Here is a 441,904-nt window from a genome sequence, read left to right on the forward strand (position 1 = left end):
CCGATCGTCTCGGCCCTGTTCCCGATCCCCAAGATCGCGCTCCTGCCGCTCCTCATCCTCTGGTTCGGCATCGGCGAACCGTCGAAGGTGGCGACCATCGCCCTCGGCGTCTTCTTCCCGACCGTGATCGCCGCCTACAGCGCCTGCGATTCGGTGCCGCGCAACCTCATCCGGATGGGCCAGAGCTTCGGCCTGCCGGCCCACGACATCGTCGCCAAGATCATCCTGCCCGGCGCCATGCCCGGCATCCTGGCGGGCTTCCGCATCTCGGCCTCGGTGGCCCTCCTCCTGGTCGTGGCCGCCGAGATGATCGGCGCCCAGCACGGGATCGGCGCCTTCGTCCTGGCCGCCGGCAACCTGATGCAGACCGACCAGCTCCTCGCCGGGGTGGTCATGCTGTCGATCCTCGGACTTTTGATCTCCTGGGCCCTTGGCAGGGTCGAGCGTTCCGTGCTGCGCTGGCGCTGACAAAAAGAGCATCAGGAGAGGAAATGTCCATCAAGCGTCGGATCGCCCTTGCGGCGATCGCTGTCTGCCTGTCCGTGCCGGCCTTCGGGCAGGCCTATCCGGCCAAGCCCATCACCATGATCGTGCCGTTCGCCGCGGGCGGCCCGACCGATGCGCTGGCGCGCATCCTCGGCGAGAGGATGGCCAAGGAGCTCGGCCAGCAGATCATCATCGAGAACGTGACCGGCGCGGCCGGAACCATCGCCATGGCCAAGCTCGCCCGCGCCGCGCCGGACGGCTACACGATCGGCATCGGCCATCTCGGCACCAACGTCGCCAACGCCGTGATCTACACCAAGCTCGGCTTCGACCTTCTGGGCGACCTCGAGCCGATCACCCGCCTGCCGGCCAACCCGATGCTCGTCGTGTCGTCGACCGCCGTGCCCGCCAAGACGCTGAAGGAACTGGTCGACTACCTGAAGGCCAATCCCGACAAGGTGTCGGGCGGCACCGCGGGGATGGGCTCGGGCTCCCATCTCGGCGCGCTCGAGTTCAACAAGGCCACCGCGGCCAAGTACCAGCTCGTGCCCTATCGCGGCACCGGCCCGGCCATGCAGGACCTGATCGCCAACCAGATCCAGGTCATGGTCGACCAGTCGTCCAACGCGCTGCCGCAGGCCCAGGCCGGCAAGATCCGCGCCTACGCCGTCACCTCGGCCCGGCGCTCACCGGCCATGCCGGACATCCCGACCGCCGCCGAGGCGGGCTTCCCGATGGAGATCGCCATCTGGAACGGGCTGTGGGCGCCCAAGGGAACGCCGGCGGCCATCGTCGACAAGCTCGCCGCCGCGGCGACCGCCGCCCTGGCGGAACCGGCAGTGCGCAAGCGCATGCAGGAGCTCGGCATGGACCTGCCGACGGCGAACGAGATGAAGCCGGCCGCGTTCGCCGCCTTCCAGAAGGCCGAGTTCGCCAAGTGGAAGCCGATCCTCGAGGCCGCTGGAGTCAAGGTCGAGTGAGGGTCAGGCGGCGCCGGGCGGCACCGGGCACGGCGGCAGGAGCCGCTCGAGCGCCCGGGCGACGCCCAGCAGCCGCGCATCGCCCCAGCGCCGGCCGGTGAGCTGCAGGCCGATCGGCAGCCCCTCGCGGGAGAAGCCGCAGGGCAGGACGACCGACGGCTGGCCGGTGAGATTGGCGAGGAAGTTGTAGGACGTTCCGGCGAAGAAATACGGATGCTCGACGCCGTCGATCGTCCAGGGCCGGCTCTGCGCCTGCCGGACGAAGGCGGCATCGGGCATGACCGGCATCAGCCAGGCATCGTGCTCGCCGAGGAAATCCTCGCAGCGGCGCATGACCTCGTCGCGCCGCTCGAGCACCGCGAAGAACGCGGCGAGGTCCAGCGACGCCGTGCGCACCGCCGAGCGGCGCGACGGGTCGGCCGAATCGGCCGGCCGGCCGATGTGGCGCTGCCGCACCGACAAAGGCTCCAGGGCGCGCACCTGGTACTGGAAGAGATCCGACCAGTCGTCCCACGCCTGCTGCCAGTCGAGCCCGGCGGGCTCGGCCCGCTTCACCCGGGCGCCCGCCCGGGCCAGCAGCCGTGCCGTCGCCTCGACCACCTTGGCCGTGTCGGCCGAGATACGGACCAGCGGATTGCTCTCGAGCACGGCGATGCGCAGCCCGGCGGCCGCGAGCGACGGCGTTGTTCCGAGCGGGACGGGCGGTGCTTCCGCCGTACGGCCGTCCGGTCCGGCCACGACCCGCAAGGCGAGGTCGAGGTCGGCGACCGATCGCGCGAGAGGGCCGTACACGCCCATGTAGCGGATGGTGCGCGTCCGGCCCGGCAGGTCCGGGACATGGCCATGCCCCGGCACCCGCCATTCGGTGGGCTTCAGCGAAAAGATGCCGTTGAAGTGCGCCGGATTGCGCACCGACCCGCCGATGTCGCTGCCGAGTTCGAGCGGCGACAGCCGCGCCGCCACCGCCACGGCCCCGCCACCCGTGGACCCGCCGGCGGTACGCCGAGGGTCCCAGGCGTTCTTCGTGGTCCCGAACAGCGGGCTGTCGGTCTGGAAGTCGGCGCACAGTTCCGGGACGTTGGTCTTGCCCAGGATGACCGCGCCGGCGGCGCGCAGCCGGGCAACGACGCTGGCGTCCCCGTGCGCGACATTGTCCTGGAGCGGCGGATGGCTCGACGTCGTGCCGAGCCCTGCCACGTCGAAGGCCTCCTTGATGGTGATCGGCACGCCGTGCAGCGGGCCCGGGGACCTGTCCTTGCGGGCGAGCGCGCGGTCGGCGGCGCGCGCGGCCCGGAGCGCGCCCTCGCGATCGACGACCACCAGCGCGTTCAGCCCCTCGTTGAGATGCGCGATGCGATCGAGATGCGCCCGCGTCGCCTCGACGGCGCTCAGCCGCCCGTTTCGGATGGCGCGGGCAAGCCGGCCGGCGGTTTCGAAGCACGGATCCATGCATGTCTCCCCTGCGCGTGCGGGAGACTAGCCGCCTCCCCCATGCCCGGCTATAGAGCCCGAAGCATACTCGGGGGCGCCATGAGCCTGGCTAGCAAGACCCTGTTCGTGACCGGCGCCAGCCGGGGCATCGGACTGGCCATCGCGCTCCGCGCCGCGCGCGATGGCGCCAACATCGCAATCGCCGCCAAGACGGTGAGGCCGGATCCGCGCCTGCCGGGCACCATCTTCACGGCAGCGGAAGACATCGAGAAGGCAGGCGGCAAGGCGCTGCCGCTGGCGTGCGACATCCGCGACGAGCAGAGCGTGGAGAAGGCCGTCGCCGAAACCGTCGCGAAGTTCGGCGGCATCGACATCCTGGTGAACAATGCCAGCGCCATCAGCCTGGCCGGCACGCTGGCGACGCCGATGAAGCGCTACGACCTCATGCACCAGATCAACGCGCGCGGCACGTTCATGGTCTCGCAGAAGTGCATCCCGCACCTCGAGAGGGCCGCGAACCCGCACGTGCTGAACCTGTCGCCGCCGCTCGACTTCGACGTCAAGTGGTTCGCCAACCACGCCGCCTACACGCTCGCCAAGTACGGCATGTCGGTCTTCGCCTGGGCGATGGCCGAGGAATTCAAGGGCAGGATCGCCTTCAACTGCCTGTGGCCGCGCACCGGCATCGCAACCGCCGCGATCCAGAACGTGCTGGGCGGCGAGGAGGGCATGAAGCGCTGCCGCAAGCCCGAGATCATGGCCGACGCCGCCCACGCGATCCTCTGCCGGCCGGCCGCGACCTGCACCGGCAACTTCTTCATCGACGACGAGGTGCTGGCGGCGGAGGGAATCACCGACCTCGACCGCTATGCCGTCTCTCCCGGGACGCCGCTTATGCCCGACTTCTTCGTGCCGGCCGACGGGGCCCGCACCGTCGTCGGGCGGACCTAGGCGTGGCGACGTTCGTCCTCGTCCATGGCGCCTGCACCGGCGGCTGGTGCTGGGAGAAGGTCGTGCCGCTGCTGCAGGCGAACGGCCACAAGGTCTGCGCGCCGGACATGCCGGGCCTCGGCGACGATTCGACACCGCCGGCCAACGTCACCCTGGCGGACAATGTCGAGAAGGTCGCGCGCCTGCTCGACAAGATGGAGGAGCAGGTCGTCCTGGTCGGCCACTCGCTGGGCGGCATCACCATCAGCGCCGTCGCCGAGGCGCGCCGGCGCAAGCTCAAGGCCCTCGTCTATGTCTGCGCCGTGCTGCCGACCAACGGCAAGGCCGGCCGCGACATGACCTCGCTCGAGCCCGACACGATGTTCCGGCTGGCGCGGCAGGTCAGTCCCGACGGCGCGACCTACACCTTCGCGCGCGACAAGATCCCGGCCCTCTTCTACGCCGACGTCTCGCCCGAGGACCGCTATCGCGGCCTGCAGCGGCTGCGGCCGCAGCCGGTGGTGATCTCGACCACGCCGGTGACGCTCACCGAGGAACGGTTCGGCTCCGTGCCGCGCTGGTACATCGAGTGCACGCACGACTATGCCCTGCGCATCAACCTGCAGCGGCTCATGGTCAAGAAGACCCCGTGCAAGGTCATCTCGATGGAATGCGGCCACTCGCCCTTCTACAGCAATCCCGAGGAACTGGCCGACCATCTCGAGACGATCGCGAGGTCGTAGAGCGTCTCCGATCGAGGCCGAACCGGGCAGGCTCCCGTCAATCGAAGAACGCGAAGGTCCGGGTCTCGATGCTCTCGCGCGGCCGCGGGTTCGGCGGCGAGGTCGGATCGTCGAAGGCGGAGTGCAGCGAGAAGCGGGCCCGGCCGTCCTTCATCGAGTCGTAGCACTTGATCAACACGGCCTCCTCGCGGGTCAGGCGCGGGAAGTAGTACCAGCGGTGGTCGGCATTGTAGACGCCGATGTAGATCTCGCCCGTACGGTCGGCGTAGACCAGGTCGCAGACGGCGAGGTCGCGCGGCGCGATGCTCTCGGCATCGACGAAACCCAGCGGCGACATCTCGACCGGATGATGGCCGATATTCCGCCAGACGTTGATCTCGACGAAGCGCTTGGCGAGCCGCGCCGCCGCCTCGTCGGGCGGCAGCAGGTCGCGCACGCGCTGCGGCCCGGACCTCTCGGTATAGTCGTTGTGGACGCTGCGCACCGGCGCGCGGTGCCCGCGTTCGACGCCGCGGTCGGCGGTGCGGATCGTATGGTCGAACACCACGACCTTGGATGCACCGGTCTCGCGCCTGATCATCGCCTCGACCTCGGGCTCCCAGGTCCGGCGGATCTCCTCCTTGTCGTAGAAGTCGCGGACCGCCGTCTGCTGGCCGACCAGCGAGAAGGCCTGGCGGTCGAGCGACAGGTCGGCCGCGATCGGGCGCGCGTCGTGGATGCGCACCTTGAAGTCGCGGTAGTTGCCGTCGCGCCGCGGCACGCCGGCGCCGATCGGCGGATTGTAGGTCACCGGCTTGATGCTGAGATCGGCCAGGTAGGGTACCGCCGCCTCGACGAAGGTGACGGCTTTCGCCTGAGCGTCTGGCGGCCGGACGTTGGTTGGGCGCGCGGTCGGCTGGGCAAGCTGGACGGAGGTCATGGTTCAGCCCCTTTTTATGGCGTTTCGTCCCCTCGACATTGGTCGCGCTGTACCGCGTTGCAGCCCCTGCGGCGCGCGAGAAGAATTCATGGGGTCATGCCGCTCCCGCCTGCCAGGCCTACGCCGCCAGTTCGAGAATCTCCATGACCTGGTCGGGCCCCTGGATCGGCCGAGGGTTGTTGAGCACGGCGCGGTCGTGCATCGACTTCTCGGCGACTTCGCGGAAACGGTCCCTGCCCACGCCGACCTCGGAAAGGGACTGCGGCAGGCCGAGCGTGCGGACCAGCCCGGCCACCAGGTCGGCCGCCGGCACCTCGGGCTTTCCGAACGCCTCGCTGACCCGCTTCTGCCGCTCGGCATTGGCCGGCAGGTTCCAGCGCAGCACCGACGGCAGCATCACGCAGGACGTATGGCCGTGCGGTACGTGGCAGGCGGCGCCCAGCACGTGACCGATGCCGTGGCTGGCGCCGACGCCCACGCCGGATGTGCCGGCGCCGATCGACAGCCACATGCCAAACTGAAGGTCGAGGCGGGTCGCCCTGTCCTCCGGATCCTGCTTGTGGGCCGGCAGGGCGCGGGCGAGCAGGCGCAGCGCCTCGGTCGCCGTGCCGAGCACGAACGGATGGGCCTGCTGCGAGCACAGGCGCTCCACGGCGTGGTCGACGGCCTTGAGCCCGGTCGACAGCATGAGGTCCATGGGCGTGGCGAGCGTCGCCGCCGGGTCGAGCACGATGACCTGCGGCACGATCAGGCGATGGCCGAAGCTCTCCTTGATGCCATGGCGCTGATCGGTGATGCCGGCATAGGCGTTGAACTCGGCAGCCGAGAGCGTCGTCGGCACGGCGAGCATGCGCACGGCGCCGGCGGGCGGGCGGATCGCCTCCGCGGGCGGGGCCGCGCCTTCCTTGGGTCGGCCGGCACGATAGGCGTCGAGCGCCTCGATCGTCCGGGCATCCTGCCACAGCGCGATCAGCATGACCTTGGTCGCATCGATCACCGAGCCGCCGCCCACAGCGACGATCAGGTCGGCGTCCGCCTCGCGCGCCCGCGCCGCGCCCTCGATCACGCAACTCCGCGGCGAATGTGCCGTGACGCCGGCATAGACGCCGGCGTAGCGGTCGCCCAGATCGCGCACGATATCGGCCAGCAGCGCGCTCTGCGCCACCGACTTCGACGTCGTCACGAACACCCGCCGGGCGCCCAGCCGCTCGGCCTCGGCGCGCAATGCGGGGCCGGCCGGCTTGCCGTAGACGACGCGTTCGATGTCCTGATGGCCGTGAATTCCGCTCAGCATGGTCTCTCCTTTTGGCGGACGGTACCGGCCCCATCCTCCATGGTCTATAACGCCGGCACTCACGCCAATCCGAGGAGTGGAACGACATGCCGGGGGCACTGGAAGGCCTGAAAGTGATCGACCTGTCGCGCGTGCTGGGCGGCCCCTACTGCGCCCAGATGCTGGCCGACCACGGCGCCGAGGTCATCAAGGTGGAACCGCCGCAGGGCGACGAGACCCGCCTGTGGGGCCCGCCGTTCGACGCCGAAGGCATCTCCGCCTACTTCGCCGGCATCAACCGCAACAAGCGCAAGATCGCCCTCGACCTCGCCAAGCCGGAAGGCCGCGCGGTGCTGCTGAAGCTGCTCGAGACCGCCGACGTGCTGATCGAGAACTTCAAGACCGGCACGATGGAGAAGTGGGGCATCGGCTACGACGCGCTGTCGGCGAAGTATCCCCGCCTCGTTCATGCCCGCGTCTCGGGCTTCGGCGCCGACGGGCCGCTCGGCGGCTTCCCCGGCTACGATGCCATGGTGCAGGCCTCGGCCGGCCTCGTTTCGGTCAACGGTGCGCCGGAGGCCGGCCCTGTCCGCATCGGCGTTCCGGTGGTCGACCTCTCGACCGGCATGAATGCCTGCATGGGCATCCTGATGGCGCTCTACGAGCGCAACCGCTCCGGCAAGGGCCAGTTCATCGACGCCACGCTGTACGACAGCGCCGTCGCGCTGCACCAGCCGCACGCCCCGAACTACTTCATGGCCGGGCTCAAGCCCAAGCTCTACGGCAACAGCCACGGCAACCTCGCGCCCTACGCCAACTTCCCCACCAAGGGCCGCAACATCGTGGTCGGCGCCGGCAACGACGTGCAGTTCCGCAAGCTCGTGCAGACGCTGGGCAAGCCGGAGCTGGCCGACGATCCGCGCTTCCGCACCAACAAGGACCGCGTCGCCCACAAGTCCGAGCTGGAGGCCGAACTGCGGGCACTGACCAAGGACCGGGACGGCGAGGCCTTCGCCAACGAGCTGATGAAGAACGGCGTGCCGTCGGGCGCGGTGATGGAGGTGCCCGACGTTATGGAGCATCCCCACACGAAGCACCGCAACATGGTCTGGGAGAAGGACGGCTACCGCAATGTCGGCAACCCGGTGAAGCTCTCGCGCACGCCGCCGACGCCGCGCAGCAAGCCGAGGACCTTCGGCGCCGACACCAAGGCGGTGCTGGCCGAGCACGGCTATTCGCCGGCCGAAATCGACAAGCTGGTCGCCTCAGGCATCGCACTGACGACGATCCGGAAGTAGGCCGATGTTCCAATCCGACCTGCTGAAGGGCAAGCGCATCCTGGTGACGGGCGGCGGCACCGGGCTCGGCCGCTCGATGGCGCAGCGCTACCTCGAGCTCGGCGCCAACGTGGTGATCTGCGGCCGCCGCGAGGAGGTGCTGAAGCAGACCGCCCAGGAGCTGACCGCGGAAAGCGGCGGCGCGATCGAGACAGTGGGCTGCGACGTGCGCATTCCCGATGCCGTCGAGGCCATGATGGACACGGTATGGGCCGGCGGGCCGCTCGACATCCTGGTCAACAACGCCGCCGGCCAGATCCTGGCGCAGACGCACCGGCTCTCGACGCGGGCGATCGACTCGGTGCTGGGGATCGTGCTCCACGGCTCGGCCTACTGCACCGTCGCGGCCGGCCGGCGCTGGATCGAGCAGGGCCTGCGCGATCGCGTCGTGCTGTCGATCCTGACCGTGTCGTCGCTGACCGGCGCCCCCTTCACCGTGCCCTCGGCCATGGCCAAGGCGGGCGTGCTGGCCATGACCAGGAGCCTGGCGGTCGAATGGGGACCGAAGGGCATCCGAACCTGCGCCATCGTGCCCGGTCCCTTCCCCACCGAGGGTGCCTGGAGCCGCCTGATGCCCAAGGAGCGCGGCGGAAACGAGGCGCTGGTCAGGACCATCCCGCTGCGCCGCGTCGGCGAGCACGACGAGCTCGCCAACCTCGCCGCCTACCTGGTGAGCGACGGCGCGGGGTTCGTCAACGGCGAGGCCGTCGTGATCGACGGCGGCAAGATGCTTCAGTCGGGCGGCGGCGGCGCCAGCACCCAGTCGATGATCGACTGGACCGACGAGCAATGGGACGCGATCAGGCCGAAGCGGAAGTAGACTCCGGGGCCGCCGGCGCGACGGGAACGGTCTCGTCGAGGGCCGGGTGCGCCCCCAGCGCGATCCAGGTCTTCAGCAGGTCGTAGAACACTGCCAGCACCACGGGGCCGGCGAACAGGCCGATCAGCCCGCCGGCCAGCGTGCCACAGATCACGCCGGCCAGGATGATCGCCATCGGCGTCTGCAGGCCACGCGCCATCAGGATGGGCCGCAGCACGTTGTCGAGCAGCAGCAGCGGCGCCGTATAGACGGTGAACAGCGCGGCATGGAGCGCGGGCATCGTCACCCACATCCAGATGATGACCGGGATCATGATGATGTTGGGACCGACCTGCACGATCGCCAGCACGAGGCAGGCGAAGGTGATGGCGCCGGCGAAGGGGACATGGGCGACCAGCATGCCCAGCCCCAGCAGCGCCGACTGCAGCAGCGCCACGCCGATCACGCCCTGGGAGACGTTGCGGATCGTGGCCCCGGCGATCTCGACGAAATGGCGGCCGCGGGCATCGGCCACCCGCCCCGCGAGCTCGCCCAGCGTGAGGCCGAGCCGATCCGAGTAGACCAGCAGGACTCCCGCGACGACGATCGCCGCCGCGAACTGCACGACCTCGAAGGCCACGCCGGCGGCGAGCCGCCCGACCCATCGTCCCAGGGACGCGATCTGGCCGACATGGGTCGTCAGGAAGGCGCTCGAATCGTCCGAGGCGCCCCGCCAGAAGTCGTAGACCCGCTGACCGACCAGCGGCCAGTCCTTCACCGATTCCGGCGGCGGCGGCAGGACATGTCCCCCCTGGGCCAGGAAGCCGGCGTAGCTGTTCAGGGTCTCGATTGCCGACGTCGCAAGCAAGACGACGGGCGTCAGGAGCAGCACCAGCAGCAGCAGCGACAGGACCGTCGCCGCCAGGCCGGCCCGCAGGTGGGCACGACGCCGCAGCACGGCGTAGAAGGGATAGACCGCGACGGCCAGGATCACCGACCAGAGCAGCAGCGGCGCCACCGGTCGCAGCAGCAGAAGGCTCACATAGACGACGCCGGCGATCAGCGACAGGCGCACCGCCATGTCGATGGTGAATCGAGAGAGCGCGAGCCTGCCCTTCTCCGTATCGATCATCAAAGTCTCCCCGCCGGTACCCGCCTACCTTAGCCAATCCACGGCGCGGCGCTGCGGGGGATATGTCCCGACCGGCCCGCTCAGGGAGCGGCGGCGACGATCCGGGCCTGCTGGCCGGCGGCGATCTCGAAGGACGTCTCCTTCTTCGCTCCGTTCCGCTCGGCCACCGCCCGGTAGCGGCCGGCCGGCAGCGCCATCGATCCGAAGGGCGGATAGAGGGTCGCGACGTCCTTGCCGTCCTCCGCAAAGACGACCAGCGCGTCCGCGCCCGGTGCCTCGAAGCTGGCGATGCCGGCATCGAGGGCGAAGGAAGCCGTCGTCGTCCGGCCGGGCGCGACGTCGAAGCGAAAGGTCCGGCTGACGGCGTCGGTGCTCACCTTGGCGCGGTAGGTGCCCTCGCCGAGGTCGAAGGAGACGGCGCTGCCGTATCCGTTGGCGACCGACGCCTCCCCGGGAACCGGATCGGCGCCGGCGAAGACCTCCACGAACGGCTCGCGGGCCGGCAGGCCCAAGGCGAGGACGATCGAGGCCTCCACCCGGCCGACGCCGGCGACGATAGACACCGCGGTCGTGTCGCCGGCCGCCACCGCGACGTCGCGCGTCACCTTGGCGGCCCGAGGCTCAGCGTCACCGAATAGGCACCGGCCGGCACGATGGTGGCGGTTTCCGGCGCGAAGGACGTGAAGATCTCCGAGCCGTCGGCCTTGGCGAAGACCTGCCAGAACACGCTGCCGGACTGGTTCTCCTCGGCCGTCCGCATCGCCCGCAGGCCGAGCCGCCCGGCGTTCAGCACGACGTCGAGCCGGTTCATCCTGCCGGCCTCGATCGTCACGTCGGCATCCATCCTGACCGAGCCGGCCAGCACCCGGACGCGGTAGGTGCCGGGCTCCAGCGTCGCCTCGATCGTGTCCTTGTAGGAGGTGTCGACATAGGCCGGCTCGGTCCCGGGCGCGCCGGGCTTGCGGAAGTCCCAGGTGACGGCATCCTTGCCGGACAGCGGATCGTCGCCCGCGACGAGGCGCGCCGACCCTTCGAGATTCCACGAAGGCCTGGGTTCCGCCGGCGGTGGCGGCGGCGCGGCGGCGGGTGGCGGCGACGGCGGCTGCCGCGCGGCCTCGACCGCCCGGCCGATCGCCTCGTGCAGGCTGCCCGCGTCGTTTGCCGACAGAGCGAGCCCACCGGTCGCCGAGGCCAGGCATTCGAGCTGACGCTTTGCCTTGCGGTCCTGGATGTCGAAGCCGACCGTGTGGACGATCAGCCGCGTGTCGGCCTGCTTCAGCGCCGCGGCGACGGCGCAGGGATCGGCACGGCAGGTCTCGATCCCGTCCGAAACCAGGATGACGGTCGACGCTCCCTCGACGCCCTTGAGGCGCTCGGCGGCCAGCCGGACCGCCGCCGACAATGGTGTCATCCCCCTGGGCGCGATGGCGCCCACCTGGGCGTTGAGCCGGGTGGCGTCGACGGCCTCCACCGGCCGCATCACCTCGATGTCGGAGCAGTCGTTCTTGCGCCGGTGGCCGTAGACGATCAGGCCGAGCCGGTCCTCGGGCCGCCAGTCCCTGAGGATCTCGCGCACCGTGTCCCGCGCGACCTGCATCTTGGTCTGGTCGCCGACGCGGCCCCACATCGAGCCCGACGCATCGAGGACCAGGAAGACGCGGGCACCATCGGCCGTCTGCGCCCCGGCGGCGCCGCCGAGAGCCGCAACGAGGAGCGAAGCGATCAGGAACCGAACAACCAGCCGCATGAAGCCTCCGAGGATTGCACCCAATACCCTTGTCCGGGCGGACCGTCGCGCCGATAGTCGCCGCAAGGAGAGGATCATGGCGGAATACGACTATATTGTAGTGGGGGCCGGTTCGGCCGGCGGCGCGCTCGCGGCGCGGTTGAGCGAGAACCCGGCCAACAAGGTGCTGCTGCTGGAGGCCGGCGCCCGCAGCCATCCCTATTCGCGCATGCCCCTATCGTTCGGCCTGCTGATCGAGCATCCGACGGCCAACTGGTGCTACCTGTCGGATCCCGAGCCGGGCACCGCCAACCGCCAGATCCCGGTGCCGCGCGGCAAGCTGCTGGGCGGCTCGAGCTCGATCAACGGGCTGGTGTGGGTGCGCGGCCAGCCGCTCGACTTCGACACCTGGGCGCAGATGGGATGCCGTGGCTGGAGCTGGCGCGACGTGGCGCCGCTCTTCACCCGCATCGAGACCTTCGTCGACGGCGACGGCAGCAACGGCCGCGGCACGTCGGGGCCGCTCAAGGTCTCGACCGTGCCCGACGAGAACCCGCTCTACGACGCGCTGTTCGCCGCCGCCAAGGCCGCCGGCTTCAAGCACAATCCCGACTACAACAGCGAGGACCAGGAAGGCGTCGTCAAGACGCAGACCTCGATCTACAAGGGCCGGCGCATGAGCGTCGCCCACTGCTACATCGAGCCGGCGATGAAGCGCTCGTCCAACCTGCAGGTCGAGACCGACGCCTTCACGCTGCGCCTGCTGCTCGACGGCAAGCGCTGCGTCGGCGTCGAGTACGAGAAGGATGGCAAGATCGTCCAGGCGCGCGGCCGCGAGACCATCCTGTCGGCCGGCGGCGTGGCCAGCCCGCAGATCCTGGAACTGTCCGGCATCGGCCAGCCCGAGCTGCTGCGCAAGCACGGCATCGAGGTCAAGCACGAGCTGCCCGCGGTCGGCGAGAACTTCCGCGACCATATCAACGCCCGCATCATCTGGAAGGTGAAGGATCCGCGCGTCTCCTACAACCACATGGCGCGCGGCGTGGGCGCCATGACCCAGATGCTGAAGTACCTGGCGACCGGCGGCGGCTTCATGAGCCTGCCCTCGGCGCCGCTGCTCGCCTTCCTGAAGACGCGGCCCGAGCTCGAGACGCCGGACGTGCAGATGCACCTCGTGCCGTACGCCATCAAGGATCCCAAGACGCGCAAGCTGCAGGACTTCCCGTCGATGACGATCGCCTGCTACCAGCTGCGGCCCGAGAGCCTGGGAACCATCCACATCCGCTCGCCCGATCCCAAGGCCCAGCCGGCGATCCGCTTCAACTTCCTGGCCGATCCGATCGACCAGGCGGCGATGGTCGGTGGATTCCGCATGATGCGCCAGATCGTCGACGCGGCGCCGATGGATGCGTACCGCGGCGAGGAGTTCTCGCCCGGCGCCTCGGTCCAGAGCGACGACGAGATCCTGACCTGGATCCGCAACAACTCGCAGACCGCCTATCACCCGATCGGCACCTGCCGCATGGGACCGGCCGGACCGAAGACCGTGGTCGACGACAAGCTCAAGGTGCACGGGCTCGAGGGGCTGCGGGTCGCCGACGCCTCGATCTTCCCGACCATGCCGTCGGGCAACACCAACGCGCCGTCGATCATGGTCGGCGAGAAGATGGCGGATATTCTGAAGGCGGCGGCGTAGCCCGGCACGGTGCGCGGTCACTCGCCGAGCTTCTTCCTCACCTCTTCCGGAATCGGCACCGCCTTCAGCGAGCGCGCGTCGCCTTCCTTGCGGGCCCAGATGCGGGTCTCGCTGCCTTCGGCGGCGATCTCGCCGGTGGCGTCGCGGAAGACGTGGCTGATAGTGAGGGAGCTGCGGCCGAAGCGCGACACGTGGCTCTCGACGACCAGCTTCTCGCCGGGCTGGGAGGGACGGCGGAACGAGCATTCGGCGGCGACCAGCGGCGTGCCCTCCTTCCACGGACCGCCCTTCATCTCGTCGCGCTCGACGCCCGCCGCGTGGAACAGGCGATGGCTGGCCTGGTCGCTCCACCTGAAATAGGCCGGGTAGTAGACGATGCCGGCGGGGTCGCAGTCGCCCCATTCGACGGTGACTTCGTGCCTGGAGACGAACGGCATGGATCAGACCTCGACGGGCTTGCCGGACAGGAAGGTCGTGCCGGTCATGGCGGCGATCAGGCGGCCGTCGCCGCGCACGATGTCGATGCGATAGCTCGCGAGCCGGCTGGTGCGGGAGATCTCGACCGCCGTCGCCGTCAGCACGTCGTCCGCCCGCGCCGGCAGGCTGTAGAGGATGTGGGCGTCGATGCTCGCGGTCACGATGCCGCGCGAGTTGCTGGCATAGCCCAGCGCGGCATCGGCCAGGGTGAAGGTGAGTCCGCCATGGGCGACGCCGTTGAAGTTGAGATGCCGTTCCCCGAGCCGCACCCGGCAGACGGCGCGCCCCAGCGACGCCTCGACCAGCTCGATGCCGCTCGCCCGCGCGAAGGCGTCGCGTTCCGCCAGGGAAGCGACATCGATCGCTGCCGGAGAGTCCGCCTCGCCGTTCATCCGCCGGCGCTACTCCGCCGCCTGCCGGACCGGCCGCGCCGCGGCCTCGATCGCCGCCAGCGCGCGCGACAGGCTTTCGCCTTCCGGATCGGCCAGCGCCGCCACCCGGGCGCTCGCGACCGCGTCAGCCGCAACGCGAGGCGCCAGCCGGCCCTCGAGCGCGGGAGCGATCACCTGCTCCGTGATGTGCCGGTAGTTCTCCGATCCCCGCTTGTGCGTGTCGCCGTAGCCCTTGATGAGCCGGGCGCATTCGGCGATCTCGCGCGCGAGGCCGATGTCGATCGCCGCCGCGGCCCGGATCTGCGCCAGCCAGCGCTCGATCTCGGCCTGCTCCTCGGCGTAGCGATGGGTGCGCGGCCGCCAGCCGCGCAGCGCCGCCACCAGCCGCAGCCGCGCGAAGCCCAGCACGGTGGTCGTGCGCACGTGCATCGAGAAATAGGTGCGGCCGAGCCGGCCGGTCCGCTCGCCCCAGGCCAGCAGCCGCCGCGCCCAGCCGGGCGGCAGCACGGCCGCGATCTCCTCGATGCCGGGCTTGAAATGCTCGGTGATCTCGACCGGCTCGCCGTCCTTGGCCCGCACCTCGCCGCGCACCCGCGCCAGGCGCTCGACCGAGGTCTTGGCCTGGGCGACGCGGATCACGTCCTCGAACGACATGCGCACCGCGAGGTGCCGCGCCGTGTCGCGCAGCAGCTCGGGCGAGCCCGCCGCCTGCAGCGCGTCGAGACGGTCGAGATAGAGCGCGGCGTAGCGCCTGTCCTGGTAGGCTGCGAGCCGGCGGATGCCCTCCTCGATCACGTCGAGGGATGCCGACGGGAAGGACTGCCGCGCCCGCGCCATCAGGTCCTCGATGCCGCGTGCCGCGGCCTGGCGCTTGCGATGCTCGCGCACGGTCTGGGCGAGCTCGCCGCGGGCATGGCCACGGCCGAAGGCGAAGGCCGCGAGGTTGGTGTCGACCGCCTTGCCGCCGTGGCGGATCGCCGCCTCGAAGGCCTCGTCCGGGATCGGCAGGCGCCCGGACCCGGCCAGCGCACCCAGCAGCACGGCATTGATCACGCCGCCGGCCTCCTCGGCCGCCTGGTCCATGTCGAACAGGATCTGCTCGCGGCTGCGCTCCTTGACGGCGCGCAGCAAGCGGCCGACGTCGAAGCTGCCGTCGCCCATCGCCATGCGCTCGCCGATCGCCAGCACGCGATGGGTCGAGGCGATCAGCGTCGTGCGGTCGGGCGTGACGAAGCCGTTGAAGATCATGCGCCCGGCCTCGAGGAGCTCGGTGGCCAGCGCCACGTCGACCTCGCCGATCGCCGGGTTGAGCGCCAGCACGGGCGCCCGCGCGCCGGGCGCGGGCATGACCTCGAGATAGTAGGTCGTGGCGCCGGTACGCTGGGCGACGCCGGGGATCTGCGTCGCCTGCACGTCGAGGCCGCGGCTCTGCGCCGCCACGACGATCCAGTCGCACAGCACGCCGCCGCCATCGCCGCCGAGCGCGCCGACCAGGAGGGTGATGGGTTTCATGGGCTGGGGGCGCGCCACTCCCGTGGCGCGTCTTTGGAGCGCGGACCTCCAGGTCCGCTCGGAATCATGAAGCGGACCTGGAGGTCCGCGCTCCCCATGAGCATGACGCGCCACGGGAGTGGCGCGCCCACAGCGATGACATCCGCCCTCACGCCAGCGCTCCGATCACGGCCGAGCGGAAGCGCCATTTCAGGCGGTCCCACCAGGTCGGATTCTGAACGATGTCGGCCTTGTAGAAGGACGGGCAGAGCACGGCGGCGTCGGCCACCTCGCCGCACAGGCCGCAGCCGACGCACCCGTTATTGACGTGGGCGACGGGATCGCTGCGCAGCGGGTCGGGGCTGGGCTTCACCACCAGCGACGGGCAGCCCGACAGGCGGATGCAGGAATGGTCGCCGGTGCAGACCTCGTCGTCGACGCCGAAGCGGGTGCGCACGACCCGTTCGCCGCGCTTCAGGCTGGCGGCGATCTGCGGCCGGATGCGCCGCTGCCGCGCGAGCTGGCACTCGCCGTCCGCCACGATCACCTTTAGCCCGGGATCGTCGGTGCTCATGGCCTCGCGCAGGGTCTTGAGCATCGTGCCGACATTGTAGGTCCGGATCGTGCGCAGCCACCGAACGCCCATGGCGCGCAGGGTCGCGGCGATGTCCGACGTCGTCTCGCCGTCGCGGCGATTGCCCGACGTGTTGGGAATGAACTGCGCCCCGGTGGCCGAGGTGTAGCCGTTCTGCATGATCACCAGCACGCGGTCGCCGCGGTTGAACATCGCCGAGGCGACGCCGCTCAGCAGGCCGTTGTGCCAGAAGCCGCCGTCGCCCATCACCGAGATGGTGCGTTTCTGCATGACCGGCGCCACCGCGCCGGCGGCGGCCAGCGACATGCCGAACCCCAGGATCGAGTTGCCGAGGTTGAACGGCGCCAGGGTGGCGAAGGAGTGGCAGCCGATATCGCTCGAGATGTGGACCTTCCCGACCTCGCGCTCGAGCAGCTTGATGGCCGAGAAGACCGGCCGCTCGGGGCAGCCGACGCAGAAGCCCGGCGGCCGGAGCGGCAGGGATCCGCCGAGCAGGCGCTGCGCCTCGGCGCGGCCGGCGCGCGCCGCCTCGAAGCGCTCGCGCGGCCGGGAAAGGTCTATGTCGTTGGCCGACTGCGAGAGGAACTTCAGCAGGCCCTCGGTCACGACCTCGGCGGTGTACTCGCCCGCCATCGGCAGCACGTCCTTGCCGAACACGCGCGTGCCGACGTCGCGCTTGCGCAGCATCGCGTGGATCGCCTGCTCGATGAAGTCGGGAGACCCCTCCTCGACCACCAGGACGGCGCGCTTGCCGCGGCAGAAATCGACGATCTGGTCCGGCACGAGGGGATGCGTGACGTTCAGCACCAGGGTCGGCACCTTGCCCTCGACCTCCAGCCGGTCGAGGCCGCGCAGCAGGACGTTGGTGATGCCGCCCTGCACGATGATGCCGAGGTCCGAACGCTCGCCGGGCACGAACTCGTTCAGCCCGTGCTCGACGATGAACCGCTCGGCCGCCGGCTGACGCACCTCGACCTTCAGCTTCTCGTGGACGTAGGTCGAAGGAGGATGCGAGATGCGGTCGTAGTTGTGCGCCGCCGGCGCGGCCAGCCGGTTGTTGCGCGATACCGGCGGCGGTCGGTTGTCCTTCGCTGGAAATTCCCCGGTGACGTGACAGGCGCGGATGCGCAGCTCCATCATCACCGGCGTATTGGTCGCCTCCGACAGCTCGAAGGCCTTCTCGGTGCACTGCACGATCGACGGCAGGTTGGGCCGCGGATCCATCAGCCAGACCGAGGATTTCAGCGCGTAGGCGTGCGCGCGCTCCTGGATGATCGAGGCGCCCTCGCCGTAATCCTCGCCGACGACGATCAGCGCGCCGCCGATCACGCCCGGCGAAGCGAGGTTCGACAGCGCATCGGCAGCGACATTGGTGCCGACGATCGACTTCCAGGTGACGCATCCGCGCAGGGGATAGTTGATCGAGGCGCCGAGCAGCGCCGCGGCCGACGATTCGTTGGTGCAGGTCTCGAGATGGACGCCGAGTTCGTCGAGCAAATCCTGCGATTCGACGAGTACGTCTACCAAATGGGAGACGGGTGCGCCTTGATAGCCGCCGACATAGGCCACACCCGATTGCAGGATCGCCTTGGTGACCGCGAGGATGCCTTCGCCGCGGAAGGTATCTCCTGCGCCCAGGCGCAACGCCCGGACTTCCTCGGTAAAGGACCGCTCGGGATTCGTGCGCTGAACGACGGGAACCTGAGCAGATGGCTGGTCGAGCATGACGACAGTATATTGCCTATCGGCGGGAGCGACGATCCCGTTTCGAATCGCGGATTCCGGCCGCCCGGGCGCGCCGGATCAGCTCGCGGAAAGGCGCCAGGATGCGGTCGCGCACCGTGGGATCGTGCTCCAACGTCGCCAGGGCCAGCGCCACCGCTTCGAGCGTCGACAGCGCCTCCGGTCTCGCTTCGCGGCGCAGACTTCCGTAGAGCGAGGGCGCGTCGGGCACGACGACGACGCGCTGCAGGCGGGTCAACCACGGATTGCGCCACCACAGCGCCTTGGCCTGCGCCCAGTTTCCGTCGAGCGCCACCAGGCCTTTGATGCCGGCGAGCGCGGCGGCCTGGTCGGCCAGCGGCGCCCCGACCCGGTCGAGCGCCACGAGCGATCCGCGCTCCGGACGGCGTCCGCCGGCATCGAGGTGCGTCGCCCCCAGGTAGAGCACGGCCCATTGACGGGCATCGGGCGCCCGTTGTTGAGTGCCGAGACGAAGGGCATGGCCGAGGTTGCGCCACGACAGACCGACGGTTACGCGTGCATCCGCGAGAACGCGGGACAGCAACCCGGCCGTGCCCAGCACTCGGTCCTGCTCCTGAGGGTGTTGCAGGACGAGTACCGTCACCTCGTTGTCGACGACGGGAGCCGGCGGACAAACGCAGAGTGCGGGTGGTCGCCCGCAGGGGCACGGGTCCGAAGGAGTGCCTTCGAGCATGTGCCAGCATATAAACCGATTGTCCGAAGGCTGTCGTCATGAGTGTCTCCGTCATCGCCGTCCCGAGCGTCACCAAGCTCCCGGGTAACGCCAACGGCGCCGTCGTCGTGGGCGGCTCGCACGGCGCGGTCTATGCCGCCTATCTCTCGGCCAAGGCCGGCGCGCGGGCTGCGATCCACAACGACGCCTGCATCGGACGCGACGATGCCGGCATCAGCGGCCTGCCCTGGGCGGACCGGCACGGGATGGCCATGGCGACAGTCTCGGGCGCCAGCGCCCGCATCGGCGACGGCGCCGACATGCTGCGCCGCGGCTTCATCAGCCGGGCCAACGCTCTGGCCGCCGCCTGCGGAGTCGAGCCCGGCCAGCCCGCCTCGGAAGCGGCGGAGCGCCTGAAGGCCGCTCCCTGGCCGCATACGATGCCCGAACCGATGAGCGAAGGACGGACCCTGGCGGGGCGCGTCATATGCATCGATTCGATCTCGCTGGGGGGCCCGCGCGACCGCGGCCGCGTCATCGCCAGCGGCAGTCACGGCGGCGTTCCCGCTGGAGAGACGGCGGCGGCCTTCCTGCCCGCGCTGGCGCTGTTCAATGACGCGGGCTTCGGCATGGAGCAGGCCGGCGTGACCGGTCTCGCCGTGCTGGACCGGGTCGGGGTCGCCGGCGGCACGGTGGCGGCCCTGTCCGCCCGCATCGGCGACGGCCGCTCGACGCTGCTCGACGGCATCCTGTCGGAAGTGAACCAGGCCGCCTATCGGCTCGGTGCCCGGATCGGCGGCTCCGCCCTTGCCTTCGCCCTCGCCCTGGCCGAGAAAGCCTCGGACAACAGACTCTGAAGCGAGGGGAGAATGGCCGTCGTCAACGTGAAGTCGGAAATCGCCGGAAACGTCTGGAAGATCCAGGCCAAGCCCGGCGATCGCGTCGAGGCCGACGGCGAGATCATGATCCTCGAATCGATGAAGATGGAGATCCCGGTCCTGTCGCCGCGCGCCGGCACGATCAAGGAGATCAGGGTGAGCGAAGGCGAGGCGATCGGCGAAGGCCAGCTCGTCGCCATCCTCGACGCCTGAGGCGCGTTCGGTCTCTCCCGGCTCGCGCCTTTCTTCTTCCGGACCGGCCTAGGCCCGGGCCGTGGGCCGCGTCGAGACGGATGCCCACCAGCGCGCGAGGTTGGGCTGGTCCTCACCGATGGAGAGCTTGAGCGCGCCGCGCGCCGTCAACAGGGCCACCTGGGCGGTGATGTCGGCGATGCTGTAGCGGTCGACGGCGATGAACGGCCGTCCCTCGAGCTCGCGGTCGAGCCATCGCAGGCGCTCGGCGACCTGCTCGCGCCGCGCCGCGCCCCATTCGCCGATCTGGCGCCGCTTGCCCACCCAGAACGGATGGGTGTGCACGAAGACGTCGATCACCGGCAGGAGCAGCTCGAGCTCCATCCGCCGGTTCCACATCTCGACCTGCGCCCGCTCCAGCGCCGAGCGGCCGAACAGCGGCGGTTCGGGGATCATCTCCTCGACATAGCGGCAGATCGCCACCGATTCGGCGATCACGGTACCGTCGTCGAGCTCGAGCACCGGAAGGGTACCGAGCGGATTGCGCGCGAGGAACGCCGGCGCCTTGTGGCCGGCGGTCTCCATGTCGAATTCCTCGATCGGGATCGACAGGCGCTTCTCCGCCAGGAAGATGCGGACGCGGCGCGGATTGACGCCGTTCTTCAGGCTGTAGAGCTTCATGGTGGTCCGATCAGGTCCCCGGCCGGGTGCCGGTCGCCCGCACCACCTCGGCCCAGGTGTCCATTTCCTTCTTGATGAACTCGGCGAACTCGATCGGCGACCCGGGTGCCGGCAGGCCGGCGCGCTGCTCGATCTGGCGAACGACCGCGCTCTCGTGCAGGACCGCCTGCACGTCCCTGTTGATCCTGACCACGATCTCGAGCGGCGTGCCCGCCGGCGCCGCGAGGCCCGACCAGCCCGCGACGTCGAAGCCGGGGAGCGTCTCGGCGATCGTCGGGATGTCGTCGAGCGGCGGCGCGGCGCGGCGCGCCGTGGTCACGGCGAGCGGCTTGACGCGCTTGTCCACGATCGGCCCCAGCGCCGAGGCCGTGCTGTCCATCATCAGCTTGACGTGCCCGCCCAGGAGATCCGCCATGGCCGGACCGCTGCCCTTGTAGGGAACGTGGACGATGTCGAGCTTGGCGCGCAGCTTGAAGAGCTCCATCGCCAGATGCTGCGCGGTGCCCGGGCCGGCCGAGGCATAGGAAAGCTTGCCCGGCTCCTTGCGCGCCAGCTCGATGAGCTCGGCCAGCGTGCTCGCCGGGAAGCCCGGATGCGCCACGATCACCAGCGGCACGAGGAAGATGTTGGAGATCGGCAGGAAGTCGACCAGAGGCCGGTACGGGAGATCGGGATAGAGGCTGGGGTTGATGCCGAACGTCCCGCTGGTGACGACCATCAGCGTGTAGCCGTCCGGTGCCGCGGCCTTGCCGTACTCCGTGGCCGGTATGCCGCCACCGCCGGCCTTGTTCTCGACGATGACCTGCTGCTTCCACAGCTCGCCGAGCTTCTCGGCCATCAGGCGCGCGAAGATGTCGGCAGCCTGGCCCGGCGGGAACGGCACGATGAAGCGAACGGGTCGGCGGGGCCACGCCGACTGGCCCGGTGCGGCGCCGGCGACGCTGGCACCGCCGGCCATGGCGCCGGTCAGGGCCATCACGCGCCGACGCGTCGGTCGTCTCGGCATTCGCTCCTCCGATCGTTGGCTGGCAGGCTAAAGCGGTTTCCCCCCGGAGGGAACCGCCGGCGGCCCCATTCCGCCCGGAAAGGCCGGTTCGACAGGCGCCTCCGGGAGCATTATGCGTCCGGCGGGTTACAGTCGAACGGACAATGCCCTGCCACGGTCGCCGGAGAACGATGCTCGATGTCCGATAGTCCCCGCCTGATCATCGGCCCTCCCGAGACGGAGGCGGATCTCGACGCCATCCGCTCCCTGTTCGCGGAGTATGCCGCCAGCCTCGGCTTCTCCCTCGGCTACCAGGGTTTCGACGCCGAGCTGGCCGGCCTGCCCGGCAAGTATGCGCCGCCGGAGGGCGCGCTCCTCCTGGCGCGGGCCGACGGCCGCGCGGCGGGCGCGGTGGCCCTGCGGCCGCTCGAGCCGGGCATCTGCGAGATGAAGCGCCTCTACGTGCGCCCCGACTTCCGCGGCCTGCGCGGCCCGGACGGCCTGTCGCTCGGGCGCACGCTCACCCATCGCATCGTCGAGGAGGCACGCTCGCGCGGCTACCGGTCTCTGCGGCTCGACACGATCGCCGGCAAGATGGACGCGGCCATCAGGGTCTACCGCTCGATGGGCTTCGTCGACATCCCGCCCTACTACCCGAGCCCGGTTCCCGGCACGACCTACCTGGAGCTCGCCCTGTGAGCGACCGCCTGTTCGAGGACTTCCGGGTGGGCGATCGCTTCGTCAGCGCCGGCATGACCGTCACCGAAGCGGCCATCATCGACTTCGCCCGGCAATGGGATCCGCAGCCTTTCCACATGGACGCCGAGTTCGCGCGCGGCTGGACGTTCGGCGGGCTGATCGCGTCGGGCCTGCACACCATGTCGCTGACGCTGCGGCTGTGGCTGGACCAGGGCGTGTTCCGCGCCTGCAGCCTGGGATCGCCCGGCCTCGGCGCGGTGACCTTTCCACGGCCGGTGCGGCCGGGCGACACGCTGCATGTCGTCACCGACGTCGTGGAGCTGCGGGCCTCGGAATCGAAGCCGGACCGCGGCATCGCACGCATCCGCCAGGTCACGCTGAACCAGCGCGACGAGCCGGTGCTGGAGCAGGAAACGGTGGTGTTCCTGAAGCGCCGGGATGCCGCCACCCGGATCGTCTGATCAGCGCCAGGCGAAGACCGGCTGCTCGAAGTGGTCGACGCGCGTGTCGCGCCCGGCCAGCGCGACCTCGCGGAACTGATAGAGCACGGCGGCGGTCGGGGCGTTGACGGTGGCCACCGGCAGCGGCAGCCGGATGATCGGCCGGTCGGATTCCGCAATGGCGACGATCTCGGGCGAGCCGTCGCGGAACAGCTCGCGGCAGCCGATCCGGTAGGCCGCCGACACCTCCTCGGGGCTCAGGACGAGCGTCGCCTGGGTCGACCAGACCACGACCGGCGCGATGAGATAGCCCGAGCGGGTCGGATAGTCGTCGAGCGTGCCCAGTATGTCGTCCGGCGTCGCCTGGACGCCGAGCTCCTCGTGCAGCTCGCGCAGCGCCGTCTGCTCGATCGTCTCGTCCGGGTCGACGCGCCCGCCCGGCAGGGCCCACTGGCCGCCATGCGAGCGCAGCCGCGGCGTGCGGCGGGTCAGCAGGAAGGCCGCCTCGCCCGGCGCCTCGTCCTCGACCACGACCACGGCGACCGCGGCGCGCTTCAGCCCGCCGGCATCGGCGCGGCGACGGTGTTCGAAGCGGGAGAGCCGGCCCGCAATGGCCGAGCGCAGCCCGTCGTCGAAGCTGAACCCCGTCACGCCGCCTTCCTCCGGAACGTCCACACCACGGCTGGCGGCACGTTGCGCCAGATGCGCCGGCTGCGCACGCCGTCGAGCCCCAGCCGCTGGCGCAGCGCGCGCGGCACGGGCGGCTTGGGCCCGTAGGTGAACTGCACCAGCGCGCCACCTTCGGGCAGCACGTCGAACGCGCCGGTGACGATGCCGGACACCACCTCTGCCGGCAGCGACAGCAGGGGCAGGCTCGACACGATGGCGGCGACGGAAGTGACGCCCTGCGCCGGCAGGATCTGCGGCAGACGGGCGGCGTCGCCCTCGACGATGCGCAGCCCCCTGAAATGGCGACGCAGGAACACCGCGAACTCGGGATCGCGCTCGACCAGGACCAGGCGCTCGGCGGGAATGCCGGCCGCCAGCAGCGCCTTGGTGACGCCGCCGGTGCCGGCGCCCAGCTCGACGATGTCACCGGCGCCGGCCGCGGCGCGGGTGGCCTGCGCCATGGCCTCGGCGAGGAGGCGCCCGCTCGGCACGAGCGCGCCCGTCGCGAAGGGACGCCGCAGCCAGCGCTTCAGGAAAAGGGCCGTGCCGGCCGGTTCTACCGAGGGCATCGGGCGACGCTAGAGCCTATTGCGAGCCGGGGGAACCGTGCGGTTCCACGGCATCGCGATCCGCCGGGAGGCGGCGGCGGGGCGTGTCCAGACACCTATTGCGCCGGCTGCATCGCCGGCCCGCTCGAGACGCGGGTCGGCGGTGTCGCTTCGAAGACCGCCCGGGCATGGCGCATCTGCTCGAGGGCGTTCACCATCGAGACGTAGACGGCCGCGGCGTAGGGCAGCGACTGCACGACCATGAACACCGACCACAGGCGGGCCTCGGGATTGATCGCGCCGGGGTCGAGCCACAGCACGATGGCGCCCAGCCACAGCAGGACGGTGAGCACCGCCTCCCCGCGCGCCATGCCCAGCGCCATGCCGAGCGTCGCCCGCTCGTCCATCTTGGGCGTGCGCATGAAGGGCAGCCGGCTGGTCATCAGCCCGTAGATGACGGCGCGGCCGACCGTGTAGGTCAGCGCCAGGCCGGCCAGCGAGGCGCCGAGGCTCTGGCGGAAGGTGCAGCGGACGCGGTCGAAGTAGAGGCCGAAGGCGTAGAGCAGCTTGAACACGAAGATGCCGATCGTCGGCAGGATGAACTCGGCCGGCGGCAGGCCGACCGGCTTCAGCCCGAACAGCGGCGGCACGACCACCGCCACCAGCCAGGCGAGGCCCGCCCAGGTGAAGACGAGGTTGAGCGCGTCGGCGAACCACGGCACCCAGCCGGCCACGAAATGGTACTTCTGCCAGAAGGTGAGCCGCGTCGTGTTCGACAGCATCTTGCCGGCATGCGCCTTCATGATCTGCATGGCGCCGTAGGCCCAGCGGAAGCGCTGCTTCTTGTAGCCGGCGAAATGGTCGGGCGTGAGCCCGTGGCCGAAGCGCTCGCGGCTGTACATGGCGCCGTAGCCCTTTTCCATCAGGCGCAGGCCGAGCTCGGTGTCCTCGGTGATGCACCAGGTCGCCCAGCCGCCCATCTCCTCCATGCGGTCGCGGCGGACGAGCGTCATCGTGCCGTGCTGGATGATGGCGTCGTACTCGTTGCGCAGGCACATGCCGATGTCGAAGAAGCCGGCATATTCCCAGTTCAGCATCTCCTTGAACCGGTCGCCCTTCCAGTCGCGATGGTCCTGCGGCGCCTGGACATAGGCGATCTTCTCGTCGTCGAAATGCGGCACCAGCGCCTTCAGCCAGTCCGACCGCACGACATAGTCGCTGTCGATGACGCCGATCATCCTTGCGTCGGGCGCCGTCTGGCTCAGCACATAGTTCAGCGCGCCGGCCTTGAAGCCCTTCATCTCGTCGAAGTGGAAGAAGCGGAAGCGCTCGCCGAGCTGGGCGCAATAGTCCTGGACCGGCCGCCACACCGCCGGATCCTTGGTGTTGTTGTCGATGACGATGACTTCATAGTCGGGGTAGTCGAGCGCGGCCAGCGAATCGAGGGTCTCGATGACCATGGCCGGCGGCTCGTTGCAGATGGCGAGATGCAGCGAAACCTTGGGCCAGACCCGGTCGGCCGGCTGGCGGGCGATCATCTCGGCCGCCGGCGTCGCCTCTCGCGTCCAGCGCCGGCGCCAGATCGTCTCGGCCATCTCCAGCGCCTGGGCCAGCGCCATGGCGAGGCTCATGGCGAGGAAAAAGGCGAGGACCGCCCAGCCGATCATCTCCGACACGACCATGTAGGTCCCCGCCGCGACCAGGCCGCCGTAGACCAGGGCGCTGGTCGACAGGGCCAGCAGGGCGCAGAAGCCGAGCTGGCCGGGCCGGCGCAGGTCGGGCCAGCGCCACAGGAAGACCATCATGAGCGGCAGCGCCAGGGCGAGCGACCAGGCGGCGCCCACCCACCATTGCGGGAAGCCATGGATCGGACCGGTCCAGTCGAACTTGGCCCGCCGGTCGGCATCCCAGAGACCCCAGTAGCCGCCCGCCTTGCCTTCCAGGTCGTAGGACTTCCACGGCTGGTCGACGGCCTCGACGACGAAGTAGTCGACGTTCTGCGCCTTCAGCCAGGCGACCATGTCGCGGATGTTCTTCGCCTGCTCGGCCGGGCTGGCGATCTTGACCACGCCGCTGCCCGGGCTGCGGCGCGGCGCGCCGTTCGAGGGCCAGCCGACCTCGGTCACGATGATGTTCTTGTTCGGATAGGCCTGCTTCAGCTGCCCGATCCGGCTCTTGAGATACTCGAGCGGCGTCTCGTCGGACTTCTCGTCCCAGTAGGGCAGGACATGGACGGCGAGATAGTCGACCTCGCGCGCCAGTTCCGGATAATGGAGCCAGACATGCCAGGGCTCGGCCGTGCTGACCGGGACCTTGACGTTGCGCTTGACGTTGCGGATCTCGCGGATGAGCTGGGCCGGGCTGACGGCGTTGGGCTCGCGCAGGTCCTTCTGTCCGTCCCAGCGCAGGATGTTCTCGTTGCCGACCAGCACGCGCTCGATGTTCGGGTTCTGGTTGGCCATGCGGATCAGCGCCCGCGTCTCCTCGGCATTGACCTCGCCCGCCTCGCGGCCGAACTGCTGCTTGGCTTCGCTGGCGCTGTAGATCCAGGCGCCGGGCACCAGCTTCAGCCCGTGGCGGGCGGCGATCTCGGGCATCACCTCCCCGCCGTCCGACGTGCGGTAGGTTCGCACATAGTCGGTCTTGCCGGCGAAGAGCGAGAAATCGTGCTCGATCTGCTCCTTGCGCGGCTTGACGGTGTCCGGCGGGGCATCGGTGAAGGCGGTGCGCAGGAAGCTGAACACGCCGCTCTCCTTGGCGGCGATCGGATCCTGGTCCTTGCCCCAGGGCGCATAGGTCACGCCGTGCAGCGGTCCCCTGACGTCAGCCGCCTCGATCCGGCTGTCCAGCGCCCGCCATCCCAGGACGGTCGCGGCGGCGGCAATGAGGAGAACCCATCCGTTTCGGATCATGAAGAAGCGACAGCTCCGGCACGCCGCCAATGGCACATGCTCTCGGGGGGATCGCGGTCACATGTCTCCTGCGGACGATGGCTATCGACGCAAGGACCGTGCCGGATCGACTCAACCAAAGAGCCGATAACCACGCAATGCGGCTGACCTCTTGGAGGTTTCCTTGCGCCCGATTTCCTCGCCTGCGACCCGACGCAGACGATGCGGCGACCGCGCGATTTATAGGCGGACCGCCTGACAGCGTAAAGACGGTGTCGGCGATGATGGCCAAAATGCCCAATTCTCCGCTGGCGCCGTCGACGGCGCTTCGCCACAAAGCCGCTGGGCATGAACGACGACGACCCCGAAGCCAGGCCAGCCTCGATCCCGCCGGAGCTGGCCGCAACCTATCGCGAAGGCGACCGTTACGGTTTTCTTGAAGCCGCCGGCGGCCGCCTGCGCTTCGCCTGCTGGAACGCCCCCGGGCGACCGGCCGGTTCCGTGGTCCTGCAGTCGGGACGCGCCGAGTTCATCGAAAAGTATGCGACCGAGATCGTCGGCGAGCTGCTCGGCCGTGGCTATTCTGTGTTCGCGATGGACTGGCGCGGCCAGGGCCTGTCGGACCGGCCGCTGCCCGACCGCGGCAAGGGCCATATCGACAGCTTCGCGACCTACATCGCGGACTTCCAGCTCTTCCTCGAGCAGGTCGTCCTGCCCGCCGCTCCGCCGCCGGTCCTGGCGCTCTGCCATTCCATGGGCGCCCACATCGTCCTGCGATGGCTGTCCGAGAACGGGTCGGGACCGTTCGCCGCGGGGGTGCTGACGGCACCGATGACCGGCCTGCGGCGCGAGGCGATGCTGCGCTCGGTGCTGATGGTCATGCCGGAGATGGCCGCCGTCGAGGAGCGCTACCTGTTCGGCACCGGCCCCTTCATCGCCCTGGCCCGCGAGTTCGACGCCAACTTCGTCACCCACGACGAGCGCCGCTACCGCTTCACGGAAGACTGGTTCGCGGCCGACCCGCGGCTCATGCTGGGCGGGCCGACGCTGGGCTGGGCGCGGCAGGCCGCACGGTCGATGACGGCGGCGCTCGCCCCCGGCTACCTGGAACGCATCGAGCTGCCGCTGATGCTGATCAGCGCCGGCGAGGACCCGCTGGTCGCCTCGCGCACCCACGGCCCGGTCGCCGCCCGGCTGCCGCATGGCGAGCACGTCACCATCGCCGGCGCCAAGCACGAGGTGATGATGGAGACCGACGACCTGCGGGCCAGGTTCTGGGAAGCGTTCGACCGGATGGCCATCCGCGTGACGGGGCGCGTGACGGGCGGCGCTTCCGGCCGGTGACCCTGCTCGAGATCCTCGCCGTCGCGACCGCCTTCGTCGTCGCCGGCGTCGCCAAGGGCGGGGTCGGGATGGGCCTGCCGCCGATCGCCCTGTCGCTGATGACCTTCGTCCTGCCGCTCGAGGACGCGCTGGCGATAATGGTCGTGCCCACGCTGGCGACCAACATCTGGCAGGCCATCTGGGGACAGGGCTTCGGCCGGCTGCTGCGGCGCTTCGCCACCATGGCCGCGGCCGCCATGGCGGCCCTGATCGTCGTCGCCGCGGTTTTCGGCCATCTCGGCTCGCCGAGCGCGACCGGATGGGTCGGCGTCGTGCTGGCGATCTATGCCGGCCTGGCGCTGACCGCCTGGCGGCCGGCCGTGTCGCGCGCGGCCGAGCGCTGGGCCAATCCGCTGGTCGGGCTGGCCAGCGGCACGGTGGCCGGCCTGACCGGCGTCGCCGCCGTTCCCTTCCTGCCCTACATGCAGTCGCTGGACATCGACCGCCACGATCTCGTGCAGGCGCTCGGCATCATGTTCCTGTTCATCATCGGGGCGCTGACCCTGGCGCTCGCGGTGCAGGGCTCCTTCACCCTCGGCAACGTGGCCGGCGGCATCGCCGCCATCGTCCCGACCTTCATCGGCGTCTGGATCGGCCAGCGCGCCCGCCGCGCCGTCTCGCCGGAGACGTTCCGCCGCGCCTTCCTGTTCGGCATGCTGGCCGTCGGGCTGCAAATGGCGTCGCGCTTGCTGTAGGATTCACGTCATGCCCCTGCCCTCCCACAAGGTCACGATCTGCGGCATCCCCGAACTGTCGCAGCACTGCACCGTCGGCGTCAGCCACGTCCTGTCGATCATCGACACGCACGAGCCGCGGCCGCCGGCGCTGGACGACTATCTCGAGATCGACCACCTGCTGATCCGGTTCGACGACGTGGTGGCCGAGTATCCCGGTTTCGAGGCCTGCACCCCCGCCCATATCGAGAAGGTCCTGGACTTCGGCGAGCGGCTGCACGCGCTGCCCGGCAGCCACGTGCTGGTCCATTGCCATGCCGGCATCTCGCGCTCGACCGCCGCCGCCGCCATCCTGATGTGCCAGCACGCGCCCGGCCACGAGGAGGAGGCGTTCCTGAAGCTGCTCGGGCTGCGCAAGCACGGCTGGCCCAACACCCGCATGGTCGAGTTCGCCGACACGCTGCTCGGCCGCGAGGGCGCATTGCTGCGGGGCCTGATCGCCTACCGCCGTGCGCTCCTCCAGGAGAAGCCGCATCTCAGCGAGGTGATCCGCAACATCGGCCGCGGCCACGAACTGCCGGCCTGAGGGCTGCGAGGACAGGAGCCATGGAGACCATTCCCGCCCGCCGCGGCAAGGCCACCTACCTGAAGCGCGGCCAGTCGATCCGCATCGTCAACACGCACGGCGCGCAGGTCGTCGACACCTGGGCCTTCACCGCCGGCATGTTGACCGAGTTCATGTCGATGGAGCACACGCGCGCCACGCTGACCAGGCTGGTGCCGCGGGTCGGCGACGGGCTCTACACCAACCGCCGGCGCAAGATCCTCACCCGGACCGAGGACACGAGCCGCGGCGACCACGACACGCTGATGGCCGCCTGCGACAGCGAACGCTACATCCTGCTGGGCGTCACCGAATACCACGACAACTGCACCGACAACCTGTTCGCCGCCCTGCAGGCGCTCGGCCTCACGCCGCCGGAGTGTCCGAGCCCGTTCAACCTCTTCATGAACATCCCGTGGACGCCGACCGGCGCGCTGTCGTTCGATCCGCCAACGACGAAGCCCGGCGACCGCGTCACCCTGCGGGCCGAGCTCGACTGCATCGTCGCCATGTCGGCCTGCCCGCAGGACATCCTGCCGATCAACGGCCAGACCGGCACCACGACCGAGGCGCACTTCGAGATCATCGACTGACGCGGCTCCGCCCGCGGGGCGCGGCGCCGGCCGCGGCTCAGCGCGGCTTCAGCGGCAGGCCGCCGAGATGCTGGCCGGCGTCGACGATCAGGAACTCGCCGGTGATGTTGCTGGCGCTGGTCAGGAAGAACAGCGCCGCCTCGGCCATCTGCTCGGGCGTCCCGGCCTGGCGCAGCGGCGTGGTCTGCTCCTGGTTCTGCTTCAGCTTGTTGTAGTTCTCCTCGCCGAGGCCGCCCAGCAGCCAGCGCGTCTGGATGAAGCCCGGGCAGACGGTGTTGACGCGCGCCGCCGGCGACAGCCAGCGCGCCAGGGTGAGCGTCAGCGTGTTCAGCGCGCCCTTCGAGCAGGCATAGGGGATCGAGCTGCCGACGCCCATGACGCCGGCGATCGACGAGATGTTGACGATCGAGCCGCGCTCCTGGGCGCCCTCCCACTGCTTCTTCATGGTCGGGAAGACCGCCCGGCTCATCATGTAGGGACCGGTGACGTTGACCCGCAGGATGCGGTCGAAGTCCTCGGGCGTCACGCCCTCGAGGTCGCCCTGGTTCTGGAACTTGGTGGTGCCGGCATTGTTGATCAGACCGTCGATCCGGCCCCACTTCTTCACCGTCTCGGCGGCGAGCTTCTTGCAGTCGGCGTCCTGCCCCATGTCGGCCTGCACCAGGATCGCCTCGACACCCTTGCCCGTGACGGCGGCGTAGGTCTCCTCCGCCTCCTTCTTGCTCTTGGTGTAGTTGATGGCGACGTTCCAGCCGCGCGCCGCGAGGTCGATGGCGCACGAGGCGCCGAGCCCCGTCGCCGAACCCGTCACGATCGCCACCTTGCCCGATTTCGCCATGTGTGCCTCCCCGATATCTCGTGGCGCCTTTCATAGGATAGGATCGGGTCCGAAGGCAAAACGGGGAAACGAGGGCGGGCGCATGGCCGATCTGTTCGCGATGAAGAACCGCGTGGTGCTGCTGACCGGCGCCTCGCGCGGGCTGGGCCGCGACATGGCGTTGACCCTGGCGGGCGCCGGCGCCCGCGTGCTGTGCGCCGGCCGCACGGTCAAGGAACTCGAGGCTACGGCGCGGGCGATCGCGCGCAAGGGCGGCAAGGCGGAGGTCGTGCCGCTCGACATCACCGACGAGGCGGCGGTGCGCGAGCAGGTCGACGCGATCGTCCGCCGGCACCGCCGCATCGACGTGCTGGTGAACAATGCCGGCATCATCTACCGCGAGAAGATCGTCGACACCTCGACCGCGACCTTCCGCGCCGCGGTCGAGACCGACCTCGTGGCCCAGTTCGTGGTCGCGCGCGAGGTCGGCCGGCACATGCTGGCGCGGCGCTACGGCCGCATCGTCAACATCTCCTCGGTCATGGCGATCCTCGGCCGGGCAACCGTGGCGGGCTACGTCGCCGCCAAGCACGGGCTGGTCGGGCTCACCAAGAACCTCGCCGTCGAGTTCGGCCCGCACGTCACGGCCAACGCCATTGCGCCGGGCTACATCCGCACCGAGCTCAACGTGGCGCTGCAGCGCGACAAGGGCTTTAACGCCATGCTCGACCAGCGCACCGCCGCCCATCGCTGGGGCAAGCCCGAGGACCTGCGCGGCCCCCTGCTGCTGCTCGCCTCCGACGCCGGCGCCTACATGACCGGCCACACGCTGGTGGTCGACGGCGGCCTCACCACCATCCTGGCCTGACGATGCCGTCCTTCCCGCGCTGGCTGATCCTGCCGCTGGCGGCGGCCGTCGTCCTGCTGGGCGTCGCCGCCCAGATGGGCTGGCTGCGCGACCCGACGCTGGCCAAGGCCGACTATGCCGGGAACATCGACGTGTCGGCCGAGGAGGCCCGTTCCTACCGCGACGTGCCCTTCGAGTGGCGCGTGAACGGCCCGGCGGGATCCTTCACGGGTCGCGACATCGCCCGTCTCCGCATCGACCCGTCGGGCGAGCGCACCGTGATCTGCGGCTGGCTGCGGCTGGACAAGGGCGGCCAGTCGACCCGCGCGTCGCGCTGGCTGAGCGAGGCCCACCTGATCGCCGGCACCCTCAAGCTGACGGCCCAGTTCATCGCCCCGGCCGACAAGGCGCCGGGCGACGGGCTGACCGCGGGTTGCCTGCGCATCGACGAGCCCGGCCATCTGGCGTCCGATGCGCCGCTTCGGCTCGAAGGCGCGCCGGTGCGCGAGTAAGAAGACGGAAATCCCGGAGGAACGACCATGCCGACCTTTCGCGAAGCCCGCGACTTCCTGCTGACCCACCGGACCGACTACGACAAGGCGGTGGCCGGCTTCCGCTGGCCCGAGCCGGTCCCCTACAACTGGGCGATCGAATGGTTCGACGCCGAGCTCGCCACCGCCAGCCGGGACCAGTGCGCGCTCTGGATCGTCGACGTGGCCAGCGGCCGCGAGACCAGGCTCACCTTCGGCGAGCTGTCGCGCCGCTCCAACCAGGTCGCCAACTGGCTGCGCGGCCGCGGGCTCGGACGCGGCGACCATCTCCTGCTGGTGCTGAACAACGTGGCGCCGCTGTGGGAGATCATGCTGGCCGCCATGAAGCTCGGCGTCATCGTGATCCCCGCGACGACGCTCCTCACCACCGAGGAGCTGGCCGATCGCGTCGAGCGCGGCCGCGCCCGCATGATCATCACCGACCAGGACCAGGTCGCGAAGTGCGCGGAGCTGCCGCGCGACGGCGTCACCTTCGTCACGATCAGCGACCCGGCGCCGGCCGGCTGGCTATCGCTGACGGAGGCCTACCAGGGCCCGGCGGACTTCAAGCCGGACCGACAAACCCGCGCCGACGACCCGCTGCTGCTCTATTTCACCTCCGGCACGACGGCGAAGCCCAAGCTGGTGCGCCACAGCCATCGCAGCTACCCGGTGGGCTCGCTGTCGACCATGTACTGGCTCGGGCTGCAGCCCGGCGACGTGCATCTCAATATCTCCTCGCCGGGCTGGGCCAAGCACGCCTGGAGCACCTTCTTCGCGCCGTGGAACGCCGGCGCCACGGTGCTGATCGTCAACCAGGCGCCCTTCAACGCCAAGGCGCTGCTGGGCGTGCTGGAACGCTGCAAGGTCACGACCTTCTGCGCCCCGCCCACCGTGTGGCGCCTGCTGATCCAGGAAGATCTGGCGGCGACCAGGGTGGCGCTGCGCGAGGTCTGCGGCGCCGGCGAGCCGTTGAACCCCGAGGTCATCAACAAGGTCCAGGAGGCCTGGGGCCTCACCATCCGCGACGGCTATGGCCAGACCGAGACGACGGCGCAGATCGCCAACTCGCCCGGCCAGCCGGTCAAGCCCGGCGCCATGGGAAGGCCCATGCCGGGCTATCGCATCCGCGTGCTCGATCCCGACGGCATGCCGACCGACGAGGGGGAGATCTGCATCGATCTCAACGAGGAGAAGCCGGCCGGCCTGATGCAGGGCTATGCCGACGATTCGGGCAAGCTGTCGGGCGTCAACGACGCGGTCTACCGCACCGGCGACGTCGCGAGCCTCGACGCCGACGGCTACCTGACCTTCGTCGGCCGCGCCGACGACGTCTTCAAGTCCTCGGACTATCGCATCAGCCCCTTCGAGCTCGAGAGCGTGCTGATCGAGCACGAGGCAGTGGCGGAGGCCGCGATCGTGCCGACGCCGGACGACATCCGGCTCAGCATTCCCAAGGCCTACGTCCTGCTGACGGCCGGCACGCCCCCCAGCAAGGAGACGGCGCGGGCGATCCTCGAATACACCCATCAGCGCCTCGCGCCCTTCAAGCGAATCCGGCGGCTGGAGTTCGTCACCGAGCTGCCCAAGACGATCTCCGGCAAGATCCGGCGCAACCAGCTGCGCCGGGTCGAGTACCAGGGCAGCTCGGCGGACGTCGTGCGCGGCGTGGAATTCAACGAGAAGGACGTGTTGGGCTGATCATGGATCCGAAACCTGGCGTTACCGAGAGCCTCGCAACGTTCGTCGCCGACACGCGATGGGACGACCTGCCCGAACAAGCACGCCACGCGGGCAAGCGGGCGCTGCTCAACTTCTTCGCCGTGGCGCTGGCCGGCTGCCGCACCGAGCCGGTCGAGCTCGCGCTCGCGACGCTCGCCGCCTTCTCCGGCGGCCGTCCGGCAACCGTGGTCGGGCGCGCCGAGCGCATCGACGCGCTGAGCGCCGCTTTCCTGAATGCGGCGGGCGCCAACGTCTTCGACTATTGCGACACGCACTTGCCCACCGTCGTGCATCCGACCGCGCCGCTCGCTCCGGCGCTGCTGGCGCTGGCCGAGTTGCGCCCGGTCAGCGGCCGCGAGCTGCTGCTGGCCTTCGCCCTGGGCTTCGAGATCGAATGCCGCATCGGTCTCGCGGTCTCGCCCGGCCACTATCCCAAGGGCTGGCACATCACCTCGACCTGCGGCGTCTTTGGCGCGGCGGCGGGCGCCGGCAAGCTGCTCGGGCTCGACGCACGGCGCCACGTCTGGGCGCTGGGCAGCGCCGCCACCCAGTCGGCCGGCCTCTGCGAATGCCTCGGCTGGCCCGCCAAGAGCGTCAGCGTCGGCAATGCGGCGCGCAACGGGCTCCTGTCGGCGCTGCTGGCCGAGAAAGGCTTCTCCGGTCCGGCCGAGCCGATCGCCGGCGCCCAGGGCTGGCTGGCGGCGATGGGCGAGCCGCCGAACTGGGAAGGCCTCTGCGACGGGCTCGGCAGCAGCTGGGCGGTCGCGGACAATTCGATCAAGCCCTACCCGGCGGGCTTCGTGATCCATCCCCTGCTCGACTGCGCGCTGGACTGGCGCCGCGCCCATCCCGACGCGGTGGTCGAACGCGTCGCCGCGCGCGGCAATCCACTGCTGCTGCAACGCACCGACCGGCCGGTGGTCGCGACCGGCCGCGAGGCCCAGGTCAGCCTGCAGCACGCCGTCGCCGCCGCACTGGTGCTCGGCAAGGCGGGGCTCGGGGAGTTCACCGACGCCTGCGTCGCCGACCCTGCGGTTCAGGCGATGCGCGGCCGCATCGAGGTGGCGAGCAAGCCCGAGCTTTCGACCATCGCGGTCGAGATGAACATCTGGACCGCCGACGGCCGCAAGCACGCCCTGTCGACGGCGGCGGCGCGCGGCAGCGCCGCCAATCCCCTCAAGGACACGGAGATCGAGCAGAAGCTGGTCGACGAGGCGAGGAGCTGGCGCTCGGACCACGATATCCGGCCACTGATCGACGCGGTCTGGGCGCTCGACCGCAGCGACGATGCCTCGACGCTGCTGAAGCTGGCCATCCCGGCCTGACCTTCAGGCGAGCAGGCGCCGGAAGTGCGCGAGCGTGCGCTCGCGCGCCAGCGCCGCCGCTTCCTCCTGGAAGGGCGGATAGCCCTTGCGGTTGAAGCCGTGCTCGGTGCCTGGGTAGTCGTGGATCGTGACGTTGGTCCAGGCACCCATGCGGGCCTTGATCGCCGCGACGGTGGGCGGCGGCACGTGCGGGTCGTGCTCGGCGAAATGCATCAGCAGCGGACAGCGCAGCCGGTCGGCTTCGTCGAGATAGTTGTCGATCTCGACGCCGTAGTAGCTCACCGCCGCATCGACCGGCAGGCGGGTCGCCGCCAGGTAGGCGAACTTGCCGCCGAGGCAGAAGCCCATGATGCCGACCTTTTCGGTCGTGTCGGCGCGGCCGCGCAGCGCGTCTACGACGTCGCCGAGGTCGCGCGCGAACTGGTCGGTGTCGAGCCGGGCGCGCAGCGCCGCGACCTTGGCCCGTCCCTCGTCGGTGTAGGGCGCATAGCAGGCCGGCTCCTGGCGCCAGAAGACGTCGGGCGCCAGGACGACGTAGCCGGCGGCGGCATAGCCGTCGGCCACCGAGCGGATATGCGGGTTGGTGTTGAACACCTCGGGCAGGAGCACCAGGCCCGGCGCCGGCGTGCGGGCCGGCAGCGCGAGATAGGCCGCGAACTGCCCGCCGTCGGCCGCCGTCAGGCGGATCTCCTCTCCCATCAGGCCGCCTTGATGTTCGAGCGCTTGATGCGGTCGAGGTTGGCGCCCTCGATGCGGACGAGGCGCGTGAGCCCGTCGCGCTTGGGCGAGTGCACCACGCCGACGTCGTAGAAATGCGCATCGCCCGGCTTCATGACGTAGCGCTTCTCGGGCTCGACCAGCGACGGCGCGCCGCCCTCGCCCTTCTTCACGATGCGCCAGTCGGTCATCTCCGTGTCGCCCTCGGCCAGGCCGTAGATCGCCCAACTCGAGCCGTGGTCGTGCGGCTCGCCGTGCGCCGGCTTCTCGTAGACATGGCCGCAGATGCAGAAGCCGAGTTCCGGATCCTCGTAGAGGACCTTGCGCGGCTTGCACTGGTCGGAGGTCAGGTGCTTGGCGACGAAGTCCTTGTCGAGCAGCACCTTGGTGACGATGCCGCAGACCGCATCCTTGCCGCCGGTGCCGGAATCGGCCTTGAGCGCGGCGCGAATCTCGGCCCCCAGACTTTCGAGCGTGTAACCCATCCCTTCCTCCACCGTCGCTGTGCACCCGGACCTGCCGGTGCGCCCCCGACACTACTCGACGAAGGCCGTCACATCGAGGGTCCAGTGCCAGTGCCGGCGCGGCACCTTGCAATCGGCCTGGACGACATCCTCGCAAGTTCCGAGGGGCGGTCGCTGTGCGAGGCTGTAGATCACCGTGACATTGTCCCGCACGAAGGCCTTGGTAGTGCTGTCGGGACCGTCGGCGTCCAGGGCAGGCACCGGACGCCATCTGCCCATGGCGCGGTCGAGCCGGGCCTGGACGGTTGCGTGTGACACTGTCAGCCCGATTGCGGTGCCGGTCATCAGGCACGCCTCGCCGGAGAGCCCCGCCGGATAGTCCGCAACGCCCGTATGCAGGGAGAGCGGAATGCCGGCCGCGCTGCCCAGTGTCTGCGCGAGCGCCACGCACTGGTCGTCCGGAAGCGGCCGGATGGACCGATCCTTGGCGCCGGCGACTGAGGACAGGGCCGCGACGAGCACGACTACCCAGAGGACGCTACGCATCGGCTTTCCGCAAGCAAGGCTCGTTATGCGACTGGCCATACCACGCGGCGCCGGGCCGGTCAGCCCGGCACACGGCCGACGACGCAGTGCATGGGATGGGCCATGAACAGAAGATCGGCCGCCGCCGCCCGCTGCCGCGCACCGTGCCATTGCACGGCTTCCTCGGCCGAAAGCTGCGCCACGACATGGTCCTCGCGATACCGCCAGATCGGGCCTTCCGGCCGGTCGAGCGTGACGAGGAAGGGAAAGCACACGAGGTCGCGCAGACCGGCCGCCTGCGCCCGCCGGTAAAGACTGGCGTCGGCGACGCCGCGCGCACCGACCGACTGCGGCGGCGTCGTGATCCTTTGCCGCAGGCTTTCGGGCACGTCGAGGCTCCACCATTGCGGCAGGTCGAGCGAGCGCACCGCGACGCCGACCCGGCCGCCCGGCCGCGCGACGCGCACCATCTCGGCCAGGGCACGATCGGCGTCGCATTCCTCGAGGACGGTGACCGAGAAGACGACGTCGAACGAGCCGCCGTCGAACGGCAGCGCCTCGGCATTGCCCGGCTCGAAGCGGATGCGGTCGGCCACGCCGTCCGAGCGGGCGAGATGCGACGCTTCGTCGAGCAGGAAAGGGTTGTTGTCGATCGCGGTGATGACGTTGTCCGGGCCCAGCCGCCGGGCGAGAAAGCGGTCGAGCGAGCCCGCGCCGCAGCCGACATCGAGGATGCTCTCGCCGGGCGCGGGCGCGAGCAGGTCCACCAGGCTGCGGAAGAGCGCCCGGTAGGTGGGCGCCTTCGCACGATCCTCAAGCATGGCGACGCCGCCGAGATGCGGCCCGCCCAGGGTGACCACCGTGAACCATTCGGCGAGGCGCCCAACGGCCGGCGCCCATTGCGAGGGCGCCAGGAAGAACGGCAGCAGGAGAAGCGCCGGCCCGCTTCCCTCGAGGTGCCAGCGAATGCCCTCGCAATCGCCTTCGCGGTTTGCCGCCCGGGGCACGTCCGCCGGCCGATCGGCGAGCAGGCGCATCATCTCGTTCACGACCTCGTCGGTCCGGTCGGCCACGACGTCGGCCCAGCCGGGCGCGTCGTATCCGTCGAGGACATGACGCCGTGCGCCGGCAAGACGCGCCAGGCCGCGCTTCGTGACGTCGGCGCTGAGGTCGCCGTCGCCGCTGATCATCGCCAGCCGGTCCGCAACGGCGGCAAACGGTCCGGGGTCGAGCCTCGTGGGCACGCAGAGCACGACGCCGCCCAGCCTCTCGGCATGCCCCTCCGCGAGACCCGCGATATCGCCGGGCATCTGGGTGGCGACATGCGCCACGCCGAGGCCGAGATGGTCCATCAGCGCCAGCAGGCGGCGCGTGGGCGACGGGTCGCTCATGCGGTCACAGGAACGACAGGCCGCCGCTCAGCGCCACGGTCTGGCCGGTCATGTAGGCGTTGCCGACGAGCATCATGACGACCTGGGCGCATTCCTCGGGCGTGCCGAAGCGGCCGAGCGGGATGCGGGCAGCCGACGAGGCGACGGCTCCCACCATGTCGGTCTCGATCAACGACGGCGCCACGGCATTCACCGTGATCCCGTCCTTCACCAGCCTCGCGGCATAGCCGCGGGTCATACCCTCCAGCCCCGCCTTGGAGGCGTTGTAGTGCGGCCCCACGCCGCCCGCGCCGCGCGCCGCGCCCGACGAGATGTTGACGATGCGGCCCCACTGCCGCGTCTGCATGCCCGGCACGACGGCCTGCGTGCACAGGAACACCGACTTCAGGTTCACCGCGATGGTGCGATCGAAATCCTCCTCGGTGAGCTCGTCCACCGTGCGCACCAGCCCGATGCCGGCGTTGTTGACCAGCACGTCGACAGGCCCCAACGCCCGCTGCACCGCGGCCAGCATCTCGTGGACCTGGACGGATTGCGAGACGTCGGCGCAGACCGGCATGGCCCGCCCGCCCGTGGCGTGGATCGCTTCCACGACGTGGCGCGCGTCGTGCTCGCGCGAGCGGTAGTTGACGGCGACGGCGGCTCCGGCTTCGGCTAGCGAAATCGCGATCGCGCGTCCAATGCCGCGCGACCCGCCGGTCACCAGTGCAACCCTGCCCTTCAGATCCGTCATTTTGCCCTCCGCATATCGACCCGGCCTCCCCGCCATGTTACCCGTTTCGCAAAGAACAGGAGCATCGACATGGCTCGACTCGGCTTCGGCGCGTTCCTCGCGCCCCATCACCCGATCGGCGAAAATCCGACCCTGCAGTTCCGCCGCGACCTGAAATTCGTCGAGCATCTCGACGAGCTCGGCTACGACGAGTTCTGGTGCGGGGAGCACCATTCGTCGGGCTGGGAGATGATCGCCTCGCCCGAGATGTTCCTGGCTGCCGCCGGCGAGCGCACCAAGCGCATCAAGCTCGGCACCGGCGTGATCTCGCTGCCCTACCACCATCCCTACAACGTCGCGCAGCGCATGGTGCAGCTCGACCACATGACCGGCGGCCGGGCGATCTTCGGCTCGGGCCCGGGCGCCCTGCCCTCCGACGCCCATACGCTCGGCATCGATCCGATGGTGCAGCGCGACCGCCAGGACGAGGCGATCGGCATCATCCGCCGCCTGTTCCGGGGCGAGCGCGTCACCCACAAGACCGACTGGTACACGCTGCAGGATGCGGCGCTGCAGCTCCTGCCGCTGCAGGAGGACATGGAGTTCGTCGTCGCCTCGCAGATCAGCCCGTCGGGCATGACCTTGGCCGGCAAGTACGGCATCGGCATCATCTCGCTGGGCTCGATGTCGGAGCAGGGCCTGATGTCGCTGCCGACGCAGTGGGGCTTCGCCGAGGAAGCGGCGAAGAAGCACGGCACGACCGTCGACCGCAAGCAGTGGCGGGTGCTGCTCAACTGGCACATCGCGGAGACCCGCGAGAAGGCCCGCGAGGAGGCCAAGCACGGGCTGATGCGCTGGCACAACGAGTACATCACCGGCACGCTGCAGCGGCCGGGCTCGGTGCCGTTCACCTCGCCCGACGAGGCGGTCGACAAGACCGCCTTCGTGCCCGGTGCCGCCGCCGTGGTCGGCACGCCCGACGATCTCGTGAAGATGATCAAGTCGGTCTACGACAAGAGCGGCGGCTTCGGCACCGTCGTCGGCTTCGTGCACGACTGGGCCAACCCCGAGAACACGTTCCGCAGCTGGGACATGGTCGCCCGCTACGTGATCCCCGAGATCAACGGCTACGTCGCCAAGCTGCGCGAGTCCCAGACGTTCCTGATCGAGAACCGTGCGGTGTTCGACCGGGCGGGCCAGGCGATCATGGCCAAGATCATGGAGAACAAGTCGGCCGCCGAGGCGCTCAAGGTGACCGATTCGCCGCGCTTCGCCGCGGCCGGCGCCCAGGTGCCGAAGGAGCTCGGCAAGGGCAAGCAGGCGGCCGAATAGCCGTCAGCACTTGACGATCAGCTCGACGCGGCAGCCGTCGGGATCGTCGACGAACAGGGACGTGCCGTCGCTGCGCGTCACGGGTCCCTGGGCGATCGCAACACCGGCGGTGCCCAGGTCGGCGATGACCGCGTCGACCGACGCGGCCTCGATCTCGAGGCAGAAGTGATCGAGGCCGGCGGGGTCGTCATCGCGCGGCGATACTGAGAAATCGGCGCGGCTGAAGACGTTGAGCTCCTGGCTGCCGACCCGCAGGACGGCGGACGTGACCCCGCCGCCGCGGTCGCGGCGGCGCAGCAGCTCCAGACCGAGTGCCTCGCAATAGAAGCGCAGGCTGCGGTCCATGTCCCTGACCTTCAGCCCGACATGATCGAGTGCCCTGGGACGCAGCATGTCCGCCCTCCTCGTCCTTCTCGGAATCCGCTCTCAGGCAGAACTCATCCAGACGGCCGTGTCGTGGAAGGCGACGCCGCCGTTGGGCGGCACCGGATCGGCGCCGATCAGGACGTTGATCCCGACACCGTCGAGATAGGCCCCGCTCGGCCAGTTGCCCTCGACGATGACCACGCCGGGCCGGGCGGTCCGCGACGGCCGGGCCTTCACCCGCACGCGGCCGCGGCCATTGCCCAGCACCACCACCGAGCCATCGGAGAGGCCGAGCCGGGCGGCATCGTCCTCGTGGATCAGCGCCCGCGGCTCGCCCTCGCGGCCGGCGGATCCCGGCGTCTCGGTGAAGGTCGTGTTGAGGAACGCGCGGGCCGGCGGCACGACCAGGCGGAACGGCAGGTCCGCCGTCGCGCGCTCGTAGTTCTCGACATGCTCGGGCAGCGACGGCAGGCCGGCATGGTAGGGGCCGACCGCCGACCAGTCCGGCCGGAAGTGGAAGCGGCCGTCGCTCGACGGGAAGCCGTCGCGGAAATGCGCCGCTTCCTCGCCCATCGCGCAGTCGATCCAGCCGCGCGCCGCCGCCTCCGCCCAGCTGCCCCGTCCCGACGCGCGCAGGGTCGCGTCGAGCAGCTCGACCGCGCTCATGCGAAAGCTCTGCTGCGGCGCGCCCAGCCGTTCGGCCAGCCCGCAGATCAGCTCGTGGTTGGTGCGGCAGTCCTCGTGGCGGTCGAGCACGGCCGGCCCGACCGTGAGATGCGTGTGGCCGAGCCCGTAGTAGATGTCGTCGTATTCGAGGAACATCGCGGCCGGCAGCAGGATGTCGGCGTACTTCGCGGTCGCCGTCATGAACTGCTCGTGCACGCAGGTGAAGAGGTCCTCGCGCCCCAGCCCGCGCGCGACCGCCGCGCTGTCGGGCGCGACGTTGGCCGAGTTGGCGTTCTGCATCAGCATCGCCATCACGGGTGGCCCGCCGGCCAGCGCATCGGCCTCGCCGCACAGGACCGGGCCGATGCGCGACTGGTCGAGCACGCGCGTCGCCGGATCGATCATGTCGAGCCCGTGCGCGAGCGTCGTGTCGAGCTTCCAGTTGTCCCAGCTCAGGAAGAAGGCGCCGCCGCCGGGATGCCGCCAGGCGCCGGTGAGCGCCGGCAGGCAGGTCACGGCGTGCATCGCCGCCGCGCCGTTGCGCGAGCGGGTGAAGCCGAAGCCCAGCCGCAGGAAGGTCCGCTGCGTGCCGCCGTAGAGGCGGGCGAAGGACACGATGTCCTCGACCGGCAGGCCGGTGATGGCCGAGGCCCATTCCGGCGTCCGCCCGGCGAGATGCGCCTCGACGTCCGGCCCGAAGTCGCTGTAGCGCGCGAGGTAGGCTCGGTCGGCCATCCCCTCCTTCAGGATCACATGCATCATGGCGAGCGCCAGCGCACCGTCGGTGCCCGGCCGCAGCACAAGCCCGATGTCGGCCGCCTCGATCGTCGGGGTCCGGTAGACGTCGACCACGACGAGCTTGGCGCCGCGCTGCTTGCGGGCCTTGGCGATGTGGGTCATCGCGTTGACCTGGGTCGAAACCGGGTTGCCGCCCCACACCACGATCAGGTCGGACTGGGCCATCTCGCGCGGATCGGGCCCCAGCAGCCTGCCGACGCCGGCCCGCCAGCCCGATTCCGCCGGGGTCATGCAGATCGTGGTCTTCTGGCGGGAATAGCCGAAGGCATGACGCAGCCGGTCGATGCCCCAGCGCTGCACCACGCCCATCGTGCCGCCGGAATGGTAGGGCCAGACGGCCTCGGGCCCGTGCCGGCCCGTGGCACGCCGGAAGGCCTCGGCAACCTCGTCCAGCGCGTCGTCCCAGGAGATCGGCCGGAAGGTCCCCTGCCCCTTCTCGCCGATGCGCTGCAGCGGCTGCGTCAGGCGCCCGGGGTGATGCACCCGCTCGGCATAGCGGGCGACCTTGGCGCAGACGACGCCGTCGGTATAGGTGTTGGCCGCCGCGCCGCGGATGCGGCCGATGCGCGTCGAGGACAACCGCTCGACCTCCAGCGAACAGGCGCTGGGGCAATCGTGCGGGCAGGCCGACTTCCAGAATTCCCTACCCACCGGTCCTCCTCGCTGCCAGCCGGCCGATCATGACGGTTCCCCGCGGGACTGGCGAGCGCCCGGGCGCATCAGCGGGCGAAATCGACGACGGAGAGGTCGATCGGCAGCATCCCCTGGCGGCGCTGCGGCGGCGACACGGGCGCGAGCGTCAGCGGCGAGCCCGTCGCCTCCGCCTTGTCGAAATCGGCCGTACCGATCCTGTTCAGGGCGGTGACGGTGAAGGAGTCGAAGACATAGGGAACGCCGTTGGACAGGAGCGGCGAGGGTCCGTCCATGACGTGCAGGTGCAGGTGCGGCGCCTGGGTGTTGCCGCTGTTGCCCACCTTGCCCAGCGAGTCGCCGCGCTTCACCGTCATGCCGGCGGTCACGCGGACGCTGCCCGGCTGCATGTGGGCGTAGAGGACGAAGTTGCCGCCGCCAACGTCCTGCACCACGAAGTTGCCGTCGGCCTGGTCGATCGTCATCGCCTTCGGCAGGGCGCCGGGCACCTGTTCCGGCAGGTCGTTTCGCGCGGCCACCACCGTGCCGTCGGCGACAGCCAGCACCTCGCGGCCGTAGATCACGTAGCTGGTGAGCGCCTTGAGGTCGCCGCTGACCAGCCGATTCGTGTCGTCGATCTGCTCCCAGTCGATGGCATAGCGCTGGGCCAGCGCGAAGCGGCCGTTGAGCGGCAACAGGGCGCGGACGTGACGGATGGAATCGCAGCATCCGTCGGCGGCGACGTATCCCTTGCCGACGAACGGCGGCCCGAGCACCGGCGCCGGCGAATCGACCACCTCGGTGCGGGCGATGGTGGTCGTCAGATCGACCCCGGGCTGGACGAGGCGCATCGACACGCGCAGCGCGAGCGACCGCGGCACTGCGTCGGCCTCGGCAAGAGACACATGGAGGAAGAGCACGCCGAACTGGCCGGCGGCGAGGTCCGCCGTCTCGGCGCCCCGGCGGCCGCCCAGCGAGAGCCGTTGGGCCAGCGCGCCGCGATCGAGGCTCAGCAGCACCTTGCCCGCGCCGTCGACGACATCGGCCTTCTGCAGCTCGACGGCGCTGGGCGTCGCATTGGCGAGCTGCACCTCGTAGACGAGATGGCGCCGGTTGTCGGCGATGAGGACCGGACGCGGCACCGCCAGCACCTCGGCCACCAGCGGCGTCAGCGCGATGTCGGCGGCGCCGGCCGGCCGAACGGGGCCGGCCAGCCACAAGGCCAGTCCGGCCAGCAGCGCGGCCGCGCCACGCCGCGCGATCGCGTGACCCTCACACCGCATCGTCGACCCCGAACGCCTGGCGCATGGCCTGAACGCCCTCCTGGTGCGGCGTCCACATGCGGCCGCCGACCATGCCGCCGTCGACGACGAGGTCGTGGCCGTTGATGAAGCTCGACTCGTCGGACGCCAGGAACACCGCGGCATGGGCGATGTCGTCGACACTGCCGGCACGCGGGATTGGCTGGGCCTTGGCCATGCCGGCCTTCATGGCCTCGGCGAACGTGTCGGCCTTGTCGGGCGCCAGCCCCAGCGCCTTGGCGAAGATTCCCGTGGCGATGCCGCCGGGCGAGATCGAGTTGCAGCGCACGTTCTTCTCGCCGAGCTGCATGGCGGCGCAGACCGTGAGGTGGTTCACCGCCGCCTTGGCGGCTCCGTAGATCATCGAGGTCGAATAGCCCGCCCGCCGGCCGGCGACGCTGCCGTTGTTGATGATGCTGCCCGAGCCCTGTTTCATCATGACCGGCGCGGCGTGCTTCATGCCCAGCATCACCGAGCGCACCAGGGTCGCCATCGCCGCGTCGAAGCCCTCGACGGGGACGGTCTCGATGCCGCCCACCGGCGCCGGACCGCCGGCATTGTTGAACAGGCAGTCGAGCCGGCCCCACTTCGACAGGCAGACGTCGATCATCGCCTTGACGTCGTCCTCCCGGGTCGCGTCCGCGGTGACGAACAGGCACTTGTCCTTGCCGACCGACGCTTCCAGCGAGCGGCCGAGCTCCTCGCGGCGGCCGGTCGCGACCACCCTGGCGCCTTCGCGGGCGAAGATCTCGACGGTGCGCCGGCCGATGCCGCTGGTGGCGCCGGTGACGATGGTGACCTTGCCGTCGAGCTTGCCCATGATTTCGTACCTCGCATTGTGCGGCCGGGATGATACACCAAGGCCAGCAAGGAGAGGCACATGACGGTGTTGGGCATCCTGGGGGGCAGCGGGCTCTACGAGATCGCGGGACTGAAAGGCGCGACGTGGCGATGCGTCGAATCGCCGTTCGGAGAGACGTCCGACGAGTTCCTCTTCGGCGAGCTCGACGGGCTGCAGCTCGTCTTCGTGCCGCGGCACGGCCGAGGCCACCGCCATTCGCCCACCTCGATCAACTACCGCGCCAACATCGACGCACTGAAGCGGGTCGGCGTCACCGACATCCTGTCGCTGTCGGCCTGCGGCTCGCTGCGCGAGGACCTGCCGCCCGGCCATTTCGTCGTCGTCGACCAGTTCATCGACCGCACCTTCGCGCGCGAGAAGAGCTTCTTCGGCGAGGGCCTGGTGGCGCACGTCTCGATGGCCCATCCGACCTGCAACCGCCTGGCCGAGATCGTGCACGACTGCGCCAGGGACGCCGGGTTTCCGATCCGCTTCGGCGGCACTTATCTGGCGATGGAAGGTCCGCAGTTCTCCAGCCTTGCCGAATCGCGCCTCTACCGGAGCTGGGGCTGCGACGTGATCGGCATGACCAACATGCCGGAGGCCAAGCTCGCCCGCGAGGCGGAGATCTGTTACGTGACCGTCGCCATGGTCACCGACTTCGACTGCTGGCATCCCGACCACGACCATGTGCAGGTCGCCGACATCGTCCGCGTGCTGCTCGACAATGCCGAGCGCGCCAAGTCGCTGGTCACCATGGTCGCGCCGCGCCTCGCGAAGGCGCGGCCCGCGCCCTGCCCCGCCGGCTGCGACCATGCGCTGGAGCATGCCCTGATCACCGCGCCGGCCGCCCGCTCGCCCGAGATGGCGAAGAAGCTCGATGCCGTCGCGGGCCGGGTGCTGAAGGGCTGATCGCGACGGTCCGGTGTCATCCCGAGCGCAGCGAGGGACCTCGAGGCAACGGGAAAGGTCCCTCGCCACGCTCGGGATGACAGTCTTGCCCGCCGCCCCGAGCGTCAGATCACCGGCGCCAGCCGGTGCGCGACCTGCGAGGCGGAGCGGGCGGCGACCGGGAGGAAGGCGCGGAAGTCTACATGGCTGTCGCTGCCGGCGAGGTCGCTCAGGCAGCGGACGTTGACGAAGGCGATGTCGTCGCCCCAGCGCCGCGCCACCTGGGCCACCGCGCCGCCTTCCATTTCGACCGCCTGGGCCCCGAAGGTGCGATGCAGGCGCTCGCGCAGCGCGTCGGCGTTCACGAAGGCGTCGCCGGTGAGGATGGCGCCGAAATGCACCGCCGGCACGCGCCGGCCGACGCCGACGGACTCCGGCAGGGCCTCGAGCGCCATGCCCGCAGCCGCCGCACGCAGGCGTGCGACCAGAGGATCGGCCAGCGGGTAGCCTGGCGCCCATTCCTGGCCCAGCGAGGGCCGGCTGCCCGGCTGGATGGTGTGGAAGCCGCCGTCACGGTGGATGCCGAAATCGTGCTGCGTGTTGCTCGTGCCGATCACCACGTCGCCGACGCCCAGCGCCGGGTCGAGGCCGCCCGCGACGCCGCACAGCAGCAGCGCCCGGCAGTCGAAGCGGTCGAGCAGCAGCGACGTCGCCACGCCGGCATTGACCTTGCCGGCGCCCGATTCGACGAACACCGCCTCGCGGCCGGCGATCTCGCCCCGCCAGAACGCCAGGCCGCCGATCTCCCGGATGTCGCCGGAGCGGTCGGACAGGTGGGCGAGTTCCTCGGGCAGGGCCGATATGACGCCCAGAAGCCTGTTTGCCATGGTCGAATGGGTTATAAGGTCGCCGCCACCAACGCAACGGATCCCGTGCCCGCTCCGCTTCCCGACCGCAAGACCCTGCTCCGCTCCTGCACCGAGTTCGCCGATCAGGCGGCGCGCGAGATCATGCGCATCTATGCCGGCGACCTCGGCGTGCGCGACAAGGCCGACAAGAGCCCGGTGACCGATGCCGATCATGCCGCCGAGGCGGTGATCGTCGCCGGCCTGCGCGCGCTCACGCCCAGCACGCCGGTGGTGGCCGAGGAGGAGATGGCGGCGGGCCGCATTCCCGTCCTCGACGACGGCCCGTTCTGGCTGGTCGATCCACTCGACGGCACCAAGGAGTTCATCAAGAGGAATGGGGAGTTCACCGTCAACATCGCCCTGGTCGAGGACGGAACCCCGACGCTCGGCGTCGTGCTGGCACCGGCCAGCGACACGCTGTGGCGCGGCGACGTCGAGAGCGGCGCCGACAAGCGCGAGAACGGCGGCGGCTTCGTCTCCATCGCCACCCGGCCGGCCCCGCCGCACGGCTTCACCGCCTGCGCCAGCCGCAGCCACGCGATCTACAGCGACCTCGACATCTGGTTCCGCAACAACAACCTCACGGTCGCCGATCGCATCCAGGCCGGCTCGTCGCTGAAGTTCTGCCTGATCGCCGAGGGCAAGGCCGACATCTATCCGCGCTTCGGGCCGACCAGCGAATGGGATACCGCGGCCGGGCACGCCGTGCTGGCGGCGGCCGGCGGCGAGGTCGTGACGACCGACGGCGCGCCGCTCACCTACGGCAAGGAAGCCTTCCGCAACCCGCATTTCATCGCCCGCAGCAAGGCGTGCCGTTGATCGTCGGTCCGACGCACGTCGAGGAGGCGGCGCGGCTGATCCGCGACGGCGGGCTGGTCGCCTTCCCGACCGAGACGGTCTACGGGCTCGGCGCCGACGCCACCAACGAGCGCGCGGTCGCGCGGATCTTCGAGGCCAAGGGGCGGCCGCACTTCAACCCGCTGATCGCGCATGTCGCCGACGCCGCCGCGGCCCGAGAGTTCGTGCGCTGGACCGCGCTCGCCGACCGGCTGGCGGCGGCCTTCTGGCCGGGACCGCTCACCCTGGTGCTGCCGCGGACGGAGGGCTCGCCGATCGCGTTGCTGGCGACCGCGGGCCTCGACACGGTGGCCATCCGCGCCCCGGCCCACCCCGTGGCGCAGGCCCTGATCCGCGCCGCCGGCCGGCCGATCGCCGGACCGTCGGCCAATCGCAGCGGCACCGTCAGCCCGACCCGTGCCGAGCACGTGGCCGACTCGCTGGGCGCACGGGTCGACCTGATCCTCGACGGCGGGCCCTGCGCCGTCGGGCTGGAATCGACGGTGCTCGACCTCACCACGCCGAGGCCGACCCTGCTGCGACCGGGCGGCGCGACGCGCGAGGCCATCGAGGCGGTGATCGGGCCGGTGGCGCTGAGCGGGGCCGTGCCCGGCGGCGACGCCCCGCGCTCCTCGCCCGGACAGCTCGAGAGCCATTACGCGCCTTCACGGCCGGTGCGCCTGCAGGCCATCGACGTAGCGGCCGACGAAGGCCTGCTGGCGTTCGGTCCGGCTCCACCGGCCGGCGGGCGGCACACGCTCAACCTCAGCCCGGCCGGCGACCTCGGCGAGGCCGCCGCCAACCTCTTCGCCATGCTGCGCGCCCTCGACCGGCCGGACGTCAGCCGCATCGCAGTCATGCCCATTCCCGAAACGGGGCTCGGCCTCGCGATCAACGACCGACTGCGCCGGGCCGCCGCGGATGACGACAAGGACCGCCGGCAGTAGGCTGCGACAAAAGCGAGGAAGCGATGCCCGATACCCTGACGCCGCCCAACATCCCGACCGCGCCGGTGACGCCCGCGATCCTCGACGGGCTGCGCGCCGTCGTCGGCGACAAGGGCCTGATCCTGGACGAGCCGGGCAAGGAGCCGTTCGTGCGCGACTGGCGCGGGACGCTGGTCGGCAGCGCCGCGGTCGTGGTGCGGCCGGCGACGACCGAGGAAGTCTCCGGCGTGGTGAAGCTCTGCCACGAGCACGGCATCGCCATCGTGCCCCAGGGCGGCAACACCGGCCTGATGGGCGGCGCCACGCCGTGGCCGACGCACAGCGGCATCGTCCTGTCGCTCGGCCGCATGAACAAGGTGATCGAGGTCGACCCGGTCGGCTACGCGATGACGGTGGAGGCGGGCTGCATCCTGCAGACGCTGCAGGAGACGGCGGCGGCCCACGACCGCTTCTTCCCGCTCAGCCTCGGCGCCCAGGGCTCCTGCCTGATCGGCGGCAACCTCTCGACCAATGCCGGCGGCGTCCAGGTGCTGCGCTACGGCAACGCGCGCAACCTCGTGCTCGGCCTCGAGGTCGTGCTGCCCAACGGCGACATCTGGAACGGCCTGCGCTCGCTCAAGAAGGACAATACCGGCTACGACCTCAAGCACCTCTTCATGGGCGCCGAGGGCACGCTGGGCATCATCACCAAGGCGGTGCTGAAGCTGTGGCCGGCGCCCAAGGACGTGGCGACGGCCTGGCTCGCGGTGCGCGATCCGCAGGCCGCCATCGAGATCCTGTCGGAGGCCCATTCGGCGTCGGAGGACAATGTCGGTTCCTGCGAGCTGATGAGCCGCGCCGGCGTCGACATGGTGATGCGTCATATTCCCGGCGTGCAGGATCCGCTCAAGGCCGACACGCCGTGGTTCCTGCTGCTCGAATGGTCGTCGTCGCGGCCGAGGACCGACGGCGCCGAGGGCATGGCCGAGAAGATGGAGCAGTTCCTCGCCGAGCAGTTCGAGAACGGCCGGGTGCTCGACGCCGTGATCGCCCAGAACGAGGCGCAGGCGCGCAACATGTGGGTGATCCGCGAATCGGTCGCCCCGGCCTCGCGCGCCGAGGGGCCCGGCCTCAGCTACGACGTTTCGGTCTCGACGTCGCGGGTGCCGGCCTTCATCGAGCAGGGGCTGAAGGCGGTGACCGACATCCTGCCCAGCATCCGGCCCTACCCGCTCGGCCATATCGGCGACGGCAACATCCACTTCTCGTTCATGGGCCCCAAGGGCATGGACCGCGAGACGCTGCGCCAGTATTCGCCGGCCATCACGCGCGCGGTGAACGACCTGGTGCGCGACATGACCGGCTCGATCTCGGCCGAGCACGGGATCGGCATCGAGAAGATCGACGAGCTGGCGCACTACCGCTCGAAGATCGAGCTCGACACGATGCGCTCGATCAAGCGGGCCCTCGATCCGAAGAACATCATGAACCCCGGCAAGATCCTCCGCCTGTGACAACAGACTTCATCGACAGACTGCGCGGCATCGTCGGCGACCGCGGCCTGGTGACCGACGAGGCGGCCAAGCACCCCTACCTCACCGACTGGCGCGAGAACTATCTCGGCGCGGCGCTGGCCGTCGTGCGGCCCGCCTCCACCGAGGAGGTCGCCGCCGTCGTGAAGCTGTGCGCCGCCGAGGGCGTCGCGGTGGTGCCCCAGGGCGGCAACACCGGCATGGTGGGCGGCGGCACGCCGGACCGGGACGGCCGCGAGATCGTGCTGTCGCTCAACCGAATGAACCGCATCCTCGAGGTCGACCCGATCGGCTACACGATGACGGTCGAGGCGGGCGTCGTGCTGAAGACGATCCAGGACACGGCCGCCGAGCACGACCGGCTGTTCCCGCTCAGCCTGGCGGCCGAGGGGAGCTGCACGATCGGCGGCAACCTCGCGACCAATGCCGGCGGCGTCCAGGTGCTGCACTACGGCAACGCCCGCCAGCTCGTCCTGGGCCTCGAGGTCGTGACGCCCCAGGGCGAGATCTGGGACGGGCTGCGGGCGCTCAAGAAGGACAATACCGGCTACGACCTGCGCGACCTCTATCTCGGCGCCGAGGGCACGCTCGGCATCATCACCCGGGCCGTGCTCAAGATCTGGCCAAAGCCCAAGGACGTCGCGACGGCCTGGATCGCCGTGCCCTCGCCCGAGGCCGCGGTGGCGCTGCTGAGCGGCGCCCACGCCGCCAGCGAGGACAACGTCACCTCCTGCGAGCTGATGGCCCGCCAGGGCATCGACCTGGTGCTGAAGCACGTTCCCGGCGCCGCCGACCCGCTGGCGGAACGGCACGACTGGTACGTGCTGCTGGAATGGTCCTCGACGCGGCCCCGCCGGCCCGGCGCCAACCAGACGGGGCTGGCGGAGAAGATGGAAGCCTATCTCGGCGAGGCGCTGGAGAAGGGCCTCGTCCTCGACGCCGCGCTGGCGCAGAACGAGGCGCAGGCGCGGGCCTTCTGGGCGCTGCGCGAGAACCATTCGGAATCCCAGAAGCGCGAAGGCCCGTCGATCAAGCACGACATCTCGGTGTCGGTGAGTCGCATCCCGACCTTCATGGAAGAAGGCCTCGCGGCCATGAAGAAGGCCCTGCCCGAGTGCCGCCCGGTGCCGTTCGGCCATGTCGGCGACGGCAACCTGCACTTCAACTGCCAGGCGCCCGAAGGCTGGGACAAGCCGCGCTTCATGGCCCATGCCGAGGCGATCTCGGGTGCGGTCTACGACCTCGTGGTGGCCTATGGCGGCTCGATCTCGGCCGAGCACGGGATCGGCCAGATGAAGGTCGAGGAACTGGCGCACTACCGCTCGCGGATCGAGCTCGACACGATGCGCGCCATCAAGCGGGCGCTCGATCCGGACAACCTGATGAATCCCGGCAAGATCCTCGACCCGTCGGCCTGAGTCCCGCCAGGCTGCGGGCCTCCGGGCCCGCTCAAATTCTGTCGTCCTGAGCGTAGCGAAGGACCTCATCGCCGACTGCAGGCGGCATGAGATCCTTCGCTGCGCTCAGGATGACAAGAGGCGCGCCTGGAGGCCGGCAGCCCAAGACTAGCGCGGCACGTCGTCCTTGCGGCGGTCGACGATCTCGTACTGGACGTCGATCACCTTGCGGTCCGGCCGGCCCGGCGGCTCCCGCACCGGCCGACCGGTGAACAGGCCGGCCAGCCACTGCCGGGCCTTGAAGGCCAGGATGACCACCAGAACGACCGCCGCCACGCCGGCAATCAGGGCGAAGCCCAGCGTCGCCAGGACGACGAAGCCGATCAGGCCAAGGATCGCCTGCAGCCAGACCCGCGCGGGCAGGCGGGCCAGCATCTCGAGGAACTGCTTTGCGTTCATGAAACCCAGCGCTTCTCGAAGTCCCACACCTCGGGAAATCCCATGAGCTCATGCATGCCGCGATATTGTGGCACTTCGATGCCCTTGCTCGTGCCCTTGTCCTTGAGATAGGCCCAGGCCTCCCGCATGGCCTCTGCGGCAACGCTGAAGCCGAGTCCGGGATAGATGGCGAGGTCGAAGCCCCATTTCTTCAGCCGGTCGACCTCGACGCGCGGCGTCTTGCCGAACTCCACCATGTTGGCGAGCAGCGGCTTGCTCACCTCGCGCCCGATCCGCTCCAGTTCCTCCTCGGTCTCGGGCGATTCGACGAAGATGATGTCGGCGCCGGCCTCCTCGTAGAGGCGGGCGCGGCGCAGTGCCTCCTCCAGCCCGTGCGCGGTCCGGGCATCGGTGCGGGCGACGATCAGCGTCTCCTCGTGGCGCCGTGCATCGACGGCGACCCTGAGCTTCGTCGCCATCTCCTCGGCCGGCACGACGCGGCGGCCGGGCGTGTGGCCGCACTTCTTGGGCATCTCCTGGTCCTCGATCTGGATCGCCGCGACCCCGGCCGCCTCGTAGCCGCGCACGGTGCGCTGGACGTTGAGCAGCCCGCCGTAGCCGGTATCGGCATCGGCGATCAGCGGCGTCTTTACCACCGAGCAGATCATCTCGGCGCGGCCGACCATGTCGGAGTAGGTCGCGAGGCCGGCATCGGGCAGGCCGAGCATCGACGCCGTGGCGCCATAGCCCGTCATGTAGAGGGCGGGGAAGCCCATGCCGTCGGCGACGCGCGCCGAGATGCCGTCGTAGATGCCCGGCGCCAGGATGAAATCACCCTTCGCCAGGAGCGCGCGCAGTTCTGCCGCCTTCGGATTGCCCGCCATGGATGTCCCCTCTCCTGCACTGTCGGTCGGGCGCCATTGCGCCCGACCCGGGCCGATATCGCAAGAGCGGCGCTCCGCCGGCGGCGGATCGGCGGCCCGCGCGGCCGCCGGGAGCCGGCCTAGACCGAGACCGGCTTCAGCTCATTGGAGCCCGAGGCTCTGCAGAACGTCGTCGTCTCGGTCGTCGTCTGGCCGTTCTTGGTCGCGGTCAGCTCGATCGGGCGGCAGGTGCTGCCGTCGGCCCGCGTCGAGGGCGCCGCGACCGGCTTGGCCGCGACCACGGTCGGCGGCGGCGCCGTTCCGCTCGTCGGCTGGGTCGGCGCGACCGTGTACGTGGTGGGCACGTTGGTCTCGGCCACGAAGGCGTTCTGCGTCGCCTGGGCGAGCCGCGTCCGCTCCTGCTGGTCGAGCGCGCGGCCCACGAGGTTGCCGGCCAGCGCGCCGACGAGGGCGCCGCCCACGATGCCGCCGGCCGAGCCGAAGGCGAGCCCGCCGACCGTCCCGCCGACCGCGGCGCCCAGGATCGTGCCCATCGTCTGGTTGGAGGGACCGCCGCTGTCGCTGGTGGTGCAGGCGCTGGCCAGGCCGAGGGCCGCCACGATGCCGACCAGCCGCATGGCGATCCTGCGACCAGCCGTGCGCCACGGCATCGGGGCAATCAACGCAGTCATTTGGTGCATCTCCGTTTGTACTCGAGAACGTTCACTCTACCCCAAAGCGCCTGTTTTCGACCACGGGCATCGTCCTCGGCGTCGGCATAGGAGCGTGGCGCGTCGCAGGACGCCAGGAGCAGCCCGTTCTTGACCAGCGCCAGGGCGAGGTCGACACGGTCCGAATCGGGGACGTCGGCCAGGGGCGGCTTGGCGTCCAGGGGGGTGATGAGGCAGCGATAGAGGGGCGTGCCGTCGGTCAGCCGGTCGGTCTGCCGGCAGCGGATGTCGCGCGGCTGCTTGGCCAAGGCGTCGACGCCGACCTTCAGGAGCGCCGGGTCGTTCACGATGTCGACGCCCTGCAGCCGGACGTCATCGGCATGGTCCTTGAGCCCGATCATCATCAGCGACTTGCCGAAATGCGCGAAGGCGCCGGAGACGAACTCGACCTTCTTGCGCGCTTCCTCGACCGCCTTGCGCCGCGCCTCGGCCTCCTCCTCGGCCTTGCGCCGCGCGTCATCCTCGGCCTGCTTCTGGGCCGCGATCTCCTTCTCGATCTTGCGCCGCGTGTCTTCCTCGAACTGCTTGCGGGCGGCCGCGTCGGCCTCTTCCTTCTGGCGGCGGGCGGTGGCCTCGGCCTCCTCCTTCTGGCGCTGGGCGGCGGCATCGGCCTCAGCCTTCTGGCGGCGGGCCGCGGCCTCGGCTTCCTCCTGCTGCTTGCGCGCCGCGGCTTCCTGCTCCGCTTTCTGGCGCTGCTCGTTCTCGGCGCGCAGGCGGGCGGCCTCCTCCTCGGCCTGCCGCCGCTTGGCCTCCGCCGCCTCGGCGGCGGCACGCGCCTTGACCATCTCCGGATCGGGCCCGCGCGTGGCCATCGCGTAGTACCCGCCGCCCCCGGCCAGGGCCAGCAATGCCACGGCCACGGCGATCCACGTGCCCGTTCGCCGGGCCGGCGGCGCCGATACAGGGGGCGCGGCAGGCGGTGGCGGCGCCACCGGTGGGGCCGGGCGCGTCTCGGCTGGCGGCGGCGCCCCGGCGCCCAGCACCATCGTGGCGTCGGCGGCCGGCGCCTCCGCGAGGCCCAGGATCGGGCGCCAGCCGGCGATGCTCTGCGGACGGTCGCGGGCGGCCACCGCGAGCCCGGAGTCGACGCCCGCCAGCACGCCCGGCGGGAAGCCCGACGGCTTCAGCCTGGCCAGCGGCTCGTAGGTGTCGTCGAGCATGCGGTCGAAGGCGCTCGGCGGCACCTTGCCGGCGATGGCGTGATAGAGCGTGGCCGACAGGCCGTAGATGTCCGTCCACGGCCCCTGCTTGGCCGAGGTCATCTGCTCGGCGGCGGCATAGCCGGGCGTGAAGATCGCCGTGAGCGCGGCGCTGCGGCCGGCCATGGCCGCGCGCGAGGCGCCGAAGTCGATGAGGGTCGGGTTGCCGGTGGCGTCGAGCAGGATGTTGGCCGGCTTGATGTCGCGATGCAGGAAGCCGGCATCGTGGACCTGCTCCAGCCCGTTCAGCAGCGGCCAGAGGATGCGGTCGACCTCGTCGGCGGTCAGCTTGCCGTTGCGTGCGATACGGTCCTCGAGCGTCTCGCCGGCCAGCAGCTCCATGACGATGTAGGCGGTGCCGTTGGCCTCGAGATAGTCGAACACCTGCACGATCGCCGGCACGCGGTGCAGGCTGGCGAGCGTCCGGCCCTCGGTGACGAAACGGTCGCGGCCCCAGCCGAAATCGTCGGCCATCTTGGTGGTCCGCGGCAGCACCGTGGCCCCGTCCTGGCGGAAGGCCAGCGCCGAGGGCAGGTACTCCTTGATCGCCACCTCGCGGCCGAGCTGGATGTCGCGCGCCCGGTAGGTGATACCGAAGCCGCCCTGGCCCAGTACCGCCACGATCTCGTAGCGGCCGATCGTCTGGCCGGGCTGCAGGGCGACGTAGTCGACGTCGGGAACCGCGCCCGGCGCCGCGCCGGAGAACTGGGTGGGATCGGACACCGGACGCTTCCTAGAGCTGGCGCACGAGGAGTTCGACGTCGCCCAGCCGCAGCTTGCTGCCGGCATGCAGCGCCAGCGGTTCGCCCGCCTTCAGCGACTGCTCGCCGAGGCGCGTACCGTTGGTCGAGCCGAGATCCTCCACCTGCAGGGCCTCGCCGGCGATCCGGAGCCGGGCGTGCCGGCGCGACACGGTGGGATGGGCGACGATGAAATCGCACTGGTCGGCGGCGCGGCCGATGACCATGCCGTCGGGACGGCCCATCAGCTTGTCGAGCGCCACCTCGAACGTGTGCTTGTTCTTGGTCGAATCCGTGCCCTCGAAGCGCAGCGTCACCTGCGGCACCATGCGCGTCGTCGTCCCGACGGGCAGCGCCGCCGCCCGCGACTGCCGGACGTGGAAGATCTGCACGGCGCGGCTCACGTTCTTCAGCTGGTGCTCGCCGCCGTCGACGAAGATGTACTCGACGCGCAGCTCGACCAGGTCGCGCACCGCGCGCGACACCGCGATGCCGCCCGGCTCGGCCATGGCCTGGATGCGGGCGGCGAGATTGACGCCGTCGCCGAAGATGTTCTGGTCCTCGTCGTCGACGATGACCTCGCCGAGATGGACGCCGATGCGGAACAGCATGCGCTGCTCGGTGTCGAGCGCCTCGTTGAAGCGCGCCATGCGTTCCTGGATGTCGAGTGCGGCGCCGACGGCGGTCACGGCCGAGCCGAACTCGGCCAGCATGGCATCGCCGGCGGTGCCGACCAGCCGTCCGCTCGACGCCTCGATGGCCGGCCGCCAGACGTCGATCTGCGCCGACTTCAGGTGCCGGAAGGTGCGGGTCTCGGCGCCCTCCATCATGCGCGTGAAGCCGGCGAGGTCGGCGTGCACGATGGCGGCCAGTCGGCGCTGCATCATCGCCGGGGCCTAGCGCCCCTTGAAGGAAGGTTGGCGCCGCTCGCGCAGCGCGGCAAGGCCCTCGCGCAGATCGTCCGACGACGCGCATTCGCGCATCGATTGCCGGATGGAGGCCACGTCGGGCTCCGCCTGTGCATACTGCTCGATGGCACGCTTCATGTTCGCCATCGAAAGCGGCGCCAACGTGGCAAGGCGGGCGGCGACCTCGTCGACCTTGGCGGCGAAGGCTTCCCGCTCGACCAGCCAGTCGAGATAGCCGACGGCCAGCAGGTCGGTGTCGGAGAAGTCCTCCGAAAGCAGGAAGGCCCGCTTGGCGAAGCTCGGGCTGACCTTCTGGGTGTAGCGGCGCAGACCGCCGGGATAGTAGTGCAGCCCGAACCGCGCCGCCGGCATGAAGAAGCGCATTCCCTTCACGCCGAGGCGGAAGTCGCAGGCCAGCGCCAGGTCGGTCGCGCCGCCATAGACGCCGCCGTTGAGCGCGCAGAGGGTCGGCATGCGCATCGCCTCGATGCGGTCCATCACCGTCTCGAAGCCGCTGTCGCGCTGGCCGTTCGACGGCTTGTCGCCCGCCGGGATGGAGCCGAGATCGTAGCCCGAGCAGAAGGTCTTCTCCCCGGCGCCGGTGATGACGGTGGCCCGGACGGCCGGGTCGGCGTCGGCGGCCTCGACCGCCTCCCTGAGCAGCGCCAGGCCCGCCGGGTCGAGGCGGTTGTGCTTCGCCGGGTCGTTGAGGGTGATCGTGGCGCGCGGCCCGTCGATAGACAGCAGTACGGTATCGGTCATGGGAGGCGAAAATAGCCGAGCCGGTCGCCAAAATCGACCTACAGCACGTTCCGTTCGGCTGGCATATTGCGGCCCGGAGGAGAGCCTATGACCTATACCGCCCCGCTGGCCGACATCCGTTTCGCGCTGCGCGAAGTGGCCGGCCTGCACGGCGTGGCCGCCCTGCCCGGCTACGAGCATGCCACCGAGGACACGGTCGACGCCGTGCTGGAGGAGGCCGCCAAGCTGGCCGGCAACGGCCTGGCGCCGCTCAACCGCGAGGGCGACAAGGTCGGCGCCCGGCTGGAGAACGGGGTCGTCCGCACCGCCCCGGGCTTCGCCGGCATCTACAAGGAGTTCGTCGACGGGGGCTGGAACTCGCTGCCCTTCGACCCAGCCTTCGGCGGCCAGGGCATGCCCTGGCTGCTGGCGGTGACCGTCCAGGAGATGTGGCAGGCGGCCAACATGGGCTTCGGCCTGGTCCTGCTGCTGAACCAGGGGGCGATCGACGCCATCCATCATCACGGTTCGGAGCCGCAGAAGGCGACCTTCCTGCCCAAGATGATCTCGGGCGAATGGACCGGGACGATGAACCTGACCGAGCCCCAGGCGGGCTCGGACCTCGGCCAGCTCAAGACCCGAGCGGTGCGCGACGGCGACCATTACCTGGTCACCGGCCAGAAGATCTTCATCACCTACGGCGAGCACGACATGGCCGAGAACATCGTGCACCTCGTCCTGGCGCGCACGCCCGACGCGCCGGCCGGGGTGCGCGGCATCTCGCTGTTCATCGTCCCGAAGTTCCTGGTCGGCGAGGACGGCAAGCCGGGCAAGCGCAACGACCTGCGCTGCGTGTCGCTCGAGCACAAGCTCGGCATCCATGCCAGCCCGACCTGCGTGATGTCGTTCGGCGACGATGGCGGCGCCGTCGGCTACCTGGTCGGCGAGGAAGGCCGCGGCCTGTCCTACATGTTCACCATGATGAACAATGCCCGCCTGTCGGTCGGTATCCAGGGCCTGGCGATCGCCGAGCGCGCCTACCAGCAGGCTGCCGCCTTCGCCAAGCAGCGCGTCCAGTCCAAGGACGACGGCAGCCCCCAGCCGCAGCCGGTGTCGATCATCCACCACGCCGACGTGCGGCGGATGCTGATGACCATGCGCGCCCAGATCGAGGCGATGCGGGCGCTGGGCTACTACACCGCAGCCGGCATAGACGGCGCATTGAAGCATCCCGACCGCACGGCCGCCCGCAAGACGCAGGACCGCGTCGACCTGCTGATCCCGATCGTCAAAGCGTGGTTCACCGACCTCGGCAACGAGATCGCCTCGCTGGGCGTGCAGGTCCATGGCGGCATGGGCTTCGTCGAGGAGACCGGCGCCGCCCAGCACCTGCGCGACGCGCGCATCCTGCCGATCTACGAGGGCACCAACGGCATCCAGGCGCGCGACCTGGTCGGCCGCAAGGTCGCCAAGGACGGCGGCGAGACGATGCTGGCGCTGGTCGCCGAGATGAGGGCCACGGCCAAGGATATGGAAGCAGCGCCGGGCGACGATCTGGCGGCCATCCGGACCGGCCTGTCGGCCGCCGCCGATGCCCTGGAGGACGCGACGCGCTGGGTCGCCCAGTCGGTCAAGGGCGAGCTGGTGGCGGCGCTCGCGGGCTCGGTGCCCTTCCTGCGGCTGGCCGGCACCGCGCTGGGCGGCTGGCTGCTGGCCCGGGGCGCCCTGGTCGCCCAGGGCAAGCTCGCCGGGCGCGACGGCGACCCGGCCTTCCTCGAGGCCAAGGTCGTGACCGCGCGCTTCTACGCCGAGGTGATCCTGCCGCCGGCCCTGGCCCAGCTCGGCCCGCTCAAGGCCGCCGGCCGCACCGTCTTCGCCTTGCCGGAGACGCAGCTCTGACGGCGGGCCTGGTCGAGCTGCCGGCGGACGAGGCCGAGGCCTTCGCCCGCCGCTTCGACCTCGCCCGGCTCGAGCCGGCCTTCCTCGCCGATCCCTTCCCCTACTATCACGCGCTGCGCCGCTTCGCGCCGCTGAAGCGCCTGCCCGACGGCAGCGTGTTCCTGTCACGCTACGCCGACATCGCGGCCTGCTACCGCGACCCGCGCATGAGCTCGGACAAGAAGGCGGAGTTCGGCCCGAAGTTCGGCGAGGGCTCGCCGCTCTACCGCCATCACACGACCAGCCTGGTGTTCAACGATCCGCCCCTGCACACGCGGGTGCGCAGGCTCCTGGCGGCGGCCTTCACGCCGCGCTCCCTCGCCGCGCTGCAGCCGCGCATCGAGGCGGTGGTCGACGGGCTGCTCGACGCCCATGCCGGGGCCGGCCGCATGGACCTGGTCGAGGACTTCGCCTTCCGCCTGCCCGTCGAAGTGATCTGCGACATGCTGGGCGTGCCGGCCAGCGACCGCGCGCCGTTCCGGCGCTATTCGCTGGCGATCCTGGGCGCGCTGGAGCCGGTCGCGGGACCGGAGCGGCAGCGTGCCGGCAACGAGGCGGTGTCCGAGTTCTCGGACTACCTGACCGGACTCGTGGCCGAGCGGCGGCGACGGCCGGCCGACGACCGCGACGTGCTGGGCGCGCTGATCCACGGCGAGGTCGACGGCGCGCGCCTGTCGCCCGACGAGCTGGTCCAGAACTGCATCTTCCTGCTCAACGCCGGCCACGAGACGACGACCAACCTGATCGGCAACACGGTCGACGCGCTGCTGCGCTTTCCCCGCGAGCTGGCCCGCCTGCGGGCCGATCCCGGGCTGCTCCGGACCTGCGTCGAGGAGGGGCTGCGCTTCGAAAGCTCCAACCAGCTCGGCAACCGCCGGCTGACCGTCGACCTGGAGCTGGGCGGCGAGCGGCTCGCGGCCGGCACCTACATCCATATCGGCATCGGCGCGGCCAACCGCGATCCGGCGCAGTTCCCCGCCCCCGACCGCTTCGATGCCGGCCGCGACCCGAACCGCCACGTCGCCTTCGGCGCCGGCGTCCATATGTGCCTGGGCGCGGTGCTGGCGCGGCTCGAGGGCACGATCGCCATCGGCCGCCTGGTGTCGCGCTTCGACGGGCTGGCGCGCGACGGTGCCCCCGAACGCGGCGGCCGCGCCCGCTTCCGCGGCTTCAACAAGTATCCGATCGCCTGGGACGCGTGATGCTCGTTCTCCCGAATGCGCCGGCATGACTTGAGGTCGATCAAGGCACCTGCCGATGCAGGGCATCCAAAGACACACCAGCGCCGGCGCCAGGTCCGGAAAGGCGCTGCCGACCGTTCTCCTCCGCGTCCTCGTCAGGCCAGCGGGCGACCGAGCGCGGCCGTCCGCGGCACGGACGCCGCTTCGCTCCACGGCGAGAACACGAACAGGCCGACCGGCGCCACGGCCTCCAGCTCGGCGGCCTGCAGGTCGCGGGCGATGATCACCAGGAAGGCCTGCGTCTCCGCCCGAGAGGGGCCGAACGGCCGAGGCGGCGAGAAAACCGAGCCGACGCTCTGCACCAGCACGGGACGGTCGATCCCGGCGACCTGCACCAGGCCCTTCAGCCGAAGCAGACGCTCGCCCAGCGCACCGGCGAGATTGTCGAGCCAGGCCGCCAAGGCGTCATAGGCGAGCACGCCGGTCGGGCGCGCCAGACGCACGCCGACCCGGGGATGCTCCGCCTGGACCGCGACGGGCAGCGGCACGGGAATCGGCGCGGCATTGCCGAGCGGCGCGAAGGCAGCCGACACCGCGCAGGCACGATCGGCGGTCGCCACGATCTCCGCCATCGGATTGACGCCGGCGATCTCCGTCGCGGCGCGCGCCAGGCCCTCCGGCGATACGGAATCGACCTTGGTGACGACGATGCGGTGGGCCGCCGCCCATTGCGCCGCCGCCTCCTCGAATCCGGCCACGGACAGGCCGCGTGTGGCGTCGTAGGTCGCGAGCACCGAGACGCGCAGGCGATGAGCCGCCAGGCTCGCCAGCTGGCGCAGCACCGGGCTCGGCATCGACAGGCCGCTGGTCTCCAGCACGATCCGGCACAACGGACCCGTGGCATCCGGCCGTTCCGCCGTCAGCAGCCGGTCGATCGTGAAAGCGAGGTCGCTGCCCGCCTGGCAGCAGATGCAGCCGTTGGACAGCATGGCGATCGGTGTGTCGTCCCCTTCCTGCCGCAGGATCAGGCCGTCGAGACCGATCTCGCCCGCCTCGTTCACGATGATGGCGGTGTCGTGAGCCTCGGGGCCTTCCAGGAAGTCGCGCAGCAGGGTCGTCTTGCCCGAGCCCAGAAAGCCGGTGAGGACGACGAATTCCGGTCCCGGCGCGACGGTCACTCGGCCGCCTTGCTCTGCTGCGCCGAAAAGCGGGCCGGCACATCCTCCTCCCAGCTCGCCTTCACCAGCTCGCGGACGTCGGCCAGCAGCTCGGCGGTGTCGTAGATCACTCCGTCCTTGATCGTGTACTTCAAGCCTCGATGCCATTCGACGGAATTGGTCGCGTCGACGAAGCGCATCGCGCCCGTGCCGTAGAGCAGCTTGAAGTCGGTGAGCGGATTGTGGTCGTGGATCAGCACGTCTGCCAGCTTGCCGACCTCGAGCGTGCCGATCTCGTCCGAAAGGCCACACAGGGCGGCGCCCTGCGACGTCGCGGAGCGGACGACCTCGAGCGGGTGAAAGCCCGCCTCCTGCAGCAGCTCGAGCTCGCGCACGTAGCCGAAGCCGAAGATCGAGTAGATGAAGCCGGAATCGCTGCCTGTGCAGACGCGGCCGCCGCGGTTCTTGTAGTCGTTGATGAACGCCATCCAGAGCCGGTAATTCTCCTTCCACTCGACCTCGTTGGTGGTCGACCAGCGGTACCAGTAGGAACCATGCCCGCCGCGCTGGGGCGTGAAATAGTTCCACATCGACTTCCAGGTGTAGTCCTTGTGCCAGTCGGCCTGGCGCGCGCGCATCAGGTCCCGGTTGGCGTCGTAGATGGTGAAGGTCGGCACGAAGGTGAAGCCGATCTCGAGGAATCGTTCCAGCACCTCGTTCCACCTGGCCGAACCCGGCTCGGCGCCCTGTCGAAACATCTGGCCGGACACGGAGAAGCGGAAATATTCGTCGTTGTAATCGTAGTCGAGCGGGAAGTGCTGGACGATCCGATCCTCGAACAGCGCCTCGGGCAGGCCGTAATAGTGCTCGGCGCTGGTGAGGCCCCACTTTGCGGTCGTCAGCGCATTCATGCGCGTCACCGCCATCTGCGCGTGGTGGCACCCGGAGCGGAGGCCGAGCTTGCCGCATTCGTCGAGCGCCGCCTCCATGATGGCCGGCGGCGCACCGAAGAACTTCACGCCATCGGCGCCGCGCTCCTTGAGGCTGCGCAGCCAGACACGGCCCTGGTCCGGCGTGTGGATCGTCTTCAGCATGTCGTTGACTGCCGGGAAGTAGGCGTAGGCCAGAAGTCGCGGCGCCGCGATCGTGTTCTCGGCCGAACGCCGCTTCTGGTCGAGCATCCATCCCAGGCCGTTCATCGAGCCCATCTCGCGAACGGTGGTCACGCCGTGCGCCAGCCAGAGCTTGTAGACATAGTCGACCGGAGGCACCCAGCCGTTCGCTGCATGGTAGGCGACGCCGGCATGGGCGTGGCAGTCGACGAAGCCGGGCGTCACCCACTTGCCGCGGCAATCGATCTCGTGATCGCCGGGCGGAACCCTGTTGGCGGCCGTCGAGAGATTGCCCGTCACCTTCTTCATCAGGGTGATCCGGTTGCTCTCGATCACGATGTCGGTCGGCCCGATCGGCGGGGCGCCGGTGCCGTCGATCACCGTGGCGCCGCGCAGCACCAGGCGCTTGAAGGGGCCGACGCCGCGGTCACGGGTGGTCGCCGCCGTGACGGCCGGCTGGCCTGCCTTGGCCCGGTAAGCCGCCAGCTCGTCGCCGGCGAGCGGCGTGGAGGGGATCCGGGAATCGGTCATGGTCTGGCACCTCAGGGTTGGCGTGCCGGTCGGCCGCCGATGCGTGGCGGGCCGCAGGATGACGACTTTGACGACAGCCGCAAGAGCGGCAGCGGTGCGCCCGCTAGTCGAGCGGCTTGACCATGAAGACGCGGGGATGGGCGTCCAGGCCGTGCGAAGGCAGGCCGCGGCGCACGATCTCGAACCCGTGGCGGCGATAGAGGCGGATGTTGCCTTCGGCCATCTCGGCCGTCTCGAGAGACATCTCTGCGAGGTCGGCGGCACGCGCGATCTCTTCCAGGTGCTCGAGGAGAAAGCTGCCGACCCCGGTTCCCTGACGCGTGGGCGCGGTGCCGAGACGATCGATGTAGAGGCCCGTCTCGCGCCGTGCCGTGGCGGCGACGCCCGCGATCTCCTCGCCGTCGATTGCCAGCCAGACGTCGCCGCGCGCGATGGCGTCGGCAAGGAAATCGTAGTGGTTCGGCATGATCTCGCGGCCGAGATTGCGGATGTAGGGCGTGAAGGCCGATCGCAGGATGTGCTCGACCGCGTCCCGCTCCGCCGGAAGTGCCGTCCTGACGATCAGCCCCATCGCCCGTTCCTCCTCCCCCAAAAGGAAAACGCCCGGTCGATGACCGGGCGTTCTCGAATTCCTGCCGAAAGAGGCCTACGCCGCTTCCTGCTGCTCGACCGGCTCCGCCGACGGGCCCGAATCCTGGCCCTTGGCGGCGGTGTCGCGCTCGACGAACTCGATGACAGCCATCGGCGCGGCGTCGCCGAAGCGGAAGCCCGCCTTCAGGACGCGCAGGTAGCCGCCCGGCCGCTTGGAGTAGCGCGGCCCCAGCGTCGTGAACAGCTTGTCGGCGATGTAGGGATCGCGCAGGTAGCCGATCGCCTGGCGGCGCGCATGCAGGCCGCCCTTCTTGCCGAGCGTGACCAGCTTCTCGACGATCGGACGCAGGTCCTTCGCCTTGTGCAGCGTGGTCGTGATCTGCTCGTGCTTGATGAGGGCACCGGCGAGGTTGGAGAACATCGCCTTGCGATGCTCCGCCGTGCGGTGGAACTTCCGACCGCGATTTCCGTGACGCATGACCTAATCCCTTCCCACCGGCCTAGTACGGCTCTTCCAGCCGCTTGGCCATCTCTTCGATGTTGTCCGGCGGCCAACCCGGGATCTCCATCCCGAGGTGCAGGCCCATGCCGGCCAGGACTTCCTTGATCTCGTTCAGCGACTTGCGGCCGAAGTTCGGCGTGCGCAGCATCTCCGCCTCGGTCTTCTGCACCAGATCGCCGATGTAGATGATGTTGTCGTTCTTCAGGCAGTTGGCCGAACGCACCGACAGTTCGAGCTCGTCGACCTTGCGCAGCAGGTTGCGGTTGAACGGGAACGTGTCCTCCGCCTCCTCCTTGCGGACCTCGCGCGGCTCCTCGAAGTTGATGAACATCTGGAGCTGGTCCTGCAGGATGCGGGCGGCCAGCGCCACCGCATCGTCGGGACGGGTCGTGCCGTTGGTCTCGACCGTCATCGACAGCTTGTCGTAGTCGGTGACCTGGCCGACGCGGCTGTTCTCGATCTTGTAGGAGACGCGCTTGACCGGGCTGAACACCGAGTCGATCGGGATCAGGCCGATCGGCGCGTCTTCCGGACGGTTGGCCGAGGCCGGGATGTAGCCCTTGCCCGTGGCGACCATGAGCTCCATCGAGATCGAGGCGCCGTCGTCGAGCGTGCAGATCAGGTGCTTGGGATCCATGATCTGGACGTCGCCGGGCAGCTCGATCATGCCGGCCGTGACCTCGCCGGGGCCGACGGCGCGCAGGTACAGGCGCTGCGGGCGGTCGCCCTGCATCTTCACGGCCATGGCCTTGATGTTCAGCACGATGTCCACCACGTCCTCACGGACGCCGGGAATCGACGAGAATTCGTGCAGGACGTTGTCGATCTTGATCGACGTGACGGCGGCACCCTGCAGCGAGGAGAGCAGCACGCGGCGCAGCGCGTTGCCGAGCGTGAGACCGAAGCCGCGCTCCAGCGGCTCGGCGACGATGGTCGCGGTGCGACCCGGATCGACGCCGGCTTCGGTGACAAGCTTCTCCGGCTTGATCAGGTCCTGCCAGTTCTTCTGAAGCACGTGGGCTACCTCTCTAGACCGGTTGGTTCAGGCGAGCCGGCGGCAGCTCGCCACAACATTCCCCATGGGCGGCGGCGCGGAAGACCGCGCCGGCCGTGCCCGATATCAGACTCGACGACGCTTGGGCGGGCGGCAGCCGTTGTGCGGGATCGGCGTCACGTCGCGGATGGTGGTGACCGCGAGGCCCACCGCCTGCAGCGCGCGCAGCGCGGATTCGCGGCCGGAGCCCGGGCCGCGCACCTCGATCTCCAGCGTGCGCATGCCGTGCTCCATCGCCTTGCGGCCGGCATTCTCGGCAGCCATCTGGGCGGCGAAGGGCGTCGACTTGCGCGAGCCCTTGAAGCCCTGCTGGCCCGAGGACGACCAGGCGATGGTGTTGCCCTGCGCGTCGGTGATCGTGACGATCGTGTTGTTGAACGAGGCGTTCACGTGCGCGACGCCGGCGATGATGTTCTTGCGTTCCTTGCGACGCGGACGCGCGCCGGAGGCGGCGCCCGCGGCAGTTGCAGCCTTTGCCATGGTCGGGTTCCCCTCGGCTTACTTCGTGACTTTCTTCTTGCCGGCGATCGGCTTCGCCGGACCCTTGCGGGTGCGGGCGTTGGTATGGGTGCGCTGTCCGTGGACCGGCAGCCCGCGGCGGTGACGCAGGCCGCGGTAGCAGGCGAGGTCCATCAATCGCTTGATGTTCATCGCCACCTCGCGGCGCAGATCGCCCTCGACCGTGTAGTCGCGGTCGATGGTCTCGCGGATGCGGATGACCTCGTCGTCGGTCAGCGTGTTCACGCGTCGCGACTCATCGATCCCCACTTTCCCCAGGATCTCGAGGGCCTTGGCATGGCCGATCCCGTGGATGTATTGCAGCCCCACGACCACACGCTTGGCGGTGGGAATGTTCACGCCGGCTATACGAGCCAAAGTTCCAACTCCTTCAAAGACTTATGGCGCGCTGACGCGCGCCCGTAGAACGATCCGCTGGCCCCGGAAAAGCGCGCGATTATAGGGATGCGCGCGCCCGAGTCAACGGAACTCCAACTTGTCAAGTCCCCTCCAAAACCCCGGAGATTTGACGGTAAACCTCGTCCATCGCCGCCATGCCGTCGACCTTCCTCAGCACGCCCCGTGCGCCGTAGTAGGGCAGCAGCGGCTCGGTCTGGGCCCGGTAGGCGGCCATGCGGGTCTTCATCGTCTCGGCATTGTCGTCCTTGCGGCGGGTGAACTCCCGCGAGCCGCAGACGTCGCAGACCCCCTCGACCTTGGGGCGCTTGAACTTCTCGTGGTAGCCGGTGCCGCACTTGGCGCAGGTGAATCGGCCGACGACGCGTTCGGTCAGGGCCTTCTCGTCGACCTCCATCTCGATGACCCGGTCGAGCTTCTTGCCGGTCCGGGTCAGCATCTGGTCGAGCGCCTGGGCCTGGGCCTCGGTGCGCGGGAAACCGTCCAGGATGAAGCCCTTGGCGGCATCCGGCTGGGCGATCCGGTCCTGGATCAGGCCGACCATCAGGGCGTCGGGGACCAGTTCGCCCCGCTCCATGATGCCCTTGGCCGTCTGGCCGAGCTCGCTGCCCGAGGCCACGGCGGCACGCAGCATGTCGCCGGTCGACAGCTGGACCATGCCGCGGTCGGCCTGCAGGCGCTGCGCCTGGGTGCCCTTGCCCGCCCCCGGCGGTCCCAGAAGAATGATGTTCATCGCCCGTCTACCGGCCCCTGCCCCTCAGCCGGGCCTTTCGGATGAGGCCCTCGTATTGATGCGCCAGCAGGTGCGCCTGCACCTGGGTCACCGTGTCGAGCGTCACCGAGACCACGATCAGCAGGCTGGTGCCGCCGAAGTAGAACGGCACGCCGCCACGGGCGATCAGCAGCTCCGGCAGGATGCAGACCGCCGACAGGTACAGCGCGCCGATCACGGTCAGGCGGTTCAGGATGTATTCGAGGTACTCGGCGGTGTTCTTGCCCGGGCGGATGCCGGGCACGAAGCCGCCGTTCTTCTTCAGGTTGTCGGCCGTCTCCGTCGGGTTGAAGACGATCGTCGTGTAGAAGAAGCAGAAGAAGACGATCAGGGCGATGTAGGCCAGCAGGTAGAGGGGCTGGCCGTGGCCCAGGTAGGTGGCCATCCACTGCATCCAGCCGGGCTCGCCGGCCGCGCCCTGGAACGAGGCGATGGTGGCGGGGAACAGCAGCAGCGAGGAGGCGAAGATCGGCGGGATGACGCCGGCGGTGTTGATCTTGAGCGGGAGGTGCGAGGCCTCGCCGCCGTACATGCGGTTGCCGACCTGGCGTTTGGGGTACTGGACCACGATGCGCCGCTGGGCGGTCTCCATGAACACGACCACCGCGACCACCGCGATCACGCCGATCGCCATCGCGATGATGAACAGGGCCGACAGGGCGCCGGTCCGGCCGAGCTCGAGGGTCTGGATCAGGGCGCTGGGCAGCGCCGCCACGATGCCGGCGAAGATGATGAGGGAGACGCCGTTGCCCACGCCGCGCGCGGTGATCTGCTCGCCGAGCCACATCAGGAACAGCGTGCCGCCGACCAGGGTGACCACGGTCACGAAGCGGAAGAACAGGCCGGGGTCGATCACCACCGGCCCCGCCGAGGCGGTCTGCCCCTCGAGACCGACGGCGATGCCGTAGGCCTGGAAGGCCGCCAGGATCACCGTGCCGTAGCGCGTGTACTGGTTGATCTTCTTGCGGCCGGCCTCGCCCTCCTTCTTCAGCGCCTCGAGCGACGGCACGACCGTCGTCAGGATCTGCATGATGATGGAGGCCGAGATGTACGGCATGATGCTGAGCGCCAGCACCGACATGCGGCCGATCGAGCCGCCCGAAAACACGTCCAGGAGACCGGCGATCCCGCCGGCGTTCTGCGCGAAGATCTCGGCCAGGGCATGGGGATCGACGCCAGGCACCGGGATGTAGGCTCCGATGCGGAAGACCACCAGCGCGCCCACGGTGAACCACAGGCGCTTCTTCAGCTCGGTAGCCTTACCGATCGCGCCCCAGTTCAGGTTGGATGCAAGTTGCTCGGCGGCGGATGCCATGGATCCTCACGCGTGAACGACAACGACACAAAGGGGGCGGGCCGCCCCCCACGACGCCGTCGGGCTCAGGCCGCCTCGGCCACGGGCTTGGGCGGCAGCTCGACCTTGCCGCCGGCCTTCTCGACCGCGGCGATCGCCGACGCCGAGGCGCCCGCGACCTTCACTTCGATCTTGGTCTTGATCTCGCCCTTGCCGAGCAGGCGGACGCCGTCGAGGGTCTGCTTGAACAGACCCGCCGCCTGCATCGCGGCGGCGTCGATCGGCTTGCCGGCATCGAGGCGGTTGTCGTCGATCGCCTTCTGCAGGGCGCCGAGGTTCACCACCTGCCACGACTTCTGGTGCGGCGGCCGGAAGCCGCGCTTGGGCATGCGGCGGTAGAGCGGCATCTGGCCGCCCTCGAAGCCCTTGATGGCGACGCCGGTGCGGGACTTCTGGCCCTTGACGCCGCGTCCCGAGGTCTTGCCCTTGCCGGAGCCGATACCGCGACCGACGCGCATGCGCGCCTTGCGGGCTCCCGGATTGTCGGCGATCTCGTTGAGTTTCATCGTCGCTTCCTCAGGCCGCCTGGTCGTCCTCGATACGCACCAGGTGGCGTACCTTGTTGATCATGCCGCGCACCTCGGGCGTGTCCACGAGCTCGCGGGTGCGGTGGCGCTTGTTCAGGCCGAGACCGATCAGGGTCGCGCGCTGGTCCTGCGTGCGGCCGATCGGGCTGCCGGTCTGGGTGATCCTGATCTTCTTGCCTTCGGCCATGGCCCTGCTCCCTAGGCCGCCGCTTCCGCGGCGGCGGTCTCGTCGCGGCGGCCGAGCAGCTCGCCGACCTTCTTGCCGCGGCGGGTCGCCACCATGCGCGGCGAGTTCAGCAGCTGAAGGGCAGCGAAGGTCGCCTTGATCATGTTGTGCGGGTTGGACGTGCCGACCGACTTGGCGACGATGTCCTTGATGCCGAGCGTCTCGAACACGGCGCGCATCGGACCGCCGGCGATGATGCCGGTACCGGCCGGGGCGGCGCGCAGCGTCACCTTGCCGGCGCCGAAGCGGCCGCGCACGTCGTGATGCAGCGTGCGGCCGTCGCGCAGCGGCACCCGGATCAGGCCGCGCTTGGCCGCTTCCGTCGCCTTGCGGATCGCCTCGGGCACCTCGCGGGCCTTGCCCGCGCCGTGACCGACACGGCCGCGCTGGTCGCCGACCACCACGATCGCCGCGAAGGCGAAGCGCCGGCCGCCCTTCACCACCTTGGCCACGCGGTTGATGGTGACCAGCTTGTCGGTCAGTTCGTTTTCCTCGTCGCGGTCGCGGTCGCGTCCACGATCGCGCGGGCCGCGGCCGGATCCACCGGGTGAACGAGCCATGGTCTAACTCCTCAGAACGACAGGCCGCCCTCGCGGGCGGCATTGGCCAGCGCCTCGACGCGGCCGTGGAAGATGTAGCCGCCGCGGTCGAACACGACCTCCTTGACGCCGGCCGCAAGCGCGCGCTCGGCGATCAGCTTGCCGACCTCGGCAGCCGCCGACTTGTCGGCACCCGTCTTGAGCTTGCCCTTGAGATCCTTCTCGATCGACGAGGCGGAGGCCAGGGTGGCGCCCTTCCGGTCGTCGATGACCTGGGCATAGATGTGCTTGCCCGAGCGGAAGACGCTGAGCCGGGGGCGGCCGCCACCGGCCTTGCGCAACGCGTAGCGCGTGCGCCGCTGGCGGCGATCGAAAAGGGCGTTTGTCTTGGACATGGTCGGCCTCTACTTCTTCTTGCCTTCCTTGCGCCGGATCGTCTCGGTCGAGTACTTGATGCCCTTGCCCTTGTAGGGTTCGGGCGGACGCAGGCTGCGGATCTCGGCCGCAAGCTGGCCGACCCGCTGGCGGTCGGAGCCGGTGATCTCGATCTCGGTCGGCTTGACCGCCTTGATCTGGATGCCGGCCGGGATCGGCATCTCGACGTCGTGGCTGAAGCCGAGCTGCAGCTTCAGGTTCTTGGCATCGGCCTGCGCGCGATAGCCGACGCCGTTGATCTCGAGGGTGATGGTGAAGCCGTCCGACACGCCCTTGACCAGGTTGCTGGCCAGGTTGCGCGCCGTGCCCCACTGCATGCGGGCACGCCGGCTCTCGGTGCGCGGCTTGAAGCTCAGCGCATCGCCTTCGCGCGTCACCTCGACATCGTCGTGGACGGTGAACTCCAGCTCGCCCCGCTTGCCCTTGGCCTTCAGGTGCTGGCCCTTGAGATCGACGGTCACCCCCGAGGGGATGATCACCGGATGCTTGCCGACTCGCGACATGTCAGAACACCTTGCAGATGACTTCGCCGCCGACGTTGGCGGCGCGCGCCTCGGCGTCGGACATGACGCCGCGCGGCGTGGACAGGATCGAGATGCCCAGCCCGTTGAAGTGGCGCGGCAGCTCGCGGATCTTGGAATAGACGCGGCGGCCGGGGGTCGAGACGCGCTTGATCTCGCGGATGACCGGACGGCCGTTGTCGTACTTCAGCTCGACGCGGAGTTCCTTGACGCCGGGGCGCAGTTCTTCCTCGAACCAGCCGCGGATGTAGCCTTCGCGCTGGAGCACGTCGAGCACGTTGGACCGCAGTCGCGAGGCCGGCACGGTCACGCTGTCGAGGCGTGCGGCCTGGCCGTTGCGGATGCGGGTCAGCAAATCACCGACAGGATCTGTCATCGCCATGGTCTACGGTCCCCCGTTACCAGCTCGACTTCACGACGCCGGGCAGGGCACCCAGCGACGCCAGCTGACGCAGCGCCAGGCGCGACAGCTTGAACTTGCGATAGACGGCACGCGGGCGGCCCGTGAGCTCGCACCGGTTCCGGATGCGCGTCGCCGAGGAGTTGCGCGGCAGCTTGGCGAGCTTGAGGCGCGCCGAGAAGCGCTCCTCAGGCGTCAGCTTGTCGTCCACCGCGTCCGACTTGAGCTTCGCGCGCTTGGCGGCGTACTGCTTCACCATCTTGGTGCGCCGCTTGTTCTTCTCGACAGAACTCGTCTTGGCCATATGCCTCTCCGGCCTCAGTTCACGAACGGGAAGTCGAAACCGCGGAGGAGCGCCTTGGCTTCCGCGTCAGACTTCGCCGTCGTGCAGATGATGATGTCCATGCCGCGCACCTGGTCGACCTTGTCGTAGTCGATCTCCGGGAACACGATCTGCTCCTTGAGCCCCATGGCGTAGTTGCCGTTGCCGTCGAACGACTTGCCGTTGAGCCCGCGGAAGTCGCGGACGCGCGGCAGGGCGATGTTCACCAGGCGATCGACGAACTCGTACATGCGGTCGCGCCGCAGCGTGACCTTGGCACCGATCGCCATGCCCTCGCGCAGCTTGAAGCTGGCGATCGACTTGCGCGACTTGGTGATCACCGGCTTCTGGCCGGTGATGGCCGCGAGCTCGGCCGCGGCGCCCTCGACGGCCTTGCGGTCGTTGACCGCCTCGCCGACGCCCATGTTGATGACGATCTTGTCGAGGCGCGGCACCTCGAAGGCGTTCTGGTAGGAGAACTCCTTGGTGAGCGCTTCGCGCACGGTCTTGGCGTAGTGTTCTTGCAGTCGCGCGGGCATGGCCCGTTCTCCTAGCGGTCGATTGTTTCGCCGGAAGCGCGCGCGAAGCGCACCTTGCGGCCGTCTTCCAGGAACTTGAACCCGATCTTGGTCGGCTTGTCCGACTTGGGATCGAGCAGGGCCACGTTCGACACGTGGATCGCGGCCTCCCGTTCGATGATGCCGCCGGAATCGGTCCGGCTGGGCTTGGTGTGGCGCTTGATGACGTTCACGCCCGACACCACGACGCGCTGCTCGGTCGGCATGACACGCAACACGTCGCCCACCTTGCCCTTGCTGCGGCCGGAAATGACCTTCACCCGGTCGCCCTTCCTGATCTTGAGCTTGTTGGTCATGGCGGCTCCTTAGAGGACCTCCGGGGCGAGCGAGATGATCTTCATGAACTTCTTGGCGCGCAGTTCGCGCGTCACCGGTCCGAAGATGCGCGTGCCGATCGGCTCGTCCTGCTTGCTGAGCAGCACGGCGGCGTTGCGGTCGAAGCGGATGGCGCTGCCGTCCGGGCGGCGCACGGCGAACGAGGTGCGCACGACGACGGCGCGGTGCACCTCGCCCTTCTTCACGCGACCGCGCGGGATGGCGTCCTTGACCGACACCACGATGACGTCACCGACGCTGGCGTACTTGCGCCGCGAACCGCCCAGCACCTTGATGCACTGGACGCGGCGCGCGCCGGAATTGTCGGCGACCTCGAGATTGGTCCGCATCTGGATCATTGTCGGGGCTCCGTCCTAGGCCTTGGCGCCTTCGACCAGAACTTCCCAGCTCTTGGTCTTGGACAAGGGGCGACACTCGCGAATGCGCACGTTCTCGCCGATCTTGCCCTTGTAGGCATTGGTCTCGTCGTGGGCGTGGTACTTCTTGGAGCGGCGGATGAACTTCTTGTAGATCGGGTGCTGGACACGACGCTCGACCTTCACCACCACGGTCTTGTCCATCTTGTCGCTGACCACGACGCCCTCGAGAATTCGCTTCGGCATCGATGACTCCTTAACCAGCGGCCTTTTCGCCCAGCACCGTCTTGATGCGGGCGATATCGCGGCGCACCTGGCGCACGCGGGCGGTCTTGCCGAGCTGTCCGCCGGCCTTCTGAAAACGCAGGTTGAACGCTTCCTTGCGCAGGTTGCCGAGCTCTTCCTTGAGCTGGTCCTGGGTCTTGGGGCGCAGATCGGTGGCCTTCATGGCTCTCTCCTTCAGCCTCAGGCGCCGACGCGGGCGACGAAGCGGGTCTTGATCGGCAGTTTGGCGGCGGCAAGCGCCAACGCCTCGCGCGCGATGTTCGCCGGCACGCCGTCGAGCTCGAACAGGACGCGGCCGGGCTTGACCCGGGCGGCCCAGAATTCCGGGGCGCCCTTGCCCGAGCCCATGCGGACCTCGAGGGGCTTCTTCGACACCGGCACGTCCGGGAACACGCGGATCCAGACGCGGCCGGCACGCTTCATGTGACGCGTGATGGCGCGGCGGGCCGCCTCGATCTGGCGCGCGGTCAGCCGGTCGGGCTCCATCGCCTTCAGGCCATAGGCGCCGAAGTCGAGGTTGAAACCGCCCTTGGCCACGCCGTGGATACGGCCCTTGAAGGCCTTGCGGTACTTGGTGCGCTTGGGTTGCAGCATGGTGTCCTACGCGTCCCTCTGCTCCGTGCGCTCGACCCGGGCGGGCGTGCGCTGCGGAGCGGCTTCCTCGGCGCGCTTGTCGTGCGCCATCGGGTCGTGGCCCAGGATCTCGCCCTTGAACACCCAGACCTTGACGCCGCAGGTGCCGAAGGTGGTGAAGGCGGTCGCCGTGCCATAGTCGATGTCGGCGCGCAGCGTGTGCAGCGGCACGCGGCCTTCGCGGTACCACTCCATGCGCGCGATCTCGGCGCCGCCCAGGCGGCCCGAGCAGTTGATGCGGATGCCCTGGGCGCCCAGGCGCATCGCCGACTGCACGGCGCGCTTCATGGCGCGGCGGAAGGCGACGCGGCGCTCGAGCTGCTGCGCGATGTTCTCGGCGATCAGCGTGGCGTCGATCTCGGGCTTGCGGATCTCGACGATGTTCAGCGCAACCTCGCCCTTGGTCATCTTGGCGAGGTCGCCGCGCAGCTTCTCGATGTCGGCGCCCTTCTTGCCGATCACCACGCCTGGGCGGGCGGTGTGGATGGTGACGCGGGCGCGCTTGGCCGGGCGCTCGATCACGATCTTGGCCACGCCCGCCTGGGCCAGCCGGTCGCGCAGCACCTTGCGGATGTGGATGTCCTCGTGGAGCATCTTCGAGTATTCGCCGCCCTCGGCGTACCACCGGGAATCCCAGGTGCGGTTGATGCCGAGCCTGAGGCCGATCGGGTTGACCTTCTGACCCATTACTTGTCCTCCGCCTCGGCGCGCTCGCGCACCACGATCGTGAGATGGCTGAACGGCTTGCGGATGCCGGCGGCACGGCCGCGGCCGCGCGTCTGGAAGCGCTTCATCACCAGGCCCTTGCCGACCGACGCCTCGGCGACGATCAGGCGATCGACGTCGAGGTTATGGTTGTTCTCGGCGTTGGCGATGGCCGAGTTCAGCACCTTCTTGACGTCCTGCGCGATGCGCTTCTTCGAGAAGGTGAGCTCGTTGACGGCGTAGGCCGCCTTCTTGCCGCGGATGGTGGCGGCCACGAGGTCGAGCTTGCGCGGGCTGACGCGGATGGTGCGCAGCACGGCCTTGGCCTCGTTGTCCGCCTCGCGGCGGGGAGCGGATGGCTTGCTCATTGGGTGCTAATCCTTCGAGACCTTCTTGTCGCCCGCGTGACCGTGGAAGGTCCGCGTCGGCGAGAACTCGCCGAGCTTGTGACCGACCATCTCCTCGGTGACGTTCACCGGGATGAACTTCTTGCCGTTGTAGACGCCGAACGTCAGGCCGACGAACTGCGGCAGGATCGTCGACCGGCGCGACCAGGTCTTGATGACCTCGTTGCGCACGCTCTGACGCGCCTTCTCGGCCTTCTTGATCAGGCTGCCCTCGACGAAGGGACCCTTCCAGACGGAACGTGCCACTGCCTATCTCCTCGTCAGCGCGTCGCGTGCCGGCGGCGGATGATGAACTTGTCCGTCGCCTTGTTGGTGCGCGTCTTCTTGCCCTTGGTCGGCTTGCCCCACGGGGTGACCGGGTGACGGCCGCCCGAGGTGCGGCCCTCGCCGCCGCCGTGCGGGTGGTCGACCGGGTTCATGGCCACGCCGCGCACGACCGGGCGACGGCCCAGCCAGCGGCTGCGTCCGGCCTTGCCGACGACGGTGTTCTGGTTGTCCGGGTTGGACACCGCGCCGACCGTCGCCAGGCACTCGCCCGGCACGAGGCGCAGCTCGCCCGAGCTCAGCTTGATCTGGGCGTAGCCGGCGTCCTTGCCGACCAGCTGGACGTAGGTGCCGGCCGACCGCGCGAGCTGGCCGCCCTTGCCCTTCTTCAGCTCGACATTGTGGACGATGGTGCCGACCGGCATGTTGCCGAGCGGCATCGCGTTGCCGGGCTTGATGTCGACGCGCTCGCCCGACACGACCTCGTCGCCGACCTTCAGGCGCTGCGGCGCCAGGATGTACGACAGCTCGCCGTCGGCGTACTTGATCAGCGCGATGAAGGCCGACCGGTTGGGGTCGTACTCCAGGCGCTCGACCGTCGCCGAGACGTCGAACTTGCGCCGGCGGAAGTCGATCGTGCGCAGGCGCCGCTTGTGGCCGCCGCCGCGATGGTCGCTGGTGATGCGGCCGTGGTTGTTGCGCCCGCCCGAATTCGACTTGCCGCTCGTCAGCGACTTCACCGGCTTGCCCTTCCAGAGGCCGGTGCGGTCGACGATCACGAGCTGCCGCATCGACGGCGTGATCGGCTTGTAACTCTTCAGAGCCATGATCCTATCCCCCGCCTCAGAGGCCCGTGGTCACGTCGATCTTGTGACCTTCGACCAGCGAGACGATCGCCTTCTTCCAGTCGCTCCGCACGCCGGGACGGCCGCGGAAGATCTTCTTCTTGCCCTTCACCGTGACGGTGTTCACCGCCTTGACCTTGACCTTGAACAGACCCTCGATGGCCTGCTTGATCTCGGGCTTGGTGGCGTCGAGCGACACGCGAAAGGTCACCTGGCTGTGCTCGGAGCCGTTGGTGGTCTTCTCGGTGATCAGCGGCGAGCGGATCACCTCGTACATGCGCGCGCGCGAGACGGTGGCTCCGACCGCGGCCCTGTTCGCCTTGACGCTCATTGCAGGCGCTCCTCGAGATGCTTCACGGCATCCTTGGTCAGCACCAGCGTGTCGCGGCGCAGGATGTCGTAGACGTTGGCGCCCTGCTGCGGCAGCACATCGACATGCGCCAGGTTGGCCGCGGCCCGCGCAAAGTTGGCGTCGAGCTCGGCGCCGCCGATGACCAGCACGCTGGAGATGCCGAGCTCGCCGAAATGGGCCTTGAGCTTGGTCGTCTTGGGCTCCGGCAGGGCCGCCGCCTCGACCACGATCAGCTTGCCCTCGGCCGCCTTGGCCGACAGCGCGGTACGCAGCGCGAGCTTGCGGACCTTCTTCGGCAGGTCGATGGCGTGGCTGCGCACGACCGGCCCGAAGGCCTTGCCGCCGCCGCGGAACTGCGGCGCCGCCTCGTTGCCGTGGCGGGCCCGGCCGGTGCCCTTCTGGGCGTACATCTTCTTGGCCGTCGCCGTGATCTCGGAGCGCCCCTTGGTCTTGTGGGTGCCCTGCTGGCGACGCGCCAGCTGCCACACCACGCAGCGCTGCAGGATGTCCTTGCGGACGGGAACGGCGAACACCGCATCGGCGAGATCGATCTCGCCGGCGCTGCCGCCCTCGATGGTCTTGACCGCGATCTTCATTGTTCAGTCCTCAGGCCGACGGCCCTTCGGCCGCAGGAGCGTCCGCCGCCGGCGCTTCCGCCACGGGGGCAGCCGCCTCGGCGGCCTTGCGCAGGCCGGCCGGATAGGGCGCGTCCTTGGGGCGGGCGCGCTTGGAAGCGTCCTTGACGATGATGTAGCCACCGCGCGGGCCGGGCACGGCGCCGGAGACCAGCAGCAGGCCCTTCTCGTCGTCGGCGGCGACGATCTTCAGGTTCTGCGTGGTCACGCGCTCGTGGCCGTAGTGGCCCGCCATCTTCTTGCCGGGGAAGGTGCGGCCGGGATCCTGGCGGTTGCCGGTCGAGCCGTGGCTGCGGTGCGAGACCGACACGCCGTGGCTGGCCTCGAGGCCGCCGAAGTTCCACCGCACCATCGAGCCGGTGAAGCCGCGGCCGATCGTGGTGCCGACGACGTCGACGAACTGGCCGGGCACGAAGTGGCTGGGCACCAGCTCGGCGCCGACCTCGAGCACCGCGTCCTTGGCGACCCGGAACTCGATCAGCTTCTTCTTGGGCTCGACCTTGGCCTTGGCGAAGTGGCCGCGCATCGGCTGGCTCACGTTCTTCACCTTGGCCTTGCCGTAGCCCAGCTGGACGGCCGTGTACTTGTCCTTCTCGTCCGAGCGGACGGCGACAACCTGGAGCTGATCCACCTTCAGAACGGTCACGGGCACATGCTCGCCGTCGTCATTGAAGACGCGGGTCATGCCGACCTTCTGGGTGAGGAGACCGCAACGCATGGTCCTGTTCCTTCTTCCCGCTTCCCTTAGGCGCCGAGCTTGATCTCGACGTCCACGCCCGAGGCGAGGTCGAGCTTCATCAGCGCGTCGACCGTCTGCGGGGTGGGGTCGACGATGTCGAGCACGCGCTTGTGGGTGCGGATCTCGAACTGCTCGCGCGACTTCTTGTCGATGTGCGGCGAACGGTTGACCGTGAACTTCTCGATGCCGGTCGGCAGCGGGATCGGGCCGCGCACCTGCGCGCCCGTCCGCTTGGCCGTGCTCACGATCTCGCTCGTCGACGTGTCGAGCACGCGATGATCGAAGGCCTTGAGCCGGATTCGGATGTTGGTGCTGTCCATGGTCTGGGCTCGCTGTCGGCTGGCGACGGTTACTTGACGATCTTGGTGACGACGCCGGCGCCGACGGTGCGGCCGCCCTCGCGGATGGCGAAGCGCAGGCCCTCGTCCATGGCGATCGGCTGGATCAGCTCCACCGTCATCCGGGCGTTGTCCCCCGGCATCACCATCTCCGTGCCCTCCGGCAGCGACACCACGCCCGTCACGTCCGTCGTCCGGAAGTAGAACTGCGGACGGTAGTTCGTGAAGAACGGCGTGTGACGGCCGCCCTCCTCCTTCGTCAGGATGTACGCCTCGGCCTCGAAGTTCGTGTGCGGCGTGATCGTGCCCGGCTTCGCCAGCACCTGGCCCCGCTCCACGTCCTCGCGGCCCACGCCGCGCAGCAGCGCGCCGATATTGTCGCCCGCCTCGCCCTGGTCCAGCAGCTTGCGGAACATCTCGACGCCCGTGACCACCGTCTTCGTCGTCGCCTTCAGACCGACGATCTCGATCTCCTCGCCGACCTTCACAACGCCACGCTCGACGCGGCCCGTCACCACCGTGCCGCGGCCCGAGATCGAGAACACGTCCTCGATCGGCATCAGGAACGGCTTGTCCTTGTCGCGCGTCGGCTGCGGGATGTACTTGTCGACCTCCGCCATCAGGCTCAGCACCGCCTGCTCGCCCAGCTCCGGGTTCTTGTCCTCCAGCGCCATCAGCGCCGAGCCCCGGATCACAGGGATGTCGTCGCCCGGGAACTGGTAGCTCTTCAGCAGCTCGCGAACCTCGAGCTCCACCAGGTCCAGAAGCTCCGGATCGTCCACCATGTCGCACTTGTTCATGAACACGACCAGCGCCGGAACGCCAACCTGACGCGCCAGAAGGATGTGCTCGCGCGTCTGCGGCATCGGGCCGTCCGCCGCCGACACGACCAGGATCGCACCGTCCATCTGCGCCGCGCCCGTGATCATGTTCTTCACGTAGTCCGCGTGGCCCGGGCAGTCGACGTGCGCGTAGTGGCGGTTGTCCGTCTCGTACTCCACGTGCGCCGTCGAGATCGTGATCCCGCGCTCCCGCTCCTCCGGCGCCTTGTCGATCTGGTCGTACGCCGTGAACGTCGCGCCACCCGACTTCGCCAGCACCTTCGTGATCGCAGCCGTCAGAGACGTCTTGCCATGGTCCACGTGACCGATCGTCCCGATGTTGCAGTGCGGCTTGTTCCGCTCGAATTTCGCCTTCGTCATTGTCCTGATCCTTGGTTCATTCGTATCGTTCGATCGGCGGCGTCAGCCCGCCAGCTTGGAAACGACCTTCTCCGCCTCGGCCTGCGGCACCGCCGCATAGTGGTCGAAGGTCATCGTGTAGGCGGCGCGCCCCTGGGTCATCGAGCGCAGCGTGTTCACGTAGCCGAACATGTTGGCCAGCGGCACCATGGCGTTGATGACCTGCGCGTTGCCGCGGGCCTCCATGCCCTGGATCTGGCCGCGGCGGCTGTTCAGGTCGCCGATGCAGTCGCCCATGTAGTCCTCGGGCGTCACCACCTCGACCTTCATGATCGGCTCGAGCAGCTTGCACTGCGCCTTCTGCAGGCCTTCCTTGAAGGCCGCGCGGGCGGCGATCTCGAAGGCCAGCACGCTCGAGTCGACGTCGTGGTAGGCGCCGTCGATCAGCGTCACCTTGAAGTCGATCACCGGGAAGCCGGCCAGCACGCCGGTCTCGCGCGAGGCCTCGAGGCCCTTCTCGACGCCCGGGATGTATTCCTTGGGAACCGAGCCGCCGACGATCTTGCTCTCGAAGCTGTAGCCCGAACCCGGCTCGCCCGGCTCGAACACCAGCTTGATGCGGGCGAACTGGCCCGAGCCGCCGCTCTGCTTCTTGTGGGTGTAGTCGATCTCGGACTTGCGGCCGAGCGTCTCGCGATAGGCGACCTGCGGAGCGCCGACATTGGCGTCGACCTTGTAGGTGCGGCGCAGGATGTCGACCTTGATCTCGAGATGGAGCTCGCCCATGCCCTTGATGACGGTCTGGCCCGTCTCCTGGTCGGTCGAGACGCGGAAGGTCGGGTCTTCCTGCACCAGACGGCCCAGCGCCTGGCCCATCTTCTCCTGGTCGGCCTTCGACTTCGGCTCGATCGCGAGCTCGATGACCGGATCGGGGAAGTCCATGCGCTCGAGCACGACCGGGTACTCCGAGGTGCACAGCGTGTCACCGGTGGTCACGGCCTTGAGGCCGGCCAGGGCGACGATGTCGCCGGCGCGCGCTTCCTTGATGTCCTCGCGGTTGTTGGCGTGCATCAGCAGCATGCGGCCGATGCGCTCCTTGCGGTCCTTGGTGCTGTTCAGCACGCCGGTGCCCGACTCCATCACGCCCGAGTAGATTCGCGCGAAGGTCAGCGAGCCGACGAACGGGTCGGTCATGATCTTGAACGCGAGCGCGCTCAGCGGCGCATCGTCGCTCGACGGCAGGGTGATGGCCTCGTCGCTGCCCATCTTGACGCCCTTGACGTCCGGCACGTCGGTCGGGCCCGGCAGGTAGTTCACGACGGCGTCCAGCATGGGCTGCACGCCCTTGTTCTTGAACGCCGAGCCGCACAGGATCGGCACGAAGGCGTACGAGATCGTGCCCTTGCGGATGCACTTGATCAGCGTGTCGTAGTCGGGCAGCTCGCCGCCGAGATACTTCTCGAGCGCGACGTCGTCCTGCTCGACGGCCATCTCGATCATCTTGGTCCGCCACTCGGCGGCCTGCTCCTTGAGGTCGTCCGGGATGTCCTTGACCTCGAACTTGGCGCCCAGCGTCTCCTCGAGCCAGATGATGGCCTTGTTGGAGACCAGGTCGACCAGGCCCTTGAAGTCGGACTCGGCGCCGATCGGGATCTGGGTGACGAGCGGCTTGCTGCCCAGCCGGTCGACGATCATGTCGACGGTGCGCCAGTAGTTGGCGCCGGTGCGGTCCATCTTGTTGACGAAGCAGATGCGCGGCACGCCGTACTTGTCGGCCTGGCGCCACACCGTCTCGGACTGCGGCTCGACGCCGGCAACCGAGTCGAACACGCAGACCGCGCCGTCGAGGACGCGCAGGCTGCGCTCGACCTCGATGGTGAAGTCGACGTGGCCGGGCGTGTCGATGATGTTGATGCGGAAGCTCGGGCCGGCGAACGGACCGGTCTCGTTCTTCCAGAACGCGGTCGTGGCGGCCGAGGTGATGGTGATGCCGCGCTCCTGCTCCTGCTCCATCCAGTCCATGGTCGCGGCACCGTCATGGACCTCGCCGATCTTATGCGACTTCCCCGTGTAGTAGAGGATGCGCTCGGTCGTCGTGGTCTTGCCGGCGTCGATATGCGCCATGATACCGATGTTTCGGTAGTGCTCGATCGGGGTGGTGCGGGCCATGGGAGGGGGCTCTCTCGAAAGGGCTTGCGGACCGCTTTACCAGCGGTAATGCGCGAACGCCTTGTTGGCGTCGGCCATCTTGTGCGTGTCCTCGCGCTTCTTGACCGCGTTGCCGCGACGATTGAAGGCGTCCAGCAGCTCGGCCGACAGCTTCTCGGTCATGCTGTGGCCCGACCGGTCGCGCGCGGCCTGGATGATCCAGCGGATCGCCAGCGCCTGCCGGCGCTCCGGACGAACCTCGACCGGCACCTGGTAGGTGGCGCCGCCGACGCGGCGCGAGCGGACCTCGACGGCCGGCTTCACGTTCTCCAGCGCCTCGTGGAAGGCGGGGACCGGATCCTGCTTGAGCTTCGACTCGATCTCGTCGAGGGCGCCGTAGACGACGCGCTCGGCGACCGACTTCTTGCCACGCTGCATCAGCGTGTTCATGAACTTCGACAGGACCAGATCGCCGAACTTGGCATCCGGCAGGACTTCACGCTTTTCGGCGGCGCGACGACGGGACATGGCTTCCTCCGCGCCTTACTTCGGACGCTTGGCGCCGTACTTCGAACGGCGCTGCTTGCGGTCCTTGACGCCCTGGGTATCCAGGGTGCCGCGGATGATGTGGTAGCGGACGCCCGGCAGATCCTTGACACGACCGCCGCGGATCATGACCACCGAATGCTCCTGCAGATTGTGGCCCTCGCCCGGGATGTAGCTCACGACCTCGTAGGCGTTGGTGAGGCGCACCTTGGCGACTTTGCGAAGCGCCGAGTTCGGCTTCTTCGGCGTGGTCGTATAGACACGCGTGCAGACGCCGCGCTTCTGCGGGCAGGCCTGAAGGGCGGGCACCTTGTTGCGCGCCGAGAGCGGGCGGCGGCCCTTGCTGATCAGTTGGTTGATAGTCGGCATCGACTTCCCGGTTTCCTTGAACGCCGTCTCGGTTCCGCCCGAGCCGGGCTTCGGCGCAAAGCGATATGCGCGGGCAAAGCGGCAAGAGCGCAGCCCGCGCAATAAGAACTCTGCGGCCTCATGGCCTGACTTGTAGCGGTCCTCGACGTCAGGCTGCGTTTAGGCTTTCGCCTACCACCAGCCCCCCGGCGAGGTGGCGCGCTTATATGGCCGCGACGGCACCGCCGTCAAGCGTTGCCGGGACGCTTTTCGCTTTGATATCAATGGCTATTCCCAATGCCATCCGAATGACTCGTTCCTGACCATGCTTGCGACGCGCGCGCAAGAATCTTGCACCTAGATATGGTAGGTGATGGTCCGGAAACTACCAGCTCGGTGGCATCACGTTCGCGGTGGCAATACGCGCGAAGACAGCCTCATTTGACGACGACCGAACTGCCCCTGTATCGGCATACCATGGTCATGCACGGACCCGGTACCCCGTCGACTGCCCGGCCGCCTTCCGGGGCGGGAGCCGTCGCGCGCGCGATCACCTGATCCGAGCTCAACGCACCCAAGCCCCGTCGTCCGGACACGGGGCTCCCTGACAGGTCCCGTACCGGCGGCTTCCCCCGAAGACCTCCCGGACCTGCCATGCCACCCCTCGACCAGCCCCTGCCCCCGACTCCGATCCTCGAGACGCCCCGCCTGATCCTGCGGCCGCTGGCGCCGCCCGACATCCCGGCGCTGCAGCGGCGTTTCCCGCGCTGGGAGATCGTCCGCCATCTCGGCCCCCAGGTGCCCTGGCCCTACCCGGCGGACGGGGCGGCCACCTATGTCGGCATCTGCCAGGGCGAGATGGAACGGGGCGAGAAGCACCACTGGTCGATCCGCCTGCGGGACGGGCCGGACGAGCTGGTCGGCTGCATCGACCTCTGGCCCGACGACGGCCGCAGCCGCGACATGCGGGGCTTCTGGCTCGATCCCGACTTCCAGGGCCGCGGCCTGATGACCGAGGCGGCCGACCGGGTCACCGACTACGCCTTCCGGACCCTGGGCTGGCCCTACCTCTGGGTCAGCAATGCCGAGGGGAACCGCGCCTCCGCCCGGGTCAAGGAGCGGCAGGGTGCCGTCCTGGTCGACACCGAACCGTTCCGCTTCGTCGAGGGCGAGGGCCGACGCATGGTCTGGCGGCTCGACCGCGCGGCCTGGCTGGGCCGGGCTGCCGCGAGCCGCGACGGGCCCGTCAGCCCGCCGCCGGGACCGGCGGCCGCCAGGCGATGACGCCCTCGGTGCGGGCTCGTACCGCGGGTGCCGCGAGGCAGGAGGCCAGCGCCTCATGGCCCGGCGCGCCCGGCCAGGGCGACACCTCGATCGGCGGGCTGTGGTTGGCCGGGCAGTAGACGATCGCTTCGTTCGGCCCCACCGAATCGAGGTCCAGGATCGCGGTCGAGCGCGTCAGGAGAAAGAGCGGCCGGGCCGTCGTCGCCTGTCGCCGCAGGCGGGCGATCACCGCTTCCTGGGTGGCCTCGTCCAGACCCTGCTCGATCATGTCGACCACCAGGACGGCGGGCGTCGTCGCCTCGAGAACCGTGAGCAGGCCGAGCAGGCCCGGCCCTGCGGTCGCGCCATCCTCCGCGAGCTCGGCGAGCGCCGCGTCGACCCGCGCCGAGAGCGCGGGATCGCCGGCCAGCCGGGTGCGCACCGCCTCGCCGTCCGCCCGCCCCTCCAGGCCGATGAAGGCCGCATCCGGCAGGGCTGCCGCGAGCGCCTGCGCGAGACGGGTCTTGCCGCTGCCCAGCGGCCCGGTGATGTAGGTCAGGTGACGGATGCCGTTCAGCTCGAAGCGTTCGCCGCCCCACGGCCAGGGCAGGTCGATGGCGAGGCGCGGACCGCTGCCGGGATCCAGAAGCCGGGCGATGCCTGCCACCGCCGGCACGTCGCCCCGGGCCAGTCCGTCCCTCAGCCCGCGCACCGTCTCCAGCGTGCCGGCCAGCAAGCGCAGCCGGCTCTCCAGCGCCGCCTGGTGCGCCGACAGCGCGCGGGCCAGGGCCGGCGGATCGGCCTTCAGCATGCGGCCGATCTCGGCCAGGCCGAAGCCCAGCCGGCGCAGGGCGGCGATCTCCGCCGCCCGCTCCATCTCCGCGCGGCCGTAGGCGCGCCATCCGGCGGCGGTGCGCAGCGGCGCCAGCAGGCCGCGCTGCTCGTAGACGCGCAGGGCCTTGCCGGAGACGCCGAGCCGCCGCGCGGCTTCGGAAAGGGTCAGGAACGGACCGGTGGAGGACAAGGGTCACCTCGTGCTGTTGCTGCCCTCGACCCTATGCAGGCAGTCCCAGGGGACGGGTCAACCGCCGGATCTGTGCAAAAGAGCCGGGTCGCCGCCTGCTGCCCCTTGCGCGGCACGATGGTGAACAGCTCGCCCGACTTCCCGACATGCGGGACGTGGAAGGCCGACACCAGCGAGAGGTCGGCGTCGTAAGTCGAGGCATAGGCGACGGCCCGTTGGCGCCAGTCCGCCCGATCGGTGCTCTCGACGAAGAGCCGGGCGAAATCGATCACGCCGACGGCGAAACGCGAGAGAGCGGCCTCGAAGGCCCGATACCTGGCTTCAGGGGCGGTGAACGCACAGCCGAGGCAGACGATGGCGTCCCGCTCCACGCTCTCGTCGGGGCCGAGCACCTCGGGGAACGAGCCTTCCACCACGGAGATCCTGTCCCTCGCCGGCCGGTCGATGCCCGCCAGGACCTCGAGGGTCGCGGCGAGAGCGGCCGCCCGGCGAGCGTCGTGCTCGACGGCCACCACCTGGTGGCCGTCCAGTGCGAGCATGATCGAGAGTTGGCCGACGCCCGGACCGATTTCCCAGAGCCGGCCGAACTGGCCCCGCCGCGCGCGCAGGATCCCGAGCGCCTGGAGGTCGGACTGCGAGAGCAGCGCGTCGTGCGCGAGCTTGCGGACATAGAAGTTGAACAGGCCCGATTCGTACGGGCCGAGCGACGCGAGCCGGCCTTCCAGGACCGCCTTCAGCGCCACCAGGCAGCGCTCCTGCGGCGCGGTCAGCGCGATGTCGAGCGTGTCCCCCATCGAGGTCACCGGGAGCGGGTCAGGCGATCGAGGCCAACGAAAAAGGGCCGCCATCTTGCGATGGCGGCCCCTTGCGGATGCCTAGTCGTCGGCGGCGTGTTCCTGCTCCAGCGTCGGCACCGGCTCGTCCTCGCCGTCGCTGCCGGCCGCGAGGATGGCGCGGTCGCGCTGGGCGGCGATCGCCTTCAGCCGGTTCACGACTCCGCCGGTACCCGCCGGGATCAGGCGGCCGACGATGACGTTCTCCTTGAGCCCCTGCAGCGTGTCGACGCGGCCCGAGACGGCGGCCTCGGTGAGGACGCGCGTGGTCTCCTGGAAGGAGGCCGCCGAGATGAACGACTTGGTCTGCAGCGACGCCTTGGTGATGCCGAGCAGGACCGGATCGGCCTTGGCGCTCTTCAGCTTCTCGCCCGCGAGCTTGGCGTTCTCGTGGTCGAACTCCTGCTTGTCGACCTGCTCGCCGATCAGGAAGGTCGAATCGCCCGGATCGGTGATCTCGACCTTCTGCAGCATCTGGCGCGCGATCGTCTCGATGTGCTTGTCGTTGATCTTCACGCCCTGCAGGCGATAGACCTCCTGGATCTCGTTGACGAGATACTCGGCCAGCTTCTCGATGCCGAGCACGCGCAGGATGTCGTGCGGCACCGGGTTGCCGTCGATAAGCAGGTCGCCGCGCTCGACATAGTCGCCTTCCTGCACGGCGATGCGCTTGCCCTTCGGGATCAGGTACTCGACCGGCTCCGCACCCTCGCCTTCCGGCACGATCAGGATGCGGCGCTTGCTCTTGTAGTCCTTGCCGAACTCGATGCGGCCCGCGATGTCGCAGATGATCGCGAAGTCCTTGGGCTTGCGCGCCTCGAACAGCTCGGCCACGCGCGGCAGACCGCCCGTGATGTCGCGGTTCTTGCCGCCCTCGCGCGGGATGCGCGCGAGGATGTCGCCGGCATGAACCTCCTGGCCGTTCTCGACCGAGAGGATCGAGTCGACGGACAGCAGGGCGCGGGCCTCCTGGCCGTTGGCCAGCATGATCGGGTTGCCCGCGGCGTCCTGGATGGCGATGCGCGGACGCAGGTCGCCGCCGCGCGGCTGGCCCTTCCAGTCGACGACGACGCGGCTCGAGATGCCGGTCGAATCGTCGATCACCTCGCGCATCGACACGCCGTCGACGAGGTCGACATAGACCGCCCTGCCCGCCTTCTCGGTGATGATCGGCAGGGTGTAGGGGTCCCACTCGGCGAGCTTCTGGCCCTTGGCGACCGGCGCGTCGTTGTCGACCAGCAGGCGCGCGCCGTAGGGCACGCGGTGCTTGGCGCGCTCGCGCTCGGCGCCGTCGATCAGCACGAGCTCGGTGTTGCGGCCCATGACGACCGGCACGCCCTGGCTGTTGATGACGACGTTGCGGTTGCGCACCTGGATGCGGCCGTCGTGGCTGGCCTCGATGCTCGACTGCTCGGCGCCGCGCTGCGCGGCGCCGCCGATGTGGAAGGTGCGCATGGTGAGCTGCGTGCCCGGCTCGCCGATCGACTGGGCGGCGATGACGCCGACCGCCTCGCCGATGTTGACCGGCGTGCCGCGAGCGAGGTCGCGGCCGTAGCACTTGCCGCACACGCCCGTCTTGGTGTCGCAGGTCAGCACCGAGCGGATGCGAAGCTCCTCGATGCCGGCCTTGTCGATCTGCTCGACCTTGACCTCGTCGATCAGCTCGCCGGCCTTGCAGATCAGCGTGCCGGCCACCGGGTCGACGATGTCGTCGAGCGCGGTGCGCCCGAGCACCCGCTCGCTGAGCGGCTCGATCACGTCGCCGCCGTCGACGACGGCGCGCATCGTGAGGCCGCGCTCGGTCCCGCAATCCTCCTCGAAGATGATGCAGTCCTGGGCGACGTCGACAAGGCGACGCGTCAGGTAGCCCGAGTTGGCGGTCTTGAGCGCGGTGTCAGCCAGTCCCTTGCGGGCGCCGTGGGTGGAGTTGAAGTACTCCAGCACCGACAGGCCTTCCTTGAAGTTCGAGATGATCGGCGTCTCGATGATCTCGCCCGACGGCTTGGTCATCAGGCCGCGCATGCCGGCGAGCTGCTTCATCTGGGTCGCAGAGCCGCGCGCGCCGGAGTGGGCCATCATCCACACCGCGTTGACCGGGCTGCCCGGCTTCGAGGTGGAGATGCCCTTCATCATCTCCTCGGCGACGCGGTCGGAGCAGCGCGACCAGGCGTCGACGACCTTGTTGTACTTCTCGCCCGAGGTGATCAGGCCGTCCTGGTACTGCTGCTCGTACTCCTTGACCTCCTTCTGGGTCTGGCCGACCAGCTTCTCCTTGGCCGACGGGATGACGAGGTCGTCCTTGCCGAACGAGATGCCGGCGCGGCAGGCGTGATAGAAGCCCAGCCCCATCAGGCGATCGGCGAAGATCACCGTCTCCTTCTGGCCGCAGTGGCGGTAGACCGCGTCGATGACGTTCTGCAGGTCCTTCTTGGTCAGCAGCCGGTTGATCAGCGAGAAGGGCAGGTTGGGATGCTTGGGCAGGATCTGCGCCAGCAGGATGCGGCCCGGCGTGGTCTCGACCACTCGGGTCGCCAGCTCGCCCTTGTCGTCATAGGCCTCGAGGCGTCCCTTGATCTTGGCGTGCATGCTGAGCGAGCCGTGATGCAGGGCATGCTCGAGCTCGCCGATGTCGGAGAACAGCGAGCCCTCGCCCGCCTCGCCCTCGCGCTCCAGCGTGATGTAGTAGATGCCGAGCACGATGTCCTGGCTGGGCACGATGATCGGCTTGCCCGACGCGGGACTCAGGATGTTGTTGGTCGACATCATGAGCACGCGGGCCTCGAGCTGGGCCTCGAGCGACAGCGGCACGTGCACCGCCATCTGGTCGCCGTCGAAGTCGGCGTTGAAGGCGGTGCAGACCAGCGGATGGAGCTGGATCGCCTTGCCCTCGATCAGCACCGGCTCGAAGGCCTGGATGCCGAGCCGGTGCAGGGTCGGCGCGCGGTTCAGCAGCACGGGATGCTCGCGGATGACCTCCTCGAGGATGTCCCACACTTCCGGCCGCTCCTTCTCGACCATCCGCTTGGCGGCCTTGATCGTGTTGGCCATGCCGTAGGCCTGGAGCCGCGAGTAGATGAACGGCTTGAACAGCTCGAGCGCCATCTTCTTCGGCAGGCCGCACTGGTGCAGCTTGAGCTCCGGGCCGACCACGATGACCGAGCGGCCCGAGTAGTCGACGCGCTTGCCGAGCAGGTTCTGCCGGAAGCGGCCCTGCTTGCCCTTCAGCATGTCGCTGAGCGACTTCAGCGGCCGCTTGTTGGCGCCGGTGATGACGCGGCCGCGGCGGCCGTTGTCGAACAGGGCGTCGACCGACTCCTGCAGCATGCGCTTCTCGTTGCGCACGATGATGTCGGGCGCGCGCAGCTCGATCAGTCGCTTCAGGCGGTTGTTGCGGTTGATGACGCGACGATAGAGGTCGTTCAGGTCCGACGTCGCGAAGCGGCCGCCGTCGAGCGGCACCAGCGGGCGCAGCTCGGGCGGGATCACCGGCACCAGCTCGAGGATCATCCACTCCGGACGGGCGCCGGACTCGATGAAGTTCTCGACCAGCTTCAGCCGCTTGACCAGCTTCTTGCGCTTGGCCTCGGAGGTCGTCTCACGCAGCTCCTCGCGCAGCCGCGGCCGCTCCTCGTTGAGGTCGATGGCCGACAGCATGGCGCGAATCGCCTCGGCGCCGATGTCGGCGCGGAAGGCGTCGTCGCCGTACTCGTCGAGCGCGTTGAGGTACTGCTCCTCGTTCAGGAGCTCGCGGTACTTGAGCGGCGTCAGGCCGGGCTCGGTCACCACGTAGTTCTCGAAGTAGAGGATGCGCTCGAGGTCGCGCAGCGTCATGTCGAGCAGCAGGCCGATGCGGCTCGGCAGCGACTTCAGGAACCAGATGTGCGCGACCGGCGAGGCCAGCTCGATATGGCCCATGCGCTCGCGGCGCACCTTGGTCAGCGTCACCTCGACGCCGCACTTCTCGCAGGTGATGCCGCGGAACTTCATGCGCTTGTACTTGCCGCACAGGCACTCGTAGTCCTTGATCGGGCCGAAGATGCGGGCGCAGAACAGCCCGTCCCGCTCCGGCTTGAAGGTGCGGTAGTTGATCGTCTCGGGCTTCTTGATCTCGCCGTGGCTCCAGGCCCGGATGCGGTCCGGGCTGGCGATCGAGATGCGGATCTCGTCGAAGGTCGGCGTGCCCTGGGGCTGGCCCAGTACGTTGATGAGGTCGGTCATCTTTGTGTCCTACGGTTCGTTGGACGAATTCGCGAAGAAGAGGCGGCAGGCCAACGTCAGTTGGCCTGCTGGTTGAGCTCGACGTTCAGGCCGAGGGAGCGCAGCTCCTTGACCAGGACGTTGAAGGATTCCGGGATGCCCGCCTCGAACGTGTCGTCGCCGCGCACGATGGCCTCGTAGACCTTGGTGCGGCCGGCCACGTCGTCCGACTTGACGGTGAGGATCTCCTGCAGCGTGTAGGCCGCGCCGTAGGCCTCGAGCGCCCACACCTCCATCTCGCCGAAGCGCTGGCCGCCGAACTGGGCCTTGCCGCCCAGCGGCTGCTGGGTGACCAGGCTGTACGGGCCGATCGACCGCGCGTGGATCTTGTCGTCCACCAGGTGATGCAGCTTCAGCATGTAGATGTAGCCGACGGTCACCTTGCGGTCGAACGGCTCGCCGGTGCGGCCGTCGACCAGGGTGACTTGGCCCGACTTGTCGAGGCCCGCCATCTCGAGCATGCCGACGATGTCGGCCTCGTGCGCGCCGTCGAACACCGGCGAGGCGAAGGGAACGCCCCGGCTGAGGTTCCTGGCGAGCTCGATGGTCCGCTCGTCGTCGAGATCGGCGATCTCGGCCTTGAAGGCCTTCTCGCCGTAGACGTCGCGCAGCTGCTTCTTGACCTGGGCGATCGACGCGTCGCGCGCGCCGTTCACCATGTCGCCGATCTTCTTGCCGAGACCGGCGGCGGCCCATCCGAGATGGGTCTCCAGGATCTGGCCGACGTTCATGCGGCTCGGCACGCCGAGCGGGTTCAGCACGATGTCGACCGGCTGGCCCTCCTCGAGGTACGGCATGTCCTCGAGCGGCATGATGCGCGAGATGACGCCCTTGTTGCCGTGGCGGCCGGCCATCTTGTCGCCCGGCTGCAGCTTGCGCTTGGTGGCGACGAAGACCTTGACCATCTTCATCACGCCCGGCGGCAGCTCGTCGCCGCGCTGCAGCTTGTCGACCTTGCTGTCGAACCGGTCCTGCAGGCGCTTCATCGATTCGTCGAACTGCTTGTTCAGCGCCTCGATCTCGCTCTGCTTCTTGTCGACCTTGACCGCGATCTGCCGCCACTGGCCGGGCGTGAACTCGCCCAGCACCTTGTCGGTGATGCGGGTGCCCGGCTTCAGGCCCTTGAGCCCGCCGGCCACGGTCTGGTTCATCAGCATTTCCTGGATCTGGCTGTAGAAGCTGCGTTCCAGGATGGCCTTCTCGTCGTCGCGGTCCTTGGCCAGCCGCTCGATCTCGTCGCGCTCGATGGCGAGCGCGCGCTCGTCCTTGTCGACGCCGCGGCGGTTGAACACGCGGACCTCGACGACCGTGCCCTCGACGCCCGGCGGAACCTTGAGCGAGGTGTCGCGCACGTCGGCCGCCTTCTCGCCGAAGATGGCGCGCAGCAGCTTCTCTTCCGGGGTCATCGGGCTCTCGCCCTTCGGCGTCACCTTGCCGACCAGGATGTCGCCCGCCTTCACCTCGGCGCCGATGTAGACGATGCCCGCCTCGTCGAGGTTCTTGAGCGCCTCCTCGCCGACGTTCGGGATGTCGCGGCTGATCTCCTCCTGGCCGAGCTTGGTGTCGCGGGCCATGACCTCGAACTCCTCGATGTGGATCGAGGTGAAGACGTCGTCGCGCACGATGCGCTCGGAGAGTAGGATAGAGTCCTCGAAGTTGTAGCCGTTCCACGGCATGAAGGCGACGAGGACGTTACGGCCGAGCGCCAGCTCGCCGTCACGGGTCGACGGACCGTCGGCCACGATGTCGCCCTTCGTCACCTGGTCGCCGACCTTCACGAGCGGCTTCTGGGTGATGCAGGTCGACTGGTTGGAGCGCTGGAACTTCAGCAGGTTGTAGATGTCGACCGCCGGCCGGTTGGGGCCGACGTCGTCGGTGGCGCGCACCACGATGCGCATGGCGTCGACCTGGTCGACGATGCCGGTGCGGCGGGCGGCGATCGCCACGCCGGAATCGCGGGCGACCACCTCTTCCATGCCGGTGCCGACCAGCGGCGACTCGGCCTGGATCAGCGGCACCGCCTGGCGCTGCATGTTCGAGCCCATCAGCGCGCGGTTGGCGTCGTCGTTCTCGAGGAACGGGATCAGCGCCGCAGCGACCGACACGATCTGCTTGGGCGAGACGTCGACGAAGTCGATCGTCTCGGGCCGGCCGAGGATGTACTCGCCGCCCTTGCGGCACTGCACCAGCTCGGAGACGAACTTGCCCTTGGCGTCGATCTCGGCGTTGGCCTGGGCCACCGTGTAGCGGCCTTCCTCCATCGCCGACAGGTAGACGACCTCGTCGGTGACGCGGGCGCCCACGACCTTGCGGTACGGGCTCTCGATGAAGCCGTACTGGTTGACCCGCGCATAGGTCGCCAGCGAGTTGATCAGGCCGATGTTCGGGCCTTCCGGCGTCTCGATCGGGCAGATGCGGCCGTAATGGGTCGGGTGCACGTCGCGCACCTCGAAGCCGGCGCGCTCGCGCGTCAGGCCGCCCGGTCCCAGGGCCGAGAGGCGACGCTTGTGGGTCACCTCCGACAGCGGGTTGGTCTGGTCCATGAACTGGCTGAGCTGGCTCGAGCCGAAGAACTCGCGCACCGCCGCCGCCGCCGGCTTGGCGTTGATCAGGTCGTGCGGCATCACCGTGTCGATGTCGATCGAGCTCATGCGCTCGCGGATCGCCCGCTCCATGCGCAGCAGGCCGACGCGGTACTGGTTCTCCATCAGCTCGCCGACCGAGCGGACGCGGCGGTTGCCGAGATGGTCGATGTCGTCGATCTCGCCGCGGCCGTCCTTGAGGTCGTGCAGCACCTTGACGACGGCGAGGATATCCTCGCGGCGCAGCGTGCGCTGCGTGTCGGGAACGCCCTCGAAGCCCAGGCGCATGTTCATCTTCACGCGGCCGACCGGCGACAGGTCGTAGCGCTCGATGTCGAACAGCAGGCCCTGGAACAGCGTCTCGGCCTGCTCCAGCGTCGGCGGCTCGCCCGGCCGCATGACGCGGTAGATGTCGAGCAGTGCTTCTTCACGGTTCGAGTTCTTGTCGGCCGCCAGCGTGTTGCGGATGTAGGGCCCGACATTGACGTGGTCGATGGCGAGCGTCGGCAGGTCGTCGACGCCGTTCTCCTCGAACAGGTCGAGCACCGCCTGGGTGATCTCCTGGCCGGCCTCGACGTAGATCTCGCCCGTCTTCTCGTTGATGATGTCGACGGCGGCGTAGCGGCCGATCAGCTCCTCGGCCGAGACGCGGATCTCCTTGAGGCCCTGCTCCTTCAGGCGGTTGAGCAGGCGCGGCGTCAGCTTGGTGCCGGCATCGGCCACCGCCTTGCCGGTCTTGCCGTTGACGAGGTCGTGGGTGAGCTTCACGCCGCGCATCGAATCGGCGTCGAACTGTGTGTTCCAGCCGTCCTTCTCGCGCGTGTAGACGACCTGGCCGTAGAAGGCGGCCAGGATCTCCTCGGGCGACAGGCCCTGGGCCTCGGCCGGATCGAGCTGCTGGCCCTTGGCGATCGCCGAGCCGCGCTTCTTCCAGGTCGTGTCGTTGTCGAGCGCCAGCAGCAGCGTCGTCACCGGGATCTTGCGGCGGCGGTCGATGCGGACGTGGATCAGGTCCTTGGCGTCGAACTCGAAGTCCAGCCACGAGCCGCGATAGGGGATGATGCGGGCGGCGAACAGGTACTTGCCCGAGCTGTGGGTCTTGCCCTTGTCGTGATCGAAGAAGACGCCCGGCGACCGGTGCATCTGGCTGACGATCACGCGCTCGGTGCCGTTCACGATGAAGGTGCCGTTGTCGGTCATGAGCGGCATGTCGCCCATGTAGACGTCCTGCTCCTTGATATCGCGGATCGAGCGCGAGCCGGCCTCCTCGTCGATGTCCCAGACGACGAGCTGCAGCGTGACCTTGAGCGGCGCGGCGAAGGTGATGCCGCGCTGCTGGCACTCCTCGACGTCGTACTTGGGCTCCTCGAACTCGTACTTCACGAACTCGAGGCTGGCCCGCTCGGCGAAGTCCTTGATCGGGAAGACCGAGCGGAAGACCTCCTGCAGGCCGGTCTGCGTCCGCTTGGCCGGCGCGACGTTGCGCTGCAGGAAGCTCTCGTACGAGCTCTTCTGCACCTCGATGAGGTTGGGCATCGGCGCAACCGACTCGATGTGGCCGAAGAAGCGACGAATCCGTTTGCGCGTATTGAAGGCCGTGGCCATCCTGCGTCCTCGAAGGTTCAAGGGCGGAGAGAACACCCGCTGCTTTCTCGGAACGCGCGACCCGCCAGCCGTTCGTCCCATCCGTCGCAGAGGGCCACTTGTCGGAGCGGACCCGTATTTTCGGGGGTCCGCTCAGATAAGGAGCCTTCGCCGATTATCAACCCCCTTCTTCCTCCTCTCCCCCTTGGGGGAGAGGCTGGGTGAGGGGGTTCTGCACCCCGTCTCACCCCCTCACCTGGCCTCTCCCCCGAGGGGGAGAGGAACATGAGGTGGAAGAAGAACAGGTCTTACTTCAGCTCGACCTTCGCGCCCTCGGCCTCGAGCTTGGCCTTGAGCTTCTCGGCGTCGGCCTTCGGCACCGACTCCTTGACCGGCTTCGGCGCGCCCTCGACCAGGTCCTTGGCCTCCTTGAGGCCGAGGCCGGTGATCTCGCGCACCGCCTTGATGACGTTGATCTTCTTGTCGCCGGCGGCGGCGAGGACGACGGTGAACTCGTCCTTGGCCTCGGCGGCCGGCGCACCGCCGGCAGCGGCGCCCGGCGCGGCCGCGACGGCGACCGGCGCGGCGGCGCTCACGCCCCACTTCTCCTCGAGCAGCTTGCTGAGCTCAGCGGCCTCGAGGACCGTGAGGGCCGAGAGCTCCTCGACCAGCTTTTCCAGATTAGCCATTGTCTTTCTCCTGAATTCCCGAACTTCGATGATCGTGACGTCGATAGCGACTTACGCCGCCTTCGCGCCGTCTTCCTTGGCTCCGTACGCCCCGAACACACGAGCGAGCTGGCCCGCCGGCGCCTGGAGAACGCCAGCGACCTTGGTCGCCGGAGCCTGCAGGAGGCCGATGAGCTTGGCCCGGAGAGCGTCGAGCGAGGGCAGCGAGGCGAGAGCCTGGACGCCTGCGACGTCCAGCGTGTTCTCACCCAGCGCACCGCCGACGATCGTCAGCTTCTCGTTGTCCTTGGCGAAGGCCGAGATGACCTTCGCCGCGGCGACCGGATCCTTGGAGTAGGCGATGGCGGTCGGGCCCGTGAACATGGGACCGAGCGCCTTGAAGGCCGTGCCCTCGAGGGCACGCAGCGTGAGCCGGTTCTTGGCGACCTTGTAGCTTGCACCGGCTGCCCTGACCTTGCGGCGCAGGTCCGTCACTTCCTGGACCGTGAGGCCGGACTGGCGGGTGACCACCATCAGGCTCGCGTCCTTGAAGATCTGGTTCAGCTCGGCGATCGCTTCGGCCTTTTCCGAACGATTCACGGCTTTCTCCAATTGAGGCCCGACCCGGAGGATCCGGAGCGGACCGGCTGCGTTACAGGCTGCGCAGCCTCCGTTGGCGGGTTGGCGCAAACGGAGACCTCGCGGCCCGGTTCGCCTGCCCCGGAAGTTCGGGCGCGTGCGCGCACCCCGAAGGGTGCAGCGTCGATTCCCTTGCCCCCGTCTGCGCTGGCGGGTTTCCCCTTTAGGCCGGCTCCCGGAAGAGCGCGGCACCGGCGGTCTCGGACAGGTGGAGCGCGCGGACCTTGCGGTCCCCTTGCCCCTTCGCCGCGGCCTTCGGACCGTGGCGAAACTCGAAAACTCTGCTCGCGTCCTCAGACCGTGAGGGCGGAAGCCGGGTCGAGCTTGACGCCCGGACCCATGGTCGAACTCAGCGACACCTTCTTGATGAAGGTGCCCTTGGCGCCGCTCGGCTTGGCGCGATTGATCGCGTTCACCAGCGCCCGCACGTTGGCGGCCAGCGCATCCTCGCTGAACGAGGCCTTGCCGACGCCTGCATGAACGATGCCAGCCTTCTCGGCGCGGAACTCGATCGAGCCGGCCTTGGCCGCCTTGACCGCCGCGGTGACGTCCTGCGTCACCGTGCCGAGCTTCGGGTTCGGCATCAGGCCGCGCGGGCCCAGCACCTTACCGAGACGGCCGACCACGCCCATCATGTCGGGGGTGGCGATGCAGCGCTCGAAGTTCATCTCGCCGGCATTGATCTTCTCGGCGAGGTCCTCGGCGCCCACCAGGTCGGCGCCGGCGGCCTTGGCCTCGTCGGCCTTGGGGCCGCGGGCGAACACCGCCACGCGCACCGACTTGCCGGTGCCGTTGGGCAGCTCGATCATCCCGCGCACCGCCTGGTCGGCGTGGCGCGGGTCGATGCCGAGGTTCATCGCGACCTCGATCGTCTCGTCGAACTTCGCCTTGGCGTTGGCCTTGACGATCTTCACCGCCTCTTCCAGCGAATAGGTCTTGTCGCGGTCGACGGTGGCGGAAATGGCCTTGTAGCGCTTGCCCATGCTCATGGCCTTACTCCACCACCTGGAGGCCCATCGAGCGGGCCGAGCCCACCACCTGGGCCATCGCCGATTCCACCGAATCGCAGTTGAGATCGGGCATCTTCTGCTTGGCGATCTCCTCGACCTGGGCCTTCGTCACCTTGCCGACGATCTGGGTGCCGACGGTCTTGGCGCCCGCTTCGATGCCGGCCGCCTTCTTGAGGAAGTAGCTCACCGGCGGCGTCTTGGTCACGAAGATGAAGCTGCGGTCCTGGAACACGGTGATGACCACAGGGATCGGCATCCCCTGCTCCATCTTCTGGGTCCGTGCATTGAACTGCTTGCAGAATTCCATGATGTTCACGCCCTGCTGACCGAGCGCGGGCCCGATCGGCGGCGACGGGTTGGCCTTGCCAGCCGGCACCTGCAGCTTGACGTAGGCCTGGATCTTCTTGGCCATGCTTGCCCCTCCATTGGGCGGCGCGGTACGGCCATGGCCGGCCTCCCGCACCTATATTTGGAGCCAAGTCCTTGATCCGGAAGGATTTTCGGTCTCGGCTGCCGCATGAGAAAAGGCCAGCCTGACGGCCAGCCCCTTAAGGGCGCGCGATCTAACAGATTAGGACGCGCGCCACAACCCCCTGTTCGGTCCCCGATATGGGGACAGATCAGATCTTTTCGACCTGGGCGTAGTCGAGCTCGACCGGGGTCGAGCGGCCGAAGATCGACACCGCGACCTTGAGGCGGGCCCGCTCCTCGTCGACATCCTCGACCGTGCCGTTGAACGAGGCGAAGGGCCCGTCTGCCACCTTGACCTGCTCGCCGATCTCGAAGCTGACGGCGGGCTTGGGCCGCTCCACGCCTTCCTGGACCTGGCGCAGGATGCGGCCGGCCTCGGCGTCGGAGATCGGCACCGGCTTGCCGCGGCCGCCGCCGCCCAGGAAGCCCGTGACCTTGGCGGTGTTCTTGATCAGGTGCCAGGTGTCGTCGGTCAGCTCCATCTTCACCAGGACATAGCCCGGGAAGAACTTGCGCTCGGTCTGGACCTTGGAGCCGCGGCGGACCTCCACGACCTCCTCGGTCGGGACCATGACCTGCGAGATGTCCTCGGCCAGGCCCTTCTTCTCGGCCTGCTCGCGCACCGACTGGGCGACCTTGTTCTCGAAGCCGGAATAGGCGTGAACGACGTACCAACGATGAGCCATGTCAGGAAATCCCGAGCAGCAGCTTGACGACGAAGCCGATGATCTTGTCTGCCACCAGGAAGAAAAGCGCCGCGATCACCACGAAGATGAAGACCATGCTGGTGGTGATCATGGTCTCGCGACGGGTCGGCCAGGTGACCTTGGCCACCTCGGAACGGACCTCGCGGACGAACTCTATGGGATTCTTCGTCATTCTCGCTGTTCTTCAGGAAATGGCAGGAGTGGAGGGACTCGAACCCCCGGCCCTCGGTTTTGGAGACCGATGCTCTACCAACTGAGCTACACTCCTAGGAGCCGCCGGACGGTCTAGACCGCCGGCGGCCTTCTTTCCATAGCTATTACTTGACGATCTTGGTGACGACGCCGGCGCCGACGGTGCGGCCGCCCTCGCGGATGGCGAAGCGCAGGCCCTCGTCCATGGCGATCGGCTGGATCAGCTCCACCGTCATCCGGGCGTTGTCCCCCGGCATCACCATCTCCGTGCCCTCCGGCAGCGACACCACGCCCGTCACGTCCGTCGTCCGGAAGTAGAACTGCGGACGGTAGTTCGTGAAGAACGGCGTGTGACGGCCGCCCTCCTCCTTCGTCAGGATGTACGCCTCGGCCTCGAAGTTCGTGTGCGGCGTGATCGTGCCCGGCTTCGCCAGCACCTGGCCCCGCTCCACGTCCTCGCGGCCCACGCCGCGCAGCAGCGCGCCGATATTGTCGCCCGCCTCGCCCTGGTCCAGCAGCTTGCGGAACATCTCGACGCCCGTGACCACCGTCTTCGTCGTCGCCTTCAGACCGACGATCTCGATCTCCTCGCCGACCTTCACAACGCCACGCTCGACGCGGCCCGTCACCACCGTGCCGCGGCCCGAGATCGAGAACACGTCCTCGATCGGCATCAGGAACGGCTTGTCCTTGTCGCGCGTCGGCTGCGGGATGTACTTGTCGACCTCCGCCATCAGGCTCAGCACCGCCTGCTCGCCCAGCTCCGGGTTCTTGTCCTCCAGCGCCATCAGCGCCGAGCCCCGGATCACAGGGATGTCGTCGCCCGGGAACTGGTAGCTCTTCAGCAGCTCGCGAACCTCGAGCTCCACCAGGTCCAGAAGCTCCGGATCGTCCACCATGTCGCACTTGTTCATGAACACGACCAGCGCCGGAACGCCAACCTGACGCGCCAGAAGGATGTGCTCGCGCGTCTGCGGCATCGGGCCGTCCGCCGCCGACACGACCAGGATCGCACCGTCCATCTGCGCCGCGCCCGTGATCATGTTCTTCACGTAGTCCGCGTGGCCCGGGCAGTCGACGTGCGCGTAGTGGCGGTTGTCCGTCTCGTACTCCACGTGCGCCGTCGAGATCGTGATCCCGCGCTCCCGCTCCTCCGGCGCCTTGTCGATCTGGTCGTACGCCGTGAACGTCGCGCCACCCGACTTCGCCAGCACCTTCGTGATCGCAGCCGTCAGAGACGTCTTGCCATGGTCCACGTGACCGATCGTCCCGATGTTGCAGTGCGGCTTGTTCCGCTCGAATTTCGCCTTCGTCATGGTGTCGCGACCCTCGTGATGCTGTCAGCCTTCGACAGTACGGCCTTCAAACTGGAGCGGGTGAAGGGAATCGAACCCTCGTCATAAGCTTGGAAGGCTTCTGCTCTACCATTGAGCTACACCCGCAATCTCTGAACAGGCATCCCGCGCGCGGCCGTTGGTGGAGGGGGAAGGATTCGAACCTTCGTAGACGCGAAGTCGGCAGATTTACAGTCTGCTGCCATTGACCGCTCGGCCACCCCTCCGAACCTGCGGCAAACGCGGCGCGAGATAAGCCTGTTCAGCCCGGGAAACGGGCGCGCGTTGCTCGCAAATCCAATGAGTTACGTCAAGGGCAAATCCCCTTATAGAGGACGGCATGCGCAACCGACCGTCCCGACCGAGCCGTCCCCAGCGGGGCGGCCACCAGTCCGTGTGGCTCTACGGCCGCCACGCCGTGCTGGCGGCGCTGGCCAATCCGGAGCGGCAGGTCCAGCGCGTGCTGGCGACCCGCGAGACGGCGGAGCGCCATGCCGCCGAGCTCGGCCCGAAGGTCGAGGTCTGCAGCCGCGACGAACTCGGCCAGCGCCTGCCGGGCGGCGCCGTGCACCAGGGCATCGCCGCCCTGGTCGCGCCGCTGGAGGAGCCGCAGCTCGAGGAGCTGCTGGCCCGCTGCGGCGAGACCGCCCTCGTCCTCGCCCTCGACCAGGTCACCGATCCCCACAATGTCGGCGCCATCCTGCGCTCGGCCGCGGCCTTCGGCGTCGCCGGCCTGATCGTGACCGAGCGCCATGCCCCGGCCGACACCGGCGTGCTGGCCAAGAGCGCGTCGGGCGCGCTCGAGCTCGTCCCGCTGGTGCGGGCGGTCAACCTGGTCCGTGCCCTCGACCTCCTGAAGGAAGCGGGATTCTGGCTCTACGGTCTCGACGAGCGCGGCGACACCGCGATCGCCGATCTCGACCTCGGCGGCCGCAGCGGCATCGTGCTGGGCGCCGAGGGCGAGGGCCTGCGCCGCCTGACGGCCGAGAAGTGCGACCGCCTCGTCACCATCCCGACCGCCGCCCGGCTGGCCGCCCTCAACGTCTCCAATGCCGCCGCCGTCGCGGCCTACGAGTGGGCGCGCCGACGGCCCCGTCCTTGAAGCGCGCCACCTGAGGCAGCGCGCCGCGCTCGTCCCGACGCAACGTCGCAGGCCCTCCGCTCCTTGACTGGCGACAGGAAAGGAGCGCCGCCATGTCCATTCTCTCCACGTCGGCCCGCCGTCCCGCCGGCCGCCGTTCCTTCGACGGCAAGGTGGTCGTGGTGACCGGGGCCTCGGCCGGCGTCGGGCGCGCCACCGCCCGCCAGTTCGCCCGCACAGGCGCGGCCGTGGCCCTGATCGCCCGCGACGTCGGGGCGCTCGAGGACGCCGCCGCCGAGGTCGAGGCCGCCGGCGGCCAGGCGCTGGCCGTTTCCTGCGACGTGGCCGACGCCGAGGCGCTCGACGCCGCCGCGGACCGCATCGAGCAGGAGCTCGGGCCGATCGACGTGTGGGTCAACTGCGCGATGCTGACCGTCTTCTCTCCGCTCTGGGAGATGACGCCGCAGGAGTTCCGCCGCGTCACCGAGGTCACCTATCTCGGCTTCGTCTACGGCACGATGGCGGCGCTGGCGCGCATGAAGCCGCGCGACCGCGGCGTCGTCATCCAGGTCGGCTCCTCGCTCGCCTATCGCGGCATCCCGCTGCAGTCTGCCTATTGCGGTGCCAAGCACGCCATCCGCGGCTTCACCGATTCGCTGCGCTCGGAGCTGATCCACGACGGCAGCGCCGTGCGGCTGGTCATGGTCCAGCTGCCGGCGATGAACACGCCGCAGTTCGACTGGGCGCGGACCCACATGCCGCGCGAGCCGCGGCCCGTCGCGCCGGTGATCCAGCCCGAGGTCGCCGCGCGCGCCATCGTGCGCGCCGCCCGCGGTCCCCATCGCGAGCTGTGGCTGGGCCTGAGCACGGTCAAGGTGATCCTGGGCAGCATGATCGCCCCCGCCTTCCTCGACCGCTACCTGGCGCGCCGCGCCTTCGACGGCCAGGAACGCCGCACCGGGGTCGGTCCGCAGCGCAAGGACAACCTGATGGCGCCCGTCTCCAGCCTGCACGCCGTGCACGGCGCCTTCGGCGCCGAGGCGCGGCGCTCGGCGTTGCTGGTTTCCGGCGGCGGGGCGCGTGTCGCCGCGGCGGCAGGCCTCGCCGTGGCGGCAGTCGCGGCCGGCATGGCCGTTCGCCTGATCCAGGACGGCCGCGCCACAGGTTCCCGCCGCGCCCTCGCCCGCCGCCGGTAGGTCGGCCGACGGCCGTTTCGACCCCGGGCGGCCTGTGCTATGGGCTCGGCCGTCCATGCTGCGTGGTCCGGCCGTCGCCCGGCGACTCAGCGCCACGACCAACAGCGGGGGAAGCCGGGTTAGCACAGCGGTAGTGCAGCGGTTTTGTAAACCGAAGGTCGGGGGTTCAAATCCCTCACCCGGCACCAGTTTCCAGAGAACGAATGAACCGAACGATCCTGGTCGCAGGCGGCGCCGGCTATATCGGCAGCCAGGTCTGCAAGGCCCTGGCCGCGGGTGGCGACCGGCCGGTCTGCTACGACACGATGGAAAAGGGCCACGCCTGGGCGGTGCGCTGGGGGCCGCTCGAGCAGGGTGACATCGGCGATGCCGCGCGGCTCGACGACGTGTTCGCCCGGCATCGGCCGGCCGCGGTGCTGCATCTCGCGGGCTATATCGAGGTCGGCGAATCGGTGCGCGCGCCGGAGCGCTACCTGCACAACAACGCCGCCAAGAGCGACGTGCTGATCGCGGCGGCGCTGCGCCACGGCGTCGAGGCCTTCGTCTTCTCGAGCTCCTGCGCGGTCTACGGCCTGCCCCGGGCGGAGCTCCTGGCGGAGGACCATCCGATCGCGCCGCTCAGCCCCTATGCCGAATCCAAGGCCCGCACGGAGCGGTCGCTGGCCGCCGCCGCCGCAAGCGGCCTGCGCTCGGCGGCGCTGCGCTACTTCAATGCCGCCGGCGCCGATCCCGGCGGCGAGATCGGCGAGGCGCACGAGCCGGAAACGCATCTGCTGCCGCTGGCCGCCGATGCCGCGCTCGGGCTTGGACCGCCGGTGACGGTCCTGGGCGACGACTATCCGACGCCGGACGGATCGTGCATCCGCGACTTCGTGCATGTCGCGGATCTCGCCGAGGCGCATCTGCGGGCCCTCGACTGGCTCGGCGCCGCCGCACCGGGCGGCCGGCACGAGGCCTTCAACCTCGGAAGCGGCCGCGGCTACAGCGTGCGCGAGGCGATGGCCGAGACGGCGCGGCTGGCCGGACGGCCGGTGCCGCACGCGGTCGGTCCGCGCCGGCCGGGCGATTCGCCCCGGCTGGTCGGCGACATCGCCAAGGCGCGGCGGATGCTCGGCTGGCAGCCGACCCGCGACCTCGCCGTCCAGATCGAGGACACGCTGCGCTGGCGGCGGCGCGTGCCGCGCGCCTGATCGCCGGCGGCGCGATCAGCGCCGGATGCCCGTCAGCGCCGGATGATCGTGTCGCCCAGCACCAGCACATCCATCTTGGTGCGCAGGAAGCAGTCGATCGCCTCTTCCGGACGGCACACCACGGGCTCGTTCTCGTTGAAGCTGGTGTTCAGCACCATCGGCACGCCGGTGATGTCGCGGAAGGACTGGATCAGCCGCGCATAGCGCGGGTTGCCGGACCAGGTCACGGTCTGCAGCCGGCCGGTCCCGTCGACATGGGTCACCGCCGGGATCTCGCGCCGCTTTTCCTCGCGGATGCGGAAGACCTGCATCATGAAGGGCACGTCGCCATCGGTCTCGAACCATTCCGGCACGGCGTCGCGCAGGATCGAGGGCGCGAACGGCCGGAAGGATTCGCGGCGCTTGATCTTGAGGTTGAGGATGTCCTTCATGTCGGCGCGCCGCGGGTCGCCCAGGATCGAGCGGTTGCCGAGCGCGCGCGGCCCCCATTCCAGCCGTCCCTGGAACCAGCCGATCACCTTGCCGAGCGAGATCGCCTCGGCGGTCTGCCGGCACAGCGTCGCCTCGTCGGCGATGCGCTCGATGGTGCAGCCTTCGGAGTCGAAGTCGGCGCGGCGCGCGGCGATCGCCGCGGCGATCTGCTCGGGCGTGGCCGACGGCCCCCAGTAGGCATGGTCCATGACGAAGTGCCGGCGCACCGACGGACCGCCCAGCCGGTGCCAAGTGGCGAAGGCCGCGCCGATCGCGCCGCCGGCATCGCCGCCGGCCGACTGCACGTAGAGGTTCTTGAACGGCGAGCGCTCGAGCACCTTGCCGTTGGCCACCGAGTTGTAGGCGCAGCCGCCGGCCAGCACGAGCGCGTCGCTGCCGTAGCGCCGGTGGACGGCGCCCAGCAGGTTGAAGAAGGCGTTCTCGTAGGTCGCCTGCGCCGAGCGCGCGATGTCGCGATGGCGGTCCTCGAGCGGCTCGGCCGGGTCGCGCGCCGGCCCCAGCAGGCCGGTGAGGGCGTCGCTCCACAGCCGTCCGCCCGACGGGATGCCGTCCTTCACCTGGTAGTTCGCGCCCTCGCCCGAGGCATGGCGGAAGAAGCGCAGGCCCAGCGCGAACGAGCCGTCGTCGCGGGTCTGCACGATCTCCTTCATGAGATCGGTGAAGCGCGGCTCGCCATAGGGGGCGAGGCCCATCACCTTGTATTCGTCGCCATAGTGCGGGAAGCCGATGAACTGCGTCATCGCCTCGTAGAAGACGCCCAGCGAATGCGGGAAGTAGACCCGGCCGTCGACCGCGACGGTGCCGCCCTGGCCGAGCCCCCAGGCGGCCGAGGAGAAGTCGCCGAACCCGTCGACCGAGACGGCGACGGCCTTGTCGTAGGGCGACACCAGGAATGCGGAGGCGAGATGGCAGACATGGTGCTCGACGGCGTGGACGGCGCCGTTGAACGACTGGTCGGGCAGGTGTTCGCGCAGGTTGCCCGCGATGTCGGCGCGCTCGCCGCGCTGGCGCAGGCGGGCGAGCACGTAGGCCGGGCTGACGCCGGAAGTGAGGACGTAACCCAGCTTGCGCCAGCGGTTGGCGCGGTTGTCGCTGTTGACGGCGACGTGGTCGACGTCGGCCAGCCCGATCCCCGCCTCGTCGAGACAGTAGCGGATCGCCTCGCTCGGGAAGCCGCCCCAGTGCTTGATGCGCCGGAAGCGCTCCTCCTCGACGGCAGCGATCAGCGTGCCGTCCTTCACCAAGCAGGCCGCGGCATCGGCATGATAAGCGTTCAGTCCGAGGATATAGGTCATCGGTCGAGGTCGCGGCGCAACAGGTGCATGGAGAGGATGATATCGGCAGTCACGCGCTGCGCTGTATAGAGAAGACCGGCCGAGCCGTCGAACAGGAGCCCCTTCACGAGGAGGCAGTGAACCGCCACCGCCGGGGGCCCCAGGAAGCGCGTGCGGCGCAGGCGGTCGGGCCAGCTCAGCTCGGACCAGGGTCTCGCCGTGAGCTTCTCGGCTTCCTGCACCTGGTAGCGCGACTGCGACTGCAGCCAGCGTTCGAGGCTCTTGCGGTCGTCGTGCAGCAGCCGGTTGGCGAGCTTCACGACCGGACCGTCGATCCGCAGCTTCTCGGTATGGCCGTCCTGCTCGAAGCGGCCGCGGCCGCGCCGGAACAGGACCGGCAGGGCGGGATAGAGGGAGGCGCGCAGCGGCCGGCCCTCGATGCAATAAGTGAAGGAAATCTCGTAGGCCGCCGTCCCGGGGTCGGGACGGAGCCCGCCGATCTCCTCGCGCAGCGCCGGCTCGACCATGTAGTCGGCGTCGAGCCGCAGCACCCAGTCGCTGGCGATGCCCGTCTCCTCGACGGCGAACCGCCACTGCCGGGCATGGGTGTCGAACGGCCGCACGACCAGCCTTGCATTGGGAAAGCGCGCCACGATCGCCGCCGTCTCGTCGGTCGAGCCGCTGTCGACGATCACGATTTCGCGCGCCCAGGTCAGCCGCTCGAGCGAGCGCCCGATGTTGGCGGCTTCGTTGAAGGTCAGGATGACAGGGGTGATATCGGCCAGCACGATGCCAAAAGGGCCAAGGGAGGCCTGTTGGGTTGGTATATGAAAGTTTCCGCGACCCTACTACCGATTTTCCCCAACCCGACGCCAACGGAAACGCCGTCCGCCCTATAATCGCCGCGTCACTGGGCGACTTGACGGAACGGCGCGAGGCGAGCAAACGAGCAGAATCGGGCGCTCGACCGTGCCGCAGGGTGCGGCGGCCTGCCTCGCAAGTCTTTGAAAAATAGGATAAAAGCCCTCTCTCGGGTGAAAGGCTCGTCAATGTCCAAGAATGATCTCGTGGTCGTCACCGGCGCCGGCGGCTTCATCGGCGGCCATCTCGTCCGCGTCCTGCAGCAGCGCGGCCACACAAGGATCCGGGCGGTCGACGTGAAGCCGCTCGACGAGTGGTACCAGAAGACTCCCGGCGTCGAGAACCAGGTCGGCGACCTCGCCCGCCTCGAGCCCTGCCAGGCGGCCGCGAAGGACGCGCACACGATCTACAATCTCGCCGCCGACATGGGCGGCATGGGCTTCATCGAGACCCACAAGGCCGAGTGCATGCTGTCGGTGCTGGTGAGCACCCACATGCTGGTCGCCGCCAAGGAAGCCGGCACCCAGCGCTTCTTCTATTCGTCGTCGGCCTGCGTCTACAACGGCGACAAGCAGACCCGCGCCGACGTGACCGCGCTCAAGGAAGAGGATGCCTACCCGGCGATGCCGGAGGACGGCTACGGCTGGGAGAAGCTGTTCAGCGAGCGCATGGCGCGCCACTACCGCGAGGATTACGGCCTTGCCACCCGCGTCGCCCGCTACCACAACGTCTACGGCCCCGAGGGCACCTATGACGGCGGCCGCGAGAAGGCGCCGGCCGCGATCTGCCGCAAGGTCATCGCCGCCAAGCTCTCGGGCAAGCACGAGATCGAGATCTGGGGCGACGGCGAGCAGACCCGCTCCTTCATGTACATCGACGACTGCACCGACGGCACGATCAAGCTGCTGGAGAGCGACATCGTCGAGCCGCTGAACATCGGCAGCGACGAGCTGGTCAGCATCAACCGCCTGGTCGACATCGTCGAGAAGATCGCCGGCGTGAAGCTGAAGCGCTCCTACAAGCTCGACGCGCCCAAGGGCGTGCGCGGCCGCAACAGCGACAACGACCTGATCAAGAAGCTGCTCCACTGGGCCCCCTCCATCCGTCTCGAGGACGGCATGGAGAAGACCTACAAGTGGATCCACGACGAGATGACCTCGGGCCGCCGCTCCGTCGTCAACGCCCTGCCCCGCGCGGTGGCCGCGCAGTAGTCGCGATAAGTCTTTCCTGCGCTCAGGCTCCTCTCCCCCAGAGGGGGAGAGGAATCCGAGAACTCAGGCCTCTACCGCCCCACCCGGCTGACCTGCTGGTTGCTGCGCAGCAGCTCGTCGAAATAGGCGATCGTCTTGCCGAGCCCCTGCTCCAGCGCCACCTTGGGCTCCCAGCCGAGTTTCTCGCGCGCCAGCGAGATGTCGGGGCAGCGCTGCAGCGGATCGTCGACCGGCAGCGGCCGCGCCTGCACCAGCTTCGACTTGCCGCCGACCAGCCGGATCACCGTCTCCGCGAGATGTCGGATCGGCATCTCGACGGGGTTGCCGAGATTGACCGGGCCGGTGAAGTCGTCGGGCGTGTGCTCCATCAGCCGCAGCCAGCCGTCGATCAGGTCGTCGACGTAGCAGAAGGCGCGGGTCTGCAGCCCGTCTCCGTAGATCGTGATGTCCTCGCCCTTGAGCGCCTGGACGATGAAGTTCGACACCACGCGGCCGTCGTTGGGATGCATGCGCGGGCCGTAGGTGTTGAAGATGCGCGCCACCTTGATGCGCAGCTTGTGCTGGCGCCAGTAGTCGAAGAACAGCGTCTCGGCGCAGCGCTTGCCCTCGTCGTAGCAGGCGCGCGGCCCCAGCGGATTGACGTTGCCGCGATAGCTCTCGACCTGCGGATGGACCGTCGGGTCGCCATACACTTCACTGGTCGAGGCCTGGAAGATCTTCGCGCGCGTGCGCTTGGCCAGGCCCAGCATGTTGATGGCGCCGTGCACGCTGGTCTTGGTCGTCTGCACGGGATCGTGCTGGTAGTGGATGGGCGAGGCCGGGCAGGCGAGGTTGTAGATCTCGTCGACCTCGACATAGAGCGGGAAGGTCACGTCGTGGCGCATCAGCTCGAACCGCGGATTGTCGAGGCAGGCCATGACGTTGCGCTTCGAGCCGGTGAAGTAGTTGTCGACGCAAAGCACGTCGTTGCCGGCCGCCAGCAGCCGTTCGCACAGGTGCGAACCCAGGAAGCCCGCCCCGCCCGTGACCAGTATCCGCTTGTTCATCGCCTGCCGCCGTCCCCACGCCTGTCCCGTCGCCACACTAGGCGATCAACCCCTTGAAATCACTGCCAAAGCGAAAAACACTGCCGCGCCCGGGCGTCATCGCCGGGCCAACGAGCAGGTGAGGAAGCGTACCATGGACAGCAGGATTGCCGGGCTGGCGGACATCGTGCGGCGACATGCGGCGGAGCGGCCGGAGGCGACCGCCCTCGTCCACGCCGGACGGACGACGAGCTACGCCGCCCTCGACCGGGCGGCCAGCCGGGTCGCCAACGGCCTGATCGCGGAGGGTGTGAAGGAGCAGGGCCGGATCGCCCATCTCGACAAGAGCAGCGACCTCTTTTTCGAGCTGCTGTTCGGCGGCGCCAAGGCCAATGCCGTGATGGTCTCGGTCAACTGGCGGCTCGCGCCGCCCGAGGTGCTGCACATCCTGAACGACGCCGAGGCCGAGATCCTGTTCGTCGGCGAGGAGTTCTTCCCCGTCGTCGACAGGATCCGCGACGAGCTCAAGACGGTGCGCAAGATCGTCGCCTTCGGCGCGCGCCATCCCGCCTGGGACTCGTTCGAGGACTGGCGCGACCGCCAGCCCGCCGACGACCCGCGGCGACCCGCCCGCCCCGGCGACACCGCCGTGCAGTTCTACACCAGCGGCACGACCGGCCTGCCCAAGGGCGCCGAGCTGACCAACGCCAACTTCGCCTGGATGCTGCCGCTGTGGACCCGCAGCTGGCTGCTCGGGCCGGCCGTTCCCAACCTGGTCTGCCTGCCCATGTTCCATATCGGCGGCGCGGGATGGGGAATCGCCGGCCTCTTCTCCGGGGCGACCAACCATGTCGTGCGCGAGTTCGTGCCGGCCGAGATCCTGGCGCTGATCGAGCGCGAGCGGATCCAGGTGATGCTGCTGGTGCCGGCGATGATCCTGTTCCTGGTGCAGGCGCCGCAGATCCGCGAGACCGACCTCGCCAGCCTGCGCCTGATCGTCTACGGCGCGGCGCCCATTCCGGCCGACCTCCTGAAGCAGGCGCTGGCGGTCTTCCCCTGCGGCTTCCAGCAGGTCTACGGCCTGACCGAGACGACCGGCGCCATCACCCTGCTGCCGCCGGCCGACCACGATCCCGACGACGTGAAGAAGCTCCTGTCCTGCGGGTTCGCCCAGGAGGGCGTCGAGCTGCGCATCGTCGGCGACGACGGCAAGGACCTGCCGGCCGGCCAGGTCGGCGAGATCGCCGTGCGCTCGCCGCAGGTCATGGGCGGCTACTGGCGCCTGCCCGACGCGACCCGCCGCGCCGTGCAGGGCGACTGGTTCTTCACCGGCGACGCCGGCTACCTCGACGACCGCGGCTACCTCTACATCTACGACCGCGTGAAGGACATGATCGTGTCGGGCGGCGAGAACATCTATCCCGCCGAGGTCGAGAGCGCGCTGTTCGGCCATCCGGCGGTCGCCGACGTCGCCGTGATCGGCGTGCCCGACGAGCGCTGGGGCGAAGCGGTCAAGGCCGTGGTCGTCCGCAAGCCGGGCGCCGAGCTCGGCCCCGGCGAGCTGATCGCCTGGGCACGCGAGCGCGTCGCCGGCTACAAGCTGCCGAAGTCGGTCGACTTCCTCGACGCCCTGCCGCGCAATCCGACCGGCAAGATCCTGAAGCGCGAGCTGCGCAAGCCCTACTGGGGCGAGAGGCAGCGCCAGGTGAACTGACGTCGAAGAGACCGCCCCGGCGCAAGCGGCGCCGGGGAGGCCCGTCCGGATCAGCGGCTGCGGCTGCGGCCGCCCCACGAGCCGGAGGCGCGGGTGAACGACCCGCCCTGCCGCGATGTCGGCGCCGTCGCCTGCTGCGTGCGGGTGTTGGTGCGCGCATCGTGGATGCGCTGGCTCTGCGTGTTCTGCATCGTCCGGACCTGCTGCCGCTCGCGCGGAGTCACCATGCCGTCGGCCCGGGCGCGGGCCTGCTGGCGGTCGACACGCTGCTGGCCGTGCTGCAGGCGCGCCGCCTCGCCGTGGGTCAGGGAGCCATCGCGCCTGCCGTTGTGGATGCGCCGCTCCTGGTTGGCCTCGCGGCGGTCGAAGCCGTTGAAGCGGCCGGTGTTGGTGCCGTGGTTCCAGCCCCGGTTCCAGTCGTTGCGCTGCCAGTCGGCTTGGCGCCCGCCGTCACGACCGCCCCAGCCGTGGTGATTGCCGCCGCCCCAGCCGTTGCTGTTGCCCCAGCCGTTATGGTTGCCGCCGCCATTGTGGCCGTTCCAGCTCCAGTTGCCGCCCTGGCTCTGCTGGCGATCGTTCGACTGGCGATAGACGTTACGGCCCTGCTGGTCGAGCATGCGATCGAGGGTCGCCCGCTCGCGGCCCGAGACGCGGCCGTCGCGCTCGGCATAGTTCTCGTAGCGCTCGATCCTCTGCATGCCGTTGCCGAGCGAGCGGTACTCCTGCCGCGTCAGCGAGCCGTCGGCGCGGCCCTCCTGCATGCGGGCGCGGAGGCCGGCCTCGCGCGCGTCGTACCAGGTTTGCGCGGATGCCGAGCCGGCGAACAGGAGGATGGAGGCAACGAGAGCAGACGGGACAAAGATTGTTTTCGACATTGTTCCCTCTCCGGGTTTGACTGACGGCGATGATCGCCATCGGAATCGCTACGCCCGCGCTTTTTCATTCATCCCTCGTCACAGGCCCCTCGCGGGGCTAGAACCGTCGACTGCCACAACTATGTCACCACACGATGTCCGAGCTGCCTGACAACCTCACTCCCGTCCGCTCCGCCCACCAGTTCGACGAGTCGCGACTCGCCGCCTTCATGGAGGAGCAGGTCGACTCCTTCCGCGGCCCGATCCGCGTGCTGCAGTTCGAGGGCGGCCAGAGCAATCCCACGTTCCACGTGACGGACGGCGGCGGCCGGATGTACGTCCTGCGCAAGAAGCCGCCGGGCAAGCTCCTGCCGTCGGCGCATCAGGTCGACCGCGAGTTCCGCGTCATCAAGGCGCTGTCGGAGCACAGCGACGTGCCGGTGCCCAGGGCCCATGCGCTCTGCCAGGACGACACGGTGATCGGCACCGCCTTCTACATCATGGAGTTCCTGCCCGGCCGCATCCTGGCCGACCCGCAGATGCCGGGGATCTCGCCGGCCGACCGCCGCAAGATCTTCGATTCGATGAACGACGTGCTGGCGCGCATCCACAATGTCGACTACCGCGCGGTCGGGCTCGGCGACTTCGGGCGCGAGGGCCAGTACATCCAGCGCCAGATCGCGCGCTGGTCGAGCCAGTACGACCTCGCCCGCACCGAGCACATCGAGGCGATGGAGACGCTGAAGCAGTGGCTGCCGGCCAACATTCCGCCGGGCGACGAGACGCGCATCAACCACGGCGACTACCGTCTGGGGAACACGATCGTGCATCCGACCGAGCCGCGCATCGTGGCGGTGCTCGACTGGGAGCTCAGCACGCTCGGCCATCCGCTCGCCGACCTGGCCTACAACTGCATGATGTACCATTTCGGCGAGGGCTTCGGCGCCTCGCAGGGCTATGCCGGCACCGACCTCGCGGCCTTCGGCATCCCGACCGAGGACGAATACGTCGCCGCCTACGCCCGGCGCACCGGCCGCGAGGACGTGCCGTTCTTCGACTTCTATCTCGCCTTCTCGCTGTTCCGCCTCGCCGCCATCGTGCAGGGCGTCTACAAGCGCGGCCTCGACGGCAACGCCTCGTCGGAGACGGCGACCAGGTACGGCAACCGCGCACGCGCGATGGCCGACCTCGCCTGGTCGCTGGTCGAGAAGCGGGCGTAGCGCCTCAGGAGCGCTTTCCCGCCGGCGTCATTCGTCGGTGTAGGGAACCCGCGACGCGTCGTTGCCGACCGGGCAGTTCGCGGTGTCGATCACCGCGTTCTCCGGGTTGCGGTAGCGCTCGATCTGGTAGAGCCCCATGTCCTCCACCGGCTTGGCCGGCGGGGTGCGCAGGGTCCAGGCGACCAGCCGCTTGATGACGCTGCCCAGCGCCTGGTCGAAGGCCTCGACGACCTTCGGCACGCTGTCGGCGCGGGCGCGCACGCAGCGCTCGAACGAGGCGACGCCGATGATCTGCCGGTCGGGCATGCGCACCAGCTTGGCGATGATGCGGACTCGCACGATCGGCGGCTGTCCGTAGTAGTAGAGCGCCTCGAAGTTGCGCAGGTCGGGCTGCAGCAGGTAGTTGGCCCTGAGCCCGATCGATTCGCGCGCGACGGCGACGATCTTGCGGGTGTTCTCGAAGGAATCGACGATCCGCGTCTGCACCATCAGCGGCGCCCGGTCGGTCCACGCCGCCTTGGCGTAGTAGTCCGACGAGGTCGGGGTCATGGCGAGCGCGATGCGGCCGGTGTTGAGGTTGGCCGAGGCGACGGGCGCCTCGACCGCGAGCTGCCAGTAGACCGACGGAAGGCCCGGATCGAAGGTGCTCTTGGGGGTGACCATGTACAGGTCCTGCTGCTCGGGAGCCTCGAGCAGCGCGCAGCCGGCGAGCGCGAAGGCGGCCGCCGCGAGGGCGGCCAGGCGACGGATCATTTGGGCGTGTACCCCTGCTTGCCGCTGAAGACGAAGCCGGACGGATCGCGCTCGAGCCGCGTGGCGATGATGTTCAGGTTGGCGGTGAGCTGGCGCAGTTCGCGGATCGTCATCGCCAGCTCGGGGAGCCCGGTTTCGGTGAAGTTCTTGACCGGGCCCTTGCTGTCGCCCACCAGCTTGCCGAGCTGCGTGGCGGCGCTGTCGATATTCTTCAGGGCCGTGCGCGTTTCCTGCAGCGTCTTGCGCAGCTCGCCGGGATCCTTGCCGGCCAGCGCCTTCCGGGTCTCGGCATCCTGCGGCCCGAGTTCCATGGCGATCAGGCTGAGCGATTCGGACAGGCCGTTCACCTTGTCGAAGGTCTTGCGGAACTCGGCGACCGCGATCGGCAGCTCCTCCAGCGTCTTCTGGATGGCGCCGTCCTGCTTGGCGATCGCCGTGGTCGTGGCCGACAGGTTGCGCAGCGTGTCGCTCACCGCGCCGAGATTGTCCGGGCTCAGGAGCTCGTTCACGCGGTCGACCGTGACGCTGGCCTTGGTCAGCAGCTCCTGCGCCGAGGTCGAGGTCGCCTGCAGGAACGAGGCGCCCTCGCGGATCTCCGGATAGGGCTTGTCGCCCTCGCGCTTCTTGGGCTTGATCTTGTCGACGTCGAGGCGGCCGACGATCTGGATGTACGGGGCGCCGGCGATGAACGGCTTCTCGAACACCGCGTAGGAGCGATCGCGGATGTCGATGTTCCAGTCGACAGCGACCGTGACCTCGATCTTCTCGCTCAGCCGCTCGCGGCCGGTCGAGCGCTGGACGTCGACCCGGGAGGTGAGCTGGATGTTGGCGACGCGGCCCACGCGCAGGCCGCGATAGAAGACCGGCGAATCCGGGGTCAGGCCCTGGACGTCGCCGGAGAAGAGGATGACGTAGTAGGCGTAGGCGGTGCGGTCGCCGGCGCGCAGCTTCCAGATCACGAAGCCCGCGATGGCCACGCAGAACAGGATCATCGCCGCGCCGATCAGCACATAGGGCGATTTTCTTTCCATGGGAGGCCGTCTACTCCTGCCGGGCGGCGGCCCGCCCGCGCGGCCCGTGGAAATACTCCCGGACCCAGGGATGATCGTACGTCAACAGTTCCTCTATGGTACCTACCACGACCCGCTTGTCGAGCAACACGGCAATACGATCGCAGATCGCGTACAGACTATCGAGGTCGTGGGTCACCATCAGGATGGTGAGGCCGAGGCTGCGGCTGAGCCCCTTGACCAGCTCGTCGTAGTGGGCGGCGCCGATCGGGTCGAGGCCCGCCGTCGGCTCGTCGAGGAACAGCAGCTCGGGGTCGAGCGCCAGGGCGCGGGCGAGGCTCGCGCGCTTGCGCATGCCGCCGGAAAGCTCCGACGGCTTCTTGTCGCCGGTGTCGGCGGGCAACCCGACCATGGCGACCTTGAGGGCCGCGATGTCGCGCATGGTCTGCTCGTCGAGGCCGATATGCTCGCGGATCGGCACGATGATGTTCTCGGTGACGCTGAGCGACGAGAACAGGGCGCCGTCCTGGAACTGCACGCCGGTACGCCCCTGCATCCGGCGCAGCGCCTGGCCGTGCAGCGTGGCGGTATCGACGCCCAGCATCTCGATGCTGCCCTGCGTATGGTCGTTGAGGCCGATGATCGTCCGAAGAAGCACCGACTTGCCGGTTCCCGAGCCGCCCACCAGCCCGACGATTTCGCCTCGGAATACGTCGAAATCAAGGTGGTTGTGGATGACCTTGTCGCCGAACTGGGTGCGCACGTCGCGCAGGCGCAGCACCACGTCCCGCCCGTCGCGATGGTCGGTCAGCTGGCCACCCTCCGCCAGCGGCGGAGGAGCAGGCTTCTTGTCCTTCTCGAGGACCTGCTGGTCGGCCATCAGACGTTCGCCAGCAGGAAGATGATGGAGAAGACCGCGTCGAGCACGATCACGCAGAAGATCGATTCCACCACCGACTTGGTCGTGAGCTGGCCGACGCTCTCGGCGCTGCCCCGGACCTGCAGCCCCTCGAAGCAGCCGATGACCGCGATCACCATGCCGAAGACCGGCGCCTTGATCATGCCGATGTAGAAGTGCCACGGGCCGACCGTGTCGCGCAGCCGGTCGAAGAACTGCACGAAAGTGAAGTCGAGATAGACCGTGCAGGCCACGGCGCCGCCCAACAGGCCGGTCATGTCGCCCCAGAAGGCCAGCAGCGGCATCGACAGCACCAGCGCCGAGATGCGCGGCAGGACCAGCCACTCGACCGGGTTGAGGCCGATCGTCCGCATGGCGTCGACCTCCTGGTTGACCTGCATGGTGCCGATCTGGGCGGTGAAGGCGCTGCCCGAGCGGCCGGCCACGATGATGGCCGTCAGCAGGACGCCGAGCTCGCGGAACATGCCGATCGCCACCGCCTCGACGGTGAAGGTCTCGGCGCCGAACTGCTTGAGCTGCTGCACGCCCTGGTAGGCGATGACCACGCCGATCAGGAAGCACAGCACGCCGACGATGACCAGGGCGCGGACCCAGACCTCGTACATCTGGCGCACCACGGCGTTGATGCGGAAGCGCTTGGGGCTGATGCAGGCCTCGGCGAAGGTCACCAGGATCTCGCCGAAAAACGCGCTGAGGGCGACGCCCTGCTCGTACATGTGGATCGCGTTGCGGCCGATCTCCTCCAGCCACTGCAGGAACCAGCTCTCGTGCCGTTCGCGCGGCGCCTCGCACATGTTCTTCTGCACGACCTCGAACAGGTCGGCATGGGCCTTCTTGGCCGTCTCGATCTCGGATTCCGGCCCGCCGGCGAGCTGCAGGATCTCCATCGCGCCCGCCGTGTCGAGACGCTCGACGCCCTTGGCATCGACGACATGGCCGGCCTTGGCGGTCCCCGCCGCCGCCAGCGCCTTCTCGGCCTTCGCCCGCAGCCCGCGCAGGCTGAACACGGTCCAGGTGCCGCCGACCTCGATCACGGGCTTTCCCGCGCGCGTCGTGAATCGGATTGTGGGTTCGGCGGCGGTCATCGCCGAGATTAGTCGTCGCGGGACTTGTCGCTGTCAATCTCCGCCATTTGCCTGCCACCCACCCGGCTGTCACGATCGTTGCCGGAGGAAACGATGGGCAAGTGGCCGATGCTGGACAAGATCGAGATGATCGACGGTCCGATCGACGAGAAAACCTACGAGGACGAGCTCGACAGGCTGCAGCACAGGCTCCTCGACCTGCAGACCTACCACGTCCGCAACGGCGGCCGGGTCATCATCTGCATCGACGGCTGGGACGCGGCCGGCAAGGGCGGGCTGATCGAGCGCCTCGTCGCCGGGCTCGAGCCCAAGTCGACCCATGTCTGGCGCATCGGCGCCCCGACCGAGGAGGAGAAGGGCCGCCACCACCTCTGGCGCTTCTGGACCCGCCTGCCCGCGCCCGGCAACTGGGCCATCTTCGACCGGACCTGGTACGGCCGCGTGCTGGTCGAGCGCATCGAGGGTTTCTGCAGCGAGGAGGCGTGGCGGCGCGCCTATCGCGAGATCAACGAGTTCGAGCGCCAGCTGACCGACGACGGCGTCCGCCTGGTCAAGCTGCTGGTCCATGTCAGCGCCGCGGAGCAGAAGAAGCGCATGATCGAGCGGCTGAACTCGCCCCACAAGCACTACAAGATCGGCCTCGAGGACTTCCGCAACATCGCCAGGCGCAAGCAGTATCTCGAGGCCTACGACGACATGCTGGAGCGCACCGACACCGACAACGCGCCCTGGCACGTCATCGCCACCGACGAGAAGATGCACGCCCGGCTGAAGGGGCTGAAGATCGTCGCCGAGACCGTCGGCGAAGGCATCGACGTCGCCCGCCAGACGCTCGATCCTGCCATCGTCAAGGCCGCCTACGATCTCTGGGGCTGGACGCCGGACGACGCCCGGAACGGCAAGAAGCACCGCGACAAGTGACCCGCCGGGCCGTGTTCGCCGGCTGGTGGGTCGTCGCCGGCGCCTTCCTGTGCATGCTCACCGGCTATGCGGTGGCCTATTCCTTCGCCGCCTTCTTCGGCGCGCTGGAGAGCGAGTTCGGCGCGCGGCGGGGCGAGATCTCGCTGGTCTTCTCGATCTCGGCCTTCCTCTACTTCCTGCTGGGCTTCCCGGCCGGCCTGATCGCCGACCGCACCGGGCCTCGGCCGGTCGTGGTCGGCGGCCTTCTCCTCATCGCATTGGGCCTCGTCGCCGCCGCCCAGGCCGACACGCTGTGGCAGGTCTATGCCGGCTACGGGCTGGGGGTCGGGCTGGGAATCGGCTTCTCCTACGTCCCCAGCGTCGCCGCCGTGCAGCGCTGGTTCGTGCGGCGGCGCGGCACCGCGAGCGGCATTGCCGTGGCGGGCATCGGCGTCGGGACGCTGGTGGGCGCCCCGGTCGCCCACTGGCTGATCGCCGCCATCGGCTGGCGCCACACCTACCTCGTGCTGGCCGCCGTCGCGGTGGCCGGCGCCCTCCTCTCCGGCTGGCTGGTCCGGCCCGGCCCCGAGCGCTACGGCCTCACGCCGGACGGCGACCCGCCCCTGCCGTCCGGCGCCAGCACGATGCCGGCCGGCCTCGGCCTGGGCGAGGCGGTCCGGTCCGGCCCCTTCTGGTCGATCTATGCCGGCGCCCTGCTGATGTCCTTCGGCCTCTTCGTGCCCTTCGTTCACCTCGCGCCCTACGCAAGCGACGTCGGCCTGGGCGAGGGTTTCGGCGTGCTGCTGATCGTGCTGCTGGGGGTCGGCAGCACCGTCGGCCGCTTCCTGTTCGCCAGCGTCACCGGCTGGATCGGCCGGCGCCTGTCCTTCGCCCTGATGTATGTCGGGGCGGCCGCCATGCTGGTCCTGTGGTCGCAGTCGACGAGCGCGCCCGCCCTGGTCGCCTTCGCGCTGCTGTTCGGCGCCTTCTACGGCGGCTTCGTCGCCATCGCCCCGTCGCTCGCCGCCGACTATTTCGGCGGCCGCGCGCTCGGCTCGGTGATCGGCGCGCTGTACAGCGGCGTCGCCTTCGGCGCCCTGCTGGGATCGCCCGTCGCCGGCTATGCCTACGACTTCTTCCAGTCCTACACCGGCGCCATCCTGGCCGGGGCCGCGCTCTGCCTGGTGTCGTTCGCGATCACGCTCGCGATGCCGGAGCCGGCGCGCTGGCTGGCGGCGCGGCGACCCGGGCCGTGACGCCGGGACCGAGACGTGCGGCAATCCACGGCAGGGCCTCGCGCATCGCCTCCTCGAACCGCCACGGCGGATTGACGACGGCGAGGCCGCAGCCCGCCAGCCGGCCCGGCGCGATGTCCGCCAGGTGCAGCTCGAGGACCAGCGGCGCCCAGGGAGCCAAGTCTTCAGCGAAGCCCGCCGCCTCGTCCTTGATCGGATACCAGATCGCGTAGCAGCCTGTCGCGAAGCGGCGGATGCCCTGCCGCAGGGCGCGCAGCACGCGCTCGCGCTCGTCGGTGGCCTCGAACGGCGGATCGACCAGGACCAGGCCGCGCCGCTCGGGCGGCGGCAGCAGCGCCTTCAGCGCCTGGTAGCCGTCGGCCTGGCGGACCTCGACGGCGCGGTCGCCGGCGAACTCGCGCTTCAGCGCCATGGCCTCCTCGGGGTGGAGCTCGCAGGCGACGAACCGGTCGCCCGGCCGCAGCGCCGCGCGCACCAGCCGCGGCGAGCCGGGATAGCGGCGCGGGACCGCGCCCGGCGGGCCGAACTTGCGGTCGTAGGCAGCGACGGCCGCCAGGTAGCGGGCGACCGGCCCCGGCATGCCGGCACGCGGCGCGGCGGCCAGCCGGGCGACACCGGCCTCGGCCTCGCCGGTACGCCGCGCCGCGTCGGCCTGCAGGTCGTAGCCCCCCGCACCGGCATGGGTGTCGAGCACGAACAGCTTCTTGTCCTTGGCCGTCAGCAGCCGCAGCAGCTCGCACAGCCCCGTGTGCTTCAGGACGTCGGTGAATCCTCCGGCGTGGTAGCCGTGGCGGTAGTTCATCGCTGGCCTATAGCAGAGGGGCATGGTCTGTGCTTCAACCGTGGTCGAGAGGGGAGACCATGGCCACGCACGAACTCAATTCCTCGCCCGAGACCTGCCACTGGGGCTATTTCGACAGCCAGCTCAAGCCGGCGCTGCGCATCAAGTCGGGCGACATCGCCACGATCCATTGCGTCTCGGGCTCGGCCGAGATCCTGCCCGGCGAGCCGTTCAACGTGCTGCCCGAGCATCGCGAGATCCTGGGAGCCCTGAAGCCCCATCTCGGCCGCCATATCCTGACCGGCCCGGTCCATGTCGAAGGCGCCGAGCGCGGCGACGCGCTGGCCGTCGAGGTGCTCGACATCAAGTTCCGCACCAACTGGGGCTGGAACGCCCAGCGGCCGCTCGCCGGCACCCTGCCCGAGGACTTCCCCTTCTACCGGCTGACCCACATCCCGATCGATTCCAACCGCGGCGTCTGCACCATGCCGTGGGGGCTCGAGATCGAGCTGCGGCCCTTCTTCGGCATCATGGGCGTGGCGCCGCCGCCGGAATGGGGCCAGTGCAGCTCGATCGAGCCGCGCGCCTTCGGCGGCAACATCGACAACAAGCACTTCCAGGTCGGCTCGACCGTCTACCTGCCGGTGTTCGCCGACGGCGGCCTGTTCTCGACCGGCGACGGCCACGGCGTGCAGGGTGACGGCGAGGTCAACCTGACGGCGCTCGAGACCTCGCTGTCGGGCACCTTCCGCTTCACCGTCCGCAAGGACATGAAGCTCAACAACCCGCGCTGCGAGACCCCGACGCACTGGATCACCCACGGCTTCGACCAGGACCTCGACGACGCCGCCAAGGAGGCGCTGCGCGACATGATCCGGCTGATCGGCACAAAGACCGGGCTTAGCGCCGCCGACGCCTACATGCTGTGCAGCCTCCAGGCCGACCTGCACGTCACCCAGACGGTCGACGGCAACAAGGGCATCCACTGCATGATCGCCAAGAAGGTGATCGGCGGCTGATCATGGCACGCGACCTGGCGGGCGCCTGGGGCCTCGAAAGCTGGTCGCTTGAATACGAGGACGGCCGGCCGAGCGAATTCCCGCTGGGGCTCGCGGTGCGCGGCCTGCTGCTCTACACGCCGGACGGCCCGACGACCGGCTGGGTCAGCGCGACCCTGATGGGAACGGGCCAGCCGGCCGCGAGCTTCGCCTATGCCGGTCGCTACGAGGTGCGCGGCGACACGGTGTATCACGCCATCGAGATCGCGACCGATCCGACCCTGGTCGGCGTCACGACGACCCGCCTCATCGCACGGGAGGGCAACATGCTGACCTTGTCGGGCCCGGATTTCCGCGCCGGCAGCGGCCGCCGCCAGAAGATCGTCTGGCAACGCCGGCCATGACCGGTTCCGGGCTTCTCGGCGAGGCGGCGGCGCACAACGACGACGGCGCCTGGGCGCGGAAGGCGATCGAGCGCATCCAGAACGACCAGCGGCGCTCGGCCGATACCCATCTGCTGCGGCTCGACCTGCCGGCGCTCGCCGGGATCGACGTCTACCTCAAGGACGAGTCCACGCATCCGACCGGCAGCCTCAAGCATCGCCTGGCGCGGTCGCTGTTCCTCTACGGCATCTGCAACGGCCGCATCCGCCACGACACGCCGATCGTCGAGGCCTCGTCCGGCTCGACGGCGATCTCGGAGGCCTACTTCGCGCGCATGCTCGGCCTGCCCTTCCATGCGGTGATGTCGGCCGCCACCTCGCCGGAGAAGATCCGCGAGATCGAGCGCCAGCACGGACGCTGCCACCTGGTCGCCGACGGCAAGGGCATCTACGCCGCCGCCGAGGCCCTGGCGACGGAGCTGGGCGGCGTCTACCTCGACCAGTTCACCCACGCCGAGCGGGCGACCGACTGGCGCGGCAACAACAACATCGCCGAATCGATCTTCGAGCAGATGAGCCGCGAGGAGCACCCGGTCCCGGCCTGGATCGTGATGAGCGCCGGCACCGGCGGCACGACGGCAACGATCGGCCGCTATATCCGCTACAAGCGGCTGGCGACCAGGCTCTGCGTCGCCGACGCCGAGTTCTCCGCCTTCTTCGAGGCCTATGCCGCGGGCAACAGGACGGCGACCTGCGACCGCGCCTCGCGCATCGAGGGGATCGGCCGGCCGCGCGTCGAGCCGTCGTTCCTGCCCCAGGTGATCGACCGGATGATGCGCGTGCCCGACGAGGCGGCGCTGGCCGCCATGCGCGTGCTGTCGCGTCGCCTCGGCCGCCGCGTCGGCGGCTCGACCGGCACCAACTTCTTCGCCCTCTGCGTGATCGCCGCGCGGATGCAGGCGGCGGGCGAGCGCGGCTCGCTGGTCACCCTGATCTGCGACTCGGGCGAGCGCTACGGCCATACCTACTACAGCGACGACTGGATCGCCGGCCAGGGCTTCGACCTGCCGCGCCAAGAGGACCGCCTCGACGCCTTCCTCGACGGCCGGGGACCGCTCGAGGCGTAGATCCATAGACGCCGAGGTTGCTTCAATCTCGTCGTCCCGACCAAGGCCCGAAGGGCCGCGTGGAAGGACCTTGTCTCCGCGACAAGCCGCTAATCGTTGACCGAAGGTCCCTCCGCTTCGCGCTTCGCGCTCCGGTCGGGACGACGACTCTAGTGCGCACTAGGGCGCCGGCTCGACCCGGAGTTCGGTGCCGCTCACCGCGGCGACGCGCACGCGTGTGCCGGCCGCCATGTCCGGTCCCGTCACCGTCCAGCTCCCGTCGCCCAGCTTCACGCGCGCCTGGCCGCCCAGGATCGGCGCATCCAGGACGATGATCTTTCCGATCAGGCTGTCACCGCGGGCGTTGAGCGTGGCATCGGCCGGCCGGCCACGCTGCAGGCGCTTGAGCGTGGGCCGCAGCACGACCGCCGAGGCGACCGAGATCACGGCGAAGACGAAGAGCTGAAGCTCGAGCGACAGGCCGGGCGCCACCAGCAGGAAGGCGCCCGAGGCCGCTGCGCCGATCGCCAGGAACAGGAAGACGACGCCCGGCAGCGCCATCTCGAGGACGAGCAGCACGGCCGCGAGTGCCCACCAGTACCAGAACAGGATGGTGAACCCCATGGCTCAGCCCGACGTCGGCACCGAGCCGCGGGACCGCGCAGCGGCCTCGGCCCCTCGGGCCTGCGCCTCCTTGGCCAGTTCGCCGATTCCGGCGATCGAGGCCATGATCCCGGACGCCTCGACCGGCAGGAAGAACACCTTGGAATTGTTGGCCGAGCCCATCTTGCTCAGCGCCTCGACATACTTGGTGCCGAGGAAGTAGTTGGTGGCCTGCACGCCGTTGCCCGCGATCGCTTCGGCGACGACCGCGGTTGCCTTGGCTTCGGCCTCGGCCAGCCGCTCGCGCGCCTCGGCGTCGCGGAAGGCGGCCTCGCGACGGCCCTCGGCGGTCAGGATTGCCGACTGCTTCTCGCCCTGGGCCCGCTGGATGCTCGATTCGCGTACGCCCTCGGCCTCGAGGATTGTGGCGCGCTTCTCGCGCTCGGCCTTCATCTGCCGCCCCATCGCCACCACGATGTCGTCGGGCGGGGCGATGTCCTTGACCTCGAGGCGCAGGACCTTGACGCCCCATGGGCCGGTCGCCTGGTCGATCACGGCCAGCAGGATGTTGTTGATCTCGTTGCGCTTGGACAGGGCTTCGTCCAGCGCCATGTTGCCCATCACGCTGCGGATGTTGGTCAGCGCGAGGTTGGTCATGGCGAGGTGGAGGTTCTGCACCTCGTAGGCGGCTCGGGCGGCGTCGATCACCTGGTAGAAGGCGACGGCATCGACCTGCACCGTCGCATTGTCCTTGGTGATGACCTTCTGCGACGGGATGTCGAGGACGTTCTCCTGCATGTTCATCTTGCGGCCGATCGTGTCGATGAACGGGATGATGAGGTGCAGGCCGGGCGTCAGTGAGCGCGTGTACCGGCCGAAGCGCTCGATGGTCCAGTTGCTGCCCTGCGGCACCGTCTTGACGCCGGCAAAGACCAGCACGAGCGCCACGACCACGAAGGCCAGGACGAAGATCAGAGCACCGGATATCATCACGCCTCCCCAGACTGGGGAGCGACCCTAGCGCAAGCCGGGGCGGGGGGCCATGAGGCGCCTAGTGGGGGCGGGTGTCGGTCGCCAGCCAGCGGTCGAGGAAGCCGTCGATCCAGCGGTCGAGCGGCGGATCGTACAGCGCGTGCATCGACAGATGGACCCCGCGCTGCTGGGCGCCGGGAAGCTTCAGCCGCTCGGCCGCCTTCAGCGTCCAGAGCTGCTTCATCTCCAGCGTGACCTCGGGATGGAACTGGAAGCCGAAGGCATTGGCGCCGCAGCGGAAGCCCTGGACCGGATAGGTGTCGTTCGTCGCGAGGAGCTGGCAGCAGTCCGGGATCTGCATGCCCTCGCGATGCCACTGGTAGACCTTCATCGGCGCCCGGAACCATTCGCGGCCGGCGGCGGTCGGCTCGATCTCGACATAGCCGATCTCGACCTGGCCGTCGGGATGGCCGCCCACCCTGCCGCCGGCGGCGCGGGTCAGGAGCTGGGCGCCGAGGCAAAGGCCGAGGAAGGGCACGCCGGCCTCGACCACCCGCGGAATCCAGTCGAGCTCGGACTTGATGCCCGCCAGCGTCCCGCAGTCGTTGGCCGACATCGGGCCGCCGAAGATCACGACGCCGGCATACTCCGACATGTCCTCGGGCAGGCGGCAGCCGAGATTGGGGCAGAGGCGATGGAGCGCGTAGCCGCGGCGTTCGAGGAGGGCGCCGACCCGACCGGGCCGCGACTGCTCCTGGTGCACGATGATCGCGATCTTGTTGCGATCACTCTTTTTGGGCTTTTCAGCCGCTACATTCATGGAATTGAAGCATATTGGCGGGTTGTGGCAACGACAAGGCCAACCCGCCGCGGAGGGACGAAATGGCGCGCCGAATCGACTTCTATTTCGATTGTTCCAGCCCCTGGACCTACCTCGCCTTCCACGCCGTGCAGCCGCTGGCTGCCGAGCTCGGCGCGGAGATCGCCTGGAAGCCGATCCTGGTGGGCGGCGTGTTCAACGCCGTCAACCAGACGGTCTACGACAGCCGCGCCAGGCCCAACCCGCGCAAGCAGGCCTACATGCTGAAGGACCTCGCCGACTGGGCCGCGCTCTACGGCCTGCGCATCGTCTTCCCGCCCAGGGTCTTCCCGGTGAACAGCGTGAAATGCATGCGCGGCGCCTTCGCCGCCCTCGACCAGGACCGGCTGGTCCCCTATGCGACCGCCGCCTTCGAGGCCTACTGGGGCGACGACCTCGACATCTCCCGCGACGAGGTGCTGGCGGAGGTCGCGGCCCGCGCCGGGCTCGACCGGCAACGCTTCTTCGCCGAGATCGAGACGCCCGGCTGCAAGGCGCGGCTGCGCGAGAGCACCGACGAGCTGATCGCCCGCGGCGGTTTCGGCAGTCCCAGCCTGTTCGTCGGCGACCGGATGTTTTTCGGCAACGACCGCCTGCCCCTGGTCCGGGCGGCGCTGGAGGCCGCATGACCGGCAACGGCGCGACACCATGACTCGCCACGTCATCTGGGGAACACACGGTATTTGGATTTGAAACGAGCCCCCAAGTGTTGTACCCGCTGGCGGTTTCCGGCCAACGCGTTGGGAGTGTGCGGATGATCAATAAAATCGTGCAGGCAGCCGTCCTGGTCGCAGGCGGACTGATGCTGGGAGGGTGCCCCTTCAACCAGGCCCAGACGTCTGCGCCCGTCAACAAGCCGCCGGCAGCCGACTACCAGATGCCCGTGGGCGCCTCGCCGGCCGCCGGATCCATCCGGGGCATCTGCTACAATCAGACCGACATCACGACCTTCCGGGCTCGCATGGTGCAGCAGGAGTTCACTGTCGGCACGCTGCAGTGCCAGATGGCGGGCGGCCGCCGGGCGTACGAATCGCAGTACGCGCAGTTCCTGAGCAAGTTCCAGTCCGATCTCGCCTCGAATGCACGCAGCCTGCAGCAGCTCGCCCGTGCCAAGCGCCTGAATGTCGACGTGCTGGTGACCGAGTTCGCCAACCGCACGGCCCAGCGGGCGCCGACCGACAAGGAGTTCTGCACCCGCTTCAAGCGGGCGTTCGACTGGGCGCTGTCCCCGCAGGTGACGTCGCTGGCCCAGATCCCGCCGCCCTACGATCTCGGCCCGGACATGAACGTCTACCCCTGCCCGGCCCCCTGAGGGACTGGAACGTTAGAAACGGGGCGGCCGGCGACGGCCGCCCCTTCTTCGTGCGGCGCGCAAGGCATGGCGCCGGACGACATGTGGCGGAGCGCGGACCTCCAGGTCCGCATCATGATCTTGAGCGGACCTGGAGGTCCGCGCTCCGTACTAGCCGTTGCCGTGGCGCAGCAGGCGGCCGGAATGGATGTTGGTCGGGCGGTCGTCGCGGATCGTGACCTCGCCGTTCACCAGCACGTACCTGTACCCCTGCGCGCGCTGGACGCGCCGCCACTCGCCGCCCGGCAGGTCGTGCGCGATCTCGTCGGGCAGCACCCGCAGCCCGTCGAAGTCGTAGACCACGATGTCGGCCGGCGCGCCCTTCCTGAGCACGCCGCGGCCGCGGAAGCCCGCGACCTCGGCCGGCAGGGCCGAGAGCCGCCAGTGCACCTCCTCGAGGCTCAGCATCCGGTGCTCGCGCACGACCTTGCACAGCGTCTCGGTCGGATAGCGGCCGGCGGTGAGGAACTTGGTGTGGGCGCCGCCGTCGCTGACGCCGAACAGCACGTACGGGTCGTCGACCAGCTCCTTCAGGTGCTCGATCTTGCCGTTGGGCGGCGCCGCGAAGAACTCGGTCTTGAGATCCTCCTCCACCGCCATGTCCAGCATGACGTCGACCGGATGCTTGCCCATCCTCTCGCCGGCATGGGCCAGCGTGTAGTCGAGCCACTTCCCGTTCTTCTCGAGCTTCGGCCCGACGATGGCGATCTGCGGCAGCGGGCCGGTCGCGGTGATGGGAAGGTTCTCGCGCAGCGCGGCACGCCGGGCCGGATCGGCGAGCTTGGCCAGCCGCTCCTCGCGCGTGCCGGTCGTCGCGTCGCACCAGGGCTGCGAATCGTCGAACAGGTTCCAGTCTTCGAAGGTGAAGGTGAACCCCGCATCGGTCGTCAGCCCCTGCCCGACGACGCGGATGCCGCGCTCGCGGCAGCTCCTCAGCCAGTCGAGCACGCGGCGGTGGATGTGCGGCCTGTGGTCGAAGGCCTGCACCACGTTCATGATCACCGGCCGGCCGCTCAAGGTGGCGACCTCCTCGTAGAAGGCCTGGTCGCGGGCATTGTCGCCCGACACCAGCAGCATCTGCATGAAGCCGTCGTTGCGCTCGGCGAGCACGCGGGCGAGCTCGCGGCAGGTCTCGTCGTGCATGACGTCGGTCGGCATCGCCGACCCGTCATGGTCGCGCTGCACGGCCGCCGGCCCCGTCGGCAGCATGCGCTGGGCCGACCAGCCGCAGGCGCCGGCGTCCATCGCCTCGTGCAGGAGCCGCCTGATCTCGGCGTGCTGCTCGGGCGTCGGCAGCTTGCCGGCCTTGGCCGCCTCGAAGCCCATGACCCAGATCAGCAGCGGCGACACCGGCATGTAGGGCAGGATGTTGACCGCCTTCGGCGCGGCCTCGACGGCGTCGAGGAACTCGGGGAAGGTCACCCAGCTCCACGGCATGCCCGCCTGCATCGACGCCATGGGGATGGCTTCGACGCGGGTCATGGTCAGCATCGCCCGCTCGCGTTCGGCCGGCCGCACCGGCGCGAAGCCGAAGCCGCAGTTGCCGATCACCACCGAGGTGATGCCGTGCCAGCTCGACAGCGTGCAGTATGGATCCCAGAAGAGCTGCGCATCGTAGTGCGTGTGCAGGTCGACGAAGCCCGGCGCCACGATCAGCCCGCCGGCGTCGATCGTCTCGTCGGCCTCGCCGGCGCCGATCTGGCCGATCTCGGCGATGCGCCCGTCCTTGATGCCGATGTCGCCACGAAAGCGCGGCAGGCGGCTGCCGTCGACGATCATGCCGCCGCGAATGACGCGATCGAACCGGGCCATGCTTTTCCTCCGCTTTTTCGCGAAGCGTGGGCGCGGGTCCCGGACCTGTCAACGCGGCCGATACCGCGCCGCAGAACGGCGCGCCAGCCTCAGGGCCGGCGCGTCACCTGGATGAAGGCGTTGTTCGTGTTGGGCCGGTAGCTGACGTCGTAGTGGCCGCCCTTGCCGACGGCCTGGCAGCTCGCGCCCGCCGTCTGCACGCGCGTGATCGCGTAGGTCGTCCAGGCGCTGCCCTTCGACATGTCGACGTCGAGCTGGAACAGGAGGTTGGGCGAACTCTTCTGCCCGCTCGCGTACTTCCAGCAGATCCAGTTCTGGTAGTTCGGCTGGAGCTTGACGGTGTGCCACTCGCCCTCGCCCCACTTGTAGCGGTAGCTGATCGGCACGCCCGTCTTGTTGTGCAGGCAGGCACAGCCGTGAGTCGTTTGCTGCGCCGCCGCCGGAACTGCGCTGCCCACGGCCAACGCAATCGCGGCGGCCGCCATCATCCTCGTCATCATCGATATCGTCTCCCCGTCCGCGAGAAATCTAGAGTGCTTGCGTAACTACTGCAACAAATCGACAGGGCTGTGCCGTCTCCCTATGCTGCCGCCATGCCGATCAAGACCGTGCGCACCGACGTCCTGGAGATCGCCTACGAGGAGCAGGGCAGCGGCGAGCCGGTGATCCTGCTGCACGGCTTTCCCTACGACGTGCGCGCCTACGACGAGGTGGCGCCGCCGCTCGCCCGCGACGGCTGCCGCGTGCTGGTCCCCTACCTGCGCGGCTACGGGCCGACCCGCTTCCTGTCGCCCGCGACGCCACGATCCGGCGAGCAGGCGGCGCTCGGCCACGATCTGCTGCAGTTCATGGACGCGCTCGGCCTCGGGCGCGCCACGCTGGCCGGCTACGACTGGGGCGGGCGCGCGGCCTGCATCGTCGCGGCGCTCCATCCCGGCCGCGTGCGCGGGCTGGTGAGCGCCACCGGCTACAACATCCAGAACATCGCGGCCTCGGGCGATCCCGCGCCGGCCGCCCAGGAGCATCGGTTCTGGTACCAGTACTACTTCCACACGGAGCGCGGCCGCGCCGGCCTCACCCGCAACCGCCGCGACATATGCCGCCTGCTGTGGCAGCTCTGGTCGCCGGAGTGGCGCTTCGACAGCACGACCTTCGAGCGCAGCGCGCCCTCGTTCGACAATCCCGACTTCGTCGAGGTCGTGATCCAGTCCTATCGCCACCGCTACGGCTATGCGCCCGGGGATCCGGCGCTGCTCGACATCGAGGCCGCGCTCGCGGGGCAGCCGACGATCGGCGTGCCGACCATCAACCTGCACGGCGGCCATGACGGCGTCGGCCCGGCGCCGGCGAGCGACACCCAGGCGAAGCACTTCACCGGCTCCTACGAGCGCCGCCTGCTCCCCGGCATCGGCCACAACGTGCCCCAGGAGGCGCCGGCCGAGACGGTCCAGGCGATCCGCGATCTCCTGAAGGCGACCGTCGCCTGACCCTGCGCGCCGCCGCGAGGCCGCGAACCGGCGTTTGACGCGCCGCGTCCGCTGCGGCTCAGTCTCCGCCCGCACACGCACCAGGAACCCGCCATGCCCTCTCCCGCCCTCGTCCGCGCCGAGGCCTTCTGCGCCGCCCACGGCCTGCGGGTGCCGATCCTGCTGGCGCCGATGGCCGGCGCCTGCCCGCCGTCGCTGTCGATCGCCGTCGCCAATGCCGGCGGCATGGGCGCCTGCGGCGCCCTCCTGATGCAGCCCGCCGCCATCAAGGCGTGGGCGACCGAGATGCGGGCCGGCAGCAACGGCGGCTTCAGCCTCAACCTCTGGATTCCCGATCCGGCGCCATCGCGCGACGCCGCCGCCGAGGAGGCGGTCCGCGCCTTCCTCGCCCGCTTCGGGCCCGAAGTCGCGCCCGAGGCCGGCGACGTGACGCCGCCCGACTTCGCCGCCCAGTGCGAGGCGATGATCGAGGCGGGGCCGGCGGTCATCTCGTCGATCATGGGACTCTATCCGCCGGACCTCGTGGCGCGCTTCAAGGCGCGCGGCATCAAGTGGTTCGCCACGGCGACGACGGTGGCCGAAGCGCGGGCCGCCGAGGCCGCCGGTGCCGACGTCATCGTTGCCCAGGGGATGGAAGCCGGCGGCCATCGCGGCGCCTTCGAGCCTGCCAGGGCCCAGGACGAACTGGTCGGGCTGTTCGCGCTGGTGCCGGCGGTGGTCGATGCCGTCGGCGTGCCCGTGGTCGCGACCGGCGGCATCGCCGATGCGCGCGGCGTCGCCGCCGCCCTGCTGCTGGGCGCCTCGGCGGTGCAGGTCGGCACCGGCTTCCTGCGCAGTCCCGAGGCGAAGATCTCGCCCGCCTGGGCCGAGGCGCTCGGCCGAGTCCAGCCGGAGGAGACGATGGTGACCCGCGCCTTCTCCGGCCGTCCGGGGCGCGGCGTGGCGACCGCCTATGTCCGCGCCGCGGCGGCGCCCGACGCCCCCGAGCCGGCGCCCTACCCCGTCCAGCGCGGCCTGACGCAGGCCATGCGCGAGGCGGCCGCCCGCGGCGACGACATCGAGCGCCTGCAGGCCTGGGCCGGCCAGGCGGCGCGACTCGCGCCGGCCAAGCCGGCCGCGGAGATTGTGCGGACGCTGTGGGAAGGCGCGCTGGCGCTGCTGCGCTGAGCGCCCGGCGCGGCGGACGCTACTCGAGCGTCTCCAGCAGCCGCGCGCAGAGATAGGTGCGCGGCATCAGCGACGAATAGTAGATCTGCTCGTAGGCGGCATGGGCGCCCTTGCCGTCGGCTCCCAGCCCGTCGAGCGTCGGGATGCCGAGCGCGGCGGTGAAGTTGCCGTCGCTGCCGCCGCCGGTCAGCGGGACGTCGTTCAGCTCCTTGCCGATCTCGCGGTAGATCGCCTGCGCCTTCTCGAACAATGCCGCGATGCCGGCATCCTTCTGGTAGGGCGGGCGGTTCATCTCGCCCTCGACCGTCAGGGTGACGTCCTTGCCGATCGGCTCCAGGTTCAGGAACCAGTGGGTCAGCTCCTCGGCGAGCTGCGGCGTCGGCACGCGCAGGTCGACCTCGATCCGGCACTCGGCCGGAACGACGTTGACGCCGCTGCCGCCCTTGATCAGGCCGACATTGCAGGTGACGCCGCGCGCATAGTCGGTCTTGGCCTCGATGCGCATGATCTGCTTGGCCATCTCGTGGATGGCGCTGCGGCCGTCCTCGTGGCGCACGCCGGCATGGCTCGCCGAGCCCTTCACCGTCAGGGTGAAGCGGCCGACGCCCTTGCGCGAGGTGACGACGCGGTCGCCGTCGCGGCCGGGTTCCATCACCAGCGCGTACTTGTGGCCGCGGGCGGCCTCCTCGATGCGCGCCCGCGAGGTCGGGCTGCCGACCTCCTCCTCGGGGATGAACAGGAAGGTCACCGGCAGCTTCGTCTTCTTGCCCTGCCGGATCAGGTGGCGCAGCGCGTAGTAGGCGATGTAACCGCCGGCCTTCATGTCGTAGATGCCCGGGCCGAAGACGCTGTCGCCTTCCTGGCGGACCTTGAGGTCCTTCTCGATCATGCCGATCGGATGCACCGTATCGAGATGGGCGAGCACCAGGATGCCCTTGCCCTCGCCCAGGCTCATCTCCGGCGCCGTCCTGCATTCCAGGATGTCGCCGAACCCGTCGCGGCCGGGAATGCGCTCCAGCTTCAGGCCGAGGTCGCGGAACTGGCCCTCGACCTTGTCGACCATGACGTTGACGGCCTTGGCGTCATGGCTGGGGCTTTCGATGTTGATCCACTCGACGATGCCTTCGAGGACCTCCTTGGGATCGATCTTCGGTTCGTTCTTCAGGGGCTCGGCCATCGTCTCGGGTTCTCCGGCTGTTCGTCACGGCAATAGCAACAACGGTACCAACCCCGCGCCCGGACGGACGCGGGGCTGCCCGGCCGATCAGATCGGATCCCAGGTGAAGTACTCGGGCGAGCGCTTGAGGTCGGTGAAGAAGGGCTTCATCGACGGCACCGCATGCTCGGCGATGTCCTCCAGCGTCCAGCCCTCGGAATTGTGCACCGAGCGCACCGGCCGGTTGGCGTTGAACAGCATGATCTCGTTCATGCGCACGCCGAAGATCTGCGAGGAGATGCCGTCGGCGGCATCGGAGAGCAGGAACACCGCCATCGGCGCGATCTTGGCCGGCGTCATCTTCTTGGAGCGCTCCAGGCGCGCCTTCTGCGCCTCGGTGTCGGCGGGGATGGTGCCGATCATGCGGGTCCAGGCGAACGGCGAGATGCAGTTCGAGCGCACGTTGAAGGCCGCCATGTCGAGCGCGATCGAGCGCGACAGGCCGATGATGCCCATCTTGGCCGCCGAGTAGTTGGCCTGGCCGAAATTGCCGACGAGTCCGGAGGTCGAGGTGAAGTGCACGAAGGCGCCCGACTTCTGCTCCTTGAAGTAGTTGGCGGCGGCGCGGCTGACGTTGAACGCGCCGTTCAGGTGCACGTCGATCACCATCTTCCAGTCCATGTGGCTCATGCGATGGAAGATGCGGTCGCGCAGGATGCCGGCATTGTTGATGACACCGTCGATCTTGCCGAAATTCTCGACCGCGGCCTTGATCATGCGCTCGGCGCCGGCCGGGTCGGCCACGCTGTCGCCGTTGGGCACCGCCTTGCCGCCGGCCGCCACGATCTCGTCGCAGACCTTCTGCGCCGGCGTCGTGCTGCCGCCGCCCTCGCCGTCGACCGCGCCGCCGAGGTCGTTGACCACGACATGGGCGCCTTCCCGCGCCGCCAGCAGCGCCATCTCGCGACCGATGCCGCCGCCGGCGCCCGTCACCAGCACGACCTTGTCCTTCAGCATGTTCGCCATCGCGCGCTCCCTCATGAGTTCCGTGGGAGGCTTTACCCCAGGTCGGTCGGCGGCGGGAAGCCTCGAAGCCGCCGCGCCCGCCGGGCACGGCGTGCTAGACTTTGCCGGGCGAAACAGGAGCGACCGATGGGCCTCGACCAGACGATTGCCACGCACTACGGCCACGGAGCGCTCGAGACCGCGATCCTCGACGCCCTCGCGGCGGCAGGAAAGCCGGCCGGAAGCCTGACGGCAGCCGATCTCGCCCCGGTCGACGAGTTCCACATCGGCGGCCGCCGGGCGACCATGGATCTGTCGGCCCAGATCGACCTGCCGCGCGGCGCCCGCGTGCTCGACGTCGGCAGCGGGCTGGGCGGCGCGTCGCGCTTTTTCGCCCAGGAGCGGGGCTGGCAGGTCGAGGGCATCGACCTCACGCCGGAATATGTCGAGGTGGCGGCATCCCTGTCGCGCCGCGTCGGCCTCGCCGGATCGGTGTCCTACCGACAGGCGAGCGCCGCGTCCCTGCCCTTCGCCGAGGCCTCGTTCGACGGCGCCTACATGCTGCATGTCGGCATGAACATCGCCGACAAGCCGGCCGTCTTCGCCGAGGTGCGCCGCGTCCTGAAGCCCGGTGCCGTCTTCGCGATCTACGACGTGATGCGCGAGGCCGACGGCGACTTCCGCTACCCGGTGCCGTGGGCGTCGGGACCGGATGCCAACTTCATCGACACGGCGGACGCCTATCGGCGCGCGCTGGCGGCCGCCGGCTTCACCGTCGGCGCCGTGCGCAGCCGGCGCGACTTCGCGCTCGAGTTCTTCCGCCAGATGCGCGAGCGCCTGGCCCAGGGCGGCACCCCGGCGCCCGGGCTGCAGATCGTCATGGGCGCGACCGCGCCTCAGAAGGCCGCCAACATGATGACGATGATCGAGCAGGGCCTGTTCGCCCCGACCGAGATGATCAGCCGGGCGGGTTGACCTTCGCGTGCGGCCGCGGCCGCAGCAGGCGGGCGCTCAGCACCGTGGCCAGCGCGAAGGGCATCAGGCCGACCACCAGCGGCATGGCGACATGGCTGTCGCCGAGCCCGGTCAGCGCGGCCACGGCGACGGTGCCCATCGCGCCCATGCCCATCTGGGCCAGCCCGGCCAGCGAGGAGGCGGTGCCGGCGAGGCGGGGATAGAGCCCGACGGCGCCGGCATTGGCGTTGGCCACGATCATCCCGGTGCCGAAGCTCAGCACCATGTGCGGCCCGACGATCGACCACCAGGTGAGGATGCCGGCCAGCGACAGCACGGCCATCGCCGCGAGCGCCGCGACATGGAACCAGCCCGAGGCCAGCATGATGGTGATCGGTGCGACCCGGCCGACCAGGCGGTTGTTGACCAGCGTGCCGGCGGTGAAGCCGCCGACCGACAGGAGCACGATGAGGCCGAACTCCTGCGGCGAGAAGCCGAGCTTCTCCTGCAGGATGAAGGGAACGCCGGCCAGCATGCCGAAGTTGATGGCGAAGGCGAAGCCCAGCGTCAGCACGTTGCCGAGAAAGAGATGGTTGCGCAGCATCTCGCCCGAGCCGCGTATCAGGCTCACGAGGTCGATGCGGTCGCTGCGATGGCGGTTGGTCTCCTCCAGCCCGAGCGAGGTCACGACGAGCAGGATCGTGCCGAAGGCGCCCACGAACCAGAAGGTGGCGCGCCAGCTCACCCACTCCGCGAGGAAGCCGCCCAGCGTCGGCGCCAGCGACGGCGCGATGTTCTGGCCGAGCGAGATCCAGCTCATGACCAGCGGCATCTCCTGGAACGTATAGGCGTCGCGCGTCAGCGCCCGCCCCAGGACCGAGCCCGAGGCGGCGCCCAGCCCCTGCACGATGCGCAGCCCGATCAGTCCGCCGATCGACGGCGCGAAGGAGCAGGCGAAGGTCGCCGCGGTGAAGAAGGCCAGGCCGGCCAGCAGCACCGGCCGCCGGCCGTAGCGGTCGCTGAGCGGGCCGTAGAAGAGCTGGCCGACGGCGAAGCCCAGCATGTAGGTGGTGAGGGTCAGCTTGACGCTTTCGGCCCCGGCCCCCAGCGAGGCACCGACCGACGGCATGACCGGCGTGTAGATGCTCATGGTCAGCGGGCCGAAGCTGCCCAGCGCCACCAGGAGGGCGACGTAGCCGGTCGAACGGGGAACGAGCCTCACGAGCGGGATGCTTCTTCGGCGCCCTCCGCGCCGAAGTCGCCGCCGAGCGGCATCTCCTCCTGGGCGCGAGTCATGCGGGGGTAGTAGTGACGGAAGGCGGCACGGATCTCGTCGAACGGGATGTCGGCGAAGACCCCGCGATAGGCCAGGTACTCCATGTGCCGCCGGCCGGAGAGGTCGAACGGGTGGTAGATCGAATCGCTCTCGCCGTCCCAGTCCAGCGGCTTCAGCCCGAACCGGTCGGTCAGCTCCTTGTTGAACGCGGGCGTCGCCTTGACCCAGTGCCCGTCGAGGCGGACCTCGGTGTAACCGTGATAGTAGAAGACGTCGCAGCCCATGAGGTCGGACAGCCGCTTGGTGGTCATGTGGTTGCGCACGTCGGCATAGCCGACGCGGGCCGGAAGGCCGACGGCGCGGCACACCGCCGCCATCAGCCCCGCCTTGTTCACGCAATATCCATGCCCCGCCCCCAGCGTCGTGCTGGCGCGATAGGCCTCGCGCTTCATCGGCGTGTTGTACGGATCGTAGCGCAGCCCGTCGCGCACGGCGTAGTAGAGGCGCAGCGCCTTCTCCCGGTCGGTGCCCGTCCCGGCGACCTGCCGGGCATAGGCCACGATCCGGGGATGGTCGGAATCGATCAGCGCCGCGGGCTGCAGATAGGCCGTGGCATCGGCGCCGTCGCGCACCACATCGTCCCTGTCGGTCCTGAGGGAATCATAGTCCATGCCCGAGCCTGTCTACTTCAACCCGCGGGAATGTCCATGAGCCACGACGCGCATTTCACGCATGCACATATGGTGCGCTTCGACCGGCCGCTGCCCGCCGTGCCCGAGGCGGTGTGGGCCGTCCTGACCGACGTCGCGCGCCTGCCCGGCTGGTACGGCAAGGGGTCGCTGGAGAGCCGGGTCGGCGGCACCGTCCGCCTGATGGGAGACCATATCCGCGGCACGGTCACCCAATGGCAGCCGCCGCGCCGGCTCGCCTACAGCTGGAACGTGTTCGGCGCCAGCGACGAGGCCTCGCCCTATCCCGAATCGTATCTCACCCTCGAGCTCGCGCCCCAGGATCGCGGCACCCTGCTCTCGCTGACCCACCTGCCCGTGCTGGAGCCGTTCGTGAAGGTGAACGCCATGGGCTGGCACACCTACCTCGACATGGTGGACGCCGCGGTGCGCGGGCTGCCCGTCGAGCCGCGCGAGGCCTACATGAAGCGCAACGCCGAGCGCTACGGCGTCGACCTGCGCAACCTGCCGCGCTGACGGGCCCACACCGAGAGCATGATGACATCTGTCGACTCATTGCTGGGGGCGCGCCATTCCATGGCGCTCTCGTCTTCCTCCCTGCGCACCGGCGCGGGGAGGTGGCCCGAAGGGCCGGAGGGGTCATGGGGCTCCAGCCGCGACGCTCGTGACCCCTCCGTCCGCTGCGCGGACCAGGCGTTTTGGCCGCTTCGCGGCCAAAAGCGCCATGCCCCAAGCTCTGCTTGGGGAGGAAAAATGGAGCGAAGCGCAACGGCGCGCCCCCGCAAGATCGATCTCAGATCATCACGCGCCACGTGAAGCGCCAAGGTCCCCACTTCATGCTTCGATCGGGACTGAAATCATACCGCTCCAGCGGCACGCGCCTCAGAGCGAGGGCGGCGCGTCGTCGGTCGACTTGACCAGGAAATGGGCGTTGGCGGTGGCGACCGGCTTGGACCGGTCCTCCTGCCAGGCCTCGGCGAAGACGTTGACCATGCGCCTTCCCTGCTTGGTCACCTTGGCCGAGGCGATCACGTCGAGCGGCCGCGCCGAGCGCAGGTAGTCGACCGTGATGTTGACGATCTTGGGCACGGTCTCGCTCTCCGTCTCCCACAGGAGATGGAAGATCGCCGCCATCTCAAGCATGGCGCCCAGCGTGCCGCCGTGGATCGCCGGCAGGAAGGTGTTGCCGATCAGCGTGTCGTGGTAGCGCATGCGCGTCAGCAGCTCGCCGGTGCCGTTCTCCGGCGCGATCTGCATCCAGCGCGCGTAGGGGATGGCGTCGGCCAGCCGGGCCACGTCGCCCGCGCGGCGGGCCTCGGCCAGCCGCTCCAGAAGCGGGCTCATGCGCCCCCCGTGCCCGGCTCGAGGGTGCCCGGCTCGAGGGTGCCCGGCTCGAGGGTGCCGGGCTCGAGGGTGCGCGGACGCACCGGGCGGCCCTTGGTCCCCAGCATGAAGGTGCCGGCGGCGGCGGCGATCGGATCCTTGGCATCGCCGTGATGGGCGAAGGCGCGGGTGAAAGCGACCGAATGGGTGACGCGATAGCACTCGGCCTCGGCGATCACCGGCTGGCCGGGCGTCGCCGGTTTCACGTAGTCGATGCGCAGGTCGAGGGTGGCGAAGGGCTCGGGATTCTTCAGCATGGTGGCGACCGCCATGCCGCAGCAGCCGTCGAGCATGGCGGTCAGCGGCCCGCCCGCCAGCACGCCGGTCTCGGGATTGCCGACCAGCTCCTCGCGCCAGTCGAGCTGCATCGAGGCGAAGCCGCGCCTCGCGTCGAGAACCTTCAGGCCCAGCGCCTTGTTGTGCGGGATGGTGTCGGAGAACCATTTCTGGAAGATCGCCAGGCGCTCGGCATGGTCGGTGAGGGGTTGCTTGCTCATGGCCCTTCCTACAGGCCCATCTGGCGGGCGGCGAGGTCCTTCATGATCTCGACCGAGCCGCCGCCGATCGCCAACACCTTGGTCTCGCGGTAGATGCGCTCGACCTTGGCGCCGCGCAGGTAGCCCGCGCCGCCGAACACCTGCATCGCCTCGTTGGCGCAGTATTCGAGCGTCGAGGTCGCGAGGTTCTTCAGCATGCAGATTTCCGCCACCGGCCTGTCTCCCTGCCCGACCCGCCACGCCAGCAGCTCGAGCGTCGATTTCACCGCGTTGATCCTCATCGCCATGTCGACCAGGCGATGGCGCACCACCTGGTTGGCGACCAGCGGCTTGCCAAAAGTGTGCCGTTCGCGGGCATAGGCGACCGCCTCGTCGAGGCAGACGCGGGCGTAGCCGCAGGCGCCGGCGGCCAGGCCGAGCCGCTCCTGGTTGAAGTTCAGCATGATGCCGATGAAGCCGCGATTCTCCTCGCCGATGAGGTTGTCGACCGGCACGCGCACATTGTCGAAGAAGAGCTGGGCGGTGTCGGACGCCCACCAGCCCATCTTCTTCAGCTTCGTGCGGGCGAAGCCCTCGCGCTCGCGCTCGATCAGCAGCAGCGAGACGCCGCCGGCGCCGGCGCCACCGGTGCGCACCGCGACCGTGTAGTAGTCGGCGCGCATGCCGGAGGTGATGAACATCTTCGAGCCGTTGACCACGTAGTGATCGCCCTCGCGGCGCGCCGTGGTCCTGAGGTTCGCCACGTCCGATCCGCCGGACGGCTCGGTGATGGCGAGCGCGCTGATCTTCTCGCCGGCCAGGACCTCGGGCAGCACCTTGCGCTTCATCCATTCGGGGCCGAGGGCGGCGATCGGCGGCGCGCCGATCGTGTGGCTGTTCAGGCTGGCGTTGACGCCGCCGGCGCCGTGGCGCGTCATCTCCTCGGCCTTGATGATGGAGAAGAAGGGATCGACGGGCACGCCGCCATACTCTTCCGGAAAACCGAGCTGCAGCAGGCCGGCCGCCGAGGCCTTGCGGTAGAGCTCGCGCGGGAACTCCTCCGCCTCGTCCCACTGGTCGACATGAGGCATGATCTCGCGCTCGACGAAGCGGCGGACCGTCCGGCGGAACGCCTCGTGCTCCGCCGTGTAGAACGGCGACGGCGGTCCGCCCGTGTCGACGGTCTCGGTGGCGAGCGACATGGGATTCTCCCCATCTGAAGACGACATTCCACAGTAGCGCTACGGGAACGAAAATCCATTGACCCCCGGTTGGGGGCCATGTCTTATGGCGCGCGCGTCAACTTCGACCAACAACGACAAAACGCGTGCAGGCCGCTCAAGACGGCTGGCGTACAGGGTAAGGGAATGCTCGACTTCATCCAGCAGCTGGTGAGCGGGATCGCGCTCGGCTGCGTCTATGGGCTGATCGCCCTGGGCTTCGTGCTCATCTACAAGGCGACCGAAGTCGTCAACTTCGCCCAAGGCGACCTGATGATGCTGGGCGGGTTCTTCGTCTTCACCTTCATCGGCCTGCTGGGCCTCGACTACTGGCTGGGATTCCTGTTCGCCGTCTGCGGCATGGCCGTGTTCGGCATGGCCACCGAGCGGATCCTGATCCGGCCCATCCTGGGCTATCCCCAGTTCTCCATCGTCATGGCGACGATCGGGCTGGGCTACTTCCTGCGCTCGATCGCCGGCATGATCTGGGGCACCGACGACCTCAAGATCGAGACGCCCTTCTCGACCGGCGTGGTGAAGCTCGGCGACCTGGTCCTGGCCTACGACAAGCTGTCGGTGATCGTCGCGACCGTCATCCTGTGCGTCGTGCTGTTCGCCTTCTTCAACTACACGCGGCTCGGCACCGCGATGCGCGCCACGTCGGAGAACATGCTGGCCGCCTACTACATGGGCATCCCGGTCAAGCGCGTCGTCTCCCTGATCTGGGCGATCAGCGCGGCGGTCGCGGCCTGCGCCGGCGTGCTGCTGGCGCCCATCACCTTCATCCATTCCAACGTCGGGCTGGCGCTCGGCCTCAAGGCCTTCCCGGCCGCGGTCCTGGGCGGCTTCGGCTCGATCCCCGGCGCGCTGGTCGGCGGCCTGATCATCGGCGTCATCGAGACCCTGGCCGGGTTCTACCTGCCGCAGGGCTGGAAGGACGTCACGCCCTACATCGTCCTGCTGGTCGTGCTGCTGGTCCGGCCGCAGGGCCTGTTCGGCCTCAGCATGCGCAAGAAGGTCTGAGCCATGCGTTTCATCTTCAAGACCGACTACGACCAGGACATCCGCATCCTGAAGCATGGCGGTTACTGGTGGTCGTACGGCGTGCTGCTGGCCCTGCTGATCGCGGCCCCTTTCCTGGTGGGCAGCTACCTGCAGAGCCAGATGGTCTTCGTCTTCATCTACGCCACGGTGGGCGTGGCGCTGATGATCCTCACGGGCTTCACCGGCCAGGCCTCGCTCGGCCACGCGGCGTTCCTGGCGATCGGCGCCTACACCGCAGGCTACATGCAGTCGGTGGGCGTGCCCTTCGTCGTCTATTTCCCGCTGGCCGCGATCCTGACGGCGGTGATCGGCGCCCTGGTCGGATTCCCGGCGCTCAGGCTGCACGGCATCTACCTCGTGATCGCCACCATCGCCTTCGCCTTCATCGTCGAGGAGATTCTGGCGCGCTGGGAATCGGTGACCAACGGCAACGAAGGCATGCGGGTGCGCACGCTCGACCTGCTCGGCCTGTCGATGCCGCGCGGCGACGAGTCCTTCTATTACCTCTGCCTGCTGGTCCTGGTCGGCTCGATCCTGCTCGCTCTGAACCTGCTGCGCTCGCCGACCGGCCGGGCCTTCGTCGCGATCCGGGACAGCGAGACGGCGGCCAAGAGCATGGGCATCGACCTCGCGGCCTACAAGGTGAAGTCCTTCGCCATCAGCGCCGGCATCACCGGCCTGGCGGGTGTCCTGTTCGCCCACATGATGACCTTCATCAGCCCGGAGATGTTCACCCTCCTGCTGTCGATCGAGTTCATCATGGTGATCATCATCGGCGGCGCCTTCGGCGTCCACGGCGCCGTGTTCGGCGCGATCTTCATCGTCATGGTCGATCCGTTCCTGACCGCGCTGAAGGACGACGTCCCCGTCCTGGCCGCCAACCTCGCGGCCTCGGCCGGCGCGGCGCGCGACACGGCGGACGCGCTGCGCGAATGGCTGCACGGCGTCGGCTCGGCCGCCGGCCTGAAGGGTGCCATCTACGGCCTGATCATCATGATGTTCATCCTGTTCGAGCCCTACGGGCTCTACGGGCGCTGGCTCAAGATCAAGCTCTTCTTCCAGCTCTTCCCGCTCTACAAGCGCGCCACCTTCAAGCGGCAGAAGACCTACGTGAAGTCGGAGCGCAACCGATGAGCTTCTTCACGGTCGACCAGATCTCGCTGCAGTTCGGCGGCCTGAAGGCCGTCGACAGCGTGAGCTTCAGCGTCGCCAAGGGCGAGATCTTCACCATCATCGGCCCCAACGGCGCCGGCAAGACCTCGATCTTCAACCTGATCTCGCGGCTCTACAATCCGACGTCCGGCAAGCTCTTCTTCGAGGGCCGCGACATCACCGACCTGCCGCCGCACCAGATCGCCCGGCTCGGCATCGCCCGCACCTTCCAGAACATCGAGCTGTTCGAGAACGCCAGCATGCTGGCCAACCTGCTGGTCGGCCGCCACTGCCACACAACGACGGCCCTGTGGCAGGAGATCCTGTTCCTGCCGTCGGTGCGCCGGGCCGAGAAGGAGCACCGCTTCAAGGTCGAGGAGGTGATCGAGTTCCTCGACCTGCAGGCCTATCGCGACAAGCTGATCGCCGGCCTGCCCTACGGCGTGCGCAAGGTCATCGAGGTGGCGCGCGCGCTGTGCTCGGAGCCCAAGCTGATCCTGCTCGACGAGCCCTCGTCCGGCCTCAACGTCGAGGAGACGGACGACATGTCGTTCTGGATCCGCGACATCCGGAGCGAGCTCGGGGTCACCGTGCTCATGGTCGAGCACGACATGTCGCTGGTGAACCGCGTGTCGGACCGCGTGCTGGCGCTGAACTACGGGCGGGTGCTGGCGACCGGGACGCCGGCCGAGGTGCAGGCCCATCCCGACGTCGTCGCCGCCTATCTCGGCGGCTGAGCGGAGCAAGCATGAGCGACGATCCGATCCTCAAGGTCTCCAACATCGAGAGCTTCTACGGCCCGATCATGGCGATCCGCGGCGTCAGCCTCGCCGTGCCGCGCGGCAAGATCATCACGGTGCTGGGCGCCAACGGCGCCGGCAAGACGACCATCCTCAAGACCATCTCCGGGGTGCTCGACCCGCAGAAGGGCACGATCGACTTCGAGGGACGGCCGATCCAGCGCATGGATGCCGACAAGATCGTACGGCTCGGCCTCAGCCACGTGCCGGAGGGCCGCGAGGTCTTCCCGTTCCTGAGCGTGCGCGAGAACCTGGCGATGGGCGCCTTCCTGCGCCGCGACCGCGACGGCGTGGCCGAGGATCTCGAGCGCGTGTTCGGCTACTTCCCGCGCCTGCGCGAACGCATCGAGCAGCCGGCCGGCTCGCTGTCGGGCGGCGAGCAGCAGATGCTCGCGATCAGCCGCGCGCTGATGAACCGGCCCAAGCTGCTGCTGCTCGACGAGCCGTCGCTCGGCCTGTCGCCGCTGCTGGTCAAGGAGATCTTCGGCATCATCAAGCGAGTCAATGCCGAGCAGGGCGTGTCGATCCTGCTGGTCGAGCAGAACGCCAAGATGGCGCTCGAGACCGCCCATTACGGCTACGTGCTCGAGGTCGGGCGCGTGGTGATGGACGACACCTGCGAGCGGCTGATGGCGAGCAAGGACATCCAGGAATTCTATCTCGGCGCCAAGGAAGAAAGCGCCCGCGGCGAACGCCGCTGGAAGCGCAAGAAGACCTGGCGATGAGGCGCTGAGCGGGAGGCGAGCGGCATGGCAACAAGAGCGACGCTGACGGTGGCCGAGACCCTGCCCGGGAGCTTCGTGCTGTCCTGCCGGACGCGCGGCGACAAGCCGGCGATGCGCGAGAAGCTCCACGGCATCTGGAACGCCATCTCGTGGAGCCAGTGGCTGGAGCGCTCGCGTGCCATCGCCTACGCGCTGCACGAGATGGGCTTCCGCCCGGGCGACGTCGGCTCGGTCCTGGCCAACACCGTGCCGGAATGGAACTACGCCGACTTCGGCATCCTGTGCGCCGGCGGCGTGTCGTCGGGCATCTATCCCACCGATTCGGCCAAGCAGGTCGAGTACCTGCTGAACGATTCGCGCACCGTCGTTCTGTTCGTCGAGGACGACGAGCAGCTCGACAAGGCGCTCGAGGTGCGCGAGCGCTGCCCGACGCTGCGCAAGATCGTGATCTTCGACATGGAAGGCCTGACCAACTTCAGCGATCCGATGGTCGTGTCGCTCGACGAGTTCATGGCCAACGGCCGCAACCACGCCCAGGGCCGCGAGGCGCTGTTCGACGAGATGGTCGCCGCCCGCGGACCCGACGATCTCGCCATCCTGGTCTACACGTCGGGAACGACGGGACCGCCCAAGGGCGCCATGCACAGCCACCGCAACGTGGTCGCCCAGATGCGGAACTGCATGCATCCCGGCCTGTCTCTGTCGTGGGAGGAGGGCGACGAACGGCTGGCCTTCCTGCCCCTCTGCCACGTCGCCGAGCGCGTCGCCGGCAGCTACTACTCGGTGGCCACCGGCGTCTGCAGCAACTTCGCCGAGAGCCCGGAGACCGTCCCCGACAATATCCGCGAGGTCCAGCCGACGCTGTTCGGCGCGGTGCCGCGCGTCTGGGAGAAATTCTACTCGGGCATCACCATCGCGCTGAAGGACGCCACGCCGCTGCAGCAATGGGCCTACCGCAAGGCCATCGCGGCGGGCTACGCGATCGCCGACGCGCGGCTGGAGCGGCGGCCGCCGACGGCGCTGCAGAGGCTCTGGTTCCAGCTCGCCTACTGGCTGGTGCTGAAGAACGTGCGCAAGATGATCGGCCTCGACCGCTGCCGCTGGCTGTTCACCGGCGCCGCGCCGATCGCCCCCGAGCTGATCCGCTGGTACCTCGCGCTCGGCCTCGACATGTTCGAGGTCTACGGCCAGACCGAGAATTGCGGCCTGGCGACCGCCATGCCGGGCGACGCCATCAAGCTCGGCACGGTCGGCAAGGCCGTGCCCTACGGCGAGGTGATGATCTCGCCGCTGGGCGAGATCCTGATCAGGGGCGAGTTCGTGTTCATGGGCTACCTGAACCAGCCGGAGAAGTCGGCCGAGACGGTCGACCGCGAGGGCTGGCTGCACACCGGCGACGTCGGCGCGATCGACAACGAGGGCTATGTCCGCATCACCGACCGGATGAAGGACATCATCATCACGGCAGGCGGCAAGAACATCACGCCCTCGGAGATCGAGAACCAGCTCAAGTTCTCGCCCTATATCAGCGATGCCGTGGTGATCGGCGATCGCCGCCCCTACCTCACCTGCCTGGTCATGATCGAGCGGGAGACGGTCGAGAAGTATGCGCAGGACCACGACGTGCCGTTCACCAACTACGTCAGCCTGTGCCGTGCCAAGGAGGTGCAGGACCTGATCTGGGCGGAGATCGAGCGCGTCAACACGAACTTCGCCCGGGTCGAGACCATCAAGCGCTTCTACCTGATCGAGCAGCAGCTCACGCCCGAGGACGAGGAGCTGACGCCGACCATGAAGCTGAAGCGCAGCTTCGTGAACAGGAAATACAAGGACGAGATCGACGCCATGTACCGCGCGCAGGCGGCCTAGGTTCCCCTCCGCCGCGACGGTCGCGGCGGAGCGAGGCGAAGAAGAGTGGTGCGTAGTGGAGGAAAGGTAGAGTGATGAAGTGGTTCAGTTTGGGCGCCGCCCTGTCGGCCGGCGCCTTTGCCCTCGCCGGCGCGCCGGCCTGGGCGCAGCAGGTCAAGGTCACCAACCAGGGCATCAGTGACGGAGAGATCGTCCTGGGGACCCACCAGGACCTCAGCGGTCCCATCAAGTCGTGGGGCGTGCCGGTGACCAACGGCATGAAGCTGGCCGTCGAGGAGATCAACGCCCAAGGCGGCATCAACGGACGCAAGCTCAAGCTGATCGTCGAGGATTCGGGCTACGATCCCAAGCGCGCGGTGCTGGCGACCCAGAAGCTGGTGGAGAAGGACAAGATCTTCGCCATGCTGGCGCCGATGGGCTCGCCGACCGTTCTGGCGGCGCAGGACATCCTGCTCGAGGCGGGCATCCCGCAGCTCTTCCCGGTGACGTCGGCCGAGTTCACCTACAAGATGGATCCGGGCAAGCCGCAGGAGCGGCTGAAGTTCAACAACGTCCCGCCCTACACCGACAGCGTGCGCGCCGGTGCCCGCCACCTGATGCAGGAGAAGGGCATCAAGAAGCCCTGCGCCATGTACCAGGACGACGAGTTCGGCAAGAACGTGCTCGACGGCTTCACCCAGGCCGTGGCCGACGTGAAGCTGAAGCCGGCCGTCGTCACGAGCTACAAGCGCGGCGCCTCCGACTTCAGCTCGCAGGTCGCCAAGATGAAGTCGGAAGGCTGCGACTTCGTCGTGCTGGGCACCATCGTCCGCGAGACGGTCGGCGCCATGAGCGACGCCCGCAAGATCGGCTTCTCGCCGCTGTGGTTCGGCAGCACAGCGGCCAATGTCGTGGAAGTGCCGGCGCTCGGAAAGGACGCGGTCGAGGGCTTCTTCGCCGTAGGCGGCATGGAAATCCCCTACCGCGACACCGCCAAGGGCAAGGCCAAGGAATGGGCCGAGCTCTATCACAAGACCTACGGCATGGAGCCCAACACCCAGGCGGCGCTCGGCTACAACGAGGTCATGACCTTCGCCCACTATGTCCGGCTGGCGGGCAAGGATCTCACGGGCCAGAAATTCCTCGCCGCCATGGAATCCGGTGACGTGTTCCAGGACATCTTCAACTCGCCGCCGGTGAAGTTCTCTCCGACCAACCACCTCTCGGCCACCGTCTTCCTTCTCCAGCAGGTCAAGGACGGGCGCTGGGTGGTCCTGAAGCGCGACCTCACGAACTGACGCCGGAACGGCGGCGCGACCTCGGGGCCCGGGCGGGCGACTGCCCGGGCCTTTTTGCTGGCCGAAACGGGCAGTTTCGCGGTGTACATCAAGCGCGGACCTGCTTTAATTCGCGCCAAGTCGCTCAAGCGACCGCCGACGGGGAAGCGCCACCCGTCCGTACAAGAATGGCGCTGCAGTGGAGGAAAGTTCATGACGAAGAAGTTGTTCGTCGCGACGGCTGTCGCGGCGGTGACGGGCTTGGCTGTCGTGCCCGCCATGGCGCAGACCAAGGTCACCAATCAGGGAATCACCGACAAGGAAATCGTCATCGGCACCCATCAGGACCTGTCGGGTCCGATCAAGACATGGGGCGTTCCGGTGCTCAACGGCATGAAGCTCGCCGTCGAGGAGATCAACAAGGCGGGTGGCATCAACGGCCGCAAGCTGCGCCTCGTCGCCGAGGACAGCGGCTACGATCCCAAGAAGGCCGTGCTGGCCAGCCAGAAGCTGGTCGAGAGGGACAAGATCTTCGCGATGGTCGGCCCGATGGGTTCGCCCACCGTGATCGCCTCGCAGGACATCCTGTTCGACGCCGGCGTGCTGCAGCTCTTCCCGCTCACCGCGGCGGAGTTCACCTACAAGTTCGACCCGGCCAAGCCGCAGCAGCGGCTGAAGTTCAGCAACCTGCTGCCCTATGTCGAGAGCACCCGCGCGGCGCTCAAGTACATGATCGCGCTGAAGCACCCGCAGAAGCCCTGCCTGATGTACCAGGACGACGAGTACGGCAAGAACGTGCTGGACGGTTTCACCCAGCAGCTCGAGGCCGAGAAGATCAAGCCGGCGGCAATCACGACCTACAAGCGCGGCGCGTCCGACTTCAGCGCCCAGATCGCCAAGATGAAGGCCGACGGCTGCGATCTCGTCGTGCTCGGCACCATCCTGCGAGAGACGATCGGCGCCATGAGCGAGGCCAAGAAGCTCGGCTGGAACGTGACGTTCCTCGGCGCCACCCCGACGAACATCCCCGACACGATCTCGCTGGGCAAGGACGTGGTCGAGGGCCTCTATGCCGCCGGCGCCTTCGAGACTCCCTACGCCGACACCGCCAAGGGTCGGGTCAAGGAATGGGTCGAGGCCTACAAGAAGGAGTTCGGCACCGACGCCAACACCCAGTCGGTCATCGGCTACAACGCCGTCATGACCTTCGCCTACTTCGCCAAGCTGGCCGGCAAGGACCTGACCGGCCAGAAGATGCTGGACGCGCTGGAATCGGGCAAGGAGTACCTCGACATCTTCAGCTCGCCGCCCAGCAAGTTCTCCAAGACCAACCACCTGGCCAACACCATCACCCAGGTCCAGCAGGTCAAGAACGGCCGCTGGGTCGTGATCAAGGAAGGCCTGTCCTTCTGACCGCGCCGCGGTAACGTCCTTCGCGACCCGGGTGGGCGACCACCCGGGTCTTTTTCTTTTCGCAGGACGTCAGGCCGTCGGGGGCGGCGGCACCGTGACCCGCTCGTCGCGCAGCTTCTTCTCGAGCACCGGGATGCCGGCGGCATAGTTGCCGTCCTGGCAGTTGGCGATCGCGACGCGGGCGTCGAGGTCGGCCGCCGCGCCGCCGCGAAAGTCGCCGCCCAGAGATCCGCCGACCGAGCCGACATACTCGGCATAGGTCTGGCCGAGCTTGGTGCAGTACGCGCCCGCCTGCGCGGCCGTCATGCCGGCGGGGACGACCGGCGCCTGCGAGCCCGTGCCGGCCATGCCGCCGCCCTGCCCCGTCGTCGTCTGGCAGGCGCCGAGCGCTCCCGCGATCAGCGCCGTCACGACCCACGCCCCAAGCTTCGCCATGCGATCCTCCATCACCCCGAGGCTACTGCACCCGCGCGCCAACGGCTATGGTCGGCGCCATGAGCGGGGAACTTTCCGGGCGGGTGGCCATCGTCACCGGCGGCGCATCGGGCATCGGCGCGGCGTCGGCGGCCCTGCTGTCCGGCGCCGGCGCAATCGTGATCGTGGCGGATCTCGAGGAGCCGACCGACGGCGCCTGGCGCTTCGTGCAGCACGACGTCACGTCGGAGGAATCGTGGAAGGCGCTGCTTTCGGACGTCCTGGCCCGCGAGGGCCGGCTCGACGTCCTGGTGAACAATGCCGGCATCTCGGGCGGTCCCGGCAGCATCGAAAGCACCGACACCGAGCTCTGGCAGAAGGTCCAGGCCGTCAATTCCGAGGGAGTGTTCCTGGGCTGCCGGACCGCGATCCAGGGCATGAAGCAGGCCGGCCCGGCCAAGCCGCAGCCCGGCGGATCGATCGTCAACATCTCCTCGGTCGCGGGCCTGCAGGCCGGCGCCGGCGGCCTGGCCTACACGGCCTCCAAAGGCGCGGTGCGGCTGCTGACCAAGAGCGTGGCCCTGTACTGCGCCGAGAAGAAATACGGCATCCGCTGCAACTCCGTGCATCCCGGCGGCGTCGACACGCCGATCTTCGACGGGCTCTATCAGCTCGTCGGCCGGGAGTCAGGGAAGGCCCTCCTCGACGCCCGCCATCCGATCGGCCGCATGGCCGAGCCGTCCGAACTGGCCGAGGTCGTGCTCTGGCTCGCCTCCGACCGCTCGAGTTTCGTCACCGGCGCGGAGATCACGGCCGACGGCGGCCTGACCACCGGCCTGATGCGGAGGCAGCCCTTTGTCGCGTCTTGACGGAAAGGTCGTGCTGCTGAGCGGCGGCGCCTCGGGGATCGGGGCGGAGACGGCACGGCTCGTCGTCCGCGAGGGCGGCCGGGCCGTGATCGCCGACCGCGACGAGGAACGCGGCCGCGCCCTCGCCGGCGAGCTGGGCGGATCGGGCCATTTCGAGACACTCGACGTCACGAACGAGGCGGCGTGGCAGCGGGCCGTCGCCGGCGCGGTCGACCGGTTCGGCCGCCTCGACGGGCTGGTCAATGCCGCCGGCGTCGGCGTGCGCAACTCGATCGAGGACTGCTCGCTGGCCGACTATCGCCGCGTCAACGACGTCAACGCGCTCGGCACCTTCCTCGGCTGCAAGGCGGCGGTCGCGGCGATGAAGGGCTCGGGCGGCGGCTCGATCGTCAACATCTCCTCGGTGCTCGGCCTGCGCGGCGCCTCCTATGCGATGGCCTACTGCGCCAGCAAGGGCGCGGTGCGGCTGCTCACCAAGAGCGTGGCGCTGCACTGCGCCCAGATGCGCTACGGGATCCGCTGCAACTCCGTCCATCCGGGCTACATCGACACGCCGATGATCGCGCCGGCGCTCGCGGCCAGCATGGGCAACATGGACGGCCGCCAGTGGCTCGAGGAGCTGCATCCGCTCGGCCGGCTGGGCCGGCCCGAGGAAGTGGCGGCGATGATCCTCTTCCTCCTGTCCGACGAATCGACCTTCTCGACCGGGTCGGAGTTCGTCTGCGACGGCGGCCTGACGGCCTGAGAGCCCCAGGGACTTCATGGACGATCGTTGGCCTTCCTATCCCGCCCTCGCGACCGAGAACATCCGCGGCGCGCAGCTCTACGCCAACCGCGGCGAGCAGATTGCCGGCCTCGGCCTCGCGCCCGGCGGCAAGGTGGCCGAGATCGGCGTCTGGCGGGGCGACTTCTCCAAGACGCTTCTCGAGACGCTCCAGCCGAGCCGCTTCTTCGCCTTCGACATCTTCACGGGCCATCTCGAGACCGACTGGAACGGCATGACCGGCGCGGAGCTGTTCGACGGCCTGACCCACCGCCAGTTCTACGAGCGCGAGATCGCGCCCTGGCGCGACCGCACGACGGTGGTCGAAGGGTCGAGCCTGGACACGCTGAAGGCCCATGGCGACCACTCGTTCGACCTGGTCTACATCGACGGCAATCATCACTACGATTTCGTCAAGGCCGATGCGGAGCTGGCCACGAAGATGGTGAAGGCCGACGGCGTCCTCGTCTTCAACGACTACATGCTGATCGACCACAACCATGCCAACTACGGCATCGTGCCCGTCGTGAACGACATGGCGGTCAATCAGGGATGGCACGTCGTGGGATTCGCCCTCCACCACGGGCTCTATTGCGACATCGCCCTCCAGCGGCGCGAGGTCGCGACGCGGCCGCGTTCCCTGCTTCGGAAGCTGCGCGCGGCCTTCAGCTGATCCAGGGACGGAAGGAACTCGGACCCCCGTGCGGTCGTTCCCTCCCGGTCACTGACAGGAGGGGGATGCCGTGCTCAAGGACACCGTCGACACCCGCAAGCTCTGGGAGCTGATCAAGGACATCCGGTTCGCCATGGTCACGTGCCAGGGTGCCGAGGGCCAATTGCGGTCCCAGCCGATGACGACCCTGAACGGCCACCGCGACCGCGGCGGCGTCCTGTGGTTCTTCATGTCGCGCGACAGTCATCCCGTGGCCGCCATCGAGGAGCATCCCGAGGTCGCGGTGACCTATGCCGACCCGGGCAGCGATTCCTATGTCTCGATCTCCGGCGCGGCCCGCGTCGTCGAGGATATCGAGCGCAAGCGCGCGATGTGGACGGCCTCCGCGGAGGCCTGGTTCCCGGGCGGGCCGGCCGATCCGGAACTCGCGCTCGTCGCCGTGCTGATCGCCGAGGCGGAGTACTGGGATGTCCAGTCCAACCGGGTCGTGAAGCTGTTCGAGATCGCCCGGGCCGCGGTCGCCGGCACATCGCCCCGGCAGGCGGGCGAGCAGCGGCGGGTCCGCATGTAGGTCCTCTAGTAGCGGCGCGGCGTCGTCGCGGCGCCCAGCCCGGCGCCGACGGCGCCGCCGACCAGCGCACCCGGCAGGAGGCCGATCGGAGTGAGCGCACCAATGAGCGCGCCCGAGCCCGCACCGATGCCTCCGCCCGTGACGGCACGCTCGCCCCAGGTTTCGCCGCAGGCGGTGCAGCCGAGCAGGAGGGCGGTCAGGACAAGGTACTTCGACATCTTAGGAAACCCCGTTTAGGTCTTGGCACAGAAGCATTACGTATCGACGGGGCCGTCGGCGTGTGGCCAAACTGTGTTCCATGAATACCGATGTCGAAATCTGGCTGTTGTTCGCCCCGTTCTGGATCCTCGGGACCGCCGCGCTGATCGGCGGCGTCTGGCACATGTTCCACGCCTGGCACGTGACTCGAACCGCCCAGGCTGCGGGCCATGTCCGCAAGACGGCGGCCGGCGATCGCCTCGCCTGGCACGAGCTTCCCGACCGGGGGCGGCATCACCTGCGCCGCGGCCTGATCGCCATGGCGGCGTTCCTCGTGCTGGCGCTGATCGGCATGGGGGTGGGTATCGCCATCGGCGTGCTCGCGAGCCACGGCTAGCGGAAGGGCTCGGATGGACGCCTCGAGTCCGACGGCCGGCCGGGCAGGCCCGCCGGGGCTCAGTTGGCGACGAGCGCCGTCACCTCGTAGCCGGAGGCGTCGGGCTGGGCGACCAGCAGCTCGGACGCGCAGCCGCCCAGCGTGACGGTGACCAGCCCGATCATGATCAAGACGATGCGCGACATGCGAACTCTCCTGGCCTGCTCGGCGGACCAACGCCGGAAGCGGCCTCCCGGTTGCCGTTCGTCAGATCGTGGCCACCCGCTGCCGGACCCTCTCCAGGAACCGTTCGCGGGAACGGGGCGTCGACGAATCCATGCTGTAGTGGGCAAGCCAGAAGCTCCTGACGTCCCGGGCGAGGAGCGGCTTGACGCCGCGTCTCACCATCTTGCGGCCGGGGTCGCCGGCGAAGACCCGCACGATCCACCACGGGGACCCAAAGCTGGTCACCACGCCCAGCAGCTTGATGTTCTGCAGGTTGGGCTGGAGTTTCCCCTTGTCGTCGTAGACGAAAGCCGTGCCCGGCCCCCAGACGCGGTCCAGCCAGCCTTTCAGCATCGCCGGCATGGAAAACCACCAGTGGGGGTAGCAGAGGATCAGCCCGTCGACGCTCTTCAGCGTCGCGACGTAGGACGCGACGGCGCTGTCGTCGTAGTCGTTGGTCATGTAGGTCGCCCGCTCGCGCTCGGTCATCGCCGGCTGGAAGCCTTCGCGGTAGAGGTCGGTCGCCGCCACGCGATGGCCGTTCTGCTCGAGAGTCGAGACCACGGTCCGGAACAGGGCGTGGTCGAAACTGTCGGTCAGGGGATGGCAGCAGACGACCTGGACGTGCATCGGTCGGACAACGCCCGGCGGTGCGGCCTGTTCCGCCCTCGCGGGTCACAGGGCGAGGCGGCATGCCGCTGACCTCCCGGCCGTTGCTGCGCCGCATCGCCTTCCTGCGGCGCAACCGCTGCAGCGCGCTGCTGGCCGCGCTCTGCGTGTTCATCCTGTTCAATCCGTTCGTCGCGGAATCGACGGTCGGCGCTCTGGTCCTGGCGCTGGGAACGATCGGGATCCTCCTGCTGGCGCTGTGGGCTCTGCGGGCGCCGCGCCGGACCCTCGTGGCCTTGGGGCTGCTGGCGCTGGCCACGCTCTACGGCATCGCCGCCGACCGGTTCGGAGAGCACTGGCTGCGACCGGCGACGCTGTTCGCCACCGCTGTCTTCATGGGCGCCGTCACCGGCTCGCTGCTGCTCTACGTCCTGGACTGGCATCCCATCACCACGGACAAGGTGTTCGGCGCCGTCGCCGCCTATGTGCTGATCGCCTTCACCTTCGCCTGCCTGTTCGGCCTCTTGCAGCAGCTCCAGCCCCATTCCTTCCATGCCGCGCCGATCCACGCCCCCGAGAACAACTTCGACTGGGCGACGATGATGTACTTCTCCTTCACCGTGCTCACCTCGACCGGCTTCGGCGAGATCACGCCGGTCAGCCGCATGGCGCGCAGCCTGATCGTCATCGAGCAGGTGCTGGGCGTGATGTACGTGGCCTTCCTGGTCGCCCGGCTGGCCAATCTCTACGGACGGCGGAGCATCAGCGACCAGGACCGCTGAGCTTAAGGCTCGGTCGCGCGGAAGGGCTCGCGCTCGAGCAGGCTGCGGCAATGGGCATGCAGCCGCGGCATCTCCGCTTCCGTGTCGACCTTGAGGCCGCGCGCCAGGCGCTCCGCCACGAAGGCGGCGACATCGGCATGGGTGAGACGCCCGGCCGACAGGTAGGGCCGCCCGTCGGCGAGCACCGCCTCCGCCGCGGCGAGCGCGGTCCGCATCGACAGCAGGCAGTCGTCGATCCAGGGCTGGTGCACCTTCTCGGGAGGATGGTGATTGCGCTCGTAGGCCGCCTGCAGGCCCTTGTCGCAGGCGCCCATCATCAGGGCGGCGAGCCGCAGCACCGCCCGCCGCTCGGCCCCGGCCGGCGGCACCAGGGCGCGGTCGCGACCATACGCCTCGTCGAGATGGTCGATGATGGCGCCGCTGTCGACCAGCGTCTCGCCGTCGTCCAGCACCAGCGCCGGGATGCGGCCGAGCGGATTGGCGGCGCGGACCTCCGCGCGATTGCCGAAGCCCGACAGATCCCGCTGCTCGAAGGGCATCCCGTAGAGGCCGAGCGTGACGGCGACGCGCCGCGTGTAGGGAGACCGGTTCACGCCGATCAGGATCATTGGTTCCTCCGGGAGTCCGCCGAACCCTTATAGCGCCGGCGCATCGTTCCCATAGGGACACGATATTTCAGGCACCGGCGCCGCCGGAGCATGGTGCGGCCACCCGCAAGGGACCCACCCATCCGAGGAGTTCGCCATCATGAAGACCACGCTCACCATCGCCGCCGCGCTCAGCACCGCCCTGCTGATGGGCGCCGCCACCCAGGCTCAGGCCCAGGGCAGCATCGAGAAGTGCTACGGCGTCGCCAAGGCCGGCAAGAACGACTGCCAGACCGCCCGCTCGTCCTGCGCCGGCACCTCGAAGAAGGACGGCGAGGCCAGCGCCTGGCTCGGCGTGCCCAAGGGCACGTGCGAGAAGATCGTCGGCGGCAAGCTCAACGGCTAGAGCCATCGGACGCCGCCTCCCGGCGCCAGCCGGCGCTTCCCCCGCCCCAACCCAATGCCGGCCGCGCCGGGGGCGGCGTCCGAACCATCCCGGAGATCCTCCCATGAGCACAGCGTCCCTTCCCTCCGACGACGGCCAGGCCGGTCTCGCCGGACGCCTCGACGCCTGGCGCGCCACCGCCCGGCGCTTCCCGATGTCGCTGATCGAGCTCGGCATGCGCCTCGCGGTCGGCGCCACCTTCTTCAAGTCGGGCCTCAACAAGGTCCAGAGCTTCGACACGGCGATCCTGCTGTTCCGCGAGGAATACCGCCTGCCGCTGCTGCCGCCCGAGGTCGCCGCCACACTCGGCACGGCGGTCGAGCTCGGCGCCCCCGTGCTGCTGGTGCTCGGCCTGTTCGCCCGCCTGGGCGCGGCGGCGCTGCTCGCCATGACCCTGGTGATCCAGTTCCTGGTCTATCCCGCCAACTGGCCGGAGCATTTGATGTGGGCCTCGATCCTGGCGTATGTGCTGACCCGCGGCCCGGGCGCGCTGTCGATCGACCGCGTCATCGCCTTCAACCTGTTCGGCCGCGCCTGAGAAAGGAGCCGACATGCCACGCCCGCGCATCGTCATCGTCGGCGCGGGCTTCGGCGGCCTGAGCGCCGCCCACGGCCTCGCCGGCGCGGACGCCGACGTCACCGTCATCGACCGCCGCAACTACCACCTGTTCCAGCCGCTGCTCTACCAGGTCGCGACGGCCGGCCTGTCACCGGCACAGATCGCCTCGCCGATCCGCGGCATCCTGCGCCACGCCACCAACGTGCACGTGATCATGGGCAAGGTGACGGGCGTCGATCCGGTCGCCCGCTGCGTGCAGCTCGAGGACCGCTCCGTCCCCTACGACACGCTGGTGCTCGCGACCGGCGCGCGGCACGCCTATTTCGGCCACGACGACTGGGAGGAGGTCGCCCCCGGCCTGAAGAAGATCGACGACGCCACCGCCATCCGCCGCCGCATCCTGCTCGCCTTCGAGATGGCCGAGCAGAGCGACGATCCCGAGGAGCGGCGCCGGCTGATGACCTTCGTCGTGATCGGCGGCGGCCCGACCGGGGTCGAGATGGCCGGAGCCATCGCCGAGCTCGCCCATGTCGCGCTGCGCCGCGACTTCCGCGTCATCAACCCGCGCGAGGCGCGCATCGTCCTGGTCGAGGCCGGGCCGCGCGTGCTGGCCGCGTTCCCGCCGACGCTGAGCGCGGCGGCGCTGCGGTCGCTGGAGCGTCTGCATGTCGAGGTGCGGCTGGGCCGGCCGGTGTCGCATTGCGACGCGGCCGGCGTGACGATCGGCGAGGAGCATCTGCCGGCCGGCACGATCGTCTGGGCGGCGGGCGTCGCCTCCTCGCCGGCCGCGCAATGGCTCGGCGTCGACAGGGACCGGGTCGGCCGCGTCATGGTGGGCCCCGACCTCGCCGTCCCCGGCCATCCCGAGATCTTCGCGATCGGCGACACCGCCCATGCCGCCGGAAAGGACGGGCAACCGCTGCCGGGCCTCGCGCCGGTCGCCAAGCAGCAGGGCGCCCATGTCGCGCGCGTGCTGCGCGCCCGTCTCGCCGGCCGGCCACCGCCGCCGCCGTTCCGCTATCGCGACTACGGAACGATGGCCACGATCGGACGGCGGTCCGCCGTCGCCGACTTCGGTTGGCTGAAGCTCGACGGCACGCTGGCCTGGCTGATGTGGGGCCTCATCCACGTCTCGTTCCTGATCGGCTTCAGGAACCGCCTGATCGTGATGCTCGACTGGATCTGGTCGTACGTCACCTTCCAGTCCGGGGCGCGGCTGATCACCGGCCCCGGCCAGCACTAGCCGGATCAGCGCATGCCGGTGATCGAGGCGGTCATGGCGCGCGGGTCGCGCCTGGGCCAGCGGCCGGCTTCGACCTGGACGATGAAGTCGCCGACGATCCGGTTGAACAGGTCCGGGTCCTCGAGGTTGATCGTGTGGCCGCAGTTCGGCATCACCGCCAGCGCCGCCGAGGGGATCTCGCGCTTCATCAGCAGCGACGGCGACAGGCAGGGCCAGTCCTCGTCGCCGGTCAGCACCAGGGTCGGGATGGTGAGCGCCCGCATCTGGTCGATCAGGTCGTAGAGCGAGGGACGCTGGCCCTGGACGCCGAGCTGGGTATTGGCCGAGCCCAGCGCCGAATGCTCGCCGAGCTCCTTCTTGAACTGGGCGAAGCCGCGCGGGTCCTTGTTCTCGAACTGCACGCGCGTCGGCCCATAGGCATACTTGCCGGCGAACGCCTCCATGCCCTCTTCCCGCAGCGACTTCGCCACGGCCTCGACCTCGCCGCGGAACTTCGCCTGCTGGTCGCGCTCGGCGCCATAGCCGACGCCGGCCACGACCAGCGACAGCGCCCGCGTCGGATGGCGGAAGCCGAAATGCAGGGTGGCGAAGCCGCCCATCGACAGGCCGACGACATGGGCCTTGTCGATCCCGAGGTGATTCATCACGGCTGCGATGTCGTCGGTGGCGCGGTCCTGGGAGTAGCGCTCCGGCTTCTCCGGCACCTCCGAGGGCGGGTAGCCGCGGGCGCCGTAGGTGATGCAGCGGTAGCGCTGGCCGAAATGGCGCATCTGCAGCTCCCAGGAGCGGTGGTCGGCCGCGAACTCGTGCACGAACACGATCGGCTGGCCGCTGCCGGCCTCCTCGTACCAGAGCTTCACATGGTCGTCGGTGGTCGCGAATGGCATCGTTTTCTCCGGGGCGGCTCTGACATTAGCTCATATGGCGGATTGATGACGCGGTGCTAGGTTCGTGCCATGAGCGAGATCGGGACCGGCCTCCAGAACGCGGCGGGCATCCGCGCCGCGGTCGCCCGCGCGGGCTACGCCTTCGTGGAAGCCTCGGACATGCGCAATGCGCTCGCCCGCTTCGGCAGCCTGGTCGACTGGGCGGCCTTCGCCGAGAGCTGGAACACGCTCGAGGTCGATACCTACATGGCCGATGGCGGCCGCTACCGGCGGCGGCGCTTCGGCGTCTGGACGGCCGGGCGGCAGGGACCGATCGAGCGCGGCCCGCACCAGGCGCACTACCAGACCCTCCACTACAACCACCTGAACGGCGGCATCGAGCGCTGGTTCAAGCCGATCGCCGAGGGGATCGGCGACGGGCCGACCATGCGCACCGTGCTGGAATACTGCCGCGCCCTGTTCGGCCGCCTGGCGCCCGACACCCAGCGCTGGCACGTCGAGGCCCACCAGTTCCGCATCGAGGCGCGATCGGGCGAGGACGGCAAGCCGACGCCCGAGGGCATGCACCGCGACGGCGTCGACTACGTGCTCGTGCTGCTGGTCAACCGGCGCAACATCCGCAGCGGCACGACCAGCGTCCACGACCTCGACAAGCGCATGCTGGGCAGCTTCACGCTGACCGACCCGCTCGACGCGGCGCTGGTCGACGACGCCCGCTGCTATCACGGCGTCACGCCGGTCGAGCCCGAGAACCCGGCCCAGCCGGCCTATCGCGACGTGCTGGTGGTGACGTTCCGGAAGGATCCGCGCTGATCCTCCTCCCCTTGGCGGCTTCGCCAAGGGGAGGTGGCGCGTAGCGCCGGAGGGGTCATGGGTCGCTGGGTCGGCGCGAGTCATGACCCCTCCGGCCGCTTCGCGGCCACCTCCCCGATTTCATCGGGGAGGAGCATCTCTCAGCCGCCGATCGTCACGCCGGCGTCGGCGATGATCGTCTGGCCGGTGATGAAGGCGCCGGCCTTGCCGGCCAGCATGACGGCGATGCCGCCGATGTCGTCGGGCTCGCCGATGCGGCGCAGCGGCGCCGACTCGAGGCGCTTCTCCAGGTACTTCGGATCCTCCCACAGGGCGCGAGCGAAGTCGGTGCGCACCAGGCCCGGCGCGATCGTGTTGACGCGGATATTGTCGGGGCCGAGCTCGGCGGCGAGGTTGCGGGCGAGCTGCATGTCGGCCGCCTTTGAGATGCAGTAGGCGCCGATCACGGTGCTGGCGCGGACGCCGCCGATCGACGACACGATGATCACCGAACCGTCCTTCTTCGCCCGCATGTCGGGGACGCACCGGTTGATCAGCCAGATGTTGCTGAGGATGTTGTTCTGCATGATCTTGGTGAAGGCCTCGTCGGGCATCTTCTCGGTCGACCCGTAGTACGGGTTCGAGGCGGCGTTCAGCACCAGCACGTCGACCGGCCCGAGCTGCTTCTTCGTCTCGGCGATCAGGTTCTCGCACTGCGCCTTGTCGGAGATGTTGCAGGGGATCACGATCGCCTCGCCGCCGGCCTTGCGGATCTCCTCCGCCGCCTCCTCGCAGGCCGGCTTCTTGCGCGACGACACGACCACCCGGGCGCCCTGCAGCGCGAGGTGCATGGCGATCGACTTGCCGATCCCCTTGCTCGAGCCGGTGACGACGGCGACCTTGCCGGTAAGATCGAAGAGCGGCGATGCCATGAAGCGTCCTCCTGATTGGGCGGGCCCTGTGTCGCACGAACCCGCCGGAGGGAAAACCCGGAACGCGTTCGCCTCGCCTGACGATATCGCCGCCTTAGCCCTTGATCCGGCTTGCCGAAGTCGCTGCGGGGAGGCCCGGTGCCTGTCGCCTGAATCGCGACATCGCGACAGTCATGCCTGCTCCTCCTGTGCGCGGGCCCACTCCAGCCTGGCAAGCTGGCGGGCGCGCTCGCTCGAGGCCTCGAGCAGCGCGATGTCGTCGATGGCCTCAGGCCCCGCGGCGGCCGACAGGGCCTGCCGTTCGCGCAGCCGGTCGAAGCGCGCCAGCAGCCGCATCAGCATCGCATCGTTGTGCCGCTCGACCGAGGCGACCAGCTTGCCGCGGTGGAACACCGGCCGGCGGTCGGCGCCGAGCGCCCGACGCATGGCGAGGTCTTCCAGGATCTCGAGCCGTCCGGCCAGCGCCTCGTCGTAGCGGCGTGCGAACAGGGGATTGGTGGCCCGCCACCGCTGGACGGTCCGCGGCGCGATGCCGACCTGCGCGGCGGCCTCGGCGACCGAGCCCGACTGGAGCAGCCGCCGCAGGAAGCGGGTCTGCAGGCGGGCGCGGGTCGGTCGGTGCAGGGGTGCGGGCTCGCCGGCCCTGTCGGGCGGCGGCGCGGTCTGGATCACGGGAAGGGCGTCGCGACGGGCGGCGCGCGCGGCCGGCTTGCGGGAGGCGGTCATGGGGGTCTCACGGGTGTTAAAGCACTATGGTTATTTTATAATAACAATGGTAATTTGTACAGGAGCACGCGATGAAGGCCCCCGCCCTCACCGCTCCGGCCGCGGCTCGCGCCGGTGGCGGCCCGACAGGCGATGGGGCGGGGCCTGCACGCCCGACAGTCGGGCCTCGGCGGCGGGATGGCGGACCGGCGCGGCGCAGGGGTCCAGCCGGTAGTCGGCCATGCCGGCCTCCCGGGACGGCTCGACCAGGCAGAGCGCGCCGGCGGTGCCGCAGCGCACGCAGCTGAACGTCCGGCTGCGATAGTCGACGTCGCGCAGCCCGGCGAGGGGCAGCGGCGCGTAGCGCCGGCAGACGTCGCAGCGCAGCCACATCGGCCCGAACGTCCGCTGCAGGGCATGAAACGTGTAGGCGCGATGGGGCCACGGTCCGACCATGCGCGCGACCCTACGGCAGCGCCGCGGCGCGAGCCCGGCGGCGATGGCGCGCAGGCGCCGTCAACGACGGCAGCAGGGCGACGGCATCCTGCCATTGCGGGCAGCGGCGGCGCCGGCTCAGGCCAGGAGCGCCGCCATCCGTGTCAGGCCGGACGCGACCGACAGGAGATCGGAGCCGGAGGAAAGGCGCGCGGCCGGCGCGGCCCGTGCGACCGCCGCGCGGACGGCCGGCACGCGGCTGGAGCCGCCGGTGAGGAAGATCGTGTCGATCGCCGAGGCGTCGACGCCGGCCGCCTCGATGCAGCCGCGCGCCGTCTCGAACAGGCGGTCCATCCGGTCGCGAACCGCCTGCTCGAACGCGGACCGTCTCGCGGTGATGGCAAGGCCCGGCTCGACGAAATCGAGGGCGAGACCGGTGGCATCGGCCGCGCTCAGCGCGATCTTGGCATCCTCGACGGCCAGCGCCACGCGATGGCCGAGGCGGCGGCGGACGATCTCGAGCAGGCGCCGGACCTTGTCCGGTTCACGGGCCTCCGCCACCAGCTCGGCGATCGCCCGCTCGTTGCGATGCGTGTAGGCGAAGTTGATCGTGGCCCAGGTCGCAAGCTCGTGGAACGGCGCCTTCGGCACCGGCAGGTCCTTGTCGACCAGCCGCGTGCCGAGCCCCATGAGCGGCATCACGGCGGCGAGGTTGAGCGCCGTGTCGAAGTCGGTGCCGCCCAGCCGCGTGCCCGCCGTCGCCAGGATGTCGCCCGACCGGTCGGCCCGGCCGCGCCGCTGCGGCCCGATCCGGATCACCGAGAAGTCGCTGGTGCCACCGCCGATGTCGGCGATCAGCACCAGCTCCTCGGCCTGCACCGTCTGCTCGTAGTCGTGCGCCGCCGCGATCGGCTCGTAGGCGAAGACGATCTCGCGGAAGCCGACACGACGGGCGATGCCTTCGAGGACGGCCTGCGCCCGGGCGTCGCCGTCCTCGTCGTCGTCGACGAAGCGCACGGGGCGGCCGTGGACGACGGCGTCGATCTCCCGCCCCGCCTCGGCTTCGGCCTTGTGCTTGAGATGGCGCACGAAGATCTCGACGACCTCGGCCAGCGGCACCTGACGGCCGCCGAGGCTCGTCGTCTCGTCGATCAGGGGCGAGGCCAGGATCGTCTTCAGGGCCCGCATCAGCCGGCCCTCGGTCTGCTCGACATAGGCCGCGATCGCCTCGCTGCCGAACGCCACGCGGCCGCGGGTCTCCTCGTCGAAGAACACGGCGCTCGGCATCAGCGTCCGCTCGCCCTCCAGCGGCGCCAGCGCGACCGATCCGTCGCGGGCGATGCCGATGGCCGAGTTCGACGTCCCGAAGTCCAGTCCGCAGGCGATCATGTCCGTCCCCTTCATCCGCAAAGGGGATCTCATCTATTGCGACGGCCGATGCATTGCCAGTCTGTTTCTTTTTGCCTAGACTGGCGCCGGATCGTGGGATGTCCGCAGCGCGGCATCCCTTTTTCTTTGGCCATCGATCAACCGGGCGGCTGCTCGAACGTGCCAATGAAGGGCTTTCCGCCCAGCATGCCCCGCAGCGTGCCGGGCGCCGATCGGGTGGAAAGCTCGGCGGTGCCGGATCGGCCGTCCTCGCAGGTCAGGAAAGTCGCGCCGGCTCCGTCGTCGTCGAGTTGCCATCGACCGGCGCAGACCGCGCCCCTGTCGCTGCGCAGCTCGAACGGGCCGCCCCCGCGGCCGTCGCCGGGATAGCCGAAGGTACCGGCAAACCGCTCACCGTCCGGCGTCTCGCCCGTCACCGGGACCGTCCCGCAGGCCGCCAGCGACAGAACGGCCACCATCAGGGCCACACTGGCTCTCATGCGGGCGCCTCAGAACTTCGCCTGGCCCGACTTCCCGGCCACACTCTTCAGAACCAGCGAGACATTGGCGCCCGCCGGCACCGCGTTCTTCGCCTCGCCCTTCAGGGAACTGACGCCGGAAACCGCGAGCGGCACCGTCTCGCGGCTTCCGCCCGACACGACCAGCAACGTGCCGCTGAAGCCTTTGGCCGAGACCGGCTTGTTGTCCTCGTCCAGCAGGTTGATCGTGAGGACCTTGCCCGAGACCAGCAGCTCGGCATGCACGCCGGCGACATCCTGCATGGGGCCACCGTTGGGGCCCTTCATGCTGCCGTGGCTGTGCTGCGCGACGGCATGGCCTGCAAACGCCACGACGGCGACGAGGAATGTGACGAACTTCATGACGTCTCTCCTTTGTGAATCGATCGGTCGCGATGAAAGATCGCGTAGAGCGCCGGAAGGACCACCAGCGTCAGGATGGTCGACGAGATGATGCCGCCGATGACCACTGTGGCCAGAGGACGCTGCACTTCCGCGCCGGCCCCCGTGGCGATCGCCATGGGCACGAAGCCAAGCGAAGCGACCAGGGCGGTCATCAGTACCGGCCGCAGACGTTTCATGGCGCCCTCGCGCACGGCGTCCCGCACCGTGTGCCCGCGGGTCCGCAGGCCCTGAATGAAGGTGATGATGACCAGCCCGTTGAGCACGGCCACGCCGGACAATGCGATGAAGCCGATGCCGGCGCTGATTGACAGCGGAATATCCCGGAGCGCGAGGGCCGCGATGCCGCCCGTCAGAGCCAGCGGCACGCCGCTGAACACCAGCAGCGCGTCCCCGACCGAACCGAGGCTCATGCACAGCAGCACGAAGATCAGCAGGAGCGCCACCGGCACGACGATGGCCAGCCGCTGCGACGCGGCGACGAGCTGCTCGAACTGGCCGCCCCAGCCGATCCAGTAGCCGGCCGGGAGCTTGACCTGCCCGGATACCCGGCGCTGCACCTCCGACACGAAGGAGCCGAGGTCGCGGTCACGCACGTTGGCCGAGACGACGACGCGCCGCTTGCCGTTCTCGCGGCTGATCTGGTTGGGGCCGGGCGCCGTCTCGATCGTGGCGACGGCGGACAGCGGCACGTAGGGCGCCGCCGCGCCGAGGCCGGTCTGCACGATCGCACCATGGCCCTTCTGCTTCCCTCCGAGTGGCGGCACCGGCACGGGGATGGGCAGATCGGACAGCGCGTCGACGTCCACCCGCAGGTGCTCGGGCAGGCGGATCACGATGTGGAAGCGCCGGTCGCCCTCGAAGACGAGCCCGGCCTCCCGGCCGCCGACGGCGATCTCGACGACCTCCTGCAGCTCGGACAGGGTGATGCCGTAGCGGGCGAGCGCCGCGCGGTCGGGCTTGACGGTGAGCACAGGCAGGCCGCTCACCTGCTCGGTCTTGACGTCGGCCGCGCCGGGCACGCCCTGGACGACCGACTGCACCTTGCCGGCGATCGACAGCAGCGTGTCGAGATCGTCGCCGAAGATCTTGATGCCGAGGTCGCTTCGGACGCCCGAAATGAGCTCGTTGAAGCGCATCTGGATGGGCTGCGTGAACTCGTAGTTGTTGCCGGGGATCTGCTCCACCCGCTTCTCGATGGCATCGACCAGATCCGCCTTCGAGCGCTCGGGATCGGGCCAATCCGAGCGCGGCTTCAGCAGGATGAAGTTGTCGGCGACGTTGGGCGGCATCGGGTCGGTCGCGACCTCGGCCGTGCCGATCTTGGCCGCGATCTCCTTGACCTCGGGGAACTCGAGAATCGCCTTTTCCAGTGCCTCCTGCATCTGGACCGACTGGGTGAGGCTGGTCCCCGGGATCCGCATCGCATGCATGGCGATGTCGCCCTCGTCGAGCGACGGAATGAATTCCCCACCCATGCGCGAGGCCGCGACGCCGGCGACCGCGACCAGCAGGAAGGCCATGGCCACCACGACGTAGCGAAGGCGGATCGCGCCATCGAGCACAGGCCCGTACAGGCCGAGCGCGCCGCGCATGAAGAAGTTCTCCTTCTCGGAGACCTTGCCCGTCACCAGGAGGGCCACGGCCGCCGGCACCAGCGTCATCGACAGGACCGCGGCCGCGCCCAGAGCCATCAGTACCGTGAGGGCCATCGGCGTGAACATCTTGCCTTCGACCCCGGTCAGGGTGAGCACGGGCAGGTAGACGACGCCGATGATCAGCGTGCCGAACAGGCTGGGCCTGATGACCTCCTGCGCGCCCGCCAGGATCGTGGCGAAACGTTCGTTGCGCGTCAGGAGGCGGCCGCGCCGGTGCTGCTCCTCCGCCAGCAGGCGCAGGCAGTTCTCGACCACGATCACGGCGCCGTCGACGATGATGCCGAAGTCGATGGCGCCGAGGCTCATCAGGTTGGCACTGATGTGGTTCTCGACCATGCCGGTGATGGTGAACAGCATGGAAAGCGGGATCACGCAGGCCGTCACGAAGGCGGCCCGGAAGTTGCCTAGGATCAGGAACAGCACGACGACGACCAGAAGGGCGCCTTCCAGCAGGTTCTTCTCGACGGTCCAGACGGTCGCCTCGACCAGCCTCGTGCGATCGTAGATCGCGCGCGCCTCGACGCCGTCGGGCAGGGAGCGCCCGATCTCGTCCAGCCTGGCGCCGACGCGCTGCGCCGCCGTCCGGCTGTTCTCGCCGATCAGCAGCATGGCCGTGCCGATGACCGTCTCCTTGCCGTCGAGAGTCGCCGCGCCGGTGCGCAGGTCGGTTCCCTCCTTCACTTCGGCGACGTCGCCGATCACGATCGGCACGCCGCCCCTGGCGCCGAGGACGATGTCGCGGATCTCGCCGATCGTGTTCACCTGGCCAGGCGTGCGGACCAGATATTGCTCGCCGTTGCGCTCGATGTAGCCTGCGCCGACATTGGCGTTGTGCGTGGCCAGCGCCGACAGCACGTCGCGGAAGGTCAGGCGGTAGGCCATCAGCCTGGCCGGATCGGGCAGGACGTGGAACTGCTTCTCGTAGCCGCCGATCGTGTTGACCTCGACGATGCCCGGCACGGTCCTCAACTGAGGCTTGATGATCCAGTCCTGGATGGTCCGGAGGTCGGTCGCCGAATAGGGCGTGCCGTCCGGCTTCTGCGCGTCGGGCTTCGCCTCGACCGCGTACATGTAGATCTCGCCGAGACCGGTCGACACCGGCCCCATCGACGTCTCCGTGCCCGGCGGGAGCTGATCCCTGGCCTGCTGGATGCGCTCGTTGACCAGCTGGCGGGCGAAGTAGATGTCCGTGCCGTCCTTGAAGACGACCGTCACCTGGCTCAGCCCGTAGCGAGACAGCGAGCGCGTGTACTCGAGCCTGGGAAGGCCTCCCATCGCGGTCTCGAGCGGGAAGGTGATGCGCTGCTCGACCTCGAGCGGCGAGTAGCCCGGCGCCACGGTATTGACCTGCACCTGGACATTGGTGATGTCCGGCACGGCGTCGATCGGCAGGCGCGTGAAGTTCCACGCGCCCAGCGCTCCTATGGCGATGGCCGCGAGGATGACCAGCCAGCGGTTCTGGATGGAGAACGCAATGATGCGATCGACCATGCTTCCTGCCTCAGTGCTCGTGGGCCGCGGAGGCCTTGCCGATCTCAGCCTTGATCACGAAGCTGTTCTTCGCGGCATAGGTGTCGCCGGGAAGGACCCCGAACATGACCTCGACCCAGTCGGCGTCCCGGCCCCCGAGTTCGACGTCGCGTGCGGCGAAGGTGTCGCCCTCGCGCACGAAGACGACGGTCCGGCCCTCCAGCGTCTGCAGGGCGTTCGACCGCACGGCGACCTCGACGGGTCTGGCCGACAGGACGACGCGACCGTCGACAAAGAGGCCCGGCCGCAGGCGCCCGTCATTGGCCACCACCGCGCGCACGATGGCCGATTGCGTGTCGGCCGCGCCGATCGGCGACACGTAGTCGATCCAGGCCTCGATCGCCGGACCGCCATCCCCGACGTCGATCGTGACGGGGTCGCCGATCCGGACCTTGCCGAAGTCTCGGCGGTAGACGGCGAAGTCGATCCACATGGTCGACAGGTCGGCGATGGTGAAAAGCGGCCGCGCCTCCGACGCAAATTCGCCCAGCGTCCCGTCGCGGTCGATCACGGTACCGTCGATCGGCGCCTTGAGATCGTAGGTCGTGAGACTCTGGTTGCTCTCGACCGTCGCAAGGACCTCGTCCTTTCTCACCCTGTCGCCCAGGCGCTTGCGCATGCTCCGGATGACGCCCGGGAAGCGTGGTGTCACCTTCACCAGGGTCTCCTGGTTGGGCTGGATGATGCCGTTCAGGCGCAACACGTCGCGCAGTTCGCGCGGCCCCGCCTGAAGGAGCTCGATGCCGGCCGCCGTGATCTGGGCGTCGGTGAGCGTCACCCCTTCGTCGTGATGGTCGCCCTCGGCCCCGCCATGGCCGTGCGCTGCCTTGCCGGAAGCGGCCTTCGGTGCAATCGCGGACCCGGGGTCCCAGACATAGAAGGCGGAGGCAGCGAGCGCCGCCACGCACACGGTCCCCAGCGCCAGGTATCCGGCAATACGCAAGACGATCTTCGTCATCGGGTCCTCGCGAGATGAAGGGGGCTGCCCGTCAGGCCTTCGATCGTGGCGACCGCGGTGTGGAAGCTCGCCAGCGTCTCGTGTTCCAGAAGCTCCGCATCGAACACGGTGCGATAGGCATCGAGGATCTCGAGGAGCGTGAACCGGCCCTGCCCATAGCCCTCCTCGACCTTCTGCAGGGCCGACCGTGCCGCAGGCAATATCAGCCTCCGAAGCAGGTCGACCTGCGCAAGTGCGGCGGTCGCCGCGTCATGCGCCTTGGCCACAGTCGCGACCAGGGTCAGCCGGTTCATCGCGCGCTCGGCCTCGGTCCGGCGCGCCAGTTCCTGGGCCTCGCGGATCGCGCCGGTGTTGCGGTCGAGCACATTGATCGGAATGGACACGCCCAGCCGCACGGCGTTCTCGTTCGTCTCGGCGTAGTGGCGCAGGGCCAGGCCGGCCGTGATGTCCGGCAGCGGCTTCAGGCGGGCCGACAGCAGGCTGGCATCGCGTTGCGCCCTTACGGCGGTCCACCGCATGAGCTGCGGGTTGTCGTCGATCGCCCTGATGGCGCTCTCAAGAGGCGCCGGTCGTGCGATGAGCCCGAAGTTCCCGACGACACTACCGAAGTTCGGCGCATCGCTGCCCATGAGCGTTGCCAGCTCGCGGCGCGCGACGGCCAGCGCCAGGCGGGCACGTTCGCGATCGAGACGCGCCATGCCGACGGCGGCCTGCATGCGTGAGACTTCTGCCGGCGACGATGCCCCCGCCTCGACACGCCGCTGCATCAGGGGGACCAGCTTCTCCAGCGCCCCCACCTGGCGGTCGAGGATCTGTATACGACGCTGGCTGGACATCGCCTCGACGAAGGCGATGGCGGTCTCGGACAGGAGTTCGAGCTTGGTTGCCTCGCGCTCCCACCGCGCAGCGTCATAGTCGCCCAGCGCCGCCTGGACGCGCGCGTCGCGCTTTCCGCCCAGCTCGAAGAGCTGGCTGACCTGCAGGGTGAACTCCGCGCCGCCCACCACGCCGTTCTGGCCGGAACCAAAATTGTCGACCTCCACGCCGAGCGTCGGATTGGGCAGTGCACCGGCCTGAACGCGCCGGCCGTCGGCCATGGCGATGGCCCGCTCCGCCGAGGTCAGGCGAGGATTGGAGGCCACCGCGCTCTGAAGCGCGTGCAGCAGCGTAAGCCCGGCTCCACTGCGCGCCGCCGACGGCTGAGCGGCCGCCGGAGGCGCGTGGACGGCCAGAAGCGCCGCGCAGAGCGCGCCAACGACACGGAGAATCATGATCCACCCCGAAAAACCGACCCTTGGGCTGTCGCGCCGACCGGGATCGGGCGGCGCGGAACGTCAGGAGGTCAGGCTCTCGGCGGCGGAGACGTTGTGCCGGGTGGCAGGGAGAGGAGAGCGGAGGCGCGCCACGCGGGAACCGGAGCGCGCAGCGGTTCACCGTCCTGGACGGCGACCACGACGGGCAGCGAGGACGCGCCACACAGCGAACAGACGTCGGCGACGCTGTCGACGGCACCGGCTCCGTCCATGTCCGTCGGCTGCTCGACGGCCAGGGCCGTCACCCCCGTCGGGGCTTGCGCCGGGGTGCCCGACAACCGGTAGCCGCAGGCGTGGAACGCGAGGACGAAGCTCACGACGATCGCGCACAGCAGGGCTGCAGCGCGGCGTGGCTCCAGACTTCCGGTACGCGACCCAACGTTCGACATCGGCTGCATTCAGGACTGCAGCGGTTCCATCGTCAACGCCGACCTTACGCGGCGTTGTCGCATGTTACCTTGTACGGCTTTCAGTCCCTCGGGCCGTTCGCGGCCCGGCTGTTCCGGGCGCCACGGCCCAGCTGACCGCGCATCGCCTGCGGGCGGTCGTCCCTCCTGGCGGGAAGCCTCGGCCAAATCGCATCGTGGGCATGCGGCTTTGACACGCGAACCGTGGCCGTGGCTCGCTTATTGCTGTTTCGTACGCGTTACCGAGTAAAGGAGCGACCCCCGCGATGCAGCCGCAGACGATTGCCGTATCCCCCGTCGCCCCGCCCGTCATGGTCGGCGGAGAGATCCCGCTGATCGACGTCACGGACTTCCTCGCCGGCCGTCCGGGCGCGGCCGAGGTCGCCGCCGCGCAGCTGCGCTTCGCCTTCGAGAATGTCGGCTTCTACTATCTCGCCGGCCACGGCATCCCGCAGTCCCTGATCGACACCGCCTATGCCGAGGCCGCGCGCTTCCACGCCCTGCCGGTCGAGACGAAGCTCGCCGTCAAGGTCGACGAGCACACGATCGGCTACATGCCGATCCCCGCCAAGGCGCCGCCCAACGCCGCCGCGCAGGGCAAGAAGCCCAGCCAGAACGAGGCCTATTTCCTGCGCCGCGAAAAGGCGCCGGATCACCCCGACGTCGTGAGCAACCGCCGCTTCCACGTCATGAACAAGTGGCCCGACGAGGCGGCCATCCCGGGCTTCCGGGCCAACGTGCTCGGCTACATGGGCGCGATGGAGGCGCTCTGCCGCAAGCTGGTGCGGCTCTACGCGCTGGCCCTCGACCTGCCGGCGAACCATTTCGACGAGAGCTTCGCCGAGCCGCACATGATCCTGCGCATGTCGCGCTATCCCGCCATCGACGCCGCGGACGAGGCCGTGAACAGCCTCGTGCCGCACACCGATTCGGGCTTCATGACGCTCTTGCCGCCGAACAAGGTGCAGGGGCTGGAAATCCAGCTTCCCGACGGCCGCTGGCTGGCCGCGCCCGGAGTAGAGGGCGCCTTCGTGGTGAACGGCGGCGACATCCTGCACCGCTGGACCAACGAGCACTTCCTGTCGACGCCGCATCGCGTCCGGAACCTGTCGGGCGGGCTGCGCTACGCCGTGCCCTTCTTCTGCGATCCCAATCACGACACGGTCATCGACTGCCTGCCGACCTGCCGCTCCGAGGCGGAGCCGGCCAAGTATCCGCCGATCAAGATGGGCGACTATGCGCTGTGGTTCGCCGCCCAGCGCTACGAGCACATGGCCAAGGTGAAGACGCCGACCGAGGCCGAAGTCGCCCCCGGCGCCCGCGCCACCTCGCGCTGGCAAAGCTGACCGCCGAGAGGCGTCGCCCGTCGGCCTCTCGCACGCTCTTCTCATGCTCCTCTCCCCCTTGGGGGAGAGGCTGGGTGAGGGGGCGAGTTCAGGAACATTTTCCGTTTCCCCCTCACCTAACCTCTCCCCCGAAGGGGGAGAGGAATAAGAGGAGTCTTCAGTCGTGAAGCGTTTGCTGTTGTCGGCGGCCCTTGCCGCCCTTTCTCTCGCCCTGCCCGCGGCCGCCCAGGAACCCAGGACCGTCCGCGCGGTCATGCATTCCGACCTCAAGGTGCTGGATCCGATCTGGACCACCGCCAATATCGTGCGCAACCACGGCTACATGGTGTGGGACACGCTGTTCGCCATGGACGCGAACATGCAGGCCCAGCCGCAGATGGTGGACCGGTGGACGCTGAGCGACGACCGGCTCACCTATACCCTCACCCTGCGCGACGGGCTCAAGTTCCACGACGGCCAGCCCGTCACCAGCGCCGACTGCATCGCCTCGCTCAAGCGCTGGGGCGCCCGCGATTCGACGGGGCTGAAGCTCATGAGCTTCGTGGCCGCCATGGAGCCGGTCGACGACAAGACCTTCAAGATCGTTCTCAAGGAGCCCTATGGCCTGGTGATCGATTCGCTGGCCAAGCCCGGCGGCTCGACGCCGCTCATGATGCCCAGGCGCATCGCCGAGACCGATCCCAGCAAGCAGATCTCCGAGTTCGTCGGCTCCGGACCCTTCATCTTCAAGAAGGACGAGTGGAAGCCCGGCGAGCGCACCGTCTACGTGCGCAATCCCGACTACAAGCCGCGGGCCGAGCCCGCCTCCGGGCTGGCCGGCGGCAAGGTGGTCAAGGTCGATCGCGTCGAATGGCTGGCGATCCCCGACCACCAGACCGCGGTCAACGCGCTGCTGGCCGGCGAGATCGACTATATCGAGGCGCCGCCGCACGACCTCAAGAGCCTGCTCGAGGCCGACAAGAACATCCGCCTCGAGGTCTACAACAAGATCGGCGCGCAGTACGTGTTCCGCTGGAACACCGTGGTGCCGCCGTTCAACGACGAGCGCGTGCGGCACGCCGCCATGTACGCGCTGAACCAGAAGGCCTTCCTCGAAGGCGTGATCGGCGACGACCGCTACTACCGGACCTGCGACGCCATGTTCGTCTGCGGCACGCCGCTCGAGAACGGCGCCGGCATGGACGGGCTGGTCCAGTCCAACTTCGCCAGGTCGAAGGAGCTGCTCAAGGAGGCGGGCTACGACGGCACGCCGCTCGTCCTGCTGCACACGACCGACATCGCGGTGCTGACCAACGCCGGGCCGATCGCCAAGACGCTGCTCGAGCAGGGCGGCTTCAAGGTCCAGATGGTGCCGCTCGACTTCCAGGCCATCGTGGCGCGACGCCTGCGCAAGACGCCGGCCCAGGACGGCGGCTGGAACGGCTTCATGACGGCCTGGCTGTCGGTCGACATGATGAACCCGCTGACCAACAGCATGGTCAACGCCTCGTGCGAGAAGGCGAACTTCGGCTGGCCGTGCGACGCCGAGGTCGAGCGCCTGCGCGACGCCTATGCCCGCGCGCCCGACCTGCCGGCGCGGCAGAAGATCGCCGCCGAGCTGCAGGCCCGCGCGCTGCAGTACGGCACCCACATCCATCTCGGCCAGTACACGCTGCCCACCGCGACCCGCGCCGACCGGCTCGCGGGCGTGGTCACCAGCCCCATCCCGGTGTTCTGGAACATCGAGAAGAAGTAGCCGTCCTCCGGGCGCCCGGAATACCGCCCCCCAAGTCCCTCACCTCCCCTTTGCGGAAACCGCAAAGGGGAGGATTATCCGGGCAATGCAACAGGACAGCAGGGTCCGGCTGATCGCCGCCGGCACGATCGGCAACGTGCTGGAATGGTACGACTTCGCCGTCTACGGCTTCTTCGCCATTCCCATCGGCCAGACGTTCTTCTCCAGGAGCGATCCGGTGGCCCAGGTGCTGGCGGCCTTCGCCGTGTTCGCCGTCGGCTATGTCATGCGGCCCCTGGGCGGCATGCTGACCGGCGTGATCGCCGACCGCTACGGCCGCCGGGTCGCGCTCAGCTTCTCGATCACCGCCATGGCGGTGCCGACCTTCCTGGTCGGGCTGCTGCCGGGCTACGCCACGCTGGGCATCGCCGCCGCCGGACTGCTGGTCCTGCTGCGCATGATCCAGGGGCTCTCGGTCGGCGGCGAGTACACGACGTCCTTCACCTTCCTGATCGAGAGCGCCCTGCCCCATCGGCGCGGACTGACCAGCGCCATCGCCTGCTGCAGCGCCGTCGCCGGCATGCTGCTGGGATCCGGCGTCGGCACCCTCATGGCGAGCCTGCTCACGCCGGAGGCGCTGGCCGACTGGGGCTGGCGGGTGCCGTTCCTGCTCGGCCTGCTGGTCGGCGTCGTGGGCTACCTGCTGCGGCGCCACGTCCAGGACGCCCGGCCGCCGGAGCCGGCGCGCTCGCCGCTCGCCGACACGTTCCGCCATCACAAGACCCTGCTGGTGCGCCTTGCCTTTCTCGCCGCCTTCCCCGCCGTCAGCTTCTACCTGATGTTCCTCTACGTCGTGAGCTGGCTGCAGCTGGTCGACGGCATCGCGCCGGCGCGCGCGCTGGGCATCAACACGCTCGCCATGGCGGCGCTCATTCCCGTGATGCTGGCCGCGGGCTGGCTGAGCGACCGGGTCGGGCGCACGCCGCCGCTGATGGCGGCCACGATCGTGGGCATCGCGGGCGCCGTGCCGTTCCTGTGGCTGATGCATCACGACAATGACGGGCTCATCCTGCTCGGCCAGTTCGGCTACGTCCTGGTCGCCGGCGTCGCGATCGCCATCGCGCCGTCGCTGATGGTGGAGGCGACCCCGGCGGCCGTCCGCTGCACGGCGATCGCCATCGGCTACAACCTGGCCTACGGGGTGATGGGCGGCCTGGCGCCGGTCGCGGCGGCCTGGCTCGTCAGCCGCACCGGCCAGGACCTGACCCCCGCCTACATGGTGGTCGCCGTCGCCGCCCTCTCCCTGGCCGCGGTCATGACCTTCCGCGGGATCCCGGCATACCGCGGCGAGCTCGCGTGATGCGCCGCCGCACCTTCGCCGCCGGCGCACTGGCGCTGGCCACGACCGGTGCGGGAGCCGGCGCCGCCGAGCCGCCGTGGATCGACGCCCATGCCGAGGTCTTCGTGCGCGGTCTCGCGAGCGGCGCCTTCGCCCGCCATGCGCCGTCCTACGACGCCTCGTGGGAGACGCTGCTGGGGCTCGCGGCCGACAACGGCGTCGGCCGGGCGGTGATCCACCAGCCCTGGTTCCTGGGCTACGACAACGACTACCTGTTCAAGGCGCTGCGCGCCGAGCCCGGCCGGCTGCGCGGCGTGCCCTGGATCTCGCCCTCGCTGCCGGTGACGGACGACGACTGGGAGACGTTGCAGGCGATCGGCGTGCGCGGCCTGCGCTTCCCCATCTGGCGCCTGCCGACGCCCGACTGGCCGTACTACGAGGCGATGCTGGCGGAAGCGCAGAAGCGCGACTGGCCGATCCATCTCTATGTCGAGTCCGGCCGCCTGCCGTCGATCCTGCCGCGGCTGCTCGACCAGGGACACAGGGTCGTCCTCCCGCACTTCGGCATGCTCGACCGCAAGCTCGGCCCGTTGCGCGATCCCGGCTTCGAGCTCCTGCTGGAGAAGGCGGCCACCCGCCGCGTCTGGGTGGTGCTGAGCGGCGCCTATCGCGTCGGCACCGAGCGCGCCCAGCCGGCCGCGCCGCTGCTGCTGTCCGCCTTCGGCGCCGACCGCCTGATGTGGGGCAGCGACTGGCCGCACGCCGACAACAATCTCGACCGGGTGAAGACCTACCGCGAGACCCTGCGCTGGCTGGAGCAGTGGGTGCCCGACGAGGCGACGCGCCGCACGATCCTGATCGACACGCCCGCGAAGCTCTACGGATTCTGAAGCAAGCAGGATCGTCGCAATCAACTTGCCGTTGAGCGACGGGACGTTACGCTACCGTCTCGACAATCGAGGCGGGGCAGATGGCACGAGCTCAGACCGGTGCGGCATGGAAATGGCTGCTTGCCGCGGCCGCGGTGATCTATGTCCTTCTCATCGCCGTGCCGGTCGCGATCTATCTGAGCCTCGACGCCCTCCAGGTCATGGACGCGAATGGCAAGGGATCGGTGACGATCCGCCAGCGAGACTTCTGGGAGATCGTCTACTTCGTCACGAACGCCTTCCTGGTCATCGTCGCCACGGTCGCCCTGATCTTTGCCTTTCGGCAATCGATCGCGGCGCATCGCCAGAGCGACGCAGCCAACCGGCAGAACGAAGCAGCCAACCAGCAGAACGAGATCGTGGCCCGCAACGCGCAGGCGCAGGTCTACCTGGACATGGAGGCGAAGTTCGCTTCCGCCGACATGCTGACGTCTCGCAAGAAATTCTATCTGCTCCGTCGGGAACTGGTCCCGACCGACGAAAAGCCCCTCGGCGTCCTGGCCCACGCAAGGCTTCAGCAGCTGCTCGACGACGGGGCCACGTGTCCAAGCAAGCTGCAGGAGTACACGGACTTTCTGAGGCTCCTGACCTTCACCGAGAGCCTGGGCCTGATGGCCCGGCGCAACTATGTCCTGCTGGACGACATCTACTATCTTCTCGAAGGCGTGCTGCAGGACTTCGGCAAGTTCTTCCTGGTCCATATCCGTGAGCGGCAGCGCAGCGAAGGAGCCAAGGGCCATCCATCGCCCGAGCGCTTCTTCGAGCACACGATCTGGCTCATTCACCGGATGGAGGGATACGAACCCGCCGAAAAGTTGCCGAAATGACCTCCCTGCGAGAGGTCTCATCTTCCTAGATGATCGGCCAGCCCTGGTAAGACATTGAATTGCCTACGGTAAATCGCGGTAAGTGCCCAGGAATATAGGCATTCGGGCCACTCGCCGCAACCGCTCCCGGGATCGATGCGGCAGCGGGACCAGGGTCCACCCGATCAGGCCGCGCCGCCCTCGACGCCGCGGCCCTCGGCGCGCCAGCGCAGCATGCCGCCGGGCAGGTTGGCGACGTCGGCGAAGCCCGCCTTCTGCAGGATCGCGGTGGCATGGGCCGAGCGGCTGCCCGCCCGGCAGACCGCGACGATCGGCCTGTCGGCCGGCAGCTCCTTGGCCCGCGCCGCAAGCTCGCCCAGCGGCAGCAGGGTAGCGCCGCGGATATGGCCGAGGGGTCCGGCGAACTCGCCCGGTTCGCGCACGTCGAGGACCCGCACCTTGCCGAGATTCTCCTCCAGCCAGTGCGGCTCGACCTCCCACACGCCGCCGAAGGTGAAGCGCAATGGCGCCCAGGACGGGTCGGGTGGTGCCGCGGTCTCGTGGCCCGCCTGCTCGTTCCCCGGCTGGCCGCAGCGCAGGTTGGCCGGCACCGCCTCGTCGATCTTCTTCGGATGCGGCAGGTCGAGGTTCTTCATGTAGCCGACATAGTCGCTCTCGCCGATCTCGCCGCCCAGCCGCGGGTTGAAGCGCTTCTCCTCGGCCACGCTGGTCGCGGTCAGGCCGCGATAGTCGTGCGCCGGGTAGAGCAGGCAGGTCTCGGGCAGCGAGAAGATGCGCGAGCGCACCGACCGGTACAGCGAGCGCGGATCGCCCTGCTGGAAGTCGGTGCGGCCCGATCCGCGGATCATCAGGCAATCGCCGGTGAAGGCCATGCTCTCGTCGTCGAGCACGTAAGTGAGGCAGCCGTCGGTGTGGCCCGGCGTCGCGCGCACCTCGAGCGACCGCCGTCCGAAATCGACGCGATCGCCGTCGGCCAGCAGGCGGTCCGCGCCGGCGGCACCCGACGCGGCCGACAGCGCGATGCGGCTGCCGAGCTTCTGCTTGAGCAGCCAGGCGCCGGTCACGTGGTCGGCATGGACGTGGGTGTCGAGGGTCCAGAGCAGCCTGAGGCCGAGTTCGCCGATCAGGGCGGCGTCGCGGCGCACCTGCTCGAACACGGGATCGATCAGCACCGCTTCGCCCGACACCGAGCACCCCAGGAGATAGGTGTAGGTCGAGGAGGTCGGGTCGAAGAGCTGGCGGAAGACGAGCATCATGGAACTATACCACGAAGCAAGCCTTCACTCGCCTTGCAGAAACCCTCGTCCCGGGGGCATTGTCGGTCCGTCGTTTGACGAGGAACCCGATGTCCAGCCCCCATCGTCTCGCGTCCCTGACGCTGCCGTTCGCCCTGCTCGCCGCCCTGCCGGCTTTCGCCCAGACGCCGGCCGATCCGGGCGGGGCCGGCACCTCCTCGGTCCTGGCCAAGCGCCTCGAGCATGCGCGCCAGCATTTCGAGGAGATCGTGCAGGCGATCCCGGGCCTCCCCGGCGACTTCGGCAAGGTCGGCCACTCCCTCGGCGAGGCTGCCGGCAGCGACGGGATCCTGCGCATCCTGCTGGGGGCCGTGCTGTGCCTGGCCGTCGGCTTCGCCGTGGAATGGGGCTTCCGCCGCGCGACCCAGGGGCCGCGCACGCGGCGCAGCGCCATCCCGATCCGCCAGCTCTCCGACCGCCTGACGCGCGTCGGCATGGACGCCCTGCTCGACATCGGGGCCATCCTGGCCTTCGCCGTCGGCGCCCTGGTGACCCTCGCCGCCCTGAGCTGGTCGCCGCCGATCCACGAGGCCGGACTGGCCCTGCTGACCGCGCTGGTCGGCACGCGGCTGGCGGACGTCGTGCTGTGCATCCTGCTGCGCCCGCGTCCCGGCCTCGACCGCGAGCTGGCGGCCTTCGACCTCGATGTCGGACGCGCCCGTTTCTGGAGGAGCCGCCTGCTGGCCTTCGTCGCCTGGTTCGCGTTCGGCTGGGCCGTCATCGCGGCGACCCGGGTGCTCGGCATGCCGCGCGGCGGCCTGCTGATCTTCGCCTATCTCCTGGGCACCGGGCTGGTCGCCATCGCCATCGCCATGATCTGGTCTCCCAAGGCCCCGACTCCGGCGGACGATGCGCGTCCCGACGCCGTCAAGGCCGGCAATGCCGGCCGCTGGCTGGCGACCCTGGGCGCCGTCGTGTTCTGGCTCGTGTGGGCCGCCGGCGCCATGCACGTCTTCTGGTTCCTGACGGTGGCGGTCGGCCTGCCGCTGGCCATCGCCGCGGCCCGGCGCGCCTCGCGCCACCTGCTCCGGCCGGTCAGCGGACCCGACGGAACGATGGGGCCGCAGTCGGTGCTGGCCGTGTTCGTCGAGCAGGGCCTGCGCGCCGCGCTGATCGTCGGCGCCATCGGCATCCTGCTGTGGGGCTGGGGCCTCGACGTGACGTCGCTGGCGGAGAAGGAGAACACCTTCACGAAGCTGCTGCGCGGCTCGCTGCACGCGCTGATCATCGTCCTGGTGGCCGATCTCGCCTGGAGCCTCCTGAAGGCGCTGGCCGACAATGCGCTGGTCAATGCCCAGCCGGCCGACGGGCTGGCCGCCGAGGAGGCGCGCCGGCGGGCGCGCGTCCGCACGCTGCTGCCGATCGGGCGCAACATCGCCCTGATCGTCCTGGTCGTGATGGCCGCGCTGATGGCGCTCGCCGCGCTGGGCGTCGAGATCGGACCGCTGATCGCCAGCGCGGGCGTGGTCGGCGTCGCGGTCGGCTTCGGCGCCCAGACCGTCGTGCGCGACATGATCAGCGGCATGTTCTACATGCTCGACGACGCCTTCCGGGTCGGCGAGTACATCCAGAGCGGCAGCTACAAAGGCGTCGTCGAGTCCTTCAGCCTGCGCTCGGTCAAGCTGCGCCACCAGCGCGGGCCGTTGTTCACCATCCCCTTCGGCGTGCTGGGCGCGGTGCAGAACATGAGCCGCGACTGGGTCATGGTGAAGGACCAGATCGGCATCACCTACGATTCCGACGTCGACAAGGCCAAGAAGCTCATCAAGCAGATCGGGCTGGAACTGGCCAAGGACCCCGATCTCGGGCCGAACATCCTGCAGCCGCTCAAGATGCAGGGCATCGAGCAGTTCGGCGAATACTCGATCAATATCCGCATGAAGATGATGACCAAGCCCGGCGAGCAGTTCGTCATCCGCCGCAAGGCCAACGCCATGATCAAGAAGGCGTTCGACGAGAACGGCATCCACTTCGCGTTCCCGACCGTGCAGCTCGCGGGCGGCGGCGGGGGCGACCACGAAGCGGCGGTCGCCGTGGCCGCCCGGAAGGTGCTCAAGGCGGAAGCCGCGCCGCCGGCGTAAAGAGGAAAGACCCTCCTCCCCAGCAGCGCTGGGGAGGTGTCCGCGCAGCGGACGGAGGGGTCATGCGCGACGCGACGAAACGCCTCCGACCCTTCCGTCGGCGTATGACGCCGCCACCTCCCCACGCTCACGCGTGGGGAAGAGAACAGTCGGGGGTCAGGCCGGGGCGCTCGCCTTGTCGATGGCGGCGACCGAGTCGGCATCGAGCTTGATCGCCGGTGCGGCGATCAGGTCCTTGAGCTGCTCGAGGCTGGTGGCGCTCACGATCGGCGCGGTGATCGCCTTGCGCTGCAGCAGCCAGGCCAGCGCCACCTGCGTGTCGTTGGCATTGTACTTCTTCGCCGCCGCGTCGAGCGCGTTCAGGACCGCGAAGCCCTTGTCGTTCAGGTACTTCTTCACGCCGGCGCCGCGCGCCGCGCTGCCGACATCGGATTCCGCCCGGTACTTGCCGCTCAGGAACCCGCTGGCCAGCGAATAATAGGGGATGACGCCGATGCCTTCCTTGAGGCACTCGTCCTCGAGCGCGCCCTCGAACAGGCCGCGCTCCATCAGATTGTAGTGCGGCTGGAGGCTCTCGAAGCGCGGCAGCCCCTTCTCCCTGGCGATCTTCGCGGCCTCGGCGAGACGCGGCGCCTCGTAGTTGGAGGCGCCGACGTAGCGAACCTTGCCGGCCTTCACGAGCCTGTCGTAGGTCGTGAGCGTCTCCTCCAGCGGCGTCTCCTTGTCGTCGCGATGCGCCTGGTAGAGGTCGATGCGGTCGGTCTGCAGCCGCTTCAGCGACTCGTCGATCGAGCGCTCGATATGGGCGCGCGACAGGCCCTGGCCGACATTGGGCATGTCCATGCCGCACTTGGTGGCGATCTGCACCTTGTCGCGCTTGGCCGGGTTCTTCTTCAGCCAGGACCCGATCACGGTCTCGGATTCGCCGCCCTTGTTGCCCGGCTTCCAGCGGGAATAGACGTCGGCCGTGTCGATGAACGAGTAGCCGGCATCGACGAAGGCATCGAGCAGCTTGTGCGAGGTGGCCTCGTCGGCCGTCCAGCCGAACACGTTGCCGCCAAAGGCGATCGGGGCGAATTCGAGGTCGGACTTGCCGAGCTTGCGCTTTTCCATGCTGTTCTCCTGTTGGGTCAATCGGCTGCCTTCACCGCCGTCGCGGCGGCCGGCGTGGAATCGTTGGTCGGGGTCGGTGCCGCCCGCGGCGGGACGGTCGGCGGCAGCGCGGCGGCCGGCTGCTGCGGGGCAGCCCCGGCCATCGCCATCGGGAACATCGGCACGGCGAAGCGGATGCCGAGCGCCGGGAAGGTATCGTACATGCGCCGGATCGCCAGGCGCTGGATCTGGCTCGGATTCTTGGGCCGCGCCATCACCTTGAAGCGCACGATGAGCTGGCTGTCCTTGATGTCGACCACGCCCTGCATCTTGAGCGGCTGGATGATGATGGGCTTCAGCGTCGGCTCCTCCATCAGGTCGAGGCCGATCTTCTTCGCCGTCTTGCGCAGCAGCTCGACGTCGGTGCCGGGGGCGAAGGCGAGGTTGAACTTCAGCACCGTCCAGTCGCGGCTGAAGTTGGTGATATGGCCGACCTGGCCGAACGGCACGATGTGGAGCTGGCCGTTCTGGTGGCGCAGCTTCAGCGAGCGCACGCTGAACCCCTCGACCGTGCCCTTGACCTTGCTGCAGTCGACATACTCGCCGATGCGGAAGGAATCCTCGGCCAGGAAGAACACGCCCGAGACGATGTCGCGCACCAGCGACTGGCTGCCGAACGAGACGGCGAGGCCGAACACCGAGGCGCCGGCGATCAGCGGCGTGATGTTGACGCCGAGCTGCGACAGCACCATCAGGCCGCCGATCACGAAGATCGTGATGCCGGCGACCGCCCGCAGCAGCGGCATCAGGGTGCGCAGGCGGGAGGCCGCGACCCGCACCTCGTCCTCGGGCTCGGCCGCGGCGGCGGCCGAGGGCAGCGGATTGGCGGCGATGTAGGAATCCATGCGGAAGCGCAGGAAGCGCCAGAAGGCGTAGATCGCCACCAGCGAGATCGCCGCGACCTTGGCGTCGCGATCATGGACCTGCCATTCCGCGGCGGTCATCGCGCCCAGCACGCGCACCATCAGCGCATCGGCGATGACGATCAGCACGTAGAGGCGCGCGATCAGGCGAAGGCAGTCGGCGACCACGTCGCCGGCCATCGGCAGCTCGGAGACGATGTGCCGGGTGAGCCGGTGCATCAGGGTCTCGAACAGCAGGAGCGCGATCAGCGCGCCCTCGATGGTGGTCATGCCGCGCGCCGCGGTGTGGCGTTCGGCGACGGCGGCATAGACCGCGATGCAGCCCATCGCCGCGTAGAAGGCGAGGCCCGCCATCCACCAGCGGCGGGCGGCATCGAGCTTGAGCTGGCGGCCGATCCTGTGTTCCGGGACCATGGCGGCCAGCCAGGCCGCCATCTCGTCCCGCCAGCGCCAGACGACCCAGATCAGGCCGAGCGCGATCAGCGGCGCATAGAAGATCACGGCGGCGCCGACAGCCTCGTCGCCGAGCCCGGTCCGGGCCAGCGCCGGGGCGATGTTGGCGCCGAGCAGCGGCAGGACGATCACCAGGTTGAGCGCGATCAGCAGGCCGCGGGCCGCCGCATCGTCGACCGGCGCGATCCGGCCCTCCGGATTGGCCGGCCGCAGGAAGGCCCGGAACACCAGGTTGAAGCCGCGCCAGTAGAGCAGCGCCAGGAAGATCTGGTGGCCGAGCTGGCCGGCCATGCCCTGCGGATCGCCGAGCCGACCTACCACCGCCCGCGCGGCGACCGCCAGCGCCACCACCGCCAGCGCGTCGAGCACCAGGGCGAGCGCGAAGGCGCGGAGCGGCGAGTGGCCGACCAGACGGTCGATGACCCGCCGCCGGACATGGCCCAGCAGCAGGCGCGCGACATACTCGGCGAGCAGGCCTGCGACCACGATGCCGGCCAGCAGGAGCGCGGTGCGGCCGCCCACGATCTGCGGCAGCGAAGCCAGATGGGCGCCGAGCTCGGGCAGCTGCTTCAGCGTGAACTCGAAGCGCTCGGCGAACAGGGCGAGCAGCGTCGGGTCGCCCCCCGATGCGGCATAGGGAGTGTCGGCGCCGGCAGCGGCGCCGGCCCAGCCTGCGGCGAAACCGCCGAAGGCCAGGGCGCCGCCAAACCTTGACCGCATCATCGAACTTCCCTCAAAGAACTCCGGGCGAACCTAGGGCAAATGCCTTCGTACCGCCAGACGAGCGACCCGCCAGACGATCAGGGAGACGTCGAAATGTTCGGCCTCATGCAGGACCGCCCGCTGCTGATCCAGCATCTCATCGAGCATGCCGCGCTGAACCACGGCGACACCGAGATCGTGTCGCGGCGGATCGAGGGCGACCTCCACCGCTATACCTATCGGGACGCCCGGCTGCGCGCCAAGAAGGTGGCGGAGGCGCTGCTGGCGCTGGGCATCAAGCCCGGCGACCGCATCGGCACGCTGGCCTGGAACGGCTACCGCCATTTCGAGCTCTACTACGGCATCTCCGGCATGGGGGCGGTGTGCCACACCATCAACCCGCGCCTGTTCCCCGAGCAGATCGCCTACATCGTGAATCACGCCGAGGACCAGATCCTGTTCGTCGACGCGAACCTCCTGCCCGCGGTCGAGAAGCTGCTGCCGCAGTTCCGCACCGTGCGCCATGTCGTCGCCATGACCGATCGCGACCATCTTCCCAAGGACTGCCGGATCCCCAACCTGCTGGTCTACGAGGAGCTGATCGCGGACAGGCCGGGCACCTACGAGTGGCCGGAGTTCGACGAGCGCACCGCCTCGTCGCTCTGCTACACGTCGGGCACGACGGGCAACCCCAAGGGCGTGCTCTACCACCACCGCTCGACCATCCTGCACGCCTACGCCGCCGCCCTGCCCGACACGCTCGGCCTGTCGGCGCGCTCGGTGGTGCTGCCGGTCGTGCCGATGTTCCACGTCAACGCCTGGGGCCTTCCCTACAGCGCCGCCCTGGTCGGCGCCAAGATGGTCTTCCCCGGCGTCGCCCTCGACGGCGCGAGCCTCTACGAGTTGTTCGAGACCGAAGGCGTCACCTTCACCGCCGGCGTGCCGACCGTGTGGCTGGCGCTGCTGCAGCACCTCCAGGCCAACAAGCTCAAGCTCTCGACCCTGAAGTACGCGGTGATCGGCGGCTCGGCCGCCCCGCCGGCGATGATCGAGGCCTTCGACCGCGAGTTCGGCGTCGAGGTCCTGCATGCCTGGGGCATGAGCGAGATGAGCCCGCTGGGCTCGGTCAACCATCCCAAGGGCAAGCACGCCGGCATGCCCAGGGACGAGCTGCTCGCCGTGCGGCTGAAGCAGGGCCGGCCGCCGTTCGGGGTCGAGATGAAGATCGTCGACGACGCCGGCAAGGAGCTGCCGCGCGACGGCAAGGCCTTCGGCGACCTGCTGGTGCGCGGACCGTGGGTGACTTCCGGCTACTTCAAGGGCGAGGGCGGCGAGGTGCTGCGGCCCGACGAGCATGGCGGCAGCGGGTGGTTCCCGACCGGCGACGTCGCGACGCTCGATCCCGACGGCTTCATGCAGATCACCGACCGGTCCAAGGACGTGATCAAGTCGGGCGGCGAATGGATCAGCTCGATCGACCTCGAGAACGCCGCCATGGCCCATCCCGGCGTCGCCGAGGCGGCGGTGATCGGCGTCGCCCATCCCAAGTGGGACGAGCGCCCCCTGCTCATCATCCATCGCAAGCCGGGCGCCGAGGTCGACAAGAAGGAGCTGATCGAGTTCCTCGGCGGCCGGGTCGCCAAGTGGTGGCTGCCCGACGACGTGCAGTTCGTCGACGCCATTCCCCACACCGCGACGGGCAAGATCCTGAAGACCCGCCTGCGCGAGGACTTCCGGGACTACAAGCTGCCGACGGCGTAGGGCATGATGGCGACCCCGCGCGTCGAGGACACCGTGACCCGGCCAGCCGACCAGCCTTCCGCCCCGGACCGCAAGCCCGAACCCGCCCGGCCGGCGGCCGCCGCGAAGCCGCGGCGCGACAAGGGCAGGAAGCCGCTCGGCCGCGAGCTCACCGACGAGGAGCTCGACACGATCGTCGGCGGCCGGTGAGGCCCCGCCTGCGGTCCGGTCAGAGCAGCTGGCGGCGGGCCAGCCGGAAGAAGACGCCCTCGCGCGCGATCAGCTCGTCGTAGGTCCCGGCTTCCACGATCCGGCCGCGGTCGAGCACGAGGATGCGGTCGGCGCCGCGTATCGTGCTCAGGCGATGGGCGATGACGATGCGCGTGGCGTTGGTCGCCGCCAGGCTGGCCCCGACGATCGCCTGGGTGCGGTTGTCGAGCGCGCTGGTCGCCTCGTCGAAGAAGATCAGCCGCGGCTTGTGCACCAGCGCCCGGGCGATCATCACGCGCTGGCGCTGGCCGCCCGAGAGCTGGCCCGACCCCTCGGCGACGAAGGTCTCCAGCCCCATCGGCATGGTGGCCAGGTCGGCCTCGAACCCGGCGAGCCGGATCGCCTCCAGGACCTGCTCGCGCGACAGCTGGGCGCTGCCGGCGATGTTCTCGTAGATGCTGCCGGGCACCAGCTTGGACGTCTCCAGCACCGTGCCGACCTGGCGGCGGATGCGGCGCACGTCGAGCTTCTCGAGGTCGTGGTCGTCGTAGAAGACGCCGCCCCGCGTCGGGATCTCGAAGCCGATCAGCAGCCGCATGATCGTCGACTTGCCCGAGCCCGAGGCGCCGACGATCGCCAGCGATTCGCCCGGGCGCACCTCGAAGTCGATGTCCTGCAGGATCCACGGACCGTCCTCGGCGTAGCGGAAGGACAGGTTGCGGACCGCGACGTGGCCGCCCAGCCGCCCGGGGTCGCTGCGCGTGGAATCGACCTCCAGCGGCGCGTCGAACACCGGCCGGATGCGGGCATAGAGCGGAACCACCTCGATGCCGGAGTTGATCGCCGCCGCCACCGCGAGCAGGGCGGCGGTGAACTGGCCGAAGGCAGCGTTGAAGGCGGCGAAGGAGCCGACGTCGATCGGATGGCTGCCGCCCGCGGCGATCGCGAAGATCCCCACCGCGCCCAGCATGGGAAGGCTGGTCGCCAGCACGATCTGCAGGCCGCCCAACCGGCCCGACCGCGCCGCGTTGACGCGCTGGCCGGCGAAGGCCTCGGCCCAGCGCGAGAAGGCGCGCAGCTCGGCCGCCGCGATGCGCAGCTTGGCGATGCCGCGCAGCATCTCGAGCAGCAGGCTCGAGACGGCGCCCTTGCGCTGCATGATGATCCGGTCGAGCCGCATCTGCTGGCGACCGATGAGGAAGATCAGGCCGGCGGCGACGACGGCATAGGCCGCGGCGAAGGCCGCCAGCGAGGCGTCGTAGACCAGCATGATGCCGAGGCTCGCCAGCGAGAACACGCCGCTGATGGCGCCGCTCACCGCCGCGCCCGAGAGGATGCGGCGCATGGCGTCGATGCCCATGATGCGCAGCGCGAGGTCGCCCACCGAGTATTCGCGGAAGAACGAGGCGCGCAGCCGGACCGCGCGGTCCCACGTGGCTGGGTGCACGCGCAGGTCGATGATGGTGCCCAGCCGGATCAGCGCGATGGCCCGCGCGACCTGGAAGGCCGCGCTGCCCACCGTCGTGGTCACGAGCAGCAGCAGCATGTCGCCCAGCAGCACGAAGCGCCCGTGCGGGATGGCGGTGCCCAGGATCGCCCCCGTCGCGACGGGGAGCAGCAGGCTGGCCAGCGTCGCCGCCGTGGCGGCCACGACCAGGCGCACGACGTCGCCGCGGACGCCGCGGACCGCGAAGTGCAGCAGCTCGCGGGTTCCCAGCCGCTCGGGGAGCGCCGGGTAGATCATGTAGCCGCGGCCGGTCAGGGAATCGGCCAGCGCCTTGTCGACGACGGCCTCGCCCGGCTTTCCGGGATCCGTGGCGCGCCAGCGGCCGCGCCGCCAGACGAGCGCGACCGGCCGCGCCGTCTTGCGGTCGACGGCGAGGAAGGCCGGCCCCTCCTCGGCCCACCAGTCCCCGGCGAGCGCGATCTCGCGGAACTGGAAGGGGGTCGCGGTGGCGAACCGGCGCAGCCGCTGGACCAGCGGCGATTCCGGATCGTCGTCCGGCGGCGTCCGGAGCTCGTAGCCCTGGGCATCGGCGATGACGGAGAGGGCAGCGGCCAGCAGGTCGGTGCCGGGCAGCGGCGGCGGCAAGACCGTCGTGAAGCGCACGGCGGCGATGTCGCGCAGCCGCTGCATCGCCGTCGAGGCCCGCACCTCGTCGAGATCGCGCGCGCTTCGCCGCCGCTCGTGCTCGCCCGCCTCGCCCGCGACCAGCGCCGCGCCCAGCCGGGCGGCGAGGTCGAGCGACCAGCGGCCGAGCGCTTCCGGCGGCGTGTCCGCCAGCAGGGTGGCGGTGGTGACCGCCTCGATCTCGGCGTCCTCCGCGATCTCGGCCACGACCTGCTCGGCGACGACCAGCCGCGACTGGGGCGGACCGTCGGCCTCGCCGTCCCCGGGATAGCGCAGGACGGGCCTCGCCGCCTGCAGCCACAGGACGCCGCGCGCCGTCAGCCGCGCGCCGGCCGCCAGCTTCCGGCTCTCGCCCGCCTCGAGGAGCACCGTCTCGCCGGTGCCGCGCGACAGGCCGCAGGCGGCAAGCAGCGCGGCATACCAGGCATCGATGGCGGCGGCATCGAGCCCCTCGCGGGTGAAGGAAGGCGGCTCCGCCGGTCGGGCGGGGTCGACCAGCAGGAAGGCCGCTCCCGGTGCGCCCATCGGGAACACCGCGGCGCCGGCCGGTAGGTCCATCACGAACCGCCGGGCGCCGGCCACTCCGTCATCGTCGAGGACGACCGCGAACAGCCGGGCCGGCGTCGCCAGCCGCGCGGCCGCCGCCAGCCCGGCGAGGTCGATCGCGGCGGCGCGTCCGGACGCGGACTCGACCGCCGTCATTTCGCCTCTTCGATGCTGATCAGGCGGGAATAGGGCCCGCCGGCGGCCACCAGCTCGGCGTGCCGGCCGCGCTCGACCACCTTGCCGTGCTCCATCACGATGATCTCGTCGCAGTCGCGGATCGTGCTCAGCCGATGGGCGACCAGGATGCAGGTCATGCCGCGGCGGCGGACGGCCTGGAGGATCGCGTTCTCGCTGATCGTGTCGAGCGCGCTGGTCGCCTCGTCGAGCACCAGCACGGCCGGCTCCTGCACCAGGGCGCGGGCGATCTCGACCCTCTGGCGCTGCCCGCCGTTCAGGTTGCGCCCGTCCTCCTCGATCGCCGCGTCTACATTGCCCGGCAGGCTCTGCACGGTGCCCGTCAGGCCGACATCGTCGATAGCGGCGAGCACCCGCGCCTGCGGGATCGTGGCGTCCCACATCGTGATGTTCTCGCGCAGCGTCCCCTGGAAGAGATGGATGTCCTGGTCGACCGAGGCGACCAGGCGTGAGAGGTTGTCCCGCCCCCAGTCGGCGAGCGTGTGGCCGTCGATGCGGACCTCGCCGGACCGCGGCTCGCGCAGGCCGGTGACGAGCTGGCCCAGCGTGGACTTGCCGCTGCCCGAATCGCCGACCAGCGCCACCCATTGGCCGGGCTCGACGGTGAGCGCGAAGTTCTCGATCAGCGGCGGCTGCAGGGGCGTGTAGCCGAAGCTGACCTTCTCCATGGTCAGCCGGCCGGCGGCGCGGGCGGCGAGCGGCGGGCGCGGCGTTTCGGGAAACCGCCAGTCGCGCCGGTAGCGCAGCACGTCGTCGAGCCGCGCCAGGTCGGCCGCCGCCTGCTGGATCTTGCCGGCGACCGCGACCATCTGCTGGACCGGCAGCGAGAAGCTGATCAGCAGCCCCTGGAAGGCGACCAGCGTGCCCACGCTCATCGCGCCGTCGATTACCAGGAGCGCGCCGACGCCCAGGATCGCCGCGGCGGTCAGGCTGGCGACGATCGACGGCACGAGGTTGGTCGCCTGCTGGTAGGCCGTGAGCCTCTGCTCGGCGTTGACGATGCGCGCATGGTGGCCCGCCCACTTGCCGAAGAAGTCGCCCTCGCCGCCGGTCGCCTTCAGCGTCTCGATCGACTGCAGGCCGATGATCGATTCGGAGTAGATCTTGCCGACCTCGGTCTGCAGGCGCAGCGCCACGTCGCGCAGCGGCCGGCTGACGAGGCGCAACGCCACGACGTTGATGACGGCGCCGGCGATGGCGATCGCGGCCAGCGTGACGTCGTAGAACATCATCGCGATGCCGAGCATCGTCGCCGTCAGGCAGTTGGCCGCCGCCGTGCCGATGTCGCCGGCCAGCAGCGTCGCCACGCGGTCGTTGGACTCGACCCGGCTCACGAGATCGCCGGAGAAGCGCTGGCCGAAGAACTCGACGGGCAGCCGCAGCAGGTGCCAGACGAAGAGCGCGGACTGCTCGAGCGCCAGCCGGAGCTCGATGCGCAGCAGCGCCAGCTGCTGCAGCGAGGTCAGCAGGACGTTGAGCGCGAAGGTGACGGCGAGCCCGATCAGCAGCGGCCCCAGCCAGTCGTCGAAATGCCGGACCAGGATGTCGTCGACCAGGATCTGGGTCATGCCGGGCAGGACCAGGCCCGGGATCGCCAGCATCAGGCCCATCCAGGCCACGAAGGCGACCGCCGGCTCGAAGCCGCGCAGCCGCCCGGCCAGCCGCCCGAGCAGGCCGTCCTTCGTGCCGCCCGGCTTGAAGTCCGGACCGGGGCGAAAGTCGAGGACGACGCCGGTGAAGCTCTCGTCGAACTCCTTGAGCGAGACGGTGCGCGGGCCGAGCGCGGGGTCGTTGAGATAGACCTTGTTGCGCGCGACGCCCTCTACCACGACGAAGTGCTTGAAGTTCCAGAAGACGATGACCGGGAACGGGCCGGCCAGGACCTCGTCGAGCTCGCGCCGGTAGCCCCTCGCCTCGAGCCCGTAGGAGCGCGCGGCGCGCACGACGCTGCCCGCCCGGCTGCCGTCGCGCGACACGCCGCAGACGACCCGCAGCTCCTCGAGCGGGACGCGCCGGCCGAAATGGGCCAGCACGATGCCGAGCGCAGCGGCGCCGCATTCCAGCCGCTCCATCTGCAGGATGGTCGGCGTGCGAACGCGACGTCCCCGGCCGAGCGACCGGGCGGTCATCCTTCGACGCCGAGCATCCGGCGCACGGCCGGCACCACCAGCGCGATGGGCGGCCGCCGGGAGACGATGACCTCGACGTCGATCAGCGTGCCGCGGGTGATCCTGTAGGGCGGGCCCTTGCCGATCCACCACGCGAAGCCGCTCGGCGTCTCCTTGCTCTCGACCAGCGTGATGCGGGCGAGGACCGGCGCGCCGTTTCCCATCAGGTTCCGGGTCAGGGTGGAATTGCGCAGGATGGCATTGACCTCGTGCTCGGACACGCTGCGCTCCGTGATCTCCTCGACCCGGCCCACCATCGTACCGTGCTCCGCCCGGCGGACCGTCACGGGATGGACGTGCACGTCCATGCCGGACTTCACCCGCTGGGCCATGTCGTCCTCGAACAGGGCGATCACCTGGAACTGCGGCGTCGCCGACACTTCGCCGATCGTGGCGATCACCGTGCCGGGGGAGACGACGTCGCCCACGCCGACGCGGATCTCGTCGATCATGCCCGCGACGGGCGCCGCAACGCTGGAACCGACGGCGAGATCGGTCTGCAGGCGTTCGACCTCGGCCTTCACGATGTCGACGCCGACCTGGGCCTGGCGCTGCCGTTCCGCCAGCGCCTCGCGCTTCTGCTCGAGCGCCGCCTCGACCTCGATCTTCTGGGCATTGGCGTGGGCGATCGCGAGGACGGTCCTGTCGTACTCCTGCTGGACGTTCACCAGGTTGGACGCGGTCAAGAGGCCCTTCTTGTTCAGGTCCTCGAAGCCGGAGAGCAGGCTGGACAGGCGCTCGACCCGCGCCTTGGCGGCGGCGATCTCCTGGTCGATCGCCGCCGCCTGGCGACGGGCGATGTCCTCGCTCTTGGCGATGATCGTGGCATTGGCGGCCTCGAGACGGGTCAGGTTGTCCTCGACCGCCGCGAGGCGGGTCTGGGCGCCCTTGAGCTGGGTGCTGAGCGCCGCCTGCCGGATGCGCGCGATGACGGTGCCCGCCTCGACGCGGTCGCCGTGCTTGACCAGCAGCTCGGTGACCGGCCCCGAGGTCACCGGCTCGACCGCGAACGAGCCCTTGCCGTCGGACAGCAGCACGCCGCGGCCGCTGGCGCGGGTCGGGATGGAGCCGAACACGGCCCACACCAGGGCAGCGCCGATGATCAGGGCGGCGCCGATCGCCAGCAGCCGCATGGCGGGCGGGATCAGCCGGATGCGCTGGTCGAGCTGCTCCGGCGAATTCAGCCGCTCGAGCGCCGCCTCCCGAAAGAGCGAACTCTTCTTCCCCGACGGGGCGCTGCCCGGTTCGGCCATGACCGCTTGCTCTGCCCCCAAGGTGCGCGAACGTGCCGCGAAGTTAAGCACCATTGGATGCGGGGGAAAACCCGGCACGCACCGAAACGGGCCTGCCGGAGGGCTTCCGGCGCCGGGCGGGGGTCATCCTAGCGAATTGCATGCCTCTTCGGGCCGCCAGCCATGCGAGGCGGCAAGCCCGCCATCGAGAATAGGGCGGCTGCGGCCCTTCTCCTCGGCGTCCCACCTGACTATCGTTGTTCGAGTAAGGAGTACGCCATGGCCACCGAAACGATCCCCGTCATCGATCTCGGCCCGTACCTGGCCGGCGAGCCCGGAGCGCTCGACCGCACGGCGCGCGAGCTGCGCTTCGCGCTCACCGAGATCGGCTTCTACTTCATCGTCAATCACGGCGTGCCGCGCGAGAAGATCGCCGCCACCTTCGAGCAGGTGAAGCGCTTCCACGCCCTGCCGGTCGAGCAGAAGCTGGCGCTGAAGCTCGACCCGCACAATACCGGCTACCTGCCGATCCGCGGCAACACGCTGCGCACCTCGACGGTCCAGACGGGCACCAAGCCCAACCTGAACGAGGCGTTCTTCGTCAAGCGCGAGATGGCGGCCGACCATCCCGACGTGATCGCCAACCGGCGCTACCGGGCGCCCAACCGCTGGCCCGAGGGCCTGCCGGGCTTCCGCGAGACCGTCGTCGACTATTGCGACACGATGGAGCGGCTGGTCCTGAAGATGGTGCAGATCTACGCCCGCGCGCTCGACCTGCCGGCGACCTACTTCGACGCGCCCTTCGTGGACTGCCAGTACAGCCTGCGCATGACGCACTACCCGCACCAGGACGGGCCGGTGGAGGACGAGTTCGGCCTGGCGCCGCACACCGACACCAGCTTCCTCACGCTGCTCGCCCCCAACGACGTGCCGGGCCTGTCGATCCGCACCCAGAGCGGCCAGTGGATCGACGCGCCGGCCATCCCCGACGCCTATGTCGTGAACGGCGGCCAGATGCTGCAGCGCTGGACCAACGACGTCTTCCTCGCCACCCCGCACCGGGCCGTGAACCGGAGCGGCGGCGAGCGCTACGCCATCCCGTTCTTCTGCGACAGCAACATCGACTGGCCGGTGGCCGCGGTCCCGACCACGGTCGGGCCCGACAAGCCGCCCAAGTATCCGACGACCTACTATTCCGACTACATGGCCTGGTACCAGAAGCGGAACTACGACGTGCTGAACGACGCCGACCGCCAGGCGGCGGACTGAGTCGGAGGGACAGCGACATGGCCACCGACACCATCCCCGTCATCGACCTCGGCCCGTTCCTCGCCGACGAGCCGGGGGCGCTGGACCGCACCGCGAAGGAATTGCGCTTCGCGCTCACCGAGATCGGCTTCTACTTCATCCAGAACCACGGCGTGCCGCAGGCGCTGATCGACGAGACCTACCGCCAGGTCGCCCGCTTCCATGCCCAGCCGCTCGAACGGAAGATGGACGTGCGCATCGACCGCCACAATGTCGGCTACCTGCCGATGCGCGGCGACACGCTGCGCACCTCGACCGTCCACGCCGTCACCAAGGCCAACTACAACGAGGCCTTCTTCGTCGCCCGCGACCTGCCCGACGACCATCCCGACGTCGTGGCCGACCGCCGCTTCCGCAGCGCCAACCGCTGGCCGGCCGACCTTCCGGGCTTCCGCGAAGGCATCGTCCGGTACTGCGACACGCTGGAGCGGCTGGTCCAGCGCATGGTGCGCCTCTACGCCGTCGCCCTCGACCTGCCGGCCGCCTATTTCGACGCGCCGTTCCACGACATGCAGTACAAGCTGCGCGCCACCCACTATCCGCATCAGGACGGCCCGTCGGACGACGAATTCGGCATCGCGCCGCACACCGACACGAGCTTCCTGACCCTGGTCGCCCCCAACCCGGTCTCGGGCCTCTCGGTCCGCACCCGCGACGGACGCTGGATCGACGCTCCGGCCCTGCCCGGCGCCTATGTCGTGAACGGCGGCCAGATGCTGCAGCGCTGGACCAACGACGTCTTCCTGGCGACGCCGCACCGCGCCATCAACAGGAGCGGCGGCGAGCGCTATGCGCTCGCCTTCTTCTGCGACAGCAACATCGACTGGCCGGTCGCTTCGGTGCCGACCACGGTCGGCCCCGACAAGCCGCCCAAGTTCCCGACCACCTGGTACACGGACTACATGATCCACTACCAGAAGCGGACCTACGACGTGCTGGCCGACCAGCAGGCCGCCGACTAGGGCGGCAAGGCACGAGGCCGGCGGAACCTCACCATTCGAAGCGCCAGGAGAGCGCGGCGCCGACCACGAACTGGTTCGGCGAACCGGCCGGCCCGGTCACGAGCGGCGAGGCGGCGGCGACGTCGGTGAGCCGGTTCCAGGCACCGAAGGCCACGCCGGTCAGCTTGTCGCTGATGCGCCACACCGCGCTGGTGCCGAGGCCGACGCTGCGCAAGCCGGCGCCGGGGTAGTACTGGGCGTAGCCGGAATTGAACGATTGCGCAGCGTCGATGCCGAAATAGGCCTGGTTGTAGGTGCCGTCGGTGACCGACAGCCGCGGCCCGCCCGACAGGAAGAAGTCGTCGGCGAGCCGGACCTTGCCGTCGAGCAGGGCGTCGAACACCAGCCCGTTGCTGCCGCCCAGGCCGCGGCGCAGCTCGACCTTCGCAGCGAGGAACGGCAGGTCGTAGCGCAGGAAACCGCCACCCTCGACCGTGAACGGCACCGTACCCGTGCCGTAGAGCCCCGGCCCATCCCATTCGTTGCGCGGGAAGCGATAGCGCAGGATCGGCCCGGCCTTGAAGCCCCCGACGTCGAGCAAGGTCGCGCCGACGCCGTCGCGCGCCGAGACGAAGATCTTGTCGCGTTGATAGCGCAAACTGAGGTTGGGGATCGGGAGGACCCGATAGTAGGCGCTGCCCTCGAACCATGGCGCCATGACGACACCGGGCCCGATGTCGAAGGTCCAGTCGTTCGGCGGCGGTCCCGCCGCCTCGCTGCCGATGCTCGACGGCTGCGCGCGGGCGGCGCCGGCACCGAGGACCAGCAGCGCGACGAAAGACGCGAGGAAAGGACGCAGACGCAATTCGGGCTCCCTGGATTGTCGGCTGGGTACGACGGCCCGCACCGGGCGGATCATCGGTCCTGTCGCATTCGCCAGACGCTCCAGATCACCCCGCCCGAGAGCAGGCCCAGAGTGATGCCGAGCGACAGGCTGGCCGGGAACTTCTCCCAGCCGGCGAGATCGGCGACGAAGATCTTGGCGCCGATGAACACCAGCACGAGGGCCAGCGCGGGCTTGAGATAGCGGAACCGCCCGACGGCAGCCGCCAGCGCGAAGTAGAGCGCGCGCAGGCCCAGGATGGCGAAGATGTTGGAGGTGTAGACGATGAAGGGATCGTCGGTGATGGCGAAGATCGCGGGCACGCTGTCGACGGCGAACACGAGATCGACGATCTCGATCAGCAGCAGGGCCACGAACAGCGGCGTCACCCACAGGACGCGGCGGCCGCTCTCGGGATGCGGCAGCCGCACGAAGAAGCGGCTGCCATGCGGCTGCGGCGTGATGCGCAGCACGCGGCGCAGGGCACGCAGAACCGGATTGGCGCCGATGTCGGGTGCCGCGTCGCCCATCAGCAGCATCTTGATGCCGGTCGCCACCAGGAAGAGCGCGAACAGGTAGAGCGTCCAGGAGAAGGCGGACACCAGCGCCGCCCCCAGCCCGATCATGGCGGCGCGCAGCACGATCACGCCGAGGATGCCCCAGAACAGAACGCGGTGCTGGTGGATGGGCGGCACGGCGAAATAGGCGAAGATCAGCGAGATGACGAAGATGTTGTCGAGGGCCAGGGTTTTCTCGACCAGGAAGCCGGTGAGGTACTCCTCACCCGCCTCGGCGCCGAGCTCGATCCACACCCAGGCGCCGAACAGCAGCGCGACCGAGATGTAGAAGGCGCTCATCCAGAGACTCTCGCGCACGGCGATCGCCCGCGGACGGCGGTGCAGCACGCCGAGATCGAGTACCAGAAGCGCGACCACCGCCGCCATGAACGCCAGCCACATCCAGGCTGGCTTGCCGAGAAACGGTTCCTGAAGGCCGGACAGCAGGACGTCCGGCAGGAGACTCGCGGGGATCATGGCACCTCCTTCGTCGTGGAGGCATGCCCGGTCGCTCGATCGATGGCCGTCGAACCTCTGCACCGGGCACGCCCGATGCGGTCCGACATCGCGATGCCTTGCATCGCCAGAGGGGCCCGTCCCGCAGTCGCGACGAGATGGTGGCGCAAACCGTGGCCGTCAAGGGTCCGCGGCAGCGATCCGTCCGGCGGCACGTTGCGTAAAGGCCGACGGACTGGAGGTCGAGATGGTCGAGCGGGTCGTGGGAAGGCCGGACCTTTGGGCGCTTGCCGCTTTTGTGGCGCTCATGCTGGGGGGCGGGACCGCGATCGGCCTCCTGACGGGACCCGATGCCTGGTATGCCGGCCTTTCCAAGGCGTCATTCAACCCGCCCAACTGGGTCTTCGGGCCAGTCTGGTCGACGCTGTACGTCCTGATCGCCGTCGCCGGCTGGCTGGTATGGTCGCGCCAGCGGACCGGGACCGCCATGACCCTGTGGTGGGCCCAGCTCGTCCTGAACTTCCTGTGGTCGCCGGCCTTCTTCACCCTTCACCGCATCGACCTGGCGCTGGTCGTCATCGTCCTGCTGCTGGCGACCCTCTGGGCCTTCATCGCCATGACCGCGCGGCGCCAGCCGGCGGCGGCTCTGCTGTTCCTGCCGTACGGCCTGTGGGTGGCCTTCGCGACAGTGCTGAACGGCGCCCTCTGGATGCTCAACCGCCCGTGAGGCCGGAGGCCCCCTCGCGTGGCCCGCTTCCCGAGTTGCGCGCTCGGATTTGCACGAGAGAACCCCGCGGAAATGAGGTGCTTTTCGCTATCTCCAGTTCGGCTATAGAGGACGTCGAAGCAACCAACACGGAAACGCCATGCTCGGCCTGATGCAAGACCGTCCGCTGCTGATCTCGCAGATCATCGATTTCGCGGGCAGATACTATCCCGACGTCGAGATCGTCACGCGCACGGTCGAGGGACCGATGCACCGCTACGGCTACAAGGACGCGCTCAAGCGCTCCAAGCAGGTGGCCGAGGCGCTGCAGGGGCTGGGCATCAAGCTCGGCGACCGGGTCGGCACCATCGCCTGGAACACCTACCGCCATTTCGAGCTCTATTTCGGCATCTCCGGCATCGGCGCGGTGCTGCACACGCTGAACCCGCGGCTGGCGCCCGAGCACGTCGCCTACATCGCCAACCACGCCGAGGACCAGGCGATCTTCGTCGACCTCAACCTGCTGCCGATCGTCGAGGGCGTATGGGAGCACCTGAAGACGGTGAAGCACGTCATCCTGATGACCGACCGCGCCCACATGCCGGCCTCGTCCAAGATCCCCAACCTGCTGTGCTACGAGGAGCTGATCGCCGACAAGCCGGGCACGCTCACCTGGCCGATCTTCGACGAGAAGACGGCCTCGTCGCTTTGCTACACGTCGGGCACCACCGGCAACCCGAAGGGCGTGCTCTACTCGCACCGCTCGACGATGATCCATTCGATGATGGCGTCCAACGGCGCGGTGATCCCGATGGATCCCGACACGACCGTGCTGCCCGTCGTTCCGATGTTCCACGCCAACGCCTGGGGGCTGGTCTATGCCGCACCGATGTGCGGCGCCAAGCTGGTCTTCCCCGGTCCCAAGCTCGACGGCGCCAGCGTCTACGAGCTTCTCGACAAGGAGCAGGTGACGCTGAGCGCCGGCGTGCCGACCGTGTGGCTGGCGCTGCTCGACTACTGCGCCCAGAACAAGCTCAAGATGTCGTCCGTCAAGCGCTCGCTGATCGGCGGCTCCGCCGTGCCGCTCGCCATGATCGAACGCTTCTGGAAGGAGCACGGCGTCGAGGTCGTGCAAGGTTGGGGCATGACCGAGATGAGCCCGCTCGGCACGACCACCCGCTTCAACAAGGGCGAGCGCGGCCTGCCCGACGCCGAGCGCTTCGCCATTACCGCCAAGCAGGGCCGGCCGGTGTTCGGCTGCGAAATGAAGATCGTCGACGATGCCGGCCAGGACCTGCCGATGGACGGCAGCGTCTCGGGCAACATGGTGGTGCGCGGCCCATGGATCGTGAAGGGCTACATGAAGGGCGACGGCAAGCACCAGTTCGTCGAGGACGACTGGTTCCATACCGGCGACGTCTGCAAGATCGAGGCCGACGGCTCGGTGGTGATCACCGACCGGTCCAAGGACGTGATCAAGTCGGGCGGCGAGTGGATCAGCTCGATCGACCTCGAGAACGCCGCCATGGGCTGCCCCGGCGTGGCCGAGGCCGCCGTGATCGGCGTCGCCCATCCGAAGTGGGACGAGCGGCCGCTGCTGATCGTGGTCCGGCGTCCCGACGCCCAGGTGACCAAGGAGGACCTGCTGAAGTTCCTCGAGGGCAAGGTCGCCAAGTGGTGGCTGCCCGACGACGTGCAGTTCATCGACGCCATCCCGCACGGCGCGACCGGCAAGATCCTGAAGACCGCGCTGCGCAAGCAGTTCGAAGACTACAAGCTGCCGACGACCTGAGCGTATGCCGCACATCGTCGTCGCCGATCCGATCCATCCGGACGGCATCCGGCGCCTGCGCGAGGCGCCCGGCGTCACGCTCGACGAGCCGGGCACCGGGCCGGTCCCGCCGCTCGCCGAGCGCGTAAGGACCGCCGACGGGCTGATCGTCCGCGGCACCGTGGTCGACGAGGCGCTGCTGGCCGGCGCCCCGCGCCTGAAGGTCGTCTGCCGCCACGGCGTCGGCTACGACCTGGTCGACGTGCCGGCGCTGACGCGGCGCGGCGTGGCGCTGATGATCACGCCCGAGGCCAATGCCGCCTCGGTGGCCGAGCATGCGCTGATGCTGATGCTGAGCCTCGCCCGCAATGTCGGGCCGGTCTCGGCCGCGGTGCGCCGCGGCGAATGGCGGGTGCGCGGCCAGTCCGCCACCTTCGAGCTGGGCGGCCGCACGGTGCTGGTCCTGGGCTTCGGGCGCATCGGCACGCGCGTGTCGCGCCTGTGTGCGGCCTTCGGCATGCGCGTGCTGGTGCACGATCCGTACCTTCCCAAGGGCACGATCCGCGGCGCCGGCTTCGAGCCGGTCGTCGACCGCGACGCCGGCCTCGCCCAGGCCGACATCGTGACGGTGCACGTCCCGGCGAGCGACCGCACGCGGGGCATGGTGGACGAGGCCTTCCTGGCCAGGATGAAGCCGGGCGCGCTGCTGGTGAACACCGCGCGCGGCACGCTGGTCGACGAGCCGGCGCTGGAGGCCGCCCTTCGGTCCGGCCATCTGGCGGGCGCCGGCCTCGACGTGCTGCGCGTCGAGCCGATGGTCCAGGGCCTGTCGATGCTCGAGCTCGAGAACCTCGTCGTCACGCCGCACGTGGCGGCCAGCACGGCCGAGGGGCTGCGGCGCATGGCCTGGGACTCGGCCGGCAACGTGATCGACTTCCTGGCCGGCCGCGTCGACCGCGACTCGGTGGTGAACGGCGAGGTCCTGCCGGCCTGAGGCCCTACTCCGCCGGCGCCGCGGCGCGCGCCTGGCCGAGTTCCTCGAGCGCGTGGCGCGTCACCTGCACGGCGCCGAACAGGGCCAGGCTCGACATGATCGCGGCCACGGCATAGTCGGGCCAGCCCGAGCCGGAGCCGAACACGCCGGCCGCGGCGGCAAGCACGGCGAGGTTGCCGATCGCGTCGTTGCGGGTGCAGATCCACACCGAGCGCATGTTGCTGTCGCCGTCGCGCCAGCGCCACAGCATGGCCGCGACGCCGAGGTTGGCGGCGAAGGCGAGCGCGCCCACGGCGCCCATCACCGGTGCCTCGGGCACGGTGCCGGCCAGCGCGTGCTGGATCGTCGTCACCGCCACCCACAGGCCGAACGCGCCCATGCTGGCCGCCTTCAGCAGCGAGGCGCGGGCGCGCCAGTGCAGCGCCATGCCGAGCACGAACAGGCTGATTCCGTAGTTCGCGGCATCGCCCAGGAAGTCGAGCGAATCGGCCAGCAGCGACGCCGACTGCGCGGCGAGGCCGGCGCCGATCTCGACGCCGAACATGGCGAAGTTGATCGCCAGCGCCAGCCACAGGACGCGGCGATAGGCCGGCGACGCCGAGGCGGCGCCGTGGTCGTGATCGTGGCCGCAGCAATGTGCACTCATTCGCAAACGCTCCGCTTCTGCGCCATCCGGCTCAATGCTCTCCGACCTCAATGCTCTCCGACATGGGTAACCATGTCCTCGATCATGCGCCGGACATGCATGTCGTCGGCGCCGTAGAAGACCTGCTTGCCCTGCCGGTCGGCCCGCACCAGCCGGGCGCCCTTGAGGAGCCGCAGGTGGTGGCTGACCAGCGAGACCGAGAGCCCCAGCCGGTCGGCGATGTCGGACACCGGCAGCGGCGTGCGCAGGCAGGCGACGACGATGCGCAGCCGCGTCGGATCGCCCAGCAGGCGGAACAGGTCGGCCAGCGCCACCGCATGGTCGTCCGACAGGTGAGGCTTCTTCGTTCTCGACATTTGAACAACTGTTCAAGTGTACGAATGGTTGCGCCCCTGTCAACCGCCGGCGGTGCACGGATCCGCGGCTCAGAACAGGTGCAACGTTATGATGTTCGCGACCGTCCCCGCAGCCAGTGCCCACAGCGGATTGAGCCGGGTGAAGACAATGAAAGCTGCCGCCGCGGCGCTGATCGCGTAGCCGGCGGCTCCGTCGTCGACGGTGCGGATCAGCGTCACCCCGGCCGCCAGCATGAGCCCCAGCCCGAGCGGCACCAGCGAGGCCTTGAGCAGGGCGACCGCCGTCGTGCCCGCCCAGCGGACCAGCACGCGCCCCGCCAGCAATGCCAGAAGGCAGGGCGGCACCATGATGGCGAGCGTGGAGACGACGAGGCCGGCCAGTCCCGCGACCTGCCAGCCGATGAGGCTGACCACGATCACGTTGGGTCCCGGCGCCGCGCTCGCGATCGCGAAAGTGTGGGCGAAGGCGGCGTCGGTCATCCAGCCATGGACATCGACGACCTGGTGGCGGATGTCGGGCAGCAGCACGTTGATGCCGCCGATCGACACCAGGGAGAGCGAAGCGAAGGTCCGCGCCAGCTCGGCCAGCGCCTCCATCACCAGCGCCGCCCCAGCAGGGTGAGGCCGAGCGCGACTGGCGCCACCGCCAGCACCACCGCGATCAGTGGCCAGCGCAGCACACCAAGCGCGACGAAGGCCAGCGCCAGCGTCAGGTAGGCCAGCCGCGGCAGCCGGACATTGCGGATCATCTTGATTGCCGTGCCCAGCACCAGGCCGGCCGCGGGGGCCGCCGCCCCGCCGAGGCCGGCGCCGACCTCGGGCAGGTCCGCGAAGCGGTCGTAGACCACGGCAAGCATCGTCACGATCAGCAGCGGCATGGCCATCATGCCGAGCAGGCTCGCCACCACCCCGGCCGGCCCCTGGAAGCGGTCGCCGATCAGCACGGCGGCGTTGACGGTGTTGGGGCCGGGCAGCATCTGGCCCACGCCCAGCAGCTCGGCGAACTCGCGGTCGCCGAGCCAGCGGCGTTCCTGGACGATGATGTGGCGGGCCTGCGGACCGACGCCGCCGAAGCCCAGGAGGCCGATCTTGAGGAAGCCGAGGAAGAGCTCGGCCTTGCCGACGGCCCGCCGGGGAGGCGCGTCCCGATCCGTGTGCTGCATGCCGGACGAGCATAGCAAAATGCGCCGGCACCGCCTCGCCGGGCGAGCCCATTGGCGTTAAACTGGATATATGACCGTCGACATCAGGCCCATCGATCCGACGGACCGGCCGTTCTTCGCCGGCCTCGTCTCGGGCGTCGACCTCCGCCGGCCCCTGTCGGCCGAGCAGGTCGCCGCGATCCATGCCGGCATGGACGCCTACGGCGTCCTGTTGTTCCGCGACCAGCCGATCGACGACGAGCAGCAGCTCGTCTTCAGCCGCAGCCTCGGCCCGCTCGAGCAGGCGACCGGCGACATCGCCGCCCCCGAGGAGCGGCGCATGAGCATGGACCTGAACGACATCTCCAACCTCGACCGGAACAACAAGGTGCTGGCGCGCGACGACCGCCGCCGCCTGTTCGGCCTGGGCAACCAGCTCTGGCACTCCGACAGCTCGTTCAAGCCGGTGCCCGCCAAGTATTCGCTCCTGTCGGCGCGGACGATCCCTTCGGCCGGCGGCAACACCGAGTTCGCCGACATGCGTGCCGCCTACGACGCGCTCGACGACGAGACGAAGCGCGAGGTCCACGACCTCGTCTGCCTGCACAGCCAGATCTTCTCGCGCGGCGTGTTGGGCTTCACCGACTTCACCGACGCCGAGCGCGAGAAATGGGCGCCGGTGCGCCAGCGCCTGGTGCGCCGTCATCCGACGACCGGCCGGCTGTCCCTGTACCTCGCCAGCCACGCCGGCGCGATCGAGGGCTGGCCGGTCCCCGAAGCCCGCGCCTTCCTGCGCGACCTCACCGAGCACGCCACGCAGCGGCGCTTCGTCTACGCCCATGCCTGGCGGCCGCACGACCTGGTGATGTGGGACAACCGCGTCACCATGCACCGCGCCCGCCGCTACGATCACACCCAGGTGCGCGACATGCGGCGCACCACGCTCACCAACGAAGTGTCGAGCCTGGAGCAGGCGCCGCTGCCGCTATCCGCCTGACGCGATGCGCCTCACCTTCCTCGGTTCCGGCGATGCCTTCGGCAGCGGCGGGCGGTTCAACACCTGCTTCCATCTCGAGCGGGCGGCGCACGGCAATGTCCTGATCGACTGCGGCGCCTCCTCGATGGTGGCGATCCGCCGGGGTGGCGTCGATCCCAACGCCGTCTCGACGGTGCTGGTGAGCCACCTGCACGGCGATCATTTCGCCGGCCTCCCCTTCTTCCTGCTCGATGCCCAGCTCGTGAGTCGCCGCACCGCACCCCTCACCCTCGCCGGCCCGCCCGGCTTCGAGCAGCGGCTGATGGTCGTGATGGAGGCGATGTTCGCGGGCTCGACCAGGGTCGGTCGCCGCTTCGCGCTGGAGATCCGCGAGCTCGCCCTGCACGAGCGGGCCGAGATGAACGGTCTCGCCGTCACGCCCTTCCGGATGGAGCACTACAGCGGCGCGCCGTCCTACGCGCTGCGCGTCGAGGCCGAGGGCAAGGTCCTGACCTATTCCGGCGACACCGAATGGGTCGACGAGCTGGTGCCGGCGGCGCGCGGCGCCGACCTCTTCATCTGCGAGGCCTACTTCTACGACAAGGTGATGAAGTACCACCTCGACTACGCGACCCTGGCCCGCCGCCTGCCCGAGATCGGCGCGAAGCGCACGATCGTCACCCACATGAGCGCCGAGCTGCTCGGCCGCCAGGACGAGATCGCCCTGGAAGCGGCGCATGACGGACTGACGGTGGAGGTTTAGCGGGGGTCATGCTCTTCTGGACCGCGAGCCTCCGGCTCGCTCATGAGCCCGAGCGAGCCGGAGGCTCGCGGTCTGGAAGACCTTGAGATTTCGCTTCCTGCGCCTACGCCCGCCCCCACTCCTCGACCACGGTGTCGGTGGCGGCGTCGAGGACGCGCGTGCTCTTCAGCACCAGGCCGGCCTTCCTGAGCGGCTCCTCGGGCGCCATGCCGTGGCCGACGCCGGGGAACACCGGCCGGCCGTGCGGCACCGAGGCGCGCGCGCGCGTGAGGTAGAAGACGTCGTAGCCGATGGTCAGGAACAGGCCGAACACGTCGGTGCCGCCCACCACCGCCAGCGTCCCGTCCTCGATGCCGAGCTTCTGCCAGGCCTCGTCGAACGAGGCGCTGGCCGGGTTCCACAGGATGGCGTTGGGATTGTGCGGGTCGTGGACGATGCGGTGCACGCGGCGCGTCACGCGGATGCGCTTGCGGGCCGCTTCCTTCGGCCCGCCCTCGGCGGAATGTCGGCCGTTGGCGACGGCCGACGCGCGCTCGAGCGAGTCCTGATAGAACTTCTGATCGGCCGGGATCTTTATCGACTCGGGAAACGAGCCATCGGCCTCGGCGATCATGCCCTCGCGGGAGATGATCGCGTAGCCTTCGATGCGGGGATGCTTGCTCGCCATCGTTCAGGACACCCTCTGGCGCCACGGCGGCGCCATCGACAACGACGGCACCTGGGCAATGGATGCCGCCGTGCGGCGACACAGTGTAGTGCGGACGGTCACTCCGGATCGAGATGCTCGGTGAAGAACGCGATCTGGTCGGCGACGATCCGGTCGACGAACGGCGGATGATAGACCTCGAAGTGGTCGGTGGGATAGCGGATCGCCCGGCCGCGCGGCGCGTGGCGCGCCACGCGCAGGGCGATCGCGGGATCCATCAGGTTCTCGCGCTCGCTGACGCAGACGAGCAGCGGACAGCGGACGCGGCGGGCCCGCGACGCCGCATCGTAGAGCAGCATCGAGATGCCGGCGCCGGCCGGGATGCGGCCGTCGAAGGCGACGCCCGCCGGCACCACCGACATCCAGCCCTCGTAGGCGCCCGGCAGGTTCACGAAGGCGAGCTCGCCCGGCCGGCCCACGATCTGCACATAACGCCGCCCGAGGCCGAGCGCCGCCCGCGCAAGATCCGACAGGATCGGCCCGGTGAAGCGCAGGAGATGGAAGAAGCCGCCGCTCAGCGCCGGCGCGCGGCCCTGCAGGATCGGGCACTGGACGACGGCGGCGGCGATGTCCCGCCGGCGCGCCGCCGTCGCCACGACGTGGCTGGCGCCGAACGAGGTGCCCCACAGGCCGACCCGCCGCCGGTCGAGCTCGGGCCGCGTGGCGATGAAGGCGAGCGCGGCGTCTATGTCCTGGAAATAGCGCCGCAGGCTCATGAGCTGGCGCGGCTCGCCATCGGATTCACCAAGGTGGCGAAAGTCGAAGGCCAGCACCGCGAAGCCTGCCCGCGAGAAGCGCTGCTCGTACTGGTCGAGCATCATCGCGTGCGTGGCGCCGCCGCCGTGGATCAGCAGGACAACCGGATGCGGTCCCTCGCCTGCCGGGAGGGTGAGCCAGGCGGCGCATCGCTCGGCGCCGGACGGGAAGTTGGTGCGGAGGGTGGTCATGGCGTGCCTCATCAAGTACAGTGTACCTTATTGAGACGATGTATTACGTACACTGTACGTTGTCAAGGAGGAGCGATGGCGCCGAAGGCCCGATTCACGCGTGCGCGGCTGCAGGAGGCGGCGCTGGCGCTGGCCGACGCCGAGGGGCTGGCCGGCCTGTCGATGCGCACCCTCGCCGCCGCGCTCGGCACCGGCCCGATGACGCTCTACAACTACGTGAAGGACCGCGACGATCTCGACGCGCTGGTGGTCGAGGCCGTGCTGGCCGAGGTGAAGCCTTCCCGGCCGCGCGGCGGGACGGCGGCGGACTGGCAGGCCGAGGTGCGCGCCCTCGTCGAGGCCACGTGGCGCGCCGTGCGGGGCCATCCCAACGTGATCCCGCTGATCGCGACCCGACGCACCCTGCACGAGACGACGCTGGTCTGGGCCGAGGACCTGCTCGAGGCGCTGGCGCGCAGCGGCCGCTCCGGCGCCGACCTGCTGGTCGCCTTCCGGACGGTCACGGGCTTCGTCATCGGCTTCGCCCAGGCCCAGCTCGGGCCGCTGTCGGAAGCCCCGACCGGCGACCATCCGGACGTCGCCCGGGCCCAGGCCCTGCCGGCCGACCGCTTCCCGCGCCTGATCGAGATCGCCCGCGCGGCGACGCGGCTCGGGCCGGACCGGGAATTCCGGTCCGGCCTCGACATCCTGATGGCGGGGCTGGCCGCCGGCGTCAGGCCGGCTTGATGCCCAGCGCCACGATGCGCGGGATGATGGTGGCCTTGAGGACCTCGTAGTCCTTCATGACCTCTTCGTGGTTCAGCGGCTTCTCGGTGAGGCCGAAGCTGTCCATCATCTTCTTGCCCGGCTCGGAGTCGGCCGCGGCCACCCAGAGGTCGGACATCTTCTGCACGATCGGCTTGGGCGTCGCCGCCGGGGCGGCCAGCGCCAGCCAGCCGCGCACCGTGAACATGTCGTCGGTGAAGCCCTGCTCGGCCGAGGTCGGCAGGTCGGGGAACTTGCCGGCGCGCACGCGCGAGGGCGCCACGATCGGCTTGATCTCGCCCTTGACCAGCAGCGCGTTGAAGGCCTGCGGGCTGCCCATCGCGGCCTGGAGTTGGCCGGCGCCCATGTCCTGCCACATCGGCGCCTCGCCCTTGTAGGTCACCACCTCGATCTTGAGGCCGAACTTCTCGTTCAGGCCCTGGGCGAAGACGTGGGCCGAGGAGCCGAGCGCCCACGAGCCGAAGTTCACCTTGTTCGCCTTGGCGTACTCGACGAACTCCTTGAGGTTGGAGACCGGCACCGACTTGTGCACCACCACCGGCAGCACGCCGGAAGAGGTACCCGAGACGATGGTGAAGTCCTTGTCCGGGTCGAAGCCCAGCGTCTTGAACATGACGCGGTTCTGCACCAGCGTGCTCGAGACCGAGTGCAGGAAGGTGTAGCCGTCGGCCGGCGCGCGGGCGACCTGGGCGGCGCCGATATTGCCGCTGGCGCCGGGCTTGTTGTCGATGATCACCTGCTGGCCGGTCGCCTGCTGCACGTGCTGCCCGAAGGCGCGGGCGATGCCGTCGGTCAGGCCGCCCGCCGGGAAGTTCACCACGATGGTGATCGGCTTGCTCGGCCAGGCCGCCTGTGCCCGCACCAGCGCCGGGCTGGCGACCGCGAGGCCCGCGGTGGTGCGAAGCAGGGTACGTCTTGTCGTTTTCATCCTCGGATACTCTCTTGGTCTCGTGAGTTATTTTTGCGCCGGGATGGATAGCGAGCCCGCTGGCGCACTGCCAGCCTCGCACCGCCGCCGGCCTCCGCAGCGCGGAACACCTGCCCGCTGGGCGGGGCGCGCTGCTGTTGCTAAGAGAGGCCCGCTCCACGGGCTCCGACATCAGGGAAGATCGCCATGACCGACGCAGTGCTTCGCTCCATCGAGGGGCGGATCGGAATCCTCACCGTCAACAACCCGCCGGTGAACGCCCTCGCGGCCGCCGTGCGCGACGGCATCAAGGCGGGCGTCGAGGCGTTCGGCCAGGACCCCGACATCGACGCCATCGTGCTGATCGGCTCGGGCCGCACCTTCATCGCCGGCGCCGACATCCGCGAGTTCGGCAAGCCGCCGGCGGGCGCCAACCTGAACGACGTCATCGCGACCATGGAGGACTGCCCCAAGATCATCGTGGCGGCCCTGCACGGCACGCCGCTGGGCGGCGGGCTGGAGACGGCGCTCGGCGCGCACTATCGCGTCGCCCTGCCCTCGACGCGCGTCGGCCTGCCGGAGGTCCATCTCGGCCTGCTGCCGGGCGCCGGCGGCACCCAGCGCCTGCCGCGGCTCACCGGCGCCAAGTACGCGCTCGACGCCATCCTGTCGGGCCGGCACATCCCGGCCGCCGAGGCCAAGAGCAAGGGCATCGTCGACGCCATCGTCGAGGACGACCTGCTGAAGGGCGCGGTCGCGCATGCCCAGATGCTGGTCGCCCAGGGCGCGCCGCGCCGCAAGGTCCGCGACCTCAGCGCCACCCTGGAATCGCCCGACCTGTTCGCCGAGACCGAGAAGGCGATCGCCCGCCGCGCCCGCGGCTTCAAGGCGCCGTGGAACATCATCAAGTGCGTGCAGGCCGCCGTCGAACTGCCGTTCGACGAGGGCATGAAGCGCGAGCGCGAGCTGTTCGTCGAGCTGCTGACCTCGACCGAATCCGCCGCGCAGCGCTACTACTTCTTCGCCGAGCGCGAGGCCGCCAAGGTGAAGGACGTGCCGGCCGACACGCCGCAGCGCGAGATCAGGAGCGCCGGCATCATCGGCGCCGGCACGATGGGCGGCGGCATCGCCATGAACTTCGCCAATGCCGGCATCCCGGTGACTCTCCTCGAGGTGAAGCAGGAGGCGCTCGACCGCGGTCTCAAGACCATCCGCACCAACTACGAGAACACCGCCAAGCGCGGCGGCATGAAGGCCGAGGACGTGGAAAAGCGCATGGCGCTGATCACGCCGACGCTGAGCTACGACGACCTCAAGGACGCCGACGTCGTCATCGAGGCGGTGTTCGAGACGATGGAAGTGAAGGAAGGCGTCTTCAAGCAGCTCGACGCCGTCGCCAAGCCGGGCGCCATCCTCGCCACCAACACGTCGGGGCTGAACGTCAACCAGATCGCCGGCTACACCAAGCGGCCGGGCGACGTGATCGGCATGCACTTCTTCTCGCCGGCCAACGTCATGAAGCTGCTGGAGAACGTGCGCGGCGAGGCGACCGAGAAGGACGTGATCGCCACCGTGATGTCGCTCAGCAAGAAGATCGGCAAGATCCCGGTGCTGGTCGGCGTCTGCGAGGGCTTCGTCGGCAACCGCATGCTGCGCCAGCGCGGCATCCAGTCGGCCTACATGCTCGAGGAAGGCGCCCTGCCCCAGCAGGTCGACAAGGTGGTCTACGACTACGGCTTCCCGATGGGCCCCTTCGCCATGAGCGACCTCGCCGGCAACGATGTCGGCTGGCGCATCCGCCAGGGCAAGAAGGAGAAGGAGCAGCGCAACATCCGCTACACGGGCTGGATCGCCGATGCGATCTGCGAGCTCGGCCGCTTCGGCCAGAAGACCGGCGCGGGCTACTACAAGTACAACCTGCCCGACCGCACGCCGATCCCCGACCCCGAGGTCGAGAAGATCATCGAGGAGACGTCGAAGAAGCTCGGCATCACCCGTCGCGCCATCTCCGACCAGGAGATCCTCGAGCGCTGCTTCTACCCGATGGTCAACGAGGGCGCCAAGATCCTGGCCGAGGGCATGGCCCAGCGTTCGCTCGACATCGACGTGATCTGGGTCAACGGCTACGGCTGGCCGGTCTATCGCGGCGGCCCGATGTGGTGGGCCGACAACGTGGTCGGCCTCAAGACCATCCACGATGCCCTGCTGAAGTACCGCGACGCCTCCGGCGACCCGTTCTGGGAGCCGGCCCCCCTGCTCAAGAAGCTGGTGCAGGACGGCAAGAAGTTCTCTAGCGTCTGATACGACAACCTTGTCACCCCGAGCGAAGCGAGGGGCCTTTCGGGCCACGGGAAGGGTCCCTCGCTGTGCTCGGGATGACAGTCTTCGGATAACCCAGGAGGAACAGAATGGCTGACGCCGTCATCGTCTCAACCGCCCGCACGCCGATCGGCAAGGCCTTTCGCGGCGCCTTCAACGACACCCATGGCGCCGACATGGGCGCCCACGTGATCAAGCACGCCGCCGAGCGCGCCAAGGTCGAGCTGGGCGAGGTCGAGGACGTGATCCTGGGCTGCGCGGCGCCCGAGGGCACGACGGGCTCCAACGTCGCCCGCGTCTCGGCGATGCGCGCCGGCGCCCCGGTCGAGGTCTCGGGCGTCACCGTGAACCGCTTCTGCTCCTCGGGCCTGCAGACCATCTCGATGGCCGCCCAGCGCGTGCTGGTCGACAAGGTGCCGGTGATGATCGCCGGCGGCCTCGAATCGGTCTCGCTGGTGCAGGGCCCGCCGGGCGGCAACAAGAACCGCCTGATCAACCCGTGGGTCCAGGAGCACGTGCCGGGCATCTACCACACGATGATCCAGACCGCCGACACGGTGGCCGCCCGCTACAAGATCAGCCGCGAGGTCCAGGACGAGTACTCGCTGCAGAGCCAGCTCCGCACCGCGGCGGCGCAGCAGGCCGGCAAGTTCGACGACGAGATCGTGCCGATGGAGACCACGATGCTGGTCACCGACAAGAACACCAACGAGACGTCGAAGAAGACGATCAAGCTCGCAAAGGACGAAGGCAACCGTCCCGACACGACGCTCGAGGGCCTCGCCAAGCTGCAGCCGGTCATGGGTCCCGACAAGTGGATCACCGCGGGCAACGCCAGCCAGCTCTCCGACGGCGCCTCGGCGGCCGTGGTCATGAGCGACGCCGAGGCCGCCAAGCGCGGCCTGAAGCCGCTCGGCATCTACAAGGGCCTGGTCGTGGCCGGCTGCGAGCCCGACGAGATGGGGATCGGCCCGGTCTACGCTATCCCCAAGCTGCTGAAGCGCTTCGGCCTCAAGATGGACGACATCGACCTGTGGGAGCTGAACGAGGCCTTCGCGGTGCAGGTCCTGTACTGCCGCGACAAGCTCGGCATCCCCAACGACAAGCTGAACGTCAACGGCGGCTCGATCTCGATCGGCCATCCGTTCGGCATGACCGGCGCGCGCTGCACCGGCCACGCCCTGATCGAAGGTCGCCGCCGCAAGGCCAAGAACGTCGTCGTCACCATGTGCATCGGCGGCGGCATGGGCGCGGCCGGCCTGTTCGAGGTCGTGCACTGATGGCCGAGCGTTCGTAATGGCCGCGGAAAAGACGCACGTCCTCCGCGTTTCCCTGAAGCCGAAGCTCTACCGCGATATCGAGATCGACAGCGCCAGGTCGCTCAGCGACCTGGCCGAGGCCATCTGCACCTCGTTCGATTTCGAGTTCGACCATGCCTTCGGCTTCTACAGCATCATGACCAGCGCCTACCGGCAGTCGCCCGAGCAGTACGAACTCGCTGCCGATTCCGGCGAGGGCTCGGCCAAGAGCGTCGCCCAGACCCGGGTCGACCAGGCCTTCCCCAAGGTCGGCAAGAAGCTGCAGTTCGTCTTCGACTACGAGGCCGGCTGGAGCTTCCAGGTCGAGCTGACGGCGCTCGGCGAGAAGGCACCGCAGCGACGCTATCCCAGGATGGTGGCGGCGATGGGCGACGCTCCGGACCAGTATCCCGACGACGACTTCTGAAAAAGCGCGCGGATGAGACGAGGTGGAATCGCAAGCGACTCCACCCCGTCTCATCGCACTCTAGAGATTGGCGGTGGTGAAGCCGCCGTCGGCCGTCAGCGTCTGGCCGGTCAGGAAGCCGCTTTCCTCGCCCGCCAGGAAGCAGACGACGCGGGCGATGTCGTCGACCGTGCCGAGGCGGCCGAGCGGCGTGCGCGCGATGCGGCCCGCGTCGCGCTCGGCATTGCGGTTGCGCTGCGTGCCCTCGGTCGGCACGGCCCCCGGCGCCACGGCATTGACGCGGATCCTGCGGGCGCCGAGCTCGGCCGCCGCCGCGCGGGTGATCCCCATGACTCCCGCCTTGATGCCGCTGTAGACGATGCTGTTGCGCTGAGAGACGATGCCCGCGACCGACGCCAGGTTGACGATGGCGCCGCCGCGTTCGGGATGCATCGCCTCGGCAGCCGCCTGGATGCCCCAGATCACCGCCTTGAAGCCGACCTCGACCATGCGGTCGACCGTCTCGGGCGCGACCTCGGCGATCGCTTGATAGCGCACCCAGGCGGCGTTGTTGACCAGGACATCCAGGCGCCCGGCGCGCTCCGCCAGGCCGAGGACGGCCTGGCGCATACCGTCACGGGTTGCCACGTTCGCGGTGACGGCGAGCGCCTTGCCGCCGGCGGCGGCCACTTCGGCCACGACCTTGTCGACGAATTCCGGCTTGAGATCGTTGATGCCCACGGTGGCGCCGAGCGATGCCAGTTTCAGCGCCGTGGCGCGGCCGATGCCGTGGCCCGACCCGGTGATCAGCGCCACCCGGCCGGCAAAGGACTGAGACATCGTTTCCCCTCTTTCAGTTCAGGCCGCCAGGGCCGCCTCGAGCAGCACGAGGCGATCGTTGCCCCAGAACATCCGATCGCCGAGAAAGAATGTCGGCACTCCGAAGGCGCCGCGTGCCCTGGCCTCGTCCAGCAGCCGTTCGTGCCGGGCACGGGTCTGCGGCGCCGCCAGCGCACGCTGGTAGGCCTCCGGGTCGATGCCGAGCGATGGCGCCAGTCCCGTCAGCACCGCATCGTCGATCGCCACGCCGTCGACGAAGATCAGCTGCTGCAGCAGCCGGCAGCAGGGCACCAGCGCCCCTTGCGCCTCGGCCGCCAGGCAGGCGAGCGCGGGCATCGCGGGATCCGTCCTGAACGCGACGGGCTCGCGGAACGGGATGCCGTAGTAGGCGGCCCAGCACCTGGCGTCGTATTCGCGGTAGGCCTGGTCGTACTGCCCGGAGCCGGGCTCGCCGCGAAACGGGTTGGCTCCCCGACGATCCATCAGCGCGCCGCTGGCGATCGGCTTCCAGACGAAGCGGCAATGGCGCGCCGTCTCGATGCGCTCGACCTGGCTCGCCGCCAGGTAGGAATAGCGGCTGCCCAGCCCGAGATAGAAGTCGACGGCGACAGGCTCGGCCATCGCGCTCCGCTCAGCGCCGGTTGCGGCGCAGGTCCTCCACGTCCTCCCACATGAGGAACTGCGGGCCGAGATCGTCGATCCGCGTGACGCCCATCTGGGCCATGCTGATGTCGATCTCGCGGCGGAAGATGTTGAGCGCCATGGTGGCGCCCGGCTTGCCGCCGGCCGTCACGCCGTAGAGGGTCGGCCGGCCGACAAACACGAACTTCGCGCCGCTGCACAGCGCGATCAGCGCGTCGACGCCGCGGCGGACGCCGCCGTCGAACATCAGGGTCATCTTGTCGCCGACGGCATCGCGGATCGCCGGCAGCACCTCGAGCGGCGACGGCGCGTTGTCGAGCTGGCGGGCGCCGTGGTTGGACACCATGAGCCCGTCGACGCCGAGTCCGTGGGCGCGCTCGGCATCGTCGGGATGCATGATGCCCTTCAGCACGAAGTTGCCCTTCCACAGCTCGCGATAGCGCTCGACATGCTTCCAGGTCATCGGCGCGCGATTGTTGTAGGCGACGAAGTCGGAGACCTGCTCGGCCGTGGCGTTGGCGCCGGCATACTTCGCCCAGTTGTCGAAGTTGGGCGTGCCGTGGCGCAACCATTCCATCATCCAGGCCGGATGCATCAGCGCGTCGATCTTGGAGCGCAGCGAGAGCTTGAGCGGCCGGCCGAAGCCGTTGCGGATGTTGCGCTCGCGGTTGGAACCCTCGGGGACGTCGACCGTGAAGACCAGCGTCTTCAGGCCGGCGTCGCCGGCCCGCTTGATCATGTCCTCGGAGATCGCCTGGTCCTTGGAGGAATAGAGCTGGTACCAGCCATGGTCGGGGGCGATGCGGCCGAGCTGCTCCATCGAGCCCGTCGCGGCACCCGACATGATGAAGGGTACGTTGGCGTCGCGCGCGGCCTCGGCCAGCATCATGTCGGCGCCGCGCCGGAACAGGCCGGCCAGGCCGGTCGGCGCGATGCCGATGGGGCTCGCATAGGTGCGGCCGAACAGGGTGGTCGACTGGTCGCGCACCGACACGTCGACCAGGTAGCGCGGCACCAGGCGGGCCTTGCGGAAGGCCTGCTCGTTGGTGACCAGCCCGACCTCGTCGTCGGTGCCGCCCTCGATGAAGTCGTAGGCGATCTTGGGCAGCCGCTTCTTGGCCAGCTTGCGCAGATCCTCGATGTTGACCACGCCCTGCATGCGTTTCGCTCCTTTTGCAGGAGATTTTGCCGTTCTTTGCCCGACCCGGCCAGCGGTGTTAGACCGGCCGCCATGCAAATCCGGCACGCAAGACCCGGCGACGAGGCCGGGCTGGCCTTTCTCCTGGAGGACAACCAGCGCCACTACGGCCGCGCCGTGCGCGACGGCGCCGGGGCCGAGGGCGCGGCGATGCTGGCCGCGCCGCCGGCCGGCGGCCCGCTCTGCCTGGTGGCGGAACGCGACGGCGCGCTGGCGGGCTTCGCCATCCTCAACCGCTACTTTCCGGGGCCCGGGCTCAGCCATGGCCTGTACCTGAAGGAGCTCTACGTCACGGGAGCCCATCGCTCCGCGGGGGTCGGCGAGGCGCTGATCGAGGGCATCCGGGCATTGGCGAAGGCGCGCGGCGACACGCGGGTCCTGTGGACCACGGGCGAGGAGAACGAAGGCGCCCAGCGCTTCTACGACCGTCTCGGCATGCGACGCGAGAAAAAGGTCTACTACGTGATGGACGTCCGCTAGCCTCAGGGAAGCCTCTGGAGGACGCCCATGGACCTGAGCCCGCAGCAGGTCGAGCAGTTCGATCGCGACGGTTTCCTGGTCTTTCCCGACCTCTTCGCGCGCAGCGAGGTCGCCGTGCTGCGCCGCGAGGTGGCGCGGCTGAGCCAGGTCGAGTCGGAGGAGGTCGTGCGCGAGCATACCGGCGGCGTGCGCACGATCTTCCGCGTCCACGAGAATGACGGCGCGACCCGCTCGAAGCCCTTCCGCGCCCTGGTCCGCACGCCGCGCCTGCTGCGCCCGGTGCAGCAGGTGCTGAAGGACGACGCGGTCTACGTCTACCACACCAAGATCAACACCAAGCCCGCCATCGAGGGCACCGTCTGGCAGTGGCATCAGGACTACGGCTCGTGGATGCGCGACGGCTGCGCCCGTCCCGACATGGCGACCTTCAACGTCATGATGACCGACACGACCGAGATGGGCGGCGCCCTCTATCTCATCCCGGGCAGCCACAGGCTCGGCCGCATCGAGCCGGTCTACGACGAATCGACCTCGTACAAGTTCTGGGCGATGCCGAAGCAGCGCATGATCGAGATCCTGAAGAGCTCGCCCGAGCCGGTCGCCGTCACCGGCCGCGCCGGCACCTGCGTCCTGTTCCACTGCAACGTGCTGCACGCTTCGGGCCACAATCTCTCGGCCGACGACCGCTGGCACATCTACGTGTCCTGCAACACCGTCGCCAACCGGCCGCAGCTCGGCGACAATCCGCGGCCCGACTGGGTCGTGTCGCGCAACTGGAACCCGCTGCCGGTCGAGGCCGACGACGGCGTCCTGAAGGCGGCATGACGCGCCGGGCGTGAGCGACCTGATCCTCCACCATTACGACTTCTCGAACTTCGCCGAGAGGGCGCGCCTCATGCTGGGCTTCAAGGGCCTGGCCTGGCGCGGCGTCGAGCAGCCGCCGATCCTGCCCAAGCCCGACCTCGCGCCGCTGACCGGCGGCTATCGCCGCATCCCGGTGCTGCAGGACGGGGCCGACCTGTGGTGCGACACGCGCCTCATCGCCCGCGAGTTGGAGCGCCGCGTGCCCGCGCCGACGCTCTTTCCGGAAACGACGCGCGGCACGGCCGAAGCCCTCGCCTGGTGGGCCGAGCACCAGCTCATGCGCCCGGTGGCGCTGTTCGTCTCGGGCATCAACGCCGACCACATGCCAAAGGGCCTGCATGAGGATCGCGCCCGCCTGCACGGCCTGCCGCCGCCCTCGATCGAGGCGGTGCGCCGCGCCGCGACGCGCAACCTCCACCTGGTGCGGCCGCAGCTCGCCTGGATCGCCGCCATGCTGCAGGACGGCCGGCCGTACCTGCTGGGCGACGTGCCCTGCATCGCCGACTTCGCGGTCTATCACGTCGTCTGGTTCTTCCGCGGCCGTCACATCGACTGCCGCGCGGAGCTGGCGCCCTATCCGGCGCTGCTCGCCTGGCGCGACCGCATGGCCGCGATCGGCCATGGCAGGCGCACGGACATCGCGCCGGCCGTGGCCCTCGGCGAGGCGCGCGCCGCTGAGCCGGCGCCGCCCCGCCACTCCCAGCCGCAGGACGGCGATCCGTTGCCGGGCACGCGCGCCCGGGTACGGCCCGGCGACAATGCCCGGGACTGGGTCGAGGGCGAGGTCTCCTTCGTCGACGCCCACGAGATCGCGCTGGTGCGCGAGGATCCGGCGGTCGGCCGCGTCGCCGTCCATTTCCCGCGGCTGGGCTACGACTGGCGAGGCGTCGCGGGCGCCGGCCGCTGATCCGGCCACCGATCGACGGCGTAGGCGGGAGCATGGCCGACAGCCGCACCGGACAGCTCTGGCTCCTCACCGTCGGAAGCCTGCTTGCGCTGTTCGTGATCACGGCGGTCCTCGCGATGGTCGATCGCCGCCTCCTTGACGGTGCCAGCGTCTGGGCGAAACCCCTCAAGTTCGAGCTGTCGATCGCCCTGCACTTCGGCACCCTCGTCCTGGTGGTCGGCGCCCTCGGCCCGGCGTGGCGCAACGGCACGCTGCTGTGGGTCGTCGGCGTGGCCGCCAGCGCCGCGACGGTGTTCGAGATGGCCTACATCCTCCTTCAGGCCGGCAGGCAGCAGGCCTCGCACTTCAATCTCGACACCCCTCTCCATGCCACGCTGTATGGGCTGATGGCCGCCGGCGCCGTCGTCATCACGCTGGCCGCCGCGCTCGTCGGCGTGGTGGCCTGGATCGACGGCGAGGCCGGGTTCGGCGCCGGAACGCGCCTCGGGATCGGGCTGGGGCTGGCCGGTGGCGCTCTCCTCACCCTCGTGGCGGGATTCGCGATAGGCGGCGCGCTCGGCCATCATGTCGGTGTCGAGCCCGCGGGTGGCGCTCGCATGTTCCTTACCGGCTGGTCGCTGACGGTGGGCGACCGGCGGGTGCCGCACTTCTTCGCCACCCACATGATGCAGGCCCTGCCGCTCGCCGGCCTGATCGCCGACAAGGTGCTGCCGCCCGCCGTGGCGCAACTGGCCGTGGCGGCGACCGCCATCGCCTGGACGATCGTGACGATCGCCCTGCTGCAGCAGGCCGGAGCCGGGCTTCCGATCTACCGTGGATGAGGGGCGGATACCGGGTACGTCACCGCATCACCGGGTTGCTTGCGCAGGACCAGCTCGACCCGTCCCAGGCGGATTCCCCACTTGCCGACCGTGGCGCGGTTGATCAGCGTGCCATCGGGGCGCAGCGCCAGGACATCGGAGAAGCCCAGCGTCCAGCCGGCCAGCTTCACCTTGTACTGCAGGCGCACGACGCGGCCTTCGGTCCAGATCCGGGCCTGGCCGACCACGTCTTCCCGGGTCCCCGAGAACGAGCCATCCGCCAGGCGGCGCAGCCGCCAGGTCTTGCGATCCCTTTCGCCATCGTCGTAGTCGAAGTCCTCGGCCAGGGTCAGGGTCGTGCCATCCCAGGCGCCGTCGATGCGGACGCGGAACCGCCGTTCGGCGCCGGTCCAGGTGTTGACGAACACGCCATCGCCGGTCGACACGCCGGGAAAGAACGCCTCCAGCGCCAGCGGTGGGTCGGTTGCCCCCTGCTCCACGGTGGGCTGCAGGGCGCAACCGCCGAGCAGGGCAAGGACGAGGCCGGTCGAAAGGACCGGGAGCAGCGGGCGGGCGGACCTGATCATGCGCGGCATACGCGACAACCGGCGAGGAGGATCACGCGGCCGCGCGTGATCCTCGGGCGCGGGGACGGCGTATAGCCTGCATGTCGCGCCTGCTGCTCACCCTGCTGATGCTCGTGGCCGCCTCAGTCCCGGGCCGTGCCGAGGAACTTCCCTACGGCAATTCGCAAACCTTCGCGGCGTTCCGCAACGGCGAACGCATCGGCACCCACCGCCTGGATTTCAGTCGGCAGGGCGACGAGCTGGTCGTGCAAACGACGATCGATCTCGCGGTGAAGCTGGTGGGCTTCACCGCCTATCGCTACAGCCATCGCGGCCGCGAGGTCTGGCGGGGCGACACGCTGCTCACCTTCAACACGCTGACCGACGACGACGGCAAGCGCTATGTGGTGCGTGCCGTCCGCGACCATTCGGGCAGTGTGGTGGTGGACCGCCAGACGCCGGACGACCCGGCGGGCGTGCGCAACCTGCTGCCGCCCGGCGTCCTGCCCTCCACGCACTGGAACTTCCACCAGACCGCCCAGGCGCGGCTGCTGAACGCCCAGAAGGGAACGGTCGATCCGATCCGCGTGATCAAGGTCGGCCGCGAGACGGTCGCCACTGGCGCGGGCCCGGTCGCGGCCACCCACTATCGCTATGACGGCGAGGTCCGCATGGACCAGTGGTTCGACGATCGCGGCCGCTGGGTGAAGATGACGTTCGTGGCGCCCGACGGCTCGGTGATCGAGTACCGCCTCGAATCCTAGTCTCGCCCGGGCCTGGCCGGCCGTCAGGCCGGACGGCGGAACCGTCCGATGCCCAGCCCGTCGATCGGCGTGTTGGTGCTGCCCGTCGCGACCAGCTCCGCCATCACCGCGCCGGTCGCCGGCCCGAGCTGGAAGCCGTGCGCCGAGAATCCGAACTGGTGGAACACGCCCTCCGACGTCGCGCTGGGCCCCACGACCGAGATGTCGTCGGGCATGCGCGCCTCGATGCCGGCCCAGGCGCGCACGATCGTGGCCTCGCGCATCACCGGAAAGAGCTCCCACACGGTCTTCGCGCTGGTCGCGAGCTTCGCCCAGTCCAGCACGGTGCGGTTCTGGTCGCGGTAGGGCGTCGCGAGATGGCCGCCGCCGATCACCACCGTGCCGTTGGCGAGCTGCTTGAAGGAGAGCTTGCGGCCGCGCAGGATCACCACCGGGTCGATGAAGGCGGGCACGCGGCTCGTCACCATCAGCATCGGCGCGATGACCTCGAGCGGCACCGGCTCGCCCAGCCGCGCGGCGATGCGGTCGGCCCAGGCGCCGGCGGCGTTCACCACCTTGGGCGCCTCGATCGGCCCGTCGCTGGTCGTCAGCCGCCACACCGCGCCGCTGCGCACCAGGTCGGTCACCGTGACGCCTTCAAGCACGGTGACGCCGAGCGCCGCCGCACGGCGGCGGAACGCCTGGGTGGAGCGGAACGGATCGGCCGCACCGTCGCGCCGCGAGACGACGCCGCCCGGACAGTGGTCGGAGACGGCCGGCACCAGGCGCTTCAGCTCGGCGCGGTCGATCAGCTCCTCGTGGCTGAAGCCGCGCAGCCTGAGATCGTCGACGCGCTCGCGGAAGCCCGCCAGCTCCTCCTCGCTCTCGGCGACCAGGACCGTGCCGTGGCTCGAGAAGCCGCAATCGTCGTGCACCAGCTCCTGGATATTCTCCCAGAGCGCCATCGAGGCGACCGACAGCGGGATCTCGGCAAGGTGGCGCGCGAGCTGGCGCACGCCGCCGGCATTGACGCCCGAGGCGTGCCGGCCGGCATAGTCCTTCTCGACCAGGATCGTCCGGAGGCCGCGCAGCGCCAGGTGCAGCGCGGTCGAGCAGCCGTGGATGCCGCCGCCGATCACGACCACGTCGGCGGTGCGCGCGGTCATCGCCGGGACCTCACGGGAGCGCGGACCTCCAGGTCCGCATCATGACCATGAGCGGACCTGGAGGTCCGCGCTCCGCAGACAAGGCCCCTGCGGGTCACCTCACCGCTCCACGGCCTTGCGCTCGGCCTCGCTGATCGGCAGCGAGGCGAGCTCGGCGAGGCTGATCGGCTTCACCGGCGGCCGCAGGCGGTAGTAGCCGACCTCGGCCGGCGTCGACTTGCGCTGCACGGCAATGAGCTCTGTGACCGTGAGGCCGCACAGCCGGCCCTGGCAGGGTCCCATGCCGCAGCGCAGGAAGGCCTTCATCTGGTTCGGCCCCTCGCAGCCCATGTCGGCGGTGGCGCGGACCTGGGCCGCGGTCACCTCCTCGCAGCGGCAGACGAGCGTTTCGCCCTCGGGCTGACGGAAGGCGTCGGCCGGACGGTTCAGCGTGTCGAGGAAGGCACGGCCCATCTCCTCGCGCTGCAGACGCTGGCGCACGGTCTGCGGATCGGGCAGCGGCGCCTCCGGGCGCAGCGCCCGCACCGCCGCCATGGCCGCCAGCCGCCCGCGCTCGGCCGCCGCGGTGCCGCCGGCAATGCCGGCACCGTCGCCGGCCACCGCGATCCCCGGCACCGAGCTGCCGAAATCCGCATCCAGCACCGGACGGAAGCAGAGCTGGCGGCCGTCCCAGCGATGCTCGATGCCGGTTGCCATCGCGAGATTGACGTTGGGAACGACGCCCTGGTGCAGCAGCAGCAGGTCCACGGGAAGGCGGCCGCCGTCGAACACGACCTCGCGCACCCGGCTGTCGCCCTCCGCCTCCAGCCACGTCGCCTTGCGCACCGGGACCTTGCTCTTCACCTCGCGCAGCAGCGCCAGCCCCTTGGAAAAGTAAGGAGACAGCAGGAAGTCGGGCAGCCAAAGGGCGGCGCGTAGAAAGTTGAGCGGCGGCGTCGTGTCGAGGATGGCGTCGATGCGGCCGCCGGCCCGCAGCACCTGCGCCGCCAGCAGCCAGAGCAGCGGGCCCGTGCCCGCCAGCACCGTGCGTCCCGAGGGCAGCAGCCCCTGCGCCTTCAGCGCCGTCTGGGCCGCACCCGCCGTCATGACGCCGGGCAGCGTCCAGCCCGGGATCGGGAACGGCCGCTCCTGAGAGCCGGTGGCGATGATGACGCGCTCAGCCTCGAGGGTGCGCGCCTGCCCGCCGACCGACACGCCGATGCGGCGCTGCGGATCGAGGCTCCACACCGTGGCGCCGGTCACGATCTGCGCCCCGCTGCCGGCGGCCTCCTCGGCCAGCGCCGCGCCCGCCCAGTAGTCCTCGCCCAGGATCGCCCGGTCGCGGACCGGCGTGCTGCCGATGGCGCGATAGATCTGCCCGCCGACACCGGGATTCTCGTCCAGCAGCACCGTCGCCAGCCCCGCCCGCGCCGCCAGAGAAGCCGCCGCAAGACCGGCGGGCCCGCCGCCGATGACGACGAGGTCGTAGGAGGAAGAAAGGTCGGCGGTTCTCATTGAGCTTCTCCTCCCCACGCAGTGGGGAGGTGGCCCGCAGGGCCGGAGGGGTCACGGGCCTCTCTCATAAGTTGCGTATCGGTCATAACTTCGCCGAAAATTTCTCCTTTGCTGCCGTGATGCTTCGTCTTGTCCGAACGCTCCGTCGCAACCCAACCGACGCCGAGTATCTGCTTTGGAAGCACTTGCGCCGCCGCCAACTGGCGGGCTTCAGGTTTCGCCGTCAGCATCCCGTAGGATCCTTCGTCTCTGACTTTGCCTGTCTTGAAGCCCGTCTCATCGTCGAGCTGGACGGCAGCCAGCATGTCGAGCAATCGAACTACGACCTGCGACGTGATGCTTATCTCAGGGCTCGTGGCTTTCGGGTGCTTCGCTTCTGGAACAGCGACGTCATCGCCCGGACGGCGCGGGTCCTCGATACCATCTTCGAAGCATTGCACCGCCCGGACATGGACGGGCGCTTCGACTGACGCGGCGCGCCGTGACCCCTCCGTCGCCGTGTGACGGCGACACCTCCCCAGCTTCGCTGGGGAGGAGATGAGAGCCGCCTCTCCCCCGCTCATCGCCCTGCCTCCCGCTTACCGATCTGGGTTTCCACCGCCATGCCCTCGCGCACCGGGACCAGGCAGGCCTGACGGCTGCCGATGCCGTCGATCGTCACGAGGCAGTCGAAGCAGACGCCCATCAGGCAGTAGGGCGCGCGTGGCGTTCCGGTGACGGGGGTGGTGCGGCAATGGTCGAAGCCCGCCGCCAGGAGCGCCGCGGCGGCCGTGTCGCCGGCGCGGGCCTGAACGGGCTTGCCGTCGACCGTCAGGGCGACGGGCGCGCCGGCGTCAGCCAGCCTCTTGAACATGGAACCTCCGGGCACTGAAGGGCGCAACCAGCGACTTGTCGAGGGCGCCGCGGGCGATCATGGGGGCGATGGCGAGCGCGTGGTTGGCGGCCAGCGTGACGCCGGAATGGCAGCAGACGGTGAAGGCGCCGGGATGGCTCTCGGACTCGTCGTAGATCGGGAAGCCGTCCTGGGTCATGACGCGGATGGCGCTCCAGGTGCGCACGACGTTGGCGCTGCCCAGCAGCGGGAACATGCGCACCGCACGCTCGGCCTCGGTGGCGCTGACGCCGAGCGTCAGGCCGGACGGGTCGGTGCTCTCCTCCTTGGAATCGCCCACCATCACCGTGCCTTCGTCGGTCTGGCGCAGGGTCACCACGGGATGGTTGAGGAACGGCCGCAGCCGCTCGGTCACGACGATCTGGCCGCGCTCGGGCCGCATCGGACACTCCAGCCCCACCATGGGCGCCAACCGCATGTTGGCGTTGCCGGCGGCCAGCGCCACGCGGCCGGCGCGGATCTCGCGATGCGGCGTCGTGAGCCGGAACTCGCCGCCGTCGCGGGCGATCGCCTCGACGCGGTGGCTCGGCAGGTAGGTGACGCCTCGCGCGCGCAACGCCGTGTGCAGGGCACGGAACAGGCGCAGCGAGTTCACATGGCCGTCGAGGGGGCAGAAGCTGCCGCCCACGACCTCGCGGCCGATGTCGGGCAGCATCTTGGCGACCTGCGCGCGATCCAGGATCTCGGTCCGGTAGTCGACGATGCCCGGCTGGTTGTGCAGGCGTCGCAGCGTGTTGGCCCGCACCTCGAGCTCGCGCTCCGACAGAGCGAGATGGAAGCCGCCCGGCCGCTGGAAGCAGACGTCGAGGCCGGTCTCGTCCTTCAGCATCGCGGCGAAGCCTGCCCAGGCGTTGGACGAGCGGATCGTCCAGCCGGCATAGGGGGCGAGGCCGAGCCCTTTGCTTTGCACCCACACCAGGGCGAAGTTGCCGCGGCTCGCGCGCACGGCGCGGTCGCCCTCGTCGAGCACGACGACGCGGCAGCCCTCGCGCGCCAGCCCCCAGGCCGTGGCGACGCCGACCAGCCCGCCGCCCACCACCGCGACGTCGAAGTCGCGCGCCGCGCCGGCGTCGGGGCCTCTCTCAGCGCCCATCGGCGCTCCTCCCCACCAGCAGCCGCTCCAGCCCGTAGGCGCGGTCGAGGATGACCAGGGCGACGACGGTGACGGCGATGACGCAGGCCGAGACGGAGGTGACCAGCGGATCGATATTGTCCTGGATGTAGAGGAACATGCGGACCGGCAGCGTCTCGGTGCCGGGTGCCGCGATGAACACGGTCATCGTGACCTCGTCGAAGGAATTGATGAAGGCGAGCGCCCAGCCGCTGACCAGCCCCGGCAGCACCAGGGGCAGCGTCACGCGCCGCAGCACGATCCCCTCGGTCGCACCGAGCGAGATCGCGGCATGCTCGATCGAGCGGTCGAGGCCGACGGCCGAGGCGAGCGTCAAGCGCAGCGCGAAGGGCAGCACGACCACGATATGGGCCAGCACCAGGCCGGCGAAGGTGCCGCCCAGCCCGATCTCGGTGAAGAAGCGCAGGAAGGCGATGCCCAGCACGACGTGCGGGATCATGAGCGGCGACATGAAGAGCGCCGTCATCGCCTCGCGGCCGCGGAACCGGTAGCGGGCGATGGCGAGCGCCGCCGGCACCGAGAAGGCGACGGCGACGGCCGAGCTGAGCGCCCCCAGCCACAGGCTGCGCCAGAAGGCCGAGACGAACTCCGGGTAGCGGGCGATGGCATAGAACCAGCGCAGCGACCAGTCGTCGGTCGGGAACGACAGGAAGCCCTCGGGCGTGAAGGCGACCCAGCAGACGACGAGGATCGGCGCCAGCATGAAGGCGACGAACAGCGCGTGGTAGGCGAGCGCCAGCGGACCGTTGCGGCTCATGCGGCGCCCCTCACCCGAAGACCTGGGCGTAGCGCCGCTCGACCAGCCGGCTGGCGCCGGCGACGATGGCGACCAGGGCGACCAGCAGCAGGACGGCGACGACGGCGCCCAGCGGCCAGTTGAGCGTGTTCAGGAACTCGTCGTAGGCCAGCGTCGAGGCGACCTTCAGCCGCCGCCCGCCGATGATCGCCGGGGTGGCGAAGGCGCTGGCGGCCAGGGCGAAGACGATGACGGCGCCCGACAGGATGCCGGGCATGACCTGCGGCAGCACGATCCGGCGCAGCACGGTGAACGGCCCCGCGCCCAGCGCCACGGCGGCATTCTCGACCTGCGGGTCGAGGCGCTGCAGCGCCGCCCACACGGCCAGCACCATGTAGGGCATCAGCACGTGGGCCAGCGCCACGACGACGCCGGTCTCGGTGAACATGAAGGGCAGCGGCGCCGAGATCAGGCCGAGCCCGGCCAATGCCTTGTTGACCAGTCCCGAGCTGCCACCGAACAGCAGCGCCCAACCCAGCGTGCGGGCCACGACCGAGATCAGCAGCGGTCCCAGGATCACCAGCAGGAACAGGCCGCGCCACGGGCTCCGCATGCGGTTCAGGATGTAGGCCTCCGGCGCGCCGAACACCGCCGTCAGCAGGGTAACGAAGAAGGCGATGCGGAAGGTCCGCCCGAACATCTCGAGATAGTAGGAATCGGTGAAGACCTCGCGCCAGTTCTTGAGCACGAAGACCGGCTCGATCCCCTTGTACTGGCCCCAGTCGTGGAACGAGAGCGCCACCGTCATGGCGAGCGGCACCAGCACGATCGCCGCGAACAGCAGCAGCGCCGGCAGGCTGAGGAGGTAGGGGGTGCGGTTCATTCCACCTCCCTCGTGGCGCGACCAACGCTGTCATCCTGAGCGCAGCGAAGGATCTCATGCCGATGGCGACCGGCGATGAGGTCTTTCGCTGCGCTCAGGACGACAGACATCACGTCGTCCCCCACGCCAGGTGCACCGCGTCGCCTTCGCCCGGCATGGCCTCGCCGGTGTTCTGGCGGATGACGGTGACGAGGCCGTCTTCGGTCTCGACCTGGTAGAGCCAGTGGTTGCCCTGGAAGATGCGGGTACGGACTCGGCCGGCGAGGCCGGTGGCGGCGAAGGCGATGCGCTCGGGCCGCACCGTGTCGCCCTTCACGAGGTTGGTCTTGCCGAGGAAGCTGGCGACGAACGGCGTCGCCGGCCGCTCGTAGGCCTCGTGCGGCGGCGCGACCTGCTCGGCGCGGCCGCGGTTCATCACCACGATACGGTCGGACAGCGCCATCGCCTCGGCCTGGTCGTGCGTCACCAGGATGGTCGTGGTGCCGACGCTGCGCTGGATCTGCCGCAGCTCGATCTGCATCTCCTCGCGCAGCTTGGCGTCGAGGTTGCTGAGCGGCTCGTCGAGCAGGAGGATTCGCGGCCGGATCACCAGGGCGCGGGCGAGCGCCACGCGCTGCTGCTGCCCGCCCGACATCTGTCGCGGGAAGCGGCCGGCGAGGGCCGCCAGCCCGACCAGCTCGAGCGTCTCGCCCACCCGCGTCCGGCGCTCGGCCGCCGCGACGCCCTGCATCTCGAGCCCGAAGCCGACATTCTCCGCCACCGTCATGTGCGGGAAGAGCGCGTAGCTCTGGAACACGATGCCGAGGCCGCGCCTGGCCGGCTTGACCGCCAGCAGGTCACGCCCCTCCAGCCGGATCGAACCCGCCGTCGGCTCGACGAAGCCCGCGATCATCTGCAGGGTCGTCGTCTTGCCGCAGCCCGAGGGTCCCAGCAGGGACACGAACTCGCCCTGCTCGACCTGCAGCGACAGTCCGTCCACCGCCGCCTGCGTGCCGAAGCGCTTCGTCAGTCCTTCGAGCGCGAGGAAGCTCATCGCATCATTCGTTCAGGCTCCTCTCCCCAAGGCGAGCGCGGCGGTCACCGCTCGACCTCGCGGTTCCAGCGCTTGGTCCACTCCTGGCGGTGGGCGTTGATGACGTCCCAGTCGAAGGCGATCACCTTCTTGGCGCGCTCGCCGACCGGCGCCATGGCGAGCTCCGGCATGTTGACGTCGACCTTGGTGTTGACCGGGCCGTTGCCCATCTCCTTGGCGAGGACGGTCTGCACCGGCGCCGAGATCAGCAGCTTGATGAACTCGTAGGCCAGCGGATCGATCGTCGCCTTGGCCACCGGGCAGGCCGAGGCCAGCAGGATCGGCGCACCTTCCTTGGGATAGATGAAGTCGACCGGGAATCCGGTGTTGGCGAAGGCCTGCACGCGACCGGTGCCCCATACCGCGATCTGCGCCTGGTTGGACTGGAACAGCTCGGTCATCTTGCCCGGCGAGGGCTCGTAGACCAGCACGTTGGGATTGACCTGCTCCTTCATCGCCTTGAAGCCGGGCTCGATGTTGTTCTCGCCGCCGCCGTTCAGGCGCGCGTACATCAAGAGCGTGTAGAGCCCGTAGGTGTTGTTGATCGGCGGGATCACCAGCAGCTTCTTGAACTTGGGATCCTTGAGGTCGTTCCACGAGGTCGGCGTCGCCCAGCCCTTCTCCTTGAAGGTCTTGGTGTCGATCATGAAGCCGGTGCCTGTCTGGCCGATCGCGACGGCCTTGTCGTCCTTGAACAGGGCCGACGGGTAGAGCTCGCCCTTGTCGAGGTTCGGGATCCTGGCGCAGAATCCGAGCTGGATCGCCTGGTACATCGGCCCGTCGTCGACGATCGCCACGTCGATCACCTGGTTGGCCTTCTGCGCCTGCAGCTTGGCCAGCGTGTCGGTCGAGTTGCCGGCGACGTACTCGACCTTGACGTTGTGCTTCTTCTCGAACTCCGGGATCACGCTCTTGCGCAGCTGCTGCTCCCAGGAGCCGCCATAGGCGGCCACCGTCAGCGTCTTGGTCTGTCCCGCCGCCGATGCCGCGGCCAGCATCGCCATCGCGCCCGCGAGCGCGGCGCCGTAGATCGAACGCCTCATAGCCCCTCCTGTCCGCGGCACCCTCCTGCCGCGGCAACATGGTCGAGGTTCAGTCATGATGTCGTCAAATTCGATTTTTCGGCCGCTTTCATAACAGGATGTTATAAAGCGCCATGCGCGGTCCCAATCCCCGCCAGATCGAGGCCTTTCGCGCCGTCGTCATGACCGGCGGGGTCGGCGCGGCGGCGGCGCTGATCAACGTCACCCAGCCCGCCGTCAGCCGCCTGATCCGCGACCTGCAGCGCCATCTCGGGCTGGTCCTGTTCGAACGGCGCGGCACGGGGCTGGTGCCGACCAGCGAGGCGCTGTCGCTCTACAGCGAGGTCGAACGCGCCTTCGTCGGCCTGGAGCGCATCGAGCAGATGGCGACGGAGCTGCGCACGCGGCGCGCCGGGTTCCTGCGCATCGCCGCCCTGCCGGCGCTGGCCAACGGCTTCCTGCCGCGCTTCGTCGGCGCCTTCCTCAAGGACCGGCCCAGGCTCGACCTCGTCCTGTCGGGACTGGTGTCGCACGCCGTGCTGGCCTCGGTGGCGCAAGGCCAGTCCGATCTCGGCTTCGCCGAGGCCTCGATGGAGCATGGCGCGGTGGCGCGCGAGTCGATGCCCGCGGCGCCGCTGCTCGCCGTGCTGCCGCACGGCCATCGGCTGGTCGCCAAGAAGCGCATCCGGCCGCGCGACTTCGAGGGCGAGAACTTCATCTCGCTCGGCCCCTCGGCGCTGTCGCGCTTCCGCACCGACCGGATCTTCGCCGAGCACGGCGTGACGCGCATCCAGCGCATCGAGACGCCGCTGTCGGAGATCGCCTGCGCGCTCGCGGGCTCGGGCGCCGGCGTGGCGCTCTGCGAGCCCTTCACCGCCACCGAGTACGCCACGCGCGGCATCGTCACCCGGCCGTTCGAGCCGCGCGTCGACTTCGAGTTCGCCGCCCTCTACCCCGCGCATCGCAGCGTCTCGCCGGTGGCGCGGGAGTTCATCGACGGCTTCCGCGCCCACGTGACAGGTTTCCTGCGCCGCGCGCCCTGGCGCTGACGGCAGCTTGCCGTCAGCCGAAGCGGACGCCGTACTCGCCGGCGATGGCGGCGATGTCGGCCGGGGCAAGCGGTCCCGCCCGGCCGGCGCGATCGAAGTGGCGGAACATCTCCGCCGCCTGCACGCCGGGCTGGGCGATCACCAGCAGCCGGACCGTCCCGGCCGTGTCGTTGCGGAAGCCGTGCAGCGTGCCCGGCGAGAAGCGGAGCGCGCTGCCGGCGGCGGCCCGGCGCTCGCCCGCCTCGTCGAGCAGGGTGAGCTCGCCCTCCATCACGTAGAGCATCTCCTCGTCGTCGGCGTGGCGGTGCGGCGGCACGAAATAACCCGGCGGGATCGGGTGCTCGGCCAGGAACAGCCCGTCGTCGCGCTTCACGATCATCGGCGCGCCCAGAACATCCAGCGTATCCATGTCTCGTCTCCTCCTGTGACGCTCATGGGATACGACCGGCCGGGCGCCGCCGGGAGACGGTGCTTCTGGACAGATCGTTCGCCGGAGCGAACAATCGCACATGGACAGTTTCGCCGGCATCGAGGCCTTCGCCGCCGTCGTCGAGCGCGGCAGCTTCACCGCGGCGGCGGCCGCGCTGCAGACCGCCAAGTCGTCGGTCAGCGAGACGGTGCGCGGCCTCGAGGAGCGGCTTGGCGTGCGACTGCTCGAGCGCACGACGCGCCGGGTGCGGCCGACCGAGGCCGGCACCGCCTTCTATCGCCACTGCCGCCGGCTGCTCGACGATCTCGCGGGCGCCCGCCGCGAGGCCGAGTCGACGCGTCGTCAACCGGCCGGCCGCCTGCGCGTCGGCGCGCCCGACGGCTTCGCCGACCGTTACATCGTGCCTGGGCTGGGCGGTTTCCTCGCCGCCTACCCGACCCTCGAGATCGAGCTCGTCGAAGCCGCGGCCGCGGCGGACCTCGTCGAGCAGGGTCTCGACCTTGCCATCCGCGTCGTCGAACGCCCCGAGCCCAAGCTCGTCGTGCGGCGGATCGCGAGCTCGACCGTGATCATCGTGGCCACGCCGGGATACCTCGCCGCGGCCGGCACGCCCGAGACGCCGCGCGACATCCTGCGCCATCCGCTGGTCGGCTTCGCGCCGCTCGCCTGGCGCGACACCTGGCGGATCGGCACGGAGACGATCGCGGTCAAGCCGCGCCTTCTCATCAACACCTCCGCTTCGCTGCGCGCCGCGGCCCTGGCCGGGCTCGGTCTGGTCGCGGTGCCGGACTGGCTGGTCGCCGATGCGCTGGTAGCGGGGCAGCTCACGCGCGTCCTGGCCGACCAGGCGATGCCGCGCGGCGGCATCTACGCCGTCTACCCCACCAACCGCCTCCTGGCTTCGCGGGTCCGCCTGTTCGTCGACCACATCGCGCGCGATCTCAGGGCGCGCGGCCTGTCACGCTGATCGGCCCGGCGACGGACCTTCCAGAAGGAAGGTGAGCTCGTGCTTGTTGTGGTGCAGGTGGAGCAGCCGGGCGCCGGGAATGGCGGCGAAGGAAGCGGCACTGTCGTGGTCGGTGGCGCCCTGGAACTTCAGCGTGCACACGAAGTTTCGCACCAGCCCCGAGGCGCGCCAGGCCTCGACCAGGCGCAGCAGGCGCGCCGGATAGCAGACGATGTCGGAGCAGAGCCAGTCGACCGGCCCGACGGTCGCCGGCACCAGCGCGAAGGCGCTCTCGCCGCGCCACGTCACGCCCGGCATCGCGGCGATCCGCGGGTCGAGCGGCGCCTTGTCGACGGCGATGACCGAGGCGCCGAGCCGCGCCAGCACCCAGGTCCAGCCGCCCGGCGAGGCGCCAAGGTCGAGGCAGCGCTCGCCCGGCCGTGGCCATCGGCCGAGCCGCACGAGCGCCTCCCAGAGCTTGAGATAGGCGCGGTTGGGCGGCCCCGACCGATCCTCGACGAAGGCGACCTCGCCGTTGGCAAAAGGCGCGCTGCACTTTGCGGCGGCCAGCATCCGGTCGGGCGCGAGCAGCGTCCACGATCCGAGCGGCGCGGTGGGCGCCGCCGACGGGAAGACGACCGGCTTCGCCGACACGTGCGGCAGCCGCTCCTGGATCAACGCCGCACGCCGATGGTGCAGGGGCGCGTACATCGCCCAGTTGCGCTGGAGGTCGCGCAGCGCCCGGGCCGCGCCGCCGATCGAGGCGACCGGCAGCTCGACGCAGTCGTGCCAGACGTTGGCGGCCCAGGCCGACGGCACCGCCTCCCCCTCGGCGATCAGCAGCCGCTCGTGCCGTCGCAGCGCGGCAACGCCGGCGCGCTGCAGTTCCTCCTCGAGCGGGGCGAGGAAACCCTCGGCGGCGAGATACGCGGTGGTCATGGCACCCTCATCCGACGGCTGCCCGGCGCAGGCAAGCGCCGTCATCAAGGCGGCTTGCGATAGATCGGAAACGCCTCAAGGCAGGCACCCCTACCTTCAGCATCGAGCGTTCACCCGCTTCCCACCGAACGCTCGATGCTCTACAGCGGGATGAGATGAGGTGGAATCGCTTGCGATTCCACCTCGTCTCATCCGCGCGCACGACTGTCGTAGGTTGCCGGTGGGCATGATGAGATTGGCTGTTTCCAGCCAATCTCATCAAGCTTTAGGCGGTTGAATTTTTTCAACGAAGCGGTAACGGACAGGCCATGGCGCGGGCGGCTATGGTTGCGGCCGCGCTGTTTGCAAACGGAGGAGAGCAATCATGTTCAACAGGCGATACCTGATCAGTGCGGCCGTCGCCGGCTCGCTGGTGGCCGGCGGGGCGGCGCTGGCGCAGAGTCCGAGCCAGCCGATCGTCGGCATCTCGACGACCACCACCTACGCCGCCGAGGCCCGCATCACCGCCGTCGACCCCGCCGCGCGCACCGTGACCCTCGCCTTCGCCAACGGCACGACCGCCGTGCGCAAGGTCGGCCCGGCCGTCGCGAACTTCGCGCAGGCGAAGGTCGGCGACACGGTCATCATCGCCGTCGAGGAGAAGGACACGTTCGTGCTCTCGGGTCCCAACGCCAAGGCGCCGCGCGCCAGCAGCACCAGCGTCGCCGCCGCCGCTACGACGGGCAGCCAGGCCGCGGCCGTGGCGGGCAGCCAGTCGGTCGGCAACTGGTGGGTCACCGGCGTCAACCCGTCGGCGAACACCATCTCGGTGGTCAAGCCGGCCGGCGGCGAGGTGCGCACCTTCAACGTCACCAATCCGGTCGGCCGCGAGCAGCTGCCGCGCGTCAAGCCGGGCGACTATCTCACGGCGATCAGCAGCGACATCGCCGTCGTGGCGATCACCCCCAAGTAGGGCACCCCCAAGTAGGGCACCCCCAAGTAGGGCACCCCCAAGTAAGGTCGCGAGACCTCAGGGAACGATGGCCCTGTCCCGGCGCTCCGGCGCCGGGGCCGGACGCGGCGCCTCGGCCTGGCCGCCGGACGGCGCCAGCTTCCCCCGGTAGCTGACATCGATGCCGTGCAGGTCGAGGGTCAGGACGCCGGCCGACAGCCGCCCGCCGGCGGATGCCGGGTTCGTCGTGCAGCCGGTCGCCTCGTAGAGCCGCAGGCTGCCGCGAACGCCGCCGGCGCCGTCGATCGACAGGGCCACCGGCAGGGGCCCGCAGGCGGGATGGATCAGACGGCCGGTCAGCTGGTTGCCAACGAGCCGCAGGTCCGCCTGCATGGGCGCCAGCGTCCCCGGGCCACCGCCCGTCGCCGAGCCCGACAGGGAGCCGGCATAGACGCCCTCGATTCCCTCGACGGCGGGTGGGCGGATGCGCGGGGCCTCCGGCGGCGCGGGCGGCGCGGCGCGCAGCAGCGCCTGGCTCTGCGGCCGCGTGAGGAACCCCGTCGCTTCCTGGTCCTGGCCCTTCTGCCAGGCCGCGATCATCTCGCGCGACCGCGGGCCGAACGCACCGTCGGCGCCGCGTGTGTCGAAGCCAAGGGAAGTGAGACCGCGTTGGATTCGTTGGCGCTCCCCGACGCCGAGCCTGAGCGCCTCCTCCGTGCTCTCCGCCGAGGCCGTCCCGTCGGGAGCCGGCTTGTCCGGCGCCAGCGTCCCGCCGCCGGACGCGGACGCGATCACGGGTGACGGTTCGACGCTGGCACCGGCAGGTGACGGAGCCGGCGCCGCCGCCGTCTCGACCGGTGGCGCCGCGACGGTCGCGGCCTGCGGCGTGAGCGGCGGCGCGAACGTGTAGTACCCGAAGGCCGCCGCGAGCAGCACCGCCCCGACCACGGGCACCAGCCAGCGGCGCATCCCGGTCGGTCGCGCCCTGACGGCGAGCCGGGAGGGGCGAGTCGGCGGTGTGGGGGGCGTGGGCAGCGTCGGTGGCGTCGGCGCAGTCGCCGGACGGGTCGTCGCCGGCGCGGCGACGGCTGCGCGCATCACGATCGTCTGATCGTCCCCACGCAGCTCGCCGCGCATCAGGGCGCGCCATCCCGCAATGCTGCGTGGACGGGATTCGAGGTGAACGGCGAGACCCGCGTCGATCCCCACCACCATGCCCTCGGGCAACCCGTCGGGCCGGCGGCTCGCCAGCGGCTCGTACGCATCCTCCATCAGCCGGTCGAAGGCGCTCGGCGGCGCCTCGCCCGCAGCGGCGTAGTAGAGGGTCGCCGCGAGACCGTAGATGTCGGTCCAGGGCCCCTGCTTGGCCGCCGTGAACTGTTCGGGCGCGGCATAGCCCGGCGTGAAGATGGCAGTCATGGTGCGCGTGCGATCCGCCATCGCCGCCCGCGACGCACCGAAATCGATCAGGGTCGCCTTGTCGTCGGCGCCCAGGATGATGTTGGCCGGCTTGATGTCGCGATGCAGGAAGCCCGCCTCGTGCACCTTCTCGAGGCCGACCAGCAGCGGCCACAGCATGGCCTCGAAGGCGGCCGCGGGAAGCGGGCCACCGCCGCGCACGCGGTCCTCCAGCGTTTCACCGCGCAGGCGCTCCATGACGATGTAGGCCGTGCCGTTTGCCTCGAGGAAGTCGAACACGCGCACGATGGCCGGCGCCTCGTGCAGGTTGGCGAGTGTCCGGCCCTCCTCCATGAAGCGCTCGCGCCCCCAGCCGAAATCGTCGGCAACGGCGGTCGAGCGCGGCAGGACCGACTGCCCGTCCTGGCGTACCGCGAGGGTCGCCGGCAGGTATTCCTTCACGGCGACCTCGCGTCCAAGCTGCGTGTCGCGGGCGAGGTAGGTGATCCCGAATCCGCCCTGGCCGAGCACCTCGAGGACCTCGTAGCGGCCGATGGCGCTGCCGACGGGCAGCGCCACATAGTCGACGCGCTCGGTATCCACGGGCCCGGGCGACGCGACGGAGGGGGACGGGGTTGGGGTCATGCTGGCGGCCGCGGAAGCAACGTGGCCCTGCCAGGGACGTTGCATTGCAGCGTGCGGCTCCTTCCGGCGTCGCAGGGCTGGTGACACGCTTCGCGGGGCCTTGGTAACCTCCGCCAAACGGAGGAAGCCATGGCGAAATTCGGTATCGGTCAGTCGGTTCGCAGGCTCGAGGATCCACGCCTTCTGACCGGCGGGGGGCGCTATACCGACGATACCCGGCTCGACGGCCCGGCGCCGGCGCGCGCCCATGTGCTGCGCTCGCCGCACGCCCATGCCGACATTCGCCGGATCGACGCGGAAGCGGCCCGCAAGGCGCCGGGAGTGCTCCTGGTGTTCACCGGCGAGGACGTGAAGAAGGCGGGCTTCGGCGATGTGCCCTGCATCGTGCCCCTCGACAACCGGGACGGCACGCCGCGCGGCGACACGCCCCGTCCCATGCTGGCCCAGGACCGCGTGCGCCATGTCGGCGACCCGGTGGCGCTGGTCGTGGCCGAGACCCTGGAGCAGGCGCGCGACGCCGCCGAGCTGATCGAGGTCGACTATGCGCCGCGGCCGCACGTCGTCGGCACCTTCGAGGCGGCCCAGCCCGGTGCGCCGCTGGTGCACGACCACATCAAGGACAATATCGTCTTCGACTGGGCGATGGGCGACCAAGCCGCTACCGACGCCGCCTTCGCCAAGGCCGACCGCGTGGTCAAGCTGCAGATCGTGAACCAGCGCCTGATCGTGAACTCGATGGAGCCGCGCGGCGCCATCTGCACCTACGACGGCAAGGACGACCGCTCGACGCTGTGGCTCTCCTCCCAGGGCGTGCACATGATCCGCCCGGTGGTGGCCGACATGATCCTGAAGATCGGCTCGCCGAAGCTGCGCGTGCGCACCGGCGACGTCGGCGGCGGCTTCGGCATGAAGATCTTCGTCCACCCCGAGTATCCGATGGTGGTGTGGGCCTCGCGGACGCTGAAGCGCACCGTGAAGTGGATTCCCGACCGCCAGGAGGCCTTCCAGTCGGACGTCCAGGGGCGCGACCATGTCTCGATCGCCGAGATGGCGCTCGACAAGGACTGCCGGTTCCTCGGCTGCCGCATCACGACCTATGCCGCGCTGGGCGCCTACCTCAACCATTTCAGCGTCTTCATCCCGACGCTGGCCGGGAGCTCGATGCTGGTTGGCCTCTACCAGACGCCGGCGGCCTACATCAACGTCAAGGGCGTGATGACCAACACCGTGCCGACCGACGCCTATCGCGGCGCCGGCCGGCCCGAGGCGGCCTACCTGCTGGAGCGTTTCGTCGACCATATCGCGCGCGAGACCGGGCTGGCGCCGGACGAGATCCGGGCGCGCAACCTCATCAAGCCGGCGCAGATCCCGTTCGCGACGGCGCTCGGCGACACCTACGATTCGGGCAACTTCGAAACCGTCATGCGCAAGGGCATGGAGAAGGCCGACTGGAAGGGCTTTCCGGCCCGCCGCGCCGCGGCGCTGGCGCGCGGCAAGTGGCGCGGCATCGGCATGGCGACCTATGTCGAGAAGTGCGGCGGCGGGCCGCCGGAAACGGCCGTCGCCAAGTTCAACGACGACGACACAGTCACGATCTTCGTCGGCAACCAGAGCAACGGCCAGGGCCAGGAAACCGCGATCCGCCAGATCGCCTCGGCGCGGCTCGGCATCGACGCCGACCGCATCCGCTTCGTGCAGGGCGATTCCGACACGGTGCCCGAGGGCATGACCGGCGGCAGCCGCATGGTCTCGGTGGCCGGCACGGCCACGATCGGCGTCGCCGACAAGATCATCGCCAAGGGCAAGCTGGTCGCGGCCAGCGTCATGGAAGCGGCGGCGGCCGACATCGACTATGGCGACGGCGCCTTCAGGATCGTCGGCACCGACCGCACGATGAGCCTGTTCGAGGTCGCGCGGGCGGCGAAGAACCCGAAGCACGTGCCGGCCGGCGAGCAGCCCGGGCTCGACGACGAGTTCACGCGCACGCCCGCCGCCGACACCTTCCCCAACGGCTGCCACATCTGCGAGCTCGAGATCGATCCGGACACCGGCACGCTCGAGATCGCGAACTACAGCGTGGTCGACGATTTCGGCGCCGCCCTCAACCCTCTGCTGCTGCAGGGCCAGGTCCATGGCGGCGTCGGCCAGGGCGTCGGCCAGGCGCTGACGGAGAAGACCGTCTACGACCCGGAATCGGGGCAGCTGCTCAGCGGCAGCTTCATGGACTATGCGCTGCCGCGGGCGGACATCGTGCCGCACGTCCACTTCGACTTGCACAACAGCCCCTGCACGACCAATCCGCTGGGCGTGAAGGGCGCCGGCGAGGCTGGTGCGATCGGCGCGCCGCCGGCAGTGGTCAACGCCATCGTGGATGCCATATACCCGCACACCGGCGTCAAGCACGTCGACATGCCGGTGACCGCGTCCAGCCTCTGGGCGACGATCGCCGCCCATCGTACCAGGAAGGCCGCCTGAGCATCATCATGACCGAACACCGCAAGGACCTCGTCGACGCCCTCTCCCAGTCGCTGAAGGCGATCGACGACGACTACAAGGAGGAGATGCGCGAGCTGCGCATCCTCTTCGAGGACGCCAAGAAGGAAGCCGAGAAGAACGAGCCGGACAGCGTCAAGCTCAGGGCGCTGCTCTCGGACGGCAACGAGATGGTGAAGACCTTCGCCGGCCTCGATCCGGTCTGGCAGGGCGTCCAGCGCGTCGCCCGCCTGTTCGGGATGCTGTAGGGAGGACCCATGCCCGATCTCGCAGCCCTCTGGGAGGCGCATTGCCGGCACGAGTTCGAGACGCGCGACGTCGACGCCACAATGGCGACCATGGTCGAGCGGCCCTACGTCAACCACGTGCCGACGATGACCGGCGGGGTCGGTCACGACGAGCTCAAGCGCTTCTACAAGTACCATTTCATCGGCGGCAATCCGCCCGATACCGAGCTCAGGCCGGTGAGCCGCACCGTGGGTGCCGACCAGATCGTCGACGAGCTGATCTTCTGTTTCACCCACACCAGCGAGATCGACTGGATGCTGCCGGGCATCCCGCCGACGGGGAAGCGGGTCGAGGTGCCGCTCGTCGCCATCGTGCGCTTCCAGGGCGACAAGGTTGCGCACGAGCATATCTACTGGGACCAGGCCTCGGTGCTGGTCCAGGTCGGGCTGCTCGACCCGAAGGGGCTGCCCGTGGCCGGGGTCGAGACCGCCCGCAAGGTCACCGACGAGTCCCGGCCCAGCAACGCGCTGATGACACGCTGGCCGCAGAGCGCCGGCCGGCCGATCTGATCCGGCCGCAGCGCGCCCCTGGACAATCCGTTTCCGGACGTGCGCCGTCTCCCTGCCTTCCTCGTCTCCCTCGCGCTCGTGCTGACCGGCTGCTCGGCCAGCGGCACGATCGGCGGCGCCTACTGGGATCCCGCCTACGACTATGGGGAGTTCTTCGCCGTCACCGACGGTCGCAACTTCCAGGTCGTGATGGACGGCGCGCCCTTCCCGCGCCTGCCGGCCGACCAGGTGCGACGGGCCCTGCTGCCGGTCATGCAGGCCGCCAAGCCGCGCCCCAACCTCACCTTCACCTATGACGGCCCGCCCGAGCCGGTCAGTCCCTACTACCGCCTCGTCCTGGTGTTCGACGCCGCCAACGACCTGACGGCGGCGCGGGTCTGCGCCGGCGAGGTCCGGCACCGGCCGCCGGTCGCGGCGCGGCCGTTCAACGTCTTCGCCATCTACTGCCGCAACGACCTCGCTTTGTCGTTCACGACGGCCTGGACCGACGCCACCGGGCCCGACGATCCCCGGGTCGAGGCGCTGTTCGCCCAGCTCTTTCTCGTCGTCTTCGACGATTCCCCGAGACGGCGCTGGCGCGTCGCGCCATTCTTCGTCGGCTTTTGATCGTTTCGCCGGACGGCGGGCCGGGAGCCGGCGTCACCGCCAAGCGTTGAGGTTCATGCCCCTGCAACTCTCGGACCGCACCCGCACCTTCCTTTCGGCCATCCGGCTGCTGGCCGTGTGGGACCGGCTGCGCACCAGCTTCTGGTTCCTGCCGAGCCTGATGACGATCGGCGCCATCGCACTGTCCTTCGTGCTCATCGCTGTCGACGGCATGATCGAAGAGAAAGTCTATCGCGAGATCGACTGGGTCTACCTGTTCGGCCCCGAGGGCGCCCGCGCCATCCTGGCGGCGATCGCCAGCTCGATGATCACCGTTGCGGGCCTCACCTTCTCGATCACCATGCTGACCCTGCAGCTCGCCTCGTCACAGTTCGGACCGCGACTGCTGCGAAACTTCATGAGCGACCGTGGCAACCAGGTCGTGCTCGGCACCTTCATCGCCACGTTCGTCTACTGCCTGCTGGTGCTGCGAACGGTCAAGGGGGTCGAGGGGTCGAGCTTCGTGCCGCACATCTCGGTCGCGGTCGGCGTCCTGCTGGCGCTGGCGAGCCTCGCAGTGCTGATCTACTTCATCCACCATACCGCCCAGTCGATCCGCATCGAATCGGTGCTGGCCGGACTGGCCGCCGAGACCCGCGAGGCGATCGACCGGCTCTACCCCGAGAAGCTCGGCCACGAGGCGCCGGACGAGGCCTCGCCCGACGACGTGTTTCCGCCGGAAGGCACCACAGCCTGCGCCCTGCGACCGCGCCACAGCGGCTACGTCCAATTCATCGATGCCGACACGCTGATGGCGCTGGCCAGCGAGCACGACCTCGTCGTGCGCGTGCTGGTCGAACCGGGAACCTTCGTGACGCCGGACCGCACCTTTCTCGAAGCCGCGCCGGCAGAGCGGATCGACGACGGCAGAGCCGATGCGTTGCGCCAGGCCATGGTCCTCGGCGACGAGCGGACACCGGCCCAGGATCTCGCCTTCTCGATTCGCCGACTCGTCGAGATCGCCCAGCGTGCCCTGTCGCCCGGCATCAACGATCCCACCACCGGCCTCTACTGCGTCGACCGTCTGACCGATGCGCTGGTCCGCCTTGCCGGCCGCGGCGTACCCTCCGCCTGCCGCGCCGACGACGACGGCAAGCTGCGGGTGATCGTCGAGACGCTGGACTTCGACATGCTGGCGACCAACGCCTTCGCCGCCATCGCGCGCTATGGCGCGAAGGACGCCGACGTCCTGCACGGACTGCTGGACGGGCTCGAACGCGTCATCGCGGCCGCCGGACCGCAGCCCGACAGCGGGCTGGCCACCCTGCGCGGCGAGCTGCGGCGTCAGGAGGGCGTCGTCGCCTTCCCGGTGAAGAGCCGACGGGCGGCGAACCCCACGACCGGCGCCTGCAACAGCACCGACAGCAGCACGACGACATAGGTCGACGACACGATCAGGCCCTTGTAGGGGCCTGCCGGGACGGACAGGGCGAGGGCAATGGAAATGCCGCCGCGTACCCCGCCCAGCACGAGAATGGCGTAGGACTCGCGCGTGAGGCGGAGGAGCCGATAGGCGAGCACCACCGGCACGCCGACCGAGGCGGCCCGTGCCACCAGGACCAGCGGGGCGGCGGCGAGCCCGAACACCAGGAACCACGGCTCGTCGAGGACGATGATCACCTCGAGGCCGATCAGCAGGAAGAGCACCGCGTTCAGGATCTCGTCGATCAGCGACCAGAACTTGGTGACATGGTCGCGCGTGATCTCGCTCATCGCCAGCGACCGGCCATGATTGCCGATGATCAGACCGGCGACGGCCATGGCGATTGGACCGCTGACCTCCAGCCGGTGGCACAGCGCATAGCCGCCCATGACCAGCGCGAGGGTGATCATGACCTCGAGATTGTGCTCGTCGATCGAGCGCAGGGCGACGAAGGCGATCCATCCCGCGACGGCACCGACCGCCGCCCCGCCCAGTGCCTCGAGGACGAACAGGCGGCCGGCCTCGGCCAGGGTCGCCTCCCCCGTGCCGGAGGCGACGCCGAGCAGGATGGAGAAGACCACCACCGCGATGCCGTCGTTGAACAGGCTCTCGCCGGCGACCGTCGCCTCGAGCGGGGCCGGGACCTTGGCCGACTTCAGGATGCCCAGCACCGCCACCGGATCGGTCGGGCTGATCAGGGCACCGAACAGCAGGCACCACAGCAGCGGGAGTTCGAGCCCGAAAACCTCTGCCAGCGCCCAGGCGCCACCGCCGATGAAGGCGGTCGAGGCGAGCACGCCGAACAGGGTGATGATCCCGATCGCCCATTTCGACCGCCGCATCTCGTGGAGGTCGATATGGAGGGCGCCCGCGAACAGCAGGAAGGAGAGCATGCCTTCCATCAGCGCGAACCGGAAATCGATGCCCTCGATCGCCTGCCGCACCGCGTGGCTGCCCTCGGCCGGCAGGAAACGGTCGAGGACGACGACGATCACCGAGGCCAGTGCCCCCATGATGGTGAGGCCGGTGGTCTGCGGCAGGCCGAGGAACCGGTAGTTCAGGTAGCCGAACACTGCGGCGCACAGCACGACCACGGCGGCCGCATCGAACGGATTGAAGAGGAACGACATGCCCGCCTGCAACGTTATCTGCACTTCTAGCTCTGCAAATATGTCGGGATGGACCCCGACGCAATCCGCAGGCAAGCTTGGCGCGAGGCTCGCTGTGTTCCAGCTCCTGTACGACGCCCGCCACAAGGTCCTGATGACCCGCCTCCACGGGTCCTACGCGGAGCGCGACATCGTCCTGCGTGACAAGGCAGTGGTGCGCTTCGTCGCCCAGCACGGCCTGGTGCGGGGTATCATGGACTTCACGGGCGTCCAGGAGGTCGAGGTCTCGATGGACGTCATCGTGCGGCGCTGCGAGGGGCCGCCCCTCCTGCCCGGCCAGGCCCGGGTGCTGGTGGCACCGCACGATCCGGCCTACGGGCTCAACCGGGTCATCGCCGCCCACCAGTTCTACCGCCGTGGGGTCGAACCGCTGCTGGTCCGCACCCTCGAGGATGCCTACCTCGCGCTCGCCATCGAGAATCCCGATTTCCGGCCGCTCGATGTCGGTCCCGAAAGCCGCCTCGAGAGCTTCGCCCACGACATGCTGACGGCCCTCGAGACGCGGTACGCGCCGCCTCCCGACGAAGAATACGAACGGATGCGCCGCAACATGCTGAGGCTCCTCGACAACGCGCTCAGCCGTGCGCCTGCCACCCGCTCGAAGGCGGCCATCACCCTGGGCGACGTCCTGAACACGGCGATGACCGCAGCCCGGGTGAACGATACGGACCTGCAGGTGGCCTGCCCGTCCTGCAACGAACGGCGGCCGCTTTCGCAGTACAGGCTGTCGTCGGGCCGCGAGACGACCTACGCCTGCCGGTCGTGTGGGCAGGCCGCGCTGACGCTGACGCCGTCCGAGCACTGCGACCGGTCCGATCCGGGCTACGTGATCGGCCGCTTTGTCGTGCACACGGCCAGCGACATCGAGTATCCCGGCGGCGTGCTGCCAAAATGCGAGCCATGACCCCCGTCCCTGGCCTATAGTCCCGCGGCCAAGGGAGACTCCATGAGCCAGAAGACGAAGGAAGCCGCGCACCCCAGCATGCGCGCGCGCCATCTGCCGACGATCAAGCCGGGCAAGTATGCCGATGGCATGCCCTACGACGAGATCCGCTATCTCGAGTGCAAGCTGATCCTCAAGCCCAACCACTTCAATTCGCGGCAGAGCCTGTTCGACTTCGCCAAGGTGCTGCGCCGGCCGGCGCGCGAGACTGGTGTTCGCTTCGAGCCGGTGTCCTGGCAGGAACGCCCCCTGGCCATACGCGAGGTCCTGTTCGTCGATACCCACGACTTCCGGCTCTACAACAACGCCTTCATCCTGCGCCGCCGCATCCCCTACCAGGACGGCTTTCCGATCGGCCTGCCCGAGATCGTCTGCAAGTACCGCCATCCCGATCCGCAGAAGGCCGCCGAGCTCGACATGCGGCCGCACATCCCGGGCGACTACCGCATCAAGTTCAAGGCCGAGGCCCTGCCGCTGAAGGACGGGCTGGGCGGCATGCGCATGCTCTACTCGCACAATGTCGAGTTCCATCTCAATGCGGCGCTCGCCGTCGATCGCATGTCGATGGAGCGCATCTGCGAGGCGCTGCCCGTGCTGCACTCCCTCACCTTCGACCATGCCGACCGGGCCGAGCTGGTCGGCGGCACGATCGTCGAGGAGGTGCTGCAGGACATCGGCGAGCTCGACTTCGGCAACCGCGTGTCGGCGATGGCCAACGTCGCGCTGTGGCGCAACCGCGGCGATCATGCGCCGCTGATCGGCGAGTTTGCCTTCCAGCTCAAGTTCCGCCGCCGCGAGGACCTGACGGACGAGGCCCTGGCGCGCGCGGAGGCCTTCTTCCTCGCTCTCCAGAACGAGGCGCGCGACTGGATCCAGCTCGGCGCCACCAAGACCGGGGTCGTCTATCGCCTGAAGGGCAACCCGCCGAACGCCCACGAATAGCGCGCATCTTCCGGCCGCGACGGTCGTTACCGGTCCGGAGGAACCATGGCCAAGTCTTCACACAGCGCCTCGAAAGACGTCGCAAGCGCCCCGCGCCTCTCCACCCGCTCCCGCCGTCCGACCACGGAGAAGGAGCGGCTGCAGCCCGGTACCGAACCGCAGCGCGTGCCGCAGCCCCAGCCGCCGCGGTCGCGCCATCGCAACGCAGCGGCCCTGCCCGGCAGTCAGAACGCCGATCTGAAAGGACCCAAGCCGAAGCGCGGCCCGCGCGGCATGGGTACCTGAAGCGCCCCCTTCGGGCGGCGCATTCCACCCCGCGCAGCCTCTCGCCGCCATCGCATGTTCAAGGGTCGCTCACGAATCTCGCGCGACGTCAGACGCGCGGCGACCGCCGCCGCCGGGCCCCTAGGGATAGGTAATCGTCACGGGCCAGGTCGTGGGACCACCGGGATAGGCGTAGGCGGCAGAGTTGAACGGCGGCGGGCCCATGCCGATCGTGGCGTTGCGGGAAAAGCCGTAGGGGTCCTGCGGCATGCCGAACAGGCCGGTCTCCATCTTGGTTTGGCCGGGCCTGGCCTTGAAATAGGCGACCGCATAGGTGCCGGGCGGCACGTCGGCAAAGGTACATGTCGCTTGCCCGTTGGCGATAGGCGCAACCGCTCCCTTGTATTCCTGGCCGTCCTTCGGGAAGGTCGACGGCGAATTGAACAGGCCGCATCGAATGCTGCCTGTGTTGTCGCGAATGCCGCCGACGACGACGTTGATGGTATTGCCCTGCTGGCCTTCCGCCGCTCCCCCCACGAGACCGGTGACGACGGCGACCGCCATTGCCAGTTTCCTTCCACTCATCGTCATCACTCCTCGGCTCGCGCGACCAAAGTAGATCCTCCGATTCCGAACTTGTAGGACAGGCCGGCCCGGATCGTATGGTTCGAAGGCTGCATGCTCAGTCCAGGCAACACGTCCTTCTGCTCGAACTGGCTGAAGCGATATTCGAGGCGCGTCGTCCACCCGCCGGTGACGACGGTCTCGATGCCCGGGGCGACCGTGAAGCCGCTGAACGTGTTGTCGTTCTGCAAGTAGCCCGTCGCGCCCGGCGTGGTGAAGCTGGCCGTTCCCTGGACATTGAGCTGGCTATAGCCGCCTGCCGCATAGATCAGCGTCGACGGCATCGGCAACCAGCCCACCCGACCCATCACGCTCCACTGCCGATTGGCTTCGAGGGTCCCGTAGGCGTTGCCGACGGGGCTGTTGATGTTGGTCGTGCTGCGCAGACGCATCCAGCTGAAGTCCGCCAGAATTCCGACCAGGGCCTGGGGTGCGAACTGCCAATCCGCACCACCGAAGAATCCGCCGATCAGACCCTGACCGCCATTGTCGAAGTTCGCGAACGTCCCCGGGGTCGCCGTGGCCCTCACGCTGCCGAAGCCCATTCCGCCTCCAGCGGCGACGCCGCCGTAGACGCCGGTCCAGTTGGTCATCGCCTGACGTGCGGAGCCCAACGAGTTCGCCGACGAGACGACGCCCAACCCGCCGAATCGATAGGTCAGGCCGGCACGCACGGCGTGAGTCGAGGGCTGCATGGCGATGGCCGTGCCGGGCACGTTGGCAGTGCCGTATTGGCTGTAGCGATACTCCAGCTTGGCTGACAGGTTGTCGGCCAGCATGGTCTCGAAGCCCGGCCCCACCGTCCACCCGTTCACGGTGCTGCTGCCCGAGAAATTGGCCGTCGCCCCGAACCCCGATGCGTAGGACGAGGTATTGATGACCAGACCGGTGTAGCCGCCCGTCAGGTAGAGCAAGGTCGTGGGGCTGGCGAGAAACCCCGTGCGGGCCAGGACCGCCCAGCCGAGCCCGGCATACTGATTGACCCCGGCGACCGCGCCGGGCGTCTGGGCATTCACCCCTCCCTGGCCGCCGCCATAGCTCAACTCGGCCATCAAACCGAGGACGCCACGCTGAGTGATCTGGTAGTCGACACCGCCATAGATCGAGCCCAGCACGCCGCTGGCGCCGCCGCCGTCGAAACTGGAGGCTACCCCGGCGCCCCCGGAATTGAGTCGATTGACCATGCCGCCGGCGCCGAAGGCGGCCCCGACATAGAAGCCGGTCCAGACCGGACCGAAATCCTTCTCTGGAATGGAAACGGGAGAGGTTTGGGCGTGCGCCGGCCACGCGTATGCTGTCGCGGCGACGGCCGCGATGCAGAGAGAACCGATTTTCCGCTTCATTCTCAAATACTAGCACACGCAATATGAGATTTAAATTTAAAAGCCTTCCTCTCGCGATCGTTGTGACGCGATCGTGGCGGTTCAGCATTCCATCGCGTGATCGGCGCCGAGTAGCCTGTCGGGCGTTCGCTGCCTTGGCGTGTCTCCTGGCAATCCTCGCCGGCCCCGGGCCGGTCGGCGCGCAAGTCCAGCCTTCGGCGCAGTATCGCGGTCTCTCGATGCTCGACATCCCGTTCGCCAACGGGCCGATCGCCCGCACGCACGTGCCGCAGGTGTGGCTCCGGCTGCATGGCAGCCGGCCGCTCCGCTTCGGCCTCGACACCGGCTCGACCGGCATCGTCGTCTCCGCCGCGCATTTCACCCCCGGTCCGGGCGACGTCGCCGAGGGGCCGGGACGGCTGGTCTACAACAGCAGCGGCCGCATCCTCGAAGGCGAGCGCTACATGACCGACGTCGTGATCCAGCGCGACGAACGCACGCCGGTCGCGACCGCCCGCGTCCAGGTGCTGCGCGTGACCCGCATCGCCTGCCTGGAGCGTGCCCGCGACTGCCGGCCGGAGCGCGACCCGCGCGGCGTGGCCTTCATGGGCGTGGGCTTCGACCGCAATGGCGCCCAGGGCACCGAGCCGGGCGTCCCGCGCAATCCCTTCGTCAGCCTTGTCGCGCTGGCCTCGGGGGCGCCGCCGGCCACGGTGCGGCCGGGCTACATCGTGACGCGCACCGGGGTGCAGCTCGGCATGACCGCCGAGCGGACGCGCGGCTTTGCATTCATCAAGCTCGCCCCCGACGCGAGGTCCCGTCCGGGCGTGCCGGAATGGCGCGCCGCGCCCATGACCGTCGCGGTCAACGGCGTCTCGGGCAGGGGAACCCTGCTGGTCGATACCGGCATCGGCTACATGTTCCTGTCGCCGCCGGAAGGCACGGGCCTGCGCCGCGGTGGGCGACCACCCGAGGGCACGCGCATCGACGTCTTCGTGCCCGACCGCCGGATGCCGCAGCCCGCGTCCTACGGCTTCGCGGTGGGCTCGCACGACAACCCGATGCATCCGGACCACGTCGACATCGTCCACGATGCCGGCGTGTTCGTGAACACCGGTCGCATGTTCCTCGAGGGGTTCGACTATCTGTACGACGCGGCCGGCGGCTATGTCGGCTTCGGCTGGAACGGCCGCCTGCCCGCCGGGCTGGGCCACGTAACGCCCGGTCTCGCTTCGCCGTGACGGCAAGGGTCGTGTAGACTGCCGGAAACGAAAAGTCGGAGGCATCATGTCGCTTTTGCGCCGGACGCTGCTCGCCGCCACGGCAGGTGCCGCTCTTGCCCCGCTGCCGCCGTTCCGGACCGCCCGCGCCTCCGGACAGCGGACGCTCGACCTGACGCGGCGCACGATCGAGGTGGGCGGCAAGCCCGCCACCCGGTATCGCGTCGTCCAGCCGGACGGAACGTGGGGTCTCACGCTCGACCAGGGCGACATGTTCGACGTCCGCCTGCAGAACGGCCTGTCGGTCGATACCAGCGTCCATTGGCACGGCATGACGCCGCCCTGGAAGCAGGACGGCGTGCCGTACATCTCCGCGCCGCCGATCGCCGCCGGCCGCAGCGCCGACTTCCGCTTTCCGGCGGTGCCGGTCGGCACGCGCTGGATGCATTCCCATTTCGGCCTCCAGGAGCAGAACCTGCTCGCCGCCCCGCTCATCGTGCGCGAGCGCAGCGCGATCGAGAGCGGCCACCAGGAGGTCGTCGTCATGTTCGAGGACTTTTCCTGGTCGAGCCCCGACGAGATCTTCGCCGACCTGCGAAAGCCTCGCCCGATGGCGATGATGGCGGCGAATGCCGACGCCGGGGCGGCGCGGGGCGCCATGAAGATGCCGGATGCTGAGAAAGCGGGCAAAGGCGACCGCGACCTGAACGACGTCACCTACGCCGCCTTCCTCGCCAACGACCGGACGCTCGCGGATCCGCAGGTCTTCGACGTCGACAAGGGCGCCGAGGTGCGCCTGCGGCTGATCAACGGCGCGGCATCGACCAACTTCATGATCGAGCTCGGTTCCATCGAGGGCACGGTCCTCACAGTCGACGGCAATCCCGTGGCGCCGGTCACGGTCCGCCGCTTCCCGCTCGCGGTGGCGCAGCGCGTCGACATCCTGGTGCGCATGCCGGCCGACGGCTCGGCCGTGCCGGTCGTGGCGCGCGGCGAGGGAAGGCCGCTGCAGGCCGGCGTCGTGCTCCGGCCGCGCGGCGCCGCAGTCAGCAAGATCCCGATCACGGCCGCCGAGGCCGCACCGGCCCTGACGCTGGGTGAAGAGATGAAGCTGCGTGCCAGCCAGCCGCTGCCTGCCCGCAAGATCGATCGCTCGGTGGAGGTCGACCTCACCGGCCAGATGCTGGGCTATGTCTGGGGCCTGTCCGTGAACGGCATGGCGGGCGCGCCGGTGACCGTCGGCAAGGGCGAGCGGGTCGAGCTTGTGATGCGCAACACCACCATGATGTCGCATCCCATGCACCTGCACGGCCATTCTTTCCAGGTGACGGAGATCGACGGCAAGCCGCTGGCGGGTGCGCTGCGCGACGTCCTGCTCGTGACGCCGGGGACGACCGCGAAGGTCGTCTTCGATGCCGACAATCCCGGCATCTGGGCCTACCACTGCCACAACCTGTACCACCTGGCCGCCGGCATGTTCACGACCGTCGTCTATCGCGACTTCACCTGACCTTCGGGCCTCCCCCAACCGCCCACAGGCGCGTCAGCGGACCGGCAGGGCCTTCGACCGGATCCTGCTCGGGCAAGGGCACGCGGGCGATCGCGTCACGCGCCGCGGCGGCATCGATCTCGCCCGGCCGCCGCTGGTCGAACGAGCCGTTGCGCGGGTAGGCGCCGACCACCAGAAGGTCATCGCTCGCCGCGGTGCGGCGATGGCCGGTGCCGGCGGGCAGGACGACGACGTCGCCGGCCTCGACCGTCAGCACCCGGCCTCTCGCGCCGCCGAACTCGACCGTCGCCCGGCCGCGGGCGATGCCCAGCACCTCGTGCGCTGCGGTGTGGAAATGCAGGAACGGATAGATGCCGTTGCGCCAACCGTCGCCCCAGCCGTGCGACGAGAACAGGCGCTCGAACGGCGCGGCGGGATCGGCCAGCCCCCCGATCGACACCACCTGCCGATAAACCAACAACGGGAGAATGGGATTGTTCGGCGTCTCGCCGTCGTCCTCCAACAGGAAGGTCTGCACTTCAAGCACCCCATCCTCCTTTCCCGGACCCGGCAGGAACCAATCGCCAGCGCCGTGCGTTCGATTTCGCATGCGCTACTGCGTTCAACTGGCAACTTCGGTCGACGTTGCCTTCCTCGCCACCGCCATGGACGAAAACGATCCAGGGGTGGCGGGTGAGAATGCGCCGATCGACCGGCTGCTGCAAACCTGTGCCGCAAGCTCCCAGGTTTGGGCTGCGCGCGACGCGCGCGGCACGCCCACCGCGCTGTGGGGCGTCACGCCCTTCGCCGACGATCCCGATGTCGGGCATCTCTGGATGCTCGCCTGCGAGGCCTTCGACGACAATCCGATGGAGCTCGGGTCGCTGTGCCGACTGGTCTTCGGCGAGATGCTGAACACCTATATCCGTCTCGAGAACTATGTCGATGTGCGCAAGGTGCGCGCCGTCGACCTGCTGCGCTCGATCGGGTTCGCCATCGAGCCCGCAGGGCGCCAGGTGCACGAGGACGGCAACTTCCATCGCGCCTGGATCGACACCGACCGGCTGCGGGCCGGCTCCGTGCCAAGCCGCCTCCCGAACTGAAACTGCCTTTTCATTTGCGAGCCTCTCGCAGGACTGGGTAACGTGGGGAGCCTCGCGACCAAGGGAGTTCACATGGCCGAAGATCGTCGTTCTGCCCGGGTACTGGCGGCCCTGCTGCCGGCTGGAGCGTTCGGGCTGTCGGTCAGTCTGGCGTCGGCCGATGCGGCGGCGGCGCGCTCCGACGGCGGCGACGGGGCCCGAAAGCCGGGCGAGGTCGCCAATCGCCTGCAGTCGATCCGCCTCACGGTGACCGAGGCGCTCCAGCAATACGCCACCGACCACAAGCCCTTCGTCGCCGTCGATCCCGAGCAGCAGCTCGCCTGGTGGGGCAACGGCTGGCACAACGGCGGCTGGCACAATGGAGGCTGGCACAACGGCGGTTGGGGCAACGGCGGCTGGCACAATGGCGGCTGGGGCAATGGCTGGCACAACGGCGGCTGGGGCAACGGCTGGCACAATGGCGGCTGGGGCAACTGGCACAACGGCTGGCACAACTGGTAGGACCATGACCGCGGCTCCGACGTCCGGCGCGCCCGGACGGCCCGAGATCGGCATGGTCGTGGTGCAGCCCACGGCCTTCTGCAACATCGACTGCACCTACTGCTACCTGCCGGACCGGAACGACAAGCACGTCATGGCCCAGGCCACGGTGCGCCGCCTGTTCGGCGAAGTCTTCGCCTCGGGCTGGGCGTCGCCCGACCTGATCGTTCTGTGGCACGCCGGCGAACCGCTGGCGGCCTCGCGCGACTTCTACAGCGAGGCCTTTGCCGCCATCGAGGCGGTGCGGCCGGCCGGGGTCAACGTCAAGCATTCCTTCCAGACCAACGGCACGCTCGTGACTGCCGAGTGGTGCCGGCTGTTCCTCGAATGGAACGTCGGCATCGGCGTCAGCGTCGACGGCCCGCAAGCGCTGCACGACCGCAATCGCCTGACGCGAAGCGGCCGCGGCACCTTCGACAAGACGATGGCCGGCATCCGCTGCCTCCAGGACAATGGCGTGCCCTTCCACGCGCTCTCCGTTCTGTCGAGCGAGAGCTTCGACCGGCCCGACGAGATGCTCGCTTTCTACGAGGAGGCCGGCATCGACAAGGTCTGCTTCAACGTCGAGGAATCGGAGGGAACGCACGTCTCGCCGCTGCTCGGCGAGGAGCGCGAGGTCCTGCGCCGCCGCTTCGCGTCCTTCCTGCGGCGGTTCTGGCACCGCGCCCGGGCGAACGGAAAGGTCACATTCGTGCGCGAGATCGACCAGACCGTGCCGCGCATGTTCCGGCCCGACGGCGTGCCCACCCGCAACATCCAGTGCGAGCCGCTCGCCATGCTGAACGTCGACAGCCGCGGCAACGTCTCGAGCTTCTCGCCCGAGCTGCTGGGCATGAAGAACGCCGCCTACGGCGACTTCCTGCTGGGCAACATCACGATCAACTCGCTGGCCGAGATCCATTCGGCCTGCCTGCGCTCGGCGCTGCATCGCGACATCCGGGCCGGCACGCAGGCCTGCGAGGCGGCCTGCGAATACTACTCGGTCTGCGGCGGCGGTTCGCCGGTCAACAAGCTGTTCGAGAACGGCTCGTTCACCGGAACGACGACGTCCTTCTGCACGCTGACGCAGATGGTGCCGACCGATCTCATCCTCGAGGCCTACGATCGCCTCGAGCAAAGCTGGACCGGAGACGCTCCGGCCCCCGTCGCCCGATCCCAAGCGCCAACACCGGCCGAGGCCGCGCTGTCACCGAGGATGCCATGACCCGATCCAAGCTGTTCGTCCTTGCTTCCCTCCTGGCCGCCGGCCTCCTGGGCCCGGCCGCGCAGGCCCAGCAGCAGCAGGCGCCGGCTACCCCGTCGACGCCCGGCGCGCCGGGCCAGCCGGCCAACGCCTACGGCGGCAGCCCCCAGGGCGGGCCGCCGCCGGACCAGGGCGGCGGCCCGCCGGCGCCCGTGCTCGTCGTGACCAGCATCGAGGTGCTGCGCTCGGATCGAAACGGCGGCCTCGACCTCGTGCGGGTCCGGGGCCTCACCACCTCGGGCGCCTGGAGCCAGCCGCTCCTGAAGCCCATCACGCGGGGCGAGGCGCGCGACGGCATCCTCGATCTCATGTTCGAGGCGAGCTCGCCCGCCGGTGCCCAGCCGCTCGGCCCGTTCATGCCCGTCGAGGCCCTGCTCCCGGTCGAGACGGGGCATCCCTACAAGGGCGTGCGGGTGCGCGGCGGCAGCAACGCGGTCAGCCTGAAGTCGATTCCCGGTTACGTCGAGGTGACTCCGCCCAAGGAGGATTGCGCCAAGTGCCTCGGCAAGTTCTTCGTTCCCAACGGCACCACGGCGCCGGCGGGGGCAACGGCCGACAATTCGGTGCGCGAGGCCGACCTGCCGTGGAAGCTGCGGGTCATCAAGCCGACCGACGGGATCCCGAGCTACGCTGTCGATCCCAACCGCCTGACGCTCGTCCTGTCGGAGGACGGCCGCATCATCGACGCCGCCTGGGACTGAGCCGCCGGATTCCCGTCGCGGCATGACGGCCGATCGCCACGGCTACAGCACCGTCCCGGCCGACTATTTCCGGCGCCGCGGCCTGCGCCGCTATGCCGGCGTGGCCTCGCTGTGGGCGCTGGGCGTGGGCGCCGTCATCTCCGGCCACTACTCGGGCTGGAACCTCGGACTGATGGCCGGAGGCTGGGGCGGACTGGCCCTCGCCGCGCTGGTCATCGCCGCCATGTATCTCGGCCTGGTGTTCTGCATCGCCGAGATGGGCGCCGCCCTGCCGCACACCGGCGGCGCCTACTCCTTCGCCCGTGCCGCGATGGGACCGTGGGGCGGCTTCGTCACCGGCCTGTGCGAGAACGTCGAGTACGTTCTGACGCCGGCCGTCGTCGTCTCCTTCCTCGCCACCTACCTCGCTGCCGTCTTCGACACGCCGGCGGCCTGGCTCCCCGCCTACTGGGTCGCGGGCTACGCGGTGTTCGTCGGCCTGAACGTCTGGGGCGTCGAACTCTCCTTTCGCGTCACCGTCGTGGTCACGCTGGCCGCCCTCGCCTGCCTCGCCGTGTTCTGGATCTCCGCGCTGCCGGTCGCCGACTTCCGTCGCTACGCCCTCGACATCGGCGTCGCGCCCGACGGTCATCCGGTCGCGCTGCCGCAGGGCGGCGGCCCGCTGCTGCCGTTCGGCCTGCACGGCGCGCTCGGAGCCCTGCCCTTCGCCGTCTGGCTGTTCCTCGCCATCGAACAGCTCCCCCTCGCCGCCGAGGAATCGATGGATCCCGCCCGCGACATGCCGCGCGGGATCATCGCCGGGCTGGCGACCCTGATCGTGTCGGCCGGCCTGATCCTGTGGCTGAACCCGTCGGTCGCGCCCGGCGCCTTCGCGCTCGCGACCTCGGGCGAGCCGCTGCTCGACGGCTTCCGCGCCACCTTCGGCGAACACCTGGCCCGGACGCTGGCGCTGATTGCCTGCGTCGGCCTGGTCGCCTCGTTCCACACGATCCTGTTCGCCAAGGGCCGGCAGATCTATTCGCTGTCGCGGGCCGGCTACTTCCCGCGCTTCCTGTCGGTCACGCACCCGCGCCACAAGACGCCCCACGTCGCGCTGGCCGCGGGTTCGCTGCTGGCGCTCGCCATCATGTTCGCGCTGTGGTTCGGCATGGGAGCGGATCGCGGCGTCGCCGTCATCCAGGGCATGCTGCTGAACATGGCGGTGGCGGGCGCCATGCTGTCCTACCTGCTGCAGGCGGTGAGCTTCATCGTGTTGCGCCGCCGCTTCCCCGACCTCGCGCGACCCTATCGCTCGCCGCTCGGCATCGTCGGCGCCGTCCTCACGCTGGCGATCGCCGTCGTGACGCTGGCCTATCAGCTCCTCGATCCGGTGTTCGCCGCCGGCGTGCTGGGAGTCGGCGCCTGGTTCGCGCTCGGCATCCTGTGGTTCGCCCTGCGCGGCCGGCACCGCCTGGTGCTGGCGCCCGAGGAAGCCTTCGCGCTCGCCCAGACCGACAGGCCGCTCTAAGGCATGATGAGATTGGCTGGGAACAGCCAGTCTCATCCCGCTGTAGGGGGCGCGCCCCTATTGGAGCGCGGACCTCCAGGTCCGCTCATGGTCATGATGCGGACCTGGAGGTCCGCGCTCCGGCTGCCACGACCTAGAGCGGAGCCGCCGCCGCGGCGGCGCCCCCCGCGACCTTCGCCTCGCTGGCACGTTCCTCGAGCGAGCGGGTGACCTGCTTGCGGAAACGCTCGAGGTCGACGCCGTGGAGCTGGGCTGCCCTGAGCTCGGGATGGGTGATCGGATTGACCGGCTTGCCGTCGCTCAGGAGCTCGAAATGAAGATGGGCGCCGGTCGAGCGTCCGGTCGAGCCGACGAAGGCGATCAGTTCGCCGCGCACAACGGTCTCGCCCGGCTCGATGCCCGGCGCGAAGGCCGAGAGATGGCCGTAGACGGTCGAGAGCTTGCCGGGATGGTCGATGCGGACCCAGTTGCCGTAGCGGCCGTTCGGCCCGGCGCCGACCACGACGCCGTCGGCGGCGGCATAGACCGGCGTGCCCGTCGAGGCCACGAGGTCGATGCCCTCGTGCATGTAGAGCGGCCGGGCGGCCGCGCGCGGCGGCGCGGCCTTCCAGTTGCCGTAGGGAGCGAACGTCGATCCGAGCGGCGTGCCAAGCGAGGTCGTGCCGCCGTTGCCGTTGGTGCCGCCGGTGGGCAGGCCCGGCGGCAGGCCGCGTTTGCGGGGCGGACCGCCCATGGGCTCCTTCCTGCCGGTCGCCGACAGGGGCCGCGGCTGCTCGAAGGGATCGCGCCGCAGGCCGAAGCCGGAGGAGATCGAGATGGCATGGAGCGGCAGGCGGAGCGCCGGGGGGCTCGCGGCCTGGCCGCTGGCCAGCCAGAAGCGATCGACCTTGTCGCGGCCCCGGAAACGATGGATGGCGACGGTGCCGCGGGCCCTGGTGGTGAGCTCCGCCCACCGCACGTGCCCCACGCCGATCGGCGCACCCTCCACCGTGAACTCCTGCTCGTAACGGACGTAGAGCCGGTCGCCCTTGTGGACGTCACGCTCCAGGTTCACGGCCGTGGAAAGAGCGGACATCGCATCGAGCATTGCGGCACCCGGCACGTCGGACGCGGCCAGCGCCGCCTCGAGCGACGTCTCGACCACCACCGTGCGCGCGATCTCGCGGCTGAACGTCAGGTAGCCGCGGTCTCGGGCATCCTCGTCGACGAAGCCCAGCAGGCGCTCCTCGGCGGCACGCCCGTCTGCGGAAGCGTCGTCATCGGCAGCGCGACCGTCGTGCGGCAGGGTGAACAAGGTCAAGGAAGCGGCGAACGCCGCAGCGAGCGAGGCCTTCTTCATGGTGCCCTGTCTGCGACGAAATCGGCTCGAATGCCAGTGACCTTGCAGGACCCGAGCCACGCTGCGCCGCTGTGGCACAGCTCGCTGATTTGCGCGCAGCCACGCAACATCCTGTCGCTCCGGCGGCGGCGCACGCGGTCTACCGAACGGGCTTGAACGCGCGGATCCGGCGCTCGGCCTCGGTGATTTGCGCAGGCGTCATGCGCTTGGTCAGGGTGGCGAGGTCCTTCCGGGCCTGGTCGCGCCGCTCCTGGTTCTTGACCGTGTAGTTGGTGATGGCAAGCGACAGCCACTTGTAGGCCTCGACATTGTCGTGGGGCGGGATGCCCTCGCCGAACCCCAGCATGAAGCCGATGTCGTTCTGCGCCCGCGCATAGCCCTGGTTGGCCGCCTGCAGATAGAGACGGGCGGCCTCCTTGTGGTCGCGCGGCACGCCCTCGCCGCTCCAGTACATGGCGCCCAGCAGCGTGCGCGCCTCGGCATTGCCCTTGGCCGCCCACTGCTTCCAGATGCGCACGGCGGTAGCCATATCCTTGCGCTCGTAGGCGCCGGCTGCGGCGCGCATGTCGGCCTCGAGCGACTGCGCGGCCAGAGGAGAGACGAGCAACAGCGCAAGCAGGCCGGCCAGAAGCGATTTCATGTCGCCATCGTAGGCGGACGATGCCGGCAAGTGAAGTTGCCGTGGACGCAACCCGCGCCGCGCCGGCCGCATTGCCTCGGAACCGATCCCGACAGGAGCCGTACGATGGCCGATCTCGTCTCCGATGCCGCAGTGGCCGCGCAGGAGCTGCGTGCCCACGAGCAGACCTTCCATACTTTCAACAGGCTCGTCCTCTTCGCCGTCCTGCACGTCATCATCGTGCTGGGCTGCCTGGCGCTTGCCTTCGTCGGCCATGTGCCGCTGCTGGCCGCGATCCTCGGGATCGGCGGCACGATCGCCCTGATCGCCGTCTTCACGGTCACCGGCTGACGCCCCCCGCTCGACCTCAGTCGAGGGTCATGCGGTAGCGGCTGATTGCCAGGGTCGACACGACCAGCAGGATCGCCACCAGCGCCGCCAGCTCGGCCGACAGGCTGGAGAAGCCCGCGCCCTTCAGCATCAGTCCGCGCACGATGCGCATGAAATGGGTCGCCGGCAGGATCTCGCCGAGCCACTGCGCCCAGACCGGCATGCCGCGGAACGGGAACATGAAGCCCGACAGCAGGATCGAGGGCAGCAGCAGGAAGACCGAGGCCTGCATGGCCTGGAGCTGGTTCTGCGTCACCGTCGAGATGGTGAAGCCGATGGCGAGATTGGTCGTGATGAACAGTGCCGTCCCCAGGCAGAACAGCGCGAAGCTGCCCTGCACGCCGACGCCGAACAGCAGCCAGGCGACCAGCAGGATCACCACGACCTGGACCGCGCCGATGGCGATATAGGGTGCGATCTTGCCGATCATGACCTCGATCGGGCGCACCGGCATGGCCAGCAGGTTCTCCATCGTGCCGCGCTCGCGTTCGCGCGTCACGGCAAGCGCCGTCATCATCACCATGGTCTGCGTCAGGATCACGGCCAGCAGGCCCGGCACGACGTTCAGGTTCGACTTTCCTTCCGGATTGTAGCGCCGCTGCAGCACGACCTCGATCGTGCCCGGCTCGCGGCGCAACCGGGCGAGCGGCCCCACCAGGTCGCGCGTCAGCGCCTGCTCGATCGCCGGCGTCGCCGCGGCCAGCGGGTTGGCCGCCGCCATGGGATCCGTGGCGTCGGCGTCGATCAGGATCTGGGCGCGCTCGCCGCGCACCAGCCGGCGCGTGAAGTCGGACGGGATGGTGACGACGAATTGCACCTCGCCGCTCTGCAGGAGAGCGTTGGCCTCGGCTTCCGTCCGCGCCTGGTGCGTGAAGCGCATGTAGCCGGTGTTGGCCAGCGCCGACAGGATGGTGCGCGTGATGCGGCTCTGGTCGGCCGCCACCACGGCGGTCGGCAGGCGGTGCGGATCGGTGTCGATGGCGTAGCCGAACAGCAGGAGCTGCATGATCGGCAGGCCGAACATCATGGCGAAGGTCAGCCGGTCGCGCGCGAGCTGGCGCACCTCCTTGGCGACGATGGCGCCGAGGCGGCGCCACGATCCGGACAGCCGCCCCATCATCCGTCGGCCGGGCCGTTGTCGCGCGCCCGCCCCATGAGGTCGATGAAGATGTCCTCCAGCGTCGGCTCGGCCTCGTGCCAGGCGAGCGCCGGATCGGCGCGCCAGGGTTCGATCGCTTTCAGCAGCCGGTCGCGGTCGGGGCCGCAGACATGGAGGGTGGCGCCGAAGGCGGCAGCCGCCGTGACGCCGGGCGCGTCGCGCAGGCGCGGCGCCAGCCGGTCGGCCCCGGCGCCGCTGGCGACGAAGGCGACCAGGCCTGAATTGCGCACGATCTCCTCGGCGGTGCCGCGCGCCATCAGCTCGCCGTAGGCGATGTAGGCGATCTCGTGACAGCGCTCGGCCTCGTCCATGTAGTGGGTCGAGACCAGCACCGTGATGCCCTGCGCGGCGTAGGCGTGGATCTCGTCCCAGAACGCGCGCCGCGCCTTGGGGTCGACACCGGCCGTCGGCTCGTCGAGCAGCAGCAGGCGCGGCTCGTGCAGCACGCAGGCGGCGAGCGCCAGTCGCTGCTTCCAGCCGCCCGAAAGCGAGCCGGCGAGCTGCCCCTGGCGGCTGGCGAGGCCCAGCCGCTCCAGCGCCTCGTCGATGCGCGGGCGCAGCCGGTCGAGCCCGTAGACCCGGCCCACGAACTCGAGGTTCTCGCGGATCGTGAGGTCCTCGTAGAGGCCGAAGCGCTGGGTCATGTAACCGGTCTGGCGCTTGATGGCCTCGCGCTCGCGCACCAGGTCGTGGCCGAGGCAGGTGCCGCCGCCGCCGTCGGGAGTCAGCAGGCCGCAGATCATGCGCAGCGTCGTGGTCTTGCCCGAGCCGTTGGGCCCGAGGAAGCCGCAGATGCGTCCCTGCTCAACCGAGAGGCTCAGCCGGTCGACGACGGTGCGCCGGCCGTAGCGCTTCACCAGATCGTGGACGTCGATGGCCGGGCTCACGGGGGCCGGGGTCACGGGCCCGGCCCCCCGATCGGCGCCACGGTGACCGGCAGGCCCGGCGCCAGCGACACGCCGCCGACCTCCGCCTGCGGCCGCGCCTCGATCATGAAGACGAGCTTGGTCCGCGCGTTCTGCGAGTAGATCACCGGCGGCGTGAACTCGGCCCGCGGCGAGACGTAGGTGATGGTCGCCTCGAGCCCGGCCGGGCAGCCGTCGCAGGTGAAGGACACCGGCAGCCCGATGCGGGCGCGCGCGACCTCCTCCTCGGGCACGAAGAAGCGCAGCTTCACGCGCGAGGCCGGCAGCAGCGACACGACCGGCGTGCCGGCCGGCACCCATTCGCCGACATTGAAGAAGGTGTTCTCGACCAGCGCGTCGCTCGGCGCCCGGGGCATCAGGTCGGCCAGCCGCTTGCGCGCCTGCTCGAGGTTGGCCTCGCTCTGCCCGATCAGCGCCTGGGCGGCGTCGATCTCGGCCCGGCGCGCGGCGAGATCGCCGGCCCTTTCCTGCGCCGCCAGGGAGGCGAGGCGCGCCCGCAGCTGGCGCACCTGCGCCTCGGCCTGGTCGTAGGCCTGCCGCGTGGTCACGCTGCGCGCCAGCAGCTCGCCCTGGCGCCTGAACTCGCTCTCGGCCAGCGCGAGGTTGGCCTCGACCTCGTTGCGCTGGGCGCGAACGATCTCCTGTTCCTCCGGCCGCTTGCCCGTCAGCAGGTTCTCGTGGCGCGCCCTGGCCTCGGCGAGGCTCGCCTCGGCGCGCGCGACCTCGGCCCTGGCAAGGGTCGGGTCGATGACGAACAGCAGCTCGCCCTTCCTGACCTGGGCACCGCGATCGACCGGCCGCTCCAGGAGCTGGCCCGCGACCGGCGGCGCGATCAGGCTGGTCTCGCCCTCGACATAGCCGAGATAGGGCTCGTCGGCCTTCACGCCCAGCAGCGCGAAGAGGGGCGGCCGCCAGTAGCCCTGGGTGGCGAGCAGCACGGCGGCCAGCACCACCAGGCCGACGATCGCGAGACGGCGGGGCGAGGGCTTCATGGGGCACCGTCCGGCGCGATCAGCCCGCGCACGATCAGGTCGGCGTGATGGCGGGCGAGCGCGCGCACGTCGAGCCTCTCGGCGCCGATCGGCTCGAACACGCTGCGCCAGAGGACCGCCAGCAGCATCGCGCCGATGATCGAGCGCACGGTCATGGCGGGATCGACGGCACGGAACTCCCCGGAGGCGACGCCGCGCCGGATCAGCCCCTCGAGCATCGGCATCCCCTGGCCGATGACCTCGTCGAGATAGAAGCGGCCGATCTCGGGGAAGGCGCGCGATTCAGCGATCACCACCTTGGCGACGGCCGCCATCGGCGTGTCCTCGATGCGACTGGCCATGAATTCGAGGATGCGCGGCAGCAGCGGCGCCACCGGTCCGCGATGGGCGGCAAGCATGGCGGCGACCGTGTCGAGATTGCCGGACACGGCCTGGCGGACGACGCCGCGGAAGAGCGCGGTCTTGTCGTCGAAATAAAGGTAGATCGCCGCCTTCGACAGGCCGGCGCGGGCCGCCACGTCGTCGAGCCGCGTGCCGGCGAAGCCCTTCTCCACGAAAAGGGCCAGTGCCGCCTCGAGGATCTCGGCCGGCCGCTCGGCCGGGGCACGACGCTGCTTGACGCTTGCCATATAACTAACTTACTGGTCAGTTAGTTAATAATCAAGTCCTCCGGACGATGTTGTCGATCCAAGGTTTATCGGCCCTCGCCCCGTCTGCTATCGAGCCGGCCATGCATCGCCGTTCCCTCCTCACCGCCGCCCTGGCCGGCGCCTCGCTCGCCGTCCCGCGGGTCGCCGGCGCCCAGATCGAAGACAAGGTCGAGAAGGTCGAGATCCTGCTCGACTGGAAGCCGCTGCCGACCTTCGCCGGCTTCTTCCTCGCCCGCTCCATGGGCGCCTTCGAGCGGCGCGGCCTCGAGGTCACGTTTGCCGAGACCCAGGGCGCGGTGACCTCGGCCGAGAAGATCGGCAAGGGCTCCCCCTACTGGATCGGCACCTCGAGCGGGATGGCCACGGTGATCGGCCGCTCGAACGGGCTGCCGATCAAGAGCCTCGCCGTCTACTATCCCAAGACGCCGACCGTGATCTTCAGCCGGTCGGAGGACCGCATCGCCCATCCGCGCGACCTCTACGGCAAGACGCTGGGCGTCGTGCCGGGCAGCATCACCAACGAGGAGCTGCGGGCGCTGATCACGGTCAACAAGCTCGACCCCGACAAGATCAGGGAGATCCCGGTCAACTGGGACGCCTATACGCTGATCGACAAGAAGGTCGACGCGCTGATCGACTACGAGGAGATGGCGCCCGCCGAGCTGGTCGCCGAAGGCCGCCGCATCACCATGCTCCGGCTCGCCGACTTCGGCGTGCGCGTCTACAGCCTGAACCTGATCGTCAACGACGCGGCCTGGGCCGATCCGGCGCGCCGGGTGATCGCCCAGAAGGTCGTGGAGGCCGTGCAGGAGGGCTACAACTCGGTGAAGGAGCGCGCCGGCGACGCCGCCCTGCGCTTCTCCACCCTGTTCCCCCGCCTGGCGCCGCGCTACGTCGATCGCAGCATGGTGACGGTGGCGCAGCAGCTCTCGGGACCGCCGACGGGCGAGCAGACCCGCGCCGGCTGGGAAGCCACCATCAAGACCCTCGAATCGCTGAAGCTGCTGGCAAAGCCCGTCACCGTCGACGAGGTCGCCGTCCTGAACTAGAGCCACTCATGGCCGGGCCGCGCCACTGCGTGGCGGGTCACTGGAGCGCGGACCTCCAGGTCCGCTCACGATCATGAGGCGGACCTGGAGGTCCGCGCCCCCGGCAAAGAGCATCCTGCTCTGGGAGGTGGACGGCTCCCGGTCAGCCCTGGCTCAAGGTCGCGAGAAGCGCGCGGGCCTCGGTGACGCAGGGAAGCGACGCGCCGCCGCGCAGCCCGTCGCAGGCCTCGGCCAGGACGTGGCGAGCCCGCTCGCGCGCGCCGCGCCGAATCAGAAGCGGCGCCAGCGCGCCGGCCGCCCGCAGCCGATAGAGGCCAGCCCCCTGCTCGTGCGCCAGCACGATCGCCTGATCGAGAAGCGCCTCGGCCGCTGCCGCGTCGCCGCGGCGATCCGCGACCAGCCCCTTCAGCCGCAGCAGGATGGGGACGGCGAACCTCTCATGGCGCTGCCCGGCGAGCGCCAGGGCGCGATCGAGGCACTCGCCCGCCTCGTCGACGGCGCCGGTCGCCAGCAGGCTCTCGGCCAGCGCGGCGTTCCAGGTCGGGACGTGGAGCTCCGCACCGCTCGCCTGCCAGGCGTGAAGGCCACGCCGCATGCGCGCGACCGCCGCCTGGTCCGGCCCCGACCCTGTCGCGGCCCAACCGCACATCACGTCGCCGACGGCCAGCCAGAACACGAGCCGGTGTTCCTCCGCGAGACGCAGGGATTCGTCGGACAGCCGGCCGCATTCGGCCGGGACGCCCAGCATGAACTGCGTATTGGCGGCAAGGTGATAGGCAAAGGCCAGAGTCAGGGGGTTCTCGATCCGCCGCGCGACGGCGAGCCCCTCCTCGATGAGCGCCCGCCCGCGATCGAAGTCTCCGGCGATCGTGCGCGCGAACCCGGCATAGACCCCGTTGATGACCAGCGGCGCTTCGCTGTGATCGCGGAAGCCGGCATCGATCGGCAACCCGGCGCAGGCTTCCATTCCCCGCTCGAACGTGTCGATCGCCTCCGCGAACCGGCCGAGACTGAGGTAGGAAGCACCCAGCGCGCGGAAGGCGAGGCTCTGTGCTTCCGCCGCCAGCGCGTCGCGCGCCAGTGCGCACAGCCGTTCGGAGACTTCGCGCGCGTTCTCGATGTCGGCGCGGTCGTAGATGCAGTTCCACAGGCCGCGCAGGCCCTGGAAGAGCTGCGCCGTGTCGCCGACCCGCTCGGCCAGCTCGACGATCCGCCGGTAGGTCGCCTCGACCGAAGCGGCCGCATAGCCGTGCAGCGCGATGCGCGGAACGCCGATCATGGCGAGGGCCCGCAGTTCCAGCGCGCCGCGCTCGGCGCCTTCCGGCAGGCTCGAGATCAGCCGCAGGGCGCGCTCGAGATGGTTGACGGCCTCGTGGTTGGCGTAGCGCTCGATGGCGCGCCTGCCGGCCTCCAGCAGGTAGTCGACGGCCTTGGGGTCGAGTCCGGCCAGCTCGGCGTGCCGCGCGACAAGCTCCGGCGGCGGCGGGCTCGCGAATCCCTCGAACGCCTCGACGATGCCGGCATTGATGCGGCGGAACTCGCTGCGCAGCAGGCTGTTGGCAGCGGCATCGCGGACCAGCGCGTGCTTGAACGTGTAGGCCGAATCCGGCGGCAGTCCGCGGCGGAAGACGAGCTCGGCCTCGACCAGGCGGTCGAGCGCGGCGTCGAGGTCGGCATCCGGCAGGCCGGCCACCGCCGCGACCATGCGATGGCTGAAGTTGCGCCCGATGCAGCCGGCGACCTGCGCCACGCGCTTGACCTCGGGCAAGCGGTCGAGACGCGCCATCAGCGAATCGTGCAGGGTCGCCGGCACGCTGAGATTGCCGTCGAGCCGCGGCAGCTTCTCGTCGTCCCGCGGTCGTGCCGCGAGCTCGACGAGGGCCTGCGTCAGCTCCTCGACGAACAGGGGCACGCCGTCGGTCCGGGTCAGGATCTCGCGACGGACGTCCTCCGACAGCCTGTCGCTGCCTTCGATCGCCGCCGTCATCGCCTCGACGGCGGTCCGGCCCAGGCGGTTGAGGACCAGACGCGTCACCTGGGGATGGCCGGCCAGCACCGGCTGGCCATCCGGCCGGCTGGTCAGCAGGAGCAGGATGCGATGGCCGTCGATCCGGTCGAGCACGAGGTGGACGAACTCGAGGGTCGAGGGGTCGCTCCAGTGCACGTCCTCGATCACGATCAGGACGGGCCGGACCCTTGCCAGCCCGAGGAACTGCTCGACCAGCGTCGCCAGGGTCTGGCTGCGCTGGATCTGCGGCGACAGGTTGAGCGGGCCGTAGCGCTCGTCGTAGGGCACGCCGAGCAGGTTGGCCACGAGAGGGAGCGCGCTCTCGATATGGGCGGCGCGCGGCCGGAGGAACGCGTCGATCCTGTCGAGGCGCGTCGCGGGCGTGTCCGCCGCCGACAGCCTGATGGCGACGGTGAGCTGCTGGCTGAGCGGCCACAGCGGACTGTCCAGATGATAGGGCGAGCACTGGAACAGCAGGATGGCGCTTTCGGACTGGCCCACGACATCGCGCAGCGCCCGCGTGATGCGCGACTTGCCGATGCCGGCCTCCCCGACCAGAAGCAGGCACTGGCCCTCGCCCTCCTGCACTTCCGACCAGCGCTCCCGCAGCAGCGCCAACTCCTGCTCGCGCCCGACCATGGGCCGAAGGTGGCGGCCGGCGCGCGCGTCGAATCGGCCGTCGTTTCCCGCGCGCTCGCGCTGCACGGCGAAGACCGCAAGCGGCGCGGCCAGCCCTTTCAGCGATCGCAGGCCGAGCGGCACCAGGTCGAACGACGACTGGACGAGCCGCTGCGTGGTGTCGGCGATGACGACTTGTCCCGATTGCGCAAGATCCTGCAGTCGAGAGGCAATGTTGGGCGTGCTGCCCACCACGGAGGCTTCCTGCGCCGAGCCGTGCCCGACCAGGTCGCCGACGACCACCAGGCCGGTGGCGATGCCGGCACGCGCCGCGAGCGTCTCGCTCTCGCCGATGCGCAGCCGGCCGACGGCGGCAACCGCCGCCAGGGCGGCCCGGACCGCGCGTTCGGCCCCGTCCTCATGGGCTTTCGGCCAGCCGAAATAGACCAGCACGCCGTCCCCCATGAACTTGGCGACATAGCCGTCGAAGCGGGCGATCTCGCCGGCCACGGCGTCCTGGTAGCGCCGCGTGATCTGGCGCATTTCCTCGGGATCGTGGCGCGTCGACAGGGCCGTCGAGCCGACGAGGTCGACGAACAGGACCGAGAGCTGCCGCCGTTCGGCCGGACCGGCGGCGGGCTCGGCCTCGACCGGCGGCGGCGCCGGGCGGGCGGCGGCGATGGCCTTGAGCAGACGGCGACGCTGCCCAAGCGCCACGCCGAGATCCTTGAGATCGTCGTCGGTGAGATCAGGCAGGACGTCGAGGTCGATCTGTTGCGCCTCGAGGACGGGGGCCAGCGCCTCCAGTCCCCGCGCCGTCAACCAGTCCAAAAGGGCGGTCATCCCGTGTTCCCTCTCCAGCGGGCCGGCGATGGATGATCCATGCGGAGCGCTCTGGCAAGGCTGTCGGGGAAAAAGCGTGCGCCGGCGTCGCGCTATGGTGGCGTCAGGTCAGCCAAATCCATGGGGCGGATCGTGCCTCAGCCGCCGGCGCGGGCGGGCAGGCGGCCGGCGTCGCGGCCGCCACCCAGCCGGTTGGCGACCGCGATCACCACCGTGGTGATGGCCACCATCGTCAGGCTGAGCACGGCGATGGCGCCGACGTCGCCGCTTTCCTTGAGGTCGAAGATCAGCACCGACAGGACCTTGGTCTCCGAGGTGAACAGGATCACGGCGGCCGACAGCTCGCGGATCACCGCCACGAACACGAAGCACCAGGTGGCGATCACCGCCGAGCGCAGCAGCGGTGCGGTGATGTCGGCCAGCGTCCGCAGCCGCGTCGCGCCCAGCATGCGGCCAGCCTCCTCGAGCTCGGGATGCACCGCGTGGAACGCCGAGGAGAGCTGCTGGTAGGCCGCCGGCAGCTCGATGGTGACGAAGGCGATCAGCAGGATCCACAGCGTGCCGTAGAGGGTGAGCGGCGGCCGCGTGTAGGCGAGGAACAGGCCGACGCCCAGCACGATGCCCGGGATGGCGAGCGGCGCGGTGGCGAGGAAGGCGAGCAGCCGGTGGCCGGGCACGGCGCGGCGGGCGACGATGTAGGCGATCAGCAGCGCCAGCAGCGCTCCCAGGGTCGCCGAGGCGGTGGCCAGCAGGAACGTGTTCTTGAGCGCCGGCAGGGTCGAGCTCAGCTCGAGAAAGGTGAACTTCACGTTGTGCAGCGTGATCGTGTCCGGCGTCACCAGGCGCGAGGCGACGCGCGAGAAGGCCGAGTTCAGGAGCGCCGCGTAGGGGAGGAAGAGCGGCATCGCCAGCACCAGCAGGGCGAGCGCGGCCGCCGGCCAGCGCAGGGCGCCCAGCGGCACCGTCCGCGGCTGGCCGTACTTGCCGCCCAGCACGGCATAGCCGCGGCGGCCGAGCGCCAGAGCCTGGCCGCGCAGCAACAGTATGGTGAGCAGCAGCAGCGGCAGGGAGGCGGCCGCCGCCAGCTCGGGCTTGGGCGGAAACTGGAACAGGCTCCAGATGCGCGTCGTGAGCGTGTGAAAGCCGGCGGGTATGGCGAGGATGGCCGGCGAGCCGAACAGGTTGAGCGCCTGCAGGAAGGCGACCAGGGCGCCGGCCAGCAGGGTCGGCAGGGCGAGCGGCACGGTGATGCGCGCCGCGGTCTGCCACCGCCCCGCCCCCAGCATCGACGAGGCGTCCTCGAGCTCGCCCGGCATGCGGTCGAGCGCGTTGGCGACCAGGATGAAGACGTAGGGGAACGTGTAGCAGGCGATCACGAAGATCAGGCCGGACAGCGTGTAGATGTCGAGCAGCGCCTCGTCGGCCGGCATGCCGGTGAGCAACCGCCAGAGCTGGTTGAGAAGGCCGGAGTTGGGCGCCGCCAGCATCTCCCAGGCGATGGCGCCGACGAAGGGTGGCGTCACCAGGCTCGCCATCACGAGCGTCCGCACGGTGCGGCGGATCGGCATGTCGGTGCGCGCCACCAGCCAGCCGAGCGGCGCCGCGACGGCGCAGCAGATCGCGCTCACCGAGACGGCGATGATCAACGTGGTGATCAGCGGGTCGACGAAGCTGGGATCGGTGAACAGCGTGACGAAGTTGCCGAGCGTCGCCGCGCCCTGCTTGTCGGACAGGCTGTAGACGACCAGCCAGCCGACCGGCAGCCCGATCATCACGGCCAGCAGCGCGACGACGGCGATCAGGACGGGACGAGAGAGATCGGGCCGGCGGCCGCTGTCGCGCCGAGCGCTTTCTGTCATCCTGAGCGAAGCGAAGGATCTCATGCCGGTTGCAAGCGGCGATGAGGTCCTTCGCTGCGCTCAGGACGACTGGATGGGCGGATGGTCGCCATCACACCTTGAAGATCCGCGCGTACTTCGCCTTGATCTCGTCCGCGGTCTTCTCGACGTCGGACGGATCCTCGCGGAAGGTCTTGATCGAGGCGAGCGGCGGCCGGCCGGCCTTGGCCGACACCTGGCGGTTTGCGGGGTACTGGCCGCTCAGGTTGACGATGAAGGACTGGCCCTCGCCCGACATGATCCAAGCGAACAGGAGCCGCGCGGCGTTGGGATTGGGCGCCGCCTTGAACACCGCCATCGGGTTGGAGATCTGCGGCGTGCCCTCGACCGGATGCACGACCTCGACCGGCGCGCCGCGCTCCTTGGCCATCCAGAAGAGATAGTCGCTGCCGTCGACGGCGATCGCGCGCTCGCCGGCCTCGACGCGCTTGGGCGGCTCGGTCGCCGACTGGACCTGCAGGACCTTCTGCTTCGCCAGCTTCTCGAAGTACCCCCAGCCCAGCTCGCGCGCGATCTGGTGCGTCGCCGTCATGATGGTGCCCGAGTAGCCGGGATGGCCCTTGACCAGCTTGCCGGCGTATTTCGGCGCCAGCAGGTCGTTGAAGCCCTTGGGCGCATCCTCGGGCTTCACCAGGGACGTGTTGTAGGCCATGGCCGACAGGTGCGTGCGCTGGTTGACGAACGCGCCGTCGGCGTCCCTCAACTCGGCCGGGACGTTCTCGGCGATGTCGACGGTCACGTAGGGCTGCAGCCAGCCCTCGCGCTTCCAGACGATGAAGTGCGCGGCGTCGGAGCTGTTGGCGACGTCGCAGCGGTGGATCTTGCTCGCCGTCTCCTGCGCCAGCCGGTTGAACAGGCGCTCGGCGCCGGTGCGCTCGACCGCGACCTTGATGCCGGGATACTTCGCCTCGAAGGCGCGGGCCATCGGCTCGGCGACCGACAGGTCCATCGCCGTGTAGTAGCTGACCTTGCCTTCCTTCTTCGCCGCCTCGACCAGGGCGGGCGTCACCGCCTCCGGCGGCGGCGCCGCCGAGACCACGCGGGCGCCGAGCGCGGCGAGCGCCCCGCCCGCCAGAACCGTCCGCCGTCGCAGGATCATGATCACACCTTGAACAGCTTGAGATAGCGGGCCTTGATCGCGTCCGCCTGGTCGGCGACGGCTGCCGCATCCTCGCGCAGGGTCTTGATGTCGGCGAGCTTGAGACGGTCCGGCCGATCCTTGACCCCGCGATGCACCGAGCGCAGGCCGCCGACGTCGACGTTCATCTGCTGCGCCGGCGCCGACATCGACCAGGCGTAGAACAGCCGGGCGGCATTGGGGTTGCCGGACCTGGCGAGGATCGCCGAGGGTCCGGTCACCAGCGGCGTGCCCTCGACGGCATAGACCGGCTCGATCGGCTCGCCACGCGCCTTGAACAGGCTGACCACGTATTCCGCGCCGTCGGCCATGACCGCGCGCTCGCCCTGGGCAACCTTCTTCGGCGGATCGGCGGCCGACTGGACCTGCATGATCTTCTGCTTGGCCAGCTTCTCGAAGTAGCCCCAGCCGAGATCGCGGCTGAGCTGCTGCGTCGCCGTCATGATGGTGCCGGAGTAACCGGGATGCGCCTTCACGATCTTGCCGACCCACCTGGGATCGAGCAGGTCGTTGAAGCCCTTGGGCGCCTCCTCGGCCTTCACGAGCTGGGTGTTGTAGGCGATCGGCGAGAGCGTCACGCGCCAGGACGCGTACATGCCGTCGGGGTCGTAGTGTTCCTTGGGGAAGCTGGCGATCACCTCCTCCGGCAGGAACGCCGCCAGCATCGAGGCGCGCTTCCAGACGATGAGGTGAGCGGCGTCGGAGCTGTTCACCACGTCGCAATTGTAGATCTTGCTCTGATACTCCTGGCCGATGCGCTGGAAGATGCGCTCGGCGCCCGAACGCTCGACCTTCACGGAAATGCCGGGATAGGCCGCCTCGAACGCCTTGGCGACCTTCTCCGCCACCGGCAGGTCGACCGACGTGTACCAGGAGAGCTTGCCCTCCTTCTTCGCCGCCTCGACGAGCGCCGGGGTGATCTTCTGCGCCTCGGGCGGGGCGCCGCGCGCCATCGTCGCGAACGACGCCGTCGTCGTCGCCGCAGCCCCGGCGAGCACCCGCCGTCGCGTCAGCCTGCTGGTCATGGTCATTCCTCCGCCAAAGCCCGGCATTGTTCCGCCGGCAGATGCAGCCACACCGATTGTCCCGCCGCGAAGCTGCGGTCCGGCGGCGCCGTGACGCGAAGCTCCGTGCTGTCCTCGAGCACGACCGTGTAGTCGCGCACCGAGCCGAGGAAGACCTGGCGCGCCACGACGGCACGAAGGTGGTTGTCCGCCGTCGCGGGCGGTTCGACGGCGAGCCCGATCTCGTGCTGGCGCATCGACAGCGTGACCGGCCGTCCGGCCTCGAGCCGCCGGCCGCTGGTCCGCAACGGGATACCGGCCACCGCGACGCGGCGGTCGTCGAGCGCCGGACCGCGCAGGATGTTGGCGCCGCCGATGAAGCGCGCCACGAACTCCGAGCGCGGGCGGGCGTAGATCTCCTCCGGCGGGCCGACCTGCTCGACCCGGCCGTGGTTCATGACGGCGATCAGGTCGGCGGTGGTCATCGCTTCCGCCTGGTCGTGGGTCACGTAGACCGTGGTGTAGCGATACTGGTCGTGCAGACGGCGGATCTCGAAACGCATCTCCTCGCGCAGGTTGGCGTCGAGGTTCGAGAGCGGCTCGTCGAGCAGCAGCGTCTCCGGCTCCACCACCAGCGCGCGAGCCAATGACACGCGCTGCTGCTGGCCGCCGGAGAGCTCGCCCGGATAGCGCGCCGCCAGCGGCTCCAGCCGGGCCGTCGCCAGGATCGCCTTGAGGCGGGCATCGATGGTCGCCCGGTCGAGCTTCCGGATCTTCAGCCCGTAGGCCACGTTCTCGGCCACCGTCATGTGCGGCCAGAGCGCATAGCTCTGGAAGATCATCGACATGTTGCGCCCCTCGGGCGGGACGGTGCGGCTGGGCGAGGACAGGACCCTGTCGCCCACGACGATTTCGCCTGCCGAAGGCTCGATGAAGCCGGCGATCAACCGCAGGGTCGTGGTCTTGCCGCAGCCGGACGGGCCCAGCAGGCACACGAGCTGGCCGTGCTCGATGCGCAGCGACACATCGTCGACCGCGACCGCCTCGCCGTAGCGCTTGCTCAGGCCCTTCAGTTCGACTGAGGCCACGTTTCCCCCTTGCAGGCACAATGCTTCGCTTCGCGCCGCCTGACAATGATGATGTATATTGCCGGCCGAATCGGAAGGATCGGTGCATGCAGGAACAGAAGATCTACGGCCGCCGCGAGGGCGCGGTCGGCCATCTCGTCTTCAACAACCCGGCCAAGCTCAACGCCGTGTCGCTCGACATGTGGGACGGGTTCGTCGGCATCCTGAAGGATTTCGCGAAGGATCCGGAGGTCCGCTGCGTGGTGGTGAGCGGCGCCGGCGGCAGGGCCTTCGTGTCGGGCGCCGACATCTCCAAGTTCGAGAGCGAGCGCGCCAACGCCGAGGCCCAGGAACGCTACGACGCCATCTCCAAGGAAGGCTACGAATCGCTCTACGAGTTCCCCAAGCCGACCATCGCCAAGATCACCGGCTACTGCATCGGCGGCGGCATGAACCTCGCCGCCTGCTGCGACCTGCGCTACTGCAACGAAGGCGCGCGCTTCGGCGTGCCGGCCGCGAGGCTCGGGCTGGGCTACGGCTTCCTGCGCATCGAGCGGCTGTCGCGCATTGTCGGCCTGCCGCGGGCCATGGAGTTCCTGTTCACCGCCAAGCAGTATTCCTCGAAGGAAGCCTACGACATGGGCCTGGTGAACGGCGTGGCCGCCGACGCCGAGCTCGACGCCATGGTCGCCGGCATCACCGGCGCGATCGCCCAGAACGCGCCGCTCACCATCGCGCTGGCCAAGGCCGCGGCCCGCGAGATCGCCAAGCCCGAATCCCAGCGCGACCTCGCGCGCCTCGAGCCGATGGCCGCCGCCTGCTTCGACAGCGAGGACTTCCAGGAAGGCCGCCGCGCCTTCATGGAAAAGCGCAAGCCGATCTTCAAGGGACGTTGATACGCGCACGCTGTCATCCCGAGCGCAGCGAGGGACCTTTGGGCCGGAGGAAGGGTCCCTCGCTGCGCTCGGGATGACAGAGCAAGAGCATCGAGAACACGAGCACGAGGAAACATCCATGACCGCCCTGCCGCTCTCCCACATCTCCGTGCTCGACCTCACGGCGCATCGCGCCGGGCCGACCGCGGTGCGCCAGCTCGCCGACTGGGGCGCGCACGTGATCAAGATCGAGCCGCCGTCGGAAGGCGGCACCGACGCGATGGGCGGCAGCCGGCACGGCTTCGACTTCCAGAACCTGCACCGCAACAAGAAGTCGATGACGCTCAACCTCAAGAGCCCGGAAGGCCATGCGATCTTCATGAAGCTGGCGGCCAAGGCCGACGTCATCGTCGAAAACTACCGCTCCGACGTGAAGCACCGGCTGAAGGTCGACTACGACACGGTGGCCAAGATCAATCCGCGCATCGTCTACGGCTCGATCGCGGGCTTCGGCCAGACCGGACCGGATGCGGCCCGCCCCGGCGTCGACCAGATCGCCCAGGGCATGGGCGGTCTGATGTCGATCACCGGCGAGCCCGGGCGCGGGCCGATGCGCGTCGGCATCCCGATCGCCGACCTGACCTCGGGCCTGCTGCTGGCCCAGGCCATGATCCTCGCCCTCTACAACCGCGAGCGCACCGGCAAGGGCCAGTGGGTCCACACCTCGCTGATCGAGGCGCAGATCTTCATGCTCGACTTCCAGGCCTCGCGCTGGCTGATGAAGGGCGAGGTGCCCAAGCAGGCCGGCAACGACCATCCCACCGGCACGCCGACCGGCGTCTTCCCGACCGCCGACGGCCACATCAACATCGCCGCCTCCGGCGACAATCTTTGGGAGCGCTGCTGCAAGGCGCTGGGCAAGCCCGAGATGGCCGACCATCCCGATCATGTGACGGCGGCGCTGCGCACCAAGAACCGCCAGCTCGTCAACGAGCGCATCGGCGAGATCACCCGGACCAAGCCGTCGGCCTACTGGCTGGAGGCGATGAACAAGGCCGGCGTGCCGTGCGGTCCGATCAACTCGATCGACCAGACCTTCGCCGAGCCACAGGTCCAGCATCTCGGCATCGCCCGGCCGGTCCAGCATCCGAAGCTCGGCGAGATCAAGGTGGTCGGCCAGCCGATCAACCTCTCCGACTTCCCCCAGCCCAAGGAACTCAAGCCGACGCCGGACCTCGGCCAGCACACTGCCGAGGTCCTGGGCGAGCTGGGCTACGACGCCAAGTCGATCGACGGGCTGAAGGCCGGCGGAGTCATCTGAGAGGGCGTCCGCGACCGGTCAGGCGCCGTCGACGAACGACCGGATCGCCCTCAGGAACGCGACCGGGTGCTCGACCTGCGGCATGTGGCCAGCCGCGGGGATCGTGACCAGGCGGCTGTCGACCAGCGACGGCCGCATCCGGCGGGCGCCCCGCCGGTCGGGCGGCGGCAGGCGGTCGGCCTCGCCGAACAGCAGCAGGGTGCGCACCGCGGGCGGCGGCAGTGCCGGCTCGTCGGACAGCATCAGGTCGAGCACGGCGTCGATCTCGGCGGCGGAGAAGCGGTCGAGCGCATTGGCGATGGCGCGCGGCACGTTGCGCCGGTCGTGGAAGGCCGTGGCGAGCGCGGCGCTGCCGTAGAGATTCCGCGCGTAGGTCGCGCGGATCATGCGGCGCAGCGGCGTGCGCCTGACCAGCCAGCGCACGCTGCCGGGATAGGCCGGGGGCGGATAGCCGTTGACCATCACCAGGCCCGCGCAGCGGTCGGCGGACGGCGTGCCGAACTGGGCGGCGTAGCGCCAGGCGATGGCGGCGCCCAGTGCATTGCCGACGACGGTGGCGCGCTCGACGCCGAGCGCCGCCAGCAGCTCGTCCAGCCAGTCCGCATAGGCGCCGAAGCTCGCCAGCAGGTCGCCCGGCACGCCGATCCCCGGCAGCTCCGGCGCCACGACATGGTGCGTGCCGGCCAGCTCGTCGGCGACCTTCGACCAGTAGGGCTCGGCGCCGGACCAGCCGCCGTGCAGCAGCACGATTGCCTCGCCCTCGCCGCCGGTCCAGGCTCGCGCGGTGCCGCGGCCCACCGGAAGGGTCTTCTGTTCCACGTGAAGCCTTCGTCACAGTCTTTTGCGGGAGAATAGAAGATGACGGCGAACAGAACAGCCTTGATCACCGGCGGCGGCCGCAACATCGGGCGCGCCTGCGTGCTGGGCCTGGCCGAGGACGGCTTCAACGTCGCCATCAACGGCTCGAGCGACCACGCGGCCTGCGAGAAGGTGGCCGCCGAAGCCGCTGCCCTCGGCGTCGAGGCGATGGTGGTGATGGGCGATGTCGGCGAGCCCGACGCCTGCCGGCGCATCGCCGACGCGGTGATCGCTCGCTTCGGCGCCGTCGACGCGCTGCTGAACAATGCGGCGCTGCGGCCCAACAAGCCGTTCCTCGAGATGTCGGAGACCGACTGGCGGCGAGTCATCGCCGTCGACCTCGACGCCGCGGTCTGGCTGTCGCGCGCCTGCCTGCCGCGCATGGTGAAGAAGGGCTGGGGCCGGATCGTCAACTTCGCCGGCATGAACGCGATCCATGGCCATGCCGGGCGTGCGCCGGTATCGGTCGCCAAGCACGGCGTGTGGGGACTCACCAAGGCGCTGGCCATGGAGTTCGGGCCGAAGAACATCACGGTGAACACCATCTCGCCGGGCCCCATCGCGCCCGACGAGGCCGAGCACAACGACTCGGCCGAGGCGCGGGCCCAGACGATCGCCCGCGTGCCGCTCGGCCGCATGGGGACACCCGTCGAGGTTGCCGCCGCGGCGCGCCTGCTGGTCTCCGACGCCGGCGGCTACATCAACGGCCAGATGATCCAGGTGAACGGCGGCGGCGCGACCTGAGGTCCGACCGCCGCTCGCTCAGCCGCCGTAGAAGACGTTGTCGCCGAGGTCCTTCATCTCGAGGATCGCGGCGTCGGGCCGGCCGGTCGGCGGCTTGCTGAGATGCGCGTCGACCACCTCGCCGACCACGATATGGTGGTCGCCCTGCTCGACGATCGTCGTCACCTTGCACTCGACGGCGCCCGGCGCCTCGACCAGCACCGGCGCGCCGGTCGTCCCCTTGCGGTAGGCCTGGCCGCTCAGCTTGCCGTCGCTCACGTCGGCCGGCCGGAAGAAGGTGAAGGCGAGGCCCTTCTGGTCCTTGCCCAGCATGTTGAGCGCGAAGCTGCCGGCCGCCTTGATGGTCTGGTAGGCGCCCGAATCGGTCTTCACGCCGACCACGACCAGCGGCGGCGCGAACGCCGTCTGGGTCACCCAGTTCACCGTCGCCGCCGCGATGTTGCCCTTTCCGTCGTCGGCGGTGAGCACATAGATCCCGTAGGGAATCATGCGCAGGGTCGTCTTCTTCGAATCGGCGTTCATGGCTTCCTCCGCTTGCAACGCAGGGTGCGGGCGACGCCCGCCCGTCCCTACTCCAGCTTGATGTCGGCGGCGCGCGCCAGCTTGACCCATCGCTCGGTGTCGGCCGCGACGAAGCGTGCGAAGTCGGCACGGTTCTCGAGCTCGACGCGGGCCCCCTGCTCTTCCCAGAGGCGCTTGACCTTGTCGTCGCGCAGGGCGCCCTGCACGGCGCCGTGCAGCCGGTCGAGGACGGTTGCGGGCGTGCGCGCCGGTGCGAACAGGCCGAACCAGATCGTGGCGCGGAAATCGAGGCCGGCCTGCTTCATGGTCGGCACCTCGGGCAGCAGCGATTCGCGCCGCCGCCCGGCAACAGCGAGCGCCTTGAGCTTGCCGGAGGTCGCGAGTCCCACTGCCGCGCTCAGCACGACGAAGGCGGCGGCGATCTGGCCCGCCAGCAAGTCCTGCAGCATCGGGCCGCCGCCGCGATACGGTACGCGCGTCACCTTGATCGACGCGCGCTGCTCGAACAGGCCGACCGCGAGGTCGGTCACGGTGCCGAGCCCGGCGGTGCCGACGTCGATCGTGCCCGGCGTCTTCTTCGCCCGCTCGACGAAGGCGCCGAGCGTGGCGACGTCGAGGCGGGCGGGATTGACCACCAGCACGTAGGGCTGCCGGGCGAGCGCGCTGATCGGCGCGAAGTCGCGCGCGAAGTCGAACCCGGCCTTGGGATAGACGATCGGCGCATAGGTCAGGCCGGTGTCGCCCAGCAGCAGCGTGTAGCCGTCGGGTGCGGCGCGGGCCGCCACGGCGGTGCCGATCGTGCCGCCGGCGCCGCTGCGATTGTCGATCGGCATCGGCTGGCCCAGCCGCTCGGCCATCAGGGCGGCGATCGGGCGGGCGAAGGTGTCGGAGCCGCCGCCCGCCGGATAGGGCACGATCCAGGTCACCGGCCGCTCGGGCCAGTCCGCCGCGCGCACGGCGCCCGGAGCGGCCGCCGCCAGCAGCCCCGCCATCGTCGCGCGTCTCGAAATCCCGTCCGTCATCGCCCTCTCGTCGCAATCTAGGCCCGCGCCACTGGCAGTTCCAGCAGGCTCGCCTGCGCGCCGCCGCTCATCACCGTCAGCGTCGGCGGCCGTCCGTGCGGCGTCTGGGCGAAATGGTCGGCGTCGGCGCCGGCGATCGAGAGCCGCAGGCGGCTGCCGGCCGCGAACCGCCAGGCCGTCGGCAGCAGGGCGAAGCGCAGGAGCTGCGGCTCGCCGGGCGGCATCGGCCTTGCGTCCTTGCGCGCGAAGCTGCGCCACGGCCAGGTCGTGCGGTAGTGCCTCGGCGCCTCGGCCTCGGCGCGATGGATGGCGCGCAGCAGCCCCTCCGTGACATAGCGCGACGTTCCGTCGGCCTCGACCTCGGCGAGATAGACGAACACCGAGGCGTCGGGCTCGCTGGAGGCGAGCCACAGCGACACGACCGCATGGCCGGCGATCTCGAGCGGAGACGTGAGCGGCTCGCCGGTGAAGGACAGGAGACGGCTCTCGCGCTCGCCCCAGTCGGCGTAGTAGGCGGTGGCGTCGATCCCGGCGATGCGCTCGTAACGCGTCTGCTCGCCGGTACCCCGCGAGAAGTCGGCCTGGAACGCGCGCGATCCCGTCGCGTCGGGCCGGTCCGTCGCGAGCCCGCCGTCGGCCGCAAGGTAGAGCGTGCTTCGTCCCGGCAACGGTGGCCAGTTCCCGGCCGCCCGCCATTCCTCGGCGTGCACCGTGAAATAGTGGATGGGTTCCTCGTCGGCGAGGCCGGTGTCGCGGCCGGCGAGATGCTGGTCGAAGAAGCGCAGCACCTCGCCCAGCACCGGCAGTTCGGGTTCGACCCGGGCCCGCCACGGCGAGGCATTGACGCGTGCGCCGTGGTCCCACGGTCCCAGCATCAGTCGCCGCTCGGCGTTGGGCAGGGTGAGGAACCGCGACAGCGTGCCGTTGGCGTACCCCGCGCCGTCCATCCAGCCGGAGATGGCATAGACGGCGACGTCCTTCGGGATCTCGTCGAGATAGTTGTAGGGGCTGAAGGAGGCACTGCTGAACGACGGGTCGTAGGGCAGCGTGTCGTCGCGAAAGCGGAACTCGCCCATGAAGTCGGGCATGTGGAAGTTGGCGAGATGGCCTTGCACCGCCTCGCGCGCCAGCGTTCCGTCGGGGTCCTCGTCGACCGGCATCGGCCCCTGCAGGGCGGGATCGGCGAAATAGCTGAACTGCGCGCGGAGATCGCGCCGGTCGTGGTCGAGCGCCACCATCAGCTCGTCGTACACAAGCGCCAGCTTCTTGATGAGCATGCCGCCGGGATAATAGTTGTCCGTCCACGTGTCCCAGACCGCGAACAGCGGCGCGATCGCCCGCACCGCCGGGTGGCCGGTGCTCGCCAGGAAATCGCAGGCCGCGCCGAGATAGGAGATGCCGGTGGCGCCGATGCGGCCGTCGCTCCACGGCTGGGCGACGATCCAGTCCGCGATGGCACGGTAGTCGGCCCGCTCGCGCGGGCTGCGGAAGGAATCGCGCGTGCCGAAGGAGGCGCCCGTGCCGCGCGCGTCGACCACGACCAGCGCGTAGCCGCGCGGCACGAACATCTCGCGGTACTTCCAGGTGTTGGGCGAGGGTTCGACATTGCTGCCGTCGGCCACCGCGAAGCGGCGGACATAGGGCGTCAGGATCAGCACGGTCGGCCAGCGCCGGGTCGCGTCGCCGTCGGGCAGGATCGCGTCGACGGCCAGCCGGCATCCGTCGGGCATCGTAACGTACACCGAGCGCGGCGGGCCCACCGCATGTTCGGCCGGCCGGCCGGCGAGATAGCGGCTGGGCGGCACCTTCCAGGCCGAACCGAGGTCGTCACGATCCGGCATTTCGTTCCTCTCGCCGCTTTTCTGTAGCCGTGTCCGAGCCGGCAGCTTATCAGCGCTTCGCTCGCCGACGAAAGGATCGAGAGGATGGCCGTGTGTCGCTGGTTCACCGCATTTCTTCTGCTGCTGGTCGGCGTCGGGCCGGCCGCCGCGCAGCAATGGGTCGAGCACAGGCCGGCGGGCGCCGGCTACCGCGTCGAGTTCCCGGCGGCGCCGACGGTCGAGGTCGAGGACGTCCCCTCGGACTACGGACCGATGAAGACGACGACCGCGGAACTCGACGTCAAGGCACTGGCGCTCATGGCCTCGGACACGGTGCTGCCGTCGGCCGCCGCCGGCGCGTCGCCCGCGTCCATTCTCGACGGCTTTCGCGACGGCATGGTCAGGGAATCGCAGTGCGACCTGCGCCGGGAGAGGCGCATGACGATCGGCGGCGCCACGGCGCGCCGGCTGGTGATGGATTGCGGTGGCGGCAAGGCCGTCGCGACGGCGATCCTCGCCATCAAGGCGGGACGGCTGTACAACATTACCGCCGTGGTCGTGCAGGGTGAGGACGGCGATGCCGATGCCCGCCGCTTCCTCGATTCCTTCGCGCTGACCCCGTAGGGCTGCGGCCCCGCGATCCCTTCCGCGCGAACGCGGAAGGGACCCCGGAAAGCCGATCACATGCCGAGCTGGCTCACGAACTTGGTGTTGAGATAGGCCTCGAGCGCCTCGAGGCCGCCCTCCGAACCGTAGCCCGAATCCTTGACGCCGCCGAACGGCACCTCGGGCAGGGCAAGGCCGTGATGGTTGATCGAGACCATGCCGCTCTCGAAGGCCGCGCCGATCGCCGCCGCGGTCTTGGTATTCTTCGTATAGGCGTAGGCCGCGAGGCCCCAGTCGAGGCGGTTGGCTTCCTTGACGACGCCCTCGAAATCCTTGAACGGCGTGATCGGCGCCAGCGGGCCGAACGGCTCCTCGTTCATGATCTTGGCGTTGAGCGGCACGTCGGTCATGACGGTCGGCTCGTAGAAGTAGCCCTTGTTGCCCTTGCGCTGGCCGCCGGTCTGGATCTTGGCGCCCTTGGCGATGGCGTCGCTCACGAACGTGTCCATCGCGTGCAGGCGGCGCTCGGCGACCAGCGGCCCCATCTTGACGTCGGCCTCGAGCCCGTTGCCGACCTTCATGTTCTTCGCATAGGCGGTGAAGCGCTCGACGAACTCAGGGTACACCTTCTCGTGCACCAGGAAGCGGGTCGGCGCGACGCAGACCTGGCCGGCGTTGCGGAACTTGTTGGCGCCCAGCACATTCACCGCCTGCTCGAGGTCGGCGTCCTCGAACACCACGGCCGGCGCGTGGCCGCCCAGCTCCATCGTGACGCGCTTCATGTGCTGGCCGGCCAGCGCGGCGAGCTGCTTGCCGACCGGCGTCGAGCCGGTGAAGGTCACCTTCTTGATGACCGGATGGGGGATCAGGTACTCGCTGATCTCCGACGGTACGCCGTAGACGAGCTGGATCACGCCCGCCGGCACGCCGGCGTCGACGAAGGCCTTGATGAGCTGGGCGCACGAGCCCGGCGTGTCCTCCGGTCCCTTGATGATGATCGAGCAGCCGGTGGCCAGCGCCGCCGAGGCCTTGCGCACCACCTGGTTGATCGGGAAGTTCCACGGCGTGAAGGCGGCCACCGGGCCCACCGGCTCCTTCATCACCAGCTGGTACACGTTCTCGGCCCGCGCCGGCACGATGCGGCCGTAGGTGCGGCGGCCTTCCTCGGCCATCCAGTCGATGATATCGGCGGCGAGGTTGGTCTCGATCTTGGCCTCGTACAGGGGCTTGCCCTGCTCGATGGTCATCATGGTGGCGATCTCGTCGAGCCGCTGGCGCATCAGGTCGGCGGCCTTGCGCATGATCTTGTAGCGCTCGTAGGCCGAGACCTTGCGCCACTGCCTGAAGCCCTTGTCGGCCGCCTCGAGCGCGCGGTCGAGATCCTCGGTCTCGGCATGGGCGAGCTGGCCGATCACCTCCTCGGTCGCCGGATTGACGATGGGGATCGTCCGACCCTTGGCGCCCTTGGTCCAGGCGCCGTCGATCATCAGGGAGACATCGCTGTAGCTCATGAATTCCTCCTTAACTGCCGCGATAGGTCGAATAGCTCCAGGGCGTGCAGAGCAGCGGGACGTGATAATGCCCCTCGGGTTCGGCAATCGAAAAGCGCAAAGGCACGATGTCGAGGAATGGCGGGTCGCCGGCGGCAATGCCCCTGCTGCGGAAGTGGTCGCCGACCGCGAAGCGCAGCTCCCAGCGGCCGATCGGCAGCGGCTGGCCGCCGATCAGCGGCCCGTCGGTCCGCCCGTCCGCGTTCGTTATAGCCGATTGAATATAATGGGCTTTTTCGCCGTCGAGCTGGAACAGTTCGATGGCGACGCCGGCCGCCGGCCGGCCGGCATGGGTGTCGAGCACATGGGTGCTGAGCCGGCCGTTGACCGCCGGCATGCCCTCGCCGGTCACCCGGGCTGCGACCCTGAGCCGCGTGATGAAGAAGATCTCGCGCATCGCCGCGGCGCGCTCGGCGGCGGCGTCGTTGGCCAGCCGGCGCTCGAACTGGGCCAGGATCGATTCCCGCGTGTGGCGGCGCACGCAGACGATGAACGGGAACTCGAACCTCGCCTTGTAGGCGTCGTTGAGGCGGTGGAAGCGGGCAAAACCCTCCTCGTCGAGGCTGTCGAGGCCGACGCTCGCCTGCTCGCGCCGCGACTCGTCGGTCAGGTCGCCCGCCCGCGCCGCCTTGCCCGCGAGGTCGGGATGGCCGCGGAGGAAGGCGAGCTGCCGCTCCGGCGCCGCCGCCTGCACCGCCGCGAACAGGGCGGCATGGAGCGCCGTCACCGTCGCGAACGGCCGTTGCGCCGCCGCCGCCTCGGCCACCCAGGGCGCGTTCTCGAACGTGTCGCCGACCGCGGCGGCGAAGTCCGCCGGCGCCATTTCGTTCAGCCGGTCGAGGGAAAAGCTCATGCCGGCCACCTAGCACGGCCCGACCGCTGTCACTATAGTCCGGCGGTTTTCCAAGGGAGGATTTCATGAATGGCCGCCGCACCTTCACCCGCCGCCGTGTCGGTCAGGCCGCGCTGGCCGGCGCGACCCTGCTGGGTGCGCCCCTGCCGCTGCGCCATGCCCTGGCCCAGGCGCCCGCCAACCTGAAGGTCGGCCTGCTGCTGCCGACCTCGGGCCTGCAGGCCCAGATCGGCCAGGCGTGCCGCCGCGGCGCCGACGTCGCCAACGAGGTGTTCGCCGACATGAAGATGCCGGTGAAGCTCGACATCGTGAACTACGACACCGAGACCAAGCCCGACGTCGCCCGCACCCAGGCCGAGAAGGCGATCGACGGCGGCTGCCAGATGCTGGTCGGCGCCTTCGATTCGGGCCAGACCATCGCCATCGCCCAGGTCGCCGAGCAGCGCGGCATCCCCTTCGTCGTCAACATCGCCGCCGCCCCGCAGATCACCGAGCAGGGCTACAAGTTCGTGGTGCGCAACTTCCCGACGGCGCCGATGCTGATCACCGGCGCGCTGGCGCTGCACAAGGAGATCTTCAAGATCTCGGGCAAGACGCCCAAGACCGCCGTGCTGATGAGCATCAACGACACGTTCGGCACCGCGATGGTGAACGGCATCAAGGCGCTGTTCCCCAAGCAGGACATGCCCTACGAGATCGTCGACTACATCACCTACGATCCGGCGGCCAAGGACCTCTCGGTCGAGGTCGGCAAGGCCAAGGCCAGCAAGGCCGAGATGCTGATGCCGGTGTGCCGCCTGAACGACGCCAAGCTCCTGATCCAGGAGATGGTGAAGCAGCGCTGGGAGCCGATGGCGGTGATGAACCCCGGCGCGCCGGGCCTGTACGAGCAGGACTTCCTGAAGACCATGGGCAAGTACAGCGACTTCCTGATCTCCAACGTGCCGTGGCTCGACCCGAAGTCGGCGATGACCCAGTCGCTCGAGAAGCGGCACCTCGCCAAGTTCCCCGGCGACCAGCTCGACCTCAACGGCGGCTTCACCTTCGAGGCGCTGCTGATCGCCGCCCAGGCCTGGCTGGCGGCCAAGTCGACCAAGGCCGATGCGCTGATGGACGCGCTGCGCAAGATCAAGATCGATCAGCACGTCATGGTCGGCGGCCCGATCCAGTTCGACGCCAAGGGCCAGAACGTCAACATCAAGGCGGCCGCGGTCGAGAACTTCAAGCGCAAGCCCACCGTGGTGGTGCCGCAGTCGGCCGCCGCCGCCGAGCTCGTCTTCCCGATGCCGGGCTGGGGCGACAAGCGCCGGACCTGAGGCACCTGTCGTCCTGAGCGCAGCGAAGGATCTCATGGCGCCCCAGGTGGCGATGGGGTCCTTCGCTGGCGCTCAGGACGACAAGAATCGATGACCCAGGACTTCCTCCTCTCCCTCGCCCAGGCGATCACCAAGGGCCTGCTGACCGGCATGGTCTACGGGCTGATGGCGCTCGGCCTGTCGGTGATCTTCGGTGTCATGCGCATCGTCAATTTCGCGCACGGCGAGATGATGGTGGTCGGCATGTACCTCGCCTGGATGGGTTTCGAGTATCTCGGCGTGACGCCGATGCTCGCCCTCCCGGTCATCGCCCTCGTGTTCTTCGCCGCCGGCTATGCCCTGCAGCGCGGGCTGATCTCGCCCTTCATCGGCCGACCCGAGCACCAGCAGTTCCTGCTCCTGCTGGCGGTCGCCATCCTGCTGGTCAACGCCTGCCTCGCCCTCGCCGGCCCCGATTCGCGCGGGGTGCAGCTCGATTCCCAGTTCGATTCCTACGAAGTCGGCCCGCTCGTGCTGGACGCGGTGCGCCTGCACGCGGCGCTGGCCGCGGTGGCGATCGCGGTCCTGCTCTGGCTGTTCTTCACCCGCACCCGGATCGGCAAGTCGATTCGCGCCGCCGCCGACAACCACATGGGCGCGCTGGTCGTCGGCCTCGACGTTCGCCGCCTCTATGCCTTCACCTTCGGCGTCGGCGCGGCCTGCGTCGGCGCCGCCGGCGCGCTCATGATCACCATCATCCCGGTGACGCCCTTCCTCTCGGTCGAGTACACGCTGCTCGCCTTCGTCATCGTGATCGTCGGCGGCCTGGGCAGCATGACGGGCGCCCTGCTGGGCGGCCTGCTGATCGGCGTCAGCGAGGCGGTGGCGGGCCTGCTGCTGCAGCCCTCGCTGAAGAGCATGTTCAGCTTCGGCCTGCTGATCCTGGTGCTGCTGCTGCGGCCGCAGGGCCTGCTCGGCAAGCCCGCCCGATGAGCCCGCGCCGCGGTCTCCTGCGCCGCCTGGTCGGCGATGCCCCGCCGCGCGCGCTGTGGGGCCTCGGCCTCGTGCTGGCGCTGCTGCTGGTGGCGCCGGCCATCCTCGGCAAGTACTGGCTCTCCGTCCTGATCCTGGTCCTCTATTTCGCCTATGTCGGCCAGGCCTGGAACATCCTGATGGGCTTCGCCGGCCAGCTCTCGCTGGGCCACGCCCTCTATGCCGGGCTGGGCGGCTACATCGCCGCCGGCCTCTACGTCCATTACGGGCTCGGCCCCTGGGCGGGCCTGTTCGCCGGCGCCGCGGTCGCGGCCGCGGCCGGCGCCATCGTCGGCTATCTCGGCTTCCGCTTCTCGCTCGCCGGCGTCTACTTCGCGCTGCTCACCATCGCCTTCAGCGAGTTCACCCGCGTGGCCTTCGACCACTGGCCGTGGATCGGCGGCTCCGGCGGCCTGTTCCTCAAGGTCGAGACCGAGACCGACATCCTCGACCTGCGCGGCGGTCCGCTGCTTTTCTACTACGTCATCCTGGCGCTGGCGGCCGGCGCCTTCGTGCTGTGCCGCTTCCTCCTGGAAAGCCGGCTCGGCCGTTACTGGCTCGCCATCCGCGAGGACGCCGAGGCGGCGCAGGCGGCCGGCGTGCCGGTCCTGCGCTGCAAGATGATCGCCATCGTGATCTCGGCCGCGCTCACGGCGCTGGCCGGCGTGTGGAACGCCTTCTACTACAACAACCTCTTCCCCGAGACGGCCTTCGCCATGGGCCGCTCGATCGAGTTCACCCTGGCGCCGATCATCGGCGGGCTGGGCACGCTGTTCGGCCCGGTGGTCGGCGCCCTGGTGCTGACCGGGCTCGGCGAGGCCTTCACCGATATCGGCCAGCTCCTGCGCTTTCCCGGCGCCAAGCAGATCTTCTACGGCCTCGCGCTGCTGCTGATCGTGATGTACCGCCCGGCCGGGATCTGGCCCTGGCTGGCCGAGCGGCTGGGCTTCACGGAGCGCCGGCGATGAGCGGCGCCCGTCTCGAGCTCGACGCCCTCACCAAGCACTTCCGCGGCCTGCGGGCGGTGCACGATGTGAGCTTCGCCGTGCCGGCCGGCGCCATCCACGCGCTGATCGGCCCGAACGGTGCCGGCAAGACCACCATCTTCAACATGATCGCCGGCGTCTTCGCCCCCGATTCTGGCCAGGTGCGGCTCGACGGAAAGCGGATCTCCGGGCTGCGGCCCGACCGCATCTGCGATGCCGGCGTCGGCCGCACGTTCCAGCTCGTGAAGCCCTTCAAGGGGCTGAGCGTGCTGGAGAACGTCACCGTGGGCGCCCTGCACCGCCGGCCCGACCTCGCGGAGGCGCGCGAGGCCGCCGACCAGGTCCTGGCGGGCCTCGGCCTGCACGACCGCCGCCACCAGCTCGCCGAGAGCCTCACCCTGCCCGACCGCAAGCGCCTCGAGGTCGCCCGCGCGCTGGCGACCGAGCCCAAGGTGCTGCTGCTCGACGAGGTGATGGCCGGGCTGCGGCCGACCGAGGTCGACGTCATGGTCGCCTTCCTGCGCACGCTGAACGAGCGCACCGGCCTCACCATCCTGCTGATCGAGCACGTCATGCGCGCCGTCATGGCGCTGGCCGCCGAGGTCGTGGTCGTGAGCTACGGCGAGAAGATCGCCGAGGGCACGCCGCAGCAGATCGTGCGCCATCCGGCCGTGCTCGACGTCTATCTCGGCGAGCAGGAAGCGTCATGAGCGCCCTGCTCGAGGTCGCCGGCATCGACCTGTTCTACGGCGACGCCCAGGCGCTGGCCGGCGTGTCGCTCGACATCGCCGCCGGCGAGATCGTCGCCATGGTCGGCGCCAACGGCGCCGGCAAGAGCTCGCTGATCCGCACCATCCACGGCATCGAGCGGCCGGCCCGCGGCACCATCCGCTTCGACGGCGCCGACATCGCCGGCTGGCCCTCGCACCGCGTCTGCGAACTCGGCATCGGCCATGTCGCGGAAGGCCGGCAGGTCTTCCCCAACCTGTCGGTGCTGGAAAATCTCGAGATGGGCGCCGCGCCGCGGCGGGCCCGCGCGCTGGAGCGGCAGACGCTGGAGCGCGTCTTCGCCCTGTTCCCGCGCCTCGCCGAGCGCCGCCGCCAGGCCGCCGGCACGCTGTCGGGCGGCGAGCAGCAGATGCTGGCGATCGGCCGCTGCCTGATGGGCCAGCCGCGGCTGATCATGTTCGACGAGCCGTCGCTCGGCCTCGCGCCGGCGATCGTCCAGGAGGTGTTCCGCATCGTGCGACGCCTCAACGAGGAGGGCATGACCGTGCTGCTGGTCGAGCAGAACGTCACCGCCTCGCTCCGGATCGCGCATCGCGGCTACGTGCTGGAGAACGGCCGCATCGAGCTGAGCGGCGGTAGCGCCGAGCTGCTGAACGACGACCGCGTGCGCCAGGCCTATCTCGGCCTGTAGGGCCGCCCTGCCCGCAGCCTGCGAAACCGCGGGCGCACGCGAGTTGACGGCCGCGGCGGCCCCCTGCAAATCTCGCCCCTCCGGTACAGACCGCTGTCGCGTGCGATGCGGATCGGTCCGGGATGGCACGGACGATCCCGTCGGCGGGATGCCCACCCTCCCCGGCAACAGCCATGAGGAGGAAGCCAAGATGAATCGCCGCAACATCCTGAAAGCCGCCGCCGCCGCGGGCGCCCTCGGCTTCGCGCCGCGGATCGCATCGGCCAACGCGGTCTATGCGCCCGCGCCCAAGGGCTGGCGGACCTACGTACTGACCCTGCGGGTCGAGCCCAAGGGCGACGCGAGGAAGGCCTGGATCCCCCTGCCGACCTTCGCCGCCGCCGACTGGCAGCGGCCGGGCGACGTGAGCTGGACCGGCAACGCCAAGGTGGCCGAGCGCGTGCGCGATCCGAAGTACGGCGCGGAGATGCTGCGCGTCGAATGGGCCGCCGACCAGCAGTCCCCCGTCATCGAGGTGGTCGCCCGCGTGCAGTCGCAGGACCGCGCCGTGGTGCCGGGCCAGGGCAACGCGCCGCCGCTCAGCGCCGCCGAGCGCGCCCTGAACCTCGCCGCCACCGACCTGCTGCCGACCGACGGGCTGGTGCGCGACACCGCGCAGGAGATCGTCAAGGGCAAGACGGGCGACCTCGCCAAGGCCCGCGCGATCTACGACTGGGTGGTCGAGAACACCTTCCGCAACCCGAAGACCCTGGGCTGCGGCGTCGGCGACATCACGACGATGATCAAGACCGGCAACCTGAACGGCAAGTGTGCCGACCTCAATGCGCTCTATGTCGGCCTGGCGCGCGCCGCCGGCCTGCCGGCGCGCGACGTCTACGGCATCCGCGTCGTGCCCTCGCAGTTCGGCTACAAGGCGCTGGGCGCGGGCTCGCAGAACGTCAGCAAGGCGCAGCATTGCCGCGCCGAGGTGTGGCTGTCCGGCAGCGGCTGGACGCCGGTCGACCCGGCGGACGTGCGCAAGGTCATCCTGGAGGAGCCGCCGGGCAACCTCGCCATGGCCGATCCCAAGGTGGCGGCGGCGCGGCGCGCCCTGTTCGGCGCCTGGGAGGGCAACTGGGTGGCCTTCAACACCGCCCACGACGTGAAGCTGCCGGGCTCGCGCGAGGACGCCATCCCGTTCCTCATGTACCCGCAGGCCGAAGGCAAGGGCGGGTTCCGCGATTCCCTCGACCCCGACAAGTTCACCTACCGCATCACCGCACAGGAAGTGAACGCCTGACCGACGTCCGGGCCGGGGGCGGTTCCGCCCGCCCGCGATCCGCTCTATATCCGGCGGCATGACCGCCGTGACCGACGCGGCGGCGCACGAGGACTCCGGTCCCGTCGTGCGCCGCTACTACCTGGCGATGGCCGTGCCGTTCGCGATCGACGCGGTCTCGCTCGCGTCCTACGCGGCCATCTACCGGGCGCCGCAGATCCTGCCGCCCATGCTGGCGCTCTCGGCCGCGTTCCTGCTGGTCGGCATCGGGGTGGCGAGCTTCTTCCTGATCCGTCCGATCCGGCGCTTCCTGGCGGGCGAGGTCGCGTTCGCCGAGATCGAGCAGGCCCTGACCCTGCTGCCGCTTCGGTCGTGCGCGGCCGTGGCGCTCTGCTATGCGCCGATGATGGCGCTGCGCCTGCTCTCGCGCCGGCTCGACATCCAGTTCGGCGCAATGGTCGAGATGCCGACCTGGTTCGACGCGGTGTCGACCTTCATCGTGGTCACCTCCTTCACGGTGCTGGTCGCCTTCTTCGTCGTCAGCGCCTACCTCGACCTCCTGTGCGAGCACATCTTCGCCACGCGCGGCGTCAACCTGCACGTCTTCCACGGGCGCTTCCGGCGCAAGATCGCCGTCGCGCTGATCTTCGTCGCCTTCTCCGGAATCCTGCTGCTCAGCGCCGACATCGCGAGCTATCATGGCGAGCGCCTGGTGCGCGAGGCGACGATGGACGTGGTCGCCTCGGTGTCGGGAACGATCTTCATCATCTTCTGGCTCAACCATGCGCTCAACCGGCCGATCGAGCGGCTCGACCACGGGCTGCGCCAGGTCGCCGAGGGCGACTACGGCGTGCGCCTGCCGGTCACGTCGGACGACGAGATGGGCCATGCCGCCGGGCGCTTCAACGAGATGGTCGAGGGGCTGGGCGAGCGCGAGTACCTGCGCGACACGTTCGGCAAATACGTCGACAAGTCGATCGCCGCGCAGATCCTCGACGACCGCCGCGGCATGGGGCGGGTCACCGACATCACGGCCGAGGCGACGCTGATGTTCACCGACATCGAGGGCTTCACCGGCCTCTCGGAGCGGCTGCCGCCGTCCCGGGTCGGCGAGTTGCTCAACGCCTATCTCGCCGCCGTCGTGCCGGTCATCCAGCGCCATGGCGGGGTCGTGAACAGCTTCATCGGCGACGGCCTGTTCGCCTCGTTCAACCTGCCGCTGCCCTGCGAGCACCACGCGGCGGCGGCGATCGCGGCGGCCCTCGAGCTGCAGCGCGTCCTCGCCGTTCACCCCGTCGACGGAGTCGCCAGCCTGCGCACCCGCATCGGCATCAACACCGGCACGGTGATCGGCCTCACGGTCGGCGCCGACAACCGGCTGAGCTACACGCTGCTGGGCGACGCAGTGAACATCGCCTCGCGGGTCGAGCAGCTCAACAAGCGCTTCGGCAGCCGGATCCTCGCCACCGAGAGCACGGTACTGGCAGCCGGCGCGACCGCCGCCTGCGAGCGGCTGGGCGAGACCGACATACGCGGCCATCTGGGCGAGGTGGTCGTCTACAGCGTCGGCCTGGCGGCATGACGGCGCCGGATGCCGCCGCGGCGATCCGCGCCCTGCGGCGGCGCTACCTGCTGGGGGCGACATCGGTCACCGTCATCGACCTCGCCTCCTCGCTGATCTTCGTGGCCCTGACGGGTGCCTGGCCCTATGCGCCGCGCTCGATCGCCGGCAGCCTGCTGCTGCTGGGCGGGGCCAACTTCCTGCTGAGCCTCTACCTCTTCGCGCCGATCGACCGGTTCCTGCACGGCAAGTCGAGCTTCGATGCCATCCAGCGCCGCCTGACCCAGCTGCCGCTGCTGACCGCCCGCACCGTCGGTCTGCTGACGCTGGTCCTCACCCTGGCCCGCCTCGGCGCGGCGATGGTCTTCGACGATGCCGCCCTGGCCGATGTGCCGCGGCCGACCATCGCCGACTTCATCTCGCTCTGCGTGATCGTGCCGGTCTTCTACTTCACCTACACGTACTTCGTGATCAGCGACTACCTGACCGACCTCTGCTCCTTCATCTTCCGCACCACCGGCCACAATCTCGGCCTGTTCTTCGGCCGCTATCGCACCAAGCTGATCGTCGCCCTGGTGGTGATCTCGATCGCGCCCCTGGCGGCGGTCATCGTCGACCTCTTCTCCTACACCGATCCCGACCGGCTGCGCTTCGAGATCAGCAACGACGTCGGCGTGGCGCTGATGGGCGTGATCATCGCCTCGTTCTTCATCACCCGCTCGCTGCTGCGGCCGATCCGCAACCTTTCGGGCGCCATGGTGAAGGTGACCGAGGGCGACCTCTCGCAGCGGGTGCCGGTGACCTCCAACGACGAGGTCGGCGCCCTGACCGCGCAGTTCAACACCATGGTCGAGGGCCTGCGCGAGCGCGAGCGCATCCGCGAGACCTTCGGCCGCTACGTCGACGAGAGCGTCGCCACCACCATCCTGCGTCGCGAGGGCGACGGCGTGCTGGCCGGCGAGACGCGCGAGGCGACCATCCTGTTCACCGACATCGAGCGCTTCACCACCATCGCCGAGCACCTGTCGCCCGACGAGCTGGTGGCCGCCCTCAACGACTATCTCGAAACCGTGCTGGCGCCGATCCAGCGTCACGGCGGCGTGGTCAACACCTTCATCGGCGACGGTCTGTTCGCCTCCTTCAACATGCCGCTGGCCTGCGAGGACCATGCCTGCGCCGCGGTGAGCGCGGCGATCGACATCCAGCGCGCGGTCGGCGGCCGGACGTTCGGCGACTTCGGCGTCGCCTTCGCCACCCGCATCGGCATCTGCACCGGCCGCGTCGTCGGCGGATCGGTCGGCGCCGGCAAGCGCGTGTCCTTCACCCTGCTGGGCGACACGGTCAATCTCGCGTCGCGGCTGGAGCAGTTGAACAAGGAATACGGCACGCGCATTCTCGTCTCCGACAGCACGCGCCAGGCCTGCGGCGAGCGGTTCGTCTTCAGCCCGCTCGGCAGCGTGGTCGTGCGCGGCCGCCTCGAAGCGGACGCCGTCTACAGCATCGACCCCAACGGCCAGGAAACGCCATGATGAACGCCTCCCGACTGTCCCCCGACCAGGTCAAGCTGCAGGCGCGCGTCCGCGAGCTGGCCGCGGGCCCCGTCGCGACGCGCGCCGCCGAGGTCGACCGCACCGAGCAGTATCCCTGGGACAATGTCGAGCTCCTGAAGGATGCGAAGCTCCTCGGCATGACGATCCCGCAGCAGTATGGCGGACAGGGCAAGACCTGGCTCGACGCCGTGCTGGTCATCGAGGCGCTGTCGGCCGCCTGCTCGGTCACCGGCCGCATCGCCGTCGAGACCAACATGGGCGCCATCAGTGCGGTGATGGCCTACGGCTCGGACGAGCAGAAGAAGCTCGCCGCCGACATGGTGCTGGCCGGCGACAAGCCCGCGATCTGCATCACCGAGCCCGAGGCGGGCTCCGACGCCAACGGCATGACGACGCGCGCCGACAAGAAGGGCAACCGCTATGTCGTGAACGGGCGCAAGCACTGGATCACCGGCGGCGGCGTCTCGCGCCTGCACTTGATCTTCGCCAAGGTCTACGACGAAAAGGGCGAGGAGGAAGGGATCGGCGGCTTCCTCGCCATCCGCGACGAGACCCCGGGGCTCAGGATCACCAAGCGCGAACCCACCATGGGCCTGCGCGGCATCCCCGAGGCGGTGATCGACTTCGAGGAGATGGAGCTGCCGCCGTCGGCGCTGGTGATCCCGCCGCGCGGCCTGAAGAAGGGCTTCGCCGACCTGATGAACGCCTACAACAGCCAGCGCGTCGGCGCCGCCACGGTGGCGCTGGGCATCGCCGAGGGCGCCTATCAGCTCGCCCTCGACTGGTCGGAGGAGCGCCACCAGTTCGGCCGGCCGATCAACGAGTTCCAGGGCCTGCAGTGGAAGCTGGCCGACATGTCGATCAAGCTGCGCGCCGCCCAGGCGCTGGTCTACGACGCCGCGCGTTCGGGCGAAGGCGGCTTCCCCGACATGCTGCTGGCCGCCCAGGCCAAGGTCTTCACGTCGGAGAACGCGATCCAGGTCGTGAACGACGCCCTGCAGTTCTTCGGCGCCCGCGGCTACTCGCGCGAACTGCCGCTCGAGCGCATGGCCCGCGACGTCCGCATGTTCACCATCGGCGGCGGCACCGCCGAGGTCCTGCGCAACGTCGTCGCCGGCGCTCTCCTCAAGAAGAAGCTGCCGCAGACACGCGACGGCTGGGCCAAGGCCTGATCCGCCGGCAACCTCTTCTTCCGGACCTTGAGATCCGCCCTCTAAGCCCAAAGGTCCCTCGCTCCGCTCGGGATGACATAGCCGATTACCTGTCGTCCTGAGCGCAGCGAAGGACCTCATCGCCGCTTGCCAACGGCATGAGATCCTTCGCTGCGCTCAGGATGACAGAGGTGCGTGGACTCGAAGCCGACACGCCTGCCCTCCTGTCACCCCGGGCGCAGCCAGGGGCCTTTGGGCCGGCTCCCCTACTGCAGGCGGACGCGCACGCACTCGGCGGCGAGGATGCCGTTGGCCTCGGCGGCGTCGGCCGAGATCTTGCCGCTCGCCACCATGCTGCGGACCTGTGAGCGTGCCCTCTCGCGCAAGGTCTTGATCGTCGGGTTGGCCGCGACGACGGCGGCATAGATCGACTTGCCGGCCGGCGAGAGGTTGGACGCACAGGCATCGCCCGACTTCACGTCGGCCCACGCGGCGGCCGCCAGGCCCAGCGTCGCCGCCACGATCACGGCCGTCATTCGCACCATGGCACTCTCCTCGGCTGGCTCGCCGGCGCCTGCGCCCCGGCGGCGAACATTGTCAGCGCACGCCCCAGCCATACCACAGAATTCCCGGCGGTCGTGACCCGCCCGGCATCGGCCGTCGCGCCCGGTCGTCGCAGCGCGCCGGCCTGGATCGGCCCGGACCGATCACCGCTCCCCGATCGTCTCGCGCCAGCTGGCGCCGTCCAGGGTGAGGCGCAGGACTCTCCGCTGGTTGCCCTGCTCGACGGCCCGCGGGCAGTCGGCAACGAGCACGGTCGGTGCAGTCCAGCTCAGCCGGCAGTCACCCAGGCCGCACGGGATCTTGGTCGCGATCTCCGTGCGCAGCCCGTCGCCGGCCGGCGACATGATGGCGAGGTCGTCCTTGCCGTTCAGCAGATCGCAGGCGCTCCAGGCGAAGCGCTTCTTGTCGGGCGACCAGACGGGCAGTCCGGGGATCGTGTGGACGCGGCCGGTGCGGCGGCTGACCAGCGCGTAGGCGAAGTCCTCGTAGTAGTTGGCGCGCACGATATGGAACCAGCCAGCTTCGTCGTAGCGCTCGTAGAGGAACGCGTACATCGTGTCGTCGAACGGGCAGTCCGACAGCGTCACGACATTGCCGCCCTGCCAGGCGATGAACAGCCGCTCGTGCCAGCGCCAGACGTCGCGGTTGTTGGCGTAGCGCTTCGCCTCCTCCGCCCAGGCCTCGTCGTTGGCTTTCAGCGTGCTGCTGGCCCAGTCGCGCCAAGCCTCGACCTCGTTCCAGTTCCGGGGCGCGCAGAGCGGAAGCGGCGTCTCGCCGCGCTCGTCGGCCTGCACCTCGCCGGCGGCAATGGCCAGCGACAGGAGCAGCATCACCAGCCGCACGATCGCACCCCTGCCGTTCAGCGGCCGAACCTGTTCCATTCACCGTCCTTGTTGCGGATGACCACGTACTCCGCGCCCTTCCGGCCGCCGTCGCGGGGCACGCAGGTGACGGCGATCCAGGTATCGCGGTCCCAGCGCGCCGAGCAGCTCTCGGTATCACAGGGCAGCGGGAACGTCGCCTCGGTCTCGAGCGTGTCGCCGGCCGGGGCCCGGATGTGCAGCGCGGCGCGCGGCGGCTGGAGCGAGCAGGCGACGGTCAGGAAGCGCGATTTCTCCGAGGCCCAGACCGGCGAGCCGTGGACGGTCACCCGCTCGCCCGTCGGCATCATCACCAGCGTGTAGGAGAAGTCGTCGGGCGACTGGGTGCGCACGACGTAGAAGCGGCCGGGCCGGTCGTAGCGCTCGAACAGGTACCAGCGCGCGTCCCGCCCGTAGGGACAGTCGGCCAGCTCGATCGATCGGCCGCCATCCAGCTTGAGCCGCAGCCGGCCGTCCTGCCGCGCCGCCAGCCCCTCGGCCCGCTTCAGCCGCAGCGCCTCGTCTGCGCGATCCTCCTCGTTGTAGCGGGCATAGCCGGCATCGACCGACCGGCCCGCGGCCGCACAGTCGCGCGCCCCAACGTCGGTCGCCCCGACCAGGACCGCCAGCATGCCGAGGACGATCACAGCGCCGCGCATCACTGCCTCGGCTTCAGCATGGTCTCCAGGCTGATCGACCGCAAGGTCGCCTCGGCGATCTCGTCGATCTCGTCGAGGACGCGCTGCAGCGAGCGGCCGATGTCGGTGTCGTCGCCGGGCTCGCGGCCACGGCGGCCCGGCGCCGGCTCGAACAGCGCGACGATGTCCATCAGCGTGACACGCCGGCGGTTGCCGATGAAGCGGTAGCCGCCGGCGGCACCGCGGCCGCCGCGCACCAGCCCGGCCGAGGCCAGCGCCCGCAGCACCTTGGCGAGATGATGAGGCGAGACGCCGAACCGCTCGGCGAGGTCGGACGCCGACAGGGTGCGCGCGGGATCGCGCGCCAGCTCGAGCACGGCATAGAGGCCAAGCCGCGTGCCGGTCTGCAGCTTCACGGTCCCGCCCCCGCGCTCGCGCCGGTCACGGCAGCTCCTTGTCGAGCTGCAGCGAGGGGCCCGCGACCATGCCCTGGGCGCGGAAGAAGGACAGGATCAGGTGGTCCCGGCGGTCGACCAGGGTCCGCACGCGGCGCACGCCGGCCGCGCGGAAGCGCTCGGCCAGCGCCTCGAACAGCGCGGTGCCGACGCCCTTCAGCCGTCGTCGCGGATCGATCTGGATGGCGAACACCCAGCCCGCCGCCGGCTGGCCGAACTCGAAGGCGCGGATCTCGCCCACGATGAAGCCGGCCAGGCCGCCGCCGTCGGTCTCGGCGACGAGGAAATGCCGGTCGGGCGTCAGCATGGACCCCCAATAGTCCGGCTTGTCGATCCCGGTCAGCCGCCGGTCGAGGGCGGAAACGGCTGTGAGATCAGTGACTTGGGCGGGGCGGATCGCGACCATGGCAGGGTGGACAGAATGAACTTGCGCGGGCGAAAGTAAATACGTATTTCAGTACCGAATTACCCAAATAGGAAACGCCATGGCCGAAGCCGCGCCCATCGACTTCAGGACCTCGCCCGACCGCTATCGCCACTGGAAGCTCAGCCTCGAGAACGGCGTCGCCTATCTGACGATGGACGTGAACGAGGATGGCGGTCTCCGGCCCGGCTACAAGCTCAAGCTCAATTCGTACGATCTCGGCGTCGACATCGAGTTGGCCGATGCCGTGCAGCGCCTGCGCTTCGAGCATCCCGAGGTGGGCGCCGTGGTCATCCGCTCGCAGCGCGACCGCATCTTCTGCTCGGGCGCCAACATCAACATGCTCGGTCTCTCGACCCACGACCACAAGGTCAACTTCTGCAAGTTCACCAACGAGACGCGGCTCGCCATCGAGGATGCCAGCGCCCATTCCGGCCAGACCTACATCTGCTCGATCAACGGCATCGCCGCCGGCGGCGGCTACGAGCTGGCGCTGGCCTGCGAGCAGATCCTGCTGGCCGACGACGGATCGAGTGCGGTGTCGCTGCCCGAGCTGCCGTTGCTCGCCGTGCTGCCCGGCACCGGCGGCCTGACGCGGCTGGTCGACAAGCGCCTGGTGCGTCGCGACCATGCCGACTTCTTCTGCACCACGGCCGAGGGCCTCCGTGGCAAGCGGGCGCGCGACTGGCGGCTGGTCGACACGCTGATCCCGCCCAGCAAGCTCGCCGACGAGACGAAGAAGATCGCCGAAGGCATTGCCGGCAAGTCCAGCCGCCCGAAGGACGCAAAGGGCATCGCGCTGCCCGACGTCGAGCGCACGGTCGAGGGCGACACGATCCGCTACGCCCATCTCACCGTCGAGATCGACCGCGAGCAGCGCGCCGCGCGCCTGCGCGTCATGGGTCCGGCCGCCGCGCCGCCGGCCGACGCCGACGCCATCCATGCCCAGGGCGCCGCCTTCTGGCCGCTGGCGCTGGCGCGCGAGCTCGACGACGCCATGATGCATCTGCGCCTGAACGAGACCGAGATCGGCACCTGGGTCCTGCTGAGCCAGGGCGATGGTGATCTGGTCGAGGCCTACGACGCGCTGCTGGCCAGGGAGGCCTCGAACTGGCTGGTGCACGAGATCGTGCTCTACTGGAAGCGCACCCTGAAGCGCCTGGACGTCAGCTCGCGAAGCCTGATCGCCCTGGTCGAGCCCGGCTCCTGCTTCGCCGGCACGCTGCTCGAGATCGCGCTGGCGGCCGACCGCTCCTACATGCTCGACGGCGTGTTCGAGGGGTCGAACGTCGAGCCCGCCACCGTGCGGCTGACGGCGATGAACTTCGGCCCCTACCCGATGGGCAACGGCCTGACCCGCCTCGCCACGCGCTTCCTCGCCGAGCCCGCGCATGTCGAGAAGCTCGAGGAAGAGGTCGGCGAGGTCTTCGACGCCGAGACGGCCGACGAGCTCGGCCTGGTCACCTTCACGCCCGACGACATCGACTGGGAGGACGAGGTGCGGCTCGCCATCGAGGAGCGCGCCGGCTTCTCGCCCGACGGGCTGATCGGCATGGAAGCGAACCTGCGATTCGCCGGCCCGGAAACCATGGAGACCAAGATCTTCGCCCGCCTCTCGGCCTGGCAGAACTGGATCTTCCAGCGGCCCAACGCCACCGGACCGGAGGGCGCGCTGAAACTCTACGGCACCGGCAAGCAATCCAAGTACGACCGCAAGCGGGCATAGGTGAGGAGGCAGACATGGCCATCGACTACACCCAGCGCATCCCCAACAACGTCGACCTCGCCAGCGACCGGCGCCTGCAGCGCGCGCTGGAGAACTGGCAGCCGCGCTTCCTCCACTGGTGGAAGGACATGGGGCCGGACGGCACCCTGAACTACGACGTCTACCTGCGCACGGCGATCTCGGCCGAGGCCAACGGCTGGGCCAACTTCGGCTACGTGAAGATGCCGGACTATCGCTGGGGCATCTTCCTCGCCGGACAGGATCCCAACCGGGTGATTGCCTACGGCGACAACAAGGGCAAGCCGGTGTGGCAGGAGGTGCCGGGCGAGCTGCGCTCGACGCTGCGCCGCCTGATCGTGACCCAGGGCGACACCGAGCCCGCCTCGGTCGAGCAGCAGCGCCTGCTCGGCAAGACCGCGCCCTCGCTCTACGACCTGCGCAACGTCTTCCAGATCAACTGCGAGGAAGGCCGGCACCTGTGGGCCATGGTCTACCTGCTGCACGCCTATTTCGGCCGCGACGGCCGCGAGGAGGCGGAGATGCTGCTGGAGCGGCATTCCGGCGATCCCGACAAGCCGCGCATCCTCGGCGCCTTCAACGAGAAGACGCCGGACTGGCTGTCGTTCTTCATGTTCACCTACTTCACCGACCGCGACGGCAAGTATCAGCTCGCCTCGCTGGCCGAATCCGGCTTCGATCCGCTGGCGCGCTCCTGCCGCTTCATGCTGATCGAGGAGGCGCACCACATGTTCGTGGGCGAGACCGGCGTGCAGCGCATCGTCCAGCGCACCTGCGACCTGATGAAGGAGCACAAGACCGACGACGTGCGCAGCCTGGGCGCGATCGACCTGCCGACCATCCAGAAGTACCTCAACTTCCACTTCTCGGTGTCGCTCGACCTGTTCGGCCAGGAAGCGTCGACCAACGCGGCCAACTACTACACGATGGGCGTCAAGGGCCGTTACCTCGAGACGCGCATCGAGGACGACCACGTGCTGACCGACACCAGCTTCGACATCGACACCGCCGAGGGCGGGCGCATCGTGCGCAGGGCCGTGCCGGCGCTGTCGGCGCTCAACGAGCGCCTGCGCAACGACTATGTCGAGGACTGCGCCAAGGGCCTGCTGCGCTGGAACCGCGTGATCCAGCAGGCCGGCATCGACTTCGAGCTGCGCCTGCCGCACCGCGCCTTCAACCGCCGCATCGGCGCCTTCGCCGAGCTGCGCGTCTCGCCCGAGGGCAAGGTCCTGAGCGAGGCCGAGTGGAAGGCGAACGAGCACAAGTGGCTGCCGACCGACGAGGACCGCGCCTACGTGACCTCGCTGATGGGCCCCGCCGTGACCGAGCCCGCCAAGTTCGCCAATTGGATCGCGCCTCCGCTGCGCGGCATCAACAACCAGCCGGCCGACTTCGAGTACGTGCGGTTCAACTAGGCCGCCTCGACCCGTGCCGGGCATCTCGATCCACGCCTATGACGTCTCGCGCGGCCTTCCGGCCGCCGGACTCCGGATCGAGGTCCGCGGCCCCGACGGAACGCTGCTGGTCGACGGCGGGACCGCAGCGCCGGGCACGCTCGACGCGCCGACACCCGTCGTAGGCATCTACGAAGCCGTCTTCCATATCGGGGACTGGTATCGCGCGCAGGGGGTCGTCGTCCCTTCGCCGGCCTTCCTCGAGACGGTGCCCTATCGCTTCGGGGTCGCCGACCTGGCGCAGCACTATCACCTGCCGCTCAAGATGACGCCCTGGGGCTTCTCACTTTTCCGTGGCGGCGCCTGAAGGGCACGATCGTTGCTTCCCCGGCGGCGGATACCGCTCGAGGAAACGATGATCGCACGCAGGCACTTGCTGGGAATGACTGCCGGCCTGGCACTCGCCGGCACCGCTTCGGCGCAGGCTCCATGGCCCGCCCGGCCCGTCAAGCTCGTCGTCACCTTCCCGCCCGGCGGCGCCTCGGACGCTGCCGCGCGCGTCGTCGCGGGGCCATTGGCGGAGAAGCTTGGCCAGACCGTCGTCGTCGACAACAAGCCCGGCGGCGGCACGACCATCGGCGCCAACGCGGTGCTGGCGGCCAAGGACGACTACCATACGCTGATGCTGTCGAACTCCGCGCCGATCTCGATTGCGCCCTACCTGTTCGACAAGCCGCCCTACGATCCGGTCAAGGACTTCGTGCACGTCGTCTATATAGGGTCGGTGCCCAATGCCTTCGTGGTCCGGCCCGCCGTGCCCGCCAAGACGATGCCGGAGCTGGTCGCCTGGATCAAAGGCCAGGGCAAGCCGGTGCCGTTCGGCTCGGGCGGCCAGGGCTCGATCGGCCACATCATCGGCGAGATGTTCAAGGCCGAGCTCGCGCTCAACATGGAGCATATCGGCTATCGCGGCGCAGCCCCCATGTTCCAGGACATGATGGCGGGCCAGCTCGACTTCGCGGTCGTCACGCTCACCGAGGTTCTGCCGCTCGCCCGCGACGGCAAGCTGCGCATGATCGCGCTGACCTCGACCCAGAAGGCGCCGTCGGCGCCCGACGTTCCGCTCGTCACCGAGCTCGGCCATCCGAAGCTGGTCGCCGAGAACTTCGTCGGCATCTCCGCCCCCGCGGGCATGCCGCCAGCGGCGCAGGACAGGCTGCACAAGGCGGCGGCCGCGGTCCTCGCCGATCCCAAAATCGTCGAGCGGCTGGGCGAGCTCGGCTTCGTGACCAAGCCCATGTCCCCGGCCGAATTCGGGGTCTTCGTTGCCGACCAGGTCCAGGCCTTCCAGGCGCCGGTGAAGGCCTCGGGCGCCAAGCTGTGACGGCGGCTCAGGCCACCGCCGGCGGCGCACCTTCGAGATAGGTGCTCCGGCCCGGCGCGAAGGGGTCGGGCGAGTTCCAGACGAAGAGGACGCGCAGCGGCTCCGGCCCGTCGTTGCCCCAGGCATGCGGCGTGCCGGCCGGGATGATCACGCACTGGCCCGGCGTCGCCTCGAGGCGCGGGCCGCCCATCTCGACCCAGATGCGGCCGGCCTCGACCAGGATCACCTCCTCGTGCTCGTGCCGGTGCAGCGGCGCGCCGGCGCCCGGCTGCACGGTATTGGCCAGCACGCCGACACCACCCGCGCCGCGCTCGCGGCTCGCGATCCACTTGCCGGTGATGCCCTCGCGCATGGCAATCTCGGGCAGCGTCGCGGGATCGACGACAGGCATGGCGGGTCTCCGTGGCTTTGCCGAAGCCTACACCGTCCGGCGTGCCGGGGCACCCGCCGGTCAGGGCATCATCTTCGACGGCAGGTAGGTCGAGATCTCCGGAAAGGCGATCAGCAGCACCATGATCACCACCTCGGCGGCGAGGAACCAGGTGAGGCCGCGGAAGATGGTGGTTAGTGCCACCGCGTCGCCGACCACGCCCTTGACGACATAGGCGTTGAGGCCGACCGGCGGCGTCAGCAGGCCGATCTCGATGTACTTCACCACGATCACGCCGACCCAGATCAGGTCGAGATGGGCGGCTTCGAACATCGGCTGGAACACCGGCAGGGTGAGCAGCATCAGGCCGAGCGGATCGAGGAAGCAGCCCAGGATGAGGTAGATCACCGAGACGCCGATGATCAGGTAGAACGGGTCCAGCCCGATCGCCGTCACCGACTGGGCCATGATGGTCGGCACGCCGGCCAGCGCCAGCAGGCGCGTCAGCAGCAGCGCGCCGATCGCCACGAAGAAGATGCTGGCCGTGCTTTCCAGCGTCTCGATCACACAGGCCTTGAACACCTGGAAGGTGAGCCGGCCGCGCCCCAGCGCGATCAGCAGCGCGACCAGCGCGCCCACCGCCGCCGCCTCGGTGGCGGTGGCGACGCCGGAATAGAGGCTGCCGATCACGCCCAGCACGAGGAGCGGGATCGGCCAGATCTCGCCCAGCACGCGGAAGCGCTCGCCCCAGGTCACGGTCTGGGTCACGCGCGGCGCGATCGAGGGATTGGCGATGCAGCGGCCGATGATCATCACCGTATAGACCGCCGCGGTCAGCAGCCCGGGGAGGATGCCGGCGATCAGCAGGGCACCGATCGAGGTCTCGGTGAACCAGCCGTAGAGCACGAACAGGATCGAGGGCGGGATCAGCGAGCCGAGCGTCCCCGATGCCGCGACGACGCCGGTGGCGAGGGCTGGGTCATAGCGCATGCGCAGCATCTCGGGGATGGCCAGCCGGCCCATCGCCGCGGCGGTGGCGAGGCTCGAGCCCGAGGCCGCGGCGAAGCCCGCCGAGGCAAAGTTGGTGGCGACCGCGAGCCCGCCGGGCAGGCCGCTCAGCCAGAGCTGGGCCGCCTTGAACAGGCTGCCGGTGAGCCCGGTATGGAAGGCGATCGAGCCCATCAACAGGAACATCGGCACCGCCGACAGCGACCAGTTGGCGCCGAACTCGAACGGCAGGTCGGCGAAGATGCCGAGCGCCGCCTCGGTGCTGCGCACCATCATCAGGCCGATCAGCGACACGCCGCCCAGCGCCAGCCCGATCGGCACGCGCAGCCCGATCAGCACCAGCAGGATAGCGAGCGCACCCAGCGCGACCGTCAGGTTGCTCACGCTTCCTCCACCGGCACATCGATCGTCGACTTGGGCTGCAGCGAGGGCTTGCCGCGGCCGTGGAGGCCGAAGCGCAGGTCGCGCCAGGCCTGGGTGGCGAAGACCAGCGCCATGGCCGTCATCGCCACCGGCAGCAGCCAGCGGCTCGGCCAGACCGGCAGGTCGAAGAAGGTGGCGTCCTGGATCTCGCCGGCCGCGGTCTGGACGGCGGCATGTTCGCCAGTCAGCCAGGCCAGCGTCCCGACATAGATCGCGCCGACGATTCCCACGATGCCCTCGAGCTTCGCCATGCGCCGCGGCGGCCAGCGCAGGGTGAAAAGCTCGACCATGAGGTGCTTCTTGTGGATCTGGATGTAGACCACCGGCAGGAAGACCGTGGCCACCATGTAGTACCAGGTGACGATCTCGAGCGTGGCGATGATCGGCCGGTTGAACAGGTACTTGCCCAGCACGTCGGCCGAGATATGCAGCATCATGAGGGTGAGCGCGATGCCGCCCACCCACATGAGCGCGTTGGCGAAGCGTTCGAGCGCGCGCTCGGCCGCCGTCAGCGCCGCGGGCTCGTCGTCGGCCGGGCCCCTAGAGTGTGATGACATGCGGTCGACTCATTGCTCGGGGCGCGCCACTCCCGAGGCACGTCATGCTCTTCTGGACCGCGGGCCTCCAGGCCCGCTCATGAACCTGATGCGGACCTGGAGGTCCGCGCTCCGATAGCTTCACAACCTCGCCGGGGCGCTCAAGGGATGTGGAAGCGCCAGGGAAGAGCGCCATGGAGTGGCGCACCCCCGGCAGGATGGTGATCGATCTCAAGTCGTCACACGCCACGTGCGGAGCGAAGGTCACGCCCCTACGGGTACTTCACCTTGGCGAAGATCTGAGATTTCAGCAGCGCCTCGTACTTGTCCCACTGCGCCTCGGTCCAGGTGCCCTTGCCGATCTCGTCGACCAGCTTGGTCCACTGCTCGACGTTGCGCTTGAACTGCTCGACGATCTGCTCGGCATCCTTGACGCCGCGCGACTTGGCCGTCTCGATCACCCGCTTGATGTCCTTGTCGCGGAAGGCGGCGACCGCCTCCTCGAGCGCCGGCGTCGCCTCGACCATCTCGACCCCCTTGGCCTTGCCCTCGGCGACCACGTTGTCGTCGTCCTTCTCGTAGGCCTCGGCGATCAGGCGCGTGGCGTGCGGCAGGCCGTCGGCCATCGCCTGCCGCTCCTTGGGCGAGAGCTTCTTCCAGGTGTCGGTGCGGATGTTGATGAAGTTGGTGCCGTGGTAGGTGCCGACGCCGTTGCTGGTGACGAACTTGGCCATGTCCCACAGCGAGTAGCTGCGCAGCCACGGCATCGGGCCCAGCGAGCAGTCGATCTGGCCGCGCTGCATCGCCTCGTAGATCTCGCCGCTGGTGATGTTGACCGGCGTGCCGCCGAGCGCCGCCACGAGCTGGCCCATCGAGCCGGTGCCGCGGATCTTGCGGCCCTTGACGTCCTCGGGCTTGGTGATGCCCGACTTGCTGCACAGGAAGTGGTAGGGCGTCAGCGAGTAGCTCGCCAGCGGCAGCACCTTGTGCCGCAGGTAATCCTGCTTGCACGAGGCGCAGTCGAGCAGCAGCGTCTGGTTGACCGCGCCGGTCATCACGCGCGCGTCCTTGCCCAGCACCGCGAGGTCGCTCACCAGCGTGCTCACCGGCAGGTCGTTGGGCGTGTAGACGTCGGCGATCAGCGCCATGTCGGCGGTGCCGTTCTGCACGGCGTTCACCGCCGTCTTGCCGCCGGCCACCGTGCCGCCGGGATAGCTCTTGAAGGTGAGCGACCCGCCGGTCGCCTTGGTCACCGCCTCGAAGTACGGATCGAGCCCGATCGCGTGCGTCGGATGCTTGGCGGGAATGTTGCTGACATAGATGAGCTCGCGGGCCCCGGCGCTTCCGGCGGCGAGGCCCGATACCATCACGCTCAACACGGCGATCGACGCACCACGCGCAACCTTGGACATTCCGCCCCTCCCTAAGGGTCCAGCCGATGGTCGAACGGAACGCCGGGATACTCCGGGGGCGTCGCAGCCCGTCGGGCCTGCGCCTTCACGCCGCCCGCTGGCTGTCGCCCGATTGTTACGCTGTTACTGCCCGACGTTTCCTGTCCGATTTCTTTGTTGCAGGCAGTCTGCGCACCATTGGCGGAGGCTGCAAGCGTTCGTTGCAGCCCCAAAGGCCCCTCGCTGCGCTCGAGGTGACATCGGGTCTGGCCATCGCACCCTCTGTCACCCCGAGCGCAGCGAGGGGCCTTCACCGCAGGCGGAGAATGCCCTTGCCGCACAGTAGGTAAATAGGTAATTCAGTACCAAATTACGGAAATAGCATGCCACGGGAGGGATGGGCTCGGCATGATCATGGGGATCGAATTCGGGCCGGACCTGAAGGTCCGCCTGCCGTCTCGCTTCAACGTCGCCGTGCCGTTCATCGACCGTCATGTCGGCGAGGGCCGCGGCGGCAAGGCCGCCATCCGCACCGCGCACGAGACGGTGACCTACGCCGAGCTGGCCGAGCGCGTGAACCGCGCCGGCAATGCCCTGCTTGCCCGCGGCCTTGTGCCGGGCGACCGGCTGCTGATGGTCGTGAAGGACTGCCCGGCCTTCTTCTATCTCTTCTGGGGAGCCATCAAGGCCGGCATCGTGCCGGTGCCGCCCAACACGCTGCTGCGCGCGCCCGACTACGCCTACATGTTCGAGGATTCGGGTTGCCGACTGGTCGTCTACTCGCCGGAGTTCGCGGGCGAGATCGAGCCGGCGCTGAAGCAGTTCCCGGTCGAGGCGCTCACCGTCGACGCCTTCCTCACCGGGATGGAAGCCGCGTCGACGACGCTGACGCCTCATCTCGCCGATCCGGCCGACGACTGCTTCTGGCTCTACTCGTCGGGCTCGACCGGGCGGCCCAAGGGCGCCGTCCACGCCCAGCGCGACATGGTGGTGAGCAGCGAGCTCTACGGCGTGCGCGTGCTGGGCGTCACCGAGGACGATGTCGGCTACTCAGCGGCCAAACTGTTCTTCGCCTACGGGCTGGGCAACGGCATGACCTTCCCGCTGTGGACCGGCAGCACGGCCGTGCTCGACGACCGCCGGCCGACGCCCGACACGACCTTCGAGAACCTGGAGCGCTTCCAGCCGACCCTCTACTACGGCGTGCCGACGCTCTATGCCGCGCAGCTCGCGGCGCTCGACAAGGCGCCGCGCACCTTCCCCGGCCTGCGCGCCTGCGTGTCGGCCGGCGAGGCGCTGCCGGCCGAGCTGTTCCGCCGCTGGAAGGAGAAGACCGGCACGGTGATCCTGGACGGGATCGGCTCGACCGAGGCGCTGCACATCTTCATCGGCAACAGCCTGGCCGACCATCGCCCCGGCACCAGCGGCAAGCCGGTGCCGGGCTACGAGGCGAGGATCCTCGACGAGGACAGGAAGCCGGTGAAGCCAGGCGAGAGCGGCGGCCTGTGGATTCGCGCCGAGTCGGCCGCCAAGTACTACTGGAACAAGCCGGAGAAGACGGCCGAGACCATGGTCGACGGCTGGCTCAACACCGGCGACACCTACCGCCAGGATGCCGACGGTTACTTCATCTACGAGGGCCGCAGCGACGACATGCTGAAGGTCGGCGGCATCTGGTGCTCGCCGGTCGAGATCGAGAGCTGCCTGATCGGCCATCCCGCGGTGCTCGAGGCGGCTGTCGTCGGCCACGCCGATTCCGAATCGCTGGTCAAGCCGCGCGCCCATGTCGTGCTGAAGCCGGGCGAGAGCGGCGGCGCGGCGCTGACCGACGAGCTGATGGCGCTCTGCAAGAAGACGCTGGCGCCCTACAAGTATCCGCGCTGGGTCGAATACGTGGCCGAACTGCCCAAGACGGCGACCGGCAAGATCCAGCGATTCAAGCTGCGGGACTGAATGGCCGGAACACTCGACCAAAGTCGCAAGGAAGGCGCGGGAACACGCCGGGGCCGATACCTCTCGACCGGTCGAAACCCGTTGTTGGGTCAGGCATTTTCGGGTTCTATGACGCCATCAGGGACGGGGAAAAACAGGGAGTGGAAATGATGAAAACCGGATTGTTTGGCGCCGCAACAATCGCCGCCGTCGCGCTGGCGCTGCCGGCGATGGCGCAGACCCCCATCAAGATCGGCTTCGTGAGCACCTTCTCGGGCCCGCAGGCGGCGATCGGCGAGGACATGCGCCGCTCGGTCGAGCTGGCCAAGGAGCATCTCGGCGGCAAGATCGGCGGCCGGCCGATCGAGATCGTCTACGAGGACGACCAGTTCAAGCCCGACGTCGGCAAGCAGAAGTCCGAGAAGCTGGTGCAGCAGGACAAGGTCGACTTCATCGCCGGCTACATCTGGTCGAACGTGCTGCTGGCCTCCCTGAAGGCGGTGACCGACGAGGGCGACACGATCCTGATCTCGGCCAATGCCGGCCCCTCGCAGATCGCGGGACAGCTCTGCAACAAGAACTTCTTCTCGACCTCGTGGCAGAACGACCAGACGCCGATGGCGATGGGCCAGTACCTGCAGGAGAAGGGCGTGAAGAGCCTCTACCTGATGGCCGGCAACTATGCCGCCGGCAAGGACATGCTCGCCGGCGTCAAGCGCACCTTCAAGGGCGAGATCAAGGGCGAGGACCTGACCAAGTGGCCCGACCAGCTCGACTTCTCGGCCGAGCTCGCCAAGATCGCCGCCGCCAAGCCCGACGGCATCTTCATCTTCTATCCCGGCGCGCACGGCGTTCAGTTCCTGCAGCAGTACGCGCAGGCCGGCCTGAAGGGCAAGATCCCGCTCTACCAGGTGTTCTCGATCGACGCGATCACGCTGCCGCAGCAGAAGGAGCTGGCGCTCGGCACGCTGGGCGCCCAGGAGTGGGTCAACGACCTGCCCAACGACGCCAACAAGAAGTACGTCGCCGACTTCAAGAAGAAGCACGGCACCTACCCGTCCTACTACGGCGCCCAGAGCTACGACGCGATCATGCTGATCGCCTCGGCGGCCGAGGCGCTGAAGGGCGACCTGAAGGACAAGAACAAGGTCCGCGCCGAGATGAAGAAGGCGAACTTCAAGTCGCTGCGCGGCGGCTTCAAGTACAACACCAATCAGTTCCCGATCCAGAACTTCTACATCCAGGAAGCGGTCAAGGATCCGGAAGGCATGATGACGGTGAAGACCATCGCCACCGCCGTGAAGGACGGCAAGGATCCCTACTACGAAAAGTGCCCGATGAAATAAGCCGCGCGGCTTTCGGCGACGGGAGCGCGGCAACGCGCTCCCGTTTCGTTTGCGGGGGTTGAGGGGCGCGAACGGAAGATGGAATACCTGCTGCTCCAGATGCTGAACGGCGTGCAGCTCGGCCTGCTGATGTTCCTGCTCGCGGCCGGGCTGACGCTGACCTTCGGCATCATGGACCTCGTCAACCTGGCGCACGGCTCGCTATACATGATGGGCGCCTACATCGCCTGGACGACGATCGGCTGGACCGGCTCGTTCGTCTGGGGCGCCCTGCTGGCGCTCCCCGTCACCTTCCTGCTGGGCGTCGTCGTCGAGCTCGTGGTGGCGCGCCGGCTCTATGCCCGCGACCATCTCGACCAGGTGCTGGCGACCTTCGGCCTGATCCTGTTCTTCAACGAGCTGGTGCGCATGATCTGGGGCCCGGGCGGCAAGAGCATCCCCGTGCCGTCGTTCCTCTCGCACACGGTACAGATCCTGCCGGGCGTGCCCTATCCCGCCTACCGTTTCGCCATCATCGTGGTCGGCGCCTTGGTGGCGGTTCTGCTGGCCTGGCTGGTCGCCCGCACCCGGATCGGCATGCTGATCCGCGCCGGCGCCTCGAACCGGCGCATGATCGGCGCGCTCGGCATCAACATCCAGCTCCTGTTCACCCTGGTCTTCGGCCTGGGCGCGGTGTTCGCCGGCCTCGCCGGGCTGATGGCCGCCCCCATCACCTCGGTCAAGATCGGCATGGGCGACGACATCCTGATCCTCGCCTTCGTCATCATCGTCATCGGCGGCATCGGCTCGATCAAGGGCGCGTTCGTCGCCGCCATGGTGGTCGGCCAGATCGACATCGTCGGCCGCGCCTTCCTGCCCGACCTGCTGAAGAGCTTCCTGAGCGCCTCGGCGGCGGCGAGCGCCGCGCCCGCCATCTCGCAGGTCCTGATCTACGTCCTGATGGCCGGCGTGCTCGTCTGGCGGCCGACCGGCCTGTTCGGCCAGCGCACGTGACCGGGGCACTGGCCTTCCTGCGCACGCCGCGCGGCGTCGTCACGGTCGTGGTGCTGCTGGTGCTGGCCGTGCTGCCGCTGCTCACCCAGGCCTTCGACCAGCGCTACCTCCTGTCGGTCGGCACGCGCATCGTCATCTGGGCGATCGCCGCGATCAGCCTCAACATGATCCTGGGCTATGGCGGCCTGGTGAGCTTCGGCCACGCCGCGTTCTTCGGCGTCGGCGGCTACGCCGTCGGAATCCTGTCCTATCACGACGTGGCGAGCGGCTGGATCCAGTGGCCGGTCGGCATCCTGGCCGCCGCGCTCTGGGCGGCCGCCGTCGGCGCGCTGTCGCTGCGCACCCGCGGCCTCTACTTCATCATGATCACGCTGGCCTTCGCCCAGCTCGTCTACTACATCGCCGCTGGGCTCGAGACCTACGGTGCCGACGACGGGCTGAACATCAGCCGCAGCCGCTTCCCCGGCCTGGTCGACCTGCGCGACAAGGCCTCGTTCTACTGGGTCTGCTTCGTCCTGATGGCCGGCACGCTGTGGTTCTGCAGCCGCTACGCCAACTCGCGCTTCGGCCTGGTGATCCGCGGCGCCCGGTCGAACGACCTGCGCATGACGGCGCTCGGCTTCCCGGTGTTCCGCTACCGTCTCGCCGCCTTCACCCTGGCCGGCGCCTTCGGCGGCCTGGCCGGCATCCTGCTCGCCAACGAAGGCGCCTACATCTCGCCCGCCATGATGTCGTGGGTGAAATCGGGCGACCTCATCGTCATCGTCGTGCTGGGCGGCATGGGCACGCTGTTCGGCCCGCTCTATGGCACCATCGCCTTCTTCGTGCTCGAGGAGGCGCTGAATCCGCTGCTCGACCTCCTCCATCCCGGCTGGGGCGAGTACTGGCAGATCGTGTTCGGCCCGCTCCTGGTGCTGATCGCGCTCTATGCCCGCGGCGGCATCGATTCCCTGTTCGGGTCGGCAGCAACGTCGGACGGCGGAGGGCGCGGAAATGGCTGAGCCCCTGCTGTCGACCGACCGGCTGATCAAGCGCTACGGCGGGCTGGTCGCCACCGACACCGTATCGATCGACGTGCGGCCGGGCGAGATCCACGCCCTGATCGGCCCCAACGGCGCCGGCAAGACGACGCTGGTCGGCCAGCTCACCGGCAACATCGCGCCCGATTCCGGCACCATCCGCTTCCGGGGCCGCGACGTCACGCGCCTGCCGACGCACGCGCGGGTGCGGCTCGGCCTCGCGCGCTCCTTCCAGATCACCTCGGTGCTGGGCGCGTTCACCGCCCTCGACAACGTGGCGCTGGCCGTGCAGGCCCATGCCGGCCATTCCTTCCGCTTCCTGGCCGACGCGCGCCGCGACGAGCGCCTGCGCGAACCCGCCCGCCGCGGCCTCGCCGATGTCGGCCTGGCGGCGCGCGCCGACACGCCGGCGGCCGCGCTCAGCCACGGCGAGCAGCGCCAGCTCGAGATCGCCATGGCGCTGGCCGGCGATCCCAGCCTGCTGCTCCTCGACGAGCCGATGGCCGGCATGGGCGTCGAGGAATCGCAGCGCATGGTGGGTTTCCTCCAGGGGCTCAAGGGCCGCCGCGCCATGCTGCTGATCGAGCACGACATGGACGCCGTCTTCCAGCTCGCCGACCGCATCACCGTGCTGGTCTACGGCCGCGCCATCGCCAGCGGCACGCCGGCCGAGATCCGGTCCAATCCCGACGTGCGTCAGGCCTATCTCGGCGAGGAGGCCGCGTAATGCTGAGGGTGGAGGGCCTCGAAGTCTACTACGGCACCAGCCAGGCGCTGTTCGGCATGGAACTCAGCATCGACGCCGGCGAGGTCGTGACCCTGATGGGCCGCAACGGCATGGGCAAGACCACGACGGTGGGCGCCGTCATGGGCCTGCTGCCGGCCCGCGCCGGCACCGTCACCTTCGACGGAAGGCGGCTCGACGGGCTGCCGCCCTTCCGCATCGCCCGGCTCGGCCTCGGCCTGGTGCCGGAGGGCCGGCAGATCTTCCCCAACCTCTCGGTGCGCGAGAACCTCGTCGCGGCCTCGGCCAACCGCGACGGCCGCCCCTCGCCGTGGACGCTGGCCCGTGTCTACGAGTTCTTCCCGCGGCTCGCCGAGCGCCAGCGCAACATGGGCAACCAGCTCTCGGGCGGCGAGCAGCAGATGCTGGCGATCGGCCGGGCGCTGATGACCAACCCGCGCCTGCTGATCCTCGACGAGGCGACCGAGGGTCTGGCGCCGCTGATCCGCCAGGAGATCTGGTCCTGCCTCGGCCGCCTGAAGCACGAGGGCCAGGCGATCCTGGTGATCGACAAGAACGTCGGCAACCTGATCCGTCTGGCCGACCGCCACCACATCGTCGAGAAGGGCCGCGTCGTCTGGACCGGCAGCTCCGACGCGCTCGCCGGCGACAGCGACCTGCAGCACAGGTATCTTGGGGTCTAGTTCCCGGTTTCCCGGAGTTGCCGATGCGCCTGCCTCTCGTCGCCGCCCTGCTCGCCCTCGCCGTGTCTCCGGCGCTCGCCCAGAGCAAAGGCCAGGTGAACGTCTACAACTGGTCGGACTATATCGCGCCCGAGCTGCTCAAGGGCTTCGAGAAGGACACCGGCATCAAGGTCAACTACACGACCTACGATTCCAACGAGATCCTCGAGGCCAAGCTCCGGGCTGGCCGCTCCGGTTACGACGTCGTGGTGCCCACCGCCTCGCCCTTCTTCGTCCGCCAGCTCGCGGCCGGCCTCTACCAGCCGCTCGACAAGGCCAAGCTCAGGAACTGGAAGAACCTCGATCCCGGCATCATGGCGCAGCTCGCCAAGTACGATCCGGGCAACGCCCATGCCATCCCCTGGATGTGGGGCACGACGGGCATCGGCTACAACGTCGAGGCGGTAAAGAAGCGGATGCCCGACGCGCCGGTCGACTCGCTCAGGATGATCTTCGATCCCGCCGTGGTGTCGAAGTTCGCCGATTGCGGCGTGATGCTGCTCGACAGCTCGACCGACGTGCTGCCGGCGGCGCTGAAGTATCTCGGCCTCGATCCCGATTCGAAGAAGCCGGAGGACCTTGCCAAGGCGGCCGACGTCGTGAAGGCGGTGCGGCCCTTCATCCGCAAGTTCCACTCGTCGGAGTACATAAACGCGCTGGCCGGCGGCGACATCTGCCTCGCCTTCGGCTACTCCGGCGACATCTTCCAGGCGCGCGACCGTGCCGCCAAGGCGAAGGACCGGCAGGACATCGCCTACGCCATCCCCAAGGAAGGCTCGCTGCTGTGGATCGACGTCGCGGCCATCCCCAAGGACGCGCCCAACGCCGCCAACGCGCTCGCCTTCCTCGACTTCCTGCTCGAGCCCAGGGTCGCGGCCGCTTCGAGCGAGCTCACCGGCTACGCCAACGCCAACGATCCCGCGACGGCGCTCCTGCCCAAGGACATCTCGGGCAACCCGCTGATCTACCCGCCGGCCGACGTGCGCGCCAAGCTCTACACCATCACGGCCGGCACCGCCGAGCAGACGCGCGACCGCACGCGGCTGTGGACCACGGTGAAGACGGGCCGCTAGGTGACCGGCCAGCCGATCGTCAGCGTCTCGGGCCTCACCAAACGCTTCGGCGACGTGGTCGCGGTCGACGGCGTCGACCTCGACATCGCGCGCGGCGAGCTCTTTGCGCTGCTGGGCGGCTCGGGCTGCGGCAAGACCACCCTGCTGCGCATGCTGGCGGGCTTCGCCACGCCCGATGCCGGCCGCATCCTGATCGACGGCCAGGACATGACCGGCGTGCCGCCGCACCGCCGGCCGGTCAACATGATGTTCCAGTCCTACGCCCTCTTCCCGCACATGGACGTGGCGGCTAACGTCGGCTACGGGCTGCGCCGCGAGGGCGTCGCGAAGCCCGAGATCGCCCGCCGCGTCGCCGAGGCGCTGGAGCAGGTGCGGCTGGCCGAGCAGTCGCGGCGCCGGCCCGACCAGCTCTCGGGTGGCCAGCGCCAGCGCGTGGCGCTCGCCCGCGCCCTCGTGAAGCGGCCCAAGCTGCTGCTGCTCGACGAGCCGCTGGCCGCGCTGGACCGCAAGCTGCGCGAGGGCACGCGCTTCGAGCTGGTGCGCCTGCAGGAGGAGCTCGGCCTCACCTTCGTCATGGTGACGCACGACCAGGAGGAGGCGATGTCCATGGCCACGCGCATGGCCGTCATGGACAGGGGCCGCATCGAGCAGGTCGGCGACCCGCACACGATCTACGAGCATCCGCGCACCCGCTTCGTCGCCGACTTCATCGGCATCGCCAACATCCTGCCGGTCGAGGACCGACGGGCCTGGCTGGCGCTGCGCCCCGAGAAGATCGGCCTCTACGCCGAGCGCCCGGCGACCGACCGCGCCGAGCCCGGCCGCGTGGTCGACATCGCCTACGAGGGCGACCGCTCGCTCTACCGCGTTGCGCTCGACGGCGGCCGCGTCCTGATGGTCTCGACCGCCAACGTCGCGCGCCATCCCCGCGAGCCCTGGCCGCGCGGCGGCGCGGTGTGGCTGGGCTGGTCGGAGGATGCGGCGCAGAGGCTGGAGGAATGAGGGTGGTCGCGCCGTCGGCAAAGGTCCCTCGCTGCGCTCGGGATGACAGGGGGGCGTGCGATCGGCATCCGCTGTCACCCCGAGCGCAGCGAGGGGCCTTTGAAGCCCTGGAAGGCCCCTGACGCCATGCGCCTCGTCATCGCCCTTCCCTTCGTCTGGCTGGCGCTGTTCTTCCTGCTGCCCTTCGGGCTGGTGCTGGCGATCGCGCTCGGCACCAACAATCCCGACGCCGTGCCGCCGGTCGATCTCGGCCTGTCGCTGAAGAACTTTCGGCTGCTCCTCACCGACGACCTCTATGTCGCGGCCTGGCTGTCGTCGCTGCGCATCGCCGCGACCTCGACCCTGCTCTGCCTGCTGCTGGGCTATCCCATGGCCTATGCCATCGCCCGCGCCGCGCCGTCGCGCCGGCCGCTGCTGCTGATGGCGGTCATCCTGCCCTTCTGGACCTCGTTCCTGATCCGCATCTACGCCTGGATGGGCCTGCTCTCGAGCAACGGCATCCTGAACCAGGTGCTGCGCGGCACCGGGCTGGTCGCCGATCCCGGCACCATCCTCGGCACCGAATGGGCCGTCCATCTCGGCATCGTCTACGCCTACCTGCCGTTCATGGTGCTGCCGCTCTACGCCGCCCTGGAGAAGCTGGACGACGGGCTGCTCGAGGCCGCGTCGGACCTCGGCGCCGGGCCGGTCGCCGCCTTCCTCACCGTCACCCTGCCGCTGTCGCTGCCGGGCATCGTCGCCGGCTGCCTGCTGGTCTTCATCCCGGCGGTCGGCGAGTTCGTCATCCCCGACCTGCTGGGCGGCACCGACACGCTGATGATCGGCAAGGTCCTGTGGGACGAGTTCTTCCTGAACGGCGACTGGCCGCTCGCCTCGGCGGTCGCGATCTGCCTGCTGGTGCTGCTGGTCGGGCCGATCGTGCTGTTCCAGCGCCAGCAGGCGAAGAGCCTGGAGCGCCGCTGATGGCCGCCGCTGCCCGCTCTGCCGTCGGCCGCGCCCGCTTCGCCTTCGCCGTGCTGGCCTTCGGCTACGCCTTCCTCTACCTGCCGATCGCCCTGGTCATCGTCTATTCGTTCAACGAATCGCGGCTGGTCACGGTGTGGGCCGGCTTCTCCACCAAATGGTGGAGCGCGCTCTTCGCCAACGAGGCGATGCTGCGCGCGGCCTGGCTGTCCCTGCGCATCGCGCTCGTGAGCGCCACCGTGGCGGCGCTGCTCGGCCTCGCCGCCGGCTACGTGCTGGCCCGCGTGCCGCGCTTCCCCGGCCGCACCCTGTTCGGCAGCCTGGTGATCGCCCCCATGGTCATGCCCGAGGTGGTGATGGGCATCTCCATGCTGCTGCTGTTCGTCGGCGCCGACCGGCTGCTGGGCGGCCCGCCGCGCGGCTTCCTCACCATCGCCATCGCCCATGTCACCTTCTCGATCGCCTTCGTGGCCGTGGTCGTGCAGGCCCGCCTCGCCGACTTCGATCGCACGCTCGAGGAGGCGGCGATGGACCTCGGCGCCACGCCCTGGGTGACCTTCCTCACCGTCACCCTGCCGCTGATCGCGCCGGCCGTCGGCTCGGGCTGGCTGCTCGCCTTCACCCTGTCGCTCGACGACCTGATCCTGACCCAGTTCGTCGCCGGGGCGCAGTCGCAGACCCTGCCCATGCAGGTCTATTCCTCGGTCCGGCTCGGCGTCGACCCGCAGATCAACGCGCTTGCCACCATCGTCGTCTGCATCGCCGCCAGCGCCCTCGTCCTGTCGGCCTGGCTGACGCGGCGCAGGGCCTGAGGCGACCCGTCAACCGGCGGTCGTCCGCGCCCATTTCTCCGCCCAGGCGTGCAGCGGCAGCACCAGCCGCAGCAGCTCCTCGCCGAGCGCCGTCAGCTGGTAGCCGGCGGCCTCGTCGAGCTCCACCAGCCGGGCCTCGCGCAGCTCGGCCAGCCGTGTGTTGATCATCGTCGGGCTGGCGCCGATCGCATCCTGCAGGGCGCGGAAGCGGCGCGGACCCTCGCGCAGCTCCCACACCAGGCGCAGCGTCCAGCGTCGCCCCAGCAGGTCGAGCAGCACCATGACCGGCCGGCCGGTCCGCGACCCGCGCACGCGCTTGGCCATCGACTCTCCTCCCTTGCTACGGTTTCCGTAGCACGCTACAGGAAGTGTAGCACACAGCATTGCCGGAGGAGACACATGCCCCGCATCGCCCCTGCCGAGCCGCCCTACGCGCCCGCGATCGCCGCCGAGCTCGACCGCATCATGCCGACGGGCGTGGAGCCGCTGCTGCTGTTCCGCACCCTGGCGCGCAACCCGCGCGTCTTCGCCCGGCTGTTCGCCGGCGGGCTGCTCGACCGCGGCGCGCTCTCGCTGCGCCAGCGCGAGATCGTCATCGACCGCACGACGGCGCGGCTCGGCTGCGAGTACGAATGGGGTGTCCACGTCGCCTTCTTCGCCGACCGCGCCGGTCTGACGGACGAGCAGGTGACGGCGACCGCGCACGGCGGCCGCGACGCGGCCTGCTGGCCGGACGACGAGCGCGCGCTGCTGGCGCTGGTCGACGACCTGGTCGACTGCCGCACTCTTGCCACCGAGACATGGGAGGGAATGAAGGCGCATTTCGACGATGCGCAGGTCCTCGAGGCGATCGCGCTGGTCGGCTACTACCATACGATCAGCTTCCTGTGCCGGGGACTGGCGCTGCCGTGCGAACCCTATGCGGCGCGCTTTCCGGCGAAAGCCGGTGCGCCGGACCGCACGGTTCGAGACAAGGAGGATGACCGATGATCCCTCGTTTCCTTCGCCTGCCGACACTCGGTGGCCTCGCCCTCCTGATCGCCGCGGCCGCCGCCGCGCCGTCGTCGGCCCAGCAGATCGGCCCGTCGGCCCAGCCCGAGTTCCGCGATCCCAAGACCGGCCAGATCTGGACGCCGGAAAATGTCGGCGGCAAGAGCGGCCCGAATACGCCCGCCGATCGCGCCTTCGACCCGCAGGCCCAGACCACGACCGTGCGCGAGACCACGGTGCAGGCGCCCAGCGTCCAGGTCGTGGGCTCGGTGCCGATCACCGCCGGCCCCAGCGTGCCGATCGCCGTGATCGGCAACGCCAACCTGACCGTCATCCCCTCGCAGCGCTGGCAGGTGACGCTCACCCTCGACAACAACAGCGCCGCCACCATCAGCCCCGTGGTCGAATGCCGCTTCGCCAACGGCGCCAACACCGTGGAGACCGCGCGCGCCAGCCTGCCGCCGGTGGCGGGCGGCCAGCGCGTCGGCTTCGTGGTCTACGGCCCGCCCAGCAGCCTGTTCGTCAACAGTGCCAACTGCGCGCTGCTGTCGCCGGCCTGAGCCCGCGGCCGCAGGCTCAGGCCGGCCGGAAGACGACAAACACCCACCTGATCTTAGCGCATGAAGCGGCACGGCCCGAACCGAGCCAGCAGCGGCGAGCGCTTTGCCGTGATGATCTCGTCGCCGAGGAAACGTCCGACGGCAGCCGCCAGCGTCGCGCCGGCATGCATCACGGCGACGTGCAGGCCCTCGATGCCGGGCACGGGTCCGACGATGGGATGGCCGTCGGCCGGGATCGGTCGCCGGCCCGCGACATGCCGCTCGATGTCGGCGCCCGCCGTCGCCGGCAGGAGCGCAGCCAGCGCTCGCATCGCGTCGGCGGCCCGCGTCGCACTGTCCCGCTCCCGCTCCAGGCCGGCGGCCAGCAGGAAGCGGCCGTCGATGCGCTGACGCACCTCGACCGCCTCGGTAACGAGCAGCCCGTCGATCAGCGGCGGTAGCGGCCGCGTCGCGACCAGCAGCGCCGGCGGATCGTCGACCGGCAGCGCGAGCCCGATCGGCGACAGGAGCGGCGCCGTTCCCGCCCCGGCCGCGACGACGACGTGGTCGGCATCGATCGCGCCGTCGCCGGTCGCGACTCCGGTGACGCGGCCGCCTCGCAGGACGAGCGCGTGCACCGCCACGCCGACGTTCAGTTGCGTATCCAGAGACTGTGCGGCGGCGAGCAGGCTCAGCACCGTGGCGTCGGGCTCGACGGTACCGTCGTCCGGCACCAGCAGCGCCACGTCCGGCGGCGCCGCCAGCGCGGGCACGCGGCGGCCGATCTCCTCCCGCGCGACCAGCTGTACCGTCTCACTCCACGCGGCGAGGCACGCGGCCAGTGCTGCGAACTCACCGGGCGGACGCTCCCAGGCGAGGCTGCCCGGCCACGCCACCGGCAGGCCCGGCAGGTCGCGCTGCAGGCGCCGCCACTCCCGCTTCGCCTCGACTCGCAACCGTCCGTAGGCCGCGTCCTCGCCACGACCCGCGTTGATCCAGCCCCACGACGCGCCGCTCGCGACGCCGCCCGGCGGCCCGGCCTCGACCACGGTCACGCGGGCGCCCGCGCGCGCGAGGTGCCAGGCGATCGACGCGCCGACCAGGCCGGCGCCGATCACCACGACCTTGGGCCCGGTCATCGAAGCGTGCCGTCCGGCCCCGGCGGCCTGAGGCGCGCCTCGCTCAGGACCCGCTGGCGCACCACTGGCTCGGACTGGTGCCTGAGGGCTTCCAGAGATTCTTCACCGCGGCATAGACCGGCTTGGAGGTATTGAGGCACTGCACGGGGTAGGTCTGCCCGCCACCGGCCGGCGCGGAGCTGGGAATCGTGAAGTTCACCGACGGGCTGCTGCCGTTGTTGTCGCTGAGCAGGCTGAACGTGTAGTTGTTGGAGCCGATCGGGTTCTGATAATCCGGCGTGTATTCGAAGACACAACTGCCGAGCAGGAAGCTGTTCTGGCCGCCGGGAACAGCATTGGCGAGCTGGTTGGCGGTGAAGGTCGCCTGCTGCTGGGGCGACGTCACGCATGTGGTCGGCCAGCCGGTGCAGCAGTTCTGCTGTCCAATGCCGATCTCGGAGAACCACAGCGGCGTGCCGGGGAAGGCGCTGGCGAACTGCGGCAGCCAGCTTTGCAGCGTCACCCCGCTCGCCGCGGGCGGAATCGACCCGGGGTTCTGCGGGTTGGTGGCGGCGATGTAGCGGTCGGCAAAGAACGTCGAAGGCAGGGCCGGGATCGTCACGGTGTTGCAGCCGATGGTCGCCTGGAAGGCCGTCGTCTTCCCGAAGGCCGCCTGCAGCACCTGCGTCGGCGCTATGCCCGGGTTGACCGCCGGTGCGAAGGAGGTCGGCGAGGAGATCGGCAGCAGCGTACTGACCGACTTGACCGTTTCGTAGTAGAGGATCACCTGCGCGACCTGGGCGATCTGCGCCGGCGTCGGCGAGTTTGCCTGGTTGTATTCGTTGGCGATCGTCCACATCGCGACCGGCGTTCGAGCCAGGCTGTGGGTATAGATCTCGTCCATAACCTGGCAAATGCTGCTCACCGTGCCGGGCCCGTCGATATTCTCGCAGAAGTAGTTGCTGAACGGCACGGCCACGAACAGGCCGAGGCCGGCGCATTGCTGCAGGAACGGCACATGGTCGCGCTGCGGGTTCCAGTTGTAGAGGTGCAGAAAATTGATGCCGAGGTCGGCCATGTTGGCGAGGTCGCCGCGGCCGCCATTGGCCTGCGACCAGAATCCGGGAAAGTCGGCGTTGCAGAAGTCGGTATCGAAGTACTTCTGGCCCTGCCCCTGGTTGCCGACATAGTCGGTCGGCGCCGGTTGGTAGCACAGGCCCTGCAGGGGATTGGGAATGCCGGACACGTCGACAGCCATCGGTCTTCTCCATCGTGGAAGCGACACTACTGTCGATTGTACCAAGGACCTTTACAACACCTTTGCACGCATCACCGCCGCAGCGCGCGCTCGACCGCCATCACCAGCAGGCCGAACGCCAGGCCCCAGAAGGCCGAGCCGACGCCCATCAGGGTGACGCCCGAGGCGGTGACGGCGAGCGTGCCGGCGGCGGCGAAGCGTTCCTTCTCGGCGCCGAGCGCCGCGCCCATCGCGCCGGCCATCGAGCCCAGCAGCGCCGTGCCGGCGACGGTGGCCAGCAGCGCCGGCGGCAGGGCGGCGAACAGGCCGACCAGCGAGGCGCCGAACAGGGCGATCAGGCCCCACCACAGCGCGTAGAAGACGCCGGCCTTCCAGCGCTCGGCCGGATCGGGATGGGCCTCGGGGCCGGTGCAGAGCGCCGCCGAGATCGCCGCCAGGTTCGAGGTATGGGCGCCGAGGAACGCGGTCGCAAGCGAGGCGGCGCCGGTCACGGCCAGCGCCGGCCGCGTCGGCGGCTGATAGCCCGAGGCGCGCAGCACGGCGAAGCCCGGCAGGTTCTGCGACGCCATCGTGACGAGGTAGAGCGGCACGCCGAGTCCGACCAGCGTGGCGAGATCCCAGGCCGGCGCCGCCAGCTCGAGATGCGACAGGCCGAGCGGCGGGATCGGCTTCACCAGGCCGAGCGCCCAGGCGAGCGCCGCGCCGGCCGCCAGCACGACCAGCGAGGCGAGCGTCGGCATCGCCACGCGCGCCACCAGGAACAGGCCGATCAGCGGCAGCACCAGCAGCGGCGCGCCCGGCACCTGCTCGACCATGGCGATCACCAGGCGCAGCAGGATGCCGGCCAGCATGGCGGCGGCGATGCTGGTCGGGATGCGCTCGATCAGCCGGCCGAGCGGCCGCACCGCGGCGGTCAACAGGATCAGGACGGCCGCCAGCACGAAGGCGCCGACGGCGGCGCGGAACGACGGCACGCCAGAGGTCGCGGCGATCAGCGCCGCGCCCGGCGTCGACCAGGCGGTGATCATCGGCATGCGGTAGCGGACGCTCAGCCACAGCGCCGACACGGCGGTGGCGAGGCCGAGCCCCGACACCCAGGAGCTCGCCTGCTCGGGCGTCGCGCCGACCGCCGCGGCGGCGGCCAGCACCACCGGCAGGGTGCCGCCCACGCCCGCCACCGTCGCCACCAGCGCCGCGGTGGCGAGGGAAACCAGTCCGGACCTCAAGAGTTCGCCCGCTCCACCATCGCCTGCAGCAGGATCTGCGCGCCGGCGCCGACATCGCCCTTGTCGGCGTCCTCGACCTCGTTGTGGCTGATCCCGTCCTTGCAGGGCACGAAGATCATCGCCGTCGGCGCCACGCGGCTCACGTAGCAGGCGTCGTGGCCAGCGCCGCTCACGATGTCCATGTGGGCATAGCCCGCCTGCTCGGCGCCGCGGCGCACCGACTCGACCAGCTCCTTCGCGAAGGGCGACGGCGGGAAGTACCAGATCTGCTCGATCTTCACGTCCAGCCGGTGGCGCTTCGCGATGTCGGCCGCCGCCGCCCGCATCTCGGCATCCATCCGGGTGAGCTCGCCGTCGTCGGGATGGCGGAAGTCGACGGTCATGAAGACGCGGCCCGGGATCGTGTTGCGCGACTGCGGCTGGCTCTCGATCACGCCGATGGTCGAGCGGCCGTCCGGCCGGCTGCCGATGCGGCGGCATTCGACGATCAGCTCGGCCGCCCCGACCAGCGCGTCGCGCCGTCCCTCCATGGGCGTGGTGCCGGCATGGCTCTCCATGCCGGTCCACGAGATCTCGTACCAGCGCTGGCCCTGCGCCCCGGTGACGACGCCGATCGTCTTCTTCTCGCGCTCCAGGATCGGGCCCTGCTCGATATGCGCCTCGAAGAAGGCGCCGACCGGGCGGCCGCCGACCGGCTCGGGCCCGTCGTAGCCGATCTGCTTCAGTGCCTCGCCGAAGCTCACCCCCTCGCGGTCCTTGATGGACAGCGCGTGTTCCAGGGTGAAGGCGCCGCCGAACACGCCCGAGGCGACCATGGCCGGCGCGAAGCGGCAGCCTTCCTCGTTGGTCCACACCGCGACCTCGATCGGCGCCTCGGTGACGTAGCCCGAATCGTTCAGCACCCGCAGCACCTCGAGCCCGGCCATGACGCCGTAGGCGCCGTCGAACTTGCCGCCGGTCGGCTGGGTGTCGAGATGCGAGCCGGTCATCACCGGCGGCCGGGCCGGATCGCGGCCCTCGCGGCGGGCGAAGACGTTGCCCAGCCGGTCGACCTTGATGGTGGCGCCCGCTTCCCTGGCCCAGCGCACGAACAGGTCGCGGCCCTGGCGGTCGAGGTCGGTCAGCGCGATGCGGCACACGCCGCCCTTCTCGGTGCCGCCGATCGCGCCGAGCTCCATCAGGCTCGACCACAGCCGGTCGGGATCGACTTTGAGGTTGGGGCGGTCGGGAGTCTTCATCGAAGCTACCTTGTGATCGAACCGTTAAAGGACTAAATATGATCGTTGAGGAGCTTAGCATGTCTCGTGCCTCGCGCATCAAGCCGATCAGCTACTTCAAGGCCAATGCCGCCGAGATCATCGAGGAGCTCGGCGAGGTCGGCGAGCCGATGATCATCACCCAGAACGGCGAAGCCAAGGCCGTCGTCCAGGATATCATCTCCTACGAGAAGACGCAGGAGACGCTGGCCCTGCTCAAGATACTCGCGCTTGCCAACCGCGACATCGAGGACGGCCGCTACAGGCCTGCGAAGGATGTCTTCGCAGATCTGCGCCAGCGGCTGAACGCACGCAAGACGAGGAAATGAAGCGCTATCCGGTCGTGGTGAGCGCCGAAGCCGAGCGCGACCTCGACGACATCGCCTCCTACATCGCCGAGCACGACTCGGTCGATCGTGCTCTTTTCGTCGTCACCCGCATCGAACGGACCTTCACGGATCTGGCAGCGTTTCCCAATCGCGGCCCTCATCCGAAAGAACTGCTCGAGTACGGCAATCGCGACTTTCGCGAGATCTACTTCAAGCCCTATCGCATCATCTACCGGGTGCTGGCCGACAAGGTCGTCGTCGTCCTGATTGCAGACGGCCGCCGCGACATGCGCACATTGATGAGCAGACGCCTCCTGGAGGCCTGAGCCAGGCGGACTTCAGGCGCGCAACGGCCTCACATTGTCCTCGGCCGTCGGCTCCGGATGGAACAGGGTGCTGACGGACTCGCCGGTATTGATGCGCCGCATCGCCTCGGCCAGCGCCGGCGCGATCGACAGGACCGTGAGCTTCGGCACCCGCTTCTCGGCCGGGATCGGCAGCGTGTCGGTGCAGACGATCTCGAGCACGTCCGGCTCCGCCGCCAGGCGCCTTGTGGCCGCGCCGGCGAAGATGCCGTGCGTGCAGGCGATGCGGATGGAGCGGGCCTTGTGCTCGCGCAGGTGCCGCAGCAGCTCGACGATCGAGCCGCCGCTCACGATCTCGTCGTCGAGCACGATGACGTCGCGGCCGGCGACGTCGCCGATCAGCATCGAGATCCGGACCTCGGTGTCGCTCATCCGCTCCTTGGCGCCCGCCGCCACGGGAACGCCGAGCTTGCGGGCGAAGGCGGCGGCACTCTTGGCATTGCCCAGGTCGGGCGACACCACGACCCCGTTGGCGAGGTCGTAGCGCTGGAAATACTGCGCCAGCTCGTCCAGCGCATGGAGATGGTCGACGGGGACGCTGAAGAACCCGTGAACCTGCGGCGAATGGAGCGTCATCGTGAGCACGCGGTCGGCGCCCGCCGTCGCCAGCAGGTCGGCCACCAGGCGGCCGCCGATCGAGATGCGCGGCGCGTCCTTCTTGTCGGACCGCGCATAGGCGTAGTGCGGGATCACGGCGGTGATGCGCGAGGCCGAGGCGCCGCGGGCGGCATCGAGCATCAGCAGCAGCTCGACCAGGTGCTCCTGCACGGGCGCGCCGAGCGGCTGGACGAGGAAGACGTCCTGCTCGCGGCAGTTCGCCTGGAGCTGCACTTCCATGCAGTCGTTGGAGAACCGCTTCAGCCGGGTCGGCAGCAGGGGAACGCGAAGCCTGGCGCAGATCTCCTCGGCCAATGCGGGATGGGCACTGCCGCTGAAGATGGCGATCGGGGCCAAGACCTGTCCTCCTCGCAAGGGGCCGGACTGTTTCGCGCGCCGCTTATCGCAGACCGTCGGCGGTCGATCAACGCCCGTGATGCCCTGCGACGGTCAGTCGGGCCTGCTCCCGCGCCCGCCCTGCTCAGAAGTCGACTGCCGCCGAGAGCAGGAAGGTCCGCGGCAGGCCCTGGGCCACCGCGCCGTAGCTCGCCACGCCGAACCAGTAGCTGTCGTCGAACACGTTCTGCACGGCCCCGCGGAAGGTGACGGGCTTGTTGCCCAGCACCGTGCGGTAGCGCACGTCGAGGCCGAGCGTCGTCCAGGTCGGGATGCTCTGGGTGTTGGCCGCATCGACATACTGGCTCGAGGTGGTGATCACCCCGGCGCCCAGGGTCAGGCCCTTGAGGAACGGCGTGTCCCATTCGACGTTCAGCGTGCCCTTGAACACCGGCGCGCCGATCGCGACGTTGCCGTTGGTCGCGACGTTGCCGGTCGAGCTGAGCCGCGCGTCGAGCAGGGCCACGCCGCCCAGCACGCGCACCGAGGGAACGATCTCGCCAAACGCCTTGATCTCCAGCCCGCGGTTGGTCTGCTGGCCGCTGGCGGTGAACACGGTGTTCACGAGCTGGGCGAACGGCTTCTGGATCTGGAACAGGCTGAGCGTGGCGGCGAAGCGGCCGAAGTCGATCTTGCCGCCGACCTCGAACTGCTGGGCGACGTAGGGCGCCAGCGCCTCGCCGGCGTTGCTGGCGGCGGCCGGCGCGATGTCGCCCTTGCTCAGCCCCTGGATGTAGTTGGCGTAGAGCGCGACGTTGCTCCACGGCTTGACCAGCAGCCCGACCATCGGCGTCACGACGCTCTGGCTGTAGGCCGAGGTCACCGCGCCCGTCACGGTCGAGAAATTGTCGGAGGCGACCTGCTGCCAGCGCAGCCCGGCGGTGAGCTGGACGCGCTCGTTGAAGGCCGAGAGCGTGTCGGCCAGCGCGACGCCGCTGAGCGTGCTCTGCGAGATCTTGGGCACCTGCGTCGGCGCGGCGACGTTCAGCGCCGGCTGGGCGACCGGCGCGTAGAGGTTCGACAGCACCGCCGAGGTCGCGTTGACGGAGCCGCGGTACAGCCAGTCCTGGTAGCGGCTGGCCTGCAGCGCCATGGCATGGTGCACCGGGCCGGTGTCGAAGGTGCCGCGCAACCCGCCGTCGTAGGTCAGGCGGTCGACGTTGAACTTGAAGTTGCCCGGCGTGCTCGACGTGTTGCCGGCGGCGTTCAGGATCGTCGGCGTGCCGAACAGGCGATCGACCTGGGTCAGGCCGCCGCCGACGTCGGCGAAGGCCGTGAGATTGTCCAGGATGTCGTACTCGGCGCGCACCAGGCCCGACTGGTCGGTGATCCGCGCCCATTCCCAGGCCTGGGTGACGTTGCTGCGGCCGTTGGGCGCCGTCGGCATGGCGACTCCGGCGGCGAGCAGGAACGGCCGCGACGGCGCGCTGAAATTCTCGTACTGGCTGACCGCGTCGACCGAGACGCGGAAGCGGTCGCCGCGGAAATCGAAGGCCAGCGCGCCGACCAGCGCCTGGCGCGCCTGGTGGTCGATCTGGGTGTTGCCGGCATAGGCCCCGGCGTTGAAGCGCAGCCCGTACTCGCGGTTGTCGCCGAAGCGGCGGCTGAAGTCGAGCCGGCCGCCGAGCTGCGACAGGCCGGTATATTCGGCGGCGACACGCGTCAGGTCGGTGGCGCCGGCGCGCTTGGGCACGATGTTGATCGAGCCGCCGACGCTGCTGTTGGGCGCCATGCCGAACAGCATGGCGGTCGGCCCGGCGATCACGTCGATGCGCTCGACATAGTCGGTGAACACCCGGTAGTTGGGCGCGACGCCGAACACGCCGTCGAAGGCCATCTCGCCGAAATTGCCCTCGGCGATGGGGAAGCCGCGCATGTAGAAGGCGTCGAGGATGCCGTTCATCGGGCTGGTGACGCGCACCGAGGGATCGGTGTTCACGACGTCGGCCACCGTCGCGGCCTGCTGGTTCTCGATCTTCTGCGCCGTGTAGGTCGTCATGTCGAACGGCGTGTCCATGAAGTCGCGGTTGCCCAGCAGCCCGACCTGGCCGCCGCGCGCCACCTGCCCGCCGGCGAACGGCGGCGGCAGGTTGTCGATCATCGCCTGCGGCGGCACGACGCTCGCCTGGACCTGCACCGGATCGATCTGCAGGACTCCGGCGCCCGTCGCCGGCGCGCTCTCGAGCGACACCGAGCTCGGCCCGGTGAAGCGGAAGCCGATGCCCGTGCCCGACAGGAGCTGCGTCAGCGCCTGCTGCGGCGTGAAGCTGCCGTCGAGAGCGGTGCTGCGCAGCCCCTGGACACGGCGCACGTCGTAGAAGATCTGCACCCCGGCGCGGCTGGCGAAGGCGAGCAGCGCGGCGTTCAGGTCCTGCGCCGGGATGTCGTAGCGCAGCGCCGCCTGCGCCTGCTGTTGCGCTTCCTGCGCCAGCGCCGGCCGCGCCCCGCCTGTCAGGCTACCCGGCAGGCCGCCCGACACGAGCGCGCCCGTTGCCGTGGCGAGCACGATCCCGCGCAGCGTCCGTCGACCAGCCATCACCAACTCTCCCCACGTCCGGCGGACGGCTGCGTCCGCTCCCTTCCAGTGAGACGGACGGGCGCGCGGAGTCGGTAACGGCGCGCGCGATTTTTCTCAGTAGAGCAGCGTGACCAGCGGCGCCGACACGGTATGCGCGCCGAGCTCGCGCGCGATGGCGGCCAGCACCGCGTCGGGATCCGTCATGTCGAAGACGCCGGAGACGCGGCGCTGCGCCAGCGCGGCGCTGCCGAGCACGATTCGGCCGCGCCGGTAGAGGTTGACCGTCTCGACGACCTCCGCGAGCGGCGCGCGGTCGAAGACGAGCCGGTCGCGCCGCCACGCCAGCGCGCGGTCGAGGTCGGCGGCCCTCACCGGCCCCAGCCCCGCCGCGCTGTAGCGCACCGACTGGCCGGGCGACAGAACGACCTCGGCGAGCGGCGCGTCCGCCGCCGCATCGGCCGGCCGCGCGGCGACCGCCACCTCGTGCTCGACGACGGTCACCTCGGCGGCGCCGGACAGGCGCTGGACCTCGAACTCGGTGCCGAGCGCGCGCGCCCGGCCCGTGCCGGCCTGCACGACGAACGGACGCTCCTCGGCGCCCCGGCGCGGCGCGGCGATGAAATAGGCGAGCCCCTGCAGCAGCTCGATGCGCCGCTCGCGCGCGTCGAAACGCAGGGCGATGGCGCTGTGCGGGCCGAGCTCGACGCGGCTGCCGTCGGCCAGGGCGACGGTGCGGCGCTCGCCCGGCGCGGTGCGGTAGTCGGCCGCCACCAGGGGCACGAGGTCGCCCTGCCAGGCGATCGCGCCGGCCACCAGCACGAGCAGGCTCGCCGCCAGGGCCATCGCCGGCCGCCACCAGCGCGCCGCCGCCTTCGCCGGCCCCTTCGCCAGGAGGGGCCGCGGCGTCGCGGCGAGCGCGTCGCCCGGCGAGCGCGCCACCGCCTCCATCAGGCGCCACGCCGCCTGGGCCTCGGCGAAGGCCGCCCTGTGCCGCGGATCCTCGGCCAGCCAGCGTGCCAGCCGGCGCTGGGCGTCGGCGTCGATTGGCCCCTCGCCCAGACGCGCCGCCCACAGCGCCGCGCTGTCCTCGATCTCGTCCTGTCGGTCGCCCGGCCCGTTCACGCGTCCTGCCCGCCTTCAGCCTCAGCCCTCGCCCGTCGCCGCCCGGCGCGACCCCGTCAAGACACTAAGACGTCCGGCGCGGCGGAATCGGTAAGCGAATCTTCGGGTGACTAACGCGACAGCAGCCGCGCCATCACGTGGCGCACCGCCTGGGCGAGATGCTTCTGCACCGAGCTGCTCGAGATCTGCAGGCGATCGGCCACGACGGCATAGGTCAGCCCGTCGATACGCGTCATCACGAACACCTGCCGCGTGCGCTCCGGCAGCTCGAGCAGCGCCGCCCGCGTGGCGGCCATGTCGCTGCGGTCGCCGGCGACGCGCTCGGGCGACGGCTGGTCGTCGGCGATCCCGGCCATGTCCTCGTCGGACATCGGGTCGACCCGCCCGCGCCGCTCGCGCCGGATATGGTCGACGGCGAGATTGTGCGCCGTGCGGTAGAGGTAGGAGCGCGGATGGGCGATCGCCGCCAGCACGGCATCGCCCTGCTCGGCGAAGCGCAGGAACACTTCCTGGGTCAGCTCGGCCGCCGTCTCCCGGTTGCGCAGCTTGTGCGTGAGATAGACCTGCAGCTCCTGCCGGTGCGCGAGGAACAGGGTGCGGATGTCCTGGGCGGCCACGCCCGAGAATTATCGCAACTGCGACGCGTTTGCAATTCCGAGGATCAGCCCGGACGGCTGGCCGGCCCGGTCGGGCGCCGCTAAGGGTCGAGGCCCCGTCCCTCGTCCGAGTACCGATCCATGCTGCCTCTTGCCGACACGCTCGTCCTCGACCTCACGCAGGTCATCGCCGGTCCGACCGCCGGCCAGATGCTGGGCGACATGGGCGCCGACGTGATCAAGGTCGAGCCGCTCAACGGCGAGCACTTCCGGCCGCACTTCGGCGGCGCCTGGGTGCCGTCGATGAACCGCAACAAGCGCGGCCTGGCGCTCGACCTGCGCACCGCGGGCGGCCGCGACGTGCTGATGCGCCTGGTCACCCGCGCCGACGTCTTCATGGAGGCCTTCACGCCGGGCGTCATCGACAAGCTCGGCTTCGGCTGGGAAACCGTGTCGGCGGCCAACCCGCGGCTGGTCTATGCCTCGGTCTCGGGCTACGGCCAGACCGGCCCCTATGCCGCCCGCGCCGGCTACGATCCCTGCATCCAGGCCGAGATCGGCCTGATGGACGCGACCGGTCCCGACGGCGGCGAGATGTGCCGCGTCGGCACCGCCGCCATCGACTATGCGACCGGCTCGTTCTGCGCCGCCGGCATCGCCTTCGCCCTGCTGGCGCGCCACAGGACCGGCCGCGGCCAGCGGCTCGACCTGTCGCTGTTCGACGTCGGCATGCACATGATGAGCCACTGGATCACCAACCAGGGACTGACCGGCGAGGACCCGGTGCGCATGGGCACGTCGAACTCGCTGATCTGCCCGCTGCGCGTCTTCCCGACGAAGACGCAGCCGATCTTCATCGCCGGCACCAACGACACCTTCTGGCGCCTCCTGTGCACGACCCTCGGCCGCACCGACTGGCTCGAGGACAAGCGCTTCGGGACCAACGCCGATCGCGTCGCCCACCGCGCCATCCTCGAGCCGATGATCGAGGAATACTTCCTCCAGCACACCTGCGACGAGCTGCTCGACCGGCTGATCCCGGCCGGCATGGCCTGCTCGGCCGCCTACAAGGTGAGCGAGGCGATGGCCAACCCGCAGGCCCGCGCCCGCGGCAGCGTGCTGGAGATCGACTATCCCGGCCTCGGCCCGGTCAAGTCGGCCGCCAACCCGATCCGCCTCTCCGACGCGCCCGTGGAGACGCGCCGCAAGTCGCCGATGGTCGGCGAGCACACGGTCGAGATCCTGCGCGAGGCCGGCTACGGCGACGCCGAGATCGCCGCCCTGAAGGATGCGAAGGCCATCGCCACGGCGTGACCGCCTGGCGGGCGCCCCCCTCACCTCGCCTCTCCCCCGGAGGGGGAGAGGAACATGAGTCGTGTCCGGATCTGTCGTCCTGAGCGCAGCGAAGGACCTCATCGCCGCTTGCCATCGGCATGAGATCCTTCGCTGCGCTCAGGATGACAAGCTGCTGGGCGCGCGCCACTGGAGGGGCGCGCCCCCAGCCATGAGCCTCCGTCATCCTCGAGCTCCTCTCCCCCGCGAGCGCGCCATCGCCGCCACTGGAGCGCCGCCCGCGCAGCGACTATAGCCATGGCATGAAGATCATCTATTCCGACAAGCACGCCGGCCACGATCCGCAGACCTTCTTCGTGCGCGGCGTGAAGCAGCGCAGCACCGAGCAGCCGGAACGCGCCGACCGGCTGCTGGCGGCGGCGACGGCGGCGGGTCACGCGGTCGAGGCGCCCGCGGCGCACGGCATGGCGCCGGCCGCCACGGTGCACACGCCCGAGTATCTCGACTTCCTGCAGACCGTGGCGCGCGACTGGGCCAAGCTGCCCGGCGCCTCGGCCGAGGTCGTGCCCAACGTCCATCCCGCGCGCTACCCGGCGACCTATCCCAGGGCGCTGGCCGGGCGCGCCGGCTGGCACCAGGTCGACCTCGCCTGCCCGATCGGCCCGCACACCTGGGAGGCCGCACTCGCCGCCAGCGAATCGGCGGCGACCGCTTCCGACCTCGTGCTGGGCGGCGCGCGCGAGGTCTATGCGCTCTGCCGGCCGCCCGGCCACCACGCCTATGCCGACATGGCCGGCGGCTTCTGCTTCCTGAACAACACCGCGATCGCCGCCCAGCGCCTGCGCCAGAGCCACGCGCGCGTGGCCGTGCTCGACGTCGACGTCCATCACGGCAACGGCACGCAGGGCATCTTCTACGAGCGTGACGACGTGCTCACCGTGTCGATCCACGCCGATCCCGACAACTACTACCCCTACTTCTGGGGCCATGCGCACGAGACCGGCGTCGGCCGCGGCACCGACTGCAACCTCAACCTGCCGCTGCCGCTGGGCTCGCCCGACGCGCCGTGGCTGGCGGCCGGCGACAGGGCGCTGGAACGCATCCGCGCCTTCGCGCCCGGCGCGCTGGTCGTGGCGCTCGGCCTCGACGCCAGCGAGAGCGACCCGCTGCAGGGATTGAAGGTGACCGGCGCCGGCTTCCACGCGATGGCGGCCAGGATCGCTTCCCTCGGCCTGCCCACCGTGCTGGTCCAGGAAGGCGGCTATCTCAGCGACGATCTCGGCCGCAACCTGGCGCAGTTCCTGGCCGGTTTCGAGAGCGGACGCCCGACCGCGTGACCGGCGGGCCCCGGCGCGGCGGATGACGCCCGAGGCGCTGGCCCGCCGCCATCCGCGGCTCTACCACCTGACCGCCCCCGCGGCCTGGGAGTCGATCGCCCGGCTGGGGCTGCTGCCGGCCGCCGCCCTGATCGAGCGCTTCGAGCCCGATCCCGCGCGGCGCGAGCGGCTGCTGGCCACGCGCCGCCCCGCCGAGCTCGTCCTGGAGCATCCGGTGCACGGCCGCGCCGCCCTCACCGACAACACGCCGCTCAGCGAGCGCGCGCTGGCGGCCTGCCTCGACGACGGACTCTCCCCGCGGGACTGGCTGCGGCTCCTCAACCGGCGCGTCTTCTTCTGGTCCGACGAAAGAGGCCTGCAGCGCCTGCTCGGCGCCCGCCTGAACCGCGGACGGCAGCGGCTGGTGCTGGTCCTCGACACGCTGAGCCTGGTCATGGCCCATGCCGACTGCGTCGAGATCAGCCCGATCAACAGCGGCGCCACGATCCGCCGCCCGGCGCGCCGCGGCCTCGCGACCTTCGCGCCGCTGATGGCGACCGACTACCAGGCCTGGCGCCGCCGGCGCGGCCGGCTCGACCGCATCGTCGAGATCGTGGTCCAGGGCAGCGTGCCGGACATCGAGCGCCATGTCGTGGAGCGGCGGATCGTCCCCTGACCCGATCGACTTGGCCCGCCGGCTCGCGCGGTTGACACAGGTCAATCGCACGACGGGGCCCTGCCTCTATCCTGGGTCACCGGCCCGCGACGGAGAGAGGTCATGACCCTGAAGCGCATCCTCGTCCATGTGAACGTCTCGAAGCACTGCGCCCCGCGCCTCGCCGTCGCCGCGCGCCTCGCGCAGTCGTTCGAGGCGCGGCTCGCCGGAATTTTCACCAGCGCCGCCGGGGACGTGCCCTATTTCATGATGCAGGAGGTCGCGAGCCGGACGGAGCCCACGATGCGCGGCTGGTGGCAGCAGACCCGCGACCGGCTGCGCGCCGACTTCGAGGCCTGCACGGCAGCGACCGGCGTCGCCGCCGACTGGATCGAGCTCGGCCACGACGTCGAGGCCGGCCTTGCCCGCCTCGCCCGCACCGCCGATCTCACCGTGGTCGGCCAGGTCGATGCCGACGAGCTGCTGCCGCGGCCCGAATACGCCATCCCCGAACGCATCGCGCTCGACGCCGGCGGGCCCGCGCTGCTGGTGCCCACCCAGGGCACCATCGCCTCGGTGGGCCAGCGCGTGCTGGTCGCCTGGGACGGCAGCGCGCCCGCGGCGCGCGCGCTCAAGGACGCGATGCCCTTCCTCGCGCGGGCCGGGCACGTCACCATCCTCACCATCGAGGCCGGCAAGCCGGGCGCCGCCGACGGCGAGACGACGGGCGCCGCCGCCATCGACTTCCTGTCGCGCCACGGCGTCGGCGCCAGCCTGCGCATCGCGCCGGGCGAGGATGCGGCGGTGGGCGACGTCATCCTGGCCGAGGCCGGCACCGCCGCGGCCGATCTCGTGGTCATGGGCGCCTACGGCCATCCGCGCGCCCGCGAGTTCATCCTGGGCGGCGCCACGCGCACCATGCTGAAGCGCATGACCGTGCCGGTGCTGATGGCGCACTGACGGCGCGCCCGCCCCCGCGTTAAGACTCCGTCAGAGGCCGAGCCGGTAGACGCGGTTGGCGGTGTCGTGGAACAGGTCGGCCTTCTCGGCCGCGCTCATGCCCGCGGCCAGCCGCTTGCAGGCGTTCCAGTAGACGCCGTAGCCGTACGAGCCCTTGTCGACCGGGAAGTTGCTCTCGAACATCGCGCGCTTCGTCCCGAACGCCTCGAGGCAGGTCTCGACATGGGGCCGCCATGCCGCCGCCAGCCGCTCCGAGCCGGGCGCCGTCGCGCCCTCGTGGAAGTCGAAGCCGAACATCTTCATGCCCATGCCGCCCAGCTTGACGTGGACGTTGGGGCAGCCGCCCAGCGCGCGGATCTGCGCCCGCCAGTCGGCGAACACGGCCTCGCGCTGGCCCTTGAACCGGCCGAGCCCGATCGGGCCGCCGACATGGTCGAGCACGATCGTCGTCCCCGGGAAGGCGCGCGCGAGATCGACCACGTCGCCGAGCTGGGTGTGGTAGGCCCAGGCGTCGAAGCTGAGGCCGAGCGGCGCCAGCCGGGCGAAGCCCTCGCGCACGCGGGCGTCGCGCAGCAGGTCGACCGGCCGCACGGCGGTGGCGCCCCATTGCGCCTGGTCGGGATCGAAGGAGCTGATGTAGCGGATGCCGCGGAAGCGGCCGCCGCCATGCGCCACCATCGCCTCGAGCACCGGCGCCACGGCATCGCCCAGCGCCAGGTCGGCATGGCCGACGATCCCGGCGCACACGCGCGGCCGGCCGTAGCCGCCGCTCGCGCTCATCGCCGCGACGCCGTTGGCGAACTCGACCTCGCCCACCGGCCGCATCGCCTCCGGCCCGTCGGCGCGGTACATCGACAGCCATTCGAGATAGACGGTCGCCACGACGTTGTGGCCGCCCTCGCTTATGTCCGCCAGCAGGTCGGGCAGCAGGTAGGTGCCGCTCTCGGGCCGGTCGATCAGGTGATGATGCGGGTCGACGATCGGCAGCGCCGGCTCGAGCGCCGGCTCCGCCCCCTTGGCCAGCCAGTCCGGGCGCACCGCCAGATGCGCGCTGATCGCGGTCGATGAACTCACATTTCCACCCTTAGGTTGTCGTTGATTGGGGAAAGTGTAGCCCTCTTCGAGCAGCTAAGCCCCCTAACAATCGCTTCATTGGCGGTGCGCGTTCGCAAAGAACCACTTCGTCTCTGCCTGCTTGCTCACTACCCATCCTTCGGCGGCTCAGCCGCTTGAGCCACAAGAGTTTGGCCACCTCCATCCGAAGGTCGGACGCTAGCCGTCAAAGCTGAAGCGATAGAAGCTGAATTCTTGGCCTTCGCGCCAAGCGATGCTCAACGGAAGTTGCCAGTGTTCTCCAAGTAGATCGACAAACCGTTTGTCATCCGTAGACGGCTCCTCGTCGAGCACAATCATCCATCGGCGCGAAGGACGTCTAAGGGGGTAGTGATTGTATTCGAGGAGTTGCCCAAGTGCTTCTCGAATAGCTTTAGTAGTACCGACTCCATAGCAGATCTTTATTTCCGCAAGGACGGTATCGTCTCCCATGTTGAAACGAACATCTACTCGATCTCGCTCTTGCTGTGCATGCAGGTTGTGGCGGTGGTGTAGCCACTTGCAGAATGCATTGGAGAGACGCTTGTGTCTTGGAATAATGACGCGACGAAGAGCCGGTGCTTCCCGGTAGTACGCGTCCTCGGCGAGCGGTGTCCAATTCGCCGATGAGAAGCATTCAGGATTAGGTGATTGAAAGATACCGGGGTAAGCCTCCTTTAGGTATGTAAATCGCCGGAATCGAGCTCCCACAGATTGCTGGCCGGCGATTTGCTCAAGTGGAATGAGTTGGCTTAGCGTTTCGACATCCTGAACGGGACACGAGACGGCCAGATATCTCTTGGCAATGGAATCCTTGATCTCACTTAGTGGAGTCTGACCTCTTACCCGATCGACGATTTGCTCAAGCTCCAAAGCACGACGCTCAAGAATCCCTGCTGCACTGAAATGGTCCAGTAGCGGTGCATAGGTGGCCTCCGGAATTAGCCTTGCAGCGTGATAAATTCCTGCAACTAGCCGTTCCTTGGAGGTTGGGTGAATTGTGAAAAAAACGATGCGAAACTGGCCATTGGCTGCGGCAGTTCGATGTGCCGCAGGCGTTGAGTACGTGTACCCAAAAATCTCGCCTCTGAAGGCGTCTTCTCGTTGAAAATTCCACTCCTCATGACCAAAGCCGGTCTCAGATGGAAAGCCACCCTCATCTGTCGCCCCGCTCGGCATGCGCCAGCCACGCGTGTTCCACACTATCCGTTGCAAGATCGTTTCCATCGAGAGCCCCCTGAGCGGGAAGTCTACTTATGCGGGTCTGACAGGGGAAGATCGAGTGTCACTGGCTGCCAGAACCTGCCGAGGCTCTTTCGAATCGGCGAACGTCGGCGCGCAAGGCGACCGACTCCATGATCCTTTGTCACGCCCATCAAACTGCCAACAAAGATTCCGCGCATGCCCGGCACGAAAATCCCCGATTCGTCGAGCGATTGAGGCGGCGACGCGAGGTTCGGTGTCGCCGACAGTGCCACGGTAGTTGGTCAACCTGGCCTTGCTAGGCATGCTGCACGCCGTCTTCGTCCGCAGTGGGCTCGGCGCACGTCCGCCCCCTAGGGCGTGGGCCAGTCTCACAGTGCGTAGATCCCACCCACCCTTTAGGAGCACGGCGGCATCGTCGCCAACCTGAGGCGCCCTAAGAAAGGGAGACTATATACTTGACAACGGAAGTCGCAAGGCCCAAATAGAGCCGTAGAGGGGATTTCCTATGGCTCAAGCTGACCTACTCAAAGCGGCCTTCACCGACGAAAACAAGGCGCGCGAAGCCCTAGAGGCAGTGCGCTGGCCGCGCGGTCCGGTTTGCCCGCACTGCGGGAACCTCGATCAGGAAAAGATCGCCAAGGGTCAGGGAACGGCCAGCCGTCCGGGCCTGTACTACTGCGCGGCCTGCAATGGCCAGTTTACCGTGACGGTCGGCACCGTCATGGAGCGCAGCAAGATACCGCTGACCAAGTGGCTTCTCGCGATGCATCTGATGGGCGCGAGCAAGAAGGGCATGAGCGCTCTTCAACTGCAGCGCATGTTGGGCGTGACCTACAAGACGGCGTGGTTCCTCTGCCATCGCATCCGCGAAGCTATGGCCACACCGTCGAGCGGCCCGTTGGGCGGACATGGCAAGATCGTCAGCCGACGAAACGTATATCGGCGGCAAAGAGCGCAACAAGCACGCCTCGAAGAAACTGAAGGCTGGCCGTGGCAACGTCGGCAAGATGCCGGTTGTCTCTCTGGTGGAGCGTGACGGAAAGGCGCGCAGCTTCCATGTGGCCAACGTGACGGGCGAAACACTGCGCCCGATCCTGACCAAGCACGTCAACGCAAAGACGCGGCTGGCGACAGACGAGAGCAGCGTGTACCTGCACACAGGCAAGGAGGTCGCGGCTCACGCCAAGGTCAATCACACTGCAGGCGAGTACGTGAAGGACAATGGCGTCGATCACACGAAGACCATCGAGTCGTCCTTCGCTCTCATGAAGCGCGCCGTGTTCGGTACGCATCATTCGATCAGCGAGGCCCATCTACCGCGCTATCTCGCGGAGTGGGACTTCAAGTGGAATACCCGCAAGATCAACGACGGGGAACGTGCGGCGCTAATCGCCAAAGGTATCGAAGGCAAGCGCCTAACGTACCGGCCTCTTGACTGAGGTCACGACTCGCCAGCAGTTTTTGAAGCGTTACGCGGCTTGGCGGAAGCGGCGCGGCCTTTAGGGGCTGCCCGCTTCTTGCTTTTGGGTCGGCCGACTTTCATGTCGTCATGATGCTTCGGCGGCATCGCCAGCACTCGCTTCAAGATGCGGACGGTGGCGTCGTCCAGATCCGGCTTCTTGCTCGCCATTTATGCCGCCATCCTGAGCTTGCCGACTTGCTGCACGGGGCCGACCAAATTGGGGACAGAGAGCTTGTCCGAGAAGAACATGACCTCCTTGCCCTCGTAGCGCTCCCGCGCGGTGTATCTCACATTGTACGAGAGCCGCCGGAAGCCTGCATATAGCTTTCTGATTTCGGGAACGTTGTCGTAGGACACAATCCAGTGGCGGGCTTTCATCTTGGTGACGACTGACGCGACGGCCGCATGGTCTTCTGCCTTGTAGTAGTCGTAGTAGAGTTCGCGGCCCTGCTCGAAGTACGGCGGGTCGAGGTAGATGAGCGCCTTTTCTGGCCACTTCGGCAGTCCATGCTTCAAGAACGCGACAGCGTCGCTATGTGTGAGCTTGATACGGCTCTTCATCTTGGCAATGGACTCGATGCGGAAGATCAATTCGTCGGCGTTGTATCGCGCGTCGATCTTCCACGGTCCAGTCTGGTCGAGGCCGCCGATGACCCCGCCGTTCAAGATGCCGGAGCGATTGGTCCGGTTCAGGAAGAACGTGGCAAAGCCCACGGTCAGATAATCGTGGTCTTTCGGGTTGTTGAAAATCTTCTTCTGCCGCTTCCACGACGCGATCGACAGCCGGGTGTTCTTGACCCGCCTGCACAATTCATCGGTGTCGTTTAGCACGCTCTTCCAGAAAGAATAGACGTGGTGGCTTACGTCATTGATGCGCACCAGTGACACGTACTCTTGCAGGAGTAGTTCTAGCGCGATCCCGGCCCCGCCGGCGTAGGGCTCGATGTACTCGCCGTCGTCGAGCTTGTTGTCTCGGATGAGCTGCTTCACGTAAGCAGCCAGCTTGGCCTTGCCGCCGGGGTAGCGGAGCGGCGTGAAGTGAACCAACCTTCTAGGCTCACTCTCGGCCGAGGCCGTCATGGCCAGATTTTCTCAAAAAGCGGCTGAGCGTGTTCCCACGCCGCCCGTAGATCTTGCGGACTGGGCGTCGCGAAGCGGTCGTGAACGTAGCGGTGGAACAATCCGATATACATTGGGCTGGTTTTCACACTGACGCTGCGGATCACGCTCTCGAAGTGCGCGCGAGGGACACCCTCAGATACCAGCATAGCCACCACCTCGGCCAGCTTTTTGTCGAGTTCCTTGAACCTCTTTTTGCCGTCAGGCCGAGTCTCCTCAACGCTGCCGCCGTTGTTCTCCAAGAAGTGGTCCACTGACATTTCAAGGAAGACACGTAACAGTACCGCGATGGCATTCGGCGCGTCCTCCAGGCGAAGCCTTTGAAGCTCGCCATAGATGCCTCCGATGCGATTGTCCTTAACGTTCACCGGACAGCCCTTGGGCACAGCCGTCGTCCGCATCGACGGATCGGAAGACCGCTTGACCCGAGTCCGGGCGCGCGCCGCCTTGGCGAACTCGCTACCTTGGACACCTTCAATCGGACGCTCAGGCACCTTCTTGGAGAGATCGGGCTTGTCGCTTTTCGCGAAGCCCTTGACGTAGTCCACCATCTGCGTGGTGCTGTTGAACCGTCGCGAATTGCTGCCGCGCTTGTCGGCAAGGTCTCTCACGATCTTCTTCAACGGCTTGATGAACTCTGCCGGCGGTAGGTCGGAACGTACCTGCCCCTCCCTCACTTTCAGCCCGATTAGGTCGCGGACCTCCGGGCTTTCCATGAACCGTTGGAACGTGGACAGTGGGAACTCTTGCCGAAGTTGCTCGGCCTCCTCCTCGCTGAAGCCGCCGTGTTCAATCACAACGTCAAATGCCTGAATCGCGGGAGACCGCTTCCGGTAGCGCGCGGCGACAATCGGTTTCCATGACACGACACCGCGCCCTTGATCCTCGCCGTTGTGGCGTAGCTCAATCCAGTAGCGGGCGTCCTCGCGCGCGCCGACCTCATAGCAGTCAATCGACGCGACTTTGCTCCTGTCGAAGACCTTGGCGAGGCGTTCGAGAGTCTTCTGCATGCCGTTGGGCATCTCCAAACCCGTCATGACGGCGGGGTTGGTCAGCAGCTTGAGCGCCGCCACACGGCGGTTGCCTTCCAGCGCGATATAGCGCTTTGGGCTCTCGGTCACCTGCATGACGGCCAGCCGCTCAATCGGGCTCAGGCCCTTCTCGACAATGCTTTGGGCCAGCCTGACCAGCTTCGTCTTCTGGTCCCGAACAACCTTCTGCAGCGTCTGTTGTTGGCTCTCGGAGTGCGTAATGCGCGGGTTATCGTTGTCGAGCACTAGCTGCTCGACCTTCAGTTGAATTGGTCCCATGGCTGACCCCCTTGCCGGGAGGGTAGGGTCTAGCCATTTCCGTCGTCAAGTATATAGTTCCCTAAGAAAGCGATACCGCGCGCGCCCCCTGAACCCACCGCACCCGGCAGCGTGAGGTCCGCACCGGCAAGCGCCGCCGCCGACCCGACGCCCATGTGCTTCATCAGCAGCATGGCCTGCGTCATGGTCATGTCCAGCAGGCGGACCCGCTCGGCCGGCAGGTACAGGATGTTGCCGGCGAGCGGCGTCGGCGCCTGCGGCAGGAAGACGGTGTGCCAGCCATTGTCGAGCGGCTCGATCAGGTAGCCGATCTGCCAGGCCTCCTCGACGTTGACCAAGGCCGGCGTGACGCCGTCGCCCTGCTCGACCCGCGTCAGGCCGTCGGCCATGCTCTTCATCATCTGGTACTGCGGCAGCCCGCCCAGCAGCGAGTGCTCGACCCGGCGCGTCAGCCGCCGGCCGAACGCGGTCCTGGCGACGAGGCCGGCGACCAGCGCGACCGCCGCCAGGCCGACGGCGGACAGTACCTTCTCGCCGAAGGGCCCGATCGTCCGGTCGAGCGTGAGCAGGTTGGCGACGGGTTGCGTCACCGCGCCGGCCAGATGGATGGCGTGGCCCAGCAGCAGTCCGATCAGGATCAGCGGCAGCAGGAACAGCAGGCCGCCCACGATCGTCGCCCGGACCAGGCCGGGGGGGACGGTCCCGGCGCTCGCGGCGTGTCGGTCATCGCCTCTGCCTCCCTGTGCCGATGAGGTCGGCCGGCCGGGGCCGTGTCCCGCTGGACCTTCCTGCGCCAGGGCGCCGGCGACGGCCCCTACGCCACCTGCTCCCGGGCCGCGGCACGCCAGTTCGCCGGGTTCAGGATCGCGGCGGCGATGAGGCCCTGGACGGCATAGGCGCCGGCCATCATCAGGCCGATCGCGCCGATCGTGTCGGGGACCCCGAAGAGCCCGGTCGCGCAGGTCGCGACGATCGCGAAGCGTCCCACCGTGCCCCAGAAGGCCCAACGCATCTGGCCCTTCGCCTGCCCGACGAAGAGCAGCGCGGTGCCGCCGGCACCCAGCGCGTAGGCCAGTCCCACGATGCGCAGGTAGCGCCCGCCCTCCTGCAGCACGGCGGCATCGTCGCTGAAATGGACCAGCCAGAGGTCCGGCCGCACCGTCACCACGAGCCCGAGGACGGCGCCGATCGCGGTCGCGACCAGCGTGCCGACGACGGCCACCCGGTAGGCCCGCTCGGCGTTCCCCGCGCCGAGGTTGGCGCCGACCATGGCCAGGATGGCGATGCCGAGGCCGTAGAGCAGGGAGATGAACGTCAGGTCGAGGCGGGACGCGATGCCGTAGCCGGCGATCGCGGCGTCGCCGAGCCGGCCGACCGCGAACGTCACGGCCACGCTCGCCCCCACCGACAGCATCGTCCGGCTCGACGACAGGAACGCCACCCGGGCCGTCTCGCGGACCAGCGTCCACGACCACCAGTCGGGCACGAGCGCGATGCGGGTCTGCCGTCCCATCCACTGCATGTAGACGAGGAGCGCGATCGTCGACATCGCATAGGCGGCGACGAAGGCGATCGCGGCGCCGACGAGGCCGAGGCCCGGCGTCAGGATCGGATAGAGGGGAAAGCTTCCCAGGAAGCTCACGATGATGATCATCGAGGGCACGAACGTCTCGCCGCGGCCGCGCAGGGTGGCGGCCAGGAGGTTGGTCGTCCAGATCAGCACCCCGCCGCCGAAGACGATCCCGCCATAGGCGACGGCCTCGTCGAGGACGCGGTCCCGTCCGCCGAGGAAGCGATAGAGCGCGCGTCCGCCGAAATGCTCGATCGCCGCGAACAGCAGCCCGAAGGCGAGGCTGCAGGCGACGGCGTAGAGCACGAGCCGCTGCAGGTCCCGCGGCTCGTTGGCGCCCCCGGGCGCGCGCCGTCGCGGCGCTGATCGCCCCGCCGACATCGGCGGCCGACAGGAGCTGCATGAACAGCACGGCCGGCGCGACCAGGGTCAGGGCGGCCAGCGGCTCGATGCCGAGGCGGCCGACATAGTGGACCTGCGCCAGGTTGACGAAGAGCTGGGCCAGCGTCGACGTCAGGGGCGGCAGGGACAGCGCCAGCATCGTCCGCACGATCGGGCCGCCGAGAAGGCGCGCCCGGACCTCGGGCGACCCGGTGCGCGGCATTCCGAGGAGGCGCCTCAGGCTCATGCGGCCTCGCGATCGGCGATGTGTCGGGGCGCGGGGGCCGTGGCGGGCCGGGGTCGAAGGGGCATGCGCTGCGCTCCGGCTAGAAGATCAGCCCCGCGCGGCGGCGGCGTCCGCGTCGAGCGGCCAGATCGGACGCTCCGCCTTGGCGTACGGCATGCGGCGATAGTCGTTGCGCAAGGGTCCGCCCGATTCGACATAGACCACCTTCTTGGCGATCGGCCCGTAGGTCGCCAGGAAATGGCTGGTCGACTTCACCACCACGATCTTCTTCTGCCGGGGATCGATGCCGAGGTTGGTGAACAGCTCCAGGCCCGTCGCCTGCGTCCGGTTCGTCGTCAGCACGAAATCGACCCCGCCGACCCGCGCGGCGGCGCAGTCGCCCACCGGGATCGACGACGGCCCGAACGTCTGCCGGGCGTTGCGCTCCAGGCCGATGACCTCGACCTCGGCGTCGAGCGGCTGGCCGGAGCTGGGCGCGATCTTGCCGCCGACGCGCAGGTCGAGCCTGGCCCCGAGGCCGGCATCGAAGCAGATGCGCACGGCGATCGGGTCCCAGATCGGGCCGAGGCAGGCGTCCTCGACCCCTGCTGTCGATCAGGTGGCGCAGGATGTCGGTATTGTCCGACGGCGCGCCGGCGCCGGCATTGTCGGCCGGATCGGCGATCACCACGGGCCGGTCGTTGAAGGCGACGCCCTCGGCGACGCCGGCCGCCACGTCCAGCGCCGGCGGCTGGGTCCTGCCGCGCAGCGCGACCAGCTCCTCGCCGAGCCGGGTCGCCAGCGCATCGGCCTTGTTCTTGTCGCCGTCGGCGATGACCAGCACGCGCGTGCCGACCTCGGCCACGTCGCCGTAGGGAAAGCCGTGCGCGATCGACACCGACAGGATCCCGTCCCCGGCCCTCCATCGCCTTGATGCGGTCGACCAGGCCGGCGCATCGGCTGGATCGTGGTCGGGTAGCTCTGGATCTGGCGGCAGTCGTAGACCGACATCACCGGCCGGATCCGGCCGCCGCACGGTCGCCAGCACGAGGTCGAGCATGTCCTCGGCGCGCTCGACCACGTCGGTGTGCGGGAACTCCTTGTAGAGCACGATGATGTCGGCGAGCTTCATGCGCTTCAGGGTGAGATGGCAGTGCGGATCGAGCGTGACGCCGATCACGCAGTCGGGCCCGACGATCGCGCGCGCCCGCTCCAGGAAGTCGCCTTCGACGTCGTCGTAGCCGTAGGCCACCATGGCGCCGTGCAGCCCCAGCAGCAGCCCGTCGAGCGGCAGCGCCGCCGCGAGCTGGTCCAGGATCTCGTCGCGCATGGTCTCGTAGCCGGCACGGTTGGTCGTGCCGGCCGGGGCGGCGGCGAAGCAGCTCCCTTCGATCAGCTCGAAGCCGTCGCGGGCGGCGCGCGCCCGTCCGACGAACAGCGGCGCGCAGCACATGCGGGGCGCCGCGGCCGGATGCTCGCCCGGCCGCAGGAACACCGCCTCGCGGTAGTTCTCGAAGCTGGTCGGCAGCGGCGAGAAGGTGTTGGTCTCGGTGGCGAGCGTGGCGGCGAACAGGCGCATGACTCTGCTCTTTCCTCCGGCGACGATTGCCCTTTGTCGTGGAACGCAGCGGCGGGACTCTATCAGAGGTAGAAGGCCCCTGCGGGTGCCCGCAGGTATGCGCCGAGGGGCAGTGAAGGGCAGTTGAGCGGCGCCGCCGAACAGGTATCGCGTGTGGCAAGAAATGTCCGTCATCCCGAGCGGAGCCGCCCGATGGGCGGCGCAGTCGGCTTCGCTCGGGATGATTGCCGGAGGCAATCAAGTTGCCGCGCCCCGCCGGAGACCGGCATAGTCGCGCCCGGGTTCACACCGACGGAATCAGGAGACCAGGAGATGCCCGGCGAAGACCGACCCCGCTTCGTCGGACGCTCCATGCGGCGGCGCGAGGACCAGCGCCTGCTGACGGGGCGCGGGCAGTTCGTCGCCGATCTCGTCGTGCCGGGCATGCTGCACGCCGTCTTCGTCCGCAGCCAGGTCGCGCACGGCCGCCTGCGCAGCGTCGACGCGGCCGCGGCGGCGGCGATGCCGGGCGTCGTGCGCGTGCTGGCCGGCGCGGAGCTGCAGACGCTGGTGCCGCCGGTCGCCGGCGGCCAGCTCGCGCTGCCGGCCAAGTGGCGCAGCCACGTCCCGCACAGGATCCACGTGCCGCAGCAGCCGATGCTGGCCGCGGACAAGGTCCGCCATGTCGGCGAGGCGGTTGCCCTGGTCGTGGCCGAGACCCGCGATCAGGCGCTCGACGCCGCCGAGCGGGTCACGGTCGACATCGAGCCGCTCGACGCCGTCGTCGATGCCGAGGCCGCGCTGGCGCCGGGGGCGGCGATCCTGCACGAGGAATTCGCCACCAACCTGATCGGCGAGTTCACCGCCGAGAAGGGCGCGGTGGCCGCCGCGCTCGCCGCCGCGCCGCACCGGCTCCGCCGCCGCTTCCACACCCATCGCTATGCCGGCCTGCCCATCGAATGCCGTGGCGTGGTCGGCGCCTACGATCAACGCACCGATTCGGTCACCATCTGGTCGGCGACCCAGGTCGTGCATTCGGTGCGCCGCGCGGCGGCGACCGTGCTGCGGCTGCCCGAGGGGCGGGTGCGCTGCGTCGCCCTCGACGTCGGCGGCGGCTTCGGCACCAAGGGCCACGTCTACCCGGAAGACCTGCTGATCCCCTTCGTCGCCCGCCTGGTCGGCCGGCCGGTGCGCTGGATCGAGGAGCGGCAGGAGCATCTCCTCTGCTCCTGCCATTCGCGCGACCAGCTCCACGAGGTCGAGGTCGGCTTCGACGATACGGGCCGCGTCACGGCGTTCCGCGACACGTTCCTGGTCGATTGCGGGGCGTGGAACCCGATCGGAATCGCCATCGCCTACAACACCGCCGTCCACCTGCTCGGCCCCTACCGGATCGCCAACTTCGCCGCGACGGCGCGCATCGTGGCGACCAGCAAGGTGCCCAACGCCCCCTATCGCGGCGCCGGCCGGCCGGAGGCGGCCTTCGCGATGGAGCGGACCATGGACCTGATCGCCGGCGCGCTCGGGCTGGAGCCGACCGAGGTCCGGCGGCGCAACATGATCGGCCCGCAGGACCTGCCGCTGCCGATGGGCCTGCCCTATCGCGACGGCGAGCCGATCGTCTACGACAGCGGCGACTTCCCCGGCGGTCTCGACAAGGCGCTGCAGGCGATCGGCGGCGTGGCGGCGTTCCGCGCGCGCCAGGCCGCGGCACGGCGGCAGGGCCGCTTCCTCGGCCTCGGCGTCGCGAGCTATGTCGAGGGCACCGGCATCGGCCCGTTCGAGAGCGCGCTGGTGCGCCTCGAATCGAACGGCTCGTTCACCGTGAGCTCGGGCGCCAGCGCCCAGGGCCAGGGCATGGAGACGGTCTTCGCCCAGGTGGTGGCCGACCTCTGGTCGGTCGAGCCCGAGGACGTCACCGTCGCGCTGGGCGACACGGCGCTGGTCGCCATGGGGCTCGGCACCATCGCCAGCCGCAGCACGGTGAACGTGAGCGCCGCCCTCCATCACGCCAGCGAAAGGCTGCGCGCCCGGGTGTTCGCGGTCGCCGGCAACCTGCTGGAATGCGCGCCGGCCGACCTCGAGCTGCGGCGCGGCAAGGTGGGCGTCGTCGGCGCGCCGGGAATGGAGGTGACGCTGGCCGCGGTGGCCCAGGCGGCGCGTCCCGGCTGGGACCATCGCCGCCCGCCGGGCGTCGATGCCGGCCTCGAGGAGACGTACTACTGGGAGCCGCCGACCGTCACCTGGGCCAGCGCCACGCACCTCGCCCTGGTCGAGGTCGACCTCGCCTCGGGCGCGATCGCGATCGAGCGCTACGTCGTGGCGCACGATTGCGGCGTGGTCGTCAACCCGATGCTGGTCGAGGGCCAGGTCGTCGGCGGCATGGTGCAGGGGCTGGGCGGCACGCTGTTCGAGGAGTTCGTCTACGACCGCCAGGGCCAGCTCCTGACCGGCTCGCTGATGGACTATGCGCTGCCGCGCGCGGCCGACGCGCCGGCCGTCGAGCTGCTGCACCAGGAGATCCCCTCGCCGCTCAATCCGCTCGGCGTGAAGGGCGTCGGCGAAGGCGGCGCCATCGCCCCGCCCGCCGCCATCGCCAACGCCGTCTGCGACGCGCTCGCGGAATTCAAGGTCGAGATCAACGCCACCCCGATCAAGCCCGAGCACATCCTGCGCGCCCTCGATCGACTCGCCGGGAGAGGAGCCTGAGAAGCGCGCGCCCTCATCGCCGGGAGCGCGGCACTCCAGTGCCGCTCATGCGGTGTCTCGAACGAAGAAGAGCGCCACTGGAGTGGCGCGCCCCCAGCACAGATCATGTTCCTCTCCCCCGCGAGGGGGAGAGGCTAGGAGAGGGGGAGTGAAGCACGTGCGCACCCCCAGCAGTTTGTCTTCCTGAGCGTATCCGAAGGGAAAGGATCTCGTGCCGCTGCAAGCGGCGATGAGGTCCTTCGCTACGCTCAGGACGACAGAGAACACATCCTGCGCGCCCTCGATCGACTCACCCCCTCACCCAACCTCTCCCCCTCGCGGGGGAGAGGAGCCTGAGAAGAGCGCGCTTCGCTGGGAGCGCGGCACTCCCGTGCCGCTCATCGTCTTCCGGACCGCGAGCCTCCAGGCTCGCTCATGATCGTGAGCGAACCTGGAGGTCCGCGCTCCGACAGTTTCGTGACCTCTACGCTCATGCGGTGCCCTGAACGAAGAGGAACAACGCGCGCCGGATTGCCCGTGATGTCCAGTCCGATCGCTGCGCGCGCGCGATATATATAGTCGGCGGCTGACCTTATAAACCGCGTCCGCGTTCCCATGTGTTGGAAGCTCGATCGATCTCGCTCGAGCCCCCAACATCAGGAGACTCCATGTCCAACTCGCCCACGACGAACAACTCCGCGCGCGCAGACGACGGCGACCGCAACGGCATGCTCAACGACATCGGCACCAGGTGGGACAAGTTCTCGAGGCAGGAACTGTCCGATCTCAAGACCAACGACGAGCTGGTGACGCAGGTCGTTGCCAGGTACGGCGTCGACAAGATGGCGGCCCAGCGCGACGTCGACGCGCTGATGAACGGGCGCACCCTCAGGGCGTGACCTCGACGTCGACCGACATGCCAAGATAGGCATCCGTCATGCCCAGGAAGGTGCCTGTCATCGGCATCACCTGGCTCATGATGCGGCCGACGGCCAGCGGGATGAGATTGTATCCGCCGATCGCGCGATTGGTCGGATCGAAGGTGATCCAGCCGGCACCGGGCAGGAAGATCTCGGCCCAGGCATGGGTCGAGCCGGCCCCCATCGCCGATCCTCTCGGTCCCGATCCTTCCGGCAACGGCGCGCTGTCGGGATTGTAGAGATAGCCCGATATGATGCGCGCGCCGAAGCCCAGGCAGCGCGCCGCCTCGACGAACAGCACGGCGAAGTCGCGGCACGACCCCCATCCCCGCGCGATGGTCTGCAGGGGCGTCTGCGTCCCCTCGGCCTCCCGGCTCTGATAGCCGATCTGCGCCGCCACGCCGGAGACCATGTCCTCGAGCAGCGCCCGCGTATCGGTTTGCGCGCCGCGCACGAACCCGCGCGCCCAGTCGGCGAGCCGGCCCGATGCATCGAAGACCTGCGGCACCGCCAGCGCCCCGAGATCGGCCTGCTCCTCGATCGAGTAGAAGAACGGGAAGCGAGCGGCCGAAGGCGCGATGTCGATCGCTCGCCAGGGCGAGACGAAGAGCTCGACCACCGCCCCGCTTTCGATGACGAGCCCGTCGGACAGGCCGGCGAAGCCTGCCGTCGCCACGGTGTTGCCGAACACGTCGTTGGTCCACGAGACCGACGCGACCGGTGTCGTCTCCAGGGAGGACGACAGCAGGCGCACGTCGCGGTTCTCCCGCGGCCGCAGCATCAGACGATGCGGCCCCAGTCTGACGGGCTCGCGATAGCGATAGGTCGTGCGGTGGCGAATGTTGAGCCTGGTCAGCTGATGTCCCCCCGAGTCCGTTCGACTGGAGGCAGCCAGGTGGACACGTCTTACCAAGTGGCCCTTCCCGGGGCGCTTACAAGGACATGGGCCCATCATGCAACGATCCCCGCCAGGGGCGCGTTCTTCCCGAGCGAATGGGGCGCCAACGCCGATGCGGCGCGCCCGGTGGAGCAAATGCTCCGAATTGCCTAGACATCGGCCATGCGTGGGCGCACGGGTATCGGGCGGCAGCGGCCGGCCCGGGGCTCGAGGGGCTCACCGATCGGCGACGCGGCCCTGTTGCGGCGTCCATCGCCATCTTGAAGAGGAAAATGCGGTGACAACCAGACATCAGGCGGCGGACATCACCGACCGCGTCACCAGCGTGCTGGCGGCACGGTTGCATGTCGAGGGCGACCGCATCGCCGAGGCGGCCACCTTCGACGGCGACCTGGGCGCGACAAGTCTCGACATGGTCGAAGTCATCATGTCCCTGGAGGACGAGTTCAGGATCGAGATCAGCGACCGCGACAGCGAAGGCCTGAGCACGGTCGGCGACGTCGTGGCCCTGATCAGGGCCAAGCTGCACTGACCTTCACCCGCTGAGACCTGCACCCACTGATCTGCCGCCCCCTGTACCCCGACGGCCATCCGGCCGCCGGCTCTCCGCGCAATGGAGTTCGCCATGACACGCAGCGTGGAGACAACCGTGACCTTCCATCGCCCCTTCACGCTCGCGGCCCTCGATGGCGTGCAACCCGCCGGGACCTATCGGCTGGTGACGGAGCAGGAGGAGATTGCCGGCCTCTCCTTCGTCGCCTACCAGCGGGTCGGCGCGTGGCTCCATGTGCCGGCCCATCCGGCCCCCGGCGCCACGTCCCGGGTCGTTCCCGTCTCGGCGGACGAACTGGCGGCGGCCCTCGCCCCGGATCCCATCTGATGCGAAGGCGCGACCGCGCCAACCAGGCGGGTCGGGCGGGCGGGGTCGAGGGGCGCGGCGATGGCGGGTGAGACCGCGATCGGCGATTACACCGAGGTCGTCCTGTTCCTCGCCACGGCGGGCGTCGTGGTTCCTATCTTCCGCCGCTTCCGGCTGAGCCCGGTCCTGGCATTCCTCGGCGCGGGCGTGGTCCTCGGTCCCTTCGGACTGGGCGCCCTGCAGGGCGAGCTGCCATGGCTTCGCTACGTCACGATGAAGAGCTCCGCCTCGATGGAACAGCTCGCGGAATTCGGCGTCGTGTTCCTCCTGTTCGCGATCGGGCTCGAACTGTCCTGGGAGCGGCTGTGGACGATGCGGCGCTTCGTCTTCGGACTGGGCGGCTCGCAGGTCGTCGTTTGCGCCGCCGTCATCGCCGGCGCGGCGATGCTGCTCGGCCAGCCCCCGATGGCCGCCGTCCTGCTGGGGGCGGCGCTCGGCCTGTCGTCGACCGCCGTCGTGATGCCGCTTCTGGCCGAGCGGAACCGGCAGTTCTCGCGGGCGGGCCGGGCAACGTTCTCCGTGCTGCTCCTGCAGGACCTCGCCGTCGCGCCGATCCTGGTGACGATCGCCGTACTCGGCGGCGATCGCGGCGAGGGTTTCTCGCCGAAGCTGCTCCTGGCCTTCGCCGCGGCCGCGCTCGGCCTGCTGGTTCTCGTGGTACTGGGCCGCCTCGTGCTGCGGCCGATGATGCGTTCGGTCGTCTCGGCCGACAGCGAGGAGCTGTTCGTCGCGGCATCGCTGCTGATCGTGGTCGGAGCGGGGCTGGTCGCGGCCGTCAGCGGCCTCTCGATGGCGCTGGGCGCTTTCGTCGCCGGCCTCCTGCTCGCCGAGACCGAGTACCGCAAGGACATCGAAGCGACCGTGGCGCCCTTCAAGGGGCTGCTGCTCGGGCTGTTCTTCGTGTCGATCGGCATCGGCCTCGATCTGTCGTTGCTGGCCGCACGACCGGCATTGATCGCCGCCCTGCTGGTCGGCCTCATGCTTCTCAACGGTTTCATCGTCTTCGGCCTCGCGCGGCTGTTCGGCCTTCGCGCCGCCGCTGCGGTCGAGACCGCGCTTCTTCTCGCCGGGGCGGGCGAATTCGCCTTCGTCATCCTGCATTCCGCCGCCGGCGAAGGCTTGGTGGACCGCGCGGTGGTACAGACCGTTCTGGTCTCGGCGACCCTCTCGATGTTCTGCCTGCCCGGCCTTGCCACGATCGGAGCGGCACTCGGGCGCCCCGCGGGTGTCGCTGCCGGGCAGCCGATGACCGATCCGCTCCGCAGCGCCCGGTCGAAGGTCCTCATCGTCGGATACGGCCGTGTCGGAAAGGCGGTCGCCGACATGCTGACGCGGCAAGCCATTCCCTGGATCGCCCTCGAACGCGCCCCCCGGCTCGTCTCCGCCCGGCAAGGTCGCGGGCACGAGGTCATCCTGGGCGATGCCGCGGGGCCGGACGTGCTCGACAGGCTGGGCCTCGACGGCGCGCTGGCGATGGTCGTGACGCTGGCCTCGGCCGAGGCGGCCGAGGCGGCGGTCGTCACGGCGCGCGCGCTCGCTCCCGATCTCGGCATCGTCGCGCGGGCCCGCGGCGCCGAGGAGACCGGACGTCTCTACCGGCTGGGCGCCTCCGATGTCGTGCCGGAAGAGATCGAGGCGTCGCTCCGGCTGTCGGAAGCGTTGCTCCTGCGCATTGGAACGCCGCCCGATGCCGTCGCCGGAGCCATCGCCCAGCGGCGGGATGCATTTCGCGTTCAGGCGGACAGGGCTGCGGCGATCCGCAAGGTCCGCGCGCGTCGCCTCGTGGATGTCGTTCGGAGGATCGTGTCGACCGGGAGCCGACGCGGCGGTGAATAGGGAGCCGCTGCCCCCTTCCGCGCCGTGGCCGTCATCCCCATGTTGAGGCAAGTACCGTCCTGCGACGGCCAGGCGACGAAGGCTCCCGGTCCATCGGGCAGGGGCGGAGTTGCCAGTCGGTGCGCATGTGTCCGCCCGAACATTTTCGAGACCGCCTCCGGCCGGTGCCGAAGGCCGGCTCGTTACCGAGCAGGAAAGGTCGCATGACCCGGATTCCATCCGACGCTGCCGTCCGACGTCGCCGCCTCCGGCTGCGGGCGGACTTTCGACTGGTCAGGGACGCGATTGCCGCCGCCCTGGTGCTCGGAGGCATCGGTCTGATCCTGATGATCGGCCTGTCGGACTCGGATCTGATGGCATGGCTCTGAAGGCTGCGGCAAAGCCGGAGCGAGGGGCCTGCCGTGGCCGCTCATCGGTCATGGTCCGTCCGCGGCGGTGTCGATCCTCGCCAGGAGCTCGTTGAGCCGTCGCGCCATCCCGTCGTCCCACGCATGGTCCTGCCAGCCGTGACGTGCGCCGAGTTCCGGATGCCGCTCGCCCCCGCCCAGCAGGCCGGCGGCGATGTCGGAGTCTCCGTCTGCCCAATGCGCATGTCCGGCGCGGCCATCGGCATGAGCGCGCCGTCCGTCCTTCAGTCGACCGACGAAGCCGCCCGACCAGGCCTCGCCGGTCGCGCCGACCCACGCGCTTTCTATGGCGACCAGGTCGAGCACGCCGAAGCCGTGCCGGTCGGGATCGAGGCGGCACAGGACCTGCACGAAATGATCGAGGTCGTGCCCGTCCCACGGCGTGCCGCGCAGCGCCCGTCGCGCCGCCAGGATCCTGCCGGCGACGGCCTCGTTCCCATCGGGCTTGCTCACTCGGCCCCCTCTCGGCGCGCGGCGCCGGACAACGATCCGACAGGCTCGGACATGGCCTGTCGTGCCTGTTCAGGACTTGGGTGTCTTCGGCGCCAGCAGCAGGTCGGCACAGGCCCGGGCGATATCCGTCTCGCCGATCGTGTTGCCCGCCATCGTGGCGAACCCGCTCTTCTCGACGACACTGCCGCGTTGCCAGTCGCTGGCCTTGGCGAGTTCGGCGAGCTTGGCGGCGGCATTGTCCTGGGCGCGAAAACGTTCGGCGCAGAACGGAGCCAGGGCGAGGACCGTGGCGCTGTGCGAGGCGGCCTCGGCATTGCTGCGCGCGCTCTTCCCCGTCATCCATCCGCCCCAGGTGAAGCCGAGGATTGCGCACAGGGCGGCGCCGATCGCGGCGCCCCAGAGGAGTGGCGTGGTCTTCTTCGGAATGTTCATGATGTCGATCCGTTCCGGCCGCGGTTCGCGACCTTCGGCAACTGTGAGGGGCGCCGGGCCCGGCTTTGGCCTGCGCGCGAGAAAGCGGAAGCAGAATGAGCGGTGTGGTGAGCCGGTCCGTCGGACGGGTCCCGCGGGGGCGGGAGCACGAGCGTCTCTCAGCCATCGCAGGCCGGCCTTCGTGGGCGATGGTCGAGGGACACTACACGCCACCGCCGCGCCCGTCCATGCACGATGCCCGCGCGTGCCTTCTCCAGACTTGCCCGGTCGCCGGGATCGAGCCTAATCTTCGATCACGATTTTCACCGAGACAACGGACACTCCAGCGAACGTCCGACCTGGCCGCGGCCAGGCGTCGGCGCAGGCGCCTTGTGGCCCGGACTGCGCCAGCCTGGCAGGCCGAGGCCCTGGACGACCTCGAACCTTCGCCTCGGTCCGTTGTCGAGCTTGATGAAGGGCTGCCGGAAAGTGACCAAGGACTTCGAGGCGCCGCCGGCCCTCTCGCCGCTGGCGGTCACCCTGCTCCAGTCGTCGTTCGAATGCGTGAAGGTCGTCGACGGCGAGGGCCGCATCCAGCTGGTCAACCAGAACGGCCTCGCCGCCCTCGAGATCGATCAGCCGAACGCCGTGGTCGGGCAGCCGTGGTCGTCGCTTTGGCCGAGCGAAAGCCGGTCGAAGGTCGAGGAGTCGCTGCGAGAGGCCCGCACGGGGGGTGTCGGCCACTTCACGGCCCTCCGCCCGACCGCGGACGGCGCGCCGAAATGGTGGGACGTCTCGGTCAGTGCCGTTCGGATCGAGGATGGCCCGGCGCAGTTCGTCGTCGTTTCGCGCGACATCACCCGGCAGCAGCTCGGACAGATGGCCGAGAATCTGCACCATCAACGCCTCCGGACCGCCATCGCCGCCAGTGGCGACGTCCTCTGGGACATCGACCTCGTCGACGACAGGGTCTGGTGGAGCGAAGGCATGCAGACCATCTTCGGCTACGGACGGGACGAAATCGGCGACCGAACCCAATGGTGCCACGAGCACATCCATCCCGACGACCGGGCGCGCGTCGTCAAGGGAATGACCGACGCCGTCGCGAACGGGGACGTTTACTGGGAGGACGAGTTCCGTTATCGCGCCGCGGACGGCCGATATCTGGTCGTGCTCGATCGCGGATCGATCTTCCGCGACCCGTCGGGACGGGCCCTGAATTTCATCGGCGTCATGCAGGACATCACGGCGCGCGCCGCGGCATCCGAGCGACGCGACGGCCTGGCGAGGGAGTTGGCCCACCGGATCAACAATACGCTGGCGGTGGTCTCGGGCCTGTTCCAGCAGACCGCGGCGACGAGCGGCGACGTGGCCCAGCTCCGGGCGACCTTCGGCAAGCGACTGATGGCGATGGCCAGCGCCAATGCGGTGCTCGTGCGCAGCTCGAGCGGGGGAGCCAAGCTCGAAGCTCTCGCCCGGGTCCAGCTCGGCGCCTTCGCCGGCGAAGGTCGCCTCGAGATCGCTTCCAGCACGCCGGTGACGGTGACCTTCGAGACGGCCCAGCCGCTGGCCCTCGTGCTCAATGAACTGGCGACCAACGCCATCAAGTATGGAGCGCTGGCGCGGCCGTCGGGAAAGGTCGTCCTGGGATGGACCATCGAGCCCGCGGGCGACCTCGTCCTCTCCTGGCGGGAACGGGGCGGTCCCCCGGTTGGCGCGCCCTCGCGGGCCGGCCTCGGGAGTCGCCTCATCGATCACGCCATTCCCGGCGCCGTGGTCGAGCGGCGCTTCGATCCCGAAGGGTTCAACTGCCGGGTCCGCATCCCGGCCATCTCGCTGATCGCTTCCGCCGCCCCTCGCGGAACCGGCAAGGCATGACCGCGTTGACGTTGACCGGCGCCATTCGACTTGATCCCTCGCGCTCCTCGGGCGCATCTGAAGCGCCGACCCCGGAACAATCTGAAGAACAAGCGCTGCTCAACGGCGTGAGGATCGCCACCATGGACTCCCAAGGCCAGATCCAGTGAGTCGCGGGGCTTCCGGCAGCAAGCCCGTCGTCCTGATCGTCGAAGACGAGCCGTTGATCCGCTGGAGCGCCGAACTCGCCCTGGCCGAGGCGGGATTTTCCTTCCTCTCCGCCGCGAACGCCGAGGAAGCGATCGGCTGGCTGGAAAGGCGTGACGATATCGTCATCGTGTTTTCGGATGTCGCGATGCCGGGCGAACGCGACGGCGTCGTGCTCGCGGCGATGGTGCGTGCCAGCAGGCCGCACATCGGCATCGTGTTGACGTCGGGACATTTCGAGAAGTTGCCGGCCGACATCGGTCCGCCCGCACGCTTCCTGCCCAAGCCCTACAGCGATTCCGAACTGATCAGCGCGATCGCCGAGGTGCGCGAGACGGGCTGACCGAGGACGCGAGTCCCGGCCTCCGCAGCGCATGACGAGGTCGGCCGTTCCCGGTCGACCTCGTCATGCCCTGTCAGCGGAAGATGAGGTAAAGGACCAGGAGAACGACGAGACCGATCGGAAAGAGCACTGGCGGAACGAGCCAGTCCTTCAAGTTCTTGTCCATGGTGCATCCTTGCTTTGGCGCGCCGCCGATCGCGGTCGGCGTCGCGGTCAGGACTCGCTCTCGAGTCGATTGAAGTCGGCGAGGACGGTTTCCACCAGCGCGTGGTGGCGGGTGTCACCATCGCCCAGGGTGGCGGCGTAGAGGCCGATGAGATAGCGCGCCCTGTCCGCCGCTTCGCGCCAGCTTGCCGCCGGCGCGCCAAAGAGCTGTGCCTCGAGCTCGTCCCGCCGCTGTCGCAGGGCCTGTTCGTTGGCCTCGACGTCGGCACGAAGACGGCGCGTTCCGGTGGCCTTCTGGGAGGCCATGCCGCGATACTGGTCGAGCTCGACGGGTTTGTCGGTCATGGAAGGCCACGCGTGCGCGGAAGCTCAGGACTTGGGCGTTTTCGGCGCCAGCAGCAGGTCGGCGCAGGCGCGGGCGACATCCGACTCCCCGCCCTTGCTGCCCGCCATCGTGGCGAAGCCGCTCTTCTCGACGACGCTGCCGCGCTGCCAGTCGCTGGCCTTGGCGAGCTCGGCGATCTTGGCATCCGCATTGTCCTGGGCGCGGAAGCGCTCCGCGCAGAGCGGCGCCAGCGCCGTGGCCGTGGCATCGCGCTCGGCGGCCTCGATGTTGTTGCGCGCGGTCTTGCCCGTCACCCAGCCGCCCCAGGTGAAGCCGAGGATCGCGCACAGGGCGGCGCCGACGACGGCGCCCCAGATCATCGGCGTGGTCTGCTTGGGAATATTCATGGAGTCGATTCCTTCCGGCCGCAGTCGCGGCGCTCGGCGTTTGGGGGGAACGCAGAGCCGCCTTGGGCCTGCGATCGGGAGCAGCGAGAGCATGATGAGCGGAAGGGTGGGCCGGTCCGTCGGACGGGTTCCGCCTGAGGCGGGAGCGCGATCGTCTCCCGGCCATCGCAAGCCGGCCTTGGTGGGCGATGGTGTGATCACGTGTACACGATGCCGCCGTCAGCGTCCATGTGCGATGCCGCCGGGTCGGGTCCGCCTCCGGACGCGACCGGCCGTCGGGGACGGTCACGGCACGAAGGTCTTCCTCTCGTCCGCTCTCGTCTTGCCTCGCCAATGTCGCGATTCCAGACTGTGATGGCCCGGATCCATCTCTTCGGCCCTGATGGCCAGGGAGCCGCTCGCTTGGCCCGCCTGACCCCGCCTGTTCCAACCTCGGTCCACCTTGCCCGCATGCTCGACCGCGCGCCGGGCGAGCGCGTCGATGTCGGATGGTTGATGGCGGAGCTGGGCGAGCGTTCCTTCGGTCTCACGCTTCTGGGCATGGCGGTGATCGCCCTCGTGCCGGGCGCCTCGACCATCATGGGCGTCCTGATCGCCTGGCCATCGATCCAGCTCGTCCTGGGGCATCAGGCCGCCGCCTTGCCGCGGCTGGTCGCGCGGCGCCAGATCGTCGTCGCGCGTCTGGCGCGCACCATCGCTCTCGTGGTGCCCTGGCTGGCCTGGGCCGAGCGTCTCATCCGTCCCCGCTGGCCGGGCCTGTTCGGGACCCTGCGCCGGCTCGTCGGCGCGACGATGCTGCTGCTCGGACTGACGCTGGTGTCGCCGGTGCCGTTCACGCACATCGTTCCGGCGATCGTCGTCATCCTGCTGGCCCTCGCCTACCTCGAGGAGGACGGCGGCGCGCTCCTGGTCGGCCTGCTTGCCGCCCTCTGTTCCCTGGCGGCGACCGCCGCGACGGTGTGGGGCGCCATCGAGACGATCGACTGGCTCGATCCGGCGAAGGTCGGATAGGGGCAGGAGGGAGTTCGGCCGATCGCGTCCGGCGCCGCCAGGCGTCAGTCGCCGCCCTCGCCGCCCAGCACGACGACGGTGAGCTTCTCGGGGAGCTCCTCGCGCACGACCTCGAGGCTGCGGCGGTCGGGCCAGACGAAGTCGGCCTCGAGCGGCGCCATCAGGCCCTGGAAGCGTTCGACCTGGGTGCGGCCCCAGTAGTGCATGGGCAGCACCATCTTCGGCTGGATCTGCTTGATGACGTCGACCATCAGCGGCTGGCCCATCGTGAAGGAGCCGTCGATCGGCACCATCAGCACGTCGATGCGGCCGAGCTCGTCGAGATGCTCCTTGGTCAGGCGATGGTGCAGGTGGCCGAGATGGGCGATGCAGAGATCGGCGATGGCATAGATGAAGATCGAGTTGCCGTTGATGCGCGCCGACGAGCCGCCCCAGTCGCGGGCGTTGGTCGGCACGTTCCACACCTTCATGTCCTTGAGCTGGATGTCGTGCTTGGCCTCGGTCTCGCCGGGCTGGCTCGGCCAGCCGCGCAGCACGAAGGCGATGCCGTCCTCGGGCTCGTCGGTGAAGTGCGTCGAGTGCGCGTTGTTCATCGTCACGATGTCGGGCTTGCGGCCGAAGCCGTTGACGCCGTTGTAGTCGGTGATGGCGCGCACGCCCTGCGGCGTGTCGATCTGGTAGCTGGAATGGCCGAGGAAGGTGATGACGGCGCGGCTGCCCGACTCGCCCGCGGCGAGCGGCCGTCCGTCGAGCGAGGCCAGGTGCACGTTGGGCCGACCGTCGGGCCGGCCGCGCTCGACGAGATTCTGCGAGCAGCGCGCCAGCACCGGCCCGGCGACCAGGGAAAGCGCGGCCGCGAGCAGGGCGAGGAGCGGAAGACGGGCGGTCGGAAGAGCGGAAACGCGACGGCTCATCGGAGCCTCCTTTGCCGGGATCATGAGGCCGGCGTCTGGCGCTTCGCAAGCACCGTGCCGACGGCGGTTGATCTGACGGCACTGCCGTCAGCCTTCCATTAGTGGGACGGGCGATCCAGCCGCCATACCATTGGTTGTATGCACGATCGTCGCTCGCCTTCCCCCGGTGCGAAAAAACTCCCCGCGCCGGACTCTCGTTGACTCTCCGCAGCAACCGGAACATAACAGGAACATTCTATCCCCAACGCGTTTCAGCCTTCGAGGGGGCGATGCCCGTCATTTCCCCGAGCGCCTCTGCTCCTCCCATCGTCCGCCGCGCCGCCAACGACGCGGCCGCCCCGGTCGCGGCGCATCTGCGCGAGACGGTGCGCCGGCTCGAGCGGGCGCACAGCGCCGGACGCGCCGGCCGGCAGGCGGTGCCGCTCGGCGTGCCGGCGATCGACGCCCTGCTGCCCGAAGGTCTGCTGACCGGCGCGGTGCACGAGATCGAGGCGGGCCCCGCGCCGTCCGGCCGCGTCGCCGCCCATGACGGCGCCGCGCTGGGCTTCGCCGCCCATCTGCTGGGCCGCTTCGGCACGCTCCGGCCGGCCGGCACGATCCTGTGGTGCCGCCGCCCCGCCGGCGCCTTCGACGCGCCGCCCTATGCGCCGGCACTCGCCGCCTGGTTCGACCCGGCGCGGCTGCTGATGGTCACGGTGCGCCGCGACGAGGACCTGTTCTGGGCGATGGAGGAAGGGCTGCGCGCCGGCCTGGCCGCGGTGCTGGGCGAGACGCGCGCCACCGATCCGGTCGCCGGCCGCCGCCTGTCGCTCGCCGCCGAGAAGAGCGGCGTGCCGGCCCTGCTGCTGCGCCCCCTGCCCGCGCCGCCGCAAAGCGTGTGCACCACGCGCTGGCGCGTCGCGTCGGCGGCCTCGCAATCGACGCCGGGGCTCGCCGATGTCGGCGCCGCGCGCTGGCGCATCGAGCTCAGGCGCAACCGCTTCGGGGCGCCGTCCGCCGCGGAAACACCGTCCTGGCTGCTGGAGTGGAACGATGAAACGCATGGTCTCGCTGTGGTTCCCCAAGCTCTCCACGGATCGACTGGCGCGCATGCCGTCGACGCCGGCCGAGCGCGCCTGGTCGGATAGGTCCGCCGCCACCGTCGCCTGGCTCGACGGCTGCCCGCGCCTGCTCGCCGTCAACCCGCACGCCCGCAGCGCCGGCCTGCGGCCGCATCTGCGGCTGGCCGATGCGCGCGCCCTGGTGCCCGACCTCGTCACCCAGCCCGGCGAGCCGCAGGCCGACCGCCGCCTGCTCGAGGCGATCGCCTCGTGGTGCGACCGCTACACGCCGTGGGTGGCGATCGATCCGCTGGGCGGCGCGCTGGCCGAGGAAGGCACCGAAGCCTGCAGCGCCGGCGGCTTCGGCGGCGATGCCGGCCTGCTGCTCGACGTCACGGGCTGCAGCCACCTGTTCGGCGCCGGCGAGGCCGGCGAGCGCGCCCTGCTGGCCGACCTGGTGCAGCGCCTGGCGCGCCGCGACCTCACCTGCCGCGCCGCCATGGCCGACACCGCCGGCGCGGCCTGGGCGCTGGCCCGCCATGCCGAGCGGCAGGCCGACCTCTTCTGTCCCGCGCGCGGCCAGCGCGAGGCGCTGGCGGCGCTGCCGGTCGAAGGGCTGCGGCTCGACGCGCCGATCCTCGAGACCTTCCTGAAGCTCGGCCTGCGCCGCATCGGCGACCTCTATCCGCTGCCGCGCGCGCCGCTCGCCCGCCGCTTCGGCGACCAGCCGCTGCGCCGCCTCGACCAGGCGCTGGGCACGATCGCCGAGCTGGTCGAGCCGCGCCGGCCGCCGCCCGCCTTCCGCACGCGGCTGGCCTTCGTCGAGCCGATCGGCCGGCCCGAGGACATCGCCGCGGCGACCAGCCGCCTGCTGGCCGCGCTGTGCCGCCAGTTCGAGCAGGCAGGCGTCGGCGCGCGCCGGCTCGAGATCGCGCTCTACCGCGTCGACGGCTCGGTCGACCGCACCGCCATCGGCACCAGCCGGCCCAACCGCGACAATCCGCGGCTGATGAAGCTGTTCGAGGAGAAGCTGGGCGAGCTCGATCCCGGCTTCGGCGTCGAGCTGATGATCCTGGCGGCGCCCGAGGTCGAGGCCTTCGACGGCACGCAGGAGGCGCTGCCCGACGGCGAGGTGCTCGCCGCTGCTGCCGGCACCGCCGGCCCGGACGGCGCCATCGACCTCGCCGACCGGCTGGCGCTCAGGCTGGGCGCCGGCAACGTGGTGCGCCTGCTGCCGCGCGACAGCCACCTGCCGGAGCGCGTGCAGGTCGCCGGCCCGATCGGCAGTTCGATCGGCACCCCGGCCCGCGCCGGCGCCTGGCGGCGAGTCGCCGAGCTCAAGGGCGCGCGGCCGACGCGGCTGCTGCAGCGGCCCGAGCCGGTCGACGTCACCGCCTTCGTGCCCGACGATCCGCCCTCGGTCTTCCGCTGGCGCCAGCACGCCCATCGCATCGTGCGCGCCGAGGGACCCGAGCGCGTCGCCGACGAATGGTGGCGGCCGCGGCCCGACGGCAGCCGGCCGCCCGCCAACATCGTGCCGCCCTTCCGCGACTACTACCGGGTCGAGGACGACGATGGCGGCCGCTTCTGGCTGTTCCGCGACGGTCCCTATGCCGTGGCCGGCAACGGCCGGCCGACCGCGCGCTGGTTCCTCCACGGCTTCTGCGCCTGATGGGCACGGACATGAACCGCAGCATCCCCCTCACCGTCCGCGGCCTCGACGGCGCCATCATCGAGCGGCTGAAGGAGCGCGCCCGCGGCCGCCGGCGCTCGCTCGAGGCCGAGCTGCGCGCCATCCTGACCGACGCCGCGCGCCAGCCGCTGGTCCTCAACCCGCTGGCCGAGGCCGACCGCGTCGCCGCCCTGACGCCGCATCGCATCGAGCGCATCGAGCGTGTCGAGCGCAGCGGGCGCCGGCCGCTGCCGGCCGCGGGAGGCCCGCGATGATCGTCACGGTCGATCCCGGCGTCGTCCTGAAATGGTTCGTCGAGGAGCCGCTGCGCGCCGAGGCCCGCCGGCTGCTGGCGGGCGGCCACGAGCTGATCGCGCCCGACATCCTGGTCGCCGACGTCACCGACCTGGTGTGGCGCAAGGCGATGACCGGCGAGATCGCGCCGGCCCAGGTCGAGCCGATCGTGCGCAACGTCGGCCTGCCCTGCTTCATCTCGGCCTTCGTCGAATCCGCCCGCCTGCGCGAGCGCGCGCTGGCCCTGGCGCAGCGCTGCGGCGGGCCGGTGCGCGACTGCTTCTATGCCGCCTGCGCCGAGGCCGCCGCCGCGCCGCTGGTCAGCGAGGACGAGGACTTCCTCCAGGCGCTGCGCGCCGAAGGCGTCGCCGTCCGCGGCGTCCCCCTCGCCCGCATCCACGAGCTGACGGACGCCTGACCGTGATGCGCTCTCCCTCCGTCGTCCCGACCGGAGCGCGCAGCGCGCAGTGGAGGGACCTTCTCTCGACCGACGAGCAGCCTGTCGTGGAGGCAAGGTCCCTCCGCTCCGGTCGGGACGACGAAAATGTTTTCCTCCGTGTCGCCCCCTCTTCTCCGTCGTCCCGACCGAAGCGCGCAGCGCGCAGTGGAGGGACCTTCTCTCGACCCCCGGCAGCCTGTCGTGGAGACGAGGTCGGGACGACGGGAATGTTTTCCTCCGTGTCGCCCCCTCTCCGTCGTCCCGACCGGAGCGCGCAGCGCGCAGTGGAGGGACCTTCTCTCGACCGATGAGCAGCCTGTCGTGGAGACGAGGTCGGGACGACGGAAATGACCACTAGAACCTGAGGACGCGCCGTGTACGCCGAGTTGCAGGTCACGACCAACTACAGCTTCCTGCGCGGCGGCTCGCATCCCGGCGAGCTGGCGCTGCAGGCGATCGCGCTCGGCCATACCGCGATCGGCATCGCCGACCGCAACACGCTGGCCGGCGTGGTGCGGGCCTATGCCGCCATCAAGGAATACTACGAGGAGAATCCCGTGCCGCCCGAGCAGCGCCTCAAGCTGCTGGTCGGCGCCCGCCTCGAGACGCGCGACGGCTACTCGCTGCTCGCCTATCCCACCGACCTCGACGCCTACAAGAACCTGTCGCGGCTGCTGACGGTCGGCAACCGGCGCGCCGAGAAGGGCCGCTGCGACATCGGCTTCGACGACCTCGCGGCCCATGCCGAGGGGCTGCTGGCCATCGCCCTGCCGCCGCGCCGGCTGGACGATCCCGCCTTCGCCGAACGCCTGCGGGCGCTCGCCCGCCTGTTCGGCGACCGCTGCCATCTCGCCGCCACGATGCTCTATCGCGGCGACGATGCCCGCCGCCTGGCCAGGCTCGACGACCTCGCCGCGGCGGCCGGCATCGGGCTGGTCGCCACCAACGACGTGCACTACCACGCGCCCGAGCGGCGGGCGCTGCAGGACGTGGTGACCGCCATCCGGCTGGGCAGCACGGTCGACGCGCTGGGCTTCCGCCGCTTCGCCAGCGCCGAGCGCCATCTCAAGGAACCGCAGGAGATGGCCCGCCTGTTCCGCCGCCATCCGCGCGCCATCGAGCGCACGCAGGAGATCGCCGAGCGCTGCCGCTTCTCGCTCGACCAGCTCACCTACCAGTACCCGGTGATGTACGAGGGCGGCGAGACGCCGATGGACAAGCTGGTGCGGCTGACCTGGGAAGGCGCCGCCCGGCGCTACCCCGAAGGCGTGCCGCAGAAGGTGGCCGACACGCTCCGCCACGAGTTCGAGCTGATCGGCCACAAGCAGATCGCGCCCTACTTCCTCACCGTGTACGAGATCGTCGAGCAGGCCCGCAGGATGGGCATCCTCTGCCAGGGTCGCGGCTCGGCCGCCAACTCCGCGGTCTGCTACTGCCTCGGCATCACCTCGGTGAACCCCAACGAGACCGAGGTGCTGTTCGAGCGCTTCCTGTCCAACGAGCGCGACGAGCCGCCCGACATCGACGTCGACTTCGAGCACGAGCGGCGCGAGGACATCATCCAGTGGATCTACCGCGAGAAGGGCCGCTCGCGCGCCGCGCTGGCCGCCACGGTGATCGCCTATCGCAGCCGCAGCGCCATCCGCGAGGTCGGCAAGGCGCTCGGCCTGTCGCCCGACACGGTGGGCGCCATGGCCGACACGGTGTGGGGCATCGGCTCGGGCGGCGTCGAGCCCGGCCGGGTGCGCGAGGCCGGGCTCGATCCCGGCGACCCGCGGCTGATGCTGGCGCTCGAACTGTCGGCGACGCTGTGCGGCTTCCCGCGCCACCTGTCGCAGCATGTCGGCGGCTTCGTGCTGACCGAGGGCCGGCTCGACGAGCTGGTGCCGATCCAGAACGCCGCCATGGACGACCGCACGGTCGTCGAATGGGACAAGGACGATCTCGACGCACTCAGGATCTACAAGGTCGACGTGCTGGGGCTCGGCATGCTGACCTGCCTGCGCAAGAGCTTCGACCTGATCGAGACGCATTACGGCGAGAAGCGCACGATCGGCATGGAGCCGACCGATCCCGCCGTCTACGACATGCTGTGCCGGGCCGATTCGGTCGGCGTGTTCCAGGTCGAGAGCCGGGCGCAGATGTCGATGCTGCCGCGGCTCCGGCCGCGCTGCTACTACGACCTCGTCGTCGAGGTGGCGATCGTGCGGCCCGGTCCCATCCAGGGCGGCATGGTCCATCCCTATCTCAAGAACCGGGCGAAGGACCCCGCCACCATCCCCTACCCGGGCAAGCTGCGGAAGATCCTGGAGCGGACGCTGGGCGTGCCGCTGTTCCAGGAGCAGGCGATGCAGATCGCCATCGACGCGGCGGGCTTCGCGCCGGCCAAGGCCGACAAGCTGCGCCGCGCCATGGCGACCTTCCGCCGCTCCGGCACCATCCACAAGCTCAAGGACGAGTTCATCCAGGGCATGATCGGCAACGGCTACGAGCCGGACTTCGCCGAGCGCTGCTTCAAGCAGATCGAGGGGTTCGGCGAGTACGGCTTCCCCGAGAGCCACGCCGCGAGCTTCGCCATCCTGGTCTACGATTCCTCGTGGGTGAAGCACCACTATCCCGAGGTCTTCGCCGCCGCCCTGATCAATTCCCAGCCGATGGGCTTCTACGCCCCGGCCCAGCTCGTGCGCGACGCCCGCGAGCACGGCGTCGAGGTGCGGCCGCCCGACATCAATGCCAGCGACTGGGACTGCACGCTGGAACCGCTGGCGCCTTCTGCCTCCTCTTCCTTCTCAAGCTCGAGTTCCTCTCCCCCTCCGGGGGAGAGGTTAGGTGAGGGGGCGTCAAGCGATGTCCATCTCCCCCTCACCCAGCCTCTCCCCCTCGCGGGGGAGAGGAGCATGAGAGCAGAGAGGAGAAATCGCTGCGCGCTGCGGCTCGGGCTGCGACAGGTGACGGGCGTCGCCGAGGCCGACATGCGCCGCCTGGTCGAGCGCCGCACCGTGCCCTATCGCGATCCCGCCGACCTGTGGCGGCGCGCGGGCCTCGGCAAGCGCCAGATCGTGGCGCTGGCCCGTGCCGACGCCTTCGCCTCGCTCGGCCTCTCGCGCCGCGACGTCCTGTGGGCGGTGCGCGGCTTCGCCGACACGCCGCTGCCGCTGCTCGATGCGCCCAAGACGGACGTGCGCGACCTCGAGCCCGTCGTCGCCCTGCCCTCGCTCACCCTGGGCGAGCAGGTGGTGGACGATTACGGCGCGATCTCGATGTCGCTGCGCGCCCATCCCATGGCCTTGCTGCGGTCGCGCTTCGCGGCGCGCGGCGTGTCGCCGACCAGCGTGCTGGCCAGGGCGCGGAACGGCGATGCGTTCGTCCTGGCCGGGCTGGTGCTGGTGCGCCAGCGGCCGGGCACCGCCTCGGGCGTGGTCTTCGTCACCCTCGAGGACGAGCACGGCATCGCCAACCTCGTGGTCTGGCCCGGCGTGTTCGAGGCCCATCGCCGCATCGTCATGGGCGCCCGCCTGCTCGCCGTGCGCGGCCGCGTGCAGCGCGAGGGCATCGTGATCCATCTCGTCGCCGAGACGCTGCGCGACTGGTCGGCCGACCTCGATTCGATCGGCGAGATCGACGGCTTCCCCCTGCCGCACGGTCGCGGCGATCAGGTCCGCTCCGACCGCCCCGACCCGCGCCGGCCTCCTCCCGAGCCGGTCCCCGTCCCGGAGGCCAACGCCACCCGCCATCGGGCGAAGAAGGGCGCGCCGGCCGCGGCCGGCTACGACCGCAGCCGCATCCATCTCGACCGGCCGACCATCCGCATCGCCTCGCGGGACTTCCACTGAGCGCGTTTGATGCAGATCAACGCCGCTCCCGGGACCCCTTGTCACCCTTCGGTGTCTTCAAGGGAGAATCGCGATGCCCAGCAACGAATTCTACTATCTGATCATGGTCTGCGGCGCCTTCGCCGTGTTCGGCGTGGCGATGGCGGCCAACTACATCCGCTACCGCAACTGGCTGAAGCACCAGCCGCACTAGATCGCGACGTCGGCCGCGCCTCGTCGACGACGGGGCGACGGCCGGCCGGACTCCGGCTACAGCCGCGTCGCCTCGTCGATCAGCTCCTGGGCGGCGATATCGAGCAGCTCGTCCTCGGCGGTGCCGTCGAGCACGCGCTCCTTGCCGATCTCCAGCAACACCGGCACGGCGAGCGGCGAGATGCGGTCGAGCCGGCGGTAGTCGATGCGCCCCCTGGCGCGGCGCAGCAGGTCGCCCAGGCGGCGCAGGTCGGCGAGCTGCCAGGCGGCGTCCTGGCGGGTGGCGCGCAAGAGGATGTGGTCGGGCTCGTGGCGGCGCAGCGCGTCGTAGATCAGGTCCGAGCTGAAGGTGACCTGGCGGCGCGACTTCTCCTCGCCCGGGAAGCGCCGCTCGATCAGGCCGGCGATCACCGCGACGTTGCGGAACGAGCGGCGCAGCATGGTCGATTCGTCCATCCACGCCTCGAGATCGTCGCCCAGCATGTCCTCGTCGAAGAGCTGGTCGAGCTGCTGCTTGGTCGGCGGCCTGAGCCCCCAGATCCCCAGCACGTAGTCGGTGGCGACGAAGCCCAGCGGCTTCAGCCCCATGCGCTCCATGCGCCGGGTCAGCAGCATGCCCAGCGTCTGATGGGCGTTCCGGCCCTCGAAGCAGTAGGCGACGATGAACTGCTTGGCGCCGCGTGGAAAACCCTCGATCAGCAGGCGGTTGCCGGCCGGCAGGCTGGAGCGGATGCGCTGGATGCGCAGCCATTCGCGCACCTCGGGCGGCAGCTTGGGATGGCGCGACGGGTCCTGCAGGATGCCGCGCACCCGCTCGGCCAGGAAGGTCGAGAGCGGCAGCCGGCCGCCGCCATAGGCCGGCACCTTGGGATCGCCGCCGGTCGCCGGCGAGCATTGCGCCACCAGTTCCTTGACGCCCTCGAAGCGCAGCATGCGGCCGCCGAACACGAACGTGTCGCCCGGCACCAGCCCCTGCACGAACGCCTCCTCGACCTCGCCCAGCACCGGCCCGCGCCGCAGCTTCACCTTGATCAGCGGCAGCTCGACGATGGTGCCGACGTTCATGCGGAACTGCCGCGCCACCAGCGGCGAGGCCAGCATCCAGCGCCCGTCGGGCAGCTGCTTCAGCCGGTGCCAGCGCTCGTAGGCGGCGAGCGCGTAGCCGCCGGTGGCGACGAAGTCGAACGTGTCGTCGAAGTCCTGGCGCGGCAGCTCGCGGTAGGGCTGCGTGGTGCGCACCTCCTCGAAGAGCTGGTCGCGGTCGATCGGCTGGGCGCAGGCGCAGCCGACGATGTGCTGGGCCAGCACGTCGAGGCAGGGCGGCCTCGGCGGGTCGCCGTCGAGCTCGCGCGCCTCGATGGCCTCGAGCGCGGCCAGCGATTCCAGCACCTCGAAGCGGTTGGCCGGGGCGATCATGGCACGGCTCGGCTCGTCGAGCCGGTGGTTGGCGCGGCCGATGCGCTGCATCAGACGGCTGACGCCCTTGGGTGCGCCCATCTGGATCACGAGATCGACGTCGCCCCAGTCGATGCCGAGGTCGAGCGACGAGGTGGCGACCACGGCGCGCAGCCTGCCCGCCGCCATCGCCGCCTCGACCTTGCGGCGCTGCTCGACGGCGAGCGAGCCGTGATGCAGGCCGATCGCCAGGTTCTCCTCGTTGATGCGCCACAGCCGGTCGAACACCAGCTCGGCCTGGGCGCGCGTGTTCACGAACACGATCGAGGTCCTGTGCTGGCGGATGATGTTGTAGACCTCGGGCACCGCGTGATGGCCCATGTGGCCGCCCCACGGCAGCCGCTCCTGGGCGTCGATCAGCGTGACCTGCGGCGCCGCGCCCGGCTCGCCGACCACGATCTCGACCTCGTCCTTGACCGCGAGGAAGTCGGCGAGGCCCGGCGGATCGGCGACGGTCGCGGACAGGCCGACGAAGCGCACGTGCGGCGCCAGCGTGGCGACGCGGGCGAGGCCGAGCGCCAGGTGATGCCCGCGCTTGCTGGTGGCGAAGGAATGCAGCTCGTCGATGATGACGCAGCGCAGGCTGGCGAAGAACTGCGCAGCGTCGGGATAGCTCAACAGCAGCGCCAGCGATTCCGGCGTCGTCATCAGCAGGTCGGGCGGCCGCTCGCGCTGGCGTTGGCGGCGACTCTGCGGCGTGTCGCCGGTGCGGCTCTCGGCCCGCACCGGCAGGCGCATCTCCTCGATCGGCATCTCGAGGTTGCGCCGGATGTCGGTGGCCAGCGCCTTGAGCGGCGAGATGTAGAGCGTGTGCAGCTCGCCCTTGCCTTTCTTGTGGGCGAGGTCCTCGCCGGCCAGCCGGCGCCCGGTGAGCTCGATCAGCGACGGCAGGAAGCCCGCGAGCGTCTTGCCGCCGCCGGTCGGCGCGATCAGCAGCGCGCTCTTGCCCCGGCGGGCGAGGTCGACCAGCGCGAGCTGGTGCGGCCGCGGGGCCCAGCCGCGGCTCGCGAACCAGCGTGAAAACAGGTCGGGCAACCCCATATCTGGCGGGCCCATTTCAGCCGGATAGGATGCCTCAGCTTCGATGACGACCACCCTCGATCCCCGCTCCTGGCTCCATCCGACGCCGCGCGGCCTGTACTGCAAACCCGGCGATTTTTACATCGATCCGGCGGTGGCGGTCCCGCGCGCCGTCGTGACCCACGGCCATGGCGACCATGCGCGGCCGGGCCACCGGGCGGCGCTGGCGACGCCGGAGACGCTGGCGATCATGCGCACCCGCTTCGAGGGCATGCCCGATACCCGCCAGCAGGCGCTGAAGTACGGCGAAAGCGTGCGGCTGGGCGAGGTCGATGTCGAGCTTGCACCGGCCGGGCACATTCTCGGCTCGGCGCAGGCCGTGCTGTCCTACAAGGGCCAGCGCATCGTCGTGTCGGGCGACTTCAAGCGGCGGCCCGATCCGACCTGCCCGCCCTTCGAGCCGATCCCCTGCGACGTGTTCATCACCGAGGCCACCTTCGCGCTGCCGGTGTTCCACCATCCCTCCGACATGGCCGAGATCGGCCGCCTGCTGCGCTCGGTGGCGACCTTCCCCGAGCGCACGCATCTGGTGGGCGTCTACGCGCTCGGCAAGTGCCAGCGCGTCATCGCGCTGCTGCGCGCCGCCGGGTGGGACGGGCGCATCTGGCTGCACGGGGCGCTGGTAGCGCTCTGCCGGCTCTACCAGGAGCAGGGCGTCGATCTCGGCGACATCGCGCCCGTGAACGAGGCGGTGCTCGAGACCTTCCGCGGCGCCATCGTGCTCTGCCCGCCCTCGGCGGTGTCCGATCGCTGGTCGCGGCGCTTCGCCGATCCCGTTCCCGCCGTCTGCTCGGGCTGGATGCGCGTGCGCGCCCGCGCGCGCCAGAGCGGCGCCGAGCTGCCGCTGATCGTGTCCGACCATGCCGACTGGGCCGAGCTCACCCAGACGCTCCGGGACGTCGGCGCGCCCAAAGTGTGGGTGACGCACGGCCGCGAGGAGGCGCTGGTCCACCATGCGCGCTCGCTCGGCATCGACGCCGAGGCGCTGCACCTCGCCGGCCGCGAGGAGGAAGGCGCCTGATGCAGGCCTTTGCCGCCCTGCTCGACGCCCTTTCCTACCAGCCGGCGCGCAACGCCAAGCTGCGGCTGATCGAGACCTACCTGCGCGAGACGCCCGATCCCGACCGCGGCTGGGCGCTGGCGGCGCTGACCGGCGGGCTCGATTTCCCGGCCGCCAAGCCGGCGCTGCTGCGCAGCTTCGGCGAGGACCGGATCGGACCCGAGCTGTTCCATCTCTCCTACGACTATGTCGGCGACCTCGCCGAGACCCTGTCGCTGATCTGGGAGCCCGATCCCGCCGCCGGGCCGCCGCCCAGCCTCGGCGAGGTGGTCGACACGCTGCAGGGCGCGACCAAGCTGCAGACGCCGGTGATCCTGAAGCGCTGGCTGGGGGCGCTCGACGCCACCGGACGCTGGGCGCTGCTGAAGCTGCTGACCGGCGCGCTGCGCGTCGGCGTGTCGGCGCGGCTCGCCAAGCAGGCGGCGGCCAATCTCGGAGACAAGCCGGTGGCCGAGGTCGAGGAGATCTGGCACGGGCTCGAGCCGCCCTACCGGCCGCTGTTCGACTGGCTGCTGGGCGACGCGCCGCGACCCAGCACCAACGCCGGGGGCGCCTTCCTGCCGCCGATGCTGGCCAACCCGATCGAGCAGGCCGAGCTCGAGGCGCTCGATCCGGCGCACTTCCGCGCCGAATGGAAATGGGACGGGATCCGCGTCCAGGTCGCGGCCTCGGGCGGCGTGAAGCGGCTCTACAGCCGGGCCGGCGAGGACGTCTCGGGCGCCTTCCCCGACATCGTCGAGGCGATCGACTTCGAGGGCGTGTTCGACGGCGAGCTGCTGGTGCGGCGCGACGGCGCGGTGGCGCCGTTCAACGACCTGCAGCAGCGGCTGAACCGCAAGGTCGTGACGCCGAAGATGCTGAAGGACCATCCCGCGCATGTGCGGCTCTACGATGTGCTGTGGCTGGCCGGCGAGGACCTGAGGGCGCTGCCGTTCGACCAGCGCCGCGCCCGGCTGGAGGCCTGGATGGCCGAGCGGCCGCGGGCCCGCTTCGACGTCTCGCCGCTGGTCGTCTTCACCGACTGGGCCCATCTCGCCGACCTGCGCACGGCGACGACCGGCGACGGGATCGAGGGGCTGATGCTGAAGCGGGCCGACAGCGCCTACCTCGCCGGCCGGCCCAAGGGCCCGTGGTTCAAGTGGAAGCGCGACCCCTACCTGGTCGACTGCGTGCTGATGTACGCCCAGCGCGGCCACGGCAAGCGCAGCTCCTTCTACTCGGACTTCACCTTCGGCTGCTGGCGCGACGCCGGGGAGAAGCGCGAGCTGGCGCCGGTCGGCAAGGCCTATTTCGGCTTCACCGACCAGGAGCTGCGCTGGCTCGACAAGTGGGTGCGCGACCATACGACCAACCGGTTCGGACCGGTCCGCGAGGTCTCCCCGGAGTTGGTGCTGGAGATCGCCTTCGACGGCATCGCCCGCTCGACCCGGCATAAATCCGGACTGGCCATGAGGTTTCCCCGAATCAACCGGATCCGCACCGACAAGCCGGCGGCCGAGGCCGACACAGTCGAAAACCTGTTGCGCCTGCTCGACCCGCCGGGGGTCGAAAAGCCGGCCGAGACAGCCTACATTACAGGACCATGATCGACCCGTTCGGCCGGCACATCACCTACCTGCGCGTCTCCGTGACAGACCGCTGCGACTTCCGCTGCGTGTACTGCATGGCCGAGGACATGACCTTCCTGCCGAAGTCGGAGGTCCTGTCGCTGGAGGAGCTCGAGCGGCTGTGCTCAGCCTTCGTGCGCCGCGGGGTGAAGAAGCTGCGCCTGACCGGCGGCGAGCCGCTGGTGCGCAAGAACGTGATGTCGCTGATCCGCGGGCTCGGCCGCCATCTCGACAGCGGGGCGCTGGACGAGCTGACGCTGACCACCAACGGCAGCCAGCTCGCGAAGTACGCCAAGGACCTGGCGGCGGTGGGCGTGAAGCGGCTCAACGTATCGATGGACACGCTCGACCGCGAGAAGTTCCGCGAGCTGACGCGCTGGGGCGACCTCGACCAGGTGATGCGCGGCCTCGATGCCGCCCAGCAGGCCGGGCTGCACATCAAGATCAACGCCGTGGCGCTGCGCGGCGTCAACGACGGCGAGTTCGGCGACCTGATCCGCTGGAGCCACGGCCGCGGCATGGACCTCACCCTGATCGAGGTCATGCCGATGGGCGAGCTCGAGGGCGAGGCGCGGCTCGACCAGTACCTGCCGCTGTCGCTGGCCCGCGCCGAGATCGCCAAGCAGTTCACGCTCGCCGAGACCGACTACCGGACCGGCGGGCCGGCCCGCTACTTCACGGTCGAGGAGACCGGCGGGCGGCTGGGCTTCATCACGCCGCTTACCCACAATTTCTGCGAAAGCTGCAACCGCGTGCGCCTCACCTGCACCGGCACGCTCTACATGTGCCTGGGCCAGGAGGACGCCGCCGATCTCAGAGCGCCGCTGCGCACCTCGGAGAGCGACGAGGTGCTGGACCAGGCGATCAGCGACGCGATCGCGCGCAAGCCCAAGGGCCACGACTTCATCATCGACCGCCGCAACACCGGCCCGGCCGTGCCGCGCCACATGAGCGTGACGGGCGGCTGAAGGGGCGGCTGACCCCTCGCTTCAGGATTCGGGACTGGCCTTGGAATCTGCGGTCTTGATCTGCGCCCGCCGCACCGCCTCGCGGTGCGAGATGTAGAGCGCGCTGCCGAAGATCACCGCCGCGCCGACGAAGGTCCAGACGTCGGGCGTCTGGAAGAACAGGAAGTAGCCCAGCAGCGTGTTCCAGATCAGCGACAGGAAGCCGATCGGCTGCAGCAGCGTGATGTCCGCGAGCTGGTAGCCGCGCTGCTGGCAGAGATGGCCGAGCGTGCCGCAGAGGCCGGCCGCCAGGAACCACAGGAGGTCGGTCCAGGACGGGGTCTGCCAGAACCAGAACGCCGCCGGCGCGGCGCAGATCACGATCACGATGTTCTGCCAGATCACGATCGTGTTGGCCGAATCGGTGCGCGCCAGCGCCTTGGAGATCAGGTTGGAGGCCGAGAAGATCGGCGTCGACAGCAGGATGCAGACGACGCCGATGTGCAGCGACGAGAAGCCCGGCCGGATGATGATCATGGCGCCGATGAAGCCGACGATGACGGCCAGCCAGCGCCGCAGCCGCACGTCCTCGCGCAGGAACAGCGCGGCGCCGATGGTGACGAAGATCGGGCCGGTGAAGCCCAGCGCCGTGATCTCGGCCAGGGTGGTGAGCGGCAGCGCCACGAACCACAGCATCATGCCGACCGTATGGATGGCGCCGCGCGACACGTGCAGGCCGATCCGGTTGGTGGTCAGAGAGCGGGCGAGGCCGAGCCGCATCACCAGCGGCAGCAGGAAAAGGGCGCCGAAGAAATAGCGCAGGAACGCCATCGTGTAGGGATTGAGATGGCGCGCCGGGATCAGCGTGAAGACGTTGAGCAGCGCGAAGACCAGCCCCGACAGGGCGACCCAGAGGATGCCGCGCAGATTGGGCGACAGGGCCATCCAGCGGTCGACGAGAGCGGACACGGCCGGACTATCTCACGACCGGCGTCTCCCTGCATCGCGCCGTTTTCGATGCGCGAGTCGTGAAGCGGAAAGAGCCCCGAGCCAGGGGCCGAAACTAGGCGGCCGGCGCGGCCGCAGCCACGGCCGGCTGGATCGCCGGGATGACGTAGCCGTCCTGGCGCAGGGCGGCCACCCGCTCGACCAGCTCCTCGATGTAGGGATCGTGGATGTCGAGGGCGCGCGCGTGGGCGGCGGTGCTGGCGAGGTAGTCGCGGCAGGCGCCGCGGCGGCCCTCGGCGAAGGCGATGTGATGGGCGGCGCGCTCCATCGGCAGGTCGCCGCAATACTGGCAGTGGGCGGGATCGACCACGAAGGTGACGGAGGTGACGGTGCGGCCGTCGCGCAGCACCGTCGGCACCCACTGGGCCTGGTAGACGCCGGCCAGCATCTCGCGGTTCCACAGGAGCTCGAGCTCGCTCCTCACCTGGTCGGGCGCGAGGCGGTAGGCGATGCCCTCGCAGGCGCCGCCGCTCTCCAGCGCCAGCATCAGCCCGGGCAGCTCCGGCGTGCCGCGCCCCATCGGCGTCCAGAAGCAGAAGGATCGGCGCCAGCCGTCGATCCGGCAGGGCTGCGCCTCGGCGTACTCGATGGCGGGATTCCACATCAGGGACCCGTAGGCGAAGACCCAGGCCTCCTCGCCGGCCGGGTAGCGCGTCATCGCGTGCTCGAGGCTCGCGGCGCGCTGCTCGGCGGAGAGGAAGAAGTCGTAACCGGCCTTGCGGGCATCGTCGACGATGCGCGCAATGTTCTCGGCGGTCAGTTCCTCGCGTTTTACCAAGGGCTCCTCACACGCCGTACACCACGGACAGGGTTTCGGCGACGCAGGCGGGCCGCTCCTGGCCCTCGATCTCGATCGTCACCTGGTTGGTCAGCCTGAGACCGCCCTTGTCGAGGGGGTCGACGGCCAGCAGCTTGGTCCGCGCGCGCACCTTCGATCCAGCCGGCACGGGATTGGTGAACCGCACCTTGTTGCAGCCGTAGTTGATGCCGTTGCGCACGTTGTCGATGTGATAGATCTGGTGGTTGAGCATCGGGAGCAGCGACAGGGTCAGGAAGCCGTGGGCGATCGTCTTGCCGCCCGGCATGTCCTTCTTCGCCCGCTCAACGTCGACATGGATCCACTGATGGTCCCCCGTGGCCTCGGCGAACTGGTCGATCCTGTCCTGGGTGATCTCGACCCAGTCGCTGACGCCGATTTCCTGGCCCACATGCTTGTGCATTTCGTTCGGGTGGGCGAATTCCCTCTTGGCCATTTTCCTCAACCTCAACAGACACTTATGCTTCGTTCCTGAACGATAGCACGACTCGCGCGGCGGCCCGAGACGCGATCCCCGGCCGCCTCCCCGGACCCTATCCGATCCGGCTCTCCGCCCCGGCGATCGCCCGTCCTCCGTTCGGGGGCTGTCCTCGCCTGCGAAGTGGCTTTGTATGGTCGCGTCGTTTTCGCCAACATGCACTCTTCAAGAATGCACATGAGGGAACCCCGGATGGCGTATGACACCGTGCTCTACAACGTGGACGAGCGCATTTGCACGATCACGCTCAACCGCCCCGAAAAGCTCAATGCGTGGACCCGCCAGATGCACCTGGACCTGCGGGAGGCCATGCAGACGGCCGGGGCCGACCCGGACGTCCGGGCCATCATCCTGACCGGCGCCGGCCGCGGCTTCTGCGCCGGGGCCGACATGGGCGGCCTGCAGGCCATCGGCTCGGGCGCCAGCGCCGACCGGTCGAGCCGGACCACCCCCACCCTGCCCGGCGGCAGCACGCTGGCCGAGTTCAGGATGACCTATTCCTACTTCCCGGCGATCCCGAAATTCATCATCGCGGCGATCAACGGTCCGGCGGCCGGCCTGGGGATGGTCATTCCGCTCTACGCCGACCTGCGTTTCGCCGGCGAATCGGCCGTGTTCACGACCGCCTTCGCCCAGCGCGGCCTGATCGCCGAGCACGGCGTGAGCTGGCTGCTGCCGCGGCTGGTCGGCTTGCCGGCGGCGCTCGACCTGCTTTGCTCGGCCCGGAAATTCCGTGCCCCCGAGGCGCTCGCCCTTGGCCTGGTCAACCGCGTCTTCCCCGACGACAAGCTGATGGCGGAGACCCGGGCCTATGCGCGGCTGCTCGCCGACACGGTCTCGCCGCGCTCGGTTGCCGTGATGAAGCGGCAGCTCTGGGAGGCCCAGTTCCAGACCCTGGCCGAGGCCACCACCCAGGCAAACCACGAGATGGAACTGTCCTTCCAGACCGCCGACTTCAAGGAAGGCGTCGCCCACTTCCTGGAGAAGCGGGCGGCGCGCTTCACGGGGACCTGACCTGCGTCAGGTCTTCTCGGTCTCGCCGGCGCGCGGCTGCCAGGTCATCAGCCGCTTCTCGACGGCGCCGACCAGGGAATCGAGGATCAGCGCGAAGGCCGTCAGCACCAGGATGCCGGCGAACACCGTGTTGATGTCGAACGTACCCTCGGCCTGCAGGATCAGGTAGCCGACGCCGCGCGCCGAGCCGAGATACTCGCCGACCACGGCGCCGACGAAGGCGAGGCCGACGGCATTGTGCAGGCTGGCGAACACCCAGCTCATGGCCGACGGCAGGTAGATCGAGCGCAGGAGCTGGCGGCGCGAGGCGCCCAGCATGCGGGCATTGGCGATCAGGGTCGGGCTGACCTCGCGCACGCCCTGGTAGACGTTGAAGAACACGACGAAGAAGACCAGCGTGACGCCGAGCGCCACCTTGGACCAGATGCCGAGCCCGAACCACACGGCGAAGATCGGCGCCAGCACCACGCGCGGCATGGAGTTGAAGCCCTTGATGTAGGGATCCATCACCGCCGAGGCGGTGGGCGACAGCGCCAGCCACAGGCCGATGCCGAGGCCGAGCGCGGCGCCGATCGCGAAGCCCAGCGCGGTCTCGAGCAGGGTCACGGCGAGATGGCCGAAGATCTCGCCGGTCGTGAACCACTCGACCACGACCCAGAACACCTTGTGCGGCTCGCCGAAGAAGAAGGCGGCGCGGTTGTCCTGCTCGAAGTAGAAGGCGGGGATCAGCCCGGGCGCGGTCAGCACGTACCAGGCCAGCACCAGCACGACGAAGATCAGGATCTGGAGGAGGCGCAGGCGCATGTCAGGCGGCCTTCTGGCGCTGATAGGCCTTCAGCACCTCTTCCTTCATGGCCGCCCAGATCTCGCGATGGAGGTCGAGGAAGGCGGGGGTCATGCGGATCTCCGAGACGTCGCGCGGCCGCGGCAGGTCGACCCGGAAATCGCCGATCGGCCGCGTGCCGGGGCCGGCCGACAGCACGACCACCCGGTCCGACAGCGCGATCGCCTCCTCGAGGTCGTGGGTGATGAACAGCACCGACTTGCGGTCCTCGGCCCACAGCGCCAGCAGCTCGTTCTCCATGAGCTGGCGGGTCTGCACGTCGAGCGCCGAGAATGGCTCGTCCATCAGCAGGATGTCGGGGCTGAGGATCAATGTCTGCGCCAGCGCCAGGCGCTTGCGCATGCCGCCCGACATCTGGTGCGGATAGCGGTCGCCGAAGCCGGCCAGCCCGACCCGGCGCAGCCATTCCTCGCCGCGGGCACGCGCCTCGGCGGCAGGCACGCCGCGATATTCGAGACCCGCCACCACGTTGCCGATCCCCGTGCGCCACGGCATCAGGGCGTCGGCCTGGAACATGTAGCCGGCGCGGCGGTTGACGCCGTCGGCCGCCACCAGCCGCTCGCCGAACACCTCGACGCTGCCGGACGACGGCTCGAGCAGTCCCGCCGCCACGTTCAGCAGCGTGGACTTGCCGCAGCCCGTCGGGCCCACGACGGAGACGAACTCGCCCTTGGCCACGGTCAGGGTGGCGTTGGCCACCGCGGTGTAGGAGCCGCCTCGCCCGTCACGGTCGGCGAAGCGGCAGGTGATGTCCGCCAGCGCGAGCGCCGGCGCCGATTCGGTCGCCACGCCGGTCAGGACTGCTTCTTGGCCCGCTGCGCGAACTCGTTGGTCCACGTGTCGGCCAGCTTGATCTTGGCCGGGTCGATCTTGGAATCGCCCGCGGCCAGGAACTTCAGACAGTTCTCCGGCCCGCCGGCCGGCATCGTCCCGTCGGGCGAGATGGTTTCGCGCACGTTGGCGAACGCCTTCTCGTAGATCTTCTGGTCGCCCAGCAGGTAGCCCTGCGGCACCGACTTCGCGACGTCGGCCGGCGAGGCGGTCTGCAGCCATTCGTCGGCGCGCACGATGGCCGTGGCCAGCGCCTGCGCGGTGTTGGGAGTCTTGGTGAGCAGGGCGGGCTGGGCGTAGAGGCAGGCGGCCGGCATGGGGCCGCCGAACAGGTCCAGGTTGCCCTTCATGGTGCGGGTGTCGACCATGATCTTGATCTCGCCCTTCTCCTGCAGGATCGTCAGCGCGGGGTCGGCCTGCGAGACGCCGTCGACCGACTTGTTCTCGACCGCCGCCACCACCGAGGCGCCGGCGCCGACGCCGATGATGGCGATGTCGGACGGCTTCAGCCCGCCCTTGGCGGCCCAGAAATTGACCAGCATGTTGGTCTGCGAGCCGGGTGCGGTGACGCCGAACTTCATGCCCTTGATGTCGGCCGGGCCCTTCACCTTCGGCGCGATGTCGGAACGCAGGCCGATCGCGAGCTGCATGCCGCGGCCGATCAGGGCAAAGCCCTTGATGGCCTGGCCGCGCTGCTGCATGCGGATCGTGTGCTCGTAGGCGCCGGCGACGACGTCGGCGCTGCCGCCCATCAGGGCCTCGAGCGACTTGGAGCCGCCCTGGAAGTCGTTGATCTCGACGTCGAGGCCGGCTTCCTTGAAGTAGCCGCGCTTCTCGGCGATCGTCAGCGACAGATAGTACAGCGCCGACTTGCCGCCGACCGCCAGCACGACCTTCGATTTCTCCGGCTTGCCCGTCTGGGCGCGCGCGACCCAGGGCGCGGCCACCAGAGCCGGGGCCGCCGCCAAGATCGCGCGACGCCGCATGTGCAGCTTGCTCATTGTTCCTCCCATTGGCGATTAGGGCCGGGAGATTGCCGCAAGGCCGCGCGGGCGGCAACCGAGACAAGCGCATAGCGGACCGGCTTCGGTAGCGTCGGCGCATTCTGCGCCGACGGTCTCCACGGGCTGTACGAGTTGATGATGCCTACCGGAGCACGCGCAGGCGGTGAAAGACTCCTACGCCAGCGTCGTGGAACCAAGCATCCCGATCATACGTGAACCCCGCCTTCAGGAGCACGCGCTCCGACGCGGAATTGCCCTTCTCGACGATGCCCACGAGCACCGGCTCGGCAATCGTGGCGAGCCACAGATCAACGAGCGCGGTGGCCACTTCGGAGGCCAGCCCCCGGCCCCACGCGGCCTTGGCAAACGTGTAGGCGATTTCCAGCGCCCGCTTGCCCTCGAGTTCGACATAGCGGAGCCCGGCACGGCCCAGAAAACCGCCCTGCTCGGATCGAAGAATCCAAAGTCCGAAACCGTGCTCCCGCCAATGCCGAAGCTGCACTTCGACATAGGCGGCCGTCTGCTCGGGTGATCTTACGCCCCCGAGAAACCTCGACACGTCCGGGTCAAGATGCGGACGTATGAGATCGTCAAGATCCGCGGCCTGGATCCGGGTCGCCCGCATTCGGGAGGTCGAGAAGACTGCGGGGATCCGGCTCGCCCTGTCACCTTGGGCTCCATCGTGATTGGGCAAGTCCTCAAGTTCCTTGAAGTTCCCGAAGCCGTCCCTCACTCGACCCTGGCCTACTTGAACGGCCGCTCCTGCCACCACGGGAAGTAGGACGGCATGCCCGTCGTGACCTTCATCGGGAAGCGCGCCGGTCGCTTCTCGAGGAAGGCGGTGACGCCCTCCTTCACGTCGTCCGACTTGCCGCGGGCGTAGATCCCCTTGGAATCGACCTTGTGCGCTTCCATCGGATGGTCGGCGCCAAGCATCTTCCAGATCATCTGGCGGTTCAGCGCCACCGAGACCGGCGCGGTGTTGTCGGCGATCTCGCGGGCCAGCGCATGGGCCGCCGGCAGGAGCGCATCGGGCTTGTGGACCGAGCGCACCAGGCGGCCGGCGAGCGCTTCCTCGGCCGGGAAGACGCGGCCCGTCATCACCCATTCGAGCGCCTGCTGCGGCCCCACCAGGCGCGGAAGGAACCAGCTCGAGCAGGCTTCCATGACGATCGCCCGGCGCGTGAACACGAAGCCGTAGCGCGCCGCCTCCGAGGCCAGGCGAATGTCCATCGCGAGCTGCATGGTGACGCCGACGCCGACCGCCGGGCCGTTGCAGGCGGCGATGGTGGGCTTCAGCGATTCATAGAGCCTCAGGGTGAAAAGGCCGCCGCCATCGCGATGGCCGTCGAGGCCCGGATCGACCGGCCCGCGATTCTCGGCGTTGAAGGTGTTGGCGCCGCCCGACAGGTCGGCGCCGGCGCAGAAGCCGCGGCCGGCGCCGGTGAAGACGACGGCGCGCACGTCATCGTCGCGGTCGGCGCGGTCCATTGCGTCGAGCAGCTCCGACAGCATGCGTCCGGTGAAGGCGTTGAGCTTGTCCGGCCGGTTCAGCGTGACCGTGAGGATGCCGTCGCGGCTCTCGTACTTGATCTGCTCGTAGTCCATGTCGTTTCCTCGATGTGTGCCCCGCGACGCGGGCGGATGTCAGGCGTGCTGGTTGATCAGGACGACACCGCCCACGATCAGCGCGATGCCGCCGATCTGGCGCAGGCCGAACGGCTCGCCGAACAGGAAATGGCCGAGCACGGCGACGATCGCGTAGGACAGCGAGACGCTGGGGAAGGCGACCGAGACCGGGATCTTGCGCAGCGCCACGATGTAGAGGAACGCCGCCGATCCGTAGAGCGCAAGCCCGAGGAGGGTCGAGGGCCGCAGCACCTGGCTCACGAAGTCCGGTGCATCGGCACCGGCCTTCAGCAGCATCTGCCCGCCGATTCCGGCCAGGATGCCGATGGCGAGGGCGACGTAGTAGACGGTCATGAGTTGCTCCCGGTGGCGGCTTCGCGATGAGGCTGGCCGGCCGCCCGCGTATCGACGTTCGGATGCTCGACCTCGACCCCGCCGGGGCCGCCGCGAAAGACCTCGCGCACCAGATACTGCGGCTTGCGGTTCACCGCGAGGAACATGCGGCCGAGATACTCGCCGATCAGCCCGACGACGACGAGCTGGACGCCGGCCAGCACCAGCACCGCGACCATGAGCGAGGCCCAGCCCTGCGGCGGCTTGACCGAGACGATGGCCTCGATGACGACGATCGCGGCGGCGAGCGCTCCCAGCGCACCGAAGACGAAGCCCAGCACGGTCGCGATGCGCAGCGGCATCACCGAGAAGTTGAGGAACATCGACAGCCACAGCCGCACCAGCCGGCGCAGCGTGTAGTTGGAGCGGCCCTCGGCGCGCGGCAGATGGTCGACCTGCAGGCGGCCGACATTCTGCGTCACCTGGAACACCAGCCCGTCGACATAGGGATAGGGCCCTTCGTAGCTCGCCACGATGTGCTCGCGGACGAAGGCCGACAGGCAGCGGAAGCTCGACAGGTAGAGGCCGGTCGGCTTGTCGATCAGCCGGTCGGCGCACCAGTTGGTGAAGCGGCTGCCGAGATTGCGCCATGCGGCGTGCTGCTTCTCGGCATAATAGGTGTAGACGGCGTCGTAGCCGCCGTCGCGCGCATGCTCGAACAGCCGCCGCACCTCGGCCGGCGGGTTCTGCAGGTCGTCGTCCATGGTGATGACGTAGGCGCCGCGCGCGCGCGCCAGCCCCGCCATGACCGCATTGTGCTCGCCGAAATTGCGGCTGAGGCTCAGGACCGTGACCGGCGCGCCGGGCTCGCCGGCCAGGCGCCGGCAGACCTCGAGGCTGTTGTCGGGCGGGCAGTCGACGACCAGGACGATCTCCAGGCCGCCCTCGATCTCGAGCCCGCGCAGGGCCGCGACCAGCTCGCCGACCGTGGACGCGCCGTTGTAGACCGGCACCACGATCGAGAGCGCCGGCGCGGGCGTCGCCGGATCAGCCATGGCGCACCGCCACGACCATCAGGGAGCCGCCGAACGGCAGCCGCAGGCCGGCGGCGATCGCCGCCCGCTCGACGGAAAGGGCCGCGCTGAACAGGGCGTCGAGCCAGCCTGGATAGTCGCGCACGTCGCTCGGGGCGTCGGCGCGCTCGAAGAGTCGATGGATCAGCATGAGAGGAAACAACAGCGTGTTCCAGTAAGTGGTCCTGAGGATGCGGAAACCGTGGCCGGCGAGCAGCGTGCGGGCCTCGGCGGACGTGAAGCGGCGGACATTGTGCACGCGCCTGTCGTGCGCCGACAACAGCCAGCCATAGGCCGGCAGATTGAACACGGCGACCGCGCCGGGACGCAGGCACCGCCGGGCCTCGGCCACGGCGCGGCCCGGATCGACCCCGCCATGACAAAGCACGTCCAGCGACACGTAGGCGGCCAGGACACCGTCGCCCAGGGGCATCTCGTTGACCGAGCCCGCGACGACCGGGCAGCCCGACTTGGCGGCCGCCAGCGCCGCGGCGATCGCGTCGTGCTCGAGGCCGAACGTGTGACGACCCGACACGGGGCCCAGCGTCCTCAGCATGCCGCCGGTGCCGCAGCCGGCGTCGAGCACGGCGCCCTCGACCGCGGCCCGCGACAGGGCCTGCCCCAGCAGCGTCGCCGCGAGGCGGCGCAGGCCGCGATACCACCACATGCGGTCCTCGACCGCATGCATGCGGTCGTATTCCGTCCGTTCCACGCCGCGCCCGCCCGCCTCCAGCCTCTACTTTCCGCCTGCTTATGATATCTTCCCCGCGCCTTGCCAACCGCCACCAACAAGCCCCCCGTCATCCCCCCGAGCGTCGAACGCCTGCTGCTGGTGCCGCTCATCGCGCTGCCGATCGTCTGGCTGGCCGGCTATTTCTTCCCGCCGATCAACCACGACGTGGCCGCCATCCTCGACGTGTCGACCCGGTGGGTGAACGGCGAGAAGCTCTTCGTCGAGGTCATCGACGAGAACCTGCCGCTCACGTTCGTGGTCCATGCCCTGCCGGTCCTGACCGCGAAGATCCTGCCCGGCAGCGTCGCCTTCTGGTTCACCGCCTGGATGGTCGCCGGCATCTTCGCCTCGTTCTGGGCCTGCCGCCGGCTGGTCCGGCTGGTCCCCTCGGCCGACCACGCGCTGACCGAGGCGCTGCTGCCGCCGGTCCTGCTCTTCCTGTTCTCCGTGCTGCCCAACGAGCATTTCGGCCAGCGCGAGCACATCCTGTTCGTGGCCTGCGCGCCCTACATGATCGCCTCGATGGCGCGCGCCGAAGGGGTCGCGCTCGGCCGCGGCGTGGCGATCGTGATCGGCCTGGTGGCCGGCATCGCGCTGGCGATGAAGCCCTACTACCTCGCCATCCCGGCCGCGCTGGAGCTCTATCTCCTGATCCGGCGCGGCTGGCGCACCACGCTCGGCGACCCCATCCCCTGGATGATCGGCCTGGTGGCGGTGGCGCACCTCGTGTCGATGTACACGATCTTCCGCGCCTACGGGACCTTCGTCATGCCGCTGGCCGTCGAGGCCTATGCCCCGATCGGCGATACCGGCTGGCAGGGCGTGCTGACCAGCAACGTCCTCGGACCGACGCTGATCGCGCTCCTGATCTTCGGGCTGATCGCCATCGTGTTCACCAAGACGGTGGCGGCGCGCGTGCTGGTCGCCTTCGGCATCGGCGCCGCTCTGTCGGCGATCGCCCAGGCCAAGGGCTGGCCATACCATGTGCTGCCCGCCCTCTCGGCCGCCATCCTGCTGGCGGCGCTCACCGTCTCGCAAACGGTCGACCGCTACCTGCCGATCAGCCGCAGCGGCCACCACCTGCCGGTCGCGGTCATCTCGGCCACCTTCATGGTGCTGCTCTACTTCCAGGCCGCGCTGTACACGCCGCCCTTCTACAAGCAGCGCCAGTTCGAGGATTCGATCGGCGGCCGCCTCCAGCACGTCATCGAGCAGAACGCGCCGCATCGCACGATCCTGGCGCTGTCGCCGGGAATCTATCCGCTGTGGCCGATGATCAACTACATCGGCGGGCGCATGAGCATGCGGTTCCTGTCGCTGTGGGTGCTGCAGGGCGTCTACGCCACCTGCGACGACTTCCCGGCGCTCTACAATCCGCCGGACACGATGGGCGATTCCGAGAAGTTCGTGTTCGACGCGGTGAGCGAGGACTTCGCCCGCGAGCAGCCCGACCTGCTGATGGTCGACCGCATCGCCGGCATCCCGCGCTGCCAGGGCAAGGAGTTCGACTATCTCGAATACTTCATGCAGAATCGCGTGTTCGCCGATGCCTTCGAGAACTACGAGCACCTGATGGACTTCGACCGCTACAGCATCTACCGGCGGAAGAAGAAGAAAAAGAAGCCGTAGCGGACAGAGCCTTCAGCTCAATCCGTCGTTCCGACCGAAGCCGAGCGAAGCGAGGCGGAACGGAGGAACCGACGAACCCGTGCCTACTCCCACTTGCCCATGACCTTGGCGCGGACGTCCGGCGGGATCTTCTCGAGGTCGGGAATCCTGAAGACGCCGGAGGCGATCAGCACGACCTCGCCGCCGCACACCAGGTCGCAGCTGCAGAAGCAGAAGTTGATGGTCCGCCGGGCCACGCGCGCCGTGCCCTCGAGCCACTGGCCGAGGCGGGCGCCGCGCACGAACTCGGTCGAGAGCGACACCGTGGGATGGGGCCAGCGGATGCCGGTGGCATGGCCCGAGCCCGCGCCCATGACCATGTCGGCCACCGTGACCAGCAACCCGCCATGGGCCCAGCCCATCGGATTGCCGTGGCGCGTCTCGAGCGGCAGGCCAACGCGCAGTTGCTCGCCCTCGGCCTTGAACCAGAGCGGCCCGACCAGGTCGACGAAATCGTCGGCCACGTCGAGCTTGCGGAATCCGTCGGGAATAAGCGTGCCGGTCATGGTCCCAGTCCGTCGGCCGAAGTGGCAAATCTCTCCAGAGCCCCGCGCACGTCGGCCTCGAACGGCATGCTGCGGTGCGTCTCCTCGTTCAGCGACACCATGATCGCCTTCAGGACCGCGGTGCAACGGCCCTCGCCGTCGAACAGGCCATGGCCGATCACGCACTTGCGCTCGTGCACCTCGAGGAGCCGGGCACAGGCCGTGGCGCGGCCCGGGTAGAACATCTGCCGCTTGAAGTCGACCTCGAGGCGGCCCACGACCACGCGGAAGCGCGGCAGGCCCGAGCGCACGATGCCGCGCATGTAGCTCACGCGCGCATTCTCCAGGAGCTGCAGGAAGGCGCCGTTGTTGATGTGCCCGTTGGCGTCCACGTCGGCAAAGCGAAGGTGCTCCTCGGTGGCGAACCCGTAGACGCCACGGTCGGTCAGGTCGAGACTCACCGGCTCAGAGCTCCCGGAACTCGAGGGCAAGGTTCGCGGACTCGGCCGGCGGCACGAGCAGGCGGCCGGCCTCGGGCCGGACCGTCGCGACGCCGTTGGCGGCCAGCAGGTCGGCGCAGGCGGCGAGGCTGTCGACGCGCAGCGACAGCAGCGCCGGATGGTCGCCTGACCGCACCGGCGCGATGCCGGGATAGAGGTCGGCATAGCGGCCCGGCGTCACGTAGCGCACGGGCTGGGTGCCCGTGTCGACGATCAGCCCGTCGCCGTCCGGCCGCGCCGAGCCGGCACCGAAGTATTTCTCCAGCTCGCCGGCCCAGCGGGCCGGCTCGGCGGCGATCACCGTGACGCCCAGGATGCCGCGCGCACCGTTGGGATGGCGCGCCCATTCCGGGCGGTAGACGAACTGCGGCGTCAGATGCTCGCAGACGAAGAAGCCGACCACCGGCATGTTGGTCTTGGGAATGCGCACCGTGCGGAACTGGGCGTGCTCGGTCTTTCCCGCCACCTCGACGGCGCGGTCGAAGAACAGCGGCGCATCGGGATGGAGGCCAGCCGCCGTGAAGGCCTCGAAGGCGAGCTGGGCGCCGTCGGTCGCGAGCGCGACGTTGGCCAGCCCGCCGCCGCCCTTCAGCCATTCCCGCCGCTCGGCATTGAACGGCGTGTCCTCGACGATGCCCAGGATCTCGAAATAGTCGCGGTCGAAGATCATCAGGTGGTTGGCCGTGCCGAGCTTCCGATGGAAGCCGCGCGGCTGGACCTGGAAGCCGAGGCGGCGATAGGCGGCCTCCGCCGGGTCGATGCCGTCCACCATGACGACGACGTGGTCGAGGCCACGCACGGCGCGCGTCATGCCGGCCTCCGCCGCACCATGTTGATGCCCTTGGCCGTCATGACGAGCTCTCCCTGCTGGTTGGTGGCGCGCCAGTGCTCGTGCACGATGCCCATCTCGGGCCGGCTCTTCGACGGGACCTTGCCGGCGCATTCGACCCAGGCGGTCAGCGTGTCGCCCGGACGGACCGGCTTCAGCCAGCGCAGCTCGTCGACACCCGGCGATCCCAGCGTCGTGCGCGGGTCGACATAGTTGTCGACGAACAGCCGCATCAGCTTGGCCGCGACGTGCCAGCCCGAGGCGATCAAGCCGCCGAACAGCGAGCCGCGGGCCGCCTCGGCATCGACGTGGAAGGACTGAGGATCGTAGGCGCGCGCGAACGCGACGATTTCCTCTTCGGTGAACCGGGTAGAGCCGAGGTCGAAGCGCGCGCCGACCTCGTAATCGTCCCAGTACCGCGGAGACGAAGACTGCATGGCCAGAGGTCTTCGCAGAGCCGGACGGACGAGGCAAGGACATGGCGGCAGTTCCATCCGGCGGAAAACCAAACTAGCCTGACCCCATGACCGATCCCGACCTCGTCCGGCGCCTGACGACCATCATGGACATCGACGTCGTCGGCTTCAGCGCGATGTCGGCCCGCGACGAGGAGCATGCGCTCGCCCTGCTGGGCAACCGCATGGCGGTGTGCCAGGCGCTGGTGAAGCACCATCGCGGCCGTGTCTTCAAGCTGACCGGCGATGGCCTGCTGGCCGAGTTCGCGAGCCCGGTCGAAGCGGTGCGCGCCGCCCTCGAGATCCAGGAAGCGATGCGCGCGGCCAATGACACCGCCGGTCCGGACGACCGCCTTCAGCTGCGGGTCGGGGTCAATCTCGGCGACGTGGTCGAGAGCGGCGACGACCTGATGGGCGACGCCGTCAACGTGGCGGCCCGGCTCGAATCGATCTCCGCGCCCGGCGGCGTCTGCGTGTCGGCGGCCGTCTACGAGCAGATCGAGGGCAAGCTGACGCTGGGCGTCGAGGACATGGGCGACCAGCACGTCAAGAACATCCCGCGGGCCATCCATGCCTACCGGCTGAGCGTCGGCGGCACTCGCCCGGGCCCCGCGGTCCCGTCGGCACCCGCACCCGCCGCCGCAGCGCCCGCCCCGTCCGCACGATCCTCGCGGCTGGCGATCGCCGCTGCCGCCCTCGCCGGCGCGGCGATCGTGGCCCTGGGCGGCGGGTGGTTCCTGGCGCGCCAGGGGACCGCGCCCTCCTCGGCCGTCGCGCCCACGGCGCCAACCGCCGCGCCACAACAGGCCGCCCCGTCCACGACGGCAGCAACCTCACCCGCGACCGCGCCACCCGTGGCAGCTCCTGCGGCCCCTGCCCGGCCGGCCGCCGCCGAGGCAAACGCCGTTCCCACTGTGCCGGAAACGACGTCGGATTCGCCCGCACCGGCGGGCCTGGCCACGGCACCGGTCCGACGCTTCTCCGCCGCCCAGGTCCCGTTCGTGGCCGAGTGGCGGCGCGGACGTCTGGAGGACTATGCGCGCGCCGAGGGGTCCAAGGCGCTGGCCCTCAACGTGCGCGGCTGGATCGGCATGGCGGTGCGCCGGATCGATGCCGCGACGGCGCGGCGCGAGGCCCTCGAACATTGCAACGCCACGGTCGCGCACGAGGTCGCATTCCCGCGCGCCTTCGACCGCTGCATGCTCTACGCGGTCGGCAACGACGTCGTATGGTCCTACCGCGACCCGCCGATGCCGCCGCCGCCCTACCTGCCGGCCGCCGCCCTGTCGCCGCCGGTCACCATCGACCCCGCGACGGTGCCCCTCGTCCGTGAGCCGGCCCGCCGCAACATCGCCGACCACTATCTCCGCCAGACCCGGCCGCGCGCGATGGTGCTGGGCCACGGTCACTTCGAATGGTGGTCGCTGAGCGCCAACGATGGCGATGCGATCCAGCGCAACCTGCAGATCTGCGGCCATATCAGGGGCCGGCCCTGCGTCGTCTACGCCGTCGAGAACAGGGTCGTGGTGCGGGTGCCCCAGGAGCATACGGTGACCGACGTGTTCACGCCGGAAGCGCTCGACAATCTCGATCCCGGGCAGAAGGCGGCGGTCGAACAGTACCTGATCGCCAACGACTGGCGGGCGCTGGCCGTGGGCACGAACGGGCGCCTCGGCATCGTGTCGGGCCGCGCCGACGAGGCGACGGCAGCGAAGGACGCGGTGGCCGAATGCGCGAGCGTCGGTGGCGCGGGCTGCACGCTGACGGCGGTCGGTCCGTTCCTGGTGACGCGGAACTGACGCCGGAACGGCTGGCCATCGATCGGGACCGCCCCTAGTCGGCGAGGACGGCGGCGAAGCGCTTGGCGACTTCCTCCAGCATCACCTCGGAAGCGCCGCCGCCGATCGCCTGGACGCGGGCGTCGCGCGCCATGCGCTCGACCGCCGTCTCGCGCACGAAGCCCATGCCGCCGTGAAACTGGACGCAGTCGTAGAGGACCTCGTTCACCAGGTCGCCGGCCAGCGCCTTGACCATAGAAACCTGGGCGACGCAGTCGCGGCCCTGCGAGTCGAGCCAGGCCGTGTGATGGACGAGCTGGCGCGCCGCCTCGACCTCGGCCAGGCGCCGGGACAGGCGCTGGCGGATCGTCTGCTTGTCCCACAGGGGCCGGCCGAAGGCCGTGCGCTGGCCGACATGGTCGAAGGTGAGCCGGATCGCCTCGCGGGCCTCGGCCATCGCCATGGCGCCGATCACCAGCCGTTCGGTCTGGAAGTTGGCCATGATCGAATAGAAGCCGCGGTTCGGCTCGCCGAGCACGTTCTCGGCCGGCACCCGGCAATCGGCGAAGACCAGCTCGGCCGTGTCGGAGGAGCGCCAGCCGGTCTTGTCGAGGGCGCGGCCGACGGTGAAGCCGGACGTGCCCTTCTCGACGATGAACATGGTGATGGCGCGGCTGCCCTTGGCCTCGGGATCGGTGCGGGCGGCCACGAAGTAGAGATCGCCGTGGACGCCGTTGGTGATGAACATCTTGCTGCCGTTCAGCACCCAGTCGCCGCCGTCGCGGGTCGCGCGGGTACGGATGCCGGCGACGTCGGATCCGGCGCCGGGCTCGGTCACGGCGACCGCCGTCACCGTCCGTCCGGCCATGACGTCCGGCAGGTACTTCTCGAGCTGGCGCCGGGTGCCGAAACGCACCAGGTGCGGGCTGGCCATGTCGGTATGCACGAGGACCGTGATGGCGAAGCCGCCGAAGGTAGAGCGCCCGACCTCCTCGGCCAGCACGACCGAGGCGCGCGCATCGAGGCCGGCGCCGCCCAGCGCCTCGGGCACGCGCAGGGAGAAGAAGCCCAGCGTCCCCATCTCGCGCAGGATCTCCCGCGGGACGAAGCCGGCGTCCTCCCATCGCGACGCCTGCGGCTTCACCTTCTCCTCGACGAAGCGCCGCAGCTGGTCGCGGATGAGGTCGTGCTCCTCGGTGAAGACCGGATGTGTCATCGCGGCGGAATGCTACACTCGCGCCATGTCACGCGACAAACGCCTGCAGGACCGCTCGATCTATCCCCACTGGTGCACCGACACGGTGCGCTTCTGCGACCAGGACGCGGCCGGCCACGTCAACAACGTGGCGCTCTGCGCCTACCTCGAGACGGCGCGCCTCACCTTCATGCGCGACATGGGCATGATGGGCGGCAACCCGGACGGCACGCGCGGCATCTCGGCCGGCATGACCGTGAGCTTCCTGGCCGAGTCGCACTGGCCCGGGCAGGTCGATCTGGGGACCGGCGTGATCCGCCTCGGCACCTCGTCGATCACGGTCGGCTCGGCGGCCTTCAAGGACGGGGCCTGTATCGCGGCGGCCGAGATGACGGTCGTCCGGCTCAAGGGAAAGACCCCGCATCCGATCGACGAGGCCCTCCGAGCCCATCTGGACAAGTACCGGCTCAAGGGCTTTTCGGAGGCTTGACCGGCCGGGCCCGCGCGCCTATCTTCGCTCGTGCGAGTAAGTCGCATCTGCATAGGAAACGCGGCCAGCCGGCATGTTCATCTGCATCTGCCAAGCCATTCGCGAACGCGAGATCGATGCCGCCGTTCAGGCCGGCGCCCGACGCCCCGTCGACGTCTTCCGGGCCTGCGGGAAGAGTCCCCAGTGTGGCAGCTGCGCCTGCGACATCCGCGAGCGCATCGCCCAGACGATGACCCGCGAGCAGGGTCCGGCCCTGCTGGCCGCCGAGTGACCGCAGGCCTGTCCGGCCCCACTTCAACGATGTGATACGAGGCACCGGCCGGCAACGGCCGACCGGTCTGCCGTCCGCGATCAGCTCGGGTCCTTGCCTTCGCCGATCTGGGTCTGCAGGTAGTTCTGCTCGCCGACCTTGCCGACCAGCGACAGCTCGGTCTCCAGGAAGTCGATGTGCTCCTCGGCATCCTCGAGGATGTCGACCACGATCTCGCGGCTGACATAGTCCTGCGTCGTCTCGCAGACGCCAACCGCGGCGACGAGCGCGGCATGCGCCTCCTTCTCAAGACGCAGATCGGCGTTCAGGCATTCGACCACGGTCTCGCCGATGGCGAGGCGGCCGAGATCCTGGAGGTTGGGCAGCCCGTCGAGCATCAGGATGCGCTGCGTGAGCTTATCGGCATGCTTCATCTCGCCGATCGACTCCTCGTAGATCTTCTTGGCGAGTCGCTCGAAGCCCCACTGCTTCATCATGCGCGCGTGGAGGAAGTACTGGTTGATGGCCGTCAGCTCGTTCTTGAGCAGCTTGTTGAGCTCGGCGACGACTTGCGGATGGCCCTTCACGGCGAATCTCCTGACGATGATGATCGTAGGAATACAGCGCAGCGGACGCGATGCAACTCTGCAGTGCGCAAGTGATAACCGTTAGCTCAAATATCTGTTCAAGCCCGCGTGTTCCGCGCGAGTGAGAAACGTTCTCCGATGAATCGCGCGATGACGGACGAACGTCGTCGTATGGATCGGAGCGGCATCGGCCGTCACCGCCGACGCGCTCTTAATCCCCGCACCCGCTGAGGACATTGCCCGCCGGCGCCGGCGCATCGTCCTTTCCACCACCGGCGGGGCCTGCCAAACTGATCTTGTTCGGCGCCACGCAACGTCGGGGCGTTACGGACGTTCTTACAACCATCTCAGCCCGCCCGGTCAAAGGCCGGGTCAGCCGGAGTACGAATCATGCCTTTTGATCAGGACAAGGCCCCCTTCGAGCTTCCCAAGCTTCCCTATGCCGATGATGCGCTGGCACCGGTGATCTCGGCCAACACCATCTCCTTCCATCATGGGAAGCATCACAAGGCCTATGTCGACAACCTGAACAACCTGATCAAGGGCACGCCCTATGCCGAGCTGACGCTGGGCGAGATCATCAAGAAGTCGGCCAAGGACGACAAGGCCAAGGGCATCTTCAACAATTCCGCGCAGGTCTGGAACCACACGTTCTACTGGCACAGCATGAACGCCAAGGCGGGCGCGCCCGCGGGCAAGATCAAGCAGGCGCTGCAGGACAGCTTCGGCAGCGTCGAGGAATTCCAGAAGGCCTTCAAGGCCGCCGCGGTCGGCCAGTTCGGCAGCGGCTGGGCCTGGCTGGTCGCCAAGGACGGCAAGCTCGCCATCGAGACGACGTCCAACGCGGATACGCCGCTGGCGCACGGCGGCAAGCCGCTGCTGGTCGCCGACGTGTGGGAGCACGCCTACTACCTCGATTTCCAGAACCGCCGCCCGGACCACGTCCAGGCGTGGCTGGAGAAGCTCGTCAACTGGTCGTTTGCCGAAGAAAACCTCGGATAGTTCCGTAGAAGGGAGTCGTCATGCTGGGCACCATCCTCCTGATCATTCTGATCCTGATCCTGATCGGTGCCTTGCCGACATGGCCATACAGCCGTGGCTGGGGTTACTACCCCAGCGGCGGCGCCGGCCTCATCGTGATCATCCTGATCATCCTGCTCCTGATGGGACGACTCTGACGGATGCCGCCGGCGGGACTTGTCCCGCCGGCCATTCCGTTCTCCGCTTCGCTCGGAGATCGTCCGTAGCGACGCCTCGGCAGAGGCCTCAGTAGCGGAACGTGACGTTCAGCGATCCGAACTGCGTCCAGCGGCCCTGCTCGTAGAAATCCGGCGAGCGCAGGACCTGCGTGTAGGCGACGCGCACGCCGCGCCAGGTCACCGCGAGGCCGGCCTGCGCCTCGGCCACGAACGGCCGGTGGGAGACGCGCAGGCTCGCACCATCGGTATTGCCGTCGAGGAAGATGTTGCGGCCGACCGCCTGCCCGTCGACGCCGGCGAACAGGTACCAGCCGAAGCTGCCGTCGCCGATGAAGGCCTCGGAGCCCGGCAGCGAGGGACGTGCCCGCGTCGGCCCGAAATCGTCGCGCAGGTTCTTGCCGATCCGCGCCGTGCCGCCGACGTCTGCGTAGATCGCGACGTTGCCGAGCGACGCCCCGACGCGCGGGATGAAGTCGACCTCGAGCCTGGGATCCTCGATCACCACCCGGCGGGCCGTGCGCCAGCGCCGCTCGAACGCGATGTCGAAGGTCGGCTCGTTGTGCAGCTGGTTGGCCCAGCCGTAGGCCGGCGACACGCCGATCAGCCGGTGGAAGTTGTTCTGCACGAACTCGCCGCCGGCCGCGGGGCCGATCAGGCCGACGTCGACCTGCAGCGTGTCGAGGCGGACCGGCTCCAGGACCCCGCTGCGCCCGTCGCGCCGCTTGTAGGTGTATTGAAGGGCGAAGGCGGCGTAGAGCCAGGCCGCGTAGGGCCGGTCGTTGTAGATCGGCTGCGCGGTGAAGGTGTTGTCGGGCGTGTAGATGTTCTGGCCGACCGAGACGCCGAAGCGGCGGATCACGGAATCGGCCGGCGCCTCGCCCAGGAAAGTCGGCACGGTCGTGAGCGCCACCAGGCCGGCCGGCATGGCAGTGATCGCCGGGGACAGCCAGCCGAACCGAACCCCGTTGGTGTAGTCGCGATCGGTCGGGCTGAACCGGTTGAAGACGTCGTTGTCGACCTGAAAGCTGAAGATGTTGCGCCGCTCGTCGGCGGTCGCCGATGCGGGGGGCGAATCGCCGGCCGGTGAGCGTTCCTGGGCGATGGCCGCGGCGGTTCCCCACGCCGTCATCGCCGCGACGCAGGCGATCCTGGCGAGGGTTGGAGTCATCCGGAACGAACGCCCGGTGACGGTCAGGGTTGCACACCTATCGACCGTTGGCGGCCGCCTGCAGGCCCCAGAGGTGGTGGCGCCATCGCAGCGCGATCGCGAGGGTGCAGACGATCCCGACCAGGCTGTAGAGCGAGCCGGTGGCCGCGAATCCCAGGCGCTCGACCATCGGTCCCGACAGGAGCAGGCCGAGCGGCAGGCCGTAGACGGCCAGCATGCGCACGCCCATCACCCGTCCGCGCAGGGCGGGAGCGGCGCCGCGCAGCAGCAGCACCGCCATCGGGATCATGCAGAAGCTCTGGACGAAGCCCGCTACGAACAGGATCGCCTCGCCGAGCGGCGCCCAGCGGACCCACGAGAAGGCGAGGTTCAGCGCGAACCAGACTCCGGCGGCCAGCAGCATGGTGCGGGCCGGGCGGAGCGCGGCGCCATGGGTCGACAGCAGGATCGAGCCGCAGAGCGCCCCGCCGGCAAAGCAGGCGATCAGCCAGCCGAGGCCGGACTGGCCGAGGCCGTAGAGATCGCGCGCGACATAGGCCAGCAGCGAGCCGACCAGCGGGTAGGCGGCGAAGTTGACCAGGAAGGCGAGCAGCATCAGGGCCCGCATGTCGGGCGTCGCCCAGACGTAGGAAAAGCCCTCGCGCAGCCCGCGCAGCACGGACGCCCGCGGCCGTTCGCCGAGGACGCGGACCCGGCGCAGGCCGACCTGGGTGGTGAGGGCGAGGCTGAGGGCGTAGCAGGCGCAGACGGCGACATAGGCCGGGCCCGAGCCCAGCAATGCCACCAGGCTGGCGCCCGACAGGGCGCCGACGACCCGGGCCGAATCGGCCGTCGTGCGCGAGACGCCCATGGCCCTCATCAGGACGTCGGCCGGCATGGTCTCGCCCACCAGGAGATTGCGCAGGGTGATGTCGGACGGCCTGACCAGGCCCATGACCGTGGCCAGGGCGAAAACTGACCAGGGCTCGGCCGCATCGGCCAGGAACAGGCCGGCCAGGGCCGCCGCCACGCCGAGATAGGCGGCCCGCATCAGGCACAGGAGGTTGCGGTTGCCGAACCGGTCCCCGGCCATGCCGAACAGGGGCGAGATCAGGGTGCCGAGGAACTGCAGCGAGCCGAAGGCGGCCAGCGCCAGGACCGACCCGGTCGCGACCAGCACGAACCAGCCCAGGATGACCCCTTCCATCTCGAACGCCCAGGAGGCCAGCAGGTCGGCCGGCCACTGGAAGCGGAAGCTCCTGACGCGAAAGGGCGCCAGGCCCGGCGCGCGCGCGACCACACTCACGTCTTGTCCGTTCCCTCCCCCGGCCGGCATCTCGAGGCCCGCTCGGGACAGGGACAGATTGGCGGCCGGTCCCTCGCGTCACAAGCGACGACAGGACATGGGTAATGTCCGTCCATTGCGCAGCTTTGCCGGCCATACCCCTAAATCTTGAGCAGGTATTTACCCGGCTGATGCAGCCAATTTCATTGTCGCAGTTGCGTTGCAGGGCTCCGCAGAGCATTGTGAAATAGGTAAGCCGTCAAGCGGTGGCAGACGCTCGAATGAGCCGCGCGCGGGTATGAAGACTTGGGAGAAATTTGCGCGATGGGCGATGCCGACAGAAAGCGTTCGACCTTCCATCTGGTCCTGATCAAACCGACCCACTACGACGACGACGGCTATCCGATCACCTGGCTCAGGTCGCACATCCCCTCCAACACGCTGGCCGCGCTGTACGGGCTGGGCGACGACTGCCGGAACCGGCAAATCTTCGGGCCCGACGTCGATATCGAGATCCATCCGCTCGACGAGACCAACACGCGCGTCCGGGCCGACCGGATCGCCGCCGACATCAGGCGCGGCGGCGGCAGGGGCATGGTCTGCCTGGTCGGCGTCCAGTCCAACCAGTTCCCGCGCGCCGTCGACCTCGGGCGTCAGTTCCTGAAGCTCGGCGTCCCGGTCGCGCTGGGCGGCTTCCATGCCGCCGGCTGCCTGTCGATGCTGCCGGTCGTGCCGCCGGAGATCCAGGCGGCCATGGACATGGGCATCTCGATCTTCGCCGGCGAGGCCGAGGAAGGCCGGCTCGACACGATCCTGCTGGACGCCTGGAACGGCACGCTGAAGCCGCTCTACAACTACATGGACGATCTGCCGGGCATCGAGAATGCACCGACGCCTCACCTGCCGCCGCCGGCACTGGCGCGCAACGAGGGCAAGCGGTCGAGCTTCGACCTCGGCCGCGGCTGCCCCTTCCAGTGCTCCTTCTGCACCATCATCAACGTGCAGGGCCGCAAGAGCCGCTTCCGCACGGCCGACGATCTCGAGGCGATCGTCCGCGAGAACTACAAGCAGGGCATCACGTCGTTCTTCATCACCGACGACAACATGGCCCGCAACAAGCACTGGGAAGCGTTCTTCGACCGGCTGATCGAACTGAAGGAGAACGAGGGCATCGAAGTGTCGCTGATCATCCAGGTCGACACGCAGTGCCATCGCATCCCGAACTTCATCCACAAGGCGCGCTGGGCCGGCGTCTACCGCGTTTTCATCGGGCTGGAGAACGTCAACCCCGACAACCTGCTGGCCGCCAAGAAGCGCCAGAACAAGATCACCGAATACCGCAAGATGCTGCAGGCCTGGCACGAGAGCGGCGCCTCGACCTGGGCCGGCTACATCCTGGGTTTCCCCGGCGACACGCGCGAATCGATCCTGCGTGACATGGAGATCATCAAGAAGGAGCTGCCGCTCGACATCCTCGAGCTGTTCATGCTGACACCGCTGCCGGGCTCGGAGGACCACCAGACGCTGTGGAAGCAAGGCGTGTGGATGGATCCCGACCTCAACAAGTACGACCTGCACCATCGCGTCGTCCATCATCCCAAGATGAGCGACTCCGAGTACGAGCAGACCTATCGCGACGCCTGGCGTACCTACTACACGCCCGAGCACATCGAGACGGTGGCGCGCCGCCACGGCGCCATTCCCGGCCGCAACCCGGCCGAGCCGGCGCAGTTCATGACCATGTTCAAGATCATGTTCGAGGCCGAGGGCGTGCACCCGCTGGAAGGCGGCATCGTGCGCATGAAGTATCGCCGCGACCGGCGCTACGGCATGCCGATCGAGCCGTTCGGCCTCTTCCATGCCAAGCTTGCCGCCGAGACCTGGAAGAAGCTCCGGATCTACGCCCGGCTCGCCTGGCAGGGCTGGCGCATCGGCCAGAAGGTCCTGCACGATCCGAAGCGGCACGAGTACATGGACCTCGCCCTGACGCCGGTGGTCGACGAGGACATGGACAAGCTCGCCCTGTTCGCCGAGACGTCGGGCGGCGCCGCCGCTGTCGACAAGCGGCGCGGCGAGGACCTGGCCCGCGCCAAGGTGACGGCCCAGCGCAACCAGCAGCGGCTGGAAGCGGCGGAGTAGCGCCGACGCCCCTGCTTCGGCGGAGGGCGTGGCGCTCACGCCCGCAGCGGCAGCGCGTCGTCCTCTTCGTCGTCGCCGATCCAGGCAAAGGGGATTGTCTCGGCAATACCGCCGACGAGCCCGTACCAGGCCGGACCGGCCGTCCCGCGGCCCGACAACGAGGCGTAAGGCGTTCCGGACAGGACGCTGCCCGACAGGGTCGTGCCTCCGCTGCCGCTTATGATCGGTGTCGTGCCGCCGCTGCTCGTCTGGAGGGTGCCGGAGCTGCTGGCGTGCCCCGGCATCGTGTAGCTGTCGGCCGCCGCGTAGTTCACCGCGTATCCGAGATCGCGCAAGGCACCGACCGTCAGGATGCTGAGCGGATTGGGCGCGCTGCCGATGTAGCCGGTCATGATCTCGTTGCCGAACACCGAGTCCGACCAGTGGACGCCGGCCGTGCCCGAGCCACCGCCCGTCTCGAGCGGCACGCTGCCGGCGCCGGCATTCCCGCTCAGGATCCGGAACGCCTCTATGCCGCCGGTGCCGATGTAGTTGTAGCCGCTGCGCAGCCCCATCGCGCTCCACAGCGTCCCGAACCCCAGCACGTGGCCCATTTCGTGGGTGATGACGTCGGTCAGGATGCCGCTGTTCGCCATCGACGCGAGGTCGGCGGAATCGAAGCGCATGACGCCGTGGCTGGGCAACAGCGAGCTGGTGCGCACCTCGTCCGGCCCGGCCTGGCCCAGGATGCCGCCCACGCCGTCGATCGAGGTCACGCTGGCGCTGATCAGCAGGTCGTCGATGGCGCCCCAGAGGGCGCTCACGACATCGGGGATGTCGGCGGCGATCACCCGCTCCCAGCGCTGCGCCGCCGCGGTGAAGTACGACTGGTAGGCGGAGCTGCCCGAGTAGCTGATGGTGATATTGAAGGTGCCGAGGCCGATCGTCCCGTCGCCGTTCAGGTCCTGGCGCAGCGTGGTCTCGAGCTGCCTCAGCGTGGTGCTGCTGCCGGACAGGACGCCGGTGTCGGCGAGGTACGCACCGGCGCCATTTGTCGTCCACACCGTGTACTCGTCGCTGCCCTGCTTCCAGGCAACGACGTATCCGCCGCCGGACGCCTCGGCTCCGATAGGGGCCCAGGAACCGAACTGCCCGAAGACCGCCGCGACGGTGCCGACGCTGAGCTGCGGGCCCGCAACGCTGCCCAGGAAGTAGGTCCCGAGCGTCTGGACCAGCGCCAGGGAGCCGACGCTTTCGATCGTCGTGACCGAGGCCACCTGCCCGTCCCGGTTCAGGTCCTGGCCCAGCGACGGCTCGAGCGAGCGAAGGGCGACGGACGTGCCGGCAACCGCACCGATGTCGCCGACGTAGCCGCCGCCGGCATCGGTCTTCCACACCGTATAGGTGTCCGTGCCCGCCAGCTGCCAGGCCACACGATAGCCGCCGACCATCGCCTCGGCGGCTATCGGCGTCCAGCTCCCGAACTGGCCGTCGGTCACCGCGGCGCCGCCGACCGTGAGTGCCGGACCGACATTGGCGCCATTGAACAGGAAATAGACGTCGCCGACCTGCGTCAGATGGATCGCGCCGGCGCTGTCGAGCACCGTCGTCGACGGACCGACGATCGAATCGCCGTTCAGATCCTGGTGAAAGACGTTCTCCCACGCGGTGAACGCGTAGCTCCCTCCCGACACGGCGCCGATGTCGCCGAGATAGGCGCCCGCGGCGTTGGTGCCCCAGACCGTGTAGACGTCGGTGCTGCCCAGTCGCCACGCCACGTAGTAGCCGCCGCCGCCCGCCTCGGCGGCGACAGGAGTCCAGTCGCCGAACTGGCCGTCGCTCACCGCGGCCCCGCCGACCGTCAGGGCCGGGCCGGCATTGGCGCCGTTGAGCAGGAAGTAGGCGTCGCCTACTTGCGTCAGGTGGGTCGCGCCCGTGCTCTCGATGACCGTCGTCGGCGGACCGATCATCGAATCGCCGTTCAGGTCCTGCTGGAACACGTTCTCCCACGCGGTGAACGCGTAGCTCCCCCCCGACACGGCACCGATGTCGCCGAGATAGGCACCCGCGGCGTTGGTGCCCCAGACCGTGTAGACGTCGGTACTGCCCAGCCGCCACGCCACATAGACGACGCTGCCGCCAATCTCCGCCGCCAGCGGCGTCCAGTCGCCGAACAGGCCGTCGGTCACCGCAACGCCGCCGACATTCAGCGCTGGACCGGCATCCGCACCGTCCAGCAGGAAGTAGGTATCGGCCATCTGCGTCAGGCGGGTCGCGCCCGTGCTATCGATGACCGTCGTCGGCGGACCGACGATCGAATCGCCGTTCAGGTCCTGATGGAAGACGTTCTCCCACGCGGTGAACGCGTAGCTCGCGCCCGACACGGCGCCGATGTCGCCGAGATAGGAGCCCGCGGCGTTGGTGGCCCAGACCGTGTAGACGTCGGTGCTGCCCAGCCGCCACGCCACGTAGTAGCCGCTGCCGCCTGTTTCCGCCGCCAGAGGGGCCCAGTCGCCGAACAGGCCGTCGGTCACCGCAATCCCACCGGCATTCAGGGCCGGACCGGCATTCGCGCCGTCCAGCAGGAAGTAGGCGTCGGCCACCTGGGTGAGATGGGTCGGCCCCGCGGTATCGATGACCGTCGACGCCGGCGCGACATCGGCGGGGGCTGCCACGGTAGCGCCGTCGCCGGCGGCGCCATCGACGGTCGTCCCATCGTCCGGAGGGTCGACGGCGTCGATCAGCAGCGAGGCCGCCAGCGTATCCGTCTGGAGCGGACCATCATCGAGCATCAAGGACACCGACCAGGGCTTTCATGGCTCAGGACAGTCAGTCGATACGCCGCGGGCGCGGAAGCAGAAGCGCGAACCGGCACGGCCATTGCCACTATAGAGAGCGACGCGCGCCGGCAGAAGAACTACCTGCGCGAGCCTCGCGCGATGATCTTTTCGGCGCGCCTCGTGCATATTGCCCGATGTGCGTGGCGTCCCGGCGAAAATCGGTCGTATGCAGGGATTTGTCGCGCCGGGCCGGCGCGGGCCGCGGCGCCCCAGCTTCGGGACGTCGCCGCGGCGCCCGCGACCGAAAGCCATGCCAACAAGCAGCGGCCGCCAGCGGCGGCAACACGCCGGATCGGGGCCCCCGCTCCAGCCTAGGCCGTCAACGTGTAGGCGTCGGCCTTGGTGTAGTCGACGGTGTAGCCGAGGTCCTGCAAGGCGCCGATCGTCAGGATGCTCAACGGATTGACCGCACCGGAAAGGAAGCCCGTCATCCGCTCGTTGCCGAAGATGCTCTCGGACCAGTGTCCCCCTGCGGTGCCGTCGCCTCCGGTCGTCTCCAGCGGGACGAACGTCGCCGACGCGTTGCCGCTCAGCTGCCGGTACGCTTCGAGGCCGTATTCACCGACATAACCGTTCGTATCCGTCAGGCCGAACAGGCTCCACAGCGACCCGATACCCAGGACGTGGCCGATCTCGTGGATGGCGACCGAGAGAAGCCGGTTGTCGGAGCGCATGAAGCTGAGATCGCCGCTGTCGATCGAGATGTTGCCGTGCACCGGCATCCAGCCGTCCCCGAGCTCATCCCAGTCGGCGGACGCCAGGACGCCGTTGCGACCGTCGATCGCATCGACCGTGACGTCGATCCTCACATCGTCGATCGTGCCGTAGGCCGCGGTCACGCTCTCCGTGTCCGGCAGGTCGCTGGTGATGATCTGCTCCCAGCGCTGCGCCGCCGCCTCGAAGTAGAGACGATAGCCCTGATCGCCGTGGAAATGGATGTCGATGTCGAATGCTCCCGTCGAGGGCAGGCCGGCCGTGCCATCGCGGTTGAAATCCTGATGGAAGACGCCTTCGGCAGCCTTGAGCAGGATGCTGTCGCTCTGCAGCGTTCCGATCGTCTGCACCGTGAACCTACCGGCGCTGTCGACGTCGTCGACCCTGTAGACATTCGAGTCGGTGAACATGGACATGACCTGGAAGCCGTACTCGCTGGTCCAGTCGACCGCGATCGGCACGTACGTATTGGGAAGCAACGGGCTGGTCACCACCTGTCCGCCACTGTTCGACTTCAGCAGGACCCCGGTCGACGAGCCCGTCTGATAGGCATAGAAATCATCGCCCTGCTTGACCAGCGTGCCCGAGCCATTGGCCTCGATCACGCCGTCGGGAATGCCGATGACGCTGTCGCCGTTGACGTTCTGCTTGAAGAAGGTCTCCCAGATCTTCAGCTCGATGCTGTTTGCCGAAAGGATGCCGAGCGCCGAGGCGATGAAGTTGCCGGCCCCGTCGGTCCGTCCAACCTGGTACTCGTCGAGATTCCCGGCCCTCAGCACGACCTTGTATAGCCCGGCGATATACTCTGCGGCGATCGGCTTCCAGAGGTCGTCGCCCGTCACCGCCACGCCGTCGATCTTGAGCTCGAGCCCGTCGCGCGACCCGAGGTGATAGGTATTGGTGAGGGTACTGCGATAAAGGGTCGAGGATCCGCTCGACTCGACCGTCACGCTGGTCGGGCCGATCACGCCGTCGCCGTTGAGGTCCTGCAGGACGTCGCTCTCCATGTCCTCCACGTCGGGGCTCGAGGCCGCGTACGCCTCGCCTCCGCCGAAGAAGGGAGCCATGTCGGCGCCGAACCTGGCAATTTCCTCCCTGTACAGGTTGGACCCTACACGGTTGAACACCACGTCGTAGACGTCGATCCCTTCGGCCCATTCTTCCGCGGCGACCGGAACCCAGTTTCCAGCTCCGCCGGCGAAGCCGAGGATCGTGTCGCCGGCATGCAGTTGCGGGCCGCTGCCGCCGCTGGAGGGGTTGAGGAAGTAGCCCGAGCCAATCCTCACCAGCGTGGTCAGCCCGGTCGATTCGATCACCGTGGAAGCCGGTGCCAGCCCGTCGTTGTTCAGGTCCTGCTGGAAGACGTGCTCGTAGTACTCGGCGCCGAATGCAATGCCGTTCATGACACTGCTGGCGGCAAGAAAGTTGCCGTTGCTGTCGAGATTCCACACGACGTACTGGTCGGTGCTGCCGAACTTCATCGCCAGCTGGTAGATGCCGGCGGTGGCGTCGGCGCCGATCGGCGTCCAGGCATCGGACTGCACGAAGGCGGTTCCGTTCAGCATCACTGCCTTGCCGTCGACGGTGAACGTGTCGGCGATCCGGACCAGCGTCGCCGCGCCCGACGATTCGATCACCGTCGTATCAATGCCCGTCGTGCCGTCACCGTTGAGATCCTGCTGGAAGGCGGTCTCGGTCGACTGCAGGGTCGAGTTGATGCCCAGCATCGTGGCGCCACCCGACACGAAGTTGGCCGCGCTGTCGAGATTCCAGAACTTGTACTGGTCAGTGCTGCCGAACTTCAGCACCAGCTGATAGCCGCCGCCCGCGACGGCCTCCGCTCCGATCGGCGTCCACGCGTCGGTTTGGGCGAAGGTGGCGCCGTTCAGCTTCACGGCCTTGCCGTCCACCGTGAAGGTGTCGGCGATCCGGACCAGCGTCGTGTCTCCCGAGCTTTCGATCACCGCCGTATTGATGCCGATGGTGCCGTCACCGTTCAGATCCTGCTCGAAGACGGTTTCCTGCGATTCGAAGTCGTAGGTGAATCCGGACACGGCGACGTTGCCCGAGACGTAGTTGCCGTTGAAGTCGACGTTCCAGATCTTGAACTGGTCGCCACTGGCGTTCTTCCAGGCGACGAGGAAGCCGCTGCCGTTCACCTCGGCGCCGATCGCCGACCATCCGGCGAAGGTATCGGCCGTCACGTGGGTGCCGTTGAACTTCAGGATCGTGGCGATGCCGTTGAGAGCATAGGTGTCGGCCAAGCGGTACAGCTTGACCAGCCCGGCACTCTCGATCAGCGTCGACTTCAGGCCGATGGCGCCGTCGCCGTTGATGTCCTGCCCCAGGGTGCCTTCCTTCGTCTGGAAGGCGTAGCTCGTGCCGGCAAGCACCGAGTCGCCGCTCACATAGTTGCCGCTGCCGTCGGTCTCCCAGACCTTGTATTCGTCCGTTCCGGCATGCTTCCAGATCACCCGGAAGCCGCCCGGCACGGGCTCGGTTCCCGCGGGCGTCCAATCCGGGAACCGGCCGACGGTCACCGGCACGCCGGCGAACTTCAGCATGACGTCGGTGCTGTTGAAGCCCACGAAGTAGGTGTCGCCGACCAGCGTGAGCCGGCCCGCGCCGACGGACTCGATGGTGGTCGAGACGAGGCCGGTGGTGCCGTCGCCATTGAAATCCTGCTGGAAGGCGGGTTCCAGCGATTCGAGAGCGTAGCTCGTCCCCGCGACCGCGACGTTGCCCGACTGGTAGTTGCCGGCACCGTCGACCGTCCAGATCCTGAACTGATCGCCGCCATCGTTGCTCCAGACGACGCGGTAGCCGCCGTTGCCCGTCGCCTCGGCGCCGACCGGCGACCATCCGGCGAACTGTCCCTCGGTGACGGCGGCGCCCGAGAACTTCAGCTGCACGCCGCTCGCGCCGTCGAGGAAGTACTCCCCGTCGATCCGCACCAGGCTGGTGGCGCCGACATTCTCGATGACCGTGTTCGACGCGAACCCGGTGACGCCGTCGCCGTTGAGATCCTGCTGGAAGGTCGGTTCGAGCGCCTTCAGGGCGAAGCCGCCGCCCACGACCTGACCGACCAGCGTCGACACGTAGGCGCCGCCGCTGTTGGTCGCCCACACCTGATAAAGATCGTAGCCCGTCGCCTTCCAGGCAACGTCGAAGCCGGTGACGGTCTGCTCCGCAGCGAACGGCGTCCACGGGCCGTTCGCCCCCGCCATCACGGCGGTGCCACCGATGCTGAGCTGCGGGCCCGATGCGCCGAGGTAATAGTAGTCGCCGACCTGGAGCAACGACGTCGAACCGCTCGATTCGATCACCGTCGTCGGCAAGCCGGTGACTCCGTCGCCATTCAGATCCTGCTCGAAGCTGGACTCGAGCAGCCTGAGAGCAGCGCTCGTCCCCGCCACCGGCCCGAGCATCGTCGACATATAGGCGCCGCTGCTGTTGGTCGCCCATACGATGTACTGGTTGTAGCCCGTCGCCTCCCAGGCGACCTCGAACCCGCTCGCCGTCTGCTCGACGGCAACCGGCGTCCACGGACTGTTCGCCCCCGCCACAACGGCGGCGCCGCCGATGCTGAGCTGCGGACCCGACACGCCGAGGTAAAAATGGTCGCCGATCTGGACCAGGTCGGTCGCGCCGTCCGTCTCGATCGCCGTCGTGACCAGGCCCGTCGTGCCGTCGCCGTTGAGGTCCTGCTGGAAGCTCGTCTCCAGCGCCTGCAGCGCGGCGTTGCCGCCGGGCACCGGCCCGACCATCGTCGACACATAGGCGCCGGCGCTGTTGGTCGCCCATACGATGTACTGGTTGTAGCCCGTCGCCTCCCAGGCGACCTCGAAGCCGGTGGCCGTTGCCTCGACGGCAACCGGCGTCCACGGACTGTTCGCCCCCGCCACCACGGCGGCGCCGCCGATGCTGAGCTGCGGGCCCAAGGCGCCGAGATAAAAATGGTCGCCGATCTGGACCAGGTCGGTCGCGCCGTCCGTCTCGATCGCCGTCGTGACCAGGCCTGTCGTGCCGTCGCCGTTGAGGTCCTGCTGGAAGCTCGTCTCGAGCGCCTGCAGCGCGGCGTTGCCGCCCGCGACAGGGCCGACCATCGTCGACACATAGGCGCCGGCGCTGTTGGTCGCCCATACGATGTACTGGTTGTAGCCCGTCGCCTCCCAGGCGACCTCGAACCCGCTCGCCGTCTGCTCAACGGCAACCGGCGTCCACGGACTGTTCGCCCCCGCCACCACGGCGGCGCCGCCGATGCTGAGCTGCGGACCCAAGGCGCCGAGATAAAAATGGTCGCCAATCTGGACCAGATCGGTCGCGCCGTCCGCCTCGATCGTCGTCGTGACCAGGCCTGTCGTGCCGTCGCCGTTGAGGTCCTGCTGGAAGCTCGTCTCCAGCGCCTGCAGCGCGGCGTTGCCGCCGGCCACCGGCCCGAGCATGGTCGACACATAGGCGCCGCTGCTGTTGGTCGCCCATACGATGTACTGGTTGTAGCCCGTCGCCTCCCAGGCAACTTCGAACCCGCTCGCCGTCTGCTCGACGGCAACCGGCGTCCACGGGCTGTTCGCCCCCGCCACCACGGCGGCGCCGCCGATGCTGAGCTGCGGACCCAAGGCGCCGAGATAAAAATGGTCGCCAATCTGGACCAGATCGGTCGCGCCGTCCGCCTCGATCGTCGTCGTGACCAGGCCTGTCGTGCCGTCGCCGTTGAGGTCCTGCTGGAAGCTCGTCTCCAGCGCCTGCAGCGCGGCGTTGCCGCCGGGCACCGGCCCGACCATGGTCGACACATAGGCACCGGCGCTGTTGGTCGCCCATACGGTGTACTGGTTGTAGCCCGTCGCCTCCCAGGCGACCTCGAAGCCGGTGGCCGTCGCCTCGACGCCGATCGGCGTCCACGGACCGTTCGCCCCCGCCACGACGGGAGCGCCGTCGATGGTGAGGATGGGGCCCGACGTGCCCAGGCGATAGTTGTTGTCCACCTCGACAAGCGTGGTCGAACCGTCTGCCTCGATCACCGCCGTCAAATGCGCCGGCTGTCCGTCGAACCCTCCCTCGGCAGATGGCTGCGGCAAAGACAAGTCCAGAGGTCCAAGGCTGCTTTCGTCGTCGAATATCATCACGAACTCACAGGACCTTCGCCGTTTGCCGATCCATCAACGCGTGTTTGCGTCATTGGAAGGATGGCGCCGGCATAAAGGACCCTGCAACCGTAGGGTAGTAGAGCGACGATATGCTCGACGTTAAATTTTCGTTCTTGCTCGTTGCATGCAACTTACGCGCGTGCTCGGCCGGCGCGTGAACTGGCGAAGCAAGTGACTGCGACGCGACGCATCGAGTTTCGGCCCACGCGGGCCGGGCGCCAGCCAAGAATCGAGTACGAGTACGGTTACGCTTGCGCCATGTTCACAACGTCGCCGAGGCCGCGCAGCGAGACGATGCCAGGATGCTGATCGGATCGGGAACGCCCTGGATGTAGCCGGTCATCGCGCGGTAGGTCGCCCGCTCGCTCGCATCGGATGGGTTGCCGGCCCCACGCGTCGAACAGGTGAGCCGACACCAGGCACGCAAACGATCGGATGTGCTTCAGGCCAAGAGCCTGATTTATTCAGGATGCGTGCGGATGGTCGACCAGGGCTAGTGAACCACCGGCGGCCGGACCTCGCCGAGGCCATCGGCGTCGGTCGCCGAGATGGTGGTCCGGATCATGGACCGTTCCCTGGTGTAGTCCCACGGCCGGCCGCGATGGAGCATCGCCCGGTTGTCCCACATCACCGCGTCGCCCTGCCGCCACCGGTGGACGTAGACGAACTCGCGCCGCGTCGCCTCGTCGAGCAGCTCGGCCAGGAGCTGGCGGGCGTCGCGATCGTCCATGCCGTCGATGGCGTAGGCATGGCTCGCCACGTAGAGCGCGCGGCGGTCGTTGGCCGGGTTGCGCCAGTTCAGCCGCCAGCGCACCGGCGGCAGCGCGCGCCGCTCCTCGGCATTGGCGAGGTCGGGATGGATCTGGTCGCGGCTGTTGGCATAGGAATGGGTCGCCACCGCGTCCCGGAGCCTCGCCTGCAGGTCGCCGGGCAAGCGGTCCCAGGCCAGCCGGGTCGAGGTGAACTCGGTGTCGCCGCCCTCGCCCGGCAGCACCCGGGCGGTCAGCACGGAGGCGAGCGCCGGGATCTTCTTGAACGACGAATCGGTGTGCCAGAGGGCGTTGGCCTGGGCGATCCGCACCTGGCGGTGGTCGGGCGGCACGATCTCGCCCTTCTCTCCGAGGTTGGTCAGCCGGGAGTAGAAGCTGCCGGCGCCGACCGAGGCGACCTTGGTGAGCTCGAGCGGCCCGAAGGCGCGGCTGAAGGCGACCTGGACGTCGTCGGCGATCGGCTGGTCGCGGAAGACCAGCAGCGAATGGTCCTCGAAGGCGGCGCGCACGGCCTTGTAGGCCTCGGCATCGGTGGCGACGTCGAGCAGGCCGACGCCCCTCACCTCGACCCCGAAGCCCGGGCCCAGCGGAACCAGCTCCATCGCGTTCCTCCTTGTCCTTCTTGTCCTTGCAGCGAATTTATCGCACCGGGCCCGCGGGCGGCTATAGTACGAATCTTGCAAGCCCCGTCTGCGCAGATCGCCCGAATGCCATCCCCCTCCGCTCCCCGTCTGGCGTTCGTGTGCGCCGCCACCCCGGCCGCCCGCGCCGCCCGCGCCCGGCTGGAGGGCCGCTTCGGCGCCGCCAAGCCGGCGGAGGCCGACATCATCGTGGCCCTGGGCGGCGACGGACTGATGCTGCAGACCCTGCATCGCAACATGCGCCGGCGCACGCCGATCTACGGCATGAACCTCGGCACGATCGGCTTCCTGATGAACACCTACAAGGAAGCCGGGCTGCTGGCGCGGCTGCGCCGGGCGCGCGAGGTGATCCTCAATCCGCTGCGCATGCTGGCCGTCAACACGCACGGGCGGAAGTTCGACATCATGGCCATCAACGAGGTGTCGCTGCTGCGCTCCAGCCGCCAGACCGCGCGCATCGCGGTCGCCGTCGACGGCCGCAACCGCCTGCCCGACCTCTACTGCGACGGCATCCTGGTGGCGACGCCCGCCGGCTCGACGGCCTACAACCTCTCGGCCCATGGCCCGATCCTGCCGCTGGGCGCCGGCCTGCTGGCCCTCACGCCGATCAACGCCTTCCGGCCGCGGCGCTGGCGGGGCGCGCTGCTGCCGCGCCATTCCACCGTCGAGCTCACGGTGCTCGACCCGCGCAAGCGGCCGGTGGCGGCGGCGGCCGATTCGGTCGAGATCGCCAATGTCGCCAGGGTGACGGTCACCGAGGCGCCGGACGCCGCGCTGACCCTGCTGTTCGATCCCGAGCACGACCTCGAGGAGCGCATCCTCAAGGAGCAGTTCGACCCTTGAGCGACAGCGAGAAGGTCGTTCCCCTCACCCGCGAGAAGAAGCACATCATCGGCCACGAGGGCTGGATGCCCCTGGCGCTGGCCCTGTCGATCGGCACGGCGGGCGGCTTCGTCTTCGACTGGCTGCGCATGCCGCTGGCCTGGATGCTGGGTGCCTGCGTCTTCTCGACCATCGCCGCCTTCGCCGGCCTGCGCATCGGCATGCGCATCCGTCTGCGCCAGGGCATGGTGATCATCCTGGGCGTCCTGCTGGGCTCGGGATTCACGCCCGAGCTCGTGCATCAGCTCGGCAAGTGGGCGGTGAGCCTCTGCGTGCTGACCGGCATGACCATGACCGGCGCGACGCTCAGCTACTTCTGGTTCCGCCGCTTCACCCTGTGGGACAAGGTCACCTGCTACTTCGCCGCCATGCCGGGCGGGCTGAACGACATGACCATCCTGGGTGGCGCGATGGGCGGCCAGGAGCGGGCGATCGCGCTCGCCCATGCGCTGCGCATCCTGACCGTCGTGCTCACCATCCCCTTCTGGTACCGGCTGATGAACGGCGCGCAGACCAGCGTGCTCGCCATGCCGCATCCGGTGCACAACGAGTGGCGCGACTGGGCCGTGCTGATCGCCTGCGGCGTAGCCGGCGCCGCGCTCGGCCGCCTGCTGCGGCTGCCGGCGGCCTTCATGATGGGGCCGATGCTGCTGAGCGGCGCCGCCCATCTCGCCGGCCTCACCGCGTCGAAGCCGCCGGGCGAGCTGGTGGCGGCCGCCCAGGTCGTGGTCGGCTGCGGCATCGGCTGCCGCTTCGTCGGCTCGGCGCTCGACCAGCTGCACCGCGAGGTCGGCGCATCGATCGGCGCGGCCGTCCTGCTGATCGCCTGCGCCGTCGGCTTCGCCGAGATCACCCATGCGCTGACCGGCCTCAGCCTCGACGCGACGGTGCTGAGCTACGCCCCCGGCGGCTTCGCCGAGATGAGCCTGATCGGCCTGGCGCTGGGCGTCGAGGTGGCGATGGTGGCAACCCACCACCTGTTCCGCCTGTTCCTGATCATCCTGACCGGCCCGTTCATCTCGCGCTTCGTGCTCACGCGCGGACGGTGATGCCGCCGTCGACCACCAGCAGGTGGCCGTTGACGTAGGCCGCCTCGTCGGAGGCGAGGAAGAGAGCGGCGTTGGCGGTGTCCCAGCCGGTGCCCATCTTGCCGGTCGGCGAGGCGCGGTCGCGGATGGCGATCATCTTGTCGTAGGCCTGGTTGTGGTCCTTCTCGTGGCGGGCGTACTGCTCGGCCAGGAAGTCGATCATCGGCGTGTGCATCAGGCCGGGCAGGATGGCGTTGCAGCGGATGCCCTTGTCGGCGTACTGCGAGGCGATGGCGAGCGTGAGCGAATTCACGGCGCCCTTGCTGGCATTGTAGGCGATGTAGGCGACGCCCTTCGGCGAGCGGATCGAGGCGATCGAGCTCACGTTGACGATGGCGCCCCGGCCCTGCTTCTCCATCACCGGCAGCACGTGCTTGGCGGTCAGGAAGAAGCTCTTCACGTTGACGTCGAACACGAGGTGCCACTCGTCCTCGCTGAGCTCGACCGGGCCGCCGGTCGAGCCGATGCCGACATTGTTGTCCAGGATGTCGACGCGCCCCCAGGTCGACAGGCAGAGGTCGACCACCGCCTTCACGTCGGCGTTCTTCGAGGAATCGGCCTCGCAGACGATCGCCTCGCCGCCTTCCTTGGCGATCAGGCCCGCCGTCTCCTCGGCCGCGGCGCGCTTTCGGTCGACGCACAGCACCTTGGCGCCCTCGCGCGCGAAGGTGACGGCGGTGCACTTGCCGTTGCCCCAGCCGGGACCGCTCGAGCCCGCGCCCACCACGATCGCCACCTTGTCCTTCAACCGGCCAGCCATGTCGTTCCCTCCGTTGGCAGGGACCCTAGCATGGGCCTGAGGCCGAGCATCACCAGCCGCGAGGGCTCGCTTTCGCGCCACGGTTCGTCGTCCGCGATGTCGAGGCGGCGGCCGACCTGGTGGACGACGGCGCGGCGCTCCGGCGCGTCGGCGAAGCGCACGATACCCTTGGCCCGCAGCACGCCCTCGGTGCGCAGCAGGTCGAGCACGAGGGCGCGCTCGACCGGCTCCGGCCATTCGTAGGACCAGCTCGCGAACGGCTCCGACGGGTCGGACGCCGCCGCCGCGCCATGACGCTCCAGGCCGAACAGAAGGCCAAGCGGCACGTCGGCGTGCCGCGCCTCGAGCAGGGGCGCCGGCGACCGCGCCGCCAGGAAGGCGCGCAGCCCACCGATGTCGGCCGCGAGATCGAGCTTGTTCAGCACCAGCAGGTCGGCGGCGGCGAGCTGGCGGGCGATCGTGTCGCCGACGCGGCGGTCGGCGGCGCGCTCGCGGACGGTCTCGGCGTCAATGACCACGATCACGCCGTCGCGCACGAGCCGCGGATCGAGCACGCCGAGATCGGCGATGCGGGCCGGATCGGCGACGCCCGAGGCCTCGACCACGACATGGTCGAAGCGCTCGGGCCGCTCCAGCAGCGCGAGCAGCGTCGCCACCAGCGAATCGCCGATGGTGCAGCAGAGGCAGCCGTTGGCCAGCGCGACCGTGTCGCCGCCATGGTCGGCGACCAGCCGGCCGTCGATGTCGAGGGCGCCGAAATCGTTCACCAGCACGGCGAAGCGCCGGCCGCCCGCGCCGCGCAGCAGGCGGTTCAGCAGGGTCGTCTTGCCGGCGCCGAGGAAGCCGCCGATGACGGTGAAGGGGATCATTGGAGCGCGGACCTCCAGGTCCGCTCATGCTCATGAAGCGGACCTGGCGGTCCGCGCTCCGCAGAGGTCACCGCGGCGCCTCGAAGACCTTGCCGCCCAGCACCGTGCCCCACACGGCGACGTCCTTCAGCTTCTCCGGCGCGGCCGACAGCGGATCGTCATCGAGGATGGCGAAGTCGGCGCGCTTGCCGACGTCGATGCTGCCCAGTTCCTCGTCGAGCTTGAGCGTGTAGGCAGCGCCCAGCGTGACGGCGCGCAGCGCGTCGGCGACGGAGATCTTCTCGGCCTCGCCCAGGGTGCGGCCCGAGGCGGTCAGGCGGTTGACGGCACACCAGGCGGTGAACAGCGGCCCGATCGGCGTCACCGGCGCGTCGCAGTGGATGGCGAAGGGCACGCCGGTGGCGAGCGCCGTGCCGCAGGCATCCATGCGCTCGGCGCGCTCGGGGCCCAGCGTCTTCGCGTAGTGGATGTCGCCCCAGTAGTAGAGGTGGTTGGCGAACAGGTTGGCGCACATGCCCAGCGCCTTCATGCGGCGGAACTGGCTGGCATCGGCCATCTGCGCATGCTGCAGCGTGTGGCGATGGTCCCAGCGCGGCGTCGCCATCAGCGCCCGCTCGACCGCCTCGATCGCGACCTCGGAGGATTCGTCGCCGTTGGTGTGGATGTGGACCTGGAAGCCGGCGCGGTGCCAGGCCGAGAGGATCCGGTCGATATCGTCGGGGCCGACGTTCCACACGCCGTTGGGCGTGCCGTCGTAGTAGCCCGGCCAGCGCATGCGCGCCGACAGGCCCTGGATCGAACCGTCGGTCACGATCTTCACGAGCTGGAAGCGCAGCTTGTCGTTGTTCTTCTTCATCAGCCCCTGCAGGCGCGGGATGCCCTGGTCGGGCGGCACCGAGGCGGCGGCAAAGGCCGGCAGCAGCCGGATCGGGAAGTCGTCGGAGGCGCTGGCGCGCAGGTAGCCCTCGACCGTGCTCTCGGGCAGCTCGTTGTGCAGGTCGGTCGCCGTCGTGACGCCGGCGAGCTGGGCCACCCTGGCGAAGCGCCACACCGCCTGCTCGTCGGACAGGACGGCGGCGATCTCCACGCCGGCAGCGCGGTAGGCCATGTACTTGGCGGCGATCTCCTGCAGCTCGCCGTTGGGCTCGCCGCTCGCGTCCTTGACGATGCCGTGGACGTTGGTGCTGCGGGTGATGCCGGCCTTGGCCAGCACCGGCGTGTTGGCGTTCAGCACATGGAAGTTCGAATGGACGACCAGCACCGGCCGGTCGGTCGACACCTTGTCGAGGTCGCCGCGATCCATGCGCCGGCCGCCGAAGTAGATCGGGTCGAAGCCCCAGGCCATCATCGAGGCGCCCGGCGCCAGGGTCTTCTCGTGCGCCTGCAGCGCGGCCACCACCTCGTCGATGTTCTTCAGCCCCTTGAAACGCGTGCCGTCGGGCGCGATGCGGTCGAAGTAGCCGACATAGGGGAACTTCCAGACGCCGCCTTCATAGGCGTGGCTGTGGCCCTCGACGAAGCCCGGCAGGATCACCTTGTCGGCGAAGCGGTCGTCGACCTCGAGCTTGCCCCAGCCCCGGAGCTCGTCCAGCGAGCCCGCCCCCAGGATGCGGCCGTCGCGCACCGCGACGTGGGTCACCGAGGGCCGGTTGGGGTTCATGGTGAGGATGCGGCGGGCGGAATAGACGACGGTGGTCACGGATCGACGCTCTTTCACAGGGGGTGCATGCAGGCCGCCACCTTAACACAAGGCTGGCGGGTTGCCGGGCGCCGTGAAATGCTCGCGGCAACAATCGGAGGAAACGAACAATGCGTCGCCGTGCTTTCACCGCGGGGGGCCTGGCCGCCCTTGCCGGGCCAACGCTTGCGGCGCCGGCCGTCGCCCAGGCCTGGCCGAGCAAGCCGCTCCGCATGGTCATCCCCTATCCGCCCGGCGGCCCGTCCGACGTGTCGACCCGCATCGTCATGGACCGCGCTGCCCAGAGCCTCGGCCAGCCGGTCGTGTTCGACAACAAGGGCGGCGCCTCGGGTATGATCGGCGCGGAGTTCGTCAAGAACCAGCCGGTCGACAACCACACCTTCCTGACGACGACGACCGCGATGGTGTGCATCACCCGGCACCTGCAGGCGATCCCCTTCGATCCCGACAAGGACTTCGTCCCGGTGTCGCGTATGTGCACCTCGTGGGGCGTGTTCGCCATCCATCCCTCTGTGCCGGCGCGCTCGGTCGCGGAGTTCGTGGCCTACGCCAAGGCCAACCCGGGCAAGGTCAATTTCGGCTCGGCCGGGCTCGCCACCATCACCCACCTGTTCGGCGAGATGCTGCAGCTCGAGGCCGGGATCAGGATGACCCACGTGCCCTATCGCGGCAGCGCGCCGGCGACCAATGCCCTGCTCGCGGGCGAGATCCAGGCCCAGTTCGACCAGACCTGCCTGCCCCACATCAAGGCGGGCAAGCTGGTCGGGCTCGCCATGCTGGGCGAGGTCCGCCACCCGGACTTCCCCGACATCCCGACCCTGCGCGAGCAAGGCTACGGCAAGGAGGACGGCGAGTCCTGGTTCGGCATCCTGGCGCCGACCGGCACCTCGCCCGACGTCGTGGCGCGGCTCGACAAGGCGATCTCCGAGGCGGTGGGCTCGCCGGAGACGATCGAGAAGCTGCACAAGGGCGGCTGCCGCGTCACCTATCTCGACCCGGCCGCCTTCCGCAGCCGCATCGACACCGAGACGGCGATGTTCGGCAAGATCATCAAGGCGGGCGACATCAAGGTGCAGTAGCGGACCGGCCGCCGGCGCCGGCTGTCAGGAATCGAGCTCGGCGTCCGGCTGCCCGACGAAGATGCCGACCGCGAGCAGGGTCATGTAGAAACGGAAGGCGGCCTCCTGGCCGTTCCAGGTCTTCGACTGCCACATCAGGAACCACTCGCCGCCCACCACCATGAAGCCGGTGAACCACAGCAGGAAGCCCAGCCCGACGCCGATGGCGACGGGCCGCTTGGCCGCCTGGAACAGCGCCGCGGGCGACCGCCGTGCCCGCAGCAGGACGAGCGCTGCATAAGCGAGAACGATCCCGACCGCGGCTTCGGTCGCGATGATGGCGGCATAGGCCGCCGTCCAGAGCGTCGGCGACCGGATGGCGCGGTCCCGCAGGACATTGTCGGGGAAGGTCGTGTCCATGCTGAGCGTGTGCTGCACGAACGCGTAGTTCGAACCGTAGTCGGCAATGTTGTCGTAGGCGACGATCAGGGCGAACAGGGCGACCGACGCCACCATCGCCGTCTTCATGAGGCGGACCGCAAGCATGGCCGACCTTATCGCCGTGCCCAGGCGCGCGGAACCGCGAGCGACAGGACGAGGGCCGCCAGCAGGCCGCCGCCGGCCACCAGGAAGGCGTAGCGATAGCCGGCGAGGAAGCCTTCCAGTCCGGTGAGGCCGGCCGCGCCGGCGGCCTGAAGGGCGGTCAGCACCGAGGCGCCGCTCACGATGCCGAGCGTGCGCGTCAGCAGGGCGAGGCTGCCGGCGACGCCACGGTCGCGCGCCGACAGGGTTGCCGTCACGATGTCTGTGTAGGCCACGGTCAGTAGCCCCTGCCCCAGCCCTTCGAGAACGAGCAGCCCGGCGACCACGGCCAGCGGCGTGCCGGGCCCGGTGACGGCGAGCGGCAGCAGGCCGAGCCCGACCAGCGCGACGCCGCAGAAGGCCGTCGGCCGCTGGCCAATCCGCGCCACCATCCAGGCCGACAGGGGCGCGCCCGCCAGGCTGCCGGCGAAGGCCAGCGCCAGCACCAGCCCGGCCACGACGGCGGACAGGCCGAGCACGTTCACCAGGTAGTAGGGCGTCAGCAGCAGGATCGCGAACCCCGCCAGGTTCGCCGCCACGTTCATCACGTTGGGGACGGCGAAGGACAGGTCGGCGAACAGGCCGGGCCGGATGATCGGGTCGGCGACGCTGCGGGCGCGCAGGACGTAGGCGGCCAGCAGGACCATCGCGACGGCGAACAGCGCCAGCGTCCAGGCGCCGGGCACCTCGCGCCGCTGCGAGAAGACGAGCGACAGCAGCAGCGTGCTCATGCAGGCGGCGACCAGGACGCCGCCCAGCGCATCGAACGGCCGCGGATCGGGCTTCGGCGAGGGCAGCAGGCCGGACAGCGCGAGCGTCGCGAGCGCGATCGGCACGCGCACCCAGTAGACGGCGGGCCAGCCCCACAGCGCGACCAGGACGCCGCCGAGCAGCGGGCCGACGGCCGAGGCGAGCGACATCGCCATGCCGAAGCCCGCCAGCGCCCGCGTCCGGCGGCTCTCGGGAAAGAGCGAGGTCGCGAGGGCGGGCGTGCAGGACAGCGCCAGCGCCGTGCCGATCCCCTGCCCGGCGCGCGCCCACAGGAACAGCGGCCAGTCCGGCGCGGCGGCGCAGGCCGCGCAGCCGAGGGCGGAGATCACGAGGCCGATGCGGAAGATCAGGCGATGGCCGAACAGGTCGCCCAGCTTGCCGCACACCAGCATCAGGGAGCCGTAGACCAGGACGTAGCAGACGACGAGCCACTGCACGTCGCCGAGCGCCAGCCGGAAGTGGGCGCTGATCGCCGGCAGCGCGACGTTCACCGCGATGTCGAGCGGCGCCAGCGACGCGCCGAGGCCCACGATGACGAGGCCGAAAGCCGGCCTCACGCGGATGTCATGCTCTCCTGGACCGCGAGCCTCCGGCTCGCTCATGAGCCTGAGCGAGCCTGGAGGCTCGCGGTCCGGAAGACCCTGATCAAAGATGCTTACCCAGAAACGCCATCGTGCGGTCCCACGCCGCCTTGGCCGCGGCCGGATCGTAGGCCGGGCTCTTCTCGTTGGCGAAGGCGTGCTGGGCGTCGTAGCGGAAGATCTCGGGCTTGTTGCCACCCGCCGTCATCTTCTTCTCGAAGTCGTTTACCAACTCGGGCGTGCACCAGTCGTCCGTGTTGGCGAAATGGCCCTGCAGCGGGATCGCGATCTTCGCAGGATCGGCGAGTTGCTCCGGGGGCACGCCGTAAAACGGCACGCCGCAGGCGATGCCGGACACGCGGGCGGCCGCCGCGATGGTGAGGGCGCCGCCCATGCAGAAGCCCATGACGCCGACCTTGCGGCTCATGCCGGCCAGGTGCTTCACCGCCCCGGCGATGTCCTGGTCCGCCGCGCCGACGAAGTCGAGGCCGCTCATCATGTGATTGGCCTCGTCCGGCTTCTGCGTGACGCGGCCCTTGTAGAGGTCGGGCGCCAATGCGTTGTAGCCCGCCGCGGCGAAGCGGTCGGCCACGCCCTTGATCTGGTCGTTCAGGCCCCACCATTCCTGCAGGACCACGATGCCGGGCTTCCCGCTGCCGGCCTCGGCCAGGTAGCCTTTGCAGGTGGACCCGTCGGGACGCTTGAAGTCGATCATGCCGGCCATGGCGTTTCCTTCTTCCTGCTGGGGGCGCGCCACTCCGTGGCGCGATCTTGCTGCTTCGACGAAGACGCGCGACCGGAGTCGCGCGCCCCAGCCTAGAGCAGCTTCCTGAGCTCCGTCTTGAGAATCTTGCCGTAGTTGTTCTTGGGCAGGGCCTCGACGAACCTGTAGTCCTTCGGCCGCTTGAAGCGGGCGACGTTGTCGAGGCAGAGGCGGTCGAGCTCGGCCGGCCCGAGCGCCTGGCCGTCGCGCGCCACGACGAAGGCCACGACCTCCTCGCCCCATTCGGGATGCGGCCGGCCGACCACCGAGCATTCGGCGACGGCGGGATGAAGGTTCAGAACGTCTTCGATCTCGCGCGGGTAGATGTTGGAGCCGCCGGAGATGATCATGTCCTTCGAGCGGTCCTTCAGCGTCAGCAGCCCCTCCTCGTCGAAGGCGCCGACGTCGCCGGTCCACAGCCACCCCCGGCGCAGCGAGCGGGCGGTCGCCTCGGGATCGTTCCAGTAGCCGGCCATCACCGTGTCGCCCTTGACGATGATCTCGCCGACCTCGCCCGCGGGCAGCGACCGGCCCTCCCCGTCGACCACCTTCACCGACACGCAGGAATCCGCCCGACCGGCCGAGGCCAGCCGCTGCTCCCAGCGCGGATGGGCGCGATCGGCGTGCATCTCGCGGCTGAGATGGGTGATGGTCATCGGGCTCTCGCCCTGGCCGTAGAGCTGGGCGAGCTTGTCGCCCAGGAGGTCGAGGGCGCGCTTGAGGTCGGCGACGTACATCGGCGCGCCGCCGTAGCTCACCAGCCGGAGCGAGTCGGGCCGGAGATCCGACACGCTGCCGTGCTCGATCAGGCGCTTCACCATGGTGGGCGCGAGGAAGAGGCTGCACGGCGGCCAGCGATTCATCAGCGCGACGGTCTCGGGCACCTCGTACTTGCCGCTCTCGGGGAAGACCTGTACGGCGCCGCGCGTCAGCAGCGGGAAGCTCCACAGTCCCGAGCCGTGGCTGATCGGTGCGGCGTGGAGGATCGAGCCGCCGGGTGGCGGCCGGTCCACGTCGGCGAAATAGTTCAGCGTCATGGCGAGCAGGTTGCGATGCGTCAGGGTGGCGCCCTTGGGCCGCCCGGTTGTGCCCGACGTGTAGAACAGCCAGGCCGGATCGGTCGGCTCGGCCTCGGCGAGATCCACGGGATCGCCCACCTCCATGAAGCCGTAGGAGCGGGTCGTGACGTCGACGATCTCCTTCAGCGCCGGCGCCTCGCGTGCCGCCTCGGCGATGGTCGTGGCGAGGTCGGGCGTCACGAAGCAGAGCCTGGCGCCCGAATTCTCGAGGATGAAGGCGAACTCGCGGGCGTGCAGCTTGGCATTCATCGGCACGGCGCAGAGCCCGGCGTGCCAGATCGCGTACATGACCTCGATCGCCTCGACGCAGTTGGTCATGGCGAAGGCCACGCGATCGCCGCGCGCCAGGCCGAAGCGGCCGGTGAGATGCATGCTCATCACCGAGGCCTTGCGCCACAGCTCGCGGTAGGTGAGGTGCACGGCCTCGCCGCGCGCCAGCGCCGGCAGGTCGCGGAACTCGCGGGCCGAGCCCAGCAGGAGATGGGCGATGTTCATGGCGGTCGACTATTGCAGCCCGCGCGAGCCCCGCGCAATGTGCCGGCCATGCAAGCGTATGATTTCGCCGTCGTCGGCGCCGGCATCGCCGGGGTTTCCGCCGCCTACCACCTCGCGCCGCGGGCGCGCACCGTCATCCTCGAGCGCGAGACCGTGCCGGCCTACCACACGACCGGACGGTCGGCGGCGCTGCACTCCGAGACCTACGGCAGCGCCGAGATCCGCGCCATCACCGTGGCGTCGGGCCGCTTCTACCGCAAGCCGCCGGCCGGCTTCGCCGACCATGCGCTGCTGACGCCGCGCGGCGCGCTGATCGCCGGCCGCGCCGAGCAGGAAGCCGGCCTGCGGAAGGCCGCCGACGAGTATGCGCGCCTGGTGCCGAGCGTGCGCTGGCTGGAACCTGCCGAGGCGCTGCGCCGCCAGCCCCTGCTCAGGCCCGAGACAGCGGCGGGCGGCGCGGTCTTCGAGCCCGAGGCCGACGACATGGACGTGGCCGCGATCCATGGCGGCTTCCTGAAGGGCGCCCGCGCGGCCGGCGCCGACCTTCGGCTCGATGCCGAGGTGGTGGCGCTCGACCGGCGCGACGGGCGCTGGACGATCCGCCTGCGCAACGGCGAGACGATCGAAGCCGGCGTGCTCGTCAACGCCGCCGGCGCCTGGGCCGACGTCCTGGCCGGGCTGGCCGGCGCGCGGCCGGTCGGGCTGGTGCCGAAGCGGCGCACAGCCTTCACCTTCGACGCCCCGTCCGGCCTCGATCTCGCGGGCCTGCCGATGGCGATCGACTTCGACGAGAGCTGGTACGTGAAGCCAGAGGTCGGGCAGTTCCTCGCCTCGCCGGCCGACGAGACGCCGTCGCCGCCGTGCGACGCCCAGCCCGAGGAGATGGACATCGCCATCGCCGTCGACCGCATCGAGACGGCGACGACGCTCGCGATCCGCCGCATCAAGAACAAGTGGGCCGGCCTGCGCAGCTTCGTCGCCGACAAGAACCTCGTGGCAGGCTACGACGCGACGGTCGAGGGCTTCTTCTGGCTGGCCGGCCAAGGCGGCTACGGCATCCAGACGGGCGCCGCCGCCGGACGGCTCGCGGCCAGCCTCGCGCAGGCCAAGGGGCTGCCGGCCGACCTCGCCGAGCTCGGCGTGCGCGAAGCGGCGCTGTCGCCGGCACGCTTCACGCAGGGGTGATCGGGCGTTCACGGTCCATCGCCAAGCGCTGACTTTCCGGCATCGGCGGCGAGGGGCATGATCGCGGCGCAGCGCCGCCGTGTCGCGCGCTGCCACCGAGCCAAGGGAGATTGCACATGACCAGGAAGACGCTGATCGCCACTGCCGCCGCCGTGTTCGCCGCCGGAAGCTTCGCGACGGCCGCACATGCCGGCGTGAAGTGCACGGGCGTGAACTCGTGCAAGGGCACCAGCGCCTGCAAGACGGGTTCGTCGGCCTGCAAGGGCCAGAACGCCTGCAAGGGCCAAGGCTGGACCGAGACGACCGATGTCGTCTCCTGCACCACCCGGGGCGGCAAGGTCATCCAGTAAGGCCGCCGCGCCCTTTCCGATCGAGGCGTCGCGCCCGGCCGCGGCGCCTTTTTTCGTGGCTCCTTCCCGCGTCGTCCGCTTCAGGCGCTACCGGGGAAGGCTCCGAGGTTCGTGTGGATTATTTCATGAATTATGCAATTGCATTCTATATGCAGTCCCTGCCCACAGGGCCATACTTCCTGTGCCGTTCCGCAAGGATACGGAGTCACACAGGGAGAAAAATCGATGAACACAAAGACCATCGTCGCCACGGCCGCCGCCGCCTTCGCCGTCGCGACCTTCTCGACCTCGGCATCGGCCCTGGTCTGCAAGGGCGCCAACGCCTGCAAGGGCCAGAGCGCCTGCAAGGGCGCCTCGAATGCCTGCAAGGGCCAGAACGCCTGCAAGGGCAAGGGCTTCGTCAACACCACGACGTCGCTGGAATGCACCGCGCTGAAGTCGCGCTGATTGCGACCTGACGACGTCCGTCGCCAATCGGGCGCCCGCGGGAAATCGCGGGCGCCCGTTCCTTTCGGGCAGGGTATGATTGCCGCATGAGCACGCCTGTCGATTTCGGCCTCGGGCTCCGCCCCGAGCACTATGAGGAGATCGCCGCCGATCCCGGCCGTGTGAGCTGGTTCGAGGCGTTGTCGGAGAACTACATGGTGCCGGGCGGGATGCCGCTCGACTGGCTGGACCGGATGCGCCGCGACTATCCGATGGCGCTGCATGGCGTGTCGCTGTCGATCGGCTCGATCGACCCGCTCGACCGCGGCTATCTCGACGCGCTGAAGGCGCTGGCCAACCGCGTCGAGCCGATGTGGGTGTCGGACCATCTCTGCTTCACCGGCCTGCGCGGCCAGAACATGCACGATCTGCTGCCGCTGCCCTACACCGAGGAGGCGCTGAACCACGTCACCGAGCGTGTGCTGCAGGTCCAGGACCATCTCGGCCGCCGCCTGGTGCTGGAGAACGTGTCGAGCTACGTCACCTACGCCGCCTCCGAGATGACCGAATGGGACTTCATCGCCGAGCTCGCGAAGCGCGCCGACTGCGAGATCCTGCTCGACGTCAACAACGTCTATGTCAGCGCCTTCAACCACGAGTTCGACGCGCGGGCCTTCCTGCGCGCCATGCCGCGCGAACGGGTGCGCCAGTTCCATCTCGCCGGGCACCTTCACAAGGGCAGCCACATCATCGACACCCACGACCATCCGATCGTGCCCGACGTCTGGTCGCTCTACGAGGAGGCGGTGCGGCTGTTCCCCGGCGTGCCGACCATGATCGAGCGCGACGCCGACATCCCGCCCTACGCCGAGCTGCTGGCCGAGCTCGACATCGCCCGCGGGATCGCCGCCGGCGTCCGCCAGGGCAAGGCGGCGTGAGCACTAATGCGGGCTCGCTGGGCGACCTGCAGCGCGCCTTCCAGGACTACCTGCTCGACCGCGGCGAGGGCTTCCGCGCGGCGGTGCGCGACACCAGCAAGGCCGACCGCGGCACCCTGCTCGACGTCTATCGCGACGGCTATGCGCTGCGCCTGATCGAGGTGCTGACCAACGACTATCCCGGCGTGCTGGCGATGGCGGGCCCGGCCGACTTCGACCGCATGGCGCGCGACTACATTGCCACCCATCCCTCGCACCATCCGTCGGTGCGCTGGTACGGCGCCGGCCTCGCCGACTTCCTGGCGGCGACGGCGCCCTATAGCGCCACGCCGGCGGCGGCCGAGATGGCGCGCTTCGAATGGGCGCTGGGCGAGGCCTTCGATTCGGCCGACGTCGCGGCGATCGGCGCCGAGGCCCTGATGGCCCTGCCGCCCGAGGCCTGGGAAACGCTCCGCTTCACGCCCCTGCCCTCGCTGCAGCAGCACGTCTTCGCCTTCGACGTGCCGCCGGCCTGGCAGCGCCGCGAGGAGGTCGAGGCGGGCGCGCTCGCGGTCGAGGCGACGGCAGAGCCTGTCGCCTGGGCGATCTGGCGGCCCGAGCTCCTGTCCAACTTCCGCTCGCTCGAGCCCGACGAGGCGTCGATGCTCGCGGCACTCGTCGCCGGCAGGACCTTCCCGGACCTGTGCGAGGCCGTGGCCGCCTTCGTGCCCGAGGACGAGGCACCGGCCCGCGCCGCCGGCCTCCTGCGCGCCATGGTCGAGGGCGGCATGATCGCGGGGTTCACTTACTAACCGCCCGCCCCTAAGGTCCCGCCGCGCCCGCTTGATGGAATGGTAGACATACGGGACTTAAAATCCCGAGGCCGCGAGGCCGTGCTGGTTCGAGTCCAGCAGCGGGCACCAGGACGGAACCTTACACAGACGGCGGGCGTTTTTCTTGGCGCTTGCCGGACGTCCCACGGCATTCTTCCGACCGAGGCCCTGACGCGATCAGCCAAGATACCGAGCCCGCCGTGATCGACCGCCGCACCTTCGCCCTCTCCTCCCTGGCCCTCCTCGGCATCGGCATCCCGGGCCGCGCGCAGTCCGGCGCCCTGAAGCTCGGGACGGCCACCCCGGGCGGCAGCTTCCCGCTCTACGCCGCAGCCTTCGTCGACCTGGTCAAGATCATCGATCCGACGCTCAGCATCCGCGAAGTGTCGACGCGGGGCCCGTCGGACAATCTCCGCCAGCTCGAGCGCGGCGAGCTCGATCTCGGCCTCGTCACGGGCGAGGTGCTGCACGAGGCGCTCGAAGGGATCGGCCGGCCGCAGACGGAGGCCAAGGCCGTCGTTGCCGCCTTCCCGATGCCCGGCATGTTCGCCGTCCTGCCCGAGAGCCGCTATCGCACGGTCGGCGATCTCAAGGGCCGGCCGATCGTCTGGAACCCGCGGACCTCGGGTCCCGCCACACAGGGCCGCTACGTCATGGACGGGCTGGGGCTGGACACCGAGCGCGATTTCGAGCCCGTCTACACCGAGACCGTGGCCAACGGCCCGCCGCTGGTCATCGAGCGCCAGGCGGCCGCGATCTGGGGCGGCGGCCTGCGGTGGCCGGGATTCGTGACCATCGCCGAGAGCCCACGCGGCGCGCGCTTCATTGCGCCGAACGCGGAAGAGATCGAACAGATCCGGGCGAAGCATCCCTTCTTCCGGCCGCTGACGGTCCCGGCCGGGCTTTACCGCGGGCAGCGCGACCCGATCGAAACCGTGGGAACGTGGAGCGTGCTGATGGCGCGGCCCGACCTGCCGGATGCGGTCGGCCGCAGACTGGCCGCGGCACTGGGCAAGGCCGAGAAGGGCCAGCTGCTTCCCCGACAGCTCGCGCAGAGCACGGCCAGGAACACCGTGGCCGCTCTCCCGGAGCACGGCGTCCTGCAGCCCGGCGTCCGGGCGCATTTCGAGGAGCAGGGCCTGATCTGACTCCCGATCAGGCCGGTAAGGCCGCGGGCTGGCGCCGCGCCTCGGCGGGCGCCGGCACGGGCGCACGCGGCGCGGTCGCCAGGAACAGGAAGAAGTCGTCGTGCTCCAAGAGCAGGCGGTCCGCGACCAGCCGCGCCAGGATCCCATCCACGACGTCGGGAGAGAGGTCGTGGCCGGCCTTGCCCAGGATGCTGACGATCTGGTGGCGCTTCATCACCTGGTCGCAGGCGAGGCAGATGGCCCGCTCCACCGCGCCCAGCTCGTGGACCGGCCGTACGGCATCGGGGCGCGTGTCCTCGACGACCAGCCCGTCGCCGTGATCGGTGTAGGCGAGGACCGCCGAACCGGATCGCCCAGCAGTCACCCATCGGAACACCTCCCTCTTCAGCGGGTCGATGTAGGAAGACTGGTCCTCGGGAGGATCCCAGTCGAAGCTGTAGGCGAGCTGATCGATTTCCGGCTGGCTGAGCTTGTAGATCAGGGAATAGAACTTGCGTGGCCGCAGGTTGGCGACGCCGAACTGCTCGGCCTGGGCGTAGAGCGGGCTGTAGCGCTGGATGCGCACGTCGGTGAGGCCGCGCGGCGGCGGCAGATGCGCCAGGCTCGGCACCCAGCGCATCTGCCGCTCGTAGTATTCCGCCCGGTCGAAGGGGAAGCCGTAGAGGATCGACCAGCTCACCCGCATCCCCAGCTCCTTTGCCCACTTCAGGAGCTGGATGTTGCGCAGGCCGGTCACGCCCTTGCGCATCTGCAGCAGCACCTCGTCGGCGAGGCTTTCGACGCCAGGCTGGATGGCGTTCACGCCGGCGCGCGCCAGCGCCAGCAGCTGGTCCTTCCGCATGTTGGACTTGAGCGAATAGTAGAGCCTCGGCCGAACCGGCAACGCCGCCAGCTTGTCGGTGATCGTGCCGATCACCCGCAAGTCCAGGATGTCGTCCATGGCAAAAAGCTGAAGACCGGGATAGCGGTCGTTCAGGTGCAGGATTTCCTCGTACAGCCGTTCCGGACTCTTGGCGCGGTAGTTGATGGAATGGTTGAGCGAGCAGAAGACGCAGTGCTGCTTCTGTCCCCACCAGCAGCCGCGCGATCCTTCGAGCGGCACGAGGGGCGGCACCGCGCTCTCCGGCGACCAGATGGCGAAGAAGTCGTCGTAGTAGGGATAGGGAAGCTCGTCCATCGGCGGCTCCGGCGCCATGCCGGGGTCCTTCACCGGCCCGGACTCGTCCGCGGAGGCGCGCCAGTAGACGCCGGGAAGCCGGATGTCGGTCGCGCCGTCGATGACCGCGCGCACCAGCCTGGGGAACGAGACCTCACCCGGCCCGACCACGACGGCGTCGATCACGGGATAGGACAGGAAGGTCTGCTCGCCCATCGGCGAGCTGCAATTGGCACCGCCGATGACGATCTTGATGTCGGGCGCGAGCTCGCGCAGGCGCTTCGCCAGGGCGATGCCGGCCATCTGCTGCTGGAAGGACGAGTTGAAGCCCACGACGCGGGGCCGCATCGCGGCGATTCGCTGGGCATAGGTCTCGATCAGTTCGGCGGCGCGCGGGACAGCCTTGTCCACAAGGCGGCGCAGTTCCTCGGCACGTTTCGATCCGGCCGCGCCGTCCATCGCAATGAGATCGTCGACCGTGCCCACCGGATCGACGAACCGCGAAAAGATCCATTCCGGCAGCAGGATCCTGCCGTGGGTGATGCTGATCTGATCGAAATCCTTCTCGCCGAGCATCCTCAGGAAGTCGACGATGGGATATTCGACCCGGACGGAAATATCCTGGTCCCGGAGAGCCTGGGCGAGCGACGACAGGCCGAGCGACGGCATCTTCGTCGGACCGAAGGGCATCATGACCAGAACGACCTCGGGTGACAGGATCAGCCTCCGTTCGTTGATCTGCAGACAAGGGCAGCAGGCGCGGATTGCGTCGAGTCCGCCCGCTGCGCCGCGTCATCATCCCGTGGGATGCGTCCAGCCAGTGACGGGTCCACCACTTCTCGCTTTGGTCACGATACCTCAATGAGCTCCGGATGACTCCCTGTTCTGAAAAAAATCTGCCACCGAGAATCGTCTCCCTGAGTGAGCAAGTCGCAGGCCGCGTTGTCGAATCGCATCGACGTCGGCAACCCGACGACAGCATGGCCGTTGGCGGCGTGACATGGGGCGTTGGGTTCGTCGGTCCTTCCTGCGTATGCTTCCCGGCCTGTCGGCCGGTCTGCTCATTGCCAGTGCAGCCACTCTTGCCCGGGCGCAGAGCTTTTCGTTCGACTCCGTCGTCGAGCAAGCGCGCCAGCTCGCCGCTCAACCCTATGGCAAGCCCGAGCCGATCACCGACAAGACGCTGCGCACGCTGACCTACGACACCTACCTGCGGGTCCAGTTCCGTCCGGAGGCGCGACTGTGGCGCGACAGCGGTGCGCTGTTCCGGGCCGAGCTGTTTCCGGCAGGCTTCCTCTACACCGATCCCGTGACGGTCTTCGCCGTCGCCGACGGACAGGCCACGCCCGTCGGCGGCGGCGACCTGTTCGACTTCTCGGCCGCCGGCGTGACGCCCGCAGGGCCGGTGCCGCTCGCCGGGGTGCGGCTCACCTATCCGCTGCATGGCGCCAAGCGCGACGAAGTCATCAGTTTCCTGGGGGCGAGCTACTTTCGTCCGCTCGGCCGCGGTCAGGTGTATGGCGCGTCGGCGCGCGGACTTGCCATCGACACCGGCCTGGCGCGCCCGGAGGAATTTCCACGTTTCCGCACCTTCTGGCTCGTGAAGCCGGCCGACGGCGCCCGCGAAGCGACGATCTGGGCGCTGCTCGACACGCCGGCCGCAGCCGGTGCCTTCTCGTTCACGATCCGGCCGGGCAGCCCCACGGTCACGGAGGTCGCGGCCAGCCTGTTCATGCGCCACGACGTGTCGCTGCTGGCCCTCGCACCGCTCACCAGCATGTATCTCGCCGGCAAGAACGGGCCGAGACGTGACGATTACCGGCCCGAGGTCCACGATTCCGACGGGCTGTTGCTGCTGACGGGCAGCGGCGAGCGCCTGTGGCGGCCGCTCGCCAATCCCGGCGCCCTCTCGGTGTCGAGCTTCGTCGACCGCGACCCCCGGGGATTCGGCCTGCTGCAGCGCGAGCGCGGCTTCGGGCAGTACCTCGATACGCAGGCCGCCTATCATGCGCGGCCCAGCCTGTGGGTGGAGCCGATCGGAGGCTGGGGCGAGGGCGAGGTCCGACTGCTCGAGCTGCCGACCGATTCGGAGGTGCACGACAACGTCTCGGCCTTCTGGGTGCCGCGCACGCCGCCGCGCAAGGGCGAGCGGCTCGACCTCCGCTATCGTCTCTCGGCCGTCGCCGGCGAACCGCTGACGGACACGGTCGCGCGCGTCGTCGCGACGCGAACCTCGGCGCTCACGGACCGGCCCAGGCATCGGCTGCTGGTGGTCTCCTTCGCCGGCGGCGAGCTCGATACGATGGGGCCGGAACTGCAGGTTGAGGCCGTCGTTTCGACGAGCAGCGGCAAGGTCGGCGCGACTCGCGTCGAGAAGCCCGCGGCGGGGGACTGGCGCATGTTCATCGAACTCGAGCCCGACGGGAGCCGTCCGATGGACCTGCGCGGCTTCCTGCGCCTGGACGGCCAGGCGCTGACCGAGACCTGGACCTACCTGCTCAGACCATGAGCGCCGGCAGCCTCGACCGGCACGCCGGCAGCAGCGCCTGGCGCCGGCTTCTCCTCGCCCTTCTCGTCGTGTTGACCACCGCAGTCGGCAGCATCCTGATGGCGCACGTGCTGGGCCTGGAGAAGGGCCGGCCGCTCGACCTCGCGCTGCTCGCCCTGTTCGCTCCCGGCTTCGCCTGGATCGCATTGTCGTTCTGGGCGTCCACCATCGGCTTCGCCCTGCACGTGCTGGGCCGCCATCCGGTGACCCTGAAGCGGCACGCGCCGAGTTCAGGGCCTGTGCCGCCGCTCGCCTCGCGCACCGCCATCCTGATGCCGGTCTACAACGAGGATCCCCAACAGGCCTTCGGGCGCGTCGTCTCGACCTTCCGCTCGGTCGCCGCCACCGGCCAGCTCGACGCTTTCGACTTCTTCATCCTGAGCGATTCGACCGACGACGCCGTGGCCCGCCAGGAACTGGTGGCCTGGATGTCGTTGCGCGACAGCCTGGCCTCCGGCCGTCGGCTGTTCTACCGCCGCCGGCCGCAGAACGTCGGCCGCAAGGCCGGCAACATCGCCGACTGGGTGGCGATGTACGGGGCCCGCTACGACCACATGATCGTGCTCGACGCCGACAGCGTGATGTCGGGCGACACGATCGTGCGCCTCGCCGCGCTGATGGAAGACAATCCGCGCACCGGCATCATCCAGACGCTGAGCCAGTCGGTCGGCCGCGAGACCTCGTTCGCCCGCACGCTGCAGTTCGCCAGCCGCCTCTACGGCCCGTTGGCTGCCGCCGGCCACAGCTTCTGGCAGCTCTCGGAAGCCAACTACTACGGACACAATGCAATCCTGCGCACGGCGGCCTTCGCGGCCCATGGCACGCTGCCGACCCTGCCCGGCCGCGCGCCGCTCGGCGGCGAGATCCTGAGCCACGATTTCGTCGAGGCCGCCTTCATCCGGCGCGGCGGCTGGTACTGCTGGTCGCTGCCGGAGCTCGGCGGCAGCTACGAGCAACTTCCTGCCAACCTGCTCGACTATGCCGCGCGCGACCGCCGCTGGGTGCAGGGCAACCTGCAGCATGCAAGGCTGCTCCGCGCGCCGGGCCTGCACCCGGTGAGCCGCCTGCACCTCGCCATGGGCATCCTGGGCTACGCCGCCTCACCGCTGTGGCTGGCCTTCCTGGTCGTGAGCGCCGCCGTCATGATCGACGCGGGCGTCCACGGCCATCTCTATTTCAGCGCCGAGCGCACCCTGTTTCCGCTCTGGCCGGCCGACCGCACGCTGGAGGTGCGGTCGCTGCTCGGCCTGACGGCGCTGCTCCTGTTCGGGCCGAAACTGCTGGCCCTCGGCGCGGCGCTGGCCTCGCCGCGCCGCGCTACGGGGTTCGGCGGCCGCGGCCACATGCTGGCCAGCGCCGTGCTGGAGAGCGCGCTCTCGATGCTGATGGCGCCGGTGATGATGCTGATCCACAGCCAGTTCATCGCCGGCATCCTGGCCGGTCGGGCGGTCGGCTGGGCGAGCCAGCCGCGCGACGACCGCGGCGTTCCCTGGAGCACCGCCATCGCCCGCCATGCCGGCCACATGGCGATCGGGTGGGTCGCCGCGGCGACCCTCGCCGTGCTGGCGCCCGGCTACCTGCCCTGGCTGACGCCGGTCATCGCCGGCCTGGTGCTGGCCGCGCCGCTCACCGTGCTGTCGAGCTCGCGCCGCAGCGGCCTGCGCGAGCAGTCGCTCGGCCTGCTCATCACGCCCGAGGAGCGCGACACGCCGTCAGAGCTGCGCACCCTGCTGCCCGACCGGCGCCGCCGGGCGCGGGCCAAGGGGACCCTCGAAGCGGCCGACGTCGAGCGGACCGCGGTCGAGGGGGCTGGCGCCGGCGGTTAGTCTCCTTTCCAGGGGGCCCCGCCGCCCTGTACTGACTGGTGAAACGCCGTGCCGCCCTGCACTTGCATCGCGGGCGGAGGCGCGCATGCTTGGCGGGACAAGCACCGGGAGAGAAAACGCATGAAGTTCGGCATCTTCTACGAGCTGCAGCTGCCGCGACCCTGGAAGGAAGGCGACGAGCATCGGCTCTACCAGAACGCACTCACCCAGCTCGAGTTGGCCGACAAGCTCGGCTACGACTATGCGTGGGAGGTCGAGCACCACTTCCTCGAGGAATATTCGCACTCGCCGTCGCCGGCCTCGTTCCTGGCCGCCGCCAGCCAGCGCACCAAGCAGATCCGGCTGGGTCACGGCATCCTGCAGCTGACGACCAACCATCCTGCCCACATCGCCGAGCGCGTTGCCTGCCTCGACCTTCTGTCGAGCGGGCGCGCCGAGTTCGGCATGGGCGAGAGCGCGTCGATCACCGAGCTCGAGCCGTTCGACATCACCATGGAGAACAAGCGCGAGGTCTTCGAGGAGGCCGTCCGCGCCATCATCCCGATGTTCAAGGACGGCCCCAGCGAGCACAAGGGCAAGCACTTCAACATGCCGCTGCGCATGGTGGTCCCGAAGCCGATGCAGAAGCCGCACCCGCCGCTGTGGGTCGCCTGCTCGCAGCTCGAGACGCTGGCCAAGTGCGGCGAATGGGGCATGGGGGCGCTCGGCTTCCAGTTCGTCTCGGCCGATGCCGCGCATGCCTGGGTCCATGCCTACTACAACGCCTTCGTGAAGCGGCAGAAGCTGCTGGCCGACTACAGGACCAATCCCAACATCGCGCTGGTCTCGTTCTTCATGTGCGCCAAGACCGACGAGGAGGCGCGCGCCCGCGCCGACGGCGACACGTTCTTCCAGTTCGCGCTGCGCTTCTACGGCCAGTCGGCCGACCGCCGCCGGCCGCCCGCCGGCACGGTCAACATGTGGGAAGAGTACGAGAAGTGGAAGAAGGCCAATCCCGAGGCGCACCAGGCGGCGCTGCGCGGCGGCCTGATCGGCTCGCCCGACACGATCCGCCGCAAGCTGCGCAAGTTCCAGTCGTCCAACATCGACCAGGTCGTGCTGCTGAATCAGGCCGGCAAGAACACCCACGAGCACATCTGCGAATCGCTGGAGCTGTTCGCGAAGGAAGTGATGCCCGAGTTCCAGGGCGCCCACCCCGAGCTGCTGAAGTGGAAGGAGAAGGTGCTGAACCGCGAGATCGAGCTCGAGGAGATCGACACCTCCGCCTTCACCGACCGCTACGGCGGCACCATGAAGGCGATGGCCCCGGTCAAGCCCAAGGCGCAGGCGGCGGAGTAGGCCTCGGCGCGCACCCGGCGATGATCTTCGCTGGGGGCGCGCCGTTCCGTGGCGCTCTTCCTTCGCGACCTGTCGTCCTGCGCGCAGCGAAGGACCTCATCGCCGCTTGCCATCTTCATGGGATCCTTCGCTTCGCTCAGGATGACAAGAGGTGGCGGGCGCTCTGGCGCCGTGTCCGCTACCCGCCGATCGCGCGGCGGGCGCGGTCGAGGCTCTGCGACTGGATCGCCGCGGCAAGGCCGCGCAGCCGGTCGCGGTCGGCGTCGTCCTTCACCGGGATCGAGAACTCGCAGTGGGTGACGACCGGTCCGTAGCGGTCGCAGAGCTTGCCGGCGATTTCGTCGTAGGTGCCGACCGTCACGTAGGTGTGCAACACCTCGTCGCTGATGTGCTGCGGCATCTCCTCCCAGCGCTGGGCGCGCGACAGGAGCTTCAGCCGGTCGGCGAGCTCGCCCAGCCCGTGATGGGCGAAGGCGGCGCGGTACTGCGGCGTCGAGGCGTAGAAGGCGATGCGCGCACGCACGTCGCGTACCTTGGGCGCCAGTTCGGCCTCGGTCGCGGCGGCGGCCACCAGGGGCTTCATCGAGACCTGGAAGTCGTCGAGCGGCCGGCCGGTCCGGGCTGCGCCGGCGCGCACCGCCGGCAGCATCACCTCGGCGATGTAGGACGGCGTGCAGACCGGATGAGGCCGCAGCCCGTCGGCCACCTCCCCCGCCACCTGGCACATCATCGCGTTGACGGCGGCGAGCTGGATGGGGATGCGCGGATGCTCGATGGGGCCGGGATTGAACAGCGGCACCATGAGGTTGATGGTGTAGTGAGGTCCCCGGACGTCGAGCGGGGCGCCGGTCTGCCAGCAGTCCCAGACGGCCCGCACCGCGCCGACATACTCGCGCATCCACGGCCCTGCCGGCGACCAGGGCAAGCCGAAGCGGCGCTCGATATGGGCCTTCACCTGCGTGCCCAGCCCCAGGGTGAACCGACCGTGCGACAGCTTCTGCAGCGTCCAGGCGCTCATCGCCGTCACCGCGGGGCTGCGCGGGAAGGCGATGGCGACCGAGGTGCCGATGCGCAGCCGCGTCGTCGCCTGGGCAGCGAGCGCCAGCAGGATGAAGGGATCGTCCTTGGTCTCCTCGACCACCAGCCCGTCATAGCCCAGCTCCTCGAGCAGCCGGGCGTCGCGGCCCACGGTCGCGAGGTCGAGCGGCGTCTCGGGCGCGCGCAGGCCGGGATCGACCTTGCCGAGTGGCAGCAGCGTTTCGAGCAGCATCGTGACGGCACGCTAGTGGGACCGAAGGCCCTTGTCATCCCGAGCGTAGCGAGGGACCCTTGATCGGCATCTCAAAAAGGTCCCTCGCTCGCGCTCGGGATGACAACGGGAGTGATACGCACATGAAGGATCTGGCCGGCAGGATTGCCGTCATCACGGGCGGCGGCACGGGCATGGGCCGCGAGCTCGCCCGCCAGCTCGTCGCCGAGGGCTGCAACGTCGCCATGTGCGACGTGTCGGCGGCGGCGATGGCCGAGACCAAGCGCCTGTGCGAGACCGAGCGCCTGCCGCAGGGGCTGCGCATCACCTGCCACGTCGCCGACGTGTCCGACGAGGAGGATATCCAGCGCTTCGCCGCCGAGGTGGCGCGCGACCAGGACACCGACCGCATCCACCTGCTGTTCAACAATGCCGGCATCGGCGGCGGCGGCAGCATGATCGTGCACGAGCGCGGCGAGTGGGAGCGCACCTTCAACGTCTGCTGGTACGGCGTCTACTACGCCACCCGTGCCTTCCTGCCGATGCTGCTCAAGGCAGACAAGGGCCACATCGTCAACACGTCGAGCGTCAACGGCTTCTGGGCCTCGGTCGGGCCCAGCATCCCGCACACCGCCTACTCCGCCGCCAAGTTCGCCGTGAAGGGCTTCAGCGAGGCGCTGCAGACCGACCTGCGCATGAACGCCCCGCACATCAAGTGCTCGGTGGTGATGCCGGGGCATATCGGCACCTCGATCGTCAGCAACTCGCGCAAGATCCAGAGCGGCAACGCCTCGGACGACATGAACGCCGTCGAGATCGACCAGATGCGCGCCCGCGTCGCCTCGATGGGCGTCGACACGTCGAAGCTCTCGAACGAGGACATCGCCAGGCTGGCCCACGAACGGGCGCGGCGCTTCCTCGAGGAGGCGCCGACCAGCGCCGCGGAGGCCGCCACCATCATCCTGGACGGCGTGAAGGCCGATCGCTGGCGCATCCTGGTCGGCAAGGACGCCGAGATCATCGACAGGCGCGTCCGCGAGGCGCCCGAGCGCGCCTACGATGCCGACTTCTTCCAGTCCTTCGCCCAGGAATCGGGCTGGAAGATCGGGCGCTGAGGCGGGGCGTCGGCCGCTCGGCGGCGGCTCAGCCCCGGTAGTGGCACGAGACGAAGTGCCCGGGGCGGCTCTCGCGCAACTCGGGCACGCGCTGGGAGCAGTCGGGCTTGGCGATCGGGCAGCGGGTGTGGAAATGGCAGCCCGAGGGCGGCCGGATCGGGTTGGGAACGTCGCCCTCCAGCATGATCCGCTTGCGCTTGACCGTCGGATCCGGGATCGGCACGGCCGACAGCAGCGCCTCCGTATAGGGATGTAGCGGCTCGTCGTAGAGGTCGCGCGCCGGCGCGACCTCGACCACGCGACCGAGGTACATCACGGCGACGCGCGTCGAGATATGCTCGACGACGCTGAGATCGTGGGCGATGAACAGGTAGGTGAGTCCGAACTGCTCCTGCAGGTCCTCGAGCAGGTTGATGACCTGGGCCTGGATCGACACGTCGAGCGCCGACACCGGCTCGTCGCAGACGATCAGCTTGGGCTCGACGGCGAGCGCCCGGGCGATGCCGATGCGCTGGCGCTGGCCGCCGGAGAATTCGTGCGGGAAGCGGTGCATGTGGTCGGGCTGCAGGCCGACCGTCTCGAGGAGCTGCACCACGCGGTCCTCCATCGCCTTCCGCGTCGGCGCCAGCTTGTGGATGGCGAGCGCCTCGCCGATGATCGCTCCGACCTTGAGCCGCGGGTTCAGCGAGGCGTAGGGATCCTGGAAGATGATCTGCATGTCGCGGCGCAGCGCCTGCAGCGCGCCGTGATCCATCTTCGTGACGTCGTTGCCCTGGAACCAGACCTCGCCCGAGCTGGGTTCGATCAGGCGCAGGATGCAGCGGCCCGTCGTCGACTTGCCGCAGCCCGATTCGCCCACCAGCCCCAGCGTCTCGCCCTTGCCGATGTCGAGGCTGACGCCGTCCACCGCATGGACCCGGTCGACGGTGCGCGAGAGGATGCCGCCCTTGACCGCGAAATGCTTGCGCAGGTCGCGGACCTTCAGGAGCTCCTCGGCAGGGGACAGGGGGGCGTTCATAGTACGCAAGCCACGCGATGGCCCGGCGCCACTTCCTTGAGCGGCGGCATGGCCTGGGTGCAGATGTCCATGGCGTGCTTGCAGCGCGCGGCGAAGCGGCAGCCCTGCGGCGGGTTGAGCAGGCTCGGCACCGTGCCGGGGATCGATTCCAGGCGCGCCTGGCGGCCAACCGCGCGGTCGATGCGCGGGATCGAGCGGATCAGGCCCTGGGTATAGGGATGGCGCGGATCGCCGAACAGGGCCTCGACCGGCGCCTCCTCGACCACCTTGCCGGCGTACATCACCGTGACGCGCTGGCAGGTCTCCGCGACCACGCCCATGGCATGGGTGATCAGCATGATCGCCATGCCGAACTTCTCCTTCATCTCCTGCATCAGCTCCAGGATCTGCGCCTGGATGGTGACGTCGAGGGCGGTGGTCGGCTCGTCGGCGATCAGCAGCTTGGGCCGGCAGCTAAGCGCCATGGCGATCATGACGCGCTGGCGCATGCCGCCGGAGAACTGGTGCGGGTAGTCGTGCACCCGGCGCTGCGGATTGGGAATGTTGACCAGATGCAGCATCTCGGCGGCGCCGGCCATCGCCTGCTTCGGGGAAAGCTTCTGGTGCAGCGCGATCACCTCGGCGATCTGCTCGCCCACCGTGTAGACCGGATTGAGCGAGGTCATCGGCTCCTGGAACACGATGGCGATCTCGCGGGCGCGGATCCGGTTCATGTCGGCCTGCTCGAGCGGGATGAGGTCCCTGCCCTGCCACAGGATCTGGCCGGCCTCGAAGCGGCCCGGCGGCATGTCGATCAGCTTGAGGACCGACCGGGCGGTGACGGTCTTGCCGCAGCCCGATTCACCGACCACGCCCAGGGTCTCGCCCCGATCGATATGCAGGTCGACGCCGTCGACGGCGCGCACCATGCCGTCCTCGGTCTTGAACCAGGTCTTGAGGCCTCGGATGTCCAGCAGGGTGTCTTGCACGCTGACGCTTGCTCCTAGAGGACGCGGCGCGGGTCGAAGGCATCGCGCAGCCCGTCGCCGATGAAGTTGATCGCAAGGACGGTCAGGAAGATCGCGCCGCCCGGGAACAGGGCCCAGTGCGGTGCGATGTCGAGATAGTCCTTGGCATCGCGCAGCATCGAGCCCCAGGTCGGGACGTCCGACGGGAAGCCCAGTCCGAGGAACGACAGCGTCGATTCGAAGATGATGGCGGCGGCCACGTCGATCGTGCCCACCACGATGACCGGACCCAGCGCATTGGGCAGGATGTGCTGCACGACCTGGCGCACCCTGGAGGCACCGAGCGCGCGCGCCGCCTCGACGAACTCCTTCTCGCGCAGGCTGAGGAACTGGGCACGCACCAGGCGGGCCACCGGCATCCAGCGCAGCCCGCCGATCACCAGCACGATCAGCACGAAGGCGCCGCCCTCGACGCCCAGGACCTGCTTCACGCTGTCGCGAAACAGGTAGATCACGAGCAGCAGAAGCGGCAGCGTGGGCAGGGCGAGGAAGAGGTCGGTGAGCCACATCAGGGCGGCGTCGACCCAGCCGCTCGCCATCCCGGCGACCGCCCCGACCAGCACGCCGACGAAAAGCGCCACCAGCATCGCGGCGAAGCCCACGGCGAGCGAGATCTTCCCCCCGTACATCATGCGCGCCAGCAGGTCCTGGCCGAGGTCGTCGGTGCCCAGCGGATGGGCGAGCGAGGGGCCCTCGAGCTTGGCGGCGAAGTCGATCTCGTTGATCGGCACGGTCCAGACATAGGGCCCGACCAGCACGCCGAGCACCATGACCAGGAGGACGAGGGCGCCGCTGACCGCCAGCACATGGCGACGGAAGCGCCGCCACGTCTCGAGGGCGGGCGAGATCGATCGCGCCTTGCGCAGCGAGGCGGCGGCGACGGCCGCCGGCGCCTCAGCGGAAAGAGATCCGGGGGTCGAGCCAGCCATAGAGAATGTCTGCAATGAGGTTGAACAGGACGACGAGGCAGGCGATCACGAATGTGACGCCCATGACCACCGGCGTGTCGTTGGCCAGGATCGCCGCGATCAGCAGCGAGCCGATGCCGGGGACGCGAAAGATCTGCTCGGTGACGATGGCGCCGCCGAACACCGCCGGAAGCTGCAGCGCCACCAGGGTGACGACCGGAATGAGCGCGTTGCGCACGACGTGCCGGACGATGACCTTCTGCTCGCCGATGCCCTTGGAGCGCGCCGTGGTGACGTAGTCCAGCCGGATCACGTCGAGAACCGACGAGCGCATGAAGCGCACCAGGGTCCCGGCCTGGGCAAGGCCGAGGACGATGACCGGCATGATCGACTGCTTGATGTGCTCCCAGTAGAAGGCGAAGCCCGTGGCGTCGATGTCGGCGCGATAGACGAAGGGCAGCCAGTCGAGCTGGATGGAGAAGATCAGGATCAGCACCAGGCCGGTGAAGAAGGTCGGCAGCGAGAAGCCGATCATGGCGAAGGTGCTGGCAATCTGGTCGAACACCGAATAGGGGCGGATCGCGGCCAGCACGCCGACCGGTATGGCCACCGAGATGGCCAGGAGCTGCGAGGCGCCGATGACGATCAGCGTCACCGGCAGGCGCTGCAGGATCAGCTTGTCGACGTCCATGCGGCTCTGGAAGGAGAAGCCCCAGTCGCCCTGCACCATGGCGCCGAGCCAGTGGACGTAGCGCTGCCACACCGGGTCGTCGAGACCGAACTTGGCGCGCAGCGCCTGCCGGACCTCGGGCGGGATGGCGGGATTGGTGGCCAGCTCCTCGAACGGATCGCCGGGCGCCATGGCCAGGATGGTGAACAGGATGACGCTGATCCCGAACAGGCTCGGGATGGCGATCAGCAGGCGGCGGATGACGTACTGACGGCTCACGAGATGTCTCTCGACGTAAAGGAAACGCCCCGAGGCGGTGCCCCGGGGCGTCGTCCATCAGATGCTCAGGCGTCCTTGTACCAGTCCGACAGGTCCCAGGTGTTGTTGTCCCAGCCGCTGATCGTGGCGTTCAGCTTGGCGCCCATGGCGGCGACGCCGGGGCGGCTGACCACGGGTATGACGACGTAGTTGTTGATCGCCATGTTGTTGGCCTCGATCAGCATGGCGGCGCGCTTGACCGGATCGACCTCGACCTGGGCGGCCTTGTAGTTGTCGTCGTACGCCTTGTTCTGCCAGCGCGTGATGTTGCGGCCCTGCCACTTGTTCTCCTTGGTGGCGGCCTCCCACGAGCAGAACTGCAGGAGGAAGACCTCCGGGTCCGGCTGCGACATGGTCGTCGTGTACATCTGCAGGTCGGTGTAGAACTTGGTGTAGGTGTCCGGGTTGGCGACGTCGGACGAGAAGAACACCGACGCCGTCACCGACTTCAGCTCGATGTCGATGCCGGCCTTCTGCGCCGCCTGCTTGACGATTGCCTGGGTCTTCTGGCGCGGTTGATTGATCGAGGTCTGGTAGACGAACTTGAGCTTCTTGCCGTCCTTCTCGCGGATCCCGTCGCCGCCCTTCTTCCAGCCGGCCTTCTCGAGCACCTCGCTGGCCTTGTCGACGTTGAACTCGTACTTCGTCGTCTTCGACACGAAGCGCGACGGGTTGTTGACGAAGTTGGCCGTGGCCGGGCCGGTGCGGCCGTAGATGTGCTTCTCGATCGAGCCCTTGTCGACCAGCATCGACAGGGCCTGGCGGACCGCCGGGTCGCTGAGCGTCGGGTGCTTGGTCTTGAGGCTGGAGCGCTCGCCGTCGACCTCGGTCCACGGGTCGGTGTTGTTGAGCTGGATGTGCTCGATATTGCCGCCCGGCGAGATGACGACCTTGCCCTTGCCGCCCTTCTCGAGGCGCGACAGGATCTCGTCCTCGACCTGCATGTTCCAGGCGAAGTCGAACTCGCCGGACTGCAGGACGGCGCGCGCCGCGGAGACGGCGTCGCCGCCGCCCTTCATCTCGATGGCATCGAAGTAGGGCTTGTTGTCCTGATGGTAGTTCGGGTTGATCGTGCCCGACACCAGATCGCCCGGCTTGAAGTCCTTGAACAGGTAGGGGCCGGTGCCGACCGGCTTGAGGTTGGTCGGCGCCTCGCGCGACTTGGCGCCCGTGAAGTCGGCGAACAGGTGCTTGGGAATCAGCATGCCCCGGGTGCCGACGAAGGCGTCGGCCCAGAACGGGGTCGTCTTGGCGAACTTCACGATCACCGAGTAGTCGTCGAGCTTCTCGACCATGACCTCGTTGTAGGAGCCCGACGTCGTCGCGGCGGTGGCCGGATCCTTGGCGTACTGCCAGTTGAAGACCACGTCGTCGGCGGTGAACGGCTTGCCGTCGTGCCACTTGACGTTCTGCTTCAGCTTCCAGACCACCGACTTGCCGTCGGCCGCCAGCGTGCCGTCCTCGCGGCCGGGAATGGAGGCGGCGAGCTTGGGCTTGAGATTGCCGTCGGGATCCCAGGCGGCCAGCGGCTCGTAGAAGACGCGGCTGCCGTCCTGGTCCTTGGTGCCGACCGCGAAGTGCGGGTTGAGCAGGGTCGGGCCCTGCCACCACAGCACCTTGAGCAGACCGCCGCCGCCGCGCTTGGTCGGCTTGTACTGAGGCGTCGTCTGGGCCATCGCCACGCCGGAGATGGCCAGCAGCTGCGTGGCCAGCGGCGCCGTGAGACCCACGGCCGCCATTCGCCGCACGAATCCCCGTCGCGAAAGCTTTCCGAGCTTAACGTCGCCGATCAGACGGCGCAGATCCCGTTCGTTCATGACACGCTCCCATCACCCTCGTTCAAGCCCAACCTGCGTTGCTCTCGCTATCTTGCAAGATGCATGCAAGTCTCAATCAGAACAGGCTGTAACGCTGTCGTCAACGACGGTCGCGCCGGCCAAGGAGGGGTTTGTGGCTTGGCTCTATCTTGTATTGGCGGGAATTTGCGAGATCGGCTGGCCGGTCGGCCTCAAGCTCGGCTGGACCGACCAGGGGGCGCGCCCGCTCTGGATCGTCTTCGCGGTCGTCGCGATGACCGCCAGCGGCGCGCTGCTGCTGATGGCGCAGCGCACGATCCCGATGGGCACGGCCTACGCCGTATGGACCGGCATCGGCGCGGTCGGCGCCTTCACCGTCGGGATCCTCGCCTTCGGCGATTCCTCATCGGCGATGCGAATGGTGTCGATCGGCCTGATCGTGGCCGGCATCATCGGCCTCAAGATGGCGTGATGCCCCAAGATGGCGTGATGAAGGAGGAGAGACCATGCGGATGAAGGACAAGGTCGCCCTGGTGACGGGAGCGGCGGGCGGCATGGGCGCGGCGACGGCGCGCCTGTTCGCGCGCGAGGGCGCCAAGGCGGTTGTCGTCGCGGACGTGCTCGACACGGAGGGCGAGGCGGTCGCGGCCGGGATCGCGAAGGCCGGCGGCACCGCCGAGTACGCCCATCTCGACGTCACCGACGAGGGGCAGTGGCGGACGCTCGTCGACGGCATCGTCGCCCGCCATGGCGGCCTCGACGTGCTGGTCAACAATGCCGGCATCTCCGGCTCGGCCGAGCAGGACCTTTACGACACCGCCGCGTGGGAGCGGCTGATGGGCATCAACGCCACCGGCGTCTTCTTCGGCATGAAGCACGGCATCGCCGCCATGAAGAAGCGCGGCAAGGGCGGCTCGGTGATCAACCTGTCGTCGATCTCCGGCATCGTCGGCCAGGGCTACATCCATGTCGGATACAATGCGTCGAAGGGCGCGGTACGCCTGATCTCCAAGGCAGGCGCGGCCCAGCACGGCCGCGACGGCATCCGCGTCAACTCCGTGCATCCCGGCCTGATGCCGCCGATGCGGACCTCGGGCCGCACCGCCGACCCGGCGATGCGCGCCAAGACCCTGAAGGGCGTGCCGCTCGGCCGCGCCGGCGAGGTCGACGAGGTGGCCAACGCCATCCTGTTTCTCGCCTCGGACGAGGCCTCCTACGTCACCGGCGCCGAGCTGGTCGTCGACGGCGGCTGGACGGCGGTGTGATGGCCGACGGCAAGAAGCCGGCCGCGGCGATCGCGCCGTGGCAGGTCCTGGACAGCAGGTTCTCGTACCGCGACCGCTGGCTCGCGGTACGCAGCGACACGGTGCGCGTGCCCAACGGCACGGTCCTGTCGCCCTATCACACGATCGAGTTTCCCGAATGGGTGTGCGCCATCGCGCTGACGCCCGCCCGCGAGATCGTGCTGATCGAGGAATACCGGCACGGCATCGGGCGCAATTCCTTCGAGCTGCCGAGCGGCGCACCCGACGATCCCGGCGAGGACCTGCTGGCCGCCATGCAGCGCGAGCTCCGGGAGGAGACGGGCTACGCGTCCGAAACGTGGCTCTACCTGGGCTCCTCGAGCGCCAACACCGCGCGCCAGAACAACCGCGTCCACGCCTACCTGGCGCTCGACGTTCGCGAGGTCGGGCCGCAGGCGCTCGACCCCGGCGAGATGATCGCCGTCCACGTCCTGCCCTGGGCAGACTTCGTCGCCGATCTCGCCGACGGCCGGCTGGAGATCCCGGGCCTGCATCTCGCCGCGCTGTGGCAGCTCTCCGCTTTCGCCCGCCGCAGCGGCGACCCCCGCCTGGAGGCTCTCGCCCTCTAGGCCGGCCCTTCTAGGCCGGGACGGCGGCGCGGTAGCGCGCCGCGGGCTTCGATTGACGGAAGTTCGGCAGCATCGCCAGCCTCGCCGTCGCGAAGGCGTCCCACTGCGCTGCATCGGGCAGCGGCGGGATGGTCACCGGCTCGCGCCTGTCGAAGCCGACCAGGGCGGCATCGACGAGGTCGTCGACCTCCATCACGCCCGGGATGCTGTCGACGTCACGGCCGGCATGGGCCCAGATCTCGGTGCGCGTCGCGCCGGGCAGCACTGCCTGGACATAGACGCCGCGCGGGCCGAGTTCGGCCGCCAGGGACTGCGAGAGGGTCAGCACATAGGCCTTGGTCGCGGGATAGATGCCGGGAAACACCTCCGGCGCCAGCGCGAGGACCGACGCGATGTTGACGATCGCGCCCTGCCCCTCGGCCGAGAACCGGGGCGCCACCGCCGCCGCGAGCCGGGTGACCGCCGTGACGTTGAGCGCGACCAGCTTCTCCAGCGTGTCGAGATCGGCATTGGCGAAGCCGCCCGGCACCGTCGTGCCGGCATTGTTGACCAGCAGGCCGATGCGGGCGTCGTCGCGCAGCCGCCGCTCGACCCGCGCCCGGTCGGCCGGATCGACCAGATCGGCCGCCAGGACCTCTACTGTGACACCGGTCTCGCCGCGCAGGCGCGCCGCCAGGGCCTCGAGCTTCGCCGCGCTGCGCGCGACCAGAACGAGGTCGTGGCCGCGCCGGGCCAGCCGGTCGGCATAGACCGCGCCGATGCCGGCCGAGGCGCCGGTGACGAGTGCGGTAGAGAGGGCGGTGCGATCCTTCATGAGAGTCTCCTTGATCAGGTGGTAACCGACATCTAGGAATATGGATGACGATCGTCATGAATAAATTTCTCGGGGTGCCAGAGGAGGGGCTCATGCGGGTCAGCCGGGAGCAGGCGGCGGAGAACCGGCGCCGAATCGTGGAGGCGGCGGCACGGCTGTTCCGCGAACAGGGCTTCGACGGGACCGGCGTCGACGCGATCATGCGCGCGGCGGGCCTGACGCATGGCGGCTTCTACGGCCAGTTCGAGTCCAAGGACGCGCTGGCGGTCGAGGCGATGGAACAGGCGATCGACCGGTCGCTGGCCTGGCAGGAGAAGGCCGGCGACGTCGCCGCCCTGGTCGACGCCTATCTGTCGCCCCGCCACGTCGCGGACCGCGGCGGCGGCTGCGCGGTCGCCGCGCTGGCCGGCGAGACGCCACGGCAGACGCCCGCGATGAAGCGTACCGTGACGGCGGGAATCCGCCGGCAGATCGACCGCATCGCCGACCTGCTGAAGCGCGGCCCGGCCACCGCCCGTCGACGGCATGCGATCGCCACCTACGCGGGCCTGGTCGGCGCGCTGGTGCTGGCGCGCGCCGTCGACGACCGGGTGCTGGCCGGCGAGATCCTTTCCGCGGCGCGGCACGCTCTCGGCCACGCGCAACGCACCTAGGACAACCTGTCCCTTCCCTCGCACCGGCGATTCGTGCGTAGCTGCATCATGGATCGCAGGTCACCCGTCGAGGGCTGGCGCGCGGCGGCACTCGCCGTCGCGCTGTTTGCGATCACGCTCAATTTCCTGCAGCCGCTCGCCCATGCCGCGCTGATGCGCAGTGGCGGGCCGAGCGCCTGGGCGGCCATCTGCAAGCCCGGCGCCGTTCAGGACGACCAGGGCTCCGGGCCGGCGGCACAGCTTCACGACTGCTGCATCGGCCTCGCGCACGCACCCGTGCTCGCCGCCCCGCCGACGGAATTCATCCTGGTCGAGCGGCTGGCGGCAATCGCCCTGCCGCCCCAGGCCGACCCGGCGCTGGCGCCGGTCGGCATCCGCGACGGACCCAGCCAACCCCGCGGCCCTCCCCTCCCCGTCTGACGTCTGAAGCCGCGACACGGCCCCGCCGTGTCGCGTTCGTTCGTCCATGGGGGAGATTTTCATGTTGTCCGTTCGCGCGGCCGCGCTGGCCGCATTCGCAGGTCTTGCCTTGAGTCCAGCTCTTGCCCGGGCGCAGAACGCGCCGCCACCCACGAACCCGCCCGCCGGCCCGTCGGCACAGCCGGCGCCGGTGGCCCTGCCCGCCATCACCGTCAGCGCCGGCCGCGGCTCGACGCTCGACAATCTCGACGTCAGCACCACGGTCCTGGGCCGCCAGCAGATCCAGGCGGCGCCCGAGACCGGCGTCGACCAGCTCGTCAATCGCATCCCGGGCGTCTGGCTGCCCAACGTCCCGACGGGCCAGCTCCATCCCACCGCCCAGCCGGTGAACATCCGTGGCTTCGGCACCAGCACGACCATCAACACGCTGGTGATGGTCGACGGCGTGCCGGTCAACGATCCCTACTTCCGCACCATCAACTGGAGCGCCATCCCCAAGAACTCGGTCGAGCGCATCGAGGTCATCCGGGGCGGCGGCGCGACCAGCCTGTGGGGCAACATGGCGATGGGCGGCGTCATCAACATCGTGACCCGCGAACCCGAGAAGACCGGGGTTGCCGCCGACGTGAGTTACGGCAGCTACAACACGGCCAACGCGGAGGTCGCCGGCAGCTACGTCGTCAACGACAACGTCAAGGTCGGCATGAGCTACAACCACGGCCAGAGCTCGGGCTACAACCTCACGCCGGCGCGGTACCAGAACGTCAACCTCGTGCCGACGGCATCGAAGGCCGACAACGTCGCGGCCAGCGTCTTCCTGACGCCCAGCGACAAGCTCAAGGTTTTCGCCAAGGGTTACTGGAACCAGACCTGGGAGGACGGGCTGGTCTGGCGATTCGCGCACAACAACTGGTCGACCTACCGGCTCCTGCTGGGCGGCACGTACCAGATCGACGACCAGTCCTCGATCAACGCCAGCGGCTGGCTCGCCGGCGGCTCGTTCGGCACGATCAACGTGGCGAGCGGCGGCTACAACCTGAACAACACGGCGGCGACGAACCAGTTCGTCAGCCAGATCGAGGCCTCGCCGAGCGCGGACCAGGGCGGCTCGATCTTCTACGAAGCGAACTTCGGCCCCCTGCGCGACGTCAAGATCGGCGTCGATGCGCGGCGAACCCTGGTGACCGACTACAACAACCTCTTCGCCAGTGCCTCGGCCAATCCCACGACGTTCGTCGTCAACGGCGAGCACCGCCTGCAGGGCGTGTTCGGCCAGGGCACGTACCGCTTCACCGACATCCCGGTCGACATCACGGTGGGCGTGCGCGGCGACTTCTGGCAGGCGATCAATGCCAGCGTGCTGACCCAGAACTCCAGCACGCTCAACGTGGTGCCGAACGCCAGCGCCTCGAGCTTCGATCCGCGGATCGGACTGAAGTTCCACGCCAGCGACGAGGTTACGCTGCGCGGCGCGATCTACCGCAACTTCTCGGCGCCGGGCATGAACCAGATGTACCGGGTGTTCGCCAGCGGCACGAGCTACGCGACCATCAACCCCAACCTGCAGCCGATGACCAATTTCGGCCAGGAGGTCGGCCTCGACTTCGAGTGGAAGGGCTTCACCCTGTCGGGCACCTACTTCAACAACAACCTCAACAACTTCATCGACTTCATCACCGTCTGCAACGCCAACCCGGTCTGCGCCGCGCCTTTCGTCACGGCGGCGGGACTCGGTCCCGCCTTCACGACGGTGAGGCAGTACCAGAACGTCGGCAATGCCACGTTCCAGGGCTTCGAGCTGATCGCGACCTGGCAGCCGGTCGAGCAACTGCGGCTGATCGGGAGCTTCACGAACACGGTGGCCTACCTCACCAGCTCGACCAATCCGACGCTGGTGCGCACCGGCGTCCAGCTCGGCCAGGTCCCCAACTACATGTTCACGGCGGGCGTCGAGTGGCGGCCGATCGAGAACCTGCTCATCACCGCAGCGTTGAAGGCGTTCCCACCCTACTGGAACGACACCAACCACACGACGCTGAACGACGGCGCCGCGCTGATCGACCTCGGCCTGCGCTGGTCGCCCGTCAAGGATGTCGATATCTACGGCAGCATCCAGAACCTGACGAACGTCCAGTACCTGGCCCAGGGCTATAGTCGGACGTCGTTCGAGGGATCGACCATCAATGCGTCGGCCATCCCGCAGCTCGGCATGCCGCTGACTGCCATCGCCGGCCTGAAAGTGAGGTTCTGATGCGTCTTGCGATCGCCTCGGTTGCTTTCGTCCTGCTGGGCGGCGTCGCCGTCGCCCAGCACCAGCACCAGTCGGCGCACGGGACGCCGGCCAAGGCGCCGGAGCCATTCACCGCGGCGCCCGCCTTCGCGCCCGACGGGACGCTGTGGCTCGTGCGGCCGAGCGCCGGGCGGATCATGGCGATGAAGTCGACCGATCTCGGCCGCACTTTCTCGGCGCCGGTCGCGGTCACGCCGCGGCCTCTCGATCTCGACTGGGGGCCCGATGCGCGGGCCCGCATCGCCATCGATCCGAGCGGCAACCCGATCGTCACCTTCGCGATCTTCCAGGACAGGAACTTCAACGGCCGGGCGTTCTTCAGCCGCTCGCCCGACGGGGGCGCGAGCTTTCCCGCGCCGCGGCCGATCACGGCCGACGCCACCAGTCAGCGGTTCGAGACCGCCGCCGTCGATCCGTCGGGCCGCGTCTTCGCCACCTGGCTCGACAAGCGCGATGCCGCGCGGGCACGCGCCGCCGGCAAGCCCTATCCCGGCGCCGCCCTGGCCTATGCCTGGGAGGATGGCGCGGGCGGCTTCGGCCCGACCACCATCGCGCTCGACAATACCTGCGAATGCTGCCGTCTGAGCGTCGCCTTTGCCGGCGCCGGCCGGCCGGCGGTCGTGTTCCGCAACATTTTTCCCGGCTCGGTGCGCGACCATGCCGTCCTCACCTTCAAGGATGCCGCGACCCCGGGCCCGCTGCGCCGCGTCAGCGTCGACGGTTGGAAGATCGAAGCCTGCCCGCACCACGGCCCGTCGATCGCCATCGCGCCGGACGGCTCGCAGCACGTCGCCTGGTTCACCGACGGTGCCGCCCGCCAGGGCCTGTTCTACGCCCGTGCCGACTCTGCTGACGCGCCGTTCGACCCGCCCCGCGCGCTCTCCGTGCCCGAGCGGCAGCCGGCGCGGCCCTTCCTGCTGGCCAACGGCCCTGCGCTGCATCTCGTCTGGAAGGAATTCAATGGCGAGCGCACCGCGGTGCGCTGGCAGGCGAGCCGCGACAGCGGCCGCACCTGGAGCGCGCCGCGCACGGTGGCCGATACCGGCGACGCTTCCGACCATCCGCTGCTGGTCGCCCATGCCGGACGCGCCTACCTGTCCTGGCTGACCGAGCAGGAGGGCTATCGTCTCATCCCGCTGGAGGAACAGCCATGAGACTGTCGCTCGTCCTCGCCCTGCTCCTGACCCTGGCGTCGCTGGGAGGCGCCCAGGCAAATCCCCTGCCCTTCGAGCGCGGCAGCTGGGCGAAGCTGCGCGCCGCCCATGCCGGCACGCCCACCGTCATCCATTTCTGGGGCCTGACCTGCGGACCCTGCCTGGTCGAGCTGCCGCAATGGGGCAAGCTCGCGGCGGACCGGCCCGACCTCAAGCTGGTGCTGGTCGCCGCCGACCCGCTGCCGCAGGACCCGGAGCGTCTCGCGGCGACGCTCGATCGCGCCGGCCTCGGCAGGACCGAGAGCTGGAGCTTCACCGACCGATTCTACGAGCGGCTGCGCTACGAGATCGACCCGCGCTGGGCGGGCGAGCTGCCGCGCACCGTGATGATCGACCGCGCCGGCCAGGCGACCGTCCTGCCCGGCGTGGCCGACCTTGGCCAGGTCCGCGCCTGGCTCGACGCCCAACCCAAGACCCATTGAGGAGACCGTCAATGATCCGCCGACTCTTTCCGATCCTCTGCCTGCCGATCTTCTGCCTGATCGTCCTCGCCGTGCCCGCGTGGGCCAAGGACTACACGCTGGGCAGCCTGAAGATCCACCAGCCCTGGACGCGCGCCACGCCGCCGACCGCCCCCGCCGGCGGCGGCTTCCTCACCATCACCAATACCGGCACGACGCCGGACCGGCTGATCGCCGCGCAGAGCCCGGCCGCGAACAAGGTCGAGATCCACGAGATGACGATGGACGGCAGCGTCATGCGCATGCGCGAACTCGAGAAGGGCCTCGAGATCCCGCCCGGCGCCACCGTTGCCCTGAAGCCCGGCGGGCTCCACATCATGTTCATGGGGCTGAAGGCGCCTTTCAACAGGGACAAGCCCGTGTCCGCCACCCTCGTGTTCGAGAAGGCCGGGAAGATCGACATCGAGCTCGCCGTCGAACCGATGGGCGCCGCGCAGCCTGGCCACAAGATGTGACGGCCGTGCCATGCGATCGATCGACCCCCGCGACCGGCGGCTGCTGGTCGCCTGCGCCGTCAACGCCACCCTCGCCGCCATGGCCGGCGCGTTGGCCGGCGGCGTGCGTGGCGCCCAGGTCGGGCTCGTGCTCGGCCTCGTGCTGGGCACGCTGCCGACCCTCGCGCGGTCGGTCGCGGCAGTGCTGGCGCGACCGCATAGCCTGCCGCGGCTGTTGGCAGGGTCGCTGGCTGCCGCTCTCACGAGCGGTGCCGCGACGCTCGTCGCGTCCGTCAGGAGGATGGCGGACGCCGTGCTGGGTCCGGCACGCCGCCTGCTGCGCGGACCGGCGCTGGCCGGGCGCTTCTGCCTCGACGTGCTGGGCGCCGAAGCCGGCCGCGCGCTGGGCGCGGCCTGGCGACAGATGGCGACGCCGCTCGGCCTCGCCAACCTCTCCGCCCTGGCCGTGCTCGCGATCGACCTGGCAGGCCTCGATTTCGCCGGACCGGCCCTGTTCGCCGGCCTGACGACGATCCTCGTCGTGCTGCTGGTCAGCGCCAGCGAGGCGCGCGACGCCGCGGAACTGCGAGCCTAGAGCAACGAGCGTTCGGTCGGAATCGGTCGAACGCTCGATGCCGGAATCCGGAGCTGCCCGTCCTGATGCGTTTCCGCTAAATCGGGACCGCTCAGGCGGTCCCGATGTAGCGCAAGCCGCTCTAGGTCAGCAGCACCCAGGCGATCAGGACCATGCCGATCACCGACACGAACCACAGGAGCGTGCGCAGCCAGGGGATGCCGATCAGGTAGACGATCGCGTAGGCGAGCCGTCCCCAGAAGAACAGCATCGCGCCCAGGGCGGTCGTGGCGTTGGCCTTTCCGGCCACGGCAGCGATGAGGACAAGAACCGCAAAGAGCACCAGGTTCTCGACCATGTTGAGATGGGCGCGGCGGGCGCGGCCCGCCCAGCCGGTGATCTGCGGCAGCGCCTCGCGGTTGCCGGCCAGGGTCGGCAGGCCCACCTGGGCGTTGGCACCGGCCGCCGCGATCAGCACCTGAACGAAACAAAGGATGGTCGAGAACAGGAGGTACTTGAGGTCCGGTGACATGCGCGATCTCCCTCGATCGTTTTATTTTGTCCCGAACAGACGGTCCCCCGCGTCGCCCAGGCCCGGAACAATATACCCGTGATCGTTGAGTTTTGCATCGACCGCTGCCGTGAACACCTCCACGTCGGGATGGACCTCGGCGAAGGCCCGGGCGCCCTGATCCGACGCCAGGATGCAGATGAACTTGATGCGCTTGGCGCCCGACTCCTTCAGCCGATCGACGGCGGCGATGGCGGAATGCGCCGTCGCCAGCATGGGATCGCACACGATGACGTCGCGGTCCGAGATGTCCTGCGGGATCTTGAAGTAGTACTCGACGGCCTGCAGCGTCCGCGGATCGCGGTAGAGCCCGACATGACCAACGCGCGCCAGCGGCACGAGATCGACGATGCCCTCGGCCAGGCCCAGACCGGCCCGCAGGATCGGCACGATCACCAGCTTCTTGCCTTCCAGCAGCGGCGCCTTCATCGATTCGATCGGCGTCGCGATCTCCCGTTCGACCAGCGGCAGGTCGCGGGTGGCGTCGTAGCCCAGCAGCAGGCCGATCTCGCGCAGCAGGCGGCGGAAGTTGGTGGTCGAGGTTTCCTTGTCGCGCATCTTGCTGAGCTTGTGCTGCACCAGCGGATGGCTGACCACGTGGATCGACGGCGGCAACGACATTTCAGTATCTCCCCCAGTATCCTGACATCCCGGACGGCGCTCTGGCGACGCGCCGGCTCAAAACACGGTCCCGTCGCTGGCGACGGCGATCGGCGGGCCGCCGCCGGGGCGGCGCTCCGCCGCCAGCACGCGGCCGGCGAACCAGGTGCCGGCCTCCAGCACCTTGACCAGCGGCAGCCGTCCGGCGTCGAGGCCGAGATGGCCACGGACGTGGGCGGCAATGCGGTCGAGCAGCGCCACGGTGAGCGCCCGCCATTCGACGATCGACTCGTCGCCGGGCGCGAACGTCTCTTCGAGCAGCGCGCGTTGCTTTGGCCGGAGCGCGCCGGCATCGACCAGCAGGCCACCGTTGCGGTACTCCGGCAGGCCGGTCAGGGCATCGAGCTCGACGACCTCGAGCCCCGCCCCTTCCAGCGGCTCGACCAGGGAATAGGACAGCCACTGCGACAGCTTGTGGAACGGCACCAGCCCGATCGCCGGATGCGGCCAGACATCGCCCATTGGCAACGGCCAGATCGGCGACAGCCGGTCGAGCACGGCGGCGAGGATGGACGCGGCCGTCACCTTCGGCGCGGCGACGAGATCGAACAGGTCGCCCGGCCGGGCGAGGCCGACCCCACCCAGCTTGCGCAGCAGCTCGGCGCGGCCCTCGAGGCCGGTCATCGGATTATGCGCCTTCACCTGGAAGCCCATGGCGATGTCCATCGGCGTGAGCACCGCCAGCCGCTCGGCGTCGACGCGCAGCGGGTCGCCCTTGGCGTCGCGGCTGAAGGCGCCGTTGGCGAACATGTGGAAGCTCGCCACGCCCAGACCCTCGGAGCGGGCATAGGTCTCGCCGGTCTGGGGCTCGCGATAGGACCACGACGGGCCGGCGCCGGCATCGAGCAGCACCGAGACGACGGCAAGGTCCATGCGCCGCCGCGCGACCTCCTCCGGCGGCAGCCCGGCGAGGCGCGGGGCGAGCGCCGCCCAGCGGTCGCGGCCGCCGGCCTCGAAATGGCGCCAGCGCGAATGGAAGGGAATGGCCACCGGATCGGGAAAGCGCCGGCGCGTCACCTCGAGCGTCGCCTGGACCGCGGCCTCGAGGCCATTGGCGTCGACCGAGAACCAGGCGGAGCGCCCGTCCTCGACATATTTCAGCATCGCCTCGGCGCGCTCGCGGATCGCCGCGGGCGTTCGCAGGTATGCCAGCTCCGCGGGATTCACTCGTCGAGGCCCCGCCCCTTCGCCTTGGCGAGCTCGGCGGCCTCCGGCTTCTTGGGCGTGAAGTAGCCCGCCGCCTTCTTGGCATCCATCTCGACCTGGGCGTCGGCCGGGATGAGCTCGTCGGGAATCGGCACCTGCTCGACGACCTCGATTCCCTGCTCGCGCAGCGCGTCGGACTTCATGTTGCTCATCGAGGCGAAGCGGTCGATGCGCGCGATGCCGAGCCAGTGGAACAGGTCGGGCATCAGCTCCTGGAAGCGCATGTCCTGCACGCCGGCCACGCATTCGGTGCGATTGAAGTACTGCGCCGCCGAATCGCCGCCGGGCTGGCGCTTGCGCGCATTGTAGACCAGGAACTTGGTGACCTCGCCCAGCGCGCGCCCTTCCTTGCGATTGTAGATGACGACGCCGACACCGCCCTGCTGGGCCATCTCGATGCAGATTTCGATGCCGTGCGCGAGGTAGGGGCGGCAGGTGCAGATGTCCGATCCGAACACGTCCGAGCCGTTGCATTCGTCGTGGAGGCGGCAGGCGATCCTCGTCTCGGCCTTGCCGAGCTGCTGCACGTCGCCGAAGAAATAGATCGTCGCGCCGCCGATCGGCGGCAGGAAGAGCTCGAGGTCCGGCCGCGTCACCAGCTCTGTGTACATGCCGCCGGTATGCTCGAACAGCGTGCGCCGCAGGTCGGTCTCCTTGACGCCGAAGCGCTCGGCGATTCCCGGCAGCCACCAGACGGGCTCGACCGCGGCCTTGGTCACGCGCACGTCGCCGCTCGGCATCAGGAGGTCGTTGTCGGGCTTGAGGCGGCCGGCCGCGATGGCGTCGCGGATCTCCGGCATGTGGACGTGCGCCTTGGTGACGGCGATGGTCGGGCGAATGTCCCAGCCGGCGGCCAGCTTGTCGGCGAACACCTCGGCGACCATGTGGCCCCACGGGTCGAGCGACACGATCTTCTTCGGATCGTACCAGCTCTCGAACGGCCCGATCGGCTCGGCCGGCGAGGTGTTGGTGAAGTCGGGCCGATGGCCGGGCTTCAGCTCCTGCGCCGCGATCGCCAGCGCGCGGTAGATGCCGTAGCTGCCGGAATGCACGCCGATCGCATTGCGCCTGGACGGATCGCCCACTGTGCCCACCACGGGGCCCCTGATCACGGGGTCTCGAGCGCCCCAGACCACGGGCGGCGCCGCCTGCCCGCCTTGGGCAGGGTGGGTGTTCAAACGAATGTGAGCCATGTGCTTTCCAAGTGCCATACGCCGGGAAAGCGAGGCAGTTTACAGCGGCCGCGTGACGAAGGAAAGAAGGAGGCGCGGTCCCGGGCCCGCCCGTCCGAGCGGTCCCGTCAGGAGCCCTGGCGCGCGACCAGCCGTGCGAGCACGCTGGCCTGGCCGGCGACCGACCGGACCGTTTGCAGGCGCTTCAATGCACCGGCCTCGAAGGCCGATACCACCGCATTGTGCACGTAGGATGTCCGGCAGACGGTCGGCGTGTTGGCGAGGTCCTCGGCGATCTCGATCACGACCTCGCGCACCTGCCGGCGACGTTGGCGTTCGCTGGTCGCCGGCGCCGTTCCGGCCAGCGCCCGGAGCGCCGCCGCCGAGGCCACGAGGGTCCGGAAGTCCTTCAGCGAGATCCGTCGGCCCGATACCTCCTGCAGGAAGGCATTGACCTCCGACGCCCGCATGCGGCGCACCTCGCCATCCGGCCCGCGATACTGGAACAGCCGTCGACCCGGCAGCTCGAGCAGCCGCGCGATGGCAGCGCGGAGCCGGGCGCTGCGCACGGTCTTGGTCACCGGCTTGCCGCCCTTGGCCTTGAAGGTGAGGGTGAGGCGGTCGCCCGTCTCCAGCCTGACATTCGACTTCAGCAGGGTGGCGGCACCACGCGTCCCATGCTCGCGGGCATAGGCCTCGCCGCCGGCGCGGATCGCGGTGAGGCGCACCAGTTCGACGACACAGGCCGCAGCATAGCAGCGGTCGACCTCGCCCGACCGAAGGTATCGGGCAACCGCGCGACCCACCGTCGGAAGCGCCCGGGCGAGGCCGGCCAGCCGGCGTGCCTTCAATGCCTCGCGAACGCGCGACCAGTCGGGGTGGTAGCGGTACTGGCGCCGTCCGGCGGCGTCGTCCCCAACAGCCTGGAGATGGGCCTGCGGGTCGGCCGCGAAGCGCACGTTGGCATAGGCAGGCGGCACGGCCAGCGCCTTCAGCCGCTGGACGATCGCCGATTCCTGGACCGGGCGGCCGGACTCGAGGAAAAACGCGAACCCCTTGCCGCACCGGCGGCGGCGAATGGTGAGCGCCTCCCGCCGGATCAGGACCAGACCATGGGCCTCGGCCAGCCGGGCCACGACACTTTGACGGGACATGGCCGGGAGAACGTCGCTCGTGCGCCCTCGTTGCCTCGGCCGCGCGAGGGTTCCATCGTGGCCGTGAAACCGGACGCCCCATCGAGCGTTGACGTAGCGCGAAACTGTACGACGATGGCCCGGGGATAACGGTGGGCAGGACGGGCATGCTGGAAAGGGGGAATCGACCTCACCTCGCGGCGACCGAGGCCGAGAGCCTCCGCCTGCTCGTGGAAGCGGTCACGGACTATGCCATCTGCATGCTGGACCCCGCCGGGACCGTCACGACCTGGAACAGCGGCGCCGCGCGCATCAAGGGCTACCATTCCTCGGAGATCGTCGGCCGTCACTTCTCGACCTTCTACGAGCCTGCCGATCGTGCCGCGGGGATGCCGCAACGCGCCCTCGAGACGGCGGCTCGCACCGGGCATTTCGAGATCGAAGCCTGGCGGGTGCGCAAGGACGGGACTCGCTTCTGGGCCTTCGTCATCATCGACGCCATCCACGATGCGGATGGCGGCCTGATCGGATTCGCCAAGGTCACCCGCGACCTCACCGAGCGGAAGAAGGCGGAGGAGGAGCTGCGGCGCAGCGAGGAGCAGTTCCGGCTCCTGGTCGAAGGCGTCACGGACTACGCGCTCTACATGCTCGATCCGCGCGGCATCGTCAGCAACTGGAACCCCGGCGCGCAGCGCATCAAGGGCTACGCGCCCGGGGAGATCGTCGGCCAGCATTTCTCGCGCTTCTATACCGACGACGACCGGGCCCGCGGCGAGCCGGCCCGCAGCCTCTCCATCGCCGAGCGCGACGGCCGCTTCGAGGCGGAAGCCTGGCGGCAACGAAAGGACGGCAGCCGCTTCTGGGCCAACGTCGTGATCGACGCCATCCGCGATTCGTCGGGCCGTCTGCTCGGCTTCGCCAAGATCACGCGCGACATCACCGAACGGCGCGAGGCGCAGCTCGCACTGGAGCGCACGCGCGAAGCGCTGCTGCAATCGCAGAAGATGGAAGCGATCGGCAAGCTGACCGGCGGCGTGGCGCACGACTTCAACAATCTCCTGACCGTCGTCATGGGCAGCCTCGACCTGCTGCGGCGGCACCTGCCCGGCGACGATCCGCGCGTGACCCGCCTGCTCGACAACGCCATGCAGGGCGCCCAGCGCGGCGCCACCCTCACCCAGCGCATGCTCGCGTTCGCGCGGCGCCAGGCGCTCGATCGCAAGCCCGTCGACCTCGCCGCGCTCGTGGCCGGAATGACCGACCTCCTGCAGCGCTCGGTCGGACCGACGATCACGGTCAGGAACGCCCTCCCGCCGGGCATCGAAGCGGTCGCGGCCGACCCCCAGCAGCTCGAGACCGCGCTGCTCAACCTCGCCATCAACGCGCGCGACGCCATGCCCGACGGGGGCATGCTGACCCTGTCGGCAGAGGCCGAGGACTGGCCGGGCGACGTCGTCCTGCCGGCCGGCCGTTACGTCCGCCTCGTGGTCGAGGACACCGGCACGGGCATGGACGCCGCGACCCTGTCGCGTGCCGCGGAACCCTTCTTCACCACCAAGGGCCCGGGCAAGGGCACGGGGCTGGGCCTCTCGATGATCCACGGCATGACCGAGCAGCTCGGCGGCCAGTTCCGTCTCCGCAGCCGGCTCGGCGAAGGCACGGCCGCGGAACTGTGGCTGCCCGTCGCGGACCTGCCGGCCGCGCCGCCGGCGCCCGACGTGCCCGCGGCCGCTCCGGATACGATCCGCCCGCTGCGCATCCTCGCCGTCGACGACGATCCGCTGGTCCTCGCCAACACGCGCGCCATGCTGGACGATCTCGGGCACGCGCCGCAGGTGGCAACCTCCGGCGCGGAGGCGCTGTTGCTTCTCGAACGGACCACGGTCGACCTCGTCATCACCGACCAGGTCATGCCGGGCATGACCGGTCTCGAGCTGGCGGACGTCGTGGCGCCGCGGCATCCGGAACTGCCCGTCATCCTGACGACCGGCTACGCCGAACTGCCGCCGGACGCCGGCGGCCGGCTGCCGCGCCTGTCCAAGCCCTATGCCCAGGCGGCCCTGGCCGACGCGATCCTGAAGGCGGTCCCGCCAGCCCGCGACGGCGCTCCGCCGCCGCCGGATGCCGCCAAGTCCTGAGTTCATTGCGGAGGTACCATGCCCGACCTTTTTCCCACGACCGAGGAAGCGCAGCGCGACAAGGACATCGCCGACGCCGCCGCCGGCAAGCGCAGCATCGTCAATCACCTCGGGCCCGACTCCTTCGGGCCGGACGCATCGCGGCCATTCTTCGATTGCCGCCGGTTGGGACTGAAGGAGCTGACGGACGGCAAGGTCGGCGCACACGTGGTCCGCGCCAGGCCGGGCGAGCCCGCCGACGCGCCGCGCCGCGCCCACACGCTCGAGTTCCAGTTCATCTACGTGCTCAAGGGATGGGCGATCTTCGAGTACGAAGGATACGGAGAGCACAAGCTCGTCGAAGGCTCGACGGTCTACCAGCCGCCGGGAATCAGCCACAGGGAGGTCGCGCACTCCGACGACTTCGAGATGCTGGAGATCACCATGCCGGCGGACTTCGAGACCGAGACGGCCGAGTAGACAATCGACGGGCTGCGGCCCTCGCGGGCTGCGTTGCCTGCGTTTGCCCGGGATGCAATGGTGCCGGCATGAATCGTCGTGCCCTCCTCCTCGCATCGCCGCTGCTCGCCGCCGTCGGTCGTGCGGCCATCGCCCAGCCCCTCAACCAGCTGCCGCCCTTCACCACCGTCACCTTTCCGCCCGGCTCCCATACCTCGACGCTGACCGGACAGATCGCGCCCGGCGGCCGCGCCGTGTACTACGTCGCCGGCAAGGCGGGGCAGACGCTGATGGTGTCCGTCGCGTCGCCCTCGCCGGCGGTCTCCTTCGAGGTCTTCGGGATCAACGCGACGCTGGCCAAGGCAGCCGACGGCATGGCGCTCGTGACGGGCCGGCCGCTTCCCGACGCCGGCTCCAAGGACGATGCCCGCGCCTGGATCGGCGCCCTGCCGCAGGACGGGAAGTATCTCATCCTCGTGAGGATGCCCGCGGGAACGGGGACCTCGACCCCCTACGACCTGGTTGTGACCTTCTAGAGACCTGACACGGGACATCCATCGGGGCACAACCGCGTCAATATTGATTGCGCCCAAACTGCAACTAATATACGGTGTTGTCGTCGAGTGAGGCGATGTCCCGATTGAGCTTGGGGGTCGAGGCAAAAGCCCGCAGACGCGAGGTGTGTGGAGTGTCGGCGCGTCCTGACGGATGATGCCGGCACCTCCGCCTTCCCCCACTCCTTTTCGCATTGCGCTTGCCGCCCCGTCGCGGGTCGGCGTTGCTCGCCTTGCGAGCCGCGGGGAAATTGCAGCAACCACCGTTTGCAGCAGTCGTTGGTTCCATAGGTTCCACCCATAGCGTCCAGGACTGAACCATGCCGCTTGACCTGAAGATCGATCCCGAGGCCGAGCTCTGCGTCATTCGTGGCCAGCGGGCAGTCACCCTGAGCGAGATCGAGGGCTACCTGTCGGAGACCGTGCGGCAGGATGTGAAAGGCTACGCCAAGCTGGTCGACATGTCGGCGGCGACGCTCGACCTCGATTGCGAGGGTCTCGAGGAGGTTGCGCGAGGGCTGGTGCGCTACGGCTCGGATGCCGCCGCCGGGCCCGTGGCGATCGTCGTCACGGATCCGCTGACGCTCGACATGGCGGTCCTGCTCAAGCAGCGCGTGGGTGATCGGCCCTTCCGCATCTTCACCTCGGTCGGCGCCGCCAATGAGTGGCTGCAAAGCTACCGCGAGACCGTCCGCCTGCCGACAATGCCCAACCGTGCCCATCGAGCGCGATCCGGGCTGCGCACGGTCGGCCCCGCACGAGTCCCGTTCCGCTCGCATCGCCAGGGCTAGGCCCGGACCAGAAGCGCCGGCAGCACGGCGTGCTTGCCTGTCCGCGCCAAAGCGGCTCAAGTGCCGCATGCAGTTCGGTTGGCTTACCCTGTCCATGTCGCCGTCTCCCGACCAGGACGCGCGACGCATCGCCAATGTCATCGATCAGGCCTGCGAGGCCGAGCGGCTGGGATTTTCCGACGTCTGGCTGACCGAGCACTATTTCACCGGCGAAAGCGTCTACTCCGACTCGCTGATGTTCGCCGCCGCCCTGGCGATGCGGACCGCGCGCGTCCGCATCGGCTTCGCCGTCGTCCAGATGCCATTCCACCATCCCGTGCGGCTGGCCGTGCAGCTGGCGCTGCTCGACAATCTCGCCAACGGTCGCATCGACGTAGGGATCGGCAAGGGCACGGCCTACAACGAGTACGAGTTCGTCGGGCACGGTCTGCGCAGCCACGAGAGCAGGGCGCGAATGGAGGAGGCGATCGACATCGTCGAGCGCGCCTGGCGGGAGTCTCCTCTGTCGTACGACGGCAAGTTCCACAAGCTGCAGATTCCGGCCATCCGGCCGAAGCCCGTGCAGCAGCCCGGCCCGCCGCTCTGGCGCTCGGTGATCTCGCCCGGCTCGTTTCGCGAATGCGGCCGGCTGGGCGTCCCCATCCTGACGGCACGGCTGCCGGTCGAGCGGATCAAGGAACGCTGGGCAACCTACGAAGCTGGGCTCGAGGCAGGCGGACACGACGAGCGGACACGTGCCCGGCTCCTGGCCCAGAGCGCGCTGTGGCGGAACGTGTACGTGGCCGAGTCCGACGCCCAGGCCGAGGACGAGCTGTCGGCGCTCCTGGTCGAGACTCGCGCCCACATGATGCACGTGCGCGAGGCCTACAATCCGCCCGACTTCGAGCCGGAGCCCGCTGCACTGAATGCCTGGACCGACCCGCGGGTGCCGGACTCCGAGGCCGTTCCGTTCGTGCTGCGCACGGGCTCGCTCTTCGGCTCGCCGGCGCGGGTGCGCGACCAGGTGGCGGAGCTGCGCGACGTCGGCGTCCGGCATCTGCTCTGCCAGACCGGCTTCGGCGCGATGGACCACGACCAGAACATCGCCTCCATGCGCCGCTTCGGCGAAAAGGTGATGCCGGCGTTCGCCGACGGGAGCGTCGCGACCTCGGCTTGAGCCGTCGCGACGGCCCGGCCGTCAATAGTCCCCGATCGGGGCACTGTCGGAGAGTTGGCGCTTGCGCAACGGCAAGCCCCGACGGTCGACCGTGGCCTCGGCAAGCGGGGAATAGCTGTTGTCCACGGGACGGACGGCGACCGTCTCGAACGCCAGGGCAACGACATAGGTCGCGACGACGGCGCCGAGCATCATCAGCAGGCCAACCAGAAGGCCGCGGATCTCGGTCGCCACCGCGGCGGCCCCCGCTCAGTCCGCTCCGAACAAGGCCCTGGTCGCCCTGAGCTTGCCGCTTTCTATGTCGCGCACGCTGACCATCGGGTAACCGACCATGGCGGTGGCGCTGGCGATCCAGGCATCGGCGATCATGTCGCGCGTGGCGGTCGCCCCCGCAGCGAGCCGCGACGCGATGAACTCGATACCGCGCGGGTCGGCGTCGCGGAAGGCGCCCGCCTTCTCGAGCCGGTAGAGCGGCTCGACCTGCGCCAGGCTCAAGCGCAGCAGGTCGCGAGCGCGATCCTCGATCGAGCATACGCAGGATTTGTAGGCGTCGACCAGGCGCAGCACGGCTTGCCGCTTGATGTTGCTTCGGACGAACGCGCCCTGGATGTACGCGGAGACATTCCGTGTCGTGTAGTTCTCCCGGTTGGGACGGTGGGCCCATCCGTCGTAGTGGATCGAGGCATGGAGCGGCTGCGAGGCATCTCCCGGATAGTGGCTCCAGATCCCGAGGTCGCGGAGGATCAGCAGTTCGCGCAGCCGCCGGTCGGCCTGGAACCAGGTTCGTTCATCCGGCGTCTGCGCGGTCTCGATCGCCTTGGTGAGTGCACGCCAATAGGCGAAGTCCTTCACGAGCTGCTGCCAGCCGTCGACGATCTCGTAGAAGAGATAGCCTGCCTTGTACTGGGTCGAGCCGCCGGCACGCAGCAACGCGTCATACGCTTCGCGGGTCGGGGGCAAGGCGTCGAGCGGCAGGATGCCGGCGACCGACCCGTCGTCCGCGAGGCTGATCCAGTGTCCCGGGTCGCGTTCGGCGTCGTGGGTTCGGCCGGCGCCCTTGGAGCGGTCGGGCTCGCGGCCCAGGACCGCGATGTTGCCGGCAACGCCGGGGGCTCGCAGGAAGGCCGGCACCATCTCGGGCAGGGTGTCCATGGCGATGCCGCTGATGATCTCGTGACCCGTCGCGCCCCAGGCCAGCGTGTGCACTGGACCCGAGACGACAAGAGCGGCCACCGCCGCCGCGACCCGCCACACCTTCATTGGCATCCCCACCCCTTCCGGTGGAACGACCATATCAGAGGTACGACCGTCGATGCACTCGCCCTGCGGATTGTCCCGGTGGCCTGCCCGCCCCGGGCGGTCGCCCGGCGGAGCCCGCCGCGGGCGGTCGGCCGGTCAGCAGTCGCCGACCCGCTTGCCGCTGAGAACGCTGGTGCCCTTCAGGGTCGTTCCGGCCTTGTCCTTGACCAGGAGCGTGCCGATTCCCTCGTAGCTGTCGGCCTTGAAGTTGATCTCGGCGTCGGCCGTGACGCCCGGTTCGGTGTCCGTCGCCGGACAGACCGTGCGGGCCTTGAACACGCCGGCCTGCCTGGGCCCCGGCTCGAAGGTGCAGCCGTGCTTGGCGAAGTCGTCGGGCGTCGGGTAGAGCAACCGCTCGATCGTCGCCTCGCCGCCCTTGATGCAGATGCGCTTGGCGGCCGAGGGCATCGGCTGCACGCCTTCCATCGTCGTCTTGTCGGTGACCTCCCAGAGTCCGGCGGTGACGGCGGTCTGCCCGTGCGCCGCGCCGGCGGCGAGTACCGCGACGACTGAAACTGCGAAGAAGGATTTCATCGACGACTCGCTCTCCTGACGCCTCGGAGCCGGGAGCATAGCCGCCCAGGGCCGCACGCGCGCGGACAATCGCGGGCCCGCTTCGCCATGGCGCAACCGCCGAGGGAGAAGCCTCGTTCATTGCGCACGGCAACAACGTGCAAGATTTGCGGAGGCACCATGGCGGCGACCAGTACGGACCAGATCGTTTCTGAGGGGGCCGGGATCGCCCGGGACATGGGCGAGGCGCTTGGAAAGAAAGTCGAGGATATCGCGGACCGCTCGAAGGCTGCCGGAGCCGAGACGGTGGCCGGCGTGGCCGGCACGGCGGAGGCCATCGCCCGCTCGGTCGACGACCAGTCGCCGGCTCTGGCGGAATATGTGCGCGGCGCCGGTCGCAGGATCGACCAGCTCGCGACAGACCTCCGCGAGAAGAACGTCGGCGACTTGCTGTCGGCGGCCACCGAGTTCGGCCGCTCCCAGCCGGTGCTGATGCTGGCTGGAGCGGCGCTCGTCGGCTTCGCGCTGGCGCGGGTCGTGAAGGCCGGCGCTGCCGCGCCGGGCGCCACGGCACCCGTTGCCGCCGTACAGGCCGAAAACGGCCTCCCGCCGGCCAACGATTAGGAGCGCCCGATGTTGAACCAACCCCTGCGACGCCCCGGCGTCGTCACCTTGACCACAGCGGCCCTGTCGCAGACTGCTGACCTGCTGCAGGCCGAATTCCGGCTCGCCAAGGTCGAGCTCGCCGAGAAGATCGGCGCGGTGCGCGGCGGCCTGGTCATGATCCTGCTGGGCACGATCTTCCTGATTGCGGCCCTTGGCAT

General features: G+C 69.4%; 442 protein-coding genes, 5 tRNA genes and 2 pseudogenes (2 of these 449 running past the window's edge). 201 read left to right on the top strand and 248 right to left on the bottom strand.

Annotated features, from left to right (window positions below; all coding sequences use genetic code 11):
* Nucleotides 1-468, top strand: the 3' portion of a protein-coding gene (locus ACO073_RS21460) for an ABC transporter permease (RefSeq protein ID WP_422000132.1). The gene continues 333 nt to the left of window position 1, outside the view; 468 of the gene's 801 nt are visible here — the last part of the coding sequence; its start codon lies off the left edge, out of view; the stop codon is at nt 466-468.
* Between the two features lie 23 nt (nt 469-491).
* Entirely contained in the window at nt 492-1,466 is a 975-nt protein-coding gene (locus tag ACO073_RS21465) for a Bug family tripartite tricarboxylate transporter substrate binding protein (protein ID WP_422000134.1), read from the top strand.
* A gap of 3 nt (nt 1,467-1,469) precedes the next feature.
* Here the strand turns inward: ACO073_RS21465 and ACO073_RS21470 are convergent, their stop codons facing one another.
* The gene (locus ACO073_RS21470) at nt 1,470-2,915 is read right to left on the bottom strand and encodes an amidase (protein ID WP_422000136.1); all 1,446 of its coding nucleotides are present in this window, start codon (nt 2,913-2,915) and stop codon (nt 1,470-1,472) included.
* An 81-nt stretch (nt 2,916-2,996) separates the two neighbouring features.
* Between ACO073_RS21470 and ACO073_RS21475 the strand changes: the two genes are divergently transcribed.
* A complete protein-coding gene (locus ACO073_RS21475) occupies nt 2,997-3,848 on the top strand; it encodes an SDR family oxidoreductase (RefSeq protein ID WP_422000137.1) in 852 nt (283 codons plus the stop codon).
* Between the two features lie 2 nt (nt 3,849-3,850).
* Nucleotides 3,851-4,570: an alpha/beta fold hydrolase gene (locus ACO073_RS21480; RefSeq protein WP_422000139.1), complete on the top strand. Its 720-nt coding sequence runs from the start codon at nt 3,851-3,853 to the stop codon at nt 4,568-4,570.
* Nucleotides 4,571-4,607: 37 nt separating this feature from the next.
* On the opposite strand, the gene ACO073_RS21485 is transcribed toward ACO073_RS21480, so the two are convergent.
* Nucleotides 4,608-5,489 (bottom strand): CmcJ/NvfI family oxidoreductase, encoded by an 882-nt coding sequence (locus ACO073_RS21485; RefSeq protein WP_422000141.1) that lies wholly within the window; start codon nt 5,487-5,489, stop codon nt 4,608-4,610.
* A gap of 118 nt (nt 5,490-5,607) precedes the next feature.
* Nucleotides 5,608-6,783 (bottom strand): iron-containing alcohol dehydrogenase, encoded by a 1,176-nt coding sequence (locus tag ACO073_RS21490; protein ID WP_422000143.1) that lies wholly within the window; start codon nt 6,781-6,783, stop codon nt 5,608-5,610.
* An 86-nt stretch (nt 6,784-6,869) separates the two neighbouring features.
* Here ACO073_RS21490 and ACO073_RS21495 point away from each other — a divergent pair, with 86 nt between their 5' ends.
* Together ACO073_RS21495 and ACO073_RS21500 are read left to right on the top strand one after the other, a co-directional pair.
* Entirely contained in the window at nt 6,870-8,060 is a 1,191-nt protein-coding gene (locus ACO073_RS21495) for a CaiB/BaiF CoA transferase family protein (RefSeq protein WP_422000145.1), read from the top strand.
* Between the two features lie 4 nt (nt 8,061-8,064).
* Nucleotides 8,065-8,919: an SDR family oxidoreductase gene (locus ACO073_RS21500; protein ID WP_422000147.1), complete on the top strand. Its 855-nt coding sequence runs from the start codon at nt 8,065-8,067 to the stop codon at nt 8,917-8,919.
* Here ACO073_RS21500 and ACO073_RS21505 read toward each other — a convergent pair.
* From ACO073_RS21505 to ACO073_RS21515, 3 genes are all read right to left on the bottom strand, one after another.
* Entirely contained in the window at nt 8,900-10,030 is a 1,131-nt protein-coding gene (locus tag ACO073_RS21505) for an AI-2E family transporter (RefSeq protein WP_422000149.1), read from the bottom strand. The two genes, ACO073_RS21500 and ACO073_RS21505, sit on opposite strands and share 20 nt — an antisense overlap.
* Nucleotides 10,031-10,110: 80 nt before the next feature.
* Nucleotides 10,111-10,635 carry a hypothetical protein gene (locus tag ACO073_RS21510; protein ID WP_422000151.1) on the bottom strand — a complete coding sequence of 175 codons (525 nt, stop codon included), beginning with the start codon at nt 10,633-10,635 and terminating at the stop codon, nt 10,111-10,113.
* Nucleotides 10,632-11,777 (bottom strand): vWA domain-containing protein, encoded by a 1,146-nt coding sequence (locus ACO073_RS21515; protein WP_422000153.1) that lies wholly within the window; start codon nt 11,775-11,777, stop codon nt 10,632-10,634. The genes ACO073_RS21510 and ACO073_RS21515 overlap by 4 nt, the downstream gene beginning before the upstream one ends.
* 76 nt (nt 11,778-11,853) lie before the next feature.
* Between ACO073_RS21515 and ACO073_RS21520 the strand changes: the two genes are divergently transcribed.
* The gene (locus ACO073_RS21520) at nt 11,854-13,452 is read left to right on the top strand and encodes a GMC family oxidoreductase (protein WP_422000154.1); all 1,599 of its coding nucleotides are present in this window, start codon (nt 11,854-11,856) and stop codon (nt 13,450-13,452) included.
* Between the two features lie 17 nt (nt 13,453-13,469).
* Here the strand turns inward: ACO073_RS21520 and ACO073_RS21525 are convergent, their stop codons facing one another.
* The 5 genes from ACO073_RS21525 to ACO073_RS21545 all read right to left on the bottom strand — a co-directional run bounded on the left by ACO073_RS21525 (nt 13,470) and on the right by ACO073_RS21545 (nt 18,844).
* A complete protein-coding gene (locus ACO073_RS21525) occupies nt 13,470-13,889 on the bottom strand; it encodes an acyl-CoA thioesterase (protein WP_422000156.1) in 420 nt (139 codons plus the stop codon).
* A 3-nt stretch (nt 13,890-13,892) separates the two neighbouring features.
* Nucleotides 13,893-14,321: a PaaI family thioesterase gene (locus ACO073_RS21530; RefSeq protein WP_422000157.1), complete on the bottom strand. Its 429-nt coding sequence runs from the start codon at nt 14,319-14,321 to the stop codon at nt 13,893-13,895.
* A 9-nt stretch (nt 14,322-14,330) separates the two neighbouring features.
* Complete coding sequence (locus ACO073_RS21535) at nt 14,331-15,833, bottom strand: indolepyruvate oxidoreductase subunit beta family protein (RefSeq protein ID WP_422000158.1); 1,503 nt, start codon at nt 15,831-15,833, stop codon at nt 14,331-14,333.
* A gap of 148 nt (nt 15,834-15,981) precedes the next feature.
* Complete coding sequence (locus ACO073_RS21540; protein WP_422000160.1) at nt 15,982-18,132, bottom strand: thiamine pyrophosphate-dependent enzyme; 2,151 nt, start codon at nt 18,130-18,132, stop codon at nt 15,982-15,984.
* A 16-nt stretch (nt 18,133-18,148) separates the two neighbouring features.
* Nucleotides 18,149-18,844: a tRNA-uridine aminocarboxypropyltransferase gene (locus tag ACO073_RS21545; protein ID WP_422000161.1), complete on the bottom strand. Its 696-nt coding sequence runs from the start codon at nt 18,842-18,844 to the stop codon at nt 18,149-18,151.
* Nucleotides 18,845-18,882: 38 nt separating this feature from the next.
* Here ACO073_RS21545 and ACO073_RS21550 point away from each other — a divergent pair, with 38 nt between their 5' ends.
* Together ACO073_RS21550 and ACO073_RS21555 are read left to right on the top strand one after the other, a co-directional pair.
* Complete coding sequence (locus ACO073_RS21550) at nt 18,883-19,680, top strand: hypothetical protein (protein WP_422000163.1); 798 nt, start codon at nt 18,883-18,885, stop codon at nt 19,678-19,680.
* A 12-nt stretch (nt 19,681-19,692) separates the two neighbouring features.
* Nucleotides 19,693-19,914: a biotin/lipoyl-binding carrier protein gene (locus tag ACO073_RS21555; RefSeq protein WP_422000165.1), complete on the top strand. Its 222-nt coding sequence runs from the start codon at nt 19,693-19,695 to the stop codon at nt 19,912-19,914.
* 48 nt (nt 19,915-19,962) lie between these two features.
* Here ACO073_RS21555 and ACO073_RS21560 read toward each other — a convergent pair whose 3' ends face one another.
* Entirely contained in the window at nt 19,963-20,574 is a 612-nt protein-coding gene (locus ACO073_RS21560) for a glutathione S-transferase family protein (protein ID WP_422000166.1), read from the bottom strand.
* 10 nt (nt 20,575-20,584) lie between these two features.
* Nucleotides 20,585-21,580, bottom strand: coding sequence for a Bug family tripartite tricarboxylate transporter substrate binding protein (locus tag ACO073_RS21565; protein WP_422000168.1), 996 nt, complete (start codon nt 21,578-21,580; stop codon nt 20,585-20,587).
* Nucleotides 21,581-21,757: 177 nt separating this feature from the next.
* On the opposite strand from ACO073_RS21565, the gene ACO073_RS21570 reads away from it, so the two are divergent.
* On the top strand, nt 21,758-22,258 hold the full coding sequence (locus tag ACO073_RS21570) for a GNAT family N-acetyltransferase (protein WP_422000169.1): 501 nt from the start codon (nt 21,758-21,760) through the stop codon (nt 22,256-22,258).
* On the top strand, nt 22,255-22,719 hold the full coding sequence (locus ACO073_RS21575; protein ID WP_422000171.1) for a MaoC family dehydratase: 465 nt from the start codon (nt 22,255-22,257) through the stop codon (nt 22,717-22,719). Before ACO073_RS21570 ends, ACO073_RS21575 begins: the two co-directional genes overlap by 4 nt.
* On the opposite strand, the gene ACO073_RS21580 is transcribed toward ACO073_RS21575, so the two are convergent.
* The 3 genes from ACO073_RS21580 to ACO073_RS21590 form a co-directional block, all read right to left on the bottom strand.
* Nucleotides 22,720-23,349 (bottom strand): NUDIX hydrolase, encoded by a 630-nt coding sequence (locus tag ACO073_RS21580; RefSeq protein ID WP_422000173.1) that lies wholly within the window; start codon nt 23,347-23,349, stop codon nt 22,720-22,722. It abuts the gene before it with no gap.
* Entirely contained in the window at nt 23,346-23,936 is a 591-nt protein-coding gene (locus ACO073_RS21585; RefSeq protein ID WP_422000175.1) for a class I SAM-dependent methyltransferase, read from the bottom strand. Before ACO073_RS21585 ends, ACO073_RS21580 begins: the two co-directional genes overlap by 4 nt.
* Before the next feature lie 95 nt (nt 23,937-24,031).
* Nucleotides 24,032-26,827 carry a glycosyltransferase gene (locus ACO073_RS21590; protein WP_422000177.1) on the bottom strand — a complete coding sequence of 932 codons (2,796 nt, stop codon included), beginning with the start codon at nt 26,825-26,827 and terminating at the stop codon, nt 24,032-24,034.
* Nucleotides 26,828-27,154: 327 nt separating this feature from the next.
* Here ACO073_RS21590 and ACO073_RS21595 point away from each other — a divergent pair, with 327 nt between their 5' ends.
* Genes ACO073_RS21595 through ACO073_RS21610 form a run of 4 tightly spaced genes read left to right on the top strand, consistent with a single transcriptional unit; the run spans nt 27,155 to nt 30,060 of the window.
* Nucleotides 27,155-28,150: an alpha/beta fold hydrolase gene (locus ACO073_RS21595; RefSeq protein WP_422000179.1), complete on the top strand. Its 996-nt coding sequence runs from the start codon at nt 27,155-27,157 to the stop codon at nt 28,148-28,150.
* A complete protein-coding gene (locus ACO073_RS21600) occupies nt 28,147-28,884 on the top strand; it encodes a sulfite exporter TauE/SafE family protein (RefSeq protein ID WP_422000180.1) in 738 nt (245 codons plus the stop codon). The genes ACO073_RS21595 and ACO073_RS21600 overlap by 4 nt, the downstream gene beginning before the upstream one ends.
* Before the next feature lie 10 nt (nt 28,885-28,894).
* Entirely contained in the window at nt 28,895-29,449 is a 555-nt protein-coding gene (locus ACO073_RS21605; RefSeq protein WP_422000182.1) for a tyrosine phosphatase family protein, read from the top strand.
* A gap of 20 nt (nt 29,450-29,469) precedes the next feature.
* Nucleotides 29,470-30,060 carry a DUF1989 domain-containing protein gene (locus tag ACO073_RS21610; protein WP_422000184.1) on the top strand — a complete coding sequence of 197 codons (591 nt, stop codon included), beginning with the start codon at nt 29,470-29,472 and terminating at the stop codon, nt 30,058-30,060.
* 37 nt (nt 30,061-30,097) lie between these two features.
* Here the strand turns inward: ACO073_RS21610 and ACO073_RS21615 are convergent, their stop codons facing one another.
* A complete protein-coding gene (locus tag ACO073_RS21615; RefSeq protein ID WP_422000186.1) occupies nt 30,098-30,898 on the bottom strand; it encodes an SDR family NAD(P)-dependent oxidoreductase in 801 nt (266 codons plus the stop codon).
* An 82-nt stretch (nt 30,899-30,980) separates the two neighbouring features.
* On the opposite strand from ACO073_RS21615, the gene ACO073_RS21620 reads away from it, so the two are divergent.
* The 4 genes from ACO073_RS21620 to ACO073_RS21635 are packed head-to-tail and all read left to right on the top strand — an operon-like array spanning nt 30,981 to nt 35,301.
* Nucleotides 30,981-31,745 (top strand): SDR family NAD(P)-dependent oxidoreductase, encoded by a 765-nt coding sequence (locus ACO073_RS21620; RefSeq protein WP_422000187.1) that lies wholly within the window; start codon nt 30,981-30,983, stop codon nt 31,743-31,745.
* A gap of 2 nt (nt 31,746-31,747) precedes the next feature.
* On the top strand, nt 31,748-32,236 hold the full coding sequence (locus ACO073_RS21625) for a hypothetical protein (protein ID WP_422000189.1): 489 nt from the start codon (nt 31,748-31,750) through the stop codon (nt 32,234-32,236).
* A gap of 27 nt (nt 32,237-32,263) precedes the next feature.
* Nucleotides 32,264-33,955, top strand: a complete 1,692-nt coding sequence (locus tag ACO073_RS21630) for an AMP-binding protein (protein ID WP_422000190.1) — start codon at nt 32,264-32,266, stop codon at nt 33,953-33,955.
* Between the two features lie 2 nt (nt 33,956-33,957).
* A complete protein-coding gene (locus tag ACO073_RS21635) occupies nt 33,958-35,301 on the top strand; it encodes an MmgE/PrpD family protein (RefSeq protein ID WP_422000193.1) in 1,344 nt (447 codons plus the stop codon).
* 3 nt (nt 35,302-35,304) lie between these two features.
* Here ACO073_RS21635 and ACO073_RS21640 read toward each other — a convergent pair whose 3' ends face one another.
* The 5 genes from ACO073_RS21640 to ACO073_RS21660 are packed head-to-tail and all read right to left on the bottom strand — an operon-like array spanning nt 35,305 to nt 39,131.
* Nucleotides 35,305-36,000, bottom strand: coding sequence for a dienelactone hydrolase family protein (locus ACO073_RS21640; protein WP_422000195.1), 696 nt, complete (start codon nt 35,998-36,000; stop codon nt 35,305-35,307).
* Entirely contained in the window at nt 36,000-36,503 is a 504-nt protein-coding gene (locus ACO073_RS21645) for a hypothetical protein (protein WP_422000197.1), read from the bottom strand. The genes ACO073_RS21640 and ACO073_RS21645 overlap by 1 nt, the downstream gene beginning before the upstream one ends.
* Before the next feature lie 51 nt (nt 36,504-36,554).
* Complete coding sequence (locus ACO073_RS21650; RefSeq protein WP_422000198.1) at nt 36,555-37,028, bottom strand: hypothetical protein; 474 nt, start codon at nt 37,026-37,028, stop codon at nt 36,555-36,557.
* 59 nt (nt 37,029-37,087) lie between these two features.
* Nucleotides 37,088-38,398 (bottom strand): methyltransferase domain-containing protein, encoded by a 1,311-nt coding sequence (locus ACO073_RS21655; protein ID WP_422000199.1) that lies wholly within the window; start codon nt 38,396-38,398, stop codon nt 37,088-37,090.
* A 4-nt stretch (nt 38,399-38,402) separates the two neighbouring features.
* Nucleotides 38,403-39,131, bottom strand: coding sequence for an SDR family NAD(P)-dependent oxidoreductase (locus tag ACO073_RS21660; RefSeq protein WP_422000201.1), 729 nt, complete (start codon nt 39,129-39,131; stop codon nt 38,403-38,405).
* Nucleotides 39,132-39,200: 69 nt separating this feature from the next.
* Between ACO073_RS21660 and ACO073_RS21665 the strand changes: the two genes are divergently transcribed.
* Entirely contained in the window at nt 39,201-40,442 is a 1,242-nt protein-coding gene (locus ACO073_RS21665) for an LLM class flavin-dependent oxidoreductase (protein WP_422000203.1), read from the top strand.
* A 3-nt stretch (nt 40,443-40,445) separates the two neighbouring features.
* Here ACO073_RS21665 and ACO073_RS21670 read toward each other — a convergent pair whose 3' ends face one another.
* From ACO073_RS21670 to ACO073_RS21685, 4 genes are all read right to left on the bottom strand, one after another.
* Nucleotides 40,446-40,835 carry a VOC family protein gene (locus tag ACO073_RS21670; RefSeq protein ID WP_422000205.1) on the bottom strand — a complete coding sequence of 130 codons (390 nt, stop codon included), beginning with the start codon at nt 40,833-40,835 and terminating at the stop codon, nt 40,446-40,448.
* 33 nt (nt 40,836-40,868) lie between these two features.
* Nucleotides 40,869-42,923 (bottom strand): molybdopterin-containing oxidoreductase family protein, encoded by a 2,055-nt coding sequence (locus tag ACO073_RS21675; RefSeq protein WP_422000206.1) that lies wholly within the window; start codon nt 42,921-42,923, stop codon nt 40,869-40,871.
* Between the two features lie 68 nt (nt 42,924-42,991).
* Complete coding sequence (locus ACO073_RS21680) at nt 42,992-44,185, bottom strand: M23 family metallopeptidase (protein WP_422000207.1); 1,194 nt, start codon at nt 44,183-44,185, stop codon at nt 42,992-42,994.
* Nucleotides 44,175-45,023, bottom strand: a complete 849-nt coding sequence (locus tag ACO073_RS21685) for an SDR family NAD(P)-dependent oxidoreductase (RefSeq protein ID WP_422000209.1) — start codon at nt 45,021-45,023, stop codon at nt 44,175-44,177. Before ACO073_RS21685 ends, ACO073_RS21680 begins: the two co-directional genes overlap by 11 nt.
* 60 nt (nt 45,024-45,083) lie before the next feature.
* Here ACO073_RS21685 and ACO073_RS21690 point away from each other — a divergent pair, with 60 nt between their 5' ends.
* Nucleotides 45,084-45,956: an S-methyl-5'-thioadenosine phosphorylase gene (locus ACO073_RS21690; RefSeq protein WP_422000210.1), complete on the top strand. Its 873-nt coding sequence runs from the start codon at nt 45,084-45,086 to the stop codon at nt 45,954-45,956.
* A gap of 104 nt (nt 45,957-46,060) precedes the next feature.
* Here ACO073_RS21690 and mtnN read toward each other — a convergent pair whose 3' ends face one another.
* Nucleotides 46,061-46,822 carry a 5'-methylthioadenosine/S-adenosylhomocysteine nucleosidase gene (gene mtnN, locus ACO073_RS21695; protein WP_422000212.1) on the bottom strand — a complete coding sequence of 254 codons (762 nt, stop codon included), beginning with the start codon at nt 46,820-46,822 and terminating at the stop codon, nt 46,061-46,063.
* Nucleotides 46,823-46,828: 6 nt separating this feature from the next.
* Between mtnN and cysQ the strand changes: the two genes are divergently transcribed.
* Genes cysQ through ACO073_RS21715 form a run of 4 tightly spaced genes read left to right on the top strand, consistent with a single transcriptional unit; the run spans nt 46,829 to nt 51,556 of the window.
* Nucleotides 46,829-47,662 (top strand): 3'(2'),5'-bisphosphate nucleotidase CysQ, encoded by an 834-nt coding sequence (gene cysQ, locus ACO073_RS21700; RefSeq protein ID WP_422000214.1) that lies wholly within the window; start codon nt 46,829-46,831, stop codon nt 47,660-47,662.
* Nucleotides 47,659-48,627 carry an L-threonylcarbamoyladenylate synthase gene (locus ACO073_RS21705; protein ID WP_422000216.1) on the top strand — a complete coding sequence of 323 codons (969 nt, stop codon included), beginning with the start codon at nt 47,659-47,661 and terminating at the stop codon, nt 48,625-48,627. The genes cysQ and ACO073_RS21705 overlap by 4 nt, the downstream gene beginning before the upstream one ends.
* A gap of 23 nt (nt 48,628-48,650) precedes the next feature.
* The gene (locus ACO073_RS21710; RefSeq protein ID WP_422000218.1) at nt 48,651-50,120 is read left to right on the top strand and encodes an FAD-binding oxidoreductase; all 1,470 of its coding nucleotides are present in this window, start codon (nt 48,651-48,653) and stop codon (nt 50,118-50,120) included.
* The gene (locus tag ACO073_RS21715; RefSeq protein ID WP_422000219.1) at nt 50,117-51,556 is read left to right on the top strand and encodes an FAD-binding oxidoreductase; all 1,440 of its coding nucleotides are present in this window, start codon (nt 50,117-50,119) and stop codon (nt 51,554-51,556) included. Before ACO073_RS21710 ends, ACO073_RS21715 begins: the two co-directional genes overlap by 4 nt.
* A 147-nt stretch (nt 51,557-51,703) precedes the next feature.
* Here the strand turns inward: ACO073_RS21715 and ACO073_RS21720 are convergent, their stop codons facing one another.
* From ACO073_RS21720 to ACO073_RS21745, 6 genes are all read right to left on the bottom strand, one after another.
* Entirely contained in the window at nt 51,704-51,994 is a 291-nt protein-coding gene (locus ACO073_RS21720) for a hypothetical protein (protein ID WP_422000221.1), read from the bottom strand.
* Nucleotides 51,991-52,857 (bottom strand): isocitrate lyase/PEP mutase family protein, encoded by an 867-nt coding sequence (locus ACO073_RS21725; RefSeq protein WP_422000222.1) that lies wholly within the window; start codon nt 52,855-52,857, stop codon nt 51,991-51,993. Before ACO073_RS21725 ends, ACO073_RS21720 begins: the two co-directional genes overlap by 4 nt.
* Before the next feature lie 119 nt (nt 52,858-52,976).
* Nucleotides 52,977-53,528, bottom strand: a complete 552-nt coding sequence (locus ACO073_RS21730) for a glycine zipper domain-containing protein (RefSeq protein WP_422000224.1) — start codon at nt 53,526-53,528, stop codon at nt 52,977-52,979.
* Complete coding sequence (locus tag ACO073_RS21735; RefSeq protein WP_422000226.1) at nt 53,525-55,489, bottom strand: protein kinase domain-containing protein; 1,965 nt, start codon at nt 55,487-55,489, stop codon at nt 53,525-53,527. The genes ACO073_RS21730 and ACO073_RS21735 overlap by 4 nt, the downstream gene beginning before the upstream one ends.
* 10 nt (nt 55,490-55,499) lie before the next feature.
* Nucleotides 55,500-56,393 (bottom strand): FHA domain-containing protein, encoded by an 894-nt coding sequence (locus ACO073_RS21740; RefSeq protein ID WP_422000228.1) that lies wholly within the window; start codon nt 56,391-56,393, stop codon nt 55,500-55,502.
* A gap of 9 nt (nt 56,394-56,402) precedes the next feature.
* A complete protein-coding gene (locus ACO073_RS21745; RefSeq protein WP_422000229.1) occupies nt 56,403-57,176 on the bottom strand; it encodes an enoyl-CoA hydratase/isomerase family protein in 774 nt (257 codons plus the stop codon).
* Nucleotides 57,177-57,263: 87 nt separating this feature from the next.
* Here ACO073_RS21745 and ACO073_RS21750 point away from each other — a divergent pair, with 87 nt between their 5' ends.
* Nucleotides 57,264-59,054, top strand: a complete 1,791-nt coding sequence (locus ACO073_RS21750; RefSeq protein WP_422000230.1) for an acyl-CoA dehydrogenase — start codon at nt 57,264-57,266, stop codon at nt 59,052-59,054.
* 155 nt (nt 59,055-59,209) lie between these two features.
* Nucleotides 59,210-60,295 carry a cytochrome P450 gene (locus ACO073_RS21755; RefSeq protein WP_422000232.1) on the top strand — a complete coding sequence of 362 codons (1,086 nt, stop codon included), beginning with the start codon at nt 59,210-59,212 and terminating at the stop codon, nt 60,293-60,295.
* Between the two features lie 134 nt (nt 60,296-60,429).
* Here ACO073_RS21755 and ACO073_RS21760 read toward each other — a convergent pair whose 3' ends face one another.
* The 34 genes from ACO073_RS21760 to rpsL form a co-directional block, all read right to left on the bottom strand.
* Nucleotides 60,430-61,452, bottom strand: coding sequence for a CobW family GTP-binding protein (locus tag ACO073_RS21760; RefSeq protein WP_422000234.1), 1,023 nt, complete (start codon nt 61,450-61,452; stop codon nt 60,430-60,432).
* A complete protein-coding gene (locus tag ACO073_RS21765) occupies nt 61,449-63,074 on the bottom strand; it encodes an amidohydrolase family protein (protein WP_422000235.1) in 1,626 nt (541 codons plus the stop codon). The genes ACO073_RS21760 and ACO073_RS21765 overlap by 4 nt, the downstream gene beginning before the upstream one ends.
* A gap of 103 nt (nt 63,075-63,177) precedes the next feature.
* Entirely contained in the window at nt 63,178-63,645 is a 468-nt protein-coding gene (locus tag ACO073_RS21770; RefSeq protein ID WP_422000237.1) for a GNAT family N-acetyltransferase, read from the bottom strand.
* A gap of 75 nt (nt 63,646-63,720) precedes the next feature.
* Nucleotides 63,721-64,143 carry a 50S ribosomal protein L17 gene (gene rplQ / locus ACO073_RS21775; protein WP_422000239.1) on the bottom strand — a complete coding sequence of 141 codons (423 nt, stop codon included), beginning with the start codon at nt 64,141-64,143 and terminating at the stop codon, nt 63,721-63,723.
* A gap of 22 nt (nt 64,144-64,165) precedes the next feature.
* Nucleotides 64,166-65,182 carry a DNA-directed RNA polymerase subunit alpha gene (locus ACO073_RS21780; RefSeq protein ID WP_422000241.1) on the bottom strand — a complete coding sequence of 339 codons (1,017 nt, stop codon included), beginning with the start codon at nt 65,180-65,182 and terminating at the stop codon, nt 64,166-64,168.
* Nucleotides 65,183-65,287: 105 nt separating this feature from the next.
* On the bottom strand, nt 65,288-65,701 hold the full coding sequence (gene rpsK, locus ACO073_RS21785; RefSeq protein WP_422000242.1) for a 30S ribosomal protein S11: 414 nt from the start codon (nt 65,699-65,701) through the stop codon (nt 65,288-65,290).
* A gap of 18 nt (nt 65,702-65,719) precedes the next feature.
* Nucleotides 65,720-66,097, bottom strand: coding sequence for a 30S ribosomal protein S13 (gene rpsM / locus ACO073_RS21790; protein ID WP_422000244.1), 378 nt, complete (start codon nt 66,095-66,097; stop codon nt 65,720-65,722).
* Nucleotides 66,098-66,218: 121 nt separating this feature from the next.
* Entirely contained in the window at nt 66,219-66,869 is a 651-nt protein-coding gene (locus ACO073_RS21795; RefSeq protein WP_422000246.1) for an adenylate kinase, read from the bottom strand.
* Between the two features lie 7 nt (nt 66,870-66,876).
* Complete coding sequence (secY, locus tag ACO073_RS21800) at nt 66,877-68,223, bottom strand: preprotein translocase subunit SecY (protein WP_422000247.1); 1,347 nt, start codon at nt 68,221-68,223, stop codon at nt 66,877-66,879.
* A gap of 65 nt (nt 68,224-68,288) precedes the next feature.
* On the bottom strand, nt 68,289-68,768 hold the full coding sequence (gene rplO / locus ACO073_RS21805; protein WP_422000249.1) for a 50S ribosomal protein L15: 480 nt from the start codon (nt 68,766-68,768) through the stop codon (nt 68,289-68,291).
* A 10-nt stretch (nt 68,769-68,778) separates the two neighbouring features.
* Complete coding sequence (gene rpmD, locus ACO073_RS21810; protein WP_422000251.1) at nt 68,779-68,976, bottom strand: 50S ribosomal protein L30; 198 nt, start codon at nt 68,974-68,976, stop codon at nt 68,779-68,781.
* 11 nt (nt 68,977-68,987) lie between these two features.
* On the bottom strand, nt 68,988-69,575 hold the full coding sequence (gene rpsE / locus ACO073_RS21815; RefSeq protein WP_422000252.1) for a 30S ribosomal protein S5: 588 nt from the start codon (nt 69,573-69,575) through the stop codon (nt 68,988-68,990).
* A gap of 11 nt (nt 69,576-69,586) precedes the next feature.
* Nucleotides 69,587-69,949, bottom strand: coding sequence for a 50S ribosomal protein L18 (gene rplR, locus ACO073_RS21820; RefSeq protein WP_422000254.1), 363 nt, complete (start codon nt 69,947-69,949; stop codon nt 69,587-69,589).
* 9 nt (nt 69,950-69,958) lie between these two features.
* A complete protein-coding gene (rplF, locus tag ACO073_RS21825; RefSeq protein ID WP_422000255.1) occupies nt 69,959-70,492 on the bottom strand; it encodes a 50S ribosomal protein L6 in 534 nt (177 codons plus the stop codon).
* Nucleotide 70,493: 1 nt separating this feature from the next.
* Nucleotides 70,494-70,892, bottom strand: coding sequence for a 30S ribosomal protein S8 (gene rpsH / locus ACO073_RS21830; RefSeq protein ID WP_422000256.1), 399 nt, complete (start codon nt 70,890-70,892; stop codon nt 70,494-70,496).
* 16 nt (nt 70,893-70,908) lie between these two features.
* Entirely contained in the window at nt 70,909-71,214 is a 306-nt protein-coding gene (rpsN, locus tag ACO073_RS21835) for a 30S ribosomal protein S14 (RefSeq protein WP_422000258.1), read from the bottom strand.
* A gap of 14 nt (nt 71,215-71,228) precedes the next feature.
* On the bottom strand, nt 71,229-71,771 hold the full coding sequence (gene rplE / locus ACO073_RS21840; RefSeq protein ID WP_422000260.1) for a 50S ribosomal protein L5: 543 nt from the start codon (nt 71,769-71,771) through the stop codon (nt 71,229-71,231).
* Between the two features lie 11 nt (nt 71,772-71,782).
* Complete coding sequence (gene rplX / locus ACO073_RS21845; RefSeq protein WP_422000262.1) at nt 71,783-72,106, bottom strand: 50S ribosomal protein L24; 324 nt, start codon at nt 72,104-72,106, stop codon at nt 71,783-71,785.
* Nucleotides 72,107-72,115: 9 nt separating this feature from the next.
* Nucleotides 72,116-72,484, bottom strand: a complete 369-nt coding sequence (gene rplN / locus ACO073_RS21850) for a 50S ribosomal protein L14 (RefSeq protein ID WP_422000263.1) — start codon at nt 72,482-72,484, stop codon at nt 72,116-72,118.
* A gap of 15 nt (nt 72,485-72,499) precedes the next feature.
* The gene (gene rpsQ, locus ACO073_RS21855; protein WP_422000265.1) at nt 72,500-72,748 is read right to left on the bottom strand and encodes a 30S ribosomal protein S17; all 249 of its coding nucleotides are present in this window, start codon (nt 72,746-72,748) and stop codon (nt 72,500-72,502) included.
* A 10-nt stretch (nt 72,749-72,758) separates the two neighbouring features.
* Nucleotides 72,759-72,950, bottom strand: coding sequence for a 50S ribosomal protein L29 (gene rpmC, locus ACO073_RS21860; RefSeq protein WP_422000267.1), 192 nt, complete (start codon nt 72,948-72,950; stop codon nt 72,759-72,761).
* Between the two features lie 17 nt (nt 72,951-72,967).
* Nucleotides 72,968-73,381, bottom strand: a complete 414-nt coding sequence (rplP, locus tag ACO073_RS21865; RefSeq protein WP_422000269.1) for a 50S ribosomal protein L16 — start codon at nt 73,379-73,381, stop codon at nt 72,968-72,970.
* A gap of 6 nt (nt 73,382-73,387) precedes the next feature.
* Nucleotides 73,388-74,107, bottom strand: a complete 720-nt coding sequence (gene rpsC, locus ACO073_RS21870; RefSeq protein ID WP_422000271.1) for a 30S ribosomal protein S3 — start codon at nt 74,105-74,107, stop codon at nt 73,388-73,390.
* Nucleotides 74,107-74,493, bottom strand: coding sequence for a 50S ribosomal protein L22 (gene rplV / locus ACO073_RS21875; RefSeq protein ID WP_422000273.1), 387 nt, complete (start codon nt 74,491-74,493; stop codon nt 74,107-74,109). Before rplV ends, rpsC begins: the two co-directional genes overlap by 1 nt.
* A gap of 6 nt (nt 74,494-74,499) precedes the next feature.
* Complete coding sequence (gene rpsS, locus ACO073_RS21880) at nt 74,500-74,778, bottom strand: 30S ribosomal protein S19 (RefSeq protein WP_422000274.1); 279 nt, start codon at nt 74,776-74,778, stop codon at nt 74,500-74,502.
* Between the two features lie 14 nt (nt 74,779-74,792).
* Nucleotides 74,793-75,623, bottom strand: coding sequence for a 50S ribosomal protein L2 (gene rplB / locus ACO073_RS21885; protein WP_422000276.1), 831 nt, complete (start codon nt 75,621-75,623; stop codon nt 74,793-74,795).
* A 16-nt stretch (nt 75,624-75,639) separates the two neighbouring features.
* A complete protein-coding gene (locus tag ACO073_RS21890; protein ID WP_422000277.1) occupies nt 75,640-75,972 on the bottom strand; it encodes a 50S ribosomal protein L23 in 333 nt (110 codons plus the stop codon).
* Complete coding sequence (gene rplD, locus ACO073_RS21895) at nt 75,969-76,589, bottom strand: 50S ribosomal protein L4 (protein WP_422000279.1); 621 nt, start codon at nt 76,587-76,589, stop codon at nt 75,969-75,971. The genes ACO073_RS21890 and rplD overlap by 4 nt, the downstream gene beginning before the upstream one ends.
* Nucleotides 76,590-76,599: 10 nt before the next feature.
* Nucleotides 76,600-77,346 carry a 50S ribosomal protein L3 gene (gene rplC, locus ACO073_RS21900; RefSeq protein WP_422000281.1) on the bottom strand — a complete coding sequence of 249 codons (747 nt, stop codon included), beginning with the start codon at nt 77,344-77,346 and terminating at the stop codon, nt 76,600-76,602.
* Nucleotides 77,347-77,372: 26 nt separating this feature from the next.
* On the bottom strand, nt 77,373-77,687 hold the full coding sequence (rpsJ, locus tag ACO073_RS21905) for a 30S ribosomal protein S10 (RefSeq protein WP_422000282.1): 315 nt from the start codon (nt 77,685-77,687) through the stop codon (nt 77,373-77,375).
* A gap of 29 nt (nt 77,688-77,716) precedes the next feature.
* Nucleotides 77,717-78,907: an elongation factor Tu gene (tuf, locus tag ACO073_RS21910; RefSeq protein ID WP_422000284.1), complete on the bottom strand. Its 1,191-nt coding sequence runs from the start codon at nt 78,905-78,907 to the stop codon at nt 77,717-77,719.
* A gap of 42 nt (nt 78,908-78,949) precedes the next feature.
* Nucleotides 78,950-81,055: an elongation factor G gene (gene fusA, locus ACO073_RS21915; protein WP_422000286.1), complete on the bottom strand. Its 2,106-nt coding sequence runs from the start codon at nt 81,053-81,055 to the stop codon at nt 78,950-78,952.
* 36 nt (nt 81,056-81,091) lie between these two features.
* Nucleotides 81,092-81,562: a 30S ribosomal protein S7 gene (rpsG, locus tag ACO073_RS21920; protein WP_422000288.1), complete on the bottom strand. Its 471-nt coding sequence runs from the start codon at nt 81,560-81,562 to the stop codon at nt 81,092-81,094.
* Between the two features lie 15 nt (nt 81,563-81,577).
* Nucleotides 81,578-81,949 (bottom strand): 30S ribosomal protein S12, encoded by a 372-nt coding sequence (gene rpsL, locus ACO073_RS21925; protein WP_422002191.1) that lies wholly within the window; start codon nt 81,947-81,949, stop codon nt 81,578-81,580.
* A gap of 633 nt (nt 81,950-82,582) precedes the next feature.
* Between rpsL and ACO073_RS21930 the strand changes: the two genes are divergently transcribed.
* The gene (locus ACO073_RS21930; protein WP_422000290.1) at nt 82,583-83,212 is read left to right on the top strand and encodes a GNAT family N-acetyltransferase; all 630 of its coding nucleotides are present in this window, start codon (nt 82,583-82,585) and stop codon (nt 83,210-83,212) included.
* On the opposite strand, the gene ACO073_RS21935 is transcribed toward ACO073_RS21930, so the two are convergent.
* The 14 genes from ACO073_RS21935 to ACO073_RS22000 all read right to left on the bottom strand — a co-directional run bounded on the left by ACO073_RS21935 (nt 83,175) and on the right by ACO073_RS22000 (nt 98,719).
* A complete protein-coding gene (locus tag ACO073_RS21935) occupies nt 83,175-84,215 on the bottom strand; it encodes a MerR family transcriptional regulator (protein WP_422000291.1) in 1,041 nt (346 codons plus the stop codon). The two genes, ACO073_RS21930 and ACO073_RS21935, sit on opposite strands and share 38 nt — an antisense overlap.
* Nucleotides 84,191-85,009: a hypothetical protein gene (locus tag ACO073_RS21940; protein WP_422000293.1), complete on the bottom strand. Its 819-nt coding sequence runs from the start codon at nt 85,007-85,009 to the stop codon at nt 84,191-84,193. Before ACO073_RS21940 ends, ACO073_RS21935 begins: the two co-directional genes overlap by 25 nt.
* Nucleotides 85,010-85,090: 81 nt before the next feature.
* A complete protein-coding gene (rpoC, locus tag ACO073_RS21945; protein WP_422000295.1) occupies nt 85,091-89,266 on the bottom strand; it encodes a DNA-directed RNA polymerase subunit beta' in 4,176 nt (1,391 codons plus the stop codon).
* Nucleotides 89,267-89,322: 56 nt separating this feature from the next.
* The gene (gene rpoB / locus ACO073_RS21950) at nt 89,323-93,492 is read right to left on the bottom strand and encodes a DNA-directed RNA polymerase subunit beta (protein ID WP_422000296.1); all 4,170 of its coding nucleotides are present in this window, start codon (nt 93,490-93,492) and stop codon (nt 89,323-89,325) included.
* 287 nt (nt 93,493-93,779) lie between these two features.
* Entirely contained in the window at nt 93,780-94,160 is a 381-nt protein-coding gene (gene rplL, locus ACO073_RS21955) for a 50S ribosomal protein L7/L12 (protein WP_422000298.1), read from the bottom strand.
* Nucleotides 94,161-94,211: 51 nt separating this feature from the next.
* Nucleotides 94,212-94,739 carry a 50S ribosomal protein L10 gene (gene rplJ, locus ACO073_RS21960; RefSeq protein WP_422000299.1) on the bottom strand — a complete coding sequence of 176 codons (528 nt, stop codon included), beginning with the start codon at nt 94,737-94,739 and terminating at the stop codon, nt 94,212-94,214.
* Nucleotides 94,740-95,071: 332 nt separating this feature from the next.
* On the bottom strand, nt 95,072-95,767 hold the full coding sequence (gene rplA / locus ACO073_RS21965; RefSeq protein ID WP_422000301.1) for a 50S ribosomal protein L1: 696 nt from the start codon (nt 95,765-95,767) through the stop codon (nt 95,072-95,074).
* 4 nt (nt 95,768-95,771) lie between these two features.
* Nucleotides 95,772-96,200, bottom strand: a complete 429-nt coding sequence (gene rplK / locus ACO073_RS21970) for a 50S ribosomal protein L11 (protein ID WP_422000303.1) — start codon at nt 96,198-96,200, stop codon at nt 95,772-95,774.
* 208 nt (nt 96,201-96,408) lie between these two features.
* Nucleotides 96,409-96,945, bottom strand: a complete 537-nt coding sequence (gene nusG / locus ACO073_RS21975) for a transcription termination/antitermination protein NusG (protein WP_422000305.1) — start codon at nt 96,943-96,945, stop codon at nt 96,409-96,411.
* Nucleotide 96,946: 1 nt separating this feature from the next.
* A complete protein-coding gene (gene secE, locus ACO073_RS21980) occupies nt 96,947-97,138 on the bottom strand; it encodes a preprotein translocase subunit SecE (RefSeq protein WP_422000306.1) in 192 nt (63 codons plus the stop codon).
* A gap of 20 nt (nt 97,139-97,158) precedes the next feature.
* Nucleotides 97,159-97,234, bottom strand: a tRNA-Trp gene (locus ACO073_RS21985).
* 49 nt (nt 97,235-97,283) lie between these two features.
* Entirely contained in the window at nt 97,284-98,474 is a 1,191-nt protein-coding gene (gene tuf, locus ACO073_RS21990; RefSeq protein ID WP_422000284.1) for an elongation factor Tu, read from the bottom strand.
* A 52-nt stretch (nt 98,475-98,526) separates the two neighbouring features.
* Nucleotides 98,527-98,600 (bottom strand) — tRNA-Gly (locus tag ACO073_RS21995).
* A 32-nt stretch (nt 98,601-98,632) separates the two neighbouring features.
* Nucleotides 98,633-98,719, bottom strand: a tRNA-Tyr gene (locus tag ACO073_RS22000).
* A 113-nt stretch (nt 98,720-98,832) separates the two neighbouring features.
* Here ACO073_RS22000 and rlmB point away from each other — a divergent pair.
* The 4 genes from rlmB to galE all read left to right on the top strand — a co-directional run bounded on the left by rlmB (nt 98,833) and on the right by galE (nt 101,959).
* Entirely contained in the window at nt 98,833-99,594 is a 762-nt protein-coding gene (rlmB, locus tag ACO073_RS22005; protein ID WP_422000308.1) for a 23S rRNA (guanosine(2251)-2'-O)-methyltransferase RlmB, read from the top strand.
* Nucleotides 99,595-99,686: 92 nt separating this feature from the next.
* Nucleotides 99,687-100,769, top strand: coding sequence for an SDR family oxidoreductase (locus ACO073_RS22010; protein ID WP_422000310.1), 1,083 nt, complete (start codon nt 99,687-99,689; stop codon nt 100,767-100,769).
* A gap of 113 nt (nt 100,770-100,882) precedes the next feature.
* Nucleotides 100,883-100,957 (top strand) — tRNA-Thr (locus tag ACO073_RS22015).
* A gap of 15 nt (nt 100,958-100,972) precedes the next feature.
* Nucleotides 100,973-101,959 (top strand): UDP-glucose 4-epimerase GalE, encoded by a 987-nt coding sequence (gene galE, locus ACO073_RS22020; protein WP_422000312.1) that lies wholly within the window; start codon nt 100,973-100,975, stop codon nt 101,957-101,959.
* Nucleotides 101,960-101,991: 32 nt separating this feature from the next.
* Here the strand turns inward: galE and ACO073_RS22025 are convergent, their stop codons facing one another.
* Together ACO073_RS22025 and ACO073_RS22030 are read right to left on the bottom strand one after the other, a co-directional pair.
* Nucleotides 101,992-103,746 carry a carbamoyltransferase gene (locus ACO073_RS22025; protein WP_422000313.1) on the bottom strand — a complete coding sequence of 585 codons (1,755 nt, stop codon included), beginning with the start codon at nt 103,744-103,746 and terminating at the stop codon, nt 101,992-101,994.
* On the bottom strand, nt 103,743-104,513 hold the full coding sequence (locus ACO073_RS22030; RefSeq protein ID WP_422000315.1) for a glycosyltransferase family 2 protein: 771 nt from the start codon (nt 104,511-104,513) through the stop codon (nt 103,743-103,745). The genes ACO073_RS22025 and ACO073_RS22030 overlap by 4 nt, the downstream gene beginning before the upstream one ends.
* Before the next feature lie 261 nt (nt 104,514-104,774).
* On the opposite strand from ACO073_RS22030, the gene ACO073_RS22035 reads away from it, so the two are divergent.
* Nucleotides 104,775-105,797, top strand: a complete 1,023-nt coding sequence (locus ACO073_RS22035; RefSeq protein ID WP_422000317.1) for an NAD-dependent epimerase/dehydratase family protein — start codon at nt 104,775-104,777, stop codon at nt 105,795-105,797.
* A gap of 71 nt (nt 105,798-105,868) precedes the next feature.
* On the opposite strand, the gene ACO073_RS22040 is transcribed toward ACO073_RS22035, so the two are convergent.
* Nucleotides 105,869-106,843, bottom strand: coding sequence for a UDP-glucuronic acid decarboxylase family protein (locus tag ACO073_RS22040; protein WP_422000318.1), 975 nt, complete (start codon nt 106,841-106,843; stop codon nt 105,869-105,871).
* Between the two features lie 133 nt (nt 106,844-106,976).
* Between ACO073_RS22040 and ACO073_RS22045 the strand changes: the two genes are divergently transcribed.
* Nucleotides 106,977-108,536 carry a fatty acid--CoA ligase gene (locus ACO073_RS22045; protein ID WP_422000320.1) on the top strand — a complete coding sequence of 520 codons (1,560 nt, stop codon included), beginning with the start codon at nt 106,977-106,979 and terminating at the stop codon, nt 108,534-108,536.
* A gap of 50 nt (nt 108,537-108,586) precedes the next feature.
* Here ACO073_RS22045 and ACO073_RS22050 read toward each other — a convergent pair whose 3' ends face one another.
* Nucleotides 108,587-109,411 (bottom strand): hypothetical protein, encoded by an 825-nt coding sequence (locus ACO073_RS22050; protein WP_422000321.1) that lies wholly within the window; start codon nt 109,409-109,411, stop codon nt 108,587-108,589.
* Nucleotides 109,412-109,545: 134 nt separating this feature from the next.
* Between ACO073_RS22050 and ACO073_RS22055 the strand changes: the two genes are divergently transcribed.
* On the top strand, nt 109,546-110,610 hold the full coding sequence (locus ACO073_RS22055) for a phosphotransferase (RefSeq protein WP_422000323.1): 1,065 nt from the start codon (nt 109,546-109,548) through the stop codon (nt 110,608-110,610).
* 27 nt (nt 110,611-110,637) lie between these two features.
* On the opposite strand, the gene ACO073_RS22060 is transcribed toward ACO073_RS22055, so the two are convergent.
* Genes ACO073_RS22060 through ACO073_RS22075 form a run of 4 tightly spaced genes read right to left on the bottom strand, consistent with a single transcriptional unit; the run spans nt 110,638 to nt 114,326 of the window.
* Nucleotides 110,638-111,363, bottom strand: coding sequence for an ABC-type transport auxiliary lipoprotein family protein (locus ACO073_RS22060; RefSeq protein WP_422000324.1), 726 nt, complete (start codon nt 111,361-111,363; stop codon nt 110,638-110,640).
* Nucleotides 111,360-112,394: an MlaD family protein gene (locus tag ACO073_RS22065; protein WP_422000326.1), complete on the bottom strand. Its 1,035-nt coding sequence runs from the start codon at nt 112,392-112,394 to the stop codon at nt 111,360-111,362. The genes ACO073_RS22060 and ACO073_RS22065 overlap by 4 nt, the downstream gene beginning before the upstream one ends.
* A 10-nt stretch (nt 112,395-112,404) precedes the next feature.
* Complete coding sequence (locus ACO073_RS22070; protein WP_422000328.1) at nt 112,405-113,253, bottom strand: ABC transporter ATP-binding protein; 849 nt, start codon at nt 113,251-113,253, stop codon at nt 112,405-112,407.
* Complete coding sequence (locus tag ACO073_RS22075) at nt 113,253-114,326, bottom strand: MlaE family ABC transporter permease (RefSeq protein ID WP_422000329.1); 1,074 nt, start codon at nt 114,324-114,326, stop codon at nt 113,253-113,255. Before ACO073_RS22075 ends, ACO073_RS22070 begins: the two co-directional genes overlap by 1 nt.
* 144 nt (nt 114,327-114,470) lie before the next feature.
* Here ACO073_RS22075 and ACO073_RS22080 point away from each other — a divergent pair, with 144 nt between their 5' ends.
* Nucleotides 114,471-115,298 carry a polyphosphate kinase 2 family protein gene (locus ACO073_RS22080; protein WP_422000331.1) on the top strand — a complete coding sequence of 276 codons (828 nt, stop codon included), beginning with the start codon at nt 114,471-114,473 and terminating at the stop codon, nt 115,296-115,298.
* Nucleotides 115,295-116,533, top strand: coding sequence for an MFS transporter (locus tag ACO073_RS22085; protein WP_422000333.1), 1,239 nt, complete (start codon nt 115,295-115,297; stop codon nt 116,531-116,533). Before ACO073_RS22080 ends, ACO073_RS22085 begins: the two co-directional genes overlap by 4 nt.
* Here ACO073_RS22085 and ACO073_RS22090 read toward each other — a convergent pair.
* Nucleotides 116,475-117,335: a 23S rRNA (adenine(2030)-N(6))-methyltransferase RlmJ gene (locus tag ACO073_RS22090; RefSeq protein ID WP_422000335.1), complete on the bottom strand. Its 861-nt coding sequence runs from the start codon at nt 117,333-117,335 to the stop codon at nt 116,475-116,477. The two genes, ACO073_RS22085 and ACO073_RS22090, sit on opposite strands and share 59 nt — an antisense overlap.
* Nucleotides 117,336-117,394: 59 nt before the next feature.
* Here ACO073_RS22090 and ACO073_RS22095 point away from each other — a divergent pair, with 59 nt between their 5' ends.
* From ACO073_RS22095 to ACO073_RS22105, 3 genes are read left to right on the top strand one after another with little or no spacing between them, the layout of a single operon-like run.
* Entirely contained in the window at nt 117,395-118,333 is a 939-nt protein-coding gene (locus ACO073_RS22095) for an acetamidase/formamidase family protein (protein ID WP_422000337.1), read from the top strand.
* A gap of 2 nt (nt 118,334-118,335) precedes the next feature.
* On the top strand, nt 118,336-118,716 hold the full coding sequence (locus ACO073_RS22100) for a lipocalin-like domain-containing protein (RefSeq protein ID WP_422000338.1): 381 nt from the start codon (nt 118,336-118,338) through the stop codon (nt 118,714-118,716).
* Entirely contained in the window at nt 118,713-119,822 is a 1,110-nt protein-coding gene (locus ACO073_RS22105) for a PLP-dependent cysteine synthase family protein (protein WP_422000340.1), read from the top strand. The genes ACO073_RS22100 and ACO073_RS22105 overlap by 4 nt, the downstream gene beginning before the upstream one ends.
* 159 nt (nt 119,823-119,981) lie before the next feature.
* On the opposite strand, the gene ACO073_RS22110 is transcribed toward ACO073_RS22105, so the two are convergent.
* From ACO073_RS22110 to ACO073_RS22120, 3 genes are all read right to left on the bottom strand, one after another.
* Complete coding sequence (locus tag ACO073_RS22110; protein WP_422000341.1) at nt 119,982-120,425, bottom strand: NfeD family protein; 444 nt, start codon at nt 120,423-120,425, stop codon at nt 119,982-119,984.
* A gap of 3 nt (nt 120,426-120,428) precedes the next feature.
* Nucleotides 120,429-121,394 carry an SPFH domain-containing protein gene (locus ACO073_RS22115; protein ID WP_422000343.1) on the bottom strand — a complete coding sequence of 322 codons (966 nt, stop codon included), beginning with the start codon at nt 121,392-121,394 and terminating at the stop codon, nt 120,429-120,431.
* A gap of 61 nt (nt 121,395-121,455) precedes the next feature.
* Nucleotides 121,456-122,196 carry a glutamine amidotransferase-related protein gene (locus tag ACO073_RS22120; protein ID WP_422000345.1) on the bottom strand — a complete coding sequence of 247 codons (741 nt, stop codon included), beginning with the start codon at nt 122,194-122,196 and terminating at the stop codon, nt 121,456-121,458.
* 62 nt (nt 122,197-122,258) lie between these two features.
* On the opposite strand from ACO073_RS22120, the gene ACO073_RS22125 reads away from it, so the two are divergent.
* On the top strand, nt 122,259-122,864 hold the full coding sequence (locus ACO073_RS22125) for a 2-hydroxychromene-2-carboxylate isomerase (RefSeq protein WP_422000347.1): 606 nt from the start codon (nt 122,259-122,261) through the stop codon (nt 122,862-122,864).
* 125 nt (nt 122,865-122,989) lie between these two features.
* Nucleotides 122,990-123,547: a hypothetical protein gene (locus ACO073_RS22130; protein ID WP_422000349.1), complete on the top strand. Its 558-nt coding sequence runs from the start codon at nt 122,990-122,992 to the stop codon at nt 123,545-123,547.
* 150 nt (nt 123,548-123,697) lie between these two features.
* Here ACO073_RS22130 and ACO073_RS22135 read toward each other — a convergent pair whose 3' ends face one another.
* Entirely contained in the window at nt 123,698-125,398 is a 1,701-nt protein-coding gene (locus ACO073_RS22135; protein ID WP_422000350.1) for an N-acyl-D-amino-acid deacylase family protein, read from the bottom strand.
* An 89-nt stretch (nt 125,399-125,487) separates the two neighbouring features.
* Nucleotides 125,488-125,898: a hypothetical protein gene (locus tag ACO073_RS22140; RefSeq protein WP_422000352.1), complete on the bottom strand. Its 411-nt coding sequence runs from the start codon at nt 125,896-125,898 to the stop codon at nt 125,488-125,490.
* A 99-nt stretch (nt 125,899-125,997) separates the two neighbouring features.
* Here ACO073_RS22140 and ACO073_RS22145 point away from each other — a divergent pair, with 99 nt between their 5' ends.
* Both ACO073_RS22145 and ACO073_RS22150 read left to right on the top strand, forming a co-directional pair.
* Nucleotides 125,998-126,885: an alpha/beta fold hydrolase gene (locus tag ACO073_RS22145; protein ID WP_422002193.1), complete on the top strand. Its 888-nt coding sequence runs from the start codon at nt 125,998-126,000 to the stop codon at nt 126,883-126,885.
* 93 nt (nt 126,886-126,978) lie between these two features.
* Complete coding sequence (locus ACO073_RS22150; RefSeq protein ID WP_422000353.1) at nt 126,979-128,052, top strand: NAD(P)H-dependent flavin oxidoreductase; 1,074 nt, start codon at nt 126,979-126,981, stop codon at nt 128,050-128,052.
* Nucleotides 128,053-128,071: 19 nt separating this feature from the next.
* Here ACO073_RS22150 and ACO073_RS22155 read toward each other — a convergent pair whose 3' ends face one another.
* Nucleotides 128,072-129,229: a M20 family metallopeptidase gene (locus ACO073_RS22155; RefSeq protein WP_422000355.1), complete on the bottom strand. Its 1,158-nt coding sequence runs from the start codon at nt 129,227-129,229 to the stop codon at nt 128,072-128,074.
* Between the two features lie 87 nt (nt 129,230-129,316).
* A complete protein-coding gene (locus tag ACO073_RS22160; RefSeq protein WP_422000357.1) occupies nt 129,317-130,234 on the bottom strand; it encodes an SDR family NAD(P)-dependent oxidoreductase in 918 nt (305 codons plus the stop codon).
* A gap of 126 nt (nt 130,235-130,360) precedes the next feature.
* On the opposite strand from ACO073_RS22160, the gene ACO073_RS22165 reads away from it, so the two are divergent.
* On the top strand, nt 130,361-131,188 hold the full coding sequence (locus ACO073_RS22165; RefSeq protein ID WP_422000358.1) for a class I SAM-dependent methyltransferase: 828 nt from the start codon (nt 130,361-130,363) through the stop codon (nt 131,186-131,188).
* On the opposite strand, the gene ACO073_RS22170 is transcribed toward ACO073_RS22165, so the two are convergent.
* Nucleotides 131,172-132,389: a multidrug effflux MFS transporter gene (locus ACO073_RS22170; protein ID WP_422000360.1), complete on the bottom strand. Its 1,218-nt coding sequence runs from the start codon at nt 132,387-132,389 to the stop codon at nt 131,172-131,174. The genes ACO073_RS22165 and ACO073_RS22170 overlap by 17 nt on opposite strands.
* Nucleotides 132,386-133,114, bottom strand: coding sequence for a transglutaminase-like domain-containing protein (locus ACO073_RS22175; RefSeq protein WP_422000362.1), 729 nt, complete (start codon nt 133,112-133,114; stop codon nt 132,386-132,388). Before ACO073_RS22175 ends, ACO073_RS22170 begins: the two co-directional genes overlap by 4 nt.
* Before the next feature lie 36 nt (nt 133,115-133,150).
* Here ACO073_RS22175 and ACO073_RS22180 point away from each other — a divergent pair, with 36 nt between their 5' ends.
* Nucleotides 133,151-133,648: an SRPBCC domain-containing protein gene (locus tag ACO073_RS22180; protein WP_422000363.1), complete on the top strand. Its 498-nt coding sequence runs from the start codon at nt 133,151-133,153 to the stop codon at nt 133,646-133,648.
* 366 nt (nt 133,649-134,014) lie between these two features.
* Here ACO073_RS22180 and ACO073_RS22185 read toward each other — a convergent pair whose 3' ends face one another.
* The 3 genes from ACO073_RS22185 to ACO073_RS22195 are packed head-to-tail and all read right to left on the bottom strand — an operon-like array spanning nt 134,015 to nt 136,193.
* Complete coding sequence (locus tag ACO073_RS22185; RefSeq protein WP_422000365.1) at nt 134,015-134,476, bottom strand: PaaI family thioesterase; 462 nt, start codon at nt 134,474-134,476, stop codon at nt 134,015-134,017.
* A complete protein-coding gene (locus tag ACO073_RS22190; protein ID WP_422000367.1) occupies nt 134,473-135,012 on the bottom strand; it encodes a PaaI family thioesterase in 540 nt (179 codons plus the stop codon). Before ACO073_RS22190 ends, ACO073_RS22185 begins: the two co-directional genes overlap by 4 nt.
* 8 nt (nt 135,013-135,020) lie before the next feature.
* Nucleotides 135,021-136,193, bottom strand: coding sequence for an acyl-CoA dehydrogenase family protein (locus ACO073_RS22195; protein ID WP_422000369.1), 1,173 nt, complete (start codon nt 136,191-136,193; stop codon nt 135,021-135,023).
* Nucleotides 136,194-136,358: 165 nt separating this feature from the next.
* Between ACO073_RS22195 and ACO073_RS22200 the strand changes: the two genes are divergently transcribed.
* The 7 genes from ACO073_RS22200 (at nt 136,359) to ACO073_RS22230 (ending at nt 144,470) form a co-directional block, all read left to right on the top strand.
* On the top strand, nt 136,359-137,234 hold the full coding sequence (locus ACO073_RS22200; protein ID WP_422000371.1) for a branched-chain amino acid ABC transporter permease: 876 nt from the start codon (nt 136,359-136,361) through the stop codon (nt 137,232-137,234).
* A gap of 3 nt (nt 137,235-137,237) precedes the next feature.
* A complete protein-coding gene (locus tag ACO073_RS22205) occupies nt 137,238-138,389 on the top strand; it encodes a branched-chain amino acid ABC transporter permease (RefSeq protein ID WP_422000372.1) in 1,152 nt (383 codons plus the stop codon).
* Nucleotides 138,386-139,144: an ABC transporter ATP-binding protein gene (locus ACO073_RS22210; RefSeq protein ID WP_422000374.1), complete on the top strand. Its 759-nt coding sequence runs from the start codon at nt 138,386-138,388 to the stop codon at nt 139,142-139,144. The genes ACO073_RS22205 and ACO073_RS22210 overlap by 4 nt, the downstream gene beginning before the upstream one ends.
* Nucleotides 139,145-139,155: 11 nt before the next feature.
* A complete protein-coding gene (locus tag ACO073_RS22215; RefSeq protein ID WP_422000376.1) occupies nt 139,156-139,932 on the top strand; it encodes an ABC transporter ATP-binding protein in 777 nt (258 codons plus the stop codon).
* 24 nt (nt 139,933-139,956) lie between these two features.
* Complete coding sequence (locus tag ACO073_RS22220) at nt 139,957-141,801, top strand: AMP-dependent synthetase/ligase (RefSeq protein WP_422000378.1); 1,845 nt, start codon at nt 139,957-139,959, stop codon at nt 141,799-141,801.
* A 74-nt stretch (nt 141,802-141,875) separates the two neighbouring features.
* Complete coding sequence (locus ACO073_RS22225) at nt 141,876-143,078, top strand: ABC transporter substrate-binding protein (RefSeq protein ID WP_422000379.1); 1,203 nt, start codon at nt 141,876-141,878, stop codon at nt 143,076-143,078.
* 192 nt (nt 143,079-143,270) lie between these two features.
* Nucleotides 143,271-144,470, top strand: a complete 1,200-nt coding sequence (locus ACO073_RS22230; protein ID WP_422000381.1) for an ABC transporter substrate-binding protein — start codon at nt 143,271-143,273, stop codon at nt 144,468-144,470.
* Nucleotides 144,471-144,539: 69 nt separating this feature from the next.
* On the opposite strand, the gene ACO073_RS22235 is transcribed toward ACO073_RS22230, so the two are convergent.
* Nucleotides 144,540-144,905 (bottom strand): hypothetical protein, encoded by a 366-nt coding sequence (locus ACO073_RS22235; RefSeq protein ID WP_422000383.1) that lies wholly within the window; start codon nt 144,903-144,905, stop codon nt 144,540-144,542.
* 59 nt (nt 144,906-144,964) lie between these two features.
* On the opposite strand from ACO073_RS22235, the gene ACO073_RS22240 reads away from it, so the two are divergent.
* The 4 genes from ACO073_RS22240 to ACO073_RS22255 all read left to right on the top strand — a co-directional run bounded on the left by ACO073_RS22240 (nt 144,965) and on the right by ACO073_RS22255 (nt 147,760).
* Nucleotides 144,965-145,753 carry an SDR family oxidoreductase gene (locus ACO073_RS22240; RefSeq protein ID WP_422000384.1) on the top strand — a complete coding sequence of 263 codons (789 nt, stop codon included), beginning with the start codon at nt 144,965-144,967 and terminating at the stop codon, nt 145,751-145,753.
* The gene (locus ACO073_RS22245) at nt 145,740-146,498 is read left to right on the top strand and encodes a glucose 1-dehydrogenase (RefSeq protein WP_422000386.1); all 759 of its coding nucleotides are present in this window, start codon (nt 145,740-145,742) and stop codon (nt 146,496-146,498) included. The genes ACO073_RS22240 and ACO073_RS22245 overlap by 14 nt, the downstream gene beginning before the upstream one ends.
* A 16-nt stretch (nt 146,499-146,514) precedes the next feature.
* Nucleotides 146,515-147,189 carry a class I SAM-dependent methyltransferase gene (locus ACO073_RS22250; RefSeq protein WP_422000387.1) on the top strand — a complete coding sequence of 225 codons (675 nt, stop codon included), beginning with the start codon at nt 146,515-146,517 and terminating at the stop codon, nt 147,187-147,189.
* A 70-nt stretch (nt 147,190-147,259) separates the two neighbouring features.
* On the top strand, nt 147,260-147,760 hold the full coding sequence (locus tag ACO073_RS22255; RefSeq protein WP_422000388.1) for a pyridoxamine 5'-phosphate oxidase family protein: 501 nt from the start codon (nt 147,260-147,262) through the stop codon (nt 147,758-147,760).
* Between the two features lie 5 nt (nt 147,761-147,765).
* Here ACO073_RS22255 and ACO073_RS22260 read toward each other — a convergent pair whose 3' ends face one another.
* Complete coding sequence (locus ACO073_RS22260) at nt 147,766-147,978, bottom strand: bacteriocin (protein WP_422000389.1); 213 nt, start codon at nt 147,976-147,978, stop codon at nt 147,766-147,768.
* A gap of 80 nt (nt 147,979-148,058) precedes the next feature.
* Between ACO073_RS22260 and ACO073_RS22265 the strand changes: the two genes are divergently transcribed.
* Nucleotides 148,059-148,355: a hypothetical protein gene (locus tag ACO073_RS22265; RefSeq protein WP_422000390.1), complete on the top strand. Its 297-nt coding sequence runs from the start codon at nt 148,059-148,061 to the stop codon at nt 148,353-148,355.
* A gap of 59 nt (nt 148,356-148,414) precedes the next feature.
* Here the strand turns inward: ACO073_RS22265 and ACO073_RS22270 are convergent, their stop codons facing one another.
* Nucleotides 148,415-148,540, bottom strand: coding sequence for a hypothetical protein (locus ACO073_RS22270; RefSeq protein ID WP_422000392.1), 126 nt, complete (start codon nt 148,538-148,540; stop codon nt 148,415-148,417).
* 61 nt (nt 148,541-148,601) lie between these two features.
* A complete protein-coding gene (locus ACO073_RS22275) occupies nt 148,602-149,189 on the bottom strand; it encodes an NAD(P)H-dependent oxidoreductase (protein ID WP_422000393.1) in 588 nt (195 codons plus the stop codon).
* 62 nt (nt 149,190-149,251) lie between these two features.
* Between ACO073_RS22275 and ACO073_RS22280 the strand changes: the two genes are divergently transcribed.
* Nucleotides 149,252-149,950, top strand: coding sequence for a potassium channel family protein (locus tag ACO073_RS22280; protein ID WP_422000395.1), 699 nt, complete (start codon nt 149,252-149,254; stop codon nt 149,948-149,950).
* 2 nt (nt 149,951-149,952) lie between these two features.
* Here the strand turns inward: ACO073_RS22280 and ACO073_RS22285 are convergent, their stop codons facing one another.
* The gene (locus ACO073_RS22285) at nt 149,953-150,558 is read right to left on the bottom strand and encodes a glutathione S-transferase family protein (protein WP_422000397.1); all 606 of its coding nucleotides are present in this window, start codon (nt 150,556-150,558) and stop codon (nt 149,953-149,955) included.
* Between the two features lie 139 nt (nt 150,559-150,697).
* Here ACO073_RS22285 and ACO073_RS22290 point away from each other — a divergent pair, with 139 nt between their 5' ends.
* From ACO073_RS22290 to ACO073_RS22300, 3 genes are all read left to right on the top strand, one after another.
* Nucleotides 150,698-150,943, top strand: a complete 246-nt coding sequence (locus ACO073_RS22290) for a DUF2282 domain-containing protein (protein ID WP_422000398.1) — start codon at nt 150,698-150,700, stop codon at nt 150,941-150,943.
* 103 nt (nt 150,944-151,046) lie between these two features.
* Nucleotides 151,047-151,520, top strand: a complete 474-nt coding sequence (locus tag ACO073_RS22295) for a DoxX family protein (protein WP_422000400.1) — start codon at nt 151,047-151,049, stop codon at nt 151,518-151,520.
* A gap of 13 nt (nt 151,521-151,533) precedes the next feature.
* Nucleotides 151,534-152,784: an NAD(P)/FAD-dependent oxidoreductase gene (locus ACO073_RS22300; RefSeq protein WP_422000402.1), complete on the top strand. Its 1,251-nt coding sequence runs from the start codon at nt 151,534-151,536 to the stop codon at nt 152,782-152,784.
* Nucleotides 152,785-152,789: 5 nt separating this feature from the next.
* On the opposite strand, the gene ACO073_RS22305 is transcribed toward ACO073_RS22300, so the two are convergent.
* Nucleotides 152,790-153,671, bottom strand: a complete 882-nt coding sequence (locus tag ACO073_RS22305; protein WP_422000404.1) for an alpha/beta fold hydrolase — start codon at nt 153,669-153,671, stop codon at nt 152,790-152,792.
* Nucleotides 153,672-153,740: 69 nt separating this feature from the next.
* Between ACO073_RS22305 and ACO073_RS22310 the strand changes: the two genes are divergently transcribed.
* Nucleotides 153,741-154,484 (top strand): 2OG-Fe dioxygenase family protein, encoded by a 744-nt coding sequence (locus ACO073_RS22310; RefSeq protein ID WP_422000405.1) that lies wholly within the window; start codon nt 153,741-153,743, stop codon nt 154,482-154,484.
* A 140-nt stretch (nt 154,485-154,624) separates the two neighbouring features.
* Here the strand turns inward: ACO073_RS22310 and ACO073_RS22315 are convergent, their stop codons facing one another.
* From ACO073_RS22315 to ACO073_RS22360, 10 genes are all read right to left on the bottom strand, one after another.
* Nucleotides 154,625-155,395 (bottom strand): SDR family NAD(P)-dependent oxidoreductase, encoded by a 771-nt coding sequence (locus tag ACO073_RS22315; protein WP_422000406.1) that lies wholly within the window; start codon nt 155,393-155,395, stop codon nt 154,625-154,627.
* 171 nt (nt 155,396-155,566) lie between these two features.
* Nucleotides 155,567-156,121: a helix-turn-helix domain-containing protein gene (locus ACO073_RS22320; RefSeq protein WP_422000408.1), complete on the bottom strand. Its 555-nt coding sequence runs from the start codon at nt 156,119-156,121 to the stop codon at nt 155,567-155,569.
* Nucleotides 156,122-156,208: 87 nt separating this feature from the next.
* Nucleotides 156,209-156,556 carry a hypothetical protein gene (locus ACO073_RS22325; RefSeq protein WP_422000410.1) on the bottom strand — a complete coding sequence of 116 codons (348 nt, stop codon included), beginning with the start codon at nt 156,554-156,556 and terminating at the stop codon, nt 156,209-156,211.
* A 117-nt stretch (nt 156,557-156,673) separates the two neighbouring features.
* The gene (locus ACO073_RS22330) at nt 156,674-157,924 is read right to left on the bottom strand and encodes an Hsp70 family protein (RefSeq protein ID WP_422000412.1); all 1,251 of its coding nucleotides are present in this window, start codon (nt 157,922-157,924) and stop codon (nt 156,674-156,676) included.
* A gap of 137 nt (nt 157,925-158,061) precedes the next feature.
* Nucleotides 158,062-158,403 carry a hypothetical protein gene (locus ACO073_RS22335; protein WP_422000413.1) on the bottom strand — a complete coding sequence of 114 codons (342 nt, stop codon included), beginning with the start codon at nt 158,401-158,403 and terminating at the stop codon, nt 158,062-158,064.
* A gap of 9 nt (nt 158,404-158,412) precedes the next feature.
* The gene (locus ACO073_RS22340) at nt 158,413-158,784 is read right to left on the bottom strand and encodes a hypothetical protein (RefSeq protein ID WP_422000415.1); all 372 of its coding nucleotides are present in this window, start codon (nt 158,782-158,784) and stop codon (nt 158,413-158,415) included.
* On the bottom strand, nt 158,781-161,972 hold the full coding sequence (locus ACO073_RS22345) for an efflux RND transporter permease subunit (RefSeq protein ID WP_422000416.1): 3,192 nt from the start codon (nt 161,970-161,972) through the stop codon (nt 158,781-158,783). The genes ACO073_RS22340 and ACO073_RS22345 overlap by 4 nt, the downstream gene beginning before the upstream one ends.
* A gap of 10 nt (nt 161,973-161,982) precedes the next feature.
* Nucleotides 161,983-162,969: a divalent metal ion exporter adaptor subunit IhpB gene (gene ihpB, locus ACO073_RS22350; protein WP_422000418.1), complete on the bottom strand. Its 987-nt coding sequence runs from the start codon at nt 162,967-162,969 to the stop codon at nt 161,983-161,985.
* Nucleotides 162,966-164,240: a TolC family protein gene (locus tag ACO073_RS22355; RefSeq protein WP_422000420.1), complete on the bottom strand. Its 1,275-nt coding sequence runs from the start codon at nt 164,238-164,240 to the stop codon at nt 162,966-162,968. Before ACO073_RS22355 ends, ihpB begins: the two co-directional genes overlap by 4 nt.
* A 71-nt stretch (nt 164,241-164,311) precedes the next feature.
* Nucleotides 164,312-164,680: a hypothetical protein gene (locus ACO073_RS22360; protein ID WP_422000421.1), complete on the bottom strand. Its 369-nt coding sequence runs from the start codon at nt 164,678-164,680 to the stop codon at nt 164,312-164,314.
* Nucleotides 164,681-164,955: 275 nt separating this feature from the next.
* Between ACO073_RS22360 and ACO073_RS22365 the strand changes: the two genes are divergently transcribed.
* From ACO073_RS22365 to ACO073_RS22385, 5 genes are all read left to right on the top strand, one after another.
* Complete coding sequence (locus tag ACO073_RS22365; protein ID WP_422000423.1) at nt 164,956-166,035, top strand: isopenicillin N synthase family dioxygenase; 1,080 nt, start codon at nt 164,956-164,958, stop codon at nt 166,033-166,035.
* Between the two features lie 163 nt (nt 166,036-166,198).
* Nucleotides 166,199-167,770, top strand: a complete 1,572-nt coding sequence (locus tag ACO073_RS22370) for an ABC transporter substrate-binding protein (RefSeq protein WP_422000424.1) — start codon at nt 166,199-166,201, stop codon at nt 167,768-167,770.
* 85 nt (nt 167,771-167,855) lie between these two features.
* On the top strand, nt 167,856-169,109 hold the full coding sequence (locus ACO073_RS22375; protein ID WP_422000425.1) for an MFS transporter: 1,254 nt from the start codon (nt 167,856-167,858) through the stop codon (nt 169,107-169,109).
* Nucleotides 169,109-169,978, top strand: a complete 870-nt coding sequence (locus ACO073_RS22380) for an amidohydrolase family protein (RefSeq protein WP_422000426.1) — start codon at nt 169,109-169,111, stop codon at nt 169,976-169,978. The genes ACO073_RS22375 and ACO073_RS22380 overlap by 1 nt, the downstream gene beginning before the upstream one ends.
* Nucleotides 169,979-170,058: 80 nt before the next feature.
* Entirely contained in the window at nt 170,059-170,844 is a 786-nt protein-coding gene (locus ACO073_RS22385) for a hypothetical protein (protein ID WP_422000427.1), read from the top strand.
* 164 nt (nt 170,845-171,008) lie between these two features.
* Here ACO073_RS22385 and ACO073_RS22390 read toward each other — a convergent pair whose 3' ends face one another.
* Nucleotides 171,009-172,100, bottom strand: coding sequence for a rhodanese-like domain-containing protein (locus tag ACO073_RS22390; RefSeq protein ID WP_422000429.1), 1,092 nt, complete (start codon nt 172,098-172,100; stop codon nt 171,009-171,011).
* Between the two features lie 89 nt (nt 172,101-172,189).
* Between ACO073_RS22390 and ACO073_RS22395 the strand changes: the two genes are divergently transcribed.
* Complete coding sequence (locus ACO073_RS22395) at nt 172,190-174,220, top strand: mechanosensitive ion channel family protein (RefSeq protein ID WP_422000431.1); 2,031 nt, start codon at nt 172,190-172,192, stop codon at nt 174,218-174,220.
* Nucleotides 174,221-174,376: 156 nt separating this feature from the next.
* Here ACO073_RS22395 and ACO073_RS22400 read toward each other — a convergent pair whose 3' ends face one another.
* Both ACO073_RS22400 and ACO073_RS22405 read right to left on the bottom strand, forming a co-directional pair.
* Nucleotides 174,377-175,333, bottom strand: a complete 957-nt coding sequence (locus ACO073_RS22400; RefSeq protein ID WP_422000432.1) for an aldo/keto reductase — start codon at nt 175,331-175,333, stop codon at nt 174,377-174,379.
* A gap of 17 nt (nt 175,334-175,350) precedes the next feature.
* Nucleotides 175,351-177,408, bottom strand: coding sequence for a mechanosensitive ion channel family protein (locus tag ACO073_RS22405; protein WP_422000434.1), 2,058 nt, complete (start codon nt 177,406-177,408; stop codon nt 175,351-175,353).
* Nucleotides 177,409-177,504: 96 nt separating this feature from the next.
* On the opposite strand from ACO073_RS22405, the gene ACO073_RS22410 reads away from it, so the two are divergent.
* Both ACO073_RS22410 and ACO073_RS22415 read left to right on the top strand, forming a co-directional pair.
* On the top strand, nt 177,505-179,151 hold the full coding sequence (locus ACO073_RS22410) for a 3-(methylthio)propionyl-CoA ligase (RefSeq protein ID WP_422000435.1): 1,647 nt from the start codon (nt 177,505-177,507) through the stop codon (nt 179,149-179,151).
* A gap of 3 nt (nt 179,152-179,154) precedes the next feature.
* The gene (locus tag ACO073_RS22415) at nt 179,155-179,340 is read left to right on the top strand and encodes a hypothetical protein (protein WP_422000437.1); all 186 of its coding nucleotides are present in this window, start codon (nt 179,155-179,157) and stop codon (nt 179,338-179,340) included.
* A 19-nt stretch (nt 179,341-179,359) separates the two neighbouring features.
* On the opposite strand, the gene ACO073_RS22420 is transcribed toward ACO073_RS22415, so the two are convergent.
* The 3 genes from ACO073_RS22420 to ACO073_RS22430 are packed head-to-tail and all read right to left on the bottom strand — an operon-like array spanning nt 179,360 to nt 185,633.
* Entirely contained in the window at nt 179,360-182,173 is a 2,814-nt protein-coding gene (locus ACO073_RS22420; RefSeq protein ID WP_422000438.1) for an NHLP bacteriocin export ABC transporter permease/ATPase subunit, read from the bottom strand.
* The gene (locus ACO073_RS22425; protein WP_422000440.1) at nt 182,170-184,341 is read right to left on the bottom strand and encodes an NHLP family bacteriocin export ABC transporter peptidase/permease/ATPase subunit; all 2,172 of its coding nucleotides are present in this window, start codon (nt 184,339-184,341) and stop codon (nt 182,170-182,172) included. The genes ACO073_RS22420 and ACO073_RS22425 overlap by 4 nt, the downstream gene beginning before the upstream one ends.
* On the bottom strand, nt 184,338-185,633 hold the full coding sequence (locus ACO073_RS22430; RefSeq protein WP_422000442.1) for an NHLP bacteriocin system secretion protein: 1,296 nt from the start codon (nt 185,631-185,633) through the stop codon (nt 184,338-184,340). Before ACO073_RS22430 ends, ACO073_RS22425 begins: the two co-directional genes overlap by 4 nt.
* Before the next feature lie 258 nt (nt 185,634-185,891).
* Between ACO073_RS22430 and ACO073_RS22435 the strand changes: the two genes are divergently transcribed.
* Nucleotides 185,892-186,881, top strand: a complete 990-nt coding sequence (locus tag ACO073_RS22435) for an isopenicillin N synthase family dioxygenase (protein WP_422000444.1) — start codon at nt 185,892-185,894, stop codon at nt 186,879-186,881.
* A 17-nt stretch (nt 186,882-186,898) separates the two neighbouring features.
* On the top strand, nt 186,899-187,882 hold the full coding sequence (locus ACO073_RS22440) for an isopenicillin N synthase family dioxygenase (RefSeq protein WP_422000446.1): 984 nt from the start codon (nt 186,899-186,901) through the stop codon (nt 187,880-187,882).
* A 28-nt stretch (nt 187,883-187,910) separates the two neighbouring features.
* Here ACO073_RS22440 and ACO073_RS22445 read toward each other — a convergent pair whose 3' ends face one another.
* Entirely contained in the window at nt 187,911-188,726 is an 816-nt protein-coding gene (locus ACO073_RS22445; protein ID WP_422000448.1) for a MipA/OmpV family protein, read from the bottom strand.
* 50 nt (nt 188,727-188,776) lie between these two features.
* Complete coding sequence (locus ACO073_RS22450; protein ID WP_422000450.1) at nt 188,777-189,778, bottom strand: TerC family protein; 1,002 nt, start codon at nt 189,776-189,778, stop codon at nt 188,777-188,779.
* Nucleotides 189,779-190,004: 226 nt separating this feature from the next.
* Between ACO073_RS22450 and ACO073_RS22455 the strand changes: the two genes are divergently transcribed.
* From ACO073_RS22455 to ACO073_RS22465, 3 genes are all read left to right on the top strand, one after another.
* Nucleotides 190,005-190,484 (top strand): TspO/MBR family protein, encoded by a 480-nt coding sequence (locus ACO073_RS22455; protein ID WP_422000452.1) that lies wholly within the window; start codon nt 190,005-190,007, stop codon nt 190,482-190,484.
* A 139-nt stretch (nt 190,485-190,623) separates the two neighbouring features.
* Nucleotides 190,624-192,255 (top strand): 3-(methylthio)propionyl-CoA ligase, encoded by a 1,632-nt coding sequence (locus ACO073_RS22460; protein ID WP_422000453.1) that lies wholly within the window; start codon nt 190,624-190,626, stop codon nt 192,253-192,255.
* Nucleotides 192,256-192,259: 4 nt separating this feature from the next.
* Complete coding sequence (locus tag ACO073_RS22465) at nt 192,260-193,228, top strand: hydroxyacid dehydrogenase (RefSeq protein ID WP_422000455.1); 969 nt, start codon at nt 192,260-192,262, stop codon at nt 193,226-193,228.
* Nucleotides 193,229-193,232: 4 nt separating this feature from the next.
* On the opposite strand, the gene ACO073_RS22470 is transcribed toward ACO073_RS22465, so the two are convergent.
* The 4 genes from ACO073_RS22470 to ACO073_RS22485 form a co-directional block, all read right to left on the bottom strand.
* The gene (locus ACO073_RS22470; RefSeq protein WP_422000457.1) at nt 193,233-193,874 is read right to left on the bottom strand and encodes a cation transporter; all 642 of its coding nucleotides are present in this window, start codon (nt 193,872-193,874) and stop codon (nt 193,233-193,235) included.
* Between the two features lie 47 nt (nt 193,875-193,921).
* Nucleotides 193,922-194,230, bottom strand: a complete 309-nt coding sequence (locus tag ACO073_RS22475) for an ArsR/SmtB family transcription factor (protein ID WP_422000459.1) — start codon at nt 194,228-194,230, stop codon at nt 193,922-193,924.
* Nucleotides 194,231-194,299: 69 nt separating this feature from the next.
* A complete protein-coding gene (locus ACO073_RS22480) occupies nt 194,300-194,827 on the bottom strand; it encodes a chromate transporter (protein WP_422002195.1) in 528 nt (175 codons plus the stop codon).
* Nucleotides 194,827-195,393, bottom strand: a complete 567-nt coding sequence (locus ACO073_RS22485) for a chromate transporter (RefSeq protein ID WP_422000460.1) — start codon at nt 195,391-195,393, stop codon at nt 194,827-194,829. The genes ACO073_RS22480 and ACO073_RS22485 overlap by 1 nt, the downstream gene beginning before the upstream one ends.
* A gap of 70 nt (nt 195,394-195,463) precedes the next feature.
* Between ACO073_RS22485 and ACO073_RS22490 the strand changes: the two genes are divergently transcribed.
* Together ACO073_RS22490 and ACO073_RS22495 are read left to right on the top strand one after the other, a co-directional pair.
* Complete coding sequence (locus tag ACO073_RS22490; RefSeq protein ID WP_422000462.1) at nt 195,464-196,369, top strand: TauD/TfdA dioxygenase family protein; 906 nt, start codon at nt 195,464-195,466, stop codon at nt 196,367-196,369.
* 4 nt (nt 196,370-196,373) lie between these two features.
* The gene (locus ACO073_RS22495) at nt 196,374-197,111 is read left to right on the top strand and encodes an MBL fold metallo-hydrolase (RefSeq protein ID WP_422000464.1); all 738 of its coding nucleotides are present in this window, start codon (nt 196,374-196,376) and stop codon (nt 197,109-197,111) included.
* A gap of 103 nt (nt 197,112-197,214) precedes the next feature.
* Here the strand turns inward: ACO073_RS22495 and ACO073_RS22500 are convergent, their stop codons facing one another.
* Both ACO073_RS22500 and ACO073_RS22505 read right to left on the bottom strand, forming a co-directional pair.
* On the bottom strand, nt 197,215-197,778 hold the full coding sequence (locus ACO073_RS22500; protein ID WP_422000465.1) for a dihydrofolate reductase: 564 nt from the start codon (nt 197,776-197,778) through the stop codon (nt 197,215-197,217).
* Between the two features lie 98 nt (nt 197,779-197,876).
* Complete coding sequence (locus tag ACO073_RS22505; RefSeq protein WP_422000467.1) at nt 197,877-198,764, bottom strand: alpha/beta hydrolase; 888 nt, start codon at nt 198,762-198,764, stop codon at nt 197,877-197,879.
* Nucleotides 198,765-198,839: 75 nt separating this feature from the next.
* Between ACO073_RS22505 and ACO073_RS22510 the strand changes: the two genes are divergently transcribed.
* On the top strand, nt 198,840-199,490 hold the full coding sequence (locus tag ACO073_RS22510) for a TetR/AcrR family transcriptional regulator C-terminal domain-containing protein (RefSeq protein WP_422000468.1): 651 nt from the start codon (nt 198,840-198,842) through the stop codon (nt 199,488-199,490).
* On the opposite strand, the gene ACO073_RS22515 is transcribed toward ACO073_RS22510, so the two are convergent.
* Entirely contained in the window at nt 199,477-200,457 is a 981-nt protein-coding gene (locus ACO073_RS22515) for a Bug family tripartite tricarboxylate transporter substrate binding protein (protein WP_422000469.1), read from the bottom strand. The two genes, ACO073_RS22510 and ACO073_RS22515, sit on opposite strands and share 14 nt — an antisense overlap.
* A gap of 186 nt (nt 200,458-200,643) precedes the next feature.
* Here ACO073_RS22515 and ACO073_RS22520 point away from each other — a divergent pair, with 186 nt between their 5' ends.
* The 3 genes from ACO073_RS22520 to ACO073_RS22530 all read left to right on the top strand — a co-directional run bounded on the left by ACO073_RS22520 (nt 200,644) and on the right by ACO073_RS22530 (nt 204,480).
* Nucleotides 200,644-202,737 (top strand): 3-hydroxyacyl-CoA dehydrogenase NAD-binding domain-containing protein, encoded by a 2,094-nt coding sequence (locus ACO073_RS22520; RefSeq protein ID WP_422000471.1) that lies wholly within the window; start codon nt 200,644-200,646, stop codon nt 202,735-202,737.
* 107 nt (nt 202,738-202,844) lie between these two features.
* Entirely contained in the window at nt 202,845-204,035 is a 1,191-nt protein-coding gene (locus ACO073_RS22525; protein WP_422000473.1) for an acetyl-CoA C-acyltransferase, read from the top strand.
* A gap of 16 nt (nt 204,036-204,051) precedes the next feature.
* The gene (locus ACO073_RS22530; RefSeq protein ID WP_422000474.1) at nt 204,052-204,480 is read left to right on the top strand and encodes an IS1096 element passenger TnpR family protein; all 429 of its coding nucleotides are present in this window, start codon (nt 204,052-204,054) and stop codon (nt 204,478-204,480) included.
* A 60-nt stretch (nt 204,481-204,540) separates the two neighbouring features.
* Here ACO073_RS22530 and ACO073_RS22535 read toward each other — a convergent pair whose 3' ends face one another.
* Genes ACO073_RS22535 through ACO073_RS22545 form a run of 3 tightly spaced genes read right to left on the bottom strand, consistent with a single transcriptional unit; the run spans nt 204,541 to nt 207,100 of the window.
* Nucleotides 204,541-205,299 carry an SDR family NAD(P)-dependent oxidoreductase gene (locus ACO073_RS22535; RefSeq protein ID WP_422000475.1) on the bottom strand — a complete coding sequence of 253 codons (759 nt, stop codon included), beginning with the start codon at nt 205,297-205,299 and terminating at the stop codon, nt 204,541-204,543.
* A gap of 18 nt (nt 205,300-205,317) precedes the next feature.
* On the bottom strand, nt 205,318-205,920 hold the full coding sequence (locus ACO073_RS22540; protein ID WP_422000476.1) for a 2-hydroxychromene-2-carboxylate isomerase: 603 nt from the start codon (nt 205,918-205,920) through the stop codon (nt 205,318-205,320).
* A 10-nt stretch (nt 205,921-205,930) separates the two neighbouring features.
* Complete coding sequence (locus tag ACO073_RS22545; RefSeq protein ID WP_422000478.1) at nt 205,931-207,100, bottom strand: alpha-hydroxy acid oxidase; 1,170 nt, start codon at nt 207,098-207,100, stop codon at nt 205,931-205,933.
* 72 nt (nt 207,101-207,172) lie between these two features.
* Between ACO073_RS22545 and ACO073_RS22550 the strand changes: the two genes are divergently transcribed.
* Genes ACO073_RS22550 through ACO073_RS22565 form a run of 4 tightly spaced genes read left to right on the top strand, consistent with a single transcriptional unit; the run spans nt 207,173 to nt 210,211 of the window.
* The gene (locus ACO073_RS22550) at nt 207,173-207,619 is read left to right on the top strand and encodes a GNAT family N-acetyltransferase (RefSeq protein ID WP_422000479.1); all 447 of its coding nucleotides are present in this window, start codon (nt 207,173-207,175) and stop codon (nt 207,617-207,619) included.
* Nucleotides 207,620-207,646: 27 nt separating this feature from the next.
* On the top strand, nt 207,647-208,444 hold the full coding sequence (locus ACO073_RS22555) for a phytanoyl-CoA dioxygenase family protein (protein ID WP_422000481.1): 798 nt from the start codon (nt 207,647-207,649) through the stop codon (nt 208,442-208,444).
* A 10-nt stretch (nt 208,445-208,454) separates the two neighbouring features.
* Nucleotides 208,455-209,390: a glutathione S-transferase family protein gene (locus ACO073_RS22560; protein WP_422000483.1), complete on the top strand. Its 936-nt coding sequence runs from the start codon at nt 208,455-208,457 to the stop codon at nt 209,388-209,390.
* Nucleotides 209,391-209,422: 32 nt separating this feature from the next.
* On the top strand, nt 209,423-210,211 hold the full coding sequence (locus ACO073_RS22565) for a hypothetical protein (protein WP_422000485.1): 789 nt from the start codon (nt 209,423-209,425) through the stop codon (nt 210,209-210,211).
* Here ACO073_RS22565 and ACO073_RS22570 read toward each other — a convergent pair.
* Nucleotides 210,199-210,777 (bottom strand): DUF3833 family protein, encoded by a 579-nt coding sequence (locus ACO073_RS22570; RefSeq protein WP_422000487.1) that lies wholly within the window; start codon nt 210,775-210,777, stop codon nt 210,199-210,201. The two genes, ACO073_RS22565 and ACO073_RS22570, sit on opposite strands and share 13 nt — an antisense overlap.
* An 80-nt stretch (nt 210,778-210,857) precedes the next feature.
* Here ACO073_RS22570 and ACO073_RS22575 point away from each other — a divergent pair, with 80 nt between their 5' ends.
* Nucleotides 210,858-211,520: a DUF6134 family protein gene (locus tag ACO073_RS22575; protein WP_422000488.1), complete on the top strand. Its 663-nt coding sequence runs from the start codon at nt 210,858-210,860 to the stop codon at nt 211,518-211,520.
* 23 nt (nt 211,521-211,543) lie between these two features.
* Here the strand turns inward: ACO073_RS22575 and ACO073_RS22580 are convergent, their stop codons facing one another.
* Nucleotides 211,544-212,665 (bottom strand): NAD(P)/FAD-dependent oxidoreductase, encoded by a 1,122-nt coding sequence (locus ACO073_RS22580; protein ID WP_422000490.1) that lies wholly within the window; start codon nt 212,663-212,665, stop codon nt 211,544-211,546.
* 99 nt (nt 212,666-212,764) lie between these two features.
* Nucleotides 212,765-214,159 carry an NAD(P)/FAD-dependent oxidoreductase gene (locus ACO073_RS22585; RefSeq protein WP_422000491.1) on the bottom strand — a complete coding sequence of 465 codons (1,395 nt, stop codon included), beginning with the start codon at nt 214,157-214,159 and terminating at the stop codon, nt 212,765-212,767.
* 71 nt (nt 214,160-214,230) lie between these two features.
* Between ACO073_RS22585 and ACO073_RS22590 the strand changes: the two genes are divergently transcribed.
* A complete protein-coding gene (locus ACO073_RS22590; protein ID WP_422000493.1) occupies nt 214,231-214,629 on the top strand; it encodes an endonuclease domain-containing protein in 399 nt (132 codons plus the stop codon).
* A gap of 89 nt (nt 214,630-214,718) precedes the next feature.
* Here ACO073_RS22590 and ACO073_RS22595 read toward each other — a convergent pair whose 3' ends face one another.
* The 6 genes from ACO073_RS22595 to ACO073_RS22620 all read right to left on the bottom strand — a co-directional run bounded on the left by ACO073_RS22595 (nt 214,719) and on the right by ACO073_RS22620 (nt 219,917).
* The gene (locus tag ACO073_RS22595) at nt 214,719-215,012 is read right to left on the bottom strand and encodes a (2Fe-2S)-binding protein (RefSeq protein ID WP_422000495.1); all 294 of its coding nucleotides are present in this window, start codon (nt 215,010-215,012) and stop codon (nt 214,719-214,721) included.
* A complete protein-coding gene (locus tag ACO073_RS22600; protein ID WP_422000496.1) occupies nt 214,993-216,144 on the bottom strand; it encodes an NAD(P)/FAD-dependent oxidoreductase in 1,152 nt (383 codons plus the stop codon). The genes ACO073_RS22595 and ACO073_RS22600 overlap by 20 nt, the downstream gene beginning before the upstream one ends.
* On the bottom strand, nt 216,134-216,940 hold the full coding sequence (locus tag ACO073_RS22605; RefSeq protein ID WP_422000498.1) for an ABC transporter permease: 807 nt from the start codon (nt 216,938-216,940) through the stop codon (nt 216,134-216,136). The genes ACO073_RS22600 and ACO073_RS22605 overlap by 11 nt, the downstream gene beginning before the upstream one ends.
* 10 nt (nt 216,941-216,950) lie before the next feature.
* Nucleotides 216,951-217,802, bottom strand: a complete 852-nt coding sequence (locus ACO073_RS22610) for an ABC transporter permease (protein ID WP_422000500.1) — start codon at nt 217,800-217,802, stop codon at nt 216,951-216,953.
* 109 nt (nt 217,803-217,911) lie between these two features.
* Nucleotides 217,912-218,835 carry an ABC transporter ATP-binding protein gene (locus tag ACO073_RS22615; RefSeq protein WP_422000502.1) on the bottom strand — a complete coding sequence of 308 codons (924 nt, stop codon included), beginning with the start codon at nt 218,833-218,835 and terminating at the stop codon, nt 217,912-217,914.
* Between the two features lie 44 nt (nt 218,836-218,879).
* Nucleotides 218,880-219,917 carry an ABC transporter substrate-binding protein gene (locus ACO073_RS22620; RefSeq protein WP_422000504.1) on the bottom strand — a complete coding sequence of 346 codons (1,038 nt, stop codon included), beginning with the start codon at nt 219,915-219,917 and terminating at the stop codon, nt 218,880-218,882.
* 113 nt (nt 219,918-220,030) lie between these two features.
* Between ACO073_RS22620 and ACO073_RS22625 the strand changes: the two genes are divergently transcribed.
* Nucleotides 220,031-220,945 carry a LysR substrate-binding domain-containing protein gene (locus ACO073_RS22625; protein WP_422000506.1) on the top strand — a complete coding sequence of 305 codons (915 nt, stop codon included), beginning with the start codon at nt 220,031-220,033 and terminating at the stop codon, nt 220,943-220,945.
* 13 nt (nt 220,946-220,958) lie between these two features.
* Here the strand turns inward: ACO073_RS22625 and ACO073_RS22630 are convergent, their stop codons facing one another.
* Nucleotides 220,959-221,354: a cupin domain-containing protein gene (locus tag ACO073_RS22630; protein ID WP_422000508.1), complete on the bottom strand. Its 396-nt coding sequence runs from the start codon at nt 221,352-221,354 to the stop codon at nt 220,959-220,961.
* Between the two features lie 100 nt (nt 221,355-221,454).
* Between ACO073_RS22630 and ACO073_RS22635 the strand changes: the two genes are divergently transcribed.
* Nucleotides 221,455-222,342, top strand: coding sequence for a LysR substrate-binding domain-containing protein (locus ACO073_RS22635; RefSeq protein ID WP_422000509.1), 888 nt, complete (start codon nt 221,455-221,457; stop codon nt 222,340-222,342).
* On the opposite strand, the gene ACO073_RS22640 is transcribed toward ACO073_RS22635, so the two are convergent.
* Entirely contained in the window at nt 222,334-223,260 is a 927-nt protein-coding gene (locus tag ACO073_RS22640) for an SAM-dependent methyltransferase (RefSeq protein ID WP_422000511.1), read from the bottom strand. The genes ACO073_RS22635 and ACO073_RS22640 overlap by 9 nt on opposite strands.
* 364 nt (nt 223,261-223,624) lie before the next feature.
* Here ACO073_RS22640 and ACO073_RS22645 point away from each other — a divergent pair, with 364 nt between their 5' ends.
* Nucleotides 223,625-224,212 (top strand): hypothetical protein, encoded by a 588-nt coding sequence (locus ACO073_RS22645; RefSeq protein WP_422000513.1) that lies wholly within the window; start codon nt 223,625-223,627, stop codon nt 224,210-224,212.
* Between the two features lie 57 nt (nt 224,213-224,269).
* Here the strand turns inward: ACO073_RS22645 and ACO073_RS22650 are convergent, their stop codons facing one another.
* On the bottom strand, nt 224,270-226,192 hold the full coding sequence (locus tag ACO073_RS22650; RefSeq protein WP_422000514.1) for a serine/threonine-protein kinase: 1,923 nt from the start codon (nt 226,190-226,192) through the stop codon (nt 224,270-224,272).
* Between the two features lie 171 nt (nt 226,193-226,363).
* Between ACO073_RS22650 and ACO073_RS22655 the strand changes: the two genes are divergently transcribed.
* Genes ACO073_RS22655 through ACO073_RS22675 form a run of 5 tightly spaced genes read left to right on the top strand, consistent with a single transcriptional unit; the run spans nt 226,364 to nt 231,550 of the window.
* Complete coding sequence (locus ACO073_RS22655) at nt 226,364-228,709, top strand: xanthine dehydrogenase family protein molybdopterin-binding subunit (protein ID WP_422000515.1); 2,346 nt, start codon at nt 226,364-226,366, stop codon at nt 228,707-228,709.
* An 8-nt stretch (nt 228,710-228,717) separates the two neighbouring features.
* Nucleotides 228,718-228,975: a hypothetical protein gene (locus tag ACO073_RS22660; RefSeq protein WP_422000517.1), complete on the top strand. Its 258-nt coding sequence runs from the start codon at nt 228,718-228,720 to the stop codon at nt 228,973-228,975.
* Between the two features lie 9 nt (nt 228,976-228,984).
* Nucleotides 228,985-229,524, top strand: a complete 540-nt coding sequence (locus ACO073_RS22665) for an ester cyclase (RefSeq protein ID WP_422000519.1) — start codon at nt 228,985-228,987, stop codon at nt 229,522-229,524.
* 39 nt (nt 229,525-229,563) lie between these two features.
* Complete coding sequence (locus ACO073_RS22670; RefSeq protein ID WP_422000521.1) at nt 229,564-230,130, top strand: hypothetical protein; 567 nt, start codon at nt 229,564-229,566, stop codon at nt 230,128-230,130.
* Nucleotides 230,131-230,185: 55 nt separating this feature from the next.
* Nucleotides 230,186-231,550, top strand: a complete 1,365-nt coding sequence (locus ACO073_RS22675; protein ID WP_422000522.1) for a DUF2254 domain-containing protein — start codon at nt 230,186-230,188, stop codon at nt 231,548-231,550.
* On the opposite strand, the gene ACO073_RS22680 is transcribed toward ACO073_RS22675, so the two are convergent.
* The gene (locus ACO073_RS22680) at nt 231,454-232,746 is read right to left on the bottom strand and encodes a cation:proton antiporter (protein ID WP_422000523.1); all 1,293 of its coding nucleotides are present in this window, start codon (nt 232,744-232,746) and stop codon (nt 231,454-231,456) included. The two genes, ACO073_RS22675 and ACO073_RS22680, sit on opposite strands and share 97 nt — an antisense overlap.
* A gap of 70 nt (nt 232,747-232,816) precedes the next feature.
* Between ACO073_RS22680 and ACO073_RS22685 the strand changes: the two genes are divergently transcribed.
* The 3 genes from ACO073_RS22685 to ACO073_RS22695 are packed head-to-tail and all read left to right on the top strand — an operon-like array spanning nt 232,817 to nt 234,931.
* A complete protein-coding gene (locus ACO073_RS22685) occupies nt 232,817-233,665 on the top strand; it encodes a hypothetical protein (RefSeq protein ID WP_422000524.1) in 849 nt (282 codons plus the stop codon).
* Between the two features lie 42 nt (nt 233,666-233,707).
* Nucleotides 233,708-234,646, top strand: a complete 939-nt coding sequence (locus ACO073_RS22690) for a hypothetical protein (RefSeq protein ID WP_422000525.1) — start codon at nt 233,708-233,710, stop codon at nt 234,644-234,646.
* Between the two features lie 45 nt (nt 234,647-234,691).
* Entirely contained in the window at nt 234,692-234,931 is a 240-nt protein-coding gene (locus ACO073_RS22695; RefSeq protein ID WP_422000526.1) for a hypothetical protein, read from the top strand.
* A gap of 120 nt (nt 234,932-235,051) precedes the next feature.
* On the opposite strand, the gene ACO073_RS22700 is transcribed toward ACO073_RS22695, so the two are convergent.
* Together ACO073_RS22700 and ACO073_RS22705 are read right to left on the bottom strand one after the other, a co-directional pair.
* Entirely contained in the window at nt 235,052-235,474 is a 423-nt protein-coding gene (locus tag ACO073_RS22700) for a DUF2141 domain-containing protein (RefSeq protein ID WP_422000527.1), read from the bottom strand.
* A 26-nt stretch (nt 235,475-235,500) separates the two neighbouring features.
* Nucleotides 235,501-236,877, bottom strand: coding sequence for an outer membrane protein (locus ACO073_RS22705; protein WP_422000528.1), 1,377 nt, complete (start codon nt 236,875-236,877; stop codon nt 235,501-235,503).
* Nucleotides 236,878-237,095: 218 nt separating this feature from the next.
* Here ACO073_RS22705 and ACO073_RS22710 point away from each other — a divergent pair, with 218 nt between their 5' ends.
* Nucleotides 237,096-238,097 carry a hypothetical protein gene (locus ACO073_RS22710; RefSeq protein ID WP_422000530.1) on the top strand — a complete coding sequence of 334 codons (1,002 nt, stop codon included), beginning with the start codon at nt 237,096-237,098 and terminating at the stop codon, nt 238,095-238,097.
* Between the two features lie 46 nt (nt 238,098-238,143).
* Nucleotides 238,144-239,586, top strand: coding sequence for a multicopper oxidase family protein (locus ACO073_RS22715; protein WP_422000531.1), 1,443 nt, complete (start codon nt 238,144-238,146; stop codon nt 239,584-239,586).
* Here ACO073_RS22715 and ACO073_RS22720 read toward each other — a convergent pair.
* Complete coding sequence (locus ACO073_RS22720) at nt 239,579-240,103, bottom strand: cupin domain-containing protein (RefSeq protein WP_422000533.1); 525 nt, start codon at nt 240,101-240,103, stop codon at nt 239,579-239,581. The two genes, ACO073_RS22715 and ACO073_RS22720, sit on opposite strands and share 8 nt — an antisense overlap.
* A 70-nt stretch (nt 240,104-240,173) precedes the next feature.
* On the opposite strand from ACO073_RS22720, the gene ACO073_RS22725 reads away from it, so the two are divergent.
* The 5 genes from ACO073_RS22725 (at nt 240,174) to ACO073_RS22745 (ending at nt 244,659) form a co-directional block, all read left to right on the top strand.
* Nucleotides 240,174-240,668 (top strand): hypothetical protein, encoded by a 495-nt coding sequence (locus tag ACO073_RS22725; RefSeq protein ID WP_422000535.1) that lies wholly within the window; start codon nt 240,174-240,176, stop codon nt 240,666-240,668.
* 72 nt (nt 240,669-240,740) lie between these two features.
* Entirely contained in the window at nt 240,741-241,169 is a 429-nt protein-coding gene (gene grrA, locus ACO073_RS22730; RefSeq protein WP_422000536.1) for a GrrA/OscA1 family cyclophane-containing rSAM-modified RiPP, read from the top strand.
* A gap of 4 nt (nt 241,170-241,173) precedes the next feature.
* Nucleotides 241,174-242,412 carry a cyclophane-forming radical SAM/SPASM peptide maturase GrrM/OscB gene (grrM, locus tag ACO073_RS22735; RefSeq protein WP_422000537.1) on the top strand — a complete coding sequence of 413 codons (1,239 nt, stop codon included), beginning with the start codon at nt 241,174-241,176 and terminating at the stop codon, nt 242,410-242,412.
* On the top strand, nt 242,409-243,152 hold the full coding sequence (locus tag ACO073_RS22740) for a hypothetical protein (protein WP_422000539.1): 744 nt from the start codon (nt 242,409-242,411) through the stop codon (nt 243,150-243,152). Before grrM ends, ACO073_RS22740 begins: the two co-directional genes overlap by 4 nt.
* A gap of 22 nt (nt 243,153-243,174) precedes the next feature.
* Entirely contained in the window at nt 243,175-244,659 is a 1,485-nt protein-coding gene (locus ACO073_RS22745; RefSeq protein WP_422000540.1) for an amino acid permease, read from the top strand.
* A 133-nt stretch (nt 244,660-244,792) separates the two neighbouring features.
* On the opposite strand, the gene ACO073_RS22750 is transcribed toward ACO073_RS22745, so the two are convergent.
* Both ACO073_RS22750 and ACO073_RS22755 read right to left on the bottom strand, forming a co-directional pair.
* A complete protein-coding gene (locus ACO073_RS22750) occupies nt 244,793-245,998 on the bottom strand; it encodes a M23 family metallopeptidase (protein WP_422000542.1) in 1,206 nt (401 codons plus the stop codon).
* 139 nt (nt 245,999-246,137) lie between these two features.
* Nucleotides 246,138-246,638, bottom strand: coding sequence for a tetratricopeptide repeat protein (locus tag ACO073_RS22755; RefSeq protein ID WP_422000544.1), 501 nt, complete (start codon nt 246,636-246,638; stop codon nt 246,138-246,140).
* Between the two features lie 105 nt (nt 246,639-246,743).
* Between ACO073_RS22755 and ACO073_RS22760 the strand changes: the two genes are divergently transcribed.
* On the top strand, nt 246,744-246,968 hold the full coding sequence (locus ACO073_RS22760; protein ID WP_422000545.1) for a hypothetical protein: 225 nt from the start codon (nt 246,744-246,746) through the stop codon (nt 246,966-246,968).
* A 16-nt stretch (nt 246,969-246,984) separates the two neighbouring features.
* Here ACO073_RS22760 and ACO073_RS22765 read toward each other — a convergent pair whose 3' ends face one another.
* From ACO073_RS22765 to ACO073_RS22780, 4 genes are read right to left on the bottom strand one after another with little or no spacing between them, the layout of a single operon-like run.
* The gene (locus ACO073_RS22765; protein ID WP_422000547.1) at nt 246,985-248,127 is read right to left on the bottom strand and encodes an ABC transporter permease; all 1,143 of its coding nucleotides are present in this window, start codon (nt 248,125-248,127) and stop codon (nt 246,985-246,987) included.
* Complete coding sequence (locus ACO073_RS22770; protein WP_422000549.1) at nt 248,124-249,068, bottom strand: ABC transporter ATP-binding protein; 945 nt, start codon at nt 249,066-249,068, stop codon at nt 248,124-248,126. Before ACO073_RS22770 ends, ACO073_RS22765 begins: the two co-directional genes overlap by 4 nt.
* Entirely contained in the window at nt 249,065-250,084 is a 1,020-nt protein-coding gene (locus ACO073_RS22775) for an HlyD family secretion protein (protein ID WP_422000550.1), read from the bottom strand. Before ACO073_RS22775 ends, ACO073_RS22770 begins: the two co-directional genes overlap by 4 nt.
* Complete coding sequence (locus ACO073_RS22780) at nt 250,081-250,713, bottom strand: TetR family transcriptional regulator (protein WP_422000552.1); 633 nt, start codon at nt 250,711-250,713, stop codon at nt 250,081-250,083. The genes ACO073_RS22775 and ACO073_RS22780 overlap by 4 nt, the downstream gene beginning before the upstream one ends.
* 101 nt (nt 250,714-250,814) lie before the next feature.
* Between ACO073_RS22780 and ACO073_RS22785 the strand changes: the two genes are divergently transcribed.
* On the top strand, nt 250,815-251,783 hold the full coding sequence (locus ACO073_RS22785) for an ABC transporter substrate-binding protein (RefSeq protein WP_422000554.1): 969 nt from the start codon (nt 250,815-250,817) through the stop codon (nt 251,781-251,783).
* A gap of 142 nt (nt 251,784-251,925) precedes the next feature.
* Here the strand turns inward: ACO073_RS22785 and ACO073_RS22790 are convergent, their stop codons facing one another.
* The 5 genes from ACO073_RS22790 to ACO073_RS22810 form a co-directional block, all read right to left on the bottom strand.
* The gene (locus ACO073_RS22790; RefSeq protein ID WP_422000556.1) at nt 251,926-255,252 is read right to left on the bottom strand and encodes an ATP-binding protein; all 3,327 of its coding nucleotides are present in this window, start codon (nt 255,250-255,252) and stop codon (nt 251,926-251,928) included.
* A gap of 137 nt (nt 255,253-255,389) precedes the next feature.
* Nucleotides 255,390-257,111 (bottom strand): ABC transporter permease, encoded by a 1,722-nt coding sequence (locus ACO073_RS22795; protein WP_422000557.1) that lies wholly within the window; start codon nt 257,109-257,111, stop codon nt 255,390-255,392.
* A 91-nt stretch (nt 257,112-257,202) separates the two neighbouring features.
* Complete coding sequence (locus ACO073_RS22800; protein WP_422000559.1) at nt 257,203-258,249, bottom strand: ABC transporter substrate-binding protein; 1,047 nt, start codon at nt 258,247-258,249, stop codon at nt 257,203-257,205.
* A 2-nt stretch (nt 258,250-258,251) separates the two neighbouring features.
* Complete coding sequence (locus ACO073_RS22805) at nt 258,252-259,313, bottom strand: extracellular solute-binding protein (protein WP_422000561.1); 1,062 nt, start codon at nt 259,311-259,313, stop codon at nt 258,252-258,254.
* Nucleotides 259,314-259,315: 2 nt separating this feature from the next.
* Nucleotides 259,316-260,380 (bottom strand): ABC transporter ATP-binding protein, encoded by a 1,065-nt coding sequence (locus ACO073_RS22810; protein WP_422000562.1) that lies wholly within the window; start codon nt 260,378-260,380, stop codon nt 259,316-259,318.
* An 86-nt stretch (nt 260,381-260,466) separates the two neighbouring features.
* On the opposite strand from ACO073_RS22810, the gene ACO073_RS22815 reads away from it, so the two are divergent.
* Together ACO073_RS22815 and ACO073_RS22820 are read left to right on the top strand one after the other, a co-directional pair.
* A complete protein-coding gene (locus ACO073_RS22815; protein ID WP_422000564.1) occupies nt 260,467-261,255 on the top strand; it encodes an enoyl-CoA hydratase in 789 nt (262 codons plus the stop codon).
* Between the two features lie 118 nt (nt 261,256-261,373).
* A complete protein-coding gene (locus ACO073_RS22820; RefSeq protein WP_422000565.1) occupies nt 261,374-262,555 on the top strand; it encodes a CaiB/BaiF CoA transferase family protein in 1,182 nt (393 codons plus the stop codon).
* A gap of 18 nt (nt 262,556-262,573) precedes the next feature.
* On the opposite strand, the gene ACO073_RS22825 is transcribed toward ACO073_RS22820, so the two are convergent.
* Nucleotides 262,574-263,374 (bottom strand): alpha/beta fold hydrolase, encoded by an 801-nt coding sequence (locus ACO073_RS22825; RefSeq protein ID WP_422000567.1) that lies wholly within the window; start codon nt 263,372-263,374, stop codon nt 262,574-262,576.
* 39 nt (nt 263,375-263,413) lie between these two features.
* On the opposite strand from ACO073_RS22825, the gene ACO073_RS22830 reads away from it, so the two are divergent.
* Nucleotides 263,414-264,157, top strand: coding sequence for an SDR family NAD(P)-dependent oxidoreductase (locus ACO073_RS22830; RefSeq protein ID WP_422000569.1), 744 nt, complete (start codon nt 263,414-263,416; stop codon nt 264,155-264,157).
* An 18-nt stretch (nt 264,158-264,175) separates the two neighbouring features.
* On the opposite strand, the gene ACO073_RS22835 is transcribed toward ACO073_RS22830, so the two are convergent.
* Genes ACO073_RS22835 through ACO073_RS22845 form a run of 3 tightly spaced genes read right to left on the bottom strand, consistent with a single transcriptional unit; the run spans nt 264,176 to nt 267,542 of the window.
* Nucleotides 264,176-264,679: a flavin reductase family protein gene (locus ACO073_RS22835; protein ID WP_422000570.1), complete on the bottom strand. Its 504-nt coding sequence runs from the start codon at nt 264,677-264,679 to the stop codon at nt 264,176-264,178.
* A 47-nt stretch (nt 264,680-264,726) separates the two neighbouring features.
* A complete protein-coding gene (locus ACO073_RS22840; RefSeq protein ID WP_422000572.1) occupies nt 264,727-265,701 on the bottom strand; it encodes a Bug family tripartite tricarboxylate transporter substrate binding protein in 975 nt (324 codons plus the stop codon).
* A 17-nt stretch (nt 265,702-265,718) separates the two neighbouring features.
* Nucleotides 265,719-267,542 carry a CocE/NonD family hydrolase gene (locus ACO073_RS22845; RefSeq protein WP_422000573.1) on the bottom strand — a complete coding sequence of 608 codons (1,824 nt, stop codon included), beginning with the start codon at nt 267,540-267,542 and terminating at the stop codon, nt 265,719-265,721.
* Between the two features lie 84 nt (nt 267,543-267,626).
* On the opposite strand from ACO073_RS22845, the gene ACO073_RS22850 reads away from it, so the two are divergent.
* Nucleotides 267,627-268,145 (top strand): hypothetical protein, encoded by a 519-nt coding sequence (locus ACO073_RS22850; RefSeq protein ID WP_422000575.1) that lies wholly within the window; start codon nt 267,627-267,629, stop codon nt 268,143-268,145.
* A gap of 56 nt (nt 268,146-268,201) precedes the next feature.
* On the opposite strand, the gene ACO073_RS22855 is transcribed toward ACO073_RS22850, so the two are convergent.
* Both ACO073_RS22855 and uraD read right to left on the bottom strand, forming a co-directional pair.
* Nucleotides 268,202-269,638, bottom strand: a complete 1,437-nt coding sequence (locus ACO073_RS22855; protein ID WP_422000576.1) for an NAD-dependent succinate-semialdehyde dehydrogenase — start codon at nt 269,636-269,638, stop codon at nt 268,202-268,204.
* 10 nt (nt 269,639-269,648) lie between these two features.
* Nucleotides 269,649-270,530 (bottom strand): 2-oxo-4-hydroxy-4-carboxy-5-ureidoimidazoline decarboxylase, encoded by an 882-nt coding sequence (gene uraD / locus ACO073_RS22860; protein ID WP_422000578.1) that lies wholly within the window; start codon nt 270,528-270,530, stop codon nt 269,649-269,651.
* 65 nt (nt 270,531-270,595) lie between these two features.
* On the opposite strand from uraD, the gene ACO073_RS22865 reads away from it, so the two are divergent.
* The 9 genes from ACO073_RS22865 (at nt 270,596) to acdA (ending at nt 280,804) form a co-directional block, all read left to right on the top strand.
* Nucleotides 270,596-271,846, top strand: coding sequence for an ABC transporter substrate-binding protein (locus ACO073_RS22865; protein WP_422000580.1), 1,251 nt, complete (start codon nt 270,596-270,598; stop codon nt 271,844-271,846).
* A 90-nt stretch (nt 271,847-271,936) separates the two neighbouring features.
* Nucleotides 271,937-272,818 carry a branched-chain amino acid ABC transporter permease gene (locus tag ACO073_RS22870; RefSeq protein WP_422000582.1) on the top strand — a complete coding sequence of 294 codons (882 nt, stop codon included), beginning with the start codon at nt 271,937-271,939 and terminating at the stop codon, nt 272,816-272,818.
* Nucleotides 272,815-273,825 (top strand): branched-chain amino acid ABC transporter permease, encoded by a 1,011-nt coding sequence (locus ACO073_RS22875; RefSeq protein WP_422000584.1) that lies wholly within the window; start codon nt 272,815-272,817, stop codon nt 273,823-273,825. Before ACO073_RS22870 ends, ACO073_RS22875 begins: the two co-directional genes overlap by 4 nt.
* Nucleotides 273,822-274,553: an ABC transporter ATP-binding protein gene (locus tag ACO073_RS22880; RefSeq protein WP_422000586.1), complete on the top strand. Its 732-nt coding sequence runs from the start codon at nt 273,822-273,824 to the stop codon at nt 274,551-274,553. Before ACO073_RS22875 ends, ACO073_RS22880 begins: the two co-directional genes overlap by 4 nt.
* Nucleotides 274,550-275,263, top strand: coding sequence for an ABC transporter ATP-binding protein (locus ACO073_RS22885; RefSeq protein ID WP_422000588.1), 714 nt, complete (start codon nt 274,550-274,552; stop codon nt 275,261-275,263). The genes ACO073_RS22880 and ACO073_RS22885 overlap by 4 nt, the downstream gene beginning before the upstream one ends.
* 190 nt (nt 275,264-275,453) lie before the next feature.
* Complete coding sequence (locus tag ACO073_RS22890) at nt 275,454-276,542, top strand: transglutaminase-like domain-containing protein (protein WP_422000590.1); 1,089 nt, start codon at nt 275,454-275,456, stop codon at nt 276,540-276,542.
* A gap of 58 nt (nt 276,543-276,600) precedes the next feature.
* Nucleotides 276,601-278,103, top strand: a complete 1,503-nt coding sequence (locus ACO073_RS22895; protein ID WP_422000592.1) for an adenylate/guanylate cyclase domain-containing protein — start codon at nt 276,601-276,603, stop codon at nt 278,101-278,103.
* The gene (locus tag ACO073_RS22900) at nt 278,100-279,611 is read left to right on the top strand and encodes an adenylate/guanylate cyclase domain-containing protein (RefSeq protein ID WP_422000593.1); all 1,512 of its coding nucleotides are present in this window, start codon (nt 278,100-278,102) and stop codon (nt 279,609-279,611) included. The genes ACO073_RS22895 and ACO073_RS22900 overlap by 4 nt, the downstream gene beginning before the upstream one ends.
* Nucleotides 279,611-280,804: a 3-sulfinopropanoyl-CoA desulfinase gene (acdA, locus tag ACO073_RS22905; RefSeq protein ID WP_422000595.1), complete on the top strand. Its 1,194-nt coding sequence runs from the start codon at nt 279,611-279,613 to the stop codon at nt 280,802-280,804. The genes ACO073_RS22900 and acdA overlap by 1 nt, the downstream gene beginning before the upstream one ends.
* Before the next feature lie 245 nt (nt 280,805-281,049).
* Here the strand turns inward: acdA and ACO073_RS22910 are convergent, their stop codons facing one another.
* The 5 genes from ACO073_RS22910 to ACO073_RS22930 form a co-directional block, all read right to left on the bottom strand.
* Nucleotides 281,050-281,328, bottom strand: coding sequence for a hypothetical protein (locus ACO073_RS22910; protein WP_422000597.1), 279 nt, complete (start codon nt 281,326-281,328; stop codon nt 281,050-281,052).
* 162 nt (nt 281,329-281,490) lie between these two features.
* Nucleotides 281,491-282,228 carry a hypothetical protein gene (locus ACO073_RS22915; RefSeq protein WP_422000599.1) on the bottom strand — a complete coding sequence of 246 codons (738 nt, stop codon included), beginning with the start codon at nt 282,226-282,228 and terminating at the stop codon, nt 281,491-281,493.
* Complete coding sequence (locus ACO073_RS22920; RefSeq protein ID WP_422000600.1) at nt 282,207-282,866, bottom strand: hypothetical protein; 660 nt, start codon at nt 282,864-282,866, stop codon at nt 282,207-282,209. Before ACO073_RS22920 ends, ACO073_RS22915 begins: the two co-directional genes overlap by 22 nt.
* Entirely contained in the window at nt 282,866-283,261 is a 396-nt protein-coding gene (locus ACO073_RS22925; protein ID WP_422000601.1) for an Rrf2 family transcriptional regulator, read from the bottom strand. Before ACO073_RS22925 ends, ACO073_RS22920 begins: the two co-directional genes overlap by 1 nt.
* Nucleotides 283,262-283,286: 25 nt before the next feature.
* Complete coding sequence (locus ACO073_RS22930) at nt 283,287-283,607, bottom strand: GNAT family N-acetyltransferase (RefSeq protein ID WP_422000603.1); 321 nt, start codon at nt 283,605-283,607, stop codon at nt 283,287-283,289.
* 178 nt (nt 283,608-283,785) lie between these two features.
* Between ACO073_RS22930 and boxC the strand changes: the two genes are divergently transcribed.
* The 4 genes from boxC to ACO073_RS22950 are packed head-to-tail and all read left to right on the top strand — an operon-like array spanning nt 283,786 to nt 288,246.
* On the top strand, nt 283,786-285,450 hold the full coding sequence (gene boxC / locus ACO073_RS22935; RefSeq protein WP_422000605.1) for a 2,3-epoxybenzoyl-CoA dihydrolase: 1,665 nt from the start codon (nt 283,786-283,788) through the stop codon (nt 285,448-285,450).
* 14 nt (nt 285,451-285,464) lie between these two features.
* On the top strand, nt 285,465-286,883 hold the full coding sequence (boxB, locus tag ACO073_RS22940) for a benzoyl-CoA 2,3-epoxidase subunit BoxB (protein ID WP_422000606.1): 1,419 nt from the start codon (nt 285,465-285,467) through the stop codon (nt 286,881-286,883).
* Between the two features lie 13 nt (nt 286,884-286,896).
* Nucleotides 286,897-287,229, top strand: coding sequence for a hydroxyisourate hydrolase (locus ACO073_RS22945; RefSeq protein WP_422000608.1), 333 nt, complete (start codon nt 286,897-286,899; stop codon nt 287,227-287,229).
* 48 nt (nt 287,230-287,277) lie between these two features.
* Nucleotides 287,278-288,246, top strand: a complete 969-nt coding sequence (locus ACO073_RS22950) for a Bug family tripartite tricarboxylate transporter substrate binding protein (RefSeq protein ID WP_422000610.1) — start codon at nt 287,278-287,280, stop codon at nt 288,244-288,246.
* Nucleotides 288,247-288,253: 7 nt separating this feature from the next.
* Here the strand turns inward: ACO073_RS22950 and ACO073_RS22955 are convergent, their stop codons facing one another.
* The 4 genes from ACO073_RS22955 to ACO073_RS22970 all read right to left on the bottom strand — a co-directional run bounded on the left by ACO073_RS22955 (nt 288,254) and on the right by ACO073_RS22970 (nt 291,995).
* On the bottom strand, nt 288,254-288,637 hold the full coding sequence (locus ACO073_RS22955) for a cupin domain-containing protein (protein ID WP_422000611.1): 384 nt from the start codon (nt 288,635-288,637) through the stop codon (nt 288,254-288,256).
* 60 nt (nt 288,638-288,697) lie between these two features.
* Nucleotides 288,698-290,008: a TRAP transporter large permease gene (locus tag ACO073_RS22960; RefSeq protein ID WP_422000613.1), complete on the bottom strand. Its 1,311-nt coding sequence runs from the start codon at nt 290,006-290,008 to the stop codon at nt 288,698-288,700.
* Nucleotides 290,005-290,604, bottom strand: a complete 600-nt coding sequence (locus tag ACO073_RS22965; RefSeq protein WP_422000615.1) for a TRAP transporter small permease subunit — start codon at nt 290,602-290,604, stop codon at nt 290,005-290,007. Before ACO073_RS22965 ends, ACO073_RS22960 begins: the two co-directional genes overlap by 4 nt.
* Nucleotides 290,605-290,855: 251 nt before the next feature.
* Nucleotides 290,856-291,995 carry a C4-dicarboxylate TRAP transporter substrate-binding protein gene (locus tag ACO073_RS22970; protein ID WP_422000617.1) on the bottom strand — a complete coding sequence of 380 codons (1,140 nt, stop codon included), beginning with the start codon at nt 291,993-291,995 and terminating at the stop codon, nt 290,856-290,858.
* 387 nt (nt 291,996-292,382) lie between these two features.
* Between ACO073_RS22970 and ACO073_RS22975 the strand changes: the two genes are divergently transcribed.
* The 10 genes from ACO073_RS22975 to ACO073_RS23020 all read left to right on the top strand — a co-directional run bounded on the left by ACO073_RS22975 (nt 292,383) and on the right by ACO073_RS23020 (nt 302,581).
* On the top strand, nt 292,383-293,927 hold the full coding sequence (locus ACO073_RS22975; RefSeq protein WP_422000618.1) for a benzoate-CoA ligase family protein: 1,545 nt from the start codon (nt 292,383-292,385) through the stop codon (nt 293,925-293,927).
* Nucleotides 293,928-294,076: 149 nt separating this feature from the next.
* Nucleotides 294,077-295,252: an ABC transporter substrate-binding protein gene (locus ACO073_RS22980; protein ID WP_422000620.1), complete on the top strand. Its 1,176-nt coding sequence runs from the start codon at nt 294,077-294,079 to the stop codon at nt 295,250-295,252.
* A 78-nt stretch (nt 295,253-295,330) separates the two neighbouring features.
* Complete coding sequence (locus ACO073_RS22985) at nt 295,331-296,245, top strand: branched-chain amino acid ABC transporter permease (protein WP_422000621.1); 915 nt, start codon at nt 295,331-295,333, stop codon at nt 296,243-296,245.
* Nucleotides 296,242-297,246 (top strand): branched-chain amino acid ABC transporter permease, encoded by a 1,005-nt coding sequence (locus ACO073_RS22990; protein WP_422000622.1) that lies wholly within the window; start codon nt 296,242-296,244, stop codon nt 297,244-297,246. Before ACO073_RS22985 ends, ACO073_RS22990 begins: the two co-directional genes overlap by 4 nt.
* Nucleotides 297,239-297,991, top strand: coding sequence for an ABC transporter ATP-binding protein (locus tag ACO073_RS22995; protein ID WP_422000624.1), 753 nt, complete (start codon nt 297,239-297,241; stop codon nt 297,989-297,991). Before ACO073_RS22990 ends, ACO073_RS22995 begins: the two co-directional genes overlap by 8 nt.
* On the top strand, nt 297,991-298,692 hold the full coding sequence (locus ACO073_RS23000) for an ABC transporter ATP-binding protein (RefSeq protein ID WP_422000626.1): 702 nt from the start codon (nt 297,991-297,993) through the stop codon (nt 298,690-298,692). Before ACO073_RS22995 ends, ACO073_RS23000 begins: the two co-directional genes overlap by 1 nt.
* A gap of 23 nt (nt 298,693-298,715) precedes the next feature.
* Nucleotides 298,716-299,804, top strand: a complete 1,089-nt coding sequence (locus ACO073_RS23005; protein WP_422000627.1) for a polyamine ABC transporter substrate-binding protein — start codon at nt 298,716-298,718, stop codon at nt 299,802-299,804.
* Complete coding sequence (locus ACO073_RS23010) at nt 299,805-300,806, top strand: ABC transporter ATP-binding protein (RefSeq protein WP_422000629.1); 1,002 nt, start codon at nt 299,805-299,807, stop codon at nt 300,804-300,806.
* 126 nt (nt 300,807-300,932) lie between these two features.
* Nucleotides 300,933-301,769: an ABC transporter permease subunit gene (locus ACO073_RS23015; protein ID WP_422000631.1), complete on the top strand. Its 837-nt coding sequence runs from the start codon at nt 300,933-300,935 to the stop codon at nt 301,767-301,769.
* Nucleotides 301,769-302,581, top strand: a complete 813-nt coding sequence (locus ACO073_RS23020; RefSeq protein ID WP_422000632.1) for an ABC transporter permease — start codon at nt 301,769-301,771, stop codon at nt 302,579-302,581. The genes ACO073_RS23015 and ACO073_RS23020 overlap by 1 nt, the downstream gene beginning before the upstream one ends.
* A 9-nt stretch (nt 302,582-302,590) precedes the next feature.
* Here the strand turns inward: ACO073_RS23020 and ACO073_RS23025 are convergent, their stop codons facing one another.
* Entirely contained in the window at nt 302,591-302,905 is a 315-nt protein-coding gene (locus tag ACO073_RS23025; protein ID WP_422000633.1) for a winged helix-turn-helix transcriptional regulator, read from the bottom strand.
* A gap of 75 nt (nt 302,906-302,980) precedes the next feature.
* On the opposite strand from ACO073_RS23025, the gene ACO073_RS23030 reads away from it, so the two are divergent.
* Both ACO073_RS23030 and ACO073_RS23035 read left to right on the top strand, forming a co-directional pair.
* The gene (locus tag ACO073_RS23030) at nt 302,981-303,571 is read left to right on the top strand and encodes a carboxymuconolactone decarboxylase family protein (protein WP_422000635.1); all 591 of its coding nucleotides are present in this window, start codon (nt 302,981-302,983) and stop codon (nt 303,569-303,571) included.
* Nucleotides 303,568-304,131: a hypothetical protein gene (locus ACO073_RS23035; RefSeq protein ID WP_422000637.1), complete on the top strand. Its 564-nt coding sequence runs from the start codon at nt 303,568-303,570 to the stop codon at nt 304,129-304,131. Before ACO073_RS23030 ends, ACO073_RS23035 begins: the two co-directional genes overlap by 4 nt.
* A 53-nt stretch (nt 304,132-304,184) precedes the next feature.
* On the opposite strand, the gene ACO073_RS23040 is transcribed toward ACO073_RS23035, so the two are convergent.
* From ACO073_RS23040 to ACO073_RS23055, 4 genes are all read right to left on the bottom strand, one after another.
* A complete protein-coding gene (locus ACO073_RS23040; protein WP_422000639.1) occupies nt 304,185-305,249 on the bottom strand; it encodes an NAD(P)/FAD-dependent oxidoreductase in 1,065 nt (354 codons plus the stop codon).
* Between the two features lie 43 nt (nt 305,250-305,292).
* A complete protein-coding gene (locus tag ACO073_RS23045; RefSeq protein WP_422000640.1) occupies nt 305,293-306,486 on the bottom strand; it encodes a hypothetical protein in 1,194 nt (397 codons plus the stop codon).
* A 71-nt stretch (nt 306,487-306,557) separates the two neighbouring features.
* Nucleotides 306,558-307,712, bottom strand: a complete 1,155-nt coding sequence (locus ACO073_RS23050) for a benzoate/H(+) symporter BenE family transporter (RefSeq protein WP_422000642.1) — start codon at nt 307,710-307,712, stop codon at nt 306,558-306,560.
* Nucleotides 307,709-308,950, bottom strand: coding sequence for a Zn-dependent hydrolase (locus tag ACO073_RS23055; protein WP_422000644.1), 1,242 nt, complete (start codon nt 308,948-308,950; stop codon nt 307,709-307,711). The genes ACO073_RS23050 and ACO073_RS23055 overlap by 4 nt, the downstream gene beginning before the upstream one ends.
* Before the next feature lie 59 nt (nt 308,951-309,009).
* On the opposite strand from ACO073_RS23055, the gene ACO073_RS23060 reads away from it, so the two are divergent.
* Nucleotides 309,010-309,297: a type II toxin-antitoxin system Phd/YefM family antitoxin gene (locus ACO073_RS23060; protein WP_422000646.1), complete on the top strand. Its 288-nt coding sequence runs from the start codon at nt 309,010-309,012 to the stop codon at nt 309,295-309,297.
* Nucleotides 309,294-309,623 (top strand): type II toxin-antitoxin system RelE/ParE family toxin, encoded by a 330-nt coding sequence (locus ACO073_RS23065; protein WP_422000648.1) that lies wholly within the window; start codon nt 309,294-309,296, stop codon nt 309,621-309,623. The genes ACO073_RS23060 and ACO073_RS23065 overlap by 4 nt, the downstream gene beginning before the upstream one ends.
* A 12-nt stretch (nt 309,624-309,635) precedes the next feature.
* On the opposite strand, the gene ACO073_RS23070 is transcribed toward ACO073_RS23065, so the two are convergent.
* The 4 genes from ACO073_RS23070 to ACO073_RS23085 form a co-directional block, all read right to left on the bottom strand.
* Nucleotides 309,636-310,616, bottom strand: coding sequence for a ribose-phosphate diphosphokinase (locus tag ACO073_RS23070; RefSeq protein ID WP_422000650.1), 981 nt, complete (start codon nt 310,614-310,616; stop codon nt 309,636-309,638).
* 124 nt (nt 310,617-310,740) lie between these two features.
* Entirely contained in the window at nt 310,741-313,191 is a 2,451-nt protein-coding gene (locus ACO073_RS23075; RefSeq protein WP_422000652.1) for a TonB-dependent siderophore receptor, read from the bottom strand.
* A gap of 96 nt (nt 313,192-313,287) precedes the next feature.
* Nucleotides 313,288-314,295, bottom strand: coding sequence for a FecR family protein (locus tag ACO073_RS23080; RefSeq protein ID WP_422000653.1), 1,008 nt, complete (start codon nt 314,293-314,295; stop codon nt 313,288-313,290).
* A gap of 110 nt (nt 314,296-314,405) precedes the next feature.
* Nucleotides 314,406-314,912 (bottom strand): RNA polymerase sigma factor, encoded by a 507-nt coding sequence (locus ACO073_RS23085; protein ID WP_422000655.1) that lies wholly within the window; start codon nt 314,910-314,912, stop codon nt 314,406-314,408.
* Between the two features lie 120 nt (nt 314,913-315,032).
* Between ACO073_RS23085 and ACO073_RS23090 the strand changes: the two genes are divergently transcribed.
* The 4 genes from ACO073_RS23090 (at nt 315,033) to ACO073_RS23105 (ending at nt 319,115) form a co-directional block, all read left to right on the top strand.
* Nucleotides 315,033-316,205 carry a CaiB/BaiF CoA transferase family protein gene (locus tag ACO073_RS23090; protein WP_422000656.1) on the top strand — a complete coding sequence of 391 codons (1,173 nt, stop codon included), beginning with the start codon at nt 315,033-315,035 and terminating at the stop codon, nt 316,203-316,205.
* Nucleotides 316,206-316,486: 281 nt separating this feature from the next.
* Nucleotides 316,487-317,521, top strand: a complete 1,035-nt coding sequence (locus ACO073_RS23095) for a histone deacetylase family protein (protein WP_422000658.1) — start codon at nt 316,487-316,489, stop codon at nt 317,519-317,521.
* Between the two features lie 22 nt (nt 317,522-317,543).
* Nucleotides 317,544-318,176 (top strand): DUF7002 family protein, encoded by a 633-nt coding sequence (locus tag ACO073_RS23100; RefSeq protein WP_422000659.1) that lies wholly within the window; start codon nt 317,544-317,546, stop codon nt 318,174-318,176.
* A gap of 102 nt (nt 318,177-318,278) precedes the next feature.
* Nucleotides 318,279-319,115, top strand: a complete 837-nt coding sequence (locus tag ACO073_RS23105; RefSeq protein WP_422000661.1) for a universal stress protein — start codon at nt 318,279-318,281, stop codon at nt 319,113-319,115.
* Between the two features lie 30 nt (nt 319,116-319,145).
* Here ACO073_RS23105 and ACO073_RS23110 read toward each other — a convergent pair whose 3' ends face one another.
* Nucleotides 319,146-320,189: an amidohydrolase family protein gene (locus ACO073_RS23110; protein ID WP_422000663.1), complete on the bottom strand. Its 1,044-nt coding sequence runs from the start codon at nt 320,187-320,189 to the stop codon at nt 319,146-319,148.
* Between the two features lie 198 nt (nt 320,190-320,387).
* Nucleotides 320,388-321,434 (bottom strand): hypothetical protein, encoded by a 1,047-nt coding sequence (locus ACO073_RS23115; RefSeq protein WP_422000664.1) that lies wholly within the window; start codon nt 321,432-321,434, stop codon nt 320,388-320,390.
* 484 nt (nt 321,435-321,918) lie between these two features.
* On the opposite strand from ACO073_RS23115, the pseudogene ACO073_RS23120 reads away from it, so the two are divergent.
* A pseudogene (locus tag ACO073_RS23120) lies at nt 321,919-322,852 on the top strand (IS1595 family transposase).
* 2 nt (nt 322,853-322,854) lie between these two features.
* Here ACO073_RS23120 and ACO073_RS23125 read toward each other — a convergent pair.
* The 7 genes and pseudogenes from ACO073_RS23125 to ACO073_RS23155 form a co-directional block, all read right to left on the bottom strand.
* Nucleotides 322,855-323,043, bottom strand: coding sequence for a hypothetical protein (locus ACO073_RS23125; RefSeq protein WP_422000666.1), 189 nt, complete (start codon nt 323,041-323,043; stop codon nt 322,855-322,857).
* Nucleotides 323,044-323,955, bottom strand: coding sequence for a DNA adenine methylase (locus tag ACO073_RS23130; protein ID WP_422000668.1), 912 nt, complete (start codon nt 323,953-323,955; stop codon nt 323,044-323,046).
* The gene (locus tag ACO073_RS23135) at nt 323,952-325,304 is read right to left on the bottom strand and encodes a hypothetical protein (RefSeq protein WP_422000669.1); all 1,353 of its coding nucleotides are present in this window, start codon (nt 325,302-325,304) and stop codon (nt 323,952-323,954) included. The genes ACO073_RS23130 and ACO073_RS23135 overlap by 4 nt, the downstream gene beginning before the upstream one ends.
* 29 nt (nt 325,305-325,333) lie before the next feature.
* Nucleotides 325,334-325,972 carry a hypothetical protein gene (locus tag ACO073_RS23140; protein WP_422000671.1) on the bottom strand — a complete coding sequence of 213 codons (639 nt, stop codon included), beginning with the start codon at nt 325,970-325,972 and terminating at the stop codon, nt 325,334-325,336.
* A gap of 146 nt (nt 325,973-326,118) precedes the next feature.
* Entirely contained in the window at nt 326,119-327,255 is a 1,137-nt protein-coding gene (locus ACO073_RS23145) for an MATE family efflux transporter (RefSeq protein ID WP_422000673.1), read from the bottom strand.
* A gap of 334 nt (nt 327,256-327,589) precedes the next feature.
* Nucleotides 327,590-328,042, bottom strand: a complete 453-nt coding sequence (locus ACO073_RS23150; protein WP_422002196.1) for an MlrC C-terminal domain-containing protein — start codon at nt 328,040-328,042, stop codon at nt 327,590-327,592.
* Nucleotides 328,043-328,256: 214 nt separating this feature from the next.
* A pseudogene (locus ACO073_RS23155) lies at nt 328,257-329,234 on the bottom strand (M81 family metallopeptidase); the annotation flags it as partial.
* Nucleotides 329,235-329,372: 138 nt separating this feature from the next.
* Between ACO073_RS23155 and ACO073_RS23160 the strand changes: the two are divergent.
* Complete coding sequence (locus ACO073_RS23160) at nt 329,373-331,748, top strand: xanthine dehydrogenase family protein molybdopterin-binding subunit (protein ID WP_422000674.1); 2,376 nt, start codon at nt 329,373-329,375, stop codon at nt 331,746-331,748.
* A 647-nt stretch (nt 331,749-332,395) separates the two neighbouring features.
* Nucleotides 332,396-332,626 (top strand): PqqD family protein, encoded by a 231-nt coding sequence (locus ACO073_RS23165; protein WP_422000676.1) that lies wholly within the window; start codon nt 332,396-332,398, stop codon nt 332,624-332,626.
* Here the strand turns inward: ACO073_RS23165 and ACO073_RS23170 are convergent.
* Complete coding sequence (locus ACO073_RS23170) at nt 332,616-333,503, bottom strand: transglutaminase family protein (RefSeq protein WP_422002197.1); 888 nt, start codon at nt 333,501-333,503, stop codon at nt 332,616-332,618. The two genes, ACO073_RS23165 and ACO073_RS23170, sit on opposite strands and share 11 nt — an antisense overlap.
* A 319-nt stretch (nt 333,504-333,822) precedes the next feature.
* On the opposite strand from ACO073_RS23170, the gene acpP reads away from it, so the two are divergent.
* The 4 genes from acpP (at nt 333,823) to ACO073_RS23190 (ending at nt 336,668) form a co-directional block, all read left to right on the top strand.
* A complete protein-coding gene (acpP, locus tag ACO073_RS23175) occupies nt 333,823-334,077 on the top strand; it encodes an acyl carrier protein (RefSeq protein ID WP_422000678.1) in 255 nt (84 codons plus the stop codon).
* A gap of 93 nt (nt 334,078-334,170) precedes the next feature.
* A complete protein-coding gene (locus ACO073_RS23180; protein WP_422000680.1) occupies nt 334,171-334,425 on the top strand; it encodes a hypothetical protein in 255 nt (84 codons plus the stop codon).
* Between the two features lie 60 nt (nt 334,426-334,485).
* On the top strand, nt 334,486-336,300 hold the full coding sequence (locus ACO073_RS23185; protein ID WP_422000682.1) for a cation:proton antiporter: 1,815 nt from the start codon (nt 334,486-334,488) through the stop codon (nt 336,298-336,300).
* 203 nt (nt 336,301-336,503) lie between these two features.
* Complete coding sequence (locus ACO073_RS23190; protein WP_422000683.1) at nt 336,504-336,668, top strand: hypothetical protein; 165 nt, start codon at nt 336,504-336,506, stop codon at nt 336,666-336,668.
* Nucleotides 336,669-336,716: 48 nt separating this feature from the next.
* On the opposite strand, the gene ACO073_RS23195 is transcribed toward ACO073_RS23190, so the two are convergent.
* Nucleotides 336,717-337,160, bottom strand: coding sequence for a hypothetical protein (locus tag ACO073_RS23195; RefSeq protein WP_422000684.1), 444 nt, complete (start codon nt 337,158-337,160; stop codon nt 336,717-336,719).
* Nucleotides 337,161-337,229: 69 nt separating this feature from the next.
* A complete protein-coding gene (locus ACO073_RS23200; RefSeq protein ID WP_422000685.1) occupies nt 337,230-337,592 on the bottom strand; it encodes a hypothetical protein in 363 nt (120 codons plus the stop codon).
* Nucleotides 337,593-338,060: 468 nt separating this feature from the next.
* On the opposite strand from ACO073_RS23200, the gene ACO073_RS23205 reads away from it, so the two are divergent.
* The 3 genes from ACO073_RS23205 to ACO073_RS23215 are packed head-to-tail and all read left to right on the top strand — an operon-like array spanning nt 338,061 to nt 339,978.
* Nucleotides 338,061-339,449: a sensor histidine kinase gene (locus ACO073_RS23205; protein ID WP_422000686.1), complete on the top strand. Its 1,389-nt coding sequence runs from the start codon at nt 338,061-338,063 to the stop codon at nt 339,447-339,449.
* On the top strand, nt 339,446-339,598 hold the full coding sequence (locus tag ACO073_RS23210) for a hypothetical protein (RefSeq protein WP_422000687.1): 153 nt from the start codon (nt 339,446-339,448) through the stop codon (nt 339,596-339,598). The genes ACO073_RS23205 and ACO073_RS23210 overlap by 4 nt, the downstream gene beginning before the upstream one ends.
* Nucleotides 339,595-339,978: a response regulator gene (locus tag ACO073_RS23215; protein WP_422000689.1), complete on the top strand. Its 384-nt coding sequence runs from the start codon at nt 339,595-339,597 to the stop codon at nt 339,976-339,978. Before ACO073_RS23210 ends, ACO073_RS23215 begins: the two co-directional genes overlap by 4 nt.
* Before the next feature lie 213 nt (nt 339,979-340,191).
* Here the strand turns inward: ACO073_RS23215 and ACO073_RS23220 are convergent, their stop codons facing one another.
* Together ACO073_RS23220 and ACO073_RS23225 are read right to left on the bottom strand one after the other, a co-directional pair.
* Nucleotides 340,192-340,488: a hypothetical protein gene (locus ACO073_RS23220; RefSeq protein ID WP_422000691.1), complete on the bottom strand. Its 297-nt coding sequence runs from the start codon at nt 340,486-340,488 to the stop codon at nt 340,192-340,194.
* 24 nt (nt 340,489-340,512) lie between these two features.
* Nucleotides 340,513-340,875: a hypothetical protein gene (locus ACO073_RS23225; protein ID WP_422000693.1), complete on the bottom strand. Its 363-nt coding sequence runs from the start codon at nt 340,873-340,875 to the stop codon at nt 340,513-340,515.
* A gap of 402 nt (nt 340,876-341,277) precedes the next feature.
* Here ACO073_RS23225 and ACO073_RS23230 point away from each other — a divergent pair, with 402 nt between their 5' ends.
* Nucleotides 341,278-341,886 (top strand): exopolysaccharide biosynthesis protein, encoded by a 609-nt coding sequence (locus tag ACO073_RS23230; protein WP_422000695.1) that lies wholly within the window; start codon nt 341,278-341,280, stop codon nt 341,884-341,886.
* A gap of 44 nt (nt 341,887-341,930) precedes the next feature.
* Here ACO073_RS23230 and ACO073_RS23235 read toward each other — a convergent pair whose 3' ends face one another.
* Nucleotides 341,931-342,800 carry an MBL fold metallo-hydrolase gene (locus ACO073_RS23235; RefSeq protein WP_422000696.1) on the bottom strand — a complete coding sequence of 290 codons (870 nt, stop codon included), beginning with the start codon at nt 342,798-342,800 and terminating at the stop codon, nt 341,931-341,933.
* A gap of 269 nt (nt 342,801-343,069) precedes the next feature.
* On the opposite strand from ACO073_RS23235, the gene ACO073_RS23240 reads away from it, so the two are divergent.
* The 5 genes from ACO073_RS23240 (at nt 343,070) to ACO073_RS23260 (ending at nt 350,078) form a co-directional block, all read left to right on the top strand.
* Nucleotides 343,070-343,927 (top strand): ImuA family protein, encoded by an 858-nt coding sequence (locus tag ACO073_RS23240; protein WP_422000697.1) that lies wholly within the window; start codon nt 343,070-343,072, stop codon nt 343,925-343,927.
* Nucleotides 343,833-345,512, top strand: coding sequence for a DNA polymerase Y family protein (locus ACO073_RS23245; RefSeq protein WP_422000698.1), 1,680 nt, complete (start codon nt 343,833-343,835; stop codon nt 345,510-345,512). Before ACO073_RS23240 ends, ACO073_RS23245 begins: the two co-directional genes overlap by 95 nt.
* An 11-nt stretch (nt 345,513-345,523) precedes the next feature.
* A complete protein-coding gene (locus tag ACO073_RS23250; RefSeq protein ID WP_422000700.1) occupies nt 345,524-345,787 on the top strand; it encodes a FitA-like ribbon-helix-helix domain-containing protein in 264 nt (87 codons plus the stop codon).
* A complete protein-coding gene (locus ACO073_RS23255; protein WP_422000702.1) occupies nt 345,784-346,224 on the top strand; it encodes a type II toxin-antitoxin system VapC family toxin in 441 nt (146 codons plus the stop codon). Before ACO073_RS23250 ends, ACO073_RS23255 begins: the two co-directional genes overlap by 4 nt.
* Nucleotides 346,225-346,619: 395 nt before the next feature.
* On the top strand, nt 346,620-350,078 hold the full coding sequence (locus ACO073_RS23260; RefSeq protein ID WP_422000703.1) for an error-prone DNA polymerase: 3,459 nt from the start codon (nt 346,620-346,622) through the stop codon (nt 350,076-350,078).
* Between the two features lie 249 nt (nt 350,079-350,327).
* On the opposite strand, the gene ACO073_RS23265 is transcribed toward ACO073_RS23260, so the two are convergent.
* Nucleotides 350,328-352,781: a ligase-associated DNA damage response DEXH box helicase gene (locus ACO073_RS23265; RefSeq protein WP_422000705.1), complete on the bottom strand. Its 2,454-nt coding sequence runs from the start codon at nt 352,779-352,781 to the stop codon at nt 350,328-350,330.
* A 28-nt stretch (nt 352,782-352,809) separates the two neighbouring features.
* On the opposite strand from ACO073_RS23265, the gene ACO073_RS23270 reads away from it, so the two are divergent.
* Genes ACO073_RS23270 through moaA form a run of 3 tightly spaced genes read left to right on the top strand, consistent with a single transcriptional unit; the run spans nt 352,810 to nt 356,440 of the window.
* Entirely contained in the window at nt 352,810-353,826 is a 1,017-nt protein-coding gene (locus ACO073_RS23270) for a ligase-associated DNA damage response exonuclease (RefSeq protein ID WP_422000707.1), read from the top strand.
* Nucleotides 353,826-355,451, top strand: coding sequence for a cisplatin damage response ATP-dependent DNA ligase (locus tag ACO073_RS23275; RefSeq protein ID WP_422000708.1), 1,626 nt, complete (start codon nt 353,826-353,828; stop codon nt 355,449-355,451). The genes ACO073_RS23270 and ACO073_RS23275 overlap by 1 nt, the downstream gene beginning before the upstream one ends.
* Nucleotides 355,448-356,440 (top strand): GTP 3',8-cyclase MoaA, encoded by a 993-nt coding sequence (gene moaA / locus ACO073_RS23280; protein WP_422000710.1) that lies wholly within the window; start codon nt 355,448-355,450, stop codon nt 356,438-356,440. Before ACO073_RS23275 ends, moaA begins: the two co-directional genes overlap by 4 nt.
* 21 nt (nt 356,441-356,461) lie before the next feature.
* On the opposite strand, the gene ACO073_RS23285 is transcribed toward moaA, so the two are convergent.
* The 3 genes from ACO073_RS23285 to ACO073_RS23295 form a co-directional block, all read right to left on the bottom strand.
* On the bottom strand, nt 356,462-357,388 hold the full coding sequence (locus ACO073_RS23285; RefSeq protein ID WP_422000711.1) for a DMT family transporter: 927 nt from the start codon (nt 357,386-357,388) through the stop codon (nt 356,462-356,464).
* A 94-nt stretch (nt 357,389-357,482) separates the two neighbouring features.
* Nucleotides 357,483-358,205 (bottom strand): gamma-glutamylcyclotransferase, encoded by a 723-nt coding sequence (locus ACO073_RS23290; protein WP_422000712.1) that lies wholly within the window; start codon nt 358,203-358,205, stop codon nt 357,483-357,485.
* Nucleotides 358,206-358,212: 7 nt separating this feature from the next.
* The gene (locus tag ACO073_RS23295; protein WP_422000713.1) at nt 358,213-358,680 is read right to left on the bottom strand and encodes a MaoC family dehydratase; all 468 of its coding nucleotides are present in this window, start codon (nt 358,678-358,680) and stop codon (nt 358,213-358,215) included.
* Between the two features lie 234 nt (nt 358,681-358,914).
* Between ACO073_RS23295 and ACO073_RS23300 the strand changes: the two genes are divergently transcribed.
* Nucleotides 358,915-359,736 carry an enoyl-CoA hydratase gene (locus ACO073_RS23300; protein WP_422000715.1) on the top strand — a complete coding sequence of 274 codons (822 nt, stop codon included), beginning with the start codon at nt 358,915-358,917 and terminating at the stop codon, nt 359,734-359,736.
* A gap of 6 nt (nt 359,737-359,742) precedes the next feature.
* Here ACO073_RS23300 and ACO073_RS23305 read toward each other — a convergent pair whose 3' ends face one another.
* The 8 genes from ACO073_RS23305 to ACO073_RS23340 all read right to left on the bottom strand — a co-directional run bounded on the left by ACO073_RS23305 (nt 359,743) and on the right by ACO073_RS23340 (nt 366,162).
* A complete protein-coding gene (locus ACO073_RS23305; protein ID WP_422000717.1) occupies nt 359,743-360,540 on the bottom strand; it encodes an ABC transporter permease in 798 nt (265 codons plus the stop codon).
* Between the two features lies 1 nt (nt 360,541).
* A complete protein-coding gene (locus ACO073_RS23310; protein ID WP_422000718.1) occupies nt 360,542-361,369 on the bottom strand; it encodes an ABC transporter ATP-binding protein in 828 nt (275 codons plus the stop codon).
* Nucleotides 361,370-361,374: 5 nt separating this feature from the next.
* Nucleotides 361,375-362,412 carry an ABC transporter substrate-binding protein gene (locus ACO073_RS23315; RefSeq protein WP_422000720.1) on the bottom strand — a complete coding sequence of 346 codons (1,038 nt, stop codon included), beginning with the start codon at nt 362,410-362,412 and terminating at the stop codon, nt 361,375-361,377.
* A 145-nt stretch (nt 362,413-362,557) separates the two neighbouring features.
* Nucleotides 362,558-363,109, bottom strand: a complete 552-nt coding sequence (locus ACO073_RS23320) for a GNAT family N-acetyltransferase (RefSeq protein WP_422000721.1) — start codon at nt 363,107-363,109, stop codon at nt 362,558-362,560.
* A 50-nt stretch (nt 363,110-363,159) separates the two neighbouring features.
* Nucleotides 363,160-364,023 carry a crotonase/enoyl-CoA hydratase family protein gene (locus ACO073_RS23325; RefSeq protein ID WP_422000723.1) on the bottom strand — a complete coding sequence of 288 codons (864 nt, stop codon included), beginning with the start codon at nt 364,021-364,023 and terminating at the stop codon, nt 363,160-363,162.
* A 39-nt stretch (nt 364,024-364,062) separates the two neighbouring features.
* The gene (locus ACO073_RS23330) at nt 364,063-364,398 is read right to left on the bottom strand and encodes a DMT family transporter (protein ID WP_422000725.1); all 336 of its coding nucleotides are present in this window, start codon (nt 364,396-364,398) and stop codon (nt 364,063-364,065) included.
* Entirely contained in the window at nt 364,395-365,432 is a 1,038-nt protein-coding gene (locus ACO073_RS23335; protein WP_422000726.1) for a glycosyltransferase family 2 protein, read from the bottom strand. Before ACO073_RS23335 ends, ACO073_RS23330 begins: the two co-directional genes overlap by 4 nt.
* On the bottom strand, nt 365,425-366,162 hold the full coding sequence (locus ACO073_RS23340) for a class I SAM-dependent methyltransferase (protein ID WP_422000728.1): 738 nt from the start codon (nt 366,160-366,162) through the stop codon (nt 365,425-365,427). The genes ACO073_RS23335 and ACO073_RS23340 overlap by 8 nt, the downstream gene beginning before the upstream one ends.
* Nucleotides 366,163-366,222: 60 nt before the next feature.
* Between ACO073_RS23340 and ACO073_RS23345 the strand changes: the two genes are divergently transcribed.
* The gene (locus ACO073_RS23345; RefSeq protein WP_422000729.1) at nt 366,223-367,812 is read left to right on the top strand and encodes a hypothetical protein; all 1,590 of its coding nucleotides are present in this window, start codon (nt 366,223-366,225) and stop codon (nt 367,810-367,812) included.
* Between the two features lie 83 nt (nt 367,813-367,895).
* Here the strand turns inward: ACO073_RS23345 and ACO073_RS23350 are convergent, their stop codons facing one another.
* The 4 genes from ACO073_RS23350 to ACO073_RS23365 are packed head-to-tail and all read right to left on the bottom strand — an operon-like array spanning nt 367,896 to nt 370,102.
* A complete protein-coding gene (locus ACO073_RS23350; RefSeq protein WP_422000731.1) occupies nt 367,896-368,357 on the bottom strand; it encodes a PaaI family thioesterase in 462 nt (153 codons plus the stop codon).
* The gene (locus ACO073_RS23355) at nt 368,354-368,797 is read right to left on the bottom strand and encodes an acyl-CoA thioesterase (protein WP_422000733.1); all 444 of its coding nucleotides are present in this window, start codon (nt 368,795-368,797) and stop codon (nt 368,354-368,356) included. Before ACO073_RS23355 ends, ACO073_RS23350 begins: the two co-directional genes overlap by 4 nt.
* Before the next feature lie 4 nt (nt 368,798-368,801).
* Nucleotides 368,802-369,647, bottom strand: coding sequence for a VOC family protein (locus ACO073_RS23360; protein ID WP_422000735.1), 846 nt, complete (start codon nt 369,645-369,647; stop codon nt 368,802-368,804).
* Nucleotides 369,644-370,102 carry a MaoC family dehydratase gene (locus ACO073_RS23365; RefSeq protein WP_422000736.1) on the bottom strand — a complete coding sequence of 153 codons (459 nt, stop codon included), beginning with the start codon at nt 370,100-370,102 and terminating at the stop codon, nt 369,644-369,646. The genes ACO073_RS23360 and ACO073_RS23365 overlap by 4 nt, the downstream gene beginning before the upstream one ends.
* 86 nt (nt 370,103-370,188) lie before the next feature.
* Here ACO073_RS23365 and ACO073_RS23370 point away from each other — a divergent pair, with 86 nt between their 5' ends.
* Nucleotides 370,189-371,919 (top strand): adenylate/guanylate cyclase domain-containing protein, encoded by a 1,731-nt coding sequence (locus ACO073_RS23370; RefSeq protein ID WP_422000738.1) that lies wholly within the window; start codon nt 370,189-370,191, stop codon nt 371,917-371,919.
* A gap of 34 nt (nt 371,920-371,953) precedes the next feature.
* Here ACO073_RS23370 and ACO073_RS23375 read toward each other — a convergent pair whose 3' ends face one another.
* A complete protein-coding gene (locus tag ACO073_RS23375) occupies nt 371,954-373,114 on the bottom strand; it encodes an acyl-CoA dehydrogenase family protein (RefSeq protein ID WP_422000739.1) in 1,161 nt (386 codons plus the stop codon).
* A 25-nt stretch (nt 373,115-373,139) separates the two neighbouring features.
* On the opposite strand from ACO073_RS23375, the gene ACO073_RS23380 reads away from it, so the two are divergent.
* Together ACO073_RS23380 and ACO073_RS23385 are read left to right on the top strand one after the other, a co-directional pair.
* Entirely contained in the window at nt 373,140-373,583 is a 444-nt protein-coding gene (locus tag ACO073_RS23380) for an acyl-CoA thioesterase (protein ID WP_422000741.1), read from the top strand.
* Nucleotides 373,584-373,656: 73 nt separating this feature from the next.
* Nucleotides 373,657-373,854: a (2Fe-2S)-binding protein gene (locus ACO073_RS23385; RefSeq protein ID WP_422000742.1), complete on the top strand. Its 198-nt coding sequence runs from the start codon at nt 373,657-373,659 to the stop codon at nt 373,852-373,854.
* Between the two features lie 80 nt (nt 373,855-373,934).
* Here ACO073_RS23385 and bfr read toward each other — a convergent pair whose 3' ends face one another.
* Nucleotides 373,935-374,420, bottom strand: coding sequence for a bacterioferritin (gene bfr / locus ACO073_RS23390; protein WP_422000744.1), 486 nt, complete (start codon nt 374,418-374,420; stop codon nt 373,935-373,937).
* Between the two features lie 390 nt (nt 374,421-374,810).
* On the opposite strand from bfr, the gene ACO073_RS23395 reads away from it, so the two are divergent.
* Together ACO073_RS23395 and ACO073_RS23400 are read left to right on the top strand one after the other, a co-directional pair.
* Complete coding sequence (locus tag ACO073_RS23395; protein ID WP_422000746.1) at nt 374,811-375,422, top strand: superoxide dismutase; 612 nt, start codon at nt 374,811-374,813, stop codon at nt 375,420-375,422.
* Between the two features lie 20 nt (nt 375,423-375,442).
* Nucleotides 375,443-375,598, top strand: coding sequence for a DUF3309 family protein (locus ACO073_RS23400; protein ID WP_422000747.1), 156 nt, complete (start codon nt 375,443-375,445; stop codon nt 375,596-375,598).
* Nucleotides 375,599-375,686: 88 nt separating this feature from the next.
* Here the strand turns inward: ACO073_RS23400 and ACO073_RS23405 are convergent, their stop codons facing one another.
* A complete protein-coding gene (locus ACO073_RS23405; RefSeq protein WP_422000749.1) occupies nt 375,687-376,787 on the bottom strand; it encodes a lipid A deacylase LpxR family protein in 1,101 nt (366 codons plus the stop codon).
* Nucleotides 376,788-376,824: 37 nt separating this feature from the next.
* Nucleotides 376,825-378,072: an MFS transporter gene (locus ACO073_RS23410; protein WP_422000751.1), complete on the bottom strand. Its 1,248-nt coding sequence runs from the start codon at nt 378,070-378,072 to the stop codon at nt 376,825-376,827.
* Between the two features lie 303 nt (nt 378,073-378,375).
* Between ACO073_RS23410 and ACO073_RS23415 the strand changes: the two genes are divergently transcribed.
* A complete protein-coding gene (locus ACO073_RS23415) occupies nt 378,376-380,190 on the top strand; it encodes a B12-binding domain-containing radical SAM protein (protein ID WP_422000753.1) in 1,815 nt (604 codons plus the stop codon).
* Nucleotides 380,191-380,225: 35 nt separating this feature from the next.
* Here ACO073_RS23415 and ACO073_RS23420 read toward each other — a convergent pair whose 3' ends face one another.
* The 3 genes from ACO073_RS23420 to ACO073_RS23430 form a co-directional block, all read right to left on the bottom strand.
* The gene (locus tag ACO073_RS23420; protein WP_422000755.1) at nt 380,226-382,961 is read right to left on the bottom strand and encodes a leishmanolysin-related zinc metalloendopeptidase; all 2,736 of its coding nucleotides are present in this window, start codon (nt 382,959-382,961) and stop codon (nt 380,226-380,228) included.
* A gap of 359 nt (nt 382,962-383,320) precedes the next feature.
* A complete protein-coding gene (locus tag ACO073_RS23425; RefSeq protein ID WP_422000756.1) occupies nt 383,321-388,744 on the bottom strand; it encodes a leishmanolysin-related zinc metalloendopeptidase in 5,424 nt (1,807 codons plus the stop codon).
* A 619-nt stretch (nt 388,745-389,363) separates the two neighbouring features.
* Complete coding sequence (locus ACO073_RS23430) at nt 389,364-390,242, bottom strand: TauD/TfdA dioxygenase family protein (RefSeq protein ID WP_422000758.1); 879 nt, start codon at nt 390,240-390,242, stop codon at nt 389,364-389,366.
* 105 nt (nt 390,243-390,347) lie between these two features.
* Here ACO073_RS23430 and ACO073_RS23435 point away from each other — a divergent pair, with 105 nt between their 5' ends.
* Nucleotides 390,348-391,124 (top strand): NAD kinase, encoded by a 777-nt coding sequence (locus tag ACO073_RS23435; protein ID WP_422000760.1) that lies wholly within the window; start codon nt 390,348-390,350, stop codon nt 391,122-391,124.
* Nucleotides 391,121-392,212, top strand: coding sequence for an AbrB family transcriptional regulator (locus ACO073_RS23440; protein WP_422000762.1), 1,092 nt, complete (start codon nt 391,121-391,123; stop codon nt 392,210-392,212). The genes ACO073_RS23435 and ACO073_RS23440 overlap by 4 nt, the downstream gene beginning before the upstream one ends.
* On the opposite strand, the gene ACO073_RS23445 is transcribed toward ACO073_RS23440, so the two are convergent.
* The 3 genes from ACO073_RS23445 to ACO073_RS23455 form a co-directional block, all read right to left on the bottom strand.
* Nucleotides 392,196-393,011 (bottom strand): SDR family NAD(P)-dependent oxidoreductase, encoded by an 816-nt coding sequence (locus ACO073_RS23445; RefSeq protein WP_422000764.1) that lies wholly within the window; start codon nt 393,009-393,011, stop codon nt 392,196-392,198. The two genes, ACO073_RS23440 and ACO073_RS23445, sit on opposite strands and share 17 nt — an antisense overlap.
* A complete protein-coding gene (locus tag ACO073_RS23450; protein WP_422000765.1) occupies nt 392,996-393,880 on the bottom strand; it encodes a CobW family GTP-binding protein in 885 nt (294 codons plus the stop codon). Before ACO073_RS23450 ends, ACO073_RS23445 begins: the two co-directional genes overlap by 16 nt.
* A gap of 67 nt (nt 393,881-393,947) precedes the next feature.
* Nucleotides 393,948-395,579: an amidohydrolase gene (locus ACO073_RS23455; protein WP_422000766.1), complete on the bottom strand. Its 1,632-nt coding sequence runs from the start codon at nt 395,577-395,579 to the stop codon at nt 393,948-393,950.
* Between the two features lie 110 nt (nt 395,580-395,689).
* Here ACO073_RS23455 and ACO073_RS23460 point away from each other — a divergent pair, with 110 nt between their 5' ends.
* Entirely contained in the window at nt 395,690-396,658 is a 969-nt protein-coding gene (locus tag ACO073_RS23460) for a Bug family tripartite tricarboxylate transporter substrate binding protein (protein WP_422000768.1), read from the top strand.
* A 24-nt stretch (nt 396,659-396,682) separates the two neighbouring features.
* Here ACO073_RS23460 and ACO073_RS23465 read toward each other — a convergent pair whose 3' ends face one another.
* From ACO073_RS23465 to ACO073_RS23480, 4 genes are all read right to left on the bottom strand, one after another.
* On the bottom strand, nt 396,683-397,183 hold the full coding sequence (locus ACO073_RS23465; RefSeq protein WP_422000770.1) for a DUF2165 family protein: 501 nt from the start codon (nt 397,181-397,183) through the stop codon (nt 396,683-396,685).
* Nucleotides 397,184-397,191: 8 nt separating this feature from the next.
* Nucleotides 397,192-398,547, bottom strand: a complete 1,356-nt coding sequence (locus ACO073_RS23470; RefSeq protein ID WP_422000771.1) for an MFS transporter — start codon at nt 398,545-398,547, stop codon at nt 397,192-397,194.
* Between the two features lie 88 nt (nt 398,548-398,635).
* Nucleotides 398,636-399,295: a dienelactone hydrolase family protein gene (locus ACO073_RS23475; RefSeq protein WP_422000773.1), complete on the bottom strand. Its 660-nt coding sequence runs from the start codon at nt 399,293-399,295 to the stop codon at nt 398,636-398,638.
* Between the two features lie 92 nt (nt 399,296-399,387).
* Complete coding sequence (locus ACO073_RS23480; protein ID WP_422000775.1) at nt 399,388-400,908, bottom strand: AMP-binding protein; 1,521 nt, start codon at nt 400,906-400,908, stop codon at nt 399,388-399,390.
* A gap of 48 nt (nt 400,909-400,956) precedes the next feature.
* On the opposite strand from ACO073_RS23480, the gene ACO073_RS23485 reads away from it, so the two are divergent.
* The 7 genes from ACO073_RS23485 to ACO073_RS23515 all read left to right on the top strand — a co-directional run bounded on the left by ACO073_RS23485 (nt 400,957) and on the right by ACO073_RS23515 (nt 405,767).
* Nucleotides 400,957-402,093 (top strand): NAD(P)/FAD-dependent oxidoreductase, encoded by a 1,137-nt coding sequence (locus ACO073_RS23485; RefSeq protein WP_422000777.1) that lies wholly within the window; start codon nt 400,957-400,959, stop codon nt 402,091-402,093.
* Nucleotides 402,094-402,209: 116 nt separating this feature from the next.
* Complete coding sequence (locus ACO073_RS23490; protein WP_422000778.1) at nt 402,210-402,443, top strand: hypothetical protein; 234 nt, start codon at nt 402,210-402,212, stop codon at nt 402,441-402,443.
* Nucleotides 402,444-402,668: 225 nt separating this feature from the next.
* Nucleotides 402,669-402,890 (top strand): hypothetical protein, encoded by a 222-nt coding sequence (locus ACO073_RS23495; protein ID WP_422000780.1) that lies wholly within the window; start codon nt 402,669-402,671, stop codon nt 402,888-402,890.
* A gap of 86 nt (nt 402,891-402,976) precedes the next feature.
* A complete protein-coding gene (locus ACO073_RS23500; RefSeq protein WP_422000782.1) occupies nt 402,977-403,807 on the top strand; it encodes a DUF692 domain-containing protein in 831 nt (276 codons plus the stop codon).
* The gene (locus ACO073_RS23505) at nt 403,804-404,598 is read left to right on the top strand and encodes a DNA-binding domain-containing protein (protein WP_422000784.1); all 795 of its coding nucleotides are present in this window, start codon (nt 403,804-403,806) and stop codon (nt 404,596-404,598) included. The genes ACO073_RS23500 and ACO073_RS23505 overlap by 4 nt, the downstream gene beginning before the upstream one ends.
* 25 nt (nt 404,599-404,623) lie before the next feature.
* A tRNA-Leu gene (locus ACO073_RS23510) sits at nt 404,624-404,709 on the top strand.
* Between the two features lie 110 nt (nt 404,710-404,819).
* Nucleotides 404,820-405,767 (top strand): TAXI family TRAP transporter solute-binding subunit, encoded by a 948-nt coding sequence (locus ACO073_RS23515; RefSeq protein ID WP_422000786.1) that lies wholly within the window; start codon nt 404,820-404,822, stop codon nt 405,765-405,767.
* 7 nt (nt 405,768-405,774) lie between these two features.
* On the opposite strand, the gene ACO073_RS23520 is transcribed toward ACO073_RS23515, so the two are convergent.
* Complete coding sequence (locus ACO073_RS23520; protein WP_422000787.1) at nt 405,775-407,616, bottom strand: RiPP maturation radical SAM C-methyltransferase; 1,842 nt, start codon at nt 407,614-407,616, stop codon at nt 405,775-405,777.
* A gap of 340 nt (nt 407,617-407,956) precedes the next feature.
* Between ACO073_RS23520 and ACO073_RS23525 the strand changes: the two genes are divergently transcribed.
* The 3 genes from ACO073_RS23525 to ACO073_RS23535 all read left to right on the top strand — a co-directional run bounded on the left by ACO073_RS23525 (nt 407,957) and on the right by ACO073_RS23535 (nt 412,635).
* Nucleotides 407,957-409,432, top strand: coding sequence for a glucan biosynthesis protein (locus ACO073_RS23525; RefSeq protein ID WP_422000789.1), 1,476 nt, complete (start codon nt 407,957-407,959; stop codon nt 409,430-409,432).
* A complete protein-coding gene (mdoH, locus tag ACO073_RS23530) occupies nt 409,429-411,297 on the top strand; it encodes a glucans biosynthesis glucosyltransferase MdoH (protein ID WP_422000791.1) in 1,869 nt (622 codons plus the stop codon). Before ACO073_RS23525 ends, mdoH begins: the two co-directional genes overlap by 4 nt.
* 120 nt (nt 411,298-411,417) lie before the next feature.
* Entirely contained in the window at nt 411,418-412,635 is a 1,218-nt protein-coding gene (locus ACO073_RS23535) for an LLM class flavin-dependent oxidoreductase (protein WP_422000792.1), read from the top strand.
* A gap of 178 nt (nt 412,636-412,813) precedes the next feature.
* Here ACO073_RS23535 and ACO073_RS23540 read toward each other — a convergent pair whose 3' ends face one another.
* Nucleotides 412,814-413,905, bottom strand: a complete 1,092-nt coding sequence (locus tag ACO073_RS23540) for a TIGR03617 family F420-dependent LLM class oxidoreductase (protein ID WP_422000794.1) — start codon at nt 413,903-413,905, stop codon at nt 412,814-412,816.
* 122 nt (nt 413,906-414,027) lie between these two features.
* Between ACO073_RS23540 and ACO073_RS23545 the strand changes: the two genes are divergently transcribed.
* The gene (locus ACO073_RS23545) at nt 414,028-414,999 is read left to right on the top strand and encodes an SDR family NAD(P)-dependent oxidoreductase (protein WP_422000796.1); all 972 of its coding nucleotides are present in this window, start codon (nt 414,028-414,030) and stop codon (nt 414,997-414,999) included.
* Nucleotides 415,000-415,027: 28 nt separating this feature from the next.
* On the opposite strand, the gene ACO073_RS23550 is transcribed toward ACO073_RS23545, so the two are convergent.
* The 5 genes from ACO073_RS23550 to ACO073_RS23570 form a co-directional block, all read right to left on the bottom strand.
* The gene (locus tag ACO073_RS23550) at nt 415,028-416,017 is read right to left on the bottom strand and encodes an ABC transporter ATP-binding protein (RefSeq protein WP_422000797.1); all 990 of its coding nucleotides are present in this window, start codon (nt 416,015-416,017) and stop codon (nt 415,028-415,030) included.
* On the bottom strand, nt 416,014-416,925 hold the full coding sequence (locus ACO073_RS23555) for an ABC transporter ATP-binding protein (protein ID WP_422002199.1): 912 nt from the start codon (nt 416,923-416,925) through the stop codon (nt 416,014-416,016). Before ACO073_RS23555 ends, ACO073_RS23550 begins: the two co-directional genes overlap by 4 nt.
* 74 nt (nt 416,926-416,999) lie before the next feature.
* Nucleotides 417,000-417,953: an ABC transporter permease gene (locus tag ACO073_RS23560; protein ID WP_422000799.1), complete on the bottom strand. Its 954-nt coding sequence runs from the start codon at nt 417,951-417,953 to the stop codon at nt 417,000-417,002.
* The gene (locus ACO073_RS23565; protein WP_422000801.1) at nt 417,919-418,881 is read right to left on the bottom strand and encodes an ABC transporter permease; all 963 of its coding nucleotides are present in this window, start codon (nt 418,879-418,881) and stop codon (nt 417,919-417,921) included. The genes ACO073_RS23560 and ACO073_RS23565 overlap by 35 nt, the downstream gene beginning before the upstream one ends.
* A gap of 65 nt (nt 418,882-418,946) precedes the next feature.
* Entirely contained in the window at nt 418,947-420,737 is a 1,791-nt protein-coding gene (locus ACO073_RS23570; RefSeq protein ID WP_422000803.1) for a peptide ABC transporter substrate-binding protein, read from the bottom strand.
* A gap of 133 nt (nt 420,738-420,870) precedes the next feature.
* On the opposite strand from ACO073_RS23570, the gene ACO073_RS23575 reads away from it, so the two are divergent.
* From ACO073_RS23575 to ACO073_RS23585, 3 genes are read left to right on the top strand one after another with little or no spacing between them, the layout of a single operon-like run.
* Nucleotides 420,871-421,188 carry a DMT family transporter gene (locus tag ACO073_RS23575; protein ID WP_422000805.1) on the top strand — a complete coding sequence of 106 codons (318 nt, stop codon included), beginning with the start codon at nt 420,871-420,873 and terminating at the stop codon, nt 421,186-421,188.
* Between the two features lie 34 nt (nt 421,189-421,222).
* Nucleotides 421,223-421,981: an SDR family NAD(P)-dependent oxidoreductase gene (locus ACO073_RS23580; RefSeq protein ID WP_422000807.1), complete on the top strand. Its 759-nt coding sequence runs from the start codon at nt 421,223-421,225 to the stop codon at nt 421,979-421,981.
* Nucleotides 421,981-422,589: an NUDIX hydrolase gene (locus tag ACO073_RS23585; RefSeq protein WP_422000808.1), complete on the top strand. Its 609-nt coding sequence runs from the start codon at nt 421,981-421,983 to the stop codon at nt 422,587-422,589. The genes ACO073_RS23580 and ACO073_RS23585 overlap by 1 nt, the downstream gene beginning before the upstream one ends.
* 10 nt (nt 422,590-422,599) lie before the next feature.
* On the opposite strand, the gene ACO073_RS23590 is transcribed toward ACO073_RS23585, so the two are convergent.
* Nucleotides 422,600-423,403 carry an SDR family NAD(P)-dependent oxidoreductase gene (locus ACO073_RS23590; RefSeq protein WP_422000810.1) on the bottom strand — a complete coding sequence of 268 codons (804 nt, stop codon included), beginning with the start codon at nt 423,401-423,403 and terminating at the stop codon, nt 422,600-422,602.
* A gap of 92 nt (nt 423,404-423,495) precedes the next feature.
* Between ACO073_RS23590 and ACO073_RS23595 the strand changes: the two genes are divergently transcribed.
* The 7 genes from ACO073_RS23595 to ACO073_RS23625 all read left to right on the top strand — a co-directional run bounded on the left by ACO073_RS23595 (nt 423,496) and on the right by ACO073_RS23625 (nt 429,470).
* Nucleotides 423,496-424,056 (top strand): TetR/AcrR family transcriptional regulator, encoded by a 561-nt coding sequence (locus tag ACO073_RS23595; protein ID WP_422000812.1) that lies wholly within the window; start codon nt 423,496-423,498, stop codon nt 424,054-424,056.
* Between the two features lie 48 nt (nt 424,057-424,104).
* On the top strand, nt 424,105-424,476 hold the full coding sequence (locus tag ACO073_RS23600; RefSeq protein ID WP_422000814.1) for a DUF2946 family protein: 372 nt from the start codon (nt 424,105-424,107) through the stop codon (nt 424,474-424,476).
* Between the two features lie 109 nt (nt 424,477-424,585).
* Nucleotides 424,586-426,727, top strand: coding sequence for a TonB-dependent receptor (locus ACO073_RS23605; protein WP_422000815.1), 2,142 nt, complete (start codon nt 424,586-424,588; stop codon nt 426,725-426,727).
* Nucleotides 426,727-427,920: an exo-alpha-sialidase gene (locus ACO073_RS23610; protein WP_422000817.1), complete on the top strand. Its 1,194-nt coding sequence runs from the start codon at nt 426,727-426,729 to the stop codon at nt 427,918-427,920. Before ACO073_RS23605 ends, ACO073_RS23610 begins: the two co-directional genes overlap by 1 nt.
* Entirely contained in the window at nt 427,917-428,402 is a 486-nt protein-coding gene (locus ACO073_RS23615; RefSeq protein WP_422000818.1) for a TlpA family protein disulfide reductase, read from the top strand. The genes ACO073_RS23610 and ACO073_RS23615 overlap by 4 nt, the downstream gene beginning before the upstream one ends.
* An 11-nt stretch (nt 428,403-428,413) precedes the next feature.
* Nucleotides 428,414-428,896 carry a copper chaperone PCu(A)C gene (locus ACO073_RS23620; RefSeq protein ID WP_422000820.1) on the top strand — a complete coding sequence of 161 codons (483 nt, stop codon included), beginning with the start codon at nt 428,414-428,416 and terminating at the stop codon, nt 428,894-428,896.
* Between the two features lie 10 nt (nt 428,897-428,906).
* A complete protein-coding gene (locus tag ACO073_RS23625; RefSeq protein WP_422000822.1) occupies nt 428,907-429,470 on the top strand; it encodes a hypothetical protein in 564 nt (187 codons plus the stop codon).
* A gap of 121 nt (nt 429,471-429,591) precedes the next feature.
* Here ACO073_RS23625 and ACO073_RS23630 read toward each other — a convergent pair whose 3' ends face one another.
* From ACO073_RS23630 to ACO073_RS23650, 5 genes are all read right to left on the bottom strand, one after another.
* Entirely contained in the window at nt 429,592-429,981 is a 390-nt protein-coding gene (locus tag ACO073_RS23630; RefSeq protein ID WP_422000824.1) for an MAPEG family protein, read from the bottom strand.
* A gap of 21 nt (nt 429,982-430,002) precedes the next feature.
* Nucleotides 430,003-430,641 (bottom strand): uracil phosphoribosyltransferase, encoded by a 639-nt coding sequence (gene upp / locus ACO073_RS23635; RefSeq protein ID WP_422000826.1) that lies wholly within the window; start codon nt 430,639-430,641, stop codon nt 430,003-430,005.
* Between the two features lie 57 nt (nt 430,642-430,698).
* Complete coding sequence (locus tag ACO073_RS23640) at nt 430,699-431,847, bottom strand: URC4/urg3 family protein (protein WP_422000827.1); 1,149 nt, start codon at nt 431,845-431,847, stop codon at nt 430,699-430,701.
* Nucleotides 431,844-433,097 (bottom strand): GTP cyclohydrolase II, encoded by a 1,254-nt coding sequence (locus ACO073_RS23645; RefSeq protein ID WP_422000828.1) that lies wholly within the window; start codon nt 433,095-433,097, stop codon nt 431,844-431,846. Before ACO073_RS23645 ends, ACO073_RS23640 begins: the two co-directional genes overlap by 4 nt.
* A gap of 89 nt (nt 433,098-433,186) precedes the next feature.
* Complete coding sequence (locus tag ACO073_RS23650) at nt 433,187-434,212, bottom strand: DNA topoisomerase IB (RefSeq protein WP_422000830.1); 1,026 nt, start codon at nt 434,210-434,212, stop codon at nt 433,187-433,189.
* Between the two features lie 149 nt (nt 434,213-434,361).
* Between ACO073_RS23650 and ACO073_RS23655 the strand changes: the two genes are divergently transcribed.
* The 5 genes from ACO073_RS23655 to ACO073_RS23675 all read left to right on the top strand — a co-directional run bounded on the left by ACO073_RS23655 (nt 434,362) and on the right by ACO073_RS23675 (nt 439,268).
* The gene (locus ACO073_RS23655; RefSeq protein WP_422002200.1) at nt 434,362-436,329 is read left to right on the top strand and encodes a PAS domain S-box protein; all 1,968 of its coding nucleotides are present in this window, start codon (nt 434,362-434,364) and stop codon (nt 436,327-436,329) included.
* 18 nt (nt 436,330-436,347) lie between these two features.
* Complete coding sequence (locus ACO073_RS23660) at nt 436,348-436,788, top strand: cupin domain-containing protein (protein WP_422000832.1); 441 nt, start codon at nt 436,348-436,350, stop codon at nt 436,786-436,788.
* Nucleotides 436,789-436,856: 68 nt separating this feature from the next.
* Nucleotides 436,857-437,303: a hypothetical protein gene (locus ACO073_RS23665; protein ID WP_422000834.1), complete on the top strand. Its 447-nt coding sequence runs from the start codon at nt 436,857-436,859 to the stop codon at nt 437,301-437,303.
* A gap of 338 nt (nt 437,304-437,641) precedes the next feature.
* Nucleotides 437,642-438,112: a hypothetical protein gene (locus tag ACO073_RS23670; protein ID WP_422000835.1), complete on the top strand. Its 471-nt coding sequence runs from the start codon at nt 437,642-437,644 to the stop codon at nt 438,110-438,112.
* Nucleotides 438,113-438,179: 67 nt separating this feature from the next.
* Complete coding sequence (locus ACO073_RS23675) at nt 438,180-439,268, top strand: LLM class flavin-dependent oxidoreductase (RefSeq protein ID WP_422000837.1); 1,089 nt, start codon at nt 438,180-438,182, stop codon at nt 439,266-439,268.
* 21 nt (nt 439,269-439,289) lie between these two features.
* On the opposite strand, the gene ACO073_RS23680 is transcribed toward ACO073_RS23675, so the two are convergent.
* The 3 genes from ACO073_RS23680 to ACO073_RS23690 form a co-directional block, all read right to left on the bottom strand.
* Nucleotides 439,290-439,502 carry a hypothetical protein gene (locus ACO073_RS23680; protein ID WP_422000839.1) on the bottom strand — a complete coding sequence of 71 codons (213 nt, stop codon included), beginning with the start codon at nt 439,500-439,502 and terminating at the stop codon, nt 439,290-439,292.
* A gap of 15 nt (nt 439,503-439,517) precedes the next feature.
* Entirely contained in the window at nt 439,518-440,534 is a 1,017-nt protein-coding gene (locus ACO073_RS23685; RefSeq protein ID WP_422000841.1) for a hypothetical protein, read from the bottom strand.
* Nucleotides 440,535-440,663: 129 nt separating this feature from the next.
* Nucleotides 440,664-441,101: a DUF3617 domain-containing protein gene (locus ACO073_RS23690; RefSeq protein ID WP_422000842.1), complete on the bottom strand. Its 438-nt coding sequence runs from the start codon at nt 441,099-441,101 to the stop codon at nt 440,664-440,666.
* Between the two features lie 159 nt (nt 441,102-441,260).
* On the opposite strand from ACO073_RS23690, the gene ACO073_RS23695 reads away from it, so the two are divergent.
* Both ACO073_RS23695 and ACO073_RS23700 read left to right on the top strand, forming a co-directional pair.
* Nucleotides 441,261-441,704 (top strand): hypothetical protein, encoded by a 444-nt coding sequence (locus ACO073_RS23695; protein WP_422000844.1) that lies wholly within the window; start codon nt 441,261-441,263, stop codon nt 441,702-441,704.
* A gap of 9 nt (nt 441,705-441,713) precedes the next feature.
* On the top strand, nt 441,714-441,904 hold the start of the coding sequence (locus ACO073_RS23700; protein WP_422000845.1) for a phage holin family protein. 208 nt of this gene lie beyond the right edge of the window; 191 of the gene's 399 nt are visible here — the first part of the coding sequence; its start codon is at nt 441,714-441,716; the stop codon falls past the right edge of the window.

Source organism: Reyranella sp. (assembly GCF_965229815.1).
Lineage (GTDB): Bacteria > Pseudomonadota > Alphaproteobacteria > Reyranellales > Reyranellaceae > Reyranella.

What these genes read in the sequence shown, in the direction of transcription:
- ACO073_RS21465 (WP_422000134.1), top strand. Translation starts at nt 492, where the DNA reads ATGTCCATCAAGCGTCGGATCGCCCTTGCGGCGATCGCTGTCTGCCTG.
- ACO073_RS21470 (WP_422000136.1), bottom strand. Translation starts at nt 2,915, where the DNA reads ATGGATCCGTGCTTCGAAACCGCCGGCCGGCTTGCCCGCGCCATCCGA.
- ACO073_RS21475 (WP_422000137.1), top strand. Translation starts at nt 2,997, where the DNA reads ATGAGCCTGGCTAGCAAGACCCTGTTCGTGACCGGCGCCAGCCGGGGC.
- ACO073_RS21485 (WP_422000141.1), bottom strand. Translation starts at nt 5,489, where the DNA reads ATGACCTCCGTCCAGCTTGCCCAGCCGACCGCGCGCCCAACCAACGTC.
- ACO073_RS21490 (WP_422000143.1), bottom strand. Translation starts at nt 6,783, where the DNA reads ATGCTGAGCGGAATTCACGGCCATCAGGACATCGAACGCGTCGTCTAC.
- ACO073_RS21495 (WP_422000145.1), top strand. Translation starts at nt 6,870, where the DNA reads ATGCCGGGGGCACTGGAAGGCCTGAAAGTGATCGACCTGTCGCGCGTG.
- ACO073_RS21500 (WP_422000147.1), top strand. Translation starts at nt 8,065, where the DNA reads ATGTTCCAATCCGACCTGCTGAAGGGCAAGCGCATCCTGGTGACGGGC.
- ACO073_RS21505 (WP_422000149.1), bottom strand. Translation starts at nt 10,030, where the DNA reads ATGATCGATACGGAGAAGGGCAGGCTCGCGCTCTCTCGATTCACCATC.
- ACO073_RS21515 (WP_422000153.1), bottom strand. Translation starts at nt 11,777, where the DNA reads ATGCGGCTGGTTGTTCGGTTCCTGATCGCTTCGCTCCTCGTTGCGGCT.
- ACO073_RS21520 (WP_422000154.1), top strand. Translation starts at nt 11,854, where the DNA reads ATGGCGGAATACGACTATATTGTAGTGGGGGCCGGTTCGGCCGGCGGC.
- ACO073_RS21525 (WP_422000156.1), bottom strand. Translation starts at nt 13,889, where the DNA reads ATGCCGTTCGTCTCCAGGCACGAAGTCACCGTCGAATGGGGCGACTGC.
- ACO073_RS21530 (WP_422000157.1), bottom strand. Translation starts at nt 14,321, where the DNA reads ATGAACGGCGAGGCGGACTCTCCGGCAGCGATCGATGTCGCTTCCCTG.
- ACO073_RS21535 (WP_422000158.1), bottom strand. Translation starts at nt 15,833, where the DNA reads ATGAAACCCATCACCCTCCTGGTCGGCGCGCTCGGCGGCGATGGCGGC.
- ACO073_RS21540 (WP_422000160.1), bottom strand. Translation starts at nt 18,132, where the DNA reads ATGCTCGACCAGCCATCTGCTCAGGTTCCCGTCGTTCAGCGCACGAAT.
- ACO073_RS21545 (WP_422000161.1), bottom strand. Translation starts at nt 18,844, where the DNA reads ATGCTCGAAGGCACTCCTTCGGACCCGTGCCCCTGCGGGCGACCACCC.
- ACO073_RS21550 (WP_422000163.1), top strand. Translation starts at nt 18,883, where the DNA reads ATGAGTGTCTCCGTCATCGCCGTCCCGAGCGTCACCAAGCTCCCGGGT.
- ACO073_RS21555 (WP_422000165.1), top strand. Translation starts at nt 19,693, where the DNA reads ATGGCCGTCGTCAACGTGAAGTCGGAAATCGCCGGAAACGTCTGGAAG.
- ACO073_RS21560 (WP_422000166.1), bottom strand. Translation starts at nt 20,574, where the DNA reads ATGAAGCTCTACAGCCTGAAGAACGGCGTCAATCCGCGCCGCGTCCGC.
- ACO073_RS21565 (WP_422000168.1), bottom strand. Translation starts at nt 21,580, where the DNA reads ATGCCGAGACGACCGACGCGTCGGCGCGTGATGGCCCTGACCGGCGCC.
- ACO073_RS21570 (WP_422000169.1), top strand. Translation starts at nt 21,758, where the DNA reads ATGTCCGATAGTCCCCGCCTGATCATCGGCCCTCCCGAGACGGAGGCG.
- ACO073_RS21585 (WP_422000175.1), bottom strand. Translation starts at nt 23,936, where the DNA reads ATGCCCTCGGTAGAACCGGCCGGCACGGCCCTTTTCCTGAAGCGCTGG.
- ACO073_RS21590 (WP_422000177.1), bottom strand. Translation starts at nt 26,827, where the DNA reads ATGATCCGAAACGGATGGGTTCTCCTCATTGCCGCCGCCGCGACCGTC.
- ACO073_RS21595 (WP_422000179.1), top strand. Translation starts at nt 27,155, where the DNA reads ATGAACGACGACGACCCCGAAGCCAGGCCAGCCTCGATCCCGCCGGAG.
- ACO073_RS21605 (WP_422000182.1), top strand. Translation starts at nt 28,895, where the DNA reads ATGCCCCTGCCCTCCCACAAGGTCACGATCTGCGGCATCCCCGAACTG.
- ACO073_RS21610 (WP_422000184.1), top strand. Translation starts at nt 29,470, where the DNA reads ATGGAGACCATTCCCGCCCGCCGCGGCAAGGCCACCTACCTGAAGCGC.
- ACO073_RS21615 (WP_422000186.1), bottom strand. Translation starts at nt 30,898, where the DNA reads ATGGCGAAATCGGGCAAGGTGGCGATCGTGACGGGTTCGGCGACGGGG.
- ACO073_RS21620 (WP_422000187.1), top strand. Translation starts at nt 30,981, where the DNA reads ATGGCCGATCTGTTCGCGATGAAGAACCGCGTGGTGCTGCTGACCGGC.
- ACO073_RS21625 (WP_422000189.1), top strand. Translation starts at nt 31,748, where the DNA reads ATGCCGTCCTTCCCGCGCTGGCTGATCCTGCCGCTGGCGGCGGCCGTC.
- ACO073_RS21630 (WP_422000190.1), top strand. Translation starts at nt 32,264, where the DNA reads ATGCCGACCTTTCGCGAAGCCCGCGACTTCCTGCTGACCCACCGGACC.
- ACO073_RS21635 (WP_422000193.1), top strand. Translation starts at nt 33,958, where the DNA reads ATGGATCCGAAACCTGGCGTTACCGAGAGCCTCGCAACGTTCGTCGCC.
- ACO073_RS21640 (WP_422000195.1), bottom strand. Translation starts at nt 36,000, where the DNA reads ATGGGAGAGGAGATCCGCCTGACGGCGGCCGACGGCGGGCAGTTCGCG.
- ACO073_RS21645 (WP_422000197.1), bottom strand. Translation starts at nt 36,503, where the DNA reads ATGGGTTACACGCTCGAAAGTCTGGGGGCCGAGATTCGCGCCGCGCTC.
- ACO073_RS21650 (WP_422000198.1), bottom strand. Translation starts at nt 37,028, where the DNA reads ATGCGTAGCGTCCTCTGGGTAGTCGTGCTCGTCGCGGCCCTGTCCTCA.
- ACO073_RS21655 (WP_422000199.1), bottom strand. Translation starts at nt 38,398, where the DNA reads ATGAGCGACCCGTCGCCCACGCGCCGCCTGCTGGCGCTGATGGACCAT.
- ACO073_RS21660 (WP_422000201.1), bottom strand. Translation starts at nt 39,131, where the DNA reads ATGACGGATCTGAAGGGCAGGGTTGCACTGGTGACCGGCGGGTCGCGC.
- ACO073_RS21665 (WP_422000203.1), top strand. Translation starts at nt 39,201, where the DNA reads ATGGCTCGACTCGGCTTCGGCGCGTTCCTCGCGCCCCATCACCCGATC.
- ACO073_RS21670 (WP_422000205.1), bottom strand. Translation starts at nt 40,835, where the DNA reads ATGCTGCGTCCCAGGGCACTCGATCATGTCGGGCTGAAGGTCAGGGAC.
- ACO073_RS21680 (WP_422000207.1), bottom strand. Translation starts at nt 44,185, where the DNA reads ATGCGGTGTGAGGGTCACGCGATCGCGCGGCGTGGCGCGGCCGCGCTG.
- ACO073_RS21685 (WP_422000209.1), bottom strand. Translation starts at nt 45,023, where the DNA reads ATGGGCAAGCTCGACGGCAAGGTCACCATCGTCACCGGCGCCACCAGC.
- ACO073_RS21690 (WP_422000210.1), top strand. Translation starts at nt 45,084, where the DNA reads ATGACGGTGTTGGGCATCCTGGGGGGCAGCGGGCTCTACGAGATCGCG.
- mtnN (WP_422000212.1), bottom strand. Translation starts at nt 46,822, where the DNA reads ATGGCAAACAGGCTTCTGGGCGTCATATCGGCCCTGCCCGAGGAACTC.
- cysQ (WP_422000214.1), top strand. Translation starts at nt 46,829, where the DNA reads ATGGGTTATAAGGTCGCCGCCACCAACGCAACGGATCCCGTGCCCGCT.
- ACO073_RS21710 (WP_422000218.1), top strand. Translation starts at nt 48,651, where the DNA reads ATGCCCGATACCCTGACGCCGCCCAACATCCCGACCGCGCCGGTGACG.
- ACO073_RS21720 (WP_422000221.1), bottom strand. Translation starts at nt 51,994, where the DNA reads ATGAACGCAAAGCAGTTCCTCGAGATGCTGGCCCGCCTGCCCGCGCGG.
- ACO073_RS21725 (WP_422000222.1), bottom strand. Translation starts at nt 52,857, where the DNA reads ATGGCGGGCAATCCGAAGGCGGCAGAACTGCGCGCGCTCCTGGCGAAG.
- ACO073_RS21730 (WP_422000224.1), bottom strand. Translation starts at nt 53,528, where the DNA reads ATGACTGCGTTGATTGCCCCGATGCCGTGGCGCACGGCTGGTCGCAGG.
- ACO073_RS21740 (WP_422000228.1), bottom strand. Translation starts at nt 56,393, where the DNA reads ATGATGCAGCGCCGACTGGCCGCCATCGTGCACGCCGACCTCGCCGGC.
- ACO073_RS21745 (WP_422000229.1), bottom strand. Translation starts at nt 57,176, where the DNA reads ATGACCGATACCGTACTGCTGTCTATCGACGGGCCGCGCGCCACGATC.
- ACO073_RS21750 (WP_422000230.1), top strand. Translation starts at nt 57,264, where the DNA reads ATGACCTATACCGCCCCGCTGGCCGACATCCGTTTCGCGCTGCGCGAA.
- ACO073_RS21765 (WP_422000235.1), bottom strand. Translation starts at nt 63,074, where the DNA reads ATGACCGATTCCCGGATCCCCTCCACGCCGCTCGCCGGCGACGAGCTG.
- ACO073_RS21770 (WP_422000237.1), bottom strand. Translation starts at nt 63,645, where the DNA reads ATGGGGCTGATCGTCAGGACGGCACTTCCGGCGGAGCGGGACGCGGTC.
- rplQ (WP_422000239.1), bottom strand. Translation starts at nt 64,143, where the DNA reads ATGCGTCACGGAAATCGCGGTCGGAAGTTCCACCGCACGGCGGAGCAT.
- rpsK (WP_422000242.1), bottom strand. Translation starts at nt 65,701, where the DNA reads ATGGCAAAGGCTGCAACTGCCGCGGGCGCCGCCTCCGGCGCGCGTCCG.
- ACO073_RS21795 (WP_422000246.1), bottom strand. Translation starts at nt 66,869, where the DNA reads ATGAACATCATTCTTCTGGGACCGCCGGGGGCGGGCAAGGGCACCCAG.
- secY (WP_422000247.1), bottom strand. Translation starts at nt 68,223, where the DNA reads ATGGCATCCGCCGCCGAGCAACTTGCATCCAACCTGAACTGGGGCGCG.
- rplO (WP_422000249.1), bottom strand. Translation starts at nt 68,768, where the DNA reads ATGAAACTCAACGAGATCGCCGACAATCCGGGAGCCCGCAAGGCGCGC.
- rpmD (WP_422000251.1), bottom strand. Translation starts at nt 68,976, where the DNA reads ATGGCCGAAGGCAAGAAGATCAGGATCACCCAGACCGGCAGCCCGATC.
- rpsE (WP_422000252.1), bottom strand. Translation starts at nt 69,575, where the DNA reads ATGGCTCGTTCACCCGGTGGATCCGGCCGCGGCCCGCGCGATCGTGGA.
- rplR (WP_422000254.1), bottom strand. Translation starts at nt 69,949, where the DNA reads ATGTCCAAGACAAACGCCCTTTTCGATCGCCGCCAGCGGCGCACGCGC.
- rplF (WP_422000255.1), bottom strand. Translation starts at nt 70,492, where the DNA reads ATGTCGCGAGTCGGCAAGCATCCGGTGATCATCCCCTCGGGGGTGACC.
- rpsH (WP_422000256.1), bottom strand. Translation starts at nt 70,892, where the DNA reads ATGGCGATGACAGATCCTGTCGGTGATTTGCTGACCCGCATCCGCAAC.
- rpsN (WP_422000258.1), bottom strand. Translation starts at nt 71,214, where the DNA reads ATGGCCAAGACGAGTTCTGTCGAGAAGAACAAGCGGCGCACCAAGATG.
- rplE (WP_422000260.1), bottom strand. Translation starts at nt 71,771, where the DNA reads ATGCCCGCGCGACTGCAAGAACACTACGCCAAGACCGTGCGCGAAGCG.
- rplX (WP_422000262.1), bottom strand. Translation starts at nt 72,106, where the DNA reads ATGACCAACAAGCTCAAGATCAGGAAGGGCGACCGGGTGAAGGTCATT.
- rplN (WP_422000263.1), bottom strand. Translation starts at nt 72,484, where the DNA reads ATGATCCAGATGCGGACCAATCTCGAGGTCGCCGACAATTCCGGCGCG.
- rpsQ (WP_422000265.1), bottom strand. Translation starts at nt 72,748, where the DNA reads ATGCCGAAGCGAATTCTCGAGGGCGTCGTGGTCAGCGACAAGATGGAC.
- rpmC (WP_422000267.1), bottom strand. Translation starts at nt 72,950, where the DNA reads ATGAAGGCCACCGATCTGCGCCCCAAGACCCAGGACCAGCTCAAGGAA.
- rplP (WP_422000269.1), bottom strand. Translation starts at nt 73,381, where the DNA reads ATGCTGCAACCCAAGCGCACCAAGTACCGCAAGGCCTTCAAGGGCCGT.
- rpsC (WP_422000271.1), bottom strand. Translation starts at nt 74,107, where the DNA reads ATGGGTCAGAAGGTCAACCCGATCGGCCTCAGGCTCGGCATCAACCGC.
- rplV (WP_422000273.1), bottom strand. Translation starts at nt 74,493, where the DNA reads ATGAGCAAGCCATCCGCTCCCCGCCGCGAGGCGGACAACGAGGCCAAG.
- rplB (WP_422000276.1), bottom strand. Translation starts at nt 75,623, where the DNA reads ATGGCTCTGAAGAGTTACAAGCCGATCACGCCGTCGATGCGGCAGCTC.
- ACO073_RS21890 (WP_422000277.1), bottom strand. Translation starts at nt 75,972, where the DNA reads ATGAGCGTCAAGGCGAACAGGGCCGCGGTCGGAGCCACCGTCTCGCGC.
- rplD (WP_422000279.1), bottom strand. Translation starts at nt 76,589, where the DNA reads ATGAAGATCGCGGTCAAGACCATCGAGGGCGGCAGCGCCGGCGAGATC.
- rplC (WP_422000281.1), bottom strand. Translation starts at nt 77,346, where the DNA reads ATGCGTTGCGGTCTCCTCACCCAGAAGGTCGGCATGACCCGCGTCTTC.
- rpsJ (WP_422000282.1), bottom strand. Translation starts at nt 77,687, where the DNA reads ATGGACAGCACCAACATCCGAATCCGGCTCAAGGCCTTCGATCATCGC.
- tuf (WP_422000284.1), bottom strand. Translation starts at nt 78,907, where the DNA reads ATGACGAAGGCGAAATTCGAGCGGAACAAGCCGCACTGCAACATCGGG.
- fusA (WP_422000286.1), bottom strand. Translation starts at nt 81,055, where the DNA reads ATGGCCCGCACCACCCCGATCGAGCACTACCGAAACATCGGTATCATG.
- rpsG (WP_422000288.1), bottom strand. Translation starts at nt 81,562, where the DNA reads ATGTCCCGTCGTCGCGCCGCCGAAAAGCGTGAAGTCCTGCCGGATGCC.
- rpsL (WP_422002191.1), bottom strand. Translation starts at nt 81,949, where the DNA reads ATGCCGACTATCAACCAACTGATCAGCAAGGGCCGCCGCCCGCTCTCG.
- ACO073_RS21930 (WP_422000290.1), top strand. Translation starts at nt 82,583, where the DNA reads ATGCCACCCCTCGACCAGCCCCTGCCCCCGACTCCGATCCTCGAGACG.
- ACO073_RS21940 (WP_422000293.1), bottom strand. Translation starts at nt 85,009, where the DNA reads ATGGGGGACACGCTCGACATCGCGCTGACCGCGCCGCAGGAGCGCTGC.
- rpoC (WP_422000295.1), bottom strand. Translation starts at nt 89,266, where the DNA reads ATGACCGACCTCATCAACGTACTGGGCCAGCCCCAGGGCACGCCGACC.
- rpoB (WP_422000296.1), bottom strand. Translation starts at nt 93,492, where the DNA reads ATGGCCACGGCCTTCAATACGCGCAAACGGATTCGTCGCTTCTTCGGC.
- rplL (WP_422000298.1), bottom strand. Translation starts at nt 94,160, where the DNA reads ATGGCTAATCTGGAAAAGCTGGTCGAGGAGCTCTCGGCCCTCACGGTC.
- rplA (WP_422000301.1), bottom strand. Translation starts at nt 95,767, where the DNA reads ATGAGCATGGGCAAGCGCTACAAGGCCATTTCCGCCACCGTCGACCGC.
- rplK (WP_422000303.1), bottom strand. Translation starts at nt 96,200, where the DNA reads ATGGCCAAGAAGATCCAGGCCTACGTCAAGCTGCAGGTGCCGGCTGGC.
- nusG (WP_422000305.1), bottom strand. Translation starts at nt 96,945, where the DNA reads ATGGCTCATCGTTGGTACGTCGTTCACGCCTATTCCGGCTTCGAGAAC.
- secE (WP_422000306.1), bottom strand. Translation starts at nt 97,138, where the DNA reads ATGACGAAGAATCCCATAGAGTTCGTCCGCGAGGTCCGTTCCGAGGTG.
- tuf (WP_422000284.1), bottom strand. Translation starts at nt 98,474, where the DNA reads ATGACGAAGGCGAAATTCGAGCGGAACAAGCCGCACTGCAACATCGGG.
- rlmB (WP_422000308.1), top strand. Translation starts at nt 98,833, where the DNA reads ATGCGCAACCGACCGTCCCGACCGAGCCGTCCCCAGCGGGGCGGCCAC.
- ACO073_RS22010 (WP_422000310.1), top strand. Translation starts at nt 99,687, where the DNA reads ATGTCCATTCTCTCCACGTCGGCCCGCCGTCCCGCCGGCCGCCGTTCC.
- galE (WP_422000312.1), top strand. Translation starts at nt 100,973, where the DNA reads ATGAACCGAACGATCCTGGTCGCAGGCGGCGCCGGCTATATCGGCAGC.
- ACO073_RS22025 (WP_422000313.1), bottom strand. Translation starts at nt 103,746, where the DNA reads ATGACCTATATCCTCGGACTGAACGCTTATCATGCCGATGCCGCGGCC.
- ACO073_RS22035 (WP_422000317.1), top strand. Translation starts at nt 104,775, where the DNA reads ATGTCCAAGAATGATCTCGTGGTCGTCACCGGCGCCGGCGGCTTCATC.
- ACO073_RS22040 (WP_422000318.1), bottom strand. Translation starts at nt 106,843, where the DNA reads ATGAACAAGCGGATACTGGTCACGGGCGGGGCGGGCTTCCTGGGTTCG.
- ACO073_RS22045 (WP_422000320.1), top strand. Translation starts at nt 106,977, where the DNA reads ATGGACAGCAGGATTGCCGGGCTGGCGGACATCGTGCGGCGACATGCG.
- ACO073_RS22050 (WP_422000321.1), bottom strand. Translation starts at nt 109,411, where the DNA reads ATGTCGAAAACAATCTTTGTCCCGTCTGCTCTCGTTGCCTCCATCCTC.
- ACO073_RS22055 (WP_422000323.1), top strand. Translation starts at nt 109,546, where the DNA reads ATGTCCGAGCTGCCTGACAACCTCACTCCCGTCCGCTCCGCCCACCAG.
- ACO073_RS22060 (WP_422000324.1), bottom strand. Translation starts at nt 111,363, where the DNA reads ATGATCCGTCGCCTGGCCGCCCTCGCGGCGGCCGCCTTCGCGCTCGCC.
- ACO073_RS22065 (WP_422000326.1), bottom strand. Translation starts at nt 112,394, where the DNA reads ATGGAAAGAAAATCGCCCTATGTGCTGATCGGCGCGGCGATGATCCTG.
- ACO073_RS22070 (WP_422000328.1), bottom strand. Translation starts at nt 113,253, where the DNA reads ATGGCCGACCAGCAGGTCCTCGAGAAGGACAAGAAGCCTGCTCCTCCG.
- ACO073_RS22080 (WP_422000331.1), top strand. Translation starts at nt 114,471, where the DNA reads ATGGGCAAGTGGCCGATGCTGGACAAGATCGAGATGATCGACGGTCCG.
- ACO073_RS22090 (WP_422000335.1), bottom strand. Translation starts at nt 117,335, where the DNA reads ATGAACTACCGCCACGGCTACCACGCCGGAGGATTCACCGACGTCCTG.
- ACO073_RS22095 (WP_422000337.1), top strand. Translation starts at nt 117,395, where the DNA reads ATGGCCACGCACGAACTCAATTCCTCGCCCGAGACCTGCCACTGGGGC.
- ACO073_RS22100 (WP_422000338.1), top strand. Translation starts at nt 118,336, where the DNA reads ATGGCACGCGACCTGGCGGGCGCCTGGGGCCTCGAAAGCTGGTCGCTT.
- ACO073_RS22105 (WP_422000340.1), top strand. Translation starts at nt 118,713, where the DNA reads ATGACCGGTTCCGGGCTTCTCGGCGAGGCGGCGGCGCACAACGACGAC.
- ACO073_RS22110 (WP_422000341.1), bottom strand. Translation starts at nt 120,425, where the DNA reads ATGGGGTTCACCATCCTGTTCTGGTACTGGTGGGCACTCGCGGCCGTG.
- ACO073_RS22115 (WP_422000343.1), bottom strand. Translation starts at nt 121,394, where the DNA reads ATGATATCCGGTGCTCTGATCTTCGTCCTGGCCTTCGTGGTCGTGGCG.
- ACO073_RS22120 (WP_422000345.1), bottom strand. Translation starts at nt 122,196, where the DNA reads ATGAATGTAGCGGCTGAAAAGCCCAAAAAGAGTGATCGCAACAAGATC.
- ACO073_RS22125 (WP_422000347.1), top strand. Translation starts at nt 122,259, where the DNA reads ATGGCGCGCCGAATCGACTTCTATTTCGATTGTTCCAGCCCCTGGACC.
- ACO073_RS22130 (WP_422000349.1), top strand. Translation starts at nt 122,990, where the DNA reads ATGATCAATAAAATCGTGCAGGCAGCCGTCCTGGTCGCAGGCGGACTG.
- ACO073_RS22135 (WP_422000350.1), bottom strand. Translation starts at nt 125,398, where the DNA reads ATGGCCCGGTTCGATCGCGTCATTCGCGGCGGCATGATCGTCGACGGC.
- ACO073_RS22140 (WP_422000352.1), bottom strand. Translation starts at nt 125,898, where the DNA reads ATGATGACGAGGATGATGGCGGCCGCCGCGATTGCGTTGGCCGTGGGC.
- ACO073_RS22150 (WP_422000353.1), top strand. Translation starts at nt 126,979, where the DNA reads ATGCCCTCTCCCGCCCTCGTCCGCGCCGAGGCCTTCTGCGCCGCCCAC.
- ACO073_RS22155 (WP_422000355.1), bottom strand. Translation starts at nt 129,229, where the DNA reads ATGGCCGAGCCCCTGAAGAACGAACCGAAGATCGATCCCAAGGAGGTC.
- ACO073_RS22160 (WP_422000357.1), bottom strand. Translation starts at nt 130,234, where the DNA reads ATGGCGAACATGCTGAAGGACAAGGTCGTGCTGGTGACGGGCGCCGGC.
- ACO073_RS22165 (WP_422000358.1), top strand. Translation starts at nt 130,361, where the DNA reads ATGGGCCTCGACCAGACGATTGCCACGCACTACGGCCACGGAGCGCTC.
- ACO073_RS22175 (WP_422000362.1), bottom strand. Translation starts at nt 133,114, where the DNA reads ATGGACTATGATTCCCTCAGGACCGACAGGGACGATGTGGTGCGCGAC.
- ACO073_RS22180 (WP_422000363.1), top strand. Translation starts at nt 133,151, where the DNA reads ATGAGCCACGACGCGCATTTCACGCATGCACATATGGTGCGCTTCGAC.
- ACO073_RS22185 (WP_422000365.1), bottom strand. Translation starts at nt 134,476, where the DNA reads ATGAGCCCGCTTCTGGAGCGGCTGGCCGAGGCCCGCCGCGCGGGCGAC.
- ACO073_RS22190 (WP_422000367.1), bottom strand. Translation starts at nt 135,012, where the DNA reads ATGAGCAAGCAACCCCTCACCGACCATGCCGAGCGCCTGGCGATCTTC.
- ACO073_RS22195 (WP_422000369.1), bottom strand. Translation starts at nt 136,193, where the DNA reads ATGTCGCTCGCCACCGAGACCGTCGACACGGGCGGACCGCCGTCGCCG.
- ACO073_RS22200 (WP_422000371.1), top strand. Translation starts at nt 136,359, where the DNA reads ATGCTCGACTTCATCCAGCAGCTGGTGAGCGGGATCGCGCTCGGCTGC.
- ACO073_RS22205 (WP_422000372.1), top strand. Translation starts at nt 137,238, where the DNA reads ATGCGTTTCATCTTCAAGACCGACTACGACCAGGACATCCGCATCCTG.
- ACO073_RS22210 (WP_422000374.1), top strand. Translation starts at nt 138,386, where the DNA reads ATGAGCTTCTTCACGGTCGACCAGATCTCGCTGCAGTTCGGCGGCCTG.
- ACO073_RS22215 (WP_422000376.1), top strand. Translation starts at nt 139,156, where the DNA reads ATGAGCGACGATCCGATCCTCAAGGTCTCCAACATCGAGAGCTTCTAC.
- ACO073_RS22220 (WP_422000378.1), top strand. Translation starts at nt 139,957, where the DNA reads ATGGCAACAAGAGCGACGCTGACGGTGGCCGAGACCCTGCCCGGGAGC.
- ACO073_RS22225 (WP_422000379.1), top strand. Translation starts at nt 141,876, where the DNA reads ATGAAGTGGTTCAGTTTGGGCGCCGCCCTGTCGGCCGGCGCCTTTGCC.
- ACO073_RS22230 (WP_422000381.1), top strand. Translation starts at nt 143,271, where the DNA reads ATGACGAAGAAGTTGTTCGTCGCGACGGCTGTCGCGGCGGTGACGGGC.
- ACO073_RS22235 (WP_422000383.1), bottom strand. Translation starts at nt 144,905, where the DNA reads ATGGCGAAGCTTGGGGCGTGGGTCGTGACGGCGCTGATCGCGGGAGCG.
- ACO073_RS22240 (WP_422000384.1), top strand. Translation starts at nt 144,965, where the DNA reads ATGAGCGGGGAACTTTCCGGGCGGGTGGCCATCGTCACCGGCGGCGCA.
- ACO073_RS22250 (WP_422000387.1), top strand. Translation starts at nt 146,515, where the DNA reads ATGGACGATCGTTGGCCTTCCTATCCCGCCCTCGCGACCGAGAACATC.
- ACO073_RS22260 (WP_422000389.1), bottom strand. Translation starts at nt 147,978, where the DNA reads ATGTCGAAGTACCTTGTCCTGACCGCCCTCCTGCTCGGCTGCACCGCC.
- ACO073_RS22265 (WP_422000390.1), top strand. Translation starts at nt 148,059, where the DNA reads ATGAATACCGATGTCGAAATCTGGCTGTTGTTCGCCCCGTTCTGGATC.
- ACO073_RS22270 (WP_422000392.1), bottom strand. Translation starts at nt 148,540, where the DNA reads ATGTCGCGCATCGTCTTGATCATGATCGGGCTGGTCACCGTCACGCTG.
- ACO073_RS22275 (WP_422000393.1), bottom strand. Translation starts at nt 149,189, where the DNA reads ATGCACGTCCAGGTCGTCTGCTGCCATCCCCTGACCGACAGTTTCGAC.
- ACO073_RS22280 (WP_422000395.1), top strand. Translation starts at nt 149,252, where the DNA reads ATGCCGCTGACCTCCCGGCCGTTGCTGCGCCGCATCGCCTTCCTGCGG.
- ACO073_RS22285 (WP_422000397.1), bottom strand. Translation starts at nt 150,558, where the DNA reads ATGATCCTGATCGGCGTGAACCGGTCTCCCTACACGCGGCGCGTCGCC.
- ACO073_RS22290 (WP_422000398.1), top strand. Translation starts at nt 150,698, where the DNA reads ATGAAGACCACGCTCACCATCGCCGCCGCGCTCAGCACCGCCCTGCTG.
- ACO073_RS22295 (WP_422000400.1), top strand. Translation starts at nt 151,047, where the DNA reads ATGAGCACAGCGTCCCTTCCCTCCGACGACGGCCAGGCCGGTCTCGCC.
- ACO073_RS22300 (WP_422000402.1), top strand. Translation starts at nt 151,534, where the DNA reads ATGCCACGCCCGCGCATCGTCATCGTCGGCGCGGGCTTCGGCGGCCTG.
- ACO073_RS22305 (WP_422000404.1), bottom strand. Translation starts at nt 153,671, where the DNA reads ATGCCATTCGCGACCACCGACGACCATGTGAAGCTCTGGTACGAGGAG.
- ACO073_RS22310 (WP_422000405.1), top strand. Translation starts at nt 153,741, where the DNA reads ATGAGCGAGATCGGGACCGGCCTCCAGAACGCGGCGGGCATCCGCGCC.
- ACO073_RS22315 (WP_422000406.1), bottom strand. Translation starts at nt 155,395, where the DNA reads ATGGCATCGCCGCTCTTCGATCTTACCGGCAAGGTCGCCGTCGTCACC.
- ACO073_RS22320 (WP_422000408.1), bottom strand. Translation starts at nt 156,121, where the DNA reads ATGACCGCCTCCCGCAAGCCGGCCGCGCGCGCCGCCCGTCGCGACGCC.
- ACO073_RS22325 (WP_422000410.1), bottom strand. Translation starts at nt 156,556, where the DNA reads ATGGTCGGACCGTGGCCCCATCGCGCCTACACGTTTCATGCCCTGCAG.
- ACO073_RS22330 (WP_422000412.1), bottom strand. Translation starts at nt 157,924, where the DNA reads ATGATCGCCTGCGGACTGGACTTCGGGACGTCGAACTCGGCCATCGGC.
- ACO073_RS22335 (WP_422000413.1), bottom strand. Translation starts at nt 158,403, where the DNA reads ATGAGAGCCAGTGTGGCCCTGATGGTGGCCGTTCTGTCGCTGGCGGCC.
- ACO073_RS22340 (WP_422000415.1), bottom strand. Translation starts at nt 158,784, where the DNA reads ATGAAGTTCGTCACATTCCTCGTCGCCGTCGTGGCGTTTGCAGGCCAT.
- ACO073_RS22345 (WP_422000416.1), bottom strand. Translation starts at nt 161,972, where the DNA reads ATGGTCGATCGCATCATTGCGTTCTCCATCCAGAACCGCTGGCTGGTC.
- ihpB (WP_422000418.1), bottom strand. Translation starts at nt 162,969, where the DNA reads ATGACGAAGATCGTCTTGCGTATTGCCGGATACCTGGCGCTGGGGACC.
- ACO073_RS22355 (WP_422000420.1), bottom strand. Translation starts at nt 164,240, where the DNA reads ATGATTCTCCGTGTCGTTGGCGCGCTCTGCGCGGCGCTTCTGGCCGTC.
- ACO073_RS22360 (WP_422000421.1), bottom strand. Translation starts at nt 164,680, where the DNA reads ATGCAGCCGATGTCGAACGTTGGGTCGCGTACCGGAAGTCTGGAGCCA.
- ACO073_RS22365 (WP_422000423.1), top strand. Translation starts at nt 164,956, where the DNA reads ATGCAGCCGCAGACGATTGCCGTATCCCCCGTCGCCCCGCCCGTCATG.
- ACO073_RS22375 (WP_422000425.1), top strand. Translation starts at nt 167,856, where the DNA reads ATGCAACAGGACAGCAGGGTCCGGCTGATCGCCGCCGGCACGATCGGC.
- ACO073_RS22380 (WP_422000426.1), top strand. Translation starts at nt 169,109, where the DNA reads ATGCGCCGCCGCACCTTCGCCGCCGGCGCACTGGCGCTGGCCACGACC.
- ACO073_RS22385 (WP_422000427.1), top strand. Translation starts at nt 170,059, where the DNA reads ATGGCACGAGCTCAGACCGGTGCGGCATGGAAATGGCTGCTTGCCGCG.
- ACO073_RS22390 (WP_422000429.1), bottom strand. Translation starts at nt 172,100, where the DNA reads ATGATGCTCGTCTTCCGCCAGCTCTTCGACCCGACCTCCTCGACCTAC.
- ACO073_RS22395 (WP_422000431.1), top strand. Translation starts at nt 172,190, where the DNA reads ATGTCCAGCCCCCATCGTCTCGCGTCCCTGACGCTGCCGTTCGCCCTG.
- ACO073_RS22400 (WP_422000432.1), bottom strand. Translation starts at nt 175,333, where the DNA reads ATGGAAAAGCGCAAGCTCGGCAAGTCCGACCTCGAATTCGCCCCGATC.
- ACO073_RS22405 (WP_422000434.1), bottom strand. Translation starts at nt 177,408, where the DNA reads ATGCGGTCAAGGTTTGGCGGCGCCCTGGCCTTCGGCGGTTTCGCCGCA.
- ACO073_RS22410 (WP_422000435.1), top strand. Translation starts at nt 177,505, where the DNA reads ATGTTCGGCCTCATGCAGGACCGCCCGCTGCTGATCCAGCATCTCATC.
- ACO073_RS22415 (WP_422000437.1), top strand. Translation starts at nt 179,155, where the DNA reads ATGATGGCGACCCCGCGCGTCGAGGACACCGTGACCCGGCCAGCCGAC.
- ACO073_RS22420 (WP_422000438.1), bottom strand. Translation starts at nt 182,173, where the DNA reads ATGACGGCGGTCGAGTCCGCGTCCGGACGCGCCGCCGCGATCGACCTC.
- ACO073_RS22425 (WP_422000440.1), bottom strand. Translation starts at nt 184,341, where the DNA reads ATGACCGCCCGGTCGCTCGGCCGGGGACGTCGCGTTCGCACGCCGACC.
- ACO073_RS22430 (WP_422000442.1), bottom strand. Translation starts at nt 185,633, where the DNA reads ATGGCCGAACCGGGCAGCGCCCCGTCGGGGAAGAAGAGTTCGCTCTTT.
- ACO073_RS22435 (WP_422000444.1), top strand. Translation starts at nt 185,892, where the DNA reads ATGGCCACCGAAACGATCCCCGTCATCGATCTCGGCCCGTACCTGGCC.
- ACO073_RS22440 (WP_422000446.1), top strand. Translation starts at nt 186,899, where the DNA reads ATGGCCACCGACACCATCCCCGTCATCGACCTCGGCCCGTTCCTCGCC.
- ACO073_RS22450 (WP_422000450.1), bottom strand. Translation starts at nt 189,778, where the DNA reads ATGATCCCCGCGAGTCTCCTGCCGGACGTCCTGCTGTCCGGCCTTCAG.
- ACO073_RS22455 (WP_422000452.1), top strand. Translation starts at nt 190,005, where the DNA reads ATGGTCGAGCGGGTCGTGGGAAGGCCGGACCTTTGGGCGCTTGCCGCT.
- ACO073_RS22460 (WP_422000453.1), top strand. Translation starts at nt 190,624, where the DNA reads ATGCTCGGCCTGATGCAAGACCGTCCGCTGCTGATCTCGCAGATCATC.
- ACO073_RS22465 (WP_422000455.1), top strand. Translation starts at nt 192,260, where the DNA reads ATGCCGCACATCGTCGTCGCCGATCCGATCCATCCGGACGGCATCCGG.
- ACO073_RS22470 (WP_422000457.1), bottom strand. Translation starts at nt 193,874, where the DNA reads ATGAGTGCACATTGCTGCGGCCACGATCACGACCACGGCGCCGCCTCG.
- ACO073_RS22475 (WP_422000459.1), bottom strand. Translation starts at nt 194,230, where the DNA reads ATGTCGAGAACGAAGAAGCCTCACCTGTCGGACGACCATGCGGTGGCG.
- ACO073_RS22480 (WP_422002195.1), bottom strand. Translation starts at nt 194,827, where the DNA reads ATGGAGGCGCTGGCCGAGCTGGCGCGGACCTTCGCTTCGCTCTCCCTG.
- ACO073_RS22485 (WP_422000460.1), bottom strand. Translation starts at nt 195,393, where the DNA reads ATGCAGCACACGGATCGGGACGCGCCTCCCCGGCGGGCCGTCGGCAAG.
- ACO073_RS22490 (WP_422000462.1), top strand. Translation starts at nt 195,464, where the DNA reads ATGACCGTCGACATCAGGCCCATCGATCCGACGGACCGGCCGTTCTTC.
- ACO073_RS22495 (WP_422000464.1), top strand. Translation starts at nt 196,374, where the DNA reads ATGCGCCTCACCTTCCTCGGTTCCGGCGATGCCTTCGGCAGCGGCGGG.
- ACO073_RS22500 (WP_422000465.1), bottom strand. Translation starts at nt 197,778, where the DNA reads ATGGCGAGCAAGCATCCCCGCATCGAAGGCTACGCGATCATCTCCCGC.
- ACO073_RS22505 (WP_422000467.1), bottom strand. Translation starts at nt 198,764, where the DNA reads ATGACCACCCTCCGCACCAACTTCCCGTCCGGCGCCGAGCGATGCGCC.
- ACO073_RS22510 (WP_422000468.1), top strand. Translation starts at nt 198,840, where the DNA reads ATGGCGCCGAAGGCCCGATTCACGCGTGCGCGGCTGCAGGAGGCGGCG.
- ACO073_RS22515 (WP_422000469.1), bottom strand. Translation starts at nt 200,457, where the DNA reads ATGAAAACGACAAGACGTACCCTGCTTCGCACCACCGCGGGCCTCGCG.
- ACO073_RS22520 (WP_422000471.1), top strand. Translation starts at nt 200,644, where the DNA reads ATGACCGACGCAGTGCTTCGCTCCATCGAGGGGCGGATCGGAATCCTC.
- ACO073_RS22525 (WP_422000473.1), top strand. Translation starts at nt 202,845, where the DNA reads ATGGCTGACGCCGTCATCGTCTCAACCGCCCGCACGCCGATCGGCAAG.
- ACO073_RS22530 (WP_422000474.1), top strand. Translation starts at nt 204,052, where the DNA reads ATGGCCGCGGAAAAGACGCACGTCCTCCGCGTTTCCCTGAAGCCGAAG.
- ACO073_RS22535 (WP_422000475.1), bottom strand. Translation starts at nt 205,299, where the DNA reads ATGTCTCAGTCCTTTGCCGGCCGGGTGGCGCTGATCACCGGGTCGGGC.
- ACO073_RS22540 (WP_422000476.1), bottom strand. Translation starts at nt 205,920, where the DNA reads ATGGCCGAGCCTGTCGCCGTCGACTTCTATCTCGGGCTGGGCAGCCGC.
- ACO073_RS22545 (WP_422000478.1), bottom strand. Translation starts at nt 207,100, where the DNA reads ATGCAGGGCGTGGTCAACATCGAGGATCTGCGCAAGCTGGCCAAGAAG.
- ACO073_RS22550 (WP_422000479.1), top strand. Translation starts at nt 207,173, where the DNA reads ATGCAAATCCGGCACGCAAGACCCGGCGACGAGGCCGGGCTGGCCTTT.
- ACO073_RS22555 (WP_422000481.1), top strand. Translation starts at nt 207,647, where the DNA reads ATGGACCTGAGCCCGCAGCAGGTCGAGCAGTTCGATCGCGACGGTTTC.
- ACO073_RS22565 (WP_422000485.1), top strand. Translation starts at nt 209,423, where the DNA reads ATGGCCGACAGCCGCACCGGACAGCTCTGGCTCCTCACCGTCGGAAGC.
- ACO073_RS22570 (WP_422000487.1), bottom strand. Translation starts at nt 210,777, where the DNA reads ATGATCAGGTCCGCCCGCCCGCTGCTCCCGGTCCTTTCGACCGGCCTC.
- ACO073_RS22575 (WP_422000488.1), top strand. Translation starts at nt 210,858, where the DNA reads ATGTCGCGCCTGCTGCTCACCCTGCTGATGCTCGTGGCCGCCTCAGTC.
- ACO073_RS22580 (WP_422000490.1), bottom strand. Translation starts at nt 212,665, where the DNA reads ATGACCGCGCGCACCGCCGACGTGGTCGTGATCGGCGGCGGCATCCAC.
- ACO073_RS22585 (WP_422000491.1), bottom strand. Translation starts at nt 214,159, where the DNA reads ATGAGAACCGCCGACCTTTCTTCCTCCTACGACCTCGTCGTCATCGGC.
- ACO073_RS22595 (WP_422000495.1), bottom strand. Translation starts at nt 215,012, where the DNA reads ATGTTCAAGAGGCTGGCTGACGCCGGCGCGCCCGTCGCCCTGACGGTC.
- ACO073_RS22600 (WP_422000496.1), bottom strand. Translation starts at nt 216,144, where the DNA reads ATGGGCGCTGAGAGAGGCCCCGACGCCGGCGCGGCGCGCGACTTCGAC.
- ACO073_RS22605 (WP_422000498.1), bottom strand. Translation starts at nt 216,940, where the DNA reads ATGAGCCGCAACGGTCCGCTGGCGCTCGCCTACCACGCGCTGTTCGTC.
- ACO073_RS22610 (WP_422000500.1), bottom strand. Translation starts at nt 217,802, where the DNA reads ATGAACCGCACCCCCTACCTCCTCAGCCTGCCGGCGCTGCTGCTGTTC.
- ACO073_RS22615 (WP_422000502.1), bottom strand. Translation starts at nt 218,835, where the DNA reads ATGAGCTTCCTCGCGCTCGAAGGACTGACGAAGCGCTTCGGCACGCAG.
- ACO073_RS22620 (WP_422000504.1), bottom strand. Translation starts at nt 219,917, where the DNA reads ATGAGGCGTTCGATCTACGGCGCCGCGCTCGCGGGCGCGATGGCGATG.
- ACO073_RS22625 (WP_422000506.1), top strand. Translation starts at nt 220,031, where the DNA reads ATGCGCGGTCCCAATCCCCGCCAGATCGAGGCCTTTCGCGCCGTCGTC.
- ACO073_RS22630 (WP_422000508.1), bottom strand. Translation starts at nt 221,354, where the DNA reads ATGGATACGCTGGATGTTCTGGGCGCGCCGATGATCGTGAAGCGCGAC.
- ACO073_RS22635 (WP_422000509.1), top strand. Translation starts at nt 221,455, where the DNA reads ATGGACAGTTTCGCCGGCATCGAGGCCTTCGCCGCCGTCGTCGAGCGC.
- ACO073_RS22640 (WP_422000511.1), bottom strand. Translation starts at nt 223,260, where the DNA reads ATGACCACCGCGTATCTCGCCGCCGAGGGTTTCCTCGCCCCGCTCGAG.
- ACO073_RS22645 (WP_422000513.1), top strand. Translation starts at nt 223,625, where the DNA reads ATGTTCAACAGGCGATACCTGATCAGTGCGGCCGTCGCCGGCTCGCTG.
- ACO073_RS22655 (WP_422000515.1), top strand. Translation starts at nt 226,364, where the DNA reads ATGGCGAAATTCGGTATCGGTCAGTCGGTTCGCAGGCTCGAGGATCCA.
- ACO073_RS22660 (WP_422000517.1), top strand. Translation starts at nt 228,718, where the DNA reads ATGACCGAACACCGCAAGGACCTCGTCGACGCCCTCTCCCAGTCGCTG.
- ACO073_RS22665 (WP_422000519.1), top strand. Translation starts at nt 228,985, where the DNA reads ATGCCCGATCTCGCAGCCCTCTGGGAGGCGCATTGCCGGCACGAGTTC.
- ACO073_RS22675 (WP_422000522.1), top strand. Translation starts at nt 230,186, where the DNA reads ATGCCCCTGCAACTCTCGGACCGCACCCGCACCTTCCTTTCGGCCATC.
- ACO073_RS22690 (WP_422000525.1), top strand. Translation starts at nt 233,708, where the DNA reads ATGAGCCAGAAGACGAAGGAAGCCGCGCACCCCAGCATGCGCGCGCGC.
- ACO073_RS22695 (WP_422000526.1), top strand. Translation starts at nt 234,692, where the DNA reads ATGGCCAAGTCTTCACACAGCGCCTCGAAAGACGTCGCAAGCGCCCCG.
- ACO073_RS22700 (WP_422000527.1), bottom strand. Translation starts at nt 235,474, where the DNA reads ATGGCGGTCGCCGTCGTCACCGGTCTCGTGGGGGGAGCGGCGGAAGGC.
- ACO073_RS22705 (WP_422000528.1), bottom strand. Translation starts at nt 236,877, where the DNA reads ATGAAGCGGAAAATCGGTTCTCTCTGCATCGCGGCCGTCGCCGCGACA.
- ACO073_RS22710 (WP_422000530.1), top strand. Translation starts at nt 237,096, where the DNA reads ATGCTCGACATCCCGTTCGCCAACGGGCCGATCGCCCGCACGCACGTG.
- ACO073_RS22715 (WP_422000531.1), top strand. Translation starts at nt 238,144, where the DNA reads ATGTCGCTTTTGCGCCGGACGCTGCTCGCCGCCACGGCAGGTGCCGCT.
- ACO073_RS22725 (WP_422000535.1), top strand. Translation starts at nt 240,174, where the DNA reads ATGCGCTACTGCGTTCAACTGGCAACTTCGGTCGACGTTGCCTTCCTC.
- grrA (WP_422000536.1), top strand. Translation starts at nt 240,741, where the DNA reads ATGGCCGAAGATCGTCGTTCTGCCCGGGTACTGGCGGCCCTGCTGCCG.
- grrM (WP_422000537.1), top strand. Translation starts at nt 241,174, where the DNA reads ATGACCGCGGCTCCGACGTCCGGCGCGCCCGGACGGCCCGAGATCGGC.
- ACO073_RS22740 (WP_422000539.1), top strand. Translation starts at nt 242,409, where the DNA reads ATGACCCGATCCAAGCTGTTCGTCCTTGCTTCCCTCCTGGCCGCCGGC.
- ACO073_RS22745 (WP_422000540.1), top strand. Translation starts at nt 243,175, where the DNA reads ATGACGGCCGATCGCCACGGCTACAGCACCGTCCCGGCCGACTATTTC.
- ACO073_RS22750 (WP_422000542.1), bottom strand. Translation starts at nt 245,998, where the DNA reads ATGAAGAAGGCCTCGCTCGCTGCGGCGTTCGCCGCTTCCTTGACCTTG.
- ACO073_RS22755 (WP_422000544.1), bottom strand. Translation starts at nt 246,638, where the DNA reads ATGAAATCGCTTCTGGCCGGCCTGCTTGCGCTGTTGCTCGTCTCTCCT.
- ACO073_RS22760 (WP_422000545.1), top strand. Translation starts at nt 246,744, where the DNA reads ATGGCCGATCTCGTCTCCGATGCCGCAGTGGCCGCGCAGGAGCTGCGT.
- ACO073_RS22765 (WP_422000547.1), bottom strand. Translation starts at nt 248,127, where the DNA reads ATGATGGGGCGGCTGTCCGGATCGTGGCGCCGCCTCGGCGCCATCGTC.
- ACO073_RS22775 (WP_422000550.1), bottom strand. Translation starts at nt 250,084, where the DNA reads ATGAAGCCCTCGCCCCGCCGTCTCGCGATCGTCGGCCTGGTGGTGCTG.
- ACO073_RS22780 (WP_422000552.1), bottom strand. Translation starts at nt 250,713, where the DNA reads ATGGCAAGCGTCAAGCAGCGTCGTGCCCCGGCCGAGCGGCCGGCCGAG.
- ACO073_RS22785 (WP_422000554.1), top strand. Translation starts at nt 250,815, where the DNA reads ATGCATCGCCGTTCCCTCCTCACCGCCGCCCTGGCCGGCGCCTCGCTC.
- ACO073_RS22790 (WP_422000556.1), bottom strand. Translation starts at nt 255,252, where the DNA reads ATGACCGCCCTTTTGGACTGGTTGACGGCGCGGGGACTGGAGGCGCTG.
- ACO073_RS22795 (WP_422000557.1), bottom strand. Translation starts at nt 257,111, where the DNA reads ATGACAGAAAGCGCTCGGCGCGACAGCGGCCGCCGGCCCGATCTCTCT.
- ACO073_RS22800 (WP_422000559.1), bottom strand. Translation starts at nt 258,249, where the DNA reads ATGATCCTGCGACGGCGGACGGTTCTGGCGGGCGGGGCGCTCGCCGCG.
- ACO073_RS22805 (WP_422000561.1), bottom strand. Translation starts at nt 259,313, where the DNA reads ATGACCAGCAGGCTGACGCGACGGCGGGTGCTCGCCGGGGCTGCGGCG.
- ACO073_RS22815 (WP_422000564.1), top strand. Translation starts at nt 260,467, where the DNA reads ATGCAGGAACAGAAGATCTACGGCCGCCGCGAGGGCGCGGTCGGCCAT.
- ACO073_RS22820 (WP_422000565.1), top strand. Translation starts at nt 261,374, where the DNA reads ATGACCGCCCTGCCGCTCTCCCACATCTCCGTGCTCGACCTCACGGCG.
- ACO073_RS22830 (WP_422000569.1), top strand. Translation starts at nt 263,414, where the DNA reads ATGACGGCGAACAGAACAGCCTTGATCACCGGCGGCGGCCGCAACATC.
- ACO073_RS22835 (WP_422000570.1), bottom strand. Translation starts at nt 264,679, where the DNA reads ATGAACGCCGATTCGAAGAAGACGACCCTGCGCATGATTCCCTACGGG.
- ACO073_RS22840 (WP_422000572.1), bottom strand. Translation starts at nt 265,701, where the DNA reads ATGACGGACGGGATTTCGAGACGCGCGACGATGGCGGGGCTGCTGGCG.
- ACO073_RS22845 (WP_422000573.1), bottom strand. Translation starts at nt 267,542, where the DNA reads ATGCCGGATCGTGACGACCTCGGTTCGGCCTGGAAGGTGCCGCCCAGC.
- ACO073_RS22850 (WP_422000575.1), top strand. Translation starts at nt 267,627, where the DNA reads ATGGCCGTGTGTCGCTGGTTCACCGCATTTCTTCTGCTGCTGGTCGGC.
- ACO073_RS22855 (WP_422000576.1), bottom strand. Translation starts at nt 269,638, where the DNA reads ATGAGCTACAGCGATGTCTCCCTGATGATCGACGGCGCCTGGACCAAG.
- uraD (WP_422000578.1), bottom strand. Translation starts at nt 270,530, where the DNA reads ATGAGCTTTTCCCTCGACCGGCTGAACGAAATGGCGCCGGCGGACTTC.
- ACO073_RS22865 (WP_422000580.1), top strand. Translation starts at nt 270,596, where the DNA reads ATGAATGGCCGCCGCACCTTCACCCGCCGCCGTGTCGGTCAGGCCGCG.
- ACO073_RS22870 (WP_422000582.1), top strand. Translation starts at nt 271,937, where the DNA reads ATGACCCAGGACTTCCTCCTCTCCCTCGCCCAGGCGATCACCAAGGGC.
- ACO073_RS22875 (WP_422000584.1), top strand. Translation starts at nt 272,815, where the DNA reads ATGAGCCCGCGCCGCGGTCTCCTGCGCCGCCTGGTCGGCGATGCCCCG.
- ACO073_RS22880 (WP_422000586.1), top strand. Translation starts at nt 273,822, where the DNA reads ATGAGCGGCGCCCGTCTCGAGCTCGACGCCCTCACCAAGCACTTCCGC.
- ACO073_RS22885 (WP_422000588.1), top strand. Translation starts at nt 274,550, where the DNA reads ATGAGCGCCCTGCTCGAGGTCGCCGGCATCGACCTGTTCTACGGCGAC.
- ACO073_RS22890 (WP_422000590.1), top strand. Translation starts at nt 275,454, where the DNA reads ATGAATCGCCGCAACATCCTGAAAGCCGCCGCCGCCGCGGGCGCCCTC.
- ACO073_RS22895 (WP_422000592.1), top strand. Translation starts at nt 276,601, where the DNA reads ATGACCGCCGTGACCGACGCGGCGGCGCACGAGGACTCCGGTCCCGTC.
- ACO073_RS22900 (WP_422000593.1), top strand. Translation starts at nt 278,100, where the DNA reads ATGACGGCGCCGGATGCCGCCGCGGCGATCCGCGCCCTGCGGCGGCGC.
- acdA (WP_422000595.1), top strand. Translation starts at nt 279,611, where the DNA reads ATGAACGCCTCCCGACTGTCCCCCGACCAGGTCAAGCTGCAGGCGCGC.
- ACO073_RS22910 (WP_422000597.1), bottom strand. Translation starts at nt 281,328, where the DNA reads ATGGTGCGAATGACGGCCGTGATCGTGGCGGCGACGCTGGGCCTGGCG.
- ACO073_RS22915 (WP_422000599.1), bottom strand. Translation starts at nt 282,228, where the DNA reads ATGGAACAGGTTCGGCCGCTGAACGGCAGGGGTGCGATCGTGCGGCTG.
- ACO073_RS22920 (WP_422000600.1), bottom strand. Translation starts at nt 282,866, where the DNA reads ATGCGCGGCGCTGTGATCGTCCTCGGCATGCTGGCGGTCCTGGTCGGG.
- ACO073_RS22930 (WP_422000603.1), bottom strand. Translation starts at nt 283,607, where the DNA reads ATGCTGACGCCCGACCGGCATTTCCTCGTCGCCGAGACCGACGGCGGC.
- boxC (WP_422000605.1), top strand. Translation starts at nt 283,786, where the DNA reads ATGGCCGAAGCCGCGCCCATCGACTTCAGGACCTCGCCCGACCGCTAT.
- boxB (WP_422000606.1), top strand. Translation starts at nt 285,465, where the DNA reads ATGGCCATCGACTACACCCAGCGCATCCCCAACAACGTCGACCTCGCC.
- ACO073_RS22950 (WP_422000610.1), top strand. Translation starts at nt 287,278, where the DNA reads ATGATCGCACGCAGGCACTTGCTGGGAATGACTGCCGGCCTGGCACTC.
- ACO073_RS22955 (WP_422000611.1), bottom strand. Translation starts at nt 288,637, where the DNA reads ATGCCTGTCGTCGATCCCGCGACGCTGCCCGAGATTGCCATGCGCGAG.
- ACO073_RS22965 (WP_422000615.1), bottom strand. Translation starts at nt 290,604, where the DNA reads ATGTCATCACACTCTAGGGGCCCGGCCGACGACGAGCCCGCGGCGCTG.
- ACO073_RS22970 (WP_422000617.1), bottom strand. Translation starts at nt 291,995, where the DNA reads ATGTCCAAGGTTGCGCGTGGTGCGTCGATCGCCGTGTTGAGCGTGATG.
- ACO073_RS22975 (WP_422000618.1), top strand. Translation starts at nt 292,383, where the DNA reads ATGATCATGGGGATCGAATTCGGGCCGGACCTGAAGGTCCGCCTGCCG.
- ACO073_RS22980 (WP_422000620.1), top strand. Translation starts at nt 294,077, where the DNA reads ATGAAAACCGGATTGTTTGGCGCCGCAACAATCGCCGCCGTCGCGCTG.
- ACO073_RS22985 (WP_422000621.1), top strand. Translation starts at nt 295,331, where the DNA reads ATGGAATACCTGCTGCTCCAGATGCTGAACGGCGTGCAGCTCGGCCTG.
- ACO073_RS22995 (WP_422000624.1), top strand. Translation starts at nt 297,239, where the DNA reads ATGGCTGAGCCCCTGCTGTCGACCGACCGGCTGATCAAGCGCTACGGC.
- ACO073_RS23000 (WP_422000626.1), top strand. Translation starts at nt 297,991, where the DNA reads ATGCTGAGGGTGGAGGGCCTCGAAGTCTACTACGGCACCAGCCAGGCG.
- ACO073_RS23005 (WP_422000627.1), top strand. Translation starts at nt 298,716, where the DNA reads ATGCGCCTGCCTCTCGTCGCCGCCCTGCTCGCCCTCGCCGTGTCTCCG.
- ACO073_RS23015 (WP_422000631.1), top strand. Translation starts at nt 300,933, where the DNA reads ATGCGCCTCGTCATCGCCCTTCCCTTCGTCTGGCTGGCGCTGTTCTTC.
- ACO073_RS23020 (WP_422000632.1), top strand. Translation starts at nt 301,769, where the DNA reads ATGGCCGCCGCTGCCCGCTCTGCCGTCGGCCGCGCCCGCTTCGCCTTC.
- ACO073_RS23025 (WP_422000633.1), bottom strand. Translation starts at nt 302,905, where the DNA reads ATGGCCAAGCGCGTGCGCGGGTCGCGGACCGGCCGGCCGGTCATGGTG.
- ACO073_RS23030 (WP_422000635.1), top strand. Translation starts at nt 302,981, where the DNA reads ATGCCCCGCATCGCCCCTGCCGAGCCGCCCTACGCGCCCGCGATCGCC.
- ACO073_RS23035 (WP_422000637.1), top strand. Translation starts at nt 303,568, where the DNA reads ATGATCCCTCGTTTCCTTCGCCTGCCGACACTCGGTGGCCTCGCCCTC.
- ACO073_RS23040 (WP_422000639.1), bottom strand. Translation starts at nt 305,249, where the DNA reads ATGACCGGGCCCAAGGTCGTGGTGATCGGCGCCGGCCTGGTCGGCGCG.
- ACO073_RS23045 (WP_422000640.1), bottom strand. Translation starts at nt 306,486, where the DNA reads ATGGCTGTCGACGTGTCCGGCATTCCCAATCCCCTGCAGGGCCTGTGC.
- ACO073_RS23055 (WP_422000644.1), bottom strand. Translation starts at nt 308,950, where the DNA reads ATGAAGACTCCCGACCGCCCCAACCTCAAAGTCGATCCCGACCGGCTG.
- ACO073_RS23060 (WP_422000646.1), top strand. Translation starts at nt 309,010, where the DNA reads ATGTCTCGTGCCTCGCGCATCAAGCCGATCAGCTACTTCAAGGCCAAT.
- ACO073_RS23065 (WP_422000648.1), top strand. Translation starts at nt 309,294, where the DNA reads ATGAAGCGCTATCCGGTCGTGGTGAGCGCCGAAGCCGAGCGCGACCTC.
- ACO073_RS23075 (WP_422000652.1), bottom strand. Translation starts at nt 313,191, where the DNA reads ATGGCTGGTCGACGGACGCTGCGCGGGATCGTGCTCGCCACGGCAACG.
- ACO073_RS23090 (WP_422000656.1), top strand. Translation starts at nt 315,033, where the DNA reads ATGCTGCCTCTTGCCGACACGCTCGTCCTCGACCTCACGCAGGTCATC.
- ACO073_RS23095 (WP_422000658.1), top strand. Translation starts at nt 316,487, where the DNA reads ATGAAGATCATCTATTCCGACAAGCACGCCGGCCACGATCCGCAGACC.
- ACO073_RS23100 (WP_422000659.1), top strand. Translation starts at nt 317,544, where the DNA reads ATGACGCCCGAGGCGCTGGCCCGCCGCCATCCGCGGCTCTACCACCTG.
- ACO073_RS23105 (WP_422000661.1), top strand. Translation starts at nt 318,279, where the DNA reads ATGACCCTGAAGCGCATCCTCGTCCATGTGAACGTCTCGAAGCACTGC.
- ACO073_RS23115 (WP_422000664.1), bottom strand. Translation starts at nt 321,434, where the DNA reads ATGGAAACGATCTTGCAACGGATAGTGTGGAACACGCGTGGCTGGCGC.
- ACO073_RS23125 (WP_422000666.1), bottom strand. Translation starts at nt 323,043, where the DNA reads ATGGCGAGCAAGAAGCCGGATCTGGACGACGCCACCGTCCGCATCTTG.
- ACO073_RS23130 (WP_422000668.1), bottom strand. Translation starts at nt 323,955, where the DNA reads ATGACGGCCTCGGCCGAGAGTGAGCCTAGAAGGTTGGTTCACTTCACG.
- ACO073_RS23135 (WP_422000669.1), bottom strand. Translation starts at nt 325,304, where the DNA reads ATGGGACCAATTCAACTGAAGGTCGAGCAGCTAGTGCTCGACAACGAT.
- ACO073_RS23145 (WP_422000673.1), bottom strand. Translation starts at nt 327,255, where the DNA reads ATGTCGGCGGGGCGATCAGCGCCGCGACGGCGCGCGCCCGGGGGCGCC.
- ACO073_RS23160 (WP_422000674.1), top strand. Translation starts at nt 329,373, where the DNA reads ATGCCCGGCGAAGACCGACCCCGCTTCGTCGGACGCTCCATGCGGCGG.
- ACO073_RS23165 (WP_422000676.1), top strand. Translation starts at nt 332,396, where the DNA reads ATGTCCAACTCGCCCACGACGAACAACTCCGCGCGCGCAGACGACGGC.
- ACO073_RS23180 (WP_422000680.1), top strand. Translation starts at nt 334,171, where the DNA reads ATGACACGCAGCGTGGAGACAACCGTGACCTTCCATCGCCCCTTCACG.
- ACO073_RS23185 (WP_422000682.1), top strand. Translation starts at nt 334,486, where the DNA reads ATGGCGGGTGAGACCGCGATCGGCGATTACACCGAGGTCGTCCTGTTC.
- ACO073_RS23190 (WP_422000683.1), top strand. Translation starts at nt 336,504, where the DNA reads ATGACCCGGATTCCATCCGACGCTGCCGTCCGACGTCGCCGCCTCCGG.
- ACO073_RS23200 (WP_422000685.1), bottom strand. Translation starts at nt 337,592, where the DNA reads ATGAACATTCCGAAGAAGACCACGCCACTCCTCTGGGGCGCCGCGATC.
- ACO073_RS23210 (WP_422000687.1), top strand. Translation starts at nt 339,446, where the DNA reads ATGACCGCGTTGACGTTGACCGGCGCCATTCGACTTGATCCCTCGCGC.
- ACO073_RS23220 (WP_422000691.1), bottom strand. Translation starts at nt 340,488, where the DNA reads ATGACCGACAAACCCGTCGAGCTCGACCAGTATCGCGGCATGGCCTCC.
- ACO073_RS23225 (WP_422000693.1), bottom strand. Translation starts at nt 340,875, where the DNA reads ATGAATATTCCCAAGCAGACCACGCCGATGATCTGGGGCGCCGTCGTC.
- ACO073_RS23235 (WP_422000696.1), bottom strand. Translation starts at nt 342,800, where the DNA reads ATGAGCCGTCGCGTTTCCGCTCTTCCGACCGCCCGTCTTCCGCTCCTC.
- ACO073_RS23240 (WP_422000697.1), top strand. Translation starts at nt 343,070, where the DNA reads ATGCCCGTCATTTCCCCGAGCGCCTCTGCTCCTCCCATCGTCCGCCGC.
- ACO073_RS23245 (WP_422000698.1), top strand. Translation starts at nt 343,833, where the DNA reads ATGAAACGCATGGTCTCGCTGTGGTTCCCCAAGCTCTCCACGGATCGA.
- ACO073_RS23250 (WP_422000700.1), top strand. Translation starts at nt 345,524, where the DNA reads ATGAACCGCAGCATCCCCCTCACCGTCCGCGGCCTCGACGGCGCCATC.
- ACO073_RS23255 (WP_422000702.1), top strand. Translation starts at nt 345,784, where the DNA reads ATGATCGTCACGGTCGATCCCGGCGTCGTCCTGAAATGGTTCGTCGAG.
- ACO073_RS23265 (WP_422000705.1), bottom strand. Translation starts at nt 352,781, where the DNA reads ATGGGCCCGCCAGATATGGGGTTGCCCGACCTGTTTTCACGCTGGTTC.
- ACO073_RS23270 (WP_422000707.1), top strand. Translation starts at nt 352,810, where the DNA reads ATGACGACCACCCTCGATCCCCGCTCCTGGCTCCATCCGACGCCGCGC.
- ACO073_RS23275 (WP_422000708.1), top strand. Translation starts at nt 353,826, where the DNA reads ATGCAGGCCTTTGCCGCCCTGCTCGACGCCCTTTCCTACCAGCCGGCG.
- moaA (WP_422000710.1), top strand. Translation starts at nt 355,448, where the DNA reads ATGATCGACCCGTTCGGCCGGCACATCACCTACCTGCGCGTCTCCGTG.
- ACO073_RS23295 (WP_422000713.1), bottom strand. Translation starts at nt 358,680, where the DNA reads ATGGCCAAGAGGGAATTCGCCCACCCGAACGAAATGCACAAGCATGTG.
- ACO073_RS23300 (WP_422000715.1), top strand. Translation starts at nt 358,915, where the DNA reads ATGGCGTATGACACCGTGCTCTACAACGTGGACGAGCGCATTTGCACG.
- ACO073_RS23305 (WP_422000717.1), bottom strand. Translation starts at nt 360,540, where the DNA reads ATGCGCCTGCGCCTCCTCCAGATCCTGATCTTCGTCGTGCTGGTGCTG.
- ACO073_RS23315 (WP_422000720.1), bottom strand. Translation starts at nt 362,412, where the DNA reads ATGAGCAAGCTGCACATGCGGCGTCGCGCGATCTTGGCGGCGGCCCCG.
- ACO073_RS23325 (WP_422000723.1), bottom strand. Translation starts at nt 364,023, where the DNA reads ATGGACTACGAGCAGATCAAGTACGAGAGCCGCGACGGCATCCTCACG.
- ACO073_RS23330 (WP_422000725.1), bottom strand. Translation starts at nt 364,398, where the DNA reads ATGACCGTCTACTACGTCGCCCTCGCCATCGGCATCCTGGCCGGAATC.
- ACO073_RS23335 (WP_422000726.1), bottom strand. Translation starts at nt 365,432, where the DNA reads ATGGCTGATCCGGCGACGCCCGCGCCGGCGCTCTCGATCGTGGTGCCG.
- ACO073_RS23350 (WP_422000731.1), bottom strand. Translation starts at nt 368,357, where the DNA reads ATGACCGGCACGCTTATTCCCGACGGATTCCGCAAGCTCGACGTGGCC.
- ACO073_RS23360 (WP_422000735.1), bottom strand. Translation starts at nt 369,647, where the DNA reads ATGACGCGCGCCGTGCGTGGCCTCGACCACGTCGTCGTCATGGTGGAC.
- ACO073_RS23365 (WP_422000736.1), bottom strand. Translation starts at nt 370,102, where the DNA reads ATGCAGTCTTCGTCTCCGCGGTACTGGGACGATTACGAGGTCGGCGCG.
- ACO073_RS23370 (WP_422000738.1), top strand. Translation starts at nt 370,189, where the DNA reads ATGACCGATCCCGACCTCGTCCGGCGCCTGACGACCATCATGGACATC.
- ACO073_RS23375 (WP_422000739.1), bottom strand. Translation starts at nt 373,114, where the DNA reads ATGACACATCCGGTCTTCACCGAGGAGCACGACCTCATCCGCGACCAG.
- ACO073_RS23380 (WP_422000741.1), top strand. Translation starts at nt 373,140, where the DNA reads ATGTCACGCGACAAACGCCTGCAGGACCGCTCGATCTATCCCCACTGG.
- ACO073_RS23385 (WP_422000742.1), top strand. Translation starts at nt 373,657, where the DNA reads ATGTTCATCTGCATCTGCCAAGCCATTCGCGAACGCGAGATCGATGCC.
- ACO073_RS23395 (WP_422000746.1), top strand. Translation starts at nt 374,811, where the DNA reads ATGCCTTTTGATCAGGACAAGGCCCCCTTCGAGCTTCCCAAGCTTCCC.
- ACO073_RS23400 (WP_422000747.1), top strand. Translation starts at nt 375,443, where the DNA reads ATGCTGGGCACCATCCTCCTGATCATTCTGATCCTGATCCTGATCGGT.
- ACO073_RS23405 (WP_422000749.1), bottom strand. Translation starts at nt 376,787, where the DNA reads ATGACTCCAACCCTCGCCAGGATCGCCTGCGTCGCGGCGATGACGGCG.
- ACO073_RS23415 (WP_422000753.1), top strand. Translation starts at nt 378,376, where the DNA reads ATGGGCGATGCCGACAGAAAGCGTTCGACCTTCCATCTGGTCCTGATC.
- ACO073_RS23420 (WP_422000755.1), bottom strand. Translation starts at nt 382,961, where the DNA reads ATGCTCGATGATGGTCCGCTCCAGACGGATACGCTGGCGGCCTCGCTG.
- ACO073_RS23430 (WP_422000758.1), bottom strand. Translation starts at nt 390,242, where the DNA reads ATGGAGCTGGTTCCGCTGGGCCCGGGCTTCGGGGTCGAGGTGAGGGGC.
- ACO073_RS23435 (WP_422000760.1), top strand. Translation starts at nt 390,348, where the DNA reads ATGCCATCCCCCTCCGCTCCCCGTCTGGCGTTCGTGTGCGCCGCCACC.
- ACO073_RS23445 (WP_422000764.1), bottom strand. Translation starts at nt 393,011, where the DNA reads ATGGCTGGCCGGTTGAAGGACAAGGTGGCGATCGTGGTGGGCGCGGGC.
- ACO073_RS23450 (WP_422000765.1), bottom strand. Translation starts at nt 393,880, where the DNA reads ATGATCCCCTTCACCGTCATCGGCGGCTTCCTCGGCGCCGGCAAGACG.
- ACO073_RS23460 (WP_422000768.1), top strand. Translation starts at nt 395,690, where the DNA reads ATGCGTCGCCGTGCTTTCACCGCGGGGGGCCTGGCCGCCCTTGCCGGG.
- ACO073_RS23465 (WP_422000770.1), bottom strand. Translation starts at nt 397,183, where the DNA reads ATGCTTGCGGTCCGCCTCATGAAGACGGCGATGGTGGCGTCGGTCGCC.
- ACO073_RS23475 (WP_422000773.1), bottom strand. Translation starts at nt 399,295, where the DNA reads ATGGCCGGCATGATCGACTTCAAGCGTCCCGACGGGTCCACCTGCAAA.
- ACO073_RS23480 (WP_422000775.1), bottom strand. Translation starts at nt 400,908, where the DNA reads ATGAACATCGCCCATCTCCTGCTGGGCTCGGCCCGCGAGTTCCGCGAC.
- ACO073_RS23485 (WP_422000777.1), top strand. Translation starts at nt 400,957, where the DNA reads ATGCAAGCGTATGATTTCGCCGTCGTCGGCGCCGGCATCGCCGGGGTT.
- ACO073_RS23490 (WP_422000778.1), top strand. Translation starts at nt 402,210, where the DNA reads ATGACCAGGAAGACGCTGATCGCCACTGCCGCCGCCGTGTTCGCCGCC.
- ACO073_RS23495 (WP_422000780.1), top strand. Translation starts at nt 402,669, where the DNA reads ATGAACACAAAGACCATCGTCGCCACGGCCGCCGCCGCCTTCGCCGTC.
- ACO073_RS23500 (WP_422000782.1), top strand. Translation starts at nt 402,977, where the DNA reads ATGAGCACGCCTGTCGATTTCGGCCTCGGGCTCCGCCCCGAGCACTAT.
- ACO073_RS23520 (WP_422000787.1), bottom strand. Translation starts at nt 407,616, where the DNA reads ATGATGCCCTTCGGTCCGACGAAGATGCCGTCGCTCGGCCTGTCGTCG.
- ACO073_RS23525 (WP_422000789.1), top strand. Translation starts at nt 407,957, where the DNA reads ATGCTTCCCGGCCTGTCGGCCGGTCTGCTCATTGCCAGTGCAGCCACT.
- mdoH (WP_422000791.1), top strand. Translation starts at nt 409,429, where the DNA reads ATGAGCGCCGGCAGCCTCGACCGGCACGCCGGCAGCAGCGCCTGGCGC.
- ACO073_RS23535 (WP_422000792.1), top strand. Translation starts at nt 411,418, where the DNA reads ATGAAGTTCGGCATCTTCTACGAGCTGCAGCTGCCGCGACCCTGGAAG.
- ACO073_RS23540 (WP_422000794.1), bottom strand. Translation starts at nt 413,905, where the DNA reads ATGCTGCTCGAAACGCTGCTGCCACTCGGCAAGGTCGATCCCGGCCTG.
- ACO073_RS23545 (WP_422000796.1), top strand. Translation starts at nt 414,028, where the DNA reads ATGAAGGATCTGGCCGGCAGGATTGCCGTCATCACGGGCGGCGGCACG.
- ACO073_RS23550 (WP_422000797.1), bottom strand. Translation starts at nt 416,017, where the DNA reads ATGAACGCCCCCCTGTCCCCTGCCGAGGAGCTCCTGAAGGTCCGCGAC.
- ACO073_RS23555 (WP_422002199.1), bottom strand. Translation starts at nt 416,925, where the DNA reads ATGGTGCGCGCCGTCGACGGCGTCGACCTGCATATCGATCGGGGCGAG.
- ACO073_RS23560 (WP_422000799.1), bottom strand. Translation starts at nt 417,953, where the DNA reads ATGGCTGGCTCGACCCCCGGATCTCTTTCCGCTGAGGCGCCGGCGGCC.
- ACO073_RS23570 (WP_422000803.1), bottom strand. Translation starts at nt 420,737, where the DNA reads ATGAACGAACGGGATCTGCGCCGTCTGATCGGCGACGTTAAGCTCGGA.
- ACO073_RS23580 (WP_422000807.1), top strand. Translation starts at nt 421,223, where the DNA reads ATGCGGATGAAGGACAAGGTCGCCCTGGTGACGGGAGCGGCGGGCGGC.
- ACO073_RS23585 (WP_422000808.1), top strand. Translation starts at nt 421,981, where the DNA reads ATGGCCGACGGCAAGAAGCCGGCCGCGGCGATCGCGCCGTGGCAGGTC.
- ACO073_RS23590 (WP_422000810.1), bottom strand. Translation starts at nt 423,403, where the DNA reads ATGAAGGATCGCACCGCCCTCTCTACCGCACTCGTCACCGGCGCCTCG.
- ACO073_RS23595 (WP_422000812.1), top strand. Translation starts at nt 423,496, where the DNA reads ATGCGGGTCAGCCGGGAGCAGGCGGCGGAGAACCGGCGCCGAATCGTG.
- ACO073_RS23600 (WP_422000814.1), top strand. Translation starts at nt 424,105, where the DNA reads ATGGATCGCAGGTCACCCGTCGAGGGCTGGCGCGCGGCGGCACTCGCC.
- ACO073_RS23610 (WP_422000817.1), top strand. Translation starts at nt 426,727, where the DNA reads ATGCGTCTTGCGATCGCCTCGGTTGCTTTCGTCCTGCTGGGCGGCGTC.
- ACO073_RS23615 (WP_422000818.1), top strand. Translation starts at nt 427,917, where the DNA reads ATGAGACTGTCGCTCGTCCTCGCCCTGCTCCTGACCCTGGCGTCGCTG.
- ACO073_RS23620 (WP_422000820.1), top strand. Translation starts at nt 428,414, where the DNA reads ATGATCCGCCGACTCTTTCCGATCCTCTGCCTGCCGATCTTCTGCCTG.
- ACO073_RS23625 (WP_422000822.1), top strand. Translation starts at nt 428,907, where the DNA reads ATGCGATCGATCGACCCCCGCGACCGGCGGCTGCTGGTCGCCTGCGCC.
- ACO073_RS23630 (WP_422000824.1), bottom strand. Translation starts at nt 429,981, where the DNA reads ATGTCACCGGACCTCAAGTACCTCCTGTTCTCGACCATCCTTTGTTTC.
- upp (WP_422000826.1), bottom strand. Translation starts at nt 430,641, where the DNA reads ATGTCGTTGCCGCCGTCGATCCACGTGGTCAGCCATCCGCTGGTGCAG.
- ACO073_RS23645 (WP_422000828.1), bottom strand. Translation starts at nt 433,097, where the DNA reads ATGGCACTTGGAAAGCACATGGCTCACATTCGTTTGAACACCCACCCT.
- ACO073_RS23650 (WP_422000830.1), bottom strand. Translation starts at nt 434,212, where the DNA reads ATGTCCCGTCAAAGTGTCGTGGCCCGGCTGGCCGAGGCCCATGGTCTG.
- ACO073_RS23660 (WP_422000832.1), top strand. Translation starts at nt 436,348, where the DNA reads ATGCCCGACCTTTTTCCCACGACCGAGGAAGCGCAGCGCGACAAGGAC.
- ACO073_RS23665 (WP_422000834.1), top strand. Translation starts at nt 436,857, where the DNA reads ATGAATCGTCGTGCCCTCCTCCTCGCATCGCCGCTGCTCGCCGCCGTC.
- ACO073_RS23670 (WP_422000835.1), top strand. Translation starts at nt 437,642, where the DNA reads ATGCCGCTTGACCTGAAGATCGATCCCGAGGCCGAGCTCTGCGTCATT.
- ACO073_RS23675 (WP_422000837.1), top strand. Translation starts at nt 438,180, where the DNA reads ATGCAGTTCGGTTGGCTTACCCTGTCCATGTCGCCGTCTCCCGACCAG.
- ACO073_RS23685 (WP_422000841.1), bottom strand. Translation starts at nt 440,534, where the DNA reads ATGCCAATGAAGGTGTGGCGGGTCGCGGCGGCGGTGGCCGCTCTTGTC.
- ACO073_RS23690 (WP_422000842.1), bottom strand. Translation starts at nt 441,101, where the DNA reads ATGAAATCCTTCTTCGCAGTTTCAGTCGTCGCGGTACTCGCCGCCGGC.
- ACO073_RS23695 (WP_422000844.1), top strand. Translation starts at nt 441,261, where the DNA reads ATGGCGGCGACCAGTACGGACCAGATCGTTTCTGAGGGGGCCGGGATC.